407 protein-coding genes, 5 tRNA genes, 5 pseudogenes and 3 riboswitches are annotated in these 429,135 nt (G+C 71.5%); of the genes and pseudogenes, 252 read left to right on the forward strand and 165 right to left on the reverse strand.

What is annotated here, in order from left to right:
- Positions 1-201 precede the first annotated feature (201 nt).
- Both ACGFH8_RS21215 and hppD read right to left on the reverse strand, forming a co-directional pair.
- A complete protein-coding gene (locus ACGFH8_RS21215; RefSeq protein ID WP_393369560.1) occupies positions 202-939 on the reverse strand; it encodes an RDD family protein in 738 nt (245 codons plus the stop codon).
- 11 nt (positions 940-950) lie between these two features.
- Positions 951-2,156, reverse strand: coding sequence for a 4-hydroxyphenylpyruvate dioxygenase (gene hppD, locus ACGFH8_RS21220; RefSeq protein ID WP_357252721.1), 1,206 nt, complete (start codon positions 2,154-2,156; stop codon positions 951-953).
- 130 nt (positions 2,157-2,286) lie between these two features.
- Here hppD and ACGFH8_RS21225 point away from each other — a divergent pair, with 130 nt between their 5' ends.
- The 5 genes from ACGFH8_RS21225 (at position 2,287) to ACGFH8_RS21245 (ending at position 10,766) form a co-directional block, all read left to right on the forward strand.
- Complete coding sequence (locus tag ACGFH8_RS21225) at positions 2,287-2,781, forward strand: Lrp/AsnC family transcriptional regulator (RefSeq protein WP_393369563.1); 495 nt, start codon at positions 2,287-2,289, stop codon at positions 2,779-2,781.
- 105 nt (positions 2,782-2,886) lie between these two features.
- The gene (locus ACGFH8_RS21230; RefSeq protein ID WP_393370448.1) at positions 2,887-4,296 is read left to right on the forward strand and encodes a PQQ-binding-like beta-propeller repeat protein; all 1,410 of its coding nucleotides are present in this window, start codon (positions 2,887-2,889) and stop codon (positions 4,294-4,296) included.
- 114 nt (positions 4,297-4,410) lie between these two features.
- A complete protein-coding gene (locus ACGFH8_RS21235) occupies positions 4,411-6,078 on the forward strand; it encodes a fumarate hydratase (RefSeq protein ID WP_393369565.1) in 1,668 nt (555 codons plus the stop codon).
- A 264-nt stretch (positions 6,079-6,342) separates the two neighbouring features.
- Entirely contained in the window at positions 6,343-9,321 is a 2,979-nt protein-coding gene (locus ACGFH8_RS21240) for a BTAD domain-containing putative transcriptional regulator (RefSeq protein WP_393369567.1), read from the forward strand.
- Positions 9,322-9,356: 35 nt separating this feature from the next.
- Positions 9,357-10,766, forward strand: coding sequence for a class II fumarate hydratase (locus ACGFH8_RS21245; protein ID WP_393369569.1), 1,410 nt, complete (start codon positions 9,357-9,359; stop codon positions 10,764-10,766).
- 103 nt (positions 10,767-10,869) lie between these two features.
- Here ACGFH8_RS21245 and ACGFH8_RS21250 read toward each other — a convergent pair whose 3' ends face one another.
- Positions 10,870-11,160, reverse strand: coding sequence for a hypothetical protein (locus tag ACGFH8_RS21250; RefSeq protein WP_393369572.1), 291 nt, complete (start codon positions 11,158-11,160; stop codon positions 10,870-10,872).
- A 488-nt stretch (positions 11,161-11,648) separates the two neighbouring features.
- Here ACGFH8_RS21250 and ACGFH8_RS21255 point away from each other — a divergent pair, with 488 nt between their 5' ends.
- From ACGFH8_RS21255 to ACGFH8_RS21265, 3 genes are all read left to right on the forward strand, one after another.
- Positions 11,649-12,461: a Scr1 family TA system antitoxin-like transcriptional regulator gene (locus ACGFH8_RS21255; RefSeq protein WP_393369575.1), complete on the forward strand. Its 813-nt coding sequence runs from the start codon at positions 11,649-11,651 to the stop codon at positions 12,459-12,461.
- Complete coding sequence (locus ACGFH8_RS21260) at positions 12,452-12,634, forward strand: DUF397 domain-containing protein (protein ID WP_393369578.1); 183 nt, start codon at positions 12,452-12,454, stop codon at positions 12,632-12,634. Before ACGFH8_RS21255 ends, ACGFH8_RS21260 begins: the two co-directional genes overlap by 10 nt.
- A 174-nt stretch (positions 12,635-12,808) precedes the next feature.
- Complete coding sequence (locus ACGFH8_RS21265) at positions 12,809-13,393, forward strand: GNAT family N-acetyltransferase (RefSeq protein ID WP_393369580.1); 585 nt, start codon at positions 12,809-12,811, stop codon at positions 13,391-13,393.
- On the opposite strand, the gene ACGFH8_RS21270 is transcribed toward ACGFH8_RS21265, so the two are convergent.
- Positions 13,360-13,905, reverse strand: coding sequence for a CGNR zinc finger domain-containing protein (locus ACGFH8_RS21270; protein WP_393369583.1), 546 nt, complete (start codon positions 13,903-13,905; stop codon positions 13,360-13,362). The two genes, ACGFH8_RS21265 and ACGFH8_RS21270, sit on opposite strands and share 34 nt — an antisense overlap.
- A gap of 85 nt (positions 13,906-13,990) precedes the next feature.
- Here ACGFH8_RS21270 and ACGFH8_RS21275 point away from each other — a divergent pair, with 85 nt between their 5' ends.
- Together ACGFH8_RS21275 and ACGFH8_RS21280 are read left to right on the forward strand one after the other, a co-directional pair.
- Positions 13,991-14,956 carry a DMT family transporter gene (locus tag ACGFH8_RS21275; RefSeq protein WP_393369585.1) on the forward strand — a complete coding sequence of 322 codons (966 nt, stop codon included), beginning with the start codon at positions 13,991-13,993 and terminating at the stop codon, positions 14,954-14,956.
- Between the two features lie 13 nt (positions 14,957-14,969).
- A pseudogene (locus ACGFH8_RS21280) lies at positions 14,970-15,641 on the forward strand (HAD family hydrolase); the annotation flags it as partial.
- A 266-nt stretch (positions 15,642-15,907) separates the two neighbouring features.
- On the opposite strand, the gene ACGFH8_RS21285 reads toward ACGFH8_RS21280, so the two are convergent.
- Together ACGFH8_RS21285 and ACGFH8_RS21290 are read right to left on the reverse strand one after the other, a co-directional pair.
- Positions 15,908-16,216 carry an endonuclease domain-containing protein gene (locus tag ACGFH8_RS21285; RefSeq protein WP_393369587.1) on the reverse strand — a complete coding sequence of 103 codons (309 nt, stop codon included), beginning with the start codon at positions 16,214-16,216 and terminating at the stop codon, positions 15,908-15,910.
- 1,231 nt (positions 16,217-17,447) lie between these two features.
- Positions 17,448-18,215, reverse strand: coding sequence for an IclR family transcriptional regulator (locus ACGFH8_RS21290; RefSeq protein ID WP_393369590.1), 768 nt, complete (start codon positions 18,213-18,215; stop codon positions 17,448-17,450).
- Between the two features lie 63 nt (positions 18,216-18,278).
- Between ACGFH8_RS21290 and cysS the strand changes: the two genes are divergently transcribed.
- Positions 18,279-19,694: a cysteine--tRNA ligase gene (gene cysS / locus ACGFH8_RS21295; RefSeq protein ID WP_393369592.1), complete on the forward strand. Its 1,416-nt coding sequence runs from the start codon at positions 18,279-18,281 to the stop codon at positions 19,692-19,694.
- The gene (rlmB, locus tag ACGFH8_RS21300) at positions 19,694-20,845 is read left to right on the forward strand and encodes a 23S rRNA (guanosine(2251)-2'-O)-methyltransferase RlmB (RefSeq protein ID WP_393369595.1); all 1,152 of its coding nucleotides are present in this window, start codon (positions 19,694-19,696) and stop codon (positions 20,843-20,845) included. Before cysS ends, rlmB begins: the two co-directional genes overlap by 1 nt.
- Positions 20,846-20,894: 49 nt before the next feature.
- Here the strand turns inward: rlmB and ACGFH8_RS21305 are convergent, their stop codons facing one another.
- Positions 20,895-21,476 (reverse strand): hypothetical protein, encoded by a 582-nt coding sequence (locus ACGFH8_RS21305; RefSeq protein WP_393369598.1) that lies wholly within the window; start codon positions 21,474-21,476, stop codon positions 20,895-20,897.
- A 168-nt stretch (positions 21,477-21,644) separates the two neighbouring features.
- On the reverse strand, positions 21,645-22,736 hold the full coding sequence (locus ACGFH8_RS21310) for an ABC transporter ATP-binding protein (protein ID WP_393369601.1): 1,092 nt from the start codon (positions 22,734-22,736) through the stop codon (positions 21,645-21,647).
- Between the two features lie 340 nt (positions 22,737-23,076).
- On the opposite strand from ACGFH8_RS21310, the gene ACGFH8_RS21315 reads away from it, so the two are divergent.
- From ACGFH8_RS21315 to ACGFH8_RS21330, 4 genes are all read left to right on the forward strand, one after another.
- Positions 23,077-23,153: transfer RNA gene (locus ACGFH8_RS21315), tRNA-Thr, on the forward strand.
- Positions 23,154-23,236: 83 nt separating this feature from the next.
- The gene (locus tag ACGFH8_RS21320) at positions 23,237-23,638 is read left to right on the forward strand and encodes a helix-turn-helix domain-containing protein (protein WP_393369604.1); all 402 of its coding nucleotides are present in this window, start codon (positions 23,237-23,239) and stop codon (positions 23,636-23,638) included.
- 35 nt (positions 23,639-23,673) lie between these two features.
- Complete coding sequence (locus ACGFH8_RS21325) at positions 23,674-24,093, forward strand: VOC family protein (protein ID WP_393369605.1); 420 nt, start codon at positions 23,674-23,676, stop codon at positions 24,091-24,093.
- A 40-nt stretch (positions 24,094-24,133) separates the two neighbouring features.
- Complete coding sequence (locus ACGFH8_RS21330; RefSeq protein ID WP_393369608.1) at positions 24,134-24,778, forward strand: histidine phosphatase family protein; 645 nt, start codon at positions 24,134-24,136, stop codon at positions 24,776-24,778.
- Here ACGFH8_RS21330 and ACGFH8_RS21335 read toward each other — a convergent pair.
- Complete coding sequence (locus ACGFH8_RS21335; protein WP_393369611.1) at positions 24,766-25,317, reverse strand: hypothetical protein; 552 nt, start codon at positions 25,315-25,317, stop codon at positions 24,766-24,768. The two genes, ACGFH8_RS21330 and ACGFH8_RS21335, sit on opposite strands and share 13 nt — an antisense overlap.
- A gap of 217 nt (positions 25,318-25,534) precedes the next feature.
- Between ACGFH8_RS21335 and ACGFH8_RS21340 the strand changes: the two genes are divergently transcribed.
- Together ACGFH8_RS21340 and ACGFH8_RS21345 are read left to right on the forward strand one after the other, a co-directional pair.
- Positions 25,535-26,293: an enoyl-CoA hydratase/isomerase family protein gene (locus tag ACGFH8_RS21340; RefSeq protein WP_393369612.1), complete on the forward strand. Its 759-nt coding sequence runs from the start codon at positions 25,535-25,537 to the stop codon at positions 26,291-26,293.
- A gap of 88 nt (positions 26,294-26,381) precedes the next feature.
- Entirely contained in the window at positions 26,382-27,923 is a 1,542-nt protein-coding gene (locus ACGFH8_RS21345; RefSeq protein ID WP_393369615.1) for a protein kinase, read from the forward strand.
- A gap of 71 nt (positions 27,924-27,994) precedes the next feature.
- Here ACGFH8_RS21345 and ACGFH8_RS21350 read toward each other — a convergent pair whose 3' ends face one another.
- From ACGFH8_RS21350 to ACGFH8_RS21365, 4 genes are all read right to left on the reverse strand, one after another.
- Positions 27,995-28,438, reverse strand: a complete 444-nt coding sequence (locus ACGFH8_RS21350) for an HNH endonuclease (protein ID WP_393369617.1) — start codon at positions 28,436-28,438, stop codon at positions 27,995-27,997.
- A gap of 212 nt (positions 28,439-28,650) precedes the next feature.
- Positions 28,651-29,862 (reverse strand): hypothetical protein, encoded by a 1,212-nt coding sequence (locus ACGFH8_RS21355; protein ID WP_393369620.1) that lies wholly within the window; start codon positions 29,860-29,862, stop codon positions 28,651-28,653.
- Positions 29,863-29,929: 67 nt separating this feature from the next.
- Positions 29,930-31,483: an FAD-dependent oxidoreductase gene (locus ACGFH8_RS21360; protein WP_393369622.1), complete on the reverse strand. Its 1,554-nt coding sequence runs from the start codon at positions 31,481-31,483 to the stop codon at positions 29,930-29,932.
- Between the two features lie 24 nt (positions 31,484-31,507).
- A complete protein-coding gene (locus tag ACGFH8_RS21365) occupies positions 31,508-31,996 on the reverse strand; it encodes an MSMEG_6728 family protein (RefSeq protein WP_393369624.1) in 489 nt (162 codons plus the stop codon).
- 94 nt (positions 31,997-32,090) lie between these two features.
- On the opposite strand from ACGFH8_RS21365, the gene ACGFH8_RS21370 reads away from it, so the two are divergent.
- Genes ACGFH8_RS21370 through ACGFH8_RS21385 form a run of 4 tightly spaced genes read left to right on the forward strand, consistent with a single transcriptional unit; the run spans position 32,091 to position 38,852 of the window.
- Positions 32,091-34,049 (forward strand): potassium channel family protein, encoded by a 1,959-nt coding sequence (locus ACGFH8_RS21370; protein WP_393369626.1) that lies wholly within the window; start codon positions 32,091-32,093, stop codon positions 34,047-34,049.
- A gap of 37 nt (positions 34,050-34,086) precedes the next feature.
- Positions 34,087-37,050 carry a BTAD domain-containing putative transcriptional regulator gene (locus tag ACGFH8_RS21375; RefSeq protein WP_393369628.1) on the forward strand — a complete coding sequence of 988 codons (2,964 nt, stop codon included), beginning with the start codon at positions 34,087-34,089 and terminating at the stop codon, positions 37,048-37,050.
- Positions 37,051-37,080: 30 nt separating this feature from the next.
- Positions 37,081-38,070 carry an ATP-binding cassette domain-containing protein gene (locus tag ACGFH8_RS21380; protein ID WP_393369631.1) on the forward strand — a complete coding sequence of 330 codons (990 nt, stop codon included), beginning with the start codon at positions 37,081-37,083 and terminating at the stop codon, positions 38,068-38,070.
- The gene (locus ACGFH8_RS21385) at positions 38,067-38,852 is read left to right on the forward strand and encodes an ABC transporter permease (RefSeq protein WP_393369634.1); all 786 of its coding nucleotides are present in this window, start codon (positions 38,067-38,069) and stop codon (positions 38,850-38,852) included. The genes ACGFH8_RS21380 and ACGFH8_RS21385 overlap by 4 nt, the downstream gene beginning before the upstream one ends.
- 27 nt (positions 38,853-38,879) lie before the next feature.
- Here the strand turns inward: ACGFH8_RS21385 and ACGFH8_RS21390 are convergent, their stop codons facing one another.
- Both ACGFH8_RS21390 and ACGFH8_RS21395 read right to left on the reverse strand, forming a co-directional pair.
- Positions 38,880-40,118 carry an APC family permease gene (locus tag ACGFH8_RS21390; protein WP_393369637.1) on the reverse strand — a complete coding sequence of 413 codons (1,239 nt, stop codon included), beginning with the start codon at positions 40,116-40,118 and terminating at the stop codon, positions 38,880-38,882.
- Positions 40,119-40,127: 9 nt separating this feature from the next.
- The gene (locus ACGFH8_RS21395) at positions 40,128-40,874 is read right to left on the reverse strand and encodes a phosphatase PAP2 family protein (RefSeq protein WP_393369640.1); all 747 of its coding nucleotides are present in this window, start codon (positions 40,872-40,874) and stop codon (positions 40,128-40,130) included.
- Positions 40,875-40,963: 89 nt separating this feature from the next.
- Here ACGFH8_RS21395 and ACGFH8_RS21400 point away from each other — a divergent pair, with 89 nt between their 5' ends.
- The gene (locus ACGFH8_RS21400) at positions 40,964-42,187 is read left to right on the forward strand and encodes a DUF4032 domain-containing protein (protein ID WP_393369643.1); all 1,224 of its coding nucleotides are present in this window, start codon (positions 40,964-40,966) and stop codon (positions 42,185-42,187) included.
- A gap of 229 nt (positions 42,188-42,416) precedes the next feature.
- Here ACGFH8_RS21400 and nagA read toward each other — a convergent pair whose 3' ends face one another.
- The 3 genes from nagA to ACGFH8_RS21415 are packed head-to-tail and all read right to left on the reverse strand — an operon-like array spanning position 42,417 to position 45,444.
- Positions 42,417-43,526 (reverse strand): N-acetylglucosamine-6-phosphate deacetylase, encoded by a 1,110-nt coding sequence (gene nagA / locus ACGFH8_RS21405; protein ID WP_393369645.1) that lies wholly within the window; start codon positions 43,524-43,526, stop codon positions 42,417-42,419.
- Positions 43,523-44,518 carry an ROK family protein gene (locus ACGFH8_RS21410; RefSeq protein WP_393369648.1) on the reverse strand — a complete coding sequence of 332 codons (996 nt, stop codon included), beginning with the start codon at positions 44,516-44,518 and terminating at the stop codon, positions 43,523-43,525. The genes nagA and ACGFH8_RS21410 overlap by 4 nt, the downstream gene beginning before the upstream one ends.
- Positions 44,515-45,444 carry an SIS domain-containing protein gene (locus tag ACGFH8_RS21415; RefSeq protein WP_393369651.1) on the reverse strand — a complete coding sequence of 310 codons (930 nt, stop codon included), beginning with the start codon at positions 45,442-45,444 and terminating at the stop codon, positions 44,515-44,517. Before ACGFH8_RS21415 ends, ACGFH8_RS21410 begins: the two co-directional genes overlap by 4 nt.
- A gap of 200 nt (positions 45,445-45,644) precedes the next feature.
- Here ACGFH8_RS21415 and ACGFH8_RS21420 point away from each other — a divergent pair, with 200 nt between their 5' ends.
- The 5 genes from ACGFH8_RS21420 to ACGFH8_RS21440 all read left to right on the forward strand — a co-directional run bounded on the left by ACGFH8_RS21420 (position 45,645) and on the right by ACGFH8_RS21440 (position 49,824).
- Entirely contained in the window at positions 45,645-46,430 is a 786-nt protein-coding gene (locus ACGFH8_RS21420; RefSeq protein ID WP_393369654.1) for a DeoR/GlpR family DNA-binding transcription regulator, read from the forward strand.
- Between the two features lie 121 nt (positions 46,431-46,551).
- Positions 46,552-47,562, forward strand: a complete 1,011-nt coding sequence (locus ACGFH8_RS21425) for an ABC transporter ATP-binding protein (protein ID WP_393369657.1) — start codon at positions 46,552-46,554, stop codon at positions 47,560-47,562.
- A complete protein-coding gene (locus tag ACGFH8_RS21430) occupies positions 47,559-48,575 on the forward strand; it encodes an ABC transporter permease subunit (protein WP_393369659.1) in 1,017 nt (338 codons plus the stop codon). The genes ACGFH8_RS21425 and ACGFH8_RS21430 overlap by 4 nt, the downstream gene beginning before the upstream one ends.
- Before the next feature lie 111 nt (positions 48,576-48,686).
- The gene (locus tag ACGFH8_RS21435) at positions 48,687-49,091 is read left to right on the forward strand and encodes a DUF3263 domain-containing protein (RefSeq protein WP_393369661.1); all 405 of its coding nucleotides are present in this window, start codon (positions 48,687-48,689) and stop codon (positions 49,089-49,091) included.
- 223 nt (positions 49,092-49,314) lie between these two features.
- The gene (locus tag ACGFH8_RS21440) at positions 49,315-49,824 is read left to right on the forward strand and encodes a GNAT family N-acetyltransferase (RefSeq protein ID WP_393369663.1); all 510 of its coding nucleotides are present in this window, start codon (positions 49,315-49,317) and stop codon (positions 49,822-49,824) included.
- A gap of 62 nt (positions 49,825-49,886) precedes the next feature.
- On the opposite strand, the gene ACGFH8_RS21445 is transcribed toward ACGFH8_RS21440, so the two are convergent.
- The 8 genes from ACGFH8_RS21445 to ACGFH8_RS21480 all read right to left on the reverse strand — a co-directional run bounded on the left by ACGFH8_RS21445 (position 49,887) and on the right by ACGFH8_RS21480 (position 59,135).
- Positions 49,887-50,819 carry an SMP-30/gluconolactonase/LRE family protein gene (locus ACGFH8_RS21445; RefSeq protein WP_393369665.1) on the reverse strand — a complete coding sequence of 311 codons (933 nt, stop codon included), beginning with the start codon at positions 50,817-50,819 and terminating at the stop codon, positions 49,887-49,889.
- Positions 50,820-50,911: 92 nt separating this feature from the next.
- Positions 50,912-53,137 carry an AAA family ATPase gene (locus ACGFH8_RS21450; protein ID WP_393369667.1) on the reverse strand — a complete coding sequence of 742 codons (2,226 nt, stop codon included), beginning with the start codon at positions 53,135-53,137 and terminating at the stop codon, positions 50,912-50,914.
- A 36-nt stretch (positions 53,138-53,173) separates the two neighbouring features.
- Positions 53,174-53,689: a hypothetical protein gene (locus ACGFH8_RS21455; protein WP_393369670.1), complete on the reverse strand. Its 516-nt coding sequence runs from the start codon at positions 53,687-53,689 to the stop codon at positions 53,174-53,176.
- Positions 53,690-53,726: 37 nt separating this feature from the next.
- Positions 53,727-54,473: an ATP/GTP-binding protein gene (locus ACGFH8_RS21460; protein ID WP_393369673.1), complete on the reverse strand. Its 747-nt coding sequence runs from the start codon at positions 54,471-54,473 to the stop codon at positions 53,727-53,729.
- Positions 54,451-54,933 carry a DUF742 domain-containing protein gene (locus tag ACGFH8_RS21465; protein WP_393369676.1) on the reverse strand — a complete coding sequence of 161 codons (483 nt, stop codon included), beginning with the start codon at positions 54,931-54,933 and terminating at the stop codon, positions 54,451-54,453. Before ACGFH8_RS21465 ends, ACGFH8_RS21460 begins: the two co-directional genes overlap by 23 nt.
- On the reverse strand, positions 54,930-55,403 hold the full coding sequence (locus ACGFH8_RS21470) for a roadblock/LC7 domain-containing protein (protein WP_355027544.1): 474 nt from the start codon (positions 55,401-55,403) through the stop codon (positions 54,930-54,932). The genes ACGFH8_RS21465 and ACGFH8_RS21470 overlap by 4 nt, the downstream gene beginning before the upstream one ends.
- The gene (locus ACGFH8_RS21475; protein ID WP_393369679.1) at positions 55,400-57,970 is read right to left on the reverse strand and encodes a nitrate- and nitrite sensing domain-containing protein; all 2,571 of its coding nucleotides are present in this window, start codon (positions 57,968-57,970) and stop codon (positions 55,400-55,402) included. The genes ACGFH8_RS21470 and ACGFH8_RS21475 overlap by 4 nt, the downstream gene beginning before the upstream one ends.
- Positions 57,957-59,135 (reverse strand): hypothetical protein, encoded by a 1,179-nt coding sequence (locus tag ACGFH8_RS21480; RefSeq protein WP_393369682.1) that lies wholly within the window; start codon positions 59,133-59,135, stop codon positions 57,957-57,959. The genes ACGFH8_RS21475 and ACGFH8_RS21480 overlap by 14 nt, the downstream gene beginning before the upstream one ends.
- A gap of 373 nt (positions 59,136-59,508) precedes the next feature.
- Between ACGFH8_RS21480 and ACGFH8_RS21485 the strand changes: the two genes are divergently transcribed.
- Both ACGFH8_RS21485 and ACGFH8_RS21490 read left to right on the forward strand, forming a co-directional pair.
- On the forward strand, positions 59,509-62,373 hold the full coding sequence (locus ACGFH8_RS21485; protein WP_393369685.1) for an alpha/beta fold hydrolase: 2,865 nt from the start codon (positions 59,509-59,511) through the stop codon (positions 62,371-62,373).
- Positions 62,373-63,239: an ABC transporter permease gene (locus tag ACGFH8_RS21490; protein ID WP_393369688.1), complete on the forward strand. Its 867-nt coding sequence runs from the start codon at positions 62,373-62,375 to the stop codon at positions 63,237-63,239. Before ACGFH8_RS21485 ends, ACGFH8_RS21490 begins: the two co-directional genes overlap by 1 nt.
- A gap of 9 nt (positions 63,240-63,248) precedes the next feature.
- Here the strand turns inward: ACGFH8_RS21490 and ACGFH8_RS21495 are convergent, their stop codons facing one another.
- Complete coding sequence (locus tag ACGFH8_RS21495; protein ID WP_393369690.1) at positions 63,249-63,971, reverse strand: DUF4232 domain-containing protein; 723 nt, start codon at positions 63,969-63,971, stop codon at positions 63,249-63,251.
- A 322-nt stretch (positions 63,972-64,293) separates the two neighbouring features.
- Entirely contained in the window at positions 64,294-65,676 is a 1,383-nt protein-coding gene (locus tag ACGFH8_RS21500) for a plasmid pRiA4b ORF-3 family protein (protein WP_393369693.1), read from the reverse strand.
- A 737-nt stretch (positions 65,677-66,413) separates the two neighbouring features.
- Here ACGFH8_RS21500 and ACGFH8_RS21505 point away from each other — a divergent pair.
- A complete protein-coding gene (locus tag ACGFH8_RS21505; protein ID WP_393369696.1) occupies positions 66,414-66,869 on the forward strand; it encodes a DoxX family protein in 456 nt (151 codons plus the stop codon).
- A 116-nt stretch (positions 66,870-66,985) separates the two neighbouring features.
- Here the strand turns inward: ACGFH8_RS21505 and ACGFH8_RS21510 are convergent, their stop codons facing one another.
- From ACGFH8_RS21510 to ACGFH8_RS21520, 3 genes are all read right to left on the reverse strand, one after another.
- Positions 66,986-67,594 (reverse strand): hypothetical protein, encoded by a 609-nt coding sequence (locus ACGFH8_RS21510; protein WP_393369699.1) that lies wholly within the window; start codon positions 67,592-67,594, stop codon positions 66,986-66,988.
- Entirely contained in the window at positions 67,587-67,778 is a 192-nt protein-coding gene (locus ACGFH8_RS21515; protein WP_357370574.1) for a type II toxin-antitoxin system HicA family toxin, read from the reverse strand. Before ACGFH8_RS21515 ends, ACGFH8_RS21510 begins: the two co-directional genes overlap by 8 nt.
- 142 nt (positions 67,779-67,920) lie before the next feature.
- On the reverse strand, positions 67,921-68,226 hold the full coding sequence (locus tag ACGFH8_RS21520) for an ArsR/SmtB family transcription factor (RefSeq protein ID WP_393369701.1): 306 nt from the start codon (positions 68,224-68,226) through the stop codon (positions 67,921-67,923).
- 91 nt (positions 68,227-68,317) lie between these two features.
- Here ACGFH8_RS21520 and ACGFH8_RS21525 point away from each other — a divergent pair, with 91 nt between their 5' ends.
- The 3 genes from ACGFH8_RS21525 (at position 68,318) to ACGFH8_RS21535 (ending at position 72,234) form a co-directional block, all read left to right on the forward strand.
- Positions 68,318-69,286: a DMT family transporter gene (locus ACGFH8_RS21525; RefSeq protein ID WP_393369704.1), complete on the forward strand. Its 969-nt coding sequence runs from the start codon at positions 68,318-68,320 to the stop codon at positions 69,284-69,286.
- Between the two features lie 173 nt (positions 69,287-69,459).
- Positions 69,460-69,595, forward strand: a riboswitch (SAM riboswitch).
- Between the two features lie 10 nt (positions 69,596-69,605).
- On the forward strand, positions 69,606-70,892 hold the full coding sequence (gene thrC / locus ACGFH8_RS21530; protein ID WP_393369706.1) for a threonine synthase: 1,287 nt from the start codon (positions 69,606-69,608) through the stop codon (positions 70,890-70,892).
- A gap of 322 nt (positions 70,893-71,214) precedes the next feature.
- Positions 71,215-72,234 (forward strand): GNAT family N-acetyltransferase, encoded by a 1,020-nt coding sequence (locus tag ACGFH8_RS21535; RefSeq protein WP_393369709.1) that lies wholly within the window; start codon positions 71,215-71,217, stop codon positions 72,232-72,234.
- A gap of 8 nt (positions 72,235-72,242) precedes the next feature.
- On the opposite strand, the gene ACGFH8_RS21540 is transcribed toward ACGFH8_RS21535, so the two are convergent.
- Positions 72,243-74,435 carry a hypothetical protein gene (locus ACGFH8_RS21540; RefSeq protein ID WP_393369712.1) on the reverse strand — a complete coding sequence of 731 codons (2,193 nt, stop codon included), beginning with the start codon at positions 74,433-74,435 and terminating at the stop codon, positions 72,243-72,245.
- A 276-nt stretch (positions 74,436-74,711) separates the two neighbouring features.
- Between ACGFH8_RS21540 and paaN the strand changes: the two genes are divergently transcribed.
- Complete coding sequence (gene paaN / locus ACGFH8_RS21545) at positions 74,712-76,385, forward strand: phenylacetic acid degradation protein PaaN (protein WP_393369715.1); 1,674 nt, start codon at positions 74,712-74,714, stop codon at positions 76,383-76,385.
- Positions 76,386-77,280: 895 nt separating this feature from the next.
- On the opposite strand, the gene ACGFH8_RS21550 is transcribed toward paaN, so the two are convergent.
- Positions 77,281-77,811 (reverse strand): GNAT family N-acetyltransferase, encoded by a 531-nt coding sequence (locus tag ACGFH8_RS21550; RefSeq protein WP_393369718.1) that lies wholly within the window; start codon positions 77,809-77,811, stop codon positions 77,281-77,283.
- Positions 77,812-78,243: 432 nt separating this feature from the next.
- Between ACGFH8_RS21550 and ACGFH8_RS21555 the strand changes: the two genes are divergently transcribed.
- From ACGFH8_RS21555 to groL (ACGFH8_RS21565), 3 genes are all read left to right on the forward strand, one after another.
- Entirely contained in the window at positions 78,244-78,447 is a 204-nt protein-coding gene (locus ACGFH8_RS21555) for a cold-shock protein (protein WP_088950422.1), read from the forward strand.
- Positions 78,448-78,542: 95 nt separating this feature from the next.
- A complete protein-coding gene (locus tag ACGFH8_RS21560; RefSeq protein ID WP_393369721.1) occupies positions 78,543-79,754 on the forward strand; it encodes a hypothetical protein in 1,212 nt (403 codons plus the stop codon).
- A gap of 272 nt (positions 79,755-80,026) precedes the next feature.
- Positions 80,027-81,649, forward strand: coding sequence for a chaperonin GroEL (groL, locus tag ACGFH8_RS21565; protein WP_030490078.1), 1,623 nt, complete (start codon positions 80,027-80,029; stop codon positions 81,647-81,649).
- A gap of 56 nt (positions 81,650-81,705) precedes the next feature.
- Here groL (ACGFH8_RS21565) and ACGFH8_RS21570 read toward each other — a convergent pair whose 3' ends face one another.
- The 3 genes from ACGFH8_RS21570 to ACGFH8_RS21580 all read right to left on the reverse strand — a co-directional run bounded on the left by ACGFH8_RS21570 (position 81,706) and on the right by ACGFH8_RS21580 (position 85,645).
- Positions 81,706-81,954: a hypothetical protein gene (locus ACGFH8_RS21570; RefSeq protein WP_393369724.1), complete on the reverse strand. Its 249-nt coding sequence runs from the start codon at positions 81,952-81,954 to the stop codon at positions 81,706-81,708.
- 78 nt (positions 81,955-82,032) lie between these two features.
- A complete protein-coding gene (locus ACGFH8_RS21575; protein ID WP_393369726.1) occupies positions 82,033-82,971 on the reverse strand; it encodes a GNAT family N-acetyltransferase in 939 nt (312 codons plus the stop codon).
- Between the two features lie 40 nt (positions 82,972-83,011).
- Positions 83,012-85,645: a S8 family serine peptidase gene (locus ACGFH8_RS21580; RefSeq protein WP_393369729.1), complete on the reverse strand. Its 2,634-nt coding sequence runs from the start codon at positions 85,643-85,645 to the stop codon at positions 83,012-83,014.
- A 227-nt stretch (positions 85,646-85,872) separates the two neighbouring features.
- Here ACGFH8_RS21580 and ACGFH8_RS21585 point away from each other — a divergent pair, with 227 nt between their 5' ends.
- Together ACGFH8_RS21585 and ACGFH8_RS21590 are read left to right on the forward strand one after the other, a co-directional pair.
- The gene (locus ACGFH8_RS21585) at positions 85,873-87,687 is read left to right on the forward strand and encodes a glycerol-3-phosphate dehydrogenase/oxidase (RefSeq protein WP_393370451.1); all 1,815 of its coding nucleotides are present in this window, start codon (positions 85,873-85,875) and stop codon (positions 87,685-87,687) included.
- A gap of 88 nt (positions 87,688-87,775) precedes the next feature.
- Positions 87,776-88,309: a hypothetical protein gene (locus ACGFH8_RS21590; RefSeq protein WP_393369731.1), complete on the forward strand. Its 534-nt coding sequence runs from the start codon at positions 87,776-87,778 to the stop codon at positions 88,307-88,309.
- A 12-nt stretch (positions 88,310-88,321) separates the two neighbouring features.
- Here the strand turns inward: ACGFH8_RS21590 and ACGFH8_RS21595 are convergent, their stop codons facing one another.
- Positions 88,322-89,722, reverse strand: coding sequence for an FAD-binding oxidoreductase (locus ACGFH8_RS21595; RefSeq protein WP_393369734.1), 1,401 nt, complete (start codon positions 89,720-89,722; stop codon positions 88,322-88,324).
- 68 nt (positions 89,723-89,790) lie between these two features.
- Between ACGFH8_RS21595 and ACGFH8_RS21600 the strand changes: the two genes are divergently transcribed.
- A complete protein-coding gene (locus ACGFH8_RS21600; protein WP_357570832.1) occupies positions 89,791-90,081 on the forward strand; it encodes a DUF4031 domain-containing protein in 291 nt (96 codons plus the stop codon).
- Here ACGFH8_RS21600 and ACGFH8_RS21605 read toward each other — a convergent pair.
- A complete protein-coding gene (locus tag ACGFH8_RS21605; protein ID WP_393369737.1) occupies positions 90,047-90,709 on the reverse strand; it encodes a metal-dependent phosphohydrolase in 663 nt (220 codons plus the stop codon). The two genes, ACGFH8_RS21600 and ACGFH8_RS21605, sit on opposite strands and share 35 nt — an antisense overlap.
- A gap of 139 nt (positions 90,710-90,848) precedes the next feature.
- Between ACGFH8_RS21605 and ACGFH8_RS21610 the strand changes: the two genes are divergently transcribed.
- Positions 90,849-92,051 carry an aromatic acid exporter family protein gene (locus ACGFH8_RS21610; RefSeq protein ID WP_393370454.1) on the forward strand — a complete coding sequence of 401 codons (1,203 nt, stop codon included), beginning with the start codon at positions 90,849-90,851 and terminating at the stop codon, positions 92,049-92,051.
- Positions 92,052-92,067: 16 nt separating this feature from the next.
- On the opposite strand, the gene ACGFH8_RS21615 is transcribed toward ACGFH8_RS21610, so the two are convergent.
- Complete coding sequence (locus ACGFH8_RS21615) at positions 92,068-93,333, reverse strand: aminotransferase class V-fold PLP-dependent enzyme (RefSeq protein ID WP_393369739.1); 1,266 nt, start codon at positions 93,331-93,333, stop codon at positions 92,068-92,070.
- 46 nt (positions 93,334-93,379) lie between these two features.
- Positions 93,380-93,500, reverse strand: a riboswitch (SAM riboswitch).
- 23 nt (positions 93,501-93,523) lie between these two features.
- On the opposite strand from ACGFH8_RS21615, the gene ACGFH8_RS21620 reads away from it, so the two are divergent.
- Complete coding sequence (locus ACGFH8_RS21620; protein ID WP_393369742.1) at positions 93,524-95,005, forward strand: PrsW family intramembrane metalloprotease; 1,482 nt, start codon at positions 93,524-93,526, stop codon at positions 95,003-95,005.
- 24 nt (positions 95,006-95,029) lie between these two features.
- On the opposite strand, the gene ACGFH8_RS21625 is transcribed toward ACGFH8_RS21620, so the two are convergent.
- Positions 95,030-95,197, reverse strand: a complete 168-nt coding sequence (locus ACGFH8_RS21625; RefSeq protein WP_357253742.1) for a hypothetical protein — start codon at positions 95,195-95,197, stop codon at positions 95,030-95,032.
- 93 nt (positions 95,198-95,290) lie between these two features.
- The gene (locus tag ACGFH8_RS21630; RefSeq protein ID WP_355027574.1) at positions 95,291-95,629 is read right to left on the reverse strand and encodes a co-chaperone GroES; all 339 of its coding nucleotides are present in this window, start codon (positions 95,627-95,629) and stop codon (positions 95,291-95,293) included.
- A gap of 106 nt (positions 95,630-95,735) precedes the next feature.
- On the opposite strand from ACGFH8_RS21630, the gene ACGFH8_RS21635 reads away from it, so the two are divergent.
- Positions 95,736-97,100: an AI-2E family transporter gene (locus tag ACGFH8_RS21635; RefSeq protein WP_393369745.1), complete on the forward strand. Its 1,365-nt coding sequence runs from the start codon at positions 95,736-95,738 to the stop codon at positions 97,098-97,100.
- A 297-nt stretch (positions 97,101-97,397) separates the two neighbouring features.
- On the opposite strand, the gene ACGFH8_RS21640 is transcribed toward ACGFH8_RS21635, so the two are convergent.
- Entirely contained in the window at positions 97,398-99,560 is a 2,163-nt protein-coding gene (locus tag ACGFH8_RS21640) for an ATP-dependent DNA helicase (RefSeq protein WP_393369748.1), read from the reverse strand.
- Positions 99,561-99,703: 143 nt separating this feature from the next.
- On the opposite strand from ACGFH8_RS21640, the gene ACGFH8_RS21645 reads away from it, so the two are divergent.
- On the forward strand, positions 99,704-100,210 hold the full coding sequence (locus ACGFH8_RS21645; RefSeq protein WP_393369750.1) for a DUF402 domain-containing protein: 507 nt from the start codon (positions 99,704-99,706) through the stop codon (positions 100,208-100,210).
- Between the two features lie 16 nt (positions 100,211-100,226).
- On the opposite strand, the gene sigJ is transcribed toward ACGFH8_RS21645, so the two are convergent.
- Positions 100,227-101,192: an RNA polymerase sigma factor SigJ gene (sigJ, locus tag ACGFH8_RS21650; RefSeq protein WP_393369753.1), complete on the reverse strand. Its 966-nt coding sequence runs from the start codon at positions 101,190-101,192 to the stop codon at positions 100,227-100,229.
- A 284-nt stretch (positions 101,193-101,476) separates the two neighbouring features.
- Between sigJ and ACGFH8_RS21655 the strand changes: the two genes are divergently transcribed.
- From ACGFH8_RS21655 to ACGFH8_RS21665, 3 genes are all read left to right on the forward strand, one after another.
- On the forward strand, positions 101,477-102,418 hold the full coding sequence (locus ACGFH8_RS21655) for a PPK2 family polyphosphate kinase (protein ID WP_393369756.1): 942 nt from the start codon (positions 101,477-101,479) through the stop codon (positions 102,416-102,418).
- 128 nt (positions 102,419-102,546) lie between these two features.
- Positions 102,547-103,173, forward strand: a complete 627-nt coding sequence (locus ACGFH8_RS21660) for a DUF47 domain-containing protein (protein ID WP_053655020.1) — start codon at positions 102,547-102,549, stop codon at positions 103,171-103,173.
- 4 nt (positions 103,174-103,177) lie between these two features.
- On the forward strand, positions 103,178-104,191 hold the full coding sequence (locus tag ACGFH8_RS21665) for an inorganic phosphate transporter (RefSeq protein ID WP_357068198.1): 1,014 nt from the start codon (positions 103,178-103,180) through the stop codon (positions 104,189-104,191).
- Between the two features lie 44 nt (positions 104,192-104,235).
- Here the strand turns inward: ACGFH8_RS21665 and ACGFH8_RS21670 are convergent, their stop codons facing one another.
- Positions 104,236-105,204: a Gfo/Idh/MocA family protein gene (locus tag ACGFH8_RS21670; RefSeq protein WP_393369759.1), complete on the reverse strand. Its 969-nt coding sequence runs from the start codon at positions 105,202-105,204 to the stop codon at positions 104,236-104,238.
- A 168-nt stretch (positions 105,205-105,372) separates the two neighbouring features.
- Here ACGFH8_RS21670 and ACGFH8_RS21675 point away from each other — a divergent pair, with 168 nt between their 5' ends.
- Positions 105,373-106,206 (forward strand): NUDIX hydrolase, encoded by an 834-nt coding sequence (locus ACGFH8_RS21675; protein WP_393369762.1) that lies wholly within the window; start codon positions 105,373-105,375, stop codon positions 106,204-106,206.
- A 346-nt stretch (positions 106,207-106,552) separates the two neighbouring features.
- Here the strand turns inward: ACGFH8_RS21675 and pstB are convergent, their stop codons facing one another.
- The 7 genes from pstB to ACGFH8_RS21710 form a co-directional block, all read right to left on the reverse strand.
- The gene (pstB, locus tag ACGFH8_RS21680) at positions 106,553-107,329 is read right to left on the reverse strand and encodes a phosphate ABC transporter ATP-binding protein PstB (RefSeq protein WP_099848932.1); all 777 of its coding nucleotides are present in this window, start codon (positions 107,327-107,329) and stop codon (positions 106,553-106,555) included.
- Between the two features lie 17 nt (positions 107,330-107,346).
- On the reverse strand, positions 107,347-108,435 hold the full coding sequence (gene pstA / locus ACGFH8_RS21685) for a phosphate ABC transporter permease PstA (protein WP_393369765.1): 1,089 nt from the start codon (positions 108,433-108,435) through the stop codon (positions 107,347-107,349).
- The gene (gene pstC, locus ACGFH8_RS21690; protein WP_393369767.1) at positions 108,432-109,523 is read right to left on the reverse strand and encodes a phosphate ABC transporter permease subunit PstC; all 1,092 of its coding nucleotides are present in this window, start codon (positions 109,521-109,523) and stop codon (positions 108,432-108,434) included. Before pstC ends, pstA begins: the two co-directional genes overlap by 4 nt.
- A gap of 38 nt (positions 109,524-109,561) precedes the next feature.
- Positions 109,562-110,662, reverse strand: a complete 1,101-nt coding sequence (gene pstS, locus ACGFH8_RS21695) for a phosphate ABC transporter substrate-binding protein PstS (RefSeq protein WP_393369770.1) — start codon at positions 110,660-110,662, stop codon at positions 109,562-109,564.
- A gap of 291 nt (positions 110,663-110,953) precedes the next feature.
- Positions 110,954-111,880: a mycothiol synthase gene (gene mshD, locus ACGFH8_RS21700; protein WP_393369773.1), complete on the reverse strand. Its 927-nt coding sequence runs from the start codon at positions 111,878-111,880 to the stop codon at positions 110,954-110,956.
- A gap of 69 nt (positions 111,881-111,949) precedes the next feature.
- Positions 111,950-112,807, reverse strand: coding sequence for a polysaccharide deacetylase family protein (locus ACGFH8_RS21705; RefSeq protein ID WP_393369776.1), 858 nt, complete (start codon positions 112,805-112,807; stop codon positions 111,950-111,952).
- Between the two features lie 194 nt (positions 112,808-113,001).
- Positions 113,002-113,721 (reverse strand): winged-helix domain-containing protein, encoded by a 720-nt coding sequence (locus ACGFH8_RS21710; protein WP_393369778.1) that lies wholly within the window; start codon positions 113,719-113,721, stop codon positions 113,002-113,004.
- A gap of 242 nt (positions 113,722-113,963) precedes the next feature.
- On the opposite strand from ACGFH8_RS21710, the gene ACGFH8_RS21715 reads away from it, so the two are divergent.
- From ACGFH8_RS21715 to ACGFH8_RS21740, 6 genes are all read left to right on the forward strand, one after another.
- Positions 113,964-115,025 (forward strand): hypothetical protein, encoded by a 1,062-nt coding sequence (locus ACGFH8_RS21715; protein WP_393369781.1) that lies wholly within the window; start codon positions 113,964-113,966, stop codon positions 115,023-115,025.
- Between the two features lie 104 nt (positions 115,026-115,129).
- Entirely contained in the window at positions 115,130-115,918 is a 789-nt protein-coding gene (locus ACGFH8_RS21720; RefSeq protein WP_393369784.1) for a DUF2993 domain-containing protein, read from the forward strand.
- 91 nt (positions 115,919-116,009) lie between these two features.
- A complete protein-coding gene (locus tag ACGFH8_RS21725; RefSeq protein WP_310503780.1) occupies positions 116,010-116,087 on the forward strand; it encodes an Ms5788A family Cys-rich leader peptide in 78 nt (25 codons plus the stop codon).
- A gap of 206 nt (positions 116,088-116,293) precedes the next feature.
- Positions 116,294-117,142: a sulfurtransferase gene (locus ACGFH8_RS21730; RefSeq protein WP_393369787.1), complete on the forward strand. Its 849-nt coding sequence runs from the start codon at positions 116,294-116,296 to the stop codon at positions 117,140-117,142.
- 2 nt (positions 117,143-117,144) lie between these two features.
- Entirely contained in the window at positions 117,145-117,465 is a 321-nt protein-coding gene (locus ACGFH8_RS21735) for a DUF1416 domain-containing protein (RefSeq protein WP_393369790.1), read from the forward strand.
- A gap of 178 nt (positions 117,466-117,643) precedes the next feature.
- Positions 117,644-118,507 carry a hypothetical protein gene (locus ACGFH8_RS21740; protein WP_393369792.1) on the forward strand — a complete coding sequence of 288 codons (864 nt, stop codon included), beginning with the start codon at positions 117,644-117,646 and terminating at the stop codon, positions 118,505-118,507.
- A gap of 18 nt (positions 118,508-118,525) precedes the next feature.
- Here the strand turns inward: ACGFH8_RS21740 and ACGFH8_RS21745 are convergent, their stop codons facing one another.
- The 3 genes from ACGFH8_RS21745 to ACGFH8_RS21755 form a co-directional block, all read right to left on the reverse strand.
- Complete coding sequence (locus ACGFH8_RS21745; protein ID WP_393369795.1) at positions 118,526-120,580, reverse strand: glycogen debranching N-terminal domain-containing protein; 2,055 nt, start codon at positions 120,578-120,580, stop codon at positions 118,526-118,528.
- Complete coding sequence (locus ACGFH8_RS21750) at positions 120,577-120,957, reverse strand: SCP2 sterol-binding domain-containing protein (protein WP_393369797.1); 381 nt, start codon at positions 120,955-120,957, stop codon at positions 120,577-120,579. The genes ACGFH8_RS21745 and ACGFH8_RS21750 overlap by 4 nt, the downstream gene beginning before the upstream one ends.
- Positions 120,958-121,035: 78 nt before the next feature.
- Positions 121,036-121,410, reverse strand: coding sequence for a DsrE family protein (locus tag ACGFH8_RS21755; protein WP_030490116.1), 375 nt, complete (start codon positions 121,408-121,410; stop codon positions 121,036-121,038).
- A gap of 12 nt (positions 121,411-121,422) precedes the next feature.
- Between ACGFH8_RS21755 and mtfM the strand changes: the two genes are divergently transcribed.
- Entirely contained in the window at positions 121,423-121,527 is a 105-nt protein-coding gene (mtfM, locus tag ACGFH8_RS21760) for a small membrane protein MtfM (RefSeq protein ID WP_030327764.1), read from the forward strand.
- A 55-nt stretch (positions 121,528-121,582) separates the two neighbouring features.
- On the forward strand, positions 121,583-122,170 hold the full coding sequence (locus ACGFH8_RS21765) for an FABP family protein (protein WP_393369800.1): 588 nt from the start codon (positions 121,583-121,585) through the stop codon (positions 122,168-122,170).
- Here ACGFH8_RS21765 and ACGFH8_RS21770 read toward each other — a convergent pair whose 3' ends face one another.
- Positions 122,171-123,049, reverse strand: a complete 879-nt coding sequence (locus ACGFH8_RS21770; RefSeq protein ID WP_393369802.1) for an aminotransferase class IV — start codon at positions 123,047-123,049, stop codon at positions 122,171-122,173.
- A gap of 69 nt (positions 123,050-123,118) precedes the next feature.
- On the opposite strand from ACGFH8_RS21770, the gene ACGFH8_RS21775 reads away from it, so the two are divergent.
- From ACGFH8_RS21775 to ACGFH8_RS21790, 4 genes are all read left to right on the forward strand, one after another.
- Positions 123,119-123,547 (forward strand): Fur family transcriptional regulator, encoded by a 429-nt coding sequence (locus ACGFH8_RS21775; protein WP_357253782.1) that lies wholly within the window; start codon positions 123,119-123,121, stop codon positions 123,545-123,547.
- Positions 123,544-124,656, forward strand: coding sequence for a YgfZ/GcvT domain-containing protein (locus ACGFH8_RS21780; RefSeq protein WP_393369805.1), 1,113 nt, complete (start codon positions 123,544-123,546; stop codon positions 124,654-124,656). The genes ACGFH8_RS21775 and ACGFH8_RS21780 overlap by 4 nt, the downstream gene beginning before the upstream one ends.
- Positions 124,657-124,679: 23 nt before the next feature.
- Positions 124,680-125,507, forward strand: a complete 828-nt coding sequence (locus ACGFH8_RS21785; RefSeq protein WP_393369808.1) for a 3-keto-5-aminohexanoate cleavage protein — start codon at positions 124,680-124,682, stop codon at positions 125,505-125,507.
- A 94-nt stretch (positions 125,508-125,601) separates the two neighbouring features.
- Positions 125,602-126,561, forward strand: a complete 960-nt coding sequence (locus ACGFH8_RS21790; protein ID WP_393369811.1) for an asparaginase — start codon at positions 125,602-125,604, stop codon at positions 126,559-126,561.
- A gap of 127 nt (positions 126,562-126,688) precedes the next feature.
- Here the strand turns inward: ACGFH8_RS21790 and ACGFH8_RS21795 are convergent, their stop codons facing one another.
- Positions 126,689-127,486, reverse strand: a complete 798-nt coding sequence (locus tag ACGFH8_RS21795) for an alpha/beta fold hydrolase (RefSeq protein ID WP_393369813.1) — start codon at positions 127,484-127,486, stop codon at positions 126,689-126,691.
- A 111-nt stretch (positions 127,487-127,597) separates the two neighbouring features.
- Between ACGFH8_RS21795 and ACGFH8_RS21800 the strand changes: the two genes are divergently transcribed.
- The 6 genes from ACGFH8_RS21800 to ACGFH8_RS21825 all read left to right on the forward strand — a co-directional run bounded on the left by ACGFH8_RS21800 (position 127,598) and on the right by ACGFH8_RS21825 (position 131,965).
- Complete coding sequence (locus ACGFH8_RS21800) at positions 127,598-128,230, forward strand: helix-turn-helix domain-containing protein (protein WP_393369815.1); 633 nt, start codon at positions 127,598-127,600, stop codon at positions 128,228-128,230.
- On the forward strand, positions 128,227-128,937 hold the full coding sequence (locus ACGFH8_RS21805; RefSeq protein ID WP_393369818.1) for a hypothetical protein: 711 nt from the start codon (positions 128,227-128,229) through the stop codon (positions 128,935-128,937). The genes ACGFH8_RS21800 and ACGFH8_RS21805 overlap by 4 nt, the downstream gene beginning before the upstream one ends.
- A gap of 71 nt (positions 128,938-129,008) precedes the next feature.
- Positions 129,009-129,323: a DUF2516 family protein gene (locus ACGFH8_RS21810; protein ID WP_088950380.1), complete on the forward strand. Its 315-nt coding sequence runs from the start codon at positions 129,009-129,011 to the stop codon at positions 129,321-129,323.
- On the forward strand, positions 129,320-130,207 hold the full coding sequence (locus ACGFH8_RS21815) for an alpha/beta fold hydrolase (RefSeq protein ID WP_393369820.1): 888 nt from the start codon (positions 129,320-129,322) through the stop codon (positions 130,205-130,207). Before ACGFH8_RS21810 ends, ACGFH8_RS21815 begins: the two co-directional genes overlap by 4 nt.
- Positions 130,208-130,218: 11 nt before the next feature.
- Positions 130,219-130,956, forward strand: coding sequence for an alanyl-tRNA editing protein (locus ACGFH8_RS21820; RefSeq protein ID WP_393369823.1), 738 nt, complete (start codon positions 130,219-130,221; stop codon positions 130,954-130,956).
- A gap of 94 nt (positions 130,957-131,050) precedes the next feature.
- Positions 131,051-131,965, forward strand: coding sequence for an SDR family oxidoreductase (locus tag ACGFH8_RS21825; protein WP_393369826.1), 915 nt, complete (start codon positions 131,051-131,053; stop codon positions 131,963-131,965).
- Here ACGFH8_RS21825 and ACGFH8_RS21830 read toward each other — a convergent pair.
- From ACGFH8_RS21830 to ACGFH8_RS21850, 5 genes are read right to left on the reverse strand one after another with little or no spacing between them, the layout of a single operon-like run.
- Entirely contained in the window at positions 131,956-132,924 is a 969-nt protein-coding gene (locus ACGFH8_RS21830) for a helix-turn-helix transcriptional regulator (RefSeq protein WP_393369828.1), read from the reverse strand. The two genes, ACGFH8_RS21825 and ACGFH8_RS21830, sit on opposite strands and share 10 nt — an antisense overlap.
- A gap of 23 nt (positions 132,925-132,947) precedes the next feature.
- A complete protein-coding gene (locus ACGFH8_RS21835; protein ID WP_393369830.1) occupies positions 132,948-133,589 on the reverse strand; it encodes a response regulator in 642 nt (213 codons plus the stop codon).
- A complete protein-coding gene (locus tag ACGFH8_RS21840; RefSeq protein ID WP_393369832.1) occupies positions 133,586-134,854 on the reverse strand; it encodes a sensor histidine kinase in 1,269 nt (422 codons plus the stop codon). The genes ACGFH8_RS21835 and ACGFH8_RS21840 overlap by 4 nt, the downstream gene beginning before the upstream one ends.
- A gap of 11 nt (positions 134,855-134,865) precedes the next feature.
- Complete coding sequence (locus tag ACGFH8_RS21845; protein WP_393369834.1) at positions 134,866-135,600, reverse strand: ABC transporter permease; 735 nt, start codon at positions 135,598-135,600, stop codon at positions 134,866-134,868.
- Positions 135,601-135,614: 14 nt separating this feature from the next.
- The gene (locus ACGFH8_RS21850; protein WP_393369836.1) at positions 135,615-136,523 is read right to left on the reverse strand and encodes an ABC transporter ATP-binding protein; all 909 of its coding nucleotides are present in this window, start codon (positions 136,521-136,523) and stop codon (positions 135,615-135,617) included.
- Between the two features lie 200 nt (positions 136,524-136,723).
- On the opposite strand from ACGFH8_RS21850, the gene ACGFH8_RS21855 reads away from it, so the two are divergent.
- Together ACGFH8_RS21855 and ACGFH8_RS21860 are read left to right on the forward strand one after the other, a co-directional pair.
- Positions 136,724-137,515 carry an EI24 domain-containing protein gene (locus tag ACGFH8_RS21855; RefSeq protein ID WP_393369838.1) on the forward strand — a complete coding sequence of 264 codons (792 nt, stop codon included), beginning with the start codon at positions 136,724-136,726 and terminating at the stop codon, positions 137,513-137,515.
- 1 nt (position 137,516) lies between these two features.
- Positions 137,517-138,032, forward strand: coding sequence for an O-acetyl-ADP-ribose deacetylase (locus tag ACGFH8_RS21860; RefSeq protein ID WP_393369841.1), 516 nt, complete (start codon positions 137,517-137,519; stop codon positions 138,030-138,032).
- A gap of 143 nt (positions 138,033-138,175) precedes the next feature.
- Here the strand turns inward: ACGFH8_RS21860 and ACGFH8_RS21865 are convergent, their stop codons facing one another.
- Both ACGFH8_RS21865 and ACGFH8_RS21870 read right to left on the reverse strand, forming a co-directional pair.
- Positions 138,176-138,367, reverse strand: a complete 192-nt coding sequence (locus tag ACGFH8_RS21865; protein ID WP_393369844.1) for a DUF397 domain-containing protein — start codon at positions 138,365-138,367, stop codon at positions 138,176-138,178.
- Positions 138,358-139,170: a helix-turn-helix domain-containing protein gene (locus ACGFH8_RS21870; protein ID WP_393369847.1), complete on the reverse strand. Its 813-nt coding sequence runs from the start codon at positions 139,168-139,170 to the stop codon at positions 138,358-138,360. Before ACGFH8_RS21870 ends, ACGFH8_RS21865 begins: the two co-directional genes overlap by 10 nt.
- Before the next feature lie 189 nt (positions 139,171-139,359).
- Between ACGFH8_RS21870 and ACGFH8_RS21875 the strand changes: the two genes are divergently transcribed.
- Entirely contained in the window at positions 139,360-139,665 is a 306-nt protein-coding gene (locus tag ACGFH8_RS21875) for a hypothetical protein (RefSeq protein WP_393369849.1), read from the forward strand.
- Positions 139,662-139,937: a hypothetical protein gene (locus tag ACGFH8_RS21880; protein WP_393369852.1), complete on the forward strand. Its 276-nt coding sequence runs from the start codon at positions 139,662-139,664 to the stop codon at positions 139,935-139,937. The genes ACGFH8_RS21875 and ACGFH8_RS21880 overlap by 4 nt, the downstream gene beginning before the upstream one ends.
- A gap of 26 nt (positions 139,938-139,963) precedes the next feature.
- Here the strand turns inward: ACGFH8_RS21880 and ACGFH8_RS21885 are convergent, their stop codons facing one another.
- The 3 genes from ACGFH8_RS21885 to ACGFH8_RS21895 all read right to left on the reverse strand — a co-directional run bounded on the left by ACGFH8_RS21885 (position 139,964) and on the right by ACGFH8_RS21895 (position 143,144).
- A complete protein-coding gene (locus ACGFH8_RS21885; protein WP_393369854.1) occupies positions 139,964-140,860 on the reverse strand; it encodes a GNAT family N-acetyltransferase in 897 nt (298 codons plus the stop codon).
- Between the two features lie 314 nt (positions 140,861-141,174).
- Positions 141,175-142,182: a LacI family DNA-binding transcriptional regulator gene (locus tag ACGFH8_RS21890; protein ID WP_393369856.1), complete on the reverse strand. Its 1,008-nt coding sequence runs from the start codon at positions 142,180-142,182 to the stop codon at positions 141,175-141,177.
- Positions 142,183-142,385: 203 nt separating this feature from the next.
- The gene (locus tag ACGFH8_RS21895) at positions 142,386-143,144 is read right to left on the reverse strand and encodes a maleylpyruvate isomerase family mycothiol-dependent enzyme (RefSeq protein ID WP_393369859.1); all 759 of its coding nucleotides are present in this window, start codon (positions 143,142-143,144) and stop codon (positions 142,386-142,388) included.
- Between the two features lie 69 nt (positions 143,145-143,213).
- Here ACGFH8_RS21895 and ACGFH8_RS21900 point away from each other — a divergent pair, with 69 nt between their 5' ends.
- Positions 143,214-144,296, forward strand: a complete 1,083-nt coding sequence (locus tag ACGFH8_RS21900; protein ID WP_393369862.1) for a UDP-N-acetylmuramate dehydrogenase — start codon at positions 143,214-143,216, stop codon at positions 144,294-144,296.
- Positions 144,297-144,453: 157 nt separating this feature from the next.
- On the opposite strand, the gene ACGFH8_RS21905 is transcribed toward ACGFH8_RS21900, so the two are convergent.
- Together ACGFH8_RS21905 and ACGFH8_RS21910 are read right to left on the reverse strand one after the other, a co-directional pair.
- Positions 144,454-145,242, reverse strand: coding sequence for a class I SAM-dependent methyltransferase (locus ACGFH8_RS21905; protein ID WP_393369865.1), 789 nt, complete (start codon positions 145,240-145,242; stop codon positions 144,454-144,456).
- Positions 145,243-145,264: 22 nt separating this feature from the next.
- Complete coding sequence (locus tag ACGFH8_RS21910) at positions 145,265-146,029, reverse strand: SDR family oxidoreductase (protein ID WP_393369868.1); 765 nt, start codon at positions 146,027-146,029, stop codon at positions 145,265-145,267.
- Positions 146,030-146,232: 203 nt separating this feature from the next.
- On the opposite strand from ACGFH8_RS21910, the gene mshA reads away from it, so the two are divergent.
- Together mshA and ACGFH8_RS21920 are read left to right on the forward strand one after the other, a co-directional pair.
- Positions 146,233-147,597 carry a D-inositol-3-phosphate glycosyltransferase gene (gene mshA / locus ACGFH8_RS21915; RefSeq protein ID WP_393369869.1) on the forward strand — a complete coding sequence of 455 codons (1,365 nt, stop codon included), beginning with the start codon at positions 146,233-146,235 and terminating at the stop codon, positions 147,595-147,597.
- Positions 147,598-147,655: 58 nt separating this feature from the next.
- Positions 147,656-148,171, forward strand: coding sequence for a YbjN domain-containing protein (locus ACGFH8_RS21920; protein WP_393369872.1), 516 nt, complete (start codon positions 147,656-147,658; stop codon positions 148,169-148,171).
- A 298-nt stretch (positions 148,172-148,469) separates the two neighbouring features.
- Here ACGFH8_RS21920 and ACGFH8_RS21925 read toward each other — a convergent pair whose 3' ends face one another.
- Positions 148,470-149,291: a hypothetical protein gene (locus ACGFH8_RS21925; RefSeq protein ID WP_393370473.1), complete on the reverse strand. Its 822-nt coding sequence runs from the start codon at positions 149,289-149,291 to the stop codon at positions 148,470-148,472.
- Between ACGFH8_RS21925 and ACGFH8_RS21930 the strand changes: the two are divergent.
- Positions 149,230-149,598: pseudogene (locus tag ACGFH8_RS21930) on the forward strand (hypothetical protein); the annotation flags it as partial. The gene ACGFH8_RS21925 and the pseudogene ACGFH8_RS21930 sit on opposite strands and share 62 nt — an antisense overlap.
- Before the next feature lie 328 nt (positions 149,599-149,926).
- Here ACGFH8_RS21930 and ACGFH8_RS21935 read toward each other — a convergent pair.
- Together ACGFH8_RS21935 and ACGFH8_RS21940 are read right to left on the reverse strand one after the other, a co-directional pair.
- Positions 149,927-151,222 carry an MFS transporter gene (locus ACGFH8_RS21935; RefSeq protein WP_393369875.1) on the reverse strand — a complete coding sequence of 432 codons (1,296 nt, stop codon included), beginning with the start codon at positions 151,220-151,222 and terminating at the stop codon, positions 149,927-149,929.
- Between the two features lie 75 nt (positions 151,223-151,297).
- Positions 151,298-152,575, reverse strand: coding sequence for an MDR family MFS transporter (locus ACGFH8_RS21940; protein WP_393369877.1), 1,278 nt, complete (start codon positions 152,573-152,575; stop codon positions 151,298-151,300).
- Between the two features lie 153 nt (positions 152,576-152,728).
- Here ACGFH8_RS21940 and ACGFH8_RS21945 point away from each other — a divergent pair, with 153 nt between their 5' ends.
- A complete protein-coding gene (locus tag ACGFH8_RS21945; RefSeq protein ID WP_357068292.1) occupies positions 152,729-153,496 on the forward strand; it encodes a phosphoglyceromutase in 768 nt (255 codons plus the stop codon).
- A gap of 50 nt (positions 153,497-153,546) precedes the next feature.
- Here the strand turns inward: ACGFH8_RS21945 and phoU are convergent, their stop codons facing one another.
- A complete protein-coding gene (phoU, locus tag ACGFH8_RS21950; protein ID WP_393369880.1) occupies positions 153,547-154,200 on the reverse strand; it encodes a phosphate signaling complex protein PhoU in 654 nt (217 codons plus the stop codon).
- A 204-nt stretch (positions 154,201-154,404) separates the two neighbouring features.
- On the opposite strand from phoU, the gene ACGFH8_RS21955 reads away from it, so the two are divergent.
- Together ACGFH8_RS21955 and ACGFH8_RS21960 are read left to right on the forward strand one after the other, a co-directional pair.
- A complete protein-coding gene (locus tag ACGFH8_RS21955) occupies positions 154,405-155,688 on the forward strand; it encodes a sensor histidine kinase (RefSeq protein ID WP_393369883.1) in 1,284 nt (427 codons plus the stop codon).
- Between the two features lie 22 nt (positions 155,689-155,710).
- On the forward strand, positions 155,711-156,394 hold the full coding sequence (locus ACGFH8_RS21960; protein ID WP_039906992.1) for a response regulator transcription factor: 684 nt from the start codon (positions 155,711-155,713) through the stop codon (positions 156,392-156,394).
- Between the two features lie 61 nt (positions 156,395-156,455).
- Here ACGFH8_RS21960 and ACGFH8_RS21965 read toward each other — a convergent pair whose 3' ends face one another.
- Positions 156,456-157,109: an NADPH-dependent F420 reductase gene (locus tag ACGFH8_RS21965; RefSeq protein WP_393369885.1), complete on the reverse strand. Its 654-nt coding sequence runs from the start codon at positions 157,107-157,109 to the stop codon at positions 156,456-156,458.
- A gap of 542 nt (positions 157,110-157,651) precedes the next feature.
- Between ACGFH8_RS21965 and ACGFH8_RS21970 the strand changes: the two genes are divergently transcribed.
- A complete protein-coding gene (locus tag ACGFH8_RS21970) occupies positions 157,652-158,230 on the forward strand; it encodes a TetR/AcrR family transcriptional regulator (protein ID WP_393369886.1) in 579 nt (192 codons plus the stop codon).
- A gap of 173 nt (positions 158,231-158,403) precedes the next feature.
- On the opposite strand, the gene ACGFH8_RS21975 is transcribed toward ACGFH8_RS21970, so the two are convergent.
- On the reverse strand, positions 158,404-159,201 hold the full coding sequence (locus ACGFH8_RS21975; RefSeq protein WP_393370456.1) for a hypothetical protein: 798 nt from the start codon (positions 159,199-159,201) through the stop codon (positions 158,404-158,406).
- 80 nt (positions 159,202-159,281) lie between these two features.
- On the opposite strand from ACGFH8_RS21975, the gene ACGFH8_RS21980 reads away from it, so the two are divergent.
- Together ACGFH8_RS21980 and ACGFH8_RS21985 are read left to right on the forward strand one after the other, a co-directional pair.
- Positions 159,282-160,226, forward strand: a complete 945-nt coding sequence (locus ACGFH8_RS21980) for a Ppx/GppA phosphatase family protein (RefSeq protein WP_393369889.1) — start codon at positions 159,282-159,284, stop codon at positions 160,224-160,226.
- Between the two features lie 75 nt (positions 160,227-160,301).
- Positions 160,302-161,108: a sugar phosphate isomerase/epimerase family protein gene (locus ACGFH8_RS21985; protein ID WP_393369892.1), complete on the forward strand. Its 807-nt coding sequence runs from the start codon at positions 160,302-160,304 to the stop codon at positions 161,106-161,108.
- Between the two features lie 58 nt (positions 161,109-161,166).
- Here the strand turns inward: ACGFH8_RS21985 and ACGFH8_RS21990 are convergent, their stop codons facing one another.
- Genes ACGFH8_RS21990 through ACGFH8_RS22000 form a run of 3 tightly spaced genes read right to left on the reverse strand, consistent with a single transcriptional unit; the run spans position 161,167 to position 163,213 of the window.
- Positions 161,167-161,754, reverse strand: coding sequence for a CGNR zinc finger domain-containing protein (locus ACGFH8_RS21990; protein WP_393369895.1), 588 nt, complete (start codon positions 161,752-161,754; stop codon positions 161,167-161,169).
- Between the two features lie 18 nt (positions 161,755-161,772).
- Positions 161,773-162,939 carry a glutathionylspermidine synthase family protein gene (locus tag ACGFH8_RS21995; protein WP_393369897.1) on the reverse strand — a complete coding sequence of 389 codons (1,167 nt, stop codon included), beginning with the start codon at positions 162,937-162,939 and terminating at the stop codon, positions 161,773-161,775.
- Between the two features lies 1 nt (position 162,940).
- Positions 162,941-163,213 carry a hypothetical protein gene (locus ACGFH8_RS22000; protein ID WP_393369900.1) on the reverse strand — a complete coding sequence of 91 codons (273 nt, stop codon included), beginning with the start codon at positions 163,211-163,213 and terminating at the stop codon, positions 162,941-162,943.
- 108 nt (positions 163,214-163,321) lie between these two features.
- Between ACGFH8_RS22000 and ACGFH8_RS22005 the strand changes: the two genes are divergently transcribed.
- The 9 genes from ACGFH8_RS22005 to ACGFH8_RS22045 all read left to right on the forward strand — a co-directional run bounded on the left by ACGFH8_RS22005 (position 163,322) and on the right by ACGFH8_RS22045 (position 172,289).
- On the forward strand, positions 163,322-164,242 hold the full coding sequence (locus ACGFH8_RS22005; RefSeq protein WP_393369903.1) for a proline dehydrogenase family protein: 921 nt from the start codon (positions 163,322-163,324) through the stop codon (positions 164,240-164,242).
- 123 nt (positions 164,243-164,365) lie between these two features.
- The gene (locus tag ACGFH8_RS22010) at positions 164,366-165,655 is read left to right on the forward strand and encodes a hypothetical protein (RefSeq protein ID WP_393369905.1); all 1,290 of its coding nucleotides are present in this window, start codon (positions 164,366-164,368) and stop codon (positions 165,653-165,655) included.
- Between the two features lie 42 nt (positions 165,656-165,697).
- Positions 165,698-167,089 (forward strand): efflux RND transporter periplasmic adaptor subunit, encoded by a 1,392-nt coding sequence (locus tag ACGFH8_RS22015; protein WP_393369907.1) that lies wholly within the window; start codon positions 165,698-165,700, stop codon positions 167,087-167,089.
- The gene (locus ACGFH8_RS22020; protein ID WP_393369910.1) at positions 167,086-167,997 is read left to right on the forward strand and encodes an ABC transporter ATP-binding protein; all 912 of its coding nucleotides are present in this window, start codon (positions 167,086-167,088) and stop codon (positions 167,995-167,997) included. Before ACGFH8_RS22015 ends, ACGFH8_RS22020 begins: the two co-directional genes overlap by 4 nt.
- On the forward strand, positions 167,994-169,178 hold the full coding sequence (locus ACGFH8_RS22025) for an ABC transporter permease (RefSeq protein ID WP_393369913.1): 1,185 nt from the start codon (positions 167,994-167,996) through the stop codon (positions 169,176-169,178). The genes ACGFH8_RS22020 and ACGFH8_RS22025 overlap by 4 nt, the downstream gene beginning before the upstream one ends.
- A gap of 239 nt (positions 169,179-169,417) precedes the next feature.
- The gene (locus tag ACGFH8_RS22030; protein ID WP_110563213.1) at positions 169,418-169,627 is read left to right on the forward strand and encodes a helix-turn-helix domain-containing protein; all 210 of its coding nucleotides are present in this window, start codon (positions 169,418-169,420) and stop codon (positions 169,625-169,627) included.
- A 214-nt stretch (positions 169,628-169,841) separates the two neighbouring features.
- Positions 169,842-169,943, forward strand: coding sequence for a 30S ribosomal protein bS22 (locus ACGFH8_RS22035; RefSeq protein ID WP_007465623.1), 102 nt, complete (start codon positions 169,842-169,844; stop codon positions 169,941-169,943).
- A gap of 122 nt (positions 169,944-170,065) precedes the next feature.
- On the forward strand, positions 170,066-171,142 hold the full coding sequence (locus ACGFH8_RS22040; RefSeq protein ID WP_393369916.1) for an NAD-dependent epimerase/dehydratase family protein: 1,077 nt from the start codon (positions 170,066-170,068) through the stop codon (positions 171,140-171,142).
- A 55-nt stretch (positions 171,143-171,197) separates the two neighbouring features.
- A complete protein-coding gene (locus ACGFH8_RS22045) occupies positions 171,198-172,289 on the forward strand; it encodes a lysophospholipid acyltransferase family protein (RefSeq protein ID WP_393369918.1) in 1,092 nt (363 codons plus the stop codon).
- 6 nt (positions 172,290-172,295) lie between these two features.
- Here ACGFH8_RS22045 and ACGFH8_RS22050 read toward each other — a convergent pair whose 3' ends face one another.
- The 3 genes from ACGFH8_RS22050 to ACGFH8_RS22060 form a co-directional block, all read right to left on the reverse strand.
- Positions 172,296-173,171 carry an HAD family hydrolase gene (locus ACGFH8_RS22050; RefSeq protein WP_393369920.1) on the reverse strand — a complete coding sequence of 292 codons (876 nt, stop codon included), beginning with the start codon at positions 173,169-173,171 and terminating at the stop codon, positions 172,296-172,298.
- A 171-nt stretch (positions 173,172-173,342) separates the two neighbouring features.
- Positions 173,343-174,230 (reverse strand): DUF5667 domain-containing protein, encoded by an 888-nt coding sequence (locus tag ACGFH8_RS22055; RefSeq protein WP_393369923.1) that lies wholly within the window; start codon positions 174,228-174,230, stop codon positions 173,343-173,345.
- A gap of 279 nt (positions 174,231-174,509) precedes the next feature.
- On the reverse strand, positions 174,510-175,466 hold the full coding sequence (locus ACGFH8_RS22060) for an ECF subfamily RNA polymerase sigma factor, BldN family (RefSeq protein WP_393369926.1): 957 nt from the start codon (positions 175,464-175,466) through the stop codon (positions 174,510-174,512).
- A 732-nt stretch (positions 175,467-176,198) separates the two neighbouring features.
- Between ACGFH8_RS22060 and ACGFH8_RS22065 the strand changes: the two genes are divergently transcribed.
- Both ACGFH8_RS22065 and ACGFH8_RS22070 read left to right on the forward strand, forming a co-directional pair.
- Positions 176,199-176,453 (forward strand): glutaredoxin family protein, encoded by a 255-nt coding sequence (locus tag ACGFH8_RS22065; RefSeq protein WP_357253871.1) that lies wholly within the window; start codon positions 176,199-176,201, stop codon positions 176,451-176,453.
- Positions 176,454-176,473: 20 nt separating this feature from the next.
- Positions 176,474-177,136 (forward strand): HAD family hydrolase, encoded by a 663-nt coding sequence (locus tag ACGFH8_RS22070; RefSeq protein ID WP_393369930.1) that lies wholly within the window; start codon positions 176,474-176,476, stop codon positions 177,134-177,136.
- Here the strand turns inward: ACGFH8_RS22070 and ACGFH8_RS22075 are convergent.
- Together ACGFH8_RS22075 and ACGFH8_RS22080 are read right to left on the reverse strand one after the other, a co-directional pair.
- The gene (locus ACGFH8_RS22075) at positions 177,117-177,767 is read right to left on the reverse strand and encodes a response regulator transcription factor (protein ID WP_393369932.1); all 651 of its coding nucleotides are present in this window, start codon (positions 177,765-177,767) and stop codon (positions 177,117-177,119) included. The genes ACGFH8_RS22070 and ACGFH8_RS22075 overlap by 20 nt on opposite strands.
- Before the next feature lie 53 nt (positions 177,768-177,820).
- Complete coding sequence (locus ACGFH8_RS22080; protein ID WP_393369935.1) at positions 177,821-179,122, reverse strand: sensor histidine kinase; 1,302 nt, start codon at positions 179,120-179,122, stop codon at positions 177,821-177,823.
- A gap of 368 nt (positions 179,123-179,490) precedes the next feature.
- On the opposite strand from ACGFH8_RS22080, the gene ACGFH8_RS22085 reads away from it, so the two are divergent.
- Genes ACGFH8_RS22085 through hemB form a run of 5 tightly spaced genes read left to right on the forward strand, consistent with a single transcriptional unit; the run spans position 179,491 to position 185,201 of the window.
- Positions 179,491-180,261, forward strand: a complete 771-nt coding sequence (locus ACGFH8_RS22085; protein ID WP_357807847.1) for a redox-sensing transcriptional repressor Rex — start codon at positions 179,491-179,493, stop codon at positions 180,259-180,261.
- Complete coding sequence (locus ACGFH8_RS22090; RefSeq protein ID WP_393369938.1) at positions 180,258-181,655, forward strand: glutamyl-tRNA reductase; 1,398 nt, start codon at positions 180,258-180,260, stop codon at positions 181,653-181,655. The genes ACGFH8_RS22085 and ACGFH8_RS22090 overlap by 4 nt, the downstream gene beginning before the upstream one ends.
- Positions 181,652-182,620: a hydroxymethylbilane synthase gene (hemC, locus tag ACGFH8_RS22095; protein ID WP_393369941.1), complete on the forward strand. Its 969-nt coding sequence runs from the start codon at positions 181,652-181,654 to the stop codon at positions 182,618-182,620. The genes ACGFH8_RS22090 and hemC overlap by 4 nt, the downstream gene beginning before the upstream one ends.
- The gene (locus tag ACGFH8_RS22100; RefSeq protein ID WP_393369944.1) at positions 182,617-184,197 is read left to right on the forward strand and encodes a uroporphyrinogen-III synthase; all 1,581 of its coding nucleotides are present in this window, start codon (positions 182,617-182,619) and stop codon (positions 184,195-184,197) included. The genes hemC and ACGFH8_RS22100 overlap by 4 nt, the downstream gene beginning before the upstream one ends.
- Before the next feature lie 20 nt (positions 184,198-184,217).
- The gene (gene hemB, locus ACGFH8_RS22105; protein WP_393369947.1) at positions 184,218-185,201 is read left to right on the forward strand and encodes a porphobilinogen synthase; all 984 of its coding nucleotides are present in this window, start codon (positions 184,218-184,220) and stop codon (positions 185,199-185,201) included.
- On the opposite strand, the gene ACGFH8_RS22110 is transcribed toward hemB, so the two are convergent.
- Positions 185,152-186,678 (reverse strand): DHA2 family efflux MFS transporter permease subunit, encoded by a 1,527-nt coding sequence (locus ACGFH8_RS22110; protein ID WP_393369950.1) that lies wholly within the window; start codon positions 186,676-186,678, stop codon positions 185,152-185,154. The genes hemB and ACGFH8_RS22110 overlap by 50 nt on opposite strands.
- Positions 186,679-186,686: 8 nt before the next feature.
- Entirely contained in the window at positions 186,687-187,262 is a 576-nt protein-coding gene (locus tag ACGFH8_RS22115; protein ID WP_393369952.1) for an NADPH-dependent FMN reductase, read from the reverse strand.
- Positions 187,263-187,319: 57 nt separating this feature from the next.
- Between ACGFH8_RS22115 and ACGFH8_RS22120 the strand changes: the two genes are divergently transcribed.
- Positions 187,320-187,667 carry a MerR family transcriptional regulator gene (locus tag ACGFH8_RS22120; protein ID WP_393369955.1) on the forward strand — a complete coding sequence of 116 codons (348 nt, stop codon included), beginning with the start codon at positions 187,320-187,322 and terminating at the stop codon, positions 187,665-187,667.
- Between the two features lie 102 nt (positions 187,668-187,769).
- Here the strand turns inward: ACGFH8_RS22120 and ACGFH8_RS22125 are convergent, their stop codons facing one another.
- The 5 genes from ACGFH8_RS22125 to ACGFH8_RS22145 form a co-directional block, all read right to left on the reverse strand.
- Positions 187,770-188,699 carry a CU044_5270 family protein gene (locus ACGFH8_RS22125; protein WP_393369958.1) on the reverse strand — a complete coding sequence of 310 codons (930 nt, stop codon included), beginning with the start codon at positions 188,697-188,699 and terminating at the stop codon, positions 187,770-187,772.
- A 17-nt stretch (positions 188,700-188,716) separates the two neighbouring features.
- Complete coding sequence (locus ACGFH8_RS22130; RefSeq protein WP_393369961.1) at positions 188,717-189,286, reverse strand: RNA polymerase sigma factor; 570 nt, start codon at positions 189,284-189,286, stop codon at positions 188,717-188,719.
- Between the two features lie 189 nt (positions 189,287-189,475).
- On the reverse strand, positions 189,476-192,778 hold the full coding sequence (locus ACGFH8_RS22135) for a lamin tail domain-containing protein (RefSeq protein ID WP_393369964.1): 3,303 nt from the start codon (positions 192,776-192,778) through the stop codon (positions 189,476-189,478).
- Between the two features lie 93 nt (positions 192,779-192,871).
- Entirely contained in the window at positions 192,872-193,888 is a 1,017-nt protein-coding gene (locus ACGFH8_RS22140) for a GNAT family N-acetyltransferase (RefSeq protein ID WP_393370458.1), read from the reverse strand.
- 72 nt (positions 193,889-193,960) lie between these two features.
- A complete protein-coding gene (locus tag ACGFH8_RS22145) occupies positions 193,961-195,388 on the reverse strand; it encodes a lytic murein transglycosylase (protein WP_393369966.1) in 1,428 nt (475 codons plus the stop codon).
- A gap of 36 nt (positions 195,389-195,424) precedes the next feature.
- On the opposite strand from ACGFH8_RS22145, the gene ACGFH8_RS22150 reads away from it, so the two are divergent.
- Positions 195,425-195,640 (forward strand): zinc ribbon domain-containing protein, encoded by a 216-nt coding sequence (locus ACGFH8_RS22150; RefSeq protein ID WP_393369969.1) that lies wholly within the window; start codon positions 195,425-195,427, stop codon positions 195,638-195,640.
- Positions 195,641-195,792: 152 nt separating this feature from the next.
- Positions 195,793-198,633, forward strand: coding sequence for an ATP-binding protein (locus ACGFH8_RS22155; protein WP_393369972.1), 2,841 nt, complete (start codon positions 195,793-195,795; stop codon positions 198,631-198,633).
- 137 nt (positions 198,634-198,770) lie between these two features.
- Here ACGFH8_RS22155 and ACGFH8_RS22160 read toward each other — a convergent pair whose 3' ends face one another.
- Complete coding sequence (locus ACGFH8_RS22160; RefSeq protein ID WP_393369975.1) at positions 198,771-199,307, reverse strand: phospholipase; 537 nt, start codon at positions 199,305-199,307, stop codon at positions 198,771-198,773.
- 180 nt (positions 199,308-199,487) lie between these two features.
- Positions 199,488-201,143 (reverse strand): glycoside hydrolase family 10 protein, encoded by a 1,656-nt coding sequence (locus ACGFH8_RS22165; RefSeq protein WP_393369978.1) that lies wholly within the window; start codon positions 201,141-201,143, stop codon positions 199,488-199,490.
- 200 nt (positions 201,144-201,343) lie between these two features.
- On the opposite strand from ACGFH8_RS22165, the gene ACGFH8_RS22170 reads away from it, so the two are divergent.
- A complete protein-coding gene (locus ACGFH8_RS22170) occupies positions 201,344-202,825 on the forward strand; it encodes an amino acid permease (RefSeq protein ID WP_393369981.1) in 1,482 nt (493 codons plus the stop codon).
- A 49-nt stretch (positions 202,826-202,874) separates the two neighbouring features.
- Here ACGFH8_RS22170 and ACGFH8_RS22175 read toward each other — a convergent pair whose 3' ends face one another.
- From ACGFH8_RS22175 to ACGFH8_RS22195, 5 genes are read right to left on the reverse strand one after another with little or no spacing between them, the layout of a single operon-like run.
- Complete coding sequence (locus ACGFH8_RS22175) at positions 202,875-203,852, reverse strand: glycoside hydrolase family 43 protein (protein ID WP_393369984.1); 978 nt, start codon at positions 203,850-203,852, stop codon at positions 202,875-202,877.
- Positions 203,853-203,887: 35 nt separating this feature from the next.
- Entirely contained in the window at positions 203,888-204,745 is an 858-nt protein-coding gene (locus tag ACGFH8_RS22180; RefSeq protein ID WP_393369987.1) for a carbohydrate ABC transporter permease, read from the reverse strand.
- Between the two features lie 10 nt (positions 204,746-204,755).
- Complete coding sequence (locus tag ACGFH8_RS22185) at positions 204,756-205,721, reverse strand: carbohydrate ABC transporter permease (protein WP_393369990.1); 966 nt, start codon at positions 205,719-205,721, stop codon at positions 204,756-204,758.
- 6 nt (positions 205,722-205,727) lie between these two features.
- Positions 205,728-207,059, reverse strand: a complete 1,332-nt coding sequence (locus ACGFH8_RS22190) for an ABC transporter substrate-binding protein (protein ID WP_393369993.1) — start codon at positions 207,057-207,059, stop codon at positions 205,728-205,730.
- Positions 207,060-207,119: 60 nt separating this feature from the next.
- Positions 207,120-208,634 carry an alpha-N-arabinofuranosidase gene (locus tag ACGFH8_RS22195; protein ID WP_393369996.1) on the reverse strand — a complete coding sequence of 505 codons (1,515 nt, stop codon included), beginning with the start codon at positions 208,632-208,634 and terminating at the stop codon, positions 207,120-207,122.
- A gap of 147 nt (positions 208,635-208,781) precedes the next feature.
- Here ACGFH8_RS22195 and ACGFH8_RS22200 point away from each other — a divergent pair, with 147 nt between their 5' ends.
- Positions 208,782-209,789 carry a LacI family DNA-binding transcriptional regulator gene (locus ACGFH8_RS22200; RefSeq protein ID WP_393369998.1) on the forward strand — a complete coding sequence of 336 codons (1,008 nt, stop codon included), beginning with the start codon at positions 208,782-208,784 and terminating at the stop codon, positions 209,787-209,789.
- 151 nt (positions 209,790-209,940) lie between these two features.
- Here the strand turns inward: ACGFH8_RS22200 and ACGFH8_RS22205 are convergent, their stop codons facing one another.
- The 3 genes from ACGFH8_RS22205 to ACGFH8_RS22215 form a co-directional block, all read right to left on the reverse strand.
- Positions 209,941-210,666, reverse strand: a complete 726-nt coding sequence (locus ACGFH8_RS22205) for a methyltransferase domain-containing protein (protein ID WP_393370001.1) — start codon at positions 210,664-210,666, stop codon at positions 209,941-209,943.
- 148 nt (positions 210,667-210,814) lie between these two features.
- Complete coding sequence (locus ACGFH8_RS22210) at positions 210,815-211,123, reverse strand: hypothetical protein (protein WP_347664392.1); 309 nt, start codon at positions 211,121-211,123, stop codon at positions 210,815-210,817.
- A gap of 38 nt (positions 211,124-211,161) precedes the next feature.
- The gene (locus ACGFH8_RS22215) at positions 211,162-212,799 is read right to left on the reverse strand and encodes an ABC-F family ATP-binding cassette domain-containing protein (protein WP_393370004.1); all 1,638 of its coding nucleotides are present in this window, start codon (positions 212,797-212,799) and stop codon (positions 211,162-211,164) included.
- 62 nt (positions 212,800-212,861) lie between these two features.
- Between ACGFH8_RS22215 and ACGFH8_RS22220 the strand changes: the two genes are divergently transcribed.
- The 3 genes from ACGFH8_RS22220 to ACGFH8_RS22230 all read left to right on the forward strand — a co-directional run bounded on the left by ACGFH8_RS22220 (position 212,862) and on the right by ACGFH8_RS22230 (position 214,564).
- Positions 212,862-213,632, forward strand: coding sequence for an ROK family protein (locus ACGFH8_RS22220; protein ID WP_393370006.1), 771 nt, complete (start codon positions 212,862-212,864; stop codon positions 213,630-213,632).
- A 131-nt stretch (positions 213,633-213,763) separates the two neighbouring features.
- Positions 213,764-214,132 carry a tetratricopeptide repeat protein gene (locus ACGFH8_RS22225; protein WP_393370008.1) on the forward strand — a complete coding sequence of 123 codons (369 nt, stop codon included), beginning with the start codon at positions 213,764-213,766 and terminating at the stop codon, positions 214,130-214,132.
- A 177-nt stretch (positions 214,133-214,309) separates the two neighbouring features.
- Positions 214,310-214,564: a Smr/MutS family protein gene (locus tag ACGFH8_RS22230; protein WP_007465523.1), complete on the forward strand. Its 255-nt coding sequence runs from the start codon at positions 214,310-214,312 to the stop codon at positions 214,562-214,564.
- 138 nt (positions 214,565-214,702) lie between these two features.
- Here the strand turns inward: ACGFH8_RS22230 and ACGFH8_RS22235 are convergent, their stop codons facing one another.
- The 4 genes from ACGFH8_RS22235 to ACGFH8_RS22250 form a co-directional block, all read right to left on the reverse strand.
- Positions 214,703-215,899 (reverse strand): low temperature requirement protein A, encoded by a 1,197-nt coding sequence (locus ACGFH8_RS22235; RefSeq protein ID WP_393370010.1) that lies wholly within the window; start codon positions 215,897-215,899, stop codon positions 214,703-214,705.
- A gap of 284 nt (positions 215,900-216,183) precedes the next feature.
- Positions 216,184-217,101 (reverse strand): TIGR03619 family F420-dependent LLM class oxidoreductase, encoded by a 918-nt coding sequence (locus tag ACGFH8_RS22240; RefSeq protein ID WP_393370013.1) that lies wholly within the window; start codon positions 217,099-217,101, stop codon positions 216,184-216,186.
- 60 nt (positions 217,102-217,161) lie between these two features.
- Positions 217,162-218,607 (reverse strand): MFS transporter, encoded by a 1,446-nt coding sequence (locus tag ACGFH8_RS22245; protein WP_393370015.1) that lies wholly within the window; start codon positions 218,605-218,607, stop codon positions 217,162-217,164.
- A 77-nt stretch (positions 218,608-218,684) separates the two neighbouring features.
- On the reverse strand, positions 218,685-219,110 hold the full coding sequence (locus ACGFH8_RS22250) for a MerR family transcriptional regulator (RefSeq protein ID WP_393370018.1): 426 nt from the start codon (positions 219,108-219,110) through the stop codon (positions 218,685-218,687).
- 116 nt (positions 219,111-219,226) lie between these two features.
- On the opposite strand from ACGFH8_RS22250, the pseudogene ACGFH8_RS22255 reads away from it, so the two are divergent.
- Positions 219,227-219,502 (forward strand): annotated as a pseudogene (locus tag ACGFH8_RS22255) (NUDIX domain-containing protein); the annotation flags it as partial.
- A gap of 11 nt (positions 219,503-219,513) precedes the next feature.
- Here the strand turns inward: ACGFH8_RS22255 and ACGFH8_RS22260 are convergent.
- A complete protein-coding gene (locus ACGFH8_RS22260) occupies positions 219,514-219,921 on the reverse strand; it encodes a hypothetical protein (protein ID WP_393370020.1) in 408 nt (135 codons plus the stop codon).
- 64 nt (positions 219,922-219,985) lie between these two features.
- Positions 219,986-221,155, reverse strand: coding sequence for a multiprotein-bridging factor 1 family protein (locus ACGFH8_RS22265; protein ID WP_393370023.1), 1,170 nt, complete (start codon positions 221,153-221,155; stop codon positions 219,986-219,988).
- 189 nt (positions 221,156-221,344) lie between these two features.
- On the opposite strand from ACGFH8_RS22265, the gene ACGFH8_RS22270 reads away from it, so the two are divergent.
- Positions 221,345-221,572: a hypothetical protein gene (locus tag ACGFH8_RS22270; protein WP_393370025.1), complete on the forward strand. Its 228-nt coding sequence runs from the start codon at positions 221,345-221,347 to the stop codon at positions 221,570-221,572.
- Between the two features lie 507 nt (positions 221,573-222,079).
- Here ACGFH8_RS22270 and ACGFH8_RS22275 read toward each other — a convergent pair.
- The 3 genes from ACGFH8_RS22275 to ACGFH8_RS22285 form a co-directional block, all read right to left on the reverse strand.
- Positions 222,080-222,571: a hypothetical protein gene (locus ACGFH8_RS22275; RefSeq protein ID WP_393370028.1), complete on the reverse strand. Its 492-nt coding sequence runs from the start codon at positions 222,569-222,571 to the stop codon at positions 222,080-222,082.
- A gap of 96 nt (positions 222,572-222,667) precedes the next feature.
- Positions 222,668-223,663 carry an aldo/keto reductase gene (locus ACGFH8_RS22280; protein ID WP_393370031.1) on the reverse strand — a complete coding sequence of 332 codons (996 nt, stop codon included), beginning with the start codon at positions 223,661-223,663 and terminating at the stop codon, positions 222,668-222,670.
- On the reverse strand, positions 223,660-224,091 hold the full coding sequence (locus ACGFH8_RS22285; RefSeq protein WP_393370033.1) for a VOC family protein: 432 nt from the start codon (positions 224,089-224,091) through the stop codon (positions 223,660-223,662). The genes ACGFH8_RS22280 and ACGFH8_RS22285 overlap by 4 nt, the downstream gene beginning before the upstream one ends.
- Before the next feature lie 66 nt (positions 224,092-224,157).
- On the opposite strand from ACGFH8_RS22285, the gene ACGFH8_RS22290 reads away from it, so the two are divergent.
- Positions 224,158-224,772, forward strand: coding sequence for a TetR/AcrR family transcriptional regulator (locus ACGFH8_RS22290; RefSeq protein ID WP_393370461.1), 615 nt, complete (start codon positions 224,158-224,160; stop codon positions 224,770-224,772).
- Positions 224,773-224,821: 49 nt separating this feature from the next.
- On the opposite strand, the gene ACGFH8_RS22295 is transcribed toward ACGFH8_RS22290, so the two are convergent.
- Entirely contained in the window at positions 224,822-227,242 is a 2,421-nt protein-coding gene (locus ACGFH8_RS22295; protein WP_393370036.1) for a M28 family peptidase, read from the reverse strand.
- A 290-nt stretch (positions 227,243-227,532) separates the two neighbouring features.
- Here ACGFH8_RS22295 and ACGFH8_RS22300 point away from each other — a divergent pair, with 290 nt between their 5' ends.
- From ACGFH8_RS22300 to ACGFH8_RS22330, 7 genes are all read left to right on the forward strand, one after another.
- Complete coding sequence (locus tag ACGFH8_RS22300; RefSeq protein ID WP_393370039.1) at positions 227,533-228,732, forward strand: PP2C family protein-serine/threonine phosphatase; 1,200 nt, start codon at positions 227,533-227,535, stop codon at positions 228,730-228,732.
- Positions 228,729-230,462, forward strand: a complete 1,734-nt coding sequence (locus tag ACGFH8_RS22305; protein ID WP_393370041.1) for an ATP-binding protein — start codon at positions 228,729-228,731, stop codon at positions 230,460-230,462. Before ACGFH8_RS22300 ends, ACGFH8_RS22305 begins: the two co-directional genes overlap by 4 nt.
- The gene (locus tag ACGFH8_RS22310) at positions 230,459-230,911 is read left to right on the forward strand and encodes a response regulator (protein WP_007465485.1); all 453 of its coding nucleotides are present in this window, start codon (positions 230,459-230,461) and stop codon (positions 230,909-230,911) included. Before ACGFH8_RS22305 ends, ACGFH8_RS22310 begins: the two co-directional genes overlap by 4 nt.
- Positions 230,904-231,713 (forward strand): inositol monophosphatase family protein, encoded by an 810-nt coding sequence (locus ACGFH8_RS22315; protein WP_393370044.1) that lies wholly within the window; start codon positions 230,904-230,906, stop codon positions 231,711-231,713. The genes ACGFH8_RS22310 and ACGFH8_RS22315 overlap by 8 nt, the downstream gene beginning before the upstream one ends.
- Before the next feature lie 248 nt (positions 231,714-231,961).
- On the forward strand, positions 231,962-232,978 hold the full coding sequence (locus tag ACGFH8_RS22320; RefSeq protein WP_393370046.1) for a coiled-coil domain-containing protein: 1,017 nt from the start codon (positions 231,962-231,964) through the stop codon (positions 232,976-232,978).
- Between the two features lie 36 nt (positions 232,979-233,014).
- Entirely contained in the window at positions 233,015-234,577 is a 1,563-nt protein-coding gene (locus ACGFH8_RS22325; protein WP_393370049.1) for a fused MFS/spermidine synthase, read from the forward strand.
- A 71-nt stretch (positions 234,578-234,648) separates the two neighbouring features.
- On the forward strand, positions 234,649-236,289 hold the full coding sequence (locus tag ACGFH8_RS22330; protein ID WP_393370052.1) for a protein kinase: 1,641 nt from the start codon (positions 234,649-234,651) through the stop codon (positions 236,287-236,289).
- Between the two features lie 41 nt (positions 236,290-236,330).
- Here the strand turns inward: ACGFH8_RS22330 and ACGFH8_RS22335 are convergent, their stop codons facing one another.
- Entirely contained in the window at positions 236,331-236,999 is a 669-nt protein-coding gene (locus tag ACGFH8_RS22335) for a potassium channel family protein (protein WP_393370055.1), read from the reverse strand.
- A gap of 18 nt (positions 237,000-237,017) precedes the next feature.
- A complete protein-coding gene (locus ACGFH8_RS22340) occupies positions 237,018-238,352 on the reverse strand; it encodes a TrkH family potassium uptake protein (protein WP_393370057.1) in 1,335 nt (444 codons plus the stop codon).
- A gap of 141 nt (positions 238,353-238,493) precedes the next feature.
- On the opposite strand from ACGFH8_RS22340, the gene ACGFH8_RS22345 reads away from it, so the two are divergent.
- The 7 genes from ACGFH8_RS22345 to ACGFH8_RS22375 all read left to right on the forward strand — a co-directional run bounded on the left by ACGFH8_RS22345 (position 238,494) and on the right by ACGFH8_RS22375 (position 246,105).
- Positions 238,494-239,606: a glycerophosphodiester phosphodiesterase gene (locus ACGFH8_RS22345; protein ID WP_393370060.1), complete on the forward strand. Its 1,113-nt coding sequence runs from the start codon at positions 238,494-238,496 to the stop codon at positions 239,604-239,606.
- Between the two features lie 986 nt (positions 239,607-240,592).
- Entirely contained in the window at positions 240,593-241,792 is a 1,200-nt protein-coding gene (locus ACGFH8_RS22350; RefSeq protein ID WP_393370063.1) for a substrate-binding domain-containing protein, read from the forward strand.
- Positions 241,793-241,795: 3 nt separating this feature from the next.
- Positions 241,796-242,539: an ABC transporter ATP-binding protein gene (locus ACGFH8_RS22355; protein WP_088950298.1), complete on the forward strand. Its 744-nt coding sequence runs from the start codon at positions 241,796-241,798 to the stop codon at positions 242,537-242,539.
- On the forward strand, positions 242,539-243,264 hold the full coding sequence (locus ACGFH8_RS22360; RefSeq protein WP_393370065.1) for an ABC transporter ATP-binding protein: 726 nt from the start codon (positions 242,539-242,541) through the stop codon (positions 243,262-243,264). The genes ACGFH8_RS22355 and ACGFH8_RS22360 overlap by 1 nt, the downstream gene beginning before the upstream one ends.
- Positions 243,264-244,154, forward strand: coding sequence for a branched-chain amino acid ABC transporter permease (locus ACGFH8_RS22365; protein ID WP_088950297.1), 891 nt, complete (start codon positions 243,264-243,266; stop codon positions 244,152-244,154). The genes ACGFH8_RS22360 and ACGFH8_RS22365 overlap by 1 nt, the downstream gene beginning before the upstream one ends.
- The gene (locus ACGFH8_RS22370) at positions 244,151-245,242 is read left to right on the forward strand and encodes a branched-chain amino acid ABC transporter permease (protein WP_393370067.1); all 1,092 of its coding nucleotides are present in this window, start codon (positions 244,151-244,153) and stop codon (positions 245,240-245,242) included. The genes ACGFH8_RS22365 and ACGFH8_RS22370 overlap by 4 nt, the downstream gene beginning before the upstream one ends.
- A 116-nt stretch (positions 245,243-245,358) precedes the next feature.
- Positions 245,359-246,105, forward strand: coding sequence for an SDR family NAD(P)-dependent oxidoreductase (locus ACGFH8_RS22375; protein ID WP_393370069.1), 747 nt, complete (start codon positions 245,359-245,361; stop codon positions 246,103-246,105).
- 69 nt (positions 246,106-246,174) lie between these two features.
- On the opposite strand, the gene ACGFH8_RS22380 is transcribed toward ACGFH8_RS22375, so the two are convergent.
- Positions 246,175-246,996: a hypothetical protein gene (locus ACGFH8_RS22380; protein WP_393370071.1), complete on the reverse strand. Its 822-nt coding sequence runs from the start codon at positions 246,994-246,996 to the stop codon at positions 246,175-246,177.
- Between the two features lie 142 nt (positions 246,997-247,138).
- Here ACGFH8_RS22380 and ACGFH8_RS22385 point away from each other — a divergent pair, with 142 nt between their 5' ends.
- The 3 genes from ACGFH8_RS22385 (at position 247,139) to ACGFH8_RS22395 (ending at position 252,513) form a co-directional block, all read left to right on the forward strand.
- Complete coding sequence (locus ACGFH8_RS22385; protein ID WP_393370074.1) at positions 247,139-248,974, forward strand: BTAD domain-containing putative transcriptional regulator; 1,836 nt, start codon at positions 247,139-247,141, stop codon at positions 248,972-248,974.
- Between the two features lie 91 nt (positions 248,975-249,065).
- Positions 249,066-251,186, forward strand: a complete 2,121-nt coding sequence (locus tag ACGFH8_RS22390; RefSeq protein WP_393370076.1) for a RecQ family ATP-dependent DNA helicase — start codon at positions 249,066-249,068, stop codon at positions 251,184-251,186.
- 133 nt (positions 251,187-251,319) lie between these two features.
- Entirely contained in the window at positions 251,320-252,513 is a 1,194-nt protein-coding gene (locus tag ACGFH8_RS22395) for a hypothetical protein (protein ID WP_393370079.1), read from the forward strand.
- Between the two features lie 116 nt (positions 252,514-252,629).
- On the opposite strand, the gene ACGFH8_RS22400 is transcribed toward ACGFH8_RS22395, so the two are convergent.
- Positions 252,630-253,046 carry a helix-turn-helix domain-containing protein gene (locus ACGFH8_RS22400; protein WP_393370080.1) on the reverse strand — a complete coding sequence of 139 codons (417 nt, stop codon included), beginning with the start codon at positions 253,044-253,046 and terminating at the stop codon, positions 252,630-252,632.
- A gap of 246 nt (positions 253,047-253,292) precedes the next feature.
- Between ACGFH8_RS22400 and ACGFH8_RS22405 the strand changes: the two genes are divergently transcribed.
- A complete protein-coding gene (locus ACGFH8_RS22405; RefSeq protein WP_393370083.1) occupies positions 253,293-253,748 on the forward strand; it encodes a hypothetical protein in 456 nt (151 codons plus the stop codon).
- A 74-nt stretch (positions 253,749-253,822) separates the two neighbouring features.
- Here the strand turns inward: ACGFH8_RS22405 and ACGFH8_RS22410 are convergent, their stop codons facing one another.
- The 4 genes from ACGFH8_RS22410 to ACGFH8_RS22425 all read right to left on the reverse strand — a co-directional run bounded on the left by ACGFH8_RS22410 (position 253,823) and on the right by ACGFH8_RS22425 (position 258,221).
- On the reverse strand, positions 253,823-254,998 hold the full coding sequence (locus ACGFH8_RS22410) for a class I SAM-dependent methyltransferase (RefSeq protein ID WP_393370086.1): 1,176 nt from the start codon (positions 254,996-254,998) through the stop codon (positions 253,823-253,825).
- Between the two features lie 88 nt (positions 254,999-255,086).
- Positions 255,087-256,790 carry a DEAD/DEAH box helicase gene (locus ACGFH8_RS22415; protein ID WP_393370088.1) on the reverse strand — a complete coding sequence of 568 codons (1,704 nt, stop codon included), beginning with the start codon at positions 256,788-256,790 and terminating at the stop codon, positions 255,087-255,089.
- A 500-nt stretch (positions 256,791-257,290) separates the two neighbouring features.
- Positions 257,291-257,518 carry a DUF3107 domain-containing protein gene (locus ACGFH8_RS22420; protein WP_393370091.1) on the reverse strand — a complete coding sequence of 76 codons (228 nt, stop codon included), beginning with the start codon at positions 257,516-257,518 and terminating at the stop codon, positions 257,291-257,293.
- A gap of 64 nt (positions 257,519-257,582) precedes the next feature.
- Complete coding sequence (locus ACGFH8_RS22425; protein ID WP_110563158.1) at positions 257,583-258,221, reverse strand: TetR/AcrR family transcriptional regulator; 639 nt, start codon at positions 258,219-258,221, stop codon at positions 257,583-257,585.
- A 149-nt stretch (positions 258,222-258,370) separates the two neighbouring features.
- Between ACGFH8_RS22425 and ACGFH8_RS22430 the strand changes: the two genes are divergently transcribed.
- From ACGFH8_RS22430 to ACGFH8_RS22455, 6 genes are all read left to right on the forward strand, one after another.
- Positions 258,371-261,799, forward strand: coding sequence for a hypothetical protein (locus ACGFH8_RS22430; protein WP_393370094.1), 3,429 nt, complete (start codon positions 258,371-258,373; stop codon positions 261,797-261,799).
- Positions 261,800-261,822: 23 nt separating this feature from the next.
- Complete coding sequence (locus tag ACGFH8_RS22435) at positions 261,823-262,797, forward strand: alpha/beta fold hydrolase (protein ID WP_393370096.1); 975 nt, start codon at positions 261,823-261,825, stop codon at positions 262,795-262,797.
- Between the two features lie 5 nt (positions 262,798-262,802).
- Positions 262,803-263,657 carry a DUF3152 domain-containing protein gene (locus tag ACGFH8_RS22440; protein ID WP_393370099.1) on the forward strand — a complete coding sequence of 285 codons (855 nt, stop codon included), beginning with the start codon at positions 262,803-262,805 and terminating at the stop codon, positions 263,655-263,657.
- A gap of 179 nt (positions 263,658-263,836) precedes the next feature.
- On the forward strand, positions 263,837-264,580 hold the full coding sequence (locus ACGFH8_RS22445) for a DUF3152 domain-containing protein (protein ID WP_393370102.1): 744 nt from the start codon (positions 263,837-263,839) through the stop codon (positions 264,578-264,580).
- 122 nt (positions 264,581-264,702) lie between these two features.
- Positions 264,703-265,884, forward strand: a complete 1,182-nt coding sequence (moeZ, locus tag ACGFH8_RS22450; RefSeq protein WP_393370105.1) for an adenylyltransferase/sulfurtransferase MoeZ — start codon at positions 264,703-264,705, stop codon at positions 265,882-265,884.
- 85 nt (positions 265,885-265,969) lie between these two features.
- The gene (locus ACGFH8_RS22455; protein WP_393370108.1) at positions 265,970-266,818 is read left to right on the forward strand and encodes a prenyltransferase/squalene oxidase repeat-containing protein; all 849 of its coding nucleotides are present in this window, start codon (positions 265,970-265,972) and stop codon (positions 266,816-266,818) included.
- Here the strand turns inward: ACGFH8_RS22455 and ACGFH8_RS22460 are convergent.
- The 8 genes from ACGFH8_RS22460 to proB form a co-directional block, all read right to left on the reverse strand.
- The gene (locus ACGFH8_RS22460) at positions 266,802-267,317 is read right to left on the reverse strand and encodes an SUKH-4 family immunity protein (protein WP_393370111.1); all 516 of its coding nucleotides are present in this window, start codon (positions 267,315-267,317) and stop codon (positions 266,802-266,804) included. The genes ACGFH8_RS22455 and ACGFH8_RS22460 overlap by 17 nt on opposite strands.
- A 33-nt stretch (positions 267,318-267,350) precedes the next feature.
- Positions 267,351-267,968, reverse strand: a complete 618-nt coding sequence (locus tag ACGFH8_RS22465) for a hypothetical protein (RefSeq protein ID WP_393370113.1) — start codon at positions 267,966-267,968, stop codon at positions 267,351-267,353.
- Positions 267,965-268,594: a hypothetical protein gene (locus ACGFH8_RS22470; RefSeq protein ID WP_393370116.1), complete on the reverse strand. Its 630-nt coding sequence runs from the start codon at positions 268,592-268,594 to the stop codon at positions 267,965-267,967. Before ACGFH8_RS22470 ends, ACGFH8_RS22465 begins: the two co-directional genes overlap by 4 nt.
- Complete coding sequence (locus ACGFH8_RS22475; protein ID WP_393370119.1) at positions 268,587-269,081, reverse strand: hypothetical protein; 495 nt, start codon at positions 269,079-269,081, stop codon at positions 268,587-268,589. The genes ACGFH8_RS22470 and ACGFH8_RS22475 overlap by 8 nt, the downstream gene beginning before the upstream one ends.
- 27 nt (positions 269,082-269,108) lie before the next feature.
- A complete protein-coding gene (locus ACGFH8_RS22480; RefSeq protein ID WP_393370121.1) occupies positions 269,109-269,435 on the reverse strand; it encodes a hypothetical protein in 327 nt (108 codons plus the stop codon).
- 2 nt (positions 269,436-269,437) lie between these two features.
- The gene (locus ACGFH8_RS22485) at positions 269,438-269,839 is read right to left on the reverse strand and encodes a YbaB/EbfC family nucleoid-associated protein (protein WP_393370123.1); all 402 of its coding nucleotides are present in this window, start codon (positions 269,837-269,839) and stop codon (positions 269,438-269,440) included.
- Between the two features lie 85 nt (positions 269,840-269,924).
- Complete coding sequence (locus tag ACGFH8_RS22490; RefSeq protein ID WP_393370126.1) at positions 269,925-271,169, reverse strand: glutamate-5-semialdehyde dehydrogenase; 1,245 nt, start codon at positions 271,167-271,169, stop codon at positions 269,925-269,927.
- 34 nt (positions 271,170-271,203) lie between these two features.
- Complete coding sequence (gene proB, locus ACGFH8_RS22495; protein WP_393370128.1) at positions 271,204-272,313, reverse strand: glutamate 5-kinase; 1,110 nt, start codon at positions 272,311-272,313, stop codon at positions 271,204-271,206.
- Positions 272,314-272,374: 61 nt separating this feature from the next.
- Between proB and ACGFH8_RS22500 the strand changes: the two genes are divergently transcribed.
- Complete coding sequence (locus ACGFH8_RS22500; RefSeq protein WP_393370130.1) at positions 272,375-272,689, forward strand: MGMT family protein; 315 nt, start codon at positions 272,375-272,377, stop codon at positions 272,687-272,689.
- Positions 272,690-272,749: 60 nt separating this feature from the next.
- Here ACGFH8_RS22500 and ACGFH8_RS22505 read toward each other — a convergent pair whose 3' ends face one another.
- On the reverse strand, positions 272,750-273,970 hold the full coding sequence (locus ACGFH8_RS22505) for a hypothetical protein (RefSeq protein ID WP_393370133.1): 1,221 nt from the start codon (positions 273,968-273,970) through the stop codon (positions 272,750-272,752).
- Entirely contained in the window at positions 273,963-274,523 is a 561-nt protein-coding gene (locus ACGFH8_RS22510; protein WP_393370136.1) for a SigE family RNA polymerase sigma factor, read from the reverse strand. Before ACGFH8_RS22510 ends, ACGFH8_RS22505 begins: the two co-directional genes overlap by 8 nt.
- A 220-nt stretch (positions 274,524-274,743) precedes the next feature.
- Here ACGFH8_RS22510 and ACGFH8_RS22515 point away from each other — a divergent pair, with 220 nt between their 5' ends.
- Both ACGFH8_RS22515 and ACGFH8_RS22520 read left to right on the forward strand, forming a co-directional pair.
- Positions 274,744-276,135: an MFS transporter gene (locus ACGFH8_RS22515; protein WP_393370138.1), complete on the forward strand. Its 1,392-nt coding sequence runs from the start codon at positions 274,744-274,746 to the stop codon at positions 276,133-276,135.
- Between the two features lie 27 nt (positions 276,136-276,162).
- Complete coding sequence (locus tag ACGFH8_RS22520) at positions 276,163-277,641, forward strand: pyridoxal phosphate-dependent decarboxylase family protein (protein ID WP_393370141.1); 1,479 nt, start codon at positions 276,163-276,165, stop codon at positions 277,639-277,641.
- Positions 277,642-277,694: 53 nt separating this feature from the next.
- Here ACGFH8_RS22520 and ACGFH8_RS22525 read toward each other — a convergent pair whose 3' ends face one another.
- On the reverse strand, positions 277,695-278,897 hold the full coding sequence (locus ACGFH8_RS22525; protein WP_393370144.1) for a hypothetical protein: 1,203 nt from the start codon (positions 278,895-278,897) through the stop codon (positions 277,695-277,697).
- Positions 278,890-279,426: a SigE family RNA polymerase sigma factor gene (locus ACGFH8_RS22530; RefSeq protein WP_393370146.1), complete on the reverse strand. Its 537-nt coding sequence runs from the start codon at positions 279,424-279,426 to the stop codon at positions 278,890-278,892. The genes ACGFH8_RS22525 and ACGFH8_RS22530 overlap by 8 nt, the downstream gene beginning before the upstream one ends.
- A gap of 272 nt (positions 279,427-279,698) precedes the next feature.
- On the opposite strand from ACGFH8_RS22530, the gene ACGFH8_RS22535 reads away from it, so the two are divergent.
- Together ACGFH8_RS22535 and ACGFH8_RS22540 are read left to right on the forward strand one after the other, a co-directional pair.
- A complete protein-coding gene (locus ACGFH8_RS22535) occupies positions 279,699-279,995 on the forward strand; it encodes a hypothetical protein (protein WP_393370149.1) in 297 nt (98 codons plus the stop codon).
- Positions 279,996-280,188: 193 nt separating this feature from the next.
- On the forward strand, positions 280,189-280,770 hold the full coding sequence (locus tag ACGFH8_RS22540; RefSeq protein WP_393370152.1) for an NADH-quinone oxidoreductase subunit B: 582 nt from the start codon (positions 280,189-280,191) through the stop codon (positions 280,768-280,770).
- A gap of 52 nt (positions 280,771-280,822) precedes the next feature.
- Here the strand turns inward: ACGFH8_RS22540 and ACGFH8_RS22545 are convergent, their stop codons facing one another.
- Positions 280,823-281,764 carry a hypothetical protein gene (locus ACGFH8_RS22545; protein WP_393370154.1) on the reverse strand — a complete coding sequence of 314 codons (942 nt, stop codon included), beginning with the start codon at positions 281,762-281,764 and terminating at the stop codon, positions 280,823-280,825.
- Positions 281,765-281,932: 168 nt separating this feature from the next.
- Between ACGFH8_RS22545 and ACGFH8_RS22550 the strand changes: the two genes are divergently transcribed.
- Positions 281,933-283,249, forward strand: a complete 1,317-nt coding sequence (locus ACGFH8_RS22550) for a DUF2252 domain-containing protein (protein ID WP_393370157.1) — start codon at positions 281,933-281,935, stop codon at positions 283,247-283,249.
- 16 nt (positions 283,250-283,265) lie between these two features.
- Here the strand turns inward: ACGFH8_RS22550 and ACGFH8_RS22555 are convergent, their stop codons facing one another.
- Positions 283,266-284,312, reverse strand: a complete 1,047-nt coding sequence (locus ACGFH8_RS22555; protein WP_393370160.1) for a glucose 1-dehydrogenase — start codon at positions 284,310-284,312, stop codon at positions 283,266-283,268.
- Positions 284,313-284,417: 105 nt separating this feature from the next.
- Between ACGFH8_RS22555 and ACGFH8_RS22560 the strand changes: the two are divergent.
- Positions 284,418-285,014: pseudogene (locus tag ACGFH8_RS22560) on the forward strand (NADH-quinone oxidoreductase subunit C); the annotation flags it as partial.
- A 278-nt stretch (positions 285,015-285,292) separates the two neighbouring features.
- The gene (locus ACGFH8_RS22565) at positions 285,293-286,255 is read left to right on the forward strand and encodes a complex I subunit 1 family protein (protein WP_357807644.1); all 963 of its coding nucleotides are present in this window, start codon (positions 285,293-285,295) and stop codon (positions 286,253-286,255) included.
- Between the two features lie 171 nt (positions 286,256-286,426).
- Here ACGFH8_RS22565 and ACGFH8_RS22570 read toward each other — a convergent pair whose 3' ends face one another.
- Entirely contained in the window at positions 286,427-287,491 is a 1,065-nt protein-coding gene (locus tag ACGFH8_RS22570) for a glutathione S-transferase family protein (protein ID WP_393370463.1), read from the reverse strand.
- Positions 287,492-287,563: 72 nt separating this feature from the next.
- Here ACGFH8_RS22570 and ACGFH8_RS22575 point away from each other — a divergent pair, with 72 nt between their 5' ends.
- The 10 genes from ACGFH8_RS22575 to ACGFH8_RS22620 all read left to right on the forward strand — a co-directional run bounded on the left by ACGFH8_RS22575 (position 287,564) and on the right by ACGFH8_RS22620 (position 298,214).
- Positions 287,564-287,989, forward strand: coding sequence for an ester cyclase (locus ACGFH8_RS22575; RefSeq protein ID WP_393370163.1), 426 nt, complete (start codon positions 287,564-287,566; stop codon positions 287,987-287,989).
- Positions 287,990-288,335: 346 nt separating this feature from the next.
- Positions 288,336-288,950, forward strand: a complete 615-nt coding sequence (locus ACGFH8_RS22580) for a NuoI/complex I 23 kDa subunit family protein (protein WP_393370165.1) — start codon at positions 288,336-288,338, stop codon at positions 288,948-288,950.
- A gap of 61 nt (positions 288,951-289,011) precedes the next feature.
- A complete protein-coding gene (locus tag ACGFH8_RS22585; protein ID WP_393370168.1) occupies positions 289,012-289,572 on the forward strand; it encodes an NADH-quinone oxidoreductase subunit J in 561 nt (186 codons plus the stop codon).
- Positions 289,569-289,958, forward strand: a complete 390-nt coding sequence (gene nuoK, locus ACGFH8_RS22590; protein ID WP_393370171.1) for an NADH-quinone oxidoreductase subunit NuoK — start codon at positions 289,569-289,571, stop codon at positions 289,956-289,958. The genes ACGFH8_RS22585 and nuoK overlap by 4 nt, the downstream gene beginning before the upstream one ends.
- The gene (locus tag ACGFH8_RS22595) at positions 289,955-291,883 is read left to right on the forward strand and encodes an NADH-quinone oxidoreductase subunit L (protein ID WP_393370173.1); all 1,929 of its coding nucleotides are present in this window, start codon (positions 289,955-289,957) and stop codon (positions 291,881-291,883) included. Before nuoK ends, ACGFH8_RS22595 begins: the two co-directional genes overlap by 4 nt.
- Before the next feature lie 175 nt (positions 291,884-292,058).
- Complete coding sequence (locus tag ACGFH8_RS22600; RefSeq protein WP_393370176.1) at positions 292,059-293,564, forward strand: NuoM family protein; 1,506 nt, start codon at positions 292,059-292,061, stop codon at positions 293,562-293,564.
- Complete coding sequence (locus ACGFH8_RS22605) at positions 293,561-295,063, forward strand: NADH-quinone oxidoreductase subunit N (RefSeq protein WP_393370179.1); 1,503 nt, start codon at positions 293,561-293,563, stop codon at positions 295,061-295,063. Before ACGFH8_RS22600 ends, ACGFH8_RS22605 begins: the two co-directional genes overlap by 4 nt.
- A 112-nt stretch (positions 295,064-295,175) precedes the next feature.
- On the forward strand, positions 295,176-296,051 hold the full coding sequence (htpX, locus tag ACGFH8_RS22610; RefSeq protein WP_393370181.1) for a zinc metalloprotease HtpX: 876 nt from the start codon (positions 295,176-295,178) through the stop codon (positions 296,049-296,051).
- Between the two features lie 137 nt (positions 296,052-296,188).
- Positions 296,189-297,448, forward strand: a complete 1,260-nt coding sequence (locus ACGFH8_RS22615; protein WP_393370184.1) for an MFS transporter — start codon at positions 296,189-296,191, stop codon at positions 297,446-297,448.
- A 166-nt stretch (positions 297,449-297,614) separates the two neighbouring features.
- Complete coding sequence (locus ACGFH8_RS22620) at positions 297,615-298,214, forward strand: hypothetical protein (protein ID WP_393370186.1); 600 nt, start codon at positions 297,615-297,617, stop codon at positions 298,212-298,214.
- A 297-nt stretch (positions 298,215-298,511) separates the two neighbouring features.
- Here the strand turns inward: ACGFH8_RS22620 and ACGFH8_RS22625 are convergent, their stop codons facing one another.
- Positions 298,512-299,006: a YajQ family cyclic di-GMP-binding protein gene (locus ACGFH8_RS22625; RefSeq protein ID WP_393370188.1), complete on the reverse strand. Its 495-nt coding sequence runs from the start codon at positions 299,004-299,006 to the stop codon at positions 298,512-298,514.
- 147 nt (positions 299,007-299,153) lie between these two features.
- On the opposite strand from ACGFH8_RS22625, the gene ACGFH8_RS22630 reads away from it, so the two are divergent.
- The 5 genes from ACGFH8_RS22630 to ACGFH8_RS22650 all read left to right on the forward strand — a co-directional run bounded on the left by ACGFH8_RS22630 (position 299,154) and on the right by ACGFH8_RS22650 (position 303,919).
- A tRNA-Tyr gene (locus tag ACGFH8_RS22630) sits at positions 299,154-299,237 on the forward strand.
- A gap of 129 nt (positions 299,238-299,366) precedes the next feature.
- Positions 299,367-300,197: a hypothetical protein gene (locus ACGFH8_RS22635; protein ID WP_393370191.1), complete on the forward strand. Its 831-nt coding sequence runs from the start codon at positions 299,367-299,369 to the stop codon at positions 300,195-300,197.
- Between the two features lie 1,352 nt (positions 300,198-301,549).
- Positions 301,550-302,461 carry a hypothetical protein gene (locus ACGFH8_RS22640; protein WP_393370193.1) on the forward strand — a complete coding sequence of 304 codons (912 nt, stop codon included), beginning with the start codon at positions 301,550-301,552 and terminating at the stop codon, positions 302,459-302,461.
- A gap of 44 nt (positions 302,462-302,505) precedes the next feature.
- Positions 302,506-303,039, forward strand: coding sequence for a hypothetical protein (locus tag ACGFH8_RS22645; RefSeq protein ID WP_393370196.1), 534 nt, complete (start codon positions 302,506-302,508; stop codon positions 303,037-303,039).
- 103 nt (positions 303,040-303,142) lie between these two features.
- Complete coding sequence (locus tag ACGFH8_RS22650; RefSeq protein ID WP_393370199.1) at positions 303,143-303,919, forward strand: glycosyltransferase family 2 protein; 777 nt, start codon at positions 303,143-303,145, stop codon at positions 303,917-303,919.
- Here ACGFH8_RS22650 and ACGFH8_RS22655 read toward each other — a convergent pair.
- The 3 genes from ACGFH8_RS22655 to ACGFH8_RS22665 all read right to left on the reverse strand — a co-directional run bounded on the left by ACGFH8_RS22655 (position 303,909) and on the right by ACGFH8_RS22665 (position 305,990).
- Positions 303,909-304,346: a hypothetical protein gene (locus ACGFH8_RS22655; protein ID WP_393370202.1), complete on the reverse strand. Its 438-nt coding sequence runs from the start codon at positions 304,344-304,346 to the stop codon at positions 303,909-303,911. The two genes, ACGFH8_RS22650 and ACGFH8_RS22655, sit on opposite strands and share 11 nt — an antisense overlap.
- 130 nt (positions 304,347-304,476) lie before the next feature.
- A complete protein-coding gene (locus ACGFH8_RS22660; protein ID WP_393370204.1) occupies positions 304,477-305,277 on the reverse strand; it encodes an SAM-dependent methyltransferase in 801 nt (266 codons plus the stop codon).
- 191 nt (positions 305,278-305,468) lie between these two features.
- On the reverse strand, positions 305,469-305,990 hold the full coding sequence (locus tag ACGFH8_RS22665) for a hypothetical protein (protein WP_393370207.1): 522 nt from the start codon (positions 305,988-305,990) through the stop codon (positions 305,469-305,471).
- Between the two features lie 101 nt (positions 305,991-306,091).
- On the opposite strand from ACGFH8_RS22665, the gene ACGFH8_RS22670 reads away from it, so the two are divergent.
- A complete protein-coding gene (locus ACGFH8_RS22670) occupies positions 306,092-306,226 on the forward strand; it encodes a hypothetical protein (protein WP_393370209.1) in 135 nt (44 codons plus the stop codon).
- Positions 306,227-306,237: 11 nt separating this feature from the next.
- On the opposite strand, the gene ACGFH8_RS22675 is transcribed toward ACGFH8_RS22670, so the two are convergent.
- On the reverse strand, positions 306,238-306,744 hold the full coding sequence (locus tag ACGFH8_RS22675) for a hypothetical protein (RefSeq protein ID WP_393370212.1): 507 nt from the start codon (positions 306,742-306,744) through the stop codon (positions 306,238-306,240).
- 141 nt (positions 306,745-306,885) lie between these two features.
- Between ACGFH8_RS22675 and ACGFH8_RS22680 the strand changes: the two genes are divergently transcribed.
- Complete coding sequence (locus tag ACGFH8_RS22680) at positions 306,886-307,389, forward strand: DUF4265 domain-containing protein (protein WP_393370215.1); 504 nt, start codon at positions 306,886-306,888, stop codon at positions 307,387-307,389.
- A gap of 466 nt (positions 307,390-307,855) precedes the next feature.
- Here the strand turns inward: ACGFH8_RS22680 and ACGFH8_RS22685 are convergent, their stop codons facing one another.
- Positions 307,856-308,209 (reverse strand): hypothetical protein, encoded by a 354-nt coding sequence (locus tag ACGFH8_RS22685; protein ID WP_393370218.1) that lies wholly within the window; start codon positions 308,207-308,209, stop codon positions 307,856-307,858.
- Between the two features lie 360 nt (positions 308,210-308,569).
- Here ACGFH8_RS22685 and ACGFH8_RS22690 point away from each other — a divergent pair, with 360 nt between their 5' ends.
- The 57 genes from ACGFH8_RS22690 (at position 308,570) to truA (ending at position 353,496) form a co-directional block, all read left to right on the forward strand.
- Positions 308,570-309,079, forward strand: a complete 510-nt coding sequence (locus ACGFH8_RS22690) for a S1 RNA-binding domain-containing protein (RefSeq protein ID WP_393370221.1) — start codon at positions 308,570-308,572, stop codon at positions 309,077-309,079.
- An 801-nt stretch (positions 309,080-309,880) separates the two neighbouring features.
- Positions 309,881-312,337 carry a putative bifunctional diguanylate cyclase/phosphodiesterase gene (locus ACGFH8_RS22695; protein ID WP_393370223.1) on the forward strand — a complete coding sequence of 819 codons (2,457 nt, stop codon included), beginning with the start codon at positions 309,881-309,883 and terminating at the stop codon, positions 312,335-312,337.
- Positions 312,338-312,430: 93 nt separating this feature from the next.
- Positions 312,431-312,503 (forward strand) — tRNA-Thr (locus tag ACGFH8_RS22700).
- Positions 312,504-312,527: 24 nt separating this feature from the next.
- A tRNA-Met gene (locus ACGFH8_RS22705) sits at positions 312,528-312,600 on the forward strand.
- A 135-nt stretch (positions 312,601-312,735) separates the two neighbouring features.
- Entirely contained in the window at positions 312,736-312,903 is a 168-nt protein-coding gene (rpmG, locus tag ACGFH8_RS22710) for a 50S ribosomal protein L33 (protein WP_007073056.1), read from the forward strand.
- Positions 312,904-313,028: 125 nt separating this feature from the next.
- Entirely contained in the window at positions 313,029-313,475 is a 447-nt protein-coding gene (locus ACGFH8_RS22715) for a MaoC family dehydratase N-terminal domain-containing protein (RefSeq protein ID WP_393370226.1), read from the forward strand.
- Between the two features lies 1 nt (position 313,476).
- On the forward strand, positions 313,477-313,869 hold the full coding sequence (locus ACGFH8_RS22720) for a MaoC family dehydratase (protein ID WP_393370228.1): 393 nt from the start codon (positions 313,477-313,479) through the stop codon (positions 313,867-313,869).
- 129 nt (positions 313,870-313,998) lie between these two features.
- Positions 313,999-314,071, forward strand: a tRNA-Trp gene (locus tag ACGFH8_RS22725).
- Positions 314,072-314,284: 213 nt separating this feature from the next.
- Complete coding sequence (gene secE / locus ACGFH8_RS22730) at positions 314,285-314,677, forward strand: preprotein translocase subunit SecE (protein ID WP_393370230.1); 393 nt, start codon at positions 314,285-314,287, stop codon at positions 314,675-314,677.
- A gap of 39 nt (positions 314,678-314,716) precedes the next feature.
- A complete protein-coding gene (nusG, locus tag ACGFH8_RS22735) occupies positions 314,717-315,439 on the forward strand; it encodes a transcription termination/antitermination protein NusG (protein WP_393370233.1) in 723 nt (240 codons plus the stop codon).
- A gap of 187 nt (positions 315,440-315,626) precedes the next feature.
- Positions 315,627-316,058, forward strand: a complete 432-nt coding sequence (gene rplK / locus ACGFH8_RS22740) for a 50S ribosomal protein L11 (RefSeq protein ID WP_357079466.1) — start codon at positions 315,627-315,629, stop codon at positions 316,056-316,058.
- Between the two features lie 78 nt (positions 316,059-316,136).
- Positions 316,137-316,853: a 50S ribosomal protein L1 gene (rplA, locus tag ACGFH8_RS22745; RefSeq protein WP_393370235.1), complete on the forward strand. Its 717-nt coding sequence runs from the start codon at positions 316,137-316,139 to the stop codon at positions 316,851-316,853.
- A gap of 87 nt (positions 316,854-316,940) precedes the next feature.
- Positions 316,941-317,813 carry an ATP-binding cassette domain-containing protein gene (locus ACGFH8_RS22750; protein WP_393370237.1) on the forward strand — a complete coding sequence of 291 codons (873 nt, stop codon included), beginning with the start codon at positions 316,941-316,943 and terminating at the stop codon, positions 317,811-317,813.
- Positions 317,810-318,499: a hypothetical protein gene (locus tag ACGFH8_RS22755; protein WP_393370240.1), complete on the forward strand. Its 690-nt coding sequence runs from the start codon at positions 317,810-317,812 to the stop codon at positions 318,497-318,499. Before ACGFH8_RS22750 ends, ACGFH8_RS22755 begins: the two co-directional genes overlap by 4 nt.
- Positions 318,500-318,842: 343 nt before the next feature.
- Entirely contained in the window at positions 318,843-319,388 is a 546-nt protein-coding gene (gene rplJ / locus ACGFH8_RS22760; RefSeq protein ID WP_393370242.1) for a 50S ribosomal protein L10, read from the forward strand.
- 54 nt (positions 319,389-319,442) lie between these two features.
- Positions 319,443-319,829, forward strand: a complete 387-nt coding sequence (gene rplL, locus ACGFH8_RS22765; protein ID WP_393370244.1) for a 50S ribosomal protein L7/L12 — start codon at positions 319,443-319,445, stop codon at positions 319,827-319,829.
- A 570-nt stretch (positions 319,830-320,399) separates the two neighbouring features.
- The gene (locus tag ACGFH8_RS22770) at positions 320,400-323,831 is read left to right on the forward strand and encodes a DNA-directed RNA polymerase subunit beta (RefSeq protein ID WP_393370247.1); all 3,432 of its coding nucleotides are present in this window, start codon (positions 320,400-320,402) and stop codon (positions 323,829-323,831) included.
- A gap of 80 nt (positions 323,832-323,911) precedes the next feature.
- Positions 323,912-327,799 carry a DNA-directed RNA polymerase subunit beta' gene (locus tag ACGFH8_RS22775; RefSeq protein ID WP_357253581.1) on the forward strand — a complete coding sequence of 1,296 codons (3,888 nt, stop codon included), beginning with the start codon at positions 323,912-323,914 and terminating at the stop codon, positions 327,797-327,799.
- 93 nt (positions 327,800-327,892) lie between these two features.
- Positions 327,893-328,261, forward strand: a complete 369-nt coding sequence (locus ACGFH8_RS22780) for a hypothetical protein (RefSeq protein WP_393370250.1) — start codon at positions 327,893-327,895, stop codon at positions 328,259-328,261.
- Between the two features lie 701 nt (positions 328,262-328,962).
- Positions 328,963-329,343 (forward strand): hypothetical protein, encoded by a 381-nt coding sequence (locus tag ACGFH8_RS22785; RefSeq protein WP_393370466.1) that lies wholly within the window; start codon positions 328,963-328,965, stop codon positions 329,341-329,343.
- Between the two features lie 509 nt (positions 329,344-329,852).
- Complete coding sequence (gene rpsL, locus ACGFH8_RS22790; protein WP_007465318.1) at positions 329,853-330,227, forward strand: 30S ribosomal protein S12; 375 nt, start codon at positions 329,853-329,855, stop codon at positions 330,225-330,227.
- A 1-nt stretch (position 330,228) separates the two neighbouring features.
- Positions 330,229-330,699 carry a 30S ribosomal protein S7 gene (gene rpsG / locus ACGFH8_RS22795; RefSeq protein WP_030489583.1) on the forward strand — a complete coding sequence of 157 codons (471 nt, stop codon included), beginning with the start codon at positions 330,229-330,231 and terminating at the stop codon, positions 330,697-330,699.
- Between the two features lie 74 nt (positions 330,700-330,773).
- Complete coding sequence (fusA, locus tag ACGFH8_RS22800; RefSeq protein WP_030489584.1) at positions 330,774-332,870, forward strand: elongation factor G; 2,097 nt, start codon at positions 330,774-330,776, stop codon at positions 332,868-332,870.
- A 212-nt stretch (positions 332,871-333,082) separates the two neighbouring features.
- Positions 333,083-334,276 carry an elongation factor Tu gene (gene tuf, locus ACGFH8_RS22805; protein WP_393370254.1) on the forward strand — a complete coding sequence of 398 codons (1,194 nt, stop codon included), beginning with the start codon at positions 333,083-333,085 and terminating at the stop codon, positions 334,274-334,276.
- 349 nt (positions 334,277-334,625) lie between these two features.
- Positions 334,626-334,934, forward strand: a complete 309-nt coding sequence (gene rpsJ / locus ACGFH8_RS22810) for a 30S ribosomal protein S10 (protein WP_007073037.1) — start codon at positions 334,626-334,628, stop codon at positions 334,932-334,934.
- Between the two features lie 11 nt (positions 334,935-334,945).
- Positions 334,946-335,611 carry a 50S ribosomal protein L3 gene (gene rplC, locus ACGFH8_RS22815; RefSeq protein WP_184178725.1) on the forward strand — a complete coding sequence of 222 codons (666 nt, stop codon included), beginning with the start codon at positions 334,946-334,948 and terminating at the stop codon, positions 335,609-335,611.
- Positions 335,608-336,258, forward strand: coding sequence for a 50S ribosomal protein L4 (rplD, locus tag ACGFH8_RS22820; RefSeq protein WP_110563096.1), 651 nt, complete (start codon positions 335,608-335,610; stop codon positions 336,256-336,258). Before rplC ends, rplD begins: the two co-directional genes overlap by 4 nt.
- A complete protein-coding gene (rplW, locus tag ACGFH8_RS22825; protein ID WP_007465304.1) occupies positions 336,255-336,557 on the forward strand; it encodes a 50S ribosomal protein L23 in 303 nt (100 codons plus the stop codon). Before rplD ends, rplW begins: the two co-directional genes overlap by 4 nt.
- 12 nt (positions 336,558-336,569) lie before the next feature.
- Complete coding sequence (rplB, locus tag ACGFH8_RS22830; protein ID WP_110563095.1) at positions 336,570-337,409, forward strand: 50S ribosomal protein L2; 840 nt, start codon at positions 336,570-336,572, stop codon at positions 337,407-337,409.
- Positions 337,410-337,421: 12 nt separating this feature from the next.
- A complete protein-coding gene (gene rpsS / locus ACGFH8_RS22835) occupies positions 337,422-337,703 on the forward strand; it encodes a 30S ribosomal protein S19 (protein WP_007465299.1) in 282 nt (93 codons plus the stop codon).
- A gap of 41 nt (positions 337,704-337,744) precedes the next feature.
- The gene (gene rplV / locus ACGFH8_RS22840) at positions 337,745-338,203 is read left to right on the forward strand and encodes a 50S ribosomal protein L22 (RefSeq protein WP_007465297.1); all 459 of its coding nucleotides are present in this window, start codon (positions 337,745-337,747) and stop codon (positions 338,201-338,203) included.
- Positions 338,203-339,072, forward strand: a complete 870-nt coding sequence (rpsC, locus tag ACGFH8_RS22845; RefSeq protein WP_007465294.1) for a 30S ribosomal protein S3 — start codon at positions 338,203-338,205, stop codon at positions 339,070-339,072. Before rplV ends, rpsC begins: the two co-directional genes overlap by 1 nt.
- A 3-nt stretch (positions 339,073-339,075) precedes the next feature.
- Complete coding sequence (gene rplP, locus ACGFH8_RS22850) at positions 339,076-339,501, forward strand: 50S ribosomal protein L16 (protein ID WP_053653940.1); 426 nt, start codon at positions 339,076-339,078, stop codon at positions 339,499-339,501.
- Positions 339,501-339,737, forward strand: coding sequence for a 50S ribosomal protein L29 (gene rpmC, locus ACGFH8_RS22855; protein WP_007465283.1), 237 nt, complete (start codon positions 339,501-339,503; stop codon positions 339,735-339,737). Before rplP ends, rpmC begins: the two co-directional genes overlap by 1 nt.
- Positions 339,734-340,012, forward strand: coding sequence for a 30S ribosomal protein S17 (gene rpsQ / locus ACGFH8_RS22860; protein ID WP_030489590.1), 279 nt, complete (start codon positions 339,734-339,736; stop codon positions 340,010-340,012). The genes rpmC and rpsQ overlap by 4 nt, the downstream gene beginning before the upstream one ends.
- 97 nt (positions 340,013-340,109) lie before the next feature.
- Entirely contained in the window at positions 340,110-340,478 is a 369-nt protein-coding gene (rplN, locus tag ACGFH8_RS22865) for a 50S ribosomal protein L14 (RefSeq protein WP_007465279.1), read from the forward strand.
- The gene (gene rplX, locus ACGFH8_RS22870; protein WP_172899047.1) at positions 340,475-340,795 is read left to right on the forward strand and encodes a 50S ribosomal protein L24; all 321 of its coding nucleotides are present in this window, start codon (positions 340,475-340,477) and stop codon (positions 340,793-340,795) included. The genes rplN and rplX overlap by 4 nt, the downstream gene beginning before the upstream one ends.
- Positions 340,795-341,361 carry a 50S ribosomal protein L5 gene (gene rplE, locus ACGFH8_RS22875; protein ID WP_110563094.1) on the forward strand — a complete coding sequence of 189 codons (567 nt, stop codon included), beginning with the start codon at positions 340,795-340,797 and terminating at the stop codon, positions 341,359-341,361. The genes rplX and rplE overlap by 1 nt, the downstream gene beginning before the upstream one ends.
- A 1-nt stretch (position 341,362) precedes the next feature.
- The gene (locus ACGFH8_RS22880) at positions 341,363-341,548 is read left to right on the forward strand and encodes a type Z 30S ribosomal protein S14 (protein ID WP_007465272.1); all 186 of its coding nucleotides are present in this window, start codon (positions 341,363-341,365) and stop codon (positions 341,546-341,548) included.
- 116 nt (positions 341,549-341,664) lie between these two features.
- A complete protein-coding gene (gene rpsH / locus ACGFH8_RS22885) occupies positions 341,665-342,072 on the forward strand; it encodes a 30S ribosomal protein S8 (RefSeq protein WP_007465270.1) in 408 nt (135 codons plus the stop codon).
- Positions 342,073-342,088: 16 nt separating this feature from the next.
- Positions 342,089-342,631: a 50S ribosomal protein L6 gene (rplF, locus tag ACGFH8_RS22890; RefSeq protein WP_266246314.1), complete on the forward strand. Its 543-nt coding sequence runs from the start codon at positions 342,089-342,091 to the stop codon at positions 342,629-342,631.
- On the forward strand, positions 342,628-343,017 hold the full coding sequence (gene rplR, locus ACGFH8_RS22895) for a 50S ribosomal protein L18 (RefSeq protein WP_357080808.1): 390 nt from the start codon (positions 342,628-342,630) through the stop codon (positions 343,015-343,017). The genes rplF and rplR overlap by 4 nt, the downstream gene beginning before the upstream one ends.
- A gap of 33 nt (positions 343,018-343,050) precedes the next feature.
- On the forward strand, positions 343,051-343,665 hold the full coding sequence (gene rpsE, locus ACGFH8_RS22900) for a 30S ribosomal protein S5 (protein ID WP_007465263.1): 615 nt from the start codon (positions 343,051-343,053) through the stop codon (positions 343,663-343,665).
- Positions 343,665-343,847: a 50S ribosomal protein L30 gene (rpmD, locus tag ACGFH8_RS22905; protein WP_007465262.1), complete on the forward strand. Its 183-nt coding sequence runs from the start codon at positions 343,665-343,667 to the stop codon at positions 343,845-343,847. Before rpsE ends, rpmD begins: the two co-directional genes overlap by 1 nt.
- The gene (gene rplO / locus ACGFH8_RS22910) at positions 343,847-344,290 is read left to right on the forward strand and encodes a 50S ribosomal protein L15 (RefSeq protein ID WP_088950230.1); all 444 of its coding nucleotides are present in this window, start codon (positions 343,847-343,849) and stop codon (positions 344,288-344,290) included. The genes rpmD and rplO overlap by 1 nt, the downstream gene beginning before the upstream one ends.
- Positions 344,291-344,524: 234 nt before the next feature.
- Positions 344,525-345,853 (forward strand): preprotein translocase subunit SecY, encoded by a 1,329-nt coding sequence (gene secY, locus ACGFH8_RS22915; RefSeq protein WP_393370260.1) that lies wholly within the window; start codon positions 344,525-344,527, stop codon positions 345,851-345,853.
- Positions 345,854-346,507 (forward strand): adenylate kinase, encoded by a 654-nt coding sequence (locus tag ACGFH8_RS22920; RefSeq protein ID WP_007465256.1) that lies wholly within the window; start codon positions 345,854-345,856, stop codon positions 346,505-346,507.
- Between the two features lie 87 nt (positions 346,508-346,594).
- The gene (gene map, locus ACGFH8_RS22925) at positions 346,595-347,446 is read left to right on the forward strand and encodes a type I methionyl aminopeptidase (RefSeq protein ID WP_393370263.1); all 852 of its coding nucleotides are present in this window, start codon (positions 346,595-346,597) and stop codon (positions 347,444-347,446) included.
- A 183-nt stretch (positions 347,447-347,629) separates the two neighbouring features.
- A complete protein-coding gene (locus ACGFH8_RS22930; RefSeq protein WP_393370266.1) occupies positions 347,630-348,181 on the forward strand; it encodes a DUF1707 domain-containing protein in 552 nt (183 codons plus the stop codon).
- A 491-nt stretch (positions 348,182-348,672) separates the two neighbouring features.
- Positions 348,673-348,894 (forward strand): translation initiation factor IF-1, encoded by a 222-nt coding sequence (infA, locus tag ACGFH8_RS22935; protein WP_007073013.1) that lies wholly within the window; start codon positions 348,673-348,675, stop codon positions 348,892-348,894.
- 89 nt (positions 348,895-348,983) lie between these two features.
- The gene (rpmJ, locus tag ACGFH8_RS22940) at positions 348,984-349,097 is read left to right on the forward strand and encodes a 50S ribosomal protein L36 (protein ID WP_088952025.1); all 114 of its coding nucleotides are present in this window, start codon (positions 348,984-348,986) and stop codon (positions 349,095-349,097) included.
- A gap of 267 nt (positions 349,098-349,364) precedes the next feature.
- On the forward strand, positions 349,365-349,745 hold the full coding sequence (gene rpsM, locus ACGFH8_RS22945; RefSeq protein ID WP_088950226.1) for a 30S ribosomal protein S13: 381 nt from the start codon (positions 349,365-349,367) through the stop codon (positions 349,743-349,745).
- An 87-nt stretch (positions 349,746-349,832) separates the two neighbouring features.
- The gene (gene rpsK / locus ACGFH8_RS22950; RefSeq protein WP_030329919.1) at positions 349,833-350,240 is read left to right on the forward strand and encodes a 30S ribosomal protein S11; all 408 of its coding nucleotides are present in this window, start codon (positions 349,833-349,835) and stop codon (positions 350,238-350,240) included.
- 13 nt (positions 350,241-350,253) lie between these two features.
- Positions 350,254-350,880, forward strand: a complete 627-nt coding sequence (rpsD, locus tag ACGFH8_RS22955) for a 30S ribosomal protein S4 (RefSeq protein ID WP_030489600.1) — start codon at positions 350,254-350,256, stop codon at positions 350,878-350,880.
- A gap of 98 nt (positions 350,881-350,978) precedes the next feature.
- The gene (locus ACGFH8_RS22960; RefSeq protein WP_007465227.1) at positions 350,979-352,001 is read left to right on the forward strand and encodes a DNA-directed RNA polymerase subunit alpha; all 1,023 of its coding nucleotides are present in this window, start codon (positions 350,979-350,981) and stop codon (positions 351,999-352,001) included.
- Between the two features lie 34 nt (positions 352,002-352,035).
- On the forward strand, positions 352,036-352,596 hold the full coding sequence (gene rplQ / locus ACGFH8_RS22965) for a 50S ribosomal protein L17 (protein WP_393370270.1): 561 nt from the start codon (positions 352,036-352,038) through the stop codon (positions 352,594-352,596).
- 69 nt (positions 352,597-352,665) lie between these two features.
- Entirely contained in the window at positions 352,666-353,496 is an 831-nt protein-coding gene (gene truA / locus ACGFH8_RS22970) for a tRNA pseudouridine(38-40) synthase TruA (RefSeq protein ID WP_393370273.1), read from the forward strand.
- Between the two features lie 22 nt (positions 353,497-353,518).
- Here truA and ACGFH8_RS22975 read toward each other — a convergent pair whose 3' ends face one another.
- Complete coding sequence (locus tag ACGFH8_RS22975; RefSeq protein WP_393370275.1) at positions 353,519-354,589, reverse strand: hypothetical protein; 1,071 nt, start codon at positions 354,587-354,589, stop codon at positions 353,519-353,521.
- 103 nt (positions 354,590-354,692) lie between these two features.
- Between ACGFH8_RS22975 and ACGFH8_RS22980 the strand changes: the two genes are divergently transcribed.
- The 3 genes from ACGFH8_RS22980 to ACGFH8_RS22990 are packed head-to-tail and all read left to right on the forward strand — an operon-like array spanning position 354,693 to position 358,017.
- Entirely contained in the window at positions 354,693-355,298 is a 606-nt protein-coding gene (locus ACGFH8_RS22980; protein WP_393370278.1) for a class I SAM-dependent methyltransferase, read from the forward strand.
- A 40-nt stretch (positions 355,299-355,338) separates the two neighbouring features.
- Positions 355,339-357,018, forward strand: a complete 1,680-nt coding sequence (locus ACGFH8_RS22985; protein WP_393370281.1) for an ABC-F family ATP-binding cassette domain-containing protein — start codon at positions 355,339-355,341, stop codon at positions 357,016-357,018.
- 36 nt (positions 357,019-357,054) lie between these two features.
- Positions 357,055-358,017 carry an aldo/keto reductase gene (locus tag ACGFH8_RS22990; RefSeq protein ID WP_393370284.1) on the forward strand — a complete coding sequence of 321 codons (963 nt, stop codon included), beginning with the start codon at positions 357,055-357,057 and terminating at the stop codon, positions 358,015-358,017.
- 207 nt (positions 358,018-358,224) lie between these two features.
- Here ACGFH8_RS22990 and ACGFH8_RS22995 read toward each other — a convergent pair whose 3' ends face one another.
- Both ACGFH8_RS22995 and ACGFH8_RS23000 read right to left on the reverse strand, forming a co-directional pair.
- Positions 358,225-358,764, reverse strand: coding sequence for a hypothetical protein (locus ACGFH8_RS22995; protein WP_393370286.1), 540 nt, complete (start codon positions 358,762-358,764; stop codon positions 358,225-358,227).
- A gap of 72 nt (positions 358,765-358,836) precedes the next feature.
- Entirely contained in the window at positions 358,837-364,680 is a 5,844-nt protein-coding gene (locus tag ACGFH8_RS23000) for a ThuA domain-containing protein (RefSeq protein ID WP_393370288.1), read from the reverse strand.
- A 311-nt stretch (positions 364,681-364,991) separates the two neighbouring features.
- Positions 364,992-365,101, forward strand: a riboswitch (TPP riboswitch).
- Here ACGFH8_RS23000 and thiE point away from each other — a divergent pair.
- The 7 genes and pseudogenes from thiE to thiC all read left to right on the forward strand — a co-directional run bounded on the left by thiE (position 365,096) and on the right by thiC (position 371,188).
- The gene (gene thiE, locus ACGFH8_RS23005) at positions 365,096-365,722 is read left to right on the forward strand and encodes a thiamine phosphate synthase (protein WP_393370291.1); all 627 of its coding nucleotides are present in this window, start codon (positions 365,096-365,098) and stop codon (positions 365,720-365,722) included. Its footprint overlaps the riboswitch before it by 6 nt.
- Positions 365,716-366,876, forward strand: a complete 1,161-nt coding sequence (gene thiO, locus ACGFH8_RS23010) for a glycine oxidase ThiO (protein WP_393370294.1) — start codon at positions 365,716-365,718, stop codon at positions 366,874-366,876. The genes thiE and thiO overlap by 7 nt, the downstream gene beginning before the upstream one ends.
- Positions 366,867-367,067, forward strand: a complete 201-nt coding sequence (gene thiS, locus ACGFH8_RS23015; RefSeq protein WP_393370297.1) for a sulfur carrier protein ThiS — start codon at positions 366,867-366,869, stop codon at positions 367,065-367,067. Before thiO ends, thiS begins: the two co-directional genes overlap by 10 nt.
- A complete protein-coding gene (locus ACGFH8_RS23020; protein ID WP_393370298.1) occupies positions 367,064-367,843 on the forward strand; it encodes a thiazole synthase in 780 nt (259 codons plus the stop codon). Before thiS ends, ACGFH8_RS23020 begins: the two co-directional genes overlap by 4 nt.
- A 128-nt stretch (positions 367,844-367,971) precedes the next feature.
- Positions 367,972-368,553: pseudogene (locus tag ACGFH8_RS23025) on the forward strand (thiamine phosphate synthase); the annotation flags it as partial.
- A gap of 239 nt (positions 368,554-368,792) precedes the next feature.
- A complete protein-coding gene (gene thiD, locus ACGFH8_RS23030; protein WP_393370301.1) occupies positions 368,793-369,578 on the forward strand; it encodes a bifunctional hydroxymethylpyrimidine kinase/phosphomethylpyrimidine kinase in 786 nt (261 codons plus the stop codon).
- 17 nt (positions 369,579-369,595) lie between these two features.
- Entirely contained in the window at positions 369,596-371,188 is a 1,593-nt protein-coding gene (gene thiC, locus ACGFH8_RS23035; protein WP_393370304.1) for a phosphomethylpyrimidine synthase ThiC, read from the forward strand.
- 334 nt (positions 371,189-371,522) lie between these two features.
- On the opposite strand, the gene ACGFH8_RS23040 is transcribed toward thiC, so the two are convergent.
- From ACGFH8_RS23040 to ACGFH8_RS23055, 4 genes are all read right to left on the reverse strand, one after another.
- Positions 371,523-375,041 (reverse strand): hypothetical protein, encoded by a 3,519-nt coding sequence (locus ACGFH8_RS23040; RefSeq protein ID WP_393370307.1) that lies wholly within the window; start codon positions 375,039-375,041, stop codon positions 371,523-371,525.
- A gap of 77 nt (positions 375,042-375,118) precedes the next feature.
- Complete coding sequence (locus tag ACGFH8_RS23045) at positions 375,119-375,427, reverse strand: cupin (RefSeq protein ID WP_393370310.1); 309 nt, start codon at positions 375,425-375,427, stop codon at positions 375,119-375,121.
- Positions 375,424-376,374: an LLM class F420-dependent oxidoreductase gene (locus tag ACGFH8_RS23050; protein ID WP_393370469.1), complete on the reverse strand. Its 951-nt coding sequence runs from the start codon at positions 376,372-376,374 to the stop codon at positions 375,424-375,426. The genes ACGFH8_RS23045 and ACGFH8_RS23050 overlap by 4 nt, the downstream gene beginning before the upstream one ends.
- Positions 376,375-376,376: 2 nt before the next feature.
- Positions 376,377-377,162 carry an ABC transporter ATP-binding protein gene (locus ACGFH8_RS23055; protein WP_393370312.1) on the reverse strand — a complete coding sequence of 262 codons (786 nt, stop codon included), beginning with the start codon at positions 377,160-377,162 and terminating at the stop codon, positions 376,377-376,379.
- Positions 377,163-377,433: 271 nt separating this feature from the next.
- Between ACGFH8_RS23055 and ACGFH8_RS23060 the strand changes: the two genes are divergently transcribed.
- Positions 377,434-378,462 carry an ABC transporter substrate-binding protein gene (locus ACGFH8_RS23060; protein ID WP_393370315.1) on the forward strand — a complete coding sequence of 343 codons (1,029 nt, stop codon included), beginning with the start codon at positions 377,434-377,436 and terminating at the stop codon, positions 378,460-378,462.
- Between the two features lie 103 nt (positions 378,463-378,565).
- Positions 378,566-379,426 carry an ABC transporter permease gene (locus ACGFH8_RS23065; protein ID WP_393370317.1) on the forward strand — a complete coding sequence of 287 codons (861 nt, stop codon included), beginning with the start codon at positions 378,566-378,568 and terminating at the stop codon, positions 379,424-379,426.
- Positions 379,427-379,585: 159 nt separating this feature from the next.
- On the opposite strand, the gene ACGFH8_RS23070 is transcribed toward ACGFH8_RS23065, so the two are convergent.
- Positions 379,586-380,767 (reverse strand): ABC transporter substrate-binding protein, encoded by a 1,182-nt coding sequence (locus ACGFH8_RS23070; protein WP_393370320.1) that lies wholly within the window; start codon positions 380,765-380,767, stop codon positions 379,586-379,588.
- Positions 380,768-381,211: 444 nt separating this feature from the next.
- Here ACGFH8_RS23070 and ACGFH8_RS23075 point away from each other — a divergent pair, with 444 nt between their 5' ends.
- The 4 genes from ACGFH8_RS23075 to ACGFH8_RS23090 all read left to right on the forward strand — a co-directional run bounded on the left by ACGFH8_RS23075 (position 381,212) and on the right by ACGFH8_RS23090 (position 385,801).
- Entirely contained in the window at positions 381,212-384,343 is a 3,132-nt protein-coding gene (locus ACGFH8_RS23075; protein WP_393370323.1) for a nitrate- and nitrite sensing domain-containing protein, read from the forward strand.
- Entirely contained in the window at positions 384,340-384,747 is a 408-nt protein-coding gene (locus ACGFH8_RS23080; protein WP_007465177.1) for a roadblock/LC7 domain-containing protein, read from the forward strand. Before ACGFH8_RS23075 ends, ACGFH8_RS23080 begins: the two co-directional genes overlap by 4 nt.
- An 84-nt stretch (positions 384,748-384,831) precedes the next feature.
- Positions 384,832-385,197, forward strand: coding sequence for a DUF742 domain-containing protein (locus ACGFH8_RS23085; RefSeq protein WP_124778091.1), 366 nt, complete (start codon positions 384,832-384,834; stop codon positions 385,195-385,197).
- Entirely contained in the window at positions 385,178-385,801 is a 624-nt protein-coding gene (locus ACGFH8_RS23090) for an ATP/GTP-binding protein (RefSeq protein WP_393370325.1), read from the forward strand. The genes ACGFH8_RS23085 and ACGFH8_RS23090 overlap by 20 nt, the downstream gene beginning before the upstream one ends.
- A 43-nt stretch (positions 385,802-385,844) precedes the next feature.
- Here the strand turns inward: ACGFH8_RS23090 and ACGFH8_RS23095 are convergent, their stop codons facing one another.
- Genes ACGFH8_RS23095 through ACGFH8_RS23115 form a run of 5 tightly spaced genes read right to left on the reverse strand, consistent with a single transcriptional unit; the run spans position 385,845 to position 393,517 of the window.
- Positions 385,845-386,933: a uroporphyrinogen-III synthase gene (locus tag ACGFH8_RS23095; protein WP_393370328.1), complete on the reverse strand. Its 1,089-nt coding sequence runs from the start codon at positions 386,931-386,933 to the stop codon at positions 385,845-385,847.
- On the reverse strand, positions 386,933-387,280 hold the full coding sequence (nirD, locus tag ACGFH8_RS23100) for a nitrite reductase small subunit NirD (RefSeq protein ID WP_393370331.1): 348 nt from the start codon (positions 387,278-387,280) through the stop codon (positions 386,933-386,935). The genes ACGFH8_RS23095 and nirD overlap by 1 nt, the downstream gene beginning before the upstream one ends.
- Complete coding sequence (gene nirB, locus ACGFH8_RS23105; protein WP_393370334.1) at positions 387,277-389,814, reverse strand: nitrite reductase large subunit NirB; 2,538 nt, start codon at positions 389,812-389,814, stop codon at positions 387,277-387,279. Before nirB ends, nirD begins: the two co-directional genes overlap by 4 nt.
- Entirely contained in the window at positions 389,811-391,250 is a 1,440-nt protein-coding gene (locus ACGFH8_RS23110; RefSeq protein WP_393370337.1) for an FAD-dependent oxidoreductase, read from the reverse strand. Before ACGFH8_RS23110 ends, nirB begins: the two co-directional genes overlap by 4 nt.
- Positions 391,247-393,517 (reverse strand): molybdopterin oxidoreductase family protein, encoded by a 2,271-nt coding sequence (locus ACGFH8_RS23115; protein WP_393370340.1) that lies wholly within the window; start codon positions 393,515-393,517, stop codon positions 391,247-391,249. Before ACGFH8_RS23115 ends, ACGFH8_RS23110 begins: the two co-directional genes overlap by 4 nt.
- A 215-nt stretch (positions 393,518-393,732) precedes the next feature.
- Between ACGFH8_RS23115 and ACGFH8_RS23120 the strand changes: the two genes are divergently transcribed.
- The 7 genes from ACGFH8_RS23120 to glmM all read left to right on the forward strand — a co-directional run bounded on the left by ACGFH8_RS23120 (position 393,733) and on the right by glmM (position 399,208).
- The gene (locus tag ACGFH8_RS23120; protein ID WP_393370342.1) at positions 393,733-394,428 is read left to right on the forward strand and encodes a class I SAM-dependent methyltransferase; all 696 of its coding nucleotides are present in this window, start codon (positions 393,733-393,735) and stop codon (positions 394,426-394,428) included.
- Positions 394,429-394,518: 90 nt separating this feature from the next.
- Complete coding sequence (locus tag ACGFH8_RS23125) at positions 394,519-394,776, forward strand: DUF6364 family protein (RefSeq protein ID WP_088950199.1); 258 nt, start codon at positions 394,519-394,521, stop codon at positions 394,774-394,776.
- Entirely contained in the window at positions 394,766-395,059 is a 294-nt protein-coding gene (locus tag ACGFH8_RS23130; protein ID WP_151488090.1) for a hypothetical protein, read from the forward strand. The genes ACGFH8_RS23125 and ACGFH8_RS23130 overlap by 11 nt, the downstream gene beginning before the upstream one ends.
- 142 nt (positions 395,060-395,201) lie before the next feature.
- Positions 395,202-396,584: a nitrate/nitrite transporter gene (locus ACGFH8_RS23135; protein WP_393370345.1), complete on the forward strand. Its 1,383-nt coding sequence runs from the start codon at positions 395,202-395,204 to the stop codon at positions 396,582-396,584.
- Between the two features lie 209 nt (positions 396,585-396,793).
- Complete coding sequence (gene rplM, locus ACGFH8_RS23140) at positions 396,794-397,237, forward strand: 50S ribosomal protein L13 (protein WP_053653864.1); 444 nt, start codon at positions 396,794-396,796, stop codon at positions 397,235-397,237.
- A 20-nt stretch (positions 397,238-397,257) separates the two neighbouring features.
- Positions 397,258-397,734: a 30S ribosomal protein S9 gene (gene rpsI, locus ACGFH8_RS23145; protein WP_393370348.1), complete on the forward strand. Its 477-nt coding sequence runs from the start codon at positions 397,258-397,260 to the stop codon at positions 397,732-397,734.
- A 118-nt stretch (positions 397,735-397,852) separates the two neighbouring features.
- Complete coding sequence (glmM, locus tag ACGFH8_RS23150; protein ID WP_393370351.1) at positions 397,853-399,208, forward strand: phosphoglucosamine mutase; 1,356 nt, start codon at positions 397,853-397,855, stop codon at positions 399,206-399,208.
- Positions 399,209-399,226: 18 nt separating this feature from the next.
- Here the strand turns inward: glmM and ACGFH8_RS23155 are convergent, their stop codons facing one another.
- Both ACGFH8_RS23155 and ACGFH8_RS23160 read right to left on the reverse strand, forming a co-directional pair.
- Positions 399,227-399,973, reverse strand: a complete 747-nt coding sequence (locus ACGFH8_RS23155; protein WP_393370353.1) for an ABC transporter ATP-binding protein — start codon at positions 399,971-399,973, stop codon at positions 399,227-399,229.
- Positions 399,974-399,978: 5 nt separating this feature from the next.
- Positions 399,979-402,801, reverse strand: a complete 2,823-nt coding sequence (locus tag ACGFH8_RS23160) for an FtsX-like permease family protein (protein ID WP_393370356.1) — start codon at positions 402,799-402,801, stop codon at positions 399,979-399,981.
- Positions 402,802-402,876: 75 nt separating this feature from the next.
- Between ACGFH8_RS23160 and ACGFH8_RS23165 the strand changes: the two genes are divergently transcribed.
- Positions 402,877-403,509 carry a PadR family transcriptional regulator gene (locus ACGFH8_RS23165; RefSeq protein WP_393370359.1) on the forward strand — a complete coding sequence of 211 codons (633 nt, stop codon included), beginning with the start codon at positions 402,877-402,879 and terminating at the stop codon, positions 403,507-403,509.
- On the opposite strand, the gene ACGFH8_RS23170 is transcribed toward ACGFH8_RS23165, so the two are convergent.
- The 4 genes from ACGFH8_RS23170 to ACGFH8_RS23185 all read right to left on the reverse strand — a co-directional run bounded on the left by ACGFH8_RS23170 (position 403,475) and on the right by ACGFH8_RS23185 (position 407,875).
- Positions 403,475-404,668, reverse strand: coding sequence for a pyridoxal phosphate-dependent aminotransferase (locus ACGFH8_RS23170; RefSeq protein ID WP_393370361.1), 1,194 nt, complete (start codon positions 404,666-404,668; stop codon positions 403,475-403,477). The two genes, ACGFH8_RS23165 and ACGFH8_RS23170, sit on opposite strands and share 35 nt — an antisense overlap.
- Positions 404,669-404,714: 46 nt before the next feature.
- On the reverse strand, positions 404,715-405,209 hold the full coding sequence (locus ACGFH8_RS23175) for an MmpS family transport accessory protein (protein WP_393370364.1): 495 nt from the start codon (positions 405,207-405,209) through the stop codon (positions 404,715-404,717).
- Between the two features lie 780 nt (positions 405,210-405,989).
- Positions 405,990-407,582, reverse strand: coding sequence for an alpha/beta hydrolase (locus ACGFH8_RS23180; protein WP_393370367.1), 1,593 nt, complete (start codon positions 407,580-407,582; stop codon positions 405,990-405,992).
- Positions 407,579-407,875, reverse strand: a complete 297-nt coding sequence (locus ACGFH8_RS23185; RefSeq protein WP_393370369.1) for a hypothetical protein — start codon at positions 407,873-407,875, stop codon at positions 407,579-407,581. Before ACGFH8_RS23185 ends, ACGFH8_RS23180 begins: the two co-directional genes overlap by 4 nt.
- Before the next feature lie 174 nt (positions 407,876-408,049).
- Here ACGFH8_RS23185 and ACGFH8_RS23190 point away from each other — a divergent pair, with 174 nt between their 5' ends.
- From ACGFH8_RS23190 to ACGFH8_RS23235, 10 genes are all read left to right on the forward strand, one after another.
- A complete protein-coding gene (locus tag ACGFH8_RS23190; RefSeq protein ID WP_393370371.1) occupies positions 408,050-408,418 on the forward strand; it encodes a holo-ACP synthase in 369 nt (122 codons plus the stop codon).
- A 55-nt stretch (positions 408,419-408,473) separates the two neighbouring features.
- A complete protein-coding gene (locus tag ACGFH8_RS23195; protein ID WP_393370373.1) occupies positions 408,474-409,943 on the forward strand; it encodes an NAD(P)H-hydrate dehydratase in 1,470 nt (489 codons plus the stop codon).
- 90 nt (positions 409,944-410,033) lie between these two features.
- On the forward strand, positions 410,034-411,152 hold the full coding sequence (gene alr, locus ACGFH8_RS23200) for an alanine racemase (RefSeq protein ID WP_393370376.1): 1,119 nt from the start codon (positions 410,034-410,036) through the stop codon (positions 411,150-411,152).
- Positions 411,149-412,252 (forward strand): alpha/beta fold hydrolase, encoded by a 1,104-nt coding sequence (locus ACGFH8_RS23205; protein WP_393370379.1) that lies wholly within the window; start codon positions 411,149-411,151, stop codon positions 412,250-412,252. The genes alr and ACGFH8_RS23205 overlap by 4 nt, the downstream gene beginning before the upstream one ends.
- Positions 412,249-412,731 carry a tRNA (adenosine(37)-N6)-threonylcarbamoyltransferase complex ATPase subunit type 1 TsaE gene (gene tsaE / locus ACGFH8_RS23210; protein WP_110563046.1) on the forward strand — a complete coding sequence of 161 codons (483 nt, stop codon included), beginning with the start codon at positions 412,249-412,251 and terminating at the stop codon, positions 412,729-412,731. The genes ACGFH8_RS23205 and tsaE overlap by 4 nt, the downstream gene beginning before the upstream one ends.
- A gap of 111 nt (positions 412,732-412,842) precedes the next feature.
- The gene (locus ACGFH8_RS23215) at positions 412,843-413,544 is read left to right on the forward strand and encodes a uracil-DNA glycosylase (protein WP_393370381.1); all 702 of its coding nucleotides are present in this window, start codon (positions 412,843-412,845) and stop codon (positions 413,542-413,544) included.
- A 135-nt stretch (positions 413,545-413,679) separates the two neighbouring features.
- Complete coding sequence (gene tsaB, locus ACGFH8_RS23220) at positions 413,680-414,357, forward strand: tRNA (adenosine(37)-N6)-threonylcarbamoyltransferase complex dimerization subunit type 1 TsaB (RefSeq protein WP_393370384.1); 678 nt, start codon at positions 413,680-413,682, stop codon at positions 414,355-414,357.
- On the forward strand, positions 414,354-414,836 hold the full coding sequence (gene rimI / locus ACGFH8_RS23225) for a ribosomal protein S18-alanine N-acetyltransferase (RefSeq protein WP_393370386.1): 483 nt from the start codon (positions 414,354-414,356) through the stop codon (positions 414,834-414,836). The genes tsaB and rimI overlap by 4 nt, the downstream gene beginning before the upstream one ends.
- Positions 414,829-415,875: a tRNA (adenosine(37)-N6)-threonylcarbamoyltransferase complex transferase subunit TsaD gene (gene tsaD, locus ACGFH8_RS23230; protein ID WP_393370389.1), complete on the forward strand. Its 1,047-nt coding sequence runs from the start codon at positions 414,829-414,831 to the stop codon at positions 415,873-415,875. Before rimI ends, tsaD begins: the two co-directional genes overlap by 8 nt.
- A gap of 14 nt (positions 415,876-415,889) precedes the next feature.
- Positions 415,890-416,144 carry a hypothetical protein gene (locus ACGFH8_RS23235; RefSeq protein WP_088987640.1) on the forward strand — a complete coding sequence of 85 codons (255 nt, stop codon included), beginning with the start codon at positions 415,890-415,892 and terminating at the stop codon, positions 416,142-416,144.
- Between the two features lie 23 nt (positions 416,145-416,167).
- Here ACGFH8_RS23235 and ACGFH8_RS23240 read toward each other — a convergent pair whose 3' ends face one another.
- The 8 genes from ACGFH8_RS23240 to ACGFH8_RS23275 all read right to left on the reverse strand — a co-directional run bounded on the left by ACGFH8_RS23240 (position 416,168) and on the right by ACGFH8_RS23275 (position 423,750).
- Positions 416,168-416,908, reverse strand: coding sequence for a DUF4142 domain-containing protein (locus ACGFH8_RS23240; RefSeq protein WP_393370392.1), 741 nt, complete (start codon positions 416,906-416,908; stop codon positions 416,168-416,170).
- 184 nt (positions 416,909-417,092) lie between these two features.
- Positions 417,093-417,389 (reverse strand): DUF1707 domain-containing protein, encoded by a 297-nt coding sequence (locus tag ACGFH8_RS23245; RefSeq protein WP_393370395.1) that lies wholly within the window; start codon positions 417,387-417,389, stop codon positions 417,093-417,095.
- 19 nt (positions 417,390-417,408) lie between these two features.
- A complete protein-coding gene (locus tag ACGFH8_RS23250; protein WP_393370397.1) occupies positions 417,409-418,590 on the reverse strand; it encodes an ROK family protein in 1,182 nt (393 codons plus the stop codon).
- 22 nt (positions 418,591-418,612) lie between these two features.
- Positions 418,613-419,875 carry a sugar ABC transporter permease gene (locus ACGFH8_RS23255; RefSeq protein WP_393370398.1) on the reverse strand — a complete coding sequence of 421 codons (1,263 nt, stop codon included), beginning with the start codon at positions 419,873-419,875 and terminating at the stop codon, positions 418,613-418,615.
- Positions 419,872-420,690 (reverse strand): ATP-binding cassette domain-containing protein, encoded by an 819-nt coding sequence (locus tag ACGFH8_RS23260; RefSeq protein ID WP_393370401.1) that lies wholly within the window; start codon positions 420,688-420,690, stop codon positions 419,872-419,874. Before ACGFH8_RS23260 ends, ACGFH8_RS23255 begins: the two co-directional genes overlap by 4 nt.
- Before the next feature lie 115 nt (positions 420,691-420,805).
- Positions 420,806-421,894: a sugar ABC transporter substrate-binding protein gene (locus ACGFH8_RS23265; protein ID WP_393370404.1), complete on the reverse strand. Its 1,089-nt coding sequence runs from the start codon at positions 421,892-421,894 to the stop codon at positions 420,806-420,808.
- 178 nt (positions 421,895-422,072) lie between these two features.
- Positions 422,073-422,552, reverse strand: coding sequence for a Cys-tRNA(Pro) deacylase (ybaK, locus tag ACGFH8_RS23270; protein WP_393370407.1), 480 nt, complete (start codon positions 422,550-422,552; stop codon positions 422,073-422,075).
- Positions 422,553-422,562: 10 nt separating this feature from the next.
- Entirely contained in the window at positions 422,563-423,750 is a 1,188-nt protein-coding gene (locus ACGFH8_RS23275; RefSeq protein ID WP_393370409.1) for a methyltransferase domain-containing protein, read from the reverse strand.
- Positions 423,751-424,009: 259 nt separating this feature from the next.
- Here ACGFH8_RS23275 and groES point away from each other — a divergent pair, with 259 nt between their 5' ends.
- The 4 genes from groES (at position 424,010) to ACGFH8_RS23295 (ending at position 428,470) form a co-directional block, all read left to right on the forward strand.
- On the forward strand, positions 424,010-424,324 hold the full coding sequence (groES, locus tag ACGFH8_RS23280; protein ID WP_030330046.1) for a co-chaperone GroES: 315 nt from the start codon (positions 424,010-424,012) through the stop codon (positions 424,322-424,324).
- Between the two features lie 70 nt (positions 424,325-424,394).
- Positions 424,395-426,035 (forward strand): chaperonin GroEL, encoded by a 1,641-nt coding sequence (gene groL, locus ACGFH8_RS23285; RefSeq protein ID WP_393370412.1) that lies wholly within the window; start codon positions 424,395-424,397, stop codon positions 426,033-426,035.
- A gap of 127 nt (positions 426,036-426,162) precedes the next feature.
- A complete protein-coding gene (locus tag ACGFH8_RS23290) occupies positions 426,163-427,956 on the forward strand; it encodes a molybdopterin-dependent oxidoreductase (protein ID WP_393370415.1) in 1,794 nt (597 codons plus the stop codon).
- 121 nt (positions 427,957-428,077) lie between these two features.
- Complete coding sequence (locus tag ACGFH8_RS23295; RefSeq protein WP_393370418.1) at positions 428,078-428,470, forward strand: hypothetical protein; 393 nt, start codon at positions 428,078-428,080, stop codon at positions 428,468-428,470.
- Positions 428,471-429,135 lie beyond the last annotated feature (665 nt).

Here is a 429,135-nt window from a genome sequence, read left to right on the forward strand (position 1 = left end):
CGCTCCGCTTCGCTGCGCGTCGGCGCGAGGCGCCACGCTTCTGAGCCTGATGGTTCGCTCGCTGCGCTCGCTCACGCCGCCGCTCCGCTTCGCTGCGCGTCGGCGCGAGGCGCCACGCTTCTGAGCCTGATGGTTCGCTCGCTGCGCTCGCTCACGCCGCCGCTCCGCTTCGCTGCCTGCTGTTTCGGTCGTTGCGCTCGCTCACGAGGACACCTTAACGACGACCGTCTCGGCGAACTTGTCGTGGAGGCACTGCTGCCACGGCTTGTCCCAGACCTGCCACAACCCGTCGACGTAGGTGCCGGCCGGGACCAACGAGCCCCCCAGGTACTGCACGAGCCAGCGGCGGCCGGCCATCCGCCGGTCCAGCGTGCGGCTCGGGTCGATCGGCACCACGCGCAGCTTGAGCGCCCTCTTGCCCACCGTCTGACCGTCGCGCTTGAGGTATTCCACGTGGTAGAGCCAGTAGAAACCGAGCATCACGACGAGGAGCCCGAGCTGGAGCAGCAGGAGCGGCAGGAAGAACTCGACGAAGAGGGTGGCCATGTCCGGTTCCACCAGCGAGCCGTCCGGGTTGGTCCGGGTCATCTCGGTGAGCATCCGCCACCAGAGGAAGAGGAAGAACGGCAGGAACAGCACGAGCGACACGGCGCTGGCCAACGCCGTGTCGATCAGCCAGGCCAACAGCCGGTCGGCGAAGCTCGCCAGCGGCTGACCGGCCGGGCTCAGCGGCGGAGGCACCGGGCCGGAGGGTCCGGCGGACCACGGTGGCGGGGCGTACCCGGGCGGGGCGTACCCGGGCGGGGCGTACCCGGGCGGGGCGTACTGCGGCGGGACAGCGTACCCGTGGGGGTGTGGTCCGGGCGGCGGCACGACGCCGCCGGCGGCGGGCTGAGGCCCACCGGCCGGCGGCGTCGTGTACGACGGAGGCTGCGTCACGCTCGCAAGTGTTACAGGTTGCCGCGGGCTTCCTGCTCCCGCTCGATCGCCTGGAAGAGCGCCTTGAAGTTGCCCTTGCCGAAGCCCAGCGAGCCGTGCCGCTCGATCAGCTCGAAGAAGACCGTCGGGCGGTCCTGCACCGGCTTGGTGAAGATCTGGAGCAGGTAGCCGTCCTCGTCCCGGTCGACCAGGATCTTGCGGGCCTTCAGCTCCTCGATCGGCACCCGCACCTTGCCGATGCGGGCGCGCAACTCGGGGTCCTCGTAGTACGAGTCCGGGGTGTCCAGGAACTCCACCCCGGCGGCCCGCATCGCGTCGACGCTGGCCAGGATGTCGTTGGTGGCGACGGCGATGTGCTGCGCGCCGGGGCCCTGGTAGAACTCCAGGTACTCGTCGATCTGGGACTTCTTGCGGGCGATCGCCGGCTCGTTGAGCGGGAACTTCACCTTGCGGGTGCCGTTCGCGACGACCTTGCTCATCAGCGCCGAGTAGTCGGTGGCGATGTCGTCGCCGACGAACTCCGCCATGTTGGAGAAGCCCATCACCCGCTTGTAGAACTCGACCCACTCGTCCATCCGGCCCAGCTCCACGTTGCCGACCACGTGGTCGACGGCCTGGAAGAAGCGCTTCGGCTGGATGCCGGCGGCGATCATCGGCTGCCGGTCCACGATCGGGCCGCGAGCGGCGAAGCCGGGCAGGAACGGGCCGGTGTAGCGCGACCTGTCGACGAGGGTGTGCCGGGTGTCGCCGTACGCGGCGATGGCGGCCATCCGGACGGTGCCGTGCTCGTCGGTCACCTCGTGCGGCTCCACGACGCTGGCGGCGCCCTGCGCGATGGCGTGCGCGTACGCGGCGTCGACGTCCGGCACCTCCAGCGCGATGTCGCTGATCCCGTCGCTGTGCTTCGCCACGTGCTCGGCGCCGTCGGCGTCCGGGCGCACCGCGCCGGTCAGCACGAACCGGGCCGAGCCACTGGTGAGCACGTACTGGGCGTGGTCCCGGTAACCCTGCTCGGGGCCGCGGTACGCCACGCAGGTCATGCCGAACGCGGTGGAGTAGTAGTGCGCGGCCTGCTTGGCGTTGCCGACCAGGAAGTGCACGTGGTCGAGGCCCCGGACCGGGAACGGGTCGTGGCTGATGTCGTGGTCGACAGCGCCGACGAGCCGGTCGACGTCGACGTCCTCGGTCGACTGGGGTCGGTCGATCGCCTGGGTCATGGTGGTCTCCCTCGCGTACCGGCCGGCCTCGTGGGCCGGTTCCTGACCGAAGGATCGCGGGACGGGCATCGAGTGGGCAACTGTCGGCGTAAATGCTGGTCAGGTTGTGCATTCGGTATGGTGTTGACCCATGAATGGTGAGCAGGCTGTACAGCTCGACGCGCTCGACGTGCGCTTGATCGAACTGCTCGCCGAGGAGCCGCGGATCGGGGTGCTGGAATGCTCCCGCCGGCTCGGGGTGGCCCGGGGCACCGTGCAGGCCCGGCTGGACAAGCTCGTCGACCGGGGTGTCGTCGGCGGCTTCGGCCCGGAGATCGCACCGGCCGCGATCGGGTTCGGGGTGACCAGCTTCGTCACCCTGGAGATCAGCCAGCGGCACGGCCACGACCCGGTCACCGCCCACCTCGCCGCCATCCCCGAGGTGCTGGAGGCGCACACCATCACCGGCTCCAGCGACCTGCTCTGCCGGATCGTGGCCCGCTCCAACACCGACCTGCAACGGGTCATCGACCAGATCGTCTCCTCGGCCGGCATCACCCGGGCCTCGACGATCATCGCGCTGGCCGAGCAGATCCCGTACCGCACGCTGCCGCTGGTACGCAGCTCCGTGCGGGGGTCCTCGTAACACCTTCGCGCGCAGAAAGCGCGGCGACACGGCGGCGCGGGCGTACGGAAGTTCCGTGATCGTGGCTACGGTGTGCGGGTGGCGAAGGGGAGCGTGCGCGGTGGGCTGCTGCTCGGCCTCGCCGTGGTCGTCGCGCTCGCCGCGACCGGCGTGTGGAACCCCTTCCCCGGTCTGTGGGACTGGGTGGACCGCAGCGAACCCATCTCCGAGCCGGACGTGGTCTGGCAGCAACGGATCGGCGGCACCCCGCGCAGCGTGACGATCGCCGGCGACGCCGTCGTGGTCGAGCAGCGTACCCGGGTGGAAGCCCGCAGCCTGGCCACCGGCGCCCAGCTCTGGGAGCGCAAGGCGGACTGGTCGGCGGTCGCGGGCGGTGACCGGGACGCGGTCGTCGCCGTGGGCAAGCTCCTGGTCAAGGGGTACGAGCTGCTCGACCCGGCCACCGGGGCGACCCGGCGACGCGACGCCGACGCGGTGGCCGTCTGGACGTACCGCAACCTGCTCCTCGACGCCCGCTGCACGGACGCGACCGACTGCACCCTGAGCGCCTGGGACCCACGCGGCACCACGCCACTCTGGACGGCGTTCCTGCCCGGGGTGCACAGCGGCCTGCTCGCCGACAACCCCGGCCTGCGCGGCACCCGTCGGCTCACCGCCACCCGCATCGACGACGGGGTGGCCGGGGCGGAACCAGCGCCACCGCTGCTCGGCTTCCCGGTGGACGGTCGGGTGCACGTCGTCGACACCGCCACCGGTCGCGTGTTGCAGAACGTCGAACCCGGGCGGGACGAGCGGCTGTCCGTGGTGGGCGGCCGGATGCTGCGGATCGCCGCCCGATCCCAGGACGGCACCTGCTACTTCGCCATCTCCGCCCGGGACCCGGCGACCGGTCAGGAGACCTGGCAGCGTGCCGGGGTCAACCTGCGGACCGCCGACAGCGCCGGCTGCGTGCAGCGCGAAGATCCGCAGGGCGCGCGGAACGTGCTGATCGGTGTCGGCCCGGACGGCCGCGAGGCGGTCGTCGACGGGTACGACGGCCGGCTGCTCTGGGTCGGCGAGGCGGGCACCAAGCTGATCGCTGTCGACGACCGCTACGCGGTGTTCCGCGCCGCCGACAAACGTTCGGTGGTCGCCCGTCAGCTCGGCACCGACCGGGTGCTGTGGACCCGGCCCGCCACCGGCAAGGCCGGTGCCGCGCTGACCCCGTACGCGGCGGTGGTCACCGACGAGAAGCCGTCCCGGTTGGTCGCTGTGGACCCGCGCAACGGGCGGGAGTTGGCCATGCTGCGCACCTCGGCCAACGCCCTCGCCGTCGGGTCGCAAGGCATGATCATCGGCGAGGGACGCGAGATCGGCTACGTCCGCTTCGGCGCTGCCGGGGGCTCACCGGCCCGCCCGCCCGGCGACGGCGGGAACCCCGCGCCGAACGGCACCGGCCCCGGCGGGCCGACCAACGGCGACTGCGGGCCGAAGGGCGAACTCTGCCCCGACCCGGACGGCGGCAAGGACGGCTGAGGGCCTGGTCACCCGCTGGATGAGCGGGCGGCGGGCCCGCGGGATGAGAGCGGCGTCCCAGGACCCGCCCGGCGGGTGGGAGTGATCGACCGGTCTGCCCTAGGCTTGCCGCTCATGAGCAGTGCCGCCGCATTCTCGTACGCCCCCCTGCTGCCGACCGGCCCCGACCAGACGGACTATCGCCTGGTCACGGACGAGGGCGTCGACGTCGTACACGGCCCGGGAGGCCGTCGGTTCCTCACCGTGGAGCCGGCCGCGCTCACCGCGCTGACCGCCGAGGCGATGCACGACATCGCGCACTTCCTCCGCCCCGCGCACCTGGCCCAGCTCCGGGCGATCATCGACGACCCGGCGGCCTCGCCGAACGATCGGTTCGTCGCGCTGGACCTGCTGCGCAACGCCAACATCGCCGCCGGCGGGGTGCTGCCGATGTGCCAGGACACCGGCACCGCGATCGTGATGGGCAAGCGTGGCCGGCACGTGCTCACCAACGGCGCGGACGCCGAGGCCATCTCCCGGGGCGTCTACCAGGCCTACACCAAGCTCAACCTGCGCTACTCCCAACTCGCCCCGCTGACCATGTGGGACGAGCGGAACACCGGCAGCAACCTGCCGGCCCAGGTCGAGCTGTACGCCGAGGACCCGGACGGGCACCCCGACGCGTACAAGTTCCTGTTCATGGCCAAGGGTGGTGGCTCGGCCAACAAGTCGTACCTCTACCAGGAGACCAAGGCGCTGCTCAACCCGACGCGGATGATGCAGTTCCTGGAGGAGAAGCTGCGGCTGATCGGCACCGCCGCCTGCCCGCCGTACCACCTGGCCATCGTCATCGGCGGCACCTCCGCCGAGTACGCCCTGAAGACCGCGAAGTACGCCAGCGCGAAGTATCTCGACGCGCTGCCCACCTCCGGCTCGATGAGCGCGCACGGCTTCCGCGACCTGGAGCTGGAGGCGGAGGTGCTGGAGCTGACCCGGAACTTCGGCATCGGGGCCCAGTTCGGCGGCCGGTACTTCTGCCACGACGTCCGGGTGGTGCGGCTGCCCCGGCACGGCGCGTCCTGCCCGGTGGCGATCGCCGTCTCCTGTTCGGCGGACCGGCAGGCGGTCGCCAAGATCACCCCGTCGGGTGTGTGGCTGGAGCGACTGGAAACCGACCCGGCGCGGTTCCTGCCCGACGTCACCGACGACGCGCTCGACGCCGAGTTGGTCGTCCGGGTCGACCTGAACCGGCCGATGGACGAGATCCGCGCCGAGCTGTCGAAATACCCGGTGAAGACCCGGCTGTCACTGTCCGGCCCGCTCGTGGTGGCCCGGGACATCGCGCACGCGAAGATCGCCGAGCGGCTGGACGCCGGTGAGCCGATGCCGCAGTACCTGCGCGACCACGCGGTCTACTACGCCGGCCCGGCGAAGACCCCCGAGGGCTACGCCTCCGGCTCCTTCGGCCCGACCACGGCCGGCCGGATGGACGCCTACGTGGAGCAGTTCCAGGCCGCCGGCGGCTCCCAGGTGATGCTCGCCAAGGGCAACCGGTCCGGCCAGGTGACCCGTTCCTGCCAGCGGCACGGCGGTTTCTACCTCGGCTCCATCGGCGGTCCCGCCGCCCGCCTCGCCCAGGACTGCATCAAGCACGTCGAGGTGCTCGAATACGCGGAGCTGGGCATGGAGGCGGTCTGGAAGATCGAGGTGGAGGACTTCCCCGCCTTCATCGTGGTCGACGACAAGGGCAACGACTTCTTCGCCGAGGTCACCAAGCCGGTGCTCACCGTCGGCCGCCGCTGACCCGACCGGCACGGCAAGGGGCGTCGAGCGAATCCGCTCGACGCCCCTTCTGTCGCCCGTGCTGAACCGACATCGGTGCGCCCGCCCCCGGTGGGGGTGATGGGACGTGCGCACCGCCCCCGTCGGATGCCGTCACCGACAACCCGGAGTGAGTGTCCGATGGACCGCTGCCGATCCGCTCTCACATCGCTATCGCCTGACTGAGCCGATCTGTCACCGCCGGACTACGCTGCTGAAAGTCGGGCCAGTGATGCGGGGGAGCAGATGCGGTTCGGGATCCTGGGGCCTCTGCGGGTGGGCGGTGGCGAGGCCACCGTCACCGCTGGTCGAGACCGGATCGTGCTCGCCACGCTGCTGTTACGGGCCGGCCGGCTCGTGCCCGTGGAAGAGCTTGTCGACGCGGTGTGGGAGGAACGCCCCCCGGCGACCGCCCGGGCCCAGCTACAGACCTGTGTGTCGCGACTGCGACGCCGGTTCGCCGAACTGGGGCTGACACCGGAGGCCATCGTCACCGATCCGGCGGGGTACGGCGTCCGTACCGGGCCGGACGACCTGGACGTCGAGGTCTTCGCCAGGGGGGTGGAGGCGGCCCGTGCCGCCGCCGAGGCCGGTTGGCTGGACGACGCGCGGACGGAATACCGCGCCGCCCTGGCGCTCTGGCGCGGGCCGGCCCTCGGCGGCATCCCGAGCCGCAGCGTCCGCCGCCGCGCGCAGGCCCTCGACGAGCAGCGCCTGACCGCGTTGGAGGAGTGCGTCGACGTCGAGCTGCGTCTCGGCCGAGGCGCCGAGTTGATCGACGAGCTCACCGAGAGCGTCGACCAGCATCCGCTGCGGGAGCGACTGCGCGGCCAACTGATGCTCGCCCTCTCCTCGGTCGGTCGACAGGCCGACGCGCTCGGGGTCTACCGGGAGGGTCGGCGGTCCTACGCCGAGGAACTGGGCATCGAACCGGGCGCCGAGCTCCAGAAGCTGCACCAACGCGTACTCGCCGGCGATCTGGTCCTGGCCGGTCGGGCGTCGTCGCCGATCCAGCCGGTCCGCTCACTGCCCCGGGCGATCGGCGACTTCACAGGTCGGCAGCAGACCCTGGCCCGCCTGATCAAGGACGTGGAGGCCGGCGCGCGAATCCAACTCATCGACGGAATGGCCGGTAGCGGTAAGACCACCCTCGCCGTGCACGTCGCCACCGCCCTCGCCAACGACTACCCGGACGCCCAGCTCTACATCGACCTGCACGGGCACAGCGAGCGCACCCCCCTGACACCCGCCGCGGCGGTGGCCACACTGCTGCGGCAGCTCGGTCTGCCGGCCGAGCGGGTGCCGACGAACCAGGACGACCGGTTGGCGCTCTGGCGCACCGAGCTGGCCGGACGACGCGCCCTGCTGGTGCTCGACAACGCGGCCACCGCCGACCAGGTGACACCCCTGCTGCCAAACGGTTCGCACTGCCTGGTCCTGATCACCAGCCGTCGCCGGTTGGTCGGGGTGGACGAGGGACGACCGTCCTCACTGCCCGTACTCGACACGGACGAGGCGATCGAACTGCTCGGGCACGTGGTCGGCGTCGACCGGGTGGCGGCCGAACCGGAGGCGGCCACCGAGGTCGTCCGCCGTTGCGGCCACCTGCCACTCGCCATCCGGCTGGCCGGCGCCCGACTGGCGCACCGGCCCCGTTGGCGCATCGCCGACCTGGCCGAGCGGCTGATGAGCCGACCCGACCCGTTGGCCGAGTTCGAAGCGGGCGACAGGTCCGTCGCGCGGGCCTTCGCCCTGTCGTACGCCCAGGTGTCGCCGACGGCGCAGCGTGCGTTCCGGCTGCTCGGCCTGCACCCGGGGGTACGGTTCGACAACTCGGTCGCCGCCGTCCTCGCCGAACTGCCCCTACCCGACGCCCAGGACCTGCTCGACGAGTTGGTCGACGCGAACCTGGTGGAGGAGGCCGAGCCGGGTCGGTACCGGTTGCACGACCTGGTCCGGGAGTACGCGCGGACCCTGGTGTCCGAGCCGGGTCGAGAAGCCGAGCGGCGGGACGGCATCGAACGTCTGCTCGACCACCACCTGCACGTCGCCACGGCGATCGCCCGCAAGAAGGAGCTCTCCTCGCTCCACTCGCTGATCGTGGTGGCGGAACCGCTCCGCCCCGACCTGGTCGCGCTCGTCGCCGAGCAGGGCCAGGCCTGGCTCGACGAGAACCTGGCGGTGTGGACCGCCCTGGTCCGGTTGGCGGAGACCGAGGCATTCCCCCGCTACTGCTGGCAGTTGGCGAGGGCGTGCTGGTTCGCCCAGTTCGAGGGCGGTCGGCTGGATGAGCTGATCGAGACACACACCATCGGCCTGCGCGCCGCCGAGGCGTTGGGCGACGACCGGGCAGTGGCGACGGTGCTCAACTATCTGGCCTCGGCCCACTACCGGCTGGGTGATTTTCCCGAGTCGATCCGGGTCATGGAGAGGTCACTCGGGATCTTCCGCGAGCTGGGTCTGCGCAGCGGGTTCCGCAACTCGCTCGGCAACCTGGGCAGCTCGTACGCCGCCAACTTCGAGTTTCGCCGCGCCCGGGAGTGCTTCGACGAGGCCCGCGCGTTGGCGACGCGGATGCGCGACAAGGAGGCGCTGACGAACGAACTCAACAACCTGTCGATGACCCTGCTGCTGTGGGGAAGGCTCGACGAGGCGCTGCTCCTTGCCCGACGGCACCTGGGCATCGCACGCGAGATCGGCGGCCCGCGCCGACTCGGCAACGCCCTCGGGCATCTCGGGATGATCCGGCATCGGATGGGTGACGTGGGACCGGCCAGCCGGTTGCTGCACGTGGCTCTGCGTTTCAAGCGGCAGATGGGCACCCGGTTCGGTGAGGGTGAGGTGCTGAACGAGATCGGGATGATGGAACGGGAGGCTGGGCGCCCGGAACAGGCCGCCGACCTGCATCGTGCGGCACTTGTCGCGATGACCGAGGTGGGGGACCGCGTCGCCCAGTGCGGCTCGCGCAACCTGCTGGCCCGAGCCATCCTGGACCAGGGGGACGTGACAAGTGCCCTCGACCTGCATCGCCGGGTGCTCGCCGACGCCACAGAGCTGGGGGCCCGAAACGAGCAGGGCCGGGCGCTGACAGGCATCGCCCGCTGCCTGCTTGCGAGCGACCCGGCGGCGGCGCGAGCGCACCTGAACCGGGCGCTGTTCCTGTTCCGCCAGATCGAGTCGCCGGACCAGCACGAGGTGGAACGGCTGCTCGCCGAGGTGGGCTGACGGATCATCTGCGAGTCGGCCACGGGCGCGGCAGGATGGTACGTGTGACGACTCCAGAGGCGACCGGTTACCGGATCGAACGCGACTCGATGGGCGAGGTGGAGGTGCCCGCCGAGGCGCTGTGGCGGGCACAGACCCAGCGGGCGGTGCAGAATTTCCCGATCTCCGGCCGGGGCATCGAACCGGCCCAGATCAAGGCCCTGGCCCAGATCAAGGGCGCGGCGGCCGAGGTCAACGGCGAGTTGGGCGTGATCGAGGCCAACGTGGCAGCCGCCATCGCCGCAGCCGCCGCGCACGTGGCCGACGGCGGCTACGACGACCAGTTCCCGGTGGACGTGTTCCAGACCGGTTCGGGCACCTCGTCGAACATGAACGCCAACGAGGTGATCGCCACCCTGGCCGGCCGGGAGCTGGGCTCACCTGTGCACCCGAACGATCACGTCAACGCCTCCCAGTCCAGCAACGACGTCTTCCCGTCCTCGATCCACCTGGCCGCCACCCAGTTCATCGTGGAGGACCTGCTGCCGTCGCTGGGCCACCTGGCAGCGGGGTTGGAGGCCAAGGCGGCGGAGTTCGAGACGGTCGTCAAGGCCGGACGCACCCACCTGATGGACGCCACCCCGGTCACCCTGGGCCAGGAGTTCGGTGGGTACGCCGCCCAGGTCCGCTATGGCATGGACCGGCTGGAAGGCGCGTTGCCCCGGCTGGCCGAGCTGCCACTCGGCGGCACCGCCGTCGGCACCGGGATCAACACCCCACTCGGCTTCGCCGCTGCCGTGATCGGCAAGCTCCGCGAGTCGACCGGGCTGCCGCTGTCCGAGGCGCGCAACCACTTCGAGGCGCAGGGTGCCCGGGACGCGCTCGTGGAGACGTCGGGGCAGCTACGTACCGTGGCGGTCGGCCTCTACAAGATCGCTAACGACATCCGGTGGATGGGTTCCGGTCCGCGTGCCGGCCTCCGCGAACTCCGTATCCCCGACCTCCAGCCCGGCTCGTCGATCATGCCCGGCAAGGTCAACCCGGTGGTCGCCGAGGCGATGCGGCAGGTCTGCGCACAGGTGATCGGCAACGACGCGACAGTCGGCTTCGCCGGCTCCCAGGGCGACTTCGAGCTGAACGTGATGCTCCCCGTGATGGGCCGCAACCTGCTGGAGTCGATTCGGCTGCTCTCCGCGGTGAGCCGGCTGTTCGCCGACCGGCTGGTGGCCGGCCTGGTCGCGGACGCCGAGGTCTGCCTGGCGTACGCCGAAGGTTCACCGTCGATCGTCACCCCGCTCAACCGCTACCTGGGGTACGACGAGGCCGCCTCGATCGCCAAGGAGGCGCTGGCCAAGCAGATCTCCATCCGCGAGGTGGTGATCTCCCGGGGCCACGTCGACTCCGGCAAGCTCACCGAGACCCAGCTCGACGAGACGCTCGACCTGCTGCGGATGACCCACCCCTGACCCCGCTGAGCGCTGCCCGGCCGCCGCCCGGCCGCGGTCTGTCCCGCTCAGGGCATGTGCCGTGGTCTGTCCCGCTCAGGGCACGCGCCGTGGTCTGTCCCGCTCAGGGCATGTGCCGTGGTCTCGCCCAGCCGAGGAAGCGGGTGAAGAGCGCGGCGGGGTCCGGGCCGTCGTGCGGGTTCAGGCGGTACAGGTCGGCAGCCGCCTCGTGCAGGACCGCGCACAGGTAGACGCTCAACCCGATCCGGTCGTGCGCGTACTCCCGGCGCAGGGTGAGTCGGGCGACCGGGCACGGCCACGGCGCGGCGCAGACCCGGCAGAGCCACAGCGGGCGCAGGGCCAGGTGCTTTCGAGGTGGAGTCGTGGCACGGTCGTCCGGGGTGGTCCGGGACATGCGACGGCCTTCCTTTCGACCTGAATCGTTTGTGGCATCACGCCGCGCTCCCCGCGCGTCCCGGGTCGGGCTGTGCGTCCGGGCCGGCTGCGCGTCCGGGCCGGCTGCGCGTCCGGGCCGGCTGCGCGTCCGGGCCGGCTGCGCGTCCGGGCCGGGCCAAGATCGTGCTCGAACCAGGATGTAGTGGCTTCCGCACGCCGGGACCCCACTGTTTCCACGATCGAGCACGATCTTGCGCGGCCAGTCGGGGTGACCGGCGTGATGGGGATATGGGAGGTGGGACCGCCCGGCACGGGGGATCGGGCGGTCCCGTGCGGCGCCGGCAGATCCCGGGGGACGGGGAGCGGTGCCGCGCTTCACAGTCTGGTGATCAGGCGACTACGGTCGGAAGGGTTTGGCCGCGTCGTCATAGTCGCCCTGTTTCGGGTGGCACCGCCGCTGGCGGCCGGCTGGAGATGATCGTCGGCGGGGTGGAGGGCGGGTACGGCATGGCCGATGGACAGATGACGGCGGCGGCGTTCCTGATCGCGGAGCTACGCCGGGCACGGGCTCGGCGGGGTTGGAGTCAGGACGAGTTGGCCAAGGCGGTGAACTACTCGGCGTCGATGGTCAGCGCCGTAGAGCTGGGCCAGCAGGCGCCCACCGCCAAGTACCTGGAACTCGTCGACCGCGCCCTGGACACCGGCGGCCTCTTCGGCCGGATGCCCACCGAACTGGTCAGCCTGGACCGGGCACAGCCCTGGCTACGTGGCTGGCAGGCGATCTTCGAGCAGGCACGGATGGTCCGGTGGTACGAGCCCCGCTACGTGCCGGGGCTCTTCCAGACGGAGGCCTACGCGCGGGCGGTCTTCGAGGCCGGCGGCCTGCTCGCTCCCGAGGAAGTCGATCGGCGAGTGACCGACCGGATGGACCGTCAGGACGTGCTGCACAGCGAGCGTGCGCCGCAGATCGTGGCGGTGCTGGACGAGGCAGTGTTGCGGCGACGGGTGGGCGGGCGGAAGGTGATGCGCGACCAGACGCTGCACCTGGCCGGCATTGCCACCGGGCACCCGCGGGTCCGGCTGCACGTCGTGCCGCGATGCGCCGAGGAGTACCCGGGGCTCGGTGGACCGTTCGCGTTCGCTGCCCTGCCCGACGGCACGGAAGTGGCCTACCTGGACAGCCAGGTTCGGGGGCAGGAGCTGGACCAGCCACGGGATCTGTTGCGGTTACAGCGGATCTGGGAAGCTACCTTGGGGGAAGCCCTGCCCCCGCAGGCTTCCATCGAGCTGATGAACGAGGTGGCCGAATCGTGGAGTTGACCGGCGCTCGATGGCGCAAGAGCAGCCGCAGCAACCAGGACGGCAACTGCGTCGAGGTGGCGACGAATCTTGGGGACGTGGTCGGGGTGCGAGACAGTAAGGACTCGGACGGGCCCGTGTTGGTTGTCGACGCGTACTCCTGGCGGCTCTTCGTGGTCGCGCCCCCGCGCTGACGCGACCGCCTCGCCCGCGACGGTGGTCGCGGGGTTTCTTTGGCAGCAACTTCGGCGATGTTGCTGCCTCGTCACGGTCTGAGGCAGCAACTTCCCCGATGTTGTGCGGATCTTGGATACGGCGGCGCGGGTAAACGGCTCGACGGTGGTGTGTGGTGGCGGGATGATCCCGTTATGAGGGACCTGCCCTGCACCGAGCGGTTGCGGTTTCGGCGGTTGACCATGGCGGACGTCGACCTGCTTGTCGAGTTGGACGGTGATCCCGAGGTGATGCGGTTCCTCAGCGGTGGTGTCGCCACGCCGCCGGCCACGGTCCGCGACGAGCAGTTGCCGAGGCTCCTCGGTCAGTACGAGCGGCATCCCGGGCTGGGGCGGTGGGCGGCGCACGATCGGGAGTCGGGCGAGTTCCTGGGCTGGTTCGCGCTCGACCCGTCGGCGGACGGCACCGAGGCCGAGTTGGGCTACCGGCTGCGGCGCTCGACGTGGGGGCGAGGGCTGGCCACGGAGGGTTCGCGGGCGTTGGTCAGGTACGCCTTCGACACGGTCGGGGTGCGTCGGGTCTGGGCCGAGACGATGGCTGTAAACGAACGCTCGCGGCGGGTGATGGTCAAGGCGGGTCTGCGTTATGTGCGGACCTTCCACCTCCGGTGGGACGATCCGATTCCGGGGACCGAGCAGGGCGAGGTGGAGTACGAGTTGCGGGCCGAGGAGTGGGCGGCCACCGCTCAGGAGCGGCCGGCGGCGCGTCGGGCGCGGTAGGCGGTCACGGCGGCGCGGTTGCCGCAGCCGGCCTCGCAGAACCGCCGCGACCGGTTGCGAGACAGGTCGACGACCACGTTGTCGCAGTCCGGGTACTCGCAGATCCGCAGTCGGCTCAGCTCGCCCATCCGGACCAGGTCGGCGATCGCCATCGCCGCCTCCACCGCTATCCGGGTGGCCAGCGGCGCGTCGCGGGGCGTGGCGTGCAGGTGGTACGGCTCGTCGTCGTGCTCGATGAGCTGCGGCAGCGCCTTGTGTTCCAGTAGTAGGCCGTTGACGATGGCGACGATCTCGGGCGGTTCGGTGGACCAGATGCGGCGCAGCCGGGGCCGCAACTGCTGGACGCCGCGCAGCTCCGCGTCGGTGTGCTCGTGCCGCCCGCTGTAGGAGTAGCGGACGAAGAAGGCGTCCAGCGCGGCAATGTCGGGCAGCAGCTCGCCGTCCCGGCCCGCGGTGTTGACCAGCGCGGCGGCGGCGATCAGGGAACACTCGGTGTCATGAGCAAATAGCACCTTGACTCCTGTCATAGCTTCCGCCTAGCGTCATCAGCACAAGGATAGTTTGCTCATGACACGGTGCCGACCCGAGGAGCGCGACATGCACTCACGACCTGCCGCCGGCGCCGCCTTGGCGCTGCTCTCCGCAGTCACCTTCGCCACCTCCGGCACCTTCGCGCGATCACTCATCGAGGCCGGCTGGTCGGCCGAGTCGGCAGTGATCGCCCGGGTCGGTATCGCCGCCCTGGTGCTGGCGATCCCCGCCCTGCTGTCGCTGCGGGGCAGGTGGGCGGTGCTGCGGAGCAACGCCACGGCCATCGGGCTGTTCGGGCTCCTCGGGGTGGCGCTGGCCCAGGTCTGCTTCTTCAACGCCGTGCGCTATCTGCCGGTCGGTGTCGCGCTGCTGCTCGAATACCTGGGCATCATCCTCGTCGTGGGGTGGATGTGGCTACGGCACGGGCAGCGACCCCGCCGGCTCACCGTGGCCGGGTCGGTGGCCGCCCTGGTCGGGCTGGCGTTCGTGCTCGACCTCGCCGGCACCGCCGACTTCCACCCCGTGGGTGTGCTCTGGGGTCTGGGTGCGGCATTCGGCCTGGCAGGGTACTTCGTGCTCGCCGGGCGGGTCGACCCCCGGCTGCCCTCGGTCGCCCTGGCCAGCGGCGGAATGGCCGTCGGCGCCGCCGTGCTGCTCCTCATCGGGCTGACCGGACTGCTTCCGCTGCACGCCACCTTCGGCGAGGTCACCTTCGCTGGGCAGCCCACCAGCTGGTTGCTGCCGATCGCCGGGCTCTCGCTGGTGGCCGCCGTCATCGCGTACCTGGCCGGCATCGCCGGCACCCGGATCCTCGGCCCCCGGCTGTCGTCGTTCGTCGGGCTGACCGAGGTGCTCTTCGCGGTGCTGATCGCCTGGCTGTTCCTGGACGAGCTGCCCACGGGGTGGCAACTCCTCGGCGGCGCGTTGATCGTCGCCGGGGTCGCGCTGGTCCGACTCGACGAGCTGCGCGGAACTCCGTCGGCACCCGCGCCCGTCTCGCCCGAGCCCGCGCTGGCGCTCGACGGTCGATGAGACAGTGGGCAGCGTGCTGACCACAGTGGTGTTCGACGCCGACGAAACCCTGCTCGACCTGCGCCCCGCGGTGACCGGCGGGCTGGTGGCCGTCCTCGACGAGATGCGGCGGCGTAGCCCGGCGGCGAACGAGGTGACCCTTGCCGAACTGGAATCGGACTGGGACGCGGTCTTCGGTGACCTGTCGGCCGCCCCGGTCGTGGAGATCCGCCGCGCCGCCCTGGCCCGGTCGCTGGCCCGCGCCGGCCTGAACGACCACCTGGACGAGATCGCCGTCCTCTTCTTCGCCCGCCGGTTCGCCCTCACCAGACCCTTCCCGGACGTGCCGGCGGCGTTGGCCGCGTTGCGCCCCCGGTACACCCTGGGTTTCGCCACCAACGGCAACAGCCGCGCCGAACGCTGCGGGCTCACCGGCGAGTTCACCTTCGAGATGTACGCCCACGAGAACGGCCTGCCCAAGAAACCGGCCCCGGAGTTCTACGCGGCGGTGGTCGCGGCAGCCGGGGTGCCCGCCGGCCAGATCGTGTACGTCGGGGACTCGTGGGAGCACGACGTGGTGGCACCGCAGCGAGCGGGCTTGCGATCGGTGTGGCTGAACCGACACGGTCTGCCGCGCCCGGACGATTCCGTGCCCGATGCCGAAGTGTCCAGCCTGGCCGACCTGCCGGCCGCGCTCGCCAACCTGCCGGCCGTGCGGGCCGACGTACCGGCCGTGCTGACTGAAGTGCCGGCTTCGCGGGCCGACGTGCCGGCCGCGCTGATCGACGTGCCGGCCTCGCGGGCCGATGCGCCGGCCGCGCTGATCGACGTGCCGGCTTCCCGGGCCGATGCGCCAGCTTCGCGGGCCGGTGCGCGGGGCGGTCTGCGGGCTTGATCGACTCGATTTTCTTGTAGGTGGGGTGTCGAGGTGCGGTGGAAGGCGCGGTTTGCGGGAACCCGAGTCGATCATGGTCATGTGGGCGATCCCCGTCGCCATCCGCGGCTGACCAGCGCGTCCCGCACCTCCCGAAGCACCGCCGGGAACTCACGGTTCAGCCGTCGGCTGGTCACGTGCAGGACCAGCCAACCCGCGTTGACCAGTAGGTTCAGCCGACGGCGGTCGCGGTGCAGTTGCTCTGCGTCGGAGTGCCACTTCCCGTCGTACTCCACCGCTACCCGATATTGCGGCCAGGCCAGATCGGGGTGCAGGACAACGCCGATGGGCAGGCGTACCGGATGTTGCACCACGGGGCGCGGCAGCCCACCCAGCACCAACCGCACGCGTAGGTGCGACTCTGGCGGAGATTCGGCTCCGCTGTCGGCCAGGTCGAAGACCCAGCGCGCTCGTCGCCCACCGGGCCGATCGGCGTTGCGGGCAGCCAGGGCAGCCAGGGTGTCGCGATCGGCCAGCCCCTGCCCGAGCAGCGAGTCGACGATGGCGACGGCCCGAACCGGATCGAGCCAGACAGCCGTTTCCCAGGCGGCCCGCCCAGGGTCGGACCGGGGGATGAGGACATCCTGCTCTCGAGACCCGAGTGTGCTGGCCGCCGTCCACCCAACGCCCGGCCGGGCCGTCGCGATTGCCCCTGCTCTGATGGACGCCGCCGGGCGGAACAGTTGTCGTGTTGGGCGTGGTGACGTTCCGCCGGCAGGTGGGCGCTCTGCTCCCATAGGTCGCGCCGCATCGCGTGGACGTCCAGCGCTCGACGGCCGCCCTGCGGCTGGTGGCCGTCTTGTGTCCGGTGGTTGGCTCGCGTCCGGTGGTTGGCCCGCGGCTGGTGGCCGTCCTGCGTCCGGCGGATGGCCTGCGGCTGATGGTCGTCTTGTGCCTGGCAGTCGCCGTGTCGTTGGTGGGGGCGCGGCCGGCTCTGGGGTTTCGCTCGCCGTTAGTCTGGTGAGGGCGTTGACGTGCACACTGAGGCCGCGCTGTGGGCCGACCCGCAATGATCGGGGCACGAGGACGTGCACATCGTCGGTGAAACTCGCGGCGTGTAGGACGCCGTGGAGGTGGGCGGCCGACGGGCCGCCGACGACCACTCCGGGCGGTAGCCGGAGGAGTGCGGCGCGACACGCGAGGGCGTGGTCCCGCTCCAGCCGCGCATCGGCGTAAATGTCGTGGCGCAACCGCACCCAGGCGGAGTTGCGCAGCTGATGTTCGGTGAGCAGGCCGTCCCGGACGGCGTCGGAGCCGCGGAAGACCTGCCAGCTCAGGGCATCGGGGCGATGCGGACGTGGTGGCATGCCAAGCAGCCTGCCGACCACCCACTGGCCACCGAAACCCCTGTGGACAACCCGGCCCGCGCGTCCCGCCGGACCTGTGGACAACCACGAACCCGCCTGCCGATTGTGCTATAGCCCCGGCCGGATCGACCGACACGGGCGCCTTTGGACCGCCCGCCGGTGGTGATCCACTCGCGTTTCTGAAAGTCGGGCGGTCGTTGGCCTTGGGACATCGCGACTTTCATGAACCCGAGTTGATCAAGCCAGCGAGGTGGTGGTCGCGGGCTCGGGATCAGCTGAGGGCTGTGGTGATGGCTGTGGCGGCGGCTTGCACCTGGGGGCCGATGGTGTCCACGTCCAGCGGGGCGAGCGCGACCACGCCGACGCTCGCCTCCAGGCCGGGTACGCCGAGCACCGGCGCGGCCACCCCGTACGCCCCGGCCTGTAACTCCCCGCTGCTGCTCACCGGCGCAGCCTCCCCGGATCGGCCGGCCAGGATGGCTCGGCCCGCCGCCCCTCGGTCCAGGGGGTGGCGGGCCCCGGCACGGTACGCGACGTGGAACGACGTCCAGGTCGGCTCGACCACGGCCAGGGCGACGCCTTCGCCACCCTCGACGACGGTCAGGTGTGCGGTCGCGCCGGCCTGCTCGGCGAGGCGGCGTAGCGCGGGCAGGGCGCCTTCGGCGAGCAGCGGCTGGGCGCGTCGGGCCAGGTGCAGCAGTCCGGCGCCGAGGTGTAGCCGTCCGACGCCGTCGCGGCGCAGCATGCCGTGCCCGGTGAGCGGGCCGACGAGCCGGTAGACGGCGGCCCGGCCGATGCCGAGCCGGTTGGCGGCCTCGGTGACGGTCAGGCCGCCCGAGGCGTCGGCAACCAGGTGCAGCAGCCGTAACCCTCGGTCGAGGGTCTGCGACATCTCCCCGGGGCGTCCCGCAGCGGCGTCGACAAGCCCGGCCGGTCCGACCGCGCCGGCTTGTCCGACCGCGTTGGCCTGCCCCGGCACAGCGTCGGTGGGGGCACTGGGGTGGGCTGGGGTCTCACCGGAGCGTGCGGTCGCGTCCACGTCTGGCAGCGTACGACCCGGCACCGGCCGATCCGGACAGGCACGGACAGCTACCCTTGTACGGTGACGCTACGCCTGTATGACACTGCCACCCGATCGGTGCGGGACTTCGTCCCGCGGGAAGCCGGCAAGGTGGGGGTCTACCTGTGTGGTCTCACCCTTCAGTCTCCGCCGCACATCGGCCACCTTCGCTCCGGCGTCAACTATGACGTGCTGCGTCGCTGGCTGCAGGCCGCCGGCTACGAGGTCACCTTCATCCGCAACCTGACCGACATCGACGACAAGCTCCTGGTCAAGGCGGGCGAGCAGGGTCGGCCGTTCTGGTCGATCGCGTACGCGAACGAGTTGCTCCTCGCCGAGTCGTACCGGGCGTTGAACGTGTTGCCGCCCACCTACGAGCCGCGGGCCACCGGGCACATCCCGGAGATGCACGAGCTGATCACCAAGTTGGTCGCCGACGGGCACGCGTACCCGGCCACCGACGGCTCCGGCGATGTCTACTTCGACGTGGCGTCGTGGCCGGCGTACGGGTCGCTGTCGGGTCAGTCTCCGGACGCGATGCAGTCGGCCGGGGACGCGCCGGACCGGGGCAAGCGGGACCCGCGCGACTTCGCGCTCTGGAAGGGTGCCAAACCGGACGAGCCGGCGGACGCCTACTGGCCGTCGCCCTGGGGGCTGGGCCGCCCTGGTTGGCACATCGAGTGCTCGGCGATGTGCTGGCGCTATCTCGGCCCGGAGTTCGACATCCACGGCGGCGGTCTGGACCTGACGTTCCCGCACCACGAGAACGAGATCGCCCAGTCCAAGGCCGCCGGTCTGCCGTTCGCCCGCTACTGGGTGCACCACGGGCTGCTGAGCATCGGCGGGGCCAAGATGGGCAAGTCCGCGGGCAACGCGCTCAACCTGGCGTACGTGGACTCGCTCGGGGTGCGGCCGGTCGAGCTGCGGTACTACTACGCCGCCGCGCACTACCGCTCGGTGATCGACTACTCGGAGGACTCGCTCCGCGAGGCCGCGACCGCGTACCGCCGGATCGAGGGTTTCGTGCAGCGGGCGGCCGAGCGGGTCGGCGTCGAGCAGCTCGGTGAGCTGCCCGGCGGCTTCGTCGCGGCGATGGACGACGACCTCAACACGTCCGCCGCGCTGGCCGTGCTGCAACAGCACATTCGGGACGGCAACACCGCGCTGAGCGTCGGCGACGATGTGACCGTCCGCACCACCCTGGCCGCGGTGCGGGCGATGCTGGATATCCTCGGGATCGACCCCCTCAGCCCGGACTGGAGCGGCGGTGGCCGCACGGGTGATCTACGGGCCGTGGTGGACTCCCTGATCGCGTTGGCCCTGGAGCAGCGCGCGCAGGCCCGGGGCCGCAAGGACTGGGCTGCCGCCGACGCGGTACGGGACCAGCTCAAGCTGGCCGGTGTGGTGGTCGAGGACACCCCCCAGGGCCCCCGTTGGACTATTGGAGAGCAGGACTGATGGCCGGCAACTCGCAGCGCCGTGGCCGGCGACTGACGTCGAAGGCAGGCGCCCCCAAGGGCACCGGCGGCAAGAACAAGGACTCGCTGGCCGGGCGGGGGCGCACCCTGCCCGCCGACGAGCGGCCGTGGCACAAGGGCTACTCGGGCACCGAGAAGCTGCCCCAGCGCACCGCCTGGAAGCAGGACAAGGAGCGCCGCGCGGCGGCCGACGAGGGGCGCGCCCCCAAGATCGGTCAGCCGGGCAGCAAGGACACCACCTGGGGCAGGGGCGGCGGTCGGGGCGTACCCGGGGGTCGGGGCGCTGCCACCGGCGGCCGTGGGGCTGCCGGCGGGCGGGGCGGCAAGCCCACCGCGCGGTCCGGTCCTCGGGTCGCGCCGGGGCGCAAGTCCAACCCGAGCAAGGACACCCCGGAGCTGCTGGTCGGGCGTAACCCGGTGCTGGAGGCGCTGCGCGCCCAGGTGCCGGCGACGGCGCTCTACGTCGCCCAGGGCATCGACATGGACGACCGGATCAACGAGATCATCCGGACCGCCGCCGACCGGGGCATCGCCAACCTGGAGATCAGCCGGGCCGAGCTGGACCGGATGACCGGCGGCGTGCTGCACCAGGGCGTCGGGTTGCAGGTGCCGCCATTCGCGTACCAGCCGTTCGACGACCTGGTCGCCGCCGCCCTGGAGCAGCAGGCCCCGCTGCTCGTCGCGCTGGACGGTGTCACCGATCCGCGCAACCTGGGTGCCGTGATCCGGTCGGCCGCCGCGTTCGGCGCGCAGGGTGTCTTCGTACCCGAGCGACGTGCTGCGGGGATCACCGCGACCGCCTGGCGGACCAGCGCCGGCGCGGCGGCGCGGGTGCCCGTGGCGCAGGTGACGAACCTGACCCGGTCGCTGAAGGCGTGCCGGGACGCCGGCTTCATGGTGGTCGGCCTGGACGCCGACGGCGACACCGACCTGTACGACCTGGAAGCCGCCGTCGGTCCGCTCGTGGTCGTGGTCGGTTCCGAGGGGCGCGGGCTGTCCCGCCTGGTCGGGGAGACCTGCGACCTGACCGTCAGCATCCCGATGATCTCCGAGGTGGAGTCGCTGAACGCCAGCGTGGCCGCCGCGGTCACCCTCGCCGAGGTCGCCCGCCGCCGCTCGGTCGAGCTGTAACGACGTCCGACGAGGCCCCCTTCCGCCGCTGCGGGAGGGGGCCTCGCCGTCAGATCTGGTGGGTCCAGGCGACGAAGAGCACCGCACCGGCAAGCGCCATCAGCAGGGTGGTCGGGATCAGCCAGAGCGGGCTCCGCTCCCCGTCGAGACGTCGGGTCAACAGTTGGTGCACGGCGGCGATGCCGACCAGCGCGGCCAGGCCGGCGGCGGCGATCGGCAGGCCGACGAGGAAGTGCGCCAGCCACGCGCCGGCCCGGCTCGGACCGCCCCAGGAGTGGTCGTACGGTCCGGGGTCCACCACGCCGTACAGCACGCCGCGCAGCACCATCAGCACCTGGACGCCGAGCGGCAGCAGGGCCACCGCGCCGAGGAGCAGGCTGAGCAGCGCGTGGCCGAGCACCGCGACCCGGCCGGGCCGCCGGCCGGGCACGGGCGTTGGGGGCGCGCCGAGCAGCCCGGTACGCAGGGCCCTCCATCGCGCGACGGCGGCACCTGCCCCGCCCCACGGGACGGTCACGAGCGCGAGCAGGGCGACCGGCACCAGCGTCGCGCAGTAGGCGAGGCTGCGGCCGGCCAGGCGAACCACCAGGTACGGCCGGGATCGGTTGATCGGTTGAGCGGTGGCGGACACGGCGTCTCCTCGGGTTGGGCGTGCCGCGACGCTACGGGCGCGGCCCACCCCGCCGAGTCACCCCGCGGAGCCACATCCACGCTGGCTCCGGGGGGTGAAGATCCACCACCGGTACGACGACAGGGGCGGCCCGCCGCAGCGGACCGCCCCTGTCGGTTGAGCGTTACGTCAGATCCGGCTGCCGGTGGCGGCGTGGAAGACGTGGCTGCGACCGGTACGCGGCTTGACGAACACGGTGTCACCCATGTTCGGCATGCTGCGCCGGTCGGTGCGGACGACGAAGCGCTCCGAGCTGCCACCCAGCGCGGCGTGGCCGTAGACGTTGGCGTCCGAGCCGAGGTCCTCGACGAGCTCGACCACGACCGGCATGCCGCCCTCGGTCGGGCTGACCAGGTCGCAGTCCTCCGGGCGGAAGCCCACGGTCACCTTGCCGTTGCCACCCTCGCTGCGGGCCGCCGCGACCTGCTCCCGGGTCAGCGGGATGTTCAGCTCGGCGAACTCGGCACCCTGCTCGTTGAGCGCGACGGTCTTGATGTTCATGGCCGGGGAACCCATGAAACCGGCGACGAACACGTTCGACGGGGTGTCGTAGAGCGCGCGGGGGGTGTCCACCTGCTGGAGGACACCGTCGAGCAGCACGGCGACACGGTGACCCATGGTCATGGCCTCGACCTGGTCGTGCGTGACGTAGACCGTGGTGACGCCCAGCTTGGCCTGCAGGGACGCGATCTGGGTACGGGTCTGCACACGCAGCTTGGCGTCGAGGTTCGACAGCGGCTCGTCCATGAGGAAGACCTGCGGCTCGCGGACGATCGCGCGGCCCATCGCGACACGCTGACGCTGACCACCGGAGAGCGCCTTCGGCTTGCGGCTGAGGTACTCCTCCAACTGGAGCAGGGCCGCCGCCTCCTTGACCCGCCGGTCGATCTCCGACTTGGAGGTCTTGCGCAGCTTGAGGGCGAACGCCATGTTCTCGTACACCGTCATGTGCGGGTAGAGCGCGTAGTTCTGGAAGACCATCGCGATGTCGCGGGCCTTCGGAGGAAGGTGGGTGACGTCACGCTGGTCGATGTAGATCGAGCCGGCGTCCACGTCCTCCAGGCCGGCGAGCATCCGCAGGCTTGTGGACTTGCCGCAGCCGGAGGGGCCGACCAGGACGAGGAACTCGCCGTCGCCGATCTCCAGGTTCAGCTCGTTGACGGCGGGACGCTCTTGGCCCGGGTAGACCCGGGAAGCCTTGGAATAGGTGACCGTAGCCATGGTGAAGCGCTTCCTTTCACCGGCAGGAACGTGCCGGACGATCCGAGTGAAGGAGCGACAGGCACGTATCCGTGCCGGTCAGCGGACTGCGGCTCGCGCGCGGGGGCGCCGGGCTGTCGTCCGTGTGAGTGAACCGTAAACGGGTTTGCCCCTGCTGCCAAGGCGGGGTGCCGCCCGACCCGGCCGACGGCCTACGCATTCCGGGCACTCGGGCACGCTCAGGCATCAATCGACGCACCGGTAAACCCGTACGCGTCGGGTTGTTGACGTTTCCAATGCTCGGGGGGTATCGCGAGCGGGATATCCGGACGTCACTCGCTATGCTGACGTCGACGCACGCGCCCCTGTAGCTCAGCTGGCCAGAGCACTCGCCTTGTAAGCGAGATGTCGCCGGTTCGATCCCGGCCGGGGGCTCCATATTCACAAAGCTCTTCCCGATCGGCTCCGCGGTGAGTCGACATGGCCCGGCGTAGCCTGGGCCGGGCAGAGAGCGGGGGCCGATGAGTCGCGCGGTGGAGGAGTCCAACCGGGCGATGCTGCGTGCCCGGGACGCGATGGACCGGGCGTACGCCCAACCGCTGGACATCCCCGCGCTGGCCCGGATCGCGTACGTCTCCGAGGCGCACTTCATCCGCACCTTCCGGGCCACGTTCGGTGAGACCCCGCACCGTTACCTGCAACGCCGTCGGGTGGAGCGGGCGATGACGTTGCTGGTGGAAACCGATCGGGACGTCACGGACATCTGCTACGCCGTCGGCTTCAGCAGCCTCGGCACCTTCAGCCGGACGTTCCGCCAGATCGTCGGCAAGTCGCCCTCGGATTTCCGGCGGGACCGTGTCGCGCCGGCCAACGTGCCGTCGTGCTTCACCAAAGCCTGGACCCGACCCAGCAGTTTTGGATAAGCCACAGGTCACGGTCTACCTCTACCGTTGTCGGCATGACGATGAACGCGATCAGCCGCTCCCAGATCTACGTCCTCGACCAGGACGAGGCCCTCGATTTCTACGTGAACAAGCTCGGCATGGAGGTCAACACCGACCAGGATCTCGGCTTCATGCGGTGGCTGACTGTCAACCTGCCCGGCGACCCGGAGCGGGAGATCCTGTTGGAGAAGCCGGGCGCGCCGGCGCTGGACCCGGCCACCGCCGAGCAGGTCCGCGAGCTGCTCACCAAGGGCGCCCTGGGTGGGTACCTCTTCATGACCACCGACGACGCCCACAAGACGCACGAGGAACTCGTGGCGAAGGGCGTCGAGATCACCGACGAGCCGACCGAACGCCCGTACGGGATCGACTTCGGCATCCGGGACCCGTTCGGCAACCGGATCCGCATCGGCCAGATGTTCCCGCGGGGCTGAGGCCTGTTTCGTCAGAACTCGGTGTGGTGAGGTGGGCGGCATGGCGACCCGGCTGCTGTACCTGACCCGACATGCCGAGCAGGACCTGACCGCGCTGCGGGAGTCGGATGCCGGGGAACCGGACACCGGCCTCACCGAGCGCGGCCGGCGACAGGCCACCCTGCTCGGCGAGCGTCTGCGGGGCCGGCGGTTCGCGGCCGTCCAGCACGGGCCGCTGCGCCGGGCCGCGCAGACCGCCGAGCTGGTCGCCGCGTCGCTGCCCGAGGTGCCGGTGTACGAGACGGAGTTGGCAGGTGACCACCTCCCACACGACACGGATCCGGTGGGACTGCCCCCGGCGTACGCGACGTTCCTCGGGCAGTTTTCGGCGGCCGAGCGGGTCGACGGGCCGCAGGTAACGGCGGCGGCGGTACGGCGGTTCGCCGGCCCGGTCAGCGACGGGCCCACCGGTGACGAGCCGGTTCGCGAGTTGGTCGTGACGCACAGCTTTCTGATCGCCTGGCTGGTGCGGCATGCGCTGGACGCGCCGGAGTGGCGTTGGATGGGCTTGAACCTGCACAACGCGGGCCTGACCGTGATCCGGTACAGCCCGACCGGGCCGCCGAATCTGATCGCCGTCAACGACGTGGCCCACCTTCCGCCGGAGTTGCGGGGCACCGGCCTGCCCCCGGACTACCTGGTCTGAGTGCCGGTGCTCCGCAGCAGCAGCTTGACCAGGGCCTGGGTGGCCGGCGGTGGGGCGGTGTCGGCCGGGCAGTCGACGTAGCCGGTCTCGACGCTGCCCACGGTGAGCCGGTAGGTGAACGCGTCCGAGCAGGTTGTCGAGCTGGTCGGACGCCGTGCCTCGGCGGCCAGCCGGGGGTCGGCGGCGAGTCCGGTCAAGCGGCCCAGGTCGGCGGGGGTGAGCCGGCCGGTACGCCGACTGCCGGCCCGGTCCACCGCGGTCCACCGACCGTCCGGCTCGACCGTCACGGCGTCACCACGACCGGCGAAGCCACCGGAGGTTCGCAGGATCACCCGAGTCGGCGCGCCACCGGTCCCGGGGACGACGGTGGCGACGATGGTCGGCGGGGTGCCGGTCGGCGGGGTGGCGACGACGGTCGAGCCGGGAGCGAGGGTGACCGGTGGCGGGAGGGGGGTGGGGGCTCGGTCGACGCCTGTGCAACCGGTCAGGACGGCGGTCAGGAGCGCGATCGTGACGGCCGTCGTCGATGCGGGTCTCATCTCCGTCGGACGCACCACCCCAAGCAACGGTTCCCCCACCCCACCCCGGGCGGAAGCGGTGTGAGCCGTTTCTGGCAATCTTGGAAAGTTTCCGTTACGAGCTAACGGAAACTGTCCAAGATTGCATCAGAATCGTGGCCGTCAGGGTCGTCGTTGCGGCTTGCCTGCCGGTTCGGCCAGATCGGTGGCGTCGCACAGGTGACGGGGAGGGGCTGACGTGTCGGACGCGGAGTTGACAGTCGAGGTGACCGGACCGGTCGCGACTGTGGTGATCCACAACCCGGCCCGGCGCAACGCGATGACCGCCACCATGTGGCGTCAGCTCCCCGAACTGCTCGACCGGCTGGAGCCCGACCCCGACGTCCGGACGTTGGTGCTCACCGGCGCGGGCGACGCGTTCTGCGCCGGCGCGGACCTGGGTGACCTGGCCGAGCTGTTGGACGCCGGTGACACGAGCATCGCGGTGGCCGCCGAGGAACGGCTGGCCAGCTTCGCCAAGCCGACGATCGCCGCCATCCGGGGTGCCTGCGTCGGCGGCGGGGCTCAGCTCGCGGTCGCCTGCGATCTGCGGATCGCCGCGGACGACGCCCGTTTCGGCGTACCGCCGGCCCGGCTCGGGCTGGTCTATCCGGCGCCGACCACCCGCCGGCTGGCCCGGCTGGTCGGCCCGTCCGCCGCCAAGCACCTGCTGTTCACCGCCGAGCTGATCGACGCTGAGCGCGCCCTGCGGATCGGTCTGGTCGACGAGGTGCTGTCGGGCGACCGGCTCGCCGCGCGGCTGGACGAGCTGACCGCGATGATCGCCCAGCGGTCGCCGTTGAGCGTCGCCGCCGCGAAGGAGATCGTCGACGACCGGGCCGGGCCGGCGCGGATCGCCTGGTGGCACCGGAAGGTGTCGACCACCGGCGAGGCCCGGGAAGGGGTCGCGGCGATGGCCGAGCGGCGTACGCCCCGCTTCGCCTGGCGACCCCGCTGAGGGGACGGTATCCGCACCTCGGTCCCACTCATCGCAACACCTCGATCCGGGGTGGCCCGTGGCCGGCCGGTACGGCAGGCTGTCCGTCGTGCAGCGTGATCAGTTGCTTGCGGGCCGCTATCGGCTCCTGGAGCGCCTTGGCAGTGGCGGCATGTCGGCGGTGCACCGGGCGTACGACGAGGTGCTCGAACGGGACGTCGCGGTGAAGGTGCTGCTCGCCACGGACCACGGTGCACGGCAGCGGATTCGGGGTGAGGCCAAGGCCGCGGCCCGTTTGTCGCACCCGCACGTCACGAGCGTCTACGACTTCGGTGAGTCGCTCGTCGACGGCGCCCAGGTCCCGTTCGTGGTGATGGAGCTGCTCGGCGGTCACACCCTCGAACAGCGGTTGGCGCTCGGGTCGTTGCCGCCCCGGGCGGGTCTGCGGGTCTGCGCCGAGGTGGCCTCCGCGCTCGCCGCCGCGCACGCGCAGGATCTGGTGCACCGTGACATCAAGCCGAGCAATGTGATGCTCACGCCCACCGGCGCCAAGGTGCTGGACTTCGGCATCGCGGCGGCCGTCGGCGAGTCGGAGATCGACTTCGAGGGGCGGCTGCTCGGCACGCCGGCCTACCTGGCCCCGGAGCGGCTTGCGGCCGGCGAGGTGCTGCCGGCCTGCGACGTGTACGCCCTGGGCCTGCTGCTGCACCGGGTGCTCACCGGCCGGCTGCCGTGGCCGGCCGAGACGCAGACCGGGATGCTCCGCGCGCACACGCACGTCGAGCCGGACCCGCTGCCGGAGATCGACGGCGTGCCGCCCGAGGTCCACCGGCTCTACCGCTGGTGTCTGGCCCGCGACCCCGCCGACCGGCCACCGGCCGCCGAGGCGGCCCACATCCTGCTCGCCGCCATGAGTGGAGCGACGTCCGAGGGGACGGGCGTCAGCCCGGCACCGGGGGCAGGCTCAGGGAAAACGGGCGTCACCGCGGCACCGGGGGCCGGCTCGGCCGAGCCGACCGACACCGCGACCGCCGACTCGGCCGCTCCGACGAGACGCCTGTCGTGGCGTCGGCGTCGAGCCATCCTGGTGGTCGGCGGCGCGGTGCTCACCGCGATCACGATGGCCGGGTCGCTCGGCGACTTCGGCAATCGTCGACCGGGGCAGGGCGCTCCGTCGACCGGCCGGGGCCCGGGCACCACCGCCGTGGGGATGCCACGCGCCGCGGAGCCGGCCGACGAGATCACGACCGGGCCGTCCGCCGTCCCGCCGGCTCAGGAGACCGCGCCTGCTGCCCGGACCGGCCCCCCGACCGGCCCGGACCCGACGGCGACCCCGGCCCCGACAGCGGCCCCGACCGCGCCCGCGCCCGGCCCCACGCCGACCACGCCCGGCCCGGCCGCGTCGACGCCCACCCGTTCCGCGAACGTGCCCGTGCAGGCGCAAGGAGGGACGATCACCGTCCGCTGCGTGGGAAAGTCCGTCGAGGTGCTCGCGGTGGCGCTCGCGCCTGGGTTCCGGGCCGAGGCGTACGACCCGGGCCCCGCGAAGCAGCTCCAGGTCGAGCTGGTGTCCACCGAGCACCGCAGCGAGATCCGGGTGCAGTGCCCCAACGGCAGCCCGAACTCGAAGGTCAAGGAACGCGCAGCCTGACCGGGGGCCGGCGGGTGCCGCGCCCCGGGACGTACCCGGGACGCGGCCCCCCGTTCCCGCCGGCCGGTCCGTCACCGCCCGGCGAGTGCCCCCCAGCCCGGGTTCACCGGCTCCCGGCGCAGCGGCATGCCCGCCTCCGCCGGCGTCCGGTCACCCTTGCGCTGGTTGCAGCCGTAGCAGGCGGCGGTGGTGTTCCGCCAGGTGTTCCGACCGCCGCGCGAGCGGGGCAGGATGTGGTCGATGGTGGAGGCCGACCCACCGCAGTACGCGCAGCAGCGGTCGTCGCGGCGCAGCACCCCGGCGCGGGACCAGGCCGGCCCGGCGCTGAACCTCCACCTGGTGACCACGTAGCGGACCAGCCGCACCACCCGGGGCATCGGGAAGACCCCGATCACCTGGTCCGGCTCGGCCTCGTGGATCTCGGCGACCCGGCGGCAGAGCATCCGTACGGCATGTTGAACGGTGACCCGGTGCAGCGGGCCGAGGTCGGCGTTGATGACGAGGACGGCGTCCACCGGGGCTCCTTTCACGATGGTGACGGACAGCGAAAAGCCGCCCGGTCCGGCTGGTGGACGGGGCGGCTGGGCGCGTACGGGTACGCGTCAGTCGGGCCGGCCCGCCCGGGGACCTTCCGCTCGGCAACCGTCGCCGGGCAGCGTCGACGGCACGGTGCTGACGTGCGACATCGGCATGCTCTGCTCCCGCGGCGGTGGTTGACCTTGCCCGATCACGGTAGGTCGGGGCGGGATAGACGGGCAACGTATTTCGATCGGCTGCCCGGCTCCTCCGGGCGGCGCGGACGGCGGGTCCGGGGCGCGACGACCGCCGTGCGTCGGGCGGCGGTCAGCGGCCGGTCCAGCCGCAGGGCCATGCGCGCGGTGAGTTCGGCGTCCAGCAGGGGCCGGTTGACCTCGCCGGCGACCGCCAGCGCCGGCCCGGAGACCGACCGCCAGATCGCGGCCAGCCCGGCGCCGAGACCCACCAGGGCGACGGTGGCCCGGGTGGTCGGTGAGCCGGCGGCCGCGGCGGCGCTCACGCCGACCACCGCGAAGAGCACCAGCAGCAGGGGTACGAGCACGGGCCAGAAGATGCCGCGCGCCGCCTGTGCCACCAGCCGGCGATCCCGGATGATCAGGTTCCGGGCGATCACCGCGTAGTCCTCCTCGTCGAGCAGGTCGCGGGGGTGCAGGCCGCCGGTGAGCACGTCCCGCCAGAGGTCACCCTGGGCGCGCAGGGCCCGGCTCAGCTCGGCGGGCGCGGGTTCGGCCGGGTCCCCGTGGCCGGCCCGGTCGACAGCAGTCGCCCAGGTGGCGAGCGACCGGCGCACCACCGCGGCCGAGTACGGCGGCAGCACGCTCGCCAACTCGTCCAGCCAGCGGCTGATCTGGATCTGCCGACCGCCGAACTGCCGCAGCAACTGGGTGGCGTCGCCGGCTCGGACGGTGTCGGCCACCGATCGGCCCAGTCGATAGGCCAGCCCGACCCGGTGGTTGGCGGCCATCGCCCAGCGCAGCACCTCGACGTTGAGGTCGTCGAGGGCGAGCAGCAGCGGCACCGGGTCGGCCGGGTCGGGCCGGCCCACGTCGGGTAGCAGTGCCCGGGCCGCGGCCGTGTCGGGCACCGGCCCGGTGTGTCGGGTGAGTTCGGCGATCTGGGCCAGCGCGACGTCCACCCCGTCGAGGTACATGCGCATCCGCCGGTGGGCGGACATCTCGGTGAGGTTGGAGAGCTTGGCCGGCGGTACGGGTGGGCGGGCCTCGACGGGGACGCCGAACTCGGCGTGCTGCCCGTGGTGGTAGGCGTCCGCCATCCACCAGCCCAGGCGCAGTGCGGTGACGATGCAGGCGCGTTCGTCGCGGATCAGTGGGTACGCGTCGTCGCGGCCGCTCTCGTCGACAGGCGAGTCGTTCTCCGCGCCGGCGCGGTGCAGTGGTGACATCCCCCGCTGCCCTCCCGCCCGGTCGATCGACGGTTGATCAACCAAGCGTACGGCAGCGTACCGATGCTTATGTTGTGTTTTGTCGGTTTGGGGTACGGCGACCGGCAAGCAGCCCTCGGGGCCGGATCGAGCGCACCGGCTCCGCCGCGCCGCCCTCCGCGCGCAGGATGTGGTTCGCGGCGACGATGCCCGTGGCGGCGGAGCGTTCCATCAACGCGCTCGGGAAGTCCGTGGCGATGCCGTCACCGGCCAGGTAGAGGCCGGACGCGTCGGTGCGTACTCCCGGTCGCCAGGCGTGGCTGCCCGGCGTGAACGCCGGCGCCTGCGCCTCCACCCGGGCCCGCAGCTCGCGAACCCGCAGGTCGGCAGCCTCCGGCCAGAGCGCGACAAGCTCGCGGCGCATCCGCTCGGCCAACTCCTCGGCCGGCACGCCCGGCTCGCAGGCATACGCGTGTAGCTCGATGACCGACCCGCCGGTCTGTCGCGCCCACCGCCGCGGCTCGTCCTCCAACCGGTGGTAGAGCGTCACCGAATCCAGCGTGGGCTGCCGGGACACACCGCTGAACACCGCCCGCTCGGCGGCCACGTCCCCGGCACACCAGTACCGTGCCACCGCGTACGGCGGGCCGGGCCGGCCGAAGGCGGGCATCCGGGCGGCCATCTCCGGTGCCCGCTCGACCAGGTCCGGGGAGGCCGCGACGAGCGCGGCGAGCGCCGGTGGGTCGACGGCGAGCACCACGTGGGCCGCCGGGTGGCCGTCGCCGTCGGTGGTCGTCACCCGCCAGCCGTCGCCGTCCTGGTGCACCCCCGTCGCGGCGCAGCCGGTCAGCACCCGGCCGCCGTGCTTCTCCACGTGCCGGGTCAGTGGCTCCCAGATCGCCGTGGCGTAGTCCTCGTCCGGGCAGTCGAACGCCAACCCCTCCGGGTTGCCGAGCAGATAGAAGTGGAACTGGGCGACCATCTCGGCGGCCGACATCTCCGCCTCGTGGTTGAAGAACGAGTGCGAGAAGACCTCGAACAGCATCGCCCGAGCCCGGTCCGGCAGCCGCAGCGACGCCAACAGCTCGTCGGCAGTGGTGTCGTCCAACTCGGCGTAGGTGCGCACCGGGTCGTAGGTGAGCAGCGGCAGCGCGGCGTCCCGGTCCATCAGGCGCAGGTCGCCCAGGCGCAGACTGGGGCTGCGCAGCAGCAGCGCGAGCAGGTTCGCCGGCGGCGCGGGCGGCAGCCTGCCGAACTCCTCGGTCGGCCACTGGGCACTGAGGATCGGGTAACCCGGAATGGGCTTGAGGAAGCCCAGGTCAGGATCGATCCGGCGGAGGATCGACCGCCAGTTGTAGTACTGCCGGAAGAACGCGTGGAAACCGTGCTCGTTGCGCTGACTGCCCTCGGCGAGCGTCTCCGGCCAGGCGCCCAGTCGACCGCCGAGCGTCGGTGCCGCCTCCAGCACCGTGACCGCCACGCCCCGCTCGGCCAGCACCACCGCCGCCGACATGCCGGCGATGCCGCCACCCACCACCACCGCCGCGGTCGGTCGCGGCACGCGGTCCGCGCCACCGCCGCCCGGGTCCACCAGATGTTGGCGTACGCCGATGAGCCGGCCCACCACTTGCGACAGCGCCATGGGCCCAGTCTGCCCCACCTCGGCTCAGTCGGCCGGCAGGCAACGGCGCGCGCGGTCGGAGGCGGGCCACACGTACTCCAGGTCCGGCGGAACGTCGTCGCCGAAGAGGGGCCGGTAGTGCGCCGGGTCTTTGCGGACCAGCGACGATCGGTGGCTCAGGTGCAGCTCGTCGCGGCCCAGCCACGGGGGCAGCTCACCAGCCTCGGCCAGCTCGTCCTGGGTCCGTACGACGCCGGCCCCGCAGGCGGCCGCGAGGTCCACGGTCATCGTGGTGGCGCAGGTGTCCGCCCGCCCCGGCTCGGTCCACACCGCGCACATGTCCAGCCCGTAGCGGGTGAGCGCCTCCTCGTACCCGGCCCACATCTTCACCGCCGGGTGGTTGCGCCAGCCGTACCCGGGTCGGGTGAGTCCGCGCAGCACCTGGATGGCCTCCACCCGTTGCTTGCCCAGCCGCTTCTGGTCCAGCGTCCGGGCGCTGGCCAGGAAGTCCGGGTACGGGAGGAACGTCTGCATGCCGCTGCACTACCCGTCACCGGAGCGGGCATGCCTGGTCGGGGATGATCCGGACGGGGTCGCCCACCGTGGCCCTGCTGATTACGATCCGGGCATGGCGGAGCCGTGGCGGGACCGGGCGCGACGGGCGGTCGAGTGGAACTGGCGGCTGCGCTCCGCCGGTGATCCGCGCCCGCACTACGTGATCTGCGGGAAGGACGCGCTCGCCTACTACGTGGCTCGGGCGCTGCTCGAATCCGAGCTGCCGACGGGTGGGGCCCGGGTGACAGTCGTGGTGCCGGAGCGCTACCGCAGCAACGGCCCGGACGTGGCGGGGCTGCGCGGGGCCCGGGTGATCCGTTCGGATCGGCTCGACGTGTCCACCTTCGAGGCCGCCGGCCTGTCCGGGGCGACCGGGCTGGCCCTGCTGCACCAGGACGACGTCGGCAACCTGCACGCGGCGCTCTGCGCGCAGGCCGTCGACCAGCAGGTCCGCCAGGTGCTGCGGATGTTCAACGGCACCCTCGCCGACGGCGTACGCAAACTGATCAAGGCGCCGGTCGAGGTGCTCTCCGACGCCGAGATGGCCGCGCCGGCCTTCGTGGCCGCCGCGCTCGGCGAGGTCGACCCCAGTTCCTTCCAACATCGGGACAAGACGCTCCGGGTGGCGCGGCGGGCCGACGTCCGCCCGCAGGACGTGGTCTGCGCCCTGGCCCACCTCACCGAGGCGCAGGGGGTGGAGCTGCTGCCGGCCGAGCAGGCCGGCGCGGACCTGGTGCTCGCCGAGGCGACCGGGCAGCCGCCGGGCACCGAGGTCGCCGCCCGTCGGCTGGTCCGGGACCGCCGGCGGCGTCGTCCGGTCACGGTGCTGCTGGGAGCGGTACGCGGCTTCGCGACCCGCAAGATCGGCGTCGCGGTGATGCTCGTGCTCGCGGTGATCGCGGTGCTGGGGGCGCTGATCTCCCGCACCGAGGACGCCTCCCCGCTGGAAGCGCTGTACCTGACCCTGGTCACCACGCTCAGCGGCGCCGACCCGGACACCACAAAGCCGGCCGGCGCGCAGATCATGCAGGTGGTGCTCAACCTGGCCGGCTTGGCGCTGATCCCGCTGATCACCGCCGTCGTGGTGGACGGCATCGTCAACGCCCGGCTGGCCCTGCACACCGGCCGGGTGCAGCCCGCGCGGGCCGGGCACGTCGTGCTGATCGGCCTGGGCAACGTCGGCACCCGGGTCATGGCCCAGCTCCGGGAGTACGACGTCGAGGTGGTGGCGATCGACAAGGATCCGGCGCCGCGCGGCGGCGCCCTGGCCCGTCAACTGGAGGTGCCGGTGATCGTCGGCGACGCCGCGCTCTCCGAGACGCTTGTCGCCGCGTCGGTGGCCGACTGCCAGGCGCTGGTGGTGGCGTCCACCGACGACGTGGCCAACCTGGAGGCGGCGCTCGCCGCCCGTGACCTCGCCCCCGACCTGCGGGTGGTGCTGCGGCTCTTCGACGGTGACTTCGCCGAACGGGTGGAGGAGACCTTCGCCCTCGGGGTGTCCCGATCGGTCTCCTACCTGGCCGCCCCGGCCTTCATCGGGGCGCTGACCGAACGCGCGGTGATCACCACGATCCCTGTCGACAGGCATGCGCTGCCGGTCGCCGAGGTGCCGGTCGCCGCAGGCTCCGAGCTGGACGGCCGACCGCTGGAGGTGGTCAACCGGGACGGGCAGGTCCGGTTGATCGCCCGTACCCCGGCCGGCGGGGGCAAGACGATCTGGTGGAAGGACCTCGACCCTCGCCAGGTGATCTTCGCGGGCGACCGGCTGACAGTCGTCGCCCGCCGACGCGGTCTGGACTGGCTGACCAGGCAGTGCGCCCCGCCCGCCCATCCGGGCCCGGCGCCTCGGCCGGCGGGGGCGGTGCACGGCACGGTGCCCACCCCAACGGCGACGCCGCCCTCGCTGCCAAGCCAGCCCGGCTCGGCGCATCCCGTTCCTCCCAGCGGGGGTGCTCCCTCGACATCCACTGACGGCCCGGTGGACGAAATCGAACTGACCCGCCGGCATGACGGCACCGCCGAGGTGAGCTGAAGCTGCCTATGGCCGGTACCGGGTGACAATCACTGCCATGCGTTTCCGCGTCCTGGGGCCGACCCAGGTGCTGCTGGCCGACGGGCGTGAGATCGCCCCGGGTGGTCCACGGCTGCGCGCGCTGCTGGCGCTCCTGGTGCTCGACGCGGGCCGGGTGGTGTCCGCCGAGCGGCTGATCGACGGCCTGTACGGCGAGCACCCGCCCCGGGGCGCCGCCAACGCGCTTCAGTCCCTGGTGTCGCGCCTGCGTCAGGCGCTGCCCGCCGAGCACACCCCGGTGGAGTTCCACCCGGCCGGCTACCGCCTCGCCGTGGACCCCGCGGACGTCGACGCGTACCGGTTCGAGCGGCTCGCCGAGGTCGGGCGGCGCGCTCTCACCGGCGGTGACTGGCCCCGCGCGGCGGCCGTGCTACGCGAGGCGCTGGAGCTGTGGCGTGGTCCCGCACTGGCCGACGTCATCGACGTGGCCGGCGTACCCGCGCAGGCGGCCCGGCTGGACGAGCTGCGGCTGGCCGCCACCGAAGATCGGATCGAGGCCGAGCTGGCGCTGGGCGGGCACGCGGAGCTGGTCCCGGAGCTGCGGCAACTGGTCGTGGCGCATCCGCTGCGGGAGCGGTCGCGAGGCCAGCTCATGCGTGCCCTGTCCGCGCAGGGTCGGCCGGCCGAGGCGCTTGCCGAGTTCGAGGACGCTCGGCGCGGCCTGGCCGAGCAACTCGGGGTCGACCCGTCTGCGGCGCTGGCCGCGATCCACCTGGCCGTACTGCGCGGCGCCGAGAGTCCCGCCGGGCCGCGCGGCGGGGACAGCTTCGCCGGGCCGCGCGGCGGGGACAGCTTCGCCGGGCCGCGCGGCGGGGACAGCTTCAACGTACGCCCGACGACCGAGCCGGGGCTGCCGAGCCAGCTCACCACCTTCGTCGGGCGGGAGGAGGAACTGACGCGCGTTCGCGCGTTGCTCGGTGAGCGAAGACTTGTCACCCTCACCGGCCCCGGGGGAGCGGGTAAGACCCGGTTGGCGATCGAGGCGGCGGGTCGTTCGGACGGCGAGGTCTGTTTCGTCGAGCTGGCCGGGCTGGCCGACGGGTCGGACGTACCGCAGGCGGTGTTGAGCGCGCTCGGTCTGCGGGACGCGGGGCTGCGGGCCCCGGCCGAGCCGGGCCGACAGTCCACCGACCGACTGGTCGAGGCGCTCGCCGAACGGCGGCTGCTGCTCGTGCTCGACAACTGCGAGCACGTGGTCGCCGACGCGGCCCGGCTCGCCGCACGGCTGCTGGGCGCGTGCCCGGCGCTGCGGGTGCTGGCCACGAGTCGCGAGCCGCTCGGGCTGGCCGGCGAGGCGTTGTGCCAGTTGTCCGGGCTCACCCTGCCGCCACCCGACGCGTCGACCGAGCAGGCCGACGACTACGCGGCGGTCAGCCTGTTCGTCCAACGGGCCGCCGACGTCGCACCCGACTTCACCGTCACGCCGGCCAACGTCGACGTGGTGCTGCGGATCTGCCGTACCCTCGACGGCCTGCCGCTGGCCATCGAGCTGGCCGCCGCGCGGCTGCGGGCGTTGCCCGTCGCCGAGGTGGCCGCCCGGCTCGACGACAGGTTCCGGTTGCTGTCCATGGGCAGCCGGGCCGCGTCGCCCCGACACCGCACGCTCCGGGCCGTGGTCGAGTGGAGCTGGGATCTGCTCGACGAGGCCGAACGGATACTGGCCCGCCGGCTGACCGTCTTCGCGGGCGGCGCGACGCTGGAGGCCGCCGGGCGGGTCTCCGGTCTCCCCAGCGCCGAGTTCGTCGACGCGCTCAGCGGTCTGGCCGACAAGTCCTTCGTGGAGTTGAGCGGTGGCCGGTACCGGATGCTCGAAACGGTGCGCGCCTTCTGCGCCGAACGTCTCGCCGAAGCCGGTGAGGCCGACGAGCTGCGCCGCGCGCACACCGTGTACTTCCTGGAGCTCGCCTGGACCGCCAGCGACCACCTGCGGCGCGCGGAACAGTTGCACTGGTTGCGGCGGCTCGACGCCGAACGGGACAACCTGCACGCCGCGCTGCGGCGTGCCACCGCGGCCGGCGACGCGTCCGAGGCGGCCGGGTTGGTCGCGGCCCTGTCGTTCTACTGGTGGTTACGCGGCATGCGTGGCGAAGGGGCCCGGCTAGCCGCCGACGTCCTCGACGTGCTCGGTGCCGAGGCGCCGCCCGGGTTGGGCGAGGAGTTCGCCCTCTGCGTCTACAACGCCGCGCTCGCCGGTGCCGGCCACCTCCCGTCGCTCGGTACGCAGGGGTCCGTGATCCGCAGCCTCGACCGGCCCCCTCGACAACCGTTCCTCCTGTATCTGTCGGGGATCTCAACCGGACCCCCGCCCGGCGGAGCCGATGACGTCGAAGAGCTGATGCGGGAGCTGCGGCGGCTGGTCGGCCCGGACGTCTGGATCAACGCGCTCGGCGCGATGGGGCACGGCACGGCGCAGATGTGGGGTGGTCAGTCGGACCGTGCCGGGGCCGCGCTGGCCACCGCGCTCGACGGCTTCCGGAGCACCGGAGACCGGTGGGGTTCCATGATCACACTTGGCGCGCTCGGCGAACTGGCCGCCTGGCACGGTGATCCGGAGGCGGCGGGCGACCACATGAAGCAGGCAATGGGCTTGGCCGAGGAACTCGGCTCAGCCGTCGACCAGGCCGACATGCTGCGTACGCGGGGTGAGATAAGGCTGCGTGCCGGTGACCTGGCGGCAGCCCGGGACGACTTCGCCGGCGCGCTGCTCCTGGCGCAGGGCAGTGGCGCGCCCGAGTTCGTGTCCGCCGCCCGGCTCGGCCTCGCCCAGGTGGCACGGCTGCGTGGTGATCTCGCCGAGACGAGGCAGCTCTGCGAAGCGGCGTTGGCCGGCGGGCTCACCGGCTGGTACGTCGGCGAGGCGACGCGCTCGGAGATCATCCTCCTTCTTCAGCAGATCACCGAGGAGGAGAAGGCCGGTGCCGCGAGCCGGCCCGGTGCGCCGCCGTCAGCGGACGGTGCGTGACCCGTCAGCGCCCGACCGCACCCTCGCGGCATGACGACATTCGACGTGACAGCCGAAGGGCTGGGCAAACGGTACGGCCCCACCCGAGCGCTCGACGCCTTCGACCTGACGGTGCCGACCGGCACGGTGTACGGACTGCTGGGGCCGAACGGGGCCGGGAAGACGACTGCCGTACGGATCCTCACCACGCTGCTGCGCTTCGACACGGGCCGGGCCACCGTGGCCGGGTTCGACGTACGGCGTCAGCCGGACGAGGTGCGGGCCCGGATCGCGTTGACCGGGCAGTACGCCGCGGTCGACGAAACCCTCAGTGGGCGGCAGAACCTGGAGTTGTTCGGCCGGCTGTTCCGGCTGGGTCGACGGGCCGCCCGGCAACGCGCCGACGAACTGCTGCAACGGTTCGGGCTCGACGAGGCGGCCGGCCGGTCGGCGGGTGAGTATTCGGGTGGGATGCGCCGTCGGCTGGACCTGGCGGCCAGCCTGATCCGTACACCCCGGGTGCTCTTCCTCGACGAGCCGACCACCGGTCTGGACCCGCGTAGCCGCAACCAGGTGTGGGACCTGGTCCGCGACCTGGTCGCGGACGGGACCACGGTCCTGCTCACCACGCAGTACCTGGAGGAGGCCGACCAGCTCGCCGGCCGGATCTCGGTGATCGACACCGGTCGGGTGGTGGCCGAGGGCTCGCCGGACGAGTTGAAGGCGATGACCGGCGGCGACCGGATCGAGGTGGTGGTGCGGGAGGCGGCCGACCTGACCCGGGCTGCCCGCATCGTCGCGTCGATCTGTGCCGCGGAGCCGGAGCGCGATCCGGAGGTGCGGCGGCTCAGCGTGCCGGTGGCCGACCGGGTCGCCGGGCTTGTCGACGTGGTGCGGGCGTTGGACGACGCCGGGGTCGCGGTGGAGGACATCGGCCTGCGGCGCGCGACGTTGGACGAGGCGTTTCTGTATCTGACCGGGCACCGGCCGGACGAGGCCCGCGAGCCCGTCGGCGTTGGAGGAAAGGCGGACGGGGCATGACGGCGGCGGTGGTCGACGGCTGGACGATGACCAGGCGGAACATGATCCACGTGATCCGCGCACCGGAGGAGCTGATCCTCTACTTCTCGTTGCCGATCATGTTCGTGCTTGTCTTCGGGTACGTGTTCGGCAGCGGCATGCAGGTGTCGGGTGGCGGCAACTATCGCGAGTTCCTGCTGCCCGGGGTCTTCGTGATGACGATGCTGTACGGCCTCGGCGCCACCGCGACCGGCGTGGCGCTGGACCTCAGCCGGGGTGTGGTCGACCGGTTCCGGTCGATGCCGATGGCCCGGTCCGCTTTGATGACCGGCCGGAGCGCCGCCGACCTGCTGCGCGCGCTGCTGGAGATGTCCACCCTGCTGGTCTGCGGCCTGCTCGTCGGGTGGCAGTGGCGGCAGGGTGTCGGCAAGGCGTTGCTCGCCGTCGGGCTGCTCCTGCTGCTGCGGATCGCGATCACCTGGGTCGGGATCTACCTGGCGCTGCTGGTGCGCAACCCGGACACGGTCGGCGTGATCGTCTTCCCGGCGGCGTTCCCGTTCACCGCGATCTCCAACGTCTTCGTGTCGCCCGAGCTGATGCCGTCGGTCATCGGGACGATCTCGGAGTGGAATCCGCTCTCGGCCACCGTCGCCGCGATCCGTCACCTGTTCGGCAACCCCGGTCTGGGTGGCGACTCCTGGCCGGCGGAGCACGCCATGCTGTTGGCGGTGGTGTGGCCGGTGCTGCTGATCGCGACGTTCGCGCCGCTCGCGGTGCGCCGATACCGGCGGCTGAGTCGCTGAACCCGGGTCGCCGGTGGCCTGCTCAGGTCACCGGCGGGCGGGGCGTAGCGCGTACCACGCGGCGCCGACGGCGAGCACACCGAAGCCGGCGAGGACACTGCCCGTCGGCAGGTTGACCGCGAGTAGCAGACAGCCGAGCAGCCCCAGGCCGGCGAGCACCCGCACCGGCAGTTTCCGCTCCCGCTCCCGACCCAACGTCAGCGCCGCCGCGTTGGTGACCGCGTAGTAGACAAGCACTGTGCAACTGGAGAAGCCGATGGCGTCGCGCACGTCGCCGAGCAGCACCACCACGACCACCACGGCGGCCACGGCCAGTTCGGCGCGGTGCGGCACCTGGCGTACCTGGTGCACGGCGGCAAGCGCACCGGGCAGGTCCCGGCGGCGAGCCATCGCCAGGGTGGTCCGGCCGACCCCGGCGACCAGGGACAGCAGGACCCCGACGACCGCGATGGTGGCTCCGGCGCGGACCAGCCAGGCCAGGCCGGGCAGCCCGGCGGCGGTCACCACGTCGACAAGGGGCGCGGCGGACCCGGCCAGCCGGTCGGCGCCGAGCACACCGAGTGCGACCACGGCCAGCACCAGGTAGATCGCGAGCACCACCCCGAGCGCCAGCGGCACCGCCCGGGGAATGGTCCGCCGCGGGTCGCGGACCTCCTCGCCGAGCGTGGCGATCCGGGCGTACCCGGCGAACGCGAAGAACAGCAGCCCGGCGGCGGTGAGCCCGCCCCGGGCGGAGCCGCCGGGCTCGCCGAGCCGATCCAGGCGCACCGGCCCTCCCACCAGACCGACGACCGCGACCAGGGCCAGCACCGCGAGCACCAGCACGACAAGTGCCCTGGTCACGGTGGCCGTCTTGCCGATGCCGCGCAGGTTCACCGCGGTCACCGCGAGCACCGCGCCGACGGCGACCAGCCGGGCCTGCCCCGGCCACAGGTACGCCCCGATGGTCAACGCCATCGCCGCGCAGCTCGCCGTCTTGCCGACCACGAAGCCCCAGCCGGCCAGGAACCCGGCGAACGGCCCGAGGCGCTCCCGACCGTAGACGTAGGTGCCGCCGGACTCCGGGTACCGGGCCGCCAGCCGCGCCGAACTCGTCGCGTTGCAGAAGGCGATGAAGCCCGCCAGCACCAGCGCGGGCAGCAGGCCGGCGCCGCCGGCCGCCGCCGCGGCCGGGCCGAAGACCACGAAGACGCCCGCGCCGAGCATCGAGCCCAAACCGATGACCACCGCATCGGGTACGCCGAGCCGCCGCGCCAGTTGATCCACGACCGAAACCTAGGGGTACGAGGTGAACGGCCGGTCCCATGCGCGTAACCGCCCGGGGAGCGGCACGTCGTCCCACGGCACCCGATGCAGCAACCGGTCCAGGAAGAGCCCGATCAGCAGGGCGGCCACGCCGTCGGTGAGCCAGTGGAAGTTCAGGTAGGTCGTGGTGACCAGCAGGATGGCCGGCGGGGCGAACCGGATCAGCCGGTGCACCCTCGGGTGCAGTCGCCCAGCCGTCAGCGCGGTCAGCAGCACGGCTATCACCCCGTACCAGAGGATGGCGTTGACGACGTGCCCCGACGGGTAGGACAGGTCGTACTCGGTGGGCGGCAGGTCATTGAAGATCCGGACCGACTGGGTCGGCGGCAGATCCGAGCTGGGCGCGGCCCGGTCGGTCAGGACCTTGAGCGGCCCGACCGTCAGGTAGAGGAGCACGAACGCCCCCGCCACCAGCAGCAGCGGCCGCACGGTGCGCCTGCGCCAGGCCACCGCCACGGCGAGCGCCCCAGCGAGGGGCGTCAACAGCCAGCCCCCCTGGCCGATGAGGTTGAACGCCCGTGCCGTCCAGTAGATCGGTGCCGGGTGGTGGGCGTACGCCCATTCCCGGACCGCCAGGTCCAGCCCGAGCAACGCACCTGTGGCGAGCGCCATGGTCACCGCACCGAACCCGGCCAGGAGGAGGGCGTCGAACCACCAGCCGGCCGGGCGGACGGGCCGTAGCCGCAGGTCACGTCGTACCGCCGTGGGTTTGAGCACGCGACCACGCTACCGGCCCGGCGCGAGGCCGGGGTGGTCGGCGCTGTGGGCCCAACCACGATCGGAGGCGGAGGCGGGGGCGAGGCGTCATGCTTGTGCCCGTGCGGATCACGTCTGCCCTCGTGGACCCGGCGCTGCTCGACCTGCCCTGGTCGACACCGCTGGAGGAGTGGCCTGCCCAACACCTGGTGGCGCTGCCGCAGGGCATCTCCCGACACGTCGTCCGGTTCGTCCGGCTTGGTGATTACGTCTACGCGTTCAAGGAGACCCGCGAGCGGATCGCCGAGCGGGAGTACGACCTGCTCCGGGCCCTGGAGCGGATCGACTTCCCGTCGGTCGAGGCGGTGGCGGTGGTCGCCGACCGGCAGACCGAGGACGGGGAAGCCCTGGAATCCGTGCTGATCACCCGGCACCTCCAGTTCTCCCTGCCGTACCGGGCGCTCTTCTCGCACACCCTGCGGCCGGAGACGATGAGCCGGCTGCTCGACGCGCTCGCGGCCCTGATCGTGCGGATGCACCTCACCGGGTTCTTCTGGGGTGACTGCTCGCTGTCGAACACGCTGTTCCGCCGGGACGCGGGGGCGTTCGCCGCCTACCTCGTGGACGCGGAGACCGGCGCGTTGCACAACTCGCTCTCCAACGGTCAGCGCGGTGAGGACCTGGAGATCGCCCGGGTGAACATCTTCGGTGAGGCGTTGGATCTGCAGGCCGCCGGCCTGCTGCACGAGTCCATCGACCCCGAGGTGGTCTGCGAGGAGGTCGTGCAGCGCTACGAGCGGCTCTGGCACGAGATCACCTACGAGCAGGCGGTCGAGCGGGAGGCGCGGCACGACATCGAGGGCCGGATCCGCCGCCTCAACGAGCTGGGCTTCGACGTGGCTGAGGTGGCCATGTCCTCGATCGACGACGGGCGTTACCTGGTTCGGCCGAAGGTCGTCGACGCCGGCTACCACACCCGGCGGCTGCTGCGGCTCACCGGTCTCGACGCCGAGGAGAACCAGGCGCGCAAGCTGCTCAACGACCTGGACGCCTACCGGGCGGAGAGCGACCTGATCGACGAGCAGCAGGCCGCGCATCGCTGGCTCACCGAGGTCTTCGAGCCGGTGGTCCGGGCCGTACCCGCGAATCTGCGCCGCAAGCTGGAGCCGCAGGAGCTGTTCGCGCAGATCATCGAGCACAAGTGGCTGCTCTCCGAGCAGGCCGGCCGAGATGTCGGGATGCGCCACGCGGTTCAGTCCTACCTGGCCGACGTGCTTGTGCACCGCCCCGACGAGCAGGCCATCCTCGGCGTCGACGTCCCCGCCCTGAGCTGAGCCGGCCTCCGCTTGGCCGGGGTCGCCGTGCTGGCGGATCGGAGTTCGTGGGGATGTAGACGCGTCCTGTAGAGCTGCCCCAGAAATGGGGCAGTCACCGTCTGAGGTTCTGCCCCGCCCGAGGTCCTTGCCCCGCACGTGGGGCAGCTCTACAGGGTGCGCAGTAGTGCAGGGGTGCAGCCCGTCCAGGATCGCGCAGCGGCGGAACGGGCCCGCCGGCTTGGGCGCCTCACTCCAGCCAGGAGCCGCCGCGGAGGACCCGGACCACGTTCAGGTCGGCGTCCAGCACCACCAGGTCGGCGCGCAGGCCAACCTGCAGGGAGCCCAACCGGTTGCCCAGGCCGATGGCGCGCGCGGGGGTGGTGGCCACCATCCGCGCCGCGTCGGCGATCGGGATTCCGGCGTTCACCGCGTGCCGCAGCGCGGCATCCATGGTCAGCGTGCTGCCGGCGATGGCACCGTCGCGGGCGAGTCGGGCCACCCCGTCGGTCACGGTGACGGCCTGGCCGCCCAGCTCGTACGAGCCGTCGGGCATTCCGGCGGCGGCCATCGCGTCGGTGATCAGCGCCGCCCGGTCCGGGCCCGCTGTCGCGGCGGTGAAGGTCAGCATCCCGTCGTGCAGGTGCACCCCGTCGGCGACAAGTTCGCAGATGACTGTGGGCGCGTCGAGCAGGGCGACCACCGGCCCCGGCTCGCGGTGGTGCACCGGGCGCATGCCGTTGAACAGGTGGGTGCCGACACTGGCGCCGGCGGCGACCGCCGCGCGGGTCTGCTCGTACGTCGCGTCGGTGTGGCCGACCGCCGCCACCACCCGCTGTGCGGTGAGCAGCTTGATCGCCTCCAGCGCGCCGTCGCGTTCGGGGGCGAGGGTGACCATCCGGACCGCGCCCCGGCCCAGCTCGATCAGCTCGGTCAACTCGTCGGTCGACGGGTCGCGCAGGTACTCCGGGTTCTGCGCCCCACAGCGGGCCGCGGAGAGGTAGGGCCCTTCGAAGTGGACTCCCGCCAGCACGCCCTCGTCGACGAGCGGAGCGAACGCCTCGGTCGCCGCGCGCATCAGCGGGAAGGGCGCGCTGACCAGGCTCGCCAACAGGGTGGTCGTGCCGTGCGCGAGGTGGAAGTCGGCCGCCGCTCGGGCCTCGTCGGCGTCCCCGGTGGTGAAGGTGTGCCCACCACCGCCGTGGGTGTGCATGTCGACGAAGCCGGGCAGGATCCAGTTACCGTCCCGGACCGACGGATATTCGGCGACCGCGGTGATCCGATCTCCGTCCCACTCGACGCAGCCCTGTCGGATGACACCGTTCGGGGTCACCACTCGGCCGTCCACCCGCACGGTCATCGCTCCTCCTGATGGTCACGGACGCGCACGGCGTCCTGGTCACGGACGCGTACCGCGTCCAGGGCGAGCAGGGCGGCGCCGAGGCAGCCGGCCTCGTCGCCGAGGGCTGCCGCGACCAGCCGCGGCTCCCGATGGAAGGTCATCCGCTCGTGCAGCGCCGCCCGCAGTGGGGTCAGCAGCCGGTCCCCGGCCTGGGCCAGGCCGCCGCCGAGCACGATCGTCGCCACGTCGAACAGGGCCTGCCCGGTGGCGAGGCCGTCGGCGAGCGCCTCGATGGCCTCCCGCCAGACCTGGCCGGCGAGTGGTTCCCCGGCTGCGGCCCGCTCGGCGACATCGGCCGCCGTCACCGGAGCGTCCGCCGCCCCACCCGCCAGTTCGGCGTAGCGGCGGCCGATGGCGGCGGCCGACGCGATCGTCTCCAGGCAGCCGGGGCGACCACAGCCGCAGCGCGGGCCGTCGGGCCGGACCAGGATGTGGCCGATCTCCCCGGCGGCGCCGTGCGCGCCCACGGACGCCGAGCCGTCGACCACGTGCGCGGCGGCGATGCCGGTACCGATGGCCACGAACAGTACGTGCGGAGTGCCGCGCCCGGCGCCGAGCCGCGCCTCGGCGAGACCACCCACGCGCACGTCGTGGCCGAGCGCCGTGGGCAGGCCGAGCCGCGCCACCGCCAGGTCCCGCAGGGGTACGTCCCGGAAGCCCACATTCGCCGACCAGACCGCCACGCCGCGCGCCTCGTCCACCACTCCGGGCACGGCGATGCCGACCGCGATCGGCGTCAGCCCGTCGGCTCGGGCCTTGTCGGCCAGCCCGACGGCCACGTCCAGGATCGTGCCGACCACGGCCGCCGGGCCGCGCGCGGCGTTCGTGGGGTGCCGCTCGGTGCGTACCGCGACGCCGTCCGGTCGGACCAGGGCGCACTTCATGCCGGTGCCGCCCACATCCAGCGCGACGACGACCTGCTCGGTGGCCCCGGCGTCGCCGCTCGTCACGCCAGCACCACCGACCGGGACAGGTGTCGGGGCGCGTCCGGGTCCAGGCCTCGGCTGGCCGCCAGCGCGACCGCGAAGCGTTGAGCCAGGATCAGGTCGGCCATCGGGTCGACCGGGGTACGACCGGCTGACCAACTGCCCAGCACCGTGCGCCAACCGTGTGTGCGGCTGTGCACGAAGGCAGCCCCGGTGGCGGCCACATCCTCGGGTAGCCCGTCGGGCAGATCGCCGAACGCCCAGACCAGTCTGCCGGGCGCGGCGACCGAGATGGGACCGTGCCGATAGTCCATTGCCGGGTACGCCTCGGCCCAGAAGGTGGCCGCCTCACGGCACTTCAGCGCTGCCTCCTGGGCCAGCCCGATCGTCCACCCGCGACCGAGAAAGGTGGCCTGCCCGATGGTGGCCGGGTCGATCGGCAGCGGGGATCGCACCGCGACTTCGGCGTCGGCGGCGAGCGCGGTCACCGGGTCGCCGAGGTGGGCCCGGAGCAGGGCCAGCGCGGTGGTCGCGAAGCGGGTCTGCAGCACCGACCGCTCGTCGGCGAAGGGCATCGTCACCGCGGCGGTGGCCAGCTCGACCGCCGGTGACGCCGGGTCGCCGACGAGGACAGTGGTCGGCGTCCGCCCGCGCAGCGCGGCGAGCAGGTCCAGCACCTCGGTGGTGGTGCCGGAGCGGGTGATCGCGATCAGCCGGTCGTAGTGGCGGCCGGCGGGGAACTCGGACGCCTGGAACGCGTCGGTCTCACCCTGGCCGGCGTGCTCGCGGCGGCCCGCGTACGCCATCGCCATGAACCACGACGTGCCGCAACCGACGACGGCCACTCGCTCACCGGGGCGGGGCAGGTCACCGTGGACGACACCGGCCAGCGCGGCCGCCTCCCGCCAGCAGTCGGGCTGGCTCGCGATCTCCGCTTCCACGTACGTCATGGGAAACTCCTCGCAGGGGCGACCGGTGCGCAATACGGCTCGTTAAGCACGCATTTCGCGCGTCATTCTGCGCGAACGCCGGTGGCCGTGGCAACTGACCAACCGATCGCGCAGGACTGCCTTTTGCGCAAGCCTAGTTTCGCGCACTAGTGTGCACGCAATCAATCACCGTCCGTGCAGTCACTGGGAGGGCCCCCGCGGTGGACCGGTACGCCAGATGGAACGCCCTGCTCGAGATGCTGACCGACAACGGCCGGGTCAGCGTCGAGGCGGCAGCCGAGCGGCTGGACGTCTCCCAGGCCACCATCAGGCGTGACTTCGACCAGCTCGCCCAACAGCAGATGATCACCAGGACCCGGGGCGGCGCGGTCGCGAACGGCGTGTCGTACGACCTGCCGCTGCGCTACAAGACGGCCAAGCACTCGGCGGAGAAGCAGCGGATCGGCGCGGCCGCCGCCGCGCTCGTCGCACCGGGCACCGTGGTCGGCCTGAACGGCGGCACCACAAGCACCGAGGTGGCGAGGGCGCTCGCCGTGCGTCCGGACCTGAACACCAGCGCCGAGGGCGCCCAGCTCACCGTTGTGACAAACGCGCTGAACATCGCCAACGAGCTGCTGGTCCGGTCGCGGATGAAGGTCGTGGTGGCCGGCGGCGTGGTGCGCCCGAAGTCGTTCGAACTTGTCGGCCCGCTGGGTGGGGCGCTGCTGCGCGAGGTCACCCTGGACGTCGCGCTGCTCGGCGTGGACGCCATCGACCCGCAGCTCGGTGCCGCCGCCCACCACGAGGGGGAGGCCGCGATGAACAACCTGATGGTGGCCCGGGCCAAACGCGTGGTGATCATCGCGGACTCGTCCAAGCTGGGCGGTCACGCCTTCGCCCGGATCTGTCCCATCGAGCGGGTCGAGACGCTGGTGACCGACTCCGGCGCCGCCCCGGAGTTGGTGGACGCGTTCCGCGCCGCCGGCGTACAGGTCATCTGCGCCTGAGCGGTAACGCTCCGTCGATGGATTGACCCATTCGGCGCGTCGGTGCATACCGCGTATTGCGCGCGTCTGCATACCGCGTATGGTGTCGGCTGTCACGCCCACCCATTGGGGGAGGTGCAGCTTGCCTGCTGTCCTGGAGATCGAAGGTCTACGTAAGACGTACAAGAGTCGTCGACGCGGTACCCGCAACGCGCTCGACGGCTTCGACATGCGGGTCGACGCAGGGCAGGTGCACGGCTTCCTGGGCCCCAACGGGTCCGGCAAGACGACCACGCTGCGTACCCTGCTCGGCCTGATCCGACCCGACGGCGGCCGGATGGCGCTGCTCGGACACGAGGTCCCCGACGCCCTGCCCACCGTCGCCGGCCAGGTCGGCGCGATCGTGGAGAGCCCGCAGTTCTTCCCGCACTTCACGGCACGGGACACGCTGTCCCTGCTGGCCGGGGCGGGCGGGGTGCCGGCCGTCCGCGTCGACGAGGTGCTGGAACTCGTCGGGCTGCGCGACCGGGCCGACGAGCGGGTCAAGACGTACTCGTTGGGCATGAAGCAGCGGCTCGCCGTGGCCTCGGCCCTGCTGAAGAACCCGAAGCTGCTCATCCTCGACGAGCCCGCCAACGGCCTCGACCCGGGCGGCATCCGGGAGATGCGCACGCTGATGCGCGGTCTCGCGGAATCCGGGATGACAGTGCTGCTGTCCAGCCACATCCTCGGCGAGATCCAGCTGATCTGCGACTCGGTCACCATCATCTCGCTGGGTCGGCGTGTCGCGTTCGGTCCGGTCGACGAGGTGCTCGCGCAGCACTCGTCCGGCGCGGTCCGGGTCCGGCTGGAGGCGGTGAGCGACCTGCCGGTGGCCACCGAGGCGCTCACCACGGCCGGCATCGGGGTCACCGGTCACCCCGACCACCTGATGTTGACGGGCGTCGACAAGCCGGCCACGGTGACCCGCCTGCTCGCCGAGCGCAACCTCTACGTCAGCGAGTTGGCGCCGATCGCCGTCGATCTGGAGAGCGTCTTCCTCGAACTGACGTCCACCGCGCCGGTCCCCGGCCAGCACCGGCAGGTCGACGAGTCCATGAAGGTCGGTGGGACGGGTCAGCCCGGCACCACCGCGGGAGGGTGGGGCGCGTGAGCCTCTTTCGTACGGAGCTGCGCCGGCTCACCAAGCGGCGGTTCACCAGGTACATGACGCTGCTCGGCCTGCTGGTGCTGGCCGCGGTGGTCGTCGGGGTGTTCTTCACCAACCAGAAGCTCGACGCCGGCCAGCTCGCGAAGGCCGAGCGTCAGGCCGACCAGCAGTACCAGGAGCAGGTGCGCTGGAGTGAGCAGGAGCGCACCGCGTGTGAGCAGGCCAAGGCGGCCGGCACGGACAGCGACGGCCGTTACCCGGATGACTGCTCGATGATCACGGCCCCGTCCCGGGACCAGATCCAGGCGAGTTGGTTCCTGCCCTCGACGTTCGACTTCAAGGAGACGTTCGACGAGACGCTGCTCCCGTTCGCGGCGATCCTCGCCCTGGTCGGGTTCGTCGTCGGCGCGTCCTTCATCGGCGCCGAGTGGAGCACCGGCGGCATGATGAACCTGCTGCTCTGGCGGCCGAAGCGGCTCACAGTACTGCTCACCAAGCTGGCCGCGCTGCTCACCGGCATGCTGGCGGTGACGTTGCCCGCCGCGGTGCTCTGGTTCGCCGGGTTCTGGGCGGTCGCCACGTTCCGCGGCAGCACCGAGAAGATGACCTCCGGCACCTGGCAGTCGTTCGCGCTGACCGGCGTGCGGGGCGTGGTGCTGGTCCTGGTGCTCACCACCATCGGCTTCGCCCTGGCGTCGCTGGGTCGGCACACCGCGATGGCCCTTGGTGGCGTGGTGGCCGTGATGGTGGTCGGCCAGTTCGGCCTGGGCATCCTGCTGGGGCTGGCGAACGTGCGCTGGCCCGAGGCGTACCTGATGCCCACCTATCTGGTGGCCTGGATGTTCAAGACGGTCAAGCTGGAGGACTGGAACTCCTGCAACGCGACACTCAGCGGGTCGTGTGAACCGGAGACCCTGAACATCACCTGGCAGCAGTCCTCGGTGGGGATCTCGGTCGCGGTGGTGGTGATCCTCGGAGCGGCGCTCTGGGCGATGCGTCGCCGCGACATCACCTGATCCGACCGATCTGACGCGGCGCGGTCGGCCCGGCCGTCGGGGTTCCCGGCGGCGCGGGGCCGGCCGCGCCGGCTGGTGCGACCGGGGTCGTCCCTGGCTAGGCTGAGTGCCATGTCCGCCGACGCCACCCCGGCCGCCCCCGAGCCGTCCACTGACGCTCGTCGCAGCGAGGTCGCGGGTGCTGTCGCGCCGGCGGTGCCGACTCCGCGGCCGGTGCCGCCCATCGAGAGCACCGACGATCCCGAGCCGGACGACGAGGTCGACGTCGCGCCAGGCGCCCCGACGGTCGCGCTCACCGAACGGGAACGGGCCATCCTCGCCTTCGAGCAGCAGTGGTGGCGGCACGCCGGCGCCAAGGAGCAGGCCGTCCGGGACACCTTCGGCGTCTCGTCGACCCGGTACTACCAACTGCTCAACGGGCTGCTCGACAACCCGGCCGCCTTGGCCGCCGACCCCATGCTGATCGGCCGGCTCCGCCGGTTGCGCTCGTCGCGCGCCCGCAACCGTCGCCGCTGACCGCCACCTGCCCTGCCCTGCCCTGCCCGCGAGGAATGTCGCCGCGTCGGTGGTGTTCGGCGAGGTCGCGCCAGCGGTTTGCACACCCTGACACCCGGTCGGGTGACAACAGAGCGTGATGCGGAACACCTCGCCCGCCCGACCGGCCGGTACCGCTGGCCGGACCGCCAGTGGATGGCGAATGGGGTGGACTTCGGCCGATGAGAGCGGCAGACTGCGGCACGTGGCGGGTGCGGTCCGGCTGGAGCCGGTGGACGAGCAGAACCTGGAGCCGTTGCTCTCCGTAGCGGCGGCGGAGGCAGAGCCGAGCGACGTGATGCCTCCCGTCGAGGCCCCCGCCGGCTGGTCGCTCGCCCGTCGAGAGGCGTTTCGGGAGTTCCATCGGGCCAGCTTCGGCGGACTGGACGGCCCGACCCGCTCGCAGATGTACGCGATCCTCGTCGGTGGCGAGGTGTTGGGCATGGTCCGCATGACGCGCTGTGACGAGCCCGGCACGGTGGAGACCGGCATGTGGCTCGGTCGCTCGGCGCGCGGGCAGGGGATCGGCGCGGCGGCCCTGCGGGAGTTACTGAACGCCGCCGCTCGGGCGGGCATGCGGGTGGTGGTCGCCGAGACGACCCCGGACAACATCGGCGCGGTCGCCGTGCTGCACAAGTGCGGCGCCAAACTGTACGAGGACGACGGCAAGGTGCGAGCCGAGATCTGCCTGGACTCGACGCCGCCGGCGCTCTGAGGCGCTGCGGGGGTGCCGGGTCGGTCGGCGGTGACCGCGGGGGCCACCGCCGACCGCGTGGATCAGGCCGGCACCCGGACGATGTCGAAGTCGGTGGTCGGCGTCGACTCCACGTCGAACCGGCCGTTCACCACGTACAGCGCCGAGCCGAACAGGTCACCGGTGGCCGGCGACCGTAGCTGCGGACCGGTGATCTCCCGCTGCACAGTCCCGGCGGTGTAGCCGGCGTTGAGCCGGACCACCGCGATGACGTTTGTCAGGTTCCGGATCACGTACAGGGTGCGACCGCGCAGCACCAGCCCGTCGGCCCGGTCCACCGAGTAGCCGCCGAGGTCGAAGACGCTGCTGCCGCCGGTGCTCGGGTCGACGCGGACGAGTTGGCCGGTCAACATCTGCGCGACGAGCAGGTCGCCGTCCGGAAGCGCCACGATCCCGTTGTTGAACGCGTCGGGCGTCGCGCCCGGACCGGTGAGCGGGAGCACCCGGGCGGCGGCGGGGGCGGGCAGGCGGCCACCCGGGCCCAGCGGCACCACGTACAGCACCGGTCGGGTGGAGTCGGTGAAGTAGACCGCCCGCTTGGTGATCACCATGTCGTTGACCAGGGTGTTGGGGTCGGTGGTGAACGGGTAGTGGGCCAACCTGGCACCGGTGCCCGGGTCGTACACGCTGGCTCCGCCGCCGGTGAAGTCGGCGGTCCAGAGTCGGCCCCGCTCGTCGATCTTGAGGCCTGCCTTGGCGGCGCCGAGGGTGCCCGGGATCAGCACCGAGCCGCGCCCGGTACGAAGGTCACCCCGCCACACCGCGCCGTCCAGGACGGACCCGACGTACACGGTGGTGCCCCGACCGATCGTCAACCCTTCCGGGGTGAACCCGTCGGGCAGGGCGATCCGGGCCGGGAACGGCTTCGCCGGATGGGCGGTCGCCGGCGTGCCGACAGTGGCCAGGGTCGCCGCCGCGACCAGGGGGACGAGAAGAAGGGACAGTAGCTTGCGCAAGAAACACCGCCTGACGTCCAGGTGGAGGACTCCACAGAGGAATGTGACGCCCTAATAACACTCCGGAGCCGCCAAAAGGTTGGGAACGGCGCTCAGTCCCGCCGGGCCGCGTACGCGGCAAGCGCCGCGACCTGGGTCGGGTCCAACGACGGGCGTACCCGGGCCCGTGCCGTCGCCACGTGCCCGGCGGTGACCGTGGCGGCGGCGAGTGACTCCCGCATCGCGGCCAGCGCCGCCTCCCGGACCAGCGCCGCGCAGTCCGCCGCGGAGAAGCCGGTCAGCTCGTCGCCGAGGGCCGCCAGGTCGACGTCAGGTGCCAGCGGCACCTGCCGGGACGCGGCTCGCAGGATCTCCGCGCGGGCCGGCCCGTCCGGCGGTGGCACGTAGACCAGCCGCTCCAACCGGCCCGGTCGCAGCAGCGCCGGGTCCACCAGGTCGGGCCGGTTGGTGGCACCGACCACCACCACGTTGCGCAACGTCTCCACCCCGTCCAGTTCGGTGAGCAGCGCGGCGACCACCCGGTCCGTGGTGCCCCCGTCGGTGGCCTGCCCGCGTACCGGCGCCAGGGCGTCCACCTCGTCCAGGAAGATCAGGGTGGGGGCCGCCTCCCGGGCCCGGCGGAACAGCTCGCGGACCGCGCGTTCGCTCTCACCGACCCACTTGGAGAGCAGTTCCGCACCCTTCACCGACAGCACGTTGGCCCGGCCCGAGCCGGCGAGCGCGGTGACCAGGTAGGTCTTGCCGCAGCCAGGTGGCCCGTAGAGCAGCACACCGCGCGGCGGCTGCACCCCGAGCCGGGCGAAGGTGTCCGGGTAGGTCAACGGCCACAGCACCGACTCGGTGAGCGTCTGCTTGACGTCGTCCAGGCCGCCCACGTCGTCGAGGGTCACCGACGCCAGATCCAGGGTCGAGGCGGCCATCGTGGTCGGCCGGACCACCTCCCGGGCGGCGGTGAAGTCGGCCATCGACACCGTCGGCGTCTCGGCGGACTTCTGCCGCAGCGCCGCGCGTACCCCGGCCTCCCGGACCAGCGCGGCCAGGTCCGCCGCGACGAACCCGGGGGTACGCACGGCCACCTCGTCCAACCGGACGTCGTCGGCCAGCGGCACCTGCCGGGTCAGCACGGTGAGCTGTTCGCGGCGCAACGCCTGGTCGGGAAGCGGGATGCTGATCCGCAGCGACAGCAGGTCCGGCGCGCGCAGCGCGGGGTCGACCGCCTCCGGCCGGCCGGTGGCGCAGACCACCGCGACACCGGCCCGGACGCACTCGGCGAGCACCTGACGGAACACCGTCGCCACCGGGCCGGGGCTTTCCGCCGGTGCGAGCGCCTCGACGTCGCTGACCAGCAGCACCGCCGGCCCGCCGGCTCGGGCCGCCGTCGCCGCGGCGCGTAACCGGTCGGCGGCGGCCTGGTTCGTCGACGCGGCCACCTCGGGCGCCCACAGCGGGTGTACGCGGGCACCCACCCGGGCGGCGACGGCCCGGACCAGCGCCGACTTTCCGGAGCCGGCCGGACCGACGAGCAACACCCCCAGCGAGATGGCGGTGCCCAGCCGGCCCAACACCTCCCGGTGGTGGAAGCCGAGGTCGAGCAGCTCGGTCAGCTCCTCGGCCTGGGTGCGCAGCCCGGGCAGCTCGTCCACGTCCGGGGTGTCGTCGGGCTGGTCCACCGCCGCTGCCGCGTCGTCCGTCCGGGCCGGCGGCGTCGACCCGGCGTCGACCGGGGCGGGCCCGCCGTGGGTGGCTGGGCCGTGCTCCCAGCCGATCACCGTGTCCATCGTGACAAGAGCGCCGGCGGCCGGCTCGACCGTGCGTACGGTGAGCAGAGTGCTGGTCCAGGCGAAGCCGACGGTGTTGGCGAGGCTGCGTCGAGCCGCCTCGACCAGGCTGCGCACCGAGGCGTCCGGCAGCACGTCCTGTGGCAGCAGCGACACGTCGTCGCCGCCGGTGAGCACCTTGCCCAGCAGGGCCAGCCGGAGCATCTCCGGGCTCACCGCCGCGACCACCTCCACCGGCCCGGCCAGGACGACCCGGCCCGCCGGCACCAGCGGCACGGGGCTGACCCGCACCTGAGCGCCGTCGCGCACACCCAGGTTGCCCAGGGTCAGGTCGTCGGCGTACAGCAGGGCGCTGCTCGCGCCCGGCCCGGCGGTCGCCACGATCCCCGCCGTCTCCCGGCGGCCGGTGAGCCGGACCGGGTCGCCGGGCCGCAGCCCCAGCGCGGTCAGCGCCTCCGGATGCAGTCGCACGATGCCCCGTCGGGCGTCCAGCGCGGCCGGCCGTAGGCTCGCCGTCAGGGTCAGGTCGGGTTGCGCCACCGCCCGACCGTAGCCGCCGCCGGCCAGCCCCGCCGGTCAGCGCCGCGGATCCAACTCGTCCAACAGCGACGGGTCCCGCCGGATCAGCTCGGCCAACCGGGCCGCCGGATCCGGGGTCAACCCGTCCGGGCCGGGCGCCCACTCGGGGACCGTCCGGCCGGACAGCGGCCAGGCCGGCGGGGGTTCCACAGGCGCCGCCGGGGGCACCGGCCCGACCGTGACGTCCGGTCCGTCCCAGGAGACCCGCATCGGGTACGTCTGCCCCTCGTGCTGCACCTGCACGGTCACCACCAGTCCGGGGTGGCCGCCGACGACCTGACGGACCGCCTCGGCCACCTCCTCGACCGGACCCCACCCGGCGGCCTCGCCCGGGGAGTCCGTCCCCGCGTGCCGGGGGTCGTGCCGTCCCGCCCCGCCGCCGCGAACCTCGTCCGGGCCGGGCCCGGGAAGGCCCGGCGGCGGCATGCTGTCGTCACGGTCGTTGGTCCGCCGGCGCCGCGCCTCCTCGCGCCGGGCCAGTCGGGCCAGCGTCTCGTCCAGGTCGCCCCTCACCAGATCACCTCTTCCCGCACGGCCGGAGCCGGTCGGCTCAGGCTTGCCTGTCCCGGGTGGCACGTTCCAGCGCGCGGTCCAGGACGACAAGCAGGGCGTCCCGCACCGAGAGCCGGTCCCGGGCGTCGAACTGCACGAGCGGCACGTTGTCACCGATGGCCAGCGCCCAGCGGATCTCGCCGAGTTCCAGGGCCAGCCGCCCGTCGAAGGCGTTGACCCCGACCACGAACGGCAGCCCGGCCCGTTCGAAGAAGTCGATCGCGGGGAAGCAGTCGTCCAGCCGGGCGCTGTCCACCACGACCAGCGCGCCGAGCGCCCCGCGGGCGAGGTCGTCCCACATGAAGCCGAACCGGGCCTGCCCCGGCGTGCCGAACAGGTAGAGCTTCAGACTGCGATCGATTGTCACGCAGCCGAAGTCCATCGCCACCGTCGTGGTGGTCTTCGTGGAGCGGACACCCGGATCGTCCACGCCGATCCCGGCGCTCGTCATCTCGGCCTCGGTGGTCAGGGGAGCGATCTCGGAGATCGCACCCACGGTGGTGGTCTTGCCCACCCCGAACCCACCGGCCACCAGGATCTTGACCGGGATCGGCGGTGCCGCCGGCTTACCGACCGGCGGCGAGGACGTCCCCGCGCCGGACGGCGGCTGGTACGGCGGTGGCGGCGGGCCGGCGCGTCCGACCGCCGGCCCGCTGCCCGGCGTGACGTAACGGGCGGCGGCGCTGTTTGCGGCGACCCCGCCGAGCGGGGCGACCGGCCATTCAGGAGATCGCACGAAGTCCATCAATCACTCGCAGGATGAGGTCGGGGTCGGCGGCGTCGTTGGTGTCGCTGACGTGCACGTCCAGGTGTCCGGCCGCCCGTAGGTCGCCGACCAGGACCCGCGTCACACCGAGATGCAGCCGGGCGCGGGCCGAGATCTCGGCGACCGAGATCGGTTCGGCGCAGAGCGCGATGATCGCCTGGGATTCCGGTGCCAGCAGGGCACCGTGCGGGCCGGTCGGCCAACCGCCGTCCGTACGCGCGGTCACCTGCGTCTCCAGCCCGATCGCCGGGTCGGCGCCCGCCACCCGTCCGGAGGTCAGCACGAACGGTCGGGGACCGGCCGGCCGACCGCCGTCCGGCTCCGGCGACGCCGGCGCCACCACCTCGGCCGCGTCGGTCGCAGAAGCCGTGTGCAGGTACGGGCGGATCCGGGTCCTCGGTTCCGGTTCCGGGTCCTCACCGGCGACGTCGGGGGTCACTGCTGAACGGCGTTCTTCAACTCGACGATCAGCCGCGGGGTCAGGGCGCCACCGGCCCGCCCGGCGAAGAGCGTCATCTCGTACGCGACGGTGCCCAGGTTGGCGGACCGGTCGGCGACCACCCCGAGCACGGAACCGCTGCTGATCGCGCTGATCAGCAGGTAGCCGTCGGCCATGTCGACGATCACCCGGTTCAAGCCGCCGAGCGCGTACCAACTGGCCGCCCCACCGGCGAGACTCGTCATCCCGGAGACGACCGCGGCCAACCGCTCCGCGTTGGACCGGTCCTTGATCGCCGACATGGCCATCAGCAGGCCGTCCGAGGAGACCGCGATCGCCTCCAGGACCCCGGCCGTGCCGGAGGTGAAGGAGTCCAGCAACCAGTTGAACGTACGGGCCTCCGGGCTGAGGTCCCCGCTGGCGCCGGACTGACTCTGGTCGACGTTGTCGTGCAGGAAGGGACTGGTCACCGTGATGATCCTTCTTCGTTCCGGCGGTCTGGGCCGACTTCGCGGAGAGCGCGGGCCACGCCCTCCTCGAACTCGCTGATGCGCTTGCGGACCTCGGCCGGGTCACCGAGGTGCGTACTGGGTGGCTGACAGGCCGGGACGACCGTGAGGTTCGCCCCCGGCACCCGTCGGCTCAGTCGGGGCCGACCCGGGGTGGCGTCGGACGGACCGGCGCCACCGGCCACCGTAGGGCCCCCGCCTCCGGGTGTGCTCGGGAGGTCGACGCCGTTGCGCTCGGCCCGGCGTACGCCGGCCTGGAACGCCTCGACAAGCGCCCGGGCGGCGGCGGGGTCCGCGCCGGTGGCGTCCACCGGCCGGGGTGGCGTGGCGGTGGCGTGCAGGCTGGCCCCGGGCACCCGCTGTCGGACCCGCGGTGTGCTCGGCGCGGCGGACGGTTCCGGCTCCTGGACCCGCGGGGTGCTCGGCGCGGCGGACGGTTCGGGCTCCTGGGGGCTCGCCACGGGCTGCTGCGGCGGCTGGCCGGGGCCGAACGCGTTCCAGGACGGGCTGGCCTCCAGGCTGCGGGTGGCCCGGTTGAGCAGGTCCGAGTCGAAGCGGCCCGGCTCGTCGACGGTCGGCGTGACGGACCGCGCGGCGCGCTCGGACGCGGCCACCGTACGCCTGTCCCGTTCCGGCACCGAGGCCCGGGCGACGGTGCTTCCGGCCGGGTCGGCGCGGCGCAGCACGAGTGACGTCGACGGGATCTCCAGGTGTGCCGTCACCCCACCGCCGGCGGTGGTGGCCAGGCCCACCTCCCAGCCGTGGCGGCGGGCCAACCGACCCACCACGAAGAGACCGAGCACCTCGGTCGGCGCCAGGTCGAGCCGTTCCCGGCGGGTGATCCGGGCGTTCTCCTCGGCCAGCCGTTGCTCGCCCATGCCGATGCCGTGGTCCACGACTGTGATCCGCGCGCCGACGCCGGACGGTTCGGCGGCCACCAGGACCCGGGTGTGCGGCGGTGAGAAGGCGGTGGCGTTCTCCATGAGTTCGGCGAGCGCCAGGATGAGGTCGCCGACGACAGCCGGCGCGGCCGAGATGCCCGCCGGCACCCGCACCTCCACCCGGGTGTAGTCCTCGATCTCACCGAGCGCCAACCGGACCACGTCGGCCAACGGCACCGGCGCGGTGTGGGCGTCGGCGCCGGCCGAACCGGAGAGCACCACCAGGCTGCCGGCGTTGCGCCGCAACCGGCTGGAGATGTGGTCGAGCCGGTACAGGTGCTCCAGCCGGCCCGGGTCGGCCTCCTGCTGCTCCAGCCGGTCGATGAGCGCGATCTGCCGACCCACCAGGTTCTGGGTACGCCGTCCGACGTGGCCGAACATCTGCGCCACGTTGCGTCGGCCGGCGACCTGCCGCTCGACCAGCCGCGCGGCGGTGCTCTGCACCCGGTCGAAGGCCCGGGCCAGGTCACCGATCTCGTCGTTGGCCCGGATGTCCACAGGTTCCAGCCGCACCGGCTGGGGGCTCTCGCCCTCGTCGTCGGTGACCCGGACCAGCTCCGCCTCGGCGACCCGGGCGACCCGGTCGGCCGAGCGGGTGAGTCGGGTCAGCGGTCGGGCCACCGTCCGCGCGACAGCCGCGCTGAGCAGCACCACCAACGCCAGGATCAGTGCCGCCGTGGCCCCGACCAGGTACGCGGCCGTCAGCGCGCGCCGCTGCTCGGCGGTCACCTCGGTGAGCACGTCAGCGACGAGCTTCTTCTCCACGAACTGACCGAGCCGGATCATCGTGCGGACGGCCGGGAAGAGTGCCTCCATCGGCACGTCGCGGACGGCGGTGGCCGGGTCGCGGGCGCTGCTGGCCAGGAAGTCCGAGCTGGTCCGCGCGGCCACGGCCGCGTCGTTGAGCTGGGCGACCATGAGCTGCTCGGGCGTGATCAGGCTGCGGAAGCGCTGGTTGTCGACCAGGAGCGCGGCGATGCACGCCACGTACCCGTTGATGGTGTCCGAGTTGCCGACCGCCTTGACCAGCAGGCTCAGGGTGGCGCAGGCGCCCAGCCCCTCGTCGGCGCGGAGCAGCCCGTCGAGGGCGAGCACCTGACGGCCCGGCAACGTGTCGGTGTCAACCCCGAACACCAGCCGCAACGAGTCGATCAACCCCTTGTTGACCGGGCCGAACGCATCCATCACCTGGCCCGGGTTCGCGACCCGGGCCAGCACGGACGTGCGCAGGTCGATGAGGCTGGACACCCCGTCCAGGGCGCGGTCGACGCGGTCGGTGAGCGCGCCGCTGCGTCCGGCCCGCAGGTCGGCCACCCGGTCGTCCACGTCGGCGGACTTGCGGACCACCTCGCCGCGCTCGACCCGGCCGAGCAGGAAACCGACCGAGAGGACGCGTTCCTGTTGCAGGTCCTGGACCAGGCTGCCGACCCGGCTGGCGAGCCGTACCCGCTCGGCGGTGTCGCTGGCCCGCTGCGCCGCGGCCACCCGGTCGAGCATCACGGGCACGGCCAGGCCGATCATGCTGAGCAGTGGGATCACCACGAGCAGCGCGAGCTTGCCGCGGATCCGGAGCCTACCGAGCAGCATCGAAGGCCCCCCACTGCGCGGGCTCCGAGTCGCGGGCCGCGCCGGCCGGTTGCAGCGCGCGTGGGTCGCTGGGCACCGGCTGCCAGGAGTCTGCCGGCGACGGGGTGTCGGCGTTCTCCGCGTGGTTCGCGGCCATCGTCGCCCGGCGCCGGGCCCGGCCACGGGCGGCCAGCAGCAGTGCGGCGAGCCAGCCCAGCAGCAGCAGGGCGAACGCCCCGGCCGCGCCGATCAGCCAGCGGTCCCGGTCGAACGCGTCGATGCGCTCGACGAGCAGGGCGTCCAGTTCGGCGAGGATGACCGGCTGGAGTTGGCGGGCCGCGCGGTGCGTGTTGAGCCCGGCGGCGCTCAACTGGCCGGGGTCCACCACGCTCGTGCCCTTGGCCGGGGTGGAGTACGCGGCAAGCGCCTCCACCGAGCGTTGATAGGTGTCGAGTGGGGTCAGCACGTTGGCGCCGAGGTCGGTGCTCTCCGAGCCGTCCACGGCGGAGCGCAGGTTGTCGACGAGGTCACCAGCGGGTGCCAGGGCGGCGACCCGCATCGCGGTCAGCTCCATCAGGCCGCGTGGTTGCTCGGCGGCCGGCCGTCGGGCGATGAGCGTGCCCAGGTCGGCGAGTCGGCCGGCGGCCACCACCGCCTCGGGCAGATCCTGGCCGGCGCTGTCCTGGAGGAAGAAGGAGTCGGCGACGGGATCGCGGACCAGCCCGGAACTCTCCCGAACCTTGCGGTGCAGCGCCAGCAGCAGGTCCGAGACCTCGCTGTACGACGTGTAGGCGGCCTCCGGGTCGGCAGGGCTGCGGCCGCGCAGAGCCTCCAGCTTGGCCCGTACCCCGGCCCAGCGTTCCTGGCTGAGCAGCTCGTCGCCGATGCGGGCGTCCAGCGCGGCGGCCTCCTCGACCGCCCGGTTCAGCGGGTCACCGGACACCTGCCGATTGCCGATCGCGGCGGACTGGGCCTCCACCAGGGCGTCGGTGACCGAGCCCAGCGCGGTGAGGTACTGCACGCCGAGTCGCTCCCGGACGGCCAGGTTCCGGTCGTCGGTGGTCTGCCGCCAGGCGGACGTGACGAGCAGACCCACGGGTGCCAGTAGTGCCCCGATGAGCAGCAACGGCAGCAGTCGGCCCAGGGTGGACGGACGTCGACGGGCCCGCGGCGCGGGGACTGTCATGGTGGTGTCTCCTCCGGCATGGGGCGCGGATCGGCGCGGCGTCGGGCGGCCCGACAAGTCCCGTGCACCGGACCGGAAAACTAACCGACCCCCCTGCTGGTGAGGCCGAGGTGGACGAGTCAGGTTCGCGTCACTTCGAGCAATGTCACCATTCGCCGCGTTCTCGACACGCTCTGTTTCGTCAGTGGGTGTGACATGGAGGGATCCAGGCGGATATCCGTTAAAGATCGGAATTCACGGGATCCGAACTCAACCCACTGGGCCGCGCCGGACATGGCGCGCTCGCTGCCGCCCGCGCACCGATCGGGGCAACCGGACGGACGTACGGCGGATCTCAGCCAACGCTCAGGCTGCGGGCCGTAGCGTGTGCCGCATGACAACGCCGTCGCCGGCCGCGTGGTTCCGGCGTGCCCTGCCCACCCGCCGCCGCACGATCGCCGCAGCGGCGGCCGTCGTGCTGGTGGCTGCCGCCGTGACCTGGGTGGTGTGGCCACAGGGACCGGGCGTACGCAGCACGAGCGAGATGCTCACCGTCCGCTCCGGACCGTCCGACGACCAGCCGGTGGACCTGGACACGACCTTCTACCTGCCCGCCGACGCCTCGTCCGGTCGGAAGGTCCCGGCGGTGCTGTTGGCACACGGGTTCGGCGGCACGAAGGAGTCGGTGCGCTCCGACGCGGAGGAGTTCGCCGGGCGCGGCTACGCGGTGCTCACCTGGACCGCGCGGGGTTTCGGCCACAGTGGCGGCGAGATCCACCTGGACAACCCGGACTACGAGGTGCGCGACGCGTCCCGGCTGCTGGACTGGCTGGCCGCCCGGCCGGAGGTTCGCACCGACGCCGCGGGTGACCCGAAGGTCGGTGTGGTCGGCGGCTCGTACGGCGGTGGGTTGGCGCTGCTGCTCGCCGCGCAGGACCAGCGGGTCGACGCGATCGTCCCCATGATCACCTGGAACGACCTGTCCCGCGCCTTCCTGCCGGAGAGCACCGGCGGGGCACCGACCGAGGGTGTGTTCAAGAAGGGCTGGGCCGGTCTCTTCTTCGGCGGCGGCGGCAACGTGGGCTCCGGCCCGGCGGGGCTCACCGGCGGCACCGCCGCCCAGCCGCAGGGCGCACCGGCGTCGGCCGGCCCGCCCAGCCCGGGGCCGGGCGCCGGTCCGGGCACCGGTCCCGGTGGTGCCCCGGCCGGCGCGGCCGACCCGTCCTGCGGCCGGTTCGCGGCCGACGTGTGCGCCGCGTACCTGCGGATCGCCACCACCGGGCGGGCCGACCAGGCGGCCGTGGATCTGCTGCGCCGGTCCAGCCCGGCCGGCGTCCTGGACCGGATCAAGGCGCCCACCCTGCTGGTGCAGGGCGAGGCCGACACGCTGTTTCCCCTCGGTGAGGCGGACGCGAACGCGAAGGGCATCGCCGCCACCGGGACCCCGGTGCGGGTCGCCTGGTTCACCGGCGGGCACGACGGTGGCAGTGGACCCCGCTCGGATGAGGACCGGGTGAAGTTCCTGACCGTCCAGTGGCTGGACCACTACGTCAAGGGCGAGGGCGACGCGCCCGGTGACGACTTCACCTGGTCGCGGATCGCCGGGTTCGACGCGCTCGACCGGGGTCTGGTCGCCACCGGATTCCGCCGCGCGGACTATCCCGGCCTGACCGGCAACGCCCGCCGGGAGGTCACGGTCGCCGGACCGGCCCAGCCGATCGCGAACCCGCCGAACGGCAACCCGGCCGCCATCTCCTCGGTCCCGTTCGCCGGTGGGCTCACCTCACTGCTGGACGGCGTGGCAGGTGACGTGCCCGGCCAACACGCCCGGTTCGAGTCGACACCGCTGACCGAGGCGGTGGACGTGGCAGGTGCGCCCACCGTCACCCTGCGGGCCGCGTCGCCGACCGGTACGGCGGTGCTCTTCGTCAAGCTCTACGACGTCGACCCCGACGGCGCGGCGACCCTGCCGAACGGGCTGGTCGCCCCGATCCGACTCACCGGCCTGCCGCAACGCGTGCAGGACGCCAACCCGGTCACCGTGACGCTGCCCGGGATCGTCCGCCGGGTGGAGGCCGGGCACCGGCTGCGACTGGTGGTGGCCACCTCGGACCAGTCGTACACCACGCCCGCCGAACCGACCGTCTACACCGTGTCGGCGGACGGCGCGGTCACCCTGCCCACTGTCGACGGCGCGCCGATCCCCACCGCCGCGACGCTCTGGCGCTGGGTGCTCGCCGGTCTGCTCGCCGCCATCGTGATCGGGCTCGTCGTGGTCGTCGCCGTGCTCCGCCGCCGGCATCGCCGCCAGGACCGGTCGGTGCATCCGGAGTACGCGGACACGCCGTTGGCCGTGCGCGCGTTGCGCAAGGAGTACGCGGACGGCTTCGTGGCGGTGTCGAACGTCGACTTCGAGGTGCACCCCGGTCAGGTGGTCGGTCTGCTCGGACCCAACGGCGCCGGCAAGACCACCACCCTGCGGGTGCTGATGGGGTTGACCCAACCGACCGCCGGAGAGATCTACGTCTTCGGTCGCCGGCTGGTGCCCGGCTCGCCGGTGCTGTCCCGGATCGGCGCGCTCGTCGAGGGGCCCGGCTTCCTGCCGCACCTGTCCGGGTTGGAGAACCTGAGGGCGTACTGGCGGGCCACCGGCCGGCCGTGGGAGGACGCCCAGTTCGACGCGGCCCTGGAGATCGCCGGTCTGGGTGACTCCGTGCAGCGGAAGATCAAGAACTACAGCCACGGTATGCGCCAGCGCCTCGCCATCGCCCAGGCCATGCTCGGCCTACCCGAGCTGTTGGTGTTGGACGAGCCGACCGACGGGCTCGACCCGCCGCAGATCGCCGAGATGCGCCGGGTGCTCCAGCGCTACGCCACGGACGGTCGGGCGGTGCTGGTCTCCAGCCACCTGTTGGCCGAGGTGGAGCAGACCTGCACCCACGCGGTGGTGGTGAACAAGGGCCGGATCGTGGCGTCCGGGCCGGTGGAGGAGATCGTGGGCGAGTCGCCGAGTGTGCTGTTCGACGTCACCGACCCGGTGGCGGCGCGGGCGGTGCTGGACCGGCTGCACGGGGTGCGGGTGCTGCCGGAGAGCGACGGCCAGTTGGTCGTCGACACGAACGGCACGGCCCGCAGCGAGGTGGTGGCCGAGCTGGTACGCGCCGGCATCGGGGTGGACCGGGTGGTGCCGCGGCGCCGCCTGGAGGACGCGTTCCTCGCCCTGGTGGGCGACAACTCTCGGGGAAGCGGTGACCGGTGATGGTTGTTTCCGACGCGGGTGCGGCCCAGGGCTATCGGCCGTCGGCCACCATGCCGTTCGCGGCGGAGTTCCGTCGACAGGCGTCCCGGCGGCGGACCCAGCTGGCGCTCGGGTTCATGGTGCTGCTGCCGCTGATCATCCTGATCGCGTTCCAGTTCAACTCCGGTGGCGACGACGACAACGGCAACAACGAGTTCGCCAGTCTTGTCGACCTGGCCACCTCCGGCGGCCTCAACTTCACCCTCTTCTCGATCTTCGTGTCGGCGTCGTTCCTGCTGGTGGTGGTCGTCGCGCTGTTCTGTGGCGACACGGTGGCAAGTGAGGCGAGCTGGGGCAGCCTGCGGTACCTGCTGGCGATTCCGGTGCCCCGGGCCCGGTTGTTGACGGTGAAGCTGGTGGTCGCGCTCGCGTACTCGGGGCTGGCTCTTGTGCTGTTGGCCGGCACCGCGCTGCTGGCCGGCACCCTGCGCTACGGCTGGTCGCCGCTGCGCAGCACGGTCGCCGCGGAGCTGGAACCCACCGAGGGGCTGCTCCGGCTGCTGGCGGTGCTCGGCTACCTGGCGGTCGTACTCCTGGTGGTGGCCGGGCTGGCGTTCCTGCTGTCGGTGACCACGGACGCCGCGCTCGGCGCGGTCGGCGGCGCGGTGTTGCTCTGGATCCTGTCCAGCATCCTGGACCAGATCACCGCCCTGGGCGCCCTGCGGGACTTCCTGCCCACCCACTTCAGCACCGCCTGGCTGGGGCTGCTCTCGACCCCGGTGCAGACCGACGACGTGGTGCGCGGCTGCATCTCGGCGATCGGTTACGCGACGCTGTTCTGGGGGCTGGCGTTCTGGCGCTTCACCCGCAAGGACATCACGTCGTAGCGGCGGGGCTCACAGCCGGCTGTCGGGTGGGCTCACCGACGACGGCACCGCGCTGGGCACCGGCGGCGGGGCCGGCCGGTCCGGCACCGGCGCGGCCGGGTCGGCCTTCTTCCAGGCGCTGACGCCGATCCGGCCGGTGTTGCCCAGGTCGATCGGCCCGTCCGGATCGACCTCTTCGCCCGGCTGCCCGGCCGCGGGCGCCACCGTCAGGTACTCGCCGTTGGTGGCCACCACCGTCGAGTCGGTGACCAGGTTGCGCCAGAGCACCACGGCCGTGGCCCGCTCGTCGGGGGCGAGAGTGATCTGCCGGGGCGGTTGGTCGAAGCCCGAGGTGATCTCCCTGCCGCCGTTGACCACGCGCAGCAGGACCGGCTCGTGCTTGTCGTCGAACACGTGCAGCACCGGGTACCCGTTGAGCTGGTACGGGCGGTCGCCGCAGTTGACCAACTCCAGGCCGAGGGCGCGTAGGCCCATCGCGGCGTCCCCACCGGTCGAGCGGATCCGGACACCGGAGGCCGGGCAGTCGGCCAGCGGGCCGGTGCTCGGCGACGGGCTCGGCGCGGCGGGCGGCGGCGGGCCCGGAGGGTCCCCGCCCTGGCCCCGGTGGTCGCCAGGGGTGCAGCCGCCGAGTAGGAGAGCCGCGGCGACCGCTGTGCTGGCCCGTCGCCGTGCTGCTGTGCTGGCCCGTCGCCGTGCTGCTGTGCTGGCCCGTCGCCGTGCTGCCATGATCATTCGCCGATCCTCGCCCATGTGGGCGTCCCACCGCAGCCCGGCCCCCTCGCAGCTCTGCCTCGCGCCGGCCTGCCGTCCCCTGACTGGGGCCCTGTAGAGCTGCCCCAGATTCGGGGCGGCGTCGCTGCCTTGCCGGCGGGCGGGCCCCCTGGTGCGCCGATGGAGCTGAATCGTTTGTGCCATCGCGTGCCCCCGTCGCCAACGGCCAGGATCATGTCCAGGTTGTAGACCTTGACCTCAACGCGGGGCCTGCCGGCCACCATCGGCGCGAACTACCAACTCAGAGTTGATAGTTGCCACGGTCACTCTCCATCAGGATCAGTCACCCTCTGCCCCCTTCGCTGAGGGCTTGGGTGATCTCGGTGGCATCGAACCGGGCGGGCTGAAAATCGGCGGCCGAGGTCAGCCCGAGCCAGTCCAGCCGGTCGCCGTGTTCGGGGTGGCCGGGATCGCTCAGCACATCGACAAGCTCGGCATAGCCCCAGACACCGCCGCAGTCTTCCGGCGGGGCCGCCCGCCACCCGCCGGTGCAGCGTGGGTACGTGATGGGCTGGCGAGGCAACACCTTCTCCACGACGATGTCGTGTGCCCAGTCGTCGCCAAAGTCGTACGTGTATGTGAACCGGTCACCGACGCCGGACGCGACCTGTTCCAGGGTCACCGGGGCTTCGGCGCGATAGCCCAGATCCCGGTCGGCGACCCCGAAGTCGCCGTACGCGGTCTCGAAGACGTGCAGGTGGGAGTCGTGCCATCCGAAGGCCACCTGGATGGTGTGGTGCAGGTCGGCCAGGCTGGTGTCGGCGGGCAGTTCCAGACGCCGCCAGATCGGCGGCTTCGCCCCCCGCAGACCGACCTTGAGCTGGTAGACGGGCGCGGCTGGGCCAGACCTCTTCCGTTTCGCCGGCAGCTTCCGCCCGCCGGTACGTCGACCTGGGCGGGCTTGGATCTGCGGTCCATGCCCGGCGAACTGGGTCATCATCTCCAGCAGGTCGAGGGTGGGTTGACGGGTGTCGGCGTCGTGCTCGGCCGGTGGGCGTGTCGGCTCGGGTAGCGTGCGGATCCGGGCTCGCAGCAGCTCCGCCAGCATGTGGTAGCCCGGCCCGTCCTCGTCGGCGAATTCGTCGTCGAACTCCGCGGGGTCACGTTCCTGGTCGTGGTCCGCGCGGGCGTCGAGGGCCCGTTCGACCTGCCACCGAAACTCGGCCGGGTCCAACAACTCCTCGGCGACCGTCAGGCCGGCACGGTTGCCGTTCTGCTGGATGGTGCTGACAACCTCGTTCATGGCGTCGGCGGGAAAGAACACGATGTCGGCCGCCGCGTCACAGTCGAGGTGGTCGACGTGGACGACGAACCCGTACGAGCGTCCGGCCCGCTCGAAGTCGCAGACGAGCATGGACGCGCTGCCAACCGGGTCGGCGAATCGTCGACCTGGGCCGACCCGCACAGGCTGACGCAGCTCGCTGGCCCAACTCGGCGCTGGCACGCCCGCGTCCACCAGACGCTGGGCGGCAGCCGCAGCGGCGGTGCTCGGCCGGACGGCGTCGATCGCGAGCAGCACCGCGAGCGCTTCCGGCGTAGCGATGTCGGCGACGGCCGGCAGCATGTCCCCGTTGAGCGCCTCGGTGAAGCCTTCGCCGGCCAGGTCACCGGCGGACAGGAACGTCGCGGCAACCAACTCGGCCTCGACGGGATCCTCCGCCTTCACCAGGTCGGCACCCTCGGCAACCAGGTCGTCAATGAAGTGCTGCGGATCAAAGTCAGCATCTGAACACGCCGGGCACTCACACTGAATCACGTCGGCGGGTCGGACGCGACGCACGACCTGCTGGCCGGAGCGGGCGGACCTGGCGCGCTTACGACGGCGGCTGTCAGGACTCATCCGAACATGTTTCCACGGCTGCGGGGTCGGCTTCACACAACGCGCCCGGGGTGGTCGGTCCCCCAGGGTGCAGCGCGCGCCGGTCGGCCGGCCGCCCGCCCGCCCGACCGCCCGACCGCCCGGCGATCATGAGGTTATCGCTGTTCATCTCGGCGTGTCGCAGCTATAACCTCATGATCGACGGGCGGAGTGTGAGGATCCGGGCACGAGCCGTCCGTTTTGGCCCCGCGCTTGGGCGGGCGTGCCGCAGGAGGTCGGTCTAGTGATGATCGACTCGGGTTTCTGGAGGCCGGGGCATTCCGGCGCGTGCCCAAGGGTGCCCGTTGAGCAGGCCGTACCCACAGTATGGGAGCGTGCCCACGGCGGTCGTTGCGGTTTGGATTTGGTTGTATCCGCAGCTCAGGGGCTATGACTGTCCGCCTGCGGCGCTGCCGGCGCTCGACGCTGGGCTGTGGACACCGGTACATTCCGACCGGGGACTTTCCCACTAGCAAGGAATTTATCAGCTTCGATAGTTTCATGCCTCACATTGAAGAGATCCGGATCCTTCGATGGAGGTTGTGATGAACGTTTCTCGGCTCGGCGGGCCGACCCTGTCCCTGTTCCGCACCGTGGTCGGCCTGCTGTTCACGTTGCACGGTCTGACCTCGGTCTTCGGGTTGTTCGGTGGCAACCCGATGACCGGTACGGCAATACCCCCTGGCACCTGGCCGGGCTGGTGGGCCGCGCTGATCCAGCTGATCTGCGGCACCCTGGTGCTGGCCGGGCTCTTCACCCGACCCGCTGCTCTTCTCGCGTCCGGCTCGATGGCGTACGCCTACTTCGTGGTGCATCAGCCGGATGACCTGCTGCCGCTGCACAACGGGGGTGAGCTGTCGGCCCTCTTCTGCTGGTCGTTCCTGCTGGTCGCGGCCCTCGGCCCGGGTTCCTGGGCGCTCGACGCGCTGCTCGCCCGTCGCCGCGACGTTCGGCCCGCGCCCGCGGTGCCGGCGACAGAGCCCAGCTCGATGGTCATCTGACCGCACCCGTACCGCGCGTCGCCGGAGCCTCGACGAGGCGGCTCCGGCGACGCGCCCGGTCCGGGTTGCGGGGCTGAAAATCTTGCGGACTCGATGCGCTGCCGACCATTGGCCGTTCAGCTGGCCAGCAAGGCCGGTGCCGGCGAGCCCACGGGGCGTTGGCGCATGACCTCCGCGATCGTCGTTCCGCCTGAGAGCCCGAGGTCCCCCAGCGGTCTGGCGGCAGCATCGAGATCCTCGGCGTTGGTGAGATGGAACGACCAGAGCAGCTCGTCAGCTACGTTGCAGACCACCACCGCCGCGTCGCCGGAGGGATGGAGCTGAGCGGAGATGTCGTGCAGTGTGTCCGAGGGCACTGCAGCGATGAAAAGGACCTCGCCCGTCCTGGTGCGTGGCGACGAAAGCAACTGCTCCCGCTGCTCTGCCACGGTGAGAGCAGCACGTAGGCGCTGTGCGGTGGCAGAACGCTCAGTCCGGTGCCCGTCCTGACTCTGGCGGATGATGTAACTCGTGCCATCCGAGTCGTACACGTCCTCCACGTGGAAACGAATCTGTGCTGGCAGTGGGACATCGGCGAAGCGGAGGATTTCCGGCAGGTCTGCGCGCAGTTGAAGCAGGCTGCTGCGCCCGCCCACCAGCCCCGTTATCTGAGGGCTGTGGAAGGTCCAGTCCTCGTCATCCGTGTTCGGGCTGATCACGATCAGATCGATGACGTTTTCACGCACTCTTCAGCACCTCCCTGGCTTCCTCGGGGGTGAGCCCGACCTGTTGTACCAGTATGACGCCGACCGCGCGTGGCGAGACCGTGGATTTGTCGTGGAAGGCAAAGGTGATCGGCGGGCGGCCGTTGGCAACGAGGCGGCGGTGAGAGCCGGACTGCCGTTCGACCCGGTAGCCGAGCTCGCCCATGAGCAATCTCAACAAGGCTCTCGCCTTCAACGATGGCCACTGGCTCCCCATGCACAGCAGTTTTCTCCATACGAGCGTGTCTCACCCGTACCGACACTGACCGTTTGGTGATGCTGTACCCAGCGCACGCACCGCTTGTCCGTCAGGCCGAGGTGTGCGTGCTGAGCACCGCGTCCAGGAGGCCGGGGTAGAGGCGGTCCAGCTCGTCGCGGCGGAGCCGGACCAGGCGGCTGGTGCCGGCGGCCCGGGTGCGGGTCAGGCCGGCCTCGCGCAGCACTTTCAGGTGGTGGCTGCGGGTCGCCTTGGAGACGCCGAAGTCGAAGCTGCCGCAGGTCGCCTCGCCATCTTCGGCAAGCGCCCGCACGATCTTCAGCCGCACGTCGTCGGCGAGTGCGGCCAGCACGGTGGTCACCGGTACGTCGGTCAGGTCGGGTTCGTGCGGCTCCATGTGACCAGTGTAACCCTTGTTCGACAACTATCGAACAAGCCCCTATGGTCGGTGTCGTTGGTTCGACGATACTCGAACATTGGAGCTGACGATGCGATCCCGTGCCGCCGCCTATCCGCTGCTCGCCGTACTCGGTTGGGGCGTGATGTTCCCGGTCCTGGCCAGTGCGCTGACCCGGGTCGACCCCCTCAACCTGACCACCGCCCGTTACCTGCTCGCGAGCCTCATTCTGGTCGCGATCCTGCTGCTCCGCGAAGGTGCCGGCGCGCTGCGGCACGGCGGCCGGACCGGCGAGATCGTGCTGCTCGGCGTGGTCGGCTTCGCCGGCTTCAACGTGCTCACCAACCTGGCGCTCGAACACGCCGCCCCGCAGCAGATCGCTCTCTTCGTTGCCACCACCCCGCTGATCACCCAGTTGGTCCGGTGGGCCCGGGACGGCGTACGGCCGAAGCCGCTCCTGTTGGCCCTCTCCCTGGTGGCGCTCCTCGGAGTCGGCCTGGTGATCACCCGCGGGAGCCTGGCCGGGCTCGGCCAGTTCGGTCTCGGTGGGCTGATGATGATCGGAGCGGTGCTCGGCTGGGGCATCTACACGCACGGTGCCAGCCGGTTCGGCGACTGGTCACCGCTGCGCTTCACCACCCTGACCGCCCTCGCCGGCACGGCGGCCATGCTGGCCGCGAGCATCGGCGCGGACGCCGTCGGCTGGCAGCACGCGCCGGCCGCCGCCGACCTCGCGGCGGTCACCCCGCAGTTGGCGTACGCCGTGGTCGTCGGCGCGGTCATCGCGGTCCTGGCCTGGAACACAGGTGTGCAGCGGCTCGGCGCCGCCAACGCCGCGCTGTTCATGAACCTGGTCCCGGTCACCACCTTCGCGGTGCAGATCGTCCGCGGCTACCGGCCGGAGCCCATCGAGCTGGTCGGAGCCGCCATCACGATCGGTGCGCTGGTCGCCGCGAACCTCGCCACCCGGGCCCGGATCCGGCCTTCGTCGCCGCCGCAGTCGAGCGCGATCACGGACCGGATAGCGGTGGTCGATCCGGTCGCGGTGAGCGCCCGCTGACCCACCCGCCGGCGCCCCGGGCCCAGCTGGCCCTGCTTGCCGCCCTCGGCGCCGTGGCGATCTACCTCGGGAAGCGCCGCCGCCGGTAACTGGCTGAGTTGTTCGGCTCACAGCGTGGGATCCGCGGTGGAGGCGGCGGACATAGTTGCCTAGACTCGACAGCACAACTGCATACCTCATCCAGAGGGGCTGAGGGATACGGCCCGACGACGCCCCGGCAACCACCCCGCGCGCTCACCGCTGAGCGACCCGCGGGGCAGGTGCCAATTCCGTCCCTGCCGCACCGTGCGATGTGGGGAAAGATGAGAGGACTCTCGACATGACGTCGACGCTCGCCGCCTCCGGCATCGACACCTCCGCCAGCCCCGCCCGCGCCCTGGTCTGTCGCGCCTGCTCGGCCCGTTACCCGCTCGTCGCCCAGCACGCCTGCTACGAGTGTTTCGGCCCGCTGGAGGTCGACTACGACACCGCCGCCCTGGCCACCGTCACCCGCGAGCAGATCGAGGCCGGCCCGGAAAACATCTGGCGCTACGCCGCACTGCTCCCCGCCGGTCAGGACCCGGCCAGCCGGGTCACCCTCGACCCGGGGCTGACCCCGCTGGTGGCGGCCCCGCGCCTCGCCGCCGAGCTGGGCATCACCGCGCCGTTGTGGGTCAAGGACGACAGCGGCAACCCGACCCACTCGTTCAAGGACCGGGTCGTCTCGGTGGCGCTCACCGCCGCGAAGGCGCTCGGTTTCACCCGGTTCGCCTGCGCGTCGACCGGCAACCTGGCCAACTCGGTGGCCGCGCACGCCGCCCGCGCCGGGGTGCCCTCGGTGGTCTTCATCCCCAGTGACCTCGAGCAGGGCAAGGTCATCACCACCGCCGTCTACGGTGGCGAACTGGTCGCCATCGACGGCTCGTACGACGACGTCAACCGGCTCTGCGGCGAACTGGTGGAGACCGACGAGTTCGAGGACACCGCGTTCGTCAACGTGAACGTCCGGCCGTACTACGCGGAGGGCTCCAAGACCCTCGGCTACGAGGTGGCCGAACAACTCGGCTGGCGCATCCCGGCGCAGGTGGTCATCCCGATGGCCAGTGGCGAGCTGCTCACCAAGATCGACAAGGCGTTCTCCGAGTTGGTGGAGATCGGCCTGGTCCAGGCGCCGGCCGGCGGCTGGAAGGTCTTCGGCGCCCAGTCTGCCGGCTGCAACCCGATCGCCACCGCGTTGCACGCCGACACCGACACGATCATCCCGGTCAAGCCCACCGGCATCGCCAAGTCGCTGAACATCGGCGACCCGGCCGCCGGCGTCTACGCCCTGGAAGCGGTCCGCCGCACCGGAGGCTGGATGGAGTACGCCGACGACGACGAGATCCGCGCCGGCATCCGCGACCTGGCCCGCACCACAGGCGTCTTCGCCGAGACCGCAGGCGGGGTGACCGTCGCGGTGCTCCGCAAGCTCGTCGAATCCGGCCGGCTCGACCCGACCGCGGAGACCGTCGTCTTCAACACCGGCGAGGGCCTGAAGACGGTCGACGCGGTCGCCGGCCAGGTCGGACCGACCCACCACATCAAGCCCTCGCTGCGCGCCGCCCGCGACGCAGGTCTCCTAGGCTGACCCGCCCGCGACCCGCTCACCGGCCGGCCCGTGCTGGGTTGGCTTGATGGAGGGGGTGGGGGTCGTCCGGAAGGGGGAGCGAGTGGATCAGTCGTGTAACTGGGATTTCGCTGTGAGTGTGGAAAACCCACCCCCGCGGACTTGACGGCAGGAACCGGACGGCGCAAGATGCTCCGTGCGGGAGGGCATTTCGCCGAAGACTTTTGAAGTTCTTACGACCCAACGCCGGAGGCGTTGTGCGAGTGCCCCTCCCGACCACGTTCGATCGGGCCAGCGATTAATCGCTGGCCCGATCGCTTTCCCGAGGCGCAGGCTCAGCGGCATGAGCATCACGATCGCGTCGTTCGACGGCACCGACCGAACCGCCGTCGACGAGGCGTACCTGATCGGTGCGGCGGCAAAAGACGTCGATCTGCCGGACCTGCCGCCCTTCTGCCGGCGACGCTTCGACGCGTTCTTCCACACACCGATGCCCGGTACCGAGTCGCTCTGGGCGCTGGCCCGGCTCGACGGGGTGCCGGCCGGTTTCCTCCAGGTCGACCTGCCGTACCTCGACAACCCCGACAACGCCGGCGCCGAGCTGACGGTGCATCCGGAGTTGCGGCGGCGGGGCGTCGGTCGGGCGTTGCACGAGTACGGGGTGCGCCTGCTCCGCGAGCGCGGCCGTAAGCGGGTGGTCGCGATGGCCGTCTCCGCGCTGCCCGGCGGGCCGGCCCGAAGCGGGGCGGGCGACGCATTCGCCGCCGCCACCGGCGCCCAGCGGGCCCTCGCCGAGGTGCGCCGCCGGCTCGATGTCGAGGAGATCGACCGGCTCGCGTTGCGGGCGGCGCTGGCCGAGGCCCAGCCGCGGGCCGAGGGCTACCGGTCGGTCTGCTGGCAGGGGGCGACCCCGCAGGAGTACGTCGCGGACATCGCCTACCTGGACGGCCGGCTGTTCACGGACGCGCCCATGGGGGACGTGCAGTGGGAACCGGAGCAGGTGGACGCCGAGCGCATCCGTGGCAACGAACGGGCGTTGGACGCCCGGGGCCGGCGGTGTTACCACCTCGGGATGCGTCATGAGGCGACCGGTCGACTTGTCGCCTGGACCCTGCTGGACGTGGGCGCCTCCGCCGACTGGCACGCGTACCAGCAGATCACCATCGTCGACCCGGATCACCGTGGGCACCGGCTCGGCCTCATCGCCAAGGCCGAGAACCTGCACCACCTGCTCACCCACGAGCCGGCGGTCCGCGTGATCGACACCTGGAACGCGACCAGCAACAGCTACATGGTGGCGATCAACGAGCTGCTCGGCTTCCGCCCGGTGGACGCCTGGACCGACTGGCAGCTCACGCTCTGATCCGGCGTTCACCCATCCGGCCGTTCCCAGCGCTCGACCAGCTCGCGGATCGCGGCCTGGAAGTCGTCGTCCGGCGTGAACCGGTGGCCCCGCACCGGAGGGGGCACGGTGTCCGTCGGTGGAATGAGGAGTCCCGACGGATCCCGCACCCGACGGTCGACGCGGGCGGCCGGGTCGTCGGATCCGTCGACGAGCGGGACGAACACCGGTCCGCCCACCGCGTCGGTATACCGCCACAGGTTGATCCACCGCCAGGTCAACCGGTTGCCGACCTCGCGCAACATCTCGTCGCTGACGTACGCCGGGAAGATCCGCCGGTACCGGTTTCCGAGCGGGGCGCCGTAGGTGAGCAGGGCCACCCGCCGGCGGCAGTGCTCGGGGAGTTGGAGGACCGTCGCCGCCGCGAGCACGCTGCCGTGACTCTGCCCGGAGAGCACCACCGCGTTGCCGTCGGCGGTGAGCTGCCCGATCCGGCGGGTCAGCTCCGGGACCGCCCGCTCGACGTAGCACGGCGGGGCGAGCGGGTGCGCGGTACGCGGCCAGAAGGTGGCCAGCTCCCAGAGCACCCCGACCAGCCGGATCGCGCCGGATCGGTAGGCGACGAGTCCCATCACCGCGAGGACCGCGGCGAACAGTCCGATCAGCAGGGCGCCCAGGTCGGTCACGAAGATCACCGGACGGGCCAGCGGCTCACCGCCGAGTCGGAGTGCGAGCGCACCCGGGCCGGGACCGATCACCGAGAGCCCGGCCGCCGCCAGGGTGAGCAGTGCCAACACCACGTACGCGCCGGCCAGCAGTGGCCCGAGCCGATCCGTCAGTCGAGCACGCACGATCGCGTCGCGGACGGCCCGGACCCGTTCGGGGGCAGCCCGTGAGGCTTCCGGGTAGTCCCGCCGGACCACGTTTTCGGCCTCCCGGCGGCGACGATTCCGGCCGACCCGGGGTATGAGCAGGGCCGTCATGAGCACCAGGAGCGTTGCGAGGGTGAAGCCGAGGGTCACCCAGCGGTAGGCGATCGGTGGCGACAACGGTGGCGCACCAGGCGGCAGAGGCCGTGCCGGCGTCGGGCTGGAACCACGGTCCAGATACTCGGCGAGCCCGTAGGTCAGGCCCGAGTCGTAGGCGACGGCCAACCCGATCGCGACGGTGATCAGCACCGGCGCGCCCAGCCCGGCCAGCAGGAAGAGAGGCCGGGGGAGGGAACGGCGCTGCACCGCGACCACCAGGCCGAGCATCGCGAGCAGCACCACCTGCCCGGCGAACAGCCCGGCGACCAGTGTCCCGTACCCCGGCAACATCCCTTCGGCCTCCCACGGCGGCCGTGGCAGCGACGCGTACCCCATGGTCAGTGCGGTGAGCGCAACGGCCAACCAGCGGATCGTCGGCGTACTCCGCTGGTCCTGCTCTCCGCGCCGCTCAATCGCCGGCCGACAGAGCAGTACCAACGCGCCGCCGAGCAGCGCCACGTCCGCGGCCAGCAGCAGCCAGCCGGGCAGGGTGGCGTCGTGCGGCGCCAGAGCCAGCAGCAGAGTGAGGTCGAGCGTGCCCAGCGCCACCGCGACGTGAATCAAGCGCAGTCGGCGCAGCAGCGCGCGGGTGTTCCAGAAGGCGGGCGCGTCGAGTCGGTCGGCGCCCACCCCGGGCGGGTGGTCGCTGTTCTCGGGAAGCTGCCAGGTCCGGGCACCGAGCCGCCAGATCAGGACGATCGCGATGATCGGCGGCACGGTCAGCAGTGCGAGCCGCTGACCTGGCGGCACGTCACCCAGCCAGGAAACCTCCCGCCGCCCCTCCAGGCACCTCGGGTAGGCCGCGCACTGCCACGCGATCAGGTCGAGGGACACCCCGACGGTGGAGAGCACGTACATCGCGGTCATCGTCGCGGCCAGCAGCCGGCACAGCGCCCGCGCGACGTGGCCGCCCCGGCCGGTGACCGGCAGCATCCAGACCGCGATGTTGCTGAGCATGAACGGCAGGAGCAGGACCAGGGAGAACGTACGGGTGGCGGTACCGCCGGTCAGCCGACTCCAGCGGTACGCCTCGAGCGTCACCCCGGTGCTGTCCGTGGGGGCACCGTAACCGGGCCGCGGCCGGTAGAAGCCGGCGTTGTCGTCTCCCGCGACCCGCGCGACGATCGGTCGGTCGAGGAGCGCCTCCGGTCCCTTGTTGGCGACCCCGTGCACCCGGATCTCGGTGATCCTCACCCGCCGCCCTCTCCTGGCCGGCTTTCCCGGCCGGAGGCCCGCGGTTACCCGCTGCCGACCCGAACAACCCCGCTGTCGGGCATTCGCGCTACTGCTCGCGGACCTGACTCGGGCATGAGTCGCTGTCGGGCATTCGCGCTACTGCTCGCGGACCGGACTCGGGCATGAGTCGCTGTCGGGCATTCGCGCTACTGCTCGCGGACCTGACTCGGGCATGAGTCGCTGTCGGGCATTCGCGCTACTGCTCGCGGACCTGACTCGGGCATGATGGCGGGCATGACGGAGACCCCGCAGCCCCTGTACGACAGGCACGCCGACACCCTCAACCGTGCGCTGACCGCGATCACGGAGCGGGGCTACTGGTCCGCCTATCCCGAATCTCCCAGCCCCCGGGTGTACGGCGAGACCGCCGCCGCCGACGGCAAGGCCGCCTTCGAGGCGTACCTCGGTGGTGATTTTCCGCTCGACCAGCCGGGCGCTGGCGCTCGGGTCGCCACCGAGGCGAGCCCGTTCGGGGTGGAGCTGGCGGTGCGGTACCCGCATGCCGGCCCCGGTGAGTTGATCGAGGCCGCCTCCGCGGCGCTGCCGGCCTGGCGCGACGCCGGCCCGCAGGCCCGCGTGGGGGTCTGCCTGGAGATTCTCGACCGGTTGCACAAGCACATCTTCGAGCTGGCCAACGCGGTGCAGTTCACCAGCGGGCAGGCGTTCGTGATGGCCTTCCAGGCCGGCGGCGCGCACGCGCTGGACCGGGCGCTGGAGGCGCTGGCGTACGCGTACGCCGAGATGACCCGGCACCCGGCCACGGCCGGCTGGGAGAAGGCCGCCGGCAAGGGCGACCCGCTGCGGATGACCAAGACGTTCCACGTGGTGCCGCGTGGGGTGGCGCTGGTGATCGGGTGCAACACCTTCCCGACCTGGAACTCGTACCCCGGGCTGTTCGCCTCGTTGGTCACCGGCAACCCGGTGCTCGTCAAGCCGCACCCGCGCGCGGTGCTGCCGCTGGCGATCACCGTGAAGTACGCCCGGGAGGTGCTCGCCGAGGCCGGGTTCGACCCGAACCTGATCATGCTGGCGGCCGAGGCTCCCGGTGAGAAGCTCGCCAGCGACCTGGCCCTGCACCGCGCTGTGAAGATCGTCGACTTCACCGGTTCCACCGAGTACGGCGACTGGCTGGAGACGCACGCCCGGCAGGCGTCGGTCTACACCGAGAAGGCCGGCCTGAACACCGTCGTCATCGACTCCACCGACGACTTCGCCGGGATGTGTCGCAACCTCGGTTTCACGCTGACCCTGTACAGCGGTCAGATGTGCACCACCTCGCAGAACATCCTCATCCCCACCGGGGGCATCGAGACCGACCAGGGGCACAAGAGCTTCGACGAGGTGGCCGGCGGGATCGCCGCCGCGGTCGGCAAGCTCACCGCCGACCCGGCCCGAGGCGTCGAGCTGACCGGCGCCATCGTCAACGACGGGGTGCTGGAGCGGCTGGCCGAGGTGACAAAGGTCGGCGAGCCGGTGCTGGAGTCGCGGGCCGTGGCGCACCCGTCGTACGCCGACGCGGTGGTGCGTACCCCGACGATCGTGAAGCTGACCGCGGACGACACCGAGACGTACGGCCGGGAGTGGTTCGGGCCGATCTCGTTCGCCATCGCGACCGACTCCACCGCCCACAGCCTGGAGTTGCTGCGCCGCACCGTCGGCGAGAAGGGCGCGCTCACCGCCGGGGTCTACTCGACCGACGATGCGGTGTTGGACGCCACCGAGGCGGTCGCGGTCGAGGTCGGTGTGCATCTGTCCTGCAACCTCACCGGCGGGGTCTTCGTGAACCAGTCGGCGGCGTTCTCCGACTTCCACGGCAGTGGCGCCAACGCGGCGGCCAACGCCGCGCTCACCGACGGGGCGTACGTGGCGAATCGCTTCCGCATCGTGCAGTCGCGGCGGCACGCCTGATCTTTGGCTGCGGTCGGGGTGCTCCGGTCCCTCGCGGGGGTGGTGTTCCGTGCCTCGCGGGGTGGTGTTTCCCGTCCCTCGCGGTTGGGGTTTCCGGGGCAGCCCGACCCGCTCCGGGCGGTCAGGCTTGATCCCTGCGCGGGTCGGGCTGCCCCGGAAACCCTCGGTGGGCGCGGTGGGCGGCGGCGTGTCTGGCCCGGGGCACTGCCCTTGGTCATGATCGCGCTCGATCCACGAGTAGTGGCCTCCCAGCGGCTACATTCAGGTCAGGGTGTGTCTCGCGAGTTCGCGCCGATCTTGCAGTTTCGGTTGTCCATATAGGTGATATGCCCCTTGTGTCGGGACAGAAAGTGCAAGATCGCGGAGCGGGGGCAGTCCGAGCCTGGCAATCACCTAGTCGTGGTGCCGGTTTGGGGCTTTACGGGCGTTCTGTTGCAGGCCACAGCTTCGTGGTCGGCGAGGCGGCGCGGTTGACGAGCAATGGTTCCGCCTAGAGCAACGGTGTTGTCCTGGATTTCAACGTGGTTGCGGTGGCGCGCTGCGGCCGGCCAGGCACGACCTCGATCACCAACTGCCCCTCGGGCGAGGTGCACGAGTCGCCCCCTTTGCTCTGCACCCCAATAGGCGCCGGTCGCAGACCGTAGCCGTCGCGCCCGCGGGTGCAGAGCAAAGGACCCCCGACTACCCCCGGACAGGCAGAGCCGGCCCCGTCGACCGGCACCCCACGTACCTCTGGCCGACCACCCTGGGTCGAAGGACAAGACCACCCGGCACAACAGCATGATCAGCGAGAGAGTGCCCATTGACGAACAACCGCTCGCCCTAACGCAACGGCGTTGACATCCTGGTTCGAGCGCGATCATCGCGGCCCGGCCCAACGCGGTGGTTCTGCCGGTCAGGCCTTGCGCCGCATTTGTAGTTCGGTCAGGGCTGGGACGGTGGGGTGGGGGACGCGTACGCCCGTGTCGGTGAAGCCCAGCCGTTGGTAGGCGCGGTAGGCACGGTCGTTGCCGACCACCACCTCCAGCAGCAACTCCAGTCGGCCACAGGCGCGGGACCAGGCGGCCACCCCGTCGATCAGCTCGCCGAGCAGTCCGCTGCCCCGCCAGGCCGGCGTGACGTAGACGGCGTAGATCACGGTGAGCCCGGGTTCGTTGTGCGAGACCGTGCCACCGGCGTGCCCGACGAGCCGGCCACCCGGGTCGGCGATGAACTGCGCATTGCCGGGGCCGGCCGAGGTGTACGCGACCCGGGCGGTGAACTCGGTGTGCGGCCGAGCCGCCGCATCCGCCAGGGTCTCCAGGAAGGCCAACGGCGCGTCGGCGAGCATCTCCAGACGCAGTGCCCGCATCCGGGCGGCGTCCTCCGGCCGGACCCGGCGGATCTCCGCCTGCCGTAGGGCGGTCGCGCCCGTATCGGTGGTCATGCCCGCATGCCTACCACAGGGCCGGCGGCCGTCATGGCCGTCCCCGCTCCCGGTGGCCCAGCGTCACGGCCGTCCCCGCTCCCGGTGGCCCGGTGGCCCGGTGGCCCGGTGGCCCGGTGGTGCGGCGTCCGGCGGCCCGGTCCGCCCGCTGGCGCGGCGTCCGGTGGCGCGGCGGCGGGGCTTCCGGGAGCTGTGTCGGGCAATCGCCGACATGGATCCGGTGGATCGAGAAGTCGGCCGACAGGCGCAGTCCGATCGCCCCGGAATATGCCCGATTTGCGGCCGTGCGCGGCTGTCACTCCTCGTGTAGCGTGCGATTTCGGTCACCTTTTTCAATGGTCGCCATCGATCGCTGAGGGTGGTGGCCGGTGGGCGTCCGGCCATGCCGTGCGCCAGGTCAGGCAACGCCGCGCATAGTGAGGGAAGTGCACCGTGGCACAGGGCTCCGTGAAGTGGTTCAACGCCGAAAAGGGCTATGGATTCATTGCCGTCGACGGCGGTCAGGACGTGTTCGTTCACTTCTCCGCGATCGAGATGGACGGCTACAAGGCGCTGGACGACGGTCAGCGGGTGGAGTTCGAGATCGCCCAGGGTCAGAAGGGCCCGCAGGCCGAGCACGTACGCGTCATCGCCTGAGCTTTCCTCCTTGATCGGCTCCGCGCGTCGGGGCTGCGACACGGGCGCACAACCGGGAAGATCGTGGCCGTTCCAGCCAATGCTGAGGAGCGTTCATGACTGACCAGTGGCCCCCGCCCACCCCACCCTCCGGGCCGGGGGAGCCGGGTCCGTCCGATCCGACCGTGCCGACTGTGCCGTCCGATCCGACTGTGCCGTCCGATCCGACCGTGCCGTCCGATCCGACCGTGCCCTACGGCAGTTCCGGCGTGACTCCGGAGACGCCATCCGAGCTGCGGCCGGGCGTACCTCCGGTTGGCCCGCCGCCCGGCTGGGATCCGGCGCAGGGCGCCTGGGGTGCGCCGCCGCCGGGTTGGACGTTCCCGCCCACCGGCGGCTACCCGCCCGGCTCGGGTCCCTACGGTGCAGTGCCCTGGTATCCGGGGTCGCCGGTTGGCTGGTACCCGCCGGATTACGGATTCGACCCGAACGATCCCCTGGTCACTCCCCGCGGCGCCGGCCTGGCCGGCTGGTTCAACAGGTGTCTGGGAGCGTTGCGCCGCAGTTGGCGGCAGTTGGTGCCCATCATGCTGCTCACCCAGGTGTTGCCGGCGGCCGTGCTCGCGGTGATCGCCCTGGGCCTCGACCCGACCTCGAGATGGGAAGCCCAGGTCGGGGCGGACCCGAATCCCGTGCTGCCGGACACCTTCGGCGTCGATCTGGCGGGTCTCCTCGCGGTGGGGATCGGCGGCAGCCTGTTGCTCGGGCTGGTGCAGGCCATCGGGTGGGCCGCCGGCAGTTGGGTGATCACGCAGCAGGCGTCCGGTCAGCCGGGCAACCTGGAATCGGCGCTGCGGTACGGCGTCCGTCGGGCACTCGGGCTCTGGGGTTGGACCCTGTTGATCAGCTTGATCGCCGGCGTCGGTTTCTGTTGCTGCGTGCTGCCGGGTATCTATCTGACGTTCGCGCTGAGCATGGCCGGCCCGGTCTATCTCTTCGAACGCCGCGACCCCATCGGCCGGTCGTTCCGGATGTTCCACGACCGACTCGGCCTCCTGCTCGGTCGGGTGGCTCTGGTGGCCCTGGCGGTCATCGTCGTCAACGTGATCACCGGTGCCCTGGAGGGGGCGGGCACCCCCCTGTTCGGCACCGATCCCCTCAGGTCGCCGGGTACGGCCGCCGGGGTGGTGGCGGTGATCGGGGTCACCGCCGTGCTGGCGCTGCCCGCCCACCTTGCCCAGATGATCGGTCTGCTGGTGACGTACGCCGAGCAGCGAGCCCATGAGGCGCCGGTGAACACCGCTGGACTGGCCGCGGAACTCGGCTGAGCGGCCCCATCGTGCTTGCACTCGGCAGGGGAGAGTGCTAAACAAGTCATTGGCACTCGCATACCGTGAGTGCCAATGGTCGGGACGGTGGGGCCAGGTTGCACCGGCGTGGAGACGCCGGGGCGACACATGGCCGGTCGTCGCGGGCTATCCGGCCCGGCCGAAGGACGTCGTCGTCGCCAGGTGGCGACGTCCCAAGGTGCGTACACCAGGCGGCCCATCCGGGGCACACATCTCGGGTGGCCCGTGAGTGTCCAGGAGGACAACGCCGTATGGCCAAGATGATCGCGTTCGACGAAGAGGCGCGCCGCGGCCTCGAGCGGGGCATGAACCAGCTCGCCGACGCCGTAAAGGTGACCCTCGGCCCCAAGGGCCGCAACGTCGTGCTCGAGAAGAAGTGGGGTGCCCCCACCATCACCAACGATGGTGTGAGCATCGCCAAGGAGATCGAGCTCGAGGACCCGTACGAGAAGATCGGCGCTGAGCTGGTCAAGGAGGTCGCCAAGAAGACCGACGACGTTGCCGGTGACGGCACGACGACGGCGACCGTCCTGGCCCAGGCCCTGGTTCGCGAGGGCCTGCGTAACGTGGCCGCCGGCGCCAACCCGATGGCCCTGAAGCGGGGCATCGAGGCCGCGGTCGCGAGCGTCTCGGAGGAGCTGTCCAAGCTCGCCAAGGACGTCGAGACCAAGGAGCAGATCGCCTCCACCGCCTCCATCTCCGCTGGCGACAGCACCGTCGGCGAGATCATCGCCGAGGCGATGGACAAGGTCGGCAAGGAAGGCGTCATCACCGTCGAGGAGAGCAACACCTTCGGGCTGGAGCTGGAGCTCACCGAGGGTATGCGCTTCGACAAGGGCTACATCTCGGCCTACTTCATGACCGACCCGGAGCGTATGGAGGCCGTCTTCGACGACCCGTACATCCTGATCGCCAACAGCAAGATCTCGTCGGTGAAGGACCTGCTCCCGATCCTGGAGAAGGTCATGCAGTCGGGCAAGCCGCTGCTGATCATCGCCGAGGACCTGGAGGGCGAGGCCCTCGCCACCCTGGTGGTCAACAAGGTCCGTGGCACCTTCAAGTCGGTCGCCGTCAAGGCGCCGGGCTTCGGTGACCGCCGCAAGGCCATGCTGACCGACATCGCCATCCTCGCCGGTGGCCAGGTCATCAGCGAAGAGGTCGGCCTCAAGCTCGACGCCGCCAGCCTCGACATGCTGGGCCGCGCCCGCAAGGTCGTGGTGACCAAGGACGAGACCACGATCGTCGACGGTGCCGGTGACGCCGAGCAGATCCAGGGCCGGGTCAACCAGATCCGGGCCGAGATCGACAAGAGCGACTCCGACTACGACCGGGAGAAGCTGCAGGAGCGGCTGGCCAAGCTGGCCGGCGGCGTTGCGGTCATCAAGGTCGGCGCGGCCACCGAGGTCGAGCTCAAGGAGCGCAAGCACCGCATCGAGGACGCCGTTCGCAACGCGAAGGCCGCCGTCGAGGAGGGCATCGTCCCGGGTGGTGGCGTCGCGCTGGTGCAGGCCGGCAAGACCGCCTTCGACAAGCTCGACCTGGTCGGCGACGAGGCCACCGGTGCGAACATCGTCAAGGTGGCGCTGGACGCCCCGCTGCGGCAGATCGCCGTCAACGCCGGCCTCGAGGGCGGCGTCGTGGTGGAGAAGGTTCGTAACCTCGAAGCGGGTCACGGCCTCAACGCCGCCAACGGCGAGTACGTCGACCTGCTGGCCGCGGGCATCATCGACCCGGCCAAGGTGACGCGCTCGGCGCTGCAGAACGCCGCTTCCATCGCGGCGCTCTTCCTCACCACCGAGGCCGTTGTCGCGGACAAGCCGGAGAAGACCCCGGCTGCCCCGGCTGGCCCGGGTGGCGGGGACATGGACTTCTGAGTCCAGTTCCGACACCGAACGGGGCGGGCCGCTGACGCGGTCCGCCCCGTTCGTCGTCAGGTCGGCAGTGGGCGCTGGTTGCGCCGCTTCTGCGCCCGGCTGTACGGCGGAAGCAGTTGGATCGGCGCGTCCACCATCTCCCGTGGCTCCTCGACGACCGCCGACTCGTCGTCGGTGGTCATCTCGGCCAGTTGCTCGGCGTCGCCGTAGTCGAGCCGGTCGAACGGCAGTTGGCCGGGGAGTTCGCCGATCGGTTTCCAGGTGATCGGCGGGCCGTCCTCGGTCTGGTCGTCATCCGTGGTCATGGCTGCCTCCTCTACCAAAACGGTAGGGGGCGTCGATGGCCGACGCGGGCGAATGACTCAATACACTTTTTGCCCCGGTTACGCCGGCGGCAGGGCCCGCCGGTAGAGGAAGAAGACCCGCTCGATCCGGGCACCCGCGCTGCCGGAGTAGAACGGCACCGGCCCCACCCAGCCGATCTCCGCCCGGGTCAGCCCCGCCGCCCGCTGGTCGGCCAGGCAGCGCCGCAACAGGACACCACCGATGCCCGACCCCTCGGCGGCCGGCGCGGTGCCCATCGGCCCGAACCAACTCGGCCGGGACGACCCGTACGCGGCGAAGCCGAGCATCTCTCCGCCCCGCTCCGCGAGGTGACAACCGGCGCCGTCCCGCCCCACCGATCCGGCCAACTCGCCGTCCCAGGTGCCACCGAAGGTGGACCGGGCGAACGCGGTCAACGCCGGCAGGTCCGCCGGCTCCGCCCGGCGTACGGTGACGCCCTGATCGGCCAGCCGCCGCTCGGCCGCCTCGGTGGAGCGCAGTGCCGGCGACCCGTCGTACGACAGGTCCGCGGTCATGTTCCAGGCGGTCCGGTCCTGCTGGTAGCCCAGCGCGAGGGCGGCGCAGACCGCCGGGGTGTAGCGGACGTCGATGCCCGGCCACGCGTAGTACGGCGGGTTCCCGGCCAGCAGCACCTCCGTCGTGCCACGATCGGCCAGCACCCGCTCGGCCTGCCGCAGCAGTGCCCGGCCGACGCCCCGGCGACGGTGCTCCGGAAGGACCGCGACCAGGTCCACGTGCCCGGTACCCGGCTCGGTCGACGACACCGAGCAGAGCAGCACCCCGACCAGGTCCGCACCCCGGTACGCGCCCAGCCCCACCACCGGCCGGTCGGCGGCGGCGGCCCGGGGCCAGAGGACGTCCACGATTTCGGCCGCCTCGGCGGCGTCCTCGGGCAGGTCGAGGGCCTGCTCGCAGAGCCGCGCCACGGTGGTGGCCAGGTCGGGGGTCAGTTCGGTGACGGTGATCTCGGCGTCCATGGTCGCCGACCCTAGATCACCGGGCGCCGGTCCGCGTACCTCACCGCCGGGCGGCCTGCACGGCCGCGTAGGCGTCGACCTGGCCCGAGCCGGTGACGTTCGACGGGCCGCCGCAGGCGTCGGAGGGACTGTCGGAGCGATAGGTGGGCGTCGCCTCCGTCGCGGTGTCCCGCAGGATCTGCCGGGTGCGGTCCACGTCGCCGACGAGCGCCGGGTTCGCCGACCACATCAGCGCGACCACCCCCGCCACCTGCGGGGTCGCCATCGAGGTGCCGTCCAGCGCCGCGTACGTGCCGCCCGGCATCGCCGACACCACACCCACACCGGGGGCCAACACGTCCGGCTTACCCGCAGCCCCTGGCACCGGCCCGCGCGACGAGAACTCCGCGACCCGGCGTTGGTCGTCCACCGCGCCCACCGTCAGCACGTCGGCGTACGGCGCCGGCGGGTCGTCGATCGACGCGCACCACGGCCCGGTGTTGCCGGCGGCGGCGACCACGAAGATCCCGGCGGCGTCCAGCGCGGCGGTGGCCGGGCGCAGCACACCCCTGTCGCAACCCTCGATCGGCGGGCAGCCCCACGAGTTGGTGAGCACCTGCGGGGCACGCTCCGGACGACCGTCGGTGAACGGGTCGCCCCCGGCCGGGAAGGGCGCCAGCATGAACTGGAGACAGTCCAGGTAGTGCGCGGGGCTGCCCAGGTTGCGGTCCAGGTTGACGCAGCCCACCCACTGCGCGTCCGGTGCCACCCCGATGCCGTCCCGCCCGACTGCGCTGCCCACCGTGTGGGTGCCGTGCCCGCCCTGGTCGGTCGGGCTCCGGGTGCCGTCCCACGGGTCGTACCAGGAGTCGTCGCCGCCACGGAAACCGGCGCGCAGGGCCGGGTGGGTGCCGTCCACACCCGAGTCGGAGCTGCCGACCACGATGCCGGTGCCGGTCACCCCGAGCTGGGACCACACCCGGTCGGCGCCGATCTGGAGGATGTTCCACTCCGGGCCGGTGGGCTTTGGCGCGCTGCCCCGGTTCTGCCCGGCCGGGGCCGGCAGCGGGCGCAGGCGCTGACTGACAAGTACCCGGGCCACCTCCGGCCGGCGGGCGAGCCAGGCCCGCACCGCCGGGCCGCCGTCCACCTCGACCGCGTTGACCAGGTAGTACGACACCGGGTCGAGTCGCAGACGGTTCAGCCCCCGCAGCAGGTCGGCCTGGCTTTGCTCGGCGGTCGTCACCAGCCGCCGGTAGACCTCCGCCGCGCGGACGTCCCGCCCGGCCCGACCCGGCTGCCCGGCCGGCAGTCCGGTCAGGTCGGCCTGTGCGCGCAGCACCACGAACAGCCGCTCGCCGTAGAGGCCGGGCTGGCCGGGGCCCAGGTCGACCACGCCGAACGCCACCAGCAGCACCACGGCCGCCACCGCCGCGACCCGACGGCTCGGGGTGCGTGCCGTCGGTCGGGCGAGCAGCACCGCGTACCCGATGGCGACCAGGACCGCGACGGCGAGCCCGACGCCGGCGGCGGCCGCCACCCAGAACGGGACGTCGCGGGTGCCGACCAGCAGCAGAGTGATCTCCTCCGGGTCGGTGAAGGCCAGCGGGCCGAGCACGGCCAGGCCCACCAGCCAGCCGGTCGCCGATCGGCCGGCGCGCGCCGCGTCGGCGGGGTCGGCGGTGGGCCGCCACGTCGCGGCCCAGAGCGCGGCCAGGGCGAAACCCGCAGGTGGCAGGGTCAACAGTGCGGGCAACTGCGCGCCGGATTGGCCGGTACCGGCCGCGATCAGCAGCAGCGCCACCCCGGCGACCAGGCCGCCGACCACCACCAGCCGAGCCGGCCGGGGCGGTCGGCCGACCGCGAACCGGGACCAGAAGGTGGCGTCGAGCAGGGTCGCGGCCAGCACCCCGAGCACGGCCGCCGCCAGCAGCGCGAGCGCCGTCTCCAGCAGGCCACCGAGCGCACCCAACCAGGCCCACGGCAGCAGCAGGGCAACCCCGGCAGCGACCGCGAGCAGCGGCACCGCGCCGAGCCGCCGTGACCACCTGACCGGCTCCGCGTTCCCGGTGGCCCCGGGCCGCGTGACGTCGCGGTCTCCGGTGGCCTCGGGACGGGCCGGGTCGCGGTCTCCGGTGGCCTCGGGCCGGGCCGGGTCGCGGTCTCCGGTCACTTCGGGCCGGGTGGCGTCGCGGCTTCCGGCGGTCCCGGGCCGCGCGGGGTCGCCGTCGTCGGTGGGCGCCGGGCCGCCGACAGCGCCGGCCGCTGCGGGGTACGCCCACCGGCGCGCCGACCGACGCACGGCGAGCGCGCCGAGCAATGCGACACCGGCCAGCGCGGCGAGGTACGCCTCGTGGTGCACCGGCGGCACGACCCGCAGCACTGTGAGCACCCCGAGGACGAGTGCGGCGGTCAGCCAGCGCCGCCCGATGGCCCGGACCGTCGTGGAGCGGGGCAGCATGGCCAGCAGCAGGGCGGGTGTGCCCACCAGCACGACGGTGGCCAGGCCGAGCACCGGCCAGAGCCAGCCGACCCGGTCCCGCCCGAACCCCAGCAGCAACTGATCGGTCAGCCAGCCACCGGTCTGGGTGGCCACGGTGACCGCGACCGTCCAGCAGCCGACGAACACGGCCGCGACCACCGGCCATGGGGAACTGCGGTCGCTGACTCCGGGGTACGCGGGGTGACCGTGCATCCGAGAACCTTACGACCACGATGAACGGTTCCCGCTCCGCGTCGACGTGCCGTGCGGTGATCAAGTGATGAGAAATAGGTCTGGAGCGCCGCTGACACCTACTTTTCATCACCTGATCGAGGAGTGGGAGCGGCGGCTGGAACTGATCATCGAACCGGGCGACGGCCGGGCGGCGAATGTCGACACGGTGGCATGGCGGTTACGGTGGACGGGTGCGTGACCCCAATATCTCCCGATCCGTCGCCGGTCAGCTCTCGCCGGTCCGCCGTGCGTCCGACCTGCGGCGGCTGCGCGCCGAGCGCTTCGACGTGCTGGTCATTGGTGGCGGGGTGACCGGTGCGGGGGCCGCCCTGGACGCGGCGTCCCGGGGCCTGAAGGTGGCGCTGGTCGAGGCGCGTGACCTAGCCGCCGGCACCTCCAGCCGGTCCAGCAAGCTCATCCACGGTGGCCTGCGCTACCTGGAGCAGTTGGAGTTCCACCTGGTCCACGAGGCGCTCACCGAGCGCGGGCTGCTGGCCACCCGGCTCGCGCCGCACCTGGTACGCCCGGTGCCGATCATGGTGCCGCTGCCGGCCGGGCGGGGCCTGCGGGACCTGCCGGCCCGGATCCTCCGCCGCTCGTACTACGGCGCGGGGGTGGCCGCCTACGACGCCTTCGCCGGGATCTTCGGCGGCGGCCGCGGCATGCCCCTGCACCGGCACCTGACCCGGGAGGGCGCACGGCGGATCTTCCCGAGTCTGCGGCCCGACGCGCTCGCCGGGGCGATCCGCTACTACGACGGGCAGGTCGACGACGCCCGGTTGGTGGTCACGCTGGCCCGTACCGCGGCCAGCCTCGGCGCCACGGTGGTGAGCAGCGCGCGCGCCGTCGGGCTGATCCGGCAGGCGCGTGAGGTGACCGGCGTACGCGTGCGCGACCTGGAGGCGCCGCAGGGCTCGCCGGACGCGGAGTTCGAGGTGTACGCCCGTACCGTCATCGCCGCCACCGGGGTGTGGAGCGACGACATGTCGCGGATGCTCAACGACGTGGGCCTGCGGCCCGGCGTCCGGGTGCGTGCCTCCAAGGGGGTGCACCTGGTGGTGCCCCGCTCGGCGATCACCGGCGAGACGGGGCTCATCCTGCGGACGGCGAAGTCGGTGCTCTTCGTCATCCCGTGGGGCGGGCACTGGATCATCGGCACGACGGACACCGACTGGCGGCTGGACCGGTCCCACCCGGCCGCCTCGGCCCGCGACATCGACTACCTGCTGGAACAGGTCAACACGGTGCTGGACCGGCCGTTGACCACGGACGACATCGAGGGGGTGTACGCCGGGCTGCGCCCGTTGCTGGCCGGCGAGGCCGACTCGACCTCGAAGCTCTCCCGTGAGCACGCGGTCTTCGAGCCGATGCTCGGGCTGCTGCTGGTGGCCGGTGGCAAGTACACGACGTACCGGGTGATGGCGTCCGACGTGGTCGACCGGGCCGCCCGCCGGCTCGGCGGCACCCGCCCGTCGCGTACGGCCGATCTGCCGTTGCTCGGTGCGGACGGTTACCCGGCGATGTGGCGGGACCGGGCCGACCTGGCCCGCCGGCACGGTGTGCCGGTGGGCGTGGTGGAGCATCTGCTGGAGCGGTACGGCACCCTCACCCTGGACCTGTTGGCGCTCATCGACGCCGATCCGCTGCTCGCGTCTCCGCTGGCCGGTGCGCCGGAGTACCTGACGGCGGAGGTCGCCTACGCGGCGCGGGCCGAGGGTGCGCTGCACCTGGAGGACGTGCTGACCCGGCGGACCCGGATCTCGTTCGAGACCAGCCACCGGGGGTTGGAGTCGGCGGAGCACACCGCCGAGTTGATGGGCGCGGTGCTCGGCTGGGACGCGGCGACTCGGGCCCGGGAGGTCGAGCACTACCGCGCCCGGGTGGAGGCGGAGCGGCAGTCGCAGTTGATGCCTGACGACGCGGCGGCGGACGCGGCCCGGCTCGGCGCTCCGGACGTCAGGGGTTTCGCGGCCGACCGGGGCGGCGACGATCAGGCCGAGCTGCGGCCGTCCGCTAGGTGACGAATTGTAACGTTACCGATGGGTAACCATCGATACCGGCCCGGATGGTGGTTTCGAACGCTACCTACGGTGGGGTAGGTTTCCGCGCGTGCTTCTCCGCGCGCACCCTCGTCTCCTTCTACCGGTCCTCGCCGCCGTCGTCGTTGGTGCCCTGACCGGATGCTCGCTGTTCGACCGGGAGCCGCGCGGCAATCCGGCGGCACAACCGTCCGCCTCGGCCGGTGGCGGCGCGCAGTTGGAGATCCCCACCACGGTCGCCGTCGGCCAGGTCAGCCTGATTCAGCGGCTCGGCGAGGACGGCCCACTGCGCACCCTGAGCGTCGAACGCGACGGCGCCTGGCAGTGCCTCGACTGCGCCGGTGACGGGGTCACCTCCCGGGGCACCCTCGCCCCGGAGCTGACCGAACGGCTCCAGGTGCTGCTGGCCAACCCGGCACTAGCCGACGAGACCGACCAGGCCCGGAGATACCGCAGCACCTGCATCGACGCGCTCACGTCCAGCCTGCTCACCTCGACCGGGCTGATCACCTCACAGGACTGCCCGGGTGAGGAGCGCACGCCGGTCGCCGGGGAGATCCTGCTGCTGCTCACCCAGGCGACCCCGGCCGAGGTCAAGGGCTGACGCCACACCAGCTCAGAGCACCTTGCCCGGGTTGAGCAGACCAGCCGGGTCCAGCGCCGACTTGATCGCCTGGTGTACCCGGACGCCGACCGGCCCGATCTCCCGAGCCAGCCAGTCCCGCTTGAGCAGCCCCACCCCGTGCTCGCCGGTGCAGGTGCCGCCCAGGTCCAGACCGAGGCGCATGATCTCGTCGAAGGCCCGCCGGCCCCGCTCCACGCTCACCGGGTCGGCCCGGTCGACCACGATGTTCGGGTGCATGTTGCCGTCCCCGGCGTGCCCCACCACGCCGATCGGCACCTCGCACTCCACGGCGATCCGGGCCACCCCGTCCAGCAGCGCGGCGAGCGAGCCGCGCGGCACCGCCACGTCGTCGATCACCAGACCGCCGTTGCCGCCCGGGTAGGCGTCGGCCGCGAACTTCTCCATCGCCGGGTGGGCCAGCCGCCGGGCCTGCAACAGCGCCGCGGCCTCCACCGCGTCGGTGGCCGCGTACACCTCGTCGGCGCCGGCCGCCGCGCACACCTCGGCCAGGGCGGCCAGGTCGTCGGCTGCCCGGCTGCCGGTGTCCGCGGCGGCCAGCAGCAGGGCCTGCGCGTCGGTCCGCAGCCCCATCGGCTGGTACGCCTCGATCGCCCGCAGGTGGGTCTGGTCCAGCAGTTCCAGCAGGCTGGGGGTGAGCCCACGGGCCGCGATCTCGGCCACCGCCGCGCCGGCCGCCGCAGTGGAGCCGAAGACCGCCACCAGGGTCAACGACTCGGCCGGGGCCGGTCGCAGCGCCACGGTCACCTCGGTGATCACCCCGAGGGTGCCCTCCGAGCCGACGAAGAGCCGGGTCAGGTCGTAGCCGGCCACCCCCTTGGCCGTCCGCCGGCCGGTGCGCAGCACCTCACCCGAGGCGAGCACCACCTCGAGGCCAAGCACGTACTCGGTGGTCACCCCGTACTTCACGCAGCACATGCCGCCCGCGTTCGTGGCCACGTTGCCGCCGATCGTGGACGACTCCCAGGAGCCGGGGTCGGGTGGGTACCAGAGCCCCTGCTTGGCCACCGCTCCGGCGAGCGCCGCGTTGACCACCCCCGGCTGGACCACAGCGATCCGGCTCACCGGGTCGATCTCCCGGATCTCGTCCATCGCGACGGTGCTCAGCACCACCGCGCCGTCCACCGCGTTCGCCGCGCCGGCCAGCCCCGTCCGCGCGCCCTGCGGCACCACGGGTACGCCGTGTCGCGCCGCCGCCCGGACCACCGCGACCACCTGTTCGGTGCTGCGCGGACGGGTCACCACGAGCGGGGTGCCGGCCGCGCACAGGTCCGCCTCGTCCCGCTCGTGCATGCGCAGCAGGTCCGGGTCGGTGAGCACGGCGTCGGCACCGAGCGCGGCGCGGAGATCGTCCAGGAGCGTGGTGGGGGCCATGAAACCGAGGCTAGGTCGCCGGCAGCCGATCATCAACGTGATCAACTACGCGGGATAGCTTGGACGTCATGCTCTACCTGGACCGGCCGGCCTGGCCGTGGCGCGGGCGGCTCTGGTCACACCTGATCAGCGACGTCTCGTACGCCGAGCTGCACGCCTTCGCCGAGACGCTCGGCGCGCCCCGGCGCGGCTTCGACCGGGACCACTACGACATCCCCGCCGACCGGTTCGCGGCGGCGGTGTGGCTCGGCGCCCAGGTGGTGCCGAGCCGGGAGCTGGTCCGGTTGCTCCGCGCCGCCGACCTGCGCCGCCCGAAACACCTGGTCAGCCCTCGCCCGTCGGCGGCACCGCAGCGGTGAGCGTGGCCAGTTCGCGGCGCACGTTGCCCCGGGCCGGCTCCTCCCAGCGGGCCGCCAGCGGCGGCAGCCGGAACAGCGCGGGCAGCGCCAGCAGGCCGGCCAGCACCGCCGCCCGTCCAGCCCGGAAGGCCGGCTCCGGCACGTGCGCGTACTCCCGTCGGATCGCCGTCGCGTACCTGTCGTACGCCGCCGGGGGCGCGGCCAGCACGGCGAGGTCCGCGTCGCAGAGCAGTGCGCCGTCCCGGTCGTCCGGACCCACCACGTGGCCGGCGGTGAGCAGCACCAACCGGCGTACCTCCGCCGCCGTGGCCACCGGCACCCCGAGCCCGCTGAGCACGCTCTCGGCCAGCGCGGCGCTGTCCTGTTCGTTGGCGTCACCCGTGGCCCGCGGGTCGTAGACCGCGTCGTGCCACCAGGCCGCCAGCCGGACCAGGTCGGGTCGGTCGGCCAGCTCGGCGTGCCTGTCCACCACGTCGAGCACAGCCGTCAGGTGAGCGACCGTGTGGTACTGCCGGTGCGGCTCCTGCCACCTCTCGAGCAGCAGTTCCCCGGCCCGGGTCCACCCCGCACCCGGCTTCGCACCAGCACCCCGGGCTGCCGCCCGCCACCGCTTGAGCAGATCGGCCACCGGCCGAGTCTGCCGCATCCGGGCACGGCGCGCGACGCGGAAGGATTCAGCCGGCCCGTCCCGGGTAGTCGCGCCCATGGCCGTGGCCCGGGACAAGCGACCACCAATGGTGCGACGTACCGCGCTGCGCGACGGGCTGGTGGACGTCGACGGCGCACGGATCGCCGAGGCCACCGAGCAACTGCGCGATCGGGGCCGGGCCACCCTGCACGACCGGCTGCACCGGGTGCGGATGGCCGGCGGCCTGGCCGTGCAGGCGGGGCTGGCCGCCGGGCTGGCGTACCTGATCTCGCACAAGGTGCTCGGCAACCCGCAACCGGTCTTCGCGCCGATCTCCGCGGTCGGCACCCTCGCCGCGTCGGTAGGTCAGCGGTTCCGCCGGACCATCGAGCTGATCGTCGGGGTGGGGATCGGGGTGGCCATCGGCGACTTCCTGATCTATTTGCTCGGCACCGGGGCCTGGCAGCTCGGCCTGGTGGTCACCGTCGCGATCCTGTTCACGATCTTCGCCGGGGCGAGCGTCGCCATCGTCATCCAGGCGGCGGCCACGGCGGTGCTGATCGTGACGCTGAGCCCGTCCACCCAGAATCTGGAGATCCCGCGCTTCGTGGACGCCTTCCTCGGTGGTGGAGTCGCGCTCCTGGTGACCGCCGTGCTGCTGCCGCTGAACCCGCTCCGGGTGATCAACCGGGCCGCCCGGCCAGCGCTGGACCTGCTCGCCGCCCAGCTCGACGCCACCGCGGACGGGTTACGCGGCCGGGACCGCGCCACCGTCCAGCGGGCCCTGGACCGGCTGCGCAACAACAAGGAGGAACTGGCCACGTTGGCCGAGGCGATCGAGGGGGCGAAGGAGACCGCCACCCTCTCCCCGGCCCGCTGGCACCGCCGCAGCGAACTGATCCACTACGCGGAGGCGGCCGACCCGATCGACCGGGCGATGCGCAACACCGGCACGCTGATCCGTCGGTCCGTCACGTTGATCGAGGACGAGGAGCCGGTGCCCGATCCGATGCCGGACGCGATCGGCCACCTCGCCGAGTCGGTCCGGCTGCTCAAACACGAGTTCGCCGCCGGTGAGGAACCGGAGAAGGCCCGGGAACGGTCGTTGCGTGCCGTCAGCGAGGCCGGCCGGGCGTACGGCGCCGGCGTCGGCTTCTCCGGCAGTGTGGTCGTCGCCCAGATCCGGACCACCGCCAGCGACCTGCTGGTGGCCTCCGGGATCGAGCAGGAGGAGGCGAACCGGTGGATCCGCACCGCCTTCGGGGAGCAGGAGCGCCCGATGGGTGAATCGGCCGAACCGGGCGAGGCGCCGAAACCGCCGACCGCCCCGCCCGTCGGCTGACCGTTTACCGCGCGCCTCAACCCAGCTCGGCGAGCGCGGCGAGCAACCGGTCCACCTGCTCGACGGTGCTGCCCAGGCCGATGCTGGCGCGCAACGCCGTGGGCGGCAGGTCCCGTCGGCCGGTACGCCCCGCCGCCTCGGCGAGCAGCCGCCGGGCCAGCGGGTGGGCACAGAACAACCCGTCGCGTACGCCGATCCGGTGCGCGGTGGCCAGCCGCGCGGCCACGTCGGCGGAGTCCCAGCCGGCGACCACGAACGAGACGATGCCCACCCGGGGCGCGTCCGGGCCGAAGGTGCGCAGCTCCACCACGTGCGGCAGCGCCTCGATGCCGGTGCGCAGTCGCGCCAGCAGCGCCTGCTCGCGGGCGGCCAGCGCGACCCGGTCGGCCGCGCCGAGCGCCGCGCACACGGCCGCCAGCGCGACCGCGCCGAGCAGATTCGGGGTGCCACCCTCGTGTCGGGCCGGACCGCTTGCCCAGGTCACGTCGTGGGTGGCCGGGCCGACGTGGCTGGTGGCGCCCCCACCCGCCAGGTACGGCGGAGCGGCGTCCAGCCAGTCCGCCCGGCCGATCAGCACACCCGCACCGAACGGCGCGTACAGCTTGTGACCGGACACGGCCAGGTAGTCGACGTCGAGCGCGAGCATGTCGACCGGGGCGTGCGGGGCGAGCTGCGCGGCATCGAGCACGATCCGGGCACCGTGCCGGTGTGCCACCCGGGCCAACTCGGCGACCGGCCACCGCTCACCTGTCACATTGCTCGCACCGGTCACCGCGACCAGCACCGGCAGCGCCGGGTTGCTGCCCCGGCGCAGCTCGGTGAGGGCGGCGGCGAGGTCGCGTACCGCCCCGGCGGGATCGGCGGGGACGGGCAGCCGTACCGAACCGCGTGGCCAGGGCAGCAGGTTGGCGTGGTGCTCGCCCGCGAAGGTGACCACAGTGGTGCCGGCCGGCAGCGACCGCGCCAGCAGGTTGAGCGCGTCGGTGGTGTTGCGGGTGAAGATCACGTGATCGTCGGCGCGGACGCCGAAGAAGTCGCCCACCGTCTGCCGGGCCTGCTCGTACGCGAGGGTGCAGCGCCGCGACAGCGCGCCCGCGCCGCGGTGCACGCTCGCGTACCAGGGCAGTAGCTCGGACACCGCGTCGGCGGCGGCCCGCGCGCACGGTGCGGTCGCCGCGTAGTCCAGGTTGATCTCACCTGGCACGCCGAGGACGTCGAGCGGCACCGACGCGGGCGCGACGGTGGGCAGGGTGGGCAGCGAGGGAACGAGGGTGACGGGCACGCCGGAACCTCCGGGGTCAGGGACCCCGGGTGCGGCATCGGGACGGGGTCCGCGCTTGCCCAGCACACCGATCGGGCTGGGCCCGGTCATCACCCGGGGCACCCCACCGCGAACTCGACGAGGGTTGCCGGCCAGCAAGCCGGGGCTGAACGCTGGCACTCGTGACCTCCCGGCAGCATAGCGGCAACCGATGCGACCGGACCAGCCGGCGGCGGATGGCTACGCTGACCGCATGGCCGACACCCCGCCCGGTACGCCCCTGCCGCCGTCGCCCGCGCCCGCGGCCCCGTCCGTCGGCCAGGCGCCCCGGATGCCGCTGCGCCGGCTCGGTTGGCGGCGGTTCCTGGCGTTGGCCGCGGTGGTGCTGCTCATCGCCGCCTGCGCGGTGTACATGGTCTTCACGCTCGGCCGGTCGCTCGGCGTCCAGGCCCTGGTGATCGGGGTGGCCGCCGCCATCCTGCCGGTGCCGGTGCTCGTCGCCTGCTTCCTCTGGCTGGACCGGTACGAACCCGAGCCGCTGAAATATCTGATCTTCTGCTTCGCCTGGGGAGCGTTCGTCTCCACCGCCGCCTCGCTCACGGTCAACGACTTCGCCGCCGGGCTGTTCGCCGACTGGGGGCTGCCCGACGCGCTCACCGGCGTGCTGGTGGCGCCGTTCATCGAGGAGCTGACCAAGGCGCTGGGCCCGATCCTGCTGCTGGTGTTCCGCCGGCGGGAGTGGTCCGGGATCACCGACGGCCTGGTCTACTGCGGGTTGTCCGCGGTCGGCTTCGCGATGGTGGAGAACATCCTCTACCTGGGCGGTCTGGGCTACGCGTCCGGAGCCGACCGGTACGGCCCGGTGACCGGCATCAACCAGGTCATCGGGATCTTCATCCTGCGGATCCTGCTGTTCGGGTTCGCCCACCCGCTCTTCACCTCGATGACAGGTGTGGGGCTCGGCATCGCGGCCCGGACGGCGGACCGCCGGGTCCGGGTTCTCGCCCCGATCGGCGGGCTGCTGCTGGCGATGATGTTGCACGGCACGTGGAACCTGCTGCCCACGCTGACCCAGGCCACCGGCGAGGCGGTGATCATGCTGTACGGCTTCCTGGGCCTGATGGTGCCTGTCTTCTTCGGCATGGTGGGTCTCGCGGTGTGGCTGCGCGCCTGGGAGGGGAGGCTCACCGAGCGGACCCTGCCGGACTACGTACGCGCCGGTTGGCTGAGCCCACCCGAGGTGGCCGCGCTGAGCAGTCTCGGCCGGCGGCACGCGGCCCGCAGTTGGGCGCGGCGGGTGGCCGGCGACGCCGGGGTGCGGGCGATGCGCGGCTACCAGTCCGCGGCCACCCGACTGGCCCTGCTGCGCGACGGCTCGCTGCGTGGCCTGGACCGCAAGCCCGCCGACCAGGAACGGACCGCGCGGGAGGAACGGGAGTTGCTGGACGCGATCGGTGCGTACCGGTCGTTCTTCGTCGGCCGCGACCCGCAGGCCCCGACGGGGATCTGGGACGGCAGCCGCTACCACCTGCGTTTCCCGGACGGCACCCAGCGTCCGGTGGACGCCCCGGACGAGCCGGTGGTGCCGATCCCGGTGGTGCTGGCCCCCGCGCCACCGCCTCCGGTGGGCTATGGCCCGCCCGGCTGGGCCGGTCCGCGCTCGGCGCCGCCGTGGCCGCCGGGTCACCCCTGACGGCAGGCGCCCCGGCCGGCGGTCTCAGGTCATCAGGGAGGTGAGGAAGTCACCGAAGCCCTGGAACATCGCCATCAGCGCGCCCCCGATGGCCTTGAAGATCTGCGCGGCACCGTCCGGCCGGAAGGCCATGAAGTAGATCAGGAACGCGACACTGCCCCAGGTCAACAGCTTCTTCACGAATACTGGCATCGTCCCTCCCCAGGGCCACGGTCGCCGGATGGCTTCCCGTCGTGCGGCTGGGCAAACGATGCGCGGCGCGGCGTGGTGGCCGGGGGAGGTGCGTCAGAGGTAGAGGCCGGTGGGGTCGTTCTCGATCCGCTCGGCGGCCACCGCGTGCACGTCGCGTTCCCGCAGCAGCACGTACCCGCGGCCGTGCAGCTCGACCTCGGAGCGGTCGTCCGGGTCGAAGAGCACCCGGTCGCCGGAGACGATGGCGCGCACGTTCGGCCCCACCCCTACCGCCGTGGCCCAGGCGAGGCGCTTGCCGACCTGGGCGGTCGCCGGGATGACGATGCCGGCGGTGGAGCGGCGTTCGCCCTCGCTGCCCTCCATCCGCACCAGCACGCGATCGTGCAGCAGGCGAATCGGCAGGCCGGCGTCCAGATCATTGTCGGCGGTCACGTCGCAGACGCTACCGTGTGGCCGACGGCGGGCCCGCCGGTGGTTACGCCGGTGGTGGTCTGGGCATTGTGTGGCGGAACTGCCCTACGGTGTCCGGGACGGACGTATGCTCTCCGACCTGTCGCCGTTGGCGGGCCGGTTTCACTGCCAGGAGGTGCGCTTGAGCCGCTTCGAGCGGGTACGCGGGCGGCTTCGTCGCGCCTACCAGGCACGACAGGAGTCGGCCCCCGCCGACGAGGGCATTTCGGCCAACGAGTTGGATGACGTGTCGGACGCCGCCCGGGTGGCGTCGCCGGCCGTGCCGGGGCCGACCGCACCGCCGAGCGCCTCGGTCTACGGCGCGGAACCTCCGGTGGACCTGCACAGCTCGACCTCCAGCCGGGACGACGCCGACGTCCCGCACGGACTGCGGATCGCCGCCGCCTGGTGCTGGCGGCTGATCGTGATCGGTGTGGTGGCCTGGGCGCTGGTCAGGGTCGTCAGCACCGTCAAGATCGTGATCATTCCGCTGGCCATCGCGCTGCTGCTCTCCGCGCTGCTCGCGCCGGCGGTGGGCTGGCTGCTGCGGGCTCGACTGCCCCGGTCGCTGGCGACGGCGGTGGTGCTGGTCGGCGGTCTCGTCGCGGTGATCGGCACGCTGACGCTCGTGGTCAACGAGTTCATCCGAGGTGTGCCGGAGCTGAGCGAGAAGTCCTCGGAGGGCGTCCGGCAGATCCAGAACTGGCTCAAGACAGGTCCGCTGCACCTCTCCGACACCCAGCTCGACCGCTACATCAACGAGGCGCAGAGCTGGATCAACAACAACACCTCACGGTTCACGAGCGGTGCCCTGAGCACCGCCGCCACGCTTGCCGAGGTGCTGACCGGCACGCTCCTGGTGCTCTTCGCGACGTTCTTCTTCCTGCGCGACGGCAACCGGATCTGGCGCTTCCTGGTCCGGCTGCTGCCGGTGGCCGCCCGGTGGAAGGTCGACGACGCGGGTCGGGCCTCCTGGCACACGCTCGGCGCCTACGTCCGGGCGACCGTGCTGGTCGCCTTCATCGACGCGGTCGGCATCGGCATCTTCCTGGTCGTCTTCGACATCCCGTTCGCCTTCCCGCTGGCCGCGCTCGTCTTCCTCGGCGCGTTCATCCCGATCGTCGGCGCGGCGCTCTCCGGTGGCGTGGCGGTGCTGGTGGCGCTCGTCGACAGCGGCCCGGGTATCGCGTTGATCATCCTCGGAGCAGTGATCCTCGTGCAGCAGGTGGAGGGCCACATCCTCCAGCCGCTGATCATGGGACGAGCGGTCGCTCTGCACCCGCTCGCGGTGATCATCGGCATCGCCGCCGGTGTCGTCCTCGCCGGCATCACCGGAGCGCTTGTCTCCGTGCCGCTCATCGCGGTGCTGAACACCGCGGTGCGCCGGCTCGCCGCCCGGAGGGTCCCGGACACCCCGCCCGACGCCGTGGTCGTCGCCGCCCAGGCACCCTGACCCGCGCCGGCCGCCGCGCCGCCGGCCGCCGCGCCGCCGGCCGCCGCGCCGCCGGCCGCCGCGCCGCCGGCCGCCGCGCCGCCGGCCGCCGCGCCGCCGGCCTGCGGTGCCAAGGTCACGCTCGATCGTGGATGTAGTGGCCTCCCCGCTCAGGGAGGCCACTACATCCTTGTTGTAGCGCGATCTTGACGGGGCAGCGCAGCGCAGGGCGGCGCGGGGCAGCGCAGGGCAGGGCAGGGCAGGGCAGGGCGGCGCGGGGCAGGGCGCGCGGCGTCGGGCGGGGTGCGGCGCGGCGGGCTAGGACTTGGCGAGGCGTTGCAGGGCGCCGCGGGCCACCTCGGGGCGGGTCGTGTACCAGAACGGCGGCAGTGAGCGGCGCAGGAACGGCCCATAGCCGCGGGCCGTCTCCAGCCGGGAGTCGAGCACCGCGACCACACCCCGGTCGCCGGTCGCCCGGATCAGCCGGCCCACGCCCTGGGCCAGTCGTACCGCCGCGATCGGCACACTGACCGCGGAGAAGCCGGAACCGCCGCCGGCGTCCACGGCCGCGGCACGGGCCGCCGCCAACGGCTCGTCCGGGCGCGGGAAGGGCAGCCGGTCGATGACGACGAGCTGGCAGGCGTCACCCGGCACGTCCACGCCCTGCCAGAGCGACATCACGCCGAACAGGCAGCTCGCCCGCTCCTCGCGGAAGCGGCGGACCAGCAGCGGCAGCGCCTCCTCACCCTGCAACAACACCGGCAGGTCGGTCCGCGCGCGCACCAGCTCCGCCGCCTGCTGCGCGGCCCGCCGAGAGGAGAAAAGCCCGAGGGTACGACCACCGAGCGCCTCGACCAGCGCGAGCAACTCCTCTCCGGCGGCGTCGGGCAGCCCGGAGACACTGGGGCGGGGCAGGTGCGCGGCGACGTACAGGATGCCCTGCCGGGCGTAGTCGAACGGCGAACCGACGTCGAGTGACCGCCAACCGGGGCCCTCGGTGGCCGGTACGACGGCGTTCGGGGCGGCGTCGCCAGCGAGCCGACGGCCGGGGGACTCGGCGACCGGGCGACCCGGGCCGGTGCGGGCAGCCTGTGCGGCAGCGGCGGGGGTCGGCGGTGCGGGCGGCGGCGCGTCCAACCCGAGGGCGCGGGCCACCGTGTCGAACCGACCGCCCAACGCCAGCGTCGCCGAGGTGGCGACGACCGTGCGTTCGTCGTACAGGTGGGTGGCGAGGGTGCCGGCCACCGACAGCGGCGCGACCACGAGCGCCCGGCGGCTGCCGCTGTCGTTCTTCTCCACCCAGGCCACGTCGTGGTCGGCCTCCTCCAGCAGCCGCTGGGCAGTCGTGGAGAGCTCGTCCAGGGCGGCCTTGGCCTGCTGCTTGCGGACCGGGTCGGGATCGTCGGACTTGATGTCGCCGATGGCGTCCAGGGCGGCACGGGTCGCCGCGTCGAGCAGCGTGCACGCCTCCCGCAGCGGCGTCGGCAACCCGGCGGTGATCCGCCCGGCCGGAGCCTCGGCCAGCCCGACCGCGAGCGCGTCGCCGGCGGCGGTGAGCGCCTCGGCGGTCTCCGGCCGCAGCAGCGTACGGGCCCGCCGGGTGGTCCGGTCGATCAGCTCCGGCACCAGCTCCGCCTGAGCCGCGGAGGAGACCCGGTCGGCCAGCTCGTGCGCCTCGTCGACGATGAGCAGCTTGTGCGGCGGCACGATGTGCCGGTCGGCGAGCATGTCGACCGCGAGCAGGCTGTGGTTCGTCACCACGATGTCGGCCTCCCGGGCTCGGGCCCGCGACGCCTCGGCGAAGCACTCCTGCCCGAACGGGCAGCGGGTCGCCCCGACGCACTCCCGGGCCGGCATCGACACCAGCCGCCAGGCCTGGTCGTCGACGCCCGGGTCCAGCTCGTCCCGGTCGCCGGTGGCGGTCCGCTCGGCCCAGTCGCGCAGCCGCTCGACCTGCTTGCCCAACCGGCCCGCCTCACCGAGCCACTTCGTGCCGCCCCCGGGACGGGCCGCGGGGGCGTCGAAGAGGGTGTCCTCCGGCTCCTCCTCGGTAGAGTTGTCCAGTCGGGCGAGGCAGAGATAGTGGTGGCGACCCTTGAGCACCGCGAAGGTGGGCCGACGGCCGAGCACCGGCTCGACCGCGTCGGCCAGCCGGGGCAGGTCGTGGTCGACGAGCTGTGACTGCAACGCCAGGGTGGCGGTGGAGACCACCACCGGGCCGTCCACGGTGAGCGCCGGCGCGAGGTAGGCGAGCGACTTGCCGGTGCCGGTGCCCGCCTGCACGAGCAGGTGCTCGCCGCCGGCGACGCACTCCTCGATCGCCGTGGTCATCTGCAGCTGGCCGGGGCGTTCCGCGCCGCCGGGCACCGCGCCGACCGCCGCCGCCAGCAGCTCGGTGCCGCTGGGCCGGGCACCCCGCCGCCGGCCCTTGGCGCGGGCCGACGGAGTGGCGGAACCGGTGGTGGTGCGGGGCGGAGTCACCGTGCGACGGTACCCGGCGCGGCCGACACCGGCCGTGCCCCTCCGCCGCGTGGCGCGCTGCCGGCCACGCCTGTCGTCGCGGCCGCGCCGCCCGGTTACCGCCACGCTACGACGGGTGGGCAGTATCGGTTAGGGTGCGAATCATGCCGAGCGACATGGTCCGAGTGATCTACCGCAAGTACGACGGCAGCGCCCACCGCGACTACCCGGCCCGCCGGCTCACCGAGGACGACCTCGGCATCTGGCTCGGCGTGCCCCAGGGCACCGAGTCGGTCTACCACGGCCGCCCGTCGGTGGAGAAGATCCCCTTCGTTCTGCTGGTGCCACACCGTGCCTGGTGGACGGCCATGTTCAACCCCCCGCCGCGCACCAGCGAGGTCTACTGCGACATCACCACCCCGGCCCGCTGGGAGTCCGACGATACGGTCCACCTGATCGACCTGGACCTGGACGTCGTTCGGCGTCGCGCCACCGGCCTGGTGGAGCTGCTCGACGAGGACGAGTTCGCCGAGCACCGGGCCCGGTTCGGCTACCCGGACGACGTGGTGGTCGAGGCCGAGGCCGCCGCCCAGCGACTGTTCGGAGCGCTCGGCGACGGCACCGAGCCGTTCGCCACCTCGTACCGCAAGTGGTTGGGCCTGGTGGTCTGACGCCGCGCCGGCCGGGTCACCAGCGCGGTGGCCAGCCGTCGTCGTCGCCGAGCGGGGGCAAGCCGGCCAGTTTCTCCGGGTTGATCTGGTTGTAGATGGCGGTGATCCGGCCCTGGTCCACCGCGAAGACGGTGACCAGGCGGATCGGCCGCCCGTCGCTGTGCACGGTCTCCATCTGCAGGCCGAGCGCGCCATCGACGAGCACGAGCCGGGCCCGCACCCGGTCGGCGTACCGGCCGGTCCGGCCGAACAGGCCGAGCGTGAAGCGGCCCACGGCGTCCGCGCCGACGACCGGCTGGCGGGCCGAGGGGTAGTGCCCGCCCGAGTCACCGACGAAGACCACGTCCGGCGCGAGCACCTGGAGCAGTTGGTCCAACTCGCCGGACTCGGTGGCGGCGACGAACGCTTCGAGCACCCGGCGCTGCTCGGCCAGGTCCGCGGTGTGCCGGGGCACGTCCGGCGCGGTGACCGCCCGGCGTGCCCGGTGGGCGAGCTGACGGGCGGCCACCTCGGTGGTGCCGAGCACGTCGGCGACCCGGGCGAACGGCACCGCGAACACGTCGTGCAGCACGAGCGCGACCCGCTGCTCCGGCGCGAGCCGCTCCAGCACGACGAGCAGCGCCGTGCCGACCTGGTCGGTGCGGACCGCCCGCTCGGCCGGGTCGGGCGCGTAGCCGTCTATCGGCGTCGCCGCGCCCAGCGGGCTCACCACCGGCTCCGGCAGCCACTGCCCGGGGTACGCCTCGCGGCGGACCCGCGCCGAGCGGAGCACGTCCAGGCAGATCCGGGCGCAGGTGGTGGTCAGCCACGCGGACAGCTCGCGGATCTCGGCGCGAGCGCTCGGATCGGCGAGGGCCTTGGCGTAGCGCAGCCAGGTTTCCTGCACGGCGTCCTCCGCCTCACTGCGGCTGCCCAGCATCCGGCGGGCCACCGAGAGCAGCCGCCCCCGCTCGGCCTCGAACTCAGTCGCCAGATCCCGCACGACCCACCACCCTCCCCGCCGGCACCACCCTGACGTCCATCCTCCCGCCGATCGGGGGTGCCGGCAGCCCCGTGCCCGGCGGTGAGCCGGCCCGTGGACCGCGCCGACCGGGGGTGCCGGCAGCCCCGTGCCCGGCGGTGAGCCGGCCCGTGGACCGCGCCGACCGGGGGTGCCTGCTGCCCCGTGCCCGGCGGCGGGCCGGCCTGCGGACCGTGGCGATCGGGGGTGGGGTGAGGGGTGGGCCTCGGCGGGCGGATCGCCTGCGATTGGGCGATGATCCGTGGATGAGCGCACCCCAGCAAGGGCAGATCGTGGCACCGGACGGCGGTTCCGTTCGGGAGTTGCTGCGGGTCACCGCACCTGTGGACCTGGGCGCGGTCGACCCGCGGTCCACGCCCGGCGTGCCGAGCGCGGCGGGGCGCGGCGAGCACCGTAAGGCCTGGGCGCGGGAGCAGGTGGAGCTGGTCGGCGGCGAGCTGGGCCGGCAGCAGGAGATGCTCTACGCGATGGCCAAGACCGGGTCGGACCGGCCGGCACGCCGGGTCCTGCTGGTGCTCCAGGCGATGGACTGCGGTGGCAAGGACGGGACGATCAAGCGGGTGGCCGGCGCCATGAACCCGCTGGGCCTGCACATCCGCTCGTTCGGGCCGCCGACCCGCCAGGAGTTGCGGCACGACTTCCTGTGGCGGATCCGGCGGGAGTTGCCGCCGCCGGGGTACGTGGGGATGTTCAACCGTTCGCACTACGAGGACGTGTTGATCGCCCGGGTCGGCTCGCTGGTGCCGGAGGCGACCTGGCGGGCCCGCTATGACGAGATCAACTCGTTCGAGCGGGAGTTGACCGAGGGCCGGACGACAGTGGTCAAGGTGATGCTGCACATCTCGTACGCCGAGCAGGGCAAGCGCCTACTGGAACGACTCACCGACCCGCGCAAGCACTGGAAGTACAACCCCTCCGACGTCGACTCCCGGTCGCACTGGGACGACTACCAGGCCGCGTACGCCGAGGCCCTCAGCCGGTGCGGCACGGACGCCGCGCCCTGGTTCGTGGTGCCGGCGGACCGCAAGTGGTACCGGGACTGGGCGGTGGCCCATCTGCTGCGTGAGACGTTCGACACCCTCGACCTGGGGTATCCGGCTGCCGATTTCGATGTCGATCGTGAGCGGGAGCGGTTGGTCGCTGGGGGAGTGGGTGCGGGTGGGACGGTCGAGATGAACAGCAGATGAACGACCGGTGAATGACGCCTGGCCAGGGGTGGGCCGTCGAATTCGCGGTTCCGGCGTTTCCTAGCATTCACCCAGCGGGTGCCCGACGGGTGCCGCCACCCTTCCACCGACGCGACGAGGTCTGTGCTGTGAAGTTTTCCTTCCGCCCCACCGAGGGCGCCTTCTACGAGCTCTTCACCAGGGCCGCGCAGAACCTGGTCCGAGGCACCGCGCTGCTCAACGAGCTGGCCCTGCCCGGCGTGGACGTGCAGTCCGTGAGCGAGCGGCTGACCGAGGTCGAGCACGACAGCGACCAGATCACCCACGACCTCTACAAGAAGATCAACTCGACGTTCATCACGCCGTTCGACCGGGAGGACATCTACCGGCTGGGCTCGCTGCTCGACGACGTGATGGACCACCTGGAAGCGGTCGGCGACCTGCTCTACCTGTACGGGCTGACCGAGCTGCCGGCGCTGCCCCGCGAGCTGCACGAGATGGTCAACGTGCTCGACCAGCAGGCCAAGCTGACCGCCGACGCGATGCCCCGGCTCAAGTCGATGAAGGATCTTGAGGACTACTGGATCGAGTGCAACCGGCTGGAGAACGAGGGCGACCGGATCAACCGGCAGTTGCTCGTCCGCCTCTTCTCCGGTGAGTACGACGCGTTGACGGTGCTGAAGATGAAGGAGGTGGCCGACGAGCTGGAGGCCGCCTGCGACGCCTTCGAGCACGTGGCCAACACGGTCGAGACCATCGCGGTCAAGGAGTCCTGATCCGGTGACTTTCACACCCGAACTCATCGCCGTGCTGGCGGTGATCGGGGTAGCCCTGGCGTTCGACTACACCAACGGCTTCCACGACGCCGCCAACGCGATCGCGACAAGCGTCTCCACCCGGGCGCTGACCCCCCGGATCGCCCTCGGCCTCGCCGCGGTCGGCAACTTCGTCGGCGCACACTTCGGCGCCGGCGTGGCCAAGACCGTCGGCGACGGCCTGGTCACCCTCCCGACCGGGGTGAACAGCCTCGGCGTGGTCTTCGCCGGGGTGCTCGGCGCGATCGCCTGGAACCTGATCACCTGGTACTTCGGTCTGCCCTCGTCGTCCTCACACGCGCTCTTCGGCGGCCTGGTCGGCGCGACCCTGCTGTCCACCGGCGGCATCGTGCAGTGGGGCAACATCGGCGAGAAGGTGCTGCTGCCGATGGTGCTCTCGCCGATCGTCGGCCTGACCCTCGGCTACCTGCTGATGCTTGCCATCCTCTGGCTGTTCCGGAAGGGGCAGCCGGGCAAGCTCAACCGGGGCTTCCGCTGGGCGCAGACCGTCTCCGCGGCCGCCATGTCGGTGGGCCACGGCATGCAGGACGCCGCCAAGACCATGGGCATCGTGGTGCTGGCGCTCTACACCGGCGGTTTCCAGGAGAGCAAGACGCACATCCCCGGCTGGGTGTTCTGGACCTCGGCGACGATGCTGGCCCTCGGCACGTACGCCGGCGGCTGGCGGATCATCCGCACCCTCGGTCGTAAGATCATCGACCTCGGGCCGCCGGAGGGCTTCGCCGCCGAGACGGTCGCCAGCGCGGTGCTCTACTTCAACGCCCTGGTGCTGAAGGCGCCGATCTCGACCACGCACACGATCACCTCGGCGATCATGGGCGTGGGCGCGACGAAGCGGCTCTCCGCGGTCCGCTGGAACGTCGCCGGCAACATCGTGCTCGCCTGGATCATCACGTTCCCGGCCGCCGCGCTCATCGCCTGCGTCACCTACCTGCTGGTCCGGCCGCTCTTCGGCTGACCGTCGCCGAGCAAGGGCCCCTCCGCGAGGAGGGGCCCTTTCTTTCACTCGTACCGTACGCCGATCTGCTCCCGCACCGTGTCCAGCAGCGCCATCACCTCAAGGGTCGTGGCGTGCGGCACCCGTGGGCTCTCGGTCAGCCCGGCGGCCAGGCAGCGTTGCACCTCGATCGCCTCGTACTGGTAGCCGTTGCCGGCCCCGTCGGCGACGATCGTCTCCGGCTCCACGCCGGCCCGGTGCAGGACCACGGAACCCGGCCGGAAGAACGGCTCCGGCAGGTCGATCCGTCCCGTCGTGCCGGTGATCGAGGCGGTCTGCCCGCTCAGCCCGACCATGCCGCAGCTCAGCGTGGCCAGCGCTCCGGTGTCGTAGCCGAACAGGATCCCGGTGTTCTCGTCCGTCCCCTCCGGGCCGAGCTGCGCCCAGGACCGGATGTGCTGCGGCACGCCGAGCAGCAGGTGGGCCAGGCTGATCGGGTAGATCCCCAGGTCGAGCAGGGCGCCCCCGCCCAGTGCGGCGTTGCGCATCCGGTGCTCCGGCGGGAACGGCCCGGCGACCCCGAAATCGGCCCGGACGCCGGTCACCGTGCCGATCGCCCCGTCCGCGATCAGTTCGACCACGCGCAGGATCAGCGGATTCAGTCGCATCCACATGGCCTCCATCAGGAAGACCCCGGCGGCGCGGGCCGTGTCCACCAACTCGGCGCTGCTGGCCAGGTCGAGGGTGAACGGCTTCTCCAACAGCACCGCCCGGCCGGCGGTCAGGCAGGTCATCGCCGCCTCGTGGTGCGCGGAGTGCGGGGTGGCCACGTAGATCGCGTCGACCTCCGGGTCGGCGGCCAACTCCACCCAGGATCCGTAGGCGCGCTTGGCGCCGTACGTGTCGGCGAAGCGCCGCGCGCTCTCGACGGCGCGCGAGCCGACCGCGACCAGTTCGGCGTCCGGCACCAGCCGGAGGTCTTCGGCGAAACGGCTGGCGATGTGGCCGGTGGCCAGAATGCCCCAACGAGTCATGCCGGAACGCTAGCCGAGCCAGGTGAACCGCCCGCTGCTGCCCGTCCGCATGACCAACACCGGTTTCGTGAGGTCGCGGCATCATGCCGTGGCTGATGCCGCGGTATCCAGGATGTCGAGTCGATCACCACGCCCGGCAGTCGAGTCCGTGGGAACTAGGCTCGCGGCATGACGATCAACAGCGACGGCTTCGCCGCGCCGGCCGCGCTGGTCGAGCACGCCCGCCGATTCCAGGCCGAGGGTGGCACCCCGGCGGTGCCGCGGGTCGCCGCCACCGTGCTGCTGCTGCGCCCGACAGACGTCGACTTCGAGGTGTACGTCATCCGCCGGGTCGCCGCCATGACCTTCGGCGGGATGTACGCCTTCCCCGGCGGCGGGGTGGACCGCTCCGACTCCGCGGCGCACCTGGACTGGGCGGGCCCGGCCCCGACCGAGTGGGCGGGCCGGCTCGGAGTGACGCCGGAAGCCGCCCAGGCCGTGGTCTGTGCCGCCGCCCGCGAGGTCTTCGAGGAGGCCGGCGTGCTGCTCGCCGGCCCGGACCCGACGACAGTGGTGGGCGACGTCAGCGGCGACGACTGGGAGGCCGCCCGGCAGGACCTGGAGGGGCGACGGCTGGGTTTCGCCGAGCTGCTCGCCAACCGACAGCTCACCCTGCGGTCGGACCTGCTGCTGCCGTGGAGCCGGTGGATCACCCCGGAGTTCGAGCCGCGCCGCTTCGACACGTACTTCTTCGTGGCCCTGCTGCCGGCGGGACAACGGACCCGCGACGTCTCCGGCGAGGCCGACCACACGCTCTGGATCCGCCCGGCGGACGCGCTTGCCCGCGCCGAGGCGGGCGAGCTGACCATGCTGCCGCCCACCCTGGTCACGCTTGCCCAGGTGGCGGCGGCCGGCGACCTGGCCGGCGTGGCCCGCGCGGCAGCTCATCGGGACGCCGCGACCCCGGTTACCCCACGCCTGGACCTCCCGCCGAACGGCGAACCCCGCTTCGTCCTGGGCTGACCGCTGCCCGCGCCTTGGGCGGTCCAGCCGCGCCCAAGATCTGCGCAACTACCCGGATATTGCTGTCTCCCGCGAGCCCGAGGCAGCAGCATCCCTGAAGTTGTGCGGATCTTGACGGCGCGCGCAGGACACGAGCACCCGCAAGCGGGCTCCCACCGAAGATCGCGCTCGAACATGGATGTGGTGGCCTCCGGGCGCGGTGAGACCACTACATCCTTGATCGAGCATGATCTTGGCCGCGCCGCGCCGCCCTGGGTCGCCCCCGTCGCGCTGGGCCTCGTCGGGGTACGCGGAAGGGGCGCCGGTCAGGTCGACCGACGCCCCTCGCGGACCGTGAACCAGCGGCTCAGCCGAAGCGGCCGGTGATGTAGTCCTCGGTCTTCTTCACGCTCGGGTTGCTGAAGATCTTCTGGGTGTTGTCGTACTCGATGAGGCGGCCCGGGTCGCCGGTCTTCTCGATGGAGAAGAAGGCGGTCCGGTCCGACACCCGGGCGGCCTGCTGCATGTTGTGCGTCACGATGATGATCGTGAACTTGTCCTTGAGCTGGAACATCAGGTCCTCGATGGCCAGCGTGGAGATCGGGTCCAGGGCCGAGCACGGCTCGTCCATCAGGACGACCTGCGGCTCGACCGCGATGGTCCGGGCGATGCAGAGCCGCTGCTGCTGACCGCCGGAGAGGCCCGCGCCGGGCTTGCCCAGCCGGTCCTTGACCTCGTCCCACAGGTTCGCCGAGCGCAGCGCCTTCTCGGCCGCGTCCTCCAGGATCGACTTCTTCCGGACGCCGTTGAGCTTCAGGCCCGCCACCACGTTCTCGAAGATGCTCATGGTGGGGAACGGGTTCGGCCGCTGGAAGACCATGCCGATCGTGCGCCGGACCGCGGTGACGTCCACGTCCCGGTCGTAGATGTCCTGGTCGTCGATCGTCAGGCTGCCCTCGACCCGAGCCCCGGGCAGCACCTCGTGCATCCGGTTGATCGACCGCAGGAAGGTCGACTTGCCGCAACCGGACGGCCCGATCAGGGCGGTGACGGTCTTCGGCTCGACCGTGAGGTTGATGTTCTCGATCGCCTTGAAGCCGCCGTAGTACGCGGTGACGTTCGAGGCGGAGACGCGCTTGGCCATGGTGGTACCTCCGGGGTTCATCGGTTGAGCCGGTTGCGACGGGCCAGCAATTTCGCCGCGATCGTCAGGATGAGCACGAGGGCGACCAGGGTGAGTGCAGCGGTCCACGCGCGGTCCGGCGCGTACTTCGACGCGCTGCCGGCCTGCTGGTAGACGTAGAGCGAGAGGGACGACTGGTTGTTCTCGAACGGGTTGAAGTTGATCGCGGCGCCACCACCGGCGATCAGCAACACCGGAGCGGTCTCGCCGGCCGCGCGAGCGATGGAGAGCATGACGCCGGTGACGATGCCCGGTAGCGCGGTGGGGAGCACCACCCGCAGGATGGTCTTCCACTTGGGCACGCCGAGCGCGTACGCGCCCTCTCGCAGTGGCGCCGGAACGAGGCGCAACATCTCCTCGGTGGAGCGGACGATCGTCGGCAGCATCAGCACCGCGAGGGCCAGCGCGGCGGCGAAGCCGGAGAAGCTCGGCCGGCCGTCGTTGAACCACGGCGACACGATCAGCACCCAGAACGCCAGCACGAACAGGCCGCTGACGATCGACGGGATACCTGTCATCACGTCGACGAAGAACCGGATCGCGAAGGCGAACTTGCCCCGGCCGTACTCGACGATGTAGATGGCGCAGAGCAGGCCGAGCGGCACGGTGATCAGGACGGCGATGCCGACCTGCTCCAGGGTGCCGATGATGGCGTGGTAGGCGCCGCCGTTCGGGTCCCGGGCGCCGATGTTGTTCATCGAGGTGAGGAAGAAGTCGCCGTCCAGCCGTTGGACGCCCTTGCTGAGCAGCGTCCAGACCACCGAGGCGAGCGGCACCACGGCCAGCACGAACGCGGAGTGGATCAGCGCGCTCCAGGTGCGGTTGCGGGCCGCTCGTCGCCCCTCGATGGCGTTGGCCGCCGCGAAGAGGCCGGCCAGGTAGAGCAACGCGCCCAGCACGATGACGAGGACGGGGCCGCCGATGCTCGCGCCGTAGACGATCGCGGCGGCGAGGGCCAGCGCGGCCACGGCGATGGCCGGCGCGGCGTACGCGGGCAGCCGCCGGGCCCGCAGCGTTTCCGGCTGGACCGGCGGCCGGGTGCGGTGTGAGGTGACCGTGGTGCTCATGCGGCGGACTCCGTGAACTCCCGGCGGCGGTAGATGATCGCCCGCGCGATGATGTTGACGACCAGCGTGATCGCGAAGAGCACCAGGCCGGATGCGATCAGGGCGCCGCGACCGGTGTCGTTCGCCTCGGCGAAGCGGTTGGCGATGTTGGCGGCGATGGTGTTGCCGCCGGACTCCAGCACGTTGAACGAGATGCTGTAGGTGGCCCCGAGGGTCAGTGCCAGCGCGATGGTCTCGCCGAGTGCCCGGCCGAGTCCGAGCATCACGGCGGCGATGATGCCGGGCCGCCCGTACGGCAGGACCGCGGTGCGCAGCATCTCCCACCGGGTGGCGCCGAGCGCGAGCGCGGCCTCCTCGTTCGCGGTGGGCGTCTGGAGGAACACCTCGCGGGTGAGCGAGGTGATGATCGGCAGCACCATGATCGCCAGCACGAGGGATCCGAGCAGGATGGAGTTGCCGTACGGGCCGTCGCCGCCGAAGATCGGGATCCAGCCGAAGTACGTGTTGAGCCAGCCGGACAGGTCGGTGACCGGGCCGATGAGGTAGTCGCGCCCCCAGAGGCCGAACACCACACTGGGTACGGCGGCCAGCAGGTCGATCAGGAAGCCGAGCGCGTTGCCGAGCCGCCGGGGCGCGTAGTGGGACAGGTACAGGGCGATGCCCATCGCCACCGGAACCGCCATGAGCAGCGCCAACGCGGCGGTGAGCACCGTACCGAAGGCGAGCGCGCCGATGCCGAACGTGGGCGGGTTGTCGTTCGGGAACCAGCCCTCGAAGGTCCAGAAGCTGGCGCTGTTGGCACGCAGGGCCGGGATCGCCTTGGCGATCAGGAAGACCGCGATGGCGACGATGATGACCAGAACCGTCGTGCCGGCGGCCAGGGTGAGGCCGTGGAAGGCCCGCTCGGCGCCGAAAGCGCGGGCCCGGGGCAGCGCGCCACCGCCGCCCAGCCCGGAACCGTCAGGGGAACGGGTGCTGACTGGTGCCTCGGCCACACGCGCCGAGGCACCGGCGGGCCACTCGTGACTCTGGGTCACGCGCGTCCCGCCGGTGCCGGCGTCGGCCGAGCGGTGAGGGGTTTCACCCATCTGCTCGCTCGATTCGGTTGCGGAGGTATGGGGTCGGGTCAGGAGAGGTTCTTGACCGCGGTCTCGACCTTGGTGCGGACCGTCTCCGGCAGCGGGGCGTAGCCCAGCTCGGTGAGAGAGGCCTGGCCCTCAGCGCTGGCGGCGTGGCCCAGCAGGCCCTTGACCAGCTTCAGCTTGTCGGCCGGGAGGCCCTTGCTGCAGACGATCTCGTACGTCGCCAGGACGATCGGGTACGCCCCGGCCTCCTTGGTGTTGTAGTCGATCGACATCTTGAGGTCGTCGCCCTGGCCCTCGATCTTGGCCCCGGCGATGGTCTTGCCGGCCGACTCGGCGGTCAGCGCGGCGAACTCGCCCGCACCGTTGCCGACCTTGGCCATCTTCAGGCTGGCGTTCTCGGCGTACGACCACTCGACGTACCCGATGGTGCCGTCCGTGCTCTTGATCTTGCTGGCAACGCCGTCCGACTTGGCGGCGCCCACGCCACCCGGGGCCTTCCAGGCCTTCGCGTTGCCCAGGGTCCAGTCCGCCGCGGCGGTCTTGGAGAGGAACTTGGTGAAGTTGTCGGTGGTGCCCGACTCGTCCGAGCGGTGCACCGCCTGGATGGCGGTCGACGGCAGCTTGGCGTCCGGGTTGTCGGCCTTGATCGCCGGGTCGTCCCACTTGGTCACCGTGCCGGCGAAGATCTTCGCCAGGGTGGCCGGCTTGACCTGGAGGTTGTCCACGCCGTTGAGGTTGAAGGCGATGGCGACCGGGCCGATCACCATCGGCAGGTTGATCGCGGCGCCACCGGCGCACTTGGCGTCGGCCTTCGGCTGCTCCTCCGGCTTGAGCGCGGAGTCGGAGCCGGCGAAGTCGGCAGTGCCGTTCGTGAACGCCGTGATGCCGGCACCCGAGCCGGACGGCTCGTAGTTGATCGTGACGCCCTGGCACTTCTGCTGGTACGCCTTGATCCACTCGTCCATGGCGTTCTTCTGCGCCGAGGAGCCCTGGGCGTTCACCGTGCCGGTGGCGCAGTCGACCGCGGCGGTCGAGCCCGAAGCGCTGGTGCTGGGCTCGTTGTTGTCCGAGCCGCATGCACTGAGACCGAGCGTCGCAGTAAGAGCGAGGCAGGCAATAGTGCCGTACCGCTGGAGCTTCACCTGAGGGGTTTCCCTTCGCGTCTGACTTGGCACCCCGAACCCGGGGACCGAGGACCGGCACTGACCGGCTGACACGAAAGTTAGAAGTGCCAGGTAGCCGGTTCGCCGGTCGCAAGTGAACGCGAGGTGAACACGTACGGCCCTCAAGGTGACCGCTTGCTGAGGGTGAGTTGTCCGTTAAGTGAACCCAGATACACCTGTCGGATGTATGGGTATATTTCCGGTTCGCTGTTATGTCGCCGACGTCCGGCCGTTACCCGCCGGTGACCCGGCCGGAGCGCCTGTCGACGGTCAGCCCAGGTGGTAGTTGATGTGCGCGGACCAGCGGGCGAAGCCCAGCCGCTCGTAGAGCGCGACGGCCCCGGCGTTCGACTCGTCCACGTAGAGCATCACCCGGTCCAGGCCCCGCCGGTCCCGCAGGTACGCCAGCCCGGCGGTGGTCAGGGCCCGGCCGAGCCCGCCGCCGTGCGCGGTCGGCTCCACGCCCAGCACGTACACCTCGCCGATCCGGGCCGACCCCGGGCGTTCGTGCACCTTGGTCCAGTGGAAGCCGAGCAGCCGACCGGTGGCGGTCTCCTCGGCGAGCAGGAAGCCGGCCGGGTCGAACCACGGCTCGCCGAGGCGGACGCGCAGGTCCTCCGAGGTCCACCGCCCCTGCTCGGGGTGCTCGGCGAAGGCGCGCGAGTTGAGGGTCAGCCAGGCGGCGTCGTCCGCACCGGGCCGGAACGCGCGCAGCGCCACCCCGTCGGGCAGGCGCGGTTCGCCCAGTGGGGCGGCCAGGGGGCGGCGCAACTGCCAGAGCACCCGCGCCCGGGTGAACCCGAGATCGACGCCGAGCGCCGCGGCCGAGGGGTGGTCGCCGTGCGCCCACGCCCGCAGCGGCCCGGTGGCCGAGGCGAGTACGCCCCGGGCCAGCGCCCGACCGGTGCCCCGCCGCCGGTACGCGGGGTGCACCACCAGCTCGACCCCGATCCCGCCGACCGGGTCGGTGGTGTCCAGGTGCGCGTACCCGGTGAGGGTGCCGTCGTCAGCGCGGGCGATCAGGTGCAGGGCCGGGGCGTCCGGGTCACGCAGGCGGAGCAGGACGTGCTCGTCCAGCGGGTCCGCGCCGTCGGTGTCGCCCGCGGCACTGGCGAGGGCCAGTATCTCGCCGATCTCCGCCGCTGCCAGTCGGTCGGTCCGGGTCACCTGGTCGCTCGTCGGCTCCGCGCTGCTCATTCCGCCACCGTAACCGCTGCCTGTCCGGACGCCCGGACCGTCGCCGACACAGACCCGCAAAGCCGTGCCTCACGTCGGGTCGGTGGGCAGCGCCTCCAGCTCGAACCTGGCGGTCAGGTCGGGCAGGATCCGGCGCAGCGCGTCCACGGTGCCCTGCCGGTTCCCGCCGGCGTCGTGCAGCAGCACCACCGAGCCCGGTTCGGCCTGCGTCAACACGGTCGCGGTGATCTTCGCGGCGCCGGGCAGCTCCCAGTCCGACGGGTCCACCGACCAGTGCAGCGGGGTCATGCCGAGTTGCCGGGCCACCGACACCACGGGGTACGTCCAGGCGCCGCCCGGCTGGCGGTACCAGACGATCGGCGCGTTCGGCACCGCGGCCCGGATCGCCTCGTTGGTGCGCAGCAGGTCGGCGCGGATCGCGTCGGCCGAGCGGGCGCCCAGGCCGACGTCGTGGTGCCACGAGTGGTTGCACAGGGTGTGCCCCTCGTTGACGATCGCCTGGATCAGGTCGGGGTGGTTCTGCGCGTTCTCGCCGACCACGCAGAACGTGGCGTGGACGTCGTACTCGCGCAGGAGGGCGAGGACCTGTGGGGTGTAGCGCGGGTCGGGGCCGTCGTCGAAGGTCAGCGCGAGTCGTGGGGAGCCGGAGGTGGCGTGCGCCCCGAACAGGTTGTCGGTGCCCGTGGTCTGCCCCGACCCGTCCTGACCGGTCTCGGCGGGGCCGGTGCCGGCGCTCGGGGTGCCGGTGGGCGCACCTCCGGTGGGCGCACCTCCGGTGGGCTCGCCGCCGCTGGGCTGGTCGGCGTAGTGCGGCCCGTCGGCGCTTGTCGTGGCCCCGGCGGAGTGCCTCGGCGGAACCTGGTCGGGGACGAGACTGCGGCCCAGCGCGTACGCCGAGCCGAGCAGTGCCGCCACCACCACCGTCACGATCCCGACCGCACGCGCGGTCGAGTTGCCCGGCGTCACGGCATCCGCCCGGCTGGCCGGTCAGTCCGGCCCGTCGCCCCCGTGGTCACTGCGCGCACAGCCGCCCCCTTCTCCGACAAACCCGGCAGTCAGAATAGGACTGCCAAGCTGCGCAAAAAGGGCATATGGGAAATCGCTCGCGGCGACCTCGCGGATCAGACCGACAGTGGCGCGTGCTCCGCCTCGGGCAGCGATCGCGACGGCGGAACGACGAACTTGTAGCCGACCTGACGAACGGTGCCGATCATCGACTCGTACTCCGAGCCGAGCTTGGCGCGCAGTCGCCGGACGTGCACGTCCACCGTGCGGGTGCCGCCGAAGTAGTCGTAGCCCCAGACCTCGCGCAGGAGCTGGTCCCGGGTGAACACCCGACCCGGGTGCTGGGCCAGGAACTTCAACAGCTCGAACTCCTTGTAGGTGAGGTCGAGCGGGCGACCCTTGAGCTTGGCCGCGTACGTGTCCGGGTCGATGTTCAGCTCGCCGGCCCGGATCGAGCCGCCGGCGCCCGCGGTCGCGTTGCTCAGCCGGCCCACCGCCAGCCGCAGCCGTGCCTCGACCTCGGCGGGGCCGGCCGAGGCGAGGATGACGTCGTCGACGCCCCAGTCCGCGTTCAACGCGATCAGGCCGGCCTCGGTCACCACCGCGACAAGCGGCACGCCGAGCCCGGTGGCGTGCAACATTCGGCAGGTCGCGCGGGCCTCGCTCAACTCCGACCGGGCGTCCACCATCACCGCGTCCGGGCTGGGGCCCGCGACAAGTGTGCGGACGTCACGCGGCGCGGTGCGAACCGAGTGCGGCAACAGGTCGAGTGCCGGCAGCACAGCCGACGGTTCGCCTGCGCGCGCAGTCACCAGCAGCAGGATCTCCACGATCACCTCCGTCCCGGCGGCGCAAGGCCGCACGCGACCAGACACACTCACGAGGGAGCGCGCTGAGAAATTGCGTGGTCCCGGCGTCGCTGACGGGCGGGGTAACGGGTTGAGCGTAACCGATCGCCTCGGCCGCGCCGGCGGGCCATTTCCCGTTTGTCTATCTTGCCCCTGATCGTGGCCCAGGTTTTAACGTTGTCGAAACCCGTGACCACCGCGTCGGGCCGTCGGTCTGGCACGATCGGGTCGTGTTTCCCTCCACGTCGCCCGAGGCCGGCCGCGAATCGTGGCCCGCCGGGCCCCACCCGGGCCCGGCCGCCACACCGACCCGCGGCCAACCGCCCGCGCCGCGTACCGGCCCGGCCACCACCACCGACGGCGAACGCCGCGGACGGGGTGGGCCTCGTCGGGCCCGTCGAGCCGGTGAGCCGGCCCGCCGATCCGAGGACGAGGTCGACGAGCCGGAGGAGGAGGTCGTACCCCCGGTCGAGGTGCGCCGTCAGTTGGCGGTGACGATCGCCGGCTTCGCCGCGCTGCTCGGTCTCGGTCTGGTGCTCGGCGCGCAGACGTCGGGTCCCGGTCACCGCCTGCCGTTCGCCTTCATCATCTTCGGCGTCCAGTTGCTGTTCGTGCTGGCCTGGACCATGGCCATGCGACCGCCCGCGCTGCTTGTGGTCGCCGGGATCAGCGCCACTGTCGCGGCGCTCGTCGACATCGCCGCGGTGCAGACCGACGTCGCCGGCCTGGCGCCGCTCGGCTACCTGGCCGCCGGCGGGTTCCTCGCCGCGGTGCTCGGCCAACTGGTCCGTCGGGTCGACCGGGTCCGGGTCACCGACTCACTCGGCGCCACGCTGCTCATCGTGGTCGGGGTGGTGGCCTTCGGCACCCTGATCGTGCTCAGCCGGATCCCGGCCGGCACCCAGGCGATCACCGTCTGCCTTTCCGCCAGCGGCGTCGCGCTCACCGTCGCCCGGTTGACCGACGCCGTGCTGCCCTGGCCCCGGCTGGCTCCGCAGGTGCCACGGGGCGCCGCCGGTGTGGTGGCCGGCGCGATGGTCGGCACGCTCACCAGCGCGCTTTTGGGCAGCTATCTGGTAGCTCCCTTCACGCCGACCCGGGCCGCCGTGATCGGCCTGGTCGCGGCCGTCACCGCCGTCCTCTCCGATCTCGCCGTGGGGTACGCGGAGGCGGGGCGGCTGATGGCCGGCGAGACGCCCACGATGTGGGTGGCCCGGCACATGCAGGGTCCGCTCGGCGGGTTCGCCCTCGCGGCGCCGGCCGCGTACGCGATGTGCATGCTCTTCCTCTGAGTCACGGTTGAGCGCTGGGTCGGTCGGGTACCTACGGGTGCGCCGCCCTGCGGCGTCGGTACGAACGACCTGTCGCGACGCGACGGGCGGAGACAGGAGGCGGCGTGGCGCAGGACTATCCGGTGGACGAGGCGCGACCTCGACGCCGTGGCCGCAAGCTGCTCATCGGGCTGTTCGTGCTGCTCCTGCTGCTGGCCGGGTTGCTTGTGGTCGCCGACCGGGTGGCCGTCGGGGTCGCCGAGCGGATGATCGGTGACCGCGTCCAGCAGGAGGTCACCAAGCAGGGCGCGCAGTCCACCAAGCCGGACGTGGAGGTCGCCGGAGTCCCGTTCCTCACCCAGGTGCTCGACGGCCGCTACCAGCGGATCTCGATCAAACTGCGGGACGTGCAGGCCCCGGTCCAGGGCGACACCGTGCGGTTGTCGGTGCTCAACGTGGACGCCCGCAACGTGCGGGCCTCGGTGGACACCCTGCGCTCCGGCCAGGGTGACGTCGTGGCCGACACCGTCGACGGCACCGGCACGATCAGCTACGAGAGTCTGGCGGCGCTGCTGAAGCGCCCCGGGCTCACCCTCGGCGAGCAGAACGGCAAGCTCGCCATCACGGGCCCGATCGACATCTTCGGTCAGAAGGTCACGATCAGCGGCACCGCCGACGTCACGGTCGCCGACAACGGCGCGGTCGCCCTGCGGTTCAACGACCTGGACGCCGCTGGTCTGCCGAACCTGCCGATAGCCCGCACCGCCCTGAGCAACTTCGCCAAGAGCATCTCCATCGACGTTCCCCTTCCGGACCTGCCGTTCCAACTCGCCGTCCGGGAGGTCCGTCCGCTGCCGGAAGGGCTGGCGGTCACCGCCGACGCGAAGAACGTACCGATCAATTCCGCGAGCTGAGTGGGGCCCGGGCCGGACGCCGGCCCGGGCCATTCCCGGATGGTGGTCGGCTCAGTGGCAGCACGGTCACCGGCTGGTAGGCTCCCTGCTCATGGGGACCCACCTCACCAAACGGCGCGCGGTCGACCTGTGCCGCGTGGCCACCTGCCTGTGTCGCCCCGTCATCTGACGGCGGGGCTGTCTCCGGCCGCCTGACGGCGGCCACCGGCACAGGGTTCTCGCACCCTCCGGTAATCCCACCGAACGCCCGGCAGCGGCGCCGTCGCACGAACCCGTGATCCCGTCCTTCCGCTGGGTCCCGCGCGTGGTGCGACAGTCACACCCATCGATACGCGCGCGTTGGCTCACCATCCATCCTCACCAGGGAGTGATTCGATGAGTCGCGACACCGCACTCGTTTCGGCCGAGTGGGCCGAGAAGAACCTCGACGCCCCGGGCGTCGTCTTCGTCGAGGTCGACGAGGACACCTCGGCCTACGACACCGGCCACATCGCCGGCGCCATCAAGATCGACTGGAAGACCGACCTCCAGGACCAGGTCCGCCGGGACTTCGTCAACAAGACCCAGTTCGAGGCGTTGCTCTCCGAGCGCGGCATCAGCAACGACGACACCGTCATCCTCTACGGCGGCAACAACAACTGGTTCGCCGCGTACGCCTACTGGTACTTCAAGCTCTACGGCCACCGCGACGTGAAGCTGCTCGACGGCGGTCGCAAGAAGTGGGAGCTGGATGCCCGCCCGCTGGTCACCGACGCGGTGACCCGCCCGGCGACGCAGTACGTCGCGCAGGAGCCGGACACCTCCATCCGGGCGTTCCGCGACGAGGTCGTCGACGCGATCGGCACCAAGAACCTCGTCGACGTGCGCAGCCCGGACGAGTTCGCCGGCCGGCTGCTCGCCCCCGCCCACCTGCCCCAGGAGCAGGCGCAGCGGGCCGGCCACATCCCCACCGCGATCAGCGTCCCGTGGTCCAAGGCGGCCAACGAGGACGGCACCTTCCGCTCCGACGACGACCTGCGCCGGATCTACGGCGACGCGGGCCTCGACGACAGCAAGGAGACCATCGCCTACTGCCGCATCGGCGAGCGCTCCTCGCACACCTGGTTCGTGCTGCAGGAGCTGCTGGGCCACCGCAACGTCAAGAACTACGACGGCTCCTGGACCGAGTACGGCTCCCTTGTCGGCGTGCCGGTCGCGCTCGGCGACGAACCCGGGGAGGCCTGATCATGACGCTCCCCACCGCCGCGGGTTGCGCCGCACCCGACCAGGCCGCGCCGCTGCCGGCCAGCCTGGACCTGGAGAAGGAAACCGTTATCACCGGCATCGTCCGCTCCGCTGAGGACGAGCCGGTGCCGGGCGCGTACGTCCGACTGCTCGACTCGACGGGCGAGTTCACCGCCGAGGTGGTGACCTCGGCCGCCGGCCAGTTCCGGTTCTTCGCCGCGCCGGGCTCCTGGACGCTGCGGGCCCTGTCCCGGCACGGCAACGGCGACACCGCGATCACCGCAGGTCGGGGTGTCAACGAGGTTGGTGTCACTGTCGCCTGACCCACCGCTCTGATCGACCGGGGCCGGTCACCCGCACGGGTGACCGGCCCCGGTCGTGCGCTCGGCACAGCACGGGCGGCGTGGGCCGGCGCCCGCCGACTCCGTCCGGTCGGCGGCCCTCGTCGGCACGCCCGGCTCCGCCGCCGGGCCGGCGGCGGACGCGTGACACCATGACCGGGTGAGCGGTGCTGTCCAGACAGGTTGGGTCTCGTCGGCCGGTCCCACCGTGCCGGCACCCGCCCGGCGACGGGGGCGGTGGCTGTTGGCCGCGACCGTGGCCTGGGCCGTGCTGCTGGCCGCGCTCACCTGGATGTCGGTCCGCACCGACCCGCCCACGGTTCGCGAGCAGCGTTCCCTCGACCAGGCTGGCCCGGTGGTCGACCGGGCGGTCGGCGAGCTTGCCCGGGCGGCCGGTGCCGCCGGCCTGCTGGAGCTGAGTCCGCCGCGGATCGCGGCGGGCTGCCGGGTCACCCCCCTCGCCGAGGGGGCGAGGCTGCGCCGCGAGATCGGCGTGCTCGCGCCCCCCGGCACCGAGCGGGCCGTGTTGGCCGGCATCGCCGACCGGCTGCCGGCGACCTGGCAGGCCGGCGTCCGCTCCGGGCTGAACGGCCCACAGTTGCGCGCCGACGCCGGTGAGTTCGTGGCCGTCGAGGGACGGCCGACCGTGGACGGCCGGGTGCTGCTGTTCGTCGACACCGGTTGCCGGCCGGTCGGCTCCGGCTACCGGCCAGCTCAGCCGACCGCCGCCGGTCCGGAAGCCGCCGCCCTGACCGCCGCGCTGGCGGCGCTCGGCCGGCCCGCTGACGCCGCGCCGGAGCTGGTCACCGCGCCCTGCCCGGGCGGCGGGTTGGCCCGCACCGCGCGGTCGGCGGGCGGTCCCGGCCCGGAGGCGTCGACGGCCGCCCTCGCCCCGCTGGCCGGCGCGACCCCACTGCTGGACAAACCCCCGGTGTACGCGTACCGCGCCGGCCCGGTCACGGTGCTCGCCGACCTCGCACCGGAGGACACCCGGCTGGCCGCCACCGTCGGCTGCCCGAGCTGACCCGGGCAGGCCCTCGGGTCAGCCGTCGCCCGGCTGGTCCGCCTGTTCCCGGCTGCGCCCCAACGCGTCCACCATGCCCCACCGGCCGGGGATGTCCAGCAGCTCGACCCGACCCATCCCCGGTGGTACGGCCGGGTCGATGATCAGGTGCTCGCCCTGCGGCTCCAGCCCCAGCATCACCCGCAGCAGCAGCAGTGGTGTGCCTGTGGACCAGGCCTGGGGGCTGCACGCCGTCGGATACTCCACCGGATAGTCGGTGAGATTCCGGTCGTAGCCGGCGAACGCCTCCGGGAGTCGCCCCTCGAAGTATCGGGACGCCGCCAGCAACGTGTCGCAGAGCTTTCCCGCCTCGTTGCGGAAGCCGTACCGCCACAACCCCCAGGCGATGATCGAGTTGTCGAACGGCCAGACCGTGCCCACGTGGTAGCCGATCGGGTTGTACCGTCCCTCGTCCGCGGCGAGCGTGCGCACCCCCCAGCCGGAGAACAGTCGCGGCCCGAGCAGGTGCTCGACCACCTTGCCGGCACGGGACTCGTCCACGATGCCGCTCCACAGCAGGTGCCCGATGTTCGAGGTGAGCGCGTCCACCTGCCGGCCGTCGGCGTCCAACGCGACCGCGTAGTACTCGCGGTCGGCGATCCAGAAGTCGCGGTCGAACCGTCGCTTGAGGTCGGCGGCCTCCCCCTCCAGCCGGTCGGCGAACTCCGGGTCGTTCCAGAAGGACCGGGCCATCCGGGCGGCCCGCATCTTCGCGTCGTACGCGTACCCCTGTAGTTCGCAGGTCGCCCGGGGGAAGCCGGGAAACTGGCCGTCGGCGTACGAGATGGCGTCCCAGGAGTCCTTCCAGCACTGGTTCTGCAGACCGGTCTCCGGGTTGCGGGTCTGGTACCAGAGGTAGCCGGTCCCGAGCAGGTCGCCGTACGTGTCGATCCACTCCAACGCCGCGCGGATCTGCGGCTCCAGCCGACGGACCAACGCCGAGTCGCCGGTCCACCGCTCGTACTCGTCGACCAGGATGACGAAGAGTGGCGTCGAGTCGGCCGACCCGTAGTACGGCGAGTGCGGCTGCTCCTCGAAGCCGGCGGTCTCCCCGTACCGCAGCTCGTGCAGGATCTTCCCGGGTTCCTCGTCCCGGAAGTCGTCCACCCGCTGCCCCTGGAGCCCGGCCAGCATCAGGATTGTCGGAGGGACCAGCTCCGGCAGGAACGGCAGCACCTGTAGTGAGGTGATGATGCTGTCCCGGCCGAACAGGGTCATGAACCACGGCAGTCCCGCGGCGATCAGCCGTACGCCCAGGGCGATCGACTCGTAGCGCAGGGCGGCCAGGTCGTTGAGGCTGCGCCGGTACGCCCCGGCCAGCGGCTCGCAGTCGCACCCGAGCTTCGGCGCCCGGTCGATCAGCTCCTGCTGCTCGGCCCGGATGACGTCGGCGCTGCGGCTGCCCCCGTACGGGAGGGTGGCCCGGATGTCCTCACCACGGGCCCCGTAGACGACGCTCGACACGTGCAGTCGGGTGGTCCACTGACTGTTGCGGGCGATCCGGATCCGGAAGCTCATCCCGGAGGCATCGACCTCAGCCGGCGCGCTCGTGGTGACCACCATCTCCCGGTGGAACGCCTCCCGCCGGTAGGTCAGCCGCAGCTCGTTCTCCGCGACCGAGACGGTGGTCCGGCCCCGCTTCTGCCGCGAATTCTTGATCTCGAACAGGTCGGCGAAGTCGGCCCCGATCTCGATGCGGACGGTGCACTCGACGTCCGCGCCGAGGTGGTTCAGCACGGTCAGCTCCTCCTCGAAGCTGCCCACGATCGCCCGGCTGCGGATCACCGACGCCTTGGCGTCCAGGTAGTGCGTGGGTTCCCCGGGGGCGAGGAAGAACTTGGTGCGGTACGACTCGGTGTCGTCGACGGAGAGGGCGTGCAGCCGTTCGCCGTCCAGGGTCAGCACCCAGGTGGACAGGAACCGGGTGTCGAAGGAGAACAGCCCGGTGGGGAAGTCGTAGGACGGTTCGATGTCCCCCCGCCGGTCGCTGACCAGGAAGGTGTTGCCGTCCAGGATGCTGACGAGTTCCTTCATGCCGGTCGCCCGGCTGTCCGGCGCGCCGTTTCCCGGGGGTCGCGGGTGCCGGGCGGGTCCGGGAAGAACCGGCGGAAGGCGAGGAACAGCACCACGTTGCCGCTGAACGTGCTCTCGTTGCGCAGCACCGCCGCGACAGCCTGGGCCTCGCCGACGATCAGCCGGTCGAAGAGGGCGGCACTGCTGTACCAGATGGCATCGGCCGGCCCGCGCCCTCGGCTGACCTGCACCGACCCGGGCCGCATCCGGACCAGCCAGTGCTCGGTCTGGTCGTCGTCGCCGAGGTCGATCTGAAGGGTTCCGTCGGCCAGGCCGCCCAGGATGTCGGGGGCGCGGGACGGCAGCGCTTCGAAGAACCTCTCCGTCGCCTCGGTCACATCCGAATCGTAGGCAGCCGCCCGGGATGTCGGGTCGGTATCGGCACTCCGCTCGAATCGACAGACCGCGCCGGGCGGTCAGTAGACGAGCGCCTGCGCGCCCTCGGCCATCGCCTCCTCGACGAAGACGGCGGCCCCCGCGATCCGGACCCCGGGCAGGACGTCGTCCGGGCCGATCTCGCGCCGGGCCGCGCACTGGGTGCACGCGGTCACCCGACCACTGGTCAGGATGACGTGCAGCAACTCGGCCAGCGGCGCGGAGTGCGGCAGCTCGAACTGCTGGGCGCGACCGGGCAGGGCGAACCAGGTCGACTCACCGGTCAGCCAGAGCGACACGTCCACTCCGGCCGCGACCGCCGTCGCGGCGACCGTGAATGCCTGCGCGCACCGCTCCGGGGCGTCCGCCCCAGCGGTGGCCTTGACGACGAGAGTGCGGGCCATGTGGCCCAGCATAGGATGGCCGGGATGGTTACCGAGATCGGGTTTGTCAGCCTGTTGGTCGCTGGCCTGGGCGGGCTCGCCGGTGGCCTGGTCTACCTTGCCGTACGCATTTCGAGAGGACGCTGGTGAGCGCGAGGAGTGAGCCGGGTCTGCGAGCCCCGCAGTCGCGAACGAAGGTGGCACTGTGAGCGAGAACCCGCTGCAGCCGCCGTGGCTGAACGCGCCGCCGGTCGAGGAGTACCCGTTCGAGGAGAGTCACGACCTGCGGGTCGGGCCGAAGCTGCACCCGGCGCTGGATGGCCTGCTGCCCTACATCGGCCTCTGGCGTGGCCGGGGCAAGGGTGGTTTCCCCACCATCGAGGATTTCGACTACGCGCAGGAGATCCGGATCAGCCACGACGGCCGGCCGTTCCTGCACTACGAGTCCCGCGCCTGGATCCTGGACGAGCAGAGCAAGCCGGTCCGCCCGGCCGGTCGCGAGATCGGCTGGTGGCGGCCGGTGCTGGTGGACGGACGGGCGACCGATGAGCTGGAGGTGCTGCTGACCACGCCCACGGGGGTGATGGAGCTGCACCTGGGCAAGCGCACCGGCACCCAGGTGGAGTTGGCCACCGACGCCGTCGTGCGGACTCCGACCGCCAAGGAGGTCACCGGCGGGAAGCGGCTCTTCGGCATCGTCGAGGGCGCGCTGCTCTACGCCCAGGAGATGGCCGCGATGGGGCACGGGCTCAGCCCGCACCTCTCCGCCCGGCTCGTCCGGGTCGGCGGCTGACTAGCTGGGAAAACCCAGCAGCGCCTGGAGGGCGGGGGTGCGCGGGCAGCGGGCCCGACGCACCCCGTCCAGCGTGCGGACCTCGACGGCCCCGCGTACCGACGAGGTGAACCACACGCCGTCCGCCGTGTGCAGCTCGGCCGTGGTGACCATCCGTTCGGCGGCGCCCAGGCCCAGCTCGGCGGCGTGGGCGAGCAGCCAGGCAACGGTCGTGCCGGCGAGGATGCCTGTGGTGGCGGCCGGCACCGTGCAGAGCGTGTCGTCGGTGAGCCACACCACGTTGGCCCACGGGCCCTCCAGGGCGTAACCGTCGGAGGAGATCCAGAGCACGTCGTCCACCCCGGCTCGGTCGGCCCAGCGGCGGGCGGCGCTGTTGACCGCGTACGACGTCGATTTGATCCCGGCCGGCAGCCAACTCAGCCCGTTGCGGGCGTCGGCGGGCACTCCCAGCGGCAGGGTGGCCACACTGATCCCGGCCCGTCGGGCCGCCCGGGAGGCCGCCGGCACCTGGGCCAGCGTGGCGTAGACCGTCGGCGGGCCGCCGCTCTCCGGACCTCGCGTGCAGACCAGCCGAAGCGCGCCCTCCACAGCCGCTGGCCAGCCCGCGCACACCTCGTCGAGCAGGTCGACGAGCGCCGCGGTGGGCGGCACGGCCAGTTCGACGGCGTCGGCCGCGGCGACGAGCCGGGCCAGGTGTTCGTCGCGCAGCCACGGCCGGCCCTGCCGCAGATGCATGGTCTCGAAGAGGCCGTCACCCCGGAGTACGCCGAGGTCGTCACCGCGGAGCACCGGGTCACCGGCCGGCACCGGCCCGCGTCCGAGGACGACGATCCGCGCGGTCGGATCGGCACCGACCTTCCCGGTGGGCGACATCACCATGACCATCGAGCGTAGCGGCGGTCGATCGCGGTGCGCGGACCGGCATGGTGGCCGAACTATGATCGGACGGTGTCCGAATCCTCCCTCGCGGAAATGCTGCGGGCCCGTGGGCTGCGGCTGACGCCCCAACGGCAGCTCGTCCTCCAGGCGGTGCTCGATCTGGGGCACGCCAGCCCGGAGCAGGTGCACACCGCCGTCCGGGAGGTCGCCGCCGGCGTCAACATCACCACCATCTATCGCACGCTCGAACTGCTGGAACGGCTCGGCCTGGTCACCCACACGCACCTGTCGCACGGCTCACCGACCTATCACGCCGCGGGTGAGCACCAACACGTCCACCTGGTCTGCCGGGAGTGCGGGGCGATCGACGAGATCGATCCGGGGCTGCTCCGGCCGTTGGCCGACGAGTTGGCCGCGCAGCGGGGTTTCCGAGTGGATATCGGGCACGTGTCACTCTTCGGCGTCTGCGTACGCTGCGAGAACGGGGACAACAAATGATCGACATCGCGGGTGCGGTGGCCGTCGAGCGCATCGACGAGGCCAGCCGGGACCAGCCGGATCCGGCGCACGTCGCGGCCGGGGTGCGGGGGGTGGCCGCGCACTACGGGGACCCGCTGCGCGAGCAGCGCACCCTCGACACCGAGGTCGGCCTTGTCGACAGGTCGCACCGGGGGGTCATCGCGGTGCCCGGCGAGGAGCGCGCCGGATGGTTGCACACGATCACCTCGCAGTATCTGACGACGCTGGCCGCAGGTGAGGGCACCGAGTTGCTGGTGCTCTCCCCGCACGGCCACGTCGAGCAGCACGCGCTTGTCGCCGAGGACGGCGAGACCGCCTGGCTGGACACCGAGCCGGGCGCGACCGAGGGCCTGCTCGGTTACCTGGAGAAGATGCGGTTCTTCAGCCGGGTCGACCCGCGCGACGCGACCGCCGAACGGGCGCTGCTGTCGCTGGTGGGGCCGGCGGCGACCGAGGCGCTGGCCACGCTCGGCGTGACCGGGCTGGCCGCACCGGACCTGGTCGCGGTGCCCGGTCCGAAGTTCACCGCCGGCGCCGTGCCACCGCGGGCGAGTGTCCGGTACGACGTCAAACCGCTGCCGATCGGCGGCTGGGCGCGGCGCGGCCTGCTCGGGGTGGACCTGCTGGTGCCCCGCTCGGCGATGGAGCAGGTGGTGGCGGAGTTGCGCGGCGCGGGCGTGCCGGTCGCCGGCCTGTGGGCGTACGAGGCGATCCGGGTGGCCGCCCGGCAGCCCCGGGTCGGGGTGGACACCGACCACCGGACCATTCCGGCGGAGGTGGACCTGATCGGCCCGGCGGTGCACCTCGACAAGGGTTGTTACCGGGGGCAGGAGACGGTGGCCCGGGTGCACAACATGGGCAAACCGCCGCGTCGGCTCGTCCTGCTGCACCTGGACGGGGTGACCACCGATCAACCGCCGACGGCCGGCACGCCGGTGACCCTCGACGGCCGGACGGTGGGCTTCGTGGGCACCGCCGTGCTGCACCACGAGTTGGGGCAGGTCGCCCTCGCGGTGGTGAAGCGGAACGTCCCGGACGACGCCGCGCTGCGGATCGGCGAGACGGCGGCGGCGATCGACCCGTCCTGAGCGGGCCGTCTAGGATCGCCGGCATGACGACAGGGACGTTGATCACGGTGGCTCCGACCGGCGCGGAGTCGGCCAAGGCGGAGGTGCCGGCACTGCCGGTGACCCTCGACGAGCTGCTGCTCACCGCCAAGGAGTGCGAGGCGCTCGGCGCCGCCGTGATCCACGTCCACATCCGCGACGACGAGGCCCGGCCGACCCTCGACCCGGTGCGTCTGGCCGACACGGTGGCGGCGCTGCGGGACAGCACCGACCTGATCGTGCAGCTCTCCTCCGGTGGCGCGGTGACCGACCCGGAGGCGGCCCGGCTCGCCGTGCTCGACGCCCGGCCGGACATGGCCTCCTGCACCATGGGCACCGTCAACTTCGGCGACGACGTCTTCCTCAACCGCTGGGAGTTCATCGTCGACCTGCACACCCGGATGCAGGAGCGCGGGATCGTGCCGGAGTACGAGATCTTCGACCTCGGTCACCTGTCCGCGTTGCAGCGACTGCTCGGCAAGTACGGGATGCCGGCCGGCGGGCACGTGCACGTCGACTTCGTGATGGGCGTGCCGGGCGGCATGCCGGGCACCACCGAGACGCTTGTCGCCGCCCACCGGATGCTGCGCGACCTGCCCGAGGGCACCACCTTCTCGGCCACCGGCGTCGGCCGCAGCACGCTTCCGGTGCTGTTGGCCGCGCTGTCGACGGGCGGGCACCTGCGGGTCGGCATGGAAGACACGGTGACGTACGCGAAGGGGCGTCCGGTGGAGTCCAACATGCAACTTGTCGCCCGCGCGGTGGGTTTCGCGCAGCTCGCTCAGCGCCCGCCGTTGACCACCAGCGAGGCCCGCGAGCTGCTCGGGCTGTAAGGCCGGGCTGGTCCTACGCTCCTGTCACCCGGGCGATGGACGACCTGGTCACCCCGCCGACGGGCACCCCGGGACCGTCGGTACCGTCCAGCGCGTGACGAAGACGTACGAGGGCGGCGCGCCGCTCGCCGAGGTGGTCCGGTCCGGGTTCGTGGAGGGCGCGCACCGCGGCTCGGTGGTGGTGCTGGACGCCGTCGGTGTGCCGGTGGCCGCCGCCGGGGACGTGACGTCGCCGGTCTTTCCCCGGTCGGCCAGCAAGCCGATGCAGGCGATCGGGATGCTTCGGGCCGGTCTGACGTTCACCGACCCGGCCGACCTGGCCCTGGTGTCGGCGAGCCACGCGGGTGAGGATTTCCACCTGGCCCGGGTCGGTGCGTTGCTGGAGCGCGCCGGGCTGGACGCGGAGGCGTTGCACTGCCCGCCCGACCTGCCGGCGGGCGCGGCGGCCCGGGAGGCCGTGCTGCGCGCCGGCGGCGGGCCGAGCAGGGTGCAGATGAACTGCTCCGGCAAGCACAGCGGAATGCTGCTGACCTGCGAGGCCGCCGGGTGGCCGCGGGATGGCTACTGGCGGCCGGAGCACCCGTTGCAGCAGCGGGTGCGGGCGGCCATCGAGGAGTTCACCGGCGAGCAGGCGGCGGCGGTGGGTGTGGACGGGTGCGGCGCCCCGGTGCTCGCCGTGTCGCTGACCGGTCTTGCCGGGGCGTACCTCCGGCTGGTCGGCGCCGAGCCCGGCTCGGCGCCCCGCGCGGTGGCCGACGCCATGCGTGGGTACCCGGAGATCGTCGGTGGCACCCAGGCCGACGACACCCGGCTCATGCGTGGGGTCCCGGGGCTGCTGGCCAAGATCGGTGCCGAGGGTGTGATCGCGGTGGCCCTGCCGGGCGTCGGCGCCGTCGCATTGAAGATCGACGACGGCGCCGACCGGGCCCGGATGCCGGTGCTGGTCTCCGCGCTGCGCCGGCTCGGTGTGGACGCCCCGGTGCTGACCGAGTACGCGGAGGCGCCGCTCTTCGGCGGCGGCGTTCCGGTCGGCGCGGTCCGCCCGCTCTGGTGACACCAGCGGTCCGTGCTCCGGCGGTCGGAGCCGGCGGACCGCCCAACTGCCCCGTCGCCGTCCGATGCGCGGTCGGGGCCGCTCCGCGTCGCGTGTGCTGCTGAGGCCAGTTCTTATGAAACAGGCCTCAGATCAGGAAGTCGAGCAACGCGGCGTTGACCGGCTCCGGGCGCTCCAGCGGCAACAGGTGCGCGGCGTCCGGCACGTCCGGCAGCCGTACCGCGTTGGGGACCTCGGCGGCGATCCGGTCGGCGAGCCGCCTGATGTCCGGCACGTCCGCGGCCCCGGCGGTGACCAGGACGGGCACCCTCAGCTCGCCGAGGCGGCCGATCGCCGGTGGGGTCAGCTCGCCCACCTCGACCGCGCCGAGCGCCAGTTCGGCGGCGAGGGCGCGCTCGTCCATCTCCTGCGCGAACGCGATCAGCTCGGGGTCGACGTCCGCCGGCTGGCGGGCCGGGCCGACCACCCAGAACCGCACCTCGCCGGCCGCTCCGGCGACGAAGTCGTCGGGGTCGACCTCTCCGACCAGGTTGTCCCAGAGGTCGTTGGCCTCCTCGGACCACTCGTTGCCGGAGACCGCGGTGCCGAACAGCGCGAGCGCGCTCACCCGGTCGGGGTGGGCCAGCGCGGTGTCGATGGCGACCGACCCGCCGAAGGAACAGCCGACCAGGGCGGCCCGGGGCAGGCCGAGCGCGTCCAGCAGACCGGCCACGTCGTCGTGGTGCGCGAACGGGGCCGGGGGCAGCTCCGAGTCTCCGTAGCCGCGCAGGTCCGGAACGATCACCCGGTGCCGGGTGGCGAGCGCGGACACCTGCCCCCGCCACATCCGCCGGTCGGCGATGCCGGCGTGCAGCAGCACGACAGGCGAACCGGTGCCGGCCTCGTCGTACGCGATGCTTGCTCCATTGACTGTGATCTTGTGCACGAACGGACCGTACGGATCGGCGGAGCGGTGCGCAAACGGGCGCTGAGACGTTGCTAACTGTGGCTAGCATTTTGCTTGCAAGAGCTAGCGCGGCCGGTTAGCGTCGCTGTCATGGCCACACCGAAGGACCTTCCCGACGTCGGCGGGTTCATCCGCGATCTGCGGCGCAACGCCAAGATCTCGCTCCGGCAGCTCGCCGAGCAGGCGGGGGTCAGCAACCCGTACCTCAGCCAGATCGAACGCGGCCTGCGCAAGCCGAGCGCCGAGGTGCTTCAGCAACTCGCGAGCGCGCTGCGGGTCTCCACCCCGGCGATGTACCTGCGCGCCGGGCTGCTCGACGACAAGGAGGGCCACGGCGTGCTGGCCGCCATCGCGGTGGACGCCGACCTGACGATGGCCCAGAAGCAGTCGCTCAGCCAGATCTACGAGACGTTCCGCCGGGAGAACACCCGGCTGGCCGAGGCCCAGGCCGACGCCGAGGGCACCGGAGCGACAACCCCGACCGGCGCGACCGGCGCGACAACCCCGACCGACGTCGCCGACCAGCCCGCCGACGTGGCCAACCTGGCCGCCACCGGCCCCACCACCGCAGGCGGCACCCCGACCGAGGCCGTGCTCGAGTCGGTCGCCGTCACCGAGGCGGGCACCGCACCCGCCCCGGGCAGCACCAGCACCCCCGAGAAGAAGGCCGCCGGTCCGGCGGCCCGCGAGGCCGCCCCGGTGGCCGAGGAGGAGACCTCATGAGCGAGCCGAAGACCAATCGCATCCCCGCCCCGCTCTACGCCGCCGCCGGCGCCGGTGAGCTGGCCATCGAGCACCTGCGCAAGCTGCCGGCCGTGGTCGGCGTCCTCGGCACCCGGGTCGTCGCCGACCTGGGCGGCCGGGCCGTGCTGACCGGCTTCGAGTTGCGGCAGAAGGCCACCGAGACGCTGCGGACCGCCAACGAGACCGCCGGGACCCTTCGCGAACTGGACCTGGCCAAGCTGCGCGAGTCGGCCGACCTGGCCAAGCTGCGTGAGGCCGCCGACCTCGACAAGCTGCGGGCTGCCGCGACCCGCAACGCCATCCTGGTGTACGCGGGCGCGCAGGCCGCCCAGGAGCGGGCCTACGCCGCGTACGGCGCGCTTGTCGCCCGTGGTGAGCGGGTCGTCGGCGCCGGTGTGCTGGAGGCGGCCGACACGGTCAACGCCGACATCGAGGCGACCGAGGCCGTGACGCCGGTCACCGCCACCCCGACCGCCCCGGCGGCGACCCCGGCCGACGTGTCGACCCCGGCCGCGGTGCCGACGTCGGCCGTGGTGCCGACCCCGGCCGACGTTGCCGAGATCGCCGAGGCCAAGCCGGCCGCCGCCAAGAAGGCCACCCGTGCACCGAAGGCCGCCAAGCCGGCCGCGACCCCGTCGGCGAAGCTGCCCGGGGCCACCAAGCGGACCCGTCCGACGGCCGAGTAGTTCGTCAGGTCGACGACCCCGGCGGCGTCCTTGTCGGACGTAGCCGGGGTCCTCGACATAAGCTTGCCCGCATGGCCAACGCCGCGCCGATCTTCGCGTTCGAAGTCCGCTACGTGATCGAGCTGATCCTGCTCGTCTTCGCGCTGATCGTCCAGGGCGTCGCCCTGGTGCACGCGATCACCCAGCGCTCCGACGCCTTCCCCGCCATTGGGACGCTGCCCAAGGGTGGCTGGATCGCCATCCTGGCGGTCTGCCTCGTGCTGACTCTGCTCGGCTTCGGCCCGATCAGCCTCTTCGGTCTGATCGGCATCGCCGCCGGTCTGATCTACCTCCTCGACGTTCGGGTCGGTCTGCGCGACCTGAGCGACGGCAAAGGGTTCTGGTGAGAGGTTTTCGCTGGCCACCCCCACCGGACAGCGGCCCCCGCACCTGGGGTCCCGGCCCGGGTGGGCCGCGCACCGGCCGACCGGCGCTGCCGGAGCCGGAGACCGAGCTGGTCGCCACCCCGCACGGCGTACGGCTGGAACGGCTGGTCACCGGCACCGGTGACCCGGTCACCGTCTTCGCGCACGGGCTGGGCAACGGCATCGCCACCACCCGCCCGTTCGGCAGTGGGGTGACCGGCCGCAAGGTGTTCTTCCAGTTCCGTGGGCACGGCCGGTCCGACGCGCCGGACGGGCCGTGGGACTACCTGGACCTGGCCCGGGATCTACGGGCGATCGCCGACCTCGGCGGGGCCAGTCGGGCATTCGGCGCGAGCCTCGGTGCCGGTGCCCTCTGCCGCCTGATCGCGGAGAGCCCGGAGCGTTTCGAGAAGCTCGTCTTCTTCCTGCCGGCGGTGCTCGACGAGCCGCGCGGGCCGGTCGCCCACCAACGGATCACGGATCTGCTGGAAGCGGTGCAGAGCGGGGAGGCCTCGGCGGTCGCCGACGTCGTCGCGCTGGAGCTGCCCGCGGCGGTGCGCAACACCCCGGCCGGCTGGGCGTACCTGCGGCAGCGCCTCGACCAGCTGTTGCGCGACGGTCTGGCCGAAGGCCTGGCCACGTTGGCCGAGCAGACGTCGCTGCGCCAGATCGGTGACCTGGCGGCGGTCACCGCGCCGGCGCTTGTCATCGGCTGCGCGGGCGACGACCTGCATCCGGTCGAGGTCGCCGAACGGCTCGCCACCGCGCTGCCCCGGGCCACCCTGCACGTGTACGACAGGCCCGGCGTCCTCTGGACGGACCGCGCCGACCTACGGGACCGCGTCGCCGGCTTCCTCAACGAGTAACCTGCCGTGTCATGGGCGTCACACACCATGGCCGCACGCACCGACTCGACCTTGCCGATCCGACCCTGCGGGAATGGACGTGCACGGTCCTGCACGCCGACGCCGAGCAGGGCATCGTGCTGGACCGCTCGGCGTTCTACCCGGGCGGCGGCGGCCAACCGCCGGACCACGGCGTGCTGCTGTGGCAGGGCGTGCAGACCCGGATCGTCGGCACCCGCAAAGGCGACGACCCGTACCTGATCCCCGCCGAGGGTGACCCGCTGCCGCCGGCCGGAACCGAGGTCGTCGGCGCGCTGGAAGACGAGCGCCGCACCCGGCTGATGCGTACCCACTCGGGCCTGCACGTGCTCTGCGGTGTGGTGTTCCGCGACTTCGGCGCGCTCGTCACCGGCGGAAACATGGAACCGGGCGAGGCTCGGATGGACTTCAACCTCCCCGAGGTCCCGCCGGACTTCAAGAGCCGGATCGAGGAGCTGGTCAACGCCGAGGTGGCCGCCGACCGCTCGGTCGCCACCCGGGTGCTGCCGCGCACCGAGGCGTTGGCCCTGCCGGACATCATCCGTACCCAGTCCAACCTCATTCCGCCGGACGAGCAGGAGGTCCGGATCGTCGACATCGTCGGACTGGACGTGCAGGCCGACGGCGGCACCCACGTCGCGTCCACCGCGCAGATCGGCAAGGTGCAGGTCGTGAAGGTGGAGAGCAAGGGCCGGGCCAACCGCCGCGTCCGCGTCCGGTTGGTGGATTAAGGCGAAGGTTGGTCGCCGAGGTCCCCCCCGGTTCGCCAGAGCGGTCCGGTAATTCGGACGCCGGTTGTCAGGTATCGCTGACAACCTCGCTGGTATGACACAACCGCTGACAGGAAAGATCGCGCTGGTCGCCGGCGCCACCCGGGGCGCCGGTCGGCAGATCGCCGTCCAGCTCGGTGCCGCTGGCGCCACCGTCTACGCCACCGGCCGCAGCAGCAGCGCCGGCCGCTCGGAGATGGACCGGCCGGAGACCATCGAGGAGACCGCCGAGCTGGTCACCGCGGCTGGCGGCACGGGCATCGCCGTTCGGGTCGATCACCTGGTGCCGGAGCAGGTCCGCGACCTGATCGCCCGGATCGACGCCGAGCAGGGCCAGCTCGACGTGCTGGTCAACGACATCTGGGGTGGCGACCCGCTGGTCACCTGGGACAAACCGGTCTGGGAGCAGCCTCTGGACGCAGGCTTCCGCACCCTGCGGCTGGCCATCGACACGCACATCATCACCAGCCACTTCGCCCTGCCACTGCTGATCCGCAAGCCTGGCGGTCTGGTGGTGGAGATGGGTGACGGCACCAAGGCGTACAACGACGACAACTACCGGCTGTCGGTCTTCTACGACCTGGCGAAGGTCTCGGTCAACCGGCTCGCGTTCTCCCAGGCCCACGAGCTGAAGCCGCACGGCTGCACGGCGGTGGCGCTCACCCCCGGGTGGATCCGTTCGGAGGCGATGCTCGAGCACTTCGGCGTGACCGAGGACAACTGGCGCGACGGCGCCGCCACCGACCCCAACTTCCTCATCTCGGAGACGCCGGCATTCGTCGGCCGCGCGGTGGCCGCGCTCGCCGCCGACGAGGAGAAGGCCCGCTGGAACGGCCAGTCCGTCGACGCCGGCACACTGTCCAAGGTGTACGGCTTCACCGACGTCGACGGCAGCCAACCGGAGGGCTTCCGCTACATCACCGAGGTGGTCGACGCGGGCAAGCCGTCGGACGTCACCGGCTACCGGTAGAGCGCGCCGAGGCGGCCGGCCGCCTCGGCCACCAACTGCCGCAGCTCGGGTGGACCGAGCACCTCCACCTCGGGGCCGAGCCCCAGCAGTTGGTGGTACGCCACCGGGACCGACTCGACGGGCAGCCGCGCCACCACCCAGCCCTGCCCGTCGGGTGGTCCGGCGGCGGCGACCACCTCGTCGTACACCTTGGGGGCGTCGACCAGGTGTCGGAGCTGGCGCAGGCCGGCGGGGCTCAGCCGGACGGTGACCTCGGCCCGCAGCATGGTCCGCAGGAACGACCCGGCCTGCTCGCGCCAGTGCCCGGCCAGGTCGAAGCCCTCGTCGCGGTCGAACTGCTCCTCGCCCACCTCGACCCCGGTGACCCGGTCCACCCGGTAGGTGCGCGCGTCCACGCCGACCCGGCCGACCAGATACCAGATCCCGCTCTTGAGGACCAGCCCGTACGGCTCGACCCGGCGGCCCACCTCCCGGTCGCCGCGTCGGTAGCGCAACTCCACCACCCGGTCCGCCCAGACCGCCCGGGCCAGCTCGGGCAGCCAGCGCGGTGGCGGGGTCTCCCGGAACCAGCCCGGTACGTCCAGGTGGAACCGCTGCCCGGTACGGGCCGGGGCGTCGCGCAGGGCGGGCGGCAGCGCGGCGAGCACCTTCAGCTCGGCGGACGCGACCGCGTCGGCGAGCCCCATCTCGCCGGCCGGCCCGGGTAGCCCGCTGAGGAAGAGCGCCTCCGCCTCGTCCCGGGTCAGCCCGGTCAGTCGGGTGCGGTAGCCACCGAGCAGCCGGTAACCGCCGGCCCGACCCCGGTCGGCGTAGACCGGCACCCCGGCGGCGGAGAGCGCCAGCACGTCCCGGTAGACGGTCCGCTCGGAGACCTCCAACTCCCGTGCCAGCTCGCTCGCGGTCATCGACCCGCGCGCCTGCAACAGCAACAGCAACGAGATCAGTCGGGACGCGCGCACTGGCCCATCCTGCCCGGTGCCGCTCACCGCCCGCCGGGCGTCAGCAACCCCCGGTCGTACGCGGTGGCCACCGCGGCAGCGCGGTCGTTGACCCCGAGCTTGGCGTACACGTGCAGCAGGTGTGTCTTGACGGTGGCCTCGCTGATGAACAGGCGGGTCGCCGCCTCCCGGTTGGAGGCGCCCCGGGCCACCAGGGTGAGGACCTCCAGCTCCCGGTGGCTGAGCGGCTCCTCGGCCGGAGCGCGCAGCCGGCCCATCAGCCGGCCGGCGACGCTCGGCGCGAGCACCGACTCACCCCGGGCCGCCGCCCGGACCGCGCGAACCAGCTCTTCCCGAGGGGTGTCCTTGAGCAGGTAACCTGTCGCACCTGCCTCGATCGCCGGCAGCACGTCCGCGTCCGTGTCGTAGGTGGTGAGCACCAGCACCCGGGCGGCGCTGCCGGCGCGAGCCAGCCGGCCGATGGCGGTCACCCCGTCCATCCCGGGCATCCGTAGGTCCATCAGCACCACGTCCGGCCGCAGCGTCGCGACCAGGACCAACGCCTCGGAGCCGTCCGCGGCCTCGCCCACCACCTCGAAATCGGGGTCGCCGGTGAACATCCCCCGCAGGCCGTCCCGTACGACCGGATGGTCGTCGACGATCAGCAGTCGTACCGGGGCGGTCAACCGGCACCTCCGGGCAGCGCGGGGACGGACGCCGAGATCGCGGTGCCGTTGCCCGGCTCGGATTCGACGGCCAACTCACCACCGACCCGGGTCACCCGCTGCCGCATGGCGGTCAGCCCGTACCCGCCGCCCGGCTCGCGGGGCGTCGGCCGGTCGGTGACGTCGAAGCCGGCCCCGTCGTCACGGACGTCCAGCGTGACCACGTCCGCCATGTACGACAGGGTCAGCCCGACCCGCGACGCGGCGGCGTGCCGGGCGACATTGGACAGCGCCTCCTGGGCGGCCCGCAGCAGGGTCACCTCGACCTCCGGGTGCAGTGGGCGGGGCGTGCCGGTGGTGGCCACGTCGGCGCGTACCCCGTTGAGGGCCGACCAGCGGCCGCCCAGCTCGACCAGGGCGTCGGGTAGCCGGGCCGTCTCCAACGGTTCCGGGCGGACCGCCTGTACCGAGCGGCGGGCCTCGGTGAGGCTCTCCCGGGCCAGGGCGAGCGCGTTGTCGACGTGCCGGCGCCAGTCGGCGGACCGGTCGCGGCTCTGCTCGGCCGCCTCCAGTTGGGTGATGATGCCGGTCAACCCCTGCGCCAGGGTGTCGTGGATCTCGCGCGCCATTCGTTGCCGCTCGTCCAGCACGCCAGCCTCCCGGGCCTGGGTGAGCAGTTGGGCGTGCAGCCCGGCGTTTTCTCGGACCGTCTCGGTGAGTTGGCGGTTGGCCTCGCCGAGTTCCGCCATCAACCGCTTGCGCCTGGCGTCCTCCTGCTCGGCGACCATCGCGAACCAGCTCAACGAGCCGGCCACCACCAGGTTGAAGAGCACCAGCACCAGCCAGAGCGGCAGCTGCGACGTCACCACCGACAGACCGCCGCCCTGCGACGTGGCGACCAGGGTGGCCGTGGTGACCACCCCGGCGATCCGCCAACGAGTGCGGAGCACCGGAAAGGCATGGATGTATCCGACCCAGGCGAAGAAGCCGTACCACGGATTGGCGGCCACCAGCACGGCGGCGAACGCGAGCAGCCCGGCGTAGTAGAGCGCCATCAGCCCGCGCCGGCTCTGCCAGCCGGGATGCAGGGTGATGAACCAGGCGACCCAGCACCCCGCCGCCACGGCGACGGCGAGGGTGGGCGCGGCGGCGAGGGCGCGGGGTGCCGGTGCGACGAGGGCCAGCAGGGTACCCAGGGCCAGCCCGCCATAGGGGATCACGTGATAGAGGCCCGCCTCGCGCTCCCGCCAAATGGTCAGACGGTCGCGCTCACCGCTGTCGGTCATCGCATCTCCGCTCACTCCCAGCGGAACAGTTTCGCCGCGCTGGCGCCGGCCGCCACGGCGATCACCGCCATTATCGCCAGGTGCAGCGGCTGCGGCGACGTGCCGGTCCAGGCGTCGAGGAGCGCCTGCACACCCGGCGGCGTGTAGTCACCGATCCGCGCCACGAAGTCCGGAAGCAGGAACCGGGGGAGGTAGGCCCCGCCGAAGAACATGGTGACCATGAACAACGGTGCGGCCAGGGCCTGGGCCGCCTTCGTCGTCCGGGCCACGGCGGCGACCAGCAGGCCGAGCGACAGCAGCGCCGCCGTACCGAGCACGAACGCCAGCGCGAAACCGAGCGGGTGCCGGGGCAGCGGCACCCCGAAAGCCAGCCGGGCGACGACGATGAGCAGCAGCGCGCTGGCCAGGATCCCGGCCAGGGCCAGCACCAGTTGGGCGGCGAGCAGAGCCGCCGGGTGCGCCGGGGTGGTCGCCAGCCGGCGCAGCACGCCGCGTTCCCGGTAGGTGGCCAGCACGGCCGGCAGGGTGTTCACCCCGACAATGACAAGGCTGACCACCAGCAGCGACGGTGCGAAGTAGCTGACGAAGGTCTGCCCGTCGAAGGTCGGGTCCGGCTCACGGAGTGCGGGGATCAGCCCGAGCACCGTCAGGATCAGGGTGGGCACCCCGATGGTGGAGAGCAGCGTCGGCCGGTCCCGCAGGTAGAGCCGCGCCTCGATCCTCAGGATCTGGCGGAAGGCGTGCATGGTGTCTCCTTCTCTCAGTTGGCGGGCCGGCGGCCGGTCAGCTCGACGAACGCGTCGTCGAGGGTGGACTGCTCCAGCCGCAGGTCCGCGGCGACGATCTGGTGCCGGGCCAGCACCGAGGTGACCGCGTGCAGCACCTCGCCGGTGCCGGTGACCACCACCTGGCTGCCGGTGCGCTGCACGGCGGTGACCTCGGGGAGGTCGGTGAGGAGCCGGTCGTCGACCGGGGCCGAGGGCCGGAACCGGACCCGCTGCTCCGGCGCCACCGTCGACACCAGGCCCGCCGGGCTGTCCAGGGCGACCACCCGGCCGCGGTCGATCACCGCGACCCGGTCGCAGAGCCGCTCGGCCTCCTCCATGAAGTGGGTGACAAGCACGACCGTCACCCCGCTGTCGCGGACCTGTTCGATCAGACCCCAGGTGTCCCGGCGGGCCTGCGGGTCCAGCCCGGTGGTCAGCTCGTCGAGGATAGCGATCTCCGGGTTGCCGACCAGGGCCAGCGCGATGGAGAGCCGCTGCTTCTGACCGCCGGAGAGCTTCTTGTACGCGGTGTTCCGCTTGTCGCCGAGACCCAGCTTGTCGAGCAGCGCGGCCGGGTCCGCCGGGTTGCGGTAGAACGAGGCGTACAACTCCAGTGCCTCGGCGACCCGGAGCCGGTCCGGCAGTTGGCTCTCCTGGAGTTGCACCCCAACCCGCTGCCGAAGCTGGGCCGCGTCCCGGCGCGGGTCGAGCCCGAGGACCGACACCCCGCCCCCGTCGGGGACACGCAGCCCGGCGACACACTCCACGGTGGTGGTCTTGCCGGCGCCGTTCGGACCGAGGACGCCGAAGATCTCCCCGGCCTCCACGGCGAGCGACACGTCGTCCACCGCCACCAGGTCGCCGTACCGCTTCTTCAGGTGGGTCACCTCGATGACCGGCATCGTGCCGCCTTCCGCCGCCGCTGACTTCGTACCCCTCAAGGGTTGTCGGGGTGACCCGGCGGCGAATCGACCGGTCGGCGATGGGTCCGGGCCTCCCCGGTGGATCGCTGCCGTCCGTCAACCGGTTGATGTGTACGAGGTCGGTCGTTGCTAGCGCTCCGCCCGGCGGATTCGATCACGGCTGGTTAGGCTGCTCGATCGTGGATGCCAGCAGAATCGCCAGCCCGGTGACCGGGGTCGTCGGACGCTTCCTCGCCGGGGCGGGGCTGCTCCTGCGCGGGCTCGGCCTCTACGTTCGCAGTCCGGGGCTGATGCTGCTCGGCGTCGTGCCGGCGCTGATCTCCGGCGCGCTGTTCCTGGCCGCGCTCGGCACCCTGGTGTACTTCGTGGACGATCTCGCCGCGCTTGTCACCCCGTTCGCCGACGACTGGTCGAGCACCACCCGCAGCCTGGTCCGGGTGACCGCCGGGCTGGCGTTCCTGGGCGTTGGCGGCCTGCTCGGAGTGCTCACCTTCACCGCGGTGACCCTGGTCATCGGCGACCCCTTCTACGAGAAGATCTCCGAGCGGGTCGAGCAGCGGTACGGCGGCACGCCCGGCGCGGTGGAGGTGCCGTTCTGGTCGTCGCTGCGGCGCAGCCTCGCCGACTCGGTACGGCTGGTGGCGCTCACGGTGCTTGTGGGAATTCCGCTGTTCCTCGCCGGCTTCATCCCGGTGGTCGGTCAGACTGTCGTCCCGGTCATCGGGGCGGCGGTGGGCGGGTGGTTCCTCGCCGTGGAGCTGGTGGGTGCGCCGTTCTACCGACGCGGTATGCGGCTGCCGCAACGCCGGACGATCCTGAAGGCCGACCGGGCCACCTCGCTCGGCTTCGGGGTGGCGGTCTTCCTCTGCTTCCTCATCCCACTCGGCGCGGTGCTGATCATGCCGGCGGCGGTGGCCGGCGCCACCCTGCTGGCCCGCCGCTCGATGGGCCAGTCGATCGAGAGGGACTGACATGGAGATCACCCTGGTCGAGGGGGACATCACCACCCAGCGGGTGGACGCCATCGTGAACGCCGCGAACTCGTCCCTGCTCGGCGGTGGCGGCGTCGATGGCGCGATCCACCGGCGTGGCGGCCCGGCCATCCTGGCCGAGTGCCGGGCGTTGCGGGCGTCCCACTACGGCAGGGGCCTGCCCACCGGCCAGGCCGTGGCGACCACTGCCGGCGAGCTGCCGGCCCGCTGGGTGATCCACACCGTCGGGCCGGTCTGGTCGGGCGGCGAGGACCGGTCGACGCTGCTGCGCGACTGCTACGCCAACAGTCTCCGGGTGGCCGACGAACTGGGCGCGTCCACGGTGGCGTTCCCGCTGATCTCCGCCGGCATCTACGGCTGGCCGATCGACGACGCGGTCCGGCAGGCGCTGTCGGTGCTGCGCGCGGCCACTCCGGCCACCGTCACCGAGGCACGCCTGGTGCTCTTCGGCCCCGACACCCACGCGACAGCCCGCCAGGTCTTCGACGCCGCCTGACATCGGCCACAGTCACAGCCACAGCCACCGCTTCCGCCTCGATCAGGTGTTGAAAAGTAGGTCTCCGAGGCGATTCTGACCTACTTTTCAGCACTTGATCACCGTGGCTCGGATGGGGCAGTCGGACAGACGGCTTGACGTGGTCACTCGCCTCCGGCGAACTCCGCGATGAAGGCGCGCCAGGCTGCCGGCCCGAAGGTCAGGGTCGCGCCATGACGGGCCTTGGAATCCCGGACCAGCACGACGCCGGGCAGGTTGTCAGCGACCTCGACACAGTTGCCGCCGTTCGTCCCGGACTTCGTCGACTTGCGCCAACGGGCGTCGGTCATGTCCATGTCTTCGCCGCTTCCTTGATCAGATCTAGAGAGGGTCGGCGGGGGAGTGCGTCTCGCAGGACGGCCTCCCACGTCTTTTGGAGCGTAGCAATCTCGCCCGCGCCGCTGACGGTCTGCGATCGCACCTGGTAGTCCGTATGCCCGATGACCGTGTCGTCGGGCATCGTGGCGAGGATGAAACCGCCTTGAAGGCCAGGGTAGAGCCCCGCATCATCCGGCACGACATGAATGTGCACGTGCGGCAGTTCGGCGACGGCCACGAGATGTTCGAGCTGTTCACGAATTAGCATGCGGTCGTCGTTCACGGTCCGCCGGAGCACCGCAGCGTCAAGCACGATCACCGTGTGCGGCGGGTCGTCTCGAGTAAGGACCGCCTGTCGATCCATCCGCGACCGGACCCGACGCCTGATCTGTTCAACGGTGAGTAGACCACCGGCTTGAAGTGTCGCCTGTGCATACGTCTCGGTCTGTAGTAGCCCCGGCACGAAGGCCGGTTCGTACCACCTCAAGGCCTTCGCCTGCTCCTCGAAGGTGATCCACTCCCGCAGCCAAACGGGGGCCATATCCAGTGCGGTGAGTCGCTCGAGCAGCCGCACGAAAATTCCGCCCGTCTTCAGGGCCTTGTCGATGGCTGCTACGTAGTCGCTGGTAGGTGGCCGGGTGCCGGTCTCAACGGCGCTGACATGAGTGCCGGAGTAGCTGATGAACCTGCCGAATTCGTCTTGGTTCATTCCTCGGGCGGTCCGCGCATGGCGCAGCTCGTCGAGCAGGATCTCCGCCGCCGTAATGCTCACGTTCCCCAACCCTCCCCCAACATGTCAACCCGGCCCCACACCGACCCTCACCAGCGGCTACGCATCCCGTCGGCGTCGCTCCACCATGGCCGATTCGCTATCGAGGTTAGGCGGTTACCGAGAAGAGTTCCATGAACAGGACCGCTTCCGAAGAAATGGCGGGACGGTCCCGCTGGAACTGCGGATAAGGGGGAGCCCATGCCCAACAACGAGGCCGGGTCCACGCGGAAGGTGAAGTCGGGCGATGTCCTGCACCTGACCCGCGCGGCGAGTGTGCAGTTCCTCCGGCCGATATTCGTCCGCGTGATCCGGCTTCCCGACTGGGTGACCTATGACGGCTGGCTCTGGATCGAGGGCTACGAGCTGGGCCCGAGGGGCGAGGCGGTCGTACGGCGGTCGCTCTTCGTCCAGACGGCGGGGCTGATCTGGCAGGACGCTCCGATCCCGACCGCCCGGCCCACGGCCCGCCGGCCGGTCCGCCGTACGTCGGTGCGGGTCGGATGATCGCCCGCCCTCGGCCGCATCTGCCGATGCGCCCCGCGTGGTTGTGTCGCAACTGCGCCGCGCCGTGGCCCTGCGGTCCGGCTCAACTCGACCTCGTTGCCGAGTTCTACGGTCACTCGATCGCTCTGGCGTTCTACCTGGCCTCGTCGATGCAGGAGGCCGTCGACGACATGTACGGCCTGGGCGGGTGCCCGGATCTCGCCGTGATGCACAACCGCTTTCTGGGGTGGCTGTCCCTGGCCCGCAGGTCGCGCCGGCCTGATCGCCGTTGAGGATCGGGCCTCAGGAGTGCCCCGGATCAGGTCAGATCGGTCAGACAGGCCCACTGGGATGCGACCGGTCGGTAGCCCAGTCGGGCGTTGATCGCGAGCATCGGCGCGTTCGCCTCGTCGTTCGAGGTGTACGCGACGCGCACGCCGTTCGCGGCAGCCCGGTGCAGCGCCGCCACCTTGGTCAGCCGGGCCAGCCCACGCCCCCGGTACGCGGGGACGGAGCCCGTGTAGTCCGACCACATCCGGTCCCCGTCTCGCTTCACGAGGCTGAAGGCGACCACGGCACCGTCGACCTCGGCGGCGGTGCTGGACGCCTTGTCCAGCCCGAGGTTGTCCCACACGTCGTACTGCCAGCTCTCGTAGCTGATCGCGTCGACCGGCACGTCGCCCGGTTCGTCCGCTGCCGAGGCCACATTCGCCACGTACAGCAGGTAAGGGTCCAGGTCAGCGATCGGGTGCAGCCGTACGCCCGGGGGCGGCTCGGGCAGCGCCGGTGCCGAACTCAGGTCGAGTGCGGAGTAGCGCACCTCTCGGCTTGGCTCGTAGCCGTGTCGGCGGGCGAACGGCAGCGCCTCCGACAGTGCCATGGCACGCACCCGGCGGATTCCCAACGGGCGAAGGTGGTCGGTCGCGGCGGTCAGCAGGGCCGTTCCGAGGCCGCGCCGCCGGTGCTCCGGGTGCACGTGCAGCAGGTTGATGCCGCCGACGTTCGCCATCGACGTCGAGGTGATCCGTTCGGCGGACACCCAGCCGACCACCTGATGGTCGACCTCGGCCACGAAGGCGGTCCAGGCCTCCCCGGGCGGTGGTTCGGCGATCATCTTGCGGGTCGACTCGACACCGCGCACCAGGTACGGAACGACAGTCGCGCGCAGCGCCACCACGGCCGGGGCGTCGTCCGGAGTTGCCACCCGGATCCGCATGTCAGGCCCCCGTCCGTACGGCGGCGACGGCCTCGACCTCGACGAGTTGGTGGGAACAGCTGAGCGCGTGCGGTGACACGACAGGATCCGGCATGTCGGCGAGGCTAACCAAGATCGTCTGCCCAGGCGACGCATTAACCGCGTACTTCCGTAGTCACCGACCAGCGGGCAGCAACTTCAGGGAAATAGTGGCCTCCCGGCGCTCGGAGGCCACTATTTCCCTGAAGTTGTGCGGATCTTGCGGGCGCGGGCGCGGGCGCGGGCGCGGGCGCGGCGGGCGCGGGCGCGCGGACCGCGGGGCGCGGCGGGACTGGTCAGGCGGACGCGCGGCGGACCAGTTCGGTGGGGAGCATGACCGACTGTTCGATCGTTTCGCCGGCGGCGAGGCGGAGTAGCTGCTGGGTCATCCGCCTGCCGAGTTCCACGATGGGCTGCCGGACGGTGGTCAGGGGTGGCTCGGTGTACGCGGCGGTCTCGATGTCGTCGAAGCCGATGACCGCGACGTCCTCCGGCACCCGCCGGCCGGCCTCGCGCAACGTCCGTAGGGCGGCGTGGGCCATGAGGTCGGAGGCGGCGAAGACGCCGTCGAGGTCGGGATGCTCGGTGAGTAGCCGGCGCATCGCCGCCGACCCGGACTCCCGGGTGAAGTCGCCGACGGCGACCAGCTCGGGCAGCCCCGCGTCGGCGACCGCGCTGCGGTAACCGCTGAGCCGTTCGATCCCGGCGATCATGTCCTGCGGTCCGGCGATGGTGGCGATCCGCCGGCGACCGATGTCGAGCAGGTGTTGGATCGCAGCGGTCACCCCGCCGACGTGGTCGACGTCGACGTACGGCACGGGTACGTCGCCGAGCGGCCGGCCGCTGACCACCACCGGGATGCCGAGCCGGGCCAGTGTGCCGGGCAGCGGGTCGGCACCGTGCAGTGAGGCGAAGAGCACCCCGTCGACGTGCCGGCCGGTGGTGTACCGCTCGACGCGGTGATGGCCGGCCGGTGAACCGGCGAGCATCAGCACCAGTTGCTTGTCGGCGGCCTCCAGTTCCTGGCTGACGCCACGGATGATGCCGGGGAAGACCTGGTCGTCGGAGAAGACCCGGGTGGCCGCCTCCGGCATGACCAGCGCGATCGAGTCGGTGCGTTGGGTGACCAGGCTGCGGGCGGCGAGGTTGGGCACGTAGCCCAGCTCGGCGACCGCCCGGGTGACCGCCTCGCGGATCGGCTCGGCGACAGTGGTGGAGCCGTTGACCACACGGGACACGGTGGCCCGGGACACCCCGGCCCGCGCCGCCACCGCTTCGAGCGTCGGCCGTTGCGCCGTCGTCATCGCGACTTCCTCCCGCTCGTCACAGCCCGTGCCGGGTGCTCAACGCCGGCACCCGGCCTTCAGTGTGCGCCGCTGAGTCACGACAGCGTGACCGGCGCTTCTCACCCTGTCAAGAGAGCGCTCTCTCGGGTGTTCGGCCCAGACCCTCGGGAACGGGCGAGGGCGCCACCCGGCGGGGTGACGCCCTCGTCGAGAACCATCGGTCACTTGGCTCGCAGGCCATCCAGCAGAGCGCGATCGCCGGCCACGTCGAGCGTCTCGAAGCTCACCCGACCCCACAACGCCAACAGCAGATCGCTCGCCGTGCCGCTGACCTGTGCGCGGGCATGATGATCGTCGTGGTCGAAGATGGTGTCCGTGTCGAGCAGCGCCACCCCCTCGCCGCGCAGCCGCAGATACCACTCCTGAGCCGCGTCGGTAGCGGTGAGCTGCACCACGCCGCGCCAGTCGCCAGGCGTCCGCCGCCGGCCTGCCGGCAGCCAGGTGTCCAGCACCTCACTCACCCCGTCGGCCGCGAGCTTCGCCTCCACCGGCTCGCCGGCCGCGATGGCGAGCTGGGCGTCCCAACGGTGCACAGCCGTCTCGTGCGCCATCCGACGCGGCCAGAAGCCGGCCTTCTTCGGCTGCGGAGCCCAGTTCCACGCCGGGGACTCCGGGTCGAGCCCGTCGAAGACGGTCATCAGCCGGTCGTACCCCTGCTGCCACAGCTGCAGCGGGAGCACTCCCGGGTCCGCCTCAAGCGGTTCCCGGCGGGGCGGCTGAGTGGTCTGGCCGGCGCCGGCGAACGACGAAACCCATTGGTAGATGCCAGCGAGGTGCAGTGTGAGGTCGCTGACCGTCCAGCCCGGACAGGACAGAACCGGTGTCTCCGGCGGCGCATCGGCCACCGCCGCCGCGAATGCGGGACCCTCCGCTCGGAGCGCCCCGATCCAGAAATCCTTGCTGCCCTGCAGTCTGCTCATCGCCATCCTCCCGGGGGTGCCGGACGACCAGTGGGTGCCACGGCTATCTGTCAGCCTAAGGTGAAGGGCGTGCCAGACGCCTCCGCCCAGCCGACAACCGAAGCCGATCGTGCCATCCCTGGTCCACTGGCCAGTTACACCACTCTACGAATGGGTGGGACGGCCCAGCGGATCATGGCCGCCGACAGTGCCGACGAGATCGTCCGTGCCGTCCGTAGCGCGGACGAGCCGGTCCTGATCCTGGCCGGCGGCAGCAACGTCGTGATCGGCGATGCCGGCTTCCCCGGCACCGTCGTGCTGGTGCGCTCCCGTGGGCTGAGCGTCATCGCCGAGGACGCCGGATCGGTCACCGTACGTGTCGACGCCGGCGAGCCCTGGGACGACCTGGTCGCCGCGACGGTGGCCAACGGCTGGGCCGGGCTGGAGTGCCTCTCCGGCATCCCCGGCTCGACCGGCGCCACCCCGATCCAGAACGTCGGCGCGTACGGCCAGGAGGTCGCCGAGACGATCAGCGGCGTCGAGGTGTACGACCGGGTCGAGGGCACCCGCTACAGCATCCCCGCCGCCGACTGCGGGTTCGCCTACCGAGGCAGCATCTTCAAGTACCGGGACCGGTGGGTGGTGCTCTCCGTCGACTTCCGACTCACCCGGTCCCCGCTCTCCGGCCCGGTGCGCTACGCCGAGTTGGCTCGTGCGCTCGGCGTCGAGGTGGGTGACCAGGTGCCGCTGGCCGACGCCCGCGCGGCGGTGCTGCGGTTGCGCGCCGGCAAGGGCATGGTGCTCGACGCCACCGACCCGGACACTCGCTCGGTCGGCTCCTTCTTCACCAACCCGGTGCTGGACCAGGCGACGTACGAGCTGTTCCTGGAGCGCGCCGCCGAGCTGGGTGACCCGCCCGCCTGGCCGGGAGCCGACGGCATGGTCAAGGTGAGCGCGGCCTGGCTCATCGACAAGGCCGGCTTCACCAAGGGGCACCCCGGGCCGGGCGGCGTGGCCATCTCCGGCAAGCACACTCTCGCGCTCACCAACCGCAGCGGCACCGCCCACACCGGTGACCTGCTCACCCTGGCGCGCGACATCCGCGACACGGTACAGGCCCGCTTCGGCGTAACCCTCCACCCCGAACCGGTCCTCATCAACTGCGCCCTCTAACCCCCCCGTTCCCCCGCCCCGCCGGACGCCCCCGCGATCTTGCAGTTTCTGCGGGGACATAAGAGCTGCAAAAGGGCATATCAACGACAGAAAGTGCAAGATCGACGAGGGCGTGCGGCGGGGGCGGGGTGGGGTGGGGTGGGGTGGGGCGCGTGGGTTACGGGAGGGGCCAGGGGAGGGTTAGCTCGCCCTGGCGCCAGCGCGTGGGGCCGCCGAGGACGGGCCAGCCGGTTTCGCGGAGACCCGTCACCGCTCTCAGCCAGCGTTGGCGGGGGCCGAAGGTGGCGTACGGGGCGGCGGCCTGCCAGGCTCCGTCCAGGGCGCGGATCAGGTCGTGCACCGGCTCACCGGGAACGTTGCGGTGGATCAGCGCCTTGGGCAGTCGCTCGGCCAACTCGGTGGGGCTGCCCAGCGTGGTGAGCTTGGCGGCCAGGGTCAGCGTCCGAGGGCCGTCGGCGTCGACGAGCAGCCAACTGGCGAGCCGACCCAACTCGTCGCACGTGCCCTCGACGAGCGCCCCACCCGGGGCGAGCGCGGCGGTCATCGTCCGCCAGGCGTCCGGGACCTCGCTCTCGTCGTACTGTCGCAGCACGTTGAACGCGCGGACCAGCACCGGCCGGAGCCCGGCCAGTTCGAACCCGCCGCGGGCGAACGTCAGGCCCGGCGGGTCGGCGGCCGGGGCCGCGGCGGCCACCCGGGCCGGGTCGATCTCCAACCCCACCAGGCGTACGTCGGGACGTACTCCCGCCGCCAGCCGGGCGCGCAGTTCCACAGCGGTCACCGGGTTGGCGCCGTAGCCAAGGTCGACGACCAGGGGGTCGGCCGCCGCCAACAGCCGGTCGGCGCAGGTGGCGACGATCCAGTTGTCCACCCGACGGAGCCGGTTCGGGTTTGTCGTGCCGCGCGTGACCACGCCGAGCGGCCGGCGCCGCGCCACAGGGCTCACGTCAACCTCCCGACCGGCGACCTCAGGAGACCCGGTGCACCTTGTGCTGGGCGGCCTGCGCCCGCGGTCGGACCACCAGCCGGTCGATGTTCACGTGCTCGGGGCGGGTGGCACACCAGGCGATGCAGTCGGCGACGTCCTCGGCGACGAGCGGCCCCGGCACTCCCGCGTAGACGGCGGCCGCCCGCTCCGCGTCGCCCTCGAAGCGGACCAGCCCGAACTCGTCGGTCTTCACCATGCCCGGGTCGATCTCGATGACCCGCAGCGGTCGGCCGCACAACTCCAGGCGGAGCGTGCCGGCGACGGCGGTCTGCGCGTGCTTCGCGGCGGCGTAGCCGCCCCCGCCCTCGTAGACGGTCAGGCCGGCGGTGGAGGAGACCACCACGATGGTGCCGGCGCCGGACGCCTCGAGCGCGGGCAGCAGCGCCTGGGTGACCCGCAGCGTGCCGAGCACGTTGACGTCGTACATCCACTGCCAGTCGGCGACCGAGCCCGACTCCACCGGGTCCAGCCCACGCGCTCCGCCGGCGTTGTTGACGAGCAGGGTGACCGGGCCGGGTGCCTGGGCGGCGGCCTCGGCCAGCCGGGCCACCGACTCGTCCGAGGTGATGTCGCAGGTCACCGCGGTGGCCTGCCCGCCGGCGGCGGTGATCTCGGCGACCAGGTCGGCGAGCCGATCGGCGCGGCGGGCGGCGGCGAGCACGTGGAAGCCCTCGGCGGCGAGTCGGCGGGCAGTGGCCGCGCCGATCCCGCTGGACGCTCCGGTGACGATGGCGACAGCTGTCATTCCGACATTGTCACCCCGACCGTGGGACCCGTTCCGACCGGGCGGGGGCGGCCATCGAACGGGTGCGGTGATGAGGTCCGTCACCCCCGGGGGCCGCGCCGGGGAATTTCCGAAGCCCGATGGGGAAGATGACACCTGGCGTACAGGTTGACCGAGAAGCGCCGGTCGTGCGAGACGGCATCTACCGTGACAAAGGAGCGGATGTGGCGGAAATGCACACCGGTGTCGGGCGTCAGCGAGGTGCCCGACCGTGGCCCCGGCCGCGCCGCATCGCCACCCTGTCGGTGCACACCTCCCCCCTGCACCAGCCCGGCACGGGCGACGCCGGCGGAATGAACGTCTACATCCTCGAGGTCGCCCGGCGACTCGCCGAAGCCAACGTCGAGGTGGAGATCTTCACCCGCGCCACCTCCGGCGACCTGCCCCCGGTCGTCGAGATGGCGCCGGGCGTGCAGGTCCGGCACATCACCTCCGGCCCGCTGGAAGGCCTCACCAAGGAAGAGCTGCCCGGCCAGCTCTGCGCCTTCACCGCAGGTGTGCTGCGCGCCGAGGCGTCCCGCCCACCCGGGCACTACGACCTGATCCACTCCCACTACTGGCTCTCCGGGCAGGTCGGCTGGCTGGCCAAGGAGCGCTGGGGGGTGCCGCTGGTACACACCGCACACACCCTGGCGAAGGTCAAGAACGCCCAACTCGCGGCCGGCGACCGGCCCGAGCCCAAGGCCCGGGTGATCGGCGAGGAACAGGTGGTCGCCGAGGCGGACCGGCTGGTCGCCAACACCCGGTTCGAGGCCAGCGACCTCCTCACCCGCTACGACGCCGACCCGGGCCGGGTCAGCGTGGTGCAGCCGGGTGTCGACCTGGACCGCTTCCGACCCGCGCCGGGCAACCGGTCCGCGGCGACCCACGAGGCTCGCCGTCGGCTGGGGCTGCCGGCCGACGGGTACGTCGTCGCCTTCGTCGGTCGGATCCAGCCGCTCAAGGCCCCCGACGTGCTGATCCGCGCGATTGCCGCGCTGCGCGAACGCGACCCGGCGCTTGCCGACCAGGTGACGGTGGTGATCTGCGGCGGCCCCAGCGGCAGCGGACTGGATCGGCCGACCGCGCTGATCGAACTGGCCGCCACGCTCGGCGTCGCCGACGGGGTGCGGTTCCTGCCACCGCTCACCGGAGACGACCTGCCGGCCCTCTACCGGGCGGCCGACCTGGTCGCGGTGCCGTCCCACAACGAATCCTTCGGCCTGGTCGCCCTGGAGGCGCAGGCCTGCGGTACGCCGGTGCTGGCCGCCGCCGTCGGAGGACTTGTCACCGCCGTGCGGGATCAGGTCAGCGGCGTACTGATAGACGGTCACGACCCGGTCGACTGGGCCAGGGCGCTGGGCCGTCTGCTGCCGGACCGAGCCCTCCGGGCAGCGCTCGGCCGGGGCGCCGAGCAGCACGCCCGGCACTTCTCCTGGGACCGTACGGTCACCGGTCTGCTCGGTGTCTACGGCGAGGCGATCACCGCGCACCGCGCCCGGCTCGCGGCCGACCTGGCGGCCGACCCGGCGCTCTCCTGCTCCTGGTGACCCGGGGGGCGTCGCCGTCGACAGGTGCGCCGGGCGGGTCGGTCGTAGAGTGGGTCCGGTGAGCCCGAAGAGCGATCTTGCGACCCTGATCGAGTCGGTCTGCGCGGAGCGGGAGTTGGCCTGGGAGTCGACAGGCCCCGACTCGTACGCGGTGACCCTGCCGGGCACGCACAAACTCAAGACGGTCTGCAACCTGATCATCGGTGAGCACGCGCTGCGGGTCGAGGCGTTCGTGATGCGCCAACCGGACGAGCGCCGCGAGGAGCTGTGGGCCTGGCTGTTGCAGCGCAACGCCCGGATGTACGGCGTCTCCTTCTCCACCGACGCCGTCGGCGACGTCTACCTGACCGGGCGGGTCAACCCGGCCGGCGTGGACGCCGACGAGTTGGACCGGCTGCTCGGCTCCGTGCTCACGTACGCCGACGAGTCGTTCGACACGATGCTGGAGATCGGCTTCGGCAGCTCGATCCGCCGCGAGTACGAGTGGCGGGTCAAGCGCGGCGAGTCGACCGCCAACCTGGCCGCGTTCGCCCATCTCTTCGAGCCCTCCGGCTCCGGCCCCAACCAGTCCTGACCGCGCGCCGTGCCCCCGCGCTCGCGCGGCGCCCGCGCCCGCGCCATGCATGATCGTGCTCGATCCAGGTTGTCGTGGCATCTGGGCGGGGGGAGGCCACTCGATCCTGGATCGAGCACGATCATGGTGGGCAGACGGTGGTTCGGACTGCTCCTGACGGGTATGCCGCTCCGCGCGGTGCGGCGAGGGACCCCCGCGCGCCGAGGACGGAGTGTCAAGGAGCGGAGCGTCCCATGGCTCAGCGGAACAGCTCAGGTCGCGGCGCGACTGCGACCAGGACGAAGCGACAGGCCGGCAATCAGACGCCGGGTACCCCGGGTGTCTCCGAGTCGGAGATCTCCCGGATGCGGGTGGACGACATCCGCGGGCAACTACGCAAACGCGGGGTCTCCGGGATCTCCGCGCTGCGTAAGCCCGACCTGGTGAAACAGTTGGTGCGCTCGATGCGGGCCGGCGCGGGTCGAAGCAGTACCGGCCCGACGGGCCGGGCCACCGGCACCCGGGCGTCGGCGGGTCGCGCCGCCGCCACGAAGAAGTCGGCGGCGAGGCCCGCATCGGGCCGCGCGAAGGCCGCAGCGGCGAACAAGAGCGCTCCCGCGAAGCGGGCCGCCGCGACGAAGGCGACCGCCACGCGGACGTCGACGGCGGCGAAGAGGGCACCGGCGAAGAAGGCGACCGCCGCGAAGAGGACCACAGCGGCGACGTCGACGGCCGCCCGTAAGACCACGGCCGCGAGCCGGACCACCGCCGCCCGTAAGACCACGGCGGCACGCAAGACCACCGCCGCCCGCAAGACCACGGCGGCACGCAAGACAGCGACGGCGCGTACGGCGCCCGCGCGGAAGGCGCCGGCGAAGAAGGCGCCGGCCCGTCCGGCGGCGAAGCGCACGGCACCGGCCAAGAGTGCGGCGGCCAAGCGCACGACAGCGAAGCGCGCGACGCCGGCCAAGAGTGCGGCGGCCAAGCGCACGACAGCGAAGCGCACGGCGCCGGCCAAGAGCGCGCCGGCGAAGCGCACGCTGACACCGTCGACTGGTGGCGGCACGACGGCCGGTGGGATCCGGACCGGACGGGGCACCGGACGGTCGGTCCGCAGCTCGCAGGTGATCTCGTCGGTCATGGACCGGCCCGAGCGGCCGGGGCGGAGTCTGATCACCACGAATCACGAGGTGATCCAGCGCTGGGCCCGGGAGCGTGGGGCCAAGCCGGCGACCATCGCGGGCACCGAGCGCGACGGTCGGGCGGGCGTTCTGACCTTCAACATCCCCGGTTACCGGGAAAGTAGCCGAATTCGCGAGATCACCTGGGATGAGTGGTTCTATACCTTTGATCTGCGCCGGCTGAACCTGATTTATCAGGAACAGTTGCGCAACGGTCGGCAGAGCAGCTTTTTCCGGACCGAGTCCCCCGATCGGGAGGACGGGTGAGGCGTTTGCGGGAATGGCTGACGGGTACCCGGCTGTTGCCAGAGATCGAGGCCCGAGCAGCGGATACTCGTCAGTTGTGACCGGCGAGACAGCGGTTCTGGGTTGAATCCAGAATCCGGGCGAACTAACTTTATTGCACCGCGCCACGCTTGGAAACGTTCGGGGGAGCGGCGGATCGATCAGATCCGCGCACCAGGCGAGGCGCGAGGGGACGGGTGGATTTACCGTTGGGGGACGGTGGCCACCTGTTTGGACCGGCGGCTGAGCGGGCGATGCTTACGGGGGTGAGTGTTTGCCCGCCGCCGCCGGCCCCACCGGCGGGCGCCCACTACGACCTCAGGGCCGTGGTGGGCGCTTTGCCGTGTCGAGGGTCGTGCGGTGCGGCCGACGGTGTCTGCTCCCGGCGCAGCGCGGCGACGTGCCGTTCCCGGGGTGGTCCGGCCACCAGGTGCCCGACGGCCGCGGCCAGGCCCAGCCCACCCACGAGCAGCCAGTGCCGGTCGCCGAGGTGTTGCAGGCTCACCCCGCCGAGGGTGGGAGCGACGAACGCCGCAGCCGGAAACGTCAGGTAGAAGACCGCCTGATAGCGGGCGCGTAGCTGCGGCGGCGCCAGGTCGGCGTTGATCTGGGCGTTGGGCGGTGCGGCGAGCATCGAGCCGATCGTCCAGACCGCCGCGGCACCCAGGTAGACGGCCAGTTCGTCGGCGACGACGAGCACCCCGAAGCCGAGCGCGAGCAGCGCGGTGGAGGCGGCCAGCACGACGTCCTTGCGGTGCCTGTCGATCAGCCTTGGCACAAACAGTTGCCCGATCACGATCAGCGCGCCGCCGAGCGCCACCACCAGCCCGTACGCCGATGGCCCCAGGCCGTCCGCGCGCATGGCCAGCGGCATGATCGTCGACGTCTGCATGGTGAGGACGGCCAGCACGAAGGTGAGCCCGACGAAGACCAGGAAGGTGCGGTCGGTGAGCGCGGTGTGCAGTCCCGGTCGACGGGGCCGGAGCGACGCGCGGGTGGCCGGTCCGGAGTCGGCCGGCCGCAGGGTCTCCGGCACCTTCCAACCGATCACGGCGGCCGCCGTCAGGGTGGCCCCGGCGTCGACCAGGAACAGCGCGGTGAAGCTCGCCTCGGCCAGCACCCCGGCGAGCAGCGAGGCGACCGCCATGCCCAGGTTGAATGCCCAGAACTGCAGGTTGAACGCGCGGGAGCGACGTTCGGCGGGCACCACGTCGACGATCGCCGCGACGAACGCCGGACTGGGCATCGAGTGGACCACGCCGACAAGCGCGGAGAGCACCGCGATCAGGAGCAGGTGCTGGCTGAAGGCGAGCGCCACCATCAGGGCGACAGTGCTCAGGTGCGCGGCGAGCAGGGTCGACCGGCGGCCCCACCGGTCGGCGAGGACACCACCGAGCAGGACGCCGGCCGCGCCGCCGGCCCCGTACGCGCCGACCACGGTGCCGGCCAGCCCGATGCTCGCCCCGCGTACGTCGGTGAGGTAGAGCGACAGGAACAGCATGGCGAAGGCGCCGGCCCGGTTGATCAGCAGACCGGCCCAGAGGTACCAGAAGGTGGCGGGTAGCCCACCTGCGGTGTCGTGCCACAAGCGCCGCAGGGCGTGCACCCGACCTCCATACAGTTCGCTTTCTTAACTGTTCCGAGTGCAGGGTAGGAAATCGGGCCGCCCCGGCGCCAGTCGTCAGGCGGCCGCCTCGGCGGGTTGCGGCGTCCGGCTGGTGTCGACAGGTGCCAGTGCCTCGCCAGAGCGGCGTAGCGCGGCGGCCCGCCGCTCCCGGGCCGGCCCGGACACCAGGTGGGCCACGGCGGTCAGGACGCCGAGCGCGGCGCAGCCGTACCAGAGCGCGTCGTTGCCGACGTGCTCGCGGACCAGGCCGCCGAGGATCGGCGCGCTGGCCCCGGCGATCTGCCAGGACAGGGAGAACACGCCCTGGTAGCGACCGCGCAGCTCGGCCGGGGAGAGTTCGGCGATGAGGGTGGAGTTGGAGGGCGAGTTGAGCATCTCGCCGACCGTCCAGATCAGCACGGTCAGCCCGTAGAACCAGGCGGTGCCGGCGAACGCGGTCAGCCCGAACCCGACGCCCATCACCACGGACGCCAGCGCGAGCACGTGGGAGCGGCTCCGACCCCGGATCAAACGGGGTACGAAGAGTTGGCCGACCACGATGAGGATGCCGTTGAGCGCGATCACCGAGCCGTAGGTGGCCGGGCTCAGGTCGTCGTCGCCCATGGCGATCGGCAGCATCGAGATGTGCTGGAGGAAGACCAGGGCGGCGAACAGGTTGAGGGCCACGAAACCGAGGTAGACGCGGTCGGTGAGGATCGTGCGCAGGGCGCCGCGGGGAGCCGCGGTGGCGGTGACCGAACGGGCCTGCCGTGTCTCCGGTACCCGGGTGAAGATGATCAGCGCGGTGACCAGCATGGTGCCCGCGTCGACAACGAAGAGCAGCAGGTAGTCGGCCTGTGCGGCGAGGCCGGCGAGGACGGCGGCGCAGGCGAAGCCCAGGTTGATCGCCCAGTAGTTGAGCGAGAAGGCGCGCAGCCGGTCCTTCGCCGGCACCACGTCGATCATCATCGCACCGAACGCGGGCCGGGCCGCCTCGGCGAACATGCCGAGCAGCAGGGCGCCCAGCGCCACCGCCCAGAGGTCCCGGGCCAGGCCGAGGCCGAGCATCATCGTGGCCGCGCCCACGTGGGCGGTGAGCAGTGTCGGCCGCCGACCCCACCGGTCCGCGAGGGTGCCGCCGGCGGTGGTGCCGAACGCGCCGCCGACGCCCCACAGCCCGATCACCAGGCCCGCCTGGGAGGCCGAGAAGCCGCGTTCCTGGGTGAGGTAGATGGCGAGGAAGACGAGGACGAACGAGCCGAGCCGGTTGATCAGGGTGCCGGACCACAGGTACCAGAAGGTGGTGGGCAGGCCGCCGGTGGTGTCCCGGAACCAACTCCGCATCGTCCGCATCTGGCGCCCCCGCTTGCAAGTAATGACCGGTATGACTGTCGCGCCTTACAACCCTAGTAGCGGCCGCAGCCGCAGGTCATCCGTGTTTTCACGTGGTGGTCGTCACGACGGCTGCCCGCGTGTCCCCTCGGCGGTTGAGGCAGGATGATCCGCATGACTGCGAGCGAAGGGCCCACCGTCGGGACGCTGGTCCTGCTGCGACACGGTGAGAGCGACTGGAATGCCAAGAACCTCTTCACCGGTTGGGTGGACGTCGACCTGACCGAGAAGGGCGAGGGCGAGGCGCGGCGCGGCGGCGAGTTGATGCGCGAGCACAGCCTGCTGCCGGACGTCGTGCACACAAGCGTGATGCGCCGTGCGATCCGTACCGCCGAGCTGGCGCTGAACGCCGCCGACCGACACTGGATCGCGGTGCGCCGGTCGTGGCGGCTCAACGAGCGCCACTACGGCGCCCTGCAGGGCAAGAACAAGAAGCAGACCCTCGACGAGTACGGCGAGGAGCAGTTCATGCTCTGGCGCCGGTCGTACGACACGCCGCCTCCGCCGATCGACGACAACGACGAGTGGTCGCAGGTCGGCGACCCCCGCTACGCGCTGCTGCCGACCGAGCTGATGCCGCGTACCGAGTGCCTCAAGGACGTCGTCGAGCGGATGCTGCCCTACTGGTACGACTCGATCGTGCCGGACATCCTGGCCGGCCGTACGGTGCTGGTGGCCGCGCACGGCAACTCGCTGCGCGCCCTGGTCAAGCACCTCGACCAGATCTCCGACGAGGCGATCGCCAAGCTGAACATCCCGACCGGCATCCCGCTGCGCTACGACCTCGACCCGCAGCTGCGCCCACTCACCCTGGGCGGCACCTACCTCGACCCGACGGCAGCGAAGGAAGCCGCCGCCGCGGTCGCCAACCAGGGCCGCTGAGCCGACGACGAAGGCCCCCGGGATTCCCGGGGGCCTTCGTCCTGCCTGGTTCAGCTCGCGGAGGGCCCGCTCTGCCCGGTGATCAGGTAGATCACGTGCTCGCCGGCGTTCACCGCGTGGTCGGCGAAGCGCTCGTAGAAGCGGCCCAGCAGGGTGGCGTCGATAGCGGTCTCCACCCCGTACGGCCAGTCGTCGCCGAGCAGCACCGCGAACAGGTTCTTGTGCAGCTCGTCCATGGCGTCGTCGTCGCCGTCCAGCTCGCCGGCCAGGTCGGCGTCGGGCTTCGCCAGCACCGAGCCGATCTTCACGGCCATCCGGTCGGCGATCTCGGACATCTCGGTGAAGACCGTCCGCAGCTCGGCCGGGACGGCGGGGGAGGGGTGCCGGCGCAGCGCGGTCTTCGCCACGTGCTCGGCGAGGTCGCCCATCCGCTCCAGATCAGCGGCCACGTGCAGCGCGGTGATCATCGCCCGGAGGTCGGAGGCGACCGGCGCCTGTCGGGCGAGCAGGTCACAGACCCGCTCCTCGACGTGTCGGTAGAGGTCGTCGATCTCGGCGTCCCGCTCGATGACCGTCTCGGCGGCCTGCCGGTCGGCGGTGAGCAGGGCCCGGGTGGCCTGGCGCATGGCGGCGCGGACGCCCTCCGCCATGTCCACCAGCAGTTGGCTGACGATCTGGAGGTCGGCCCGAAACTCGTCGCGCATCATCACGTCCTGTGGTCGGTCGCCGCCGGCGGGTGCCGGCGCAGGGGGTTGAGCAGGTGCGACGCCAACGGTATGGGGCGCGGACGGACCTCGGATGAACCACGGTGAACGACGCCAGACGCAGGGGTGAACACTTCTCGAAGTGCGGGTGGTTCGTCCCGTTCTGTGTGGTAGCCAGGTTAACAATGACCCTACGATCGCCGGGTGGAGTGGACGGTGGCGGTCGTGGTGGCCGTGGCGTTGGTGGCCGGGTTGGCCGCCGGTCTTCTGCTGCCCCGGTTCCTGCCCGTGCGGGACGGCCGCTCCACGTCGACGGGGAGCATCAGCTCCCGCTGGAGCAGGGGGAGGCCCGCGATAGCCGACGAGCAGCAGGCCGGGCTCGGCCGCCGGACGATCGACTCACTCCGGGCCGGTGTCGTGGTACTGGACAACGACGACGTCCCCGTGTTGATCAACCCGGCCGCCCGCGCGATGGGGCTTCTGCGTACCGGCAGCACCCCCGGCTCGATCGCCGCGCACCCGCTGATCCGTACCCTCGCCGGCCAGGTGCGGCGCACCGGAGTGCGGCGCGAGATCGAGCTGGACCTGCCCCGAGGTCGCGACAGCGCGGGGGAGAACCCGCTCGGCGTGCACCTGCGGGCGATGGGTCTCGGCAACGGCTTCATCGCGGTGGAAGCGGTCGACGTGACCGAGTCGCACCGGCTGACCCGCGTACGACGCGACTTCGTGGCCAACGTGAGCCACGAGTTGAAGACCCCGATCGGGGCGCTGCAACTGCTCGCCGAGGCGTTGCTCGACGCCACCGAACCGGCCGACGCGGCGGCGCCCGATCTCTCCGAGGACCTGGTGGCCGCGCGCCGGTTCGCCGAGCGGATCCAGCACGAGTCGACCCGGCTGGGTCGGCTGGTGCAGGAGTTGCTGGAGTTGACCCGGTTGCAGGGCGCCGAACCGCAACCACCACCCGAGCCGGTCGCGTTGGACTGGGTGATCGCCGAGGTCGTCGACCGGACCCGGACCACTGCTTCCGCCCGTGGGGTCGAGGTGACCGTGGACGGCCAGCGTGGCCTCACCGCGTACGGCAGCGACTCCCAACTCGCCACGGCGGTGGCGAATCTGGTGGAGAACGCCATCAACTACTCGGGTGAGGACACCGCGGTGCGGGTCACCCTCCGCGGCGACGACGAGCACGTCGAGATCGCGGTCGCCGACCAGGGCATCGGGATAGCCCCGACCGACGTGGACCGCATCTTCGAGCGGTTCTACCGGGCCGACCAGGCTCGTTCGCGTGCCACCGGCGGCACCGGACTCGGCCTGGCAATCGTGAAACACATCGCGAGCAACCATGGCGGACGGGTCGAGGTGTCGAGCACTCTTGGTGGTGGATCGACGTTCACCCTCCGGCTGCCCGCCAGCCCACCGGACGACCTGCTGGCGACACTGCCGCCGGTTGGGATCGAGTCCGGTCCGGCTGGGCTACGGCAGGTCTGACAGCAATGAAAGGAAATCCCCGTTGAGCCGCGTTCTGGTGGTCGAGGACGAGGAGTCGTTCTCCGACGCCTTGTCGTACATGCTCCGTAAGGAAGGCTTCGAGGTGTCGGTCGCCGCGACCGGCACCGACGCCCTCACCGAGTTCGACCGAACCGGCGCCGACATCGTGCTGCTCGACCTGATGTTGCCCGAGATGTCGGGGACCGAGGTCTGCCGGCAACTGCGGCAGCGGTCGGCCGTGCCGATCATCATGGTCACCGCCCGGGACAGCGAGATCGACAAGGTGGTCGGGCTGGAGATCGGCGCCGACGACTACGTCACCAAGCCGTACTCGCCGCGGGAACTTGTCGCCCGGATCCGGGCCGTGTTGCGCCGGCAGAGCCCGGAGGTGGCCGAGGCGGGGGCGCCGACACTGGCCGCGGGTCCCGTGCGCATGGACATCGAACGGCACGTGGTGACCGTCGAGGGCGGGGCGGTGCAGTTGCCGCTCAAGGAATTCGAGTTGCTGGAACTGCTGCTGCGTAACGCGGGCCGGGTGCTCACCCGTGGCCAGCTCATCGACCGGGTCTGGGGCGCCGACTATGTCGGTGACACCAAGACGCTGGACGTGCACGTGAAGCGGCTGCGTTCCAAGATCGAGCCGGAGCCGTCCGCGCCGCGTTTCATAGTCACCGTCCGGGGCCTGGGCTACAAGTTCGAGCCGTGATCGGCGTACCCGAGGGGGGTCTGCGCTCGACGCAGGCCCCCCTCGGGCTGTTCGCGCTTGGTCAGCGGACGACCTTGAGGTTGAAGATCGCGGTGTCGAGCCGGCCGTAGAGCCGCAACCAGAGCGGCATCAGCATCTCGGTGCCCCGCGCGGTGGAGAGGTCGCCGAGGTCGATCACGTCGGTGTGCCCGAAGCTGATGAGCAGCCCGGTGACGATCCGCTTGGCCTCCGCGTCGTCACCGGAGACGAACACGCTGTGCTCACCGTCGGCGAGTTGACGCGGATGCACCATCAGCTCGGCGGTCAGTGTGTTGAGCGACTTGACCACCAGGGTCTGTGGAAACTCGCGCTGGATGCGTTCGGCGAGGGAGTCGGTGTTGTGCACCGACAGGGTGGGCGGGAACCCCGCGCCGAAGTCGAGCGGGTTGGCGATGTCGAGCAGCACCTTGCCGGCCAGATTCGGTGCGCCGGCCGCGCTGAGTGCCGGGAGCGAGCCGTTGCCGTTTGTGGCGTTGACCACCAGCTCGGCGGCGCTGGCGGCTTCGGCCAGGGTGCCCAGGCCGACCTCGGGGTGCTGCGCCGACCAGGCGGCGTAGTCGCCGGCCCGGGTGGCCGCGACATCGCGGGTGCCGATGGTGACCTGATGGCCCAACTCCGCGGTGCGAGCGGCGATCGCCTGCCCGACCGAGCCGGTTCCGAGAACTGCGATACGCATGTCGATCGATCCTCCGTCGGTGTGCCGAGTGGACTCGTGCCGAGTGTCAGCAGGCTAACAGACAGGTCTGTCTACTGCGGCCCCGTGAAGAGCGTCGTGCGCGTCAAGCCCACGTGCCAGGGCGGGGCGAGGCGGGCCGGGGCGCGCGGGGCGGGGCGCGCGGGGCGAGGCGGGATATGGCCGGTGGCTGGGTGGTGTCCTGCGCAACCTGTAGAGCTGCCCCAGATGTGGGGCGGGTCAGGCGTGTGGCTCCAGGAGGACTGGAATCGCGCTGCCCGCGCTGCCCGCGCTGCCCGCGCTGCCCGCGCTGCCCGCGCTGCCCGCGCTGCCCGCGCTGCCCGCTTGAAGGGTCCGCCCCATATTTGGGGCAGCTCTACAGGGGTCGCGGGGGGCTGCACCCAGGGCCGGACAGTGGACGCGCCGAAGGCGGTGGGACACCAGGCGGGCCACGCCCACGCGGTGCCGGCCGTCGACGCGGTGGGATTTGCAGACGGAACTGTCTGTAGGATCTGTGCCGCCACCAGCAGATCGAGGGAGTGTCGATGCCCGCGCCCCGCACCCCGGCCGGCTCGGCCCGGGACCGGATCCTGGACACCGCTTTCCGGCTGTTCTACGCGCACGGGCCGCGCGGCGTCGGCGTGGACACGGTGATCGCCGAGTCGGGCGTGGCGAAAGCGACGCTCTACAAGCACTTTCCGCGCAAGGACGATCTCGTGCTGGCGTACCTCGATCGGGTTGACCAGGCGTGGTTCGGCGCGTTGCGGGCGGCGGCCCGGGACGCCGGCGACGAGCCGCGCGACCAGTTGGTCGGGATGTTCGACGCCCTGGTCGGCGCCTGTCGCCGGGACGGTTACCACGGCTGCGCGTTTCTCAACACCGCCGCCGAGTCACCTGCGGGCGGGCCGGTGCACGCCCGGACGGTCGAGCACAAGACAGTGGTCCGCGCCTGGGTGACCGAGCTGGCCCGGCAGGCCGGCGCTGCCGAACCGGAACTGCTCGCCCGGCAGCTCACCCTGTTGCTCGACGGCGGGCTCGCCAGCGGTGTGCTGGACGGCGACCCGGCGATCGCCGAGGCGGCTCGGCGCAGCGCCCGCACCCTGGTCGACGACGCCCTACGCTGACCCGCCGCCGAGCGCTCAGAACAGCTTGCGCAGCGCGGCGGCGATCTCGGCAACCTCGGTCAGCCGGCTCTCCGTCACGCTGATCACCAGGTCGTACGCGATGTCCTGGTCGACCTCGTCGAGCTGAGCAACGGTGACGGCGTCCCTGATAGCAACTCTGCTACCAAGATCTGCTAAATCTGGTCGGCGGGGTGTGGGGCGACCATGCCCTGCTTCGTCCGGGCCGCGCACAGCTCGGCCAGCCGCTCGTAGGCGGCAGCGCCGATGAGCGCGGTCAACTCCGGGGCGTACGACAGGTACATCGGCTCGGCGCCGACGTGCGCGTCCGTCGAGGAGGTGCACCACCAGTCCAGGTCGTGGCCACCGGCGCCCCAACCGCGCCGATCGAACTCGGAGAGGGTGGACACCAGCACCTTGGAGTTGTCCGGCCGCTTGACCCAGTCCTGATCCCGGCGGATCGGCAGCTGCCAGCAGACATCCGGCTTGTATTCCAACGGGTGCACGCCGTCGCGCAACGCCTGACCGTGCAGAGCGCAGCCACCGCCGCCGGCGAAGTCGGCGTCGTTGAGGAACACGCAGGGACCGTCGGGGCCCTGGGTGGCGGTGCGGCGGGCCGGGTTCTTGCCGTCGATGGTGTCCTCGTCGGTCCAGTTCTTGAACCCGCGCCGGAAGTGCTGCCAGGTCGCCGGGGTGAGCCGCTTGACGGCGTTACGGACCCGCTTCTCGTCGTCCGAGTCGGTGAAGAACGCCCCGTGCGAGCAGCAGCCGTCGGCGGCCCGGCCGGCGATGATGCCGTGGCAGCCCTTGCCGAAGATGCAGGTCCAGCGGGAGAGCAGCCAGGTCAGGTCGGCGCGGATCAGGTGCGTCTCGTCAGCGGGGTCGGTGAACTCGATCCACTCCCGCGGGAAGTCCAGTGGCACCTCACGGCTGCGCGGGTCGCCTGGGTCGTCCACCAGCACACGGAGCTCCATCGTCACCCGGCCCAGCGTACGCGCGGTGACGTCCGCAGGCCGGCGAGCCGCGCAAACGAGTTGCACCTAGGGTCTTCACCATGCGACTGGGTGTCCTCGACGTCGGATCCAACACGGTGCACCTCCTCGTGGTGGACGCGCACCACGGCGCGCACCCGTGGCCGGCGCACTCCGAGAAGGTGGTGCTCCGGCTGGCCGAGCAGATCGGCCCCGACGGCGCGCTGACCGAGGCGGGTGCGGACGGCCTGGTCAAGGCCGTGGGCATGGCCAAGGCGGCGGCCACCGGCCTGGCGGCCGACGACCTGATCGCATTCGCCACGTCCGCGGTGCGCGACGCCACCAACGCGGCCGAGGTGCTGACCCGGGTCCGGGATGAGACCGGCGTACGGCTCGCGGTGCTCTCCGGCGCGGACGAGGCGCGGTCGACGTTCCTCGCCGTCCGGCGGTGGTTCGGCTGGTCGGCGGGGCGGCTGCTGGTGCTGGACATCGGTGGCGGCTCGTTGGAGATCGCCGCCGGCATCGACGAGGACCCGGGCGTCGCGATCTCTCTGCCGCTCGGTGCCGGCCGGCTGACCCGGGAGCGGCTGGGGGTCGACCCGGCCAGCGCGGCCCCGCCGTCGGCGGAGGCCGTCGAGAAGCTCCGGGAGTACGTGGACGGCCGGCTGGACAAGGTGGTCGACCAGATCACCCAGGTCGGCTGGGACCGCGTGGTCGCCACCTCGAAGACGTTCCGGACCCTGGCCCGCCTGGCCGGGGCAGCTCCCTCCGGTGCCGGGCTGTGGGCGCGGCGCAGCCTGACCCGGGCGGGCCTGCGACAGGTCATCGGGTTCATCCGACACATCCCACCGGCCCAGTTGATGGAGCTGGAAGGGGTCAGCGCGGGTCGGGCGCACCAGCTGCTGGCGGGTGCCGTGGTGGCCGAGGCGGTGATGCGTCGCCTGGATCTGGACTCGCTGGACATCTGCCCGTGGGCGCTGCGCGAGGGCGTCATCCTCCGTCGACTCGATCAACTCGAACCGATCTGACCCGGCGGCCGGTTTCGGCCGGTTTGCCGGCGTTCGTCGCAATGACGACAGCGCTGCCGGGCTACGCTGGCTGATGTGACTTCCCGCGTTCCCGTGCTCCTGTCCAGCTCGTCGGTCTTTCCCGAGCCGACCGCGGCGGCCTTCCAACTGGCCGCGGCACTCGGCTACGACGGGGTCGAGGTGATGGTCTGGACCGACGTGGTCAGCCAGGACGCGGGCGCGCTGCGCGGCCTCTCCGCGCACTACGGCACGCCCGTGCTCTCGGTGCACGCGCCGTGCCTGCTCGTCACCCAGCGGGTGTGGAGCCCGGACCCGTGGGAGCGGCTGCGCCGGGCCGCCGAGCTGGCCGAGACGCTCGGGGCGCCGACAGTGGTGGTGCACCCACCGTTCACCTGGCAGCGGGACTACGCGCGCAACTTCACCGAGGGGTTGGCCACGGTCGCGGACCGGTTCAGCGGGCTGCGGTTCGCGGTGGAGAACATGTACCCGGTGCGGATGGCGGGTCGGCAGTTCGTCCCGTACGTGCCTGGGTGGGATCCCACCGACACCGGCTACCCGTCGTACACCCTGGATCTGTCGCACTGCGCGGCCTCGCACAGCGACCCGCTGGAGATGGCCGACCGGATGGGCTCCGGGCTGGCGCACGTGCACCTGGGCGACGGCACCGGCGAGGGCCGCGACGAGCACCTGGTGCCCGGGCGCGGCACCCAGCCCTGCGGTGAGCTGCTCTCCTCGCTGGCCGGGCGTGGCTTCACCGGGGCGGTGGCGGTGGAGGTCGCCACCCGGGGCGCGAAGAGCCGCGCGGTACGCGAGGCGGACCTGCGTGCCGCGCTGGAGTTCGCCCGTCAGCACCTGACCGCGGCGTCCCCGGTCGACGCCTGACCACGTCCGCGTCCCCGGTCGACGCCTGACCACGTCCGCCCGCAACGGGCGGGCGGTGTCAGCTGACCGGTGAGAGCGCGTCCACGGCGCTCGTCGGCTGCGCGGCGACCGGCACCTGCTCACCGACCGCCGCCCGCTTGCGGGCCCGGTGCGCCGCCACGTGCGAGCGGGTGGCGCAGCGCTCCGAGCAGAACCGCCGGCAACAGTTGGACGACGTGTCCAGGTAGACGTTGCCGCACCGCTCGTCGGCGCAGACCCCGAACCGGGCACTGCCGTACTCGCAGAGCCAGACCGACAACCCCCAGACCGCGCCGGCCAGGTATTCGGCACTGACCGAGGCGCCCCGGCTGGTCACGTGCATGTGCCAGTCGCTGGAGTCGTGCCCGGAGATGCGCGGCTGCACCGGGAAGGCCTCGAGCAGCGCGTTCAGCTCGGTGACAGCCTGGCCGTCCCGCCCCGAGGTGCCGTACTCGAAGACGTCGCGCAACCGTTTCTGGGCTCGCCGGAAGATCGCGACGTCCCGGTCCGCGACCTCGTCGCGCATCCAGGCGTTCTCGTCGGGGAAGAGGGCCCGCAGGTCGTCGAGGTCGTCCAGGCGGGCGTTGACCAGGTCAACGCCGGTCCGGGCGTACGCGTCGAAGTTCACGCCCCAACGGTAGACGACTCATGGGGTGCGTGCCGCGTCGATGTAGTGCGGCAGGAACCTCGCGTAGCCGTCGGTGATCAGACTCGCGCTCTCCCGCACGCCCACGCCGGCCGACTCACCGTCGACGATCCAGCTGCCCAGCACCATCCGGTTGCCGTCGAACTGCGGCAACGCCCGGAACTCCTGGTAGCACCAGCCCTCGTCCCCGTAGATCCCCGGATTGGTGATCTCCTCCTCGGCGGTGACGATGCGTACCGAGCCGCCCTCCCGGCCGAGCAGCGGCTTGGCCACGTACTCCGTCATGCCGCGCGGCGAGTCGAGGTAGGCGGGAAGGAGCAGCTCGTGGTCGGGGTACAGCTCCCAGAGGACCGCCAGCAGCGCCTTGTTGGACAGCAGCAGCTTCCACGCCGGCTCGATCCAGGTGGTCGGGGTGCCCGGGGTCAGCGCCGCCGGCCCGTACGGCTCGGCCAGCATCCACTCCCACGGGTAGAGCTTGAAGCACGTGGTCACCGGACGGTCGTCGGCGTCGACGAAACGCCTGCCGTCCCAGCCGATCTTCTGGATCGGAAGCAGCTCGACGTCGAGGCCGGCCTGACGGGCGGTCTCGGCGAGGTAGCCGGCGGTCACTTGGTCCTCGCCCGACTCCTCCTCGTTCGACCAGAGCACGTGCACCCGTCGGTCGTGCAGCCCGGCCCCGATCTTGGCCCAGGCGCCGACCAGTCGCTCGTGCAGGCTGTTCCACTGGTCCAGCTCCGGCCGGGTCTGCTCCAGCCAGTACCACTGGATGATGCTCGCCTCGACGAGCGCGGTGGGGGTGTCCGCGTTGTATTCCAGCATCTTCGGTGGCCAGGTGCCGTCGTACGCCAGGTCGAAGCGCCCGTAGAGGGTGGGTGGGGCCTCCCGCAGCGACCGGGCCACGGCGTCGGCCGCCCACTCCGGGATGCCGAAATCGGCGTACCGGCGGGTGGCCACCACGTGCGCGGCGGCGGCCACCGACATCCGGTGCAGCTCCTCGGTGGCCTCCTCCAGCCGCAGCACCTCGTCGAGGTCGAAGGCGTACGCGCCGGTCTCGTCCCAGTACGACATGATCCCGCCGTCGGGCAGCTCGGTGTCGACGTAGACCAGACCCTGCGCCCGGATGGTGGCGTCCCAGTCGGGTCGGGGCGTGACCTTCTCGCGGCGCACCTCAGCCGCCGCAGGAGGCGAGGTGGGTGCCGAACCCACCCCGATCGGGCAGGGCTGCCGTGGTCGGCTCCGGGGCGGCGCGGCCGGCGGCCGGGTCGGGGACCCGCATCGCCAACGCGACCGTGTCGCCGCCGCCGACCGGCCCGAGGGCGCAGTCGTCGTCATCGTCGTCGTCAGAGGTCATGTTGCAGCCGGAGAGGGCGAGCGCGAGAGCGGTGAGCGCGCCGAGCTGCACGGAGGCCGACCGTAGCCGGCGGCGGGGGCGTTGGTCCACGGCATCGTTGTAGCCGATGGGCGCCACCGCCGTTGCCCCGCCCCCGGGTCCGGGGCGACCCTCCCCGCCCCTCGGCGGGGGTCCTGGCAGGGGCGATACGCTCGGCTCATGCTCCGTTCCGTCATCCTCGCCGCCTCCCGGTCATCCCAGGTCGAGCGGCTCGTCGCGACCGCCCCGTACACCCGGGACGTCGTTCGCCGGTTCGTCGCCGGCGCCACCACCGACGACGCGTTGCGCGCGACCCGCGAGCTCGTCGACAACGGTCTCGCGGTCACCCTCGACCACCTCGGTGAGGACACCGTCACCCCCGAGCAGGCCATCGCCACCCGGGACGAATACCTGAAGGTGCTGAAGATGCTCGGCGGCGCCGGGCTCACCCCGCCCGCCGAGGTGAGCGTGAAGCTCTCCGCTCTCGGACAGATGTTCGACGAGCAGTTGGCGTACGACAACGCGCGGGCGATCTGCACGGCGGCGGACGCGGCGGGCACCACCGTCACCCTGGACATGGAGGACCACACCACCACCGACTCGACGCTCGAGGTCCTCAGCCGGCTTCGCAAGGACTTCCCGTCGACCGGGGCCGTGCTCCAGGCGTACCTGCGCCGGACCGAGTCGGACTGCCGGGAGCTGTCCTCGGCCGGGTCGCGGGTGCGGTTGTGCAAGGGGGCGTACAAGGAGCCGGAGTCGGTGGCGTACCAGTCGGCCCGGGAGGTCGACAAGTCGTACGTCCGCTGCCTGAACATCCTGATGTCCGGCGACGGCTACCCGATGCTCGCCACCCACGACCCTCGGATGATCGCGATCGGCGAGGACCGGGCCCGCTGGTTCGACCGGGGACCGGAGCGCTTCGAGTTCCAGATGCTCTACGGCATCCGCCCGGAGGAGCAGACCCGTCTGGCCGGCGAGGGCTACACGGTGCGCACCTACGTCCCGTACGGCGACGAGTGGTACGGCTACCTGATGCGCCGGCTCGCCGAGCGCCCCGCCAACCTGGTCTTCTTCGGCCGCGCCCTGATCTCCAAGAAGTAGTTCCCCCGGTTCGGCCGACGGACCGGACCGATCGGCCGGGGCGGCTTCGCCCCGGCCGACGGACCGGACCGATCGGCCGGGGCGGCTTCGCCCCGGCCGACGGATGGTCGTACCCTTCGGCGGGTGACTGACGGGGTGCAGCAGCCAGCACCACGGCGGCTCTGGCCGCTGTGGACGGTGCTCGTGGTGGTCGTCCTGCTGCTGGGCTGCGGCCTGCCGGCGCTGCTCGTCGTCGGCGTGATCCGAGAGGGTGGCGCCCGATCCACGATCAGCCGGGCCGGCGCCTCGACGGCCGACGACCCCGCCACCGCCGCGGCCCGCGAGCTGACCGACCGGATGACCGCCCAGCTCGACAGGCAGTCCGCGGCGCTGCTCGGCGGTGACCGCGCCGGCTTCCTCGCGATCGCCGAGCCCGTCGTGCACACCGAGCTGCGCCGACGCTTCTCAGCACTCCGCGAGCTGAAGGTGACCGTCTGGCGGGCCGAACCGAGTGGCCTGCCCGCCCCGATCATCGGCAAGCCGGGGGAGTGGCGGCTCCTGGTCCGCTTCCAGTACTGCTTCGTCGCGCCGAACTGCCGGCCCAGTCCGGTGCTGATCGGCACCCGCTGGCGGGAGAACGGCGACCAGCCCCGGTTGGTCGCCATTGAGGAATCCAAGTCGGTGGAGACCGGCACCCGACCGTGGGAGGTCAGCGACCTGGTCGTGGCGATCGGCGCGCGGACCATCGTCGCCACCACCCCGGCGCTACGCGGCAAGCTGCCCGGCCTGCTGGCCCAGGCCGAGGCGGCGGCCAAGGTCGCCGACGGGTACGTGGTCGCGGGCTCGCCACCGGACCGCTACCGGATCTTCTACGCCGGTCGCGCCGAGTGGAAGCGCTGGTACGGCGGTGACCGGCCGGGGTGGACCGGCGGTTACGCGGTGACCGTGGGCGGCGGCCACCACGAGGTGGTGCTCAACGCCGACGGGCTTCCCAGCAGCGGCACCGACGACCTGCTCCGGCACGAGTTGACCCACGCGGCCTCGCTGCCGGAACGCGGCTACCCCGGCAAGACCACCTGGTGGCTGGTGGAGGGGCTGGCCGAGTTCGCCGGCGCCGGGGGTCAGGCGGTCGACAGGTACGAGGGGCTCGCCGAGGTACGCAAACTGGTCCGGGGCAGGTGGGACGGCAAGTTGGCGGGCGTCAACCCGGCCGACGACGCCTCCGCCGAGCAGGTCGGCGGCAGCTACGGTGTCGGCTACCTGGCCGTCCGGCACCTCGTCGACAGGTACGGGCCGCAGCGGTTGCTCACCTTCTTCAAGGCCGTGGTGCACGAGCGCAAGACCCTCGACGTGGCCGCCGAGGAGGCGTTCGGCGAGCAGTGGTCGACGCTGCACGACGAGTGCGTCGCGTATGTCCGCGCCGCCACCGCCTGACGTGCTCGCGGGTGGCGCGACGGTGCGCCGTACCATCGATGGGTGCGCCGCCCTCAGTCACCTCGGCCGGGCAGCACCATCCGGCCTCGCCTGCTCGTCGCCCTGACCGCCGTCGCCGTCCTCACCTTCACCACCGCTGCCTCGTGCGGCGACGACGACACCGACCTCGCGCTGGCGTCGGCGGCCCGCAACCCGGTCAGCGAGCTGATCGATGCCCCGGCGACGGTGACCGCCCGCGCCGCCGCGACCCTCACCGCTCCCGCCGACGGCACGCTGAGGAGCCTGCGTGTCCAACCCGGACAGCGGGTGAAGAGTGGTCAGGTCCTCGCCGTCGTCGACTCGCCCGCGGCCCAGCAGCGGCTGCGTCAGGCGAAGGAGGCGTTGGACGCGGCGAAGCGCGCCGGTCGGGGTGTCTCCACCGGCAACCTGACCAGCAGTCGACGTGGCACCGACAGGGCGGCCGACGAGGCGTTCGACGCCACCCGTAAGGCCGCCGAGAAGATCGCCGACCCGCAGGTGCGGGACGCCCTGCTGACCCAGGTGACGGCCGCGCAGCGGCAGTACGCCGCCGCCGCGCGCAGCGCCGACCAGGCCGTCCGCGCGGTGCAGCGGGGGATCAACGGGCTGAGCTCGGCCGTCGGGGCGCTCTCCGCGGCGCAACGGCTACAGGCCCAGCAGGCGTACGACCTGGCGAAGGTGACAGTCGACGCGTTGACCCTGCGCGCGCCGATCGCCGGCATCGTGCAACCGGGCGGCACCCGGGCCGGCGGTGGCCCGAGCGGTGGCCTCGCGGGGCTGTTGGAGCAGGCCGGTGGCGCCCAGGCGGGCGGCATCGACCCGTCCGTGCTGACGCCCGGCCAGGGCGGGCCGCCCGCCGGGGTGGACGACGCGGTCGCGGTCGGCGGCCAGGTCACCGCCGGCACACCGGTGCTGACAGTTGTGGACACCGGGCAGTTGGGGTTGCTCGCCGAGGTGGACGAGACCGACGTGCTGCTGGTCCGGGCCGGTGTGACCGCCACCGTCGAGTTGGACGCGGTCAGCGGCGCCAGCTACGACGCGACGGTCCGCTCGGTGGACGTGCTGCCCACCAACTCCGCCCAGGGCGGGGTGACCTACCGGGTGCGCCTCTCGCTGGGCGCCGGAAAGCTGGCCGAGGACGCGCCGGCCCCGACGCCCCGCCCGGGCATGAACGCGATAGTGCACCTGCGGGTCCGCGAGGCCGCCGACGCGGTGACCGTACCCGCCTCGGCGGTGTTCTCCGCCGACGGCCGGGACGCGGTCTGGGTGGTCCGCGACGGCCGGGCGGGCCGGGCGGCGGTCACCGTGGGCGTCCAGGGGTCGGATCTGGTGCAGATCCTCAACGGCGTGCAGCCCGGCGACCGGATCGTGGTGCGCGGCACCGACCAGGTGCGTGACGGCCAGGAGGTGCGGTGACCGACGCCCCGCCGGCGATCGAGGCGGTGGAGGTGTCCCGGACGTACCAACTGGACGGGGTGTCCGTCGAGGCGTTGCGCGGGGTGTCCCTCGTCGTGCGACCGGGCGACTACGTGGCCCTGGTCGGTCCGTCCGGCTCGGGCAAGTCCACACTCATGCATCTCCTCGGCGGGCTGGACCGGCCGACCGGTGGCCGGTTGGTGATCGGCGGTCGGGACGTCAACACCCTCGCGCCGCCGGAGATGGCCGCCCTGCGCAACGAGACGATCGGTTTCGTCTTCCAGGCGTTCCACCTGCTGCCGCGTACCTCTGCGGTGGAGAACGTGGCCCTTCCGCTCGTCTACCGGGGCGTGCCGGCGCGGCAGCGTCGGGAGCGGGCAGCGGGGATGCTCGGCCGGGTCGGCCTCGGGCACCGCCTGGACCACCGGCCCAACCAGATGTCCGGCGGGGAGCAGCAACGGGTGGCGATCGCCCGCGCGCTTGTCACCGAGCCGACGGTGCTGCTGGCCGACGAACCGACGGGCAACCTGGACAGCGTCACGGGCACGGCGGTGCTGGAGCTGTTGGAGCAGTTGAACGTGGAGTCCGGGGTGGCGCTGGTGATGGTCACCCACGACCAGGAGGTGGCGGCCCGAGCCCAGCGGCGGATCACGATGCGCGACGGAGTGGTCGTGTCGGACAGCGACACCCCTCATGATCGACCGCCGTCCGTCGATACCTGTCGACCTGCGACACTGGTCTCCGCTCCCAGCGCGGAGCCCCGGTCCGCGTCCGGAAGCGGCCCGGGGCACCCGTCCGGTGGCTTCGGTGGCGCCGCCGGAGCCACCGGGCGCCTTCCGCGGGAGGCCGATCCGGGCCGGCCCGAGGTCGAGCGGCCCGAGGTCGAGCGGCCGGGGGGCGCGGCGTGAGGGTCGCCGAGGCGTGGCGGGTGGCGCTGGACGCCCTGCGGGCCAACCGGTTGCGCAGCGCGCTGACCATGCTCGGGGTGATCATCGGGGTCGCCTCGGTGGTCCTGCTGGTGGCCATCGGCACCGGCACCAAACAGAAGGTCGAACAGCAGGTCGAGGGCCTCGGCTCCAACCTGCTGCTGGTGGTCCCCGGCCGGATCGAGGTGGGCAACGCGCCGGTGGTCTCGCCGCTGACCCTCAAGGACGTCGACGCCGTCAGCCGGGTGGTCGGCGACCCCGACCTGGTGGCGGTCACCGTCGCCTCCGGAGCGACCGCGCGAGCCGGTGCCCGTTCCGACTTCACCACCGTGCAGGGGGTGCTGGAGACCACCCCGACGGTGTTCACGCGGTCGCTGGCCCGGGGCCGCTATCTCACCCGCACCGACGTGGACACCAGCCGACGGGTGGCGGTGCTCGGCGACGCGGTGGCCCGCACGCTCTTCCCGGACCGGGACCCGCTCGGCCAGCAGGTGACGCTGGCCGGGGTGCGGTTCCGGGTGATCGGCACCTTCGCGCCCCTCGGGCAGAGCCTCGGCGTCGACCGGGACGACGAGGTGCACGTGCCGGTGACCGCCGCGCAGCGGCTCTGGGGCACCCAGCGGGTGGACGGCATCGCCGTGAAGGCCCCGGACCGGGAACGGATCGACGAGCTGGGCGAACGGATCGTCGCGGAGCTGAACCGCCGCCACCCGGACACCGAGTTCAGCGCGGTCACCCAGCAGCAGATCCTCGGTGTGCTCGGCGACATCCTCGGCATCCTCACCGGCGTACTCGCGGCCATCGCCGGCATCTCCCTGCTCGTCGGCGGTGTCGGGGTCTCCAACATCATGCTGGTGAGCGTGCGGGAGCGGACCCGGGAGATCGGGCTGCGCAAGGCCGTCGGGGCCCGCCCCCGCGACATCGGTGTGCAGTTCCTGCTGGAGGCGGTGCTGCTCACCACGATCGGTGGGGTGACCGGGATGGCGCTGGGCGTGGGCACCGCCCTGCTGATCGACGGGCTGTCGCCGATCCCGGCCGCGATCACCTGGTGGTCGTTGGCGCTCGCCTTCGGGGTGTCCGCCGTGGTGGGCATCGTCTTCGGGGTCGTCCCCGCGCAGCGCGCCGGCCGACTCGACCCGGTGGTCGCGCTGCGCGCCGAGTGAACAGCGCCGGAGCGACGGAGACGCCGGGGCGGCGTCGGAGCAACCGGACGCGGGGCGCGGGTGGGGAGATTCCGGGAGTGTGGATCGGGTGAACGGCGAGAAGAAACATGATCAGTTGTACGAAGGGATCGCGCCGGTCACAGCCGCCCCGCTACCGTACTGGTAACACGCGCGTCGCCGCCCGGCCCGGAGCATCCGTCGGGTTGGCACGCGCCGGGCATGGGATGGGTTGGTGAGCCATGGCCGGGTCACAGTCCGACGGGCGACTGTCGGAGGTCAGGTTCCTGACCGTCGCGGAGGTGGCGACGGTCATGCGGGTCTCGAAGATGACTGTCTATCGCCTGGTGCACAGCGGTGAGCTCACCGCCGTCCGGGTCGGCAGGTCGTTCCGGGTGCCCGAGCACGCGGTGCACGAATATCTCCGGGGCGCTTTCCAAGAGACCGCCTGAGTCGTCGTTCGGCTTCCCAGGTGCCGTCCAACCGGCATCGACGGGGGCGCGTTGGTCCGGCTGAGGCCCTCCGGCTACCCTGGAGCCCGACCGAGACCCCACCGGTGCGCCCCGCCGCCCAGACTGGTCCGGTCCGTTGTCCGCAAGCGGTCGCCGTCGCCACCTGCGTGGTGTCATCCGGTCCGCCCCGCACGTTGTATCGAAAGGCTGTCGTATGGGCTCGGTGGTCAAGAAGCGCCGTAAGCGCATGGCTAAGAAGAAGCACCGCAAGCTGCTGCGTAAGACCCGCGTCCAGCGTCGCCGTCTCGGCAAGTGATCGCCGCCGGGCTCCGTGCCCGGCGTTCGGCGGCACTTGCCAAACTGTCGACCCCCGGAGGCTCAGGTGATCAGGCCGTGGTCGTCCCGGCTCGGTCCATCCTGCCGGGGTAGGTGCGTCAGATGACCCCCGGTGGCACCTCAGGTGCTCCGGGGGTCGTCCTCGTCACCGGGGTAGGCCGCTACCTCGGTGCCCACGTGGCGGCCCGGCTGGCCGCCGACCCGCGTATCGAGCGGGTCATCGGCGTCGACGCACCGGAGTCCGGCACCGAGTTCACCGACCTGCTGGACCGGGTCGAACGGCTCCGCGTCGACCCGGGTTCGCTCGGTGGCCTCCTCGCCGACCTGGACGTCGACGCCGTCGTGCACCTCGCCCTGGTCAGCTCCCCCGACCCGCAGCACGGTGGCCGGTCCGGGATGAAGGACCAGAACGTCATCGGCACCATGCAGCTCCTCGCCGCCTGCCAACGGGCACCACGGCTGCGCAAGCTCGTGGTCCGCTCGTCGACCGCCGCGTACGGGGTGTCGTTCCGGGATCCGGCGGTCTTCACCGAGGAGACCGAGCCCCGCGAGGTGCCGCGCGGCGGTTTCGGCCGCGACATTCTCGACCTTGAGGGGTACGTCCGTGGCTTCCGGCGCCGCCGGTCCGACGTCACCGCGACGGTGCTGCGCTTCGCCCCGTTCATCGGCTCGACCGCCGACACCACGTTGACCCGCTACTTCGCTCAGCCGTTCGTGCCGACGGTCTTCGGCCGTGATCCTCGGTTGCAGTTCCTGCACTTCGACGACGCGTTGGAGGTGCTGCACCTGTCGATCGTGGAGGACCATCCCGGCACCTACAACGTCGCCGGTCCGGGGGTGCTGTCGCTGTCGCAGGCGATCCGGCGGGCCGGTCGGGTCGCCGTACCGGTGCTTGAACCGGGTCTCTCCGGTGCCGCCGCGCTGGCCCGCAGCATGGGCTTCGGCCGTTACGGCCTGGACCAGGTCGACCTCTTCGTGCACGGCCGGGTGGTCGACACCAGCCGGCTTGAGCAGGAGTACGGCTTCACGCCCCGCTCCACCGCCAAGGCGTTCGAGGACTTCATCCGCGCCCACCAGGGCGGGGTGGTCGTCACCCGGGGTCAGTTGGCCGCCGCCGAGCAACTCGTCCTGGACGGCATCCGGCAGGTCCGCTCCGCAGTCCGAGAGCGGTCGTCGTGAGCGCGAGGAGTGAGCCGGTTTTGCGAGCCCCGCAGTCGCGAACCGAGGTGGCACCGTGACCGGGCCGGGGGAGGGGCGCGAGCCGCAGGGGATCGGGCGTTTCGACGTACCGCGGCCGCCCGCGATGGACGTGGAGCCGGCGCGGCGTAACGGACATCGGCCGGCCGCCCAGGTCGCGCCGACCCCGACCCCGACCTCGACGCCGGGCGACGAGGTCGACACCGCGGCCACCGACGAGCCCGGGGGTGACCTGGTCGGCTCTCCGGCTTCGGGCGGCACCGCGCCGGCGGTGCGGGACCGGCCGGGGGACCACTGGGACCGCAAGGTCGCCAACGGCCTGGCCTTCCTGCGCCGGCGCCTCTCCGGCGACTACGAGGTCGACGAGTTCGGTTTCGACTCGGAGTTGACCGACGCGGTCTTCCACCCCCTGCTGCGGCTGCTCTACCGGGACTGGTTCCGCACCGAGGTCAGTGGCATCGAGCACGTGCCCGTCGACGGACCCGCCCTGGTGGTCGGCAACCACTCGGGGACTGTGGCGCTGGACGCGTTGATCCTCTCGGCGGCGCTGCACGACAAGCATCCGGCCCACCGCTACCTTCGGCTGCTCGGCGCCGACCTGGTCTTCCGGATGCCTGTGGTGTCCGAGTTGGCCCGCAAGACCGGTGGCACGGTGGCCTGCAACCCGGACGCCGAGCGGCTGCTCGGCGGCGGCGACCTGGTCGGGGTGTTCCCCGAGGGTTTCAAGGGCATCGGCAAGCTCTACGCCGACAGGTACAAGCTGCAACGGTTCGGGCGGGGCGGGTTCGTCTCGGCGGCGCTGCGCACCGGCACCCCGATCGTGCCGGTCGCCATCGTCGGCGGCGAGGAGATCTATCCGATGCTCGCCGACATCAAGCCCCTGGCGCGGCTGCTCAAGCTGCCCTACTTCCCGGTCACGCCGACCTTCCCGTGGCTCGGGCCGCTGGGCATGGTGCCGCTGCCGAGCAAGTGGCTGATCGAGTTCTGTCCGCCGATCCCCACCGCGCACCTGACCGACTCGGCGGACGACCCGCTTGTGGTCTTCAACCTCGCCGACCAGGTGCGGGAGACCATCCAGCAGACCCTGCACACACTGCTGGAGCGACGGCCGGACCCGTTCGGTCCCTGAGGTTTCTCAGCCGGCGCGGCGGCGGCGCTGCAACGCCAGCCCGGCGGTGACGGCGCCGACGACCAGCCCGGCCGCCGCCGTCGACGGTACGGCGATCTTGACCGCCCGGCGTCCGGTGCGGAAGTCCCGTACCTCCCAGCCGTGCTGGCGTGCCTGCCGCAGCAGGGCGCCGTCCGGGTTGACCGCCACCGCCCGGCCCACGGCGGAGAGCAGCGGCAGGTCGTTGGCCGAGTCGCTGTAGGCCGCGCAGCGGATCAGGTCGAGCCCTTCCACGGCGGCGAGTTGGGTGACCGCTTCGGCCTTCGCCGGCCCGTGCATCAGGTCACCCACCAACCGCCCGGTGTACGCCCCGTCCACCACCTCGGCCACCGTGCCGATGGCACCGGTCAGGCCGAGCCGGGCGGCGATCACCCGGCCGATCTCCACCGGGGCGGCGCTGACCAGCCAGACCCGCTGGCCGGCCGCCAGGTGCCGTTGCGCGAGTTGGTGGGTGCCGGCCCAGATCCGGGGAGCCATCATCTCGTCGAAGATCTCCTCCGCGAGGTGCTCCACGTCGTCGACCCGCCAGCCCTCGACGAAGGCCAGCGCGGCCTCCTTGGCCAGGGACATGTCACCGGCGTGCTCCCGGGCCAACAGCCGGAACCGCAGTTGCTGCCAGGCGAAGCGGGCCAGGTCGGCGGTGGTGACGTAGTTGCGGGAGGCGAGCCCACGGGCGAACCAGTAGATCGACGCGCCCTGCATCATCGTGTTGTCCACGTCGAAGAAGGCCGCAGCGGTCGGGTCCGGTGCGGGGGTGACGGCGGGGGTCAGGTCGGTCTCGGCCCAGCCCGCGGTGTGCCCGTGGGCGTCGGTGCTGACCGTCACCTTGCGGGTGCGCGCCACTCGACTCCCTTCCTCACCGGTAACGACGGATGCCCCAGGGCATGTCGAAGCCCCTGGCCGGGGGCTTCTGACACATGCCCTAGCGAGGGTAGCCGCCGCGCACGGTCGACCGGCCGGGCACAGAACGAACTGTGGCGAGGCCGGTCGGACGTGCGGTATAGGGGGAGGGGGTCAGCGCGCCCCGGGGCAGGCGCTCGGGTACGGGCCGAGGGTGTCGCTGGTGGTCGGGGCCGGCAGGCCGCAGGCGATCGCCGCGCCCAGCGTGTCGGAGCGCTCCCGGATGCTGTCCAGCAGGCGCAGGGACCGCTGGGTCCGTTCCCGGTCGACGCGGGTGCTCCCGTCGAGCAGACCGCTGACCGCCCGGCGTTGGCTGGTGACGAACGTGTTGAGCGTCTCCAGGCTGCCCGGCTCCGCCCGCTGCGCCGCCGCGGTGGTCAGCAGGCGGACACCCTGCCGGGTGTCGGCGTCCATGTCGTCGAGGACAGCGCTGTAGCCGATCCGGTCGCCGCGCAGCTTGGAGGCCTCGGCGAGTCTGGTCCGGGCGAAGTCCAGGAAGAGTTGACCGCGGCTGATGTCGGAGCTGGCCAGGGCGAGCTGGGCCCGTTCGGTCGAGCGCTTCATGCCGTACAGCGCGTCGCCGGGCACCGCGTTCTCGCTGGCGGCGGAGATGCCGGAGACGGCGATGGCGCCGGCGGCGATGCCGACCAGGATCGCGCCCCGGGCTCGGGCCCGCCGGGCGGTGACCGCCGGCAGCAGCCGGCCCCGGGCGGTCGTGGCCGGACGCGTGGCGGCAGGTTCGCCGGCCGTCGGCGCGGTGCCGAGCCCTTCCCGTTCGGCGGTGGCGAGCAGCATCGCCCGCAGACCGGTCCGGAAGTCCTGGTCCACCTCGACAGCCGGAGGGTCGGTCCTGATCCGTTGGCCCACCGCGACGAGGGGCGCGAGTTGGCTGTCCACCCGGGCTCGTACGTGGTGTCGCCGAGCGCCGTTGGCCTCGTCGAGAAGCTGCGCGAAGCGCTCGGCGCGCCGGCGAGAGAAGAGGATGTCGTCCACCGCAGGCACCTCCTCTCGCTGGTCACGGCCGGTCGGCCGCCGTCAATGCCGGGGACCGGGCGGCAGTGTGACACCACGGAGGTGAGGTGCCGCCGGCTCGCCGGTCGGACCTCGGTGCCCCGGCCTGCCGGGACAACCACCGGTCGCACCCGGAGAAACGCGGCGGACCGGGCACGGGTTACGGGCCTGGCGGGGCGGAAATTACAGAAAGTGATCGTCGTCACCGGGCGGGACCGACCCTGAGCTGCACGGACGTCGATCGACGCCCATCGGTCCCGCCGCCACAAACTACGGCTGAAAGCCGTCCGGGAGCAGTCGGGCCAGGGCACGCACGGCGCGGTACTGGAGGGCCTTGATGGCACCCTCGTTCTTGCCCATCGCGCGAGCTGTCTCGGCGACCGAGAAGCCCTGGAGGAAGCGGAGCACGATGCACTCCTGCTGCTCCGGGTTGAGCTGCTTGACGGCGGTGAGTAGCGCGACGTTAGTGATGTGTTCCACCACCGCCGCCTCCGGGCTGCCCTCCGGGCCCCGGTCCTCCCGATCGGCGTCGAGCACGTCACCTGTGGTGACCTCCAGCCGGTACCGGCCCGACTTGAAGTGGTCTGCGACCAGGTTGCGGGCGATCGTCACCAGCCAGGCGCCGAGGTCGCGGCCCTGCCAGGTGAAGCTGCCGATCCGCTTGAGCGCACGCAGGAAGGTGTCCGAGGTGAGGTCCTCGGCGAGTTGGCGGTTGCCGACCCGGAAGTAGATGAACCGGAACACGGTGTCCACGTACCGGTCGTAGATCAGACCGAACGCCTCGGACTCGCCGGCCTGGGCGCGCTCGATGAGAGTCCAGACCTCGGTGGCCGGGTCGGACGGGTCCGGGCGGCTCGGGAAGCCGGTCGGGGTGGTGGCGGTGGTGGCCGGCACCACCGGGATCACCGCCGTCTCGCCCGCCGCCGGATCGGTGGTCACCGTCGGTGTGTCGCTGACCCGTCGACCCTGCGCCGGCATTGTCGGTCGGGGTGGAACGGCGACCCGGCCGCCGGTTGGCCGTGCGTTTCCGCCGGGCACCACGGGCCGCGGCGGCGGCTCGTTGTGGTGTGGCCGGCTGCGGGTGCGTTGGGTCGCGCCGTCGCCCCGCACGGCGGCGCCGTGCGGTTCGTCCAGCGGGGCGCGGGCCGTCGGTCTCTCGTTGACGTGTGAGCGTGCCGGCTGGCCGGTCAGGCCGAGCGGGCGTTCCGCGTAACCGAAGGTGGTCACCGAGTTGCCCCCGTCCCGTCGGTCGCCGGATGGGCCGGTCTGTGCGTTGTCGGGGCGGACCGACCGGGCAGTCGGTCGGGCAGGACGGTCACGGGGGTTGCCGATGGGCGGCAAATCCCCTGGAGGTGCTGGTCCAATGCGCTAACAGGCACGGGGGCCTCCTCGGGCTGAGGGGTGTCGACTCACGGCAAATGGGGTGAGCCGACCCGAGTGATAATAGGGCCAACGTCACCCGCGCGTGGCAAGTCCGTTACACAAGGCGGAAGTATTTCCCGCTCCGTTCGACCACTGCCGGACCGGTTGTCCGTCGTGTGCGATTGACTTTCCGTCGACCCGATGTTCCTCGGTGGATGCCCTGGTCGTGGCCTGTCGCCCGTTCGGTGGACCCGATCGTCACGGGTGGCCGCGCGGGCGTGGCCGAAACGTCTGCGGACGACGCCACCCATCCCATCGGCGGGACTTGATCGGATCGCCGATGGCACACCGGACAGTCCCGTGGACGGGACGCTGCGGTCGCGCCGCCCGAACACCCGTCCCGTCCGTCGGTCGTGGCCGGTCGCCGGCCCCTGTGCCAGACTTGATCACCACGCAGACCGAGTCGGCGGTACCGGGTGTGCCGCATCCGCGAACCGGCGAGACTGTGCGGGCGTACGTGGTGACGGCGTCGGCGCGACAGGTGCCCGTGCCGACCGACCTGCCGGCGAGCGCCGAAACCCCAGACGGAGGTAAGCGATGTCCAGTGACGCCCGGCTCGCCCTGATCACCCGACCCGGCTGCCACCTGTGCGACGACGCCAAGGCGGCTCTCGACCGGGTGGTGGCGGTCACCGGCGACAAGTGGGTCGAGTGGGACGTCACCGACGACGAGGGGCTGGAGAGGGAGTACGGAGACCGACTGCCGGTGGTGCTGCTCGACGGCAAGGAGCACGGCTACTGGCGGGTCGAGGAGGACCGGTTGCTGCGGGACCTGACCACGCCACAGCTCTGAGGAGTGCCTATGGTGCTCTGATGACCTCCGCACCGCCGCACCTCGTCTGGGACTGGAACGGCACCCTGCTCAACGACCTCAGCCTCGTGGTGTCCGCCACGAACGTCGTGTTCACGAGCCTTGGTGGGCCGACGGTCAGCCTGGACGAGCACCGGGTGCGGTTCCGTCGGCCGATCGCCGAGTACTACGCCGAGGTGCTCGGGCAGGCCGTCGACGACGACGAGTTCGGTCGACTGGACAAGATCTTCCACGACGCGTACCGCACCGGTTTGACCACCTGTGAGCTCGCGGCCGACGCGCGCGCCGCGATGGCCGCCTGGCCGGGCAGTCAGAGTCTGCTCTCCATGTGGTTCCACGAGGAGCTGGTGCCGACCGTGCACACGTACGGGTTGACCGGCCACTTCACCCGGGTCGACGGGCTGCGGGCCACGGTCGGCGGCGGCCGCAAGGCCGAGTCGCTCCGGTCGCACCTGGCGGAGCTGGGCGTGGACGGCGCGTCGGTGGTGCTGATCGGGGACTCCATCGACGACGCGGACGCCGCGCTCGCGGTGGGCGGCCGTGCGGTGCTCTACAGCGGCGGGTTCACCGACCCGGCCCGGTTGCGCGCCTCCGGTCACCCGGTGGCCGACACCCTCACCGACGCGGTCGACCTGGCGCGGGAGGTCAGTTCCGCAGGTAGGTGAGGACGGCCAGCACCCGCCGGTGCTGCTCGGTGTCCGGCGGCAGGGTGAGCTTGGTGAAGATGTTGCGCACGTGCTTCTCCACCGCGCCGTCGCTGACCACCAGGGCGCGGGCGATGGCGGTGTTCGAGCGTCCCTCGGCCATCAGGGCGAGCACCTCACGCTCGCGGGGGGTCAGCTCGCGCAGCGGGTCGTCGCGGCGGCGTCGGGCGAAGAGTTGGCCGACCACCTCCGGGTCGAGCACCGTGCCGCCGGCCGCCACCCGGCGCAGCGCGTCCAGGAACTCCTCGATCGCGGCGACCCGGTCCTTGAGCAGGTAGCCGATGCCGCCGCCGGCGCCGCCGGTGGCCAGCAGATCATCGGCGTACGAGACCTCGACGTACTGGGAGAGCACCAGGATCGGGGTACGCGGCACCAGTCGGCGTGCCTCCACCGCCGCCCGGAGTCCCTCGTCGGTGTGCGACGGCGGCATCCGGACGTCGACGATCGACACGTCCGGTTGGTGCTCCACCACCGCCTTGACGAGCGCGTCGCCGTCCCCGACGGCGGCCACCACCTCGTGCCCACTCTCGGTCAGCAGCCGGACCAGCCCCTCCCGGAGCAGGACGGCGTCGTCGGCGATCACGATGCGCATGGCTGTGTTGTCTACCACGTCCGGCCGGTCGTGTGTGCGCGGCGCGGGACTGGTCACAGCGGTAGCTCGGCGCGGATCTCGGTGGGGCCGCCGACCGGGCTGATCACCGCCAGCTCGCCGCCGGCGGCCCGGACCCGGTCGGCGATGCCGGCGAGTCCGTGCCCCTTGGCCAGGTGTGCGCCGCCCTGTCCGTCGTCGCCCACCCGCACCTGGAGGTGGGCGCCCTGCCGGGCGACGGCCACCACGGCCTCGGTGGCCCGTGCGTGTTTGGCGACGTTCGTCAACGCCTCGGACACCACGAAGTACGCGGTGTTCTCCACCGCCGGGTCGAGCCGCCCGCCCGGGGTGCCGAGCTGCGGGTCCACCTGGAGTTCGATCGGGATCAGCCCGCGCCCGGCGATCGCGGCCAGGGCGCTGGGCAGGCCCCGGTCGACGAGGATCGGCGGGGCGATGCCCCGGGACAGCGCCCGCAGCTCGGCCAGCGTGTCCCGGGTCTGGGTGACGGCCTCGTCGATGGTCAGGCCGGCGGCCTCCGGGTCGGAGGCGAGCTGCATCCGGGCCCGGCTGAGGTCCATGGCCAGGCGGACCAGGCGCTGCTGGGGGCCGTCGTGGATGTCGCGTTCCAGTCGGCGCAGCGCGGACGCCTCGGCGGACACGGCGGCCCGTTTCTGCTCCTCCAGCACCGTGATCCGGTCGCGCATCTCGGCCACCCCGGTCAGCATGGCCTTGGCGAAGCTGGCCTGCAGCAGCGCGCATCCCCGGACCACGATCGGCAGGGTGATCAGGAAGAACACCCCGAGCGCGGTGTTCAGACCGATCCGGGCGGTGGTCGAGTCGCCGAGGCCGAGCAACTGCGCCAGGTCCTGGTCCTCGCCACTTGGCCGGGGCAGCGCCCAGTCGTACACCCAGTAGAGCGAGCCGGCGATCGCGGCGGCCCACCAGATCACGGTCACCAGGAAGGTGGCCGCCGCCGCGACCAGCCGCAGGATGCCGTGTGCCAGGTCGAGCCAGGACTGGGCGTCCCGCATCGGCACGAAGATCCGCCGCCAGGCGTTCGCGCCCGCCTCGGGCAGCCGGTAGTGCGGCCGGATCCGGGGTTGCCGGAGCACCGCGGGCAGCCGCAGCCGTTCGATGTCGGCCAGCCCTCGGGCGGTGTACAGGGTGCCGCTGAGGATCGGCAGACCGATGACAGTCACCACCAGGCCGATGCCGACCGCGGTGCCGACGATGAGGACGACGAAACTGGCCACCGCCAGGGGTAGACCGAGTAGCACGTAGCCGGAGTCGACAAAGAGTTGGCGGGGAATGCTCGGTGCCAGCGTGGGTTGGTCGCTGGTGGCGGCAACGGCGGTCATGGGAAAAGGCTAGGCATTGCGGCTTCCGATCCCCATCCCGAAGCCCCGCCTCTCCCCCGTAGTGCTGCCCCTACCACCTGCGGAGCGACACTGTGAGGCTCGGCGCGGGATTGGTCAGAGAAGTCGGGATTGAGCAATAATTGGCCGGGCGGCGCGGGCGAAAGTCGCTAAATCGATCTTGCGGAATGGAGGTGCTGGTGGAGTCGCGGCGCGCAGCGACAAGATCGCGATTTGTGCACGTCTTCACAAGCGCCTACTCTGTGACTCCGACGCGCCCTGCTAGCACAGCCGGCAATCTCGGTCGCCAGCGGGAGTCCATAAGCGGCCGACCAGCGGAGTTGGCCGAGGATCGCACCGCACGGAGTCTCATGAGTCAGCACCGTCACCCAGGCGCGCCCGGCCGCGCCGGTGCCGTACCAGCGCTCCCGGATCTGCCCGAGGCCACCGTCGCTCGGCTTCCGGAATATCTGCGCGCGCTGCACAACCTCGCCGACACCGGGCACGAGACGGTCTCCAGCGAGGAGCTCTCCGCCGCAGCCGGCGTCAACTCCGCCAAGCTCCGCAAGGACCTCTCCCACCTCGGCTCGTACGGCACCCGGGGCGTCGGCTACGACGTCGCGCTGCTGATCGAGCAGATCGAGAATGTGCTCGGGCTCACCCAACGCCGGGCGGTCGCCCTGGTCGGCGTGGGTAATCTCGGTCACGCTCTGGCCGGTTACGACGGCTTCGCCGGCCGGGGCTTCCGGATCGCCGCACTGCTCGACGCCGACCCCTCCCGGGTCGGCGAAGAGATCAACGGCCTGGTGGTCCGGCATGTCGACGAGCTGGCGACGGTCGCCGCGGAGGAATCCCTCGCGATCGGCGTGATCGCCACCCCGGCCGCGGCCGCCCAGCAGGTCGCCGACCAGCTCGTCGCCGTCGGCGTGACGAGCATCCTCAACTTCGCGCCGTGCGTACTCTCGGTGCCGGAGGGAGTCGACGTGCGCAAGGTCGATCTCGCCATCGAGCTGCAGATTCTGTCCTTCCACGAGCACCGCAAGGCGTCGCTGACCGCGCTGCCCGCCACCGGCGGGTCCGCTCTCACGGCCCTGCCGGGCGGGTTCGCGGCCACCGACACCCAGGAGGCGATCGGCACGTGAAACTGCTCGTCGTCGGCGCGTCCTACCGGACCGCCCCGGTCGCCACGCTGGAACAACTGGCCGTGCCTCCCGCCGACCTCACCCGCACCCTTGATCGCCTGATCGCCCAGCCCTACGTGGCCGAGGCGGTGATCGTCTCCACCTGCAACCGGGTGGAGGTCTACGCCGCCGTGTCCGGTTTCCACGGCGGGCTCGGCGACGTGTGCGCCGTCCTGGCCGATCAGGCCGGCAGCTCGCCGGCCGCGCTCGCCAGCCACCTGTACGTGCACTACGACACCGCTGCCGTGGACCACGTGTTCCGGGTCGCCACCGGTCTGGACTCGATGGTGGTCGGCGAGGCGCAGATCCTCGGCCAGTTGCGCGACGCGTACCACTGGGCCACCGGTGCCGACTCGGCCGGCCGCCTGCTGCACGAGCTGATGCAGCAGGCGCTGCGGGTCGGCAAGCGGGCCCACGCCGAGACCGGCATCGACCGCGCCGGCCAGAGCGTCGTCACCGCCGCGCTGGAGCTGGCCGCCGGGCACCTCGACGGCGACCTCGCCGGCCACCCGGCCCTGGTGGTCGGCGCCGGCGCGATGGGCTCACTCGGGGTGGCCACGCTGTCCCGGCTGGGCGCCGGCCCGCTCACCGTCAGCAACCGGGGCGCGGACCGGGCCGTCCGGCTCGCCGAGTCGTACGGGGCGAGCGCCGCTCCGATGACCGAGCTGGCCGACACCCTCTCCACAGTGGACATCGTAGTGGCCGCCACCGCGTCCACCGAACCGGTCCTCACCCGAGCGGTGGTCGGCGCGGCGCTTGCCGAACGGGACCCGCTCCGGGGCCCGCTGGTCCTGCTCGACCTGGCCGTCCCGCGCGACGTGGAGGATGGTGTCGCCGAGCTGCCCGGCGTCGAGGTGATCGACATCGACCGGATGGCGGCGCTGCTCGCCGACGGTCCGGCCGCCGCGGACGCCGCCGCCGTCGAACGGATCGTGCTGGGCGAGGTGGAGAGCTTCCTCACCTGGCTGCGTGGTGCCGACGTGGCACCCACCGTGGCCGCGCTGCGTGGCCGGGCCGACGACGTGGTCACCGCCGAGCTGCGCCGGCTCGCCCAGCGTCGCCCCGACCTCGGCGACGACCTGCGCGCCGAGGTGGCCCGCACCGTGCACCGGGTCGTGCAGCGGCTGCTGCACCAGCCCACCGTCAAGGTCCGCCAGTTGGCCGCGGAGCCCGGCGGCGACCAGTACGCGGCCCTGCTGCGCGAGCTGTTCGACCTCGAGGTGCCGCAGACCTCTCCGGTGGACACCGTGCCGGACGTGCTGACCCCCGACCTCGGCATGGCACTGCCCGGCGTCGACCCGGTTCCCGGAGCCGACGCCGCCGAGCCCACCCCACCCTTCGGAGGTGCGCGATGACCGCCCCCCTGCGCCTCGGCACCCGGGGCAGCACCCTGGCGATGGCCCAGTCCGGGCAGATCGCCGAGGCGCTGACCGCCGCCACCGGCCGCCCGGTCGAGCTGGTCGAGGTGGTCACCGCTGGCGACCGTTCCAACGCGCCGGTGCACCGGCTCGGCGTCGGGGTGTTCGTCTCCGCGCTGCGCGACGCGCTGACCGCCGGGACCATCGACTTCGCGGTGCACTCCTACAAGGATCTGCCCACGGCTGCCGCCGCCGGGCTGCACATCGCCGCGGTGCCGGCCCGACAGGACCCGCGTGACGCGCTGATCGCCCAGGGCGGCCGGACGCTCGCCGAGCTGCCGCCCGGAGCCACCGTGGGCACCGGCGCGCTGCGCCGGATCGCCCAGCTGCACGCGCTCGGCCTGCAACTGGAGGTCACCCCGATCCGCGGCAACATCGACACCCGCCTGGCGCGGGTGCTCGGCCCCGAGGCCGACCTCGACGCCGTCGTCCTGGCCCGGGCCGGGCTGGCCCGAATCGGTCGGGTCGACGTGATCACCGAGACGCTGGACCCGATGCTGATGCTGCCCGCGCCCGCCCAGGGCGCGCTGGCCGTGGAGTGCCGGGTCGACGACAACGACCTGGTCGAGCTGCTCGCGACGCTCGACCACGCACCGTCGCGTTCCGCGGTCACCGCGGAACGCGCGTTTCTGGCAACCCTGGAGGCCGGGTGCTCCGCACCCGTCGCCGCCTACGCCGAACTCGCCGAGGGCGACGACGGCGATGAGATCTACCTGCGCGGGGCGGTGATCAGCCCGGACGGCACGCGTGACCTCCGGCTGTCGCGCACCGGAACGCCCGCCGACGCGGCGGAGATCGGTAAGGCACTCGCCGCCGAACTCCTCGACCTCGGCGCCGACTCGATCCTCGGCCACGAAGGACACACCGGCCCGGGGACCCAGCAATTTGGGAGCACAGAATGACCCGCACCCGTAAGCCCGTCGGCCGTATCGCGTTCGTCGGGGCTGGCCCCGGTGACCCAGGGCTGCTGACCCGTCGGGCCCACGACGCCCTGGTCGACGCCGACCAGGTGATCTACGACCGGGGAGTCCCGGAGTCGTTGCTCGCCGTCGTACGCGCCGAGGCCTCCGACGATGCCGAGTTCACCCCCGCCGAAGGCGCGCCGGGGGACGTGGCGAAGGTGCTGATCTCCGCGGCCCGCTCCGGGTTGAACGCGGTGCACCTGGTCGCCGGCGACCCGTTCGGCCACGACTCGGTGGTCAAGGAGGTGCAGGCCGTGGCCCGCACCGCCGCCCACTTCGAGGTGGTGCCCGGTGTCGGCCAGGCCGAGGGTGTGGCCACCTACGCGGGTGTTCCGCTGCCGGGTGTGCGTACCGCAGCCGACGTCGAGGACGTCAGCGCACTGGACTTCGAGGCGCTGGCCGCGGCCGTCGGGCGGGGTTCGCTCGCGCTCGCCGTGGACGCCGGTGACCTCGCCGCCGTCCGGGACGGGCTGCTCTCCGTCGGGGTCGACGGCACCACGGGCGTCGGCGTGACCGGCGACGGCACCGGCGAGACCCAGTACACGACCACGTCGACGGTGGACAGCTTCGTGGCCGCCGCGCTCGGCTTCACCGGCCGGGTGGTGCTCACCGTCGGTGTCGGTGTGGGTCAGCGCGACAAGCTGAGCTGGTGGGAGAACCGCCCGCTGTACGGCTGGAAGGTGCTCGTACCCCGGACGAAGGAGCAGGCCGGCGCGATGAGCGCGCGGCTGCGGGCGTACGGGGCGATCCCGTGCGAGGTGCCGACCATCGCGGTCGAGCCGCCGCGTACCCCGGCGCAGATGGAGCGGGCGGTCAAGGGCCTGGTCGACGGCCGGTACGCCTGGGTGATCTTCACGTCGGTCAACGCGGTCCGCGCGGTGTGGGAGAAGTTCGCCGAGCACGGCCTGGACGCCCGGCACTTCGGCGGCGTCAAGATCGCCTGCATCGGTGAGGCGACGGCGGACGCCGTGCGCGCGTTCGGCATCCAGCCGGAGCTGATCCCCGCCGGGGAGCAGTCCTCCGAGGGTCTGCTTGCCGAGTTCTCCCCGCATGACGAGATCCTCGACCCGGTGGGCCGGGTGCTGCTGCCGCGTGCCGACATCGCCACCGAGACGCTCGCCGCCGGGCTCACCGAGCGCGGCTGGGAGGTCGACGACGTGACCGCGTACCGGACCGTGCGGGCCGCGCCGCCGCCCGCCGAGATCCGGGACGCGATCAAGTCGGGCGGGTTCGACGCTGTCCTGTTCACGTCATCCTCCACCGTGCGGAACCTGGTCGGCATCGCCGGGAAGCCGCACGCGCGTACCGTTGTTGCCGTCATCGGGCCCAAGACGGCGGAGACCGCGACGGAGTTCGGCCTGCGGGTCGACGTCCAGCCACCGCACGCCTCGGTGCCCGACCTGGTGGAGGCGCTCGCCGCCTACGCCGTCGAGTTGCGCGAGAAGCTGGCCGCCATGCCGGCCAAGCAGCGCCGCGGCTCCAAGGTGCAGGGCCCGACCGCCCTGCGCTTCCGGTAGTCGTTCGAGGAGGGCCTGTCATGTCGTACCCCGAGATCCGGCCCCGCCGGCTGCGCCGCACCCCGGCGATCCGCCGGCTGGTGTCCGAGACCCGGGTCGACCCGGCCGAGCTGGTCGTGCCGATGTTCGTCAAGGAGGGGCTGACCGAGCCCCGTGCCATCGGGTCGCTCCCGGGGGTGCTCCAGCACTCCCGGGACTCGCTGCGCAAGGCGGCGGCCGAGGCGGTCCAGGCCGGCGTCGGCGGGATCATGCTCTTCGGCGTGCCGGAGCGGCGGGACCCGACCGGCTCCGGCGGCATCGACCCGAACGGCATCCTGAACGTCGCCATCCGCGACGTGGTGGCCGAGGTGGGCGACGCCGCGGTGGTGATGAGCGACCTCTGCCTGGACGAGTTCACCTCGCACGGGCACTGCGGGCTGCTCACCCCCGGCGGCGAGGTCGACAACGACTCCACCCTGGCCGCGTACGCCGAGATGGCGGTGGCCCAGGCCGCCGCCGGGGTCGGCATGGTCGGGCCGTCCGGGATGATGGACGGCCAGGTCGGCGTGGTACGCAAGGCGCTCGACGCCGCCGGGCACCAGGACGTGGCCGTGCTGGCGTACGCGGTGAAGTACGCCTCGGCGTTCTACGGCCCGTTCCGGGAGGCGGTGGAGTCGGCGCTGGAGGGCGATCGGCGCACCTACCAGCAGGACCCGGCCAACCTGCGCGAGTCGCTGCGTGAGGTGGCGTTGGACGTCGCCGAGGGCGCCGACCTGGTGATGGTCAAGCCGGCGCTGCCGTACCTCGACGTGGTGTCGGCGGTGCGAGCCGCGGTGGACGTCCCGGTGGCCGCCTACCAGGTCTCCGGCGAGTACGCGATGGTCGAGGCCGCCGCCGCGAACGGCTGGATCGACCGGGAGCGGGTCATGCTGGAGACGCTCACCTCGATCAAGCGGGCCGGCGCGCAGGTCATCCTCACCTACTGGGCGGTCGAGGCCGCCGGGCTGCTGCGCCAGCGTTACTGACCGACTCCGCGGTTCCCGCCGGGGCGGCCATCTCGTCGGCACCCGCGACGGCGGACGGAAGTCGCCGGCTGGTCAGCCAGGCGAGCGCCAACAGCACGGCCGACACCGCCAACGCGAGCCGGGTGGCCTGCGCCAGGTCCGGCGCGAGGCCGAGCCGGCTCGCCGGGTCGAGCCGACTGGCGGCCGTGATGCCCCCGCCGCCCAGGCTCGGGACGAGCCGGCCCGCCAGCCAGGACAGGGCGGCGGCGACCAGCGCGGTGCCGGCGGCGACCGAGCTGTGCGACACCGTGGTGAGCAGCGTGGAGCCGGACGGCAGGTCGGCGGGCGGGAGCGATCGGCTGGCCGCGGTCATCGTCGGCATCAGCGTCGCGCCCATGCCCAGGCCGATGACCGCACCCAACGTGGCCAGCAGCGGGTACGACGTGTCGGCGTCGAGCACCAGCACCCGGGCCACCGTGCCGGCCACGGCGGTGGCGATGCCGAGCCCGACGACCCGCCGCGCCGAGACGTGGTCGACGAGCCGGGTCGCGACCTGGAGCATCAGCCCGGTGGTCAGCGCCTGCGGGATGCCGATCACCCCGGCCAGGGTGGCCGAGTCACCGCGTACCACCTGCACGTAGGCCGGGATGATCAGGAACGAGCCGAAGTATCCGGCGGCGAACAACGCCACCGTCGCGGCGCCTCCGGCCATCCCCGGGGCGCGCAGCACGGCCAGGTTCAGCAGTGGTTGCCGTATCCGGCCGGCCCGCCAGACGAAGGTGACGACCAGCGTGGAGCCGAGCGCGAGCGGCAGCAGCACAGGTGTGCTGACCACCCCGCCCCGCTCGCCGGTGACGCTGAGCCCGTACACCGCCAGCGCCAGGCCGGGGCAGAGCAGCAGCAACCCGACGACGTCCAGCCGGACCGGTGGTCGTCGCGGGTCGGCGGCCGGCAGCACCGATCGGCCGAGCAACACCGCCAGCAACCCCACCGGCAGGTTGATCCAGAAGATCCACCGCCAGGACGCGTGATCGAGCAGGAGCCCACCCAGCACCGGCCCGATCAGGGGCCCGACCAGGACCGGCAGGCCGAGCAGGCTCATCATCCGTCCTCGCCGCCCCGCTGGCACCGCAGCGAGCGCGAGGGCCATCCCGACCGCGTTGAGCAGCCCGCCACCCAACCCCTGGAGCACCCGGAACACGATCAGCGACTCGACGTTCCAGGCGGCTCCGGCCAGCACCGAGCCGGCGGTGAACAGCAGCAGCGCGGTCAGGTAGGTGCGGCGGGCACCGAAGCGGCCGATCGCCCAGGCGGCGGTGGGCATCACCGCGACCAGGGCGAGCGCGTAGCCGCTGGTGACCCAGCCGATCGTGGTGAGGTTGGTGTCGAGGTCGTCGACCAGCTTCGGCAGGGCCACCACGGTGACCGTGGTGTCGATCACCGCGAGCAGGCCACCCAGGGTCAGGTACCAGCCGAGCCGTCGCGCGGACGCGTCCATGTCGAGGCTCAGGGCCGGGCCCGACGGGCAACGCGCAGCGCCTCGGCCCACCAGGCCAGCTCGCTCAGCGTGGCGTCGGCGGCCTGTCGCAGCGGCTCGTCGTCGACCAGCCGACCGGTCTCGTCGAGCCGTTCCCACGGTGCCCGCAGCACCACCCCGGAGCGGGTGGTGGCGGCCTGCACCTCGGCGAAGACCAGCCGGAGCTGCTCGACCGCGCGGATGCCGCCGGAACCGGCGCCGTACGACACGAAGGCCACCGGCTTGCGGGCCCACTCCCGGTAGTGCCAGTCGATGGCGTTCTTCAGGGCGGCCGGGAAGCTGTGGTTGTACTCGGGTGTCACCACCACGAACGCGTCAGCGGCGGCCAACCGGGCACTGATCGGGCTGGCCGCGTTGCCCCCGGGAGGGGTGTCGACGAGGGGTAGCGGCACCTCGGCGAGGTCGACGAGGTCCAGGTCGAGGTCCGCGCGGCGACCCGCGTGGGTGACGAACCAGTCGGCGATCGAGCGGCCCACCCGAGGTTGACGGACGCTCCCGACGAGCACGGCGACGGTCGGCGGAGCGGTGTCCTCTTGCGTAGTCATGCCTCGGACGCTAGGACTTGAAGTAATGGTGAAGTCAATGGTGGCGGAGGAGTGGCGATGGGCACGTTGACGGTCGGCGAGGTGGCCCGGGAGAGCGGGGTCAGCGGCTCTGCCGTGCGGTTCTACGAGCGGCAGGGCCTGATCTCGGCTGCCCGCACCAGCGGCAACCAGCGACGCTTCGACTCCGACGCGGCCTGCCGGATCAGGGTGGCGCGAGTGGCCCAGCGCGTCGGCCTGACCGTCAACGACATCCGCGCCCTGCTCGCGGCCCTGCCATCCGACGCGGGGCCGGCGGACTGGCAGGGCGTGCACGATCGGCTGATCGCCGAGGCCGAGCGTCGCATCAGCGACCTGCACGCGGCACTTGACGACATCGGCTCCGGTCGCCGCCTCTGCGACCTCTGATCCCGCCCGGCTCGCCACCTGCCGCCCATCGCCCCGGCGCCCTCGGCCGTCTCGGGTGCGCCGCCGCACGTGCGTCACCGGCCAACCGGGCCAGCCTCACCGTCAGGGCAACTGCCCCGCCCGGTCGACGATCGCCATCCGCATGATGGCGTCGCCATGGTAGAGCGACTCCTTGCCATCCCGCACCAGAAGGGAGCGCCTGCCGAGGTAGGCGTGGGTCTCCCGGTCGAAGATCAGGTCGATGTGTCCGCCAAACACTCCGGGCGTCCGCAGCGCCACGCCCCGACGGCCGGCGGCGTCCCGCACCTCGCCGGGCAACACGGTGGCCCCGGGTACCCGGGCCATCGCCTGGAACAACGCGCCGAGCGACTGCGGCGGCACGTAGCCCTGCAGCATGAACATCCCGTCGGCGAAGATCGCGGTTGGTTCGTTCCTGATGGCCTCCAGGTCGGCGCCGGCGGGTAGATCCAAGGGTCTCGGGTGGTCCCGCAGGTGTTGCACCAACTGGTCCGGCTCGGTAGGCAGGCCCTGGACATAGCCGGGCGGCGGCGACAGGTGCGAGACGTCGTCGGTACGCCACTCGGCGGGGCGGCTCTCCAGCCGCCGCCGCTGCTGCCAGGTCGCGCCGTCGCCGACCGGCACCCAGCGCTGGAGCCGCTCCTTGACGTACGGGCCGGAATCTGGCCGCTCCCGGGAGGTCAGTCGCAGCTCGATGAAGAGGAACTGGCCCGGCTGCGCCACCAGGTCCGGCTGCTGCCGAGCCGTCTCCGCGGCCTCGGTCAGGATCTCGGCCGCGCTCGCCGTCGGTGGTGTGTCGTCGAGCGTCTGCACCGTCAACCCGCCGATGGTCAGCAGGGCGACAAGCCCACCGACCCCGGCCAGGCGCCAGCCCGGCGCGCGCCACCGTCCGCCCCGGCGTGTCGGGCGAACGGTGGCCGGCGTGGCGTCGGCGGTCGGAGTGATCATGTGTTGCCGCAGCTCGGTGAGGAGTCGTTCCTCGAAGTTGCCAAGCGGCTTCTCGGTGTGGGTCACGGTGATCGTCCCTCCGATCAGACGAGCGCGGATTCGGACTGCGCGAGTGCGAGGCGTACGGCCCGGCGGGCCCGGTGCACACGGACCCGGGCGGCGACCGGGGAGATCCCGAGCGCGCCGGCCGCGTCCGTCAGAGACAGGCCGTCGACGGCAACCAGTTCGAGCAGGGCGCGCGTGTGCTCTGGCAGACCGTCGAGAGCCCGGTAGGTGCGGCGCGCCAGCGATTCCGCGTCGATGCGCTCCTCGATGCGGGCGATGTCGTCGGCGTCCAGCAACCGCCGTCCCGCGACGCGACCGCTGGCCCGCAGGAGTCGGGTCGCCCGGCGGTGCTCGGCCGCGATGACGTTGCGGGCGACGCCGAAGAGCCAGGCCACCTCGTTGCCCTGGTCCGGCCGGTAACCGGCTGCGGAATCGATCACGGCCAGGAACACCTCGGCGGTGAGGTCCGCAGCAGTGTGTGGGTCATCGACGCGGCGGGCGACGAATCGGTTGATCGTCTCGACGTGCCGGCGGTAGAACCGCTCGAACGCCGCGGAGTCCGTACCGATGGTGGTGAGGTCCCCGCCGCCGGGGCTCGGGTTGGTCACAGGCCGTCCTCTCGTTGGCCGTCCTTACACCCCTTCCTTGGTCCGGCGGCGGCACGGCGTTACATCCGCCCGTGCGCCCGCGCCCCGCGCCTCCTCGGCAAGATCGTGCTGAAACAACGATGTAGTGGCCTCCTGGTCGCCGGAGGCCACTACATCCTGGGTCGAGCGCGATCACGCGGAGGACGAACCTCAGTCGTCGTTGGTGATGGTGCCCGTCGCCAGCGGGTCGGCCAGTCGCAGGCCCGGTACGCCCGCCACCAGCAGCGTCAGCTTCTCGTCCGACTCCCGCTTGCGGTCACCGCGCACGGTCACCGGGAAGGCCACCGACGTCTGCCCGGCGGCCAACACCTTGCAACCGGCGTACGTGTCGAAGTCCGCACCCGACTGTGCGGTGAGGCCGACGGTGGTGGCGCAGAGCAGCGCCGGCTGGGACAACGGCCGGGACACGGTCGCGGTGAAGGTGAGCTGCCGGGTGCCCTGGTTGCCCTCGACCACCGCCGCGTCGGCGACGGTGAGCGAGGCACGGGACCGGAACCTCGCCACCTGCGGGTCGTGGTCGCTGGACCCCCGTGACCCGTCGCCGGTGAACTCCGCCGGCCAGTCGGCGTTGATGTGCGCCGCCCGCACCTGCACGAGATCGCCGTAGAACGCGTCGTTGACGAACAGGTGGTCGAGTGTCTGCGCCTGCCCCTCGAAGCTGTACGAGTACGCCGACGCCGGCACCTCCGCGACCAGGTTGTCCCACAGGTTGTGCAGACCCGCCTCGTACAGCGGCGCGAGCTGGTCCGACGGCGTGGGCTGCGCGCCGGTGGCGCTGAGTTCCTGGCGCCCAAAGGGCAACGGATCGTCCGGGCGGGGGAAGACGTTCAGGTCCCCGCCGTAGACCACCCGGGCACTCTGGTCGGCGGCCTCGATCGCGGTGACGATCGCCGCGCCGTAGCGTGCCTGCTCCCGTCGCTGCCCGACCCGGCCGTCCGGGCCGGAGGAGTAGTGGTTGCTGAGCGCGTACAGGGTGAACCGCTCGGTCGAACCGGGCGACGCTGCCACGCTGAACTTGCCCAGCTGGGGAGCACGGGTGAAGACGTTGTTCCCGTCCCGACCGGTCGAGGTGTCCACGTCGGAGGGCAGCACCGCGTTGAGCGCCTTCGGGTTCTGCACGTCGGCGTTGGCCGGCAGCCCCGCGGCGCGGTACTGCACGGTCGGTGCCGAGCCGAGCAGCGGGTCGTTCGCCGTCGCGGCCGCCAACGACAACCGGTCCGTGCGGTACAGGAAGGCCGCGGTGATCCCGCGGGCGTCCGCGCCGGTCCGGTCATAGGCAGCGGCGTACGCGGGCCCGCCGGCCGCCGCCACCCGGAGCGCCAGCTCCTGGATGCTGTCCGGAGCGCCGTCCGCGTTGTTCGTGTCACCGCAGCTCAGCGCGGCACCGGAGACCGTGCAGATGTCCTGGTCCTCGGCTTCCTGCACCAGGATCAGGTCCGGTGCGTGCAGATCGGAGACGATCTGGTCGGCGAGTGCGCCCAACTGCTGCTGGTAGTCCGCCTCGCTGCCCGGCACGTAGTCGAACGGCGGGTCGACACCCGGGCAGCCGGCGTTGCCGGTGAAGTCACAGCCGTCGAACGGGTCGTCGCGGTAGTCGTACAGGTTCTCCACGTTGTAGGTGGCGACGGCCACCTCCTGCGACCGTTCGGCCGGCTTCGGCGGGTTGTTCTTCGACGGGTCGGCCCCGGCGGCGAACTCCGCCTGCTCGACCTGGACGCCGTACTTCTCGAACGAGTAGTAGACCCCGCCCACCGCGTCCGCGCGCAGCGTGTCGAAGGTGTGCGCCGGCGGGAGCAGTGCGGCGCTGTCCCCGGCGGTGGCCTTCACGCCCATGCTGCCGAGCAGCGTCCGCTGGCCGTTGCCGTCGTCGAAGCGGCGGGTCGGGTCGTTGTCCAGCGGGTGCGAGTCCCGGAAGACCCGCCGGGCGTACGGGTCGGCGCGGTCCAGCAGCGGGTCGTCGCGGTCGACCACCCACTGCTCGGCGTCGGCGGTGGAGGAGAAGACGTCCCGTCCGCTCACCGCGCCGCTGCCCGCGCGTACCCGCATCCGGGCGCCCTCGTGCCGCTCCCAGAAGCGCAGCGCGTCGGTCAGCTCGACCGGCGGCACCGCGTCGGTCACCGCGACAGTCGTGTCCACGGCCAGGCCGGTGGCGATCCGGCGGACCAGCGACGCGCCGGAGAGCTGGGTGAAGGTGTAGTACTCCGACACCCGGGCCCGCAGCACGACCTCGTCGCCGACCGTCGGCACGTAGCCGCCGATCAGCGACGTGAAGGCGCCCATGAACACGAAGACGCCGTCGGAACTGGTCGGGTCGCCGTCGGTGTCGCCGGTACGGCTCTGCAGGAAGAAGCCGTGCTGCTCCGCGCCGGCCGACGTGCGGGCCAGGGTCAACTGGGTGATCACGCCGCGTACGTCGTACATCGTGCTGCTCGTGCCGTTGCCGCTCGCCGGTGCGAGCGGCGACCGGTCGGTCGGACCGGCCTCGGCGTCGGTGGTCGGGCCCTGCACCTCGCCGACGGTCAGCTCCCGGGTCACCTGCACGGCCAGCGCGCAGGTGGCGGTGCCACCGCCCGCGTCGGTCGCGGTCAGGGCGACGGTGTACGCCCCGGCGGCGAGGTCGGCGCTCACGCCGATCGTGGCACGGGCGGTGCCGCCGCTGCCCTCCGCGGGACTGAACGCGGTACGGGTGATCGAGCCGGCGGACGGGGTCGGGCTGACCGAGGTCACCGCCAGGTCGACGATCGTGTCATCGGGGTCGGTGGCGGTGACCTCCCGGCTCGCCGCCGTGCCCGCGCTGGTGACCAACGGGCCGCCGCAGGTCAGCGTGGCCGGGACGTCGACCGGGCCGCCGCCGTCCACGGTGTGCGTGCCGAGGCCGTCGAAGGTGTCCACCGGGAAACCGGCCCACTGGGCCGCGGGGTCGAACGCGTCCGTCGGGTCGGTGTCGCCGCTGGTCACAGTCGCCAGGCGGCGCAGTGTGTCGTCCGCGGTGCTGGTGACGCCCGCGCCCCATTCGGTGCCCGGGTCGACGCCCACCTGCCCGATCGAGTCGAGCACCGTGGCGCCCCGGAGCAACACGATCGCGTCGTCGCCGTTGAACAGGCTGGCCCCGGTGGTCTGGTCGGCCTGGGCGAGGACGGCGGCCCCGGCCGAGGCGCTGGCGAACACGAACACGTCACCGGCGGACACGTTCCCGGTCAACGCGATGGTGGTGGCCGTTGTCGAACCGTTGAAGTAGAGCTGGAGCCGGTAGCCGTCGGCGGCGAGGTCGACCGGGGCCCCGGTGCCGTTGAACAGCTCGATCGCCTTGTTGTTCGACGAACCCTCGACGTACTCCGAGATGAACAGATCGGTGGGCGCGGCGCTGGCCGCGGTGGGTGCGACGCCGAGCGCCGTGATGGTCACGGCGGCGGTGGCGGTCGCGAGCGCGGCGATTGAGCGGCGCGGGCGCATAGGGCCTCCACGATGGGTGGATGGGAGTCAACGCACGTTAAGGTGCGCGATGGTCCAGCGTCCATCCCCTAGTGGACAGTTGCGTGAATTCCCTCAGCGCGGCGGATCGAGTCGGTGCACCAGCTCCGCGACGTCGACGCTGTATTCCCACCAGTCCCGGTCGGGCTGGTAGCCCAGCTCGGCGTTGACCTTCAACATCGCCTCGTTGGCCTGCGCGTTCCAGGTCTGTACCTCGATCAGCTCCGGCTCGGCGGAGCGCAGCTCCAGCAGCATCCGGGCCTTGATCGCCCGGTCGATGCCGTAGCCCCGGTGGTCCTGCGCGACGATCGTGTCGTACTGGTCGGCGCGGGTCGGGTGCTGCGCGGGCACCACCACCTCGGTCAGGCCGGCCACCTCGCCGCTCTGCTCGTGCCGGGCAAGCACGATGTACGGTTTCATGCCCCGCCGGTGCAGGGTGTCGAGGCTGTCGCGCAGCCGCTCCGGCTCGTAGGAGCTGGGGCGCAGCTCACCGTCGTCGACGTCGCGCACCTCGGCCTTCGCCCGCGCGTACGCCTCGATCAGGTCGTCCGGTGGCCCACCCGGGAAGAACTCCAGGTGGTAGCCCGCCGCGATGCCGTTGGCCATCTGCGTCAGCTCGGCCCAGTCGACCGCGGTCAGGTCGAGCACGCTGCGCGTCTCCACGTATTCCTTGGTGAAGCCGAGCGACTCGTAGAAGCCGACCGCGGGCGTGTCACCGACCACCTCGACCCCGATCGAACGGAAGCCCTCCTGGTAGACCCGGCGGGCGGCACGCAGGACCAGGTCACGGCCGAGGCCGCCGCGCCGCACGGACGGGTGCACCAGCACCTCGAGCACGCCGATGTCACCGAGGAGCAGCACGTGCACCTGGCCGAGCACCGCGCCCGGATCACCGGGGTCGGTCGGCTCCGCCTGGGCGATCCAGGAGATCCGCCGTTCGCCGGGCATCACCTCGGCGAGGTATTCGCGCAGTGAGGTCTCCCGCCACGGCGGATCCTGCGGCAGATCGGCCGCCAGCACCGCGTTCAGCGTGACCAGCAGCGACGCGATCTCGGCGGACGACGCGGTCCTAGGGTCCCACTCGCGCACCATCACCCGTCTAGCTTGCCGCTAACAGAGGCCGGGGGGAAGTGTCCAGTTCTCCAACGTATCGAGACGATCACTTCACAGGCGGCTGGCCCGTCCGTACCGGTTGGCGGTGTCGTAGACCTCCTGGGCGTACCGCCGTACATCGTTGTAGGACAGGATCGCGTTCCACCAGTCGCCCGGTATGCTCAGGTTGCGACCGCCCTTGCAGAGGTAGTTCCCCGCTGCCAGGGCGGCGTCGTCCAGGTCGTGCGGGTCCTTGATCCCGTCCTTGTCGGCGTCCGCGCCGATCTCCTGCCAGGTGGTCGGGATGAACTGCATCGGCCCGATCGCCCGGTCGAGCGTCGTGTCCCCGTCGAGCACCCCACGGTCGGTGTCGATGATCCGCATCCGGCCGCCGTTGCCGTCCAACGGCAGCCCGATGATCTTCGGTAGAGCCTTGCCGTCCTGCCCCAACCGGGCGCCGTTGGCCGAGCCGTGCCCCGATTCGACCTGCCCGATCGCGGCCAGCGTGGTCCAGCTCAGCGCGCAGCTACGGTTTGTCTGGGCGAGCATCAGCTCGGCGTAGCCGTACGCCTGCATGGCGACGGCCGGAATGTTCACCCTGGCGCTGATTTGCTGAGCCCAGCCAGCCAGGGCGTCCGACGGCCGCCCGCCGACCCCCGGACCGATGCCGGGTCCGGTGGGTAGTCCGCTGGGTAGTCCGCTCGGCAGGCCGCCACTGGGCAACCCGCTGGGCAGTCCGCCGCCCGGTAGCCCGCCACTGGGCAGCGGGCCGGTGGGGACCAGCCCGGTGGGCAGTGGACCGGTGGGCAGGCGGGACGCCGCCCCTGGCGGCACGGTGGGCGTGCCGGAGGCGTCGGCCGAGACCGGGCGGGGTGCGCGGACCGTGGCCGGCACGAGCAGGGCGCCCGCCGCAGCGGTCGCGGCCACAAGCGCCAGCAGGAAGAGGCCGGGCAGGGTGAGCCGACCACTCGGTCGGCCAGCCCAGGCCCGGGTCGCGCGGGCGGCCGAGGTTGCCATCTGGCGCGGCGGCAGCCGAACCGCGTGCGCGAACGGCACCCGCCGTCGCCGGGCGGGGCCGGACGCCGGTACGGGGGACAACTCGTCCACGGTTGTCTTCGCCGGATCCGCGGCGGCCACGATGACGGTCTTCGCGTCGTCGGCGGGCGTGCCGGTCTTCGGGTCGTCGGCCTTGGGGGCCGTTACCTGCGTGTCGGCGCCGCCGTCCGCGACCGGATCGGGCTTTGCCTGGTCCTTCGTGCCGCCGTCGGCCAGACCCACGCCCGAGCCCGGTTCGGACGTGGCAGCGTCGGTCGGGCTGGGTGTGGTCGGCGTACTCGCGGTCCGGCTGCTCAGCCAGGGCCGGCGGGGGCGGGGCACCGCGCGGACCGGGTCGGGCGCGGCTCCCGAGCCTTCAAGTGGCCCGTCCAGCGGCGCGGCCGGTCGTAACGGTTGCACACGCGTGTCGTCCTCGCCGTCCACCACCCGTCGAGTATCACCCATCCTCCGCCGGACGTCAGATCCACGTACCCTGGGTGCATGCCCCGGTACGAGTTCCGCTGCCGCGCCTGCGGCGACACTTTCGAGGTCAACCGTCCAATGGCGGCGGCCGCTGACCCGGCCTCCTGCCCGCAGGGACACGCCGACACGGTCAAGCTGCTCTCCGCGGTCGCGGTCACCGGCCGGGGTGGGGCCGTCGGTGGTGCTACGGCACCCTCCGGTGGTGGGTGCTGCGGAGGCTCCTGCGGCTGCTGATCGGACCAATTCACCGCCACCTGGTGGGCTGGCCTTGCCGTGAGCGGGTCCGAGTGGCACTTTGAGGCGGCATCTGCCCGACCGTTCTTACGATGCGTTACCGCTCGGACTCAGGCAGCATGAACCCGACGTCACGGGCGGAGGTTCCACGCATGTCGCCACGGATCCAGCTCCCGAGCGGTTGGGTGACCTTCGTTTTCACCGATATCGAGGGCTCGACCCGGCTGGCCCAGTTGCTCGGCCCCGACTACCGCCCGGTGCTCGCCGAGCACCGCCGGCTGTTGCGCCGCACGCTGGCCACCACGGGTGGCGCGGAGCTGTTGACCGAGGGCGACTCGTTCTTCCTGGCCTTCCAGGACGCGACGGCGGCGGTGACCGCCTGCCTGACCGCCCAGCGGGCACTGTCCAGCCACGACTGGCCGACAGCCGAGGCCGCACCTCGGGTGCGGATGGGCCTGCACACCGGTTACGCCGAGCCGCGCGACGGCGACTACGCCAGCCCCGAGGTGCACCGGGCTGCCCGGGTGGCTGCCGCGGCGCACGGCGGGCAGGTGCTCTGTTCGGCGCCCACCGCCCGTCGGGCCGAGCCGCTGCCACCAGGTGCGACACTGCTCGATCTCGGTCTGCACCGGCTGCGCGGCTTCGACGACCGGGAACGACTCTTCCAACTGGTCGCGCCGGGCCTGGAGCGGCAGTTCCCGCGCCCGCGCACCGCCGACGCGGTGGCGCACAACCTGCCGACCCAGGTGACGTCGTTCGTCGGTCGGCAGGCCGAGCGCGTCGAGTTGGGCCTGCTGGTGGAGCAACACCGCCTGATCACGGTGCTGGGCGCGGGCGGGGCGGGCAAGACCCGACTCGCGGTGGAGTTGGCAAGCGGGGTCGTCGAGGCGTACCCGGACGGGGTGTGGTTTGTCGACATCGCCGCGGTGACCGACCCGGGGCTGGTGGCGTTCGCGATCGCCGCGGTGCTCGGCCTGCGACCCGAGCCGGGCCGGCCGATGCTGGACACCCTTGTCGAGTACGCGGCCGGTCGCCGCATGCTCGTCGTCCTGGACACCTGTGACACCCAGCCGGCCGCCTGCGCGGAGGTGATCGCCAGGTTGTTGTCCGGCGGCAGGGGCGTGCGGGTGCTGGCGACCAGCCGTGAGTCGTTCAGCCTGCCGGGCGAGGTGGTGTGGCGGATCCCGCCGCTGTCGGTCGACCCGCAGGCCGACGGTGTGGAGAGCGACGCGGTGGCGCTCCTGCTGGACCGTACGGCGGCGGCGCGGGGTGGCCGGCGGCCGGACCCGGCCGAGTCGGCCGACCTTCGGCGGGTGGTGCAGCGGCTGGACGGGTTGCCGCTCGCCATCGAGTTGGCCGCCGCCCGGCTGCGGGTGCTCTCGGTGGGCCAGCTCGCGGAGCGCCTGGACGATGTTCTCGGCACGTTGGACGCCGGCCGGGAGGACCCGGATCCACCACCCGTGGAGCGCGGCTGGTCCGGCAACCAGCAGGACACCGTGGACCTGGTCGCCGCGGCGTCCGGGGCGTCGCCGCCCACCCCGGCGAGCAGGGCGGTGCAGCGGTCGGCCACGGAACGGCACCTCACCATGCAGGCCACGGTCACCTGGTCGTACCGGACGCTGGGGCCTCGGGCCGCCCGCCTGCTGCGCTGGCTGTCGGTCTTCGCCGGCCCGGTGGACCTGGCGACCGTGGAGTGGCTGCTGGGTGACGACCCGCTGGATCCCCTCTCGGTGCTCGTGGACAAGTCGATGGTGCTGGCCGAGCCGCGAGCCACCGGCAGCACCTACCGGATGCTCGACCCGATCCGGGCATACGCGGCGCGGCGGTTGGCCGAGGCGGGTGAGGAGAAGGCCGCCCGGAACCGGCATGTGGCCTGGTCGGCCCATGCGGTGGACCGGGCACACCTGGGTCAGGACGGCCGTCCGGTGACGCTGTCGCTCTATGCCCTCGATCCGCTGGCCGGGGAGGTACGCGCCGCGTTGCGGTGGTGCGCCACCGGCGGCAGCGCCCGTGCCGGTCTCGGTCTGGCCGGCGGCCTGGACCAGTGGTGGCTCGAGCGGGGCCTGGCCCGGGAGGGGCGGCTGTGGCTGTTTCGGTTGTACGGGCGGCTCGCCGAGACGGGTGAGCGGATCCCGGAGGCGGAGCTGGCGGCGGTTTACCACATGCATTCGCTGCACGCCGGCGCGGACGGTGAGTTCGCCGAGGAGCTGCGTTACTCCCAGCGGGCGGAGGCGGCCGCCCGCCAGGCCGGTGATGCCGGGCTGCTGGCCCGGGTGCTCGCCGGCCGGGCCGCACCACTTGTCGACATGGGGCAGTTCGTCGAGGCCGAGCGGGTGTGCCGGGAGGTCATCGACTGGGCGCACGGGCAGGACGTGGTCGGCGAGGCGTTGTTGGCGGTGTTCAGCCTCGCCGAGCTGCTCTGGCGGCGAGGCGCCCTGGCGGAGTCGGCGGACCTGCTGGGGGCGGTCCGCCCGGTGGAGGCGGCCCGTCCGGTGGAGCGGGGCCGGCGGTCGGTGGACATGCTGCTCGGGATGGTCGCGCTGGCCCGGGGCGATGTGATCGCCGCTCACGAGCACCTGCTGGTGGCGCTGCGCTCGCGGATGGGTCATGGCTACCACGGTCGGGCGTGTGACACGTTGAACGCGGTCGCGGTGCGCTGCGCCATCGGCGGGGACCGGTTGACCGCGGCTCGCCTGTTCGGGGCGGCGCAGGCCACCCGGGCGAGCATGCGCGCGACCCCGGGCATCTACGGCGGCTACTGGGCCGAACAGCAGGCCGAACTGCGCGCGCAGTTGGGCGACGCGGTGTTCGACGACGCGTACGGCGAGGGCGCCGAGTTGGGACTGGACGAGGCCGCGGCGCTGGCACTGGACGTGGAACATCCGGACCTGGCCGCCGATTCGACACGCTTCAGCACCGGCCTGTCCCAGCCCACCCCCCGCCACCCCGCCGACCCCGACCGCCACCCCGCAACCCGAACCGAACGCGCCTAACCACCCCCACCCCCGCCCACCCCGCCCACCCCGGCGATCTTGCACTTTCTGTCGTCACGTAACGGTGCCAAAGTGGCAAACCGGCGACAGAAAGTGCAAGATCGCGTGGGCGTGGGCGTGGGCGTGGGCGTGGGCTGTTAGTGGGTTTTGGCGTTGGCTTCGGCTTGGGCCTTTATCTGGGCGGCGCGGTCGATGTCGGCCTGCTGGACGGCTGCCACCGAACCGAAGACGCTGACCGCCTGGTAGTAGGTCCAGGCCAGGCTGTAGCAGGCCGGTCGGACGACGGTGTTGTACGTGGTGCAGACGCGCTTCAGGTCCTCGTAGAAGGCACTGTCCAGGCGGGACTTGTTCGCGGGGAACTGACCGACCGCCTTGTAGTTGCGGTAGCCGAAGTCGTGCCGGTAGCAGCCGAGGCTGAAGGTGAACCCGAGCGGGTTGTCCGGGCTGGACGAGCAGTAGTCGGTGGACCAGGTGAAGTTGTACTCGGCCCAGGGGGCCCGGTTGACCCGGGCGCTGTTCCAGGAGTTGTAGCTGGAGGCGCTGGTCTGCGTCCAACTGGACAGCACGGACAGCTTCTGTGCCGGGGTGACGGCGGCGGCGGGGGAGGCGATGGCGAGAGTGGCGAGCAGCGCGAGCGCGCCCGAGGAGAACAGGGTGGCGAGACGTCGGGGCACGGGTTTACCTCCGCGGGGTGAGCGGGTGGGACGGAAGTTACCGGCGGGTCACCGGATGTCGATCAGTTTCGATCAACTGATCAACTGCTCGGTATGCGCCTCGCCAACCTTTGGTGACATGCGCTCAAACAGACGAATGCCCCGGGCGCGCGGGGCGACCGGGGCATTCGGGAGTACGGGTCAGCGTCCGACGAGTGCCGGCGGGCTGGCCGGGCTCTCGTTGGCCGAGCGGTCCAACGCGGTGAGCTGGTAGGTGTAGCGCCTACCGGGCTCGGCCGAGGTGTCCACCCAGGACTGCGAGCCGCCGGGCGTGGCCCGGACGGTGTCGACCAGGTGCGCGGCGTCCGCCGTGGCGCATCGGCCGGGCAGCGTGAGGCCGTCGAACCGGTAGATCGCGTACGAGGTGGCGGCGCCGAGTGGCCCGACGCCGTCCGCCGGCTGACGCCAGGTGAGCCGAACCCCGTCGCTCTCCCGGGCCGCCCTGGTGACCACCGGGAAGAGCAGCGGCTTGGCCGGCAGGTGCGGCATGGCCGGCACCAGCGCCGGGCGGGAGTAGTGCTCGGCGGCGTAGGTGTCGGTGGCCCCGAGCCGGTTGGCCCGCACCTGGACGGCGGAGAAGTGCACGTTGCCCCGCACCTCCGGGTACGACCGGTTGAGCGTCAGGTGGTCGGACAGTTCGCGCGGGTTCTGCCAGTACGACCCGTACGCCGGGTCGCCGCTCTTGTAGTCGGCCTGACCGATGTAGAGCTGTACGCGGGTGCCGCGCACCGTCTCGGCCCACCACGGCACGAGCCGTGCGTAGTCCGCGGCCGGGTACTGGCCGATGTACCAGTAGAGCTGCGGGACGACGTAGTCGATCCACTCCTGCTTGATCCACTTGCGGGTGTCGGCGGAGATGATGTCGTACGACTGGCTGCCGGTGGTGTCCGAGCCGAGCGGGTCGGCGGCCTTGTTGCGCCAGATGCCGAACGGGCTGACGCCGAACTTCACCCACGGCTTCGCCGCCTTGATCCTGCCGCTCATCTCCTGGACCAGCAGGTTGATGTTGTCCCGTCGCCAGTCGGCCCGGTCGGTGAAGCCCCTGTTGTGCGCGGCGAAGGTGGCGTCGTCGGGCACCTGGTAGGTGCCGCTGGGATAGGGGTAGAAGTAGTCGTCGAAGTGCACTCCGTCGATGTCGTACCGCGTCACCGCGTCCATCATCGCGGTCTGCACGAACTCGCGTACCTCGGGAATGCCGGGGTTGTAGTAGAGCCGGCTGCCGGCCACGCCGGCCGGCGGGTAGGCGAAGGTCCAGTCGGGGTGCTGCCGGGCCGGGTGGCCGGGGGCGAGCTGGGTCAGGTCGGCGCCGGCGCCGCCGGGGGCCGGCATGGAGACGCGGTACGGGTTGAACCAGGCGTGGAACTCCAGGTTGCGCTTGTGCGACTCGTCGACGAGGAAGGCCAGTGGGTCCCAGCCGGGGTCCTGGCCGCGGACGCCGGTCAGGTACTCCGACCAGGGCTCGTACGTCGAGGGCCAGAGCGCGTCGGCGGTGGGTCGGACCTGCACCACGACGGCGTTGTGGTGCAGTCGTTCGGCGAGGTCGAGCAGTTCGGAGTATTCGGCCTGCTGGGCGGCGATCCGGTCCGGGCTGGTCTGGGACGCCTTGCTGGGCCAGTCGATGTTGACGACCGACGAGATCCACATGGCTCGGAACTGTCGCTTCGGCGTGGCCGGGTCGGTGACGCAGGTGGTGGTGGGAGCGGCGGCATCGGTCGCCGCGCTCGCGGGGGTGGCGGTGACAGTCGTGCCGAGCAGGGCTGCGACCAGCCCGGCGACTCCGAGTCGGGTGGCTCTCATGCGGTGTGTCCCTTCGTTGGGGCTCCCGGATGGTTCGCGGCGCGCGGCAAGATTCGCCGCCGATGTCCGCGTTGCTGGTAGAAAATTTTCACAATTTGGCAAGTGCCGCAAGGGTTCGTGGTTGACCAATCGCGTCGCTGGGTAGCAACGGCGGTCACCGGCCGCCACGGAGGTGGTCGCACGGTGGGAGGGGTGACCGGGTGTCCGTGCTGCGCACAAAACCAATCAAGGACGTGATAGCCCAAGGTGAGGCGGACGGCAGCGACGGCAAGCTCGGGCTGAAGAGACGGCTCGGCGCCATCGACCTCACCGGCTTCGGCATCGGCATCGTGATCGGCACCGGCATCTTCACGCTCACCGGAATCGAGGCCCGGGACAGCGCCGGACCGGGCGTGGTGATCTCCTTCGCCATCGCCGGCGTGGTCGCCCTGCTCGCCGCCCTCTGCTACGCCGAGCTGGCCTCCAGCGTGCCGACGGCCGGCAGCGCCTACACCTACGCGTACGCCACGATGGGCGAGATCGTCGCCTGGATCATCGGCTGGGACCTGCTGCTGGAGTTCGCGCTCGGCGCGGCGGTGGTGGCCCGCGGCTGGTCCGGCTACCTCGCCGAACTGCTCGACCTGCCGACCCGGTGGTTCGGTGAGGAGGGCAGCACCGTCAACATCGGCGCGATCGCGATCGTGCTGATCCTGGGCATCGTGGGGATCATCGGCATCCGGGAATCCGCCCGGGTCACCAACCTGCTGGTGCTGGTCAAGGTGGCGATCTGCGTGTTCGTGGTGGTCGCCGGCCTGTTCTTCGTCAAGGCCTCGAACCTCAGCCCGTTCATCCCGGCGGCCGAGCCCGCCGGCAGTGGTGACGACGGCATCAAGCAGCCGGTCACGCAGGCGCTCTTCGGGTTGGAGCCGTCGGTCTTCGGCTTCGTCGGGGTGCTCAGCGCCGCCGCCGTGGTCTTCTTCGCGTACACCGGCTTCGAGGCCGTGGCCAACCTGGGCGAGGAGACGCGCAAGCCCAAGCGGGACCTCACGCTGGGTCTGCTCGGCACGTTGCTGATCTCCACCGTGCTCTACATCGGCGTCTCTCTCGTGGTCGTCGGCATGGTGCCGTACACCGAGATCGACCGCGGCGCCCCCATCGCGTCGGCGTTCGAGTCGGTGGGTGCCGGCTGGGCGGCGACGCTCGTCTCCATCGCCGCCGTCGCGGGCCTGACGAGCGTCATCCTGGTCGACCTGGTGGCCATGGGCCGGATCGGCTTCGCCATCGCCCGGGACGGGCTGATCCCGCCGTCGATCGCGGCGGTGCACCCGCGCTGGGGCACCCCGTACCGGATCTCGGCGATCATGACGGTGGCGGTCGCGCTGCTGGCCGGCTTCCTGCCGCTGTCGGCGCTCGCCGACCTGGTCAGCATCGGCGCGCTCTGCGCGTTCGTGCTGGTGTCGATCGCGGTGCCGATCCTGCGCCGCAAGCGGCCGGACCTGGAGCGGCCGTTCCGGGTGCCGTTCTCCCCGGTGCTGCCGATCGTCTCGGCGCTGGCCTGCTTCTACCTGATGCTCAACCTGTCGGTGGAGACCTGGCTGCGGTTCCTGGCCTGGATGCTGCTCGGCGGGATCATCTACTTCGGCTACGGCTACCGCCGCAACCGGCTGGCCCGGCACGAACCGGCGGTCGCCCCGGATGCGTGAGATCCGCTGAAGGGCCCCCGCGGGATCGCGGGGGCCCTTCAGCGACGGTTCAGGGGCGAGGCTGCGACGTGGCGGTCGGACCCTTGACCACGGGCTTGCCGTCGACCCAGGTCACCTCGTCGAGCCAGACCTGTCGGCCCGGGTCGGTGCTGCCCTCCTGGCCGGGCGGCCAGGCGTGGTACAGCAGCCACGTCCGGCCGTCCTTCACGACAATCGAGGCGTGGCCGGGGCCCGAGGCGGCCTCGGTGCTCTTCAGGATCGGGTTCTCGGCGGCCTTCACACACGGGCCGGTGGGGCTCTCGCAGACCGCGTAGCCCTCGGCGTACTCGGCCCGGTCGTAGGCGTTGGCCGCGAAGAAGAGGAGCAGCCGACCGTCCTGGCGGTGGAAGAACGGCCCCTCGATCAGGGTGCCCTCCCACGGCTCGGTCTGCTTGAGCAGCTTCGTCGGCTCGCCGACGAGGGTCAACCCGTCGTCCGCGAGGCGCTGCGACCAGAGCCAGGTGTCCACCCCGATGGCATTGCCGTCGTTCTTCCACAGCAGCCACAGGCTGCCGTCGGTGTCCCGGAACGGGCTGGCGTCGATCGCACCGCCCAGGTCGGCCTGGCAGATCAGTGGGCCGTCCGCGTCGTCCGAGTACGGCCCCTGCGGCGCGCTGGCCACCGCCCGCCCGACGCACTGCCGGCCCGACTCCCGGCCGGCGACCGTGTAGTAGAGCGCGAACCGGTCCGGCCCCAACTGGATGACCTCCGGTGCCCAGGTCTTGCCGGCGTCCGCCCAGTCCGGCAGCGTCGGCAGGGCATCCTCTGCCTCGGACCAGTCGACCAGGTTCGACGAGGTGCGGACCGGGACGTTGCGTCCGTCGGCGTTGGTGTGGAACAGGTACCAGGTGTCACCCACCTGGATCGCCTGCGGGTCCGGGGCGTCGGTCTGCACGATTGGGTTGGTGAACATGCGGCTCCCACTGCTCGTGTCGATGGGCTCGTCGTCGGCGCAGCCGCCGACGAGCAGTGCGGCGGTGATGACCATCGCCGCCGCACCACCTCGCCGGAGGTTCCCGGCCGTCATCCCTTCAGACCGCTGCGGGAGACGCCCTGGATGATGTGCCGCTGGGCCAGCACGAAGAGGATCAGCACGGGCACGCTGGCCAGCACCGCGCCCGCCATGATCACCGGGTAGTCGGTGACGTACGAGCCCTGGAGCAGGCCCAGGCCCGGCGGCAGGGTGAGCTTCTCCGGGCTGAACAGCACGAAGATCGGCCAGAGGAAGTCGTTCCAGTTGGTGAGGAACGACAGCACGGCCAGGGTGGCCAGCGCCGGCTTGGACAGCGGCAGCACCACCTTGTAGAAGATCTGCCACTGGTTGGCGCCGTCGAGCGTGGCGGCCTCCTCCAGCTCGTTCGGCAGGGAGAGGAAGAACTGCCGCAGGAAGAAGACCCCGAACGCGCTCGCCGCGCCGGGCACGACCACCACGGCGACGGTGTCGATCCAGTTGAGCTGGTCGACGATCAGGAAGTTCGGAATGATCAACGAGGTCGGCGGGATGAACAGCGTCCCGACGATCAGGGCGAAGGTCACCCCACGCCCCCGGAACCGCAGCCGGGCCAGGGAGTACGCGGCCATCGAGGCGGTCACCAGCACCAGCAGCGAGTGCAGCGTGGCGGCCACCATGCTGTTGAGGAACCACCGCAGCACCGGGTTCGCCGAGTTGTTGAGGATCTGCTCGTAGCCGTAACCCGCGAGCGGGTTCGGCAGCCAACTCGGGGGGATCTCCTGCGCGGCCGTGTAGGTCTTCAGCGAGGTGATGACCATCCACACGAGCGGGACCAGGAAGACCAGGGTCAGCGCGACAAGGATGGCGTAGAGCCCGACCCGGCGCAGCCCCGATCCGGAGCCGTTCGTGGTCGGCGTGGGCGTCGTCATGGCGATCCCCTCAGTCTTCCTTGTAGCGGAAGAGGCGGAAGTTGGCGATGCTCACGACCGCCAGCAGCAGGGCGAACACGATGCTCATCGCGGCGGCGCGACCGGCGTTGTTGTTCCGCAGGCCCTCCTCGACGATGAACCACACCACCGTGCGGGTCTCCGTGCCGGGCGTCCCCTGGGTGATCAGGAACGACTGGCCGAACATGTTCGCCGAGGCGAGCACCGTCGTCGTGATCACGAAGAGCAGCACCGGGCGCAACCCGGGCAGTGTGACGTTGCGGAAGCGCTGCCACGCGCTGGCCCCGTCCATCCGGGCCGCCTCGTACAACTCCGGCGAGATGTCCTGCAGCCCGGCCAGGTAGATCACCGCGTTGAAGCCGGAGGTCCACCACACGGTCACCCCGACCAGCGAGATCCACGCCCACGGCATGTTCGTCACCCAGGGCGTGTCCGACGGCAACCCGACCACGCCGAGGAGCCGGTTGACCAGGCCCAGGTTGGCGTCGAGCAGGAACCGCCAGAGCAGGCCGATCACCGCGACGCCCAGCACGTACGGCGCGAAGTAGACCGCCCGGAAGAACGTCCGCCCCGGGAAGGAGCGGTTGAGCAGCAGGGCCAACCCCAGCGGTACGACCACCAGCAGCGGCACCGACAGCACCGTGAAGATCGCGGTGGCGCGGATGCTCTGCCACCAGTCGCCGTACACGGCGGAGTCGCTGGAGAAGAGCTGCTTGTAGTTGTCCAACCCGACGAACGGCCGGTTGGGCAGCTGGAAGTCCCACTGGTGCACGCTCAGCCAGAGCCCGAGGACGATCGGCAACAGGCCGAAGACCCCGAACAGGATCAGGTACGGGGCAAGGAACAGGTATGGCGTCGCCCGTCTGGTCCGACCCGCCGAAGCGGTCCGGCGGGCTGCGTTGGCCGCCGGGGGCGGCGCGTCACCGCGCGCCGCCCCGACCTCGATCACGTCCGCCACTGGTGATCAGCTCCCGTACTTCTTGCGGTTTTCCTCGAGCTGCTTGTTGGCCTTGGCCACGCCCTCGTCGAGCGCCTGCTGGGGCGTCTTCTTGCCGAGCGCGGCCACGTTGAACGAGTCGTAGAAGGTCTTGATGACCTCGCCGAGGCCCGGAGTCGCCGGCGGGAACGCCGCGTACTCCAGTTCGGGGGCGAGCGCCGAGATCTCCGGCAGCGCCTTGAACTCGGCGCTCTCCCGGACGTCCTTACGGGCCGGGATCTGGCCGCCCTTGGCCCAGTCCAGCGAGTGCTGGCTCAGCCAGTTGATGAAGACCTTCGCGCCGGAGACCTTGTTGGCGTTGTTGGCCCGCTGCTTCACGATCGTGAAGTTGTGCGAGTTGGCCCAGGCCGCCGGCTTGCTGCCGAGCTGGGGGAGCGGGGCGACACCCCACTGCACCTCGGGGCTCTTCTTCAGATCGTTGATCTGCCAGATGCCGTTGAAGGTGAAGGCGTTCTTGCCGCTCTTGAACGCCAGGTACTCGGCGTCCTGACCGACGTTCGCCGGCGAGTGGCCCTGCTTGATCATGTCGACGAGCCAGGTGCACGCCTCGACCGCCGGGCCGGAGTTGAACGTGGCCTTGGCCACCTCGGCGTCGAAGAGGCTGCCACCCCACTGGTTGAGCAGGGAGTAGAACGTCATGCCGCCGGTGAACTGGAACGGGCTGATCCAGAAGCCCTGCACGCCCGACTTCTTGAACTCGGCGAGTGCCGCCGTGAAGTCGTCCTTGGTGGTCGGCGGCTTGTTCGGGTCCAGGCCGGCCTTCTGCATGACGGCCTTGTTGTAGTAGAAGCCCAGCGGGTGCATGTCCAGCGGGATGCCGTACCGCTTGTTGTTGTAGAGCCCGCCCTGCCACACCGTGGGCGCGAAGTCCGCCTCGGAGAGCTCCAGGTTCTTGGCCACGTCGTCCAGCTCGCTGATCACGCCGCGGGCGGCGAAGGTGGCGAGCTGGTCCATGTGCATGACCGCGATGTCCGGGCCGTTGCCGCTGGAGGCCGCGCCGGGGAGCTTGTTGTAGTAGTCCTCCCACTGGTACGTGGCCACCGACACGGCGATGTTCGGGTGCTCGGTGTTGAACTGGTTGACGAGCGCCTTGAAGATGTCCCCGTCGCCGCCGGTGAAGCCGTTCCACAGCTTCAGGTCGACCTTGGGACCGGTGTACTCCTTGCCGCCGTTGCCGGTGGCCGGCCCGGAGGCGTTGTCATCGCCGCCGCCGCAACCCGCGAGGGTCAGCGAGGCCGCGGCGCCGAGTCCGAGACCGAGGCCGAGCAGGCGCCGCCGGCTCATGTCGTTCTGGATCATGCTTTATCTCTCCTTGAGGGGGGACGGTATGAATTGTGCCTGCTCAGCCCGGTGCGACAGCTAGGCGCTGGCCGGGCCGAAACGGAGCACGCTCCAGGACACGGCGGGCAGGAGCACGGAGCACCGGCCGCCGTCGGGGGTGGGGATCGGTAGGTTCCGAGGCGTCACCCGGTCGGGCTCGGCCTCGGTGTTCGTCGCTGACGGGTCGGAGCCGGCAGCGATGCATTCGAACGACAGGCCGGACATACCCGGCATGCCGCGCAGGTCGATCTCCAGCGGGAGATCGGTGGAGTCCCGGTTGACCGCGAACACGGTCAGCTCGCCGGTCTCCTCGTCGTGCACGGCGACGGTGTCGAGCACCGGCACGTCCCCGTACTTCTTCGTGTCGTAGCGCGGCGACACCGGCTCGGTGCGCAGCACGGTGCCCCGCGCGTAGCGGGCGGTGAGCGCGAACGGGTGGAAGATGCTCTGCCGCCACGCCGGGCCCCCGTTGCGGGTGCGGATCGGCGCGATCACGTTCGCCAGTTGCGCCTGCGCGGCCACCCCGACCCGGTCGGCGTGCCGGAGCAGGGTGATCAGCAGGTCGCCGACGACCACCGCGTCGACGGCGGTGAAGTCGTCCTCGATCAGCGCCGGGGCCTCGACCCAGCCGCGCCGGTCCAGGTCGGCCTGGAGGCGGGACTCGTACCAGACGTTCCACTCGTCGAAGGAGATCTTCAGCTTGCGCCTGTGCCGCTGCCTGGCGGCCACGTGGTCGGCGGTCGCGACGACCTCGGTGATGAAGTTGTCCATGTCGACGGCCGAGGCCAGGATGCTCGCCTGGTCGCCGTCGGACGGGTCGTAGTAGGTGTGCGCCGAGATGTAGTCGACGTGTTCGTAGGTGTGCTCCAGCACCGTCGCCTCCCAGGAGGCGAAGGTGGGCATCCGCCGGTTGGAGCTGCCGCAGGCGATCAGGCTGATCGACGGGTCGATCATCTTCATCGCGCGGGCGGCCTCGGCGGCGACGCGACCGTACTCGTCGGCGGTCTTGTGGCCGACCTGCCACGGGCCGTCCATCTCGTTGCCGAGGCACCACAGTCGCACCCCGTACGGATCCTCGGCGCCGTGCTTGCGCCGCAGGTCGGAGAGCTCCGTGCCGCCCGGGTGGTTGGCGTACTCCAGCAGGTCCAGGGCCTCCTGCACCCCGCGGGTGCCGAGGTTGACCGCCATCATCGGCTCGACCCCGGCCTCGGCGGCCCAGGTCATGAACTCGTCCAGCCCGAACGCGTTGGTCTCGATCGTCTTCCAGGCCAGGTCCAGCCGGCGGGGCCGGTTGCCGACCGGGCCGACCCCGTCTTCCCAGCGGTAGCCGGAGACGAAGTTGCCGCCCGGGTAGCGGACCACCGAGACGCCCAGTTCGCGGGTCAGGGCCAGCACGTCGCGGCGCAGGCCACGGGAGTCGGCGCTGGGGTGGCCGGGCTCGTAGATGCCGCCGTAGACGCACCGCCCCATGTGCTCGACGAAGGAGCCGAAGAGGCGTCGGTCGGCCGGGCCGATGGAGAAGGCCGGGTCGACCGTCAGCTGCGCGGTCCGCAAGGGGGTGCCACCTTTCCTCGTGCTGTCGCCCGGGTGAGCGCAGTCACCGTTCACCCGGTGTCCACCGTTTCTACAACGTTGTAGGCAACGTTGTAAAGAGCAGGTGACAAGGTATGGTGCGCTGGGTTACCTCGGGGAGGTTGCGGAGTGCGACACAGGCTCAAGGACGTGGCCGAACGGGCCGGGGTGTCGGTGAAGACCGTCTCCAACGTCGTCAACGGCTACGTACACGTTCGGCCGGACACCCGTGCCCGCGTCGAGGAGGCGATCGCCGAACTCAACTACCGGCCCAACCTCTCGGCCCGCCACCTGCGCAAGGGCCGCACCGGCGTGATCGCGCTGGCCGTTCCGGAACTGGACATCCCCTACTTCGCCGAGCTGGCCCGCTACGTGGTCACCGCCGCCGCCGCGTACGGCTGGACGGTGCTCATCGACCAGACCGGCGGTCGGCGTGAACAGGAACGGGTGGTCGCCTCCGGCATCACCGACCACCTGATCGACGGGCTCATCTTCAGCCCGTTGGCGCTCACCGCCGAGGATCTGGCCAGCCTGGACGGCACCCCGATGGTGCTGCTCGGTGAACGGGTCGAGCACGGCCCCGCGGATCGCGTGGTGATCGACAACGTGGCCGCCGCCCGGGAGATCACCGAACACCTGATCAAACTCGGCCACCGCCGGATCGCGGCCATCGGCTCCCAGCGCACCGACGAGGGCGCCAGCGCACGGCTGCGCCTGGCCGGCTACCGCGACGCGCTGCTCGCCGCCGGGCTCGCCTACGACGAAACCCTTGTCGCGCCCGCGCCGGCCTGGCATCGCGCCGACGGCGCCGCCGCCATGCGGGGCCTGCTCACCTCCGGCGTACGCCCCGACGCCGTCTTCTGCTTCAACGACACGCTCGCCCTGGGTGCCCTGCGCGCTCTGCACGAGGCCGGCCTGCGGGCGCCCGAGGACGTGGCGGTGGTCGGCTTCGACGACATCGAGGACGGCCGGTTCTCCATCCCCACGCTCAGCACCGTCGCCCCGGACAAGGAGCGGATCGCCCAACTGGCCGTCGAACTCCTGGCCAACCGCCTGGACGGCGACCGAACCGCCCCCACAAGAGAACTCTCCGCCCCCTACCGCCTAGAACTACGCGAATCAACCCAAACCCCCTAGCTCCCCCTACCCCCTACCCCCTCCCCCTCCCGGCCCCACCCACCCCCTTCCCGCGTTGATCATGGAGTTATTGCCATCCACGCCGGCGTGTCGCCGCTATAACCTCATGATCAACGCGGGGCCCGGGGGGGTGGGGCCCGGTGGGGTGGGGTTAGTCGAAGAAGCGGGCTAGGTGGGTTTGGGGGGCTGGGTCGGTGTTTGGGGGGAGGGGGGTCAGGTCGGCGAAGATCGAGGCGCCGTCGCAGCCCGCGTGCAGCGGGTACCACCGTGGCGCGCCCGGCGGTCGGAGCTGGCAGATCCCCTTGAACGTCTGGACGTCCATCAGCCGGACGTGAGTCGGGTCGGCCACCGCGTTCACATGCCCCCACCAGGGGCTCATCACGTGCAGCACGCCGCCCGGACGCAGTACCCGGTGGCACTCGTCCACGAGCGGCAGAAAGTCGATCAGGTGCTCCAGGATGTGCACCGCGAAGAGGACATCCACCGAGTCGTCGGCGAGCGGTAGCGAGCCGGACAGGTCCGCGACCGCGTCCACCCCCGGCGCGGGGTAGATGTCCAGCCCCAGGTTGCCCGACCACTGCTTGGTCGGACCGCACCCGAGGTCCACGACCACGGGTGCGCGCCCGCCGACGCCGACGCGGCACCAGACGCCGTAGACGCCGGCCAGCCGTCCCACCAGGTCGCGTACCAGCCGCAGCTCGGCGGGCTCGGCGACGTCCCCGCTGAGGTGGGCCACCCCCCGGTCGAACCGCACCTCGACGGCCAGGCCCCGCAGCCGGTCGTCGTGCCGAGCCTGGTCCGCCCATGCCTGGGTGAGGGATTCGTCGATTGCCCGCAGCCGGTCGGCCGAGGGTGGAGTCTGTGCCAAAGCGACCATTCGGGCCACCTCCCGCCGCGCGTTACCCGCATTCGCGCCCGGTATGCCCCGATCGGCGGCTCGGCTCGGCTCGGCTCGTCCGGGTCCGCACGCCGCCGACGGGCGTGTCGCAGCCACGAAGGCCAGGTCGACTCCCGCGCGGCGAGGGTCAGCCCGAGAGGGTGCGCCGGCCTCCGCGCATCCGCTGGCGAGGCGGCGGGTCGGCGGGCTTCGGCCGCTTGAGGTGGTAGCGGTGCAACTCGTGGTGGCCGGGCAGGGATGGGTCCTCGCTCATCGCGACCAACTCCCAGCCCTGGTCACCGGCCCGGTTCAGGTGGGCCAGCGAGGTGTCGCCGTACGGCGTCACGTCGACCATCGAGCCGTCCGGGCCGTACCAGACGAAGACGACCTCCCAGCCGAGGTCGTTCGTCGCCGCCTGGCGGCGGCGAACCAGCAGGGCGTACTCCCACTTGAGCATGGCGTCATTCTCACCCCGCGCCGCCGCGCTGGCACGGATCAATCCTCGGCGATCCGCCCGCCGTCCACTCGCAGGCGCCGGTTGGTCTCGATGGCGGCCAGCATCCGTCGGTCGTGGGTGACGAGCAGCAGCGTTCCGGGGTAGCTGGCCAGCGCCGACTCAAGCTGCTCGATGGCGGGCAGGTCCAGGTGGTTCGTGGGTTCGTCGAGCACCAGCAGGTTGACCCCACGACCCTGGAGCAGCGCCAGCGCCGCCCGGGTCCGCTCACCGGGGGACAGGGTGGCCGCCGGTCGCGGCACGTGCGCCGACCGGAGCCCGAACTTGGCCAGCAGGGTCCGCGCGTCCGCCGGCGACATGTGCGGTACGGCCGCGTGGAACGCGTCGATCAGCGGCGCGTCACCGAGGAACAGCCCTCGTGCCTGGTCGACCTCACCCACCACCACCCCGGGTCCGAGCGAGGCGCTGCCGGCGTCCAACGGCAGCCGCCCGAGCAGCGCGGCCAGCAGGGTGGACTTGCCCGAGCCGTTCGCCCCGGTCACCGCCACCCGGTCCGCCCAGTCGATCTGGAGGTCGATCGGGCCGAGGGTGAACCCTCCCCGGCGTACCACCGCACCTCGCAGCGTGGCCACGACGGCGCCGGCGCGGGGCGCGGCGGCGATCTCCATCCGCAGCTCCCACTCCTTGCGGGGCTCCTCGACCACGTCGAGCCGTTCGATCAGCCGATCGGTCTGCTTGGCCTTGGCGGCCTGCTTCTCGCTCGCCTCGGCGCGGAACTTGCGGCCGATCTTGTCGTTGTCGGTGGCCTTGCGCCGGGCGTTCTTCACGCCCTTCTCCATCCACCCGCGCTGGGTGCGGGCCCGCGCCTCCAACCCAGCCTTGGTCTCGGCGTACTCCTCGAAGTCCGCGCGGGCGTGCCGGCGGGCCACCTCGCGCTCCTCCAGGTAGGCCGCGTAGCCGCCGCCGTAGTGGTTGACCTGCTGCTGCGCCAGGTCCAACTCCAGCACCCGGGTCACCGTGCGGAGGAGGAACTCGCGGTCGTGGCTGACCAGCACCGTGCCGGCCCGCAGCCCGGTGACGAACTCCTCCAGCCGCTCCAGACCGGCCAGGTCCAGGTCGTTCGTCGGCTCGTCGAGCAGGAACACGTCGTACCGGCTGAGCAGTAACGACGCCAGCCCGGCGCGGGCCGCCTGGCCGCCGGAGAGCCCGGTCGTCGGGTGGTCCAGGTCGACCGCGAGCCCCAGGTCCGCGCTCACCTGCTCGGCGCGTTCGTCCAGGTCCGCACCGCCGAGGGCGAGCCAGCGCTCCAGCGCGTCGCCGTACGCGTCGTCGGCGCCCACCGCCCCGGCCGTCAGCGCCTCGGTCGCCGCGTCCAACGCCGCCTGCGCGGCGGTCACCCCGGTCCGGCGGGCCAGGAAGTCCCGCACGGTCTCGCCCGGCCGCCGTTCCGGCTCCTGCGGCAGGTGCCCGACGCTCGCCGTGGGCGGGCTCAGTCGCACGCTGCCGGCCTCGACCGGCAACAACCCGGCGAGGGTACGCAGCAGCGTCGACTTGCCGGCCCCGTTCGGCCCCACCAGGCCGACCACGTCACCGGGGGCCACCACCAGGTCCAGCCCGGCGAAGAGGGGGCGGTCGCCGTGCCCGGCGGCCAGGTCCTTCACGATCATCGTGGCGCTCATCAGTTCGGGAGCCTATCCGGCTGCCGGCATACGATCCGACGGGAGCGGGCAGACTCAACGGCGTGGTGACGACACTGGCGATCGACTGCGGCGGCGGAGGCATCAAGGCGTCCGTTCTCGACGAAGCGGGGACGATGCGGGCCCGACCGCTGCGGGTGCCGACCCCGTACCCGTTGCCGCCCTCGCTCTTCGTCCGGACCCTGCTGGATCTGGGCGGGCGCCTGCCAGCGGCGGACCGGCTCACGGTCGGCGTACCCGGGATGATCCGGCACGGGGTGGTGGTGACCACACCGCACTACGTGACCCGAAGCGGCCCGCGCAGCCGGGTCGACCCGGACCTGGTCGCCGAGTGGTCCGGCTGGGACGCGCGCGGCGCGCTGGCCGACGCGTTCGGGGTGCCGGCGCTGGTGCTCAACGACGCCGAGGTGCACGGCGCCGGGGTGGTCGCCGGCACCGGCTGTGAACTGGTGTTGACCCTGGGGACGGGGTTGGGCAGCGCGCTCTACGACGGCGGGGTGCTCGCACCGCACCTGGAGCTGTCGCACGCGCCGGTGCGGTGGGGCACCACCTACGACACGTACGTGGGTGAGCCGGAACGGCGGCGGCTCGGCGACGCCTTCTGGTCCCGGCGGATCCGGCAGGTGGTCGACGGGCTTCGCCCGGTGTTCCGCTGGGACCGGCTCTATCTGGGCGGGGGCAACTCCCGACTGATCCGGCCCGAACAGTTGGCCCGGATGGGCGACGACGTGGTGGTGGTGCCGAACACGGCGGGGATCGTCGGTGGCGTCCGCGCCTGGGAGTTGGCCGCCAGCCGCCGCGACGCGCGCACCTGACCCTGCTGCGGATCGCGCGCGGGCAGGGCGTCCAGCGCCCGACGCAGTTTCGACAGCGGGAACAGTCGCCAAACGCCAGGCGTTGTGCCAGCGTCGGAACAGGTGACGGTGCGACCCGAGGAGGTGGGCAGATGGATCTTCTGGCGGACTACCGGCGGGCGACCATGTTCTTCGAAACCGGTGACCCGAGCGGCGCGGCCCGACTGCTGGAGCCGATCGTCGACGCCGAACCCGGCAACGCGGCGGTCCGGCAGTTGCTGGCTCGGGCGTACTTCCAGTCGGCCCAGCTCAACCGGGCCGAGGAGCACCTGCGCGAGCTTGTCGAACGGGACCCGAGCGACCACTACGCGCACCACGTGCTCGGTCGGACGCTGGAACGGCTCAACCGGCACACCGACGCGCTGCGGCACCTGCGGATCGCCGCCGCCATGTACGCGACCAACGACGACTACCGGATCGCGCTGCAGCGGGTGGAAACCCGGGTGGGCGGCACGCGCTGAGCGTGGACCGGTGACGATGCGAGGGGCGGTCCTTCGGGGCCGCCCCTTTGTCGTCCGGCTCGTCGTCCTGTCGTGCCCTTTGTCGTCCGGCGGGCGGGCTCTTCCTCGCCCGGCGGGTGGGCCACCCGGCGTGCCTAGGATGGCGGGCATGGGACCTGACCGGGCGGGGGCCGTGGCATGAAGCTCAAGCTGGACCTGCACGAGATCTTCAACAAGGGGCAGGACATCGACCGCGCGTTGCGCGGGATCATGGACGAGGCGGTGGCGAAGAAGGCCACCCTCGTCGAGATCATCCCCGGCAAGGGGTCGGGTCAGCTCAAGAAGCGGGTGCTGCGGTTCCTCGACCAGAAGGACGTCAAGCAGCTCTACCACCGCGTGGAAAAGGATTCGAAGAACTTCGGCCGCCTCTTCGTGCACTTCCGGTGGAAATAGCGGCGGCATAGCCTCTGACCTACGGCTCCGGTCGATTCCGGGGCCGCTGAATCGGGATCATGCCGTGACCTCGAAGCGGTCGGGTCAAGGGCCACAGAGTGCGTGGCGATGACCGCGCGGCCGTCGTACTCTCCGGCGCTAGCCGACTGGTGGCCGCAGCTCCGGTGGGTCTCGTCGGCCCCGTAACTCGTCGGCAATCGAGACCCCTGCCAGGACGAGGGCAGCTATGGCGGCACCCCCGAGTGGCGGCACCAGGATTACCGCCGGTGACACGATGGCGAGCACGAGGACCCCGATCGGCCGACTCCAGGACAAGCGGCTGAACACGACGAACTCGAAGAGGGCGCGTCCGGTGAGGAACAGCGCGGGTCCGCCGAGGATGACGGCGATCCAAGCCGGTGGTGTGTGTCCAAACGGATGCGCGATGACAAGTTCGTAGCCGACCGAAATTGGAATGATGCCAGCGACCATGATCGCATGGACGTACACCACTGGGCGTGCCCGAACCGGTCCGGAGGTCGTTGCAATAGCCTTCGCCATCAGCGTCCCTGCGCTGAAGATGTAGATTCGCCACAGCAACACCGTGGTGGCAAAGGCTGTCAGAACCGCCGCATATTGAGGTGCGTGAAACCCGCTGCGGTCGAACGTCTGCCCGGTGACCAGGATCAGCTCGCCGAGCGCGATGATAAAGAACTGTCGATACCGGTCGGCCAGGTGTTCCCCGGAGAATGCGAACTTCGTCGCGCTGGCGCGGCCAAGCCCTGGTGTGGGGAAGAGGAGTAAGGCTGTGAAGTACTCCACGGCCACCGCCAGCACCCACAGCATCCCCCGCAGAGAACCCTGCACGAGCGCGCCCGAAATCCAAGGTACGGCAGACACACCCAGCCAGAAGGCGATCCGCATCAGAGTGCGCCGTATCTCGTGATCGCGCAGCAGAAGCGTGAGGATGCCGACCGAACCGAGCTGAGTGGCAACGTACGCACCCGCGAAGTGCAGGCCTCGATCGCCGAACGCCTCAGGTGCCGCAGCGGCCATCACCAGGGTGCCGAGCAGGGCTCCAAGGATCAGCATCTGTATCGGCGGTCGTCGCGGGTCGAACTTGTCGCAGATCCCCGAGGCAACGGCCCAGACCGCTGAGAGGGCGAGCAGCAAGATCAGCGTCTGGGCGGCGCCGGCCCAGCTCAGGTCGGCTAAGAGCAGGCGCGAAAGCATCGCGAGCGCGAGGACGAACACGACGTCGATCAGAAGTTCCAGGAACGTGGCCGACCGTGGTTCCCTTAAGGCTTCGCAGCAGCGGAACTGCCTTCCGCGACATCTATTCGCCTTCCTGGCCATTCCTGCCTACCTGTTGACGCTGTCGTACCACACCGGCAAAGCCAATGGATCCCGACGTGGTTCAGTGCCACAGACGGGAACTGTCGCCAGATCTGATACCGAACTGTCATGCAGAGCAGGAGACCGGCACAGGGAATCCCGGGCTGGTTGAGAACTTTCTGGACGAGATCAAGGCGGCCCGCGGCGCGACACCCCTAGGGCCGAGGATCTCCCGCCAGGGAGCACGGGCGCAGGAGGTCAGCTGGTGCGAGACGTCCCTCAGCGGCGACGCGGGCGTCCGCCTTTCATGCTCGGATGCGTGGACCGGACCAGCTCGTCGGCTCCACATGGGGAAGAACCTCGCTGGCCAGCCACTCCAACGCCTCGCCCACCAGGCGGCCGTCAATGGGCATCCACAACGAGCACATCGTCACACCCGCGTCGGCGAGCTGGCGCAGATCCTCGACGATCGCTTCGGTGGTGGCGTCGGTGCCGCCGAGCAGCCGGCCCGGCACTGGCCGGACCGCCGGGATTCCCTGCGGTACCAGGAACCCGACCGTGTTGATCTCGATCGTCGCCGGGTCGCGCCCCGTACCGTCGGCAAGCTCCTCGATCCGGCGCCGGAAGAAGCGTGCGTCCTCGTGGTTGATGCCGGAGCCGTGCCAGCCGTCGCCGAACCGCAGCGCACGCCGGATCGCGGCGTCGCTGTGCCCGCCCACCCAGATCGGCGGCCCGCCGGGTCGGTGCGGTGGGACGCCGATGATCGCTTCGCGGAGGCCGGCGAACCTGTCATCCAGGTCCCCTGTGGTGCCGGACCAGAGGGCCTTCATGATTTCGAGGCACTCGTCGGTCCGCTGGCCCCGGAGCCGGATCGGCACCCCGAGTGCGTCGAACTCCTGCGGATTCCATCCGGTGCCGACGGCGACCACCAGGCGACCCGCCGACATGACGTCCAGCGTCGCGATCTGGTTGGCCAGCACCACGGGCCGGTAGTAGGGCAGGACCAGCACACTCGTCGCGATACCGATGTGGGTCGTCGCGCCGGCGATCGCCGCCAGAAGGACCATCGGATCGTGGCCAGCACCGTGCGGGTTCTCCAACACGTGGTTGGACATGAGGACATAGTCCAGACCGATCCGCTCGGCATCACGCGCTGCCCGGAGCATGGCGTCACCCCCGGCACGCGGCCACGCCTGCGGCTCGAGGGAGAGTCCGAATCTCATACCCGTCTCCTGACGATGATGGCGACATGGGAAGCAGCGGTACCGCGGTCCACCGCCCGGTCAGACCGCTGTGGACTCGGCATCGGCCGAGGCGCCCCGCCCCCAGGACGGGACCAGGCTCACCAGCACGGCACCGAGCACACAGGCGACGGCCGCCACCACGTAGGCGACGTGGTAGCCATGCAGGACACCGGCCTGCCCGTCGGCGCTGACCGTGGTCGTCGCCGCGACGACGACCAGGGACGCCACACCGACGCTGGCGCCGACCTGCTGGGCGGTGACGTTCACGGCGCCTGCCACGCCGTGCCGCTCCGCCGGGACTCCGGTCAGGGACGCGGCGGTCATGGTGGGGAACACCGAGCCGACGCCGGTGCCGATGACGATCAGGCCGGGCAGCATGTGCAGCCAGTAGTTGCCGTCCAGCGGGGTCCACGCCCAGGCCAGGATGCCCAGACCGATCAACACCAGCCCGCTGGCGAGCATGATCTTCTGGCCGAAGCGGGACAGCAGGCGACCGGTGAGGAAATTGGCCACGAGGAAGACACTCAGCGAGAACGGCATCACCGCGATACCGGACTGGAACGGCGAGTAGCCCAGCATCTCCTGCAGGTAGAGCGGGGCGAAGAACTGCAGACCCAGCGCTGCGGTGTAGAGCAGGAACGCCGAGAGAGTCGCAGACCGCACGGGAGCGGGACGGAGTACGGACAGCGGCAGCAGCGGGTCGGCCGTACGCCGCTCCCAGACGACGAAGCCGACCAGCAGCAGGACGGCGCAGGCGACCGAGCCGGCCGCCCCGGCGTCGTCCCAGCCAGTCGAGCCGCCCCGACTGACACCGAAGACCACCAACAGCAGGCCCGCCGTGACCAGGACCGCACCCGGCACGTCGAGGGGATGTGGGTTGCGGGGCGTAGGCGGCAGGGCCGCCCGCAGGGGCAGCAGCACCAGGAGGCCGAGGACAACGGAGAACGCGAACACCGCCCGCCAGCCGAACAGGTCGGTCAGCACGCCGCCGAGCACGAAACCACCGCTGCCGCTGGCGGCGCCGACCGCCGCGTACATGCTGAAGGCCCGGTTGCGGGCCGGCCCCACAGGGAAGACATCGGACAGCAGCGCGATGGCGGCGGGGCCGGACAGCGCCGCTCCCAGCCCCTGCAATGCGCGACCGACGATGAGCACCTCGACGTTGGGGGCCAGAGCGCCAGCCAGCGCCGCCGCCGTGAACAGCGCGACCCCGAGACCGAACACCAGACGGCGGCCGAACACGTCGGCGAGGCGACCGCCGAGCAGCAGGAACCCGGCGAACGTGACGGCGTACGCGGTCAGGATCCATTGCAGGACGGAGCTGTCGAGCGCGAACTGCCGCTGCATGCCCGGCACTGCGGCGTTGATGACGTTCATGCTGCCGATGTCGAGCGCGAGCGCTCCGGCGAGGACTGTCAGAGCCAGCCAGTGCCGGGACGACAGGCCCGCATCGTTCTCGGTCTCACCGTCGTGTTCGATGGTCAAGACAAGCTCCTGACGGGGCGTTCCGGGCAGCGTCGAGCGGGCGGCCCGGATCGCCGGTCCGCCCGTCGTGCAGGGATTCAGTGGCTGTTGGAGGTGGCGCTGGCGAGAACCCGCTCGTCGGCCACGAGGGTCCCGTCGCTGGCCATCGCCGTCTCGGTCTCCAGGATCTGCCTGGCGAGCCGCCCGCGCAGGTCCTGCAACGCGGCGATACGCCGGTCGAGGGCTCCGAGTCGGTCGGCGGCGATCCTGATGGCGTCGGGACACCTGGGCAGGGTGCTCAATGGCTGGTCGAGGCAGCCCTTCTCGATCGAGAGCCGGATGTCCTCGACGGTCAGGCCGGATTCAAGCAGCTCACGAATGTTTCGGACTTTGACCACCGCCAATTCGTCGTACTCCCGATATCCGTTGGAGGCACGACGTGGAGCAATCAGGCCCTGTTGCTCGTAGTACCGCACGGACCTGGTGCTGACGCCGCAACTGTCGGCCAGCTCTCCGATGCGCATCTCGATCATCCCCTCATGCCCAAGGCGATGCTAGAACATTGACACTGACGTCAAGGTCAATCATTGCGCCGGTTTTCACGATCGTGGCTCCTCGCCAGCGGTCGGATAATGGGCATGTGACGGAGGAGCAGGTTACCGAGTCGACGCGGTGGACGATCCACGGTGAGCGGGTGGTGGACGGCAGCCGGCGGGCGCGGTTGAGCATTGCCGACGTGGAACTGCCGGATGGGGTCCGTTTCGAGCAGTACGTGATCAGGGCACCCCGGTCAGCCATGGTTGCGGTGCTTGACGAGCAGGAGCGCCTGCTGCTGCTGCGGCGGCACCGGTTCGTGTTCGACAGGTGGGTGTGGGAGCTGCCTGGGGGTTACGTCGACGACGATGAGCAGCCGGCGGTAGGTGGAGGTCATCTCGCGGATGATGTCGATGTCGGTTGACCGACTGATCGGTGACCTGTCTGTGTGGTGGGGGCGGTCAGTCCGCTCACCACGAGAGTGCTCGATGTCATCAATAGCCTGACGGCGATCTTCCACCGCTGCCGGAAGGGGTAGTAGGCGACTCCGACCGGTCCGGCGAGGACAAGGACGGCCATGGGGATCAGGCGTAACCCGTCTGCCGTCCCGGCGACGATCCCGAGCACGCCGACGAATCCGAAGAAGATCGCGACGTTGGCGACCGCGGAGCGGAAGTTGGCGTAAGCACTCTCCTGGAGGTCGGCGATCGCACCTCTGATGTCCCGCTCCGCCTGCGCCCGTTCCTGAGGAGACATCGGTCTGCGCGACTTCCCCCGACTCTTGTAGCTCCCCGTGATCATGCGACGACGGTAACAACCACCCGTCATTTCGGGCTGTCTCCAATGCCGGTCAGCCGTGCCGCAGCTACCGAACCGCCTTCAGCGCGTCGCGGAACTCTGCGGTGGCGTGCTCGCGCGGGTGGCGGCGCTGAAGTTCGACATCAACCTCACCGGCGACGAGCAGCAGCGAGGGCAGGGAGCGGCGAGTAGCGGTGAATGCTGTCACTCCCTGCTCGACGGCCCGGTCCAGCTCGCCACTGCGCAGGGCGGTGACGGCGAGAGTGAGTCGGGCTTCGGCCGTCCGCATGGGCGACCGGTCGACCCCGTCCGGTCCGGTGCCGAGACGCACAACCTCGTTGGCGTAGTGCTCGGCGAGAACGTCGTGTTCAGCGAGTCGACAGGCGTCCATCGCGTAGAACAGCCATTTCCCGGGATCGACTTCGAAGTGGTTGTCCGGCCGGTCGGGCGCGCCCAGACCATCGAGGAGCTGCCGGCCTCGATCGAGCGCCGTTCGCGCACCGTGGAGGTCGCCGAGCCGGGCCAACGCCTTGGCCTCCTGCGCGATCAGTTGCACCCCCACGCGCTGCCGTCCGGCAGCTTCCTGTCCGGCCCGGGCGGCGGTCAGCGCCGCTTCGTGCCGGGACTGGGTGAGTGCGAACCAGGCTGTCATCTCCCACGCCCAGCCGGTGATGTCGGCGTGGCCGGCTTCGTCGCCGAGCTGGCGGGCGGCGGTGCGGGTGGCCTCGGCGCTGGCCCGCATGCCCAGGTCGCACTCGACACAGCCGATCAGCAGTGCCAACCAACCCGCACACACGAGCAATTCGCGGTGCTGCCGTAGCCCGGTGGGTCGGTGTAGCAGTCGGGCGACCTCACGCAGCCAGACCTGACCTTCGGCGCGGAGTTCCGCAGCGTCGCGCCACCCGTAATGGCAGCACAGCTCGGTCACGGTCGCCTGCAACGTCTCGATGGTGGCGGAGGCGGTGTCTCCGGTATGCAATCGATGCAACAGCTCGACGGTCTCCGATGGTCGGGTGTCGGTAGCGGCGGCGACATCCAGAGCGGCGCAGGCGATCAGCTCCCCACGAGCGCCGAGCACGTAGTCGATCCGGCGGGCCAGATCCTCTCCGGGTCGGCGACGGCCGTTCTCAAGCCGGGAGAGGTGCCCCTTGTCGGCGGGCAGCAGGTCGGCGAGTGCGGCCAGGCTGAGTCCGCGCGTTTCCCGCGCTGTCCGCATCCGGGCGCCGAATGTTGGCATGTCTCGCCTCCCCCGAGGTTGCCGGGTTGCCGGTGTGGGTTGGCAACGCGCAACCCGTCGACCGATGTGAGCGTACCGCCGCAGTGTGTACCGGACGGGCACACGCAGTGACGAGCGGGAGGCGTGATGGCAGGGCGTACGGCACGAGTCAGCCGGGCCGAGCAGTCGGCATCCGCATTGGATCGCCGGATGAACGGTGAGCACCTGCCGAGTCGGCCGCAGTGGCAATGCCAGATGTGTGCGGCGGATACGCCCTGGCCTTGCCATCCCGCGCGGGTGCGCCTGGCCGAGGTGTACGGGCGGGACCGCATCGGGCTTTCCATGTACGTCGGCGGGTTGCTCTTCATCGTCGCGGTCGAGTTGCCCGATGTCGCGCCGGCCGAGTTGTACGAGCGGTTCGTGTCGTGGACGCGGTGACCGCCTCGCAATAACGCTCCGGCATCGTCTCGACGGTAGCTGTGGAGGGTTAGCGCCTCGACCAGAACGAGCCGGCATGAGCGGTGGCAGATCCGCGGCTTCGGTCCTGTGCTGGGCGTGGTTACCCGGATAGCTGCTGGTCGCTTAATCTCAGACGATGGAGGACGTCATCGGTGGAATCGGTGGTTGGGTGTGCAGCATCATGGCTGTGCTGGCCACCACGTGGGGCGTGGCCGTGCTCCTTACCGGTCGGGCTCCACAGCGAGAGCTGGGCAATTTCCAATCCGTCACGCAGTATGGATGGTTTTGTATCGGCGTTGGTGTGGCATCTGGGCTACTGGCGCTGAGCGGTCTCGGCGGGTGGTTCGGAGCGCTGACCATCGTCGGCCTCGGCTTGCTCGCCTGGATAACCCTTCGCACTCATCGTCTACAGCGAAGGGCCACTCGCCAGCGAGGCTCTACCACCGACAAGCCTTGAGGAGTCTCCGCCCGACCCGGCGGTCTGATCTAGGTGAGGAGTCGGAGGCGAGGCGCGTCGTGGCTGTGCGCGATGGGTGCCGCGCAGTGCTCGCAGGTGTGGGTCTCTGGGCGGACCAGGTTGGTCTGCGTGGAGAAGGTGCCCGACTGGACCGGTTCCGGGCAGAGATAGCCAAGATGCAGCCGGACCCAGGGGTCGCCGGTCAGCGCGAGCGAGGGCCGGTCCCGTTTGGCGTCGTGGAATGGCGCCCACCAATATTCCACCACCGCGCGCAGGATCGTCAGTTCCCGTTCGGAGGTGCTGTCGAACGCGGAGATCCGCGCGGCCGCGGGGTGCCGGCCGGTCTTGCTGTCACCGGAGCAGGTGCCGTGTTCCGCGCCGTGCGTCAAGCCGGTGGTGCGGCCGGTCCTCTTGCAGATGAAGCAGTCCAGGCTGAGTTCCACATCGCTCTTCCAGTGCAGGTTGTGGAAGGACGATCCGCCGAGGGTCAGGGCGGCCGTTATCTCGACGGATCGCAGCATGGCCCGATCCTCGCAGGGGTGACGCTCAGCCGCACATGGCGTACGGCTGAGCCGCGCCTCTCCTCGCCTCGATCGGGCCCGGTGCGTTGCGGAGGGTCAGAGCGCGCCCGCGCCGAACACCCAGGGTGTGGTCTGGGCGATGAAGTCGGCCGGGAAACCGAGGTCGAAGCCGGTCGCCGATTCCAGCCGCGTAACCAGTTCCGGCGGCAGCGTGACCGCCGTACAGCCCAGGTTGTCCTGTAGCTGGTCGAGGGTCCGCGCTCCGATGATCGGCAGCACGCCGTCTCGTCGGCGGGTCCAGGCGAGGGCAACCTGAGCGGGGGTGACGCCCAGTTCGTCAGCTACCTCCTGCACGACCCGGGCCACACCGAGGTCCCGGTCACTTATCGCGTCCCGGTCGAGGCGCGTCTTCCCGGTCGACGGTGCGGCGGTGTACTTCCCGGACAGCACGCCGCCGCCGAGTGGGCTCCAGGCGGTCACCGTGAGGCCGTACGCCTCGGCCATCGGCAGCAGCTCCCGCTCGGCGTCGCGGTTGATCAGGCTGTACGGCACCTGTAGTCCGACGAACGGAGTCCAGCCACGCCACTCGGCCAACGTGTTCGCACGGGAGACGACCCAGGCCGGTGTGTCCGACACGCCGATGTAGAGGATCTTTCCGGCGGTGACGGCGTCGTCGAGCGCCCGCATGGTCTCCTCGATCGGCGTGTGCCGGTCCCAGATGTGCACCCAGTAGATGTCGACGTGGTCGGTGCGCAGGCGGCGCAGGCTGGTTTCCAGCGACAGCCGGAGATTCTTGCGGTGGTTGCCGCCACCGTTGGGGTCAGCCGGGTCACGGGTCACCGTGTACTTCGTGCCCACGACGAACCGGTCGCGCCGGCCGGCCAGCAGCTCGCCGAGGATCTCCTCGCTGGTGCCGCCGCGGTAGTTGATGGCGGTGTCGACGACATTTCCGCCGGCCTCGGCGTAGGCGTCGAGGATGCGCCGGCACTCCTCGATCGGCGCGCCGACGCCACCCTGCTCACCGAACGTCATGGCGCCGAGCACCAGCTCGGACACCCGCAGACCGGTACGCCCCAAGGTCGTGTACCTCATGCGAACATCGCCGCCACGTGCTCGGCCATCTCGTCGGCGGGAACGTCGCGCAGGTGCCGGTTGATCGCCCAGCGGTGCCCGGACGGGTCGAGGAACTGTGCGGTGCGGTCGCCCCAGAACGCGTCGTGCGGCGGCTCGAACGCGGTGGCTCCGGCGGCGATCGCGCGGTCGTAGGCGGCATCGACGTCGGAGACCGGCAGGTGGAAGGCGGTCGGGCTACCGCCCAGAGCCGCCGGCGTACGGAGGCCACGGTCCGGCCACTCGCCCGCCACGGCGAGCACTGTGTCACCGACCCGCAGCTCCACAGTGAGCGGGCGGCCGTCGGGCAGCGGCGCGCGACTGGTTTCCCGCGCGCCGAGCACCTCCGCGTACCAGGCGGCCGCAGCGTCGGGATCATTCACCACGATATGGACAGCTATCTGTGTCATGCATCGACCATACATGCTGTCTGGTCAAGTCGTCCAGATGCCTCGTACGGTATGCTCGGGACTGTGATGGCCCGACGCGACGAACCCCCGCGCGGTGACGTCGAGCTGCGCGAGCGCATCCTCGACGCCCTGCGTGAGCTGCTGCGTGAGCGCACCTTCGACACGCTCAGCGTCGCCGAGATCATTGCCGCGGCAGGGGTCTCCCGGGCGAGCTTCTACTTCTACTTCGCGGGCAAGCAGGCGGCGCTGGCCGAACTGGTGCGTCGAGCGGTCGGCGCCGGCCACGAGGCCGCGCAGCCGTGGGTGCGGGGGAGCGCCAGCCCTGGTGACGCCCTGCGGGCTGGCATCGACGCGGGCGCCGACCTGTGGCTGTCCAACGCGGCGGTGTTGCGCGCCATCGTGGAGAGCTGGGCGTCCGACCCGCAGCTACGCGAGCTGTGGCTGGCCCAGATGGCGACGTTCACCGATGCGGCGGTCACCCGGATCGAGGCCGAGCGCCAGGCCAAGCCGGCCGTCGCGGCTCGGCTCGACGGCGTCGACGTCGATGCGCTCGCCGCATCGCTGACGTGGACCGGCGAGCGGCTCTACTACCTGGCCGCGTGCGGCGTGCCGCCGTTCGACGACCGGAAACTGTTGGTCGACACGATGACCCACCTGTGGGTGTCGGCGCTCTACGACTAGTGCGGTGGTCCGGCGGGAAGCAGTCTCCGCCGGACCACCGTCCGACCCGTCAGAAGGGATACGTTCGGGCGACCGCCAGCATCTCGGAGCTGTGCGACCCGACGACACCCACGCCCGGCGGCCGGGGGCGGAAGCCGGGCAGCGCGTCCAACCCGTCACTGGCGTCCATGACCCGCAGCGACACCTGCCCGGCGATGGGCCGCAGGGTCAACGTGACCTCGATGCCCTCGGTGGGCGGGGCGTGGAACACCAGCCCGAAGCCCCACCTGCCCTCGCGCGGCTCCACCGGCACCGACCGCCCGGCGACCTCGGCCCGCAGCACGGTGGCGGTCGACGTGTCGACGTGCAGGGTGGCGAGCCGAACGGCCCGCTGCGGGGTGAGCCGCAGACGCAGCGTGCGTTCGCCACCGGACGTGGCGTCGGCCACCACGTCCAGCTTCGGCGCCGGCAGGTTCGCCGGCTGCGCCGGCCCGGCCCGCAGCTCACCGTCGCCGAGCCCGGGGAAGTCGTCGCCGACGTCGGCCGTCCCGTCCACGTAGCCGTCCGTCCACGACTGCGGGTCACTCTCGTGGCTGAGCCAACGGGCCTGGCCGGTGCCGGCGTCCATCGCGTACATCAGGTGGGTCGGCGCGGGATGGGCGGCGTCGAACCGGTCGACGCCCAGCCCGACCCCGGCGAGCACCACGGTCGCCACGGCGGCGGCTGCCGCCGGCAGCACACCGAGCCGGCGGGCCCGCAACGCCCGTAGACCGCGCTGGCCGCCGGCCTGCGGGTGCAGCAGGTCGACCACCGGCAGGGCGGTCAGGCCGAGCAGCACCGCGACAAGCGCCGCCACCCCGCCCATGCCCATCCCCAGCGCTGGGAACAGCAGCACCACAGTGGGCAGCAGGATGACCACACCGACCGCCGCGCCGGCGGTCACCGCCACCACCGGCCACGGCCCGGTCTGCCGGGTACGCAGCGCGACCAGCCCGCCGAGGGCGCCGGCCAGCGCCGGCACTGTGGTGAGGTACGCCCCGCCCGGCACCGCCACGGCGAGCAGCACCCCGAGCAGGGCCAGCCAGGCCAGCCCGCCCACGGCCAGCGCGGCCGGGCCGATCCGGCGGCGCAGCAGCGCGTACCAGGTGAACAGGGTGGCGGCGGCGAGCGCCACGACGGCCAACCGGTACCAGATCGGCCGGTACGGGTCGAGCAGTTCCGCGTACCCCGGTCGGATCTTGGTGATCGCCAGCCAGAGCAGTTGCGCGGCGACCGGCGCGACCACGATCGGCACCAGGGCCAGCCCGAAGCCGGCGGCCAGCCGGCCGGTGCTGGCCCGGCCCCGCCGACGGACCAGCCAGCCCAGCGCGGCCACCGCCGCCACCGCGAGCAGGGCCAGCGGCAGGGTGAGCGTGCCCGGATAGCGGACCAGGCCGCCGGGGACCGGGAAGTAGGTCGCGTCGTGCCCCGAGCGCAGGTCGGTCAGGTCGGTGCGGCCGAACTCCCGGGCCAGGCCCAGGGCGTTGTCCCCGTGCTGCTGGAGGCTGCTCCGGTCCATGGCCGCCGGCGTGTCGAGCGGCGTGTGGTAGATCGCGCCGCCGTCGATGTACGCCGAGTTCAACCCCACGAACTTCTGGTCCAGGAACGCGGTGAAGTCGGTGTCGTTGGGCAGCGCCCGGTAGATCTCCACCGCGAACGAGGTACCGACCGGATGCGGGGCGGCCCGACCGAAGACGTCCACCAGTTTCGCGTTGTTCCGGGACGTCTCGAACATGATCACCGGGCCGGTGGAGCCGCGCGCCTCCAGGTTGAGCACCACCCCGCCGTCGGCGGCCAGCGGGTGGCTGGCGGCGAACGCGGACGCGCCGCAGAGGCACGCCTCCTCCGCGTCGGTCAACACGAAGACGATGTCGTTGCGGGGCCGCGGGCCGGTGGTCAGCGCGCGGGCCACCTCCAGGATGGTCGACGTGCCGGCCGCGTCGTCGTTGCCGCCCGGCCCGGTCTGCACCGAGTCGTAGTGGGCGACCAGGAAGACCCGGCCGGTCGAGTCGGTGCCGGGCAGCCGGGCCACCACGTTGCGGACGCGGGCCAGGGTCGCCCCGCCCGCCGCGCCGCTGAGCTGCCCGGCCTCCGGGGCCACGGTGTCCTGCACCTCGGTCTCCAGGCCCAACCCGCGCAACTCCTGCTCGAGGTGCGCGCGGACCTGGTCGTTGGCCGGGCTGCCGGCGACGTGCGACCGGGCGGCGATCACCCGCACGTCCTCGTACGCCCGAGCGGCGCTGAACTCGCCCACCGGGGCGTCTGCCGGTTTCGGCGTCGGCGTGCGCAGGTCGAGCAGGCTGCCGGCGCCGACGGCGACCAGCGCCACGAGCGCCGCGGCGGCGGCCACGAGCCGGCGGTGCGGCCTGGTCAGCGCACGATCCGCAGGGGGTACGCCCGGAGTCGGACGAGCCGGTGTGCCCGTCGTGGCCGGGGTGGGGGGTGCGCCCACGGAAACTCCTCGGGGGGTGGTGGGGCCTGGGGTGGCACCATCCTGCCCTCCGGCGCTCCCGGATGGCATGGCCGGTCGGCCGGGCACCGATCACCCGCGTGGTTTGTCCGTCGGCGGGCAGTGATGCGGCCCATCCCCGCCCGTGCCACGGGCATCGTGTTGTGTGCGACCGTTGTCTAATACAGGATCAGCAGGGCACTCGGAAGGAGCCCGACATCACCAGCGAACTCCCGCGTCTCGCGGCGGTGACCCGGCCGCACCGGGGGTCCGGCTCGGCCGGGTCCCCAGTTGTGCCGTACCCGCACGGTGGCCTGGCGCGGCACGCGAACCTGCCGCCGGGCGAACGGCTGCGGGTGCTGCTGGTGGAGGACGACGAGGGCGACGCCTTCCTCGTCGGGGAACTGCTCGCCGAGACCAACTCGATGATCGACCTGATGGTCGCCACCAGCCTGCGCGAGGCGCGGCTGCGGATCAACGACGTCGACTGCGTCCTGCTCGACCTGGGCCTGCCCGACGCGCAGGGGCTGGACGGGCTGCGTCAGGTGCTGGAGATGTCCAGCGGCGCCGCGGTCTGCGTGCTGACCGGCCGCTCGGACGAGCACCTCGGCGTCGTGGCGGTCGCCGAGGGCGCACAGGACTACCTGGTCAAGGGTCAGGTCGACGGGGTGCTGCTGACCCGCGCGCTGCGCTATGCCGTGGAGCGCAAACGCGCCGACGAGAACGCCCGCCGGCTGCGGGAGGTCGAGCTGCGGCAGGCCGAGTCGGCCCGCCTCGAACGCGGTCTGCTGCCCCAGCCGCTGATGACGACCGACCAGGTGGCGGTGCACACCTTCTACCGGCCCGGCCGGCACGCCGCGCTTATCGGCGGCGACTTCTTCGACGTGGTGCAGACCCGCCCGGACCGTCTCGACCTGATCGTCGGCGACGTCTGCGGGCACGGGGTGGACGAGGCCGCGCTCGGCGTCGAGCTGCGGGTGGCCTGGCGGGCCCTGGTGCTCGCCGGAGTGCCGGACGACGAGGTGCTGCCCGCGCTGGAGCAGGTGCTGATGAGTGAGCGCCGCCTTCAGGAGATCTTCGCGACGGTGGCCACCACCAGGCTGGACCTGGACGCCAACCGCGCCACCGTCCGACTCGCCGGGCACCCGCCGCCGCTGCTGCTCTCCGGCGGCCGGGTCGCCCCGGTGCCCGCGCCCGGCGGCCGACTGCTGGGCGTACGACCCCGCCGGCCGATCGCCTACGACCTGGAGTTCGACACCGATGACTGGTCCCTGCTGATGTACACCGACGGCCTCATCGAGGGGCGGGTGGGAGCGGGCAACGATCGCCTCGACGTGTTGGGGCTCAGCGGGCTGCTCGACGAGCCGGCCAACCGTTCGGTGTCGCTGCCCGAGCTGCCGGCCTGGCTGGTCGGCCGGGCCGAGCGGCTCAACGGCGGCGCGCTCGCCGACGACGTGGCAATGCTGCTGGTGAGCCGTGGTGGTGGCCGGTGAAGCCGGTGGTCGGCGGCTGGAGTCTGCGCCGCCGGGTCATCACGCTGCTCACCGTCGTGGGGGTGCTGCTGATCGCCCTGGCCGGCGCGGAGGCGGCGATGGCCGCCCGCAACCGCACCCAGATCGACGCCGTCCTCAACGAGACCGGCCCACTGCGGGTGCAGTCCCAGGAGCTGCTCAACGCGCTGCTCGACCAGGAGACGGCGATCCGTGGGTACGCGGTCAGCGGTGATCCGGACGACCTGAACCCCTATCGGGAGGGGCTCGCCCAGGAGCAGAGCGTCACCGTCTCGATGCGGGCGCTGCTCGACGACTATCCGCAGATCAGCCAGGAGTTGCGGACCGTCGAGGAGCGCACCGCGCAGTGGCGGCAGTCGGTGGCCGAGCCGGTGATCACCACCACCGAGCGCAGCGGCACCAGCGCGGGTCAGGCACTCGTCACCGAGCAGGCCCGGCAGCAGTTCGACGAGGTGCGCACGGCGGTGAACGACCTCCAGGAGGAGGTGCTGGCCGCCCGGGAGCAGACCGCCGACAACGTGCGTACCAGCAGCAACGTCCTTGTCGTGCTGCTGATCGTCGCAGCCCTGGTGGTGGTCGTGGCTGGCGCGGTGCTGCTGCTCTCGCTGGACCGGATGGTGATCCGGCCACTGACCGGCCTGGCCACCCAGGTCCGGGAGGTCGCCGAGGGCGACTACCAGCACCGCATCGCCACCACCGGCCCACCTGAGTTCATCCGGCTCGGCGACGACGTGGACGCGATGCGGCAGAAGATCGCCGCCGACCTGGCCGAGGTGCGGGGTGCCCGCGAGCGGATCGAGTGGGTCAACAGCCAGCTCCAGAAGCAGGCGGAGGAGTTGACCCGGTCCAACCGTGACCTGGAGCAGTTCGCGTACGTGGCCTCGCACGACCTGCAGGAGCCGCTGCGCAAGGTGGCCAGTTTCTGCCAGTTGCTCCAGCGTCGCTACGCCGGGCAGCTCGACGAGCGGGCCGACCAGTACATCGCGTTCGCGGTGGACGGCGCACAGCGGATGCAGCGTCTGATCAACGACCTGCTCGCGTTCTCCCGGATCGGCCGGCTCACCACCGGCTTCGTCGAGGTCGACCTCAACAAGGTGATGGGCGACGTGGCCGGCCAGACCGAGGCCGCGCGGCAGTACGCCGACGCCGAGCTGACCTGGGGCGATCTGCCGGTGATCTCCGGTGAGGAACCGTTGCTCACCAACCTGCTGGCCAACCTGGTCAGCAACTCGATCAAGTTCCGCCGGGCGGACGTGCCGCCCAAGGTGCACGTCTCGGCCCGGTTGGTGGACTCCGAGTGGGAGATCACCTGCCAGGACAACGGCATCGGGATCGAGCCGGAGTTCGCCGACAAGATCTTCGTGATCTTCCAGCGGCTGCACTCGAAGGACGCGTACCCGGGCACCGGCATCGGGTTGGCCATCGTCAAGAAGATCGTCGAATATCACGGCGGCCGGGTCTGGGTGGACACCGACGTGCCGGAGGGCACGGCGATCCGGTTCACCCTGCCGGCGCTTCCGGTGGACCTGGAGGCGGCCGCCGCCGTCGACTCGTCGGAGCAGCCGCAGGCCCTGCCGGCGGGCGACGCCACGCCCTCGAACGAGACTCCGGCAGCGCCGACCGAGCAGTCCGAGGGGTCGGACCGGCCGGACCGGGCCGACAGGTCGCCGGAAGGCGGTAGAACGGGTGACATGAGGGAGACGGTGGGATGACCGCGCCTGCGGATGGCAAGAGCCCGATCGAGGTCCTGCTGGTCGAGGACGATCCGGGTGATGTGCTGATGACCCAGGAGGCGTTCGAGGAGCACAAGCTGCGCAACCGGCTCACCGTCGTCTCCGACGGCGCCGAGGCGCTGGCCTACCTGCGCCGGGAGGGCCAGTACGCGGACGCGGTGGCGCCCGACCTGATCCTGCTCGACCTCAACCTGCCCCGGCGCGACGGCCGGGAGGTGCTGGAAGAGATCAAGAACGACCCGGAACTGCGTCGGATCCCGGTGGTGGTGCTCACCACCTCGCAGGCCGACGAGGACATCCTGCGCAGCTACCAGCTGCACGCCAACGCCTACGTGACCAAGCCGGTGGACTTCGAGCGCTTCATCTCGGTGGTCCGCCAGATCGACGAGTTCTTCGTCAGCGTGGTCAAGTTGCCGCCGCGTGGCTGACACCCTGCTCGACGACGTCGGTGACCTCCTGCGGGAGGCCGCCGACCAGGTCGTGCTGCCGTTGTTCCGCAAGCTCGACGACGCCGACGTGTCGGAGAAGGCGCCCGGCGAGGTGGTCACCGTCGCCGACCGCCGGGCCGAGGAGTTGCTGTCGGCGGGGTTGCGCCGGCTGCGGCCCGGCTCGACGGTTGTCGGTGAGGAGGGTGTCGCCGACGACCCGGGGTTGCTGGGGCACCTGCGCGACGCCGGTGACGTCTGGCTCGTCGACCCGGTCGACGGCACCGCCAACTTCGCCGCCGGTCGCCGGCCGTTCGCGCTGATGGTGTCGTTGCTGACCGACGGACGGCCGGTCGCCGGCTGGATCCTCGACCCGCTCGCCGACACCCTCGCCGTCGGTTCGGCGGACGACGGCACCCTGCTCAACGGCCGACCTGTCGACACCACCGCCGCGCTGCCGCCGCTCGGCGAGCTGCGCGGCGCGGCGATGACCAAGTTCCTGCCGCCGGACATCCGGGACCGGGTCCGCGCCGGCGGTCGCCACCTCGGTGAGCTGCTGCCCGGCCAGCACTGTGCCGGCCGCGAATACCTGGACATCCTCACCGGTGAGCAGCAGTTCGTCCTCTTCTGGCGCACCCTGCCCTGGGACCACGCTCCGGGCACCCTGCTGGTCCGCGCGGCCGGTGGCGTCGCCCGCAGGTTCGACGGCGCCGACTACCACCCCTCCGACGACGGCCGCGGGCTGCTCGTCGCGGCCAACGAGCAGATCTGGAACGACGTCCGCGACGCCCTCCTCGCCCCCTGATCCGGACACCGCAGGAGGCGTCTGGGGAGCGTCTGGACGCTCTGCGCGAGGCTTCTGGACGCTCTGCGCGATGGCGCTGGAACGCTCTGTCGACATCGGGGCGTCCGGGGCGTCAGGGGGCTGGTCACCGGCCCGCGGTCCGGTATCGTGACCGGCGGTCTCCGCCAGCAGGCCGCCGACCGGCGCCGGCGGGGACGCCGCCGCGCAGTTGTTCACCGGGGGCCGGCGGTCGACGGAAGGACGCTTTCGTGCCCAGGACCAGGCTCCACCCGCGGCTCGGTCGCCGCACCCTGCTCACCGTGCTCGCCGCCGTCGCCCTGGTACTCGGCGGTGCCGCCGTTCCCGCGTACGCCGAGCCCGGTGAGGGCGGCAGCAAGAAGCTGCGGGACGCGTTGGAGCTGACCGCCAAGGGGCACATCGAGGCCAAGGCCAAGCTCGACAACTCCAAGCGCCGCCAGACGGCGTTGACCGGCGAGCTGACGGCGATCGAGGGCCGCATGGGTGGCCTCACCGCCCAGGTCGGCGAGGTCGCCGCACAGTCCTACCGGATCGGTCGGCTCGGCCCGGCGTCGATGTTGCTCAACACCGCCACGCCGCAGGCGTTCCTGGAACGTGCCAGCGATCTCGACCTGATGGCCCAGCGGGACAGCAAGCGGCTGCGCGATCTCGTCGAAGCCCGGCAGGAGGCGCAGCAGGCCAAGGTCGCCATCGACGCCGAGGTCCGTGAGCAGCAGAAGCAGCTCGCCGTGATGGCGAAGAAGAAGAAGGAGGCCGAGGAGGCGCTCGCCGAGGTCAGCTCGGGCAGCAGCAACGGTTTCAGCGGCGGCAGCTCCGCCTCGGCGAAGCCCGCCCCGCGTAACTCCGACGGATCCTGGCCGTCGGAGTCCTGCTCGGTGAAGGACCCGACCACCTCCGGCTGCATCACCCCGCGCACCCTGAACGCGCTCAACCAGACCCAGGCGGCCGGCTACAAGCGGCACGTCTCCTGCAAGCGTGAAGGTGGCGGCGGCGAGCACCCGAAGGGGCGTGCCTGCGACTTCGCTGCGGCCACCAACGGCTTCGAGGATCGCAACGCGACAGCCGGCGACAAGGCGTACGGCGACAGCCTGGCCGCCTGGCACGTGCGCAACGCCGACCGACTGGGCGTGCTCTACGTGATCTGGTACCGGCAGATCTGGCATCCCGGCACCGGGTGGCGGTCGTACAGCGGCAGCGGCAGTCCCGCCGCGTCCCACACGAACCACGTTCATCTATCGCTGTACTGACCCTGAACGTCAGCTTCGCTGCGTACCATCGCGACGATGAGTTCCCCAACGCCCGACGTCGCGGCCCCGCCGGCCGCCGCGGCCCCGTCCGTGCCGGTCACCGGCCGGGCGCTGCCCAACGGCCTGGCCGCCTTCCTGGTCTTCTTCTCCAGCGGTGCCGTGCTGGTGTTGGAGACCGTCGCGCTGCGCCTGGTCGGCCCGTACGTCGGGGTGACCCTCCAGGTGACCAGCTCGGTGATCGGCGTCGCGCTGGCCGCGATCGCCTACGGGGCGTGGACCGGCGGCTGGCTGGCCGACCGGCGTAACCCGCGTGGCCTGCTGGCCCCGGCGCTGGTCCTGGCCGGCATCGCCACCGCCGTCACCCTGCCCGTGGTCCGGTACGCGGGTGAGGTGCTGCGCGGTGGCGCGGCCAGCGGCATCCTGCTCCTGGTTTCGCTGGCCGTGTTCGTGCCGGCCGCGCTGTTGGCCGCGGTCACCCCGTTGGTCGTGAAGCTCCAGTTGGCCGACCTGCGCCGCACCGGCCAGGTGGTCGGTCGACTCTCCGGGATCGGCACCCTGGGCGGCATCACCGCGACCCTGCTCACCGGGTTCGTGCTGGTCGCCGCGCTGCGCAGCACCGTCATCCTGGTGACCCTGGCGGTCGCGCTCGGGTTGGTGGGCATCGGCCTCGGCTGGTATCTGCGCCGGCAGGAGCCCACCGACGTGCCCGGTCCGGCGCGGACCCGGGCCGCGCTCGCCGTGCTCGGCCTGGTCGGGGCGGGCCTCAGCACCGTGGCACCGAACCCGTGCGACATCGAGACCGCGTACCACTGCGCCCGGGTCACCACCGACCCGTCCCGGCCCACCGGCCGGACGTTGCTGCTCAACTCGGCCCACCACTCGTACGTGGACCTCTCCGACCCCACACACCTGGAGTACGCGTACACGAAGTGGATCGGCGCGGTCGCCGACGTCGCCGCGCCGGCCGGTCAGCGGCTGGACGCGCTGCACCTGGGCGGCGGCGGGTTCACCGTGCCGCGCTACCTGACCGCCACCCGGCCGGGCACCGAGAACGTGGTGTTCGAGATCGACGGCGGGCTGGTGGAGCTGGGCGAGCACGAGCTGGGCGTACGGACCGGGCCGGAGCTGCGGGCGGTGGTGGGCGACGCCCGGATGCTCGTCGGCGGCGAGCCGACGGACAGCCGTGACCTGGTGGTCGGCGACGCGTTCGGTCACCTGGTGGTGCCCTGGCACCTGGCCACCCGGGAGATGGCTGCCGAGATCCGCCGGGTGACCCGCCCCGGCGGAATGTACGTGCAGAACGTCATCGACTACCCGCCGCTGCGGTTCATCCGCGCCGAGCTGGCCACGGTGGCCGCCGAGTTCCGGCACGTCGCGTTGATCGCGCCGCCGGAGGCGCTCGCCGAGGAGCGGGGTTCCAACTTCCTCATCGTCGGCTCCGACGCGCCGCTGCCGCTGGCAGCCGTGCGGACCCGGCTGGACCAGGTGGATCCGAAGGTGAGCCTGCTGTCCGGTGCGGCCCTCACGGACTTCGTCGGCGGGGCCCTGGTGTTGACCGACGACTACGCCCCGGTGGATCAACTGTTGGCGACCGCCTGATCGGGTGACAACTCTGACCGATTCCGATACTCCAGGTGTAGGACGGTTGATCCTGGGCAACATCGGTCACCATGGGTGGTGGGGACCGAAACGGCGCGCAGCTCCTCGATGAGCGGTACCGACTGATCGAGCAGCTCGGCGCGGGTGGCATGTCGGTGGTGTGGCGCGGCTACGACGAGGTGCTCGGCCGTCAGGTCGCGGTGAAGGTGCTGGCCTCCAGGCTGGCGAGCGACCGGGCGTTCCGCCACCGGATCCGGATCGAGGCGCAGGCCGCCGCGCGCCTCTGCCACCCCAACATCACGAACGTGTACGACTACGGCGAGTCCGAGCAGGTCGGCCTGACCGTGCCGTACGTCGTGATGGAGCTTGTCGACGGCACGTCGCTGGCCAGTCGACTGGGCCGGGAGAGCCAGCTCCCCTGGCGCGAGGCGGTCACGATCGGCGCGGAGGTCAGCTCGGCGCTGACCACCGCCCACGCCCGGGGTGTGGTGCACCGCGACGTCACCCCGGGCAACGTCATGCTCACGTCGACCGGGGTCAAGGTGGTCGACTTCGGCATCTCCGCGCTCGTGGGGGAGAGCGAGAAGGGGCCGGACGGCGCGCTGTTGGGCACCCCCGCGTACCTCGCCCCGGAACGGCTGGACAACGGCCAGGTGTCCCCGGCCACCGACGTGTACGCCGTCGGGTTGCTGCTCTACCGGATGCTCACCGGCCGGCTGCCGTGGCGAGCCACCACGACCACCCAGATGTTGCGCGCCCACATGTACAACGACCCGGAGCCGATGCCCGCCGTCGACGGCCTGCCCGCCGGGGTGACCGACCTGGTGGGGCGCTGCCTGGCGAAGCGGCCCGCCGACCGACCGGCCACCGCCGAGGTGACCCGGATCCTCGCCGACGCGGCCGGGATGCTCGCGGCCGTGCCGGTCTCCCCGGCCGCCGGCCCCCTGGACCCGGCCCTGCTGGGCAGTGCGCGTACCACGATCCTGCCCTGGTCGGCGGCGACCGACGCGTTGCCGCTGTCGCGTACCCGCAATCGGGACCGGCGCGCCCGGCAGCGGGTGACCAGGCGTCGGCGGGTGGAGGCCGGGGTGGCTGCCGTCGGGCTGATCGCGGTCACCGGGGCGATGTGGGGATTCACCTCACGCAGTCCGGCCAGCGGCGAGGGCCGGCCGACGACCGAGGCCCGCATGGGCCTGCCGACGAAAGTGCCGTGCGAGGTGGCGTACGCGCTGCGCACCGACTCCGGCACCGACTTCGCGGCGGACCTGACGCTCACCAACACCGGTGACCGGGACCTGCGGGACTGGGCGATGAGCTTCAGCTTCCCCGGTCAGCAGACGGTGACGAAGTCGGAACCCGCGCCCGTGCACCAGCAGGGGAGCACCGTGGTGGTCCGGCCGGCGGACCAGCGCGCCGCACTGGCACCCGGCGCCGCCGAGAAGCTGACCCTCACCGGCACCTACAGCGGGGCGAACCCGCTGCCTGTGGAGTTCCGGCTCGGCGAGGTGGCCTGCGGGGTGCGCGTCTCCGGGGTCGCCGGCAGTACGCCGTCCACGGCACCGCCGATCAAGGCGGCCACCACGCCGAAGGCCCCGCCGAAGAAGGCGACGGCACCCGGCGGCTCCGGCGGTGGCGCCCCTAAGGCGAAGCCCCCGAAGGGCCCCGCCAAGCCCGGTCACGGCAAGGGGCCGGGTGGTCCGGGAAAAGGGTGAAAGCCCCGGAGCGGCACCGCGGTGGGCCCGGCAGATGACCGTCAGCGTCGTTCCGCGAACCGTTGAACCTGGTTGATGCCACCCTCCACCACCAGCAGCCCACCCTGGGCCAGCGCGGTGTCGTCCGCGGCGTACCGGAAACGCTCACCGGGCGCCTTCGCGCCGATCACCCGGACCCCGGAACGATCCTCCGGACGCAGGTCGAGCAGGGTGCGCCCGACGAGCGACTCCGGCACCCGGACGGTGGCGATCGCGAAGTCGTCGTCGAACTCGATGAAGTCGAGCAGCCGGCTGACGATCAGGTGCGCCACGCGCTCGCCGGTCTCCGCCTCCGGAAAGATCACGTGATGCGCGCCCACCGACGACAGGATCTTGGCGTGTTTCTGCGAGGTGGCACGTGCCCAGATCTGCGGCACACCCAGCTCGACCAACGCCAGCACGGTGAGGACGCTGGCCTCCACCGACGCCCCGATGGCCACCACCGCCCGCCCGAAGCTGGTGACGCCGAGCTGCCGTAACGCCCCCTCCTCGGTCGCGTCGGCCTGGACCACCCGGTCGAGCTGGTCCGAGAAGCGCTGCACCTTCTCCGGGTTGCGGTCGACGGCCAACACCTCGCGGTCCATCCGGGTGAGCGACGCGGCCAGGTGGCAGCCGAAACGACCCAACCCGATCACCACGATGCCGCCGCCGTCCGATCGTCTCGCCGACACCTCGACCCTCCTCGCTTCCTAGCCGACAATTGGTTGTTCCTGCGGATAGCGGTAGAGCCTGCGCCTGGTGTTCAGGGCGATCGCCGACCCGAGGGTGAGCGGCCCGACCCGGCCGATGAACATCAACACCGTCAACACCAGTTGACCACTGGCCGGCAACTCGCCGGCCAGACCGATGGTGAGCCCGGTGGTGCTGAACGCGGAGGTGACCTCGAACAGGGCCGCCACGAACCGCACGCCCTCGGTGAGCAGCAGCAGGAGCATGGTTCCGGCCGTGACAAGCGCGACGCTGAGCAGGGCCACGGTCACCGCCTGCCGCTGGCTCGCGGTGGCCACCCGGCGGTGCCCGACCGTCACGTCGGGCTCGCCGCGCAACTCCGCCCAGATGGTGAACGCGAGCAGGAAGAACGTGGACACCTTGATGCCGCCGGCCGTGCTGGCGCTGCCGCCGCCGATGAACATCAGCACGATCAGCAGCGGGTAGCTCTCCTCCTGGAGGTCGGCGATGTTCAGCACGGTGAAACCGCCGGTGCGGCTCAACGCGATCTGGGTGAAGGACGCGAGCACCTTGCCTCCGGCGTCGTACGAGCCGATGGTGCTGGCGTTCGTCCACTCGGCGGCGAGCAGGCCGACGAAGCCGAGCAGCAGCAGGGCGATGCTGCCCCAGATGGTCAGCTTGGTCGCCACCGCCCACCCCGCCGGCTTGCGCCACTCCCGGACCGCCTCGAACAGGGCGGGGAACCCCAACCCGCCGACGATGGCCCCGAACGCCAGCGGCAGCGACACCCACGGATCGCGGTCGAAGGCCAGCAGGCCGTCGGTGTAGAGCGCGAAGCCGCCGTTGTTGAACGCCTGGACCGCGTGGAACACGCCCGACCAGAGGGCCCGTCCGGGCGGATAGTCGTACGCCCACCAGAGCCGGCCGGCGACCAGAGCGGTCATCGCGGCCTCGCAGGCGAAGACGGTGATCGCGATCCGGCGCAGCAGCCGGCCCACGTCACCGATGCCGAACTCCGCCGTCTCGGCCTGCACCAGCAGCCGGTTGCGCACGCCGAGCTGGCGGGCGACCACCAGGATGACGAGCGCCGCCGCGGTGAGGATGCCGAGACCGCCGAGCTGGGTGAGCAGGGTGATCACCACCAGTCCCCAGCCGGACCAGTAGTTGGGGGTGTCGGTGATGGCCATGCCGGTGACCGACACCGCCGAGGTGGCGGTGAAGAGGGCGGTGACCAGCGGCGGGCGCTGGTGATCGACGGTCGCCCACCGTGCCATCAGCAGCCCGGCGCCGAGCAGGATCGGCACCAGGAAGGCGAACGGCACCAGCCGCACGGGGTTGCGGAAGAACCGGCGCACCAGACAATCTTCCTTTTCCGCCCGTCGCCCGGCGGGGGAACGCGCATTCCGGAGATTCACCTTCCGGCCAGCCATCGACCAACTGCCGGTCAACCCGGGGCGATCTGCTGAAGCCGCTTCCCCCGACGACAGGAGACGGCGATGCGACGTACCCTTCCGACCCTCGGCCTGGCCGGCGTGCTGCTCGCCGCCGCCGTGGCCGTGCCCACCATGGCCGAGGCCGGTCCGGCGACCGACGCGGACCGCTCCCGGCCGAACGCCCGGCCGATTGTGATCGCTCACCGGGGCGCCAGCGGCTATCGACCGGAGCACACGTTGGAGGCGTACCGGTTGGCGATCCGGATGGGCGCCGACTACATCGAGCCGGACCTCGTCGCCACCTCCGACGGGGTGCTCGTCGCCCGGCACGAGAACGAGATCTCCGGCACCACCGACGTGTCGACGCACCAGGAGTTCGCGGCCCGTAGGGCGACGAAGACCATCGACGGCGTCGCCGTGACCGGCTGGTTCACCGAGGACTTCACCCTGGCCGAACTGAAGACGCTGCGGGCCAAGGAGCGACTGCCGCAGGTCCGCGTGGCGAACACCGCGTTCGACGGCCGCTTCGAGGTGCCCACCCTCCAGGAGGTCATCGACCTGGCCCGGACCGAGGGGCGGGCACGGGGCCGCACCATCGGCATCTACCCGGAGACCAAGCACCCGACCTACTTCACCTCGATCGGCCTGCCGTTGGAGGAGCCGCTGCTGCGGGTGCTGCGGCAGAACAAGCTGGACCGGAAGAACTCGCCGGTCTTCATCCAGTCGTTCGAGACGGCCAACCTGCGCCGGCTCAGCAAGCTGACCGAGGTCAAACTGGTCCAACTGCTCGACGCCACCGGCCGCCCGTACGACTTCACCGCCGCCGGCGACACCCGCGGCTACCAGGACCTGGCCACGCCGGCGGGGCTGAAGTGGATCGCCGGGTACGCCGACGGCATCGGCGCGAACAAGAACCTGATCGTGCCCCGGGACGCCGCCGGCGCCCTGCTCGCCCCTACAAACGTCGTGCGCGACGCGCACCGGGAGCGGCTGCTCGTGCACTCCTGGACGTTCCGCGCGGAGAACCAGTTCCTCCCCGTCGACTTCCGGATCGGCGCCGACCCCAACGCGCGCGGCGACATCACGGCCGAGTACGAACTCTTCCTCGGCCTGGGCCTCGACGGCGTCTTCAGCGACCACCCGGACACCGCCGTCGCCGCCCGCGCCGGCGCCTGATCCGCCCACCTTCTCATCGTCGGCCCGGAGCTGATCCGCCCAGGCCGGCACCTGGCCCCTTCGGACCGTCGGCCCGGAGCTGATCCGCCCAGGCCGGCACCCGGCCCCTTCTCAACGTCGGCCCGGAGCTGATCCGCTGCGAGCCGACCGCCGGGCCGATCACGCCTGGCCCATCCGCTGGCCCGTCGTCCGCCACCCGGACGACGGGCCAGCGGCACGTCCGGGCCACCGCTCGCAAGATCGCGTCGGGGGCGTCGGGGGCGTCGGGGCGGGCTGAGGCAGCAACTTCACCGATGTTGCTGTATCGCCGCCGATTGAGGCAGCACCATCGGGGAAGTTGCGCAGATCTTGACCGCTGGGCGTGGCGGGTGGGTTGGTTTGGACGGGTAGGTGGCGCTGCCGCCGGAGGAGTCGGCGACGTACGTGCCGCGACCGGGCTGACCGTTGACCAGCTCGCCGTCGTGCAGCAGTGACATCGCCCGCGAGGCGGCTTTCCTGTGCCCGGCGTAGCTCTCGGCGAGCGTTCGCGCGCTTGCCCGTCCAAGGTCACGCTCGATCCAGGATCGAGTGGTATCCCCGCGCGTCCGAGGCCACTACATCCATGATCGAGCACGATCTTGGACGGGTGAGCTGGACTTCGGGCGCGACTTCGCCGATGGTGCTGCCGCACGCACGCACGCACGCACGCACGCACGCACGCACGCACGCACGCACGCACGCACGCACGCCCGCCCGCGCCCGGCCGACCACGACGGGTCCTGCGGTTGAGCGGGCGGGGCCTGTGGCGCGAGGCGACACACGCGTCGGGAGGTCCGTGGGGGTTTGGGCCATCGGACGGGGAGGGCTCCCGGGTGGTGGTGCGGCCCGTTGTAACCTCCGGCCACCTCATTCCCGTTACTTGTGTGTTTCCGCCACATAGCCCGTGGGTGACGTCACTTCTAGCGTGAGCCGACAACACAGCATCCTGTCCTCACCCTGGAGTCGCGATGACGGTCCGGCACACGCGGCGGGCGTTCCTCTCCGCCGCCACGATGATGGCTGCGGCACTTGCCGCCACGGCCTGTGGTAGCCCGCAGGACACCGCCACCGGCGGCGGCGACAACGCCGCGCCGGTCAAGATCGGCCTGGTGTACTCCCAGTCGGGAGCCCTGGCCAGCTACGGAAAGCAGTACATCGAGGGGTTCAAGGCGGGGCTGGACTTCGCCACCAAGGGCACCGGCAAGGTCGGTGACCGGAAGATCGAGCTGACCGAGGTCGACGACGCGGGTGACCCGGCCAAGGCGGTCTCCGCCGCGAAGGACCTGATCGGCAAGGGCACGAAGATCATTGCCGGTTCCACCGCCTCCGGGGTGGCGCTCCAGGTCGCGCCGATCGCCGCGCAGAACAAGGTCATGTTCATCTCCGGCCCGGCTGCCACCGACGCGGTGACCGGCGCGAACAAGTACACGTTCCGATCCGGGCGGCAGTCCTACCAGGACGTGGTGACCGCCAAGTCGTTCATCGGCGACCCGACCGGCAAGAAGGTGGTGGTCTTCGCCCAGGACGGCGCGTTCGGCGACGCCAACGAGGCGGCCGTCAAGGCCGTCATCGGCGGTGCGGGCGCCAGCGTGAGCAGCGTCCGGGCACCGGCCAGCGCCACCGAGTTCACCCCGTTCGCCAGCCAGATCAAGGCGGCCAAGCCGGACCTGCTCTTCGTGGCCTGGGCCGGCACCACCGCCCCGGCCATGTGGCAGAGCCTCGACCAGCAGGGCGTGCTCTCGTCCACCACCGTCGTCACCGGCCTGGACATCCGCTCGTCCTGGCCCACCTTCGGCGCGGCCGGCACCAAGATCTCCTTCCTGTCGCACTACTTCGACGGCGCCAGCGACACCGAGGCCAGCAAGGCGCTGAAGGCCAAGGTCAGCACCATCGACCTGTTCCACCCGGACGGCTTCGCCGCCGCCCAGATGGTGGTCCGCGCGGTGCAGGAGGGTGGGGACGACGTCGACAAGATGGTCACCGCCCTGGAGGGGTGGAGCTTCGACGGGGTCAAGGGCAAGATGACCATCCGCGCCGCCGACCACGCGCTGCTCCAGCCGATGTTCCAGGCCAAGCTGACCGGCAGCGGCACCGCGTTCACGGCGACCGCGCAGAAGAGCCTCACCGGTGACGAGACCGCGCCGCCGGCCGTGGCCATGAAGGGCTGAGCCATGCTCGCCACCCGCGGTCTGACCTGGCGGATCGGTGAGGTCGCCATCGTCGACAGCGTCTACCTCGATCTCGCGCCCGGGGAGTTCCTGGGCGTGATCGGGCCGAACGGCGCCGGCAAGACCTCACTGTTCAACCTGATCACCGGCCTGCGCCGGGCCACGGAGGGCCGGATCGTCCTGGACGGGCAGGACATCGGTGCGCTTCCGCCGCACCGGCGGGCCCGCCTCGGGCTGGGCCGTACCTTCCAGGCGTCCTCGGTCTTCGGCTCGCTCAGCGTGCGGGAGAACGTCCGGCTCGCCGTGCAGGCGCACCGCGGGGGCTCGATGGCACTGTGGCGGCGGGCGGCGGCCGACCGGGAGGTCGCCGCCGCCGCCGACGCGGCGCTCGACCGGGTCGGCCTCGCCCACCGAGGTACGGCACTCGCCGGCACCCTGGCCCACGGCGAGAAGCGCAAGCTGGAGATCGCCCTGCTGCTCGCCGGTGAACCGCGGGTGATGCTGCTGGACGAACCGATGGCCGGCGTCAGCGCCGAGGACATCCCCGAACTGGTGGCCGTCATCAAGTCTCTGACCGGCGACAGCGGCCGGGCGGTGCTGATGGTCGAGCACCACATGGACGTCATCCTGGAGCTGGCCGACCGGATCGCCGTCATGCACCACGGCGCGCTGCTGGCCTGCGACACCCCGGAGACGGTGATGGCCAACCCCACGGTGCAAGAGGCCTACCTGGGGGAGTCGCTCTGATGGAACCAGTTCTCACGGTGGAGGACCTGTCGGTCCGGATCTCCGGGCTGCACATCCTCCAGGGGGTGTCCTTCACGGTCGCCCCGACCGGCGTGACAGTCCTGCTCGGCCGCAACGGCGTCGGCAAGACCACCACGTTGCGTGCGATCGTCGGCCTCACCCCACCCGCCGGAGAGGTCCGCGGCACCATCCGGATGGGCGCGCAGAGCCTGCTGGCCCAGCCCACCCACCGGCTGGTCCGCGGTGGGCTCGGCTACGTGCCGGAAGACCGCTGCGTGTTCGCCGGCCTCACCGTCGCCGAGAACCTGCGGCTCGCCGAGCGGCGCGGCACCAGCCCGGCGTACGACAAGGTCTTCGCGCTCTTCCCGGAGCTGGACCGGCGCGGACGGCAACGGGCCGGCTCGCTCTCCGGCGGCCAGCAGCAGATGCTCGCGATCGGGCGGGTGCTGCTCAACGACAACCGGCTGCTGCTGGTCGACGAGCCGACCAAGGGGTTGGCGCCGAAGGTGGTGACCGAGGTGGCCGAGGTGTTGGAACGGGTCGCGGAGTCGGTGCCGGTGCTGCTCGTCGAGCAGAACCTGGCGGTCGTACGCCGGCTGGCCCGCGACGCGGTGGTGCTGGCCGCCGGCAAGGTGGCCTGGACCGGCGACGCCCACGAGTTGCTGTTGGAGACGGCGCTGACCAAGTCGCTGCTCGGGGTGGGCTCGGCGGAGGTGAACCACTGATGGGCACCGTGATCCTGTTGGCGTTGACCGGGCTCGGCCTGGCGGCGCTGTACTTCCTCGTCGCGTCCGGCCTGTCCCTGGTCTTCGGCCTGGCCGACGTGCTCAACTTCGCGCACGGGCTGTTCCTCGGTGTCGGCGCGTACGGCACCTGGTGGGCGGCGGGCAACCTGCCGGGCGCGGGCTCCGACGGGTTCGGCTTCGTGCTCGCGGTCGCCTTCGGGGTGGCCGCCGGCACGCTCGTGGCGATCCTGGTCGAGCTGGTGCTGATCCGCCCGCTCTACTCCCGCACCATCGAACAGGTGCTTGTCACCGTCGGCCTGTCCCTGGCCGGGGTGGCGTTGTTGCAGGCCACCTGGGGTGCGGACGCCAGGCCGTTCCCGCGTCCGGACTGGACCCGGCAGGTGACCGGCATCCTCGGCGCGCAGGTGCCCAACGGGGGCCTGCTGCTGATCATCGCGGCGGTGCTGGTGCTCGGCGCGATCCTGGCGTTCCTGCGCTGGACCCGCTACGGCCTGGTGATCCGGGCCGGGGTGGAGAACCGGGAGATGGTGACCGCGCTCGGCATCGACGTGCGCAAGGCGTTCACGCTCGTCTTCGCGATCGGTGGGGCGGCCGCCGCGCTCGCCGGGGCCCTCGGCGGCGTCTACTTCGGCACCGTCTCGCCCGGCCAGGGCAGTTCGCTGCTGATCTTCGCGTTCATCGTGGTGGTGATCGGGGGGATGGGCTCGGTGGTCGGCTCCGCGTACGCGGCGGTCGTCGTCGGGCTGGTGCAGCAGTTCGTCAACTACTACGGCACGTCCGGGCTCGGCGACATCTGCGTGGTCGGGCTGCTGGCCGTGGTGCTGCTGCTGCGCCCGCAGGGCATCGCCGGAAAGGTGGCAACGGCATGACGCTTCTCGACGTGACCCCGGCACCGGCACCCACGTCGCCGCGACCAGGCCGGGTGCACCGCATCCGCCCGTTCCTGCCGCTTGTCGCGGTGGTGGTGTTGGCGATCCTGCCGTACTCGACGATCTCCCTGCCGGGGATCTTCGAGGGGCCGGTCAACTCGCCCGGCACCCTGCAACTGCTCGCCATCTGCCTGATCTTCGGCGGCCTGGCCGCCGGGTACGACCTGCTCTTCGGCCGGACCGGCATGCTCTCCTTCGGGCACGCGCTGTACTTCGCCGCCGGGGTCTACGGCACCGACATCCTCGTCACCAGGGCCGGGCTGCCGCTGTGGCAGGCGGCGCTGCTGACGATCACCGGCGGCACCATCCTCGCGGCGCTGCTCGGCGCGGTGGCGTTGCGGACCGTGGGCATCGCGTTCGCCATGGTCACGTTGGCCTTCGCGCAGGTCGGAGCGATCCTGGTGGCGCGGGACTTCGGCGGGCTCACCGGTGGCGAGGAGGGCCTGCCACTTGACGTGTCCGGGCTGCCCGCCGGGCTGGTCGGGGTGACGAACACGGTGAACCTGTACTGGCTGGCACTCGCGTACCTGACGCTCGTGGTCTTCGTGGTGCACCGGGTGAGCGGTTCGCCTACCGGCCGGGTGCTGGCCGGGCTGCGCGACGACGAGCGGCGGATCGGTGTGCTCGGACTGGACCCGTACCGCTACAAGCTTGTGGCGTTCACCCTGGCCGGCGGGCTGGCGTCGGCGGGCGGGGTGGTTTACGTCCTGATCGTCGGTGGCGCCTCACCGCACATCACGTCCTCCGAGCTGACCCTGTCGCTGCTGGTCATGGTGGTGCTCGGCGGGCCGGGCACCCGGTGGGGACCGGTGCTCGGTGGCGTCCTCTACATGTACCTCGACCACCGGCTCACCGCGTTCGGCACGAGCGACGCGGTGGACAACCTGCCCGCCGTCCTCAGCCGCCCGCTGAGCCAGCCCCTGTTCGTCCTGGGCACGGTCTTCATCCTGGCCGTCTACTTCTTCCCCGGAGGCCTGACCAGCCTCGCCCCCCGCCTAGCCAAAACCCTCCGCCGCCCCCCACCCTGACCCGGCCCCCTGCTCTCTTTTGACCCCGTCGATCATGGCGTTATAGCCACGACACGCCGTCGCGAATGGCGATAACGTCATGATCGACGGGGTTCTCTGTCTGGGGAGGTTGGGGAGTGGGAACTGCGGTTGCTGTTGTTAGTGGGGGCGGGACCGGGATCGGGGCGGCCGTTGCGGGTTCGCTCGCGCGGGACGGGTACGACGTTCTGATCGTTGGGCGGCGGGACGATGTGGTGACTGCTGCCGCCGAGCGGATCTCTTCCGAGTGTGGGCGGCCGGACGCCGTGACGGCCGTGACCGCGGACCTGACCGAGGCGGCGCAGCTCGACCGGGTGCTCGCGGCGGTCGACGGTCGGCCGGTCGACGTGGTGGTCAACAACGCCGGTGGCTACCTGGGCGGGGACACCGGCACGCTGGAGGGGACCGCCGCGCACTGGCGGGCCAACCTGGACGCCAACGTGCTCACCGCCGTGCTGCTGACCGAGGCGTTGCGGCCGGTCCTGCGTCGGCCCGGCGGGCGGGTGATCCTGGTCAGCTCGATCGCCGCCCAGCGTGGGGGCGGTGGGGCGTACTCGGCCGCGAAGGCAGCCCTGCACGGCTGGGCGTACGACCTGGCGGCCAAACTCGGCCCGGACCAGATCACGGTGAACGTGGTGAGCCCCGGCTATGTCGCAGAGACCGAGTTCTTCGGCGACCGAATGACCGCCGAGGGGCACGCGCAGCGGGTGGCGGCGACCCTGGTCGGGCGGGCCGGGCTACCCGATGACATCGCCGAGGCAGTCCGCTATCTCGCCAGCCCGGCCGCCGGCTACGTCACCGGCCAGATCCTCGGCGTCAACGGAGGATCGGTCCTCGGCCGCTGACCACGCGAGCACAGACGGACGCGGAGGACGGCGACCCCCCGTGTGGTCGCCGCCCTCCTACGTGGTCGGTCAGCCGTTCAAGATCTCGTACGCCATCTTCGGCGCGACCGTCGCGGCGGCGCCGGTCGGCACGCTGATCTTCGGCGCGGCGCCGTAGTCGGCGTAGTTGACGACGTAGTCGTACGCCTTCGCCTTGCCGGCCGCCGGGATCTTCAGCGTCAGCGAGGACAGGCGCTTGTCCGCGCCGACGACAGCGGTGAAGGGCACCGTCTTGCCGGCCTCACCAAGCGCCGCCGCCTCACCCTCCTCCAGCACCTCGGCGGCGTTACCGGTGCTGACGTCGATGACCCCGGCGTACTGCCCGGGGCTCTTCTCCTGCACCGAGGTGGCCGCCTGGATCAGCGGACCCGCGTTGCCCTGGTCGACGCCGTCGTAGGCCGGAATGGTCTCGCTGTCGGCGAGCTTGGTGCGGTCCAGCTTCATCCACTTGTCCGGGAACTTCGGCAGGCCCGCCTGGCCGGTCAACTTCATCTTCATCCAGGCCTCCTCCGCAATGATCAGCACCGACATCTTGACGGAGATGCCGTCGGCGCCGGCCGGAATCGTGGTGTTCAACTCGACGCCCTTCGCGTCCGGGTCGACTCGTCCGCTGATCGTGCTGGACGCGTCCCTGCCACTGAACCGGAACGTCCCCTCGGCCCCGTCCGGAACGGCATCGAGGAGCGCCTGCTTCGGGTCGGCGGTCGGGCTGGCGCTCGGGCTGCTCTGCGGTGCCGAGGCCGGTTCGGTCTTGGGCCCGCACCCCCCGAGCAGGGTGGTCGTGGCCAGCATGGCGGCGATCACGCCGACCGTGCGTCGGGTGGTGCTCGCGCTGCCCGTTGCCTGTGTCATCACATTTCTCTTTCTCGCTGCGTGGCTGGTGCCGATGACCATGGTGGCGGCAGGCACGGCGGTGCGGCTGCCGATATGCTGCCGTCCGGCTGCCGGGCACTGCCGTCCGGCGCTGCCGGAGGTGTCAGGAGCGGAAATTCGCATGTCAGGAACGCTGCGTTTCGAGATCCTCGGGCCTCAGCGGGCCTGGTACGCCGGCCGCGAGATCGACCTCGGTCCCGGCAAACAGCGTGCGGTGCTGACCGTGCTGCTGCTCTCGGCGGGCCGTCCGGTGTCCACCGGGCAGATCGTCGAGGCGGTCTGGCCGGAGGATCCGCCCGCGAACGGCCCCAACGTGGTGCAGAAGTACGTCGCCGGTCTGCGTCGGGTGTTGGAGCCGGACCGGTCGCCGCGTACACCGGGGCAGGTGTTGAGCCTCACCGATGCCGGATATCTGCTCCGCGTCGATCCGGACGCGCTCGACGCGGTCCGTTTCCAACGGGGAATCCACAGCGCCCGGCAGCGACGGGCCGAGGGTCGTACCGCCGAGGCGCTCACCGAGTTGGCCGCCGCCCTGGCGCTCTGGCAGGGAGAACCGTTCACCGGCTTCACCGGGCCGTTCTTGGAGGCGGCGCGGCAACGGTTGGTCGAGCTGCGGGCCGTGGCGTTGGAGACCCGGGCCGATCTGATGCTGGACCTCGGCCGGCACCGGGAGATGGTCGGGGAACTGGTGGAGCTGGTGGCCGAGTTCCCGGTCCGGGAACGACTGCGGCAGCAGCTCATGCTGGCGCTCTATCGCAGCGGGCGGCAGGCGGAGGCGCTCGCGGCCTACCGTGAGTTCGGCGGCCTGCTCCGGGAGGAGTACGGCATCGGGCCGGGCAAGGCGCTTCAGGAACTGCACCGGCGCATCCTCTGCTCCGACCCGACCCTCGCCGTGGCGAAGCCGTCGAACGAGCCGCAAACGCCACACCCCGCGACCGCTCCCAGCCCTCGCCAACCAGCCGACCCGCCCGCGCCACCGCCTGCGCCAATGCCGACGGCACCGCCTGCGCCGCCGGCGCCCGCGACAACGCCGACCACGCTTCCCGTGCCGCCCGCGACAACGCCGACCGCGCCGCCGGCGACCGCGCCGCCCGCGCCGCCGACAGCACCGCCGGCAACGCCGACCGCGCCGCCGCCGCCCAGCCCGCCCGGGCCGCCGGCTGTCGCGGTCACCCCGCAGCCCGTTCCGTTTCCGGTCGCGATGCCCCCGGACGGGCGTTCGTCCCGGGACACCCGGGGGCAGTCGGCACCGAGTTGGCTGAGTGTCAGCGTGACGGTCATCGGCACGCTGACCGCCGTGTTCTCCTTCGGTCTGCTCACCTGGCTGGTGGTGCTGCTCTACGCCAGTTGGCGGCGAAGCTGGCGCAACGGGCTCACCGGTGTGGGTTACCTGTCGCTGACCGCCACGATCATCGTGATATTCGGCAACAGCGACTCGGAGGAGATGAGCGACTCCGAAGGTCTCCTGATCGTGGCCTGGATGCTCGTCTGGCTAGTCGGGGTCGTGCACACGATCCTGCTCAACGGCGCGCTCTGGTCGGCCCTCACCAATCGGATCGCGGGCTCGCCCCCACCGGTGGTCGACGACCGTCGGGTCCGCCGTGAGCAGGCCCGCTACCTCATGTACCACTACCCGGCAGCGCGGCAGGAACTGCACATCGGCCGGCCCGACCTGCCCCGCAGCTTCGACGACGGTGGCCTGGTGGACGTCAACGCGGTCCAGGAGGGGACGATCGCCGAGCTGCCCGGAATCACCGCCGGGCAGGCGCGGCAGGTGGTGATGGACCGTTGGCTCCGTGGCCCGTTCGGCTCGATGGAGGACCTGGCCGCCCGGTGCCTCCTCCCGCCGGTGCTCACCGACTCCCTGCGCGACCTGCTCGTCTTCCTCCCCCCGCCGGCCGTGCCCGGCCCGCCCACGGCCGCGCCCGGACCCGTCGCGCCGGGCCGGGGCGAGTGAGGCGACCCGCCCCGCCCGGCCGGGGCGAGTGAGGCGACCCGCACAGGGCGCGACGGGGAGGGATGTCTCCCGTTGCTGGTAGAAATGCCGGATGGGCGACGAGCGGGCAGCGGTACGGGAGCGGGCCGAGGCGGTGCTGCGTCGGCTGGCCGGCGACCACGCCCGGCTGCGCGAGGATCAGTGGCGGGCGATCGAAGCCCTGGTCGTCGACCGGCGGCGGGTGCTCTGTGTGCAGCGCACCGGTTGGGGCAAGTCGGCTGTCTACTTCGTGGCCACCGCCCTGCTGCGGGAGGGCGGCGAGCACGGCCCGACTGTCATCGTGTCTCCGCTGCTGGCCTTGATGCGCAACCAGGTCGAGGCGGCCGCGCGGGCCGGCATCCGGGCGCGCACGATCAACTCGGCAAACCTCGACGAGTGGGACGAGATCACCGCCGAGATCCAGACCGGTGCGGTGGACGTGCTCCTGATCAGCCCGGAGCGGCTCAACAACCCGGACTTCCGCGACGGTGTGCTGCCGAAGCTGGCCGCGACCACCGGGCTGCTGGTGGTCGACGAGGCGCACTGCGTCTCCGACTGGGGGCACGACTTCCGGCCCGACTACCGGCGGCTGCGCACGTTCCTCGCCGAGTTGCCCGAGCGCACGCCCGTGCTGGCCACCACCGCCACCGCCAACACCCGGGTCACCCAGGACGTGGCGGAGCAGTTGGGTGACGCCCTCGTCCTGCGCGGCACCCTGGACCGCGAGTCGCTGCGCCTCGGCGTGCTCGACCTGCCCAGCCCGGCGCACCGGTTGGCGTGGCTCGCCGACCACCTGGACCAGCTGCCCGGCTCGGGCATCGTCTACACGCTGACCGTGGCGGCGGCGGGGGAGACGGCGGAGTTCCTGCGCTCCCGCGGCTATCCGGTCTCCTCGTACACGGGACAGGTCGAGGACGCCGACCGGCGGGCCGCCGAGCAGGATCTGCTCGACAACAAGATCAAGGCGTTGGTCGCGACAAGCGCCCTCGGCATGGGCTTCGACAAACCCGATCTGGGCTTCGTCGTCCACCTGGGCGCGCCGCCCTCGCCGATCGCGTACTACCAGCAGGTCGGCCGCGCCGGCCGCGCCGTCGAGCACGCCGAGGTGTTACTGCTGCCCGGCGTCGAGGATGCCGCGATCTGGCGCTACTTCGCCTCGCTGGCGTTCCCTCCGGAGCAGCAGGTGCGTGCCGTGCTGGCCGCCCTGCACACCGACCGCCCGCTCAGCACCCAGGCCCTCGAACCCCTCGTCGACCTGCGCCGGACCCGGCTTGAGCTGATGCTCAAGGTGCTCGACGTGGACGGCGCGGTCCGCCGGGTGCGCGGTGGTTGGCTCGCCACCGGCGAGCCCTGGGTCTACGACGAGGCCCGGTTGCGGCGCGTCGCCGAGGCGCGCACCGTCGAGCAACAGGCCATGCGGGAGTACGCGACCACACCCGACTGCCGAATGCGGTATCTACGGGAGTGCCTGGACGACACCGGGGCGGCCGACTGCGGGCGGTGCGACAGGTGCGCCGACCCGCTCTTCGCCGCCGACGTGTCGACGGCCGCGCTCGCCGCCGCGCAGACGTTCCTGGGCCGACCCGGCGTGGAGATCGCCCCCAAGAAGCTCTGGCCGACCGGCCTGGACGCGGTGGGCGTACCCCTCAAGGGCCGGATCGCCCCCACGGAGCAGGCGCTTCCCGGCCGGGCCGTCGGGCGCCTCTCCGACCTGGGCTGGGGTGGCCGGCTGCGTGATCTCGTCGGCCCGGAGGCGTCGGACGCGCCGGTGCCCGACGACGTCGCCGGCGCTGTGCTGGAGGTGTTGAAGGCGTGGGCGCACGGCGACGACCCGTGGCCGCGCCGGCCGGTGGGGGTGGTCGCGGTCGGTTCCCGGCGACGGCCTCGGCTGGTCGGCTCGTTGGCCGAGCGGATCGCCGCCGTGGGCCGGCTGCCGCTGCTCGGCGAGGTCACCCCGGCCGGTCCGGGCGGCCCGGCCGGGCCGCGCGGCAACAGCGCCCAACGGGTACGCGCGCTGCACGACACGTTCACCGTGCCGGCCGACCTGGCCGACGCCCTGGCCGGCCTGGACGGCCCGGTGCTGCTCGTCGACGACCTGGTCGACTCGGGCTGGACGATGACCTTGGTGGCCCGAGCCCTGCGCCGGGCGGGCGCACCCGACGTGCTTCCGCTCGCCCTCGCCGTGGCCGGTTGACCCGCCAGCACCCCGGCGGACCGCACCGCGCACGTCGGTGCGGGAAAGTTCCCGGGCTGCGGCGAATGCGACAGTCGCCACGCCGTCCGGGCGTCAGCCTGGGGTGGTCCGACTCGGCGGTACGGTGGGCGGCATGACCGACCAGCACCCCGCCGCCGTGCCGGTGGTGCCTGACCAGGTCCCCGACGAGGCGGTGGCTGCCCCGGTCTCCGACGCGGCGGTGGCGGCTGCCCCGGTCTCCGACGCGGCGGTGGCGGCTGCCCCGGTCTCCGGCGGGGCGATGGCTGCCCCGGTCTCCGACGCGGCGGTGGCGGCTGACCCGGTCCCCGGCGGGGCGACGGTCTCTGATCCGGTCCCCGGCGGGGCAGTGGTGTCCGACCAGGGGCACGGCGGGGTCGTGGTGTCTGGCCCGGTCTCTGCCGCGCCGGACCGGAGCACGCTGCGGCTGGCGTTGGTGGTCGGCGGGCTGGTGCTCGCGGTGCTCCTCGGCTTCGGCCTCGGCCGGGTGAACGCGACCGGGACCACCACCGGCGGCCCGTCCCTGGCCGCCGAGCACACCGACCCCCCGGGCACCGGGCCGCACAGCCACGGCACCACCACGAGCACCGATCAGGGCGCGGCCACCGAGCCGGGCGGGCTGGCGGTCAGCTCGGCCGGGTTCACCCTGGCCCCGCTGGGTGCCGATTTCGCCGCCGGTCGCCCCGGTCAGCTCCGCTTCCAAGTGCGGGACGCGCAGCGCCGGCCGGTGACCCGCTTCGCGGTCGTACACGACAAGCCGATGCATCTCATCGTCGTCCGCCGCGACCTGACCGGCTACCAGCACCTGCACCCGACGATGGCAGCCGACGGCACCTGGTCGGTGCCGTTGACCCTCGCGCAGCCCGGTGTCTGGCGGGCGTACGCCGATTTCACAGTGGTCGCCGACAACGGCGCGCAGACGGCGGTGACCCTCGGCGCGGACCTGGTCGCGCCCGGCGACTACCAGCCCCGGTCGCTGCCCGCGCCGGCCACCTCGACGACTGTGGACGGGTTCACCGTCGGCTACCAGGGCACCCCGCAGGCCGGGACGACCGTGCCGTTGACCTTCCGGATCGACGGGGCCGGCGGTGCCGCCCCGCTGGAGCGTTACCTCGGGGCGTATGGGCACCTGGTGGCGTTACGCGAGGGCGACCTCGGTTACCTGCACGTGCACCCGGAGCCGGAGCTGGTGAACGGCCAGGTCACGTTCTGGTTGACCACCCCCGGCCCCGGCCGTTACCGCCTCTACCTGGACTTCCAGGTCAACGCCGAGGTCCACACGGCCGAATTCACCCTATCTGTCCCCTAGTCCCACCCCCGCGCCTCCGTTGATCATGAGGTTATTGCCCCGACACGCCGCTGCCGGTGGCAATAACCTCATGATCAACGGGGCGAGGACGGGGCGGGGTGGGGGTGGGGTGGGGGTTAGCCGGCGCGGCGGATTGGGCGGCGGGCCAGGTAGCGGAGGAGGTCGCGGATGTGGTGCTTCTCCTCGGCGGGGACCGTGGGGTCGGCCAGGCGGTCCAGGATGGCGCGGACGTCGGCCTCGACCGGGCCTTCGTCGTGGCGTCGGCGGGGCGTGGGGCCGGCGTCGGGCAGGCCGAGCGCGCGGAACGCGGCGGCGACCGGCAGATCCAGTGCGGCGCAGAAGCCGCGCACCTTGGCCAACTCGGGATAGTCCTGCCAGTCACCGGCCAGCCAGCGGAACACGGTGGACCGACCCACACCTGTGTGCGCGGCTAGATCGGTCACGGTCCAGCCACGTTCGTCGCGAGCGTCGTCGATGGCGCGCCGGACGAAGCGGGCGAAGGCCATCTGCGGTGTTGCGTCGGCTGATCCCATCCCTGCGTGTCTTTCCCCCTGCCGGAACACCGGGACAATGCGCCTTCGAGGGTAGTACGCCGGGGGCCCGAAACAATTGACTGAGCGCACAAACTGTCCCGTGGACGAGACTTTCTCTGCAGCGTCTGTGCAGAATGAAAATTGCACCGAGCGATCATCATCGTTCTTCTACTAGGCTCGGTGCCCGTCCCCGGCGTGGCGTCCGCATGCCAGCCGTGTTCGACCGGACCACCGCCGAGGAGCACCATGGCCGAATCGAGCCGCCCCCAGCCGTACCAGCCCGGTGCGGTCAGCCTCTTCTTCGTCGCCAAGGCCGGCGTCTTCGCCGCCGGGTTCTGGATCTGGTTGCTGGTCCTGGTGCTCCGCACCGACTCCGCGACCGGCCAACACGTGCTGGCGGCCACCGGCGCGATCACCACCACGCTTGTCGGCGTGGTGCTGGGCGCCCGGATGGCGTTGCAGCACAACGCGGCCATCCGGCACGCGGAGATGAAGAAGCTGCTTGTGGACATCTCCTGGAACGCCTTCGCGGCCGCCGGCAACGCCGAGAGCGTGGGCAAGGTGGTGCCGTTCCCCACCGCGCCGGCCGACGGCGGATGGGCCGGCCAGCGCAGCGGTGGTGAGCGGGTGACAGTCCTCGACCGTGGCGCCGGCGAGCGCACCGGCCGGGATCGCGGCGGCAGCGGCGAAGGGCGTCGCTAGCCGCCGTCCAGGCGCCGACTACGTCGCCGCCTGCCGGTCCGTCGCCGGCTGCCGATCCCGTCGCCGGCTGCCGACTACGTCGCCGGCTGCCGATCCGTCGGCTGTCCGTCGGCGGCCAGCAGGGTCGCCAGCCGGGGGGTGACCCGCCACTGGTCCACCAGCTCGCGGTACTCCTCGTGTTGTGTCCCGGTCGCCTCGGCGCCGGTGCGGCGGGCGCGGATCAGCAGGTTCCGGGGCGTGTGCTGGGAGTCCACGAACTCCACCACCTCGGTCCGGTAGCCGTGCGCCCGCAGCAGTCCGGCCCGCAGCGCGTCGGTGAGTACGTCGGCGAAGCGCTCGCGCAGGATGCCCTGCCGGGTCAGCAACTCGTACGGGGCCGGGGCGGGATGGGCGCGGAGTTGCTTGGCCAGGTCGTGGTGGCAGCACGGTGCGGCCAACACCCAGCGGGCCTCCCAGCGCACCGCGCGGGCCAGTGCCTCGTCGGTGGCGGTGTCGCAGGCGTGCAGTGCCAGCACCAGGTCGGGGGCGGGGTCGACGACGGCGTCGGCGATCGTGCCGGCCACGAAGCTGATCTGGTCGGCCCAGCCCAGCCGCTGCGCCAGCTCGGTGTTGCGCCGCCGCTGGTCCTCGCGGACGTCCACGCCGACCAACTGGACGTCGAGCCCACGACCCGTCAGGTAGCGGTAGGCGGCGAACGTCAGGTAGGCGTTGCCGCAGCCCAGGTCGACCACCCGAAGCGAACCGGCCAGCTCGTCGGGCAGGGTCGCGGCCAGAGCGCGCAGGAACGCGTCCACCTGGCGGCGCTTGGCCGCCGAGCCGCCGATCTCGGCGAAGATCGGGTCACCGGGGTCGAGCAGATATTCCTTGGCCCGGTCATTGCCAGCGGGTGTCGCCGCCGGACGGGCGGTCGCGGCCCGGTGCACCTGCGCCTCACCGGACTTGGTCACCCGTAGTTGCAGCGTCGCGGCGGTCGTCTCGACGTGCCAGTTGCCGAACGGCTCGGCCAGCAGTTCGTCGACCGCCGCAGCGGCGTCGGGACCGGAGGCGATGTTGCGGGTGTACGGGCGAGCGCCGTCAGACGTGGTGATCTGCATGCGGGGCCCGGCCTTGAGCGTCACCGGCCGCAGTTCGGCCCGCGCGACGGTGGGGCGGCGACCGCGGCGACGTCCGGCGGCAACCGCCCGGGTCAGCGCGGGGTCGAGCAGCAACGCCCGGACCTCGGTCAGGGCGGCTTCCAGTGATTCCGGCATCGTTCCATTCCCGGCAGGTGGGGTGGGAGAAGGGAACATCCCCCGTACCGCTTGAGGCGGTGCGGGGGATGTCAGGTGTGGCTGGTGGTCAGTCGGCGGTCGCCTCGGCCGGCGTACCGGCGTCGGAACCGCCACCACGGCGGCGACGGCGGCGGCGCGGCTTCGACGGCTCGCCGTCGGACGCTGCGGCCGGCTCGGCGGGGCCGGCGTCAGCGGCGATCACCGCGGTCGGCTCGCCCACGACCGCCTCGCCGGCACGGCGGCGACGCCGGCGCCGGGGGGTACGGGTGCCTTCTTCGGTCGCGTCGGCGACGGGCGCCTCGGCGACGGCCGGGGTGCCGGAGTCGGACCGGTCCCGACGACCGTCACCTCGCCCACGGCGCTCGCCGCGGCCCTCGCCTCGGCCGCCTTCGCCGCGGCTCTCCCCGCGTCGGCCACCCCGGCCACCGCTGTCGCCCCGGCGGGAGCGGGTCGTGCCACCCAGATCCTCTTCGATCTCGGCGGACAGCCCGGCCCGGGTGCGCTCGGCGGTGGGCAGCGTGCCGCTGACCTCGGTGGAGATGTGCAGGTCGGTGTAGAGGTGCGGCGACGTGTGGTACGTCTCCGGCGGCTCCGGCATCTCCAGACCGAGGGTCTTGTCGATGATCCGCCAGCGCGGCATGTCGTCCCAGTCGACGAAGGTCACCGCGACGCCCGTCGCGCCGGCCCGGCCGGTACGACCGATCCGGTGGGTGTAGGTGTCCTGGTCTTCCGGGCAGTCGTAGTTGATGACGTGGGTGACGCCTGTGACGTCCAGCCCACGGGCCGCCACGTCGGTGGCGACCAGGATGTCGATCTTGCCGGCCCGGAAGGCGCGCAGTGCCCGCTCGCGGGCGCCCTGGCCGAGGTCACCGTGCACCGCGGCGACCGCGAAGCCGCGGAAGTCGAGGTCCTCGGCGACCCGGTCGGCGGCCCGCTTGGTCCGCGTGAAGATCATGGTCAGCCCACGACCCTCCGCCTGGAGGATGCGCGCCACCACCTCGACCTTGTTCATCGAGTGGGTGCGGTAGACCAGCTGCTGGGTCTGCGGCGACGGGCCGGTCTCGGCGGTGTGCCCGGCGTGGATCGTCATCGGCTGGCGCAGGAAGCGCCGGGACAGCGTGACGATCGGGTCCGGCATGGTGGCCGAGAAGAGCATCGTCTGGCGGTCTTCCGGGAGCATCGCCAGGATCTTCTCGACGTCGTCGAGGAAGCCCAGGTCGAGCATCCGGTCGGCCTCGTCCAGGACGAGCGCGTGCACCCGGTCCAGCCGGAGGTGCTTCTGCTTCTGCAGGTCCATCAGTCGGCCCGGGGTGCCGACCAGGATCTCCACGCCCTTGCGCAGCGCGTCGATCTGCGGCTCGTACGCGACGCCGCCGTAGATCGGCAGCACCCGGACGCCCCGCGTCCGGCCGGCGGCGGCCAGGTCCTTGGCGACCTGGATGCCCAGCTCACGGGTGGGAACGACGACAAGCGCCTGGGGGACGCCGTCGCTGCCCTCGCCCGGGGCGAAGACCCGGTCCAGCAGCGGTACGCCGAAGCCGAGGGTCTTGCCGGTGCCGGTGGGCGCCTGACCGATAAGGTCGACGCCGCGGAGCGCGATCGGGATCGCGTACTCCTGGATGGCGAAGGCGCGGGTGATGCCGGCCGAGGCCAGGGCCTCGACGGTCTCGGCGCGGGCGCCGAGTGCGGCGAACGTGGGGGCCTCCGGTCGGACCGGGGCGGTGGGGGCCAGTTCCTGGCCGTCCAGCAAATCTTGAGTCAGGTCGCTCATGTGGATGTGGGGGTGCCCTCTCGTGGGTGCGCCCGTCATGTCCTCAGGGCGCGTTCGGTATGACGCGGGCCACACGGTCGGCGGCAGATTGCCGAGCCGGACCGGGCCGCACGCGCGCCGCGGGCTGAGCTTCGATCAGATCGGCGCCCACGGCAACTGCTCCATGCTACCTGAACAGGCATGGCTTCGTCCCGATTCCCGGTCGGCCAGGCGACACGCGGGGGCGGGGATTGTGACCTGTGTCACAGATATGCCGCTGGGGCGTACCCCGCGCGAGTCACCGGCGCGCGCTGAACAGCGCGGCGGGCGTCCCGGCCGGACGGGGGTGGTGCGACGTCATCCGAGCGGTGCGCGGGAACCGGACGGGCCGTGCCGGGCGCGGTGTCGGCCGTTCGTGGACGCAACGCCGCGCGGAGGGTCGGTGCCCGCCGGAACCGTCGAGCACGGCACCGGCCCGCGGCAGGTGGTCGAAGGACTGCCTGCCGCGATGGCCGGACCGGTCAGCGGACGGTGAAGCCGACCGCCCGGGACGACGCCTCGGCGATCTCGACGTAGGCGACCTTCTCGACCGGAACGATGATCCGCCGGCCCTTCTCGTCGGTCAGGGAGAGCGTGCCGCCGTCACCGGCGAAGGCGTCGGTCACGATCTGCTCGATCTCGGCCGGCGACTGCGCGCTGTCCACTACCAGCTCACGCGGCGCGTACTGCACGCCGATCTTGACCTCCACTGTGCCTCCTCAACTGGGGCGAAAGAACCGCCCTGGGAAGGCTATCCGATCACGGGGTCGGCGGTCAGGCTGACTCACCTTGCAGCGGGAAGCTCGCGATGCCCCGCCAGGACAGCGCGGCCACCAGTGCCTCGGCCTCGGCCTTCGGCACCTGGCGTCCACCGGCCAGCCAGAACTGCGCGGCCGTCTCCGCCGCGCCGACCAGCCCGGAGGCGAGCAACTCGGCGTGGGCCCGACTAACCCCGGTGTCCGAGATGATGGTGTCGGTGATCGCCGCGATGCAGCCCTGCTCGACCCGCTCCACCCGCTGCCGCACCGCCGGGTCGTTGCGCAGATCCGACTCGAAGACGAGCCGGAACGCCTCGCTCTCGTGGTCGACGAAGTCGAAGTACGCCCGCACCGACGCGCCGACCCGCTCCTTGTTGTCGCTGGTGCCGCGCATCGCATCTTGCACCTGAGCGACGATGGCGTCACAGTGCGTGTCCAACAGTGCCAGGTAGAGATCCATCTTCCCGGGAAAGTGTTGGTAGAGCACCGGCTTGGAGACCCCGGCCCGCTCGGCGATGTCGTCCATCGCGGCGGCGTGGTAGCCCTGCGCGACGAACACCTCCTGCGCCGCAGCCAGAAGCTGCTTACGGCGCGCGGAGCGGGGCAGGCGGGTGGGCCGGCCAGCGGTCTGTGCACCGTTCCCCGCAGCGGTCATGGGATCCTCCGAGTTCTCCGTACGAGCCGGCATTTTCCCCCCAGACCGGGCGAGGCCCGTGACCCCCGTCGTGGAAATGGCCCGCCGCTGTAACTTATCGCCACTCTCGGCACACGGTAGCCTCAGCGGGGGCGACCAAGGAGCGCGCGGTGAGTGAAACAGGGCAACCCGGAGCCGCCACCCCGGGAGAGCACGGTGACGGAGCGGGTCAGCACGACGACCCGGGCCGTTCCGTCAGCGGGTGGGCGCCCCCGGCGGGTGGGTGGCCCCGAGCCACCGATCGCGAGGATGCCCGGGACGAGGCGCCGCGCTGGCAACCCGACCCCGCGGCCGGCTGGCGCACCTCGTCCACCCGACACGGCGACCTGCCGGCGCCCCTGGTCGGGCTGCCGGGTGACCTCGATCCGCCGACCCGCGCCAACGGCCACCACACGAACGGCGTGCACCACCCGGACGACGCCAACGGCGTCCGCCATCCCGGCCTCGCACCGCCCGCCGGCCGCGCCGCGCCGGTGAGCGCACCGCCGGGGCTGCCCGCCGAGGGTCGACCCGAGGCGTCCGGTGACCGGCTGGTGGTGCCCGCGCAACGTCCCGTGCCGCCGCAGGAGCAGGGCGTCGGCGAGCCCGACCGGGGCGGTGCCCCACGCTCCACCGTCGATCCGGCCGCCGCGCACCGCGCTCGCTGGGCCGAGCCCGGCCTGCCCACCTCCGCGCCACCGGCCGTGCAGGTGCCGCCCGTCGGCACCGCCGCGTCGGGCTTCGAGGTGCCGCCCGGCTTCCGCGCGCCGACAAGCGAGCGGCTGGCCGCCGACGACCCGGCCGCGCCGCGTGACTGGCGGGACCCGCTCGCACCCGAGCAGCCGGCAGCGCCCGGCCGCCCACCAGGGCCGGCCGGGCACGCCGACGCCACCGAGCCGCAGCGCGCCCCGGACACCTCCCGACCAGTTGATGCACAGCGGGCGGGGGAGTCGCCGGCCATCGAGCCGGACTGGTCGGGGCCGAACTGGAACCGCCCGAGTTCCGGCGGGTGGGCGCCGCCCTGGTCCCGCCCGGACGACGAGCCGGCCGGCCCTCCGTCCCGGGACGAGCCCGCGCCGGGCTGGGTCGCCGAGCCACAGCAGCCGTACGAGCCGGTGCGCGCCGAGTCGCCCCGCCCGTACGAGCCGGTGCGTGCCGATCCGCCCCGCGGGTACGACGTCAACCGGGGTGAGTCCGGGTCCGAGGCCGCGCCCGTGCGTCCCACCGAGCAGATCAGCTCGCCGCCGTCGGATCGCCCGTCCTGGGCCGCCCCGCCGGCTGTCGCGCCCCGGGCTGTCGACGCGGACGCGTCCCCCACCAGTGGGCCGCCCGCGCCGTCGTCAGGCCTGACACCACCGGTTGCCGAGCGCCCCTCCTGGGCCGGTGGTCCGACGCCGACAAGTGGTCCGCCGGCCGATCGTCCGTCCTGGGCCGGTGGTCCGACGCCGACAAGCGGCCCGCCGGCCGACCGTCCGTCCTGGGCCGGGTCCGGTGCGCCCCGACTCGACCGTCCGCCCTGGGCCGGGGGGTCGGACCCCGGGCCGACCAGCTCGGCGCCGCCGCTGCCGTCCTGGGCCGGGGGAGCCGATCCGACGCCGACAAGTGCGCCGCCGGTGCGGCCGTCCTGGGCCGGCGGGTCCGACCCGACGCCGACAAGTGCCCCATCGGTACGCCCGTCCTGGGCCGGTGGGTCCGAGGCGGCGACGAGCACCCCGCCGGTACGCCCCTCCTGGGCCGGTGGGTCCGCCCCCGAGCCGAGCAGCCCGACGCCAGGGCGGCCGTCCTGGGCCGGCGGGTCCGACCCGACGCCGACGAGCGCCCCGCCGACGCGGCCCTCCTGGGTCTCCGGAGCCACACCTGCCGACGCGCCACCTCCGGCACCGGCCGGGCCGCCTCCCACGCTGGCCGACGCGCCCCCGGCCCCTGCGGGCCCGCCCCTGGTGGCGGAGCGCCCCTCGTGGGTCGGCGGTTCGACGGCGAGCAACTCCCCGGCCGAGCGGCCGGACTGGTCCGAGGGTCGGATCCCCGCCGCCTCTGCCGAGCGCCCGTCCTGGCCGGCCAGCCAGTCGACGAGCGCGGCCGGCGGCGGTGAGACGGGCGAGACGTCCGGGCCGCCCCGTCCGATCGGGCCATTCCGGCTCCGGCCGGCGACACCCGAACCGCCCGGGCCGCCTATCGTCGAGGCACCCCGCACGGCGGCGCGGACGAACGCCGAGACGGCGTTCTCCTCCACCGGGGCGGTTCCGCCCTCCGCCACGAGCGGGTCCGGGCGCCGGGACCGGCCGGCAGCCGCTTCCACCTCGCCCTACGCGGCTCGCCGATCCGCCCCCGACCCGACGTCGTCGGCCGAGCCGGCCGACGACGGCAGGCAACCAGACCCGAGGGCGGTGGTGCTGCCGCAGCGCGTCCCCGCGGAACCGGACGTGCCCATCGTGCCGGAGCCGCCAGCCGTGGAGCCACCCGCCGAAACCCCGGAGCTCGCCCGCATCGCGACCCACCTTCGCCGTGACGACGAACCAGCCCCACTGCGGGAGCGCCCCGAGGGGTTCGACGTCAACGCCATCCTGGACGCCGTTCGGGAGGTCGCCGGTGTCCGTGACGCGGCGCTGCGCCGTACCCCGGCGGGGGCGCACAGCCTGCGCCTGGACCTGGCCGACGGCGCCGACCCGGCCGAGGTGAGCCGACAGGTGGCCCGGCTGCTGCAGGAACGGATGGGGCTGGCCGCCGCCCCGCAGAACGTGCCCGGCCTGCCCAGCACGCCACCCCCGCCGGTGCGCCGACGCCTGGCCGAGCCCCGACCTGCCGAGCGGCGTACGGCGGAGTCGCCAGGCGCGGCTCCGCGCGACGGTGGTCCGGATTCCCGTACCGGTGAGATCCGGGCAGCCGAGCCGACGGCGTCGGGTCGTCCGTCGGGCGCCCCGGCGGAGGCCACACCGGCAGGCCCGGAGCAGTGGACCGGCACGGACGCCTCGCGCCGCCGCCGGCCGAACGCGCCGCACCGGGGTCGCGCCACCGTCGAGGAGCCGGGATCGGTCTCGGCCGCGCCGGCCGGCGCCGCGACCGGCAGCCCGGCCACGCTCGGCACGTCGTACTCCGGTGGTCAGGTGACCACGACGGAGTCGGCACCGTCCCGACCGCTGGACACTGGCGGCGTGCCGGGCCCGCGGGTGGTGATCGACCACGTGCAGGTGAGTACGTTCGGGCTGGACGCGAACGTGGAGGTCCGGCTGCTGGCCGACGGTGACAGCGCCTCCGGGTACGCCACCGGGCCGGCGGTGGACGGCTACGTGCTGCGGCTCTGCGCGGTGGCGGCGGCGGCCGCGGTGGACGAGTTGCTGCGGGGCACCGACAACGCCGAGCGGGGGCGCTGCTTCGTCGAGCACGCGGCGGTGGTGCCGTTCGGCAACTGCGAGGTGGCCACCGTGGTGGTGCTGCTCGTCTGTGCGGGCTGGGTCGAGCAACTCGCCGGCTCGGCTCTGGTCGCCGGCGATCCCCGGCAGGCGGTGGTCCGGGCGACCCTGGCCGCCGTGAACCGTCGGCTGGAGGCGCTGCTGTCCTGAGTGGTCCGAGGCAGACTGGACCGATGAGAAGCGCCACCCTCTGGCCCGACCATCTGCTCCCCGATCATCAGGTCCCACCGCCCTGGCCGGGCCGGGAGGTCCGCCTCGACGGCCTGGGCACGTACGTGCGGGACACCCCGGCCACCGCCGCCGGCGCGGAACCCGCGCTGTACGTGCACGGGTTGGGCGGGTCGTCGCAGAACTGGACCGACCTGGCCGGGCTGCTCGCCGACCGGCTGGACGGTCAGGCCATCGACCTGCCCGGCTTCGGTCGCAGTGAGCCGGGGCCCCGCTACACCATTCCGGCCTTCGCGGATCTTGTCGTCCGCTGGATCGAGCATTCCGGTCGGGGCCCGGTGCACCTGTTCGGCAACTCGCTGGGCGGTGCGGTCGCCGTGCAGGTCGCCGGGCTCCGGCCGGACCTGGTCCGTACCCTCACCCTGATCTCCCCGGCCCTGCCGTTCCTCGACTTCCGTCGCTCGTTGCAGGGGCGCATGCTGCCGGTGCTGGCCATCCCGCGGGGTGAGCGGCTGGTCGCCCGGCACCTCACCCAGCTCGCCCCCGAGGTGATGGCCCAGCAGGTGCTGGAGGCGTGCGTCGCCGACCTGAGCCGGATCTGCGACCAGCGTCGGGCCGAGGCGCTGGAGGAGATCCGGGTGCGGTACGAGGCGGAGCACTATGCCGCCGCGTACGTCCGGACGTTCCGCGGACTGGTCTCCAGCTTCCTGCGGGCGTACCTGCCGGGGTCGGGTTCGCTGTGGCGGCTCGCCGCGGCGGTGCGCGCGCCGACCCTGGTGGTGGGCGGCCGTCAGGATCGCCTTGTCGACGTGCGGGTCGCTCCGCAGACCGCCCGTGTCATCCCGGACAGCCGGTTGATGATGCTCGACGGCGTCGGTCACGTGGCGCAGTTGGAGGTGCCCCGCCTGGTCGCCCGGGCGGTGGTCGGCCTGCTCGCCGAAACGGAGGACACCGCCAGGCGGTCCGATCTGGCAGGCTGACCTGGATGCCCAGCTCAGTCCACCTTCCCGGTCGCCGTCAGCGACGCCTCGCTCTGCTCGCCCAACTGGTGGCGGTGGTGGTGGCGGTCGGCGCGGCGGTGATCGTGATCGCCGAGGGGCCGGGCGGGGATCCCGGCGCCGACCGGTTGGCCGCCGACGAGGTCGGCACGCTGGCGCCGCTGGTGGCCGCGCCGCTGCCGCCGTCGGTCGGCCCGTCGCCCTCCGCCTCGGTCGGGCCCAGCCCGTCGCCGGTGCTGCGGGCGCCCGGTGCGGTCCCGAGCGCCGGCACCGGGAGATTTGGCTACGACGCCCGTTCCGGCCCCGTGCTGGGTCGCGCGGGTGAGCTGCGGCGGTACCGGGTCGCGGTGGAGTCGGGCAGCGACGAGGTCGCCGCGGACTTCGCGCAGGCGGTCCAGGTGGCGCTCGCCGGGCCGGGCAGTTGGGTCGACAGCGGCAGGCTGCGGCTGCAGCAGGTGCCGGGGGACGCGCCTCGCGACTTCACCGTCTACCTCGCGACCGCCCGCACGGCGGGTCGGATGTGTGCCGACGGCGGGGTGGACATCCGGATCGATGGACGGCCGTACACCTCCTGCCGGGCACCCGGCCAGGTGATCATCAATCTGGACCGGTGGCGGCTGTCCGTGCCGCATCTCGTCTCGGCTCGCGTGCCGCTTGACGTCTACCGGACGTACGTGGTCAACCACGAGGTCGGTCACCAACTCGGGCACCGGCACGAGCGCTGCCCGGGCGCGGGCCGGCCGGCGCCGGTGATGATGCAGCAGACGCTCTTCCTCAACGGGTGCCGGGTCAACCCGTGGCCGTACCTCGACGGACGCCGCTACGCCGGCCCCGCCCTCTGAACGGCACCCTGTTCACCCACCATCGGGCGGCTTGCCGGAATAAAGGCAAAGACGGAGAAATGCCCGAATAATCTGGCAGGCTCGACGTCATGACGCCGTCGTCCCCTTACGGCCCGCCCTCGCCGCCCGACCAGCCGGGTCGGTCGGCGTACGAAGGCGCGCGTCCCACGCTCGTCCGGATGCGCCGACGGCGTCGCCGCGCCCTGCTGCTCGGCGCGCTCGTCGTCGTACTCGCCGCCGGCATCGGCGTGACGCTCGACCGGGACGGCGAACCGCCGACCGGCACCCCCGCCACCAGCCAGGGCGAGATGGGCCACGGGGGCGGGGCACCCGCGCACCCGGCACCCACCAGCTACCCCTCGGTCGGCGCCGGACGCTTCACGGCGGCCGACGGTGCGACGCATGTGCACGGCACGGACGGGCCGCTGCGCCGTTACCGGGTCGTCGTCGAACGCGGCACCGGCCAGGACGCCGCCGCGTTCGCCGCCAAGGTGGACGAGGTGCTGACCGACAAGCGCAGTTGGATCGCCTCGGACGAGCTGCGGGTGCAGCGGGTGGCGGACGCCGGGGCGGCGGACTTCACCATCTACCTGGCCACCCCTGTCACGTCCGAGCGGATGTGCGCCGAGGGCGGGTTGACCACCGAGCGCTACACCTCCTGCCGCCTGCCCGGCCAGGTCATCATCAACCTGGCCCGCTGGATGGAGGCGGTCCCCGACTACGGCGCTCCGCTGGACACCTACCGCACCTACGTGATCAACCACGAGGTGGGCCACGAGTTCGGCGAGGAGCACGAGGCCTGCCCCGGCCCGGGGGAGCCCGCCCCGGTGATGCAGCAGCAGACGTACGGCCTGCGCGGCTGTGTCGCGAACGCCTGGCCCTACGTCGACGGCCGTCGCTACGCGGGTGACATCGTCCCCTGATCGACCGGGTCGTCGGTTATTCCCGCTCCCGCATCGCGGACCAGTGTCGTCCCTCATGGCCGAGCGGGGCTCCCGCGAGCAACAATGGCGCGGTTCACACCGCCGATCCCGGGGAGTCCACCGTGTCGTTGCCCCCGCTCGTCGAACCCGCCGCCGAGCTGACAGTTGACGAGATCCGCCGCTACTCACGCCATCTGATCATCCCGGATGTCGGGGTGACCGGGCAGAAGCGGCTGAAAAACGCCCGGGTGCTCTGTGTCGGCGCTGGTGGCCTCGGCTCGCCCGCCCTCATGTACCTTGCCGCGGCCGGGGTCGGCACGCTCGGCATCATCGATTTCGACACCGTCGACGAGTCCAACCTCCAGCGTCAGATCATCCACGGCGTGTCCGACATCGGCCGGTCCAAGGCCGAGTCCGCCGCCGCGTCGATCCGCGAGATCAACCCGCTGGTCCAGGTGGAGATCCACAACACCGCGCTGGACCGGGAGAACGTCCGGGAGATCTTCGCCCAGTACGACCTGATCGTCGACGGCACCGACAACTTCGCCACCCGCTACATGGTCAACGACGCGGCGGTGCTGCTCGGCAAGCCGTACGTCTGGGGCTCGATCTACCGCTTCGACGGCCAGGCGTCGGTGTTCTGGGCCGAGCACGGCCCGTGCTACCGCTGCCTCTACCCGGAGCCGCCGCCGCCCGGCATGGTCCCCTCCTGCGCCGAGGGCGGCGTGCTCGGTGTGCTCTGCGCGTCGATCGGCTCCATCCAGGTGAACGAGGCGATCAAGCTGCTGACCGGCATCGGTGAGCCGCTTGTCGGCCGCCTGATGGTCTACGACGCCCTGGAGATGGAATACCGCAAGATCAAGGTACGGAAGGACCCGAACTGCGCGCTCTGCGGCGACAACCCGACGGTCACCGACCTGCTGGAAGACTACGAGGACTTCTGCGGCGCGGTCTCCGAGGAGGCCCAGGAGGCGACCCTCGACGCGACGATCACCGCGTTGGAGCTCAAGGAGTGGCAGGACGCCGGCAAGGACATCTTCCTGGTCGACGTACGGGAGCCCGCCGAGTACGAGATCGTCCGCATCCCGGGCGCCACCCTCATCCCCAAGGGCGACATCATCTCCGGCGAGGCGCTGGCGAAGCTCCCGCAGGACAAGCAGATCGTGCTGCACTGCAAGTCCGGCGTCCGCTCGGCGGAGGCCCTCGCCGCGGTCAAGGCGGCCGGTTTCCGCGACGCCGTGCACGTGCAGGGCGGCGTGCTCTCCTGGATCAAGCAGATCGATCCCTCGCTTCCCGCGTACTGAACGACGACCGGGGCCGGCGGCGGGCCACTCACCCGCCCCGGCCTCGGCCGATTCCCCGAGGCGCGACGACCTTTACGCAGGTAGCGTGACCGCCGTGGTGGACATGGACGCCGCTATCGGCTTCGTCGTGGCGCACGGGGACGCGGTCGACCGTGCGCGTCTCTCCCGGCTGCGCACCGGTGCGCCGGTGCCGGACCGCGTGCTCGACGCCGCCGAGACCGGGCAGACGCCCGACGGCGGCTGGCCGGCCGTCCTGGACGGTGCCGTCGGCTCCGTCGACGCGACCTGCTTCCGCCTGGCCGAGCTGGACGACCTCGGTGCCCTCGGCCGCCCGGCGGCCCGGCACGCGTTGGACTGGCTCGCCGCCTCCCAGCTGCCCGACGGCGGCTGGGACGAGGACCCGTCGCTGGCCGACCTCGCCCCGGAGTGGGCCCGGCCCGGCGACCCGGAGGCCCGCCTCTACCTCACCGCCAACGCCGGCTTCTGGCTCAGTGTGGGCGGGCTGGACGCCCGGGCCGCCGGACCGCTGGACCACCGGGTCGGCGGGTCGTACGCCGGGGTGGTGCAGGCCGCCGCCCAGGCGCTCGCCGCGCAGCTCGCCCCGGACGGCCGGTGGCCCTCCTTCGTGCCCGCCGGCTGGCTGAGCGCGGCCGTGCTGCACCGGCAGGAGATGTACTACGAGTCGGCGCTGATCCAGTCGGTGCTCGCCGAGCGGATCCCCCAACTGTCCCCGGCGGACGTGGCCTGGCTGGCGGGGACGCTGCGCCGGGTCGACATGGGCGAGGAGCACTGGTTGCTCGTCGCGGCCCGTGAGCGGCTCACCAGGACCCAGCGCAGCGACGGCGGCTGGGACAGCGACGACGGTCACCAGTTCGACGTGCACACCACGCTGCGGGCGATCCGGGCCTGTCAGCCGGTCACGTCAACTGGCTGATCACCAGCGGCCACCAGCCGTCCGGGGCGAAGGCGGCCGGGTCGATGCTCTCCAACACCGTCCGCAGCGTCTCGGCCCGCTCCGCCCGGCCCGCCTTGCCCTCGTCCGCCTCGACGAAGAGCGCGAACTGGTAGAGGAACTCGACGAACGTGCGGAAGCTGCTGTTGACGCCCTGGATGTCCTTCTGGTTCAGATCGAACTGGAGGATCTCACCGTTGCGCGGGTCCAGCACGTAGAGCAGGTCGGGGTTGTCGGCGACCGCGCCCACCACGATCAGCCGGATGTCGAGCGAACCGTCCTCGGTGCTCAACTGCATGGTGTCGTACAGCTCGATGTCGTCTTCGAGGAAGGCCGTGTAGACGACCGCCACGTCGAGCGGGATCTCGTCACCGGCGGGGAGCAGGTCGGGGCTGAAGCCCCCGTCCAGCCACGCCTCGCGCGGGTACGGGATGAGCTCGTCCTCGTGCCACAGGGCACGGAACCGGGGGTCAGCGGCCATGACGATCCTTCGTGGTCACAGGAGTCGGGTCGGTCAGGACGACAGCCCGGCGGTGATCAGCAGACGCCGCCAGTTGTCGGCGTACTCGCCGGCGTGCCGGCCCTTGCGCAGCCGCTGCTCGGGGGCGGCGGGACCGAGGACGATGGCCGTCAGCTCCGGGTAGCGGGGGCCGAGCACGTGTTCGTCGAAGAACGTGGCGACGTCGGGGGCGATGATGGTGAACTCGACGTCCTCGTCGGGGTGCTCGTACTGGTAGACGTAGGCGCTGGACTCCATGTAGTACACGTCCAGGTCTTCCCGGTCGAGGTAGAGCGGGTCGCCGCCGCGGATCTCGGACCGTAGGCCGGTGGGGACGCTGTCGATCTCGTAGCCGACGATCAAGGGGCTGCCCATCGGGTCGGTCGGGTCGACCTCGTCCTCCGCCCAGGCCTGCGGGGTGAGGATCTCCTTCGGCGCGTGGAACCGGAAGTTGTCGCCCTCCAGGCGCTGGAACAGGGCGTAGACCTCGGCGACGCCGGGCAGGTCGGCGATCGGCTCCAGCGGGGCCGCCCCCTCGATACGCACACCGAAGCCGTGTTCGGCCTCGAGCCGGGTGAGCAACTCCAGCTTCTCGGCGATCCGGGCGAGGACGGTGGGGTCCGCGCCGGTCATGGCAGGAACTTCACGATGATCGGGGTGCCCTCGGGGACGTCGCGCAACGCCACGGAGATATCGCTGCCGAGCTGGCGGTTGGTCCAGGCGTCCATCAGCCTGAGGTTAGCGTATTCGTCCTTTCCGTCGAGTTGCAGCTCGTGGATATGGTCCGGGTCCAGTCCCTCGCCCCGGGCCCGGATCGGCCCCCGGCCGTCGTAGAGGCGATCGACGAGTTTCTTGTTGGCCAGGTACTGGTTGGTCGTCCGGTCACCGTGCTGCTGGGTCAGCTTCTCGTTCTTCGTCAGCCGACGGATCACCCGGTCCCGGAAGACGTTGGTGCGGGTCCGGGTGCCCGGCCTGGTCCCTCGGCCCCCGCGGTGGTAGACGTTGTTGGCCGTCCGGTCCGACTTCGCCTTGCTCAGCCGGCCCTCCTGGCCGAGCCGGACCAGGTCCCTGGCCTTGCGGTCGAAGTCCTTCTTGTCGAAGTCCGGGCGGTTGCGCAGCACCAGCACGGCCGGGCCGCGGGGGGTGGTGCCGGCCGTCTTGGCGGTGCGGAACACGTCGGCGTTCTCCAGGAACGCCGAGACGATCCGGGCGCCTTTCGCCTGCGTCTGCCGGGGCGGCGAGGTGCGCTTCCTAGCCATTGAGCACCGCGTCCACCGTCATGCCGATCAGCTGGTCGATGATCAACCCGGTGATCATCTTGAAGATCGGGATCTCCAGCAGCGACGCACCGAAGGTGACCACCGCGGTCGCGATCGCCTGCGCGATCTGGATCGCCAGCAGGATGAGCTGCACGATCACCTGGATCTTCAACGCCAGCACGACGCCCGCCCCGGCCATCAGCCCGATGGCGATGATGTTCGTCGGGTCGGTGGCGTCGGCGATGTTGCGCGCGGCCGACTCCCCGTCGTTCCACTCGTCGGCGAAGGCGGTGAAGCTCTCGCCCCGGTTGGTGTCCAGCACCGTCCGCGCGGCCGACTCCAGCTGGGCGACCGACCCGTTGATCCGGTCGGCCATGCCGGTCCACTCGCCGGCGAGCTGGAACAGTGCCGTCTCGTCCGACTCCGGCCAGTCGTACCCGATCATCGAGAGCAACGACACCAGCTCACCCGGAAGCGTCAGGCCCACCGTGGCTCCTTTCCCCGTGCGGCGGGCTCAGCTGCCGAGCTTGCCGAGAATTGATTGGAAGAGATCGCCGACGCCCTCCTCGACGGCCCGGTACCCGTCCGCCATCGAGTGCAGGCCGGCAGCGTAGTTGTCCAACTCGACGAGGTTGGTGCTGAGGCACTCGGTCAGCCCGTCCACGCAGGCCTGGTGGGCGACGCCGAGCAGCATCCCGATCTCGTCGCCGCCGAAGGCCTGCGCGTAGCTGCCCACCGCCGCCTGGAACGCCTCGAAGGCCTGCCCGACCTGCTCCTTGGCCTGGGCCAACTGCTCCGCTCCGCGGCGCACCGAGTCGACGTCGACATCCAGCGGGTCCATCGTCAACTCTTCCCGTGCAGTTTCCGCATGGTCTCGCCGACCGCCAGGGTGATCTCCCGCATCTGCCGCAGGCCCTCGTCCTGGAGCCGCTCCACGGTGGCGGCCATCGCGGCCAGGTCGGGCATCGGCTCCGTCCCCGCCGCCGCCTCGTCCTGCCCGTCGAGGGCCGCGTTCACCGCCCGGCGCAACTCCTCGGCGAGCTGCTCGGAGCCCTCGCGCAGCACCCGGGGATCGAGGTCGACGACGCTGACCCGCCGGTCGCTGCCGACGGTGACCCGGATCCGCCCGTCGGCCGCCTCGCCCACCGACTCGACAGGTGCCGGGGGCGCGACGGTGCGGCTGACATCCCGCAGCGCGGCACGTGCCTGCGCCAGTTGCTCCTCCAGGGCCTTCTCGCCCAGCATGTCGCCTCCCCGGACTAGCCGCGCCGAATCGACCTCAGACTAGCGACCCGGCACACAGTGGTGGGACCACGTCCACGGAGGACTGTCAGTCGCGCAGGTGCCCGTCCCCGGTGACGACGTACTTGGTGCTGGTCAGCTCGGGCAGGCCCATCGGGCCACGGGCGTGCAGCTTCTGCGTGGAGATGCCGATCTCCGCGCCGAAGCCGAACTCGCCACCGTCGGTGAAGCGGGTCGACGCGTTCACCATCACCGCGGCCGAGTCCACCCGCGCGACGAATTCCCGGGCCGCGCTCGCCGAGTCGGTGAGGATCGCCTCGGTGTGCCCGGTGCCGTAGCGCCGGATGTGCCCGACGGCCGCGTCCAGGGACTCGACCACCGCCACCGAGATGTCGGCGGACAGGTATTCGGTGGCGAAGTCCTCCTCGGTGGCCGGGACCACGGCGGCCGAGTACGCGGCCACCTCGGGGGAGCCGTGCACGGTCACCCCGGCCTCGGCGAAGGCGGCAAGCATCGGCGGCAGGAACGCGTCGGCGACGCCGGCGTGCACCAGCAGCGACTCGGCGGTGTTGCAGGTGGACAGGCGCTGCATCTTGGCGTTCAACGTCACCGCGACGGCCCGCGACACGTCGGCGGCGGCGTCCACGTAGACGTGGCAGTTGCCCACCCCGGTCTCGATCACCGGCACCGTCGACTCCTCGACGACGGTGCGGATCAGGGACGCGCCACCGCGGGGGATGAGCACGTCGACGAGGCCACGGGCGCGCATCAGCTCCTTGACCGAGTCGCGGGAGCTGGCGTCGAGCAGTTGCACCGCGTCGGCCGGGAGCCCGGCGCCGGCGACCGCGTCGCGCAACACCGCGACGAGCGCGGCGTTGGAGTGCGCGGCCGAGGACGACCCGCGCAGCAGCGCCGCGTTGCCGGACTTCAGGCAGATCCCGGCGGCGTCCACGGTCACGTTCGGCCGCGCCTCGTAGATGATGCCGACCACCCCGAACGGCACCCGGATCTGGCGCAGCTCCAGCCCGTTGGGCAGGGTGGAACCGCGGACCACCTCGCCGACCGGGTCGGGCAGCGCGGCCATCTGGCGCAGCGCGTCGGCGATGCCGGCCACCCGACCCGCGTCGAGGGCGAGCCGGTCCAGCACGGCCGCGCTCAGCCCGGCCTCCCGGCCGGCCGCCAGGTCCGCCTCGTTCGCGGTCAGGATCTCCGGGGTACGCGCCACGAGCGCGTCGGCCATCGCCACGAGCGCGGCGTCCTTGACCGTACGGGTGGCCACGGCCAACTCCGCGGCGGCGTCCCGCGCCCGGTGCGCCTGCTCGACGACGCTCATGCCAACTCTCCTCGTTCGTGGGAAGGTTCTCTGCTCACAGCAGGACGAGGTCGTCGCGGTGGACGACCTCTCGTTCGTACGCCGGGCCCAGCGCCGCGGCGAGTTCGGACGTGGAGCGGCCGAGCAGCCCCGGCAGCTCCACCGCGTCGTAGTTGACCAACCCGCGGGCGACCGACGCGCCGGCGGTGTCCACCAGGTCCACGGGGTCGCCAGCGGTGAAGGTGCCGTCCACGGCGGTGATGCCGGCGGGTAGCAGCGACTTGCGCCGCCCGACGACGGCCGCCACCGCGCCCGGGTCGAGGTGCAGCCGCCCCCGGGGTGACGTGGCGTGGGCCAGCCAGAACAGCCGGGCCGTCGGGCGTTGCCGTTGCGGATGGAACAGGGTGCCGACCGGGTCGCCGGCCAGGGCCGACGCGGCCAGGTCGGCGGCGGTGAGCACCACCGGGATGCCGAAGCCGGTGGCGATCCGGGCGGCCTCGACCTTCGTCACCATGCCGCCGGTGCCGACGCCGGAGCGGCCGGCCCCGCCGATGGTGATCCCGGCGAGGTCCGCGTCGTCACGCACCTCCGCGATCCGGGTCGAGTGCGGCTTGGCGGGGTCGCCGGTCCAGAGCGCGTCCACGTCGGAGAGGAGCACCAGCAGGTCGGCGTGCACGAGCGCGGCGACCAGGGCGGCCAGCCGGTCGTTGTCACCGAACCGGATCTCCTGGGTGGCGACCGTGTCGTTCTCGTTGACGATCGGCACCGCCCCCAGGTCGAGCAGCTTGCGCAGCGTCCGGTACGCGTTGCGGTAGTGCGCCCGTCGGGTCACGTCGTCGACGGTGAGCAGCACCTGCCCGACGGTGCGGCCGTGCCGGGCGAAGCTGGTCGCGTACCTGCCGATCAGGAGGCCCTGCCCGACGCTGGCGGCGGCCTGCTGGGTGGCCAGGTCGCGCGGGCGCCGGGGCAGCCCGAGCGGGGCGAGGCCGGCGGCGATCGCGCCGGAGGAGACAAGCACGACCTCGCGTCCCTCGCTGGTCAGCCGACCGAGGGTGTCGACGAGCGTGTCGACGCGCTCGTCGGCCAGCCCGCCGGTCGCGGTGGTCAACGAGGAAGATCCGATCTTGACGACGACCCGCCGGGCTGCCGTGACTGCGTCGCGCACCCGACCATTCTGCGTGGTCACGGCCGCTGCGCCCGGCGGCCTTCCCATATGGTGGCGGATTGTGACTCCTGACGAGTACGTCGAGGCGGTGCTCGACCTGGTCGAGCGGATCCCGGCGGGCCGGGTGATGTCGTACGGCGCGGTCGCCGATGCGCTCGCCGAGCGTTCGGGTCGTGCCTCCGCGCGGCTGGTGGGCAGCATCATGGCCCGACACGGCGGCTCGGTGCCGTGGCATCGGGTGGTGACGTCGGGTGGCCGGCTGCCACCCGGCCACGAACGGGAGGCGCGGTCCCGACTGCGCGCCGAGGGTGCGCCGCTGCGCGGTGAGGGCGTGGACATGTCGGCGGCGCGATGGTCGCCGGAGGAGAGGCCGTGACCACCGGCCCGTGGTGTGCGGGACGGGTGCCCCCCGGGCCGGGGGGCACCTCGGGGTTGTTCAGAGCGGGATGGGGGACCGCACCACGTTGTCGTCTGGCTTGAGGTCGGGCCACCAGCGGCCCTGGGCGTCGCCGTGCACGACGGAGAAACTCACGGTGCGGGCGTCGGCACCCGGCTGGGCAGGTACCCGTTGGACGAACGTGTAGCGGCGCGACTCACCAGCCGGTACGCCCGGTAGCAGGCACCCCGGTTTGGTCGTGTCCCACAGCTTTCCCGGCTCGCATCGGGCCCAGTCGCCGCCCGCCCGTTCGCCGTGTTCGATGTTCTGGAACGACACCCGCGGCGCGTCGACCGGGCCGGCGTTGGTGACCGTGAAGACCGTGGTGAGTTCACGCAGGGCGTCCGTACCGGGGACCTCGACCAGCTCGTGGGTCATGCTCATCTTCAGGTTGGTGAGCCGGGGATCCGGGCCGAATGCCGTGGGGCCGTCGGTCTGCTCGAACCGCTCCCCGTCCCACCGGTACGTCCGCACCTGTTCCCGCCGGAGATACGTGGGGACCTCGCAACACGGCACGATGTCGGCCACCGTCACCCGCACCGAGCCGCTCGAGGTGATCTCCGCCGCGAGGACGTCCTTGAACTCGTCGTCGGTCCGGACCACCCGGCCCACCGTCACGATCCGGTCGTCGGCGTTCCGCTCGAAGGCCACCACCTGCTTCGCCGACGCTTCGCCGTACCGACAGGCGACGATGGCGATGGTCTCGTCGGCGCCGTCGCCATCGACGTCGCCGTACTCGAACTCGTCGTCGGCCAGCTCCGACACGTAGGTCTTCTTCGTGTTGGTCTTCAGCCGGACGTTCGAGGTGGTGCAGCCGCCCTCCGCCATGCCCGCCGGCCAGTTCGGCAGATCCACGGGTGTGGCGAGCAGTTGCGCCCGACTTATTCGCCCGTCCGGGCCGGTCGGGGCGGTGCCGGAGGGTGTCGGCGTCTGCGTCGGCGACCCGGTCGGCGTGGGCGTCGGCGGGGCCGGCGTGGACGGGGCCGGCGGTGGGACGGACTCCACCGGCACCGGCGGAGTCCGGTCGGCGTGCAGCGCGGCGTTGATGACGACGGGGGTCACCCCCAGGACGACCGCCGCCGCGGCGGCGGCCACCGTCATCCGTCGACGTCGGCGCAACAGCTGCCGGGCCTTGTCGGGACCGGGACCGGCCACCTGGCTGATCACGTCATTGCGGTACGCGCCGAGCCGCTCGCGCAGCAGTGGGTCGAGGTCAGACATCGCGTACCCCCTCGGTGTTCTCGTCGAGCAGCGCGGCCAGGGCGGTCCGTCCGCGGTGCAACCACGACTTGACGGTGCCCTCGGCCACCCCCTCCTGCGCGGCGATCTGGCTGACCGACAGGTCGGCCAGGTAGTGCAGGATGACCGCGCGGCGATGGTTGGGCGGCAGTTGCGCCAGCGCCGCGTCGATGGCGACCCGGTCGGGTGTCGGCCCGGCCACCTCGGCCTCGGTGCGCCGTTGTCGCAGCAGGTAGTCGCGGGCGGTACGAAGGCGTCGCCAGCGGCTGTGTGCCAGGTTCCAGGCGACCTTGCGGACCCAGGCCACCGGGTCGTCGTAGCGGACCAGGCGGTCCCAGCGGGCCAGCGCTCGGTAGAACGCCTCCTGGGCCAGGTCCTGGGCGTGGCCCAGATCCCCCGTGTACGCGCAGAGCTGGGCGGTCACGCTGCCGAAGTGCGCGTGGTAGAAGTCGTCGAAGGTGATCGTCTCGACCGCCGAACCGGCCGTCCGTACCGCCGGTGGCTCGTTGGCGCGGGCTCCCATCGTTGACGTCACTGTCCCTCCCCCGTGACCGCCAGGCTGATCTGCCCTCGGCGGTGGTAACACTCCAAGACTGCGGACGCGGTTGCGGCCTTCACTGCCGGCAACCTGACTTGTTTGATGCCCGCCACGGGTGGCGGGTTCACGCCCGCGTTGATGCCCGCCACGGGTGGCAGGTTCACGCCCGCAGATGGGGGATGTGAGCTACACCGCAACGTGAGTAATATTCGGCCCCATGAAACCGCCGCCGGGCGCCGGCTCGCTGCCTCGACGGGTGCACGCCGGCTATGCGCTCGGTTCCCTGGCCACCGGCGCGTTCGGCACCGTGCCCGGTCTGCTGCTACTGCCGTACCTCACCGACACGCTGGGCGTGGCCGCCGGCCTGGCCGCCCTGCTGGTGCTGCTGCCGAAGGCATGGGACGTGCTCGTCAACCCGGTCGCCGGGCGGATCTCCGACCGCACCCGATCGCGCTGGGGGGCCCGCCGGCCGTACCTGCTCGTCGGCGGTCTCGCGCTCGCCGTCCTGTTCGCCTCGATCTTCGCCGCGCCGTTCGGCAACGGCTCGGCCGCCGCCGCGTACGTGGCGTTCGCCTTCCTCGCCACCGCCACCGCGTTCGCCTTCTTCCAGGTGCCGTACGTGGCGATGCCGGCGGAGCTGACCGACGACTACGCCGAGCGCACCCGGATGATGACCTGGCGGATCGCGGTGCTGGCGCTGGCCATCCTGGTCTCCGGCGCGGTCGCGCCGATCGTGGTGAGCGCCGGTGGGGGCGGCGTGGCCGGGCACCGGTGGATGGGCCTGTTCGTGGCGGCGCTGATCGCCCTCGGTGCCCTCGGCGCGTTTTTCGGCACCCGGTCCGCGCCGACCGGCGCGGTGGGCGGCAGCGAGCCCACGCTGCGCGCCCAGCTCGCCGTTGCCGGCGCCAACCGCCCGTTCCGGGCGCTGCTGATCTGCTTCGTGGTGCAGTCCGCCGGGGTGGCGACGATCCTGGCCGGGGTCAACTACTTCGCGGCGCAGATCCTGCGCGACGAGCAGGGCGGGCCGACCCTGCTCTTCGTCTGCTTCGTCGGCCCGGCGCTGCTGGTGATGCCACTCTGGACCCGGATCGGTGCCCGGCTCGGCAAGCGGACCGCGCTCGTCGTCGGCTCACTGATCCTCGCCGTCGGGGCACTCGCCCTGGTCGCCGCGCCGGTGCTGCCGCCGGTCGCGGTCTACCTGGTGGTCGCGCTCATCGGCGTGGGGTACGCCGGGCAGCAGGTCTTCGCGTTGGCGATGCTGCCGGACTGCATCGCGTACGACACGGCGCGCACTTCTCGACGGCAGGCGGGTGTCTTCACCGGCCTGTGGACCGCCGGGGAGACCCTCGGCCTGGCGCTCGGCCCGGGCATCTACGGACTGGTGCTCCAGCTCGCCGGCTACGTGTCCTCGGACACCGGCTCGGCAGCCGCCCAATCCGACACGGCGAGACTAGGCGTCCTCCTCGGCTTCACGCTGATCCCGGCCCTGCTGATCGCCCCACCAGTCCTCCTCCTGCGCCATTACACCCTGACCCCCGCCGCCCTGGCCGCCGCCACCCGCGCCGAACGGGTCGATCATGGAGTTGTGGTGGGGGACGAAAGCCGTTGACAGTCACGAGAAGGGCACCATAACTCCATGATCGACGAGAGCAGGGTCTTGCCTCCCGGGGTTGCCGCGGACGTGGCGCTCACCGAGGTGCGCCAGTTGCGCGCCGGGGACCGGCCGACCCACGGGGGGCGGCTGTTCGCGTACGTCTACGACCCGGCGGTGCCCGGGCTGGACGAGCTGGCTGCCGCCGCGCACCGGGAGAGCGCGCACGTCAACGGGCTGGACCCGATCGCCTTCCCCTCGCTGCTGGCCATGGAGAACGCGCTTGTCGGCGCCGCCGGCCGGGTGCTCGGCGCCGGCCCGGGCACGACCGCCCCGGACGTCGTCGGCAGCGTCACCAGCGGCGGCACCGAGTCGCTGATCCTCGCCGTCAAGACGGCCCGGGACGCGCACCCGGAGATCGCGGCGCCCCGGATCGTGGTGCCGTCGACCGCCCACGCCGCGTTCGCCAAGGCGGCGCACTACCTGCGGGTGGCGCTGGACGTCGTGCCGGTGTCCCCGGACACGCTGCGCCCCGACCCGGCCGCGATGGCCGCCGCGATCCGCCCGGAGACGGTGCTCGTCGCCTGCTCCGCGCCGTCGTACGCGCACGGCGTGGTGGACCCGGTCGCCGAGATCGCCGCCGTGGCGGCCGCCGCCGGGGTGCGCTGCCACGTGGACGCCTGCTTCGGTGGCTGGACCCTGCCCTACCTGCGCCGCCTCGGCGAGCCGGTGCCGGCGTTCGACTTCGCGGTCGGAGGGGTCACCTCCATCTCGGTGGACCTGCACAAGTACGCGTACGCGCCCAAGGGGGTGTCGGTGCTGCTGCACCGCGAGGCCCGGCTGCGTGCCCCGCAGTACTTCGCGTACGCGGACTGGCCCGGCTACACCATGATCAATCCGGTGATCGCGTCCACCCGTTCGGGCGGGCCGATCGCCGCCGCGTACGCGACTCTGCGGCACCTCGGCGACGACGGCTACCTGCGGCTGGCCGAAGTCACCCGGGACGCGGTCGCCGGCCTGGCCGACGCGGTCCGCGCCGTCGACGGGCTGCGGTTGCTGGCCGAGCCCGAGTCCACTGTTGTCTGTTTCACCGCCGCCGAGGGCGGCCCCGACCTGTTCGTGCTCGTGGACGAGCTGACCGCGCGCGGCTGGCACACCCAACCCCAACTGTCGTACGCGGGACTGCCGGCGAGCGTGCACCTCACGGTGACCGCCTCGGTCGCGCCCCGGGTCGGCGACTTCGGCCCGGACCTGGTCGACGCGGTGGACGCCGCTCGGGCGGCCGGTCCGGTCCATCTGCCCGCGGAGTTGACGGCGCTGGCCGGTTCCCTCACCCCGGACGCGCTGACCCCGGAGCTGGTCGCGGGGCTGGCCGCCGGGCTGGGCCTGGGCGGTGAGCCGGACGGTTCCCCGCTGCCGGGGCGGATGGCGGTCGTGAACACCCTGCTGGACGCCGCGCCGCCGGCGCTGCGGGAGCGGCTGCTCGTCGAGTTCGTCGGGCTGCTGCAACGTCCCACCTGGTGACACCGCGCGGTCCGGTCCGCGCGTCGGACGACGGCGGACCGGACCGGACCGGCTCAACGGTAGGTGATCTCGACTGTGTTGTCCGGGTCGTAGACCTCCTCCACGACGTCGAAGTCCGCGTCCACCGGCCGCGCGTCCACGTCGGCCTTGCCCGTACCGACAGTGGTGCCCGCCGCGACCCGGAAGCCCAGCGTCAGCAGAACCTCCTTGCCGGCGCCGAGCCCGTCGAGGTCGCAGGCCACCGGCTCCCGGGTCGTCTCCGGGTCGTTGCGGCAGGCCGTCCAGCCACCGCCGTCCGGGCGTACCGCCGCCGGCAGGCCGAGCCGCAGGGCCACGTGGGCGGCCAGTCCGGTCTTGTTGCGGACGCGCACGGTCACCGTGCCGACCCGGGAGCCGTCCGGCGCGTCGGCCAGCACCAGGTTCGTCGCGGTGACGGCAAGGTTGACGTCGTGCCGGTTCGGGCCGAAGCTCGTCGGCCCGGAGACCTGGGCGAAGGCGTCGCCCTTCCAGCGGTAGCCCCGCCACTGCCGTTGTGACCACTCGGCGGGCCAACCGCCGCCGGGCGCGATGTCACCGACCTCTACGCGGACCGTGCCGTCACTCACCACGTCGAGCGCGATCAACCACTGCGGCTTGTCGATGGTGGTCGCGACCACCCGGTCCAGCGTGACCACCTTCCCACCCTCGTCCCGGTCGAAGGCGACCACCTGCGTCGGCCCCCCGGTGCCGAACACGCACTGCACGAGCGCCACGGTCTCCACCGCGCCGTCCCCGTCGACGTCGCCGTGGTCGAGCGCCGCGAGCCAGTTGACGCCCTCCCGGTTGTCGCCGCTGAGCCGCGTCTGCGACGTCGGGCAGTCCGATCCGGCCGGCCACGCCGGCAGGGTCACCGATGCGCCGAGCAACTGTGCCCGGCTGATCCGGCCGTCGGGTACGGCGGAGGCGGGACCGCCAGGTGTCGCGGACGGGCTGGGAGTCGGGGTGGCCGAGCCGCCCGGCGTGGGCGACACCGAGATGCTGGGCGTCGGCTCGACCGGATCCGGCCGGTGGTCCGGCCCGTTCATCGCCGCGTACCCGAGGGCCGACCCGCCGAACAGCGCGAGCGCCGTGGTGGCGGTGGTCGCCAGCCGACGCCGGCCGCGGCCTCGTACCGTCCGCCGGACGGCGGCCGGGCCGGGCACCTCGACCTCTTCCAGGAGGGTACGGCGGTAGCGGGTGAACTCTTCGGCCAGGCCGACGGCCTCCTGCTCAGACATCCCGCACCTCCTCGTTCGTGTCGCGTAGCTGGGTGGCGAGCGCGGCCCGGCCCCGGTGCAGCCAGGACTTGACAGTCCCCTCGGCGACCCGTTCCTGGGCGGCGATCTCCGCGACCGTCAGGTCGGCGAGGTAGTGCAGCACGACCGCCCGCCGCTGGTTCGGCGGCAACGTCGCCAACGCGGCGTGCAGGGCCACCCGGTCGGGGCTGGGCTCCGGGACGTGCGTCTCCCGCTGCCGCAGCAGCCACCTCTGGGCGGTCCGCAGCCGCCGCCAGCGGTTGTGGCCGAGGTTCCAGGCGACCCGGCGGACCCAGGCCACGGGGTCCTCGTATCCGGCGATCCGGTCCCACCGGGCGTACGCCCGGCAGAACGCCTCCTGGACCAGGTCCTGCGCCTGCCCGAGGTCACCGGTGTACGCGGTCAACTGCACCACGAGTCCCCGGAAATGGGCGTGGTAGAAGTCGTCGAAGACCAGTTCGGCGACCTCCGGCGCGGAGTTGCCCGGCGGGTCGGGTGGACGTCCGCCCACCCGTACTCCTCTTGTCACAAGCACTCGTCCTCCCCGTGGTGGCCGCGGGCGGCGTGGGTCGCCAGCACCCGTCACACACCTGGGCGCGTCGGCAGGTTGCGGGTGAGCCGTTCGACGTTCCTGTCCGGTCCGGGACAGCGCACCGGATGGCACAGATCGGTCAATCGAACATCAGGCATCAATATTAATATGTATAACTATATGTAGGTTTCATCGCATTCGCCGGTTCCGTACGGTCAAGTCATCAAGCACCACCGAGACGGGGAGAGAAAATGACGATGCGTCAGATCCTGATCAGCGGAGTGACAGCGGTGGCCGGGCTCGCCTTGGGCCTGGGAGGCGCGGCGGCAGCCGTCACGGCGATCGGTCCCGGCCCCGGTGCGCCGGGCGAGATCGGCCCCGGCCCGGGCGTGTTCCTCGCCATCGGTCCCGGCCCGGGTGCTCCCGGTGAGATCGGTCCTGGTCCGGGTGTGATCCTTGCCATCGGTCCCGGCCCGGGTGCTCCTGGGAAGATCGGTCCCGGCCCGGGCGTCGCGGAGTTGACCGCCGGCGCCACGGTGACGGCCTGAGCGGTGCGTAACGGGCCCGGCCAGCACCGCTGGCCGGGCCCGACCGGCACCTCGATCCTTGTCTGGCGTGAGCTTTCACGATGATCCTCCCGCGACCCTCTTCGTCGGGTGACGCGCGTAGCCCGGAGAAGCCACGAACGAGGCTCGGAGCTGCTGTGGTTGACTGTCCCGTGGGGGACGGAAGGGGGCGGTCGTGCAGCTACCGGCAGTGGTGGGTGAGCCGATCCGGTTCGTGCTGAACTGGGGCCGCCGCTACTCGCTCTGGGTGTTCAACTTCGGGTTGGCCTGCTGCGCGATCGAGTTCATCGCCACCAGCATGGGTCGGCACGACTTCATCCGGCTCGGCGTGATCCCGTTCGCCCACGGTCCCCGCCAGGCCGACCTGATGGTGGTGTCCGGCACGGTGACCGACAAGATGGCTCCGGCGATCAAGCGGCTCTACGACCAGATGCCCGAACCGAAGTACGTCATCTCGTTCGGCGCCTGCTCCAACTGCGGCGGCCCCTACTGGGACTCGTACTCGGTGACCAAGGGTGTCGACCAGCTCATCCCGGTCGACGTCTACGTGCCCGGCTGCCCACCCCGGCCGGAGGCGCTGCTGCACGGCATCCTGCGCCTCCAGGAGAAGATCGCCGCCGAGCAGTCCGGCATCGGCGGTGTGCCGCAACGGGATCTGCTGGCCGCCCCGCTGGACGCGCCGCCCCGCGAAGCCGCCGCCCCGCGCTCTGTCGACTCGCTCACCGCCGCGCCGGTACGCCCACCCGCGACGAACTGACGACGGCCGAGCCGCCGCCCGGACTTCTCCGAGCGGCGGCCCGAGTTGCCGGTCAGCCGTTGGCCGCGACCGCCAGGGTGGTCCGGACGACGTTGTCGCTCGGGTCGGCGTCGGGAGTGGTCGGGTACCAGTTGGTCGCCACCTCGATGTCGATCAGTTCGCTGGCATCGGCCGGATCGGTCGGCGGGCTGACGACAAGCGCGAAGCTGTACTCCTCGCCGGGCATCAACCGCAGCTCCGGCACCGGCACCAGCGCGCCGCCGCCGTTCACCGGACCGCTCGTCGGGTCGGTGTGCCAGAACACGGATCCGGCGGGCAGGGAGCTGGCCCGCACCGAGAAGCTGACGTGCGGCGCGTCGCCGTCATAGCGGATCGTCACCGGCACCCGTAGGTTGCCCTCACCGTCCGGGAGGACCCTCACCGGGCCGTCCAGCCTGATCGAGGCGTCCGGCTGCGCGTCCTGGACGTACGGGCGGGGACGGGTCAGCGACCCGTTGGTGGACCGGAACAGCGCGCTGAGCGGGGTACGCGCCACCAGACCGTCGATGCTGGAGTAGACCTCGACCCAGCCCCCCTTCATGATCATCGGGTAGGTCCGGGGGTTTGTCAGCACGTGGAAGTCGAGCACGTTGCGGCTGCTCTCGCCCGGGGCCAGGTCGGCCCAGTTGTCCGTCAGGGAGCAGTTGGCCACCCGGCGGTTGTCCTCCACCCGCATGTCGAACATGTCGCACGCGGTGCCGTCGAACTGGAAGGCGCCCGGCACCGGCTCACGCAGCTTGTAGTAGAAGTAGTCGCTCTCGCTGCCGGTGTTGGTGACGGTCAGCGCGACGCTGCCCCGGTAGCCCCGCTCGGTCGGGCTCAGGATCAGCTTGCCCACCGACAGCGTGCGACCGTCGCGGTCCGCCGGCGCGGCCACCGCCGGGCCGGTGGTGGCGACGGTCGCGGTCAGGCCGAGCAGTACGGCGGTGAGCAGGGTCCCCGTTTTTCTGAACATGGATGGCTGGTCCTCCCGTGATGGTGGCCGGTGCGGATCGCATCGACTGCTTTGTTAGACACCGGCGAACCCAGGGAATGGTTGCCGTCGCACGACAATCAATTTGGTGTCGTCAAGCATCGGTGCCGGGATACGTGCGGGTGGCCGGGCCGGACTAGCCTGCGCATCATGAGCAGCTCAGTGGATCAGCGGTCCGCCCACATCGTCGACGTGCTCACCGACGAGTTCGGCGAGTCCATGGCGATCGACCCGGCCGCCTTCCGCCGCAAGTTCCGGAAGATGGCCGCCTCCCCGTTCGCCTTCTACCGGGGCAGCGCGGCGCTGTTCTACGCCGACCAGCGCGGTGACTTCGCCGACGACCGGTTCCTCGACGAGCGGACCAGCCGGGTGTGGATTCACGGCGACCTGCACGCGGAGAACTTTGGCACCTACATGAACGCCTCCGGGCAACTCGTGTTCAACGTCAACGACTTCGACGAGGCGTACGTCGGGCCGTTCACCTGGGACCTGCGTCGGCTCGCGGCCAGCGTGGCGCTGCTCGGCTACGGCAAGGCGCTCTCCGACACGGCGATCGGTGATCTGGTCGCCGGCTTCGCCCGGTCGTACCTGGCCGAGCTGCGGGCGATCGCCGCCGGCGGCGACGACGCGATCGGCTCGATCACGCTGGAGAACGCCGACGGTGTGCTGCGCCGGGTGCTCCAGCAGGCCCGGCTCAACACCCGCGTGGACCTGCTCGCCGCGCAGACCACCATCGACAACTACGAGCGGCGGTTCTCCATCGGGGACGGGGTCTTCGAGGTCGACGACGCCACCCGCGACCGGGTGCGCGCCGCCTTCCAGGACTACCTGGGCACCCTGCCGACCGCCTCGACGCAGCTCCGGCCGGTCGCGGCGCGGATCAAGGACGTGGTGCTGCGCAAGGGGGTGGGCATCGGTTCGGCCGGGCTGCCGTCGTACAACCTGCTGCTGGAGGGGCACACCCAGGCCCTGGAGAACGACGTCGTCATCTACATGAAGCAGGCGCAGGTGCCGGCCGTGGCGCGGTACGTCACCGACAAGTCGGTCCGCGACTACTTCCAGCACCAGGGGCACCGGACCGCCGAGTCGCAGCGGGCGTTGCAGGCGCACGCCGACCCGTGGCTGGGCTTCACCGAGCTGGACGGGGCCGGTCAGCTCGTCGCCGAGGTCTCCCCGTACGCCGCCGACCTGGACTGGTCGGACGTGAACGAGCCGGAGGAGCTGACCGGGGTGCTCGTCGACCTGGGCCGGGCGGTGGCCCGGATGCACTCGGTCGCCGACGACGAGTCCAGTCACGACCTGGTGGACTACTCCACGGAGGAGGCGATCGTGGCCGCGGTGGACGCCGACGAGCAGGGCTTCGTCGCCCACCTGGTCGATTTCGCGCACGCGTACGGGGTGCGCGCCCGGCAGGACCACCAGCTCTTCGTCGACCTGTTCCGCAACGGCCGGCTACCGGGCATCTGAGCGGGCGGGGCGGCACTCAGGAGGCGAACTCCAACACCACCTTGATGTCGTCCGGCCCGGCGGTGTACGCGTCGGCGTACCTGTTGGCCGGCACCCGACGGGTGATCAGCGACTCCAACCACACCTGGTCGGCGCGGGCCAGCGCCTGCGCCGCCATGTTCCAGTGCCGCCGGTTGGCGTTCACCGAGCCGAAGACCACGTTGTTCTCCAGCACCAACGCCCGGTTGAGCGCACCGGCGTCGAAGTCGATGCTCCGACCGCCGCTGGACACCCCGGCCAGGCAGACGATGCCGGTCGGGCCCGCCTTGCACATGACGTCGAGGACCACCGTGGGTGCGCCGGTGCACTCGATCACCACGTCCGGTTCGAAGGGCAGGTCGTTGACCGGCACCGTGTGGTAGGTGGCCCCGAGCCCGGCGACCAGCTCCGGCTTCGGCCCGTCGGTGGCCCGGTCCAACACGTGCACGGAGAGCCCGCGCTGGGTGCCGAGCAGGGCGGCCAGCAGCCCGATCGGCCCGGCCCCGGTCACCAGTACGGTCTGCGGCTGCCACTCGGCCCGGTGCCCGATCCGCTCGATGTGGTCCCAGGCCTTCGCCACCACGCTCGTCGGCTCCAACAGCACGCCGACCTGGGCCAGCGCCGGGTCGAGCCCGACCGCGAACCGGGGTTCGATCCGCCACCGGTCGCGGGCGAACCCGGGTAGCGCCTTGATGCCGTGTTCGGTGTACAGACCGTTGCGGCACATGTCCCACTCGCCGACCGCGCAGTTGGGGCAGGGGACCGGGTCGGGATGCCGAACGATCCCGGCCACCAGGTCACCCGGTTGCAGCGTGCCGCTGGAGTCCTCGATCACCCGGCCCAGCGACTCGTGCCCGATGACCAGGCGGTCCGCGCCCGGCGGCGCTTCGCCGTACTGACCGGCGATGATCTCGTGGTCCGTGCCGCAGATCCCTACCGCCAGTGCCTCGACAAGCACCGAGCCCTCCTCGGCAGCCGGCTCCGGCTGATCCTCGACGAGGCTCAGCGAGTTGGCGACTCCGGGTCTCACAGTCACAGCGCGCACGTGCTCATCTTTCCCCGCCGAGGGCTGCGCCGCTCGCAAAGCCGGCAGATCACCGGGCCTCGGCGGTGGCCAGGCGCGCACCCGGCCGGCACTAGGATCAGCCACATGACTCCCGAAGCCCTCGGCGCTCGGCTGGTCGCGCTGCTCGCGCCGGTTGCGGCGACCCCGTCGGTCTCCGGCGGGCAACGGTTCGCCCGCGCCACCGTGGACGTCCCGCCGGAGAGCTGGCTGACCGCTGTTCGGGCCGCCCGCGACGACGAGGCGTTGGCCTGCGACTTCTTCGACTGGCTCTCCGCGGTCGACGAGTTGACCGACGGCTTCGACGTGGTGGCGCACCTCTGGTCGACGCGGCTGCGCCACGGTGTGCTGCTGCGGACCCGGCTGCCGCGCGACGCGGCCACGGTCGCCTCGGTGGTCGACGTCTACCCGGGTGCCGCCTGGCACGAGCGGGAGACACACGAGATGTTCGGCATCGGCTTCGCCGGCCACGGTGACCTGCTGCCACTGCTGCTGCCGCCGGAGTTCGAGGGGCACCCACTCCGGAAGGAGTTCGTGCTCGCCTCCCGGGTCGCGAAGCCCTGGCCGGGCGCGAAGGAACCGGGCGAGTCCGAGGCCGGCGGTGGACGCCGGCCGATCCGCCCGCCGGGCGTACCCGCTCCGGGCGAGTGGGGGACCACACCCACCCCGGCCGGCGCCGGTGGCGTGGGGGAGGGCCCGCGTGGCGGCACCCCGGCCCGCCCGGCCGGTGAGCGTCCGGCGCGGCCCGCTCCGGGGACCCGTCCGACGCGTACCCCCAGGTCCGCCGCTGGCGACAGCGACCCGGCCGCATCCACGCGGCCCGCGCCCGCCGACGGCCCGGCCGCGCCCGCGACGCCCGCGCCCGCCGGCGGGCCGGGCTCGGCCGATCAGCCGGGGTCGGGTCCGGTCGCGGACCCGGCGGCCCGCGACGGCCGCACCGACGACGACGGGGGTACGACCTGATGCCGCTCTGGGTGGAGCTGGTGCTGCGGGTGGGTGGCGTGCTCGTCGCGTTCCTCACCCTGCCGTTGCTCGTCGGCCAGGCCGAGCACAAGGTGATGGCGCACATGCAGGGCCGGCTCGGCCCGATGTACGCGGGTGGCTTCCACGGCTGGGCCCAGTTGGTCGCGGACGGGGTCAAGTTCGTGCAGAAGGAGGACGTGACCCCGCGCGAGGCCGATCGGGCGGTGTTCCGGCTGGCCCCGGCGGTGGCGCTGGTGCCCTACCTGCTGGTGCTGCTGGTCATCCCGCTCGGCCCGAACGACCTGGTCGGGCAACCGTTGGACATCGGCCTGTTCTTCGTGCTGGCCGTGGTCGGTGTCGGTGTGGTGGCGGTGCTCATGTCGGCGTGGGCGTCGGCAAACAAGTACAGCCTGCTCGGTGGGCTGCGCGGGGCCGCCCAGTTGCTCGGTTACGAGCTGCCGCTGGTGCTGGCCGCCGCCTCGGTGGCGATGGCGGCCGGCACGCTCAGCCTCTCCGGCATCGTCGAGGCGTGGCAGCCGTGGTGGTTGCTCTGGCAGGCGCCCGCGATGATCGTCTTCTTCGTCGCCGGGCTGGCCGAGATCCGCCGGCCGCCGTTCGACATGCCGGTGGCGGACTCGGAGCTGGTCTTCGGCTACATGACCGAATACACGGGTCTGCGCTTCGCGTTCTTCCTGCTCGCCGAGTACGTCGGCATCGTGGTCATCGCCGCGCTGACCACCGTGCTGTTCCTCGGTGGCTGGCAGGGGCCGTTCGCCGACGATCAGCTGGGCTGGCTCTGGACGCTGCTCAAGATCTTCGCGGTGTCCTTCGTGATCATTTGGCTGCGGGTGTCCTACCCCCGGCTCCGTGAGGACCAGCTCCAGCGCCTGTGCTGGCTGGTGCTGGTACCGGCGTCCCTCGCACAACTGGTCCTCACAGCCGCCGTCCGCGTAGCCCTGTAACAGCCCGCCCCACCCCTGCCCTCACTCCCTGCCCTCACTCCCTGCCCTCACTCCCTGCCCTCACTCCCGCGTCGATCTTGCACTTTCTGCTCCGACGAAAGTTGCCAAATGGGGCATCTCGACGACAGGAAGTGCAAGATCGGCGCGAATGAGGGGGCCGGGATGTTCCGGTTAGCGCAGCGGGGTGTGGGCCGGGTCTACCGGCTCGGTCGGGGGTGGGGGCGGGGTGCCGTCGCCGAAGGGGCGACCGCCCAGGGCCTCCCGACCGTGCGGGGTGACCCAGTTGGACAGGTCGGGGCCGAGCGGCACGATCCCCGTCGGGTTGATGTCGCGGTGCACCTCGTAGTAGTGCCGCTTGATGTGGTCGAAGTCGATGGTGTCGCCGAAGCCGGGGGTCTGGAACAGGTCCCGGGCGTACGCCCACAGCACCGGCATCTCGCTGAGCTTCTGCCGGTTGCACTTGAAGTGGCCGTGATAGACCGGGTCGAAGCGGACCAGCGTCGTGAACAGCCGCACGTCGGCCTCGGTGATGGTGTCGCCGACCAGGAAGCGCTGGTCGGTCAGCCGCTCGGTCAACCAGTCCAGCCGGTCGAAGAGCCGGTGGTACGCCTTGTCGTACGCCTCCTGGTTGCCGGCGAACCCGCACCGGTAGACGCCGTTGTTGACGTCCCGGAAGACCACGTCGTTGACCTCGTCGATCTGCGCCCGCAGGTGCTCGGGATAGAGCTGCGGGGCGCCCTGACGGTGGTACGCCCGCCACTGGGTGGAGAGGTCGAGGCTCATCTGCGCGTAGTCGTTCGTCACCACCTGCCCGGTCGGCACGTCGACGATCGCCGGGACGGTGATGCCGCGCTCGTAGCCGGGGAAGCGCTTGAAGTACGCCTCCTGGATGCGTTCGATGCCGAGCACCGGGTCCCGGCCACCCGGATCGAGGTCGAAGGTCCAGCTCCGGGCGTCGTGGGTCGGGCCGGCCACCGCCATCGAGATGGAGTCCTCGAGGCCGAGCAGTCGACGCACGATGATCAGACGGTTGGCCCACGGGCAGGCCCGGCTGACCGCCAGTCGGTACCGGCCCGGCTCCACCGGGTATCCGTCGCGCCCGTCCTCGGTGATCCGGGTGGCGATGTACCGCTGGTCGCGGGTGAACTCGCCACCCGGCTCGACGTACTTTCCGCCTGTTTCCTCGCCCACGTCATCCTCCGGTCCGTTGCCCGCCTCCGTCCCATCCTCGCTGATCTTCGGCCCGGCCGTGGGGTGCGGCGCAACCTGGCCCGTCTCGGGGCCGGACGGCCCGGTTACCCTGCCGGCATGACGGATGTGCAGGCGGCGGCCCGGCGGTTCATCACCGACGTGTGGAACGCGCGCCGGGAGGAGTCCGCGTACGAGTTGGTCGCCGAGGAGTGCCCGGGGCTGGGCGGCACCGGGCCGGAGGCGACGCTGGCCGGGCACCGGGAGCGGCGGGCGGCCTTCCCGGACCTGCGCTACAAGATCGTGGACGTGGTGGCGGCCGGCGAGCGGGTGGCCGTGCACTGGCGGGCCGCCGGCACGCACGCCGGGCAGTTCGGGCCGGTACCGCCGACCGGGCAGGTGGTCAGCTACTCCGGGGCGACGTTCCTGCGCTTCGACCCGACGGGCCGGATCGTCGAGGTGTGGGGCTGCACCGAGTTGTTCCAGTTGCTGCAACAGCTCGGCGTCGAGATGCTCCCGCCGGCCGTCAGCGGGCCCGGGGCGTAATCCGGCTGATCGGCAGATTGATCGGAAAGGGCTCGCCGGTGTCGACGAACGTCGTAGCCGTCGGGGCAGTCTTCGTCGAGCGCGGCACCGAGACGCATCGCGATGCTCTGGTGGGTACGGGTGGGGGAGGGGGACATCAGCAGCACTCCATCGAGCAGTTCCCGGCGGCGACCATCCTCGGGCAGCGCATCCAGGTCATCAGTCGTCCACCCGCTCTCGGGCGGGTAGTCGCTCTGCAGCGCGGCGGTCATGGCAGGTCCTTCCAGGTGCGTTCGTTGTCCCCACGACCACGGTACCGTCGTCGACCTGTGGGTGGTGGTCGCGCGCGCCGGGGCCACAGGGCAGGATGGTCGGCATGACCCACCCCAGCGAGCACGGCGACCCGGCCGGCGCCACCGGCGCGCGCGGCCTGCCCGGCGCGGGCCTGGTAAAGGGGCTGGCGGTCACGCTCAAGACGATGACCAGCCGCTCGACCACCCAGCAGTACCCGGACGTGGCCCCCGACCTGCCGCCCCGTTCGCGTGGCGTGATCGCGCTGTCGGAGGAGAACTGCACGGTCTGCATGCTCTGTGCCCGGGAGTGTCCGGACTGGTGCATCTACATCGACTCGCACAAGGAGGAAGTGGTGGTGCCCGGCGCCGCCCGCCCCCGCCAGCGCAACGTGCTCGACAAGTTCGACATCGACTTCTCGCTCTGCATGTACTGCGGCATCTGCATCGAGGTCTGCCCGTTCGACGCGCTCTACTGGTCACCCGAATTCGAGTACGCCGAGTACGACATCAAGGACCTGCTGCACGACAAGGACCACCTCGGTCAGTGGATGGCCACAGTTCCCGCGCCGCCCGCGCACGACCCGAACGGGGAGCCGGCCAAGGAGGAGACCGCCGCGGCCCGCAAGGCCGCTGCCGCGCGTCCGGCCCCTTCGGTACGCCCCGACGCCGACCAGGACCCCGCGTCGTGACCGCCCGAGGCGGAGAGGCTGGCCGGGTCGGAGAGTCTGCCCGGGTCGGAGAGGCGGGCCGGTGACCGGCGCGGACGTGCTGCTGCTCGCTCTCGGCGCGGTGGCGGTCGGTGCCGGAGTGCTGGTGGTGACCACGAAGCACCTGGTCCGGGCGGGGCTCTACCTGGTGGTGTGCCTGGGTGCGCTGGCCGGTGACTTCCTGGTGCTCAGCGCTGAGCTGGTGGCCTGGGTGCAGGTGTTGATCTACGTGGGCGCGGTGGTGGTCCTGCTGCTGTTCGCGGTGATGCTGACCCGGGCGCCGATCGGCGCTTCCGACGACCTGGACCGGCCCGGCTGGCCGGCCGCCCTGATCGGTGGCGGCGCCGGGCTGGGGCTGACCGTCCTGCTCGTCGACGCGTACCGCTGGAGCACCGTCGCGCTGCCCGCCGCGGGCACCGCCGAGCGGCTGGGTGAGCAGATCTTCCAGTCCTGGGTGCTGCCGTTCGAGGTGCTCTCGGTGCTGCTGCTGTCCGCCCTGGTGGGCGCGATCGTGCTGTCCCGGCCGGACATCGGCCGAGCTGGCCCGCACCGCGACGGCCGGGGAGCTGACCTGGCCGACAGCTCGCCCGGGGGGCGCCGGTGAGGCCGGTCATCCCGTACGTCACCGCCGCCCTGCTGTTCGGCCTCGGCGTCTACGGCGTGTTGCGCCGGCGCAACGCGGTGCTGGTGCTGATGTCTGTCGAGTTGATGCTCAACGCGGTGAACCTGATCCTGGTCACCGCCGACACCACCGCCCGCGCCCTGCTGCCGCACTCCGGGCAGGTCTTCGCGCTGTTCGTGATCGTCCTCGCCGCCGCCGAGATCGGGGTGGGGCTGGCCATCGTCCTGCAGCTCTACCGGCTGCGGGCCACCGTCGCGGTGGATGACGTGCCGTTGACCGAGCCGGCGCAGACCGTCGGCGGGCGAGAGCCGGCGCAGATTGTCGGCGGGCGAGAGCCGGCCGCCCTGGACACGGAGGCTCGCCGGTGACCGGGCTGCTCGGGGCGCTGCTGCCCGCCGTACCGCTTGTCGCCGGCCTGGCCGGCCTGCTGTTGCCACCGGCTCCACGCCACAGCGACACGACGGGTGGCCGGGCGCGACAGGTTGCCGTGGCGCTCGGCGTCACCGGCGCGGCCGTCGCGTTGGCGCTGGCCGTCGCGCTGCTGCTCACCGTCGACAGGCCGACGGAGACGTCGACCACCTGGATCGACGTCGGCGGGCTGGCGGTGACGCTCGGCGTACGGCTGGATGGGGCCGCCGCGCTTGTCGCGGTGGCGGTCACCGCTGTCGCGCTGGCCGTGCAGGTCTACTCGATCGGTTACCTGCGGCGCGGTCCGCACGACGACGTCGACGTCGACCACCGCTACCCGCCGTACGCCGCGCAGATCAGCCTCTTCACCGGCGCCATGCTGCTGGTGGTGGTCGCCGGTGACCTGATCATGCTGTTGGTCGGCTGGGAGGTGATGGGCCTCTGCTCGTACCTCCTCATCGCCCACGACCGCCGACTGCCCGGCGCCCCCGCCGCCGCCATGAAGGCCTTCCTGGTGACCCGGGTCGGTGACGTCGGGTTCCTGCTCGGCATCGCGTTGCTGGGCGTGTCGACGGGCAGTTTCCGGATCGCCGACGTGCTCGCCCACGACCACTCCACGGCGACGTTGACCGCCGCCGGTCTGCTGCTGCTCGCCGGGGTGGCTGGCAAGAGCGCACAGTTCCCGCTGCACACCTGGCTGCCGGACGCGATGGCCGGCCCGACGCCGATCTCCGCGCTGATCCACGCGGCGACGATGGTCGCCGCCGGGGTGTACGCCGTGACCCGCCTCTATCCGATCTTCACGGCCGCGCCGGTGACGCTGACGGTGCTGGGGGTGCTCGGCGCGATCACCCTGCTGCTGGGCGCGCTCGCCGCCACCGCGCAGGACGACATCAAGCGGGTGCTGGCCTGGTCGACGGTGTCCCAGTTGGGCTACATGACCGGCGCGCTGGCGGTCGGCTCACCGGCGGCGGCGCTGTTCCACCTGCTCACCCACGCCGCGTTCAAGGCGTTGCTGTTCCTCGCCGCCGGCGCGGTGATCCACGCCGTGGGCACCACCCTGATGTCGGAGATGGGCGGGCTGCGGCGCGGCATGCCTGTGACGTTCTGGTGCACGGTGGTGGGCCTGGGCGCGCTGGCCGGGGTGCCGCCGTTGGCCGGGTTCTGGAGCAAGGACGGCGTCCTGACGGTGGCCGAGGCCGCCGCGCTGGACGGCACCGGCCCGGCACCGTCCTGGGTGGGCTGGATCGTCTGGATCGCCGGCCTGCTCGGCGTGGCGATCACCGCCTGGTACGCGGGCCGGCTGTTGCTCCGCGCCTTCTTCGGCGCCCCACGCCTGCCGCTGGTCCGGCCGCACGACCCGCCCGCGGTGCTGCGTTGGCCGGTGCTGCTGCTGACCGTGCCGGCCGCGCTGCTCGGCCTGGTCGGGTTCGTCGGCGCGTTCGCCGACCGCCTGCGGTTTCCGACGGTGCCGGTGGCGGGCTCCGAGGACGGCCTGGTCCATGTCGGGTCGGGAGTGCTGCTGCCGCTCGCGTTGCTGCTGGTCGGCGCGGGGCTCGTCACGCTGGGCTGGCGTCGGAACCCGGCCGCCGACCCGGCGGCCGCGCTGGGTCCGCTGCGGCCGGTCTTCGCCCGCGCGTTCCGGCTCGACGACGTCCAGCACACTCTCGTCGTACGCCCCGTCCGCGCGTTGGCCCGCGTCACCCGCCTCGGTGACGAGGTGGTGGTGGACGGTGCCGTCGAGGGCAGCGGCCGGGCCGCGACCGGTCTGGGTACGGGGCTGGCCGCTTTGCACCGGGCGGCGCTGCCCCGGGCCGCCGCCGGTGTGTTGGCCGGCGCGCTGCTGATCGGGCTCGCCGCCGCCGCGATCGGAGTGGTCCGGTGAGCGCGAGGAGTGCGCCGGGGTTGCGCGCCCCGCAGTCGCGAACAGCGGCGGGGCTTGTGAGCGCGAGGAGTGCGCCGGGGTTGCGCGCCCCGCAGTCGCGAACAGCGGCGGGGCTTGTGAGCGCCAGGAGTGCGCCGGGGTTGCGCGCCCCGCAGTCGCGAACGAAGGCGGTCCGGTGAGGGTTGGGCAGGTGTTGCTGGTTACCGTGCTGGCGGTGCCGGCGCTGGGTGCGGTCGCGGTGGTGGCGACACCCCGGGACCGGGCGGCCCGGCTGGTCGGGACGGTCGCGGCGGCGCTGACCCTGGTGGCCGCGGTGGGGCTGGTGTTCGGCCGTCTGCAGTGGGTGGTCTGGTCGGGCGAGCCGGCGGTGTTCCCGTGGCACTACCTGGATCGGCCCTGGGTGCCAGGTCTGGAGTTGCGTCTCCACCTCGGCGTCGACGGGATCTCCTGGCCGCTTGTGGTGTTGACCGCGCTGCTCACGCTGCTCTGCTGCGCGTACACGCTGTGGCGGGTGCCGGACGGCGGCAGTGGCCGGGCGTTGGTCGCGTTGCTGTTGGTGGTCGAGGTGGGCATCCTGGGCACCTTCCTCGCCCTGAACCTGGTGCTGTTCTTCCTCTTCTTCGAGGTCGTCCTGCTGCCGATGTACGCGATCATCGCCGGCTGGGGCGGCGCGGACCGGCGTCGGGCGGCCCGCAAGTTCGCGCTCTACACCCTGTTCGGTTCGGTGCTGCTGCTGGTCGGCGTGTACGTCGTGGTCGCGGCCACCGGCACCGCCGATCTGATGTGGTTGACCGGCGGCGCGGGGATGTCCAGGGGCACCCAGTTGGCGGCGTTCACGCTGTTCGCGGTGGCGTTCGCGGTGAAGAGCCCGCTGTGGCCGCTGCACTCCTGGCTGCCCGACGCGCACACCCAGGCCCCGACGGTGGGCAGTGTCGTGTTGGCCGGGGTGCTGCTGAAGATGGGCACCTACGGTCTGATCCGGGTTGCGGTGGGGGTGGCGCCGGAGGGCGCCCGGTGGGCGGCGCCGGTGCTCGGCGTGCTGGCCGTCGCCGCGATCCTGGTCGGTTCCCTCGTCTGTCTGGCGCAGACCGACGTGAAGCGGCTGATCGCGTATTCCAGCGTGGGGCACATGGGCTTCGTGCTGCTGGGTGTGGCCACGTTGACCACCGTTGGCATCCAGGCGGCGTTGATCGGCAACGTCGCGCACGGCGTGATCACCGGCCTGCTGTTCTTCCTGGCCGGGGCGGTGAAGGACCGGACCGGCACGGGCACGCTCGCCGAGTTGTCCGGGTTGCGGGAGACCGCACCCCGGTTGGCGGGTCTGCTGGCGTTCGCGGCGATCGCGTCGCTGGGCCTGCCCGGGTTGGCCGGCTTCTGGGGCGAGGCGTTCGCGGTGATCGCCGCCGTGCAGGTGGGCGGCCCGCTCTGGACCACCCTCGGGGTGCTGGCGGCTGCCGGTGCGGCGCTCACCGCCGCGTACTTCCTGCGGTTGCTGCGCCAGGTCACCCACAATCGGCCGAGTGCCGCCGTCGGGCGGGTCGGTCCCGGCCTGGCCGGTGCGGAGCTGACCGCCTGGGTGCCGCTGGTGCTGCTCGCGTTGGCCATCGGGTTGGTGCCGACGCTGGTGCTCGGCGTGGCCGAGGGTCCCGTGAACGACCTGATCGGGGTGGTCTTCCCATGACCGGCGTGCAGAGCGTGGACAACGTCGCGCTGCTCCCGGCCTACCTGGCCGCCGGCACCGCCGTACTCGTGCTCATCACCGACCTGCTCCTGGTGCGACCACGGGCCACGATCGTGGTGGCGGCGCTCGGCGCGCTCGGCACCGCGGTCGCCGCCACCCTGGTCGGAGCGGCCGGAGAGCGGCGGACGTTCTGTGTCGGCGGCGACTGCTCCTGGGTCTTCGGCGGTCGGGCCGCTCTGGTCGGCGCGGTGGTGGCGCTGCTGACCCTGGGCGTGCTCGGGCTGTCCGTGCCGGCGCTGCGGGGCGGACGGTCGCCGGTGGGGGAGTACTGCTTCCTGCTGGCCTGCTCGATGACCGGTGGTGTGGTGCTCGGCGCGGCCGGCGACCTGATCACGCTGATCGTCGCCCTGGAGACGTTGACCCTGCCGCTGTACGTGCTCGTCGGCCTGCGTCGGGGCAGCCTCGCCAGCGCCGAGGCGGCACTCACCTTCTTCGTGGTCAGCGTGGTCGCGACCACCATCACGCTGCTCGGCGCGGCGCTGCTGTACGCGGTGACCGGCGGGCTGCACCTGGACCGGCTCGGCGCGCTGCTCGCCGAGCGGCCGGAGGTGCGGGACCTGCCGCTGACCACCGCAGCGGTGGCGTTGCTGCTTGTCGGGTTGGCGTTCAAGGTGGCGGCGGTGCCGTTCCACGCCTGGGCGCCGGCCACCTACGACGGGGCGCCGCTGCCGGTGGCCGCGTACCTGTCGACGGCGTCGAAGTTGGGTGGCCTCGTCGCGCTGCTCGCCGTGGTGCGGCAGGCGCTGCCGGCGGAGCAGACCGGCCCGGTGCTCGCCGTGCTCGCGGTGCTCACCATGACCGTCGGCAACCTGGTCGCGCTGCGCCAGCGGCGTACCGTCCGGTTGCTCGCCTGGTCGTCCGTCGCGCAGGCCGGCTACATCCTCGCCCCGCTGGGGGCGCTGGCGCTGGCCGCCGGCCGCACGGACGAGGCACGCTCCGCCGCGTACGCCGCCGCGGTGGCGTACGCCGTCTTCTTCGTGGTGTTGGAGCTGGCCGCGTTCGCCGGGGTGACCGCGTTGCGCCCGACCGGTGCGGACGGCGGCACGCTCGACGACCTGCGCGGGGCGGCCCGCCGGCACCCGTGGCGGGGCGCGGCGCTCGGTCTCGCGCTCGTGGGTCTGGCCGGCCTGCCGCCCGGTCTGGCCGGCCTGTTCGCGAAGGTGACAGTGGTGCGGGCCCTGCTGGACGGTGGGGCGGCGTGGCTGGCGCTCGTGGTGGCGCTGAACTCGGTGATCGGGCTGGCGTACTACCTGCGGGTGACCGCCGCGCTCTGGGCGCCGGTGACGACGGAGCCCGGCCCGGTCGCGGCGACAGCCGGGGGCGGTGCGGTCGCCGTACCCCTGGTGGGTGTGGTGGCCGTGGTGCTGGCGGTGACGACGGTGGCCGCCGTGGTGCTGGGTGTCGCCCCGCAGTTGGTGCTCGACCTCGCGGGCCGCTGACCTGCGGATTCCAGTCTCAGTGAACTCTCAGCGTTGAGACGGATGGTTGGCGGGTACCGGGTTGTTGCACCGGTCAGCGGATCCCGGCGATCCGTGCACCGAAGGAGAGATCGTGCACCACAACCGTCTGAAGACCGCCGCACTGCTCGGCCTGCTCTCCGCGCTGATCCTCGCGGTGGGCTACGGGTTCGGTGGCAGTGGCGGCCTGGTCATCGCCGTCCTCATCTCACTTGTCATGAACGGCGTCACCTACTTCTACTCCGACAAGCTCGCACTGCGCTCGATGGGTGCGCAACCGGTCACCGAGGCACAGTTCCCCGACCTGTACCGGATGGTGCGGGAGTTGGCGACCGACGCCCGGCAGCCGATGCCGCGCCTGTACGTCAGCCCGACCGCGCAACCGAACGCGTTCGCCACGGGTCGTAACCCGCAGCACGCGGCGGTCTGCGTGACCCAGGGCATCACCGAGATCCTCGACTACCGCGAGCTGCGCGGTGTGATCGGGCACGAGCTGTCGCACGTCTACAACCGGGACATCCTGATCTCCAGCGTGGCGGCAGGTCTGGCCAGCATCATCACCCTGCTCGCCAACCTCGCCTTCTTCATCCCGCTCGGTGGTGGGGACGACGAGGACCGGCCGAACCCGGCCGTGCTGTTGCTCACCCTGATCCTCGGCCCGATCGCGGCGACCGTGATCCAGTTGGCGATCAGCCGGAGCCGCGAGTTCCAGGCGGACGCCTCGGGCGCGGAGTTGAGCCGTGACCCGCTGGCCCTGGCGAGCGCGCTGCGCAAGATCGACGCGGTGGCCCGCCGTCGGCCGTTGCCGGCTCAGGGCCAGCTCACCAGCACCGCCCACCTCATGATCGCCAACCCGTTCCGGGGTGGCGGCATGGCCGCGCTCTTCTCCACCCACCCGAAGATGGAGGACCGCGTCGCGCGGCTCGAGCAGATGGCCGCCAACGCGGGGCCGGTGCAGTTCCAACGCTGACCCGCTGATCCACCGCCTCCGCCCGTACCCGCGCACCCCGGGTACGGGCGGAGCGCTGTATTTCGGTTGTCGGACGGCACTTCGGTGGCGTTAGGGTCGTAACGGCTCACGCTCATTACATCCCCGGGAGGTTCACGGTGACCGCGCTGCGTCAGTACCTGGGCGTCTGGCGGATTCCCGGCGCCCCGATGCTGCTGATCCTCGGCATCGTCGGGCGGCTCGGCATCGGCATGACCCCGCTGGCGCTGCTGCTGGTGGTCGAGCAGGTGACCGGGCGGTACGCGCTGGCCGCCGTCGCGGGCGGGATCTACGCCGTCGCCGGTGCCGCCCTCAGCCCGGTGGCCGGGCGGATCGCCGACCGGGTCGGCCCCAGCCCCGTCCTGCTGGTCACCGCCGTGACCCACCCGATGGCGCTCATCGGGCTGCTGCTGGCCAGCCGCTCGGGCGACGACGCCCTGCTCATCATCTACCTCGCCAGCGCCGTGGCCGGCGCCACCTACCCGCCGCTCACCGCCGCCATCCGTGGCGCCTGGAACGACCTGACCAACCCCGGATCCGGCCGGTACCCCCTGCGCAACACGGCGCTCGCGGCCGAGACCTCGCTGTTCGAAATCGTCTTCGTGCTCGGCCCACTGCTCGTCGCCGCCTTCGTGCTCATCGCCGACGCGGCGGCCGCGCTGATCGGTGCCGCCGTCGTCACCCTTGTCGGCACCACCGCCGTGGCCCTCGGCCGGGTGATGCGCGGTTGGCAGCCGCACCCCCGCGAGCACCACGCCCGAGGGCTCGGCCCGCTGCGGGTCGCCGGCTTTCCCGCCCTGCTGATCTGCGTAGCCGGACTGGGCATCGCCTTCGGCGCCGCCGGGGTGATCGTCCCCGCGTTCGCCAGCGGCCACACCACGGGCGACCCGGAGAGCCTGGCCGGCCTCCTTTTGGCCGTCTGGGGGATCGGCAGCGCCATCGGCGGGTTCTGGTTCGGCGTCCGCAAGCCGGCGGTCAACATGACCCGACAGTTCGCCCTGCTGCTCGCCGCGTTGGCCGCCACCTTCGCCGTGTTCGCGGTGATGCCCACCCCGCTGGCGCTGGGCGTCGCCCTGGTCGTCGGCGGAGCCACCATCGCGCCCGCGCTGACCCTGGAGAACACCCTGGTCGGCCGCATCGCCCCGGCCGGCATGCTGAACGAGGCGTACACGTGGGTGGTCACCGTCGCGGTAGCGGCGAGCGCCGCCGGCGGCTCGGTGGCCGGCCTGATCGTGGATCACGCCGGCGGCGTCCGGTGGGCGTTCCTGTTCGCCGGGGCGGCCGTCGCCGTCGGCGCCGGGGTCGCGGCCCTGCCCGCCGGGCCCATCGCCCGCGCCGAAACCACAGCGGTACGCGCCGAAGCCCTCGTCCCGGTCTGACGCTCTCGCGCCTGCCTGCCTGTCTCGGGTCGGGCGTGCCCCCGCTCGGCTTGATCCACTCGGCTTCCTTGATGTCGGGCTATCGCGAGCGCGAAGATGCCCCGACATCAAGGAACTGCGAACTCAGCCGGTATCTCGCTCGGCGATGGCTGGCATCATCGCCCGGATGCGAACAAGCGAGCTGCTGCGCCGACAGGACGAGCTACAGCGTGAGGCGCTGGAGGTGCGTGCAGACCTCGGTCTGGACGCCCACCTCTCCGCCCACGGCGAGGTTGTCTGCGTCGGCAGCGCCGCGCTCGGCCTGATGGTGTGGCGCGACCTCGACCTCACCGTGGTCTCGACCCGGCTCGACGCCGAGGCTGTGGCAACGACAGGCGCGCGGATCGCGACACATCAGCGCGTACGTGAGGTGACCTTCCGCAACGACACCGGTCGCTGGAACATCGACCCTACCTATCCCGACGGCCTGTACCTGAAAGTGCAGTGCGCCAGCCAGCTCGGCGAGATGTGGTCGGTCGACATCTGGTTCGTCGACGAGCCAGACCGCCAGCCCGACCTGGAGCACCTGCGGACGCTGCCGCAACGACTGACCACCGCGAGCCGCGCGGCGATCCTGACGATCAAAGACGCGTGGGCAGGTCGAGCGGAGTACGGCCAACAGGTGCGAAGCTGGGACATCTACACGGCGGTGCTCGACCACGGAGCGCGCACCGTCGACGACTTCGACGCGTGGGTACGTGAGGCCAGGCCAGATCGTCGCGGTTAAGGCCTGTTTCATCAGGGCGGTCGTGCCGAGGCGGGGTCCGGGCGGCGATCCGGCAAGGCGCGGTCTCGGTCCGATACCGGTGTTGTATCCGGGCGGAACCGCAACGCCGCCGGTCGTCGTCCGGGGCCCGCCGCAGGCCGGCCAGCTCTTATGACAACAGGCCTTAGTCGGAGGTTGTGGGGCCGCCGCCAGGCCGCCGGAGGCCGAACAAAGCCAGCCAACGATGACCAGTGGCGACGACATCTGCGCAGGCCGCGGGGCCCAGGTGAGCCAGCGACCTGCGGTGGAGCGGTTGCCCTACCGGTAGTTGTCGAACTGCAGGGCGACGCCGAAGTCCTCGCCCTTGAGCAGCGAGATGACCGCCTGGAGGTCGTCCCTCTTCTTGCCGGTGACCCGCAACTGGTCACCCTGGATCTGCGCCTGCACGCCCTTCGGGCCCTCGTCGCGGATCTTCTTGCTGATGGCCTTGGCCTTGTCGGCCTCGATGCCCTGGACGACCTTGCAGTCAATCTTGAAAATCTTGCCCGACGGGCGTGGCTCGCCCGCGTCCAGCGCCTTCAGCGAGATGTTCCGCTTGACGAGCTTCTCCTTGAACACGTCCAGTGCGGCGCGCACACGCTCCTCGGTCTCTGCCTGAAGGCCGATCGCCTCGTCGCCAGACCAGGAGATCTCCGCCCCGGTGCCGCGGAAGTCGAACCGAGTCGCGAGCTCCTTAACCGCCTGCCGGAGGGCGTTGTCGACCTCTTGACGGTCAACCTTGCTCACGATGTCGAACGACGGGTTCGCTGCCATGTTTCTGCTCCTGCTGTCCGGCGGTCTGGGCCTGCCGTCGGCCGCCGACCAGCGGCACGACCCCCTGACCGTACCCGGTTGCGCCGGTACCGGGGGGAGCCGCTATCCTTGCTTCCGCCGCCGCGTTACGACGCGGTGGGGTGCCCTGGCGGGTTGCCCGAGCGGCCAATGGGAGCGGACTGTAAATCCGTCGCGAAAGCTTCAGAGGTTCGAATCCTCTACCCGCCACCAGGCAATGACGAGGCCTCTGAACTGCGGAAACGCGAGTCAGGGGCCTTCGTCGTCTCGTGCCAATGTTGACCACGGTTGTCCCTCGTGAACCTGCCAATCGGGCACGTAGCGGGCACGAAGGGGGTACGCGTGGCTTGGGTGAACTTCGGCGGCTTCGTGGCCACTACGGATCCCCTGGACGCCTACGGTGGCATCAGCCTTCCTGAGCAGTCGCTGCGGGACCTCATGGAACGGCTCAACGACGGCAGCCAAGCCATGACCGGTCACCATGACGGCCTCCTGCCAATACGAACCCGCAACGTCAAGGCGGAGATGCGGCCCACGCCGAAGGGTGGAGTCGGGTTATGGGTTGAGGGCGAGGCAGACGAGGCGGAGTGGACGGCCCTCGGTGAGGTTGGGGGGTTCTCCGTCGGTGGCCGAATGGACCTCGCTGAGGAGCATTGGCCGGCGCAGCCGAAGGTAGCGCTTCGAGTGTCAGCGGACCTGGGCTGGTTTCCGCCGCAAGATCTAACGGCCGCGCTTCGTCTCATGAGCCGAGATTTCGGCGTTCGAGGGAGCCATCTATTTCAGTTATCGGCGCTGCCTCCCGCGAGGATCATCGTGGAGGTCGCCGCACCTGTTCTCGCTGCGCTGGGTCCGAACTTGGCGGCGTCCGCCATCTGGGACGGGCTGAAGCTGCTGCTCCTGCGATTCCAGGTGAAGAAGGCCGCGCTGGTCCGTCAAGAGCCGGCCATCCAGATTCCTCCGCCCGCTCTTGAGTTCGACATCAGCGGCGGCGATAACTTCAGGGCGACTGCTCAACTTCGGACCGAGGATCCGGAGGTGCTGAAGCTCGCTCTCGGAACTATGAACGCCGCCATCGATGCAGCCCGGGGCCCGCGAGGTCCTGTTGAGTCGTCTCCTGAGCGGCAGCAGCTGATGTACTTCGATCCCGAGTCTGGGGAATGGCATCAGCGTTAGCGGAACGTCGTTGGAATCGGGTGGCACGGCTTGGTGCTGGAGGCATCCTTCGTGTGGCCTTAATGCATAGGTACGAAGGGGTGCGACATGGACAGTGCGGGCAGTTCGGCCGACCTCAGCGGGGCCCTCGGCATGCTTCCAGGCGGCCCTCGGGGCAAGGGTGCCATCTACTTCTGCGCGTTGGTAGCCGACAGACAGGGATCTGTAGCTATGCCTGGCGGCTCTGGTGGGGCCAACCTCCTTCTACTTGAAGGCCCGGGACGCCAATCTGGCGGCGCTTAAGATGAGCCTGCATGGCCCCGATGACAGGCACACGGAGACGGGCCCTGGTTTCAAGGTCGGATATGACCCCTCCTTCCAGAAGGACGATGGGGAGTCGGACGTCCTTACTGTTGCCACGCCCGGCTGGCTCCCCCGGTGGTTCAGCGGCCACGCGGTGTCCGAGGAGGACACGCACGTTCTCCGGCTTCGGTTTCCCTACGACCTCTTCATCCCTGGGGTGCCTTCGGCCCCCGCGCCGGCGCAGGTCAAGGCCAGGGACTTCGCTGGCTTGATTTGGCCACCTGAGCGGCACCTCTACGTCGTAGACGTGGACGTGTTCGTCTCCAAGAGACGACCGTATTGGCCGAACGAAAGCCAAGCAAGGCGGGACAAGGCCTGCCTTGGGCCGTTGCAGAGCAAGGCTGGCGAATACCTCACGGCCGTCAGCGTGCACCGGTCGGCGCTAGTGACCCCTACCCCGCTGGCTAAGGAACCGAGCCCCAAGAATGCTGCGGACCGATTGCGGGGGATTGGGGCAGCGGTGGACGAACGGGGGTTCTTTGGATCTGCGAACAGTGGGTCTCTCGATCCGCGCTCGAAGCGCTCGCCGCTGAGGAGAAGCAGTCAGGTGTTCAGACTGTCGAGTGAGTCTGGCGGATCTCCTCGTCGGGCTGTCGTAGACCGTCCAGCCTCCCGGACGGGGACAAGGTGGAGCGCCCTACCGGACGAACGACTTTGGCCCCGTCCGGGAGGCTGGTAGCCCTTGTGGTGCCCGACGAGGGGATCCGAGGTGGCATCTCTGAGGAGGGCCGGGTTCGGGGCGGAGCCCCGAGGTCTTCTGGGTCTTGGTCGTCTCGTGTGTGGCCGGCCGGCCCGGCCGATGCCCGGTCGGAGGTCGCCAGCAGGCCGGGGCCGTGCCGGCGCGGCCGCCTTGATTAGAAGAGGCCAATTCGGCAGTGCGGTTCAAGTCAGAGGGGCGCTGATCGTTCAGATAGCCGCCGAGGCGTTGACTCGCTGCTGGTGGCAGGGTCTATGCATAACGTCTAGTCCCTAATAGAGTCTCCTCACGGCCTGTAACAGATGGGGTGGGGATGAGTGACGTTCCTGGGGAGAACTTGCCGGAACCGTGGTTTGCGGAGAGGTCCGGCGTAGTTTTGCTATATCGCATTAACCGTCGGCCACTCCCGGAGCCGTCGCTATTTGCGTATCAACCCGAATTGTTTATGGACCACCTTGTCGAAGTGTTGCAGTTCGGGGTGCCGGAAGTGACGGGGCGTCGCAACAAGCGAGAGTGGAGATTAGGGAACAGGGAGATCACTCCCGATGAGGATGCGTTATTCGGTCAGATCGGATGGGTGCGGACTGACTTTAGGGCTGCCGACCACTACAACGAGGAAGAAATGCGCTGGGAAGACCTCGTCGAGGGTCGTGAAGTATCAGCGCGTGCACCCTTCGTTATCGATGGAGGGAGTCGCATACTAGGCGTCCTGCAGCATCCTTCTTTTGCTCCCACCACTGTCGCGCAGGTCTTTGAGAGTCTTCTCCGTCGAGGTGAAGAGGGAAGAGAGGCCGCATCCACTGAATGGGCCGTGGAGCCGATTCTTGATGAGCAGGATTTCTTGAGTTGGCTTCGATCGGTGGACTCAGTCCAGCGGATCACGATGGTCGCCAAGCTTCCGAACCCCGATGCATTGCCTGAGTTCGAACCAGTATGGGACCGGATGCAGCAACGCAAGGCCAGGCTCCTGAAAGAGATCATGGAGGCGGCCAACGTCGAAGTAGGGCTTCAGGATCTTGAAGAAGACGCCCAGGTTCGTGCCTTCCTCGCGATGGGTACCAATGCCTTCGGTTACGTCGTCGCCGACGGGCGGCGAGGGAGGCATGACACGAGATATGACCAGCGTGAGAGGTCGGCCCACGAGCGAACCGACGAGCTACCATCGAACTGGATGCAAGTCCTGGGGATCATGCTCGGCATGATTCGGGATAGGCGGCGGCAATGAGTTTTGGGCGTGGGGATTTCGGATTCTGGCGAAACCTAGCGAGGATGTCAGTTGGTCAGTTGGTCGGCTTGGAGGGGCTGCTAGCCGTACTCCTCGGCGGCGCTGGCGGTGTCCTTTTGGTTCTGAAGGCGTCCCTTGAGGTCCGAATCGCTACGGCAGGTGACATTCTCACCCTTGGCTCGGCTTTGGTTGGGGTCATCTTCGCTGGCTTTGCTCTTGTGATCGCACTGCTTTCGGACCGGTACCTGCTTCTCCTTGAGAAGTCGCCGAACGGTACTAGGGCGTTCCTTGCGCCCTTCCTGATCAATATTGGCGTTCAAGTCTTCGTCGTGATTCTGTCCGTGGTGTATCGAGCCGCCGTGAAGTCCTTGCCTCCTCCTGCCGAGAAGGTTATTTTCGTTGCACTTTGTGTCCTGTTTTTATATGCAGCGCTGAATATCGTTGCCCTTGCGCGAAGCGTCTTGGCGCACGGGGCGACTCGGGCAGAACAAGCAACGATCGACGAGTTGCAAAGGGTTGTCGATGCCCGGCGTAGGCCCGAAGGTATGACGGACTCTGGCGGTCGAGGTGCGAGGTAGCTGCCGCCCTATGGCCCGCCATTCCACATCCTCCGACGCAAACTAGCTTCGTGGTGATGCCGGGTGACCGCACCGAGCTTGTCTACTCCCACAAACTCCAGCGGTGGAAAACTTGACGCAGCTCGTCTCGGTCATCACCCCGGTCCACGCGCCCAGCATCGAGCACCTGGCTGGCGCCTACGAGTCGTTGGCCAAGCAGGAGATGCCTGACGGCTGGGACTGGGAATGGCTCGTCCAGGAGGACGGGCAGACTGGCGCCCTGGCCGACGCGCTGCCCGACGACCCCCGGATCAGTCTGGGTACGGGCCGCCCCGGTGGGCCTGGAGTTGCCCGTTCCCTCGCGCTCTCCCGGGTCTCCGGGCAACTCATCAAGGTGCTGGACGCCGACGACCAGCTGACCCCCGGCGTGCTCGCCCGGGACATCGCCGCGTTCGACGCGCACCCGCAGATCGGCTGGACGACCTCGCGGGTACTCGACCTGCTGCCCGACGGTTCGACCGCCGGGTGGGACAAGGACCCGGCCGGCGGGGTTATCGACCGCGGCTCGGTCCTGTCGTTCTGGCAGGCCAACGACTACCGGGCATCGGTGCACCCGGCGACCCTGTGCCTGCGGCGGGATCTCGTCTTCGCCCTGGGCGGCTGGATGGCGCTGCCGGCCTCCGAGGACACCGGCCTCCTGCTCGCCGCCAACGCGGTCAGCGCGGGCTACTTCACCCGGGAGTACGGCCTGCTCTACCGCAAGTGGCCCGGCCAGGTCACCAGCCAGGCCGCCCACCGGGAACCGGCTGAGTACCGGGCACCGATGAGGATCATCGAGGCCCGAGCCAGCGCCTTAGCCTCGATGATCCCGAACGGTTTCGGCGGCTGCGCTACGGCGTAGCTTCGTGCCCTGGCATCCCGTGGGTGCGGCGCCGCTCCTTCATCTCCGCCTCGAAGATGTGTCGTCGGCCGCCGGCCAGCTTCTCCCGCGCGTCCCGCTCGATCTCCTGGAACGCGGCGTAGTAGCCGTCGTCGAACTCCTCCAAGATTTGGAAGGTCCACCGGCCTGGCAGCAGGTTCCGACCCAGTAGCTCCTGCTCTACGCGGTCGGCGACCTCGTCGTGTCCGGCCTCGTGCATCAGCTTGACCACTCGATCGAGCGTCAGGTCCGCTCCGCCCACAAGCTGGTGAGCCGAGTAGAGGTGCCCCCGTACTCGGTGAATCGTCTCAAGGGCCTTGCTCAGCTCGCCGAGAGCTTCGACCGTGGTGTTATCTACACCCGCAGGGCGCGAGTGTTCTTCGTCTACCGAGCGGTTGGTGTTGTCCATGGGGCACAAGTACCCAGGTGCCCTCGTGCTATCCATCCGAGTTGGGTGGTAACAGGGCAATCTCAATATCGGGGCCCTCGCGCCGTTACGAGGCATGCTGCGCCCCCGGCCCTGGCGAGAGGCACTGCGGTTAATCAGCTGCGATAGGACGGTATTCGTAGTCCACAGGGATGGACGTGATTGGTTCGTCGAGTGCAGCCTCTGGCAGGCGGCGGCATACGGCTCGGACATATCCAAGGTTGCGGCCTTGGTCGGCCTTCAAAGCCCCGATTTCCGCGCTGTTGTCAGGGGCGACAGCGTATTGCCATTCCAACCATCTCTTCCATCCGTCGGGCATTGCATCGGCCGCCTCCACCGCGACTACTCCGCTGCGCTGCCAGTGCCGAGACCACCAGCCGGCGGAGTGCAGGCAGGCCATGCTTGGTTCCCACCAGCCGGCGAGATGATCAGGAATGGGTCCGTCAATCTCCTGCATCAGTCCGGCATTGGCAATGCCTATCAGACCGCCTGGCTTGACAAAGCGCGCAAGGTAGTTCATGAACAGATCGTCGGTCCCGAAGTACATGAACGAGTCGATGCTGGTCACGGCATCGAAGAAGCCCGTCGAAAACGGCAGCGACTTCGCGTCTGCATGCAACGCGAACACGCTCTTGTCGAGGCCGGCATCACGGATTCGATGAGCGCGTTCATCTGCTCCGAACCACAGGTCCACCGACCATACCTCGACGCCGAATTCACGGCTCATGAAGATCGACGAAGCTCCGCGACCACTGCCGAGATCCAAAACTCTCATCCCTTTTTGCAGAGGCATCTGCTGAGTGAGCCACTCTGTGAGCCAAAGCGAGTTGGCTCCCCCGCTGACGCACGACTTCAACCAGTCAAGCGAATACTGCGAGGATCGGGGAAAACTCAACGATGCTTCATTAGTCATGTGTTATCGCCTCTCGTTTAAATGGATGATCTTTTGGTGCATTGTTCAACCTCGGCGAGAACTGAGAGTAGCCTTCCGGGCTTCCCCTCTGCTACGGGAATTCATGCCCGTGGCCCCAGCCGGGCCAGGCTTCAGGGCGACGAGACCATGAACGACAAGATCGGCGACGCACTGGGATGAGAGCCCGCGCTTCAGTCCTTCTCGGCGGTCGTCGCGTCGCCGAGAAGGCGCCCAGCTTCGGCGACGACGGCCACGTCCATATCCCTGGTTTCGGTGCTGGTGTGCGGTTGCCAGTCGTGAATGGCGTCTACGAGCTCGTAGGCGTTGTCCATGGCGATCAGCTCGGCTGCCAGGGGAGTCCCGTCGTGGGAGATGAATCGGTATGCCCAAGAGGTGAGGTCACGAGGCGTGATGGCCTGTGCGAGCAGTCGCCGGGCCATGAGTCGGAGGGCTTCCTCCTCGCTCTCTCGGCTTCCCTCGGCGTAGTAAGTCAGAGAGAGTTCCGACAGCGCGCCTTCGAGCCATCGCCGCAGCTCGTCATTCTCCTCGCCCTTCACCGGCGAGATGCCGGCGAGGATCTGGAGAGTCGGGCTGTCTATGCCCGCAATGAGGCAGTCGCAGGCTGCTTCGATCAACTGGGCCGCGGTGCCGGAACGGACGCTCCAGAAGACAGCGGCGTCCTGGAGACGAGCGAGGGCATCCTGACCGAGCATCGCTACATGATCCGGCAGCGCGGCCCCGCTGTCGCTGGCTTATCCGCGGCTCGTCTGCCGGCCGTACGACCTGCGGCACGCAGCGGCTTCGCTCTGGCTGAATGGCCGGCGTCCCGCCGACCGAGGTAGCCCGGCGCCTGGGCCACGGCGTCGCCGTCCTGTTCCGCGTCTACGCCAACTGCATCGATGGCGGTGACGACACCATCAACGACAAGATCGGCGAGGCTCTGGCGTGATCCTGCCTGAGTCAGTCGGTGGAGTCGGCGCCTTGGGTGGCTACGCCTGTGGCGGTCAGGCGTCGCGCTTCGGCAAGAACGCGAGCGTCGACCTCCGCTTCGGTTTCCTCGCAGTACTCCAGCGTGTCGTACACGTCGTCGAGCATGACCAACTCCTCGGCGAGGGGTGTGCCGTCATGCCCGATGACCGAGTGGGTCCAGCGAGCCAGCTCGCGCGGGGAGAGGGCGCCGACGAGAAGCTTGGTAGCCATGATGCGTACGGCAGCGTTCTCAAGCTCTTCGCTGCCTCTGCGGTAGAAGCTCAGGCCAAGCTCGGCGAGGGTGGGTTCAAGCCACTGGAGCAGATCCTGTTCGGTGGCGGTGGACGAGACCCCGGCCAGGATGCACAACGAGGGGCTGTCAACGCCTGCCACGAGGCAGTCACAGGCAGCCCCGATCACCTCGGCTGCCGTGCCCTGCCCGATGCTCCAAAGGGTGGCGGCGTCCTGGAGGCGGGTCAGAGCATCCTCGTTGTGCATCGGTACATGGTCCGCCGTCAGCGTGGCGCTGTCGCCGAAATATCGGCCCACCAAGAGGATGTGCCCGGCGTTCCGTCGATCGAGATCGTCGGGCGGTGGTGTGCGGTGGGAGCGTCCGCCCTCCCAGGGAATGATGCGGGCATGTTTTCACCCGCACCGGACCGCACCCCACCGGCCGGCGATCACTTCATCAAGATTTGGTTCAAGTTCGTGCCGCGGGAAGGGTGGCTTCCCTACGACACCGAGGGCCTGTGGGGTGTCGCTGCGGGCCCGGACACGGCTCGCATTTGCAACGCTCCGTTCCTTCAAGACGGCGTTGCTGAGGGTGACCTGGTGCGCTTCACCGTGAGTCCGGACGGACTTTGCTGGGCAACCGGGCGGGTCGAGGCGTCGGGTAACTGCACCGTAAGAGTGCTGCCGGAGCGCCGTGGCCCACTCGGACCAAGTGCCGAAGCTGTCTACGACCGGCTGGCACCCTTCGGCATCGGCGGCGAGACGTTCAGCAAGGAACTCCCTCTCGTTGCTTTCACCGTGCCAGCGAGTGCAGATCTCTCCGCGATCAAAGCGACCTTGCAACGAGGCGAGGCGGATGGCTGGTGGAGCTTCGAGGTCGGCTGCGCGACCGACGACTGGGGAGCAGCCTGAACACGGGGCGTCGTCCTGGCGCCGTTGCCGTGGGCGTGGGCACATGGTGGGCGGCTGATCGGTCGGGGTCGCTGCGACGGCGAGAAGGAGCAGCTCAGAGGTGCTGACCGGTACAAGATCACGGACGCTCTGTAAATCCGTCGCGAAAGCTTCAGAGGTTCGAATCCTCTACCCGCCACCAGGCAATGACGAGGCCTCTGAACTGCGGAAACGCAAGTCAGGGGCCTTCGTCGCCCCCGGCACGGCTTAGCCCTGGTGAGGTCGTCTTGTCCAGCGACCCCGCCACCCTGCCGGCGTCGGAGCGCGATCGGCCGAAGGGCAATCGGCCCGTCGAACCCGCGCCGCCGGCTCCGGTGATGCCGCCGGCATCAGTCGCCGTGCTGCCTCCGGTCGGCGTCGTGCAGCCAAACCGACCCCGGGCCGTCGAGACCATCCGATGACGGCCACCCTCGCCGCCGCCCGCCGGCTACCGGAACTCGTGCACGACCTCGATCAGGCCAACGATGTGGGCGTTGAACTCGTCCAGATCCTCGGCCGGCACCCACAGCTCCAGAATGGTCTTACCGCCAGCCTGGCGGACCGGGTACCGACTCAGGAACTCCGACTCGACCCGGAAGCGGGTCACGTAGCCGACGCCGGACGCGGGCACGTTCCAGTCCCGGGCGATCATCACCGCGTAGTCCTCGTTCAGGACCGGGTAGAAGATCGGTTGATCCGGCAGGCGTGGTGGCCATGCCCGCCATCCGGACTCGCGTACGAGATCCAGCTCTTTCGGTCCGGTTGGGCGCCACAGCACCGTCGTACCGTCATCGCTGTTCATGTATGTCGACCTCGCCGCTCGGATTCCTGGTGAGCCCGGACAGTACCGGCGGACCGGCACGCGGAACCACCGCATTCGACCTGCGGTCGGGGTAGGTCGGTGACCGCTGTTGGAGGTTCATCCGCCAGAAGGCGCTGACCGAATCGAAGGCGCTTAACCGTTCGTACGCCGGCCCTCCGACCTGCGCCACGCGGCGGCCTCGCTCTGCCTTAATGCCGGCGTCCCGCCGACCGAGGTCGCCCGGCGCCTGGGCCACGGCGTCGCCGTCCTGCTCCCGGGTCCACGCCAACCGCATCGACGGCGGGAACGACACCAGGAACGACAAGATCGGCGAGGCCCCCGGTTCATTAGGGTGGACCTATGGGGCAGGGGAACGACGACAGCGCGCAACTGAGCTTGGGAACGCTTGAGCGTGGCCAGGTCGCCGCGGGCGTGGTGGTCCAGATCGAGAATTTCGGGGTGTTCGTGGAGCTTGGCGGTGTCACCGGCATGGTGAACTGCCCGGAGTTGTCGTGGAGGCACTTCGATCACCCGACCGACGTCGTGGACGTGGGGGACCGGCTCACCGTCATGGTGCTGGACGTCGACCTCGACCGCGAGCGGGTGTCGCTGTCGCTGAAGGCGTTGCAGCCCGACCCCATGGCCGAGTTTGCCCGGACAGGTCTCGGCGCCGTCCTGGTTGGTGAGGTGACACAGATCGTGCCGTTCGGTGTCCTCGTGGCCGTGGAAGACGGCATCCAGGGGTTGGTCCACAAGTCCGCGCTTGCCCACGATCCTCAACTCGGCGAGCGGATGTCGGTGGAGGTGGTCGACATCAACCTTGTTCGCCGCCGGGTCCGGCTCCTGCCGAACAGGCGCAAACCGTCGTAGATCTGGGCTGCCCCGCGTAGCTGGGCAGAGACGGTCTACCCGGACCTCGCGTACGTCAACGAGGCCGACCGCGGCGGCCACGGCGCCGCGTGGGAGGAGTCGCGGAGCTGCGGGCCGCGTTCCGGCCGCTGCGCAACTCCTGAGCCCGACCCGGGAGTGGATCAGCGTCCGGGCGATCGGGGCACCGGGCGCGGTCACCAGATAGATGACAGTGCCCTGTTGCCGCGAGGTAGCGGCGAGTAGTGTGCGTATCCGGGACAGAGGGGCGACAGTTCAATTCAACTGTTACGTCTAGTAGGTGCGCTTTCCCCTGCTAGGTCGTTTCTTGGCCGTGCCAGCGTGGGTCGAACAGCAGATGGTCTGGCCGGACGTTGTGCCTGCCCGGCCGAGCGGGTCAGCTCGCAGGTCGGTCGGCCTGATCGCGGGTCGGGAACTTTCCTGGCGGACGTCGCTGTGGCACCATCGTGGAATCTCCATCCCCGCACTGCCCCCCTGCCGACAGGAGTTCCCAATGTCTGGTCGAAACTTTGGCCGGCTGCGTATGGCGTCCCTTACCCTCGCCGCGCTGGCCGTTGGCCTCCTAGGTGCCCAATTCGGTGGCGCCTTCCAGTCCACCTCCGTCGAATGGGGCGCGCCCACGGGCCACAGCGTTTCGGTTCCGAGTGGAGCGCAGTCCGCCGTCCTCCGGTGACTCCGGTGCGGCGATGACGTGAGCGATGACAGGGCGGTGCGGTGTCACCTAGGGCTGTCCGACGTCGTACAACCGAACACGCCTGGCTGATCACAGCTCCACTCGCCGGGATGGCGTTGGTGGGATGTCTGGTCATCGCCCTGTCGGTGCCGAGCCACCTGGCGGACTGGCCGATTGCTGTTGCGCTGCTGGTGGTGATGGTCGCTGCCGGGATACCAACGCTCAGCATGGTGGCCCGCCGCCAGGCGGTCGTGGTGACGCTCAGCGAGATCCCGCTGGTGCTGGTGGCGTACTGGTTGTCGCCGCTCCTCGTGGTCGTCGTCGCCACGGCAGCCGAGCTCTTTACCCAGATGCAGCGAGGCTACGCCCCGCCGAAGTTCTGGTTCAACGTCGCCCGGGCGGCGGCCGGCAGCTCGGTGGCCGGCCTGGTGCTGGCCGCTGTGCCGCATCACGAGCGAGTGGGCCCCGCGACCTGGGGCGTGCTCTTCGCCGCCGTCACGGCCAACACGCTCATCAGCCTTGTTGCCGTGGTCGGCGTGATCACGCTCCTGCAGGGCTGGCAGGGCACGCGGGAGACGGTGCGCACGGCCGTCCAGGTCCTGCTGACCACGGTGCTGAACGTGGCGATCGGGCTGATCATCCTCATCGCGCTGGCGACGACCTTCTGGTCGAGCCTGCTCCTGCTGGCCCTCGGGGCGGCCGGCTTCGTGCTCTACCGCTCATACTCGCAGTTCATCCGGCAACACCGCACTCTCGGCGACCTGTATGAGCTGACCCGGGCGATGAGCGAGGCGGGTCAGGCCGGCAACCTGACAGACGTGCTGCTCGGCCGGGTCCGGTCTCTCATGCAGGCGGAGTACGCCACGCTGTGGCTGCCGGCGCAGGGCCGGCACCCCGAAGTCCTGCTGAGCGCACGCCTCGACGACCGGGGTCTGCTCGACGTCGCCCCGACGCCGCCGGTGCTTCGGGAGAAGACGCGTGCTTCAGGTCGGACGGTCGCTCTCGGCCGGGCCTTCGGCGGTGACCCGATGCTGCGGTCCGCGCTCGCCGACTCCAAGGTCAAGGACGTCATCGCGGTGCCGCTGCGTTCCGGGCAGGCGGTGATCGGCACGCTGGAGGTGGTCAACCGGCTCAGCGACGTGGGCCACTTCGCTCCGGCTGACATTCCCATCTTCGAGACCGTGGCGGCGCATGCCGCCGTCGCCCTGGAGAATTCGCGGCTTGTCGACAGGCTCCGGCACGACGCGTACCACGACGCGCTGACCCGGTTGCCCAACCGTCGGCGGATCACCGGCGCGCTCGCGGAGTCCTTCACGATCGCTGCCCCCGGCGAGGTGGTGGCACTGCTGCTCTTCGACGTGGACGGGCTGCGCCAGGTCAACGAGTCCCTCGGGCACGCGGCGGGGGACAAGGTCCTCGCCGAGGTCGCCAGCCGGTTGCGGGCCAGCGCGCCGTCGTCGGCTCTGGTGGGCCGGGCCGGCGGGGACGAGTTCCTGGTGACCCTGCGGTTGGAGAGCGCGGAGGCGGCGCTCGAGTTGGCCGCCCAGCTACGCGACCAGATCCGTGACGAGATGGTCTTCGACGCGCTCACCCTCGATGTGAACACCGCCGTCGGGGTGGCCGTGCACCCGGAGCACGGCAGCGACGCGGCGACCCTGTTGCTCAGGGTCGACCTGGCCGCCACGGCAGCCAAGTCGGTGCCGGGCAGCGTGCAGCTGTTCAACCCCGCGCTGGAGTCCCGATCGTTGCGCCGGCTGGGTCTGGCGGGCGATCTGCGCCGCGCGCTGGACCAGGACGAGCTGGAGGTCTACTTCCAGCCCAAGGTGACGCTGCGGGATCGGCGTCTGGTCGGTGTCGAGTGCCTGGCCCGGTGGGAGGACCCGACGCACGGCACTGTCGCTCCCGAGGACTTCGTGGCGGTGGCCGAGCACACCGGCCAGTTGAGCCGGCTCACCGAGGTGGTGCTGCGCGAGGGGCTGCGCCGCAGCCGGGACTGGGCGCTGGCCGACCAGCCGCTGCCGATCGCGGTGAACATCGCGGCCCGTACGCTCACCGACCAGCACTTCCCGGACCGGGTCCAGGAGCTGCTGACCGAGTACGGGGTGCCGGCGCAGCGGCTGACCCTGGAGATCACCGAGGCGGGGGTGCTGGACGGCACCGACCGGCCCATCCCGACCCTGCGGCGGCTACGTGACCTGGGTGTCCGGCTGTCGGTGGACGACTTCGGCACGGGCGACTCGTCGCTGGCGCACCTGCGCCGACTGCCGGTGCACGAGGTGAAGGTGGACCGCTCCTTCGTGCAGGGCATGGCGACCGACCCGGGGGACCTGGCCATCGTCAACGCCGTGGTGACCCTCTCCCAGCAGTTCGGCCTGGCGGTGGTCGCCGAGGGCGTGGAGTCTGAGCTGACCCTGGAGCTTCTGCAGGACATCGGCTGCGAGATCGGGCAGGGCTTCCTGTTCAGCCGTCCGCTGCCGTACGAGCGGCTGGCCGCCTGGTTCGGCGCCCAGGTCGAGCCGGAATCGATCTCCAACGGGGAGCTGCCGCGCCTTCGTGTCGTGCCCTGACCAGGGCGTAGACGATCACCGGGGATCCGATTTCACCTGTCGAGCCGGGCCGTGTACTCTTACTTCTGCGCGCCCCACGGGGAGTTCGCGCAGGCCCCCTTAGCTCAGTCGGCAGAGCGTCTCCATGGTAAGGAGAAGGTCTACGGTTCGATTCCGTAAGGGGGCTCGAGGGTTCAGCTGGACCCATCGCAGCGGTGTAGCTCAGATGGTAGAGCAAGCGGCTCATAATCGCTGTGTCGCCGGTTCAAGTCCGGCCACCGCTACTCTCGTCTTCCGGGCTCGTTGCCGGTGGTCGTAAGAAAAATGGGCGCTTCCGGCGCCCACTTTGCATGTCCGCGCTGTCAGCGTCTAGGCTGGCGCGTCGTAGTTGTTTCCGTTAGCGAGGAAGGCACTCCGCCGTGGCGAAGGCTACCGATGTCCGGCCGAAGATCACTTTGGCGTGTGTGGAGTGCAAGGAGCGCAACTACATCACGCGCAAGAACCGGCGCAACGACCCCGACCGCATCGAGCTGAAGAAGTTCTGCCCGCGCGACGGTCGGCACACGGTCCACCGCGAGACCCGCTGATCCCGGGCCGGCCTCGTGCCGGCCGGTGTGCAAGCTTTCCAATCGCCGATCTGACCGGTGTGGTGCGGCTCCGCCGCAGCCTGCCGGCCAGGTCGGCGATTGTGCTATCCGTGTAGGTTCGCGGCATGTCCCTGGACCCTTCCTTCGTCGGCCGGACCTATCCGCCGACCGCCCCCTACCAGGTGGGCCGAGAAAAGATCCGCGAGTTCGCCACCGCCGTCGGCGCCACCGACCCGGCCCACCACGACCGGGAGGCCGCGCAGGCGCTCGGTCACCCCGACGTGGTGGCTCCGCCGACCTTCCCGGTGATCGTCACGATGGCCGCGAGCCGCCAGATCATCGAGGACCCGGCCCTGGGTATGGACTACAGCCGTGTGGTGCACGGTGACCAGCGGTTCGCGTACACCCGACCGGTGGTCGCCGGCGACGAGCTGGTCTGCGTCAACACCATCGAGGACGTCAGCACCAGGGGTGGGCACGGCTTCCTGACCACGCGCACCGACGTGCACACAGTCGCCGGGGAACCGGTCGTGGCCGTCTGGTCGAAGATCGTCGTACGCGGGGAGGCCTGAGATGGAGTTGTCCGCCAAGACGTTCCAGGTGACCCGCGCGGACCTGGTCCGCTACGCCGGCGCCTCGGGTGATTTCAACCCGATCCACTGGAGCGACAGGTTCGCCACGAACGTCGGTCTGCCCGGGGTGATCGCCCACGGCATGTTCACCATGGCGCTTGTCGGCCGGGCGATCACCGAGTGGGCCGGGTCGCCGGACGCGGTGGTCGAGTACGGCGTGCGTTTCACCCGGCCGGTGGTCGTCCCGGACGATGACCTGGGGGCCGAGATCGAGGTCACGGCGCGGGTCCGTGAGGTGACCGAGGACGGGCTCACCCGACTCGACGTGACCGCGACCTGTGGGGGCGAGAAGGTGCTCTCACAGGCCCGCGCGACCATCCGGACGACGCGCTGAAGCAGGCCCGCCACGCGAGGCGGAGAGACCGGTTGGGAAAGTCGGGCGGCTACCCGTACACTGGTCCGCCGTGGGGCAAGTGACCCCTGTTCGGTCGTCTGTGACCGGGTGGGGCGAGTGTTGCCGCACAGGGGTGTAGCTCAATTGGCAGAGCAGCGGTCTCCAAAACCGCAGGCTGCAGGTTCAAGTCCTGTCACCCCTGCGCCTCAGGCCTGACCGTTCCCGTGGGTCGCGCCGCCAGCTTGGCGGCGTCCGGCCCGTGGTGGTGGCATCGGCGGGGTGGTTCCGAGGCAATCGGGCCCTCCGGATGATCCACCGGCCGCGGCCCGTCGCGGGACGGTTAGGCCCGGCCGGCGTGACCAGCGCCGCGTACGCCACTCGGCGTGCGACCCGAGATTCCGCGACGGAGGGCGAAGTGGCCGACAACAAGCGGCACGGCGAGGACGCCGGCGACGATCGTCTGGACGACGAGGTCGTCGACGACGTAGCCGACGACGACGCCTCCAGCGCGGACGAGCCGGTTTCCCGGGGAGGCACCGCCACGCGGTCCCGTGCCCGGGCAGAGTCGGCGGACAGCCGGCCGACCACCCGGTCGGAAACGGGTCGGGTGGGCGTGTTCGGCCGCATCGCCCGGTTCTTCCGCGAGGTCGTAGCCGAACTGCGTAAGGTCATCTGGCCGACCCGCAAGGAGTTGCTGACGTACACGGCTGTGGTGGTGACGTTCGTCGCGGTGATGCTGACGATCGTCGGCCTGCTGGACTACGGCTTCGCCAAGGTCGTGCTGTTTGTCTTCGGCAACTCGGACTGACCGGCTGCCTCCAGCCGATAGTGATGGAAGTGAGCGAGCGTGCCTGAGTACGACGAGACCGCCGGACCCGTGGACGAGCAGTCGACGGTCGCGACGGCGGCTGGTGACGAGTCGATTGAGGCCGCCAGCGAGCCGGAGTTCCCCATGACTGAGCCCGAGCCGGACGAGGAGTTCGACCCGGTCGCCGAGTTGAGGCAGAAGCTGCGCTACGCGCCGGGTGACTGGTACGTCGTGCACTCGTACGCCGGCTACGAGAACAAGGTCAAGACCAACCTCGAGACCCGGATCACGAGCCTCGACATGGAGGACTTCATCTACCAGGTCGAGGTGCCGACCCGGGAAGAGGTCGAGGTCAAGAACGGCAAGCGTTCGCAGATCCAGGCCAAGGTCTTCCCCGGCTACATCCTGGTTCGGATGGAGCTGACCGCCGAGTCCTACTCGTGTGTTCGCAACACCCCGGGTGTGACCGGCTTCGTCGGCGCGACCGACCGGGCCGACCGGCCCGCCCCGCTCTCGCTCGACGAGGTGCTGAAGTGGCTGGCGCCGGCCGTCGAGACCGAGCAGAAGAAGTCGAAGCCGGAGATCAAGGTCCTCGACTTCGAGGTGGGCGACTCGGTCACCGTCACCGACGGCGCGTTCGCGTCGCTGCCGGCCACGATCAGCGAGATCAACGCCGACCAGCAGAAGCTCAAGGTGCTGGTGTCGATCTTCGGTCGCGAGACGCCGGTGGAGCTCAACTTCAACCAGGTCGCCAAGATCTGATTGGTCGTCGGCGGCGGGTCCGACCCGCCGCCGACGTCGGCGTACGCCCTCCCGCTCGACCTCGGCGGACGAGTGGGCTGCGGCCTGCGCTACTCTTGAATGTCGCCGCTGTCGCACCGCGCTGACCGTGCGCGCTCCGAGGGCGGCGACAGCCGCATTTTCCCAGCTCCAAGCCCCAGGAAGTGACATGCCTCCGAAGAAGAAGCTCGTCAAGACGTTCACGCTTCAGTTGCCGGCGGGCCAGGCCACGCCGGCGCCGCCGGTCGGCCCCGCGCTCGGCCAGCACGGCGTCAACATCATGGAGTTCTGCAAGTCCTACAACTCGCAGACCGAATCCCAGCGGGGCGACATCGTTCCCGCCGAGATCAGCGTGTACGAGGACCGGTCCTTCACGTTCGTGCTGAAGACCCCGCCCGCCGCCCGGCTGCTGATCAAGGCCGCCGGTGTGCAGAAGGGTTCGGGTGTTCCGCAGTCCGAGAAGGTCGGCTCGGTCAGCCGCGCCCAGCTGCGTGAGATCGCCGAGAAGAAGATGGCCGACCTCAACGCCAACGACATCGCCCAGGCCGAGAAGATCATCGCCGGCACCGCCCGGTCGATGGGCATCACCGTCAACGACTGACGTCGGCCCAGGCCGTCGACCCGACCGTGGGAGGGCCCGCGCCGAGCGGCCCGCCAGAGACCACAGGAGTAGTAAGCAATGCAGCGCAGCAAGAGCTACCGCAAGGCCGCCGATGTCATCGACCGGTCCAAGCTCTACACCCCCGCCGAGGCCGTGAAGCTGGCCAAGGAGACCACCAACGTCAAGTTCGACGCCACGGTCGAGGTCGCCATGCGCCTCGGCGTCGACCCCCGCAAGGCGGACCAGATGGTCCGCGGCGTGGTCAACCTGCCGCACGGCACCGGTAAGACCGCCCGCGTGATCGTGTTCGCCAGTGGCGCGAAGGCCGAAGAGGCCGCCGCCGCGGGTGCGGACGAGGTGGGCACCGACGAGCTTGTCGCCCGGATCCAGGGTGGTTGGCTCGACTTCGACGCGGCGATCGCCACGCCGGACCAGATGGCCAAGATCGGCCGGATCGCGCGGATCCTGGGCCCGCGCGGTCTCATGCCGAACCCGAAGACCGGCACGGTGACCATGGACGTCACCAAGGCGGTTCAGGACATCAAGGGCGGCAAGATCACCTTCCGGGTGGACAAGCACTCCAACCTGCACCTGATCATCGGCAAGGCCTCCTTCACGGAGAGCCAGCTGGTGGAGAACTACGCTGCGGTGCTCGACGAGGTGCTGCGTGCCAAGCCGTCCGCGGCCAAGGGCAAGTACCTCCGCAAGGTCATCGTGACCTCCACGATGGGCCCGGGTGTTCCGGTCGACCCGAACCTGGTGAAGAACCTCACCGGGGACCCCGCCGAGGCCTGAGCCGACAGATCGCTCCACCGGGGCGCCGCCACGACCGTGGCGGCGCCCCGGCGCGTCCAGGCGTCTAGATGTGGCACCCTCTATCCCATGCGGCTGGAGGATGTCTGGTTGCGGTACCACAGGCGTGGGCCGTGGGTGCTGCGCGGAGTGGACGTGCGGATCGGTCCGGGCGAGGTGGCTGTCGTCCTGGGTCGCAACGGGGTCGGCAAGTCGACGCTGCTCCAGGTGGCCGCGGGGGTGCTGCGGCCCGGCCGGGGCCGGGTCACCGACCGGCCGGCACGGGTGGGCTGGGTGCCGGAGCGGTTCCCCGCCGACCAGCCGTTCACGGTGACCCACTACCTGACCGGAATGGCCCGGATGGCGGGGCTGGGCGCGGCGGCGGCCGACGAGGCGGTCGCCTCCTGGACCGACCGGCTCGGGTTGTCCGCCTTCCGCTCGGTCCGGCTGCCGGAGCTGTCCAAGGGCACCGCCCAGAAGGTGGGCCTCGCCCAGGCGATGCTGCGACCACCGGGCCTGCTGGTGCTCGACGAGCCGTGGGAGGGGCTGGACGCCACCACCCGCGAGCTGGTTCCCGAGCTGATCTCCGAGGTGCTCGCCGCCGACGGTGCCGTGCTGGTCAGCGACCACCGCGGGGAGACGGTCCGGCTGCCGACCGCGCGCCGCTGGTCGGTGGCCGACGGGGCACTGACCGAGGAGGCGTCGGCGGCGGAGGAGACGTTCGCGGTGGTCGAGGTCGCGGTCCCGACCGCGCGGGTCGCCGGCACCGTCGCCCGGTTGCGCGCCGAGGGCCACCACATTCTTCGGGTACGCGCCGACGCCTCCACCACCGCACCGCAGTCCCGACCGGCCGAGCCGCCGCAGATGGCCGGTGCTGCCCGACCCGCCGAGCCGCCGCTGACGGCAGCCGGGGAGCCCGAGACCGTCCCCCCGGTCGAGCAGGCAGCGGAGGAGGCCCGATGATCGCCTTGGTGCGGATGCGGCTTGCCGGCTTGCTGCGGACCGGTCGGGCGTTGGCGCCACTGCTCGCCGGCCTCGTCGTGCTCGGCACGCTCTACGGCGGCGGTCGAGCCCAGCCGGACGAGGCGTACGGCGTCTCGGCCGTGGTGCTCTTTCCGGTGCTCGCCTGGCAGACCAAGATCCTTCTCGACGTCGAGCCGGACGTGCAGCGCCGGCTGGCCCAGGTGACAGTCGGGGTGGCCCGCGAGCGGCTGGCCGGATTCGTCGCCGCGGGCGTGGCGGCGTTGGTGGTGGTGGCCGTCGCGCTGATCTTCCCGTGGCTGGTCGGCGGGGTCACCGGCCCGGTGGAGCCGGAGCACAGGTCGATCCCGGTCGGGCTCGCGCTGGGGTTGTGGGCGCACCTGCTCGCCGTACCCGCAGCGGTTGCCCTGGGCGCGTTGGCCAGCCGGGCGTCGGCGGGCGGTGCCGCGTACGGCGTCGCGGTGTTGACCCTGGGCGGTGTCGGCGCGGTGGTGCTCGGCCTGAGCGACTCGGTGGCACCCTGGCTGGCACCGCCGATCATGGCCGCCGCGCGCACCACCGCGGGCGACGCGGCCGCGCTCACGCTGCTGGGGCTGACCGGGTGGGCGCTGGCCTGGAGCACCGTGGTCATCGGCGGCTACCTGTGGCGGCGGCGGGCCCAGGGCTGAGCGGCGCCGGCGTCCGGTGGTGTGGCTCACCAGGCGCGATTTGGCGCTGGTGGCCGGGGCGCGTAGTCTTCAACGAGTCATCCGTGTTCTCATGGATGAGGAACCACCCAAAGACCGCTGGTCACCGTGCTCCGGCACGGTCGAAGGTCCCGCGACAACGGGCGACCCGCGTAGGGCGGCAAGCGTAACTCGGCAGTGAGACATGGTCCGCCGACTGTGTTGATCCACCGGCCCTCGCCCCGTGCGCCCTGCGCCGGGGCTTTTTCGTTGTCGTGCTGCCTCCGCCCCCGTTCCGGTTTCGGCCGTGACGGGGACCAGCCTCGAGTAACGAGAGAGGAGGGACATGGCGGACAAGCCGATTCGGGCCGACAAGGCCACGGCCGTCGCTGAGCTGACCGAGAGCTTCCGCAGCTCGGGCGCCACCGTGCTGACCGAGTACCGCGGTCTGACGGTTTCGCAGCTCACCCAGCTTCGGCGCTCGCTCGGCGCCGAGACCAGTTACACGGTCGCGAAGAACACGCTGGCGAAGCGTGCTGCGACGGACGCGGGCATCACCGGCCTCGACGAGCTGTTCACCGGTCCTACCGCGCTGACTTTCGTTTCGGGCGACGTCGTCGAGGCGGCGAAGGGGCTTCGCGACTTCGCGAAGGCCAACCCGAAGCTCGTCATCAAGGGCGGTGTCTTCGAGGGCAAGGCCATTTCCGCGGCCGAGGTCACGAAGCTGGCCGACCTGGAGTCCCGCGAGGTGCTGCTGGCCAAGCTGGCCGGCGCGATGAAGGGCAACCTGAGCAAGGCCGCGGCCCTGTTCCAGGCCCCGCTGTCGAAGACCGCCCGTCTGGCGGCCGCACTGCAGGACAAGCGCGAGAAGGAGAGCGCCGAGGCGGCCTGAGGCCCCCACGGCGCACCAGTTCTTACTTAACAGAATCAGGAAAGGACGCCAGATATGGCGAAGCTCAGCACCGACGAGCTGCTCGACGCGTTCAAGGAGATGACGCTGATCGAGCTCTCTGAGTTCGTGAAGCAGTTCGAGGACACCTTCGAGGTCACCGCCGCGGCTCCGGTCGCGATCGCGGGCCCGGGTGGCGGCGGCGGCACCGCTGCCCCGGTCGAGGAGGAGAAGGACGAGTTCGACGTCATCCTCGAGGCCGACGGCGGCAAGAAGATCCAGGTCATCAAGGTCGTGCGTGAGCTGACCGGCCTGGGCCTCAAGGAGGCCAAGGACGCGGTCGAGTCCGCGCCGAAGGCCATCCTGGAGAAGGTCAACAAGGAGACCGCCGACAAGGCGAAGGCCAAGCTCGAGGGTGAGGGCGCCAAGGTCACCCTCAAGTGACCTGAGCTCCACCTGCGCGTACCTGGCTCGTGAGCTGGGACACGATCGCGTCGCGGCGGGCGGTGATCCGACACGGATCACCGCCCGCCGTGTCTGTGGTTGCGGGGCCGACCTGCCTCTGAGCTGGGCGCCGACAGTCGCGACCGTCTATCCGAACGCGCTCGGCGGGTCGCCCTTCGGTGGGAAAGAAGGGCCGACCCGGATACCGGCCCTTGACGCGGCCCCAGGCTGCCAGGCACGCTGGCACCAGCAAGACACCGCGCTTGCGACGGCCACGACGTGGGTATGACAGCGGCGGCACCATCGGCCGCGTCGACCTGAGCGGCCCAGTGGGGACGTTGCGTTCTGAGCGGCCCGGCAGACCCCGGTTCACGGGGGCCGAGGCACGTTCCGCAAACGACCTGCGGGGTGGGCTGGACAGCGGTTAGCCTCTCGGCTACACTGCTAGTTTGCGCTGCCTTCCGACTTGACCCCTGCTCGGAAATGTCCGTTTACGGATATTTCTGGTGGGGTCATTGGAGTGCACGCGTACCAGCCGTTCTGCAGCACCGGTCCTCGGAAGGACGCATCTTGGCAGCTTCCCGCCCTGCGAAGACCAGTCGTACGTCGAGCGCATTCGCTCCCCGCCGAGTTTCATTCGGCAGGATCACCGAACACCTCGAGGTCCCCAACCTCCTTGCCATCCAAAACGAGTCCTTCGACTGGCTCGTCGGCAACGAGGCTTGGCAGGGCCGGTCGGCGGACGACCCGCACGCACGCTCGGGTCTCGCGGAGATCCTTGAAGAGATCAGTCCCATTGAGGACTTCTCCGGCACCATGTCACTTTCCTTCTCAGCGCCGCGCTTCGACGAGGTCAAGGCCTCGATCGAGGAGTGCAAGGAGAAGGACCTGACCTACTGCGCTCCGCTCTTCGTGACCGCGGAGTTCACCAACAACACCACTGGCGAGATCAAGAGCCAGACGGTGTTCATGGGTGACTTCCCGATGATGACGCCCAAGGGCACCTTCGTCATCAACGGCACCGAGCGCGTCGTGGTCAGCCAGCTCGTCCGGTCCCCGGGCGTGTACTTCGACAAGCAGCCGGACAAGACCTCCGACCGCGACCTCTCCAGCGTCAAGGTCATCCCGAGTCGGGGTGCCTGGCTGGAGTTCGACATCGACAAGCGCGACACGGTCGGCGTACGCATCGACCGCAAGCGTCGGCAGGCCGTCACGGTCCTGCTCAAGGCCATCGGCTGGTCGGCCGAGCGGATCCGTGAGAAGTTCGGCTGGTCCGAGCTGCTGATGACCACGCTCGAGAAGGACCACATCGCCGGCCAGGACGAGGCCCTGCTCGACATCTACCGCAAGCTGCGCCCTGGCGAGCCGCCGACGCGCGAGAACGCCCAGACCCTGCTCGACAACCTCTTCTTCAACCCGAAGAGGTACGACGTCGCCAAGGTCGGGCGCTACAAGTTCAACAAGAAGCTCGAAGTCGGCGTTCCGATCACCACCGGCACGCTGACCGAGGACGACATCGTCGCCACCGTGGAATACCTGTGCCGGCTGCACGCCGGTGAGGACGGCTACGAGGCCGACGACATCGACCACTTCGGCAACCGGCGCCTGCGCACCGTGGGTGAGCTGATCCAGAACCAGGTCCGAGTCGGCCTGTCCCGGATGGAGCGGGTTGTCCGCGAGCGGATGACCACGCAGGACGTCGAGGCGATCACCCCGCAGACCCTGATCAACATCCGCCCGGTGGTGGCGGCGATCAAGGAGTTCTTCGGGACGTCGCAGCTGTCCCAGTTCATGGACCAGACCAACCCGCTGGCGGGTCTCACCCACCGGCGCCGGCTGAGCGCGCTCGGCCCGGGTGGTCTGTCCCGCGAGCGGGCCGGCTTCGAGGTCCGCGACGTGCACCCGTCCCACTACGGCCGGATGTGCCCGATCGAGACGCCGGAAGGCCCGAACATCGGTCTGATCGGCGCGTTGTCCACCTTCGCCCGGGTCAACCCGTTCGGCTTCATCGAGACGCCGTACCGGAAGGTCGTCGAGGGTCGGGTCACCGACCAGATCGACTACCTGACCGCGGACGAGGAGGACCGGTTCGTCAAGGCCCAGGCCAACGCGCGTCTGAAGGCGGACGGCACGTTCGCCGAGGAGCGGGTGCTCTGCCGTCGTAAGGGCGGCGAGACCGAGGACGTCCTCCCCGGCGCCGTCGACTACATGGACGTCTCGCCCCGGCAGATGACCTCGGTCGCGACCGCCATGATCCCGTTCCTCGAGCACGACGACGCCAACCGGGCACTGATGGGCGCGAACATGCAGCGCCAGGCGGTGCCGCTGGTCAAGGCCGAGGCGCCGCTCGTGGGCACGGGCATGGAATACCGGGCCGCGGTCGACGCTGGCGACGTGGTTGTCGCCGAGGTCGGCGGTGTGATCGAGGATCTCTGCGCCGACTACGTCACCATCCACCAGGATGACGGCCACCGCCGGACGTACCTGCTGCACAAGTTCCGCCGCTCCAACGCCGGCTCCTGCGTCAACCAGAAGCCGGTGGTCTTCGAGGGCGACCGCGTCGAGGCCGGTCAGGTCATCGCCGACGGGCCGTGCACCGACGAGGGCGAGATGGCACTCGGACGCAACCTGCTGGTGGCGTTCATGTGCTGGGAGGGTCACAACTACGAGGACGCGATCATCCTGTCGCAGCGCCTCGTGCAGCAGGACGTGCTCACCTCGATCCACATCGAGGAGCACGAGGTCGACGCTCGGGACACCAAGCTCGGCCCGGAGGAGATCACCCGCGACATCCCGAACGTCAGCGAGGAAATGCTCGCCGACCTCGACGAGCGCGGCATCATCCGGATCGGTGCCGAGGTCGTCCCCGGCGACATCCTGGTCGGCAAGGTCACGCCCAAGGGTGAGACCGAGCTGACCCCGGAGGAGCGTCTGCTCCGCGCGATCTTCGGTGAGAAGGCGCGTGAGGTTCGGGACACCTCGCTGAAGGTGCCGCACGGCGAGACCGGCACGGTCATCGGTGTGCGCACGTTCTCCCGCGAGGACGGCGACGAACTGCCGCCGGGTGTCAACGAGCTGGTCCGGGTCTACGTCGCCCAGAAGCGCAAGATCCAGGACGGCGACAAGCTCGCCGGCCGGCACGGCAACAAGGGTGTCATCTCGAAGATCCTGCCGATCGAGGACATGCCGTTCCTCGAGGACGGCACCCCGGTCGACATCGTGCTCAACCCGCTCGGTGTGCCGAGCCGGATGAACATCGGCCAGGTCCTGGAGACCCACCTCGGTTGGGTCGCCAAGACCGGTTGGAAGGTCGAGGGTGACGACGCCGACTGGAAGCGCCAGCTCCGCTCGATCGACGCGCACGAGTCCGTGGGGGACACGAACGTGGCCACCCCGGTCTTCGACGGTGCCCGCGAGGAGGAGATCTCCGGTCTGCTCGAGTCGACCCTGCCCAACCGGGACGGCAAGCAGCTGATCGGCCGCACCGGCAAGGCACAGCTGTTCGACGGTCGTTCCGGCGAGCCGCTGCCGGACCCGATCGCGGTCGGCTACGTCTACATCCTGAAGCTCAACCACCTGGTCGACGACAAGATCCACGCTCGGTCGACCGGCCCGTACTCGATGATCACGCAGCAGCCGCTGGGTGGTAAGGCGCAGTTCGGTGGTCAGCGTTTCGGTGAGATGGAGTGCTGGGCGATGCAGGCGTACGGCGCCGCGTACGCCCTGCAGGAGCTGCTCACGATCAAGTCCGACGACGTGCTCGGCCGCGTGAAGGTCTACGAGGCCATCGTCAAGGGCGAGAACATCCCGGAGCCGGGCATCCCGGAGTCGTTCAAGGTGCTGCTCAAGGAGCTGCAGTCGCTGTGCCTCAACGTCGAGGTGCTGTCCAGCGACGGTGTGGCCCTGGAAATGCGCGAGACCGACGACGAGGTGTTCCGGGCCGCCGAGGAGCTGGGCATCGACCTGTCCCGGCGCGAGCCGAGCTCGGTCGAAGAGGTCTGAGGTGAGCGGTCGGGGGCCGGCTCGCCGGCCCCCGACCCCACCCGAGAATTAGCAGTACAGACGACGACATAGGGGACATAGTGCTCGACGTCAACTTCTTCGACGAGCTGCGCATTGGTCTCGCCACCGCCGACGACATCCGTCAGTGGTCGCACGGCGAGGTCAAGAAGCCTGAGACGATCAACTACCGCACCCTGAAGCCGGAAAAGGACGGGCTCTTCTGCGAGAAGATCTTCGGTCCGCAGCGGGACTGGGAGTGCTACTGCGGTAAGTACAAGCGCGTCCGGTTCAAGGGCATCATCTGTGAGCGCTGCGGCGTCGAGGTGACTCGCTCCAAGGTCCGTCGTGAGCGGATGGGGCACATCGAGCTCGCCGCTCCGGTGACCCACATCTGGTACTTCAAGGGCGTGCCGAGCCGGCTGGGCTACCTGCTGGACCTCGCCCCCAAGGACCTCGAGAAGATCATCTACTTCGCCTCGTACGTCGTGACGAGCGTGGACGCGGAGTCGCGTCACCGTGACCTCTCGACGATCGAGAACGAGATCCTGGCCGAGAAGCGGCAGTCCGAGAACAGCCGCGACTCGGAGATCGAGAAGCGGGCCGCCAAGCTCGAGGCCGACCTGGCCGAGCTGGAGGCCGAGGGTGCCAAGGCGGACGTCCGGCGCAAGGTCAAGGAGGGCGGAGAGCGCGAGATGCGCCAGATCCGCGACCGGGCCCAGCGCGAGATCGACCGCCTGGACGAGGTGCTGGACACCTTCCGCAAGCTGGAGCCGAAGCAGCTGGTCACCGACGAGCTGCTCTACCGCGAGCTGCGCGACCGGTTCGGTGAGTACTTCACCGGTTCCATGGGCGCGGAGGCCATCAAGGCGCTCGTCCAGAACATGGACCTCGACGCCGAGGCCGAGAGCCTGCGGGAGACCATCCGGTCCGGCAAGGGCCAGCGGAAGATCCGGGCGCTCAAGCGGCTCAAGGTCGTCGCGGCGTTCCTGAACACCCGCAACTCGCCGCTCGGCATGGTGCTCGACTGCGTCCCGGTCATCCCGCCGGACCTGCGCCCGATGGTGCAGCTCGACGGTGGCCGGTTCGCGACCTCGGACCTGAACGACCTGTACCGCCGCGTGATCAACCGGAACAACCGCCTCAAGCGACTGATCGACCTCGGCGCACCCGAGATCATCGTCAACAACGAGAAGCGGATGCTCCAGGAGGCCGTCGACGCGCTGTTCGACAACGGCCGTCGCGGCCGGCCGGTCACCGGCCCGGGTAACCGCCCGCTCAAGTCGCTGTCCGACATGCTCAAGGGCAAGCAGGGCCGGTTCCGCCAGAACCTGCTGGGCAAGCGCGTCGACTACTCCGGCCGTTCGGTCATCGTGGTCGGCCCGAAGCTCAAGCTGCACCAGTGCGGTCTGCCCAAGCAGATGGCGCTGGAGCTGTTCAAGCCGTTCGTGATGAAGCGGCTGGTCGACCTCAACCACGCACAGAACATCAAGTCCGCCAAGCGGATGGTCGAGCGTCAGCGCCCGGTCGTGTGGGACGTGCTGGAAGAGGTCATCGGCGAGCACCCGGTGCTGCTGAACCGCGCGCCGACCCTGCACCGCCTGGGCATCCAGGCCTTCGAGCCGCAGCTGGTCGAGGGCAAGGCCATCCAGATCCACCCGCTGGTCTGTACCGCGTTCAACGCCGACTTCGACGGTGACCAGATGGCGGTGCACGTGCCGCTGTCCGCCGAGGCCCAGGCCGAGGCGCGGATCCTGATGCTGTCGTCGAACAACATCCTCAAGCCGGCCGACGGCAAGCCGGTCACCATGCCCACCCAGGACATGGTCATCGGCCTGTACCACCTCACCCACCTCACCGCCGGTGAGAAGGGCGAGGGCCGGGCGTTCAGCTCGGACGCCGAGACGCGGATGGCCTTCGACAACGGCGAGCTGCACCTGCAGGCACCTGTGAAGATCCGCCTGCGTGGCGTGGTCGGTGTCGACAACGGCGCCGGCGCCGAGGCGTGGACCGCCCCGGAGGGCTGGGTCGAGGGTGACCCGCTGACCGTGGAGACCACGCTGGGTCGGGTGCTGTTCAACGAGACGCTGCCGCAGGGCTACCGCTTCGTGAACTACGAGATCCGCAAGGGTCAGCTCTCCGCGATCGTCAACGACCTCGCCGAGCGCTTCCCCAAGGTGGCGCTGGCCGCCACCCTGGACGGGCTCAAGGAGGCCGGTTTCCACTGGGCCACCTGGTCCGGCGTGACGATCGGCATGGAGGACGTCATCGCTCCGCCGCGTAAGGCGGAGATCCTGGCGAAGTACGAGAAGGAAGCCGACCAGATCGACAAGCAGTACCAGCGTGGTCTGATGACCGCCGAGGAGCGTCGCGGCGAGCTCATCACGATCTGGACCAAGGCGACCAACGAGGTCGCCAAGGAGATGGACACCGCGCTGCCGCAGGAGAACCCACTGTGGAAGATGATCAACTCGGGTGCCCGCGGTAACCTGCTCCAGCTCCGGCAGATCGCCGCGATCCGTGGTCTGGTGGCCAACCCGAAGGGCGAGATCATCCCGCGGCCGATCAAGGCCAGCTACCGGGAGGGTCTGTCCGTGCTGGAGTACTTCATCTCCACGCACGGTGCCCGTAAGGGTCTCGCCGACACCGCGCTGCGGACCGCCGACTCGGGTTACCTGACCCGTCGTCTGGTGGACGTCTCGCAGGACGTCATCATCCGGGAAGAGGACTGCGGCACCGACCGGGCGATCCCGATGCAGATCGGCGAGAAGCTCGACGGCAAGCTCGTCGTCCACACCCACGCCGAGACCAGCGTGCACGCCCGGACCCTGGCCGACGACATCAAGGGGCCGGACGGCACCGTGGTCGCCGAGCGCGGTCAGGACATCAACTCCATCGGGGTCGACAAGATCGTCGCCGCCGGCGTGGAGACGGTCCGGGTGCGCAGCGTGCTCACCTGTGAGTCCAAGCTGGGCGTCTGCGCGGCCTGCTACGGCCGGTCGCTGCCGACCGGCAAGTCGGTCGACATCGGCGAGGCGGTCGGCATCATCGCCGCCCAGTCCATCGGTGAGCCCGGTACGCAGCTGACGATGCGTACCTTCCACACCGGTGGTGTCGCGGGTGAGGACATCACCCAGGGTCTGCCGCGTGTGCAGGAAATCTTCGAGGCTCGGGTCCCGAAGGGTAAGGCGCCCATCGCCGACACCCCGGGTCGGATCCGGATCGAGGACGGCGAGCGCTCGCGGAAGATCATCGTGGTGCCGGACGACGGCAGCGAAGAGATCGTCTACGACAAGATCTCGAAGCGCGTCAAGCTCCGTACCCACGACGGCGGTCACGTCGCGGTCGGCGAGAAGCTGACCGAGGGCACCATCGACCCGCACGAGCTTCTGCGGATCATGGGTCCGCGGGCGGTCCAGGTCCACCTGACCAGTGAGGTCCAGGAGGTCTACCGCTCGCAGGGTGTGCTCATCCACGACAAGCACATCGAGATCATCATCCGCCAGATGCTCAAGCGGGTGACGGTCATCGACTCCGGCTCGACCGAGTTCCTGCCGGGCGTGCTCGTCGACCGGGCGCTGTTCGAGTCGGAGAACCGCCGACTCGTCTCGGAGGGCGGCGAGCCCGCCGCCGGTCGTCCGGTGCTGATGGGTATCACCAAGGCCTCGCTGGCCACCGACTCCTGGCTCTCGGCGGCCTCCTTCCAGGAGACCACCCGGGTGCTGACCGACGCTGCGATCAACTCGCGCAGCGACTCGCTGGTCGGCCTCAAGGAGAACGTGATCATCGGAAAGCTCATCCCGGCCGGTACGGGCATCAGCAAGTACCGCAACGTCCGGGTCGAGCCGACCGAGGAGGCCAAGGCCAAGGTCTACTCGATGACCGGGTACCCGGAGACCGACTACGGCTTCGGGCCGGCCAGCGGGCAGGCTGTGCCGCTGGACGACTTCGACTTCGGGTCGTACCGCTAAACACCACGCACACGACGAGGCCCCCGGTATCCGCCGGGGGCCTCGTCGTGTCCGGACCACCCACCCCCGGTCCGGGTTCGGCATGATGGAGGGATGACGACCGCACCCGGGCAGGTGTCCGTCGCGCAGCAGGGCCTGCGCCACCCGTTGGACCCGGATCCGGCCCGCGCCACGAAGGCCCGGGCGGTTTTCGCCCTCGGGCTGCTCGGCATGCTGACCGGGTTGTTCATCGGCGGGGTGGTGCCGGCGACGGTGGCGCTGCAACTGGCCCGGCAGGCCCGCCGTGAGGCGTACTCCTCGGGGGGTTTCCTGACCGGCGGCAGCTGGCTGCGCCGGGGGGAGCGGATGGCCTGGACCGGCCTGGTGCTGGTCGCGGTCAGCGTGGTGGCCCTGGTGGTGATCGGCGTGGTGCGGTTGGCCGGTGCGCCGTTGGGTCACGACTACCCGGCGAACATGGACTGAGCGGCCGCGCCCGGCGTTGGCGCCGGCACCTGCGGCGGTAGCCTGGCCGGTGTCCGCCGTGTGGCGTGGCGGCCTTTCGACAGGAGGACCTCGTGACGGATCCGGCGCGGCCCCCTGCGGACGAGCCGGCCGGCCAGCCGGCTCCGGCCGAGCTGCCTCCGTCCGAGCTGCCTTCGTCTGAGCTGCCTCCGTCCGAGCCCGCCGGCTGGGAGCGACCGGCACCGAGCGGCGAGCCGCCGCCACCCGCGTCGACGCCGGGCGCGCCGCAACCCGGCTGGGGTACGACAGGTCCGCCCGGTTCCGGTGAGCCGTACCCGGCCTCCTCGACACCGCCGGGTTGGGGTCAGCCGCAGCCCGGGTCTGCCGCTCCATACGGGTGGGGCCCGCCGCAGTCTGGGCCTGGCGCACCTGGCTGGGGCCCGCCGTCGTCGGGGCCCGGTGTGCCGCCGGGTTGGGATCCGCCGCAGTCTGGGCCGGCTGTGCCGGGTTGGGGTCCGCCGCAGTCCCCGCCTGGTTTGCCGGGTTGGGGCCCGCCGCCGCAGTCTGGGCCCGGCGCCCCGGGTTGGGGCCCGCCCCAGTCTGGGCCCGGTGTGCCGGGGGGTTGGGGTCCGCCGTCGTCCGGTCACGCGCCCGCCTGGGCGGGAATGGCGGGCCGTCCGGTTCCCCCACCCAGCGACGCCGAGCATCGGCCGCCGAAACGGGTGGAGGCGGTGCCGGGCACCCCGTTCGGGGTCGTGCACCTGGAGGTGGCCCCGGTCACGTCGGGGCTGGCCATCGGCGCCCTGGTGGCCGGGATCGCGTCGGTCCTGGTGTCGTTGCTGGTGATCTGCTTCGGGGTGGCCTTCGCCAACGAGGGCGGGGCCTGGGCCTCCGGGGCGTTCGCCGTGCTCGGGGTGCTGGCCGGTGTGGCGGCCGTTGTCGCCGGTCTGCTCGGCCGGCGGCAGATCCGCCGGCCCGTCGCGCCCCCCGCGGTCCGGTTCACCGGCCGAGGGCTCGCGGTGGCCGGGATCAGCTGTGGCGCGGCGGGGGCCCTGATCAGCCTCCTGGGCCTCGGCGTGGCGCTGCTGCTCGCCCTCACCTGAGGCTGGTCACCGTCCGCTCCCGCGCCTGACCCGTTCTCTCCCCGCCTGTCGCCGCCCGGCCCGGGGCCGACGGGTGGTCCCGCGGGGAAGCCGGTACACTTGTGTCTGTAGGTGCCCATCGCGGGCGACGGGGCGGGACGAGATACGGCCGGCGGGTGTGTGACAGTCCGCCGGGCCCTTCCGTTTTGACCTGGGCGGTTGTGGTAGGTACTCTTTCCCCTTGTGCCCGGGCATGCCCGGGCAACTCGTGCGTGCGCTGTTTCCGGCTTCCGGGCGGCGGGCACGACAGACCAAAGATCCGGGGCGGGGCGACTCGCGTGCCGGTGACACAAACCCGATGGCACGCGCAAGCGTCCGCAACGGGGCCGCGGAGAGGCGACACGCCCGACCGCGGGTGCCGGGGCCTCCGTGAGGCGGCCCTGGTCGGAATGTAGGAGAGCCGGTCATCAGGCCGGCTAACGAGCAGACGGCGCGGTCGCGGAAGCGGCCGAAGGGAGCGGAGAAACCCGGTGCCCACGATCCAGCAGCTGGTCCGAAAGGGCCGCCAGGCGAAGACGACCAAGACCAAGACCCCGGCGCTGAAGGGTTCCCCTCAGCGGCGCGGCGTGTGCACCCGCGTGTACACCACCACCCCGAAGAAGCCGAACTCGGCGCTGCGCAAGGTCGCTCGCGTGAAGCTCAGCAGCCAGATCGAGGTGACCGCCTACATCCCCGGCGTCGGTCACAACCTCCAGGAGCACTCGATCGTGCTCGTGCGCGGTGGCCGGGTGAAGGACCTCCCCGGCGTGCGTTACAAGATCGTTCGCGGTTCGCTCGACACCCAGGGTGTCCGTAACCGCAAGCAGGCGCGCAGCCGTTACGGCGCGAAGAAGGAGAAGAGCTGACATGCCGCGTAAGGGACCCGCTCCGCGGCGGCCACTGGTCGCTGACCCGGTGTACAACTCGCCGCTGGTCACCCAGCTGGTGAACAAGATCCTGCTGCGCGGCAAGCGCCAGCTCGCCGAGACCATCGTGTACGCGGCCCTCGAGGGCTGCCGCGAGAAGTCCGGCACCGACCCGGTCGTCACCCTCAAGCGGGCGATGGACAACGTCAAGCCGACCCTCGAGGTGCGCAGCCGTCGTGTCGGTGGCGCCACCTACCAGGTGCCGGTCGAGGTCCGCCCGACCCGGGCGACCACCCTGGGCCTGCGCTGGCTGGTCACCTACTCTCGCGCCCGGCGCGAGAAGACCATGGTCGAGCGGCTCATGAACGAGCTGCTGGACGCGAGCAACGGCCTCGGTGCCGCCGTCAAGCGGCGCGAGGACACGCACAAGATGGCCGAGTCGAACAAGGCCTTCGCGCACTACCGCTGGTAACACCCTGGTTCCGGCGCCTCCGGGCGCCGGAACCGCCACCAGTTGAGTCGAGACGACGATAAGTAGGGATTGAAGTGGCCGCCGCAGACGCGCTCGCCAAGGTACGCAACATCGGCATCATGGCGCACATCGATGCCGGTAAGACCACGACCACCGAGCGAATCCTGTTCTACACCGGCATCACGTACAAGATCGGTGAGGTTCACGAGGGCGCTGCCGTCATGGACTGGATGGAGCAGGAGCAGGAGCGTGGTATCACCATCACCTCCGCTGCTACCAAGTGTGAGTGGAAAGACCACACGATCCAGATCATCGACACGCCCGGTCACGTCGACTTCACGGTCGAGGTCGAGCGGTCGCTGCGGGTCCTGGATGGTGCGGTCGCGGTTTACGACGGTGTCGCCGGCGTGGAGCCGCAGACGGAGAACGTCTGGCGGCAGGCCGACAAGTACAACGTCCCGCGTATGTGCTTCGTCAACAAGCTCGACCGGACCGGCGCCGACTTCTTCCGCTGCGTGCAGATGATGATCGACCGGCTGAACGCCACCCCGCTGGTGCTCCAGATCCCGATCGGGCTCGAGGGTGACCACATCGGTGTCGTCGACCTGATCGGCATGCGCGCGCTCACCTGGCGTGGGGAGACCCAGAAGGGTGAGGACTACGCGGTTGAGGAGATCCCGGCCGAGCTGGCCGACTCCGCGGCCGAGTGGCGCGAGAAGCTGATGGAGACCCTGGCCGACGTCGACGACGCGGTGATGGAGAAGTACCTGGAAGGCGAGGAGATCTCCGTCGAGGAGATCAAGGCCGCCATCCGGCGTGCCACCATCGCCGGCAAGGCCAACCCGGTGCTGTGCGGCTCGGCGTTCAAGAACAAGGGCGTCCAGCCCATGCTCGACGCCGTGGTCGACTTCCTGCCGTCGCCGCTGGACGTTCCGGCGATCGAGGGTACGGCCACCGACGGCGAGACCCCGCTGCTTCGGAAGCCGTCCAACTCGGAGCCGTTCTCCGGCCTGGCCTTCAAGATCCAGACTGACAAGCACCTGGGCAAGCTCACCTACGTGCGGGTCTACTCCGGCACGCTCGATTCCGGTTCCCAGGTGGTCAACTCCACCAAGGACCGCAAGGAGCGGATCGGCAAGATCTACCAGATGCACGCCAACAAGCGGGAAGAGCGTCCGTCGGCGCAGGCCGGCGACATCATCGCCGTCCAGGGTCTCAAGCAGACCACGACCGGCGACACTCTCTCCGACCCGGCGAACCCGGTGATCCTGGAGTCGATGACCTTCCCGGAGCCGGTCATCTCGGTGGCGATCGAGCCGAAGACCAAGTCCGACCAGGAGAAGCTGGGCACCGCTATCCAGCGCCTGGCCGAGGAGGACCCGACCTTCCGCGTCCAGCTGGACGAGGAGACCGGTCAGACGGTCATCTCCGGCATGGGTGAGCTGCACCTGGACATCCTGGTCGACCGGATGCGCCGCGAGTTCAACGTCGAGGCCAACGTCGGCAAGCCGCAGGTGGCGTACCGCGAGACCATCCGCCGCAAGGTGGACAAGGTCGAGTACACCCACAAGAAGCAGACCGGTGGTTCCGGCCAGTACGCCCGCGTGATCGTGAGCGTCGAGCCGCTGCCGCTGGACAACGACTCGCCGACCTACGAGTTCGCGAACGCCGTCAGCGGCGGCCGGATCCCCCGGGAGTTCATCCCGTCGGTGGACGCCGGTGCGCAGGACGCGCTGCAGTACGGCATCCTGGCGGGCTTCCCGCTCGTCGGTGTCAAGCTGACGCTGCTGGACGGCCAGTACCACGAGGTCGACTCGTCGGAAATGGCATTCAAGATCGCCGGCTCGATGGTGATGAAGGACGCGGCCCGCAAGGCCGATCCCGCGTTGCTCGAGCCGATGATGGCCGTTGAAGTCACCACTCCTGAGGAGAACATGGGTGACGTCATCGGTGACCTCAACTCCCGCCGCGGCATCATCCAGGCGATGGAGGAGCGCAGTGGCGCCCGCATCGTCAGGGCTCTGGTGCCGTTGTCGGAGATGTTCGGCTACGTCGGCGACCTGCGGTCGAAGACCCAGGGCCGGGCTAGCTACAGCATGCAGTTCGACTCCTACGCCGAGGTTCCGCAGAGCGTCGCGAAGGAGATCATCGCCAAGGCAACGGGCGAGTAACGCCCTGAGCAGGTGATTCGTGGTTGGTCGCGGGAGGTTCAACCCGCCCGCGGCCACCACGATCGGATCGCGTGAGACCGGGCCTGTAGGCTTCATCGCCGCAGAACCCACAAAGGCTCTCCGACCGTCTGGTCGGAAAGGCTGTCGACAGAGTCCTAAGCGCCGACCGGCGCGCCGGGCGTACGAACCAAGAAGTCCACAGGAGGACACCAGTGGCGAAGGCTAAGTTCGAGCGGACTAAGCCGCACGTCAACATCGGCACCATTGGTCACATCGACCACGGTAAGACGACGCTGACGGCGGCCATCACCAAGGTCCTGCACGACCAATACCCGGACCTGAACCCCTACACGCCGTTCGACGAGATCGACAAGGCGCCGGAGGAGAAGGCCCGCGGCATCACGATCTCGATCGCGCACGTCGAGTACCAGACCGAGTCGCGGCACTACGCGCACGTCGACTGCCCTGGGCACGCCGACTACATCAAGAACATGATCACCGGTGCCGCGCAGATGGACGGCGCGATCCTGGTGGTCGCGGCGACCGACGGCCCGATGCCGCAGACCCGCGAGCACGTGCTGCTGGCCCGTCAGGTTGGTGTGCCGTACATCGTCGTGGCGCTCAACAAGAGCGACATGGTCGATGACGAGGAGCTCCTGGAGCTCGTCGAGCTCGAGGTCCGTGAGCTGCTCTCCTCGCAGGAGTACCCGGGTGACGACCTGCCGGTCGTTCGGGTTTCGGCGCTGAAGGCCCTCGAGGGTGACCCCGAGTGGACCGGCAAGCTGCTGGACCTGATGACCGCTGTCGACACCTCGATCCCGCAGCCGGAGCGCGAGGTCGACATGCCGTTCCTGATGCCGGTTGAGGACGTCTTCACGATCACCGGTCGTGGCACCGTCGTCACCGGTCGCGTGGAGCGCGGCGTTCTCCTGCCGAACGAGGATGTTGAGCTCGTCGGTATCAAGGAGAAGAGCTTCAAGACCAAGGTCACCGCGATCGAGATGTTCCGGAAGACCCTGGACGACGCCCGCGCAGGCGAGAACGTCGGCCTGCTGCTGCGTGGCACCAAGCGCGACGAGGTCGAGCGCGGCATGGTCGTCGTGAAGCCGGGCTCGAACACCCCGCACACGGAGTTCGAGGCGACGGTCTACATCCTCTCCAAGGAGGAGGGCGGCCGGCACACCCCGTTCTTCCAGAACTACCGCCCGCAGTTCTACTTCCGGACCACGGACGTCACCGGTGTCGTCACCCTCCCCGAGGGCACCGAGATGGTCATGCCGGGTGACAACACGTCCATGTCGGTGAAGCTGATCCAGCCCATCGCCATGGAGGAGAACCTCAAGTTCGCGATCCGCGAGGGTGGCCGTACCGTCGGCGCCGGGTTCGTCACCAAGATCATCAAGTGAACTAGGTAACCCCGATTAGACCCGCCGCCGGTCGTGCGGCATACTAGTCAGGTTGCGTAACGACAGTTCGTCGCCTGTGTTCGGCTTTGCTGAACCTCCGGGTGACGAGGCAGTCGAGCGTAGGGTGGTTGGCGGCCCAGTCGCCAACCACCCTCGCACGGCGTTCAGGTCGCGGTAATGCGATCGGCGCCTTGACCCACCGCGCGGTCAGCACCACTCCGGAACCACGGGGCGGAGCCCGGCCCGAGGGCGCGACACGCCCGACCGCGGGGGTCGGCGAAGTGGGCCTGTGCCAGCCGGCACAGGCGCCCGCAACACAGCGGCATCGAGAGAAGGAACAGAAGCCACCATGGCGGGACAGAAGATCCGCATCCGGCTCAAGGCCTATGACCACGAGGTCGTCGACTCCTCGGCTCGGAAGATCGTCGAGACGGTGACGCGCACCGGGGCGCAGGTCGCGGGCCCGGTGCCGCTGCCCACGGAGATCAACCGTTTCTGCGTTATCCGCTCGCCGCACAAGTACAAGGACTCGCGCGAGCACTTCGAGATGCGCACGCACAAGCGGCTGATCGACATCATCGACCCGACCCCGAAGACGGTCGACTCGCTCATGCGCCTCGACCTGCCGGCTGGCGTCGACATCGAGATCAAGCTGTAGGGACCGGACAAATGGACAGGCAAGTCAAGGGGATCCTGGGCGCCAAGCTCGGCATGACCCAGGTCTGGGACAACAACCGCGTTGTTCCCGTGACCGTGGTCGAGGCCGGCCCGTGCGTCATCAGCCAGGTTCGTAGCGCCGAGAAGGACGGTTACTCCGCGGTCCAGCTGGCCTACGGCACCATCGACCCGCGCAAGGTCAAGAAGCCGATCAGCGGGCACTACGCCAAGGCGGACGTGGCGCCGCGCCGGCACATCGTCGAGCTGCGCACCACGGACGCGGGGGAATACTCGCTCGGCCAGGAAGTCACTGTCGAGGAGTTCCCGGCCGGCGTCACCATCGACGTCACCGGCAAGACCAAGGGCAAGGGCTTCGCCGGCGCGATGAAGCGGCACGGCTTCCACGGTCTGGGCAGCAGCCACGGTGTCGAGCGCAAGCACCGCTCGCCCGGTTCCATCGGCGCCTGCGCCACCCCGGGTCGTGTCTTCAAGGGCACCCGGATGGCCGGCCGGATGGGTGGCGTTCGCTACACCGTGCAGAACCTGACCGTCCAGGCGGTCGACACCGAGAACAACCTCCTGCTCGTCCGGGGCGCCATTCCTGGCCCCAAGGGCGCGCTGGTTCTGGTCCGTACCGCGGCCAAGATCAAGGTGAAGAAGGGCGGTGCGGCCAAGTGACCACCGTTGACGTGCGCACCGTCGAAGGCACCACCAGCAGCTCCGTCGAGCTGCCGGCGGACATCTTCGACGTGCAGGCCAACGTCGCGCTGATGCACCAGGTCGTGGTGGCCCAGCTCGCGGCGGCCCGACAGGGCACGCACAAGACCAAGACCCGCGCCGAGGTTGCTGGTGGCGGCAAGAAGCCGTACAAGCAGAAGGGCACCGGTCGCGCCCGGCAGGGCTCGATCCGCGCGCCGCAGTTCGCCGGCGGTGGCGTCGTGCACGGTCCCGTGCCGCGCGACTACAGCCAGCGGACCCCGAAGAAGATGAAGGCCGCCGCTCTGCGGGGTGCCCTCTCCGACCGGGCCCGCGCCGGGCAGGTGCACGTCGTCGAGGCGTTCGTCTCGGGCGAGAAGCCGTCGACCAAGGCGGCCCTGGCCACGCTGACCAAGCTCACCGAGGCCCGTCGGGTCCTGGTCGTGCTGAGCAGCACCGACGAGCTGAACTGGGTGTCGCTGCGCAATGAGCCGCGCGTGCACCTGATCGAGTCCGGCCAGCTGAACACGTACGACGTGCTGGTGGCCGACGACGTGGTCTTCACCAAGGACGCCCTGGACGAGTTCCTGGGCGTGCCCGCCGAGACCACCGAGGAGGGTGGCAAGTGAGCACGATCGCCGACCCGCGCGACATCATCGTGGCGCCGGTCGTCTCGGAGAAGAGCTACAGCGAGCTGAACCGGAACTGGTACACCTTCCTGGTGCACCCGGACGCGAACAAGACCGAGATCAAGATCGCTATCCAGCAGATCTTCAACGTCCGCGTCCTGACGGTCAACACGCTCAACCGCCAGGGTAAGCGCAAGCGCACCAAGACCGGCTTCGGTCAGCGCAAGGCGACCAAGCGGGCGATCGTGAAGCTGGCTGACGGTGACCGCATCGAGGCCTTCGGCGGCCCGGTCAGCTGAGGGGTGTAGACAATGGCTATCCGTAAGTACAAGCCGACGACGCCGGGCCGACGTGGCTCGAGTGTCGCTGACTTCGCCGAGATCACCCGGTCCACGCCGGAGAAGTCGCTGCTGGTTCCGCTGCCGAAGAAGGGCGGGCGTAACGCCCACGGCCGGATCACCACGCGGCACCACGGCGGCGGTCACAAGCGCCAGTACCGTCTGATCGACTTCAAGCGGGTCGACAAGGACGGCGTGCCGGCGAAGGTCGCTCACATCGAGTACGACCCGAACCGCACGGCGCGCATCGCGCTGCTGCACTACGCCGACGGCGAGAAGCGGTACATCATCGCGCCGAAGGACCTGAAGCAGGGCGACCGCGTCGAGTCCGGTCCGGGCGCCGACATCAAGCCCGGCAACAACCTGCCGCTGCGCAACATCCCGGTCGGTACCACGATCCACAACGTGGAGCTGCGTCCGGGTGGCGGGGCCAAGTTGGCCCGGTCCGCCGGTGTCGGTATCCAGCTGCTCGGCCGTGAGGGCGCGTACGCGACCCTTCGTATGCCGTCCGGCGAGATCCGGCGGGTGGACGTCCGCTGCCGCGCCAGCGTCGGCGAGATCGGCAACGCCGACCAGTCGAACATCAACTGGGGCAAGGCCGGCCGGATGCGGTGGAAGGGCAAGCGCCCGACCGTCCGTGGTGTCGCCATGAACCCGGTCGACCACCCGCACGGTGGTGGTGAGGGTAAGACCTCCGGTGGTCGCCACCCGGTCAACCCGCAGGGTAAGCCCGAGGGCCGCACCCGCCGTAAGGGCCAGCCGAGTGACCGGCTGATCGTCCGCCGTCGCTACGCCACGCGTAAGCGCGGCTGAGGGAGATAAGACATGCCTCGCAGCCTGAAGAAGGGCCCGTTCGTCGACGACCACCTGCTCAAGAAGGTGGAAGTTCAGAACGACAAGGGCTCCAAGAACGTGATCAAGACCTGGTCGCGGCGTTCGACGATCATCCCCGAGATGCTGGGGCACACGATCGCCGTTCATGACGGACGCAAGCACGTCCCGGTGTTCGTGACCGAGGCGATGGTCGGGCACAAGCTCGGCGAGTTCGCGCTGACCCGCACTTTCAAGGGTCACGAGAAGGACGACCGGAAGAGCCGTCGGCGCTGACGCCGCGGGCATACGGATAGAGGGAACAAGGGGTTACAGCGATGCCAGGAAAGGGCGACGCTCCGGTGCTTCCGGGCGCGCGGGCGGTTGCGCGGCACGTGCGCATCTCGCCGATGAAGGCGCGCCGGGTGGTCAACCTCGTCCGCGGCCTGCCCGCGAAGGAGGCGCTCACGGTGCTGCAGTTCGCGCCGCAGGCTGCGAGCGAGCAGGTGTACAAGGTGCTCGCTAGCGCGATCGCCAACGCGGAGAACAACGAGCGGCTGGACCCCGACGCGCTGCTCGTCAGCGAGGCCTTCGTGGACGAGGGCCCGACGATGAAGCGGTTCCAGCCGCGGGCGCAGGGTCGGGCGTACCGAATCCGCAAGCGCACCTGCCACATCACTGTGGCGGTCGAAGCGGTCGCGCCGGCAGCGCCGAGGAAGGCCGCGGCGAAGAAGGCCGCCCCGGCCACGGAGGCCGCACCGGCCGAAGCGCAGAGCAAGACGGAGGACGCCGAGTAATGGGTCAGAAGGTTCACCCCACTGGGTTCCGGCTCGGCATCTCGACCGACTGGAAGTCCCGCTGGTTCGCGGACAAGCTCTACAAGGACTACATCGGCGAAGATGTCAAGATTCGCCGCATGATGTCCAAGGGCCTCGAGCGTGCCGGCATCTCCAAGGTCGACATCGAGCGCACCCGCGACCGGGTCCGGGTCGACATCCACACCGCCCGGCCGGGCATTGTCATCGGCCGTAAGGGTGCGGAGGCCGACCGGATCCGCGGCGAGCTCGAGAAGCTCACCGGCAAGCAGGTTCAGCTGAACATCATCGAGGTGAAGAACCCCGAGTCGGACGCTCAGCTGGTCGCGCAGGGCGTGGCCGAGCAGCTGTCCAGCCGGGTCAGCTTCCGTCGGGCGATGCGCAAGGCCATGCAGTCGGCGATGAAGAACCCGGTCTGCAAGGGCATCCGGGTTCAGGTCTCGGGCCGCCTCGGCGGCGCCGAGATGAGCCGGACCGAGTTCTACCGTGAGGGCCGGGTTCCGCTGCACACGCTGCGGGCCAACATCGAGTACGGCTTCTTCGAGGCCCGTACCACGTTCGGTCGGATCGGTGTGAAGGTCTGGATCTACAAGGGCGACGCCGTCCCGGGCCGGGAGGCTCCGGCCGAGGCCGGTCCGTCCCGCCCGCGTCGTGGTGAGCGTGGCGACCGTCCCGAGCGTCCGCGTCGTGGTCGGTCGGGTTCGTCCGGCACCACGGCCGGTGGCACCGAGGCCGGGCGGGCTGCTGCGACCACCATCGCGCAGCAGGCCGAGACGCCGAGCGGCGAGCCGGTGGACAGCGCAGCTGTCGCCGCCGCGGCTGCTCCGGCAGAAACGCAGCAGGAGGGCTGACAGATGCTGATGCCGCGCAAGCCCCCGAAGGGCTTCCGCAAGCCGCACCACCCGGACCGCAGTGGCGCGTCCAAGGGTGGTAACCGGGTGGTGTTCGGCGAGTTCGGGATCCAGGCTCTCGAGCCGGCGTACGTGACGAACCGGCAGATCGAGTCGGCACGTATCGCGATGACTCGCCACATCAAGCGTGGTGGCAAGGTCTGGATCACGATCTTCCCGGACCAGGCCCTCACCAAGAAGCCTGCCGAGACCCGGATGGGTTCCGGTAAGGGTTCGCCCGAGTGGTGGGTCGCCAACGTCAAGCCGGGGCGGGTTCTCTTCGAGATGTCCTTCCCCAACGAGCAGACCGCGCGAGAGGCCATGCGTCGCGCGATCCACAAGCTCCCGATGAAGTGCCGCATTGTTACGCGCGAAGTGGGTGAATCCTGATGGCAGCGGGCGTTAAGGCGACCGAGCTGCGTGAGCTCTCCGAGGAGGAGCTGGTCACGAAGCTGCGGGAGGCCAAGGCGGAGCTGTTCAACCTCCGCGTGCAGGCCGCAACCGGGCAGCTGGACAACAACCGGCGGTTGCAGGTCATCCGTCGGGAGATCGCCCGGATCTACACGATCATGCGTGAGCGCGAGCTGGGGCTCTCGGCCGCGCCGACTGAGGTGACTGCATCATGACCGAAGAGACCGCCACCGCCGCCGCGCGGTCGCGCCGCAAGGTCCGCGAGGGCCTGGTGATCAGCGACAAGATGGACAAGACCGTCGTCGTCGAGGTCGAGGACCGGGTTCGGCACGCGCTGTACGGCAAGATCATGCGCCGTACGGCCAAGCTGAAGGTGCACGACGAGCAGAACGCCGCTGGCACCGGTGACCGGGTTCTCATCATGGAGACCCGGCCGCTGAGCGCCACCAAGCGTTGGCGGATCGTGGAGATCCTGGAAAAGGCCAAGTAGCGAAGGCTCGAGCTCGCCCGGCGTTGCGTCGGGCGTAGGTTCCGCCAGGCTCCGGCCGCTACGGCGGCCGGAGAACCGGCAGACATAGGAGATAGACGTGATTCAGCAGGAGTCGCGACTGCGCGTCGCCGACAACACGGGTGCCCGGGAGATCCTGTGCATCCGGGTTCTCGGTGGCTCGGGTCGGCGCTACGCGAGCATCGGCGACGTCATCGTGGCCACGGTCAAGGACGCCATCCCGGGTGCCGGTGTGAAGAAGGGCGACGTCGTCAAGGCGGTCGTCGTTCGCACGGCCAAGGAGAGGCGTCGGCCGGACGGCTCGTACATCCGCTTCGACGAGAACGCCGCCGTCATCATCAAGGACGGCGGGGACCCGCGTGGTACCCGCATCTTCGGCCCGGTGGGTCGGGAGCTGCGGGACAAGCGGTTCATGAAGATTATTTCCCTCGCGCCGGAGGTGTTGTGACCGTGAAGGTCAAGAAGGGCGACACGGTCGTCGTCATCGCCGGCAAGGACAAGGGTGCCAAGGGCAAGGTCATTCAGGCCTACCCGCGGCAGGACAAGGTCCTGGTCGAGGGCGTGAACCGGGTCAAGAAGCACACCCGCATCAGCACCACCCAGCGTGGCGCCAAGACCGGCGGCATCGTCACTCAGGAGGCCCCGATCCACGTCTCGAACGTGCAGGTCCTGGACTCCGACGGCAAGCCGACCCGCGTCGGTTACCGGATCGACGACAACGGCCAGAAGGTCCGCATCGCGCGTAGCACCGGTAAGGACCTGTGATGACCACGGCTACCGAAAAGACCCTGCCGCGCCTCAAGGAGCGGTACCGCAACGAGATCGTGGCCCAGCTGCGCGAGCAGCGCAGCTACGGCAACCCCATGCAGGTGCCGCGGCTGGTCAAGATCGTCGTCAACATGGGTGTCGGCGAGGCTGCTCGCGACGCCAAGCTGATCGACGGCGCGGTCCGCGACCTCGCCACGATCACCGGCCAGAAGCCGCAGGTGCGGCGGGCGACCAAGTCCATCGCGCAGTTCAAGCTGCGCGAGGGCATGCCGATCGGTGCGAAGGTGACCCTTCGCGGCGACCGGATGTGGGAGTTCCTGGACCGGCTGCTGTCCATCTCGCTGCCGCGTATCCGCGACTTCCGCGGCCTGGACGGGCGCAAGCTGGACGGGCACGGCAACTACACGTTCGGTCTGACCGAGCAGTCGGTGTTCCACGAGATCGACCAGGACCGGATCGATCGCCAGCGGGGCATGGACATCACGGTGGTCACGACCGCCACGACCGACGACGAGGGCCGGGCGCTGCTCAAGCTCCTGGGCTTCCCGTTCAAGGAGAACTGAGATGGCCAAGAAGGCGCTGATCATCAAGGCGGCCGCGAAGCCGAAGTTCTCGGTTCGCGCGTACACCCGCTGCCAGCGGTGCGGGCGTCCGAAGGCGGTCTACCGCAAGTTCGGGCTCTGCCGGGTCTGCATCCGGGAGATGGCTCACCGCGGTGAGCTGCCGGGCGTGTCCAAGGCTTCCTGGTAAGGGCGACCGCGTCCCGGCCGTCGGCCGGGAACTCCTGCACCGATTAGGTATTGCTCTTCGCCGTAGGCCCGGGGCTGATGCCCCGGGAACCCCGGCGAGAAAGGCTGACGAAATCCATGACGATGACCGACCCGATCGCAGACATGCTCACGCGTCTGCGTAACGCCAACCAGGCGTACCACGATCAGGTGAAGATGCCCTACTCCAAGATCAAGGCGAACATCGCCGAGGTCCTGAAGGCCGAGGGTTACATCGCCACCTGGTCGGTCGAGGAGCCCGAGGAGGGTGCCGTCGGCAAGCGACTGGTCGTCGAGCTGAAGTACGGCCAGAACCGCGAGCGGAGCCTGGCCGGCATCAAGCGCGTGTCCAAGCCCGGTCTCCGGGTGTACGCCAAGTCGGACGGGCTCCCGCGGGTGCTCGGTGGGCTGGGCGTGGCGATCATTTCGACGTCCCAGGGGCTGCTGACCGACCGGCAGGCCCGCAAGCGGAGTGTTGGCGGGGAAGTCCTCGCCTTCGTCTGGTAACGGGAGACTGGTAGAAATGTCGCGAATTGGACGTAAGTCGATCCCGGTACCAGCCGGCGTCGACATCACGATCGACGGGCAGACCGTCAAGGTCAAGGGCCCCAAGGGCCAGCTTGAGCACACCCTCGCCGAGCCGATCACGGTCGAGCGGGCCGAGGATGGGCAGCTCAACGTCAACCGGCCGAACGACGAGCGCAAGGCCAAGGAACTCCACGGCCTGAGCCGTACGCTGGTTGCCAACATGATCGTCGGGGTCACCGAGGGCTACCGCAAGAGCCTGGAGATCGCCGGCACCGGTTACCGGGTCACCGCCAAGGGCTCGGACCTCGAGTTCGCGCTCGGGTTCTCGCACCCGGTGGTCGTTCCCGCCCCGGCGGGCATCACCTTCACGGTGGAGCGGCCGACCCTGTTCCACGTGGCTGGCATCGACAAGCAGCAGGTCGGTGAGGTCGCCGCCAACATCCGGAAGATCCGCCCGCCGGAGCCGTACAAGGGCAAGGGCGTCAAGTACCAGGGCGAGGTCATCCGCCGCAAGGCCGGAAAGGCAGGTAAGAAGTGAGCGCCACGCTGCTCAAGCGCCGCCGCGGTGTCGCCGCCAAGCGCGCCGTTGGGCGTGCGCGTCGACACTTCCGCGTCCGCAAGAACGTCAGCGGTACGTCCGAGCGTCCGCGCCTGGTCGTCACCCGTTCGCTGCGGCACATGGTCGCCCAGATCGTCGACGACACCAAGGGCCACACCCTGGCGTCGGCGTCGACCCTGGACGCCTCGCTGCGCGGTACGGAGGGCGACAAGAGCGCCCTCGCCGGCAAGGTGGGCGCACTGCTCGCCGAGCGGGCCAAGGCCGCCGGCGTCTCCAAGGTCGTCTTCGACCGCGGCGGTAACCGGTACGCGGGGCGAGTCGCCGCGCTTGCCGACGCCGCCCGCGAAGCCGGGCTCGAGTTCTAACAACCCCGTCACGAGAGATAAGGAAGGCTGCTGATGCCAGGTCAACAGCGCCGTGGCGGCGGGTCCGGTGGCAACGAGGGTGGTCGCCGCGACAACCGCCGTGAGGGCGGCCGCGGAAACGCGCCCGTCGAGAAGACCCCGCACCTTGAGCGGGTCGTCGCGATCAACCGCGTCGCCAAGGTCGTGAAGGGTGGTCGTCGCTTCAGCTTCACCGCCCTGGTGATCGTGGGCGACGGCGACGGCACGGTCGGCGTGGGCTACGGAAAGGCCAAGGAGGTGCCCGCGGCCATCGCCAAGGGTGTCGAGGAGGCCAAGAAGCACTTCTTCAAGGTCCCGCGGATCGGTCAGTCGATCCCGCACCCGGTGACGGGTGAGGACGCCGCTGGCGTCGTGCTGCTCAAGCCGGCCTCGGCCGGTACGGGTGTCATCGCCGGTGGTCCGGTGCGCGCCGTGCTGGAGTGCGCCGGGATCCACGACGTGCTCTCGAAGAGCCTCGGCTCGTCGAACCCGATCAACATCGTGCACGCCACCGTGGCGGCCCTGAAGGGGCTTGAGTCCCCCGAGCAGGTCGCGGCGCGTCGTGGTCTGCCGGTGGAGGACGTCGCGCCGGCCGCCATGCTGGCGTCGCGTGCGGGGGTGGCGCGCTGATGGCACGTCTGAAGGTCACCCAGCTCCGGTCCGGTATCGGGACCAAGCACAACCAGCGTGAGTCGCTGCGTTCGCTCGGTCTCAAGCGGATCAACGACGTGGTGGTCAAGGAGGACCGGCCCGAGATCCGCGGCATGATCTTCACTGTGAGCCACCTCGTGAAGGTCGAGGAGGTCGAGTAATGACGATCAAGGTGCATCACCTGCGCCCGGCGCCCGGTTCCAAGACCGCGAAGACCCGTGTGGGTCGCGGTGAGGGTTCCAAGGGCAAGACCGCTGGTCGCGGTACCAAGGGTTCCAAGGCCCGGAAGAACATCTCGGCGGCGTTCGAGGGTGGGCAGATGCCCATCCACATGCGCCTGCCGAAGATGAAGGGCTTCAAGAACAAGTTCAAGGTCGTCTTCCAGGTGGTAAACCTGGACCGGCTCGCTGAGCTGTTCCCGAACGGTGGTCAGGTCGGCCCGCTGGAGCTCGTCGAGTCCGGCGCGGTCCGCAAGGGTCACCCGGTCAAGGTCCTCGGCACCGGGGACCTCGGCGGAGTGGCGCTCCAGGTGTCTGCGCACGCGTTCAGTGCGTCGGCCAAGGAGAAGATCGCCGCCGCCGGTGGCTCCGCCACCGAGCTGTAAGGCGTACCGCCCATGGCGCCCGCCCAGTTGTGCGCAACTGGCGGGCGCCATGGTCTGCCTGGGCTCTCACGCGCCCGGTAACATCGGAATCGATTTATGTAGTCGGGCGCATCTGCCCGGACCGGGGTCGGACTGTTAGAGTCCCATCCCAGCCATGGATTGCGGGCACTCGCTCGTGATCCACACCCACCCGCCAGGGTTCACCGGCGGCCCGCCTCGCGCAGGAGGAAGAAGTTGCTGTCCGCCTTTCTCAGTGCGTTCCGTACGCCTGACCTGCGCAAGAAGCTGCTGTTCACAGTAGGCATCATCGCGGTCTACCGGCTGGGTGCGACGCTCCCCAGCCCGGGCGTCTCGTACGGCAACGTGCAGAAGTGCCTCGACTCCATCTCGGGCGACACGACGGGCCCGCTGAATCTGCTCAACCTCTTCTCCGGCGGAGCGCTGCTCCAGCTCTCGGTCTTCGCGCTGGGCATCATGCCCTACATCACCGCGTCGATCATCCTGCAGCTGCTGACCGTCGTGATCCCGCGGCTGGAGCAGCTCCGCAAGGAGGGCCAGGCCGGCCAGGCGAAGATCACGCAGTACACGCGGTACCTGACCCTCGGCCTCGGTGTGCTCCAGGCCTCGGCCTTCGTGGCCCTGGCCCGCTCCGGGCAGCTGTTCCAGAACAAGTGCGACCAGTTCCCGATCATCCCGACCGGCACCGGCATCCCGGACTGGCTGACCCTGTCCATCCTGGTGATCACCATGACTGCCGGCACCGGCATGGTCATGTGGCTCGGCGAGCTGATCACCGACCGGGGCGTCGGCAACGGCATGTCCGTTCTGATCTTCACCTCCATCGCGGCCCGGCTGCCCGGTGAGGGTGGGCAGATCCTGACCGCCAAGGGTTGGGGCAAGTTCACCCTGGTCATCGCGCTGGTTCTGGTGGTCATCACCGCGGTCACCTTCATCGAGCAGGCGCAGCGCCGGATCCCGGTGCAGTACGCCAAGCGGATGATCGGCCGGCGGATGTACGGCGGCACCTCGACCTACATCCCGCTGAAGGTCAACCAGGCGGGTGTGATCCCGGTCATCTTCGGCTCGTCCCTGCTCTACCTGCCGCAGTTGGCCCTGCAGTTCTTCGACCAGAACGATCCGGGCAAGGTCCAGGCGTGGATCCAGAACAACCTGGTCGCTCCGAACAGCCCGATCTACATCTCGGTCTACTTCCTGCTGATCATCTTCTTCACGTACTTCTACGTCTCGATCACGTTCAACCCGACCGAGGTCGCGGACAACATGAAGAAGTACGGCGGGTTCGTGCCGGGCATCCGGCCGGGCAAGCCGACGGCCGACTACCTGGACTTCATCCTCAGCCGGATCACCCTGCCGGGCGCGCTCTACCTCGGCGTCATCTCGATCCTGCCGAACTTCTTCTTCATCTGGCTGGACAGCCAGCAGTACCAGAACTTCCCGTTCGGTGGCACCGCTGTGCTCATCATGGTCGGCGTCGGTCTGGAGACCGTGAAGCAGATCGAGAGCCAACTCATGCAGCGGAACTACGAAGGGTTCCTGCGGTAGATGAGACTCGTTCTGGTTGGCCCGCCGGGTGCGGGTAAGGGCACGCAGGCTGAGTTCGTCGCTGCGCACCTGTCGGTACCCAAGATCTCGACCGGAGACATTTTCCGCTCGAACGTCACCCAGGGCACGCCGCTCGGTGTCGAGGCGAAGCGCTACATGGACGCAGGCGAGCTGGTTCCGGACGAGGTCACCATCAACATGGTCCGGGACCGGCTGGCCGAACCCGACGCCAGCGAGGGCTTCCTGCTCGACGGCTTCCCGCGGACCACTCCGCAGGCGGCCGCCCTGGACAAGCTCCTCGCCGACCTGGGCACCGCGCTGGATCTGGTCCTGGAACTGGTGGTCGACGACGACGAGGTGATCCGGCGGCTGTCCGGTCGGCGTACCTGCCGCGGCTGCGGCAAGATCTGGCACGTCGAGTTCGACGCCACCACCCGGCCCGGCATCTGCGACAGGTGTGGCGCCGAGCTGTTCCAGCGCGACGACGACAAGCCCGAGACGATCGCCACCCGGCTTCGTGAGTACAGCGAGAAGACCGCACCCCTGGTCGACTACTACGGCGCTCAGGGCAAGCTGGTCGGGATCGACGCCACCGGCCCGGTGGAGGACGTCACCACCCGGGCCATCGACGCACTGCGGTCGTACGGCGGCTGAGGTCCCGCCCGACCACGGCGGATAGAGTGCGAACAGCGGGGTACGCGAGACGTGCCCCGCTCTTCGGCAACGAAAGGTAATCGCTCCATGCGTCGTCCCCAGCTGGACATCCAGCTGAAGACCCCTGACCAGATCGAGAAGATGCGCGCCGCCGGTCTGGTGGTCGCCGAGGCGCTCCGCCGGATGCGGGAGGCTGTCGCCCCCGGTGTGAGCACCGCCGATCTGGACGCCATCGCCGAATCGACCATCCGCGAGGCGGGTGGCGTGCCGTCGTTCAAGGGCTACCACGGGTTCCCGGCGTCGATCTGCTCCTCGGTCAACGAGCAGATCGTGCACGCGATCCCGTCGCCGAAGCAGGTGCTTCAGGCCGGTGATCTGATCTCCATCGACTGCGGTGCGGTGCTGGACGGCTGGCACGGCGACTCCGCCATCACCGTCGGGGTCGGCGACGTCGACCCGGCACTGCTGAAGATGGCCGACGTCGCCGAGGACGCCATGTGGGCCGGCATCGCCGCCGCCGCCCGTGGCGCGGCCAGCGGCAAGGGCCGGCTCACCGACATCTCGCACGCGGTGGAGAGCGCGGTTCGCAAGGGCGGCCGGTACGGCATCGTCGACGGCTACGGCGGGCACGGCATCGGCACCGAGATGCACCAGGACCCGCACGTGCTCAACCACGGCCGGCCGGGCAAGGGCCCGCGTCTGGTGCCCGGCATGGCGTTGGCCATCGAGCCGATGATCACGATGGCGTCCCCGCGTACCGTCGAGTTGGCCGACGGCTGGACGGTCGTCACCCGGGACGGCTCGATCGCGGCGCACGTCGAGCACTCGATGGCGCTGCTGCCCGACGGCGTCTGGGTGCTCACGGCCTTCGACGGAGGCCGCGCCCGACTGGGCGACCTGGTGACCGCCCGCCAACCCGCCGCCTCCACCACCCCCTAACCCCACCCCCACCAACCCCAACCCCAACCCCAACCCCACCCCCCACCGGCCCCACCCCACCCCCCGCCGCGCGTTGATCATGAGGTTGTCGTCATGACACGCCGGGAACGGTGGCTATAACGTCATGATCGACCGGGTTCCCGGGTCGGACGGGACTGGCGCGGCGGTGGCATGCTTGCCGGCATGGACGGGCGCGACGAGATGCGGGCCGCGGACGCGGACCGTGAGGTGGTTGCCGACCGGCTGCGGGTCGCCCTCGGCGAGGGCCGGTTGGACCTGCACGAGTACGACGAGCGGGTGCAGCGGGCCTACGCGGCGCGCACGTACGCCGAGCTGGAGGCCCTGCTCACCGACCTGCCCCCGGTGGCGCCGGCGCAGATGTCGGGCCTGGCGATGGCCGGCGGGCAGACCGTGGGCCCGCTGGACGACCAGCTCGCTCCGGCCTTCACCAGGGGCGTCACGGCCCGCTGGTTGGCTGAGGTGTGGTTCCCGTACCTGCGGGTGATCGCCATCGTGGTGACCATCTGGGCGATGACGTCGCTGCTCAGCCAGGATCTGCTCTACTTCTGGCCGGGTTGGGTGGCGGGGCCCTGGGGTGCGGTGCTGGTGATCCGTACGGTTTCCGGGCTGGCCGCGAAGGAGCCCCAGCGTGAGGCCATCAAGCGCCAACGCCGCCGAGAGCGCAAGAAGGCAAAGCGCGCCATCAAACCAGAAGACACCCCACCAACCCCCTGAACCCCACCCAAACCCAACCCCAAACCCAAACCCAACCCCAAACCCCACCCCGCCACCCGACCCCGTTGATCATGAGGTTATTGCCACCGCTCCCGGCGTGTCGTGGCAATAACCTCATGATCAACGGCGGCGGCAACGGCGGCAACGGCGGCAACGGCGGCAACGGCGGCATCGACGGCGGCGGCGGCAACGGCGGCGGCGGCGGCAACGGCGGCGGCAACGGTGGCGGGGGCGGGGGTGGGGTGGGTCTGGACCGGGGGTGGGGGTGGGGTCCGGTGGGGCGGCGCGCGGTTGGTGGGTGGCCGGTTTGGCGGGTGACCGCAGGCCGGCGTACACTTTCAGATCGGCGCACAGCGTCCACTCCGGCATGCCCACCCTGCGCTTCGGTGGGACCTGGAGCCGCGGCTGGCGCGGTCTTCTGATTCTGATCAGATTTCCGTGTAAGACGTTGTGGGCCGCCCGGAGCAATCGACGTCAGGACAGCGGAGGACATGCCGAAAAAAGACGGAGCCATTGAGATCGAGGGTCGGGTCATCGAGCCCCTGCCGAACGCCATGTTCCGGGTGGAGCTCGCGAACGGCCACAAGGTGTTGGCTCACATCAGCGGCAAGATGCGGCAGCACTACATCCGCATCCTTCCGGAGGACCGGGTCGTCGTCGAACTCTCGCCGTACGACCTGACCCGCGGGCGCATCGTCTACCGCTACAAGTAGTCCTGACGGCGGCCGGGAAGTCCCGTGTCCGTCTTCGACGTCCGGCGTCGCGCACCGCGGCCCCGGGCCAGATGGGAAGTAAGGCAACCGTGAAGGTCAAGCCGAGCGTCAAGAGGATCTGCCAGAAGTGCCGGGTTATCCGCCGGCACGGCCGGGTCATGGTCATCTGCAGCGACCCGCGCCACAAGCAGCGCCAGGGCTGACTCAGCCCGTCCGGCCGTAACACCGGCCGGGTGGCGTTGGTCCAGGCGGATCCTCAGCGACACACACATCACACATGCTCGTCCCAGCCGCGAGCGGTACGCGAGTCGTACTCCTTCGTGGCTGACCCCCGGTCGGAGGCCGGGGCCCGCTCGGGCAGCGACCGATCCCGGTCGCCGGCGCTCACCGCGTCGGAAAGACGGGACGGCCGGTAGCGGGACGGGACGGGTCCACACCTCCGCCACACATCACGAGGAGTACGCCCGCACATGGCACGTCTAGTCGGCGTGGATCTCCCCCGCGAGAAGCGGATGGAAATCGCGCTCACCTACATCTTCGGGCTCGGTCGCACCCGCGCCCAGGAGACACTCGCCGCTACCGGCATCTCGCCGGACAAGCGCGCTCGGGACCTCACGGACGAGGAGCTCGTGCAGCTCCGCGACCACATTGAGGGCAACTACAAGGTTGAAGGCGACCTGCGCCGCGAGGTCGCCGCTGACATCCGCCGCAAGGTTGAGATCGGCTGCTACGCCGGCATCCGGCACCGCCGGGGCCTGCCCGTGCGTGGACAGCGGACCAAGACCAACGCACGGACCCGCAAGGGCCCGAAGCGGACCGTCGCCGGCAAGAAGAAGCCCGGCAAGAAGTAGTTCTTGACCGGATGACGGGGTCGGCCGCCACCGAGGTGGGTCAGGCCGCAACCCAATCCGGAAAGTCAACTAGGAGCGCACAGACTTATGCCACCGAAGGCTCGTGCCGGAGCCGCTGTCAAGAAGGTCCGGCGCAAGGAACGCAAGAACGTCGCCCACGGGCAGGCGCACATCAAGAGCACGTTCAACAACACCATCGTGTCCATCACGGACCCGACCGGTGCGGTCATCTCCTGGGCCTCCGCTGGCCAGGTGGGCTTCAAGGGCTCCCGCAAGTCGACTCCGTTCGCCGCGCAGCTGGCCGCCGAGGCTGCCGCGCGTCGCGCCATGGAGCACGGCATGCGCAAGGTCGACGTGTTCGTCAAGGGCCCCGGCTCCGGCCGGGAAACCGCCATCCGTTCGCTGCAGGCCGTGGGCCTCGAGGTCGGGCAGATCGCCGACGTCACCCCGCAGCCGCACAACGGGTGCCGTCCGCCGAAGCGTCGCCGGGTCTGAGAGGTAGAGAGAGATGGCTCGTTACACCGGTGCAGACTGCCGCCGTTGCCGGCGGGAGAAGATGAAGCTGTTCCTCAAGGGCAGCAAGTGCGATGGTCCGAAGTGCCCGTTCGAGTCCCGGCCGTTCCCGCCCGGGCAGCACGGCCGCGGCCGCACGAAGGAGACGGAGTACCTGCTCCAGCTCCGCGAGAAGCAGAAGGCCCGTCGTGTCTACGGCGTGCTGGAGAAGCAGTTCCGCGGTTACTACGAGGAAGCCGTTGGCAAGCAGGCGAAGACCGGTGAGGTCCTCCTGCAGATCCTCGAGTCGCGGTTGGACAACGTCGTTTACCGGGCCGGCTACGCCCACTCGCGGGACATGGCCCGCCAGCTGGTCAAGCACGGTCACTTCACGGTGAACGGCAAGAAGGTCGACATCCCGTCGTACCGCGTCAAGGAGCACGACATCATCGAGGTTCGGGGCAAGAGCAAGGAGCTCACCCCGTTCATCGTCGCGCAGGCCCAGGCCGGCTCGAAGACGGTTCCGGCGTGGCTTGAGGCCATCCCGAGCCAGATGAAGGTGCTCGTGCACTCCCTCCCGGCCCGGCAGGTCATCGACACGCAGGTCCAGGAACAGCTGATCGTCGAGCTCTACTCCAAGTAGTCCGAGCTCGTTCGGTGGCCCGTCCTTCGGGGCGGGCCACCGGAACAGTTTGTGTCGTGGGCGTCAAATAGCGGGCGCCCCGGAAGAGAAGAGAAAAGATGCTCATCAGCCAGCGACCCTCCCTCTCCGAGGAGTCGATCAACGAGACCCGGTCGCGGTTCGCCATCGAGCCGCTCGAGCCGGGCTTCGGCTACACCCTGGGTAACTCGCTGCGGCGTACGCTGCTGTCGTCGATCCCGGGCGCGGCCGTCACCTCGATCAAGATCGACGGTGTCCTGCACGAGTTCACCACGATCCCCGGTGTCAAGGAGGACGTGGTCGAGCTCGTCATGAACATCAAGGAGCTGTGCGTCAGCTCCGAGCACGACGAGCCGGTCAGCATGTACCTGCGCAAGCAGGGCCCGGGCGACGTGACCGCGGGCGACATCCAGCCGCCGGCCGGCGTCTCGGTGCACAACCCGGATCTCAAGCTCGCCACCCTCAACGGCAAGGGCCGGCTCGACATGGAGCTGACCGTCGAGCGGGGCCGGGGCTACGTGACGGCGGCGCAGAACAAGCAGTCCGGCGCGGAGATCGGCCGGATCCCGGTCGACTCGATCTACTCGCCGGTGCTGAAGGTGACCTACCGCGTCGAGGCGACCCGTGTCGAGCAGCGCACCGACTTCGACCGGCTGATCATCGACGTCGAGACCAAGCCGTCGATGGGTCCGCGTACCGCGCTGGCCTCCGCCGGTTCGACGCTCGTGGAGCTGTTCGGGCTCGCCCGGGAGCTGGACGAGACCGCCGAGGGCATCGACATCGGGCCGTCCCCGCAGGACGCCCAGCTGGCGGCGGACCTGGCCCTGCCGATCGAGGAGCTGGACCTCACCGTCCGCTCCTACAACTGCCTCAAGCGCGAGGGCATCAACTCCGTTGGTGAGCTCATCGGGCGTACCGAGGCCGACCTCCTCGACATTCGCAACTTCGGTCAGAAGTCGATCGACGAGGTCAAGATGAAGCTCGCCGGGATGGGTCTCGGGCTGAAGGACTCGGCTCCGAACTTCGACCCGGCGCACGTCGTGGACACCTTCGGCGAGGCCGACTACGACACCGACGACTACCGCGAGACCGAGCAGCTCTAGTCCGCGCTGCCGCCACAACTGAGGAGCACCAAAAATGCCCACGCCCACCAAGGGCCCCCGCCTCGGCGGCAGCCCCTCGCACGAGCGGCTGATGCTCGCCAACCTGGCGACCGCGCTGTTCCAGCACGGCAAGATCCAGACCACCGAGACGAAGGCCCGGCGGCTGCGCCCGCTGGCCGAGCAGCTCATCACCAAGGCCAAGCGCGGTGACCTCGCCTCGCGGCGGCGGGTGCTGGGTGTCGTCAAGGACAAGGACGTCGTCTACGCCCTGTTCGACCAGATCGCGCCCCGGTACTCCAACCGCCCCGGCGGTTACACCCGGATCGTGAAGACCGGTCCGCGCAAGGGTGACAACGCGCCGATGGCCATCATCGAGCTGGTGGAAGAGCTTCAGGTCGCCGAGCCCAAGGTGAACAAGAAGACCGCCGCCCGCAAGGCCGCGCAGCAGGACAAGGTCGAGGCGCTCGCCCCGGCCGACGAGGCTCCGCAGTCGGCCTCGGCCGACCAGGACTCCGAGGCGCCGGTGTCGGCGTCCGGTGACACCGCTGCGGCGCGCGAGGACAGCGACCTCGCCACCGAGGAGAACAAGGCCTGATTTCGGGCGTCGTTCGGGCCCGGCACCCCTCACGGGGTGCCGGGCTCGATCCGTAACAGGAGGTACGAGGTGGACGAGCGGATCCGGCTGCGGCTGGACGTCTCGTACGACGGCACGGGCTTCTCCGGTTGGGCCGCCCAGCCGACCCGGCGCACCGTCGCGGGTGTGCTCGTCGAGACCCTGGACCTGGTCCTCGGTGCCGGCACGGTCACCGGCCTGACGGTCGCCGGGCGAACCGACGCGGGAGTCCACGCCACCGGGCAGGTCTGCCACCTGGACCTGCCTGTCGACGTGTGGCGGCAGCACGAGGGGCGGCTGTTGCGACGCCTGGCCCGGCTGCTCCCCACCGACGTGCGTGTCCGCGCGATGACCGAGGTGCCGGCCGACTTCGACGCCCGCTTCTCGGCGACCTTCCGGCGCTACGAGTACCGGGTGACCGATGCGCCCTTCGGCGCGGAGCCGCTACGCCGGCACGAGGTGCTGGCCTGGCCGAAGCCGCTCGACCTGGCCGCGCTGAACGCCGCCGCGGCCGGCCTGGTCGGCGAGCACGACTTCGCCGCGTACTGCCGGCGCAAGGAGAACGCGACCACGTTGCGCGAGGTGACCAGGCTGGACTGGCGCCGTGATCCGGACGGCATCCTGGTCGCCACCGTGCAGGCCGACGCGTTCTGCCAGGCGATGGTGCGCAGTCTGGTGGGGGCGATGCTGGTGGCCGGGGACGGTCGCCGCCCGGTCGAGTGGCCGGGCAGCCTGCTCACCCGACAGGACCGTTCCAGCGAGGTGACGGTGGCTCCCGCGCGCGGGCTGACCCTGGTCGCCGTCGGCTACCCCGCCGATCCGTCCGAGTACGCCCGCCGGGCCGACCTCACCCGTCGACTTCGGGTCCCGATCGAGGGCTGAGGGCCGACGGCGCGGCGGGGGCTCACTCCCCGGGCAGGTCGCCGTCGCCGCTGCCGCCTGTGGGTTCCGGAGTGGGCTGGGCGGTGGTGGGTTCCGGTGTCGGCTGGGCGGCGGTGCCGCCGTCGGCCCGCTGTTGCAGGACGCCCCGGCTGAGGTGCATGTCGATCATGTCGAACAGGATCTCGCGGACCGCGGTGTCGCCCGCCTTGATCGCCGCCCCGTCCGCGCGGACGACGAGCGCGTACGCCAGGTAGTGACCGCGCACCTGCCAGCCGACCCGTGCGGGGGCGCTGGCCAGCACGTCGGTGCCGTCTCCGTCGCCGGCGGTGAGGCCACGGAAGCGGCCCTGCCGCTCGTCGAGGAGTGGGCGGATCCGGTCCCGGGCCCGTTCCGCGCTGGCCCGGTCGGTGAGGTTGAACAATCCGGCGGTGACCAGGTGGGCGCCGTCGGGCGTACGCAGGGTGGCCCGGACGACCTGGTTGCAGCCGAGGAGGGCCAGCAGTTCGGCGACCTCGCCGGTGGTGGCGACGGCGCAGCTTCCGCTGGACTGTGTCTTGAGCACCTGGTAGCTCGGCTGGCCGGAGGTGAGTTTCAGCTCCTTGCCGGGGAAGAGTTCCTTGGCGGTGAGCGGGGCCTGGTCGGATTCCCGGGAGTCGAGGGCGAGCCGTTCCGGCGTGGCGGACGTCGGCGTGGCGTTCGGCTGGTATGTCGGTTCGGCCGCCGGTTGCCCGTCGCGCTCGTCGAGCAGCGCGGCGGCGCCGAGGCCGCAGAGTGCGAGCAGCACCAGGACGGCCGCGCCGCCGATCAGCACCTGCCACAGCCGGCCGCTGCCACGGCGGGCACCGGGCTCCGAGGCGGTGGCGGAGGTGTAGACCTGGCTGCGGGGCGGAGCCGGCGGAATGTCGGCACGCGTCGGCGGTGGTTGCGTCGACGGCAGTGCGAGCTGGTTCGCCCGGGGCAGCGACGGCGCGGGGAAGCGGGACGGAGAGGGCCCGGCCGGCGGGGGCGGACCGGCGCCGAACACCGACAGGTCGGACCCGGGCTCCGGGTACTCCTCGAAAGCGTCCTCATCGGACTCGTACCGATACACCATGTCGCCCAGAGTAGGAGCGAATGTCCCTTTAGGGGGTAATATCGGGGAAATGTGCGCGTGGGTCGCGTCATGGTCGGCCCGGGCCGGTGCGAGAATTGCCGGCGTGACCGGCGACCACTACTTCACCGCTCAGCCCGCCAGCGACGCTCCGCCGCGCGAGGTCGAGTTCTCCGTCGCCGACCGCGACTACCGGCTCGTCTCGGCCGGCGGCGTCTTCTCCGCCAGCCGCCTCGACCCGGGCACCGGCGTACTCCTGCGCAAGGCCGAGTTGCCCGCCGCTGACACCGCCGGTGACCTGCTCGACCTGGGCTGCGGGTTCGGCCCGATCGCGTGCGTGCTGGCCGACCTGGCACCGGCGAGCACGGTCTGGGCGGTCGACGTCAACGCCCGCGCCCGCGAGCTGACCGCGGCCAACGCGGCCCGGGTCGACGCCGCCGACCGAATCCGGGTTCGCGCCCCGGACGAGGTGCCGGCGGACACCCGGTTCGCCCAGATCTGGTCCAACCCACCCATCCGGATCGGCAAGGACGAGCTGCACGAGCTGCTGCTGCGCTGGCTGCCCCGACTCGCACCGGACGGCGTCGGCTGGCTTGTCGTCGCCCGCCACCTCGGTGGTGACTCGCTGCAACGCTGGCTCACCGAGCAGAGCTGGCAGGTCGAGCGGTACGCCAGCCAGAAGGGCTTCCGGGTGCTGCGGGTCACCCGGTAATTGGATGTCCCTCCCGCCCTCGCTGGGGCAGGATCCCGGCGTGGGATACGTGGATGTGGCAGCGGTCGGGCACATCCTGCCCGACGGTCGGGAACTCTTCGCCGACGTGTCGTTCCGGGTGGGTGAAGGCAGCAAGGTCGCCCTGGTCGGCCCGAACGGCGCGGGAAAGACGACACTGTTGCGGATGGTCGCCGGTGACCTGCCGGTGCGCACCGGCACGGTCGCCCGGTCCGGCGGCCTCGGCGTGATGCGGCAGTTCATCGGCATGATCGGCGACGAGTCGACGCTCGCCGACCTGGCGTTGTCCCTGGCCCCGCCGCCGCTGCGGGCCGCCGGCCGCCGGCTCGGCGAGACCGAGGCGGCCATGCGGGCGGCCGAGGCGCACGGCAAGTTCAGCAACGCCGCGGGCAAGGCCCAGCTGGCGTACGCCGACGCGCTCGGCGCCTGGGGCGAGACCGGTGGGTACGACGCGGAGGTGCTCTTCGACACCGTCGCGACAATCGTGCTCGGCAAGCCCTGGGACGCCGTCCGGGACCGACCGGTGCGTACCCTCTCCGGCGGCCAGCAGAAGCGCTTCGCGTTGGAGTTGCTGTTGCGCGGCCCGGACGAGGTGCTGCTGCTCGACGAGCCGGACAACTTCCTCGACGTGCCCGGCAAACGCTGGCTGGAGGCGCGACTGCGCGAGTCGACCAAGTCGGTGCTCTACGTCTCGCACGACCGGGAGTTGCTGGCCCAGAGCGCCGACCGGGTGGTGGCCGTCGAAGGTGGCAGCGCCTGGGTGCACCCGGGCGGCTTCGCGAGCTGGCACTCCGCGCGGGTGGCCCGGCACGCCCGCCTCGACGAGCTGCGTCGACGCTGGGACGAGGAACACCAGAAACTGCGCGAGCTGATGCTGATGTACAAGCAGAAGGCGGCGTACAACGACGGGTTGGCCTCGCGCTACCAGGCCGCGCAGACCCGGCTGCGTAAGTTCGAGGAGGCCGGGCCGCCGCCCGTACCCCCGAAGGACCAGGACATCCGGATGCGGCTCAGTGGCGGGCGGACCGGCAAGCGCTCGGTCATCTGTGAGCAGCTCGAGCTCGACGGCCTGACCTACCCCTTCGACCTGGAGATCTGGTACGGCGATCGGGTGGCGGTGCTCGGCGCCAACGGCACCGGCAAGTCGCACTTCCTGCGGCTGCTGGCCCGGGGTGGCACCGACCCGGACCCGGCCAACGGGCCGGTCGACGGGGCCGGCGCGCTCGCGCCGGTGGCGCACGACGGCACGGTACGGCTGGGCGCCCGGGTCCGCCCCGGGCACTTCTCCCAGACCCACGACCGGCCGGAGCTGATGTCGAAGACGCTCGTCGAGATCCTCTGGCGGGGCGACGAGCACCGCACCGGGATGGACCGGCAGGCGGCGATGGGGGTGCTCAGCCGCTACGAGCTGGCCGCGCAGGGCGACCAGCGCTTCGGCACGCTCTCCGGCGGTCAGCAGGCCCGGTTCCTGGTGCTGCTGCTGGAACTGTCCGGGGCGACGCTGCTGCTGCTCGACGAGCCCACCGACAACCTCGACCTGGCCAGCGCGGAGGCCCTCGAAGCGGGCCTGAACGCGTTCGAGGGGACGGTCATCGCCGTCACCCACGACCGCTGGTTCACCCGATCCTTCGACCGGTTCGTGCTGTTCCGCGGTGACAGCGAGGTGGTGGAGACCCCGGAACCGGTCTGGGACGTGGGCTGAGCGGTCCGTGGGTCCGCTGCGGCCGACCGGCATAGGGTGGATCGCGTGACTGACATGACCTATCGCCGGCTGGGCGACTCCGGGCTCGTGGTGTCCGTGGTCGGCATCGGCTGCAACAACTTCGGCCGCAAGCTGGACCTCGACGGCACGCGCGCCGTGGTGGACGCCGCCCTGGATGCCGGGATCACCCTGTTCGACACCGCCGACATCTACGGCGAGCCGCAGGGCGGCTCCGAGGAGTTGCTCGGGCAGGCCCTCAAGGGACGCCGCGACGACGTGGTGGTGGCCACCAAGTTCGGCATGGACATGTTCGGCCTCAACGGGCCGGACTTCGGGGCCCGCGGTTCGCGGCGCTACATCGCCCGCGCGGTGGAGGCGTCGCTGCGCCGGCTCGGCACCGACCACATCGACCTCTACCAGATGCACGAGCCCGACCCGGGCACCCCGATCGACGAGACCCTCGCCGCCCTGGACGATCTGGTCCGCGACGGCAAGGTGCGCTACCTGGGCAACTCCAACTTCGCCGGCTGGCAGATCGCCGACGCGGACTGGGTCGCGTCGTCCAACGGCCGGGCCCGCTTCATCAGCGCGCAGAACCACTACAGCCTGCTGGAGCGCTCGGTGGAGACCGAGATCATTCCGGCCTGCGAGCGGTTCGGCCTCGGCATGCTGCCGTTCTTCCCACTCGCCAACGGGCTGCTCACCGGCAAGTACAAGCGCGAGGCGCAGCCGCCGGCCGGCAGTCGGCTGTCCGGCGGTGGCCGGTACGCGGAGCGGCTGGCCGCGGCCGACTGGGACACCATCGAGGCGATCGAGGCGTACGCGGCCGAGCGAGGTGTGAGCATGCTCCAGGTGGCGATCGGTGGGCTGGCCGCCCAGCCGGCGGTGACCTCGGTGATCGCCGGTGCCACCACGCCCGAGCAGGTACGCGCCAACGCCGCCGCCGGCACCTGGGAGCCGAGCGACGAGGACCTGGCGGCGCTGCGCGCCATCCTCTGACCGAGGTACGGCGCCTGCGCTGGCCTGGTCGGGGAGGGCCGCGTGCGCCGCTCGGTGATCCACTCGCGTTCCTTGAAGTCGGGGTTACCTGCGGGCTTGGAAGGCCCGACTTCAGGGACACCGAGTCGATCACGGGCCGCTTGGACGGCGACGGGCCGGGCCGCTTGTCGCGGCCCGGCCCGGTTGTGGCGCTGGTGTGTTCGTCGGTCAGTCGTTCGGCGTGTTGGTGCGGCGGCGGCCGAACAGCATGACCGCCCCCATCGCCGCGGCGACCAGCACGAGGCCGGCCGCCGCGAACGGCCACCAGCCGGCACCCGCCCCGCTACCGCCGTCGGCCGGCTTGTTGACCGCCACCGGCTTGGGCACCGGCGGAGACTGCGCGGCACGGGCCTGCACCGTGGCGGTGGCCTTGCCCGGCAGGGGAGCGGGGGAGTCCACCCGCACCTTCCAGGTGCCGGCGCTGAGCACCGGTCCGCTGCTGTAGAAGCCCTGCCCCTCGGGCTGCGGCTCCAACTGCACCGGCCCGACCTTCTGCCCGTCCGGGCCGGTGGCGGTGAGCACCAGGCGCACCACCCGGTCGAGCCGCCGGCCATCGGCGTAGGTGGCCTGGATGGTGACCCCCTCCGCCCCGTCGCCGGCCACCGTCAGCTTGAGTTTGTCGGCCCGGGCGGCCGCCGGGGCGGCGGAGAGCAGGGTCAGGGCCAGGCCGGCGAAGACGGCGGCCAACACCTTGCGGATAACCGTCACGGACATCTCCTCGACTACGAATGAGGGAGGCCCCTCCCCGACGCCGAAGCGTCGGGGAGGGGCCTCGTCGGATCAGAGCGGGCGACCGGGTGCCAGCCGGGTGGCGTCGCCACCGAGCCGCCCGGTGCCCTTGACCGGTTCGCCGTCGTTCGCCTTGACGCCGGCCTTGCTGGCCGCGCCACCGAGACGAACGATCATCGCGTCGGTGTCCCGGACGAGGACGTCCCGGACCTCCGCCTCGGCCACCAGGGCGGCGTCGGCGGCGAGCGTGCGGAACGCGGTCAACTGCTTGATCGCCTTGCTGTCGTTGCCGGCCGCCTCGGCCTGACGGGCCGCGTCGAGCTTCGCCGTCAACTGCTTGTGCGCCTTGGCCGACAGTCGACCCGTCGCCTTGAACCGGTCCAGCAGGTTCTGCATGTCCCGGAACGAGGTGGTGACGAAGAACCGGACCGCCGAGGTGGTCTGGTTGCCCGCCTTGTCGGTCGCGGTCACGGTCAGCTCGTGCAGGCCGAGCGGCAGCTCGTACATGGCCTGCAGGGTGCCGCTCGTGTACGCCTGGCCGTCCAACGTGCCGACCACAGTCGCGATGCCCGAGGTCGGGTCGACGGCCTGCCAGGACACCCGAACGTCCTGGCTGTCTCCGTAGAGCTGGCCGTCGGCGATCCCGGACACCAGCAGCGTCGGCTTGGTGCCGTCGATGCGCAGCACTGCCGACTTGAGCGTCTCGGCGTTGCCCGCCTTGTCGGTCGAGCGGAACAACAGCTCGTGCTGCCCGTCACCGGTCACCTCGACCGGCGTCGTGTACGGCGTCCAGGTGCCACCGTCCAGCGACCACTCCACCGTCTTCACGCCGGAACCGGCGTCGGTCGAGGTCAGCACGACCGGGATCGTCCCGTTGTGCCAGCCGGCGTCGTTCGCCGGAGCGAACGTCGCAGTGGTCACCGGCGCGGTGGCGTCGATCTTGGCGGAGACGGTCTTCGTCTCCTCCACGTTGCCGGCCTTGTCGGTCGAGCGGAACCGCAGCGTGTGCTCGCCGTCACCGCTGATGGCCACGGGTGCGGTGTACGCCGTCCAGGCGGTCGCCCCGTCCAACTGGTACTCCGTACCGGCGAGACCGCTACCGCCAGCCTCGTCGGCGCCGGTGAGCGTGACCGTCACCGGCCCGGTGTACCACCCGTCGGTCGGGGTGCCGGAAACCGCCGCGGTGGTGACCGGCGCGGTCTCGTCGGCCACCTCCGTGCTGAGCCGGAAGTAGTCGAACGAGGCGGTCTTCGACGCCGTCTGGTTGGCGCCGAGGGTGAACAGCCCGACCTTCGGGGTGGCCCCGACCGCGCTGTTGGTAAGTGCCTCCAACGCGGTCCAGGTCGTCCCGTCCGCCGAGTACGACGCGGTGAACGTGTTGCCGGTGCGGGCCAGCCGCAGGTGCCACACCGCCGAGGTCAGGCTGGTGGCCTCGGGCTGCGGGTTCTGCACCACCCCGGCGATCTCGCTGCGGAACTCGATCCGCCGCGTCACCGCCTGGCCGGCCTGGTTGTCCGCGATGAAGTCGAACTTCACGTAGTTGTCGTCGTCCGCCTGCACGAGCAGACCGGCCTGCTGGTACTGCTCGTTCAGCAGGCTGCCGTCGACCTTCGTCTCCAGGGTCCAGTCGCCGGACGGCGCGGTCTGGAGGATGAAGTTCTTCGGCCCGGTGTTGTCGGTGCCGTAGATGTCACCGTTGGGCACGTCGATCCGCAGCGCGCCATCGGCGACCCGGTAACCGGCCGGGTCCTCCCGCGTGATGGCGTCCCACCGGCACTTGTCCAGCGAGCTGCCGGTGAACTCGTCCGACGGGTCGACCGGGCCGGCCGGAGCGTCCGGCGTGACCTGGAACGAGTCGAACGCGGCGTCGACAACAGGCGCCTCGGTGCCTCCGTTGAGGGCGAAGACGCCGATCCGCGGGTTGGTGATGCCGGCGAGCGCGGCCGAACGGCCGACCGGGGTGAAGGTCTGCCCGTCGCCCGAGGCGGACGCGGTCAGGTTCGTCCCGTCGCTGGTGATCCGCAGGTACACGGTGTCACCCGCCGGTGCGTTGGTGGCGTCGGCGGCCTCGTTGCGCGGCGTGGCGGCCGTCTCCCGGATGAACTCCACCCGCCGGCTGCCGTTGTACAGCAGGTCGACCTTGGCGTAGTTGTCGTCGTCGCCGTACACCAGCAGGCCGGCCTGCTGGTAGTTGGCCGTCACCGGGAGGGTGACCTTCGTGGTCATCTCCCAGGCGCCGGTCGGCGCCGCCTGGAGCACCAGGTTCGTGGCGTCGTTGCGAGCCCCGTAGAGGTCACCCACGCCGGTGGGCAGCCGCAGCGCGCCGCCACTCTGCGAGTAGAGCTGGTTCTCCCGGATCACGCTGGTCCAGCGGGCCTTGTCGAGGCTGTTGCCGTTGAAGTCGTCCGAGCGCGCCCCGAAGCAGGACGTGTCCGGAGCGTCCACCCGCACCGGCACCGTGGCATACGCCTTGGCGCCCAAGCTGTCGGTCACCGTGAGGGTGGCCGTGAAGGTGCCCGGGTTGGTGTAGGTGTGGCTGGCGTCCAGGGTGGTCGCCGAGCCGCCGTCACCGAAGTCCCAGGCGTACGTCAGCGGGGTGTTGCCCTCGGCGTCGGTGGCCGTGCCGTCGAAGGCGACGGTGACCGGCGCGGTGCCGGTGGCCGGGGTGGCCGTGGCACTGACCGCCGGCGGCGCGTTCTCGGTGACACCGCGGCCGACGAAGTCCATCCAGTTGACGTTGAACAGCGAACCCGTTCCGCCGTTCGGGTCGCGGGCCACGAAGAACAGCGAGCCGCTCGCGGCACCGGTGACCGGCGCGCTCACGTCCGTGTACGTCTGCCACGCACCGGTCGACGGCACGACTGCCGTGGCGACCACCGGTCCGTCGACAGCACCCGCGTGGACCTCGATCCGACCGCCTGCGGCGGCCGAGGCGGCCCGGAACCGGATCTCGGTGATGTTGGTCAGGTCCGCCGGAGCGACCGACCACCAGTCACCGTCCTCGATGAACGCGATGCTCTGGCCGCCACCCGCGGTGTCGGCCCCAGCCTCACGCTGCACGCCGGCGTCTCCGCCGCCGGTGCTCACCGGCGTCCGCCCGGTGGCGGTGAAGTACTCGGCCTGCTTCTGCTTGGGCTGCAGGATCTCGATCTGCCGACCGGTGAGCGCACCGGCGCCGCCGGCACCACCCTCGTCGGTGTAGGTGGCCTCGAAGACCGCGAAGACGTTCGCCTCGGCGCCGTGCCCGGAGGCGAGCGACGTCTGGACGGTGCCGGTGCAGCCGGTGTGCTGCTCCAGCGGGTGGGCATGCTCGTCGTGACCGAGCAGCACCTGGAGGTTCACCTTGGCGCAGTCGATCTCCCCGTCCTCGGGGTCGGTCACCTTGATCGTGTACTTGACCTGGTCGCCCCAGTTGAAGAAGCCACCGTCCGGCGGGAACTCGATCGTCACCGTCGGTGCGGTGTTGCCCACGGTGACCGGCACGTTGGCCACCGCGGTACGGCCCTTCGGGTTGGTCACGGTGAGCTGGGCGGTGTAGTTGCCCGCCGTCGCGTAGGTGTGCGTCGGGTTCGCCTCGGTGGAGGTCTGCCCGTCGCCGAAGGCCCAGGCGTAGGTGAGCGCGCCACCGTCCGGGTCCCGGGAGCCGGCGCTGGAGAAGGTGACAGCCAGCGGTGCCGGACCCGAGGTGGGGTTGGCGGACGCCGCCGCGATCGGCGCGCGGTCACCGGCGGTGTAGTCGATCCGGTAGATGCCGGAGTTGTCGTTGTTGCCGCCGAAGCCGCTGCCCCACTCGATCAGGTACAGCGCGCCGTCCGGGCCGAACTCGAAGTCCATCGGCCGGATCATGCTCATCCCGGTGAGCAACTGGTTGATGTCCACAAGCGACTTGCCGTCGGCGGTCACCTGCATCGTGTACATCTTGTTCTGGTTCCACTCGCCGAGCAGCGCCTTGCCGTCGTAGTACGCCGGCCACTTGCGGGTGGAGTTGAGGTTGGGGTCGTACCGGTAGGCCGGGCCGCCCATCGGCGCGCCACCGCCACCGATCTCCGGGTACCGCGCGTCACCGGCGTAGCCGTAGTCGACGGTGGCCGGGACGACAGGGGGGAGGTTGGTCAGGCCGGTGTTGTTCGGCGAGTTGTTCACCGGCGCGGCGCAGTCGAACTTCGCGCCGCTCGGGCCGGACGGGAACGTGTAGTCGTTGTAGGCCTCGTTCGTCCCCGTGCAGTACGGCCAGCCGTAGTTGCCGGGGGTCACGATGTTCCACTCGACCAGACCGCGGGGGCCCCGGTCCGGGTTGTTCGCGTTGGCGTCCGGCCCGTAGTCGCCGACGTACAGCGTGTCGGTCTTCGGGTCGGTGCCGATCCGGAACGGGTTGCGGAAGCCCATCGCGTAGATCTCGGGACGGGTCTTCTCGGTGCCCGGAGCGAAGAGGTTGCCCGTCGGAACGGTGTACGTCCCGTCGTCCTCCGGGTGGATCCGGATCACCTTGCCGCGCAGGTCGTTGGTGTTCGCCGACGTGCGCTGCGAGTCGTAGTCCTGGCGGCCCGGCCGCTCGTCGAGCGGCGCGTACGCGTTCGACTCGAACGGGTTGGTGTTGTCACCGGTGGCCAGGTAGAGGTTGCCGGCGCTGTCGAACGTCATGCTGCCACCCGCGTGGCAGCAGGTGTTGCGCTGCGTGTCGACCCGCAGGACCTGCTTCTCGCTGGCCAGGTCGATGGTGTCGCCGGTCACCGTGAACCGGGACAGCAGGTTGCGCGTGACGTTGTCGTTCGGGGCGTAGTAGAGATACACCCACTTGTTCGTGGCGAAGTCCGGGTCGAGCCGGATGCCGATCAGACCGTCCTCGTTGCCGGTGAAGACGTCCAGGTCGACGGCGGTGACGGTGTTGCCGGTGTCCGGCTTGATGATCTGCACCCGGCCGTCGCGCTCGATGTAGAAGACCCGCCCGTCGGGGGCGATGTCGAGCTCCATCGGGTTGCTGGTGTTGCTGTCCAGGGAGACCTTCTCGAAGTTCGAGGTCTTCGTGGCGCCGCAGTCGGCGTCCTGGACACCGGCCGCGGTCCGGATGCCGCCGAGCAGGTGGGACAGGAACTCGGGCTCGGCGTACGACTCCCGGGTGTGCCCACCGCCGGTGTACCAGGAGCGACCGCCGTCGAAGTCCTGACACCAGGAGGTCGGGTGGTCGGCGCCCATCGCGCCCGCGCCCGGCGTGTAGCTCTTTTCGTCCAGGCTGGCCAGCACGTGCACGTCCGGCCGCGGGTTGGTCTGGAAGTTGTACCACTCGTCGAACCGGGACCAGCGGTCCGGCAGTTCGGCGGTGGACGGGTGGGCGTGGTCCTCCACCTTGACCGTGGCCTGCTGGTTCTGCGGGTGGTTGGCGAAGTACGCGCCGACCAGGTCGCCGTACCAGGCCCAGCTGTACTCGGTGTCCGACGCGGCGTGGATGCCGACGTAACCGCCGCCGGCCTTCACGTAGCGCTCGAACGCCGCCTGCTGCTCGGCGTTGAGGACGTCACCGGTGGTGGAGAGCCAGATCACGGCCTTGTACTTCGCGAGGTTGGCGTCGCTGAACGCGGCGCCGTCCTCGGAGGTGTCCACGGTGAAACCGTTTGTGGCGCCGAGCTGTTGGATGGCGGCGACACCGGTGGGGATGGAGTCGTGCCGGAAGCCTGCGGTCTTGGAGAAGACCAGGACCGAGAAGGGATCGTCGGCGGCCTTCTGGGGCGCCTTCGGCGCCACCTGGGTGACCGGGGTTCCGGCCGCTGCCTCCCGTGGGGGGACCTGTGCGGCGGCCGGCGCTGCCTGCGCGGGCGTGCTGAACAGGGTCGTCGAGGCGAGGGCCAGGGAGATGAGGGTTGCGGTGATTGGTACGCGGGCACGACGAGAACGGGACACGCCGCCTCCTGTGTCGTAGTGACGGAGATCGCGGGAGTCGGCTCGCCGAAGGCCGTCCCTGATGGAGCCGGTGGTCACACCCTGCCAAGGTGCCCCCACCGACATTTTGTCGAATCGCTAAACAAATTAATTCGACTGGCTCGATGTCCGGCAAGATGCGGGCGGGTAACGGTTCTGCAACGGCAGGCGACATTCCGAACAGGACCGCAGGAACCACCCCACAGATCTAGCTCGATTCGGTGCGTTCCGACCCGCCGGCCGCCGCCGAACCTCGCCTTGGCAGACCGACGGATCTGTCGTACGGTGACACGCAAGTAACCCACGGGAGCCCGGTGTACCGGGCTGAGAGGGGGGCTGACAGCCCCCGACCGTCGAACCTGATCCGGATAATGCCGGCGCAGGGAGGAGAGTTGCCGTGCCGTCCCTGGGGCGACTGCATCTGATCACCGACACCCGACCCGGTCGGGACCCGCTCACCGTGGTCCGGGCCGCCCTCGCGGTGGCCCGCGCCGACCTGGTGGTGCAGGTCCGGGTCGAGGACTCCGCCACCGACCGCGAGGCGTACGACCTGGCCCGGCGGGTGTTGGCGCTCTGCGTGTCGTACGACGCGACCTGCCTGGTCAACGACCGGCTGCACGTGGCGCTTGCGGTGGGCGCGGCCGGCGGGCACATCGGAGCGGACGACCTCCCGGTCGCCGCCGCCCGTCGGGTGCTCGGCCGCAGCGGCGTGCTGGGAGCAACCGCCCGCGCACCGGAGACAGCGAGCGAGGCCGTCGCGGCGGGAGCCGACTACCTGGGCGTCGGCCCCTGCCACCCGACCAGCACCAAGTCCGGCCTGCCGGACCCGATCGGGCCGGCCGGGGTCCGCGCCGTGGCCGACGCCGTCGACGTGCCGGTCATCGCGATCGGTGGCGTGACCGCGGCTCGGGTGCCGGAGCTGCGGGCCGCCGGGGCGTACGGGGTGGCGGTGGTCGGGGCGGTGTCCGCCGCCGCCGACCCGGCTCGGGCGACCGCCACGCTGATCGAGGCCCTGACGTGCTGACCGGCCGGTCGGAGTCGGCGTCGTCGAACGACCGGGCCCGGCCGGACGTGGCGGTGGTCGGGGCGGGGCCGATCGGGCTGGCCATCGCCTGGCGCTGCGCCGCCCGTGGGCTGCGGGTGGTGGTGCACGATCCGGCGCCCGGCTCGGGGGCGTCGGCGGTGGCCGCCGGCATGCTCGCCCCGGTCGCCGAGGCGTACTTCGGTGAGCACCGGCTGACCGAGCTTCTGCTGGCGTCCGCCGCCCGCTGGCCCACGTTCGCCGACGAGCTTGCCGAAGCGGCAGGCGCCGACATCGGCTACCGGACCGAGGGCACCCTGCTGGTCGGGTTGACCGCCGACGACCTGGCCGAGGCGCGTCGGCTCTGGGCGTACCAGCAGGGGTTGGGTCTGCCGGTGACCCCACTGCGCCCCAGCGAGCTGCGCGACCGCGAGCCGGCGCTCGCCCCGCGGGTGCGCGGCGGCGCGCTCGCGCCCACCGACCACCAGGTCGACCCCCGACTGCTGGTGCCGGCGCTGCGCACGGCCGCGCGGCGGGCCGGCGCGGTGCTGGTGCCGCGGGCGGTCGCCGACCTGTCCGACATGGACGCGCGAATCACCGTGGTCGCCGCCGGCTGCGGGGCCGCCGCGCTCACCGGCCTGCCCGTGCGGCCGGTGAAGGGCCAGATCCTCCGGCTCCGCGCGCCCGGCGGCGTCGCGCCGGGCTTCCGGCACGTGATCCGGGGGTACGCCGACGGCGAACTCGTCTACCTGGTGCCCCGACCCGACGGCGAGGTCGTGCTCGGCGCGACTGTCGAGGAACGCTCGGACACCACCGTCACCGCCGGTGCCGTGCAACGCCTGCTCCGCGCCGGCGTCGACCTGCTGCCCGAGCTGGCCGAGTACGACCTGGTCGAAGCGGTCGCCGGGCTGCGCCCCGGAACCCCGGACAACGCGCCCATCCTCGGGCCGCTGCCCGACCGGCCGGACGTGCTGGCCGCCACCGGTCACCACCGGCACGGCATCGTGCTCACCCCGGTCACCGCCGACCTGATCGCCGACCTGGTGTGCACAGGCGTACCCGATCCGCTGCTCGCGTCCTTCCGGCCGGACCGGTTCGCCGGCGCGGCTGCCGGCGGCGGGCCCGGACCGACGATGAAGGGGGACCAGTGGAGTTGACGGTCAACGGGGCCGGACGAAGCGTCCCGGGTGAGATGTCGGTGGCCGACCTGGTCGGTGCCGTCGCCCCGCAACCGCGTGGGGTGGCCGTCGCGGTCAACGGCGAGGTGGTGCCCCGGGCGGGCTGGGCGACCACGGCGCTGCGCGACGGGGACCGCGTCGAGGTGCTCACCGCGGCGCAGGGCGGGTGAGGGGCGTGTCGTTCGAGCTGGGTGGGCAGACGTTCACCTCGCGGCTGATCCTCGGCACCGGTGGCGCCGCCAACCTGCACGTGCTGGAGCAGGCGATCCGGGCGTCCGGCACCGAGCTGGTCACCGTTGCCCTGCGCCGGGTGGACACCGCGCCGGGCACGGCTGGCGGACTGCTGGACCTGCTGGACCGCTGCGGGGTACGGCTGCTGCCCAACACCGCCGGCTGCCACACCGCGACCGAGGCGGTGAAGGTGGCCCGGCTGGCCCGGGACGCGTTCGACACCGACTGGGTCAAGCTTGAGGTGATCGGCGACGAGCGGACCCTGCTGCCCGACGGGGTGGAGTTGCTCCGCGCCGCCGAGGAGCTGGTCGCCGACGGCTTCACCGTGCTGCCGTACACGAGCGACGACCCGGTGCTCGCCCGGCGACTCGCCGACGTGGGTTGTGCCGCGGTGATGCCGGCCGGCTCCCCGATCGGTTCGGGGCTCGGCGTCGGCAACCCGCACCACATCCGGCTCATCCGGCAGTGCGTCGACGTGCCGGTGATCCTCGACGCCGGCATCGGCACCGCCTCCGACGCGGCCCTGGCCATGGAGTTGGGCTGCGACGGGGTGCTGCTGGCCAGCGCGGTGACCCGGGCCGCGGACCCGGTGGCGATGGCCACCGCGATGCGGTACGCGGTCGAGGCCGGGCGGCTGGCGGCCGGCGCGGGCCGGATCGAGCGCCGCTTCCACGCGCTCGCCTCCACCCCCGACGAGGGAAGACCCGACCTGTGACCGCGCCGCTGCCACCGGGAGGCGCGCCGCCGCCACCCGGAGGCGCGCCGCCGCCGGGAGGCGCGCTGCCGCCGGCAGATCTTGGAAGCAAACCGCCCCCGGAGGGGCGCATTCCTTCCAAGATCTCGTTGGGCACCGTGCCGTCGGGGGTTGTCGTTCTTAGCGATCGGCGTGTCGCTCGCGGTGGGCTCGAGCGGGTTGTCGCGGGTGCCGTGGCTGGGGGAGTGCGCTGGGTGGTGCTGCGGGAGAAGGACCTGCCCCGCGTCGAGCGCGCCGCCCTCGCCGTCGCCCTGCGCGCGATCCTCGCCGACGTCGGCGGAACCCTCGTCGTGGCCGGTCCCGACCCGCTCGGCGGCGACGCCGTCCACCTGCCCGCCGCCGGCCCGTACCCGCCGCCGACCCACCGCCTGGTCGGCCGCTCCTGCCACGACGAAACCGAGCTGAACCGCCTGACCACCGAGCACTACGCCACCGTCTCCCCAATCCACCCCACCAGAACGAAACCGGGTTACGGCCCACCCCTGGGCACCGAAGGGCTGCGCAAGCTGATCAGGATCAGCCCCGTGCCACTGCTGGCGCTAGGCGGAGTGGAAACCCCGGAACAGGTAACCGCCTGCGTCCAAGCAGGAGCCGCAGGGGTGGCAGTCCTGGGCGCACTGATGCGAGCCAAAGACCCGACCGAAACAGCCACGATCCTGACCAGCGCTTATATCGAGGCGGTCACCCCCGAGCTCCCAAAACCCGGCGCGGGCTCACCCAGGTCTCCACGCGCGGGGCTGCGGCCGACCGTGCCCACGCAGGGATCAAGCCTGACCGCCCGGAGTGGGCACGGTCGGCCGCAGCCCTCAACCGCAACCACAAACGGCCAGCCCTCAACCGCAACCACAAACGGCCAGCCCTCAACCGCAACCACAAACGGCCAGCCCTCAACCGCAACCAAGGAGGAGAAGTGACACCGAGCACCATCCTCACCATCGCCGGCTCGGACTCCGGCGGTGGCGCGGGCATCCAGGCCGACCTCAAGGTCTTCGCGGCGCTCGGCGCGTACGGCACGAGTGTCCTCACCGCGGTCACCGCGCAGAACACCAGGGGTGTCGACGCGGTGCTGCCGCTGCCGCCGCGCACGGTCGTCGAGCAGCTGGACAGCGTACTCACGGATTTCAGCGTGCGCGCGGTCAAGACGGGGATGCTCGGCACCGAGGCGGTCGCCGACGCGGTGGCCGAGGCCGCCCGGGACGGCCGGCTGCCGCAGCTCGTCGTCGACCCGGTGCTGGTTGCCACGAGTGGACACCGGCTCGGCGTGGTGGGTGCGGTGGAGCGGCTGCTGCCGTACGCCCGGGTGGCGACGCCGAACTGCGCGGAGGCCGCGGCCATCACCGGACGCGGAGTGGACGACGTGGCCGGGATGGTCGTGGCCGCCGAGGCCCTCGGGGCCGGCGGCCCGGAGTACGTCGTGGTCACCGGCGGTGACCTGGACGGCGGCGAGGCGGTCGACGTGTTGCACGGCGGCGGCGAGACCACCCTGCTGCGCGCCCCCCGGGTGGACACCCGGCACACCCACGGCACCGGGTGTTCGTTCTCGGCGGCGATCGCCGTGCGGCTCGCCTTCGGCGATCCGGTGCCGGCGGCGGTGGGAGCCGCGAAGGAGTACGTGCTCCGTGCGCTGACCGGCGCACGGGGTTGGGAGCTGGGCGCGGGGCGTGGACCGCTGGACCACTTCGGCTGGTCCGCTTGATCACCAGGGAGGCTGTCATGCAGGCACGAGGCAAGGTGTACGTCGAGGGTTCACGACCCGATGTCCGGGTGCCGTTCGCGGAGGTGGGGCTGACCGGGGACCTACCGCCGGTGCGGCTCTACGACACGTCCGGCCCGGGGTCGGACCCGGAGGTGGGGCTGCCCGCGATGCGCGGACCGTGGATCGCCGAACGGGGTGACGTGGCGCCGGTGCGGGGCGCGGGTACGCCGCTCGCCGGAGCGGAGGGTCGCCGGCCGACGCAGCTCGCGTACGCGCGGGCGGGTGTGGTGACGCCGGAGATGGAGTTCGTGGCGATCCGGGAGAACGTCGACCCGGAACTGGTCCGGGCCGAGATCGCCGCAGGTCGGGCGGTGTTGCCCCTCAACGTGAACCACCCGGAGTGCGAGCCGGCGATCATCGGCAGGGCGTTCCTGGTCAAGGTCAACGCCAACATCGGCACCTCGGCGGTGAGTTCGTCGGTCGCCGAGGAGGTGGAGAAGCTCACCTGGGCCACCCGGTGGGGCGCGGACACCGTGATGGACCTGTCCACCGGGAAGCGGATCCACGAGACCCGCGAGGCGATCGTGCGGAACTCACCGGTGCCGATCGGGACGGTGCCGATCTACCAGGCGTTGGAGAAGGTCGGCGGCGACCCGGTGAAGTTGAGCTGGGAGGTGTTCCGGGAGACCGTGATCGAGCAGGCCGAGCAGGGCGTGGACTACATGACTGTGCACGCCGGGGTGCTGTTGCCGTACGTGCCGCTGGCCGTGGACCGGGTCACCGGGATCGTCTCCCGGGGCGGCTCGATCATGGCGGCGTGGTGCCTGGCGCACCACGAGGAGAACTTCCTCTACACCAACTTCGCGGAGCTGTGTGCGCTGCTCGCCCGCTACGACGTGACGTTCTCCCTCGGCGACGGGCTGCGTCCCGGCTCGATCGCCGACGCCAACGACGCGGCGCAGTTCGCCGAGCTGCGCACCCTCGGCGAGCTGACGAAGATCGCCTGGGAGCACGACGTGCAGGTGATGATCGAGGGTCCCGGTCACGTGCCCATGCACAAGATCAAGGAGAACGTGGACCTTCAGCAGGAGTGGTGCCACGAGGCGCCCTTCTACACGCTCGGCCCGCTGACCACCGACATCGCACCCGCGTACGACCACATCACCTCGGCGATCGGCGCCGCGATGATCGGCATGTTCGGCACCGCGATGCTCTGCTACGTCACGCCGAAGGAGCACCTCGGCCTGCCGGACCGGGACGACGTGAAGGCGGGCGTGATCGCGTACAAGATCGCGGCCCACGCGGCGGACCTGGCCAAGGGGCACCCCGGCGCACAGGACTGGGACGACGCGTTGTCGAAGGCGCGGTTCGAGTTCCGCTGGGAGGACCAGTTCAACCTCTCGTTGGACCCGGAGACGGCGCGCTCGTACCACGACGCGACGCTGCCGGCCGAGCCCGCGAAGACGGCGCACTTCTGCTCGATGTGTGGCCCGAAGTTCTGCTCCATGAAGATCACCCAGGAGCTCAAGGAGTACGCCGCACGTGGCATGAAGAACAAGTCGGAGGAGTTCGTCACCGGCGGCGGCCGGGTCTACCTGCCGCTGGCCTGACCCGACCCGACCCGAGAGCGGCGAACCCGCCGTCCCGAGATGATCCACTCGGGTTCACTGATATCGCGGTATCCGAGCGCTTGGGATGCCCCGACCTCCTTGAACCCGAGTGGATCATCACCAGACCGACCTCCTGCGGCGCGGCCACCCAGGGGTGCGGAGCGGGCCTAACGACCAAAACGGACGGCTCTCGCGCGGATCTTCGGACTCCGAGCGTCGATCATGAGGTTATTGCCAGGACACGCCGACCTGGACGGCAATAACCTCATGATCGACGGGCGGGTGGTCCGCCGGCCGGCTGGTCGTGGTGGTCGTGGTGGTGCCGGTTGGTTGGTTAGTCGCGGTGGTGCCGGCCGGTGGAGCGGAGCGATCGTCGGCCGCCCTCCTGTTCCGGTTCGTTGTCCGACACCGGCTTGCCCAGACCGGCTACCCAGTCGACGAACTCCTCGTCCTGGGTCGGCAGGGCCTCCGTCGCGTCTGACGTCTCCGCGCCCTTCTCGTCTCCGCGGGACCTGTTGCGGCGGAACAGACCGCCGAGCCGTCCGCGCCGCGAGGGCTGCTCGGCCACCTTCGCGGAGGTCGGCCCGGCCGGTGTCGCGTCGGTGCTGGCCGGGTCGTCGGTGCTCGCGGGGTCGTCGTTCCTTGCCCGGTCACCGGTGTTTGCCCGCTCGCCGATGCTGGCCGGGTCGCCGATCCTTGCCCGCTCGCCGATGCTGGCCGGGTCGCCGACCCTTGCCCGCTCGCCGGTGTTTGCCCAGTCGGCGGTGCTGGCCGGGTTGCCGATCCTTGCCCGATCGTCGGTGTTCACCGGGTCGCCGGTGCCTGTCGGCTCGCCGGTGGTGGTCGGGTTGCCCGTGCCGGTGGGCGCCCCAGCCCGGCCCGGCGCGACCGGAGGCTCGGCCGGGATCGGGTGTCTGGTCGGAGCGGCCAACTCGCTGGCCACGATCGGCCCGGTTGTCGCCGGCCGGGTCGTCGAGCTGTCCGGCGACCCGGTCGGGGCGGCGCGCCGGGTGGTGTCGAACGCGTTCCAGGTGCCGGCCCGGCTCAGATCCGGCAGCGGCACCCGGTGGCGCGGCTTCGGCGTCTGCCCGGTCGACTCGTCCGGCCCGGTCGGCGGCTCCGCCGTCGTGTCTCCCGACTCGGAGGCCTGCGGCGGCACCGTCCAGGCCGGTGTGACCGTCCAGGCCGACGGCGCTGGCGTCCAGAGGACCGCATCCGGGTCGCTCGCGGCGGGAGCGTCGTCCGCGGCGGGCCGTGCGCTGGCGGCGGCGCCGCCCCCGACGGTCCACGCGCCGGCGGCGGGAACACCGTGCCCGGCGGTCGGCGCACCGGCGGCGGAAGCGTCACCGGCGGTCGGCGCATCGGCGGCGGGAGCGTCCCCGGCGGTCCGCGCACCGGCGGCGGAAACACCGTCACCGGCGGTGGGCGTGCGGGCGGCGGAAGCGTCCCCGGCGGTCCGCGCACCCGCGGGAACACCGTCCCCGGCGCTGGGCGCGCTGGCGGCACTGTCCCCGGCGGGCCGGGCGCTGGTGGTGCCGCCAACCCCGGCAGCAGCCGACTTCCCGGCTGGTCGCGTGGTGGGAGCGGCGCTGACGACGTCCGGGGTACGCGGTGGATCGACCGCCGCACCCTTGGCGCTGGTCGGAGTAGCCGGCACCCCGGTCGGACCCGTGGTGGTCGGGGTAGGCGTTTTCGTCGGACCGCTGATGATCGGCATGGGTGTTCTCGTCGGGCCGCTCGTGGTCGGGATGGGTGTCCTCGTCGGACCGGTGGTGGTGGTCGGGGTCACGGGGGTTCTCGTCCGACCGGTTCTGCTGGTCGGGGCCGCTGCCCCTGCCGGGGCCGTGGTGGTCGGGGTGGCTCCGGGGGCCGGGCCGGACGTGGTGTCCCGGCTCTCCCGGTCGGGCTCGGCAGCGCCGGCAGCCGGCTCGTCGGTGGCGCTCGACCCCGACGTGCTGTCGGCTGGATCGATGGTGGCGTCGAGCGGGCTGGCCTTCGCCTTACGGGCTCGACGCGGCTTGACCGTCAACGGCGCATCGGCCGTGCCAGGCTCGGCCCCACTCGCGTCGACGATTGTCGTGCTGGCCGCGCCCGCGTCGAGGGCGGCCGCGCCCGCGTCGAGGGCGGCCGCACCCGCGTCGACGGTTGCCGCGCTGCCCCTGTTCGCGTCGGCGGTTACGGTGCTGGCCGCGCCCGTGTCGGCGGTCGCCGTACCGGCCGCTCCTGCGTCGGCGGTCGCCGTGGTGGCCGCGCCGGTGTCGGCGGTTCCGGTGCTGGTCCCGTCCGTGGTGGTGGTCCTCTTCGCGTCGGTAGCCCTCGCGCCGGCTGTTTCCGTGCCGGTGGGGTTCACGGCGGCTGTTTCCACGCTCGTTGCGCCCGCGTCGGCCGTTTCCGTGTTGGCGATGCCGGCGCTGGACTTGCCGGTGCCGGCACTGGGCGTTCCCGCGCTGGCGCTGCGCGTACCCGTGCTGGACGTTTCCGTGCTGGTCGGGACCGTGCTGGTGACGGTGTCCTTGCGGGTGGTGCGTCCGCCGGACCGGCCACCGTTCGTGCCCGCCGCGCCGGCGGTCGGCCCATCGATTAAGGGAACACCTGTCGGGCTGGTGGCGGCGGTAGCCGGCGGGGAGGTGACATGGTCCCGGCTCGCCGGGGGCGTCCGCCTCCCGGCGGTGAACTCACCTGTCGGGTCGGTCCGCCAGGCCGGGGACGTCGCCGGCGCGGCAGGGGTCACACCGTGCTGGCCGCTGGTGGCGTCCGCCGGCCAGTCCCAGTGGGCGGGCACGGTGCGTACGCCGTCGGAGCCGCCTGCGGCGCGCGGACCCGAGGTGGCGCCGGTCAGATCGCCCCCGGCGGGCTCAAGGCCGGCCGAGGGCGCGGCGGTCCGCGCGGCGGCGTCCGGGTCGTTCGCCGGACTCGGCGACGCGGCGTTGGGCAGGGCCGGGCCGGTGGGAAGCGCGTCCAGGATGTCGCTGGGCTCGATCGCCTGCGAATCCGGGGTACGGGCACCCGCCGGCCAACGCAGCAGTGCGGCGGCGGCCGCGCCGAGCGCACCGGCGAGGATCGCGATCAACGAGCCGTAGTAGGGAGTCACCTGGTAGCGGTCCACGGAGTCGCCCGGACCGGCGGTCAGGTAGGCGAACGCCACCAGCACCGGACCGGCCACCCCGGTCGCCCCGCTGATCAGGGGATCCTGCCCCCGCCAGCGCGCCAACCCGGCGGTCGCGGCCCCGGCCAGCAGCGCCACGGTGGGCAGCAGGAGCAGCGCCAGCCGCTGCGCGGTGGAGTCGCTCAGCCAGCTCGGCTCCAGCACACCGAGCCGGACGGTCGGCAGTGGGCCGGTCGTGCCGAGCGACGGCAGGACGGAGATCAGCGCCAACAGCCAGACCACGCCGGCCACGGCCGCCATGTTCCAGCCCAGCGCGGGCCGGAGCAGTACGGCGATCGCGGCGCCGGCTCCGATCACCGCGCCCAGTACGGCGCAGATGCCCACCGCCCAGACCGGGTCGACGGAGACCAGCTCCGCGGCGCGGGCGGGCTGCATGCAGAGCGGGGCGATGACGGTGGCGCCGAGCGCCGCCGCGCCGCCGATCGCCAGCTGCCGGCCGGTGCTGGCCGCCGGAGCATCGCCGCGCGCGAGGCGTCCGGTCAGGACGGCGCCGGCGACGGCGGCGTTCGCGGCGAACCAGCCCACCCAGACGAGCTGGGCCGGCCACTGGTTGACGGTCGTACCGGTGAAGGCGCCGGTTAACCGGACGATGCCGAAACCGTACGCGACGCCGAGCTGGCCGGCCCCGGCCAGCACGCTCACCCCGAGCGCCGTGAGCAGCAGTCTGCCCCAGGTCCGAAAGGCCATGTCCGGCACGTTACGCACCCCGTACACCCGACCGCCACCGGCGCGCCGCGCGGCGCGCCGGCTCGCGTTCGGCGGGTCTACTTGAGTTCGACCAGTCGGGCCAGGTAAGTCGTGTCTCCGACATTCGTGAGCATGTGTACGGCCCCGGGGTCCCGGTAGACGACTCCGCCGGTGGGCTCGTCGGCGTCGATCCGGGTGCCGTCGATCGTCTGTACGACGTTCTTCGCGCCCTCGATCGCCACCACCAGGTACGGGTGGTCATGCCGGTGCAGTGGCTGCCGCTCACCCGGCTCGAGCCGGATGTGCCAGACCCGGACCCGGTCGTTCTCGTACACGATCTCCTGGCCCACCGGCCCGAGCTTGGTTCCGTCGATCACGTCGGTCATCGTTCTCCGTCCAGTTGGGGGAGCACCTCGGCGGCGATCAGCTCAAGGTGGTCGAGGTCTGCGAAGTCGATCAGGCGCAGGTGGACGCGGGTGGCGCCGATCGCGGCGAACTCGCCGATCCGCTGCGCGAGTTGCGCGGGGGAGCCGACCACCGGGTCCTCCGGCGGCAACGCGCTCTTCTCGTGCAGAGGCGCGGCCCGCCGCTGGGCCTCGGCGTCGGTCCGGCCGATGGCCACGACCAGCCCGGCGGAGAGCACCAGCGGCGGACGGCCGGACTCCGTCCGACCGGTGCGCTCGCACGCCTCACGCACCCGGTCGAACGCGGCGGCGGTGTCCGCCACGGACTTGAACGGCATGTTGAACTCGTCGGCGTACCGGGCGGCCAGCTCGGGGGTGCGCTTGGGGCCGCGCCCACCCACGATGATCGGCGGTCCGGGCACCTGCACCGGCTTGGGCAGGGCCGGCGCGTCCACCAGGCGGTAGTGGTCGCCACTGAAGCTGTAGGTCTCCCCGACCGGGGTCCGCCACAGCCCGGTGAGCACCTCGAGCTGCTCGGCCAGCCGGTCGAAGCGCTCGCCGACCGGCGGGAAGGGGATGCCGTACGAGGTGTGCTCGCGCTCGTACCAGCCGGCGCCGATGCCCAGGTCGACCCGGCCGCCGCTCATCTGGTCGACCTGCGCGACCATCACCGCGAGCGGGCCGGGCAGGCGGAAGGTGGCCGACGTCACCAGGGTGCCGAGCCGGATCCGCTTGGTCTCCCGGGCCAGCGCGGCGAGGGTCAGCCAGGCGTCCGTCGGGCCGGGCAGGCCCGGGTCGGCGCCCATCGACTGGTAGTGGTCGGCGCGGAGGAAACCCTCGTACCCGCAGGCCTCGACCAGTTGGGCGAACCGGAGCTGCGTGTCGTAGCTGGCGCCGCGGTTCGGCTCGGTGAAGACCGACACCCGCATGTTCATCGTCCTTCCGCGCCGACGGTGGCCGGCTGCTCGCGTTCCATCAGCAGCTCGTGGAGGTCGGCGCTGACGCGTGCGACATCGGCCAGGTGGGCGTTGCGGCCCAGGGTGCGGGGCCGGGGGATGGTGACGTCCACCACCTTGCGGATCCGGCCCGGGCGGGGGCTCAGCACGACCACCCGGTCGGCGAGCAGCACCGCCTCGTCGATCGAGTGGGTGACGAAGACGATCGTCGGCTTGTTCTCCATGTGGACCCGCTGGAGTTCGCCGGAGAGTTCCTCGCGGGTGAGCGCGTCCAGCGCGGAGAACGGCTCGTCCATCAGCATCACCCGGGGCTCGCCGATCAACGACCGGCACAGCGACACCCGCTGCTGCATGCCGCCGGAGAGCTCGTGCGGCAGCCGCTTCTCGAACCCGGCCAGCCCGGCCACGTCGAGCAGTTGCCGGGCGCGCTCGCGGTGCTTGGCGCGGCTCCAGCCGAAGATCTCCACCGGCAGCAGGACGTTGTCCAGCACGGTGCGCCAGGGCAGCAGCGCCGGCTTCTGGAACAGCATGGCGATGTCCTGGCGGGGACGGGAGATCGGCGTGCCGGCCACGGTGATCTCACCGGCGCTCAGCGGGAGCAGCCCGGCGATCAGGCGCAGCAGTGTGGACTTGCCGCAGCCGGAGCGGCCGAGCACGGCGACGAACTCACCCTCGGCGACGTCGAGGTCGATGCCACGCAGCGCTTCGACCCGGCCTGATCGGCCTTCGAAGGTACGGGACACCCCGGCCAGTTGGATCATCTCCGGCGGACCTCCGCTGAGTGGACGGTCAGGAATCCGGCAAAGGCTAGCTGGCCTGCCCTCGTATCGCACTGTCCGGGGTGGTCATGAGGTTGTTTCCGTTCCGCAACCCGATACGCCTGGCGTCACAACTGCGTCTTTCTCGTACGCTGTGCCCGCGAAGAGTCCCCCCACGACGGCGGCGTCCGGCTTCCACCCCTCCCGCCGGCCCGTCATGACAACCCCCTCCGGCGGCCTGTGGGCCCCGGTTGGAAAGGACATGGTGCTACTGATGAGAAGGCTGACCCGTACGGTCGCTACGGCCGCGCTGGCCACTGCCCTCGCTCTCGTTTCCGCCTGCAGCAGCGGGTCGGACTCGTCTGACGCCAAGGGCGGCAAGGGCGGGGCACTGGAGAAGGTGACCTACCTCACCTCCTTCGGCAACTTCGGCCGTGACTCCTACGCCTGGGTGGCGAAGGACAAGGGCTTCTTCAAGGACGCCGGCTTCGACGTCGAGATCAAGCCTGGTCAGGGCACCGGCGGCGTGATCCAGACCATCGTCGGCGGCCAGGCCCAGTTCGGCCCGGTCGACCTCACCGGCAGCCTGCTGCAGGTCGGCAACGGCCAGGCCAAGGACTTCACCGTGGTGGCCGCGATCCAGCAGCGCACCATGGCCGGCATCGCCTCGGTCGAGGGCAAGAACATCGCCTCGCCGAAGGACCTGGAGGGCAAGAAGCTCGCCGACACGCCCGGGTCCGTGGTCCGCAACCTCTTCCCGACGTACGCCCGGCTCGCCGGTGTGGACGCGAGCAAGGTGACCTGGGTCAACGGTGAGGCGCAGGCACTGATCGGCACGCTCGCCTCCGGTGCGGTGGACGGCATCGGCCAGTTCGTCGTCGGTCAGCCGACCATCGAGGCCGTGGCCAAGAAGAAGGCCGTCATGCTGCCGTACAGCAACGTGATGCAGGACCTCTACGGCAACGTGCTGATCACCTCCTCCAAGATCGCCAAGGAGAAGCCCGAGATGGTGAAGAAGTTCACCGCGGCGCTGCTCAAGGGCCTGGAGTACAGCCTGGCCAACCCCAAGGAGGCCGGCGAGATCCTGAAGAAGAACGTGGACGCCGCCAACCCGGTCGCCGCCGCCGCCGAGCTGGAGCTGATGGCCGCGTACGTCCGGTCCGGCAACACCGGCACCGCGATCGGCACCCTGGACAGTGGTCGGGTCGCCAAGAGCATCGCCATCCTGCAGGGCGCCGGTGCGCTCAAGCAGAACATCACCCCCGAGCAGATCATCGACTTCAGCCTCGCGCCGAAGGCCTGATCGTCCGGTCGTCATCAGGGGGTACGTCCCGCCGGTTTCCGGTGGGGCGTACCCCCGTCGCTCGTCGGCCCCCGGGGGGCCGTGGGATTTCGAGGAGGACAAGATGACCGACGTCCGGTCGGTGGACCCGGCGGTGGCGGCATCTCCACCCGTGGGTGTCGGAGCCGGGGCGGGGCGGGCGGGTCGAGGCGCCGGTCTCCGCGCCGGGGCCGGGGCGGCGCTGCTGCCGGCGGCCGGCCTCCTGATCGCCCTGGCGACGTGGTGGCTGATCGCCCGGCTGGAACTGGTCCATCCCGCGGCTCTGCCGCCGCCTGGCGACGTGCTCACCGCGTTCGTCGACAAGCCGGCCCAGATGCTGGAGCACACCTGGGCGACCCTGCTGGAGATCCTGATCGGCTTCGCGCTCTCGGCGGTGGCCGGTGTCCTGATCGGACTCTCCCTGGCCAGCTCCGGCACGGTGGAGCGGATGTTCACCCCGTTGCTGGTCGCGGTGAACGCGGTGCCGAAGATCACGCTGGGCCCGTTGTTGGTGGTGGCGCTCGGTTGGGGTCAGAAACCGATCCTGACGATGGTGTTCCTGCTCTGCTTCTTTCCGATCGTGCTCTCGACCGCGACCGGGCTCACCACCACGCCCGCTGATCTGGCCGAGCTGGTGCGCTCCTGGAACGCCTCGCGCTGGCAGGCGTTCCGCAAGGTGCGCTTCCCGGCCGCGCTGCCGCAGATCTTCGTCGGGCTCAAGGTGGCCATGCCGCTGGCCGCGATCGGCGCGGTGATCGGTGAGTTCCAGGCCGGCGAGAGTGGTCTCGGCTACGTCATCACCCAGTACGCGGGCGTCGGTGACACCGCCACCGCGTGGGCGGCGATCATGTTGGTGGCGTTGGTGAGCATTCTGCTCTACTCGGCGCTTCTGTTGATCGAACGGATCGCGCTGCCCTGGGTGCGCGAGACCACGAGCAGCCGCTGACCTGAGCGGCGAGAATGCGAAGGGCCGGCCTCCCCATCGGGAGGCCGGCCCTTTCTTGATCGACTCGGCTTTCGGGACGTCGGGGCTTCTGCGCGTCCCGATTACCGGGAATTCAATGACGTCGGGTAGATCATCTGTGGAGCGGTGGCCCGGAGACCGTTACCCCGCCAGGCGCCAACGGCCGTTACGGGCGACAAGCGTGGTGAGCGCCTGCGGCATCAGCCCGCTGTGGTTGTCCGGCGTCATCCGGATCGGACCCGACAGGCCGTCCATCTGGGACGTCTCCAGCACGTCCCGGATGCCGTTACGGTCCACCTTCCCGGCCTCACCACCGGCGCGAAGTTCCGCGTCGGTGATCAGCTGGAGGGCATCCGCCGCGAAGGACGACGAGCCGTTGTAGCCGCCGTAGCGCGCGGTGTAGTCCTGGAACCACTGCCGCCGTGCCGCCTTGGCGGGTGTGGTCGCGATGACGTCGTCGATCACCATGGTCTGGGTGAAGATCAGCGTGGCCCGCTCGGTCGCCCTGGCCGCCGGGCCGAGGAAGAGGTCACCGGCCGCGCCCGCGTCGAAGAAGAGGGACCCGCGGAAGGTGGTCTGCGAGGCGCTCGTGGCAGCGAGCGTCGCCTGCTCCGGTGGGGTCCAGAAGACGAGCGCGTCCGGCTTGCCCACGGTGACGAGCTGTCGGACCTGCTGGCTGACGTCCGTGTCGGTGGTCCTGACCCGCTGCTCGCGCAACGTGATGTTGGCCTTGATCAGCTCGCTCTGGAGGGCGGCCGCGCCCTCCTGGCCGTAGTCGTTGTCGCTGACGAGCAGGCCCACCTTGCGGATGTTGTTGCGACGCAGCTCGGTGGTCAGCGCGGCCGCGCTGTCCAGGGCGTTGGGTCCGAGTTTGAACACGTAGCGTCGTTGCGCGACCGGGCTGGCTATGGCCCCGGAAGCGGCGAGCGCAATGGTGGGAATCCGCTTCTCGTTGATGGTTCCAACTGCTCCGACGGCGCATTCGTTGCAGCCACCCATGATGATGGCGCTGACCCGGGAATCGCTGCTGAAGTCGACGATGTTGCGAAGCGACTCGGCCGAGTCGGAACGGTTGTCCTTCACCTTCAGCTCGATCTTCCGGTTGTTTAGTGCGCCGGAGGAGTTCAACTGGTCCCGCTTGAGTTCCAGTGCGCGCTTGTACGTCTGCCCGACGGGGGCGGCGGCGCCGGAAAGTTCGAGGTCGGCAGCGATCACGATCGGACTCGTGTCCTGCTCCGCCCCGCCAAACTGGCAGCCGGTGAGCGTGGTGGCCACTACGGCCGATGCGAGCGCCGCGATGGTCGCGGAGCGGATGGGGCTCAACTCAGTCCTCCAGGTGCGGGCGCGGGCGCTGCCCGGTCACCGCCGCTAATCCGTCCTCAGTGGAAGACGGGATCTCCTCTGCCGTACGGTGTGCGCGAAGCCTGCAAAACCTTGCCAATGGCCGGCGCTGTGGTCAAGCGCGGACCCCGGTAGCATTTTCGGGACGGTCATCCCACATGCTGGGGTAACGCAATGTTTGCAAAAGCTCACTTTGCATACACGCGTGACCACTCAGGAGTTACATGCCCTGTTCAGGGGCTTGCGGAAATGAAGGTATCAGTTGCCCGGATCACGGGATGCGCTCCGTCCGACCGTTTCCTACCTCACTGCGGCTTCCCAAACAGGATCATCTCTGATGAAATCGCGGCCGTGCCGCGCGTGGTCCCCTCCGCTTACGGCATGGCTCAGTGGGTCAGGCGGGGAAGAAACGACGGAGGCGATGTCGTGAGCACCGGACCGACGACCCTGCCCGCGCTCGGCGACAGCGCTCGACCGACGCGCCGGCGGATGCCGAGGCTGCGAGACGCCCGGATCCGGTCCAAACTGGCGTTGATCCTGGTAGTCCCGGTGGCGGCGGTGATCGCGCTGGCCACGGTCCGGCTGATCTCCGTCGGCGAGGGCGCCTTCGACGCCACCCGAGCCCGGTCACTGACGGCCCTCTCCATCGACGTCAGCGCGCTGACCCAGGACCTCCAGGTCGAGCGGATGGCCGCGGCGGCCTACCTGGCCAATCCACAGCAGCCGGCCGACGCGTACAACCTGCGGGTCCGTGAGACGCAGCAGCAGGTGGACAGGTACCGCGCCGAGCGCGGCCGGATCGGCGAGGTGCCGGCGGCCCTGCGAGACCGCCTCAAGGCCATCGACGAGCACCTGGCCACCCTGGACGACACCCGTAAAGAGGTGCTGGACGGCCGGCAGATGGCGGTGGCCGAGGTCGTGCTCCGCTACGGCGTCATCCTCACCGACCTGGTCTCCTACGGTGACGGCCTGGCTCAGCTGCCCGGCGACGAGAGCCTCGCGGACAGCCGCCGCGCCGTCTCCGCCTTCGCCCGTGCCAAGGCGTCCGTCGCCGAGGAGGAGGCCGTCGCGTTCACCGCTCTGACGGCGGGCCAACTCGACTCCGAGCAGTTCTCCTCCTTCGTGGCGACGCTCACCAGCCAGCAGGAGGCCCTCGTCTCCTTCTCGCTGGCCGCCGACCCGGTGCAGCGTTCCCTGGTCGACAGCACCGTCTCCGGTGACGCGGTCGGCCTGGCCGACCGGGTCGCCACCGACATCAGCCGATCGGTCGGGCAGCGCCCGCTTGTCACCGCGCAGGACGCCACCGCCGCCATCGGCGCCGTGAACGACCTGATGCGCTGGGCCGAGATCCAACTGCAGGACCGACTGCTCCAGCAGGCCGAGACGGCGCGCTCGAACGTCATCCGGCAGGCCGTGATCGAGTCGATCCTGGTGCTGCTCACCCTGATCATCGCCGTGTCGCTGGCCGTGGTGCTGGCCCGCTCGCTCAACCACTCGCTGCGCCGGCTGCGTGAGGGCGCTCTCTCGGTGGCCAACCACGACCTGCCCGACGCCGTGCGGCGGCTGCAGAACATGGGCAGCGTGGGCGACGGCGGGGTGGACGAGATCGTCCGCCAGGTTCGGGACCCGATCCAGCTCAACAGCCGCGATGAGGTCGGCCAGGTGGCGTTGGCCTTCAACGTCGTCCACCGGGAGGCGGTCCGGGTCGCCGCCGAGCAGGCCGCGCTGCGGACCAGCGTCTCGGCGATGTTCCTCAACCTGGCACGTCGTAGTCAGACCCTGGTCGACCGGATGATCGGCGAGCTGGACGCGATCGAGCGCGGCGAGGAGGACCCGAAGCGACTCGCGCAGCTCTTCGAGCTCGACCACCTGGCCACTCGAATGCGCCGCAACGACGAGAACCTGCTGGTCCTGGCCGGCGCCGACTCCGCCGTGCCGCGTCGCGACGACGCCCTGGTCGTGGACGTGCTGCGCGCCGCCCAGTCCGAGGTGGAGCTCTACAACCGCATCGAGTTCGGCACCGTGGACACCGACGTCTCGGTCGCCGCGCACGCCGTCAACGACGTGGTCCGTCTCGTCGCCGAACTACTCGACAACGCCACCCGGTTCTCACCGCCGAACACCACGGTGGTCGCCGACGGTCGCCGGATCCGCGACTACGTCCTGATCCAGATCGAGGACCGCGGGCTCGGCCTCACCGACGAGCAGCTCGACTCGCTCAACCGCCGGCTGGCCGCCCCGCCGAGCGTCGACGTCGCCGCGTTCCGGCTGATGGGTCTGGCCGTGGTCAGCCGGCTCGCCTCCCGGTACGGCATCCGGGTGGAGCTGCGCCGCAACGTCGAGGGCGGCACCGTCGCCCAGGTGACGTTGCCCGCCGCCACCGTGGTGCTGCCCACCAACCGGGGCCGTGAGCAGGTGCTCACCCGTCCGCGTCAGCCGATGGCAGTGGAGCAGACGCCGCTCACCCCGGCCGGTCACAGCGAACAGTTCGCCGGTGCCGCGACCTCGGCGGCGACGCTGCCCGACCAGTGGCGCACCAACACTCCCGCGCCCACCCAGTGGCAGTCGCCGCTGGACTCGCGGGACACCACCCCGGCCGTACACGCGGGTGGCTACAGCGGTGCCCGCTCGACGGCGCCGCCCCCGGCCGCCCCGGCGCCCGTCGCCCCGACCCCGCCGGCGCGGCCCGCGTACAGCAACAGCGCGGGCACCTCGTCGGGCGGCCCGACGGTGGCCTATCCGACGATCGACCCGCTGCCCCGGCGCGGCTCGACCGTGGACGCCGCGGACGGGCGCAACGCACCGGGTCTGCCGGTCGGGCCGGTCGCCGGCGCCGGCGCGGTGGCACCGCCCCCCGCCCCGTCGGTACCCGCCCCGCCGGTCAGCACCCGCCCCGAGTTCCCCGCCGAGGCGCCGATCTTCCGGGAGATGGAGGCGGTCTGGTTCCGGTCGCACGGTGACGACGCCACCGCGATCTTCACCCGGCCGAAGTTCGACGAGCCGCCACCGCCCGCCACCGCCGCTCCGGCCGACGCCGGGCTGCGCGCCCAGCCGGGTGCCGCCCCCAGGCCGACCGCGGCCCCGGCCCGACCGCCCCTGCCGACCCGCACGCCGGGCAGCTCCAACACCGACAGCGTCACCACCCCGGGCACCCCGGGCCGGGGCGGCGCGACCGCCGGTGGGTTCGGCACACCGCCGTCGTACTCCCCGCCTCCGGCCGCCCGGTCGGCCGCACCCGCCGCGCCCACCGCCCCTGCCGCGCCCGCCGCCCCACCCGTGGACCCGGACGCCTGGCGGACGGCCGCGGACGAGGGCTGGTCCCGGGCCAGTCGGGCCGCCGAGCCGGCTCCGGCCGGGACCACCCGATCCGGGCTGCCCAAGCGGGTGCCGCAGGCGCAGCTCGTGCCGGGCGGCATCGAACCGAAGAGCGGTCGGGACCGCAGCCGGCGGACCCCCGATGAAGTACGCGGTCTGTTGTCGGCCTACCACCGCGGTGTACAACGTGGTCGGACGGCCGGAACGGACCTGAACAGCACCTCGACCAAGGAGAGCCGATGAACAGGCCAGCTGCCATGCAGGACATGGGTTGGCTGCTCACCAACTTCGCCGACAGCGTGGCGGGCATCGCCCACGTGGTGGCGGTGTCCGCCGACGGGCTCCTGCTCGCCTCCTCCCGGGATCTCCCGGGGGACCGGGCCGACCAGCTCGCCGCGATCACCTCCGGCGTGGTGAGCCTGACCGAGGGCGCTGCCCGGATGTTCAGCGCGGGTGGGGTGTTGCAGACAGTCATCGAGATGGACAGCGGGTATCTCTTCCTGATGTCGATCAGCGACGGTTCGTCAATGGCCGTGCTGGCCGCGCGCAGTTGCGACGTGGGCCAGGTCGGCTACGAGATGGCGCTGCTGGTCGAGCGGGTGGGCGCCGCGCTGGTGCCGCTGCCGCGGGACGCGGTGCGCTCGTAGCACCAAACGGCGCCCGGACCGCGCCGAGTCAGGGACGGGAGACGGCACACACCGGCTCCACCGGCAACGAGGAGGTGATCAGGGATGGACCAACGACGCGCTGACCCGCGCGGCGCACTGGTACGTCCGTACGCGGTCACCCGTGGTCGGACCGAGCCTCGTCAGGACATCGCTCTCGAGGCAGTCCTCACCGCGTCTCTCACCCAGGTCGCCGAGTCCCGCTTCGCCGGGCACGACAAGCACCGCATCGCCACGGTCTGTGAGGGCCGAGCACAGTCGTTGGCGGAAATCGCCGCGTACACCCGGATGCCGCTTGGCGTCGCCCGGGTGTTGGTCGCCGACATGGTGGCCGAGAGCCTGCTGACGTTACACACTGCTGCTCCCGCCGAGGGGTTCGAGGAGCGGATGGAACTGCTTGGAAGGGTGCTAAGTGGACTTCGCAGGCTATGACCCCGCAGGGGGGCGGCCAGGCCGGGGAATCGTCTCCGCGAAGATCGTCGTCGCGGGCGGCTTCGGCGTCGGCAAGACGACACTGGTCGGGGCGATCTCCGAGATCACACCGCTGACCACAGAGGCGTTGATGACCGCGGCGGGTGTCGGCATCGACGACCCGTCCAAGGTCCCGGGCAAGGAGACCACAACGGTCGCCATGGACTTCGGCCGGATCACCATGGCCCAGGATCTGATCCTGTACCTCTTCGGTACACCCGGTCAGACCCGGTTCTGGTTCATGTGGGACGAGATCATCCGAGGTGCGGTGGGCGCCGCCGTGCTCGTGGACACGCGCCGGATCACCGACGCGTTCGCCCCGCTCGACTACTTCGAGAACCGCAACCTGCCGTACGTGGTGGCGCTGAACCGGTTCGACGGCGCTCCCCAGTACGAGCTGGAGGAGATCCGCGAGGCGCTGGCCATCTCGCCGCAGGTGCCGTTGGTGATGACCGACGCGCGGCACCGGGACTCGGTCAAGCAGGTGTTGGTGACGGTCGTCGAGCACGCCATGCTGCGGCTCCAGGCCGAGCACGGGCGGGGCTTCCCCACGCCGGTCGGCTGATCCGTCGCGTCACGGCCGGCGCCCACCGGCCGGCCGTGACGCGTCAGTCGACCCGGAGCCGGTAGCCGCGCTTCACGACTGTCTGCACCACGCGCGGCGCGTGGAGGCCGGCCCGGAGGCGGGCCACCGCCATCTCCACCGCGTGCTCGTCCGCGCCCCGGGGCAGCGTCCGCAGCAACGCCGTGCGGGACAGCACCCGGCCGGGCGACTGGGCGAGCGCCCGCAACACCGCCATCGGGGCGGGGGCGAGCGGCCGCAGCTCGCCGTCGATCACGGCGGCGTGCCCGCGCAACGTGAGCAGGTGCCCGGCGGCCTTGAACGTCACGGTCCGGCGGGGCAACTCGTCGACGATGGTCCGCACCAGCGCGCCCAGCCGGGCCCGGCCCGGCGCGCTCACCGGCACCCCGTACCGCAGCAGCGGCTCGGCGGTCACCGCGCCGACGCAACTGGCCAGGACGTCACCGCGGAACGCGGACAGCACCGCGTCGGTACGGTCCCCGGCCGCGCGCAGCAGGGCCTCCACCGCGGGCGCCGAGGTGAAGGTCACCGCGTCCACCAACCGGCCGGTGATCAGGTCGATCAACCGGTGCAGCGGTGTCGGGTCGGTCGGCGGCGCCCACCGGTAGACCGGCACCTCGATCACCGTGGCGCCGGCCGCCTCCAGCGCGAGCGTGCACTCGGGCTGTCGCTCACCGTGCAACTGCATGGCGATCACCTGCCCGGCCACGCCGCGCCGGCGCAGGTGGTCGACGACCTCGTCGCAGCTCTCCGAGGCCGGCGACCACTGGTCGTGCAGCCCGGCCGCACGAATCGCGCCGCGTGCCTTCGGGCCGCGGGCCACCACGTACGAGCTGGCCAGCACCGAGCGCAGCGGCTCGGCCAGCCCCCACCCCTCGGCCGCCTCCAGCCACCCGCGCATGCCGATGCCGGTGTTGGCCATCAGGATGTCCGGCGGCTGGCTGAGGCAGGCGCGGGTCGCCTCCCGCAGCTCGGTGTCGTCGGACAGCGGCACGATCCGCAACGCCGGGGCGAGCACCACCCGGGCGCCCCGCCGTTCGAGCAGCGCCGCCAACTCGTCGCGCCGCCGGTCGGCGGTCACCCCGATGGTGAAGCCCGCCAGTTCTTCGCGCATCAACCCTCCTGTCGCAGCCGCACCTCGACCAGCCCGTTACGGCAGCGCGCGTCGTGCCGGCCCACGGTCACCCCCGGCAGGTCGAGACACTGCCCGCTGCGCAGGTCGTACACCTGCTTGTGCAGCGGTGAGGCGACCGTCGGCACCCCGCCACGGCTGCCCACGATGCCCCGCGACAGCACGTACGCCCCGGAGACCGGATCGCGGTTGTCGATCGCGAACAGCTCGTCCCCGGTCCGGAAGAGGGCCACCTGCACGCCGTCGACAAGTGCGGCGACGCCCCGGTCCGGCTCCAACCGGTCGAGAAGACAAACGGTGGTCCAGGTCAGCGTGATGGTCTGGGTCATCGCCGTACCTCCGGTAGGCCGAGGGTGACCGGTTGCCGACGGCGACCGTTCGTCGGCTCGGATCCGGTCGGGGGGTTATCGCGTACGGGTACCGGCTGGCCGCGTTCCAGTGCGAAGGTGATCGACGGGTCGGGCACGTCCGGAGCGTTGACGAACGAGGTGTAGCGGCGCAGCCGGTCCGGGTCGTTCAGGACGTCGCGCCACTCGTCGGAGTACGACGACACGTGCCGGGCCATGGCCGCGTCGAGGTCGGCGCAGAGGCCCAGCGCGTCGTCCACGATCACCGAGCGGAGGTGGTCGAGGCCGCCTTCCATCGCCTCGATCCAGCCGGCGGTGCGTTGCAGCCGGTCGGCGGTGCGGATGTAGTAGATCAGGAACCTGTCGATGAGCGTGATCAGCGCTTCCGTGGACAGGTCGGTGGCGAACAGGTCGGCGTGCCGGGGCCGGAAGCCGCCGTTGCCGCCGACGTAGAGATTCCAGCCGGTCTCGGTGGCGATGATGCCGAAGTCCTTGCTGCGGGCCTCGGCGCACTCGCGGGCACAACCGGAGACCGCCGACTTGAGCTTGTGGGGTGCGCGTAGGCCCCGGTAACGCAGCTCCAGCGCCACAGCCAGCCCCACCGAGTCCTGCACCCCGTACCGGCACCAGGTCTCGCCCACGCACGACTTCACGGTCCGCAGCGCCTTGCCGTACGCGTGGCCGGACTCGAAGCCGGCGTCCACCAGCCGCTGCCAGATCTGCGGCAACTGCTCCACCCGCGCCCCGAACAGGTCGATGCGCTGCCCACCGGTGATCTTCGTGTAGAGCCGGAAGTCCCGGGCGACCTCGCCGATCACGATCAGCTTCTCCGGGGTGATCTCACCGCCCGGAATCCGGGGCACCACCGAGTAGCTGCCGTCGCGTTGCAGGTTGGCCAGGAAGTGGTCGTTGGTGTCCTGCAGGGACGCCTGCTCACCGTCGAGCACGTGCCCGCTGCCCAGCGACGCGAGGATCGACGCCACCACCGGCTTGCAGATGTCGCAGCCGCGCCCCCGCCCGTGCTCGGCGATGAGCTGGGAGAAGGTGCGGATGCCGCGTACGCGGACGATCTCGAACAGCTCCCGCCGGCTGACGTCGAAGTGCTCGCAGAGCGCGCGGGACTGCACCACCCCGGCCGCGTCCAGGAGCTGCTTGAGCATCGGCACGCAGGAGCCGCAACTGGTGCCGGCCCTGGTGCACGCCTTCAACGCCGGCACGTCCGCGCAGCCGTCGGCGATGGCGGCGTCCACGTCGCCACGGGTCACCGCGTTGCAGGAGCAGACCTGGGCGGTGGCGGGCAACGCGCCGGCGTCCGCGCCGCCGCCCTCCGGGGCGAGCAGCGCCAGTGGCGCGGCCGGCAGCGGACCGCCGACGCTGGCCCGCAGCGTCGGGTACGCGCTGGCATCGCCGACCAGCACCCCGCCGAGCAGGGTGTGCGCGTCGTCGGAGAGGACCAGCTTCGCGTAGACCCGGGTGGCCGGGTCGGTGAACGTGACGTCCAGGCAACCCGGGGTCGTGCCGTGGGCGTCACCGAACGAGGCCACGTCGACGCCGAGCAGCTTGAGCTTGGTGGCGGTGTCCGCGCCCGGGAAGGTCGCCGCGCCACCGACCAGCCGGTCGGCCACCACCTCGGCCGTCGCGTACCCGGGCGCGACCAGACCGTGGCAGGTGCCGTCGACCGCCGCGCACTCACCTACCGCCCAGATCCGCTCGTCGACGCTGCGGCACGTCTCGTCGACGAGCACCCCGCCGCGCGGACCGATCGGGAGCCCGGCCGTGCGGGCCAGCTCGTCGCGCGGTCGGATGCCGGCGGCCACCACCACCAACTCGGCGTCGACAGCGCTGCCGTCGGAGAGTTCCAGGGCGGCGACCGCGCCGTCCGGGCCGGACCGGATCGCCGTGGTGGCCACCCCGAGATGGGTTCGGACACCCAGGTCGTCGACGTAGCGGCGGAGCATCGCACCGCCCGCCTGGTCCACCTGCACGGGCATCAGCCGGGGCGCGAACTCGACCACGTCGGTGCTCAGGCCGAGCAGCCGCAGGGCGTTCGCCGCCTCCAGGCCGAGCAGACCACCGCCGATCACCGCGCCGACCCGCCGGCCCTGCGCGTACGCCCGGATCGCCGCCAGGTCGTCGAGGGTCCGGTAGACGAACACCCCGGGCAGCTCGGCGCCGGGCACCGGAGGCACGAAGGGGTACGACCCGGTGGCCAGCACCAGCGCGTCGTAGTGGTACTCGCCCACGGCGGTGGTCACCACCTGCCGTTCCCGGTCGAGGGCGGTGACCGGCTCACCGAGGCGCAGCCGCACCCCCTCGTGCGGGGTGTGCACGTTGAGCTCGTCCTCGCTCACCCCGTCGAAGTACGCCGAGAGCCGCACCCGGTCGTACGCCGGACGCCCCTCCTCGGCCAGCACGGTCACCCGCCAGCGCCCGTGCGGGTCGCGGGCGCGCAGCGCGTCGACGAAACGCTGCCCGACCATGCCGTTGCCGATGACGACCAGTTCGCCGCCGTTCATCGCGTCACCTCCACCGATTCCGCTTGGCTCAGCCAGTCGACGATGCCGCCCACCGCGTCGCGGCAACCGCCGCAGCCGGTGCCGGCCCGGGTCGCGGCCACCACCGCGTCGACAGTTCGGGCCCCGGAGCGCCAACTGCGCACCAGCGCGCCCTTGCTCACCGAGTTGCACTGACAGACCGTGACCCCGTCCGGCATCAGTGCCGGTGACGAGGCCGGTGCCGCGGCAGCCGTGCCGAGCGCCCGGCCCAGCAGCAGCGCCCGCCGGTCGGTCGGCACCGGGTGGCCGCGGTCGAAGAGTTGGATCACCGTGCCGACGGCCGGGTTGTCGCCGAGCAGGATCGCGCCGACCAGCCGCTCGTCGCGGATCCGCAACCGGGCGTACGTGCCCCGGCTCGGGTCGGTGAAGGTCAGCTCCTCGCCCGGCCCGCCGCCCACCGGGTCGCCCATCGAGGCCAGGTCGATCCCGGCGGCCTTGAGCCGGGTCACCACCGGCCGGGGCCGGTACCGGGCCAGCGGGTCAGTCCCGGTCAGCACGTCGGCGAGCACCCGGGCCTGGGCCCAGGCGGGTGCGACGAGCCCGGTGAGCACGCCGTCGTGCTCGGCGCAGTCGCCGATCGCCGAGATGGACCGGTCGCTGGTGCGGAGCCGGTCGTCCACCAGGACGCCACGCCCGACGTCCAGCCCGGCCGCCCGCGCGAGGGCGGTGTCCGGGCGCACGCCGCAGGAGAGCACCAGCAGGTCGGCGCGCAGCGTCTGGCCGTCGGCCAGGTCGAGGCGTACGCCCGTGGCGTCCGTGGCCACGCCGATCGCCGGCACCGCCAGTTGGCTGGTGACGCCGAGGCCGGCGAGCGTGCCGGCGAGCACCGCACCCGCCGCGGGGTCGAGCTGTCGTTCCATCAGGTGCCCACGCGGGTGCACCACGGTCGTGGTCAACCCTCGGTTGGCCAGCCCACGGGCGGCCTCCAACCCGAGCAGGCCACCACCGAGCACGAGGGCGCTACGCGCGCCGTCCGCGGCGGCGAGGATCCGCCGACAGTCGTCAAGGGTCCGGAAGGGGACCACCCGCTCCGGCAGGTCGGCCGGGTCGAGGCCGGGCAGTGGCGGCACCACCGCCCGAGCGCCGGTGGCCAGCACCAGGTGGTCGTAGGCGATCCGTTCGCCGTCGGCGGTGCGGACCTCCCGGGCGGACCTGTCGAGCGCTGTCACCGTCACGCCGGTGCGCAGGTCGATGCCGTGCCCGGCGGCCTCGGTCAGCTCCACGTCCGGCTCGTCGACCCGGCCGGCCAACAGGGTGGAGAGCATGATCCGGTTGTACGCCCGGTGCGGTTCCGCCCCGAGCACGGTGACCTTCCGGTCGCCTTCGCGGGCGTGCAGCTCGCCGGCGAGGCGGGCACCCGCCATCCCGTTGCCGATGATGACCACCCGGGCGGTCATGCCTTCTCCACCCGGACCGCGCAGATCTTGAATTCGGGCATCCCGGAGATCGGGTCCACGGCGTCGTTCGTCACCGAGTTGGCCCGCCCGGCCCCGGCGTAGTGGAACGGGGCGAACACCGTGTCCGGTCGGATCCCGGCGCTGAGTCGGGCGGGGGCGCACAACTCACCTCGGCGCGAGGTGACCCGCACCGGGTCGCCGTCGTCGACGCCGAGCCGGGCGGCCAGGTCGGGGTGCAGCTCGACGAACGCCTCACCGGCGGCGCGGCGCAGCGCGGCCACCCGGCGGGTCTGGGTGCCGGACTGGTACTGCGCGAGCACCCGGCCGGTGGTGAAGTGCAGCGGGTACGCGGCGCTGACCTCCTCGGCGGCCGGTCGGTGGTCGACGGGGTGGAACCGGGCTCGGCCGTCCGGGGTGGCGAACCGGTCGGCGAAGAGCCGTGGGGTGTCCGGCCCGTCCTCGGTCGGGCAGGGCCAGTAGACGCCGTCGTCGGCGTCGATCCGGGCCCAGCTGATGCCCGCGTAGTCGGCCGCCCCACCGGCCGAGGCGCGGCGCAGCTCGGCGAACACGGCGGCCGGGTCGGCGGGGAACCGCGCCGCCGCGACGGCACCCGGTAGCGCGATGCCCGGCTCGACGCCCGCGCCGGTGCCGGTCGCGTCGGTCCCGCCCGTGCCGGTGCCGGTCGTGCTGGTGCCGGTCGCGTCGGTGCCGGTCGCCTCGGTGGTGGTCGTGTCGCCCGCGCCGGCGGCGGTCGCCTCGGCGGTCGCCAGCCGGGCCGCGAGGGCCGAGATGATGGCCAGGTCGGTCCGGACGTCCGCCGGGGGTGGGCGGAGCGCGCGCCGACGCAGCACCCGACCCTCCAGGTTGGTCATGGTGCCGTCCTCCTCGGCCCACTGCGCCGTGGGCAGCACCACGTCCGCCAGCGCGGCCGTCTCGGAGAGCAGGAGGTCGGCGACGACAAGCAGGTCGAGGTCGCGCAGCCGGCTCTCGATCCGCGCCGCCCGGGGAGCGGAGATCACCGGGTTCGAGCCGAACACCAGCAACGCGCGGGGGCCGTCAGGTGTGCCGAGCGAGTCGAGTAGCTGGTAGGCCGGCACACCCGGGCCGGGCAGCTCGTCCGCCGGCACCCCCCAGACGCCGGCCACGTGCTCGCGGGCCACCGGGTCGTCGATCCGCCGGTAGCCGGGGAGTTGGTCGGCCTTCTGCCCGTGCTCCCGCCCGCCCTGGCCGTTGCCCTGGCCGGTGAGGCAGCCGTACCCCGAACCGTCGCGGCCGGGCAGACCGAGGGCGAGAGCGAGATTGACGTACGCGCTGACCGTGTCCACGCCCTTGGCGTGCTGCTCGGCGCCACGAGCGGTAAGGATGATCACCCGACCACCGGTGCCCAGCGCGCGGGCGGTCGCCTCCAGGTCGGCCACCGGCACGCCGGAGAGCTGCTCGGCGCGGGCCGGCCACCAGGCGGCGACGCCGCGGCGGACCGCCGCGAACCCGGAGGTGCGGTCGGCCACGTACGCCCGGTCGACCCAACCCTCGGTGAGCGCGATGTGCAGCAGTGCGTTGGCCACCGCGAGGTCGGTGCCGGGCAGTGGTTGCAGGTGCAGGTCGGCCTGGCGGGCGGTGGCGGTGACCCGGGGGTCCACGACGATCAGCTGGCCCCCGTTGCTCCGCTGCTCGGTGAGCCAGCGCACCAGCGGCGGCATGGTCTCCGCCGGGTTCGCTCCGACCAGCAGCAACGTGTCGGCCCGGCCCAGGTCGCTGAGCGGGAACGGCAGCCCTCGGTCGATGCCGAAGGCGCGCATCCCGGCGGCTGCCGCCGAGGACATGCAGAACCGTCCGTTGTAGTCGATGTGTCGGGTGCGGAGCCCGATGCGGGCGAACTTCCCCAGCGCGTACGCCTTCTCGTTTGTCAGCCCGCCGCCGCCGAAGACGGCGACCGCGTCCCGGCCGGCGTCGTCCTGGACGGCGCGGATGCCGTCGACGATCCGATCGAGGGCGACGTCCCAGCTCGCCGGGCGCAGCGCACCGGTGGCGCTGTCCCGCACCAGGGGAGTGGTCAGCCGCTCCGGGTGGTCGAGCAGCTCGGCGGCTGTCCAACCCTTCTGGCAGAGCCCGCCCCGGTTGGTGGGGAACTGGCGGGGGTGGACCGTCACCCCGGTGTCGTCCTCGCGTAGCACCATGCCGCACTGAAGAGCGCAGTACGGGCAGTGCGTCGCCACCTGCCGGAGCGTGCGCCCCGGTCGAGTCGCCGACCATGCACCGTCTGTCATGTCGGCAAAGCGTGCCGCCGGGCAGTTTCCAGTCCGGGTCCCTTCTGTTTCGGTCCTGTCAAGTGGGGCTCACACCGCAGCCGGGCATCGGGACGGCCGGTCACCGTGAGTGGTGGCCCCTGCAGATCTTGGACGGTTTCCGTTCGAGATCCGGGCAGGTCACACGTTGCATATCTATAATATGGGAAAACTGTCTCAAAGTTTGGGAGTGGCGGATGAGCGTGACGGACGTCTTCGACGCGGTGGCCGGCAGCTACGACGAGGCCCGCCGACGGCTGATCCCCTGCTTCGACGCCTTCTACGGCACGGCGGTCGAGGTGGCCGCGCCTCCACTGCGTGCCGCGCTGGCGGCCGGTCGTACCCCCGAGGTGTTGGATCTCGGCGCCGGCACCGGCCTGCTCTCGCTGCTGCTCGCGGCGGCGGTGCCCGGAGTTCGGCTGACCCTCGTCGACGGGGCGCCGGCGATGCTCGCCCGCGCCACCGAGCAGTTGCGCGACCGGGACGTGCCGCACCGGCCGGTGCTGGCCGACCTGTCCGACGAGCTGCCGCCGGGCCGGTACGACGCGGTGGTCAGCGCGCTGGCCATCCACCACCTGGACGACCCCGGCAAGCGGGCGCTCTACCGGCGGGCCGCCGCAGTGCTGGCACCCGGCGGGGTGTTCGTCAACGCCGAGCAGGTCGCCGGGCCGACCCCGGAGCTGGAGCGGCGCTACGACGAGGTGTGGATGCGGCGGATCGCCGAACTGGGCGCGTCCACCGAGGAGATCGCCGGCTCCCGGGGCCGGATGCGTCACGACCTGCCGGCGACAGTGACCGACCAGTGCGGATGGCTCGCCGAGGCCGGCCTGGTCGACGTCGACTGTTACTTCAAGGAGTGGCGCTTCGCGGTGTTCGGTGGCCGGGCCCGGTGACGGTCGCCGGAATGGGCGTTTCGACGCCGGTACGCGAGTCGGTCGGCGCGGGGATGACTGGTGGTCATACCGCTGGGTAGTCTCAGCGGCATGACTGCCAAGGTGACTCTGTCGTTTACCGACGAGACGATCGAGGAGGCGCGGCGGTTCGCCAAGCGCGAGGGGCTGTCGCTCTCCGCGTGGATGGACCAGGCCGCCCGCGAGAAGGCGCTGCGCGAGGTCTTCACCGCGCACGCCGCCGCCGTGGGCCGCGCCGGCCTGGACCTGGAGTCCGCGGCTCTCGCCGACGCCCGCGAGGTGGGCATGGTCAACGACCTGCTCTCCGGCGGACGACCGCGTGCTGCGTAGGGGAGAGGTCTGGCGCATCGAGGGCGCCCGGGAACGCCTCGGTCTCGTGATCAGCTCGGACGTCTACAACTCCACAGACGTGCCCATCGTGATCGTGGTCGAGGTGGTCGAGGAGTCACTGCTGCGCGACTCGCCGCTCGCCGTCTCGATGGGCCGGTACGTGGTGATGCCCGACCGCATCTCCTCGCCGATGAAGAAGTGGTTCACCGACTGCGTGGACGTCGCCGACACCGACACCATGCTCCGGGTCGGCCGCGCGCTGCGCATCCTCCAACAGCTCTGACCACGCACCGGACGGCACGTGCTCACCATCGCCACCGGCCCGTCGTGCGGTAGGCGTATCCGGGCCGACCCAGGACGGGCACTGCCAGGTAATCAGGCGTTCCTAGCGTTTCTCCTCGTCACATCGACGAGAAGGAGCCGCCGTGAGCACGCTCACCAGCACCGCAGTCACCGCCGCGCCGCCGGCCGCCACCGCGCGTGGGCGCCGGCTCGACGACTGGCGTCCCGAGGACCCGGAGTTCTGGGAGGCGACGGGCGCGCCGATCGCCAGGCGCAACCTCTGGGTCTCGATCTTCGCTGAGCACGTCGGCTTCTCGGTGTGGAGCCTCTGGTCGGTGACCGTGCTCTTCCTCGGCCCCGCGTACGGCATCGACCCGGCCGGGAAGTTCCTGCTCACCGCCGTGCCGGCGGCGCTGGGGGCGGTGTTGCGGCTGCCGTACACGCTGGCGGTGGCCCGTTTCGGGGGGCGGCGCTGGACGACCATCAGCGCCCTGCTGCTGCTGGTGCCCACGGTGCCGATGACCGTGCTGCTGGAGCCCGGGGTGTCCTACTCCACACTCATGGTGCTCGCCTGCCTCACCGGTGTCGGTGGCGGCAACTTCGCCTCCTCGATGGCCAACATCAACCTGTTCTACCCGTCTCGGCTCAAGGGGCGGGCCCTCGGGCTCAACGCCGGTGGCGGCAATCTCGGCGTACCCGCGGTGCAGTTGGTCGGGCTGGCGGTCCTCGCCACCGCCGGTGCCGCGTACCCCCGGTTGGTCCCGGCGGTCTACCTGCCGCTGATCGTGCTGGCCGCGCTGGCCGCGGCCCGGTGGTTGGACACCGTGCCCGGGGCGCGCAACGAGCCGGGCGCGCTGCGCGAGGCGGCCCGCGACCCGCACACCTGGGTCATGTCGCTGCTCTACATCGGCACCTTCGGGTCGTTCATCGGCTTCGGGTTCGCCTTCGGGCAGGTGCTCCAGCTCCAGTTCGCCGAGCGGTTCCCCACCCCTGTCGACGCCGCCTGGTTGACCTTCCTCGGCCCGCTCGTCGGTTCGCTGATCCGGCCGCTGGGCGGGCACCTCGCCGACCGGCTGGGTGGCTCCCGGGTGACCTTCTGGAACTTCGTCGCGATGGCGGCCGGCGCGGGCATCGTGCTGTACGCGGCCCGGGAGCGCTCCTTCGGGCTCTACCTGGCCGGGTTCATCGCCCTCTTCGTGTTCTCCGGCATCGGCAACGGCTCCACGTACAAGATGATCCCGGCGATCTTCCGGGCCCGGGCGGCGGACGCGGTGGCCGCCGGGCGCCGCGATCCGGAGGCCGCCGCCCGCTGGGCACGGCGGATGACCGGCGCGTTGATCGGGATCGCCGGTGCGATCGGCGCCTCCGGTGGGGTGCTCGTCAACGTCGCGTTCCGGCAGTCGTTCCTCGGCTCCGGCAACGCCGACGCCGCCTACCTGGCCTTCATCGGCTGGTACGCGCTCTGCTTCGTGGTCACCTGGGTCGTCTACCGTCGTCCGGGCGTCGATCGGCTCGCCGGCGTGTGAGCTGAGCCACCCTCGGCGGGTCGCGGCGCGGAACGGCACCCCCGTTTTGACCTGCGGACACCGCGCCGGGTATCGTTGCCTGCTGTTGTACGACATCCAGAGGCGTGCCCTATCAGGTACGCTTGGTCGTTCGTGCGCGCTGGTCCGGCCTGCAAGATCTGGTCACCTCGGCGCGCGACCCCAGACCGACGACGAGACAAGGTAGACCTGTGCGTACGTACAGCCCGAAGCCGGGTGAGATCGAGCGTCAGTGGCACGTCATCGACGCCTCTGATGTCGTGCTGGGCCGCCTGGCCACCCACGCCGCCACGTTGCTGCGTGGTAAGCACAAGCCGACTTTCGCGCCGCACGTCGACACGGGCGACTTCGTCGTCATCGTGAACGCGGGCAAGGTTGCGTTGACCGGCAACAAGCGCCAGACCAAGGTTGCTTACCGCCACTCCGGTTACCCGGGTGGTCTGAAGCAGATCGGCTACGACGAGCTGCTGACCAAGCGCCCCGAGCGGGCCATCGAGCTGGCTGTGAAGGGGATGCTCCCGCACAACAAGCTCGGCCGTCAGCTGATCAAGAAGCTGAAGGTGTACGCCGGTGCCGAGCACCCGCACCTCGCGCAGCAGCCGGTGCCGTTCGAGATCAAGCAGATCGCGCAGTGAGCGCGGGCGAAGGAAGCAGCATGACCGACATCACCACCGAGACCGAGGTCGCCCCGGAAGCTCCCGAGGCCACCGAGGCGCCGGCGCCCGTCGCCCGCGCGCCTCGTGGTGACCGGCCGATCCAGACCGTGGGCCGCCGCAAGGAGGCCATCGTCCGGGTCCGTATCGTCCCGGGCACCGGCAAGATCACCTGCAACGGCCAGGACCTCGAGGCGTACTTCCCGAGCAAGGTGCACCAGCAGCTCATCAAGGACCCGCTGGTCACCGCCGAGAAGACCGAGCAGTTCGACGTCATCGCCAACCTGCGTGGCGGTGGCACCACCGGCCAGGCCGGTGCGCTCCGGCTGGGCATCGCCCGGGCGCTGATCATCAACGAGCCCGACGACCGCCCGGCCCTGAAGAAGGCCGGCTTCCTCACCCGGGACGCCCGGGTCAAGGAGAGCAAGAAGTACGGCCTCAAGAAGGCCCGTAAGGCTCCCCAGTACTCGAAGCGCTGATCTTTTCCAGCGCGTTGTACTTCTGACGGACGGCCGGTTCGCCTCTCCCCGACTCGGGAGAGGCGACCGGCCGTTCCGCTTTCTGCACTTCGGCAACGCACCACGGAGGTTGGCGGGTATGGGTCGGTTGTTCGGCACGGACGGCGTACGCGGGCGGGCAAACGCGGATCTCACCCCGGAGTTGGCGCTGGCGCTCGCGGTGGCCGCCGCGCACACGCTCGCCGAGACGGACCGCAGCCACCCGCCGCTGGCCGTCGTCGGCCGGGACACCCGGGCCAGTGGCGAGATGCTGGAGGCCGCGGTGGTCGCCGGCCTGACCAGCGCCGGCGCCAACGTGGTGCGGGTCGGCGTCCTGCCCACCCCCGCGGTGGCGTTCCTCACCGCCGAGGCCAAGGCCGACCTCGGCGTGGTGCTCTCCGCGTCGCACAACCCGATGCCCGACAACGGCATCAAGCTCTTCGCCGCCGGCGGGCACAAGTTGCCCGACGAGATCGAGATGCGGATCGAGGCCGCCGTGGAGGCCAACGCCACCACCGCCTGGGACCGGCCGACAGGTGCCGGCATCGGCCGGGTCCACGACCTGCTCGACGGTGCCGACCACTACGTCCAACACCTGGTCGGAGCCGTGCCGCACCGGCTGGACGGGATCAAGGTCGTCGTCGACTGCGCCAACGGCGCCGCCGCCGAGGTCGCCCCGGTCGCCTACCGGGAGGCCGGCGCGGAGGTCGTCGCGATCCACGCCGAGCCGAACGGCCTGAACATCAACGACGAGTGCGGCTCCAACCACATCGAGGCGCTGCGCGAGGCGGTCGTCGAGCACGGGGCCCACCTGGGCATCGCCCACGACGGCGACGCCGACCGGATCGTGGCGGTCAGCGCCGACGGCGAGGAGGTCGATGGCGACCAGGTGATGGCGATCCTCGCGCTGGCCATGCGGGACGCCGGCACGCTCACCCAGGACACCCTGGTCGCGACCGTGATGAGCAACCTCGGCCTGCGGCTGGCCATGTCCGCGCAGGGCATCCGGCTGATCGAGACAAAGGTCGGCGACCGGTACGTCCTGGAGGCCCTGCGCGCGTCCGGGCTGGCGCTCGGCGGTGAGCAGAGCGGTCACATCGTCATGCCCGCGCACGCCACCACCGGCGACGGGGTGCTCACCGGCCTGCACCTGATGGCCCGGATGGCCGCCACCGGCCAGTCCCTCGCCGAACTGGCCTCGGTGGTCACCAAACTGCCCCAGGTGCTGATCAACGTGCCGGTCGGCGACCGGACCGTCGGCGCCGCCGCACCGGCCGTCCGTGCCGAGGTCGAGCGGGCCGAGGCCGAGCTGGGCGAGACCGGGCGGGTGCTGCTGCGCCCGTCGGGCACCGAGCCGCTGGTCCGGGTGATGGTCGAGGCCGCCACCGAGCAGACCGCCCGCGAGGTCGCCGAGCGCATCGCCGAACTGGTCCGCACCGCCAGCCCCGTCGCCTGAGACCGCCCCTGGGCGGCTTCACAACCGCAGTTGGGCCGCTCGCTCGTACGTGTCGGCGGGGTCCTCGCCGTCGGTGAGGTCGAGGTCCTCGACCACCCGGCCGTCGGCGAGCCGGACCAGCCGGTCGCAGCGGGCGGCGATGGCCTGTTCGTGGGTGGCCAGCAGGATGGTCATGCCGTGCCGGTCCCGAAGGTCGAGCAGCAGGTCCAGGATCTGCCCGCCGGTGGTGGAGTCGAGGTTGCCGGTGGGCTCGTCGGCCAGCAGCAGGCCCGGTGCGCCCATCAGCGCGCGGGCGATGGCGACCCGCTGCTGCTGGCCACCGGAGAGCTGCGCCGGCAGGGCCCGCTCCCGCCCGGCCAGGCCGACCGCGTCGAGTAACTCCCGGGCTCGGGACGCGTGGTCGGCCCGGCCCCGGCGGGGGAGGACCGGCGCGATCACGTTGTCCAGCACGGTGAGCGCGGGCAACAGGTGATAACGCTGGAACACGAACCCGACGCCCTGCCGGAAGCGGGCCAGCGCGGCACGGCGCAGGCCACTGACGACCACGCCGTCGACGGTGACGGTGCCCTCGTCGGGCTGCTCGATCGCGCCGATCAGGTGCAGCAGCGTCGACTTCCCCGACCCGCTCGGCCCGGTAAGCGCCACCACCGAACCGGCCGGGATGGTCAGGGACACCTCGTCGACCGCCGTCAACCGGTCCGCGCCGGTGCCGAATCGTCGTACCAGGTGGTCGACCGAGACCGCGCTGCTGATCTGCTCGCTCATGACTGCTACTCCTCTGCCAGAAGTCGGGCGGGCCGTAGGCGTGGCAACAGGGCGGCCGGCACCAGGGCGGCCACAGCACTGACCAGCGCGCCTGCCAACGCCGCCAGCGCGGCCACCAGGACCAGCGCGCCGGGCAGTTCGCCGATCAACCAACCCGCGCTGACCAGGCCGACCGTCGCTCCGGTCGTCGCACCCACGATCCCCAGCGCCAGCCCTTCGTAGCCGACCAGCCGGCCCAGCTCGGTGTCGGTCCAGCCGATCGCCCGCAGGGTGGCCAACTCGGCGGCTCGGTCACGGATGTTCAGGTAGAGCACGTCCGCGACCGCAGCGGCACCGAGCAGCACCGTGGCGGCAGCGGCCACGGTGTCCGCGCCGCGCACGCTGAGCGACACCACGTCACCGAGCAGACTGCCGACGAGCGCGCCCCGAAAGGCCCACGCGGCGGCGGCGACCAGCGTCAGCGCGGCCACCCCGATCGCCAGCGCACCGGCGCCAAGGAACGTGCGACCGGGCGTCCGGGCAAGGTTGACCAGGGCCAGCCCGAACAGGGTGCGTGGTCGGCGTACCCAGCGGGCGGGAGCCACCATCGGGCGGAGGGCGGCGGCCGGGTGGGCACGCGCCGCCCGCAGCGCCGGCACCAGGCCCGCGGCGAGCGCGAGCAACAGGGCGATGGGTACGGCCAGGGCGGCTCGCCGCCAGTCGAGGTCGATGCCGAGCGCGATCCCGAGCGGCACCGCGAGGGCCAACGAGAGCACACCGGCGATGAGCCCGAGCAGGGCGACCTCGCCCAGGATCAGCGCCGCGATCCGACGGACCGGCCAGCCGAGACAGGAGAGCACCGCCAACTCGGAGCGCCGGTCGCGGACCGCGGCGCTGACCGCGTTGCCGAGGAACAGCACGCAGACCACCAGCACCAGCACGAAGAGCACCACGCTCTTACGGTCCACCGCCCGTGTGATGACCGATGCCACGCCGAGCGCCGACCAGTTCTCGGTCAGCCGCAGCGTCGGCCGTCCGAACGAGCCGGCGGGCAGCTCGACGGTCTGCGGTGCGGCCGACGAGCCGAGGGTGATGTCGACGTCCAGCCCGGTGCGCGCGGCGATCTGTTGGGCGACCAGCCGGACCCGCTCGGCGGACTGCTCGTTGTAGCCGCCCACGTCCGCCACCCGTACCCGGATCGCGCTGATCGGGGCCGTCGCCTGTGGCCCGCCACCTTCCAAGAGTTTCGGCAGGCTGCCGAGGTTGGTGAGCAGCAGCGGCGGGGCGGAGAGGTAGCCGGCGGGGTTGCCGCTCGGTGCCAGTGGCTGGCCGCCCAGGGCTGCTCGGCTGCGGTCGTCGGCACCCTGCGCCAGCGGTGCCTGGTAGGTCTCCAACGGCACCTGGCCGAGGTCGCTGAACCCGGTCAGCCTGCCCGGATCGAAGACACCGGTGGCCTGCCAGAAGCGATTGGCGGCGTTCACGCCGGTGGGTAGCGGCAGCGCCCGTACCGATCGCGAACCACTGTCGTCGGTGAGCCACGGTCGGGGCAGTGGGTTGAACGTTTCCTTGTCGCCGTACACCTTGGGGTTGACCGGCGGCTGCGGGCGGGCGCGGAGGCTGCCGTCGGGCAGGCGGTCGTACTGCACTTCGGCGGACTGCACGACGGTCTGCAGTTGACCGCCACAGCACCCGGCGGGGGAGAGCTTCTCGGTCAGCATCGCCTGGTGCCCAGCGGTGAGGTCGTACCGGCCGGACCCGGCCGGCGTTCCGCCAGGGCGGCTCAACGTCTTCTCCAGGTCGATCGCCTCCACGCCGGCGGGACTGATCGCTCGCCGCGTGAATGTGGCTGACAGCGACTCGTCGATGAAGGGGCGGTTGGTGACGAGGACCGGCACCGACACGTTGTCCGCGGTGCCGCGCCGTTCGACGGTGACCGTGTCGTCCGGGCGGAGGGCCCGGCCGGTGATGACGGCACCGTTGAGGCCGACGAGTTGTTCCTCGGCCGCCGGGTCCACCGCCGCCAGGAGGAACGGCACGGTCAGGTCGTACGCCATCACCAGGTGGTCGGCGGGTGCCGAGGTGCCGTCCCGATCGGTCGCCAACACGTGGGGCGGGCCTTGGAACCGGCCGTCGGGCAGCAGTTGCACCGCGTCCAGGGACCAGCCATCGCGCTCGGAGTAGGTGCCGGGGTTTCCGAGCAGGGCGAATTGCGGATCGCAGACGAGAAGGCTCCGCCCGTCCGGCTGCACCTCCCGGACAGCGGGCCCACAGGTGTCCGACCAGGGGTACGACCGTCCATCGGAGTACGGGGTGGCATCGCTGTCGAACTCCCCGTCGATCCGGGGGTAGATCAGCGGCTTCTTGGTCACGTACACGTACCGGGGCTTGCCCGGCGCGCTGGAGAGACCCCGTTCGGCGTGGAAGGTCGGGTCGACCCGGATCACCTGGCTGTCCAGCGAGCGGTCGACGGCGTCGGTGAGGTCGAGCGGTGTCGGTAGCGAGGTGGTCGAGTAGCCGAGCATCGCGATCGGGGCCGCCACCTCGATGCCGGGGACCGACTTCACCTGCTCGTACTGCTGGCTCGTGATGCCGCCGAAGAGCCCGGAGAGATAGTTGGGGCGGACCAGGCCGCGTTCGGCTTCCAGCGGCGTGCGGGTCCCGTCCGGGCGGACCAGGATTTCGTAGGCGACCTGGGTGTTGCGCTCGACGGTGCCGATGACGTCCAGGTGGGAGGTGGTGGTGGCGCCGGTCAGAACGACGAAGCCGGTGGTTGCCACCAGCACGCCCACCAGCAGCGCCACCGACCGCCCCGCACGGCCGCGCAGTTGTCGCCAGATGAAGCCGAACATGTCGCGCCTCCCCGTGTGCTGTCCCCCACTCTGCGCGATACATTGTGACAATGCAAGGATCGAACCGGAGGTGACATGGCGATCCAGCACGCCGTCCTCGCCCTGCTCGCTGGTGGCCCCAGCCACGGCTACCAGCTGAAGGGCGCTTTCGAGGCCGCCGTCGGCCCGCAGTGGGGCCCGCTCAACATCGGCCACCTCTATCAGATTCTCGACCGGCTCTCCCGAGACGAGTTGGTCGTCGCCGAACGACAACCACAGCCGATCAAGCCGGACCGGGTGGTCTACGAGATCACCCCGGACGGCCGCGCCGAGCTGGCCCGGTGGTTGGCCGAGCCGAGCCCACGCAGCGGCGGATTCCGGGACGACTTCTTCCTCAAGGTCACGGCCGCCGCTCGGTCCGGCTCGACGGCCACCGTGCGCGCGGTGCTCAGCAACCAGCGTGGGCACCTGCTGCGCGAGCTGCGCAATGTGGACGGTCTTCGCCGCGCTGCCGACGACCCGGTGGTCGGGCTGCTGCTCACCGCGGCCAGCCGGCACGTGACGGCGGACCTGTCGTTCGTGGACGATGCCGAGGCGGTACTGCTCGGTGACGGGGGTCGACTGCTCGCCGGGCTCGCGGCATCGACGGTGGATCAGTCGCCGGACGAGGCAGGGTCGACCGGCTCCCCGCCGGTCAGTGGCTCGGGCGCAGGGCGCGCAGTCGGGTGACCGCCTCGGTCAACACCTCGGGCCGCTTGCAGAAGGCGAACCGGACCAGCCGCCGGCCCGCCTCGACGTCGTCGTAGAAGACCTGCGTCGGCACCGCCACCACGCCGCACCGCTCCGGCAGTGAGCGGCAGAACTCCACCCCGTCGGAGCCGCCGAGGGCGGTGATGTCGGCGGTGACGAAGTAGGTCCCCTCCGAGTCGAGCACCTCGAACCCGGCGGTGGTGAGACCGTCGACGAGCTGGTCACGCCGCTGTTGGAGGCTGTCCCGGAAGCCGGTGTAGTAGTCGTCCGGCAGCGCCAGCGCCACGGCGACCGCCGGTTGCAGCGGGGCCGCGTTGACGTAGGTGAGGAACTGCTTCACCCGCAGCACCGCGGAGACCAGGGCCGCCGGGCCACTCGCCCAGCCGATCTTCCAACCCGTGCAGGAGAACGTCTTGCCCGCCGACGAGATGCGCAGCGTCCGCTCCCACATCCCGGGCAGGGTGGCCAGCGGCACGTGTGGGTGCGCCGCGTCGGTGAAGACCAGGTGCTCGTACACCTCGTCGGTGACCGCGTACGTGTCGTGCTCCTGGCACAGCTCGGCGATCAGTGCCAGCTCGGCCGGGGTGAAGACCTTGCCGGTCGGGTTGTGCGGCGAGTTGAGCAGGAGCAGCCGGGTCCGCGGGCCGAACGCCGCGCGGAGCGCCGCCGGGTCGAAGGAGTACCGGCCGTCGGCCGCCGGGCGCAGGGTCACCGGCCGCCGGACCGCGCCGGCCAACGCGATCGAGGCGGCGTACGAGTCGTAGTACGGCTCGAAGCAGACCACCTCGTCACCCGGTTCGCAGAGGGCGAGGATGCTGGCCGCGACCGCCTCCGTCGCGCCAGCGGTGATCACGATCTCGCCGTCCGGGTCGTACGACAGGTCGTGGAACCGCAGTTGATGGGCCGCGACCGCCGCGCGCAGGGCGGGAATCCCCGGGCCGGGCGGGTACTGGTTCTGCCCGCCGCGCAGCGCCTCGACGGCGGCGGCCAGCATCTCCGGGGGGCCGTCGGTGTCGGGGAAGCCCTGGCCGAGGTTTACCGCGCCGGTCCGCACGGCGAGGGCGGACATCTCGGCGAAGATCGTCGTGCCGAACGGCCGCATCCGGGCCACCAGCGGGTCGACATCGGTGCTCGTCACCTGCGCCAGCCTAGGCCCTACGGGTGCTGCCGGCCGAACCCCAGCCTCAGGCGGGTGCGCAACTGGTGGCCGCGTATCCCCGAGCCCGGTCGACGGCCGGCTTGCCGGCGCCGGTGACCGTGACGGTGCAGTCGAGGGGCTTCCCGCCCTCGTCGTCGGCCCATCTGGCCTCCACCAGAATCCGGCTCTTGCCGTTGGTCCGGATGGTGGTGCGCCAGGGCAGTTTCTGGCCGTCGACGTGGATGAGGTCACTCTCGGCGTCGAAGTACGCGAGGTCCGCCGTGCCCTCCCCGGTCACCTCGTAGACCACCGTCACCGGGGCCGGCCCCGACGTGGGGCGGGTGATCGGCTGTTTGGTGGGGGTGGGTCGCTCCGGGGTGAGTGGCCCGGCGCTCGGTGGGGTCCAGTCGTCGTCGGTGACCCACGGCTCCTCGGCGATCGGGTCCGGGCCGGTCTCCCCGAGCCACAGACCACTCGCGCAGAGGCAGCCGCACATGGTCAGGACCAACACCACGAAGACCGCGACGACGATCCCGACCACCCGTCCACCGCTGGAGGCCGGCTTGCCGGGGAACTGTGGATAGCCGGGGTAGGCGTACGGCGGCGGGTACCCCGGCGGCGGCCAGCCGGCGCCGGACGGCGGATACCCGGGCGGCGGCCAGCCCGCGGGTGTCGGCTGTCCGTCCGGTGTGGGCCAGCCCGCTGTCGGTGGCTGCCCGTCCGGTGTGGGCCAGCCTGCGGGCGTGGGCCAGCCCGCCGGCGGCGGCGATCCGGTCGACGGCGGGCCTGAGGCGTCGGCCGGGGTCGGCGACCAGGTGGATGGCGGGGCTTCGGGGGTCCAGGGCGCCGCGGGCGGCTGGGGCGTCCACTGGGTGGCGGGCGGGGCCGGCGGAGAGGGCGACCACGGCGACGGTGCCCATGGCGACGGTGTCCATGGGGTTGGCGGCGCCCACGGCTGGGCCGGGGCCAGCGGGTCGAGAGTCGGGTACGGGGTCGAGGAGGGCGACGCCGTCGGATCGGGCGGGGGCGCGGAGGAGGCCGGCTCCGGTGCGGGTGAGGGCGACGGGTCGGGCGGGGGCGCGTCGGTCATGGCTGCTCCGGGCGGGGTGGGCAGGGGACGAACGGGCCGTGGGCGGGAGCGCCAAACCCGCCGAGAGACTTTCGCACCCGTTGGCGTGCCGCAACCCCGCCGTCCGGAGCGAGCCGCCCGCGATGCTCGTCCCGTTGCGCCCGCCGGGCCCCGATCGTTCGCCGCCGCTCGTGGGCACGACGTGGACCAGCCTCGTGACCTGGCCACGTCGGTCACCGTCGAGTGGGCCCCTCAACGCCCCAGCACGACCCGGGCCATCCCGTCCACGGCGGGATTGCCCGGGTCCCAGTAACCGGTGTGCCCGCCTCGCCCACTGCCGAAGACCCGACCGCCGAACCCCGGGTCCGACGGGTCGTGACCGAACCACAGCTCGTGCCCGGTCCGGTCGGGCCAACCCAGCGCGGCGGCCAGCGGAGCCGAGCCGAGCAGGGCGCGCCGGCCGAACTCGTCCAGTGGGCGGGCTGCCCGGATCACGTCGTCCGGGGCACGGCTGGCCCAGACCTCCCCGGGTGGCACGCCCAGCTCGGCGGCGTGCGACGCGCCGACCCCGGGCGAGCCGACGAAGACCAGCGCGTCGGCGGCCAGCCCGTGCTCCCGGGCGGCCGTCCCCACCACCAACGACCCGTAGCTGTGCCCGAGCACCGTCTGCCGGGCCGGCGGCCCCTCGTGGCTGGCCCGCAGCCCCTCCTGGAAACGGTGCAGCGCCGGGCCGGCGTCGCGGGCCAGGCCCGCCGAGGCCGCGTCGGTCACGAAATCCGGGGCGTCGTAGTCCAACCAGAGCACCGCCGCGCTGCGTTCGGCCGGGGCGAGCGTGACGCACCGGTCCAGCACCCGGGCTGCCCTGCCCAGCTCACCGGGGGCGTCGTCCAGCCCGGAACCCATCCCCGGCACGTAGGTGAGGATCCGATCGGCGTGGTCCGGGTCGCCGAGCGCCACCACCGCCCGGCCCTCACCGGCCGCGTCCAGCCCGAGCAGGTACGCCCGCGGCTCCCCGCCCGCCGCCAGCCGCCCGGCCAACGCGTCCAGGCCGGACAACCGCCCGGCCAACCCGTGCAGGCGGAGCGACCTGAGCGACCCCGGCGGCACCCGGGCCAGCAACCGCCGCCGCTCAGCCAGCAACTCCGCGCGCCAGACCCCGAGCCGCAGCCGGTTGGCCTGGTCCCGGGCGGCCACCGGCACCCCGTCCAACCGGCCGACAAGGGCACCCTCGTGCCCGATCAGCCACCGGCGCTGCGCCGACGTCAACCCGGACCACCAGGCGCGGACGAGCGTCGGCGCGGCATCGGCCGCCGGCCGACCCGGGGGTGGCGGCGACGCCCAACCCGAACCGGCGGCCCGGGTCAGCTCGTCCAGGCGGTCCGCGGCGACCCGATCTGCCGCCCCGGCCCCGTCGAGCGCGTCGCGCAGGGCCGCCGTCACCCGAGCCGCCGCCACGCCGGCCCGTTCGGTGGGCCGGAGCCGGGCGGGGTCGACGTGCACCAGGCCCGCGCGATCCACCACCAGCCCGGAAGCGTCCGCCTGGGCGACCGCCTCCGCGAGCCGGGCCTTCGCGACAGTCAGTCGCCCCGCCAACTCGGCCAGCACCTGGTCGACCTCGATCAGCGCGGGGGTGATCGAGGCCAGCTCGGCACCGAGACCGGCGAGCCGGGCGTCCGCTGCGGTGGACGCCGCACCGGACCAACCGCCGCGCAGGCGCGCCCCGGCCGCCCCCAACTCGCCGACCCGTGCCTCGACCGGCCCGGTCAGCCCGGCCCAGGCCACCCCGGCGGACCGCCAGCCGCCCGGGTCTGCCGCCCAGAGCTGCCGGTAGCCGACACCGCTCACCGGGGCAGCGCGGCGAACCGGCCGGCGGCCCGGTCGTCCGCCGTCTCGTACGCCTCGGCCGCCGCCCGGATCCCACCGGAGGTCGCCGCGACCTGGGCGCCCAGCCGGCAGAACCAGGCGTGCCCGGCCGCCTCCAGCCCGGTCAGAGCCGCGCCGGCACGCCACTCGGGTGCGACCACCAGCAGCCCGGGCACCCTCGCGAGGCCCCACGCCAGCCCGTACGCCTCGTCGTCGAGGGAGCCGGCGACCGCCCGCAACTCCTCCGGCCGGACGGCGAACAGCTCATCGGTCATGACCACACCCCCGTGGACGATCGGCATCGACGCGCTGACGCTAGGCGGGCGCGGCGGGCACCGGAATGCCCTGTGGACAGCGGGCGGTGGGCCGTACCCCGGCTTGTCCACAGGCGTTGCCCACCGCGGGCCGGACGGCTAATCTCCGGCCCCGGCCGCCGGTAGGGTGTGGTGGTGATCGTCGCTGTCGGCATCGACGTGGTCCTGGTCGACCGGTTCGCCCGGGCACTGGCACGGACGCCGCTGCTCGCCGACCGACTCTTCACCACCGCCGAGCGGCACACCCGCTCCGGCAACCCGCGCCCCACCGAGTCGCTCGCCGCCCGGTTCGCCGCCAAGGAGGCCGTGGCCAAGGCGCTCGGCGCCCCGGCCGGGCTGAGCTGGCACGACTGCGAGATCAGGGCCGACCCGGACGGCCGTCCGTGGCTGGCGGTCGCCGGCACCGTCGCGGCGGCGGCCGAGGCGCGCGGGGTCAACCACTGGCATCTCTCGTTGTCGCACGACGGGGGGATCGCGTCGGCCATGGTGGTCGCGGAACGGTGACGTCGACCGGGCGGGCCGGCCGGGTCCGCAGGCGAACGGATGGGGAGACGGTGGCATGAGAGCGGTGTGGCGGGTGGCCGACGTACGGGCGGCCGAGGCGGGGCTGATGGGCACGCTGCCGGAGGGGACGCTCATGCAGCGGGCCGCCGCCGGGCTGGCCCGCCGGGCCGCGCTGCTGCTCGCCGAGCGCGGCGGCGTCTACGGCGGCCGGGTGCTGCTGCTCGTCGGTTCCGGCGACAACGGCGGCGACGCGTTGTACGCCGGGGAGCGACTGGCCCGCCGAGGTGTGCACGTGTCCGCCCTGCTCCTCACTCCCGGGCGTGCGCACGCGGCGGGGCTGGCCGCGCTGCGTGCTGCCGGCGGTCGGCTTGTGGACCAGCCCACCGGCCCGGTCGACCTGGTGCTCGACGGCATCGTCGGCATCGGTGGCACCGGCGGGCTGCGGGCCGGCGCGGACGCGGTGGTGCGGCGGCTCGGTGAGCTGCGTGGACGTGACGGTGGCCGGGCCACCGTGCTGGCGGTGGACGTGCCGAGCGGGGTCGCGGTGGACACCGGGGACGTGCCGCTGACCTCCTCCGGCCGGCCGGACGCGGTCCACGCCGACGTGACTGTGGCGTTCGGCGCGCTGAAGCCCGCCCTGGTGGTCGGGCCGGCCGCCGCCCTGGCCGGGCAGGTGGAGATCGTCGACATCGGGCTGCGGCCCTGGTTGCGAGGCACCCCGGCGCTGCGGGTCACCGAGTGGTCCGACGTGGTCGACTGGTGGCCGAAGCTGGGTCCGGCGTCGGAGAAGTACACGCGGGGTGTGGTGGGGGTGGCCACCGGCTCGGCCACCTACCCGGGTGCGGCGGTGCTCTCCGTGGGCGGTGCGCTGGCCGGGCCGACCGGCCTGGTCCGCTACGCCGGCAGCGCCCGCGACGAGGTGCTGCGCCAGCACCCCTCGGTGATCGCCAGTGGGCGGGTCGCCGACGCGGGTCGGGTGCAGGCGTGGGTCTGCGGCTCGGGGCTGGGCACCGGCACCGACGCGGCGGCCGAGCTGCGCGCCGTGCTGGCCGCCCCGGTGCCTGTGGTGCTCGACGCCGACGCGTTGACCCTGCTGGTGGACGGTTCGCTCGCCGACCGGCTCCGCGGGCGGGACGCGCCGATCGTGGTCACCCCGCACAACCGTGAGTTCGCCCGACTCTGCGGTGAGGCGCCCGGCGCGGACCGGGTCGGCGCCGCGCTGCGGCTGGCCGCCTGGATGAAGGCGGTGGTGCTGCTCAAGGGCGACCGCACGGTGATCGGGACGCCTGACGGTCGGGCGTACGTCAACCCGACCGGCTCCCCGGCACTGGCCACCGGCGGCACCGGCGACGTGCTGGCCGGGCTGCTGGGATCACTGCTGGCGGCCGGGGTGCCCGCCGATCGGGCCGCGGCCGCGGCCGCGTACCTGCACGGGCTCGCCGGCCGGGAGGCGGCCCGGAGCGGGCCGGTGACCGCGCCCGACGTGGTGACCGCGCTGCGCCCGGTCGTCGCCCGCCTGGGCTGATCGGTCCGGTTCCGGGCGGAACGACCGGATGGGCCGCCCGGGACGTGCGTCGCCGCCCGCGCTGATCTCCACGGAAAGTAGGCTGGGCGTATGTGGCAGGCCGAGGTGCGCGTCGATCTTGACGCGATCCGCGAGAACGTGACCAGGCTCCGCGCCGGCACCACCGCCGAGCTGATGGCGGTGGTCAAGGGCGACGGGTACGGCCACGGGATGCTCCCGGCCGCTCGCGCGGCGCTCGACGCCGGTGCGGACTGGCTCGGTGTCTGCACCCTCGACGAGGCGCTCACCCTGCGCCGGGCCGGAGTGACCGAGCCGGTGTTGGCCTGGCTGCTCGCGCCCGGCCTGCCGCTGCACGAGGGGGTCAGCGCCGGGGTGGACCTGAGCGCGGCCAGCCTGTCCCAACTGGACGAGATGATCGGGGCGAGCCGGCTCGCCGGGCGTCCCGTCCGCCTGCACCTGAAGATCGACACCGGGCTGTCCCGGGGTGGGGCGACAGTCGCCGACTGGCCGGCGCTGCTGGACGCCGCCGCGAAGGCGCAGGCCGACGGCCTGGTCGAGGTGGTCGGGGTGTGGAGCCACTTCGTGTACGCGGACCTGCCCGGCCACCCCACCATCGACCGTCAGTTGGCCGTCTTCCACGAGGGGCTGGGCATGGTCGAGCGGGCCGGGCTCCGACCGCGCTGGCGGCACCTCGCCAACTCGGCGGCCACCCTGACCCGCCCGGACACCCACTTCGACCTGGTCCGTCCCGGTCTGGCCATCTACGGGCTCTCCCCGGTGGCCGGCGAGACGTACGGGCTGCGGCCGGCGATGACCGCGCGCGCCCGGGTGATGCTCACCAAGCGGGTTCCCGCCGGCACCGGGGTCTCCTACGGGCACACCTACACCACCGAGTCCGACGCGAACCTGGCCGTGGTGCCTCTCGGGTACGCCGACGGGGTTCCCCGGCACGCCTCCAACACCGGGCCGGTGCAGCTCGGCGGCGTACGGCGGACGATCTCGGGGCGGGTCTGCATGGACCAGTTCGTGCTCGACTGCGGCGACGACCCGGTGGCCGACGGCGACGTGGCGACGCTCTTCGGCAGCGGCGCGGACGGCGAACCCACCGCCGACGACTGGGCCGAGGCGGCCGGCACGATCAACTACGAGATCGTGACCCGGTTCGGCAGCACCAGGGTGCCGCGGGTCTACGACGGCGAGGCGCCGTGAGTTACCGCATTCCGCGTCCGCGGACCGCGGTGGGCCGGGTCGCGGGGATCGTCGGCGCCGCGGTGGGGGTGGCCGCCGCGGGCCTGGCGGCCGGGGTCGCGACCGAGCGCACCCTGGTCCGCCGGCTCAAGGCGGACCCGGCCGACCGCTACGCGCACGAGATGTTCGGCGAGCAGCGGTACGACGAGGCGTTCCGCCTGGAGCTGCCGGACGGCACGGATATCCACGTCGAGGTGGTCGAGCCGACCAGGCCGGTGCCGGGGCACCCCACTGTGGTGCTGGTGCACGGCTTCTGCCTGGACATGGGGACGTTCCACTTCCAGCGCCAGATGCTCGCCGCCCGCGGTGACTACCGGGTCGTCGCGTACGACCAGCCCGGTCACGGTCGGTCCGGCCGGCTGGAGACCGGGGAGTACGACCTCGCGGTGCTCGGCCGGACGTTGCGCCAGGTGATCGACCGCACCGCCCCGGACGGGCCACTGGTGCTCGTCGGCCACTCGATGGGTGGCATGACCATCATGGCGTTCGCCGAGTTGTTTCCGGAGCTGTTCGGCGACCGGGTGGTGGGTACCGTCCTGATGGCCACCTCGGGCGGGCTCGTCGCGGAGACCAAGCTGGTCGCGCCCGCGCTGCTCGGCCGGGTCGGCGGTCCGGTGCTGTACATGGTCAGCAACGCCACCCGCTACGGCGGGCCGGTGATCGACAAGGCCCGCAAGTCGACGTCGAACGTGGCCTGGCTGCTGACTCGCAAGTACGGCTTCGGCACCCGTAAGCCCAGTCCGGCTCTGGTCTCCTACGTGGAGGCGATGAACTCCCGGACGTCGGCCGACACGGTGACCCGCTACCTGCGGACCCTGGCCACCCACTCCCGCTTCCCGGCCCTCGCGGCGTTGGCCGCGACGCCGGTGCTCGTGGTGGTCGGCGACAAGGACATGATCACTCCGGTGGTCCACTCCGAGGAGATCGTCCGGCGGCTGCCGCACGCCGAGTTCGTCAAGATCAAGGACAGCGGTCACGTGGTGATGTTGGAGCATGCTGACGAGGTGAACGCCGCGCTCGCGCGGTTCCTCGAATCACTTGGAAAGTCGGAGGAACGGTGAGTCACGTCGTCAAGCTGCCGACCGTCGAGGACACGCGGGAGTTCGGCCGGCGCCTGGCCGGGCTGCTGCGGGCCGGTGACCTGGTGCTGTTGACCGGTCCGCTGGGCGCCGGTAAGACCGCGCTCACGCAGGGCGTCGGCGCCGGGCTCGGCGTGGTCGGCGACATCACCTCGCCGACCTTCGTGATCGCCCGGGTGCATCGCCCCGATCCGTCCCGGGGCGGCCGGGTCGCCCTGGTGCACGCCGACGCGTACCGGTTGGGAGACGCCACCGATCCGCGCGCCGAGATCGACGACCTGGACCTCGACGCCTCGGTGGACGACTCGGTCACGGTGGTGGAGTGGGGCGAGGGCCTGGTGGAGCAGTTGGTCGACGCGCACCTACGGGTCCGCATCGACCGCCGCGACGACGACACCCGGATCGTCGAGCTGGACCCGATCGGTGGCGACTGGGCCCGACGGCTCGCCGACCTGGGTTGAGGCCTGTTTCACCAGGACTGGCCGGCCTCCGGAACCAGGCCGCAGGCCGTCCCGCTGTCGTACCGGATGCCTAGAGTGCGGGGGACCGACCCGCGCTGTGAGAGGTTTCTGATGCCCGACGATGCCCCCGCCCTCGACCTGCTGGCCCTGCTGCCGGAGCAGTGGCGTGCCGTGCTCACCCCGCACCTGGACGCGGCCCGCACCGCCGCGTTGGCCGAGTTCGTCTCCCGGGAATACGCGACGCAGACAGTCTTCCCGCCGCTGGAGGATCTGTTCTCGGCCTACCGGCTCTGCCCGCCGCAGGGCACCCGGGTGCTGATCCTCGGGCAGGACCCCTACCACCGGGCCGGGCAGGCACACGGGTTGAGCTTCAGCGTCCGCGACGGTGTGACGGTGCCGCCGTCGCTGCGCAACGTCTTCAAGGAGTTGGGCGAGGACGTCGGCGTTCCCAAGCCGCGGAGCGGCAACCTCGACGGTTGGGCCGCCCAGGGTGTGCTGCTGCTCAACGCGGTGCTGACCGTCCGCCAGGCCACCCCGGGCTCGCACGCCAACGCCGGGTGGGAGGAGTTCACCGACGCGACGATCCGGGCACTTGACGCCTCGCCGGACCGGGTGGTCTTCCTGCTCTGGGGTGGCTACGCCCGCAAGAAGGCGGCCCTGGTCACCAACCCGCAGCACGTGGTGTTGGAGGCGGGCCACCCGAGCCCGATGAACCCGCGCGGCTTCCTCGGCAGCCGTCCGTTCAGCGCGGCCAACAAGGCGCTCGCCGACGCCGGCCTGCCCACCATCGACTGGGAGCGCACCGCAGGCTGAGCTGGCACCACCTGCCGCGCACCGCCGGCTGAGCTGACACCTGGCTGCGCGCGCGGCCGGGTGGTGTGGTGCCGTGGGTGCTGGCGGGGCGGGGCGTGACCGGGGCTCGGGGCGAGGCCGCTAGGCTGGCTTACCGTGCTCGTACTCGTGGTGGACAGCTCGACCCCCGCGGTGACCGCGGCGCTGGTGGACGTCTCGGCGGATGGTGTGGCGCCGCGCGCGCACCGGTGCACGGTCGACGCCCGCGCGCACGGCGAACTGCTCGCGCCCCAGGTGGACGCGGCCCTCGCCGATGTCGGCGCGCGTCCGCGTGACCTGGGGGCCATCGTCGCCGGGCTCGGCCCGGGGCCGTTCACCGGGCTGCGGGTCGGCCTGGTCACGGCCGCGACGATGGGTCAGGTGCTCGGCATCCCCACGTACGGCGTCTGCTCGCTCGACGGCATCGGCTACCCGGCGGCGTCCGGTGAGCCGGTGTTGGCCGCCAGCGACGCCCGGCGCAAGGAGCTGTACTGGGCCGTCTACGACGGTGCCGGCGAGCGGATCGTCGGCCCCGAGGTGTCCACGCCGGCGGTCGCCGCCGCGCGCGCCCGGGAGTTGGGCGCGACGATCGCGGTGGGCGACGGGGCGCACCGGTACGCCGAGACCCTGGACCTGCCCGTCCGGGTCGAGCCGCGGTACCCGGATGCCACCGTGCTGGCGCTGCTCGCCGCCGAACGGATCCGGGCGGGTGCCGCAAGTGAGCGGCTCACCCCGCTCTACCTGCGCCGGCCCGACGCGGTGGCGGCGACCGGCCGCAAACCGGTCCTGCCATGACGGCCGTACGACTCGTTCCGTTCCGCTGGTGGCACATCGACGACGTGCTGCCGATCGAGGCTGACCTCTTCGGCGCCGAGCAGTGGTCGCCGGCCATGTTCTGGAACGAGTTGGCAAACGGGCACCACTACCGGGTCGCCGTCGACGCGGACGGTGCGGTGCTCGGTTACGCCGGGCTCGCCGGTGTTCCGCCGGGCGAGGTGTGGGTCCAGAACATCGCCGTCCGCCGGGACGCCCAGCGGCGCGGTGTGGGCCGTGCCCTGCTCGAGGAACTGCTCGCCGAGGCGGCCCGACGCGACGCCCGCAGCACCCTGTTGGAGGTCGCCGTGGACAACGCCGCGGCCCAGCGGCTCTACGCGACGTACGGGTTCGAGCCGGTCGGGGTGCGGCGCGGCTACTACCAACCGAGCAACACCGACGCGCTGGTGATGCGGCGCGACGCCGAGCCGACCGGGGACGGACCACACCACAATGGCTGACGAACCGCTGATCCTGGGGATCGAGACCTCCTGCGACGAGACCGGCGTCGGCATCGTGCGGGGGCACACCCTGCTGGCCGACGCGCTCGCCTCCAGCGTCGAGGAGCACGCCCGGTTCGGGGGTGTGGTGCCCGAGGTGGCCAGTCGGGCACACCTGGAGGCCATCGTGCCGACCATGGACCGGGCGCTGACCGAGGCCGGCGTCACCCTGGCCGACATCGACGCGATCGCGGTCACCTCCGGGCCAGGGCTGGCCGGCGCGCTGCTCGTCGGTGTCGCCGCCGCGAAGGGGTACGCGCTCGCCGCCGAGAAGCCCGTGTACGGCGTGAACCATCTTGCCGCCCACGTCGCGGTGGACACCCTCGAACACGGCCCGCTGCCCGAACCCGCCATCGCGCTGCTGGTGTCCGGCGGGCACTCGTCCCTGCTGCTCGTCGACGACCTGGCCCGGGGTGTCACTCCGCTGGGCGCCACCATCGACGACGCGGCCGGCGAGGCGTTCGACAAGGTCGCCCGCCTGCTCGGGCTGCCGTTTCCGGGCGGCCCGCCGATCGATCGGGAGGCGCGGGCCGGTGACGCCGCCGCGATCGCCTTCCCGCGCGGCCTGACCGCCGCGAAGGACCTCGCCGCCCACAGGTACGACTTCTCGTTCTCCGGCCTGAAGACCGCGGTGGCCCGGTGGGTCGAGGCGCGGGAGCGAGCCGGTGAGCCGGTGCCGGTGGCCGACGTGTCCGCGTCCTTCCAGGAGGCGGTCTGTGACGTGCTGACCAGCAAGGCGCTCGCCGCCTGCCGTGCGCAGGGCATCGACACCCTGGTGATCGGCGGGGGAGTGGCGGCGAATTCGCGCCTGCGGGCGATGGCCGAGCAGCGGGCCGAGAAGTACGGCATCCGGGTCCGGGTGCCCCGGCCGAAGCTGTGCACCGACAACGGGGCGATGGTGGCGGCGCTCGGGTCGCACCTGGTCGCCGCGGGGGTCGCGCCCAGCCGACTGGACCTGCCGGCCGACTCGGCACTGCCGTTGACCACGGTCAGCGTGTGACGGGGGCGCCGGACATGATCGTACGAATGTGGGAGGCGCGCGCCGAGGCGTACGGCGTCGCCGACCTCATCACCTGGGTGTGTGACACCGCCCTGCCCGAGTTGGAGCACGACCCGCTGTACGTGTCCAGCGAGGTCTTCTCCTCCACCGACCACCGCGTGGTGGTCATCTCCAAGTGGCGCAGCAACCCGCGCCCGCTGCCCGATCCGCCCGCCCTGCTGGTGGCCCGCGCGCCGCACTCCTGGGACTTCACCCAGGTCGACCGCTGACGCGAGCCACCAACGAGCGATCCTCAGCTGCGGCGCAGCATCCGGTACGTGGCGATTCCGCCGGTGCCCAGCGCGGCGAGGAAGACCAGCCAGACGACCGTGCTGCTGACCCCTACCTGGGGGCCGGCGTTCGCCTTGGCGGCGGCCAGCAGCCCGTCCTCACCGGGGGCGGGCAGCGCGGCCGGCGGCAGCTCCGGCCAGCGGACCAGCCCGGTGCTCTCCAGCATCTGCATGTGGTGCTGGACGAACGTGTTGGCGTCCTCGCAGAGCTTGCGGACGGTGGCGTCCCGGGTGCTGGCGCGGACCGCGCCGATCACCGGGAAGATCTTGCCGTGGGCGACCCGGAGCCGGGTGACGAAGATCTGGTCGAAGCGGGCGCCGGAGGCCTTCTGCATCTCGGACAGCCAGCCCTTCTGCTCGGCCGTCGGCTCGCTGGGGATGCTCGCGCCCAACTTGTTCGCCGCGTCCACCGTGAGCTGGTCGAGCCGCTGGTGCTCGCTGGCGATGCCGGCGCCGATCTCCCGTACCTTGGCCGACTGGCCCTTCTCGGCGGCCATCTGGCCGGCGGGCATCTCCCACAGCCCGGCCAACCGGACCCCGTTGAGCAGCGTCATGTCCGCGGCGTTGAGCTGCTGACCACCGGCGGGCGCGGCGACGGCCACGCCGGGCAGGACACCGACCGCCGCGATGATCGCGATGAGCAGCAGCGCCGCTCGGTGGGTCCGGTTGCCCACTCGGCGATGGGCGGATCTCAGCGGTGCCATGTCTGTGGGGCCTCCTCGGTCCGGACCGAAACGCGTCTGGACCGGGCAGCCACATCCTGCCGACTGCCCGTCCGACCACTGGTACGGACTGACCGCGCGATCAGTTCACCTGACGGGCGACGCGGATCGGCGGGACGCGGGCGACGCCGATCAGCGGCCGACGCGGATCAGCGGGTCAGGCGGATCAGCGGGTGACGGCGAGGAAGCCGCCGAGCAGCAGCAGGGTGAGCGCGGCCGCGGCGAAGAGCATCAGCAGCTCGCGACGCCCGTGCTCGACGGGGTCGCCGTCGACGGTCGGGTGGGGCAGGACCGGCAGGTCGCGGGTCAGCGCGGCCAGGTCGCCGAGGGTGCGTGCCGTCCACACCGCACCGGCCCGATCGGAGAACTCGTCGAGGGTCAGTCGGCCCGCCGCGGTGTGCCGGTGCAGCTCGGCGACCACCCGGTTGCGGTCGTCGTCGGAAGCGCGCAGCTCGACATCCACGCTGGACAGCGTACGCGGATCAGCCCACGTCGAGGGGATCGGCGAGGAGCCGTTCGAAGGCCAACTCGGCGGCCCCGATCAGGGGGGCGTCCTCGCCCAACTTCGGCGTACGCAACCGGACGTGCTCCAGGCAGGCGGCGAGCGCGTTGGAGTTGAGTCGGCTGCGGACCTGGGCGGCCGACGCGAGGTAGAGGTCGCGCATGGTGCCGCCGAAGATGACCATTTCCGGGTTGAAGACGTTCACCAGGTTGGCCAGTCCGAAGCCGAGCCAGTCACCGGCCTGGCGGACCGCGGTCTGGGCGCGGGCGTCACCGCGGTCGGCGGCGTCGAAGACGGCCAGTAGCGCGTCGGGGCCTCGGGCGTCGGAGCGTCCGGCGGCGCGGAGCAGACCATGCTCGCCGATCTCGGTTTCCCAGCAGCCCCGGGAACCGCACTCACAGGGCCGGCCGTCGAGGACCACCTTCATGTGGCCGACCTCGCCGCCGTACCCGCCGTGGCCGGTCAGCCGGCGGCCACCGGCGATGATGCCGGCGCCCACGCCGACGTCGCCGTACAGGTAGAGGACGTTGTCGCAGCCGGCCGCCACGCCCCGCGCGTGCTCGGCGAACGCGGCCACGTCGGCCACGTTGCCGACCGTGACCGGCACGTTGACGCCCAGCTCGGCGGCGAGCGCCGCGCCGATGGGCTCGTCCACCCAGCCGGTGGTCGGGCCGAGCCGTACCAGGCCGTCGTCCCGGCGGACCATGCCGCAGACGGCGACGCCGGCGCCGACGCAGATCGCGTCGGCCGGCACCGTCTGCTGCATCTCCTTGACCGCGCCGGCCAGCATCGGCGCGGCCTCCGCGGCCAGCAGGCCACGTGGTCGGTCCAGGTCCCGGCGGTCCAGGACCGCGCCACCCAGCCCGATCCGGGCGGCGCGCAACCGGTCCACCTCCACGGAGTACGCGTACGCGTAGACCCGGGCCGACTCGGGCCGGACGACGAGTGACGGTCGTCCGGCCCGGCCGGTCTCCTTCGGCGCCCCCTCGCTGACAAGTCCCACAGCGGACAGATCGGAGGTGAGCGCGCCGATGGTGCTGCGGTTGAGGCCCAGCGTGGTGGTCAGTTCGGCCCGCGTGGTCGCACCGTGGACGTGTACGTGTCGCAGCAGAGCCCCGAGGTTCTGCCGTCGGACGTGGTCCTGGCTCGGTCCTGGGCGCATTGTGGTGCTACCTCCCGCGTGGTCAGCGGGTGCCGGTTGCTGCCGCGCGGCGGCGGGAGAGAGCGTCGACGCTGGCGGCGAGCAGCAGTACGACGCCGGTGACCACGTACTTGATTCCCGCGCTGTACCCCATCAGGCCCATTCCATTTTCGATGACCGCGACCACCGCGCCGCCGAGCACGGCGTCGAGGACGCGGCCCTTGCCACCGAAGAGGCTGGTGCCGCCGATGACGGCTGCGCCGACCGCGTAGAGCAGTACGTTACTGCCCCCGGTGTTCGGGTCGACCGAGTTGGCCCGGCTGGCCGCCACGATGCCCCCGATGGCGGCCATGGACGAGCAGATCACGAAGACGGAGATCCGGATCCGGTCGACTCCGATACCGGCCCGGCGGGCCGCTTCCCGGTTGCCGCCCACGGCGTAGATGTGCCGGCCGTAGCTGGTGCGTTGGAGCACGAAGGTCCAGATGACCAGCAGCACCGCGATGATCGGCACCACGATCGGCACACCCTTGAGCGAGACGATCAGGACGTTGCGGCTGCGCTCCAGGTTGAGCACGTACACCGCGGTGCCGAGGATGACGGCGAGCCCGGCGATCCGCAGCGCCACCACCGCGATCGGGTCGGTGATCAGACCACGGGCCGCCCGGTTGCGGTGGCGCAGCAGTTGCACAGCCGCGTAGCCGATGATCGCGAGGGCGGTCAGCGCCCAGCCCAGCGTGGGGGCCAGGTTGCGGTTGGCGATGGCGACCAGCACCTCGTCACGCACGGAGATGTTGGTGCCCTCCTGCACGAGCAGCAGCACGACGCCCTGGAAGGCGAGGAAGCCGGCGAGGGTGACCACAAAGGATGGGATGCCGATCTTCGCGACCAGCATCCCGAGCGTGGTGCCGATGACCACGCCGGTGGCGACCGCGGCAAGCACGGCGACCCACCAGGGGTAGCCGAGCACGGTGACCACATTGGCCAGCACCGCCGCGCAGACGCCACTGGCGAAGCCGGCGGAGAGGTCGATCTCGCCGAGCAACAGCACGAAGACCAGGCCCATCGCGATCAGCGTGACCGCCGCGCCCTGGGTGAAGAGGTTCGCGAAGTTGCCGGCCGACAGGAACGACGACGGCCGCATGATCGCGAAGACGGTGCAGAGCACGATCAGGCCGAGCACCGCCGGTAGCGCGCCGACGTCGCCACCGCGTACCCGACTCAGGTAGTTGCGGACGTGGCCTCCGACGGTCGGCGCCGGTGTGACGGCCGCCGGGCCGTCCTTCCGCACGGCGGTGGTGGTCATCGGACGCCTCCTGAGGTCGAGTCGGCCGGCTGCGGGCCGTCGCCGTTGCTGCCCGGGTCGGTGGCGAGGCCGAGCCCGCCCGAGCGCCCGGCGGTGATCAGCTCGACCACCTGGGCGTGGGTGATGTCGGTGGTCTTCACCTGGGCGACCATCTGGCCGAGGTACAGCGCGGCGATCCGGTCGGAGACGGCGAAGACGTCGTTCATGTTGTGCGAGATGAGCACCACGGCCAGGCCGTTGTCGGCGAGGCGGCGGACCAGTTCGAGCACCTGGGCGGTCTGCGCCACGCCCAGCGCGGCGGTCGGCTCGTCCAGGATGACCAGCTTGCTGTTCCACAGCACGGCCTTGGCGATGGCCACGGTCTGGCGCTGGCCACCGGAGAGGCTTGACACGTGCTGGCGCAGTGAGGTGACGGTGCGGATGGAGAGCCCCGCCAGGGTTTCGGCGGCGAGCTGTTCCATCGTCGGCTCGTCCAGGACGATGCCGCTGCGCCGCTCCCGGCCGAGGAACATGTTCTGCACGATGTCCAGGTTGTCGCAGAGCGCGAGGTCCTGGTAGACGACCTCGATGCCGAGCGTGGCGGCGTCGCGGGGGCTGCCGATGTGCACCGGTTCGCCGTCGAACAGGAACTCGCCGGAGTCGGTGGGGTGGATGCCGCTGATGCACTTCACCAGGGTCGACTTGCCGGCGCCGTTGTCGCCGACAAGTGCTGTCACTTCGCCCGGGTGGACGGTCAGGGCGACGTCGCGGAGCACCTGGACGGGACCGAAGCTCTTGTCGATCCCGCGGAGTTCCAGCAGAGGGGTCGCGGACACGGGGGGTCTCCTTCTCAAGGGAGGGTCGGGGCCCGTCCGGCGGGCGCCGCCCGGCACGGGAGGGTGCTCCCGTGCCGGGCGGCGATTGTCGTCCCGGCGGGTACTGCGACGTCCGTCAGCTGATGCCGGCTTCGGTGCAGAACTTGGCGTACGCCGCGGTGCAGACCTGCTCCTTGGTCGCGTAACCGTCGGCGATGACGTCCTTGACGTTGTCCTTGTAGATGGCCTTCGGGGTGAGCAGCACCGAGGGGACGTCGCGGTCACCGTCCTTCACCGACTTGCCGGTGTCCTTCTTCTCGCCCTTGGCCAGCGCGATGGCCAGGTCCGCGGCGGCCTTGGCCTCTTCCCGAACCGCCTTGTAGACGGTCATGCACTGGTCACCGGCGAGGATGTTCTGCAGGCCCTCCACGCTGGCGTCCTGCCCGGTCACCGGCACCTTGCCATTGATCTTGTTCTTCTTCAGGATCGAGATGGCGGCGTTGCCGAGAGTGTCGTTGGCGGCCAGCACGCCGTCGATCTTGCCCTTGGTCGCGGTGAGCTGCTGCTCGAAGATGGTCGCGGCGGTGGGGCCGTCCCAGCCCGGCACGGCGTCGTCCGGACCCTTGGTGTATTCCTTGGAGTCGAACTTCGGCTTGAGCACCGAGTCGTATCCGGCCTTGAACAGGGTGGCGTTGTTGTCGGTGGGGGAGCCGTTGAGGTACGCCACGACCGGGTTCTTGGCGTTCTTCTCGGTCAGGCACTTCGCCAGACCCTCGCCCTGGAGCTTGCCGACGGTCTCGTTGTCGAAGCTGACGTAGTACTGGGCGGAGCCGCCGAGGGTGAGCCGGTCGTAGTCGATGGTGGCGACGCCCTGCGACTTGGCCTTGTCGAGCACGGCCTTGCCGGTGCCGGAGTCCAGGTTGACGATCATCAGGGCGGTGACGCCGCTGGTGATCATCTGGTCGGCGATGGTCTGGAAGGCGGCCTTGTCGTTCTGGGCGTTCTGGATGTCGTACTTGACGTTGGCGGCCTTGAACGCCTCCTCCAGGAAGCGGCGGTCCGCCGTCTCCCAGCGGGGGGAGGACTTGCTGTCCGGAAGGATCACGCCGATCTTGGGAGTCTTTTTGGAGTCGGCCGAGCCGGTGCCGGAGTCGTCGCTACAGGCGGTCAGCCCGCCGGTCGTCAGCAGGCCCACGGCGGCGATGGTGAGGATCCCCTTACGCATGTGCAGGGTCCTTTCGTGGTGGGGGAGGTGTTGTTTTGTTGTGTCCGGCAACGTATTTCGCGTCACACCGGCTCCACAAGACCGCGCAGGTGCCTAGTTTGTTGGGGGCGATAACAATTCAGCAACGCGACTGTTACTCCGTGGGTATCCCACCGGGGCGTCGACGTAACGACTGTCGTCAGCGGGCCTGGAGCGGCGCGGTGCGGGCGTCCGTCAACGCCACCAGATCCGCCGCGGCCAACTCGAGTTGCAGGCCGCGTCGACCAGCCGAGACATAGATCGTCGGGAATTCCGACGCGGAGTCGTCGAGCACCGTGGGCAACGTCTTCCGCTGCCCGAGCGGGCTGATCCCCCCGCGTACGTAGCCGGTGGCCCGCTCGGCGACCGCCCGGTCGGCAAGCGCCGCCCGCTTCCCACCGACCGCCGCCGCGAGCGCCTTGAGATCCAGCTCGCCGGTGACCGGGACGACCGCCACGGTGAGCGCGCCGTCGACAGCGGTCACCAACGACTTGAAGACGCGCTCCGGTGCCACGCCCAGCGCCACCGCCACCAGCGCGCCGTAGTTCGGGGCGTCCGGCGACACCCGATAGGGATGCGTGCGATGCGCGACCCCGCGCTTGACCAACAGTGCCGTCGCCGGTGTGCCCTGTCCTGCCACACCGGCGACGCTAGTCGACCGGCCGACCGATCAGCACGGTCGGTGCGCCCGCGACCCGGGTGAGCACCAGGCTCGCCGCCGCGTCGCCGGAAAGCCGCAGGTCCCGTCGGAGCTGCTCCGGGGTGAGCGCCGAACCCCGCTTGAGGATCTCCACCCGGCCCACCCGGCGCTCGCGCAGCAACGCCCGCAGGCGCTTGAGCGAGAACGGCAGCACGTCCGTGACCTCCAGGCAGCGCGCGTACGGGGTGCGGGTCGGCAGGTCCGCGTAGAGGTAGGCGATGCTCGGGTCGCCGAGGGTGGCGTCCAGTTCGGCGGCCAACTCGGCGACGAGGTGCGCGCGGATGACCGCCGGGTCCGGGTCGTACAGGTAACGCCGGGGCGGCCCGACCGGGGCCTCGTCGGCACCCGAGCCGGTGAGCTGGTGGCGCTGGGTCTCCGCGCGGTAGAGCGTGGCGCGGCGGGGCACCTCCGCCAGCTCACCGCACCAGAGCGCGGCCTCCACCAGGTCGCCGTCCACGCCTACCCACTCCGCCTCCGCGCCGGCCGGAATGAGCGCGTGGTCCAGGCCCGGGGCCACCTTCACCACCGTGCGCGGCACCCGCTCGGCCAGCCCGGTGACGAAGTCCCACGGCGGCGAGTAGGCGCGCGGGTCGAAGATCCGTCGTCCGGTGCCGGTCGTGCGGCGGGCCGGATCGCAGAAGACCCCGTCGACGCGGGAGACGTCGAACGCGGTGGCATCGCCGCACTCGACGGTGAACAACTCGGCCAGCCCGGCCGCCGCGGCGTTGGCGGCAGCCATCGCGGCGGTCACCGGGTCGGCCTCCACCCCGTACACCCGGATGCCGGCGCGGGCGGCGGCCAGCGCGTCCGCGCCGAGGCCGCAGCCCAGGTCGGCCAGGGTGCGGACGCCGGCCGCGGACAGCCGGGCGGCCCGACGATCGGCGACCACCCGGCGGGTGGCCTGCTCCAGCCCGGGGCGGGTGAGGAACATCCCGGCGGCGGCCGGGCCGAACTTGCCGACCGCGCGGTGCCGCAGCTCGGCCTGGGTGAGCGCCGCCGCGGCCAACGTCGGTGGCACCCCGGCCGCGCGCAGCGCCGACGCCGCGGCCAGCGGATCACCGCCGGCCAGCCCGGCCGCCGCCGTGAGCGCGGCCGACCCCTCGGGGGTACGCAGCGCCGCCAGCTGATCGAGATCCACCCGGTCATTGTCCGGGTGGACCCGGAAATCCGGGCTGGCGGGGCGCGACTCGCTGGCACTCTCCTTGACGGAGTGCTAGCCACGGAATAACCTGCGATTAGCACTCTCACCCTGAGGGTGCCAGCTTCCGGGTCTCGCGACCCGGGTGCGCACGCCAGGCGGACCGGCACCCGCGACGACGGTCCCGCCCGGTGGCATGAGGCAGATTGACGCTGGTTGGCCCCGCCGGCCAGCAACGAAACCAGTACCCCAGGAGGGTATGCCCGTGACTACCGCGACCAAGGTTGCGATCAAGCCGCTCGAGGACCGCATCGTGGTCCAGGCGAACGAGGCTGAGACCACCACGGCGTCGGGCATCGTGATCCCCGACACCGCCAAGGAGAAGCCGCAGGAGGGCACTGTCCTCGCTGTGGGCCCGGGGCGCGTCGACGACAACGGCAACCGGGTTCCGGTTGACGTGCAGGTCGGCGACACCGTCCTTTACTCGAAGTACGGCGGCACCGAGGTCAAGTACGCCGGCGAGGAGTACCTGGTGCTCTCCGCCCGCGACGTCCTCGCGGTCATCGAGAAGTAAGCAACCGATCAGTGCCACTGCCCCGGTCCGGCTCGCCGGGCCGGGGCAATGGCGCTTCGAAGGGACATTAATGGCGAAGATCCTGAGCTTCTCGGACGACGCCCGGCACCTGCTGGAGCACGGTGTCAACGCCCTCGCGGACGTGGTCAAGGTCACCCTCGGCCCGCGCGGGCGCAACGTCGTCCTGGACAAGAAATTCGGTGCGCCGACGATCACCAACGATGGTGTGACCATCGCCAAGGAGATCGAGCTCACCAACCCGTACGAGAACCTTGGCGCGCAGCTGGTCAAGGAGGTGGCGACCAAGACCAACGACGTCGCCGGCGACGGGACCACCACCGCGACCGTGCTGGCCCAGGCGATGGTTCGCGAGGGCCTGCGCAACGTGACCGCCGGGACCAACCCGGCCGGCCTCAAGCGGGGCATCGACGCGGCGGCCACCAAGGTTTCCGAGGCGCTGCTCGGCAAGGCAGCCGAGGTCACCAGCAAGGAGTCGATCGCGAACGTGGCGACGATCTCCGCGCAGGACGCCACGATCGGCGACCTGATCGCCGAGGCGATGGAGCGGGTCGGCCGCGACGGTGTCATCACCGTCGAGGAAGGCTCCATGCTCACCACCGAGCTGGACGTGACCGAGGGTCTCCAGTTCGACAAGGGCTTCATCTCGCCGAACTTCGTCACCGACCTGGAGAGCCAGGAGTCCGTCCTCGAGGACGCGTACATCCTGGTCACCACCCAGAAGATCTCGGCGATCGAGGAGCTGCTGCCGCTGCTGGAGAAGGTCCTGCAGAACAGCAAGCCCCTGCTGATCATCGCTGAGGACGTGGACGGCCAGGCGCTCTCCACCCTGGTGGTCAACTCGCTGCGCAAGACCCTCAAGGTCTGCGCGGTCAAGGCCCCGGGCTTCGGTGACCGGCGCAAGGCGATGCTCCAGGACATCGCGATCTCCACGGGCGCCGAGCTGGTCGCCCCGGAGCTGGGCTACAAGATCGACCAGGTCGGCCTGGAGGTGCTCGGCACCGCTCGGCGCGTCGTGGTCGACAAGGAGAACACCACGATCGTCGACGGCGGCGGCCAGAAGGCCGACCTCGCCGACCGGGTTTCCCAGATCCGCAAGGAGATCGAGGCCTCCGACTCCGACTGGGACCGGGAGAAGCTGGCCGAGCGGCTGGCGAAGCTCTCCGGTGGCATCGCCGTCATCAAGGCGGGCGCGGCCACCGAGGTCGAGATGAAGGAGCGCAAGCACCGCATCGAGGACGCCATCGCGGCGACCAAGGCTGCGGTCGAGGAGGGCACCGTCCCCGGCGGCGGCGCCGCCCTGGTGCAGATCCGCTCGGTGCTCGACGACGACCTGGGCTTCACCGGTGACGAGAAGATCGGTGTCTCGGTCGTGCGCAAGGCGCTCGTCGAGCCGCTGCGCTGGATCGCGCAGAACGCCGGTCACGACGGCTACGTCGTGACGCAGAAGGTCGCCGACCTGAAGTGGGGCAACGGCCTCGACGCCGCCAAGGGCGAGTACGTCGACCTGGTCAAGGCCGGCATCATCGACCCGGTGAAGGTGACCCGCAACGCGGTCACCAACGCCGCCTCGATCGCCGGCCTGCTGCTCACCACGGAGAGCCTCGTGGTGGAGAAGCCGGAGCAGGCCGAGCCGGCCGCCGGCGGCGGCCACGGCCACGGTCACGGCCACCAGCACGGCCCGGGCTTCTGATCCGGTAGAGCGACACCCGTTGCGGGGCGCACCGTCGTACGACGGTGCGCCCCGTTCGTCTGCGCTGATCATTACCGAACGCTGACGTAGTTGGCTACCGGGCAGGATGATCGCGCACACTGGGCCGATGAGCACCACGTCGCGGCGCTACGCCGCGCTGGCCGGAGTGACGGCCGCCGCCGTCGCGATCGGAATCGCCGAGCCGGTGGCAGTGCTGACCGGCCCCCGGTCGGCGCCTCTGGTCGCGGTCGGCGGGGTGGTCGTCGACGCCGTCCCCGAGTCGCTGAAGCAACTCGCCATCGACCTCTTCGGCACCGCCGACAAGATCGCACTGCTGGTCGGCACCGGCCTGCTGCTGGGAGCGTTCGCCGCACTGTTCGGCATGCTGGCGGTCCGCCGGCTGGCATTCGGCCTTGCCGGCATCGCCGCGTTCGGCGCCATCGGCGTGGCCGCCGCCGTGACCCGCCCCGGTGCGGACGCGGCCGACGCGCTGCCGTCGCTCGTCGGTGCCGGCCTCGGCGCCCTGGTGCTGTGGTTGTTCATCGCCGGCCCGTTCGAGCTGAACCCCTGGCCCTGGTCACCACCCACGCCGACCGTGCCGCCCGCCGGGTCGGCGCCGTCTGCGGGCCGGGTGCGGGGGGCGGGGGCCTCGCCGACGCCGGAGGGCTTGCCGACGTCGCCCGCTGCGCCGGAGACGCCGGCTGGTCCGGTGACACCCGCTGCGCCGGTCTCGCCTGCCGCCCCGGTGTCACCTGGTGGTTCGCCGGTTGGTCCGGTGGCGCCCGCCGCCCCGGTGCCTCCGGGCGGGCTATCCGTGACGGCGAACGCGCCGGTCGGGCGTGCCGACGTTGACCCCGAGTCGCGGCGACGCTTCCTCACCGGGAGCGGGGTGCTGCTCGGCACGGCCGTGGTGGCCGGTCTCGGTGGGCGCTGGCTCGCCGGCCGGCGCGGAGTGTCCGCCGCCCGGGAGGCGATCCGCCTACCCGCGCCGGTCGCCCCCGCACCGGCCGTGCCGGCCGGTGCGGACCTCGCGGTGGCACAGCTCGCGCCGTACGTCACCCCGAACTTCGGGTTCTACCGGATCGACACCGCGCTTGTGGTGCCCCAGGTGGATCCGGACACCTGGCGGCTGCGTATCCACGGGCGGGTCGGCACCGAGCGCACCTACAGCTACGCGGACCTGCTGGCCCGTCCGCTCGTCGAGCGGTACGTCACGCTGGCCTGCGTCTCCAACGAGGTGGGCGGGGACCTGATCGGCAACGCCCGCTGGCTCGGCGTACCCCTTCGGGAGTTGCTGGACGAGGTCGACCCGGACGACGATGCCGACCAGGTCGTCGGCCGGTCGGTCGACGGCTGGACCTGCGGCACCCCCACCGCGGCGCTGCGCGACGGGCGGGACGCGCTGCTGGCCGTCGGCATGAACGGTGAGCCACTGCCGGTCGAGCACGGCTTCCCGGTCCGGATGGTGGTGCCCGGCCTCTACGGTTACGTGTCAGCGTGCAAGTGGGTGACCGAGCTGGAACTGACCAGGTTCGCCGACTTCGACGCGTACTGGGTGCCCCGCGGCTGGTCCGCCCAGGGGCCGATCAAGACCCAGTCGCGGATCGACGCGCCCCGGGGACGTAACCGGCTGACCGCCGGCCCGGTCACCGTCGCCGGTGTGGCCTGGGCGCAGCACCGGGGCATCAGCCGGGTCGAGGTACGCGTCGACGGCGGAGGCTGGCAGCAGGCGGAGCTGGCCCCGACCGTGTCGGTGGACACCTGGGTGCAGTGGTCCTGGCGTTGGGACGCCACGCCGGGCGAGCACCGACTCCAGGTCCGTGCGACGGACGCGACCGGCCAAACCCAGACCGAGCGTACGCAGGACGTCGCACCGGACGGCGCAACCGGCTGGCACACCGTCACCGTCACCGTTCGCTGAGCGGCCGGGTTCGTTCCTCGGACGCCGTGCGCCGTGGGCGACCGGGGTACGCAGGCTGCCGTACCCCCAATGACGTCGCCGGGCGGACGCGGACCGGGCCGTACGGGGACAGGGTGAAGCCATGACTGTTTCCGCACGGACCTTCACCATCGCCGGCCTCGTCGTCGGCGCCGCGGGCATCGGCGTGCTGTGGGCCGCCGGGGTCGAGTTTCCCGTCGCCGTACCGCCGGGGATGATCATCCTGTTGGCTGGCGCCCTCTTCGTCGCGCTCGCACCGTGGCGCTTGTCGCCGGCGGTTGGCGCACTGCTGGGTCTGTTCGTGGCCGTCGGGTTCGCGATCAGCCCGACCGGGGTGGACAACCTGCTCGGGCGGCACGGGGCCGACGTGGCGACCGGACAATTGATCCAACTGATCGGGGTGCTGACCGCGCTTGTCGCCGGGGCGCTCGCCACAAACGCCGCCCGTCGGACGCCTCAGCGTCACCGCTCCGGCCAGCCCGGGGTCACTCGCTGAGGTCGTTTGTCACCTCATCAGGGCGACGTGGGCGGCTCGACGAACCTCGGTGCGCCAACGCACCAGCTCGGAACCATCCGCCTTCACCCGTCACCTGCGCGAACGTGCGGGCCGCCCGACGCCGGCCGCCCCAGCCGCTCCCTTGCCGTGGTCCTCTTCTGACCGCTGAGTCGCCCCGCGCGCCGCGGGCCGGGCTTCGCGGGCCGGGCTTCGTGCCGCGTGGCCGGGCTTCGTGCCGCGTGGCCGGGCTTCGTGCCGCGTGGCCGGGCTTCGTGCCCCGCGCGCCGCGGGCCGGGCTTCGTGCCCCGCGCGCCGCGGGCCGGGCTTCGTGCCCTGCGCCCCGTGCGCCGGGCTTCGCGCGCCGGGCCTCGCGCCCCGCGCGCCGGGCTTCGCGCGCCGGGCCTCGCGCCCCGCGCCTCGCGCCCCGCGCCTCGCGCCCCGCGCGCCGGGCTTCGCGCGCCGCCTTCGCGCTTCGCGCGCATGGCGCCCGCGCTTTACCGGAGATCTTGGACAGTTTCCGTTACGGCGGCGGGCTCAACTGGTGGTTGCAACACCGAGGAGCTGGGTCATCTTCTCACCTGGGGTGGCCCAGCCCAGGGTCATGCGGGGGCGGTCGTTGAGTTCGTCGGCGACATGGTTGAGGCCGGCTTGGTCGATGGTGGTGA

It is taken from the genome of Micromonospora sp. NPDC049175, from assembly GCF_043197345.1.
GTDB lineage: Bacteria > Actinomycetota > Actinomycetes > Mycobacteriales > Micromonosporaceae > Micromonospora.

Excerpts from the sequence above, each read along its gene's own strand:
- ACGFH8_RS23250 (WP_393370397.1), bottom strand. The coding sequence starts at position 418,590 with ATGCGCCCAGGACCGAGCCAGGACCACGTCCGACGGCAGAACCTCGGG.
- ACGFH8_RS22275 (WP_393370028.1), bottom strand. The coding sequence starts at position 222,571 with ATGCTGCGATCCGTCGAGATAACGGCCGCCCTGACCCTCGGCGGATCG.
- ACGFH8_RS22120 (WP_393369955.1), top strand. The coding sequence starts at position 187,320 with ATGGGCACGTTGACGGTCGGCGAGGTGGCCCGGGAGAGCGGGGTCAGC.
- ACGFH8_RS22425 (WP_110563158.1), bottom strand. The coding sequence starts at position 258,221 with ATGACCGCTGCGGGGAACGGTGCACAGACCGCTGGCCGGCCCACCCGC.
- ACGFH8_RS21580 (WP_393369729.1), bottom strand. The coding sequence starts at position 85,645 with ATGCACGGTCACCCCGCGTACCCCGGAGTCAGCGACCGCAGTTCCCCA.
- ACGFH8_RS22480 (WP_393370121.1), bottom strand. The coding sequence starts at position 269,435 with ATGGACCCGCTGGATGTCGACGTCGACTCGGTGCGCCGCGGAGCGGAG.
- ACGFH8_RS22030 (WP_110563213.1), top strand. The coding sequence starts at position 169,418 with ATGGCCGGGTCACAGTCCGACGGGCGACTGTCGGAGGTCAGGTTCCTG.
- ACGFH8_RS21310 (WP_393369601.1), bottom strand. The coding sequence starts at position 22,736 with ATGGCTACGGTCACCTATTCCAAGGCTTCCCGGGTCTACCCGGGCCAA.
- ACGFH8_RS21785 (WP_393369808.1), top strand. The coding sequence starts at position 124,680 with ATGACGACAGGGACGTTGATCACGGTGGCTCCGACCGGCGCGGAGTCG.
- ACGFH8_RS22360 (WP_393370065.1), top strand. The coding sequence starts at position 242,539 with ATGGAACCAGTTCTCACGGTGGAGGACCTGTCGGTCCGGATCTCCGGG.
- ACGFH8_RS22655 (WP_393370202.1), bottom strand. The coding sequence starts at position 304,346 with ATGGACAACACCAACCGCTCGGTAGACGAAGAACACTCGCGCCCTGCG.
- ACGFH8_RS21860 (WP_393369841.1), top strand. The coding sequence starts at position 137,517 with ATGGAGATCACCCTGGTCGAGGGGGACATCACCACCCAGCGGGTGGAC.
- ACGFH8_RS22445 (WP_393370102.1), top strand. The coding sequence starts at position 263,837 with ATGCGCCGACGGCGTCGCCGCGCCCTGCTGCTCGGCGCGCTCGTCGTC.
- ACGFH8_RS23120 (WP_393370342.1), top strand. The coding sequence starts at position 393,733 with ATGAGCGTGACGGACGTCTTCGACGCGGTGGCCGGCAGCTACGACGAG.
- ACGFH8_RS22225 (WP_393370008.1), top strand. The coding sequence starts at position 213,764 with ATGGATCTTCTGGCGGACTACCGGCGGGCGACCATGTTCTTCGAAACC.
- ACGFH8_RS21770 (WP_393369802.1), bottom strand. The coding sequence starts at position 123,049 with ATGGTGATGTCGCCCACCGGGAAGGTCGGTGCCGATCCGACCGCGCGG.
- ACGFH8_RS22660 (WP_393370204.1), bottom strand. The coding sequence starts at position 305,277 with ATGACTAATGAAGCATCGTTGAGTTTTCCCCGATCCTCGCAGTATTCG.
- ACGFH8_RS21825 (WP_393369826.1), top strand. The coding sequence starts at position 131,051 with ATGACACAACCGCTGACAGGAAAGATCGCGCTGGTCGCCGGCGCCACC.
- ACGFH8_RS21975 (WP_393370456.1), bottom strand. The coding sequence starts at position 159,201 with ATGGAGCTCCGTGTGCTGGTGGACGACCCAGGCGACCCGCGCAGCCGT.
- nirB (WP_393370334.1), bottom strand. The coding sequence starts at position 389,814 with ATGAACGGCGGCGAACTGGTCGTCATCGGCAACGGCATGGTCGGGCAG.
- ACGFH8_RS21880 (WP_393369852.1), top strand. The coding sequence starts at position 139,662 with ATGATCGCCCGCCCTCGGCCGCATCTGCCGATGCGCCCCGCGTGGTTG.
- ACGFH8_RS22490 (WP_393370126.1), bottom strand. The coding sequence starts at position 271,169 with ATGAGCGTCGTCGAGCAGGCGCACCGGGCGCGGGACGCCGCCGCGGAG.
- ACGFH8_RS21365 (WP_393369624.1), bottom strand. The coding sequence starts at position 31,996 with ATGCAGACGTTCCTCCCGTACCCGGACTTCCTGGCCAGCGCCCGGACG.
- ACGFH8_RS23080 (WP_007465177.1), top strand. The coding sequence starts at position 384,340 with ATGAACAGGCCAGCTGCCATGCAGGACATGGGTTGGCTGCTCACCAAC.
- ACGFH8_RS21845 (WP_393369834.1), bottom strand. The coding sequence starts at position 135,600 with ATGCACGCCTTCCGCCAGATCCTGAGGATCGAGGCGCGGCTCTACCTG.
- nirD (WP_393370331.1), bottom strand. The coding sequence starts at position 387,280 with ATGACCCAGACCATCACGCTGACCTGGACCACCGTTTGTCTTCTCGAC.
- ACGFH8_RS23255 (WP_393370398.1), bottom strand. The coding sequence starts at position 419,875 with ATGACCACCACCGCCGTGCGGAAGGACGGCCCGGCGGCCGTCACACCG.
- ACGFH8_RS21515 (WP_357370574.1), bottom strand. The coding sequence starts at position 67,778 with ATGGGCGAGCTCGGCTACCGGGTCGAACGGCAGTCCGGCTCTCACCGC.
- rplL (WP_393370244.1), top strand. The coding sequence starts at position 319,443 with ATGGCGAAGCTCAGCACCGACGAGCTGCTCGACGCGTTCAAGGAGATG.
- rpsH (WP_007465270.1), top strand. The coding sequence starts at position 341,665 with ATGACGATGACCGACCCGATCGCAGACATGCTCACGCGTCTGCGTAAC.
- ACGFH8_RS22215 (WP_393370004.1), bottom strand. The coding sequence starts at position 212,799 with ATGAGCGCCACGATGATCGTGAAGGACCTGGCCGCCGGGCACGGCGAC.
- ACGFH8_RS21525 (WP_393369704.1), top strand. The coding sequence starts at position 68,318 with ATGCGATCCCGTGCCGCCGCCTATCCGCTGCTCGCCGTACTCGGTTGG.
- ACGFH8_RS22640 (WP_393370193.1), top strand. The coding sequence starts at position 301,550 with ATGAGTGACGTTCCTGGGGAGAACTTGCCGGAACCGTGGTTTGCGGAG.
- ACGFH8_RS21355 (WP_393369620.1), bottom strand. The coding sequence starts at position 29,862 with ATGTCACCACTGCACCGCGCCGGCGCGGAGAACGACTCGCCTGTCGAC.
- ACGFH8_RS21980 (WP_393369889.1), top strand. The coding sequence starts at position 159,282 with ATGCGACTGGGTGTCCTCGACGTCGGATCCAACACGGTGCACCTCCTC.
- rpmD (WP_007465262.1), top strand. The coding sequence starts at position 343,665 with ATGGCACGTCTGAAGGTCACCCAGCTCCGGTCCGGTATCGGGACCAAG.
- rpsQ (WP_030489590.1), top strand. The coding sequence starts at position 339,734 with ATGACCGAAGAGACCGCCACCGCCGCCGCGCGGTCGCGCCGCAAGGTC.
- ACGFH8_RS22975 (WP_393370275.1), bottom strand. The coding sequence starts at position 354,589 with ATGGTGTATCGGTACGAGTCCGATGAGGACGCTTTCGAGGAGTACCCG.
- ACGFH8_RS22460 (WP_393370111.1), bottom strand. The coding sequence starts at position 267,317 with ATGGCCGCTGACCCCCGGTTCCGTGCCCTGTGGCACGAGGACGAGCTC.
- ACGFH8_RS21820 (WP_393369823.1), top strand. The coding sequence starts at position 130,219 with ATGGGCGTCACACACCATGGCCGCACGCACCGACTCGACCTTGCCGAT.
- ACGFH8_RS21520 (WP_393369701.1), bottom strand. The coding sequence starts at position 68,226 with ATGGAGCCGCACGAACCCGACCTGACCGACGTACCGGTGACCACCGTG.
- ACGFH8_RS22780 (WP_393370250.1), top strand. The coding sequence starts at position 327,893 with ATGACGACCGCACCCGGGCAGGTGTCCGTCGCGCAGCAGGGCCTGCGC.
- ACGFH8_RS21560 (WP_393369721.1), top strand. The coding sequence starts at position 78,543 with ATGACTGACCAGTGGCCCCCGCCCACCCCACCCTCCGGGCCGGGGGAG.
- ACGFH8_RS21245 (WP_393369569.1), top strand. The coding sequence starts at position 9,357 with ATGGTACGTGTGACGACTCCAGAGGCGACCGGTTACCGGATCGAACGC.
- ACGFH8_RS22390 (WP_393370076.1), top strand. The coding sequence starts at position 249,066 with ATGGGCGACGAGCGGGCAGCGGTACGGGAGCGGGCCGAGGCGGTGCTG.
- ACGFH8_RS23215 (WP_393370381.1), top strand. The coding sequence starts at position 412,843 with ATGCCCGACGATGCCCCCGCCCTCGACCTGCTGGCCCTGCTGCCGGAG.
- rpsK (WP_030329919.1), top strand. The coding sequence starts at position 349,833 with ATGCCACCGAAGGCTCGTGCCGGAGCCGCTGTCAAGAAGGTCCGGCGC.
- ACGFH8_RS22525 (WP_393370144.1), bottom strand. The coding sequence starts at position 278,897 with ATGTCTGAGCAGGAGGCCGTCGGCCTGGCCGAAGAGTTCACCCGCTAC.
- ACGFH8_RS22930 (WP_393370266.1), top strand. The coding sequence starts at position 347,630 with ATGGACGGGCGCGACGAGATGCGGGCCGCGGACGCGGACCGTGAGGTG.
- ACGFH8_RS23290 (WP_393370415.1), top strand. The coding sequence starts at position 426,163 with ATGAGCACCACGTCGCGGCGCTACGCCGCGCTGGCCGGAGTGACGGCC.
- rpsD (WP_030489600.1), top strand. The coding sequence starts at position 350,254 with ATGGCTCGTTACACCGGTGCAGACTGCCGCCGTTGCCGGCGGGAGAAG.
- ACGFH8_RS21945 (WP_357068292.1), top strand. The coding sequence starts at position 152,729 with ATGACTGCGAGCGAAGGGCCCACCGTCGGGACGCTGGTCCTGCTGCGA.
- ACGFH8_RS22580 (WP_393370165.1), top strand. The coding sequence starts at position 288,336 with ATGGTCGGCATGACCCACCCCAGCGAGCACGGCGACCCGGCCGGCGCC.
- ACGFH8_RS21535 (WP_393369709.1), top strand. The coding sequence starts at position 71,215 with ATGAGCATCACGATCGCGTCGTTCGACGGCACCGACCGAACCGCCGTC.
- ACGFH8_RS22440 (WP_393370099.1), top strand. The coding sequence starts at position 262,803 with ATGCCCAGCTCAGTCCACCTTCCCGGTCGCCGTCAGCGACGCCTCGCT.
- ACGFH8_RS21625 (WP_357253742.1), bottom strand. The coding sequence starts at position 95,197 with ATGCCAGTATTCGTGAAGAAGCTGTTGACCTGGGGCAGTGTCGCGTTC.
- ACGFH8_RS22435 (WP_393370096.1), top strand. The coding sequence starts at position 261,823 with ATGAGAAGCGCCACCCTCTGGCCCGACCATCTGCTCCCCGATCATCAG.
- ACGFH8_RS21490 (WP_393369688.1), top strand. The coding sequence starts at position 62,373 with ATGGTTGTTTCCGACGCGGGTGCGGCCCAGGGCTATCGGCCGTCGGCC.
- rpsI (WP_393370348.1), top strand. The coding sequence starts at position 397,258 with ATGACCGACATCACCACCGAGACCGAGGTCGCCCCGGAAGCTCCCGAG.
- ACGFH8_RS21925 (WP_393370473.1), bottom strand. The coding sequence starts at position 149,291 with ATGACCGACGAGATCACCTGCGAGCTGCGGACCGACCGTCCGGTGCCC.
- groL (WP_393370412.1), top strand. The coding sequence starts at position 424,395 with ATGGCGAAGATCCTGAGCTTCTCGGACGACGCCCGGCACCTGCTGGAG.
- ACGFH8_RS23160 (WP_393370356.1), bottom strand. The coding sequence starts at position 402,801 with ATGTTCGGCTTCATCTGGCGACAACTGCGCGGCCGTGCGGGGCGGTCG.
- ACGFH8_RS23050 (WP_393370469.1), bottom strand. The coding sequence starts at position 376,374 with ATGCGGGTGTCGGTCTTCACCGAGCCGAACCGCGGCGCCAGCTACGAC.
- ACGFH8_RS22675 (WP_393370212.1), bottom strand. The coding sequence starts at position 306,744 with ATGCACAACGAGGATGCTCTGACCCGCCTCCAGGACGCCGCCACCCTT.
- ACGFH8_RS23125 (WP_088950199.1), top strand. The coding sequence starts at position 394,519 with ATGACTGCCAAGGTGACTCTGTCGTTTACCGACGAGACGATCGAGGAG.
- ACGFH8_RS22140 (WP_393370458.1), bottom strand. The coding sequence starts at position 193,888 with ATGGTGCGCGAGTGGGACCCTAGGACCGCGTCGTCCGCCGAGATCGCG.
- ACGFH8_RS21875 (WP_393369849.1), top strand. The coding sequence starts at position 139,360 with ATGCCCAACAACGAGGCCGGGTCCACGCGGAAGGTGAAGTCGGGCGAT.
- ACGFH8_RS21325 (WP_393369605.1), top strand. The coding sequence starts at position 23,674 with ATGACGATGAACGCGATCAGCCGCTCCCAGATCTACGTCCTCGACCAG.
- ACGFH8_RS21940 (WP_393369877.1), bottom strand. The coding sequence starts at position 152,575 with ATGCGGACGATGCGGAGTTGGTTCCGGGACACCACCGGCGGCCTGCCC.
- ACGFH8_RS21435 (WP_393369661.1), top strand. The coding sequence starts at position 48,687 with ATGTCCGCCGACGCCACCCCGGCCGCCCCCGAGCCGTCCACTGACGCT.
- ACGFH8_RS21730 (WP_393369787.1), top strand. The coding sequence starts at position 116,294 with ATGAGTCGCGACACCGCACTCGTTTCGGCCGAGTGGGCCGAGAAGAAC.
- ACGFH8_RS21380 (WP_393369631.1), top strand. The coding sequence starts at position 37,081 with ATGACGACATTCGACGTGACAGCCGAAGGGCTGGGCAAACGGTACGGC.
- rplP (WP_053653940.1), top strand. The coding sequence starts at position 339,076 with ATGCTGATGCCGCGCAAGCCCCCGAAGGGCTTCCGCAAGCCGCACCAC.
- ACGFH8_RS22695 (WP_393370223.1), top strand. The coding sequence starts at position 309,881 with ATGGCGTTGGTGGGATGTCTGGTCATCGCCCTGTCGGTGCCGAGCCAC.
- ACGFH8_RS21805 (WP_393369818.1), top strand. The coding sequence starts at position 128,227 with ATGAGCGAGCCGAAGACCAATCGCATCCCCGCCCCGCTCTACGCCGCC.
- ACGFH8_RS22400 (WP_393370080.1), bottom strand. The coding sequence starts at position 253,046 with ATGGGATCAGCCGACGCAACACCGCAGATGGCCTTCGCCCGCTTCGTC.
- infA (WP_007073013.1), top strand. The coding sequence starts at position 348,673 with ATGCCGAAAAAAGACGGAGCCATTGAGATCGAGGGTCGGGTCATCGAG.
- ACGFH8_RS22415 (WP_393370088.1), bottom strand. The coding sequence starts at position 256,790 with ATGAGCGACCTGACTCAAGATTTGCTGGACGGCCAGGAACTGGCCCCC.
- ACGFH8_RS22505 (WP_393370133.1), bottom strand. The coding sequence starts at position 273,970 with ATGTCTGACCTCGACCCACTGCTGCGCGAGCGGCTCGGCGCGTACCGC.
- ACGFH8_RS22880 (WP_007465272.1), top strand. The coding sequence starts at position 341,363 with ATGGCCAAGAAGGCGCTGATCATCAAGGCGGCCGCGAAGCCGAAGTTC.
- ACGFH8_RS22685 (WP_393370218.1), bottom strand. The coding sequence starts at position 308,209 with ATGAACAGCGATGACGGTACGACGGTGCTGTGGCGCCCAACCGGACCG.
- ACGFH8_RS22370 (WP_393370067.1), top strand. The coding sequence starts at position 244,151 with ATGACGCTTCTCGACGTGACCCCGGCACCGGCACCCACGTCGCCGCGA.
- ACGFH8_RS21385 (WP_393369634.1), top strand. The coding sequence starts at position 38,067 with ATGACGGCGGCGGTGGTCGACGGCTGGACGATGACCAGGCGGAACATG.
- ACGFH8_RS23265 (WP_393370404.1), bottom strand. The coding sequence starts at position 421,894 with ATGCGTAAGGGGATCCTCACCATCGCCGCCGTGGGCCTGCTGACGACC.
- rplA (WP_393370235.1), top strand. The coding sequence starts at position 316,137 with ATGCAGCGCAGCAAGAGCTACCGCAAGGCCGCCGATGTCATCGACCGG.
- ACGFH8_RS22680 (WP_393370215.1), top strand. The coding sequence starts at position 306,886 with ATGTTTTCACCCGCACCGGACCGCACCCCACCGGCCGGCGATCACTTC.
- ACGFH8_RS22410 (WP_393370086.1), bottom strand. The coding sequence starts at position 254,998 with ATGCCGGAATCACTGGAAGCCGCCCTGACCGAGGTCCGGGCGTTGCTG.
- ACGFH8_RS21970 (WP_393369886.1), top strand. The coding sequence starts at position 157,652 with ATGCCCGCGCCCCGCACCCCGGCCGGCTCGGCCCGGGACCGGATCCTG.
- ACGFH8_RS22190 (WP_393369993.1), bottom strand. The coding sequence starts at position 207,059 with ATGATCCAGAACGACATGAGCCGGCGGCGCCTGCTCGGCCTCGGTCTC.
- ACGFH8_RS22550 (WP_393370157.1), top strand. The coding sequence starts at position 281,933 with ATGAGCAGCTCAGTGGATCAGCGGTCCGCCCACATCGTCGACGTGCTC.
- hemB (WP_393369947.1), top strand. The coding sequence starts at position 184,218 with ATGTCGTACCCCGAGATCCGGCCCCGCCGGCTGCGCCGCACCCCGGCG.
- ACGFH8_RS21600 (WP_357570832.1), top strand. The coding sequence starts at position 89,791 with ATGCTCTACCTGGACCGGCCGGCCTGGCCGTGGCGCGGGCGGCTCTGG.
- ACGFH8_RS22260 (WP_393370020.1), bottom strand. The coding sequence starts at position 219,921 with ATGATCACGGGGAGCTACAAGAGTCGGGGGAAGTCGCGCAGACCGATG.
- ACGFH8_RS22270 (WP_393370025.1), top strand. The coding sequence starts at position 221,345 with ATGAACGGTGAGCACCTGCCGAGTCGGCCGCAGTGGCAATGCCAGATG.
- ACGFH8_RS22395 (WP_393370079.1), top strand. The coding sequence starts at position 251,320 with ATGACCGACCAGCACCCCGCCGCCGTGCCGGTGGTGCCTGACCAGGTC.
- ACGFH8_RS21335 (WP_393369611.1), bottom strand. The coding sequence starts at position 25,317 with ATGAGACCCGCATCGACGACGGCCGTCACGATCGCGCTCCTGACCGCC.
- ACGFH8_RS22750 (WP_393370237.1), top strand. The coding sequence starts at position 316,941 with ATGCGGCTGGAGGATGTCTGGTTGCGGTACCACAGGCGTGGGCCGTGG.
- phoU (WP_393369880.1), bottom strand. The coding sequence starts at position 154,200 with ATGCGCGACGAGTTTCGGGCCGACCTCCAGATCGTCAGCCAACTGCTG.
- ACGFH8_RS22265 (WP_393370023.1), bottom strand. The coding sequence starts at position 221,155 with ATGCCAACATTCGGCGCCCGGATGCGGACAGCGCGGGAAACGCGCGGA.
- ACGFH8_RS22165 (WP_393369978.1), bottom strand. The coding sequence starts at position 201,143 with ATGAGAGCCACCCGACTCGGAGTCGCCGGGCTGGTCGCAGCCCTGCTC.
- mtfM (WP_030327764.1), top strand. The coding sequence starts at position 121,423 with ATGGTTACCGAGATCGGGTTTGTCAGCCTGTTGGTCGCTGGCCTGGGC.
- ACGFH8_RS21480 (WP_393369682.1), bottom strand. The coding sequence starts at position 59,135 with ATGACAGTCCCCGCGCCGCGGGCCCGTCGACGTCCGTCCACCCTGGGC.
- ACGFH8_RS22350 (WP_393370063.1), top strand. The coding sequence starts at position 240,593 with ATGACGGTCCGGCACACGCGGCGGGCGTTCCTCTCCGCCGCCACGATG.
- ACGFH8_RS22035 (WP_007465623.1), top strand. The coding sequence starts at position 169,842 with ATGGGCTCGGTGGTCAAGAAGCGCCGTAAGCGCATGGCTAAGAAGAAG.
- ACGFH8_RS21240 (WP_393369567.1), top strand. The coding sequence starts at position 6,343 with ATGCGGTTCGGGATCCTGGGGCCTCTGCGGGTGGGCGGTGGCGAGGCC.
- ACGFH8_RS22720 (WP_393370228.1), top strand. The coding sequence starts at position 313,477 with ATGGAGTTGTCCGCCAAGACGTTCCAGGTGACCCGCGCGGACCTGGTC.
- hemC (WP_393369941.1), top strand. The coding sequence starts at position 181,652 with ATGACCGCCCCCCTGCGCCTCGGCACCCGGGGCAGCACCCTGGCGATG.
- ACGFH8_RS22405 (WP_393370083.1), top strand. The coding sequence starts at position 253,293 with ATGGCCGAATCGAGCCGCCCCCAGCCGTACCAGCCCGGTGCGGTCAGC.
- ACGFH8_RS23065 (WP_393370317.1), top strand. The coding sequence starts at position 378,566 with ATGACCGACGTCCGGTCGGTGGACCCGGCGGTGGCGGCATCTCCACCC.
- ACGFH8_RS21840 (WP_393369832.1), bottom strand. The coding sequence starts at position 134,854 with ATGACCGACAGCGGTGAGCGCGACCGTCTGACCATTTGGCGGGAGCGC.
- ACGFH8_RS22070 (WP_393369930.1), top strand. The coding sequence starts at position 176,474 with ATGACCTCCGCACCGCCGCACCTCGTCTGGGACTGGAACGGCACCCTG.
- ACGFH8_RS21910 (WP_393369868.1), bottom strand. The coding sequence starts at position 146,029 with ATGACAGCTGTCGCCATCGTCACCGGAGCGTCCAGCGGGATCGGCGCG.
- ACGFH8_RS22365 (WP_088950297.1), top strand. The coding sequence starts at position 243,264 with ATGGGCACCGTGATCCTGTTGGCGTTGACCGGGCTCGGCCTGGCGGCG.
- ACGFH8_RS22005 (WP_393369903.1), top strand. The coding sequence starts at position 163,322 with ATGCTCCGTTCCGTCATCCTCGCCGCCTCCCGGTCATCCCAGGTCGAG.
- ACGFH8_RS22250 (WP_393370018.1), bottom strand. The coding sequence starts at position 219,110 with ATGCGCATCGGAGAGCTGGCCGACAGTTGCGGCGTCAGCACCAGGTCC.
- ACGFH8_RS21485 (WP_393369685.1), top strand. The coding sequence starts at position 59,509 with ATGACAACGCCGTCGCCGGCCGCGTGGTTCCGGCGTGCCCTGCCCACC.
- ACGFH8_RS21235 (WP_393369565.1), top strand. The coding sequence starts at position 4,411 with ATGAGCAGTGCCGCCGCATTCTCGTACGCCCCCCTGCTGCCGACCGGC.
- ACGFH8_RS23055 (WP_393370312.1), bottom strand. The coding sequence starts at position 377,162 with ATGATCCAACTGGCCGGGGTGTCCCGTACCTTCGAAGGCCGATCAGGC.
- rpsE (WP_007465263.1), top strand. The coding sequence starts at position 343,051 with ATGCCAGGTCAACAGCGCCGTGGCGGCGGGTCCGGTGGCAACGAGGGT.
- rpsG (WP_030489583.1), top strand. The coding sequence starts at position 330,229 with ATGCCGCGTAAGGGACCCGCTCCGCGGCGGCCACTGGTCGCTGACCCG.
- ACGFH8_RS22235 (WP_393370010.1), bottom strand. The coding sequence starts at position 215,899 with ATGGCCAGGAAGGCGAATAGATGTCGCGGAAGGCAGTTCCGCTGCTGC.
- ACGFH8_RS21735 (WP_393369790.1), top strand. The coding sequence starts at position 117,145 with ATGACGCTCCCCACCGCCGCGGGTTGCGCCGCACCCGACCAGGCCGCG.
- ACGFH8_RS22180 (WP_393369987.1), bottom strand. The coding sequence starts at position 204,745 with ATGACGACGCCCACGCCGACCACGAACGGCTCCGGATCGGGGCTGCGC.
- ACGFH8_RS22285 (WP_393370033.1), bottom strand. The coding sequence starts at position 224,091 with ATGACACAGATAGCTGTCCATATCGTGGTGAATGATCCCGACGCTGCG.
- ACGFH8_RS21360 (WP_393369622.1), bottom strand. The coding sequence starts at position 31,483 with ATGGCGCTGTCGCAAGTGGTGGGCCGGCTCATCGGCGTACGCCAACAT.
- rpsM (WP_088950226.1), top strand. The coding sequence starts at position 349,365 with ATGGCACGTCTAGTCGGCGTGGATCTCCCCCGCGAGAAGCGGATGGAA.
- ACGFH8_RS22325 (WP_393370049.1), top strand. The coding sequence starts at position 233,015 with ATGAGTTCCCCAACGCCCGACGTCGCGGCCCCGCCGGCCGCCGCGGCC.
- ACGFH8_RS21675 (WP_393369762.1), top strand. The coding sequence starts at position 105,373 with ATGACGATCAACAGCGACGGCTTCGCCGCGCCGGCCGCGCTGGTCGAG.
- ACGFH8_RS21495 (WP_393369690.1), bottom strand. The coding sequence starts at position 63,971 with ATGATCATGGCAGCACGGCGACGGGCCAGCACAGCAGCACGGCGACGG.
- ACGFH8_RS21725 (WP_310503780.1), top strand. The coding sequence starts at position 116,010 with ATGGGGACCCACCTCACCAAACGGCGCGCGGTCGACCTGTGCCGCGTG.
- ACGFH8_RS23295 (WP_393370418.1), top strand. The coding sequence starts at position 428,078 with ATGACTGTTTCCGCACGGACCTTCACCATCGCCGGCCTCGTCGTCGGC.
- ACGFH8_RS22715 (WP_393370226.1), top strand. The coding sequence starts at position 313,029 with ATGTCCCTGGACCCTTCCTTCGTCGGCCGGACCTATCCGCCGACCGCC.
- ACGFH8_RS22145 (WP_393369966.1), bottom strand. The coding sequence starts at position 195,388 with ATGGGTGATACTCGACGGGTGGTGGACGGCGAGGACGACACGCGTGTG.
- ACGFH8_RS21330 (WP_393369608.1), top strand. The coding sequence starts at position 24,134 with ATGGCGACCCGGCTGCTGTACCTGACCCGACATGCCGAGCAGGACCTG.
- ACGFH8_RS23165 (WP_393370359.1), top strand. The coding sequence starts at position 402,877 with ATGGCGATCCAGCACGCCGTCCTCGCCCTGCTCGCTGGTGGCCCCAGC.
- rplC (WP_184178725.1), top strand. The coding sequence starts at position 334,946 with ATGGACAGGCAAGTCAAGGGGATCCTGGGCGCCAAGCTCGGCATGACC.
- paaN (WP_393369715.1), top strand. The coding sequence starts at position 74,712 with ATGACGGAGACCCCGCAGCCCCTGTACGACAGGCACGCCGACACCCTC.
- ACGFH8_RS22515 (WP_393370138.1), top strand. The coding sequence starts at position 274,744 with ATGAAACCGCCGCCGGGCGCCGGCTCGCTGCCTCGACGGGTGCACGCC.
- ACGFH8_RS21885 (WP_393369854.1), bottom strand. The coding sequence starts at position 140,860 with ATGCGGATCCGGGTGGCAACTCCGGACGACGCCCCGGCCGTGGTGGCG.
- ACGFH8_RS22230 (WP_007465523.1), top strand. The coding sequence starts at position 214,310 with ATGAAGCTCAAGCTGGACCTGCACGAGATCTTCAACAAGGGGCAGGAC.
- ACGFH8_RS22625 (WP_393370188.1), bottom strand. The coding sequence starts at position 299,006 with ATGGCAGCGAACCCGTCGTTCGACATCGTGAGCAAGGTTGACCGTCAA.
- ACGFH8_RS21635 (WP_393369745.1), top strand. The coding sequence starts at position 95,736 with ATGCTCTCCGACCTGTCGCCGTTGGCGGGCCGGTTTCACTGCCAGGAG.
- ACGFH8_RS21475 (WP_393369679.1), bottom strand. The coding sequence starts at position 57,970 with ATGCTGCTCGGTAGGCTCCGGATCCGCGGCAAGCTCGCGCTGCTCGTG.
- ACGFH8_RS22080 (WP_393369935.1), bottom strand. The coding sequence starts at position 179,122 with ATGACCGCCGTTGCCGCCACCAGCGACCAACCCACGCTGGCACCGAGC.
- tsaD (WP_393370389.1), top strand. The coding sequence starts at position 414,829 with ATGGCTGACGAACCGCTGATCCTGGGGATCGAGACCTCCTGCGACGAG.
- nagA (WP_393369645.1), bottom strand. The coding sequence starts at position 43,526 with ATGACCGTGCGGGTGGACGGCCGAGTGGTGACCCCGAACGGTGTCATC.
- ACGFH8_RS21780 (WP_393369805.1), top strand. The coding sequence starts at position 123,544 with ATGATCGACATCGCGGGTGCGGTGGCCGTCGAGCGCATCGACGAGGCC.
- ACGFH8_RS21755 (WP_030490116.1), bottom strand. The coding sequence starts at position 121,410 with ATGCTGGGCCACATGGCCCGCACTCTCGTCGTCAAGGCCACCGCTGGG.
- ACGFH8_RS22535 (WP_393370149.1), top strand. The coding sequence starts at position 279,699 with ATGACGATGCGTCAGATCCTGATCAGCGGAGTGACAGCGGTGGCCGGG.
- ACGFH8_RS22290 (WP_393370461.1), top strand. The coding sequence starts at position 224,158 with ATGGCCCGACGCGACGAACCCCCGCGCGGTGACGTCGAGCTGCGCGAG.
- ACGFH8_RS21255 (WP_393369575.1), top strand. The coding sequence starts at position 11,649 with ATGGCCGATGGACAGATGACGGCGGCGGCGTTCCTGATCGCGGAGCTA.
- pstC (WP_393369767.1), bottom strand. The coding sequence starts at position 109,523 with ATGGGTGAAACCCCTCACCGCTCGGCCGACGCCGGCACCGGCGGGACG.
- ACGFH8_RS22620 (WP_393370186.1), top strand. The coding sequence starts at position 297,615 with ATGCGAACAAGCGAGCTGCTGCGCCGACAGGACGAGCTACAGCGTGAG.
- ACGFH8_RS22485 (WP_393370123.1), bottom strand. The coding sequence starts at position 269,839 with ATGCTGGGCGAGAAGGCCCTGGAGGAGCAACTGGCGCAGGCACGTGCC.
- thiC (WP_393370304.1), top strand. The coding sequence starts at position 369,596 with ATGCAGGCACGAGGCAAGGTGTACGTCGAGGGTTCACGACCCGATGTC.
- rpsC (WP_007465294.1), top strand. The coding sequence starts at position 338,203 with ATGGGTCAGAAGGTTCACCCCACTGGGTTCCGGCTCGGCATCTCGACC.
- ACGFH8_RS23235 (WP_088987640.1), top strand. The coding sequence starts at position 415,890 with ATGATCGTACGAATGTGGGAGGCGCGCGCCGAGGCGTACGGCGTCGCC.
- ACGFH8_RS22135 (WP_393369964.1), bottom strand. The coding sequence starts at position 192,778 with ATGCGCCCGCGCCGCTCAATCGCCGCGCTCGCGACCGCCACCGCCGCC.
- ACGFH8_RS21865 (WP_393369844.1), bottom strand. The coding sequence starts at position 138,367 with ATGGACATGACCGACGCCCGTTGGCGCAAGTCGACGAAGTCCGGGACG.
- ACGFH8_RS21375 (WP_393369628.1), top strand. The coding sequence starts at position 34,087 with ATGCGTTTCCGCGTCCTGGGGCCGACCCAGGTGCTGCTGGCCGACGGG.
- rplK (WP_357079466.1), top strand. The coding sequence starts at position 315,627 with ATGCCTCCGAAGAAGAAGCTCGTCAAGACGTTCACGCTTCAGTTGCCG.
- ACGFH8_RS21595 (WP_393369734.1), bottom strand. The coding sequence starts at position 89,722 with ATGGCCCCCACCACGCTCCTGGACGATCTCCGCGCCGCGCTCGGTGCC.
- ACGFH8_RS22665 (WP_393370207.1), bottom strand. The coding sequence starts at position 305,990 with ATGCTCGGTCAGGATGCCCTCGCTCGTCTCCAGGACGCCGCTGTCTTC.
- ACGFH8_RS22110 (WP_393369950.1), bottom strand. The coding sequence starts at position 186,678 with ATGGACGCGTCCGCGCGACGGCTCGGCTGGTACCTGACCCTGGGTGGC.
- ACGFH8_RS22065 (WP_357253871.1), top strand. The coding sequence starts at position 176,199 with ATGTCCAGTGACGCCCGGCTCGCCCTGATCACCCGACCCGGCTGCCAC.
- hppD (WP_357252721.1), bottom strand. The coding sequence starts at position 2,156 with ATGACCCAGGCGATCGACCGACCCCAGTCGACCGAGGACGTCGACGTC.
- ACGFH8_RS22040 (WP_393369916.1), top strand. The coding sequence starts at position 170,066 with ATGACCCCCGGTGGCACCTCAGGTGCTCCGGGGGTCGTCCTCGTCACC.
- ACGFH8_RS21275 (WP_393369585.1), top strand. The coding sequence starts at position 13,991 with ATGCACTCACGACCTGCCGCCGGCGCCGCCTTGGCGCTGCTCTCCGCA.
- ACGFH8_RS23045 (WP_393370310.1), bottom strand. The coding sequence starts at position 375,427 with ATGACCGACGTGATCGACGGAACCAAGCTCGGGCCGGTGGGCCAGGAG.
- ACGFH8_RS22115 (WP_393369952.1), bottom strand. The coding sequence starts at position 187,262 with ATGACTACGCAAGAGGACACCGCTCCGCCGACCGTCGCCGTGCTCGTC.
- ACGFH8_RS22565 (WP_357807644.1), top strand. The coding sequence starts at position 285,293 with ATGCCGCTCTGGGTGGAGCTGGTGCTGCGGGTGGGTGGCGTGCTCGTC.
- ACGFH8_RS21370 (WP_393369626.1), top strand. The coding sequence starts at position 32,091 with ATGGCGGAGCCGTGGCGGGACCGGGCGCGACGGGCGGTCGAGTGGAAC.
- ACGFH8_RS22545 (WP_393370154.1), bottom strand. The coding sequence starts at position 281,764 with ATGTTCAGAAAAACGGGGACCCTGCTCACCGCCGTACTGCTCGGCCTG.
- ACGFH8_RS22380 (WP_393370071.1), bottom strand. The coding sequence starts at position 246,996 with ATGACACAGGCAACGGGCAGCGCGAGCACCACCCGACGCACGGTCGGC.
- ACGFH8_RS23095 (WP_393370328.1), bottom strand. The coding sequence starts at position 386,933 with ATGCGCGAAGAACTGGCGGGCTTCACCATCGGGGTGACCGCCGACCGG.
- ACGFH8_RS21415 (WP_393369651.1), bottom strand. The coding sequence starts at position 45,444 with ATGACGTACGTGGAAGCGGAGATCGCGAGCCAGCCCGACTGCTGGCGG.
- ACGFH8_RS21400 (WP_393369643.1), top strand. The coding sequence starts at position 40,964 with ATGCTTGTGCCCGTGCGGATCACGTCTGCCCTCGTGGACCCGGCGCTG.
- rplE (WP_110563094.1), top strand. The coding sequence starts at position 340,795 with ATGACCACGGCTACCGAAAAGACCCTGCCGCGCCTCAAGGAGCGGTAC.
- ACGFH8_RS22670 (WP_393370209.1), top strand. The coding sequence starts at position 306,092 with ATGGCCGGCGTCCCGCCGACCGAGGTAGCCCGGCGCCTGGGCCACGGC.
- ACGFH8_RS21645 (WP_393369750.1), top strand. The coding sequence starts at position 99,704 with ATGCCGAGCGACATGGTCCGAGTGATCTACCGCAAGTACGACGGCAGC.
- rplO (WP_088950230.1), top strand. The coding sequence starts at position 343,847 with ATGACGATCAAGGTGCATCACCTGCGCCCGGCGCCCGGTTCCAAGACC.
- ACGFH8_RS22310 (WP_007465485.1), top strand. The coding sequence starts at position 230,459 with ATGACCGCGCCTGCGGATGGCAAGAGCCCGATCGAGGTCCTGCTGGTC.
- ACGFH8_RS22210 (WP_347664392.1), bottom strand. The coding sequence starts at position 211,123 with ATGCTCAAGTGGGAGTACGCCCTGCTGGTTCGCCGCCGCCAGGCGGCG.
- thrC (WP_393369706.1), top strand. The coding sequence starts at position 69,606 with ATGACGTCGACGCTCGCCGCCTCCGGCATCGACACCTCCGCCAGCCCC.
- ACGFH8_RS21745 (WP_393369795.1), bottom strand. The coding sequence starts at position 120,580 with ATGAAGGAACTCGTCAGCATCCTGGACGGCAACACCTTCCTGGTCAGC.
- map (WP_393370263.1), top strand. The coding sequence starts at position 346,595 with ATGCGTCGTCCCCAGCTGGACATCCAGCTGAAGACCCCTGACCAGATC.
- ACGFH8_RS22205 (WP_393370001.1), bottom strand. The coding sequence starts at position 210,666 with ATGGTCGCTTTGGCACAGACTCCACCCTCGGCCGACCGGCTGCGGGCA.
- ACGFH8_RS22920 (WP_007465256.1), top strand. The coding sequence starts at position 345,854 with ATGAGACTCGTTCTGGTTGGCCCGCCGGGTGCGGGTAAGGGCACGCAG.
- pstA (WP_393369765.1), bottom strand. The coding sequence starts at position 108,435 with ATGAGCACCACGGTCACCTCACACCGCACCCGGCCGCCGGTCCAGCCG.
- ACGFH8_RS22280 (WP_393370031.1), bottom strand. The coding sequence starts at position 223,663 with ATGAGGTACACGACCTTGGGGCGTACCGGTCTGCGGGTGTCCGAGCTG.
- ACGFH8_RS22100 (WP_393369944.1), top strand. The coding sequence starts at position 182,617 with ATGACCCGCACCCGTAAGCCCGTCGGCCGTATCGCGTTCGTCGGGGCT.
- rpmC (WP_007465283.1), top strand. The coding sequence starts at position 339,501 with ATGGCAGCGGGCGTTAAGGCGACCGAGCTGCGTGAGCTCTCCGAGGAG.
- alr (WP_393370376.1), top strand. The coding sequence starts at position 410,034 with ATGTGGCAGGCCGAGGTGCGCGTCGATCTTGACGCGATCCGCGAGAAC.
- ACGFH8_RS21320 (WP_393369604.1), top strand. The coding sequence starts at position 23,237 with ATGAGTCGCGCGGTGGAGGAGTCCAACCGGGCGATGCTGCGTGCCCGG.
- ACGFH8_RS23040 (WP_393370307.1), bottom strand. The coding sequence starts at position 375,041 with ATGGCCTTTCGGACCTGGGGCAGACTGCTGCTCACGGCGCTCGGGGTG.
- ACGFH8_RS22240 (WP_393370013.1), bottom strand. The coding sequence starts at position 217,101 with ATGAGATTCGGACTCTCCCTCGAGCCGCAGGCGTGGCCGCGTGCCGGG.
- ACGFH8_RS23155 (WP_393370353.1), bottom strand. The coding sequence starts at position 399,973 with ATGAGCGAGCAGATCAGCAGCGCGGTCTCGGTCGACCACCTGGTACGA.
- ACGFH8_RS21965 (WP_393369885.1), bottom strand. The coding sequence starts at position 157,109 with ATGCGTATCGCAGTTCTCGGAACCGGCTCGGTCGGGCAGGCGATCGCC.
- ACGFH8_RS23195 (WP_393370373.1), top strand. The coding sequence starts at position 408,474 with ATGAGAGCGGTGTGGCGGGTGGCCGACGTACGGGCGGCCGAGGCGGGG.
- ACGFH8_RS22085 (WP_357807847.1), top strand. The coding sequence starts at position 179,491 with ATGAGTCAGCACCGTCACCCAGGCGCGCCCGGCCGCGCCGGTGCCGTA.
- ACGFH8_RS22520 (WP_393370141.1), top strand. The coding sequence starts at position 276,163 with ATGATCGACGAGAGCAGGGTCTTGCCTCCCGGGGTTGCCGCGGACGTG.
- glmM (WP_393370351.1), top strand. The coding sequence starts at position 397,853 with ATGGGTCGGTTGTTCGGCACGGACGGCGTACGCGGGCGGGCAAACGCG.
- ACGFH8_RS21810 (WP_088950380.1), top strand. The coding sequence starts at position 129,009 with ATGGCCAACGCCGCGCCGATCTTCGCGTTCGAAGTCCGCTACGTGATC.
- mshD (WP_393369773.1), bottom strand. The coding sequence starts at position 111,880 with ATGAGCAGCGCGGAGCCGACGAGCGACCAGGTGACCCGGACCGACCGA.
- ACGFH8_RS23115 (WP_393370340.1), bottom strand. The coding sequence starts at position 393,517 with ATGACAGACGGTGCATGGTCGGCGACTCGACCGGGGCGCACGCTCCGG.
- ACGFH8_RS21670 (WP_393369759.1), bottom strand. The coding sequence starts at position 105,204 with ATGACTCGTTGGGGCATTCTGGCCACCGGCCACATCGCCAGCCGTTTC.
- ACGFH8_RS23060 (WP_393370315.1), top strand. The coding sequence starts at position 377,434 with ATGAGAAGGCTGACCCGTACGGTCGCTACGGCCGCGCTGGCCACTGCC.
- rplF (WP_266246314.1), top strand. The coding sequence starts at position 342,089 with ATGTCGCGAATTGGACGTAAGTCGATCCCGGTACCAGCCGGCGTCGAC.
- rlmB (WP_393369595.1), top strand. The coding sequence starts at position 19,694 with ATGGCCGGCAACTCGCAGCGCCGTGGCCGGCGACTGACGTCGAAGGCA.
- ACGFH8_RS21265 (WP_393369580.1), top strand. The coding sequence starts at position 12,809 with ATGAGGGACCTGCCCTGCACCGAGCGGTTGCGGTTTCGGCGGTTGACC.
- ACGFH8_RS21505 (WP_393369696.1), top strand. The coding sequence starts at position 66,414 with ATGAACGTTTCTCGGCTCGGCGGGCCGACCCTGTCCCTGTTCCGCACC.
- ACGFH8_RS22645 (WP_393370196.1), top strand. The coding sequence starts at position 302,506 with ATGTCAGTTGGTCAGTTGGTCGGCTTGGAGGGGCTGCTAGCCGTACTC.
- ACGFH8_RS21895 (WP_393369859.1), bottom strand. The coding sequence starts at position 143,144 with ATGAGCAGACTGCAGGGCAGCAAGGATTTCTGGATCGGGGCGCTCCGA.
- ACGFH8_RS21655 (WP_393369756.1), top strand. The coding sequence starts at position 101,477 with ATGAGCGCACCCCAGCAAGGGCAGATCGTGGCACCGGACGGCGGTTCC.
- ACGFH8_RS21800 (WP_393369815.1), top strand. The coding sequence starts at position 127,598 with ATGGCCACACCGAAGGACCTTCCCGACGTCGGCGGGTTCATCCGCGAT.
- ACGFH8_RS22465 (WP_393370113.1), bottom strand. The coding sequence starts at position 267,968 with ATGACCGGCGCGGACCCCACCGTCCTCGCCCGGATCGCCGAGAAGCTG.
- ACGFH8_RS23185 (WP_393370369.1), bottom strand. The coding sequence starts at position 407,875 with ATGACCGATGAGCTGTTCGCCGTCCGGCCGGAGGAGTTGCGGGCGGTC.
- ACGFH8_RS22385 (WP_393370074.1), top strand. The coding sequence starts at position 247,139 with ATGTCAGGAACGCTGCGTTTCGAGATCCTCGGGCCTCAGCGGGCCTGG.
- ACGFH8_RS22575 (WP_393370163.1), top strand. The coding sequence starts at position 287,564 with ATGACGGATGTGCAGGCGGCGGCCCGGCGGTTCATCACCGACGTGTGG.
- groL (WP_030490078.1), top strand. The coding sequence starts at position 80,027 with ATGGCCAAGATGATCGCGTTCGACGAAGAGGCGCGCCGCGGCCTCGAG.
- ACGFH8_RS22470 (WP_393370116.1), bottom strand. The coding sequence starts at position 268,594 with ATGGCTAGGAAGCGCACCTCGCCGCCCCGGCAGACGCAGGCGAAAGGC.
- rpsJ (WP_007073037.1), top strand. The coding sequence starts at position 334,626 with ATGGCGGGACAGAAGATCCGCATCCGGCTCAAGGCCTATGACCACGAG.
- ACGFH8_RS22150 (WP_393369969.1), top strand. The coding sequence starts at position 195,425 with ATGCCCCGGTACGAGTTCCGCTGCCGCGCCTGCGGCGACACTTTCGAG.
- rimI (WP_393370386.1), top strand. The coding sequence starts at position 414,354 with ATGACGGCCGTACGACTCGTTCCGTTCCGCTGGTGGCACATCGACGAC.
- ACGFH8_RS23240 (WP_393370392.1), bottom strand. The coding sequence starts at position 416,908 with ATGGCACCGCTGAGATCCGCCCATCGCCGAGTGGGCAACCGGACCCAC.
- ACGFH8_RS22345 (WP_393370060.1), top strand. The coding sequence starts at position 238,494 with ATGCGACGTACCCTTCCGACCCTCGGCCTGGCCGGCGTGCTGCTCGCC.
- ACGFH8_RS22175 (WP_393369984.1), bottom strand. The coding sequence starts at position 203,852 with ATGGTCATCACCGCCGCACTGCTCGTCGGCGGCTGCGCCGACGACGAG.
- ACGFH8_RS21890 (WP_393369856.1), bottom strand. The coding sequence starts at position 142,182 with ATGACGACGGCGCAACGGCCGACGCTCGAAGCGGTGGCGGCGCGGGCC.
- ACGFH8_RS22690 (WP_393370221.1), top strand. The coding sequence starts at position 308,570 with ATGGGGCAGGGGAACGACGACAGCGCGCAACTGAGCTTGGGAACGCTT.
- ACGFH8_RS21225 (WP_393369563.1), top strand. The coding sequence starts at position 2,287 with ATGAATGGTGAGCAGGCTGTACAGCTCGACGCGCTCGACGTGCGCTTG.
- rplJ (WP_393370242.1), top strand. The coding sequence starts at position 318,843 with ATGGCGGACAAGCCGATTCGGGCCGACAAGGCCACGGCCGTCGCTGAG.
- ACGFH8_RS21250 (WP_393369572.1), bottom strand. The coding sequence starts at position 11,160 with ATGTCCCGGACCACCCCGGACGACCGTGCCACGACTCCACCTCGAAAG.
- ACGFH8_RS23110 (WP_393370337.1), bottom strand. The coding sequence starts at position 391,250 with ATGACCGCCCGGGTGGTCATCATCGGCAACGGGATGGCGGGTGCCCGC.
- ACGFH8_RS21550 (WP_393369718.1), bottom strand. The coding sequence starts at position 77,811 with ATGACCACCGATACGGGCGCGACCGCCCTACGGCAGGCGGAGATCCGC.
- rplQ (WP_393370270.1), top strand. The coding sequence starts at position 352,036 with ATGCCCACGCCCACCAAGGGCCCCCGCCTCGGCGGCAGCCCCTCGCAC.
- ACGFH8_RS21620 (WP_393369742.1), top strand. The coding sequence starts at position 93,524 with ATGCGACCGGACCAGCCGGCGGCGGATGGCTACGCTGACCGCATGGCC.
- ACGFH8_RS23085 (WP_124778091.1), top strand. The coding sequence starts at position 384,832 with ATGGACCAACGACGCGCTGACCCGCGCGGCGCACTGGTACGTCCGTAC.
- ACGFH8_RS21575 (WP_393369726.1), bottom strand. The coding sequence starts at position 82,971 with ATGGACGCCGAGATCACCGTCACCGAACTGACCCCCGACCTGGCCACC.
- ACGFH8_RS22755 (WP_393370240.1), top strand. The coding sequence starts at position 317,810 with ATGATCGCCTTGGTGCGGATGCGGCTTGCCGGCTTGCTGCGGACCGGT.
- ACGFH8_RS21460 (WP_393369673.1), bottom strand. The coding sequence starts at position 54,473 with ATGGACTTCGTGCGATCTCCTGAATGGCCGGTCGCCCCGCTCGGCGGG.
- ACGFH8_RS22330 (WP_393370052.1), top strand. The coding sequence starts at position 234,649 with ATGGGTGGTGGGGACCGAAACGGCGCGCAGCTCCTCGATGAGCGGTAC.
- rplV (WP_007465297.1), top strand. The coding sequence starts at position 337,745 with ATGCCAGGAAAGGGCGACGCTCCGGTGCTTCCGGGCGCGCGGGCGGTT.
- rpsS (WP_007465299.1), top strand. The coding sequence starts at position 337,422 with ATGCCTCGCAGCCTGAAGAAGGGCCCGTTCGTCGACGACCACCTGCTC.
- ACGFH8_RS22155 (WP_393369972.1), top strand. The coding sequence starts at position 195,793 with ATGTCGCCACGGATCCAGCTCCCGAGCGGTTGGGTGACCTTCGTTTTC.
- rplB (WP_110563095.1), top strand. The coding sequence starts at position 336,570 with ATGGCTATCCGTAAGTACAAGCCGACGACGCCGGGCCGACGTGGCTCG.
- ACGFH8_RS22960 (WP_007465227.1), top strand. The coding sequence starts at position 350,979 with ATGCTCATCAGCCAGCGACCCTCCCTCTCCGAGGAGTCGATCAACGAG.
- ACGFH8_RS21570 (WP_393369724.1), bottom strand. The coding sequence starts at position 81,954 with ATGACCACGGATGACGACCAGACCGAGGACGGCCCGCCGATCACCTGG.
- ACGFH8_RS22605 (WP_393370179.1), top strand. The coding sequence starts at position 293,561 with ATGACCGGCGTGCAGAGCGTGGACAACGTCGCGCTGCTCCCGGCCTAC.
- ACGFH8_RS22355 (WP_088950298.1), top strand. The coding sequence starts at position 241,796 with ATGCTCGCCACCCGCGGTCTGACCTGGCGGATCGGTGAGGTCGCCATC.
- ACGFH8_RS22075 (WP_393369932.1), bottom strand. The coding sequence starts at position 177,767 with ATGCGCATCGTGATCGCCGACGACGCCGTCCTGCTCCGGGAGGGGCTG.
- ACGFH8_RS21850 (WP_393369836.1), bottom strand. The coding sequence starts at position 136,523 with ATGCCGGTCATCGAGGTGACCCACCTGAAGAAGCGGTACGGCGACCTG.
- pstB (WP_099848932.1), bottom strand. The coding sequence starts at position 107,329 with ATGGCCAAGCGCGTCTCCGCCTCGAACGTCACCGCGTACTACGGCGGC.
- groES (WP_030330046.1), top strand. The coding sequence starts at position 424,010 with ATGCCCGTGACTACCGCGACCAAGGTTGCGATCAAGCCGCTCGAGGAC.